The 461,373-nt window shown below is 60.1% G+C and carries 397 protein-coding genes, 3 pseudogenes and 1 other annotated feature (2 of these 401 running past the window's edge); of the genes and pseudogenes, 225 read left to right on the top strand and 175 right to left on the bottom strand.

From position 1 onward, the window contains the following. The 7 genes from pxpB to G6K99_RS19975 all read left to right on the top strand — a co-directional run. A protein-coding gene (pxpB, locus tag G6K99_RS20005) for a 5-oxoprolinase subunit PxpB (protein ID WP_174197641.1) crosses the window boundary here: on the top strand, window positions 1–1,187 show its 3' portion. Its footprint begins 412 nt before the window's first position; only the last 1,187 of its 1,599 coding nucleotides appear in the window; its start codon lies off the left edge, out of view; the stop codon is at window positions 1,185–1,187. Further along, window positions 1,184–2,950 (top strand): biotin carboxylase N-terminal domain-containing protein, encoded by a 1,767-nt coding sequence (locus G6K99_RS20000; protein WP_174197640.1) that lies wholly within the window; start codon window positions 1,184–1,186, stop codon window positions 2,948–2,950. Before pxpB ends, G6K99_RS20000 begins: the two co-directional genes overlap by 4 nt. A gap of 2 nt (window positions 2,951–2,952) precedes the next feature. Next, complete coding sequence (locus G6K99_RS19995; protein ID WP_371816263.1) at window positions 2,953–4,770, top strand: dipeptide ABC transporter ATP-binding protein; 1,818 nt, start codon at window positions 2,953–2,955, stop codon at window positions 4,768–4,770. Between the two features lie 42 nt (window positions 4,771–4,812). Continuing rightward, on the top strand, window positions 4,813–6,345 hold the full coding sequence (locus tag G6K99_RS19990; protein WP_174197637.1) for an ABC transporter substrate-binding protein: 1,533 nt from the start codon (window positions 4,813–4,815) through the stop codon (window positions 6,343–6,345). 67 nt (window positions 6,346–6,412) lie between these two features. Continuing rightward, on the top strand, window positions 6,413–7,336 hold the full coding sequence (locus G6K99_RS19985; RefSeq protein WP_092663235.1) for an ABC transporter permease: 924 nt from the start codon (window positions 6,413–6,415) through the stop codon (window positions 7,334–7,336). A gap of 6 nt (window positions 7,337–7,342) precedes the next feature. Then, entirely contained in the window at window positions 7,343–8,191 is an 849-nt protein-coding gene (locus G6K99_RS19980; RefSeq protein ID WP_062459423.1) for an ABC transporter permease, read from the top strand. Between the two features lie 31 nt (window positions 8,192–8,222). Continuing rightward, complete coding sequence (locus tag G6K99_RS19975) at window positions 8,223–9,950, top strand: M14 family metallopeptidase (protein ID WP_174197636.1); 1,728 nt, start codon at window positions 8,223–8,225, stop codon at window positions 9,948–9,950. A 25-nt stretch (window positions 9,951–9,975) separates the two neighbouring features. Here G6K99_RS19975 and G6K99_RS19970 read toward each other — a convergent pair whose 3' ends face one another. From G6K99_RS19970 to G6K99_RS19950, 5 genes are all read right to left on the bottom strand, one after another. Further along, the gene (locus tag G6K99_RS19970) at window positions 9,976–10,989 is read right to left on the bottom strand and encodes a DUF4105 domain-containing protein (protein WP_180215571.1); all 1,014 of its coding nucleotides are present in this window, start codon (window positions 10,987–10,989) and stop codon (window positions 9,976–9,978) included. A gap of 127 nt (window positions 10,990–11,116) precedes the next feature. Further along, window positions 11,117–12,238 carry an alpha/beta hydrolase gene (locus G6K99_RS19965; RefSeq protein WP_174197634.1) on the bottom strand — a complete coding sequence of 374 codons (1,122 nt, stop codon included), beginning with the start codon at window positions 12,236–12,238 and terminating at the stop codon, window positions 11,117–11,119. 253 nt (window positions 12,239–12,491) lie between these two features. Then, a complete protein-coding gene (locus tag G6K99_RS19960; RefSeq protein ID WP_174197632.1) occupies window positions 12,492–13,505 on the bottom strand; it encodes an NADP-dependent oxidoreductase in 1,014 nt (337 codons plus the stop codon). 83 nt (window positions 13,506–13,588) lie between these two features. Then, window positions 13,589–14,881, bottom strand: a complete 1,293-nt coding sequence (locus G6K99_RS19955; RefSeq protein WP_062578202.1) for an ATP-binding protein — start codon at window positions 14,879–14,881, stop codon at window positions 13,589–13,591. A gap of 2 nt (window positions 14,882–14,883) precedes the next feature. Then, entirely contained in the window at window positions 14,884–15,570 is a 687-nt protein-coding gene (locus G6K99_RS19950; RefSeq protein WP_062459393.1) for a response regulator transcription factor, read from the bottom strand. A 145-nt stretch (window positions 15,571–15,715) separates the two neighbouring features. Between G6K99_RS19950 and G6K99_RS19945 the strand changes: the two genes are divergently transcribed. The 3 genes from G6K99_RS19945 to G6K99_RS19935 are packed head-to-tail and all read left to right on the top strand — an operon-like array spanning window position 15,716 to window position 21,335. Beyond that, complete coding sequence (locus G6K99_RS19945; RefSeq protein WP_174197630.1) at window positions 15,716–17,140, top strand: efflux transporter outer membrane subunit; 1,425 nt, start codon at window positions 15,716–15,718, stop codon at window positions 17,138–17,140. Continuing rightward, complete coding sequence (locus tag G6K99_RS19940; RefSeq protein ID WP_174197628.1) at window positions 17,140–18,270, top strand: efflux RND transporter periplasmic adaptor subunit; 1,131 nt, start codon at window positions 17,140–17,142, stop codon at window positions 18,268–18,270. The genes G6K99_RS19945 and G6K99_RS19940 overlap by 1 nt, the downstream gene beginning before the upstream one ends. Then, a complete protein-coding gene (locus tag G6K99_RS19935) occupies window positions 18,267–21,335 on the top strand; it encodes an efflux RND transporter permease subunit (protein ID WP_174197626.1) in 3,069 nt (1,022 codons plus the stop codon). Before G6K99_RS19940 ends, G6K99_RS19935 begins: the two co-directional genes overlap by 4 nt. Window positions 21,336–21,419: 84 nt before the next feature. Here the strand turns inward: G6K99_RS19935 and G6K99_RS19930 are convergent, their stop codons facing one another. From G6K99_RS19930 to G6K99_RS19910, 5 genes are all read right to left on the bottom strand, one after another. After that, entirely contained in the window at window positions 21,420–21,899 is a 480-nt protein-coding gene (locus G6K99_RS19930; protein WP_174197625.1) for a pyridoxamine 5'-phosphate oxidase family protein, read from the bottom strand. Window positions 21,900–21,988: 89 nt separating this feature from the next. Further along, on the bottom strand, window positions 21,989–23,320 hold the full coding sequence (hemN, locus tag G6K99_RS19925; protein WP_062459379.1) for an oxygen-independent coproporphyrinogen III oxidase: 1,332 nt from the start codon (window positions 23,318–23,320) through the stop codon (window positions 21,989–21,991). Continuing rightward, window positions 23,317–23,475, bottom strand: a complete 159-nt coding sequence (gene cydX / locus G6K99_RS19920) for a cytochrome bd-I oxidase subunit CydX (protein ID WP_062459376.1) — start codon at window positions 23,473–23,475, stop codon at window positions 23,317–23,319. The genes hemN and cydX overlap by 4 nt, the downstream gene beginning before the upstream one ends. A 12-nt stretch (window positions 23,476–23,487) precedes the next feature. Next, entirely contained in the window at window positions 23,488–24,636 is a 1,149-nt protein-coding gene (gene cydB / locus G6K99_RS19915; RefSeq protein WP_174197623.1) for a cytochrome d ubiquinol oxidase subunit II, read from the bottom strand. A gap of 24 nt (window positions 24,637–24,660) precedes the next feature. Next, the gene (locus tag G6K99_RS19910; RefSeq protein WP_371816262.1) at window positions 24,661–26,241 is read right to left on the bottom strand and encodes a cytochrome ubiquinol oxidase subunit I; all 1,581 of its coding nucleotides are present in this window, start codon (window positions 26,239–26,241) and stop codon (window positions 24,661–24,663) included. 160 nt (window positions 26,242–26,401) lie between these two features. Between G6K99_RS19910 and cydD the strand changes: the two genes are divergently transcribed. Together cydD and cydC are read left to right on the top strand one after the other, a co-directional pair. Further along, on the top strand, window positions 26,402–28,168 hold the full coding sequence (gene cydD, locus G6K99_RS19905) for a thiol reductant ABC exporter subunit CydD (protein ID WP_244631543.1): 1,767 nt from the start codon (window positions 26,402–26,404) through the stop codon (window positions 28,166–28,168). Then, window positions 28,165–29,826, top strand: a complete 1,662-nt coding sequence (gene cydC / locus G6K99_RS19900) for a thiol reductant ABC exporter subunit CydC (RefSeq protein WP_174197619.1) — start codon at window positions 28,165–28,167, stop codon at window positions 29,824–29,826. The genes cydD and cydC overlap by 4 nt, the downstream gene beginning before the upstream one ends. Here cydC and G6K99_RS19895 read toward each other — a convergent pair. From G6K99_RS19895 to G6K99_RS19870, 6 genes are all read right to left on the bottom strand, one after another. Then, window positions 29,820–30,479: a helix-turn-helix domain-containing protein gene (locus G6K99_RS19895; protein WP_174197617.1), complete on the bottom strand. Its 660-nt coding sequence runs from the start codon at window positions 30,477–30,479 to the stop codon at window positions 29,820–29,822. The genes cydC and G6K99_RS19895 overlap by 7 nt on opposite strands. A 314-nt stretch (window positions 30,480–30,793) precedes the next feature. Further along, window positions 30,794–31,963: a 4-hydroxybenzoate 3-monooxygenase gene (pobA, locus tag G6K99_RS19890; RefSeq protein WP_174197615.1), complete on the bottom strand. Its 1,170-nt coding sequence runs from the start codon at window positions 31,961–31,963 to the stop codon at window positions 30,794–30,796. Between the two features lie 200 nt (window positions 31,964–32,163). Further along, complete coding sequence (locus tag G6K99_RS19885; protein ID WP_174197614.1) at window positions 32,164–32,775, bottom strand: NIPSNAP family protein; 612 nt, start codon at window positions 32,773–32,775, stop codon at window positions 32,164–32,166. Continuing rightward, a complete protein-coding gene (locus tag G6K99_RS19880; protein WP_174197612.1) occupies window positions 32,772–34,514 on the bottom strand; it encodes an FAD-dependent oxidoreductase in 1,743 nt (580 codons plus the stop codon). Before G6K99_RS19880 ends, G6K99_RS19885 begins: the two co-directional genes overlap by 4 nt. A gap of 51 nt (window positions 34,515–34,565) precedes the next feature. Continuing rightward, the gene (locus G6K99_RS19875) at window positions 34,566–35,402 is read right to left on the bottom strand and encodes an IclR family transcriptional regulator (protein WP_062578227.1); all 837 of its coding nucleotides are present in this window, start codon (window positions 35,400–35,402) and stop codon (window positions 34,566–34,568) included. Next, window positions 35,399–36,496, bottom strand: a complete 1,098-nt coding sequence (locus G6K99_RS19870) for a Gfo/Idh/MocA family protein (RefSeq protein ID WP_174197610.1) — start codon at window positions 36,494–36,496, stop codon at window positions 35,399–35,401. The genes G6K99_RS19875 and G6K99_RS19870 overlap by 4 nt, the downstream gene beginning before the upstream one ends. A gap of 139 nt (window positions 36,497–36,635) precedes the next feature. Here G6K99_RS19870 and G6K99_RS19865 point away from each other — a divergent pair, with 139 nt between their 5' ends. The 8 genes from G6K99_RS19865 to G6K99_RS19830 all read left to right on the top strand — a co-directional run bounded on the left by G6K99_RS19865 (window position 36,636) and on the right by G6K99_RS19830 (window position 44,845). Then, on the top strand, window positions 36,636–38,366 hold the full coding sequence (locus tag G6K99_RS19865) for an FAD-dependent oxidoreductase (protein WP_174197608.1): 1,731 nt from the start codon (window positions 36,636–36,638) through the stop codon (window positions 38,364–38,366). Further along, window positions 38,363–39,250 (top strand): NAD(P)-dependent oxidoreductase, encoded by an 888-nt coding sequence (locus tag G6K99_RS19860; protein WP_174197606.1) that lies wholly within the window; start codon window positions 38,363–38,365, stop codon window positions 39,248–39,250. The genes G6K99_RS19865 and G6K99_RS19860 overlap by 4 nt, the downstream gene beginning before the upstream one ends. A gap of 108 nt (window positions 39,251–39,358) precedes the next feature. Continuing rightward, window positions 39,359–40,171 (top strand): shikimate dehydrogenase, encoded by an 813-nt coding sequence (locus tag G6K99_RS19855; protein ID WP_325264729.1) that lies wholly within the window; start codon window positions 39,359–39,361, stop codon window positions 40,169–40,171. A gap of 116 nt (window positions 40,172–40,287) precedes the next feature. Next, on the top strand, window positions 40,288–41,415 hold the full coding sequence (locus G6K99_RS19850) for an ABC transporter substrate-binding protein (protein WP_174197604.1): 1,128 nt from the start codon (window positions 40,288–40,290) through the stop codon (window positions 41,413–41,415). 101 nt (window positions 41,416–41,516) lie between these two features. Beyond that, complete coding sequence (locus tag G6K99_RS19845) at window positions 41,517–42,395, top strand: branched-chain amino acid ABC transporter permease (RefSeq protein WP_174197602.1); 879 nt, start codon at window positions 41,517–41,519, stop codon at window positions 42,393–42,395. After that, window positions 42,392–43,366, top strand: coding sequence for a branched-chain amino acid ABC transporter permease (locus G6K99_RS19840; RefSeq protein WP_062459343.1), 975 nt, complete (start codon window positions 42,392–42,394; stop codon window positions 43,364–43,366). Before G6K99_RS19845 ends, G6K99_RS19840 begins: the two co-directional genes overlap by 4 nt. After that, window positions 43,363–44,121: an ABC transporter ATP-binding protein gene (locus G6K99_RS19835; protein WP_174197601.1), complete on the top strand. Its 759-nt coding sequence runs from the start codon at window positions 43,363–43,365 to the stop codon at window positions 44,119–44,121. Before G6K99_RS19840 ends, G6K99_RS19835 begins: the two co-directional genes overlap by 4 nt. A gap of 1 nt (window position 44,122) precedes the next feature. Beyond that, on the top strand, window positions 44,123–44,845 hold the full coding sequence (locus tag G6K99_RS19830) for an ABC transporter ATP-binding protein (RefSeq protein ID WP_174197599.1): 723 nt from the start codon (window positions 44,123–44,125) through the stop codon (window positions 44,843–44,845). A 40-nt stretch (window positions 44,846–44,885) separates the two neighbouring features. Here the strand turns inward: G6K99_RS19830 and G6K99_RS19825 are convergent, their stop codons facing one another. From G6K99_RS19825 to G6K99_RS19815, 3 genes are read right to left on the bottom strand one after another with little or no spacing between them, the layout of a single operon-like run. Beyond that, the gene (locus tag G6K99_RS19825; RefSeq protein ID WP_174197597.1) at window positions 44,886–45,629 is read right to left on the bottom strand and encodes an SDR family NAD(P)-dependent oxidoreductase; all 744 of its coding nucleotides are present in this window, start codon (window positions 45,627–45,629) and stop codon (window positions 44,886–44,888) included. Then, window positions 45,622–46,401, bottom strand: coding sequence for an SDR family NAD(P)-dependent oxidoreductase (locus G6K99_RS19820; RefSeq protein ID WP_174197595.1), 780 nt, complete (start codon window positions 46,399–46,401; stop codon window positions 45,622–45,624). The genes G6K99_RS19825 and G6K99_RS19820 overlap by 8 nt, the downstream gene beginning before the upstream one ends. Then, window positions 46,398–48,107 carry an FAD-dependent oxidoreductase gene (locus G6K99_RS19815; RefSeq protein WP_174197593.1) on the bottom strand — a complete coding sequence of 570 codons (1,710 nt, stop codon included), beginning with the start codon at window positions 48,105–48,107 and terminating at the stop codon, window positions 46,398–46,400. Before G6K99_RS19815 ends, G6K99_RS19820 begins: the two co-directional genes overlap by 4 nt. Before the next feature lie 116 nt (window positions 48,108–48,223). Here G6K99_RS19815 and G6K99_RS19810 point away from each other — a divergent pair, with 116 nt between their 5' ends. Together G6K99_RS19810 and G6K99_RS19805 are read left to right on the top strand one after the other, a co-directional pair. Continuing rightward, window positions 48,224–49,123, top strand: coding sequence for a helix-turn-helix domain-containing protein (locus G6K99_RS19810; protein WP_062459325.1), 900 nt, complete (start codon window positions 48,224–48,226; stop codon window positions 49,121–49,123). An 85-nt stretch (window positions 49,124–49,208) separates the two neighbouring features. Further along, on the top strand, window positions 49,209–49,772 hold the full coding sequence (locus tag G6K99_RS19805; RefSeq protein WP_113111566.1) for an NIPSNAP family protein: 564 nt from the start codon (window positions 49,209–49,211) through the stop codon (window positions 49,770–49,772). 18 nt (window positions 49,773–49,790) lie between these two features. Here the strand turns inward: G6K99_RS19805 and G6K99_RS19800 are convergent, their stop codons facing one another. The 3 genes from G6K99_RS19800 to G6K99_RS19790 all read right to left on the bottom strand — a co-directional run bounded on the left by G6K99_RS19800 (window position 49,791) and on the right by G6K99_RS19790 (window position 53,485). After that, window positions 49,791–51,065, bottom strand: a complete 1,275-nt coding sequence (locus G6K99_RS19800; RefSeq protein WP_202048838.1) for an MATE family efflux transporter — start codon at window positions 51,063–51,065, stop codon at window positions 49,791–49,793. 150 nt (window positions 51,066–51,215) lie between these two features. Beyond that, entirely contained in the window at window positions 51,216–52,250 is a 1,035-nt protein-coding gene (gene tdh / locus G6K99_RS19795) for an L-threonine 3-dehydrogenase (protein ID WP_113111568.1), read from the bottom strand. Window positions 52,251–52,294: 44 nt separating this feature from the next. After that, on the bottom strand, window positions 52,295–53,485 hold the full coding sequence (locus G6K99_RS19790; RefSeq protein WP_062459309.1) for a glycine C-acetyltransferase: 1,191 nt from the start codon (window positions 53,483–53,485) through the stop codon (window positions 52,295–52,297). Between the two features lie 747 nt (window positions 53,486–54,232). On the opposite strand from G6K99_RS19790, the gene G6K99_RS19785 reads away from it, so the two are divergent. Further along, window positions 54,233–54,634, top strand: coding sequence for a response regulator (locus G6K99_RS19785; protein WP_062459305.1), 402 nt, complete (start codon window positions 54,233–54,235; stop codon window positions 54,632–54,634). Between the two features lie 111 nt (window positions 54,635–54,745). Here the strand turns inward: G6K99_RS19785 and G6K99_RS19780 are convergent, their stop codons facing one another. From G6K99_RS19780 to G6K99_RS19770, 3 genes are all read right to left on the bottom strand, one after another. Next, window positions 54,746–55,735 carry a sensor histidine kinase gene (locus G6K99_RS19780; protein WP_113166133.1) on the bottom strand — a complete coding sequence of 330 codons (990 nt, stop codon included), beginning with the start codon at window positions 55,733–55,735 and terminating at the stop codon, window positions 54,746–54,748. Between the two features lie 13 nt (window positions 55,736–55,748). Then, window positions 55,749–55,979 carry a hypothetical protein gene (locus tag G6K99_RS19775; protein ID WP_062459299.1) on the bottom strand — a complete coding sequence of 77 codons (231 nt, stop codon included), beginning with the start codon at window positions 55,977–55,979 and terminating at the stop codon, window positions 55,749–55,751. A 129-nt stretch (window positions 55,980–56,108) separates the two neighbouring features. Further along, complete coding sequence (locus G6K99_RS19770; protein WP_062459297.1) at window positions 56,109–56,318, bottom strand: cold-shock protein; 210 nt, start codon at window positions 56,316–56,318, stop codon at window positions 56,109–56,111. 446 nt (window positions 56,319–56,764) lie between these two features. Between G6K99_RS19770 and rsgA the strand changes: the two genes are divergently transcribed. From rsgA to G6K99_RS19725, 9 genes are all read left to right on the top strand, one after another. Beyond that, window positions 56,765–57,766 (top strand): ribosome small subunit-dependent GTPase A, encoded by a 1,002-nt coding sequence (gene rsgA, locus G6K99_RS19765; RefSeq protein WP_174197590.1) that lies wholly within the window; start codon window positions 56,765–56,767, stop codon window positions 57,764–57,766. 553 nt (window positions 57,767–58,319) lie between these two features. Beyond that, on the top strand, window positions 58,320–59,903 hold the full coding sequence (locus G6K99_RS19760; RefSeq protein WP_244473984.1) for a peptide ABC transporter substrate-binding protein: 1,584 nt from the start codon (window positions 58,320–58,322) through the stop codon (window positions 59,901–59,903). Between the two features lie 57 nt (window positions 59,904–59,960). Further along, entirely contained in the window at window positions 59,961–60,884 is a 924-nt protein-coding gene (gene oppB, locus G6K99_RS19755) for an oligopeptide ABC transporter permease OppB (RefSeq protein WP_062459288.1), read from the top strand. Continuing rightward, window positions 60,877–62,010 carry an ABC transporter permease gene (locus G6K99_RS19750; protein WP_092663301.1) on the top strand — a complete coding sequence of 378 codons (1,134 nt, stop codon included), beginning with the start codon at window positions 60,877–60,879 and terminating at the stop codon, window positions 62,008–62,010. Before oppB ends, G6K99_RS19750 begins: the two co-directional genes overlap by 8 nt. A 1-nt stretch (window position 62,011) precedes the next feature. Continuing rightward, the gene (locus G6K99_RS19745) at window positions 62,012–63,613 is read left to right on the top strand and encodes an ABC transporter ATP-binding protein (protein WP_174197588.1); all 1,602 of its coding nucleotides are present in this window, start codon (window positions 62,012–62,014) and stop codon (window positions 63,611–63,613) included. A 415-nt stretch (window positions 63,614–64,028) separates the two neighbouring features. Then, a complete protein-coding gene (locus G6K99_RS19740) occupies window positions 64,029–65,132 on the top strand; it encodes a branched-chain amino acid ABC transporter substrate-binding protein (protein WP_174197586.1) in 1,104 nt (367 codons plus the stop codon). Window positions 65,133–65,520: 388 nt separating this feature from the next. After that, window positions 65,521–66,069, top strand: a complete 549-nt coding sequence (locus G6K99_RS19735; protein WP_062459277.1) for a TRAP transporter small permease subunit — start codon at window positions 65,521–65,523, stop codon at window positions 66,067–66,069. Between the two features lie 21 nt (window positions 66,070–66,090). Then, window positions 66,091–67,659 carry a TRAP transporter large permease subunit gene (locus tag G6K99_RS19730; protein ID WP_062459274.1) on the top strand — a complete coding sequence of 523 codons (1,569 nt, stop codon included), beginning with the start codon at window positions 66,091–66,093 and terminating at the stop codon, window positions 67,657–67,659. Window positions 67,660–67,721: 62 nt separating this feature from the next. After that, on the top strand, window positions 67,722–68,837 hold the full coding sequence (locus tag G6K99_RS19725; RefSeq protein ID WP_062578270.1) for a TRAP transporter substrate-binding protein: 1,116 nt from the start codon (window positions 67,722–67,724) through the stop codon (window positions 68,835–68,837). 158 nt (window positions 68,838–68,995) lie between these two features. Here G6K99_RS19725 and G6K99_RS19720 read toward each other — a convergent pair whose 3' ends face one another. Both G6K99_RS19720 and G6K99_RS19715 read right to left on the bottom strand, forming a co-directional pair. Continuing rightward, window positions 68,996–69,382: an SgcJ/EcaC family oxidoreductase gene (locus tag G6K99_RS19720; RefSeq protein WP_244631542.1), complete on the bottom strand. Its 387-nt coding sequence runs from the start codon at window positions 69,380–69,382 to the stop codon at window positions 68,996–68,998. Continuing rightward, window positions 69,369–70,094, bottom strand: a complete 726-nt coding sequence (locus tag G6K99_RS19715) for a GntR family transcriptional regulator (protein ID WP_062459260.1) — start codon at window positions 70,092–70,094, stop codon at window positions 69,369–69,371. Before G6K99_RS19715 ends, G6K99_RS19720 begins: the two co-directional genes overlap by 14 nt. A 204-nt stretch (window positions 70,095–70,298) precedes the next feature. Between G6K99_RS19715 and G6K99_RS19710 the strand changes: the two genes are divergently transcribed. The 6 genes from G6K99_RS19710 to G6K99_RS19685 are packed head-to-tail and all read left to right on the top strand — an operon-like array spanning window position 70,299 to window position 77,709. Beyond that, window positions 70,299–72,131, top strand: a complete 1,833-nt coding sequence (locus G6K99_RS19710) for a gamma-glutamyltransferase family protein (RefSeq protein ID WP_174197583.1) — start codon at window positions 70,299–70,301, stop codon at window positions 72,129–72,131. Between the two features lie 32 nt (window positions 72,132–72,163). Further along, window positions 72,164–73,684 (top strand): ABC transporter substrate-binding protein, encoded by a 1,521-nt coding sequence (locus G6K99_RS19705; RefSeq protein ID WP_174197581.1) that lies wholly within the window; start codon window positions 72,164–72,166, stop codon window positions 73,682–73,684. A gap of 15 nt (window positions 73,685–73,699) precedes the next feature. Then, window positions 73,700–74,740 (top strand): ABC transporter ATP-binding protein, encoded by a 1,041-nt coding sequence (locus G6K99_RS19700; protein WP_113166351.1) that lies wholly within the window; start codon window positions 73,700–73,702, stop codon window positions 74,738–74,740. Continuing rightward, window positions 74,737–75,867, top strand: coding sequence for an ABC transporter ATP-binding protein (locus G6K99_RS19695; protein ID WP_174197579.1), 1,131 nt, complete (start codon window positions 74,737–74,739; stop codon window positions 75,865–75,867). The genes G6K99_RS19700 and G6K99_RS19695 overlap by 4 nt, the downstream gene beginning before the upstream one ends. Before the next feature lie 4 nt (window positions 75,868–75,871). Then, a complete protein-coding gene (locus G6K99_RS19690) occupies window positions 75,872–76,813 on the top strand; it encodes an ABC transporter permease (protein ID WP_062459249.1) in 942 nt (313 codons plus the stop codon). 44 nt (window positions 76,814–76,857) lie between these two features. Next, on the top strand, window positions 76,858–77,709 hold the full coding sequence (locus G6K99_RS19685; RefSeq protein ID WP_325265080.1) for an ABC transporter permease: 852 nt from the start codon (window positions 76,858–76,860) through the stop codon (window positions 77,707–77,709). A gap of 509 nt (window positions 77,710–78,218) precedes the next feature. Here the strand turns inward: G6K99_RS19685 and G6K99_RS19680 are convergent. From G6K99_RS19680 to G6K99_RS19670, 3 genes are all read right to left on the bottom strand, one after another. Next, the gene (locus tag G6K99_RS19680) at window positions 78,219–79,097 is read right to left on the bottom strand and encodes an ABC transporter permease (protein WP_062459246.1); all 879 of its coding nucleotides are present in this window, start codon (window positions 79,095–79,097) and stop codon (window positions 78,219–78,221) included. Further along, entirely contained in the window at window positions 79,094–80,035 is a 942-nt protein-coding gene (locus G6K99_RS19675; protein WP_174197577.1) for an ABC transporter permease, read from the bottom strand. The genes G6K99_RS19680 and G6K99_RS19675 overlap by 4 nt, the downstream gene beginning before the upstream one ends. A gap of 78 nt (window positions 80,036–80,113) precedes the next feature. Then, window positions 80,114–81,619 (bottom strand): ABC transporter substrate-binding protein, encoded by a 1,506-nt coding sequence (locus tag G6K99_RS19670; RefSeq protein WP_174197575.1) that lies wholly within the window; start codon window positions 81,617–81,619, stop codon window positions 80,114–80,116. Window positions 81,620–81,836: 217 nt separating this feature from the next. Between G6K99_RS19670 and G6K99_RS19665 the strand changes: the two genes are divergently transcribed. Genes G6K99_RS19665 through G6K99_RS19650 form a run of 4 tightly spaced genes read left to right on the top strand, consistent with a single transcriptional unit; the run spans window position 81,837 to window position 87,039 of the window. Beyond that, window positions 81,837–83,039 carry an ROK family transcriptional regulator gene (locus G6K99_RS19665; protein WP_174197573.1) on the top strand — a complete coding sequence of 401 codons (1,203 nt, stop codon included), beginning with the start codon at window positions 81,837–81,839 and terminating at the stop codon, window positions 83,037–83,039. Continuing rightward, entirely contained in the window at window positions 83,036–83,830 is a 795-nt protein-coding gene (gene nagB, locus G6K99_RS19660) for a glucosamine-6-phosphate deaminase (RefSeq protein WP_244631541.1), read from the top strand. The genes G6K99_RS19665 and nagB overlap by 4 nt, the downstream gene beginning before the upstream one ends. Continuing rightward, entirely contained in the window at window positions 83,817–85,406 is a 1,590-nt protein-coding gene (ggt, locus tag G6K99_RS19655) for a gamma-glutamyltransferase (protein WP_174197571.1), read from the top strand. Before nagB ends, ggt begins: the two co-directional genes overlap by 14 nt. A 10-nt stretch (window positions 85,407–85,416) precedes the next feature. Next, complete coding sequence (locus tag G6K99_RS19650; RefSeq protein ID WP_113111579.1) at window positions 85,417–87,039, top strand: ABC transporter ATP-binding protein; 1,623 nt, start codon at window positions 85,417–85,419, stop codon at window positions 87,037–87,039. 223 nt (window positions 87,040–87,262) lie between these two features. Here the strand turns inward: G6K99_RS19650 and G6K99_RS19645 are convergent, their stop codons facing one another. From G6K99_RS19645 to G6K99_RS19635, 3 genes are all read right to left on the bottom strand, one after another. Continuing rightward, the gene (locus G6K99_RS19645) at window positions 87,263–88,207 is read right to left on the bottom strand and encodes an isoaspartyl peptidase/L-asparaginase family protein (RefSeq protein ID WP_174197570.1); all 945 of its coding nucleotides are present in this window, start codon (window positions 88,205–88,207) and stop codon (window positions 87,263–87,265) included. A gap of 77 nt (window positions 88,208–88,284) precedes the next feature. After that, window positions 88,285–89,877 carry an ABC transporter substrate-binding protein gene (locus G6K99_RS19640; RefSeq protein ID WP_113166079.1) on the bottom strand — a complete coding sequence of 531 codons (1,593 nt, stop codon included), beginning with the start codon at window positions 89,875–89,877 and terminating at the stop codon, window positions 88,285–88,287. Continuing rightward, window positions 89,874–90,437: a MarR family winged helix-turn-helix transcriptional regulator gene (locus tag G6K99_RS19635; protein WP_082476359.1), complete on the bottom strand. Its 564-nt coding sequence runs from the start codon at window positions 90,435–90,437 to the stop codon at window positions 89,874–89,876. The genes G6K99_RS19640 and G6K99_RS19635 overlap by 4 nt, the downstream gene beginning before the upstream one ends. A gap of 222 nt (window positions 90,438–90,659) precedes the next feature. Between G6K99_RS19635 and G6K99_RS19630 the strand changes: the two genes are divergently transcribed. The 7 genes from G6K99_RS19630 (at window position 90,660) to G6K99_RS19600 (ending at window position 97,919) form a co-directional block, all read left to right on the top strand. Continuing rightward, window positions 90,660–91,346: a creatininase family protein gene (locus tag G6K99_RS19630; protein WP_371816250.1), complete on the top strand. Its 687-nt coding sequence runs from the start codon at window positions 90,660–90,662 to the stop codon at window positions 91,344–91,346. A 60-nt stretch (window positions 91,347–91,406) separates the two neighbouring features. Further along, on the top strand, window positions 91,407–92,378 hold the full coding sequence (locus G6K99_RS19625) for an ABC transporter permease (protein WP_062459224.1): 972 nt from the start codon (window positions 91,407–91,409) through the stop codon (window positions 92,376–92,378). Beyond that, window positions 92,378–93,253, top strand: a complete 876-nt coding sequence (locus G6K99_RS19620) for an ABC transporter permease (RefSeq protein ID WP_174197566.1) — start codon at window positions 92,378–92,380, stop codon at window positions 93,251–93,253. The genes G6K99_RS19625 and G6K99_RS19620 overlap by 1 nt, the downstream gene beginning before the upstream one ends. Continuing rightward, window positions 93,250–94,974 (top strand): ABC transporter ATP-binding protein, encoded by a 1,725-nt coding sequence (locus G6K99_RS19615; protein ID WP_174197564.1) that lies wholly within the window; start codon window positions 93,250–93,252, stop codon window positions 94,972–94,974. Before G6K99_RS19620 ends, G6K99_RS19615 begins: the two co-directional genes overlap by 4 nt. Window positions 94,975–94,993: 19 nt before the next feature. Next, window positions 94,994–95,878, top strand: coding sequence for a polysaccharide deacetylase (locus tag G6K99_RS19610; protein ID WP_174197562.1), 885 nt, complete (start codon window positions 94,994–94,996; stop codon window positions 95,876–95,878). Then, window positions 95,871–96,635 (top strand): SDR family NAD(P)-dependent oxidoreductase, encoded by a 765-nt coding sequence (locus G6K99_RS19605; protein WP_174197560.1) that lies wholly within the window; start codon window positions 95,871–95,873, stop codon window positions 96,633–96,635. Before G6K99_RS19610 ends, G6K99_RS19605 begins: the two co-directional genes overlap by 8 nt. Window positions 96,636–96,968: 333 nt before the next feature. After that, window positions 96,969–97,919, top strand: coding sequence for a DUF808 domain-containing protein (locus tag G6K99_RS19600; protein WP_174197558.1), 951 nt, complete (start codon window positions 96,969–96,971; stop codon window positions 97,917–97,919). 202 nt (window positions 97,920–98,121) lie between these two features. On the opposite strand, the pseudogene G6K99_RS19595 reads toward G6K99_RS19600, so the two are convergent. Beyond that, window positions 98,122–99,349 (bottom strand): annotated as a pseudogene (locus tag G6K99_RS19595) (IS3 family transposase). Beyond that, window positions 98,952–99,068: a sequence feature (AL1L pseudoknot), on the bottom strand. (Overlaps the previous pseudogene by 117 nt.) Before the next feature lie 54 nt (window positions 99,350–99,403). Between G6K99_RS19595 and G6K99_RS19590 the strand changes: the two are divergent. From G6K99_RS19590 to G6K99_RS19560, 7 genes and pseudogenes are all read left to right on the top strand, one after another. After that, a pseudogene (locus G6K99_RS19590) lies at window positions 99,404–99,562 on the top strand (IS3 family transposase); the annotation flags it as partial. A 241-nt stretch (window positions 99,563–99,803) separates the two neighbouring features. After that, entirely contained in the window at window positions 99,804–100,367 is a 564-nt protein-coding gene (rfbC, locus tag G6K99_RS19585; RefSeq protein ID WP_174197556.1) for a dTDP-4-dehydrorhamnose 3,5-epimerase, read from the top strand. 17 nt (window positions 100,368–100,384) lie between these two features. After that, the gene (gene rfbB / locus G6K99_RS19580; protein WP_062459197.1) at window positions 100,385–101,446 is read left to right on the top strand and encodes a dTDP-glucose 4,6-dehydratase; all 1,062 of its coding nucleotides are present in this window, start codon (window positions 100,385–100,387) and stop codon (window positions 101,444–101,446) included. Beyond that, complete coding sequence (gene rfbD, locus G6K99_RS19575; protein WP_174197554.1) at window positions 101,446–102,336, top strand: dTDP-4-dehydrorhamnose reductase; 891 nt, start codon at window positions 101,446–101,448, stop codon at window positions 102,334–102,336. Before rfbB ends, rfbD begins: the two co-directional genes overlap by 1 nt. A gap of 30 nt (window positions 102,337–102,366) precedes the next feature. Continuing rightward, entirely contained in the window at window positions 102,367–103,239 is an 873-nt protein-coding gene (gene rfbA / locus G6K99_RS19570) for a glucose-1-phosphate thymidylyltransferase RfbA (protein WP_174197553.1), read from the top strand. Between the two features lie 36 nt (window positions 103,240–103,275). Continuing rightward, complete coding sequence (locus G6K99_RS19565; protein WP_174197552.1) at window positions 103,276–105,963, top strand: tetratricopeptide repeat protein; 2,688 nt, start codon at window positions 103,276–103,278, stop codon at window positions 105,961–105,963. A gap of 1,227 nt (window positions 105,964–107,190) precedes the next feature. Continuing rightward, a complete protein-coding gene (locus G6K99_RS19560; protein WP_174197551.1) occupies window positions 107,191–108,099 on the top strand; it encodes a DUF563 domain-containing protein in 909 nt (302 codons plus the stop codon). A gap of 113 nt (window positions 108,100–108,212) precedes the next feature. Here G6K99_RS19560 and G6K99_RS19555 read toward each other — a convergent pair whose 3' ends face one another. The 7 genes from G6K99_RS19555 to G6K99_RS19525 all read right to left on the bottom strand — a co-directional run bounded on the left by G6K99_RS19555 (window position 108,213) and on the right by G6K99_RS19525 (window position 115,764). After that, complete coding sequence (locus G6K99_RS19555; protein ID WP_174197550.1) at window positions 108,213–109,337, bottom strand: zinc-dependent alcohol dehydrogenase family protein; 1,125 nt, start codon at window positions 109,335–109,337, stop codon at window positions 108,213–108,215. 39 nt (window positions 109,338–109,376) lie between these two features. Beyond that, window positions 109,377–110,258, bottom strand: coding sequence for an MBL fold metallo-hydrolase (locus tag G6K99_RS19550; RefSeq protein ID WP_174197549.1), 882 nt, complete (start codon window positions 110,256–110,258; stop codon window positions 109,377–109,379). A 25-nt stretch (window positions 110,259–110,283) separates the two neighbouring features. Then, entirely contained in the window at window positions 110,284–111,252 is a 969-nt protein-coding gene (locus G6K99_RS19545) for a flavin reductase (RefSeq protein WP_174197548.1), read from the bottom strand. A 17-nt stretch (window positions 111,253–111,269) separates the two neighbouring features. Next, entirely contained in the window at window positions 111,270–112,613 is a 1,344-nt protein-coding gene (locus G6K99_RS19540; RefSeq protein WP_092662865.1) for an MFS transporter, read from the bottom strand. 81 nt (window positions 112,614–112,694) lie between these two features. Beyond that, the gene (locus tag G6K99_RS19535; RefSeq protein ID WP_062459166.1) at window positions 112,695–113,012 is read right to left on the bottom strand and encodes a DUF4387 domain-containing protein; all 318 of its coding nucleotides are present in this window, start codon (window positions 113,010–113,012) and stop codon (window positions 112,695–112,697) included. 1 nt (window position 113,013) lies between these two features. After that, the gene (locus tag G6K99_RS19530; protein WP_202048837.1) at window positions 113,014–114,375 is read right to left on the bottom strand and encodes an acyclic terpene utilization AtuA family protein; all 1,362 of its coding nucleotides are present in this window, start codon (window positions 114,373–114,375) and stop codon (window positions 113,014–113,016) included. A 21-nt stretch (window positions 114,376–114,396) separates the two neighbouring features. Then, the gene (locus tag G6K99_RS19525; protein WP_082476357.1) at window positions 114,397–115,764 is read right to left on the bottom strand and encodes an LLM class flavin-dependent oxidoreductase; all 1,368 of its coding nucleotides are present in this window, start codon (window positions 115,762–115,764) and stop codon (window positions 114,397–114,399) included. Between the two features lie 183 nt (window positions 115,765–115,947). Here G6K99_RS19525 and G6K99_RS19520 point away from each other — a divergent pair, with 183 nt between their 5' ends. Continuing rightward, window positions 115,948–116,973 (top strand): LacI family DNA-binding transcriptional regulator, encoded by a 1,026-nt coding sequence (locus G6K99_RS19520; protein WP_082476356.1) that lies wholly within the window; start codon window positions 115,948–115,950, stop codon window positions 116,971–116,973. 46 nt (window positions 116,974–117,019) lie between these two features. On the opposite strand, the gene G6K99_RS19515 is transcribed toward G6K99_RS19520, so the two are convergent. From G6K99_RS19515 to G6K99_RS19500, 4 genes are all read right to left on the bottom strand, one after another. Then, window positions 117,020–118,300 carry a TRAP transporter large permease gene (locus G6K99_RS19515; protein ID WP_174197547.1) on the bottom strand — a complete coding sequence of 427 codons (1,281 nt, stop codon included), beginning with the start codon at window positions 118,298–118,300 and terminating at the stop codon, window positions 117,020–117,022. Window position 118,301: 1 nt separating this feature from the next. Further along, a complete protein-coding gene (locus G6K99_RS19510) occupies window positions 118,302–118,832 on the bottom strand; it encodes a TRAP transporter small permease (RefSeq protein WP_174197546.1) in 531 nt (176 codons plus the stop codon). A 158-nt stretch (window positions 118,833–118,990) separates the two neighbouring features. Then, the gene (locus tag G6K99_RS19505; protein WP_174197545.1) at window positions 118,991–119,980 is read right to left on the bottom strand and encodes a TRAP transporter substrate-binding protein; all 990 of its coding nucleotides are present in this window, start codon (window positions 119,978–119,980) and stop codon (window positions 118,991–118,993) included. Window positions 119,981–120,149: 169 nt separating this feature from the next. Further along, window positions 120,150–121,142, bottom strand: coding sequence for a substrate-binding domain-containing protein (locus G6K99_RS19500; RefSeq protein WP_244631540.1), 993 nt, complete (start codon window positions 121,140–121,142; stop codon window positions 120,150–120,152). 80 nt (window positions 121,143–121,222) lie between these two features. Between G6K99_RS19500 and hisD the strand changes: the two genes are divergently transcribed. Both hisD and G6K99_RS19490 read left to right on the top strand, forming a co-directional pair. Continuing rightward, the gene (gene hisD, locus G6K99_RS19495; RefSeq protein ID WP_174197544.1) at window positions 121,223–122,533 is read left to right on the top strand and encodes a histidinol dehydrogenase; all 1,311 of its coding nucleotides are present in this window, start codon (window positions 121,223–121,225) and stop codon (window positions 122,531–122,533) included. Then, window positions 122,530–123,282: an SDR family NAD(P)-dependent oxidoreductase gene (locus G6K99_RS19490; protein WP_174197543.1), complete on the top strand. Its 753-nt coding sequence runs from the start codon at window positions 122,530–122,532 to the stop codon at window positions 123,280–123,282. Before hisD ends, G6K99_RS19490 begins: the two co-directional genes overlap by 4 nt. Here the strand turns inward: G6K99_RS19490 and G6K99_RS19485 are convergent. Then, complete coding sequence (locus G6K99_RS19485; protein ID WP_174197542.1) at window positions 123,279–124,217, bottom strand: 3-hydroxyacyl-CoA dehydrogenase; 939 nt, start codon at window positions 124,215–124,217, stop codon at window positions 123,279–123,281. The two genes, G6K99_RS19490 and G6K99_RS19485, sit on opposite strands and share 4 nt — an antisense overlap. Before the next feature lie 1,200 nt (window positions 124,218–125,417). Here G6K99_RS19485 and G6K99_RS19480 point away from each other — a divergent pair. The 8 genes from G6K99_RS19480 to G6K99_RS19445 all read left to right on the top strand — a co-directional run bounded on the left by G6K99_RS19480 (window position 125,418) and on the right by G6K99_RS19445 (window position 139,063). Further along, a complete protein-coding gene (locus G6K99_RS19480) occupies window positions 125,418–127,436 on the top strand; it encodes an EAL domain-containing protein (protein WP_244631539.1) in 2,019 nt (672 codons plus the stop codon). A gap of 287 nt (window positions 127,437–127,723) precedes the next feature. Continuing rightward, complete coding sequence (locus G6K99_RS19475) at window positions 127,724–128,152, top strand: YeeE/YedE family protein (RefSeq protein WP_062577803.1); 429 nt, start codon at window positions 127,724–127,726, stop codon at window positions 128,150–128,152. Continuing rightward, the gene (locus tag G6K99_RS19470; protein WP_174197540.1) at window positions 128,152–128,589 is read left to right on the top strand and encodes a YeeE/YedE family protein; all 438 of its coding nucleotides are present in this window, start codon (window positions 128,152–128,154) and stop codon (window positions 128,587–128,589) included. Before G6K99_RS19475 ends, G6K99_RS19470 begins: the two co-directional genes overlap by 1 nt. 347 nt (window positions 128,590–128,936) lie before the next feature. Beyond that, a complete protein-coding gene (locus G6K99_RS19465) occupies window positions 128,937–130,550 on the top strand; it encodes a TolC family protein (protein WP_174197539.1) in 1,614 nt (537 codons plus the stop codon). Window positions 130,551–130,863: 313 nt separating this feature from the next. Continuing rightward, complete coding sequence (locus G6K99_RS19460) at window positions 130,864–133,848, top strand: BapA/Bap/LapF family large adhesin (protein ID WP_174197538.1); 2,985 nt, start codon at window positions 130,864–130,866, stop codon at window positions 133,846–133,848. A gap of 84 nt (window positions 133,849–133,932) precedes the next feature. Continuing rightward, window positions 133,933–136,140, top strand: a complete 2,208-nt coding sequence (locus tag G6K99_RS19455; protein WP_244631538.1) for a type I secretion system permease/ATPase — start codon at window positions 133,933–133,935, stop codon at window positions 136,138–136,140. 4 nt (window positions 136,141–136,144) lie between these two features. Then, a complete protein-coding gene (locus G6K99_RS19450) occupies window positions 136,145–137,344 on the top strand; it encodes an HlyD family efflux transporter periplasmic adaptor subunit (protein WP_062577794.1) in 1,200 nt (399 codons plus the stop codon). A 6-nt stretch (window positions 137,345–137,350) separates the two neighbouring features. Next, window positions 137,351–139,063 (top strand): hypothetical protein, encoded by a 1,713-nt coding sequence (locus tag G6K99_RS19445; protein ID WP_174197537.1) that lies wholly within the window; start codon window positions 137,351–137,353, stop codon window positions 139,061–139,063. A gap of 200 nt (window positions 139,064–139,263) precedes the next feature. Here G6K99_RS19445 and G6K99_RS23445 read toward each other — a convergent pair whose 3' ends face one another. Then, window positions 139,264–139,392, bottom strand: coding sequence for a hypothetical protein (locus tag G6K99_RS23445; RefSeq protein ID WP_256413845.1), 129 nt, complete (start codon window positions 139,390–139,392; stop codon window positions 139,264–139,266). A 132-nt stretch (window positions 139,393–139,524) separates the two neighbouring features. Next, the gene (locus G6K99_RS19440; RefSeq protein WP_174197536.1) at window positions 139,525–141,600 is read right to left on the bottom strand and encodes a methyl-accepting chemotaxis protein; all 2,076 of its coding nucleotides are present in this window, start codon (window positions 141,598–141,600) and stop codon (window positions 139,525–139,527) included. Window positions 141,601–142,327: 727 nt separating this feature from the next. On the opposite strand from G6K99_RS19440, the gene G6K99_RS19435 reads away from it, so the two are divergent. The 18 genes from G6K99_RS19435 (at window position 142,328) to G6K99_RS19350 (ending at window position 164,096) form a co-directional block, all read left to right on the top strand. Continuing rightward, window positions 142,328–142,708: a hypothetical protein gene (locus G6K99_RS19435; RefSeq protein WP_174197535.1), complete on the top strand. Its 381-nt coding sequence runs from the start codon at window positions 142,328–142,330 to the stop codon at window positions 142,706–142,708. Window positions 142,709–142,931: 223 nt separating this feature from the next. After that, window positions 142,932–144,056, top strand: a complete 1,125-nt coding sequence (locus tag G6K99_RS19430; RefSeq protein WP_082476353.1) for an ABC transporter ATP-binding protein — start codon at window positions 142,932–142,934, stop codon at window positions 144,054–144,056. A 90-nt stretch (window positions 144,057–144,146) separates the two neighbouring features. Then, entirely contained in the window at window positions 144,147–145,124 is a 978-nt protein-coding gene (locus G6K99_RS19425; RefSeq protein ID WP_062459092.1) for an ABC transporter substrate-binding protein, read from the top strand. A gap of 4 nt (window positions 145,125–145,128) precedes the next feature. After that, window positions 145,129–146,832 carry an iron ABC transporter permease gene (locus G6K99_RS19420; RefSeq protein WP_174197534.1) on the top strand — a complete coding sequence of 568 codons (1,704 nt, stop codon included), beginning with the start codon at window positions 145,129–145,131 and terminating at the stop codon, window positions 146,830–146,832. A gap of 431 nt (window positions 146,833–147,263) precedes the next feature. After that, entirely contained in the window at window positions 147,264–148,409 is a 1,146-nt protein-coding gene (locus G6K99_RS19415) for an ABC transporter ATP-binding protein (protein WP_174197533.1), read from the top strand. Window positions 148,410–148,411: 2 nt separating this feature from the next. After that, the gene (locus G6K99_RS19410; RefSeq protein WP_174197532.1) at window positions 148,412–149,332 is read left to right on the top strand and encodes a carbohydrate ABC transporter permease; all 921 of its coding nucleotides are present in this window, start codon (window positions 148,412–148,414) and stop codon (window positions 149,330–149,332) included. Then, window positions 149,332–150,153: a carbohydrate ABC transporter permease gene (locus tag G6K99_RS19405; RefSeq protein ID WP_113110022.1), complete on the top strand. Its 822-nt coding sequence runs from the start codon at window positions 149,332–149,334 to the stop codon at window positions 150,151–150,153. The genes G6K99_RS19410 and G6K99_RS19405 overlap by 1 nt, the downstream gene beginning before the upstream one ends. Before the next feature lie 45 nt (window positions 150,154–150,198). Next, on the top strand, window positions 150,199–151,491 hold the full coding sequence (locus G6K99_RS19400; RefSeq protein ID WP_174197531.1) for an ABC transporter substrate-binding protein: 1,293 nt from the start codon (window positions 150,199–150,201) through the stop codon (window positions 151,489–151,491). A 66-nt stretch (window positions 151,492–151,557) separates the two neighbouring features. After that, a complete protein-coding gene (locus G6K99_RS19395) occupies window positions 151,558–152,358 on the top strand; it encodes a phosphodiesterase (RefSeq protein WP_174197530.1) in 801 nt (266 codons plus the stop codon). A 239-nt stretch (window positions 152,359–152,597) separates the two neighbouring features. After that, window positions 152,598–153,602, top strand: a complete 1,005-nt coding sequence (locus G6K99_RS19390; protein ID WP_371816249.1) for a TRAP transporter substrate-binding protein — start codon at window positions 152,598–152,600, stop codon at window positions 153,600–153,602. Window positions 153,603–153,693: 91 nt separating this feature from the next. Beyond that, complete coding sequence (locus G6K99_RS19385; RefSeq protein ID WP_174197529.1) at window positions 153,694–154,203, top strand: TRAP transporter small permease; 510 nt, start codon at window positions 153,694–153,696, stop codon at window positions 154,201–154,203. A 2-nt stretch (window positions 154,204–154,205) separates the two neighbouring features. Continuing rightward, complete coding sequence (locus tag G6K99_RS19380) at window positions 154,206–155,492, top strand: TRAP transporter large permease (RefSeq protein WP_244631537.1); 1,287 nt, start codon at window positions 154,206–154,208, stop codon at window positions 155,490–155,492. 151 nt (window positions 155,493–155,643) lie between these two features. After that, the gene (locus G6K99_RS19375) at window positions 155,644–156,252 is read left to right on the top strand and encodes a J domain-containing protein (RefSeq protein WP_062459068.1); all 609 of its coding nucleotides are present in this window, start codon (window positions 155,644–155,646) and stop codon (window positions 156,250–156,252) included. A 237-nt stretch (window positions 156,253–156,489) separates the two neighbouring features. Continuing rightward, window positions 156,490–156,969 carry a formate dehydrogenase subunit gamma gene (locus tag G6K99_RS19370; protein ID WP_174197528.1) on the top strand — a complete coding sequence of 160 codons (480 nt, stop codon included), beginning with the start codon at window positions 156,490–156,492 and terminating at the stop codon, window positions 156,967–156,969. Further along, window positions 156,966–158,522, top strand: a complete 1,557-nt coding sequence (locus G6K99_RS19365) for an NADH-quinone oxidoreductase subunit NuoF (protein WP_174197527.1) — start codon at window positions 156,966–156,968, stop codon at window positions 158,520–158,522. The genes G6K99_RS19370 and G6K99_RS19365 overlap by 4 nt, the downstream gene beginning before the upstream one ends. Before the next feature lie 288 nt (window positions 158,523–158,810). After that, window positions 158,811–161,690: a formate dehydrogenase subunit alpha gene (fdhF, locus tag G6K99_RS19360; protein WP_174197526.1), complete on the top strand. Its 2,880-nt coding sequence runs from the start codon at window positions 158,811–158,813 to the stop codon at window positions 161,688–161,690. A gap of 305 nt (window positions 161,691–161,995) precedes the next feature. Further along, window positions 161,996–162,313, top strand: coding sequence for a formate dehydrogenase subunit delta (locus G6K99_RS19355; protein WP_174197525.1), 318 nt, complete (start codon window positions 161,996–161,998; stop codon window positions 162,311–162,313). Window positions 162,314–162,440: 127 nt separating this feature from the next. Beyond that, the gene (locus tag G6K99_RS19350; RefSeq protein ID WP_174197524.1) at window positions 162,441–164,096 is read left to right on the top strand and encodes an OFA family MFS transporter; all 1,656 of its coding nucleotides are present in this window, start codon (window positions 162,441–162,443) and stop codon (window positions 164,094–164,096) included. A 64-nt stretch (window positions 164,097–164,160) separates the two neighbouring features. Here the strand turns inward: G6K99_RS19350 and G6K99_RS19345 are convergent, their stop codons facing one another. From G6K99_RS19345 to G6K99_RS19305, 9 genes are all read right to left on the bottom strand, one after another. Beyond that, window positions 164,161–166,050, bottom strand: coding sequence for a bifunctional sugar phosphate isomerase/epimerase/4-hydroxyphenylpyruvate dioxygenase family protein (locus tag G6K99_RS19345; RefSeq protein WP_174197523.1), 1,890 nt, complete (start codon window positions 166,048–166,050; stop codon window positions 164,161–164,163). Between the two features lie 68 nt (window positions 166,051–166,118). After that, on the bottom strand, window positions 166,119–166,841 hold the full coding sequence (locus G6K99_RS19340) for an amino acid ABC transporter ATP-binding protein (RefSeq protein WP_062460402.1): 723 nt from the start codon (window positions 166,839–166,841) through the stop codon (window positions 166,119–166,121). 73 nt (window positions 166,842–166,914) lie between these two features. Beyond that, window positions 166,915–167,559, bottom strand: coding sequence for an amino acid ABC transporter permease (locus G6K99_RS19335; protein WP_062459043.1), 645 nt, complete (start codon window positions 167,557–167,559; stop codon window positions 166,915–166,917). Between the two features lie 13 nt (window positions 167,560–167,572). After that, window positions 167,573–168,235, bottom strand: coding sequence for an amino acid ABC transporter permease (locus G6K99_RS19330; RefSeq protein WP_062459040.1), 663 nt, complete (start codon window positions 168,233–168,235; stop codon window positions 167,573–167,575). A 37-nt stretch (window positions 168,236–168,272) separates the two neighbouring features. Further along, entirely contained in the window at window positions 168,273–169,100 is an 828-nt protein-coding gene (locus tag G6K99_RS19325; protein WP_174197521.1) for an aldo/keto reductase, read from the bottom strand. Further along, window positions 169,097–169,921: a sugar phosphate isomerase/epimerase gene (locus tag G6K99_RS19320; RefSeq protein ID WP_174197520.1), complete on the bottom strand. Its 825-nt coding sequence runs from the start codon at window positions 169,919–169,921 to the stop codon at window positions 169,097–169,099. Before G6K99_RS19320 ends, G6K99_RS19325 begins: the two co-directional genes overlap by 4 nt. Further along, window positions 169,918–170,979, bottom strand: a complete 1,062-nt coding sequence (locus G6K99_RS19315; protein ID WP_174197519.1) for a Gfo/Idh/MocA family protein — start codon at window positions 170,977–170,979, stop codon at window positions 169,918–169,920. Before G6K99_RS19315 ends, G6K99_RS19320 begins: the two co-directional genes overlap by 4 nt. Further along, the gene (gene aroQ, locus G6K99_RS19310) at window positions 170,976–171,416 is read right to left on the bottom strand and encodes a type II 3-dehydroquinate dehydratase (protein ID WP_174197518.1); all 441 of its coding nucleotides are present in this window, start codon (window positions 171,414–171,416) and stop codon (window positions 170,976–170,978) included. Before aroQ ends, G6K99_RS19315 begins: the two co-directional genes overlap by 4 nt. A gap of 87 nt (window positions 171,417–171,503) precedes the next feature. Beyond that, window positions 171,504–172,337 carry a transporter substrate-binding domain-containing protein gene (locus tag G6K99_RS19305; protein WP_113110036.1) on the bottom strand — a complete coding sequence of 278 codons (834 nt, stop codon included), beginning with the start codon at window positions 172,335–172,337 and terminating at the stop codon, window positions 171,504–171,506. A gap of 288 nt (window positions 172,338–172,625) precedes the next feature. On the opposite strand from G6K99_RS19305, the gene G6K99_RS19300 reads away from it, so the two are divergent. After that, window positions 172,626–173,237, top strand: a complete 612-nt coding sequence (locus G6K99_RS19300; RefSeq protein WP_162734756.1) for a TetR family transcriptional regulator — start codon at window positions 172,626–172,628, stop codon at window positions 173,235–173,237. Here G6K99_RS19300 and G6K99_RS19295 read toward each other — a convergent pair. Beyond that, complete coding sequence (locus G6K99_RS19295) at window positions 173,210–174,115, bottom strand: NAD(P)-dependent oxidoreductase (RefSeq protein ID WP_174197517.1); 906 nt, start codon at window positions 174,113–174,115, stop codon at window positions 173,210–173,212. The two genes, G6K99_RS19300 and G6K99_RS19295, sit on opposite strands and share 28 nt — an antisense overlap. Then, the gene (locus G6K99_RS19290) at window positions 174,112–174,810 is read right to left on the bottom strand and encodes a hypothetical protein (protein ID WP_174197516.1); all 699 of its coding nucleotides are present in this window, start codon (window positions 174,808–174,810) and stop codon (window positions 174,112–174,114) included. The genes G6K99_RS19295 and G6K99_RS19290 overlap by 4 nt, the downstream gene beginning before the upstream one ends. Window positions 174,811–175,008: 198 nt before the next feature. On the opposite strand from G6K99_RS19290, the gene G6K99_RS19285 reads away from it, so the two are divergent. The 3 genes from G6K99_RS19285 (at window position 175,009) to G6K99_RS19275 (ending at window position 177,397) form a co-directional block, all read left to right on the top strand. Then, window positions 175,009–175,749: an SDR family NAD(P)-dependent oxidoreductase gene (locus G6K99_RS19285; RefSeq protein WP_174197515.1), complete on the top strand. Its 741-nt coding sequence runs from the start codon at window positions 175,009–175,011 to the stop codon at window positions 175,747–175,749. Window positions 175,750–175,758: 9 nt separating this feature from the next. After that, window positions 175,759–176,577, top strand: coding sequence for a sugar phosphate isomerase/epimerase (locus G6K99_RS19280; RefSeq protein ID WP_174197514.1), 819 nt, complete (start codon window positions 175,759–175,761; stop codon window positions 176,575–176,577). Window positions 176,578–176,683: 106 nt separating this feature from the next. Continuing rightward, on the top strand, window positions 176,684–177,397 hold the full coding sequence (locus G6K99_RS19275; RefSeq protein WP_062576427.1) for a GntR family transcriptional regulator: 714 nt from the start codon (window positions 176,684–176,686) through the stop codon (window positions 177,395–177,397). Between the two features lie 36 nt (window positions 177,398–177,433). On the opposite strand, the gene mnhG is transcribed toward G6K99_RS19275, so the two are convergent. From mnhG to G6K99_RS19245, 6 genes are read right to left on the bottom strand one after another with little or no spacing between them, the layout of a single operon-like run. After that, complete coding sequence (mnhG, locus tag G6K99_RS19270) at window positions 177,434–177,802, bottom strand: monovalent cation/H(+) antiporter subunit G (RefSeq protein ID WP_062459008.1); 369 nt, start codon at window positions 177,800–177,802, stop codon at window positions 177,434–177,436. After that, on the bottom strand, window positions 177,799–178,080 hold the full coding sequence (locus G6K99_RS19265; RefSeq protein WP_062459005.1) for a K+/H+ antiporter subunit F: 282 nt from the start codon (window positions 178,078–178,080) through the stop codon (window positions 177,799–177,801). The genes mnhG and G6K99_RS19265 overlap by 4 nt, the downstream gene beginning before the upstream one ends. Continuing rightward, window positions 178,077–178,553, bottom strand: a complete 477-nt coding sequence (locus tag G6K99_RS19260; RefSeq protein WP_062459002.1) for a Na+/H+ antiporter subunit E — start codon at window positions 178,551–178,553, stop codon at window positions 178,077–178,079. The genes G6K99_RS19265 and G6K99_RS19260 overlap by 4 nt, the downstream gene beginning before the upstream one ends. Continuing rightward, window positions 178,553–180,178 (bottom strand): monovalent cation/H+ antiporter subunit D, encoded by a 1,626-nt coding sequence (locus tag G6K99_RS19255; RefSeq protein WP_062576429.1) that lies wholly within the window; start codon window positions 180,176–180,178, stop codon window positions 178,553–178,555. The genes G6K99_RS19260 and G6K99_RS19255 overlap by 1 nt, the downstream gene beginning before the upstream one ends. Continuing rightward, entirely contained in the window at window positions 180,175–180,513 is a 339-nt protein-coding gene (locus tag G6K99_RS19250; protein WP_062458996.1) for a Na+/H+ antiporter subunit C, read from the bottom strand. The genes G6K99_RS19255 and G6K99_RS19250 overlap by 4 nt, the downstream gene beginning before the upstream one ends. Continuing rightward, window positions 180,513–183,434, bottom strand: coding sequence for a monovalent cation/H+ antiporter subunit A (locus G6K99_RS19245; protein WP_113110280.1), 2,922 nt, complete (start codon window positions 183,432–183,434; stop codon window positions 180,513–180,515). The genes G6K99_RS19250 and G6K99_RS19245 overlap by 1 nt, the downstream gene beginning before the upstream one ends. Before the next feature lie 75 nt (window positions 183,435–183,509). Here G6K99_RS19245 and G6K99_RS19240 point away from each other — a divergent pair, with 75 nt between their 5' ends. Next, complete coding sequence (locus tag G6K99_RS19240) at window positions 183,510–183,818, top strand: helix-turn-helix domain-containing protein (protein WP_062458994.1); 309 nt, start codon at window positions 183,510–183,512, stop codon at window positions 183,816–183,818. Window positions 183,819–183,910: 92 nt separating this feature from the next. Next, entirely contained in the window at window positions 183,911–184,036 is a 126-nt protein-coding gene (locus G6K99_RS23440) for a hypothetical protein (protein ID WP_256413830.1), read from the top strand. Between the two features lie 99 nt (window positions 184,037–184,135). Here the strand turns inward: G6K99_RS23440 and G6K99_RS19235 are convergent, their stop codons facing one another. The 5 genes from G6K99_RS19235 to G6K99_RS19215 all read right to left on the bottom strand — a co-directional run bounded on the left by G6K99_RS19235 (window position 184,136) and on the right by G6K99_RS19215 (window position 190,474). Beyond that, entirely contained in the window at window positions 184,136–185,173 is a 1,038-nt protein-coding gene (locus G6K99_RS19235) for a dipeptidase (protein WP_174197513.1), read from the bottom strand. Between the two features lie 109 nt (window positions 185,174–185,282). Continuing rightward, entirely contained in the window at window positions 185,283–186,641 is a 1,359-nt protein-coding gene (locus G6K99_RS19230) for a lipopolysaccharide biosynthesis protein (RefSeq protein ID WP_113110043.1), read from the bottom strand. Continuing rightward, window positions 186,631–187,710, bottom strand: coding sequence for a GNAT family N-acetyltransferase (locus tag G6K99_RS19225; protein ID WP_174197512.1), 1,080 nt, complete (start codon window positions 187,708–187,710; stop codon window positions 186,631–186,633). The genes G6K99_RS19230 and G6K99_RS19225 overlap by 11 nt, the downstream gene beginning before the upstream one ends. 63 nt (window positions 187,711–187,773) lie before the next feature. Beyond that, the gene (locus G6K99_RS19220) at window positions 187,774–188,709 is read right to left on the bottom strand and encodes a hypothetical protein (protein ID WP_174197511.1); all 936 of its coding nucleotides are present in this window, start codon (window positions 188,707–188,709) and stop codon (window positions 187,774–187,776) included. 229 nt (window positions 188,710–188,938) lie between these two features. Next, on the bottom strand, window positions 188,939–190,474 hold the full coding sequence (locus G6K99_RS19215; protein WP_062458979.1) for a GumC family protein: 1,536 nt from the start codon (window positions 190,472–190,474) through the stop codon (window positions 188,939–188,941). Window positions 190,475–190,682: 208 nt separating this feature from the next. On the opposite strand from G6K99_RS19215, the gene G6K99_RS19210 reads away from it, so the two are divergent. The 4 genes from G6K99_RS19210 to G6K99_RS19195 all read left to right on the top strand — a co-directional run bounded on the left by G6K99_RS19210 (window position 190,683) and on the right by G6K99_RS19195 (window position 196,205). Then, window positions 190,683–191,978, top strand: a complete 1,296-nt coding sequence (locus G6K99_RS19210; protein ID WP_174197510.1) for an O-antigen ligase — start codon at window positions 190,683–190,685, stop codon at window positions 191,976–191,978. Between the two features lie 118 nt (window positions 191,979–192,096). Beyond that, window positions 192,097–193,281: a glycosyltransferase family 4 protein gene (locus G6K99_RS19205; RefSeq protein ID WP_244631536.1), complete on the top strand. Its 1,185-nt coding sequence runs from the start codon at window positions 192,097–192,099 to the stop codon at window positions 193,279–193,281. Between the two features lie 149 nt (window positions 193,282–193,430). After that, window positions 193,431–194,615 carry a glycosyltransferase family 4 protein gene (locus G6K99_RS19200; protein WP_174197508.1) on the top strand — a complete coding sequence of 395 codons (1,185 nt, stop codon included), beginning with the start codon at window positions 193,431–193,433 and terminating at the stop codon, window positions 194,613–194,615. 6 nt (window positions 194,616–194,621) lie between these two features. Next, on the top strand, window positions 194,622–196,205 hold the full coding sequence (locus G6K99_RS19195; RefSeq protein ID WP_174197507.1) for a hypothetical protein: 1,584 nt from the start codon (window positions 194,622–194,624) through the stop codon (window positions 196,203–196,205). Between the two features lie 57 nt (window positions 196,206–196,262). Here G6K99_RS19195 and G6K99_RS19190 read toward each other — a convergent pair whose 3' ends face one another. The 9 genes from G6K99_RS19190 to G6K99_RS19150 form a co-directional block, all read right to left on the bottom strand. Further along, window positions 196,263–197,072 carry a WecB/TagA/CpsF family glycosyltransferase gene (locus G6K99_RS19190; protein WP_371816247.1) on the bottom strand — a complete coding sequence of 270 codons (810 nt, stop codon included), beginning with the start codon at window positions 197,070–197,072 and terminating at the stop codon, window positions 196,263–196,265. 635 nt (window positions 197,073–197,707) lie between these two features. Continuing rightward, a complete protein-coding gene (locus tag G6K99_RS19185) occupies window positions 197,708–198,229 on the bottom strand; it encodes a flavin reductase (protein WP_092664216.1) in 522 nt (173 codons plus the stop codon). A 39-nt stretch (window positions 198,230–198,268) separates the two neighbouring features. Further along, window positions 198,269–199,048 carry a pyrimidine utilization protein D gene (rutD, locus tag G6K99_RS19180; RefSeq protein WP_174197506.1) on the bottom strand — a complete coding sequence of 260 codons (780 nt, stop codon included), beginning with the start codon at window positions 199,046–199,048 and terminating at the stop codon, window positions 198,269–198,271. 4 nt (window positions 199,049–199,052) lie between these two features. Further along, window positions 199,053–199,439 (bottom strand): pyrimidine utilization protein C, encoded by a 387-nt coding sequence (gene rutC, locus G6K99_RS19175; RefSeq protein WP_062458958.1) that lies wholly within the window; start codon window positions 199,437–199,439, stop codon window positions 199,053–199,055. A 26-nt stretch (window positions 199,440–199,465) separates the two neighbouring features. After that, window positions 199,466–200,200, bottom strand: a complete 735-nt coding sequence (gene rutB / locus G6K99_RS19170) for a pyrimidine utilization protein B (RefSeq protein WP_113165116.1) — start codon at window positions 200,198–200,200, stop codon at window positions 199,466–199,468. Beyond that, on the bottom strand, window positions 200,197–201,288 hold the full coding sequence (gene rutA, locus G6K99_RS19165) for a pyrimidine utilization protein A (protein ID WP_062458952.1): 1,092 nt from the start codon (window positions 201,286–201,288) through the stop codon (window positions 200,197–200,199). The genes rutB and rutA overlap by 4 nt, the downstream gene beginning before the upstream one ends. Before the next feature lie 211 nt (window positions 201,289–201,499). Continuing rightward, the gene (locus tag G6K99_RS19160; RefSeq protein ID WP_174197505.1) at window positions 201,500–202,318 is read right to left on the bottom strand and encodes a bifunctional allantoicase/(S)-ureidoglycine aminohydrolase; all 819 of its coding nucleotides are present in this window, start codon (window positions 202,316–202,318) and stop codon (window positions 201,500–201,502) included. A 76-nt stretch (window positions 202,319–202,394) separates the two neighbouring features. Then, window positions 202,395–203,927 (bottom strand): UxaA family hydrolase, encoded by a 1,533-nt coding sequence (locus G6K99_RS19155; protein ID WP_174197504.1) that lies wholly within the window; start codon window positions 203,925–203,927, stop codon window positions 202,395–202,397. A 55-nt stretch (window positions 203,928–203,982) separates the two neighbouring features. Further along, the gene (locus G6K99_RS19150; protein ID WP_062458943.1) at window positions 203,983–204,669 is read right to left on the bottom strand and encodes a FadR/GntR family transcriptional regulator; all 687 of its coding nucleotides are present in this window, start codon (window positions 204,667–204,669) and stop codon (window positions 203,983–203,985) included. A 220-nt stretch (window positions 204,670–204,889) separates the two neighbouring features. On the opposite strand from G6K99_RS19150, the gene G6K99_RS19145 reads away from it, so the two are divergent. The 11 genes from G6K99_RS19145 (at window position 204,890) to G6K99_RS19095 (ending at window position 216,649) form a co-directional block, all read left to right on the top strand. Next, window positions 204,890–206,482, top strand: coding sequence for a sugar ABC transporter ATP-binding protein (locus G6K99_RS19145; RefSeq protein ID WP_174197503.1), 1,593 nt, complete (start codon window positions 204,890–204,892; stop codon window positions 206,480–206,482). Next, entirely contained in the window at window positions 206,475–207,503 is a 1,029-nt protein-coding gene (locus G6K99_RS19140) for an ABC transporter permease (protein WP_062458936.1), read from the top strand. The genes G6K99_RS19145 and G6K99_RS19140 overlap by 8 nt, the downstream gene beginning before the upstream one ends. An 87-nt stretch (window positions 207,504–207,590) precedes the next feature. Next, window positions 207,591–208,532, top strand: a complete 942-nt coding sequence (locus G6K99_RS19135) for an ABC transporter substrate-binding protein (protein ID WP_062576463.1) — start codon at window positions 207,591–207,593, stop codon at window positions 208,530–208,532. A 74-nt stretch (window positions 208,533–208,606) separates the two neighbouring features. Then, the gene (locus tag G6K99_RS19130; protein ID WP_174197502.1) at window positions 208,607–209,620 is read left to right on the top strand and encodes an aldo/keto reductase; all 1,014 of its coding nucleotides are present in this window, start codon (window positions 208,607–208,609) and stop codon (window positions 209,618–209,620) included. 3 nt (window positions 209,621–209,623) lie between these two features. Further along, on the top strand, window positions 209,624–210,445 hold the full coding sequence (locus G6K99_RS19125; protein WP_174197501.1) for an amidohydrolase: 822 nt from the start codon (window positions 209,624–209,626) through the stop codon (window positions 210,443–210,445). A 1-nt stretch (window position 210,446) separates the two neighbouring features. Beyond that, window positions 210,447–211,457, top strand: coding sequence for a zinc-binding alcohol dehydrogenase family protein (locus G6K99_RS19120; protein WP_174197500.1), 1,011 nt, complete (start codon window positions 210,447–210,449; stop codon window positions 211,455–211,457). A gap of 10 nt (window positions 211,458–211,467) precedes the next feature. Then, the gene (locus G6K99_RS19115; RefSeq protein WP_113110060.1) at window positions 211,468–211,797 is read left to right on the top strand and encodes an L-rhamnose mutarotase; all 330 of its coding nucleotides are present in this window, start codon (window positions 211,468–211,470) and stop codon (window positions 211,795–211,797) included. 25 nt (window positions 211,798–211,822) lie between these two features. Continuing rightward, window positions 211,823–212,554: an SDR family oxidoreductase gene (locus tag G6K99_RS19110; protein ID WP_062576470.1), complete on the top strand. Its 732-nt coding sequence runs from the start codon at window positions 211,823–211,825 to the stop codon at window positions 212,552–212,554. Window positions 212,555–212,630: 76 nt separating this feature from the next. After that, a complete protein-coding gene (locus tag G6K99_RS19105; protein WP_174197499.1) occupies window positions 212,631–213,908 on the top strand; it encodes an L-fuconate dehydratase in 1,278 nt (425 codons plus the stop codon). Between the two features lie 63 nt (window positions 213,909–213,971). Continuing rightward, window positions 213,972–215,087 (top strand): anhydro-N-acetylmuramic acid kinase, encoded by a 1,116-nt coding sequence (locus G6K99_RS19100; protein WP_174197498.1) that lies wholly within the window; start codon window positions 213,972–213,974, stop codon window positions 215,085–215,087. A gap of 38 nt (window positions 215,088–215,125) precedes the next feature. Next, the gene (locus G6K99_RS19095; RefSeq protein ID WP_371816245.1) at window positions 215,126–216,649 is read left to right on the top strand and encodes a S10 family peptidase; all 1,524 of its coding nucleotides are present in this window, start codon (window positions 215,126–215,128) and stop codon (window positions 216,647–216,649) included. A 79-nt stretch (window positions 216,650–216,728) separates the two neighbouring features. Here G6K99_RS19095 and gnd read toward each other — a convergent pair whose 3' ends face one another. Beyond that, window positions 216,729–217,715 carry a phosphogluconate dehydrogenase (NAD(+)-dependent, decarboxylating) gene (gene gnd, locus G6K99_RS19090; protein ID WP_174197496.1) on the bottom strand — a complete coding sequence of 329 codons (987 nt, stop codon included), beginning with the start codon at window positions 217,713–217,715 and terminating at the stop codon, window positions 216,729–216,731. A 203-nt stretch (window positions 217,716–217,918) separates the two neighbouring features. On the opposite strand from gnd, the gene G6K99_RS19085 reads away from it, so the two are divergent. Then, on the top strand, window positions 217,919–218,092 hold the full coding sequence (locus G6K99_RS19085; protein ID WP_165699857.1) for a hypothetical protein: 174 nt from the start codon (window positions 217,919–217,921) through the stop codon (window positions 218,090–218,092). Window positions 218,093–218,458: 366 nt separating this feature from the next. Continuing rightward, window positions 218,459–218,848 (top strand): DoxX family protein, encoded by a 390-nt coding sequence (locus G6K99_RS19080; RefSeq protein WP_062576480.1) that lies wholly within the window; start codon window positions 218,459–218,461, stop codon window positions 218,846–218,848. A 134-nt stretch (window positions 218,849–218,982) separates the two neighbouring features. Here G6K99_RS19080 and G6K99_RS19075 read toward each other — a convergent pair whose 3' ends face one another. From G6K99_RS19075 to G6K99_RS19040, 8 genes are all read right to left on the bottom strand, one after another. Continuing rightward, entirely contained in the window at window positions 218,983–220,713 is a 1,731-nt protein-coding gene (locus G6K99_RS19075) for an ABC transporter substrate-binding protein (protein WP_113165103.1), read from the bottom strand. Window positions 220,714–220,786: 73 nt separating this feature from the next. After that, window positions 220,787–221,068 (bottom strand): DUF2160 domain-containing protein, encoded by a 282-nt coding sequence (locus G6K99_RS19070; protein WP_062458904.1) that lies wholly within the window; start codon window positions 221,066–221,068, stop codon window positions 220,787–220,789. A gap of 13 nt (window positions 221,069–221,081) precedes the next feature. Further along, window positions 221,082–221,909, bottom strand: coding sequence for a carbohydrate ABC transporter permease (locus G6K99_RS19065; protein ID WP_062576484.1), 828 nt, complete (start codon window positions 221,907–221,909; stop codon window positions 221,082–221,084). A gap of 14 nt (window positions 221,910–221,923) precedes the next feature. Continuing rightward, window positions 221,924–222,790, bottom strand: coding sequence for a carbohydrate ABC transporter permease (locus G6K99_RS19060; protein WP_174197495.1), 867 nt, complete (start codon window positions 222,788–222,790; stop codon window positions 221,924–221,926). A 5-nt stretch (window positions 222,791–222,795) separates the two neighbouring features. Continuing rightward, entirely contained in the window at window positions 222,796–223,866 is a 1,071-nt protein-coding gene (locus G6K99_RS19055) for an ABC transporter ATP-binding protein (RefSeq protein ID WP_174197494.1), read from the bottom strand. Between the two features lie 11 nt (window positions 223,867–223,877). Further along, window positions 223,878–224,951, bottom strand: coding sequence for an ABC transporter ATP-binding protein (locus tag G6K99_RS19050; protein WP_174197493.1), 1,074 nt, complete (start codon window positions 224,949–224,951; stop codon window positions 223,878–223,880). Window positions 224,952–224,991: 40 nt separating this feature from the next. Beyond that, window positions 224,992–226,518: a glycerol-3-phosphate dehydrogenase gene (gene glpD, locus G6K99_RS19045; protein WP_062576488.1), complete on the bottom strand. Its 1,527-nt coding sequence runs from the start codon at window positions 226,516–226,518 to the stop codon at window positions 224,992–224,994. A gap of 100 nt (window positions 226,519–226,618) precedes the next feature. After that, a complete protein-coding gene (locus tag G6K99_RS19040) occupies window positions 226,619–227,416 on the bottom strand; it encodes a DeoR/GlpR family DNA-binding transcription regulator (RefSeq protein ID WP_062458885.1) in 798 nt (265 codons plus the stop codon). A 449-nt stretch (window positions 227,417–227,865) separates the two neighbouring features. Here G6K99_RS19040 and G6K99_RS19035 point away from each other — a divergent pair, with 449 nt between their 5' ends. The 8 genes from G6K99_RS19035 (at window position 227,866) to copD (ending at window position 235,252) form a co-directional block, all read left to right on the top strand. Continuing rightward, a complete protein-coding gene (locus tag G6K99_RS19035) occupies window positions 227,866–228,408 on the top strand; it encodes a sigma-70 family RNA polymerase sigma factor (RefSeq protein ID WP_062458883.1) in 543 nt (180 codons plus the stop codon). After that, entirely contained in the window at window positions 228,401–229,171 is a 771-nt protein-coding gene (locus G6K99_RS19030) for an anti-sigma factor (protein ID WP_062576492.1), read from the top strand. Before G6K99_RS19035 ends, G6K99_RS19030 begins: the two co-directional genes overlap by 8 nt. Before the next feature lie 17 nt (window positions 229,172–229,188). Then, complete coding sequence (locus G6K99_RS19025) at window positions 229,189–229,905, top strand: Bax inhibitor-1/YccA family protein (protein WP_062458877.1); 717 nt, start codon at window positions 229,189–229,191, stop codon at window positions 229,903–229,905. A 235-nt stretch (window positions 229,906–230,140) separates the two neighbouring features. Continuing rightward, entirely contained in the window at window positions 230,141–232,042 is a 1,902-nt protein-coding gene (locus G6K99_RS19020; protein ID WP_062458874.1) for a potassium transporter Kup, read from the top strand. Between the two features lie 93 nt (window positions 232,043–232,135). Beyond that, complete coding sequence (locus G6K99_RS19015; protein ID WP_174197492.1) at window positions 232,136–232,543, top strand: DUF2946 family protein; 408 nt, start codon at window positions 232,136–232,138, stop codon at window positions 232,541–232,543. A gap of 90 nt (window positions 232,544–232,633) precedes the next feature. Then, window positions 232,634–233,998 (top strand): PepSY domain-containing protein, encoded by a 1,365-nt coding sequence (locus G6K99_RS19010; protein ID WP_174197491.1) that lies wholly within the window; start codon window positions 232,634–232,636, stop codon window positions 233,996–233,998. Window positions 233,999–234,008: 10 nt separating this feature from the next. Beyond that, window positions 234,009–234,371, top strand: a complete 363-nt coding sequence (copC, locus tag G6K99_RS19005; protein WP_062458865.1) for a copper homeostasis periplasmic binding protein CopC — start codon at window positions 234,009–234,011, stop codon at window positions 234,369–234,371. Next, a complete protein-coding gene (gene copD / locus G6K99_RS19000) occupies window positions 234,368–235,252 on the top strand; it encodes a copper homeostasis membrane protein CopD (RefSeq protein ID WP_371816243.1) in 885 nt (294 codons plus the stop codon). Before copC ends, copD begins: the two co-directional genes overlap by 4 nt. 3 nt (window positions 235,253–235,255) lie before the next feature. Here the strand turns inward: copD and G6K99_RS18995 are convergent, their stop codons facing one another. Together G6K99_RS18995 and putA are read right to left on the bottom strand one after the other, a co-directional pair. Continuing rightward, entirely contained in the window at window positions 235,256–236,329 is a 1,074-nt protein-coding gene (locus G6K99_RS18995; RefSeq protein WP_174197489.1) for a lactonase family protein, read from the bottom strand. A gap of 7 nt (window positions 236,330–236,336) precedes the next feature. Beyond that, a complete protein-coding gene (putA, locus tag G6K99_RS18990) occupies window positions 236,337–239,993 on the bottom strand; it encodes a trifunctional transcriptional regulator/proline dehydrogenase/L-glutamate gamma-semialdehyde dehydrogenase (RefSeq protein ID WP_371816242.1) in 3,657 nt (1,218 codons plus the stop codon). 200 nt (window positions 239,994–240,193) lie between these two features. Here putA and G6K99_RS18985 point away from each other — a divergent pair, with 200 nt between their 5' ends. Further along, complete coding sequence (locus G6K99_RS18985) at window positions 240,194–240,661, top strand: Lrp/AsnC family transcriptional regulator (RefSeq protein WP_062458856.1); 468 nt, start codon at window positions 240,194–240,196, stop codon at window positions 240,659–240,661. A 15-nt stretch (window positions 240,662–240,676) separates the two neighbouring features. Here the strand turns inward: G6K99_RS18985 and G6K99_RS18980 are convergent, their stop codons facing one another. Genes G6K99_RS18980 through G6K99_RS18950 form a run of 7 tightly spaced genes read right to left on the bottom strand, consistent with a single transcriptional unit; the run spans window position 240,677 to window position 253,072 of the window. Beyond that, a complete protein-coding gene (locus tag G6K99_RS18980; RefSeq protein WP_174197488.1) occupies window positions 240,677–243,550 on the bottom strand; it encodes an ABC transporter permease in 2,874 nt (957 codons plus the stop codon). Beyond that, window positions 243,550–245,382, bottom strand: a complete 1,833-nt coding sequence (locus G6K99_RS18975; RefSeq protein ID WP_174197487.1) for a GMC family oxidoreductase — start codon at window positions 245,380–245,382, stop codon at window positions 243,550–243,552. Before G6K99_RS18975 ends, G6K99_RS18980 begins: the two co-directional genes overlap by 1 nt. 1 nt (window position 245,383) lies before the next feature. Then, window positions 245,384–248,191: a c-type cytochrome gene (locus G6K99_RS18970; protein ID WP_174197486.1), complete on the bottom strand. Its 2,808-nt coding sequence runs from the start codon at window positions 248,189–248,191 to the stop codon at window positions 245,384–245,386. Between the two features lie 18 nt (window positions 248,192–248,209). Beyond that, window positions 248,210–249,691, bottom strand: coding sequence for a cytochrome c (locus G6K99_RS18965; protein ID WP_174197485.1), 1,482 nt, complete (start codon window positions 249,689–249,691; stop codon window positions 248,210–248,212). Then, entirely contained in the window at window positions 249,688–250,119 is a 432-nt protein-coding gene (locus G6K99_RS18960) for a hypothetical protein (protein WP_174197484.1), read from the bottom strand. The genes G6K99_RS18965 and G6K99_RS18960 overlap by 4 nt, the downstream gene beginning before the upstream one ends. After that, on the bottom strand, window positions 250,116–251,639 hold the full coding sequence (locus G6K99_RS18955; protein WP_174197483.1) for a c-type cytochrome: 1,524 nt from the start codon (window positions 251,637–251,639) through the stop codon (window positions 250,116–250,118). Before G6K99_RS18955 ends, G6K99_RS18960 begins: the two co-directional genes overlap by 4 nt. Further along, window positions 251,636–253,072, bottom strand: a complete 1,437-nt coding sequence (locus G6K99_RS18950; RefSeq protein ID WP_174197482.1) for an NADH:flavin oxidoreductase — start codon at window positions 253,070–253,072, stop codon at window positions 251,636–251,638. Before G6K99_RS18950 ends, G6K99_RS18955 begins: the two co-directional genes overlap by 4 nt. Between G6K99_RS18950 and G6K99_RS18945 the strand changes: the two genes are divergently transcribed. Next, window positions 253,046–253,255: a hypothetical protein gene (locus tag G6K99_RS18945; protein ID WP_174197481.1), complete on the top strand. Its 210-nt coding sequence runs from the start codon at window positions 253,046–253,048 to the stop codon at window positions 253,253–253,255. The genes G6K99_RS18950 and G6K99_RS18945 overlap by 27 nt on opposite strands. Here the strand turns inward: G6K99_RS18945 and G6K99_RS18940 are convergent. After that, entirely contained in the window at window positions 253,252–253,716 is a 465-nt protein-coding gene (locus G6K99_RS18940) for an Lrp/AsnC family transcriptional regulator (RefSeq protein ID WP_062458837.1), read from the bottom strand. The genes G6K99_RS18945 and G6K99_RS18940 overlap by 4 nt on opposite strands. A 125-nt stretch (window positions 253,717–253,841) precedes the next feature. On the opposite strand from G6K99_RS18940, the gene alr reads away from it, so the two are divergent. After that, window positions 253,842–254,996, top strand: coding sequence for an alanine racemase (gene alr / locus G6K99_RS18935; RefSeq protein WP_174197480.1), 1,155 nt, complete (start codon window positions 253,842–253,844; stop codon window positions 254,994–254,996). 9 nt (window positions 254,997–255,005) lie between these two features. Next, window positions 255,006–256,262 (top strand): D-amino acid dehydrogenase, encoded by a 1,257-nt coding sequence (locus G6K99_RS18930; RefSeq protein WP_174197479.1) that lies wholly within the window; start codon window positions 255,006–255,008, stop codon window positions 256,260–256,262. 36 nt (window positions 256,263–256,298) lie between these two features. Here the strand turns inward: G6K99_RS18930 and G6K99_RS18925 are convergent, their stop codons facing one another. Continuing rightward, on the bottom strand, window positions 256,299–257,666 hold the full coding sequence (locus G6K99_RS18925) for a sigma-54 dependent transcriptional regulator (RefSeq protein ID WP_174197478.1): 1,368 nt from the start codon (window positions 257,664–257,666) through the stop codon (window positions 256,299–256,301). Further along, window positions 257,653–259,569, bottom strand: coding sequence for an ATP-binding protein (locus tag G6K99_RS18920; RefSeq protein ID WP_371816241.1), 1,917 nt, complete (start codon window positions 259,567–259,569; stop codon window positions 257,653–257,655). Before G6K99_RS18920 ends, G6K99_RS18925 begins: the two co-directional genes overlap by 14 nt. Window positions 259,570–259,756: 187 nt before the next feature. Here G6K99_RS18920 and G6K99_RS18915 point away from each other — a divergent pair, with 187 nt between their 5' ends. Continuing rightward, window positions 259,757–261,085 (top strand): dicarboxylate/amino acid:cation symporter, encoded by a 1,329-nt coding sequence (locus tag G6K99_RS18915; RefSeq protein ID WP_062458822.1) that lies wholly within the window; start codon window positions 259,757–259,759, stop codon window positions 261,083–261,085. 63 nt (window positions 261,086–261,148) lie between these two features. On the opposite strand, the gene eutC is transcribed toward G6K99_RS18915, so the two are convergent. From eutC to G6K99_RS18890, 5 genes are all read right to left on the bottom strand, one after another. Then, window positions 261,149–261,928: an ethanolamine ammonia-lyase subunit EutC gene (eutC, locus tag G6K99_RS18910; RefSeq protein ID WP_174197476.1), complete on the bottom strand. Its 780-nt coding sequence runs from the start codon at window positions 261,926–261,928 to the stop codon at window positions 261,149–261,151. After that, window positions 261,925–263,322: an ethanolamine ammonia-lyase subunit EutB gene (locus G6K99_RS18905; protein WP_174197475.1), complete on the bottom strand. Its 1,398-nt coding sequence runs from the start codon at window positions 263,320–263,322 to the stop codon at window positions 261,925–261,927. Before G6K99_RS18905 ends, eutC begins: the two co-directional genes overlap by 4 nt. A 74-nt stretch (window positions 263,323–263,396) precedes the next feature. Then, the gene (locus tag G6K99_RS18900) at window positions 263,397–263,651 is read right to left on the bottom strand and encodes a hypothetical protein (protein WP_244631534.1); all 255 of its coding nucleotides are present in this window, start codon (window positions 263,649–263,651) and stop codon (window positions 263,397–263,399) included. A 608-nt stretch (window positions 263,652–264,259) separates the two neighbouring features. Further along, window positions 264,260–264,550 (bottom strand): hypothetical protein, encoded by a 291-nt coding sequence (locus tag G6K99_RS18895; RefSeq protein WP_342344800.1) that lies wholly within the window; start codon window positions 264,548–264,550, stop codon window positions 264,260–264,262. Next, complete coding sequence (locus tag G6K99_RS18890; RefSeq protein ID WP_174197474.1) at window positions 264,547–266,841, bottom strand: FdhF/YdeP family oxidoreductase; 2,295 nt, start codon at window positions 266,839–266,841, stop codon at window positions 264,547–264,549. Before G6K99_RS18890 ends, G6K99_RS18895 begins: the two co-directional genes overlap by 4 nt. A 215-nt stretch (window positions 266,842–267,056) precedes the next feature. Between G6K99_RS18890 and G6K99_RS18885 the strand changes: the two genes are divergently transcribed. From G6K99_RS18885 to G6K99_RS18875, 3 genes are all read left to right on the top strand, one after another. Next, window positions 267,057–268,076, top strand: coding sequence for an Ldh family oxidoreductase (locus tag G6K99_RS18885; RefSeq protein WP_174197473.1), 1,020 nt, complete (start codon window positions 267,057–267,059; stop codon window positions 268,074–268,076). Between the two features lie 232 nt (window positions 268,077–268,308). Then, entirely contained in the window at window positions 268,309–269,613 is a 1,305-nt protein-coding gene (locus G6K99_RS18880; RefSeq protein ID WP_062576530.1) for a UDP-glucose/GDP-mannose dehydrogenase family protein, read from the top strand. A 101-nt stretch (window positions 269,614–269,714) separates the two neighbouring features. Then, on the top strand, window positions 269,715–270,506 hold the full coding sequence (locus G6K99_RS18875) for a metallophosphoesterase family protein (protein WP_062458804.1): 792 nt from the start codon (window positions 269,715–269,717) through the stop codon (window positions 270,504–270,506). A 144-nt stretch (window positions 270,507–270,650) separates the two neighbouring features. On the opposite strand, the gene G6K99_RS18870 is transcribed toward G6K99_RS18875, so the two are convergent. Continuing rightward, window positions 270,651–271,562 carry a PhnA-like protein gene (locus tag G6K99_RS18870; protein WP_174197472.1) on the bottom strand — a complete coding sequence of 304 codons (912 nt, stop codon included), beginning with the start codon at window positions 271,560–271,562 and terminating at the stop codon, window positions 270,651–270,653. A 216-nt stretch (window positions 271,563–271,778) separates the two neighbouring features. On the opposite strand from G6K99_RS18870, the gene G6K99_RS18865 reads away from it, so the two are divergent. Beyond that, window positions 271,779–272,705, top strand: coding sequence for a manganese catalase family protein (locus G6K99_RS18865; protein WP_113110092.1), 927 nt, complete (start codon window positions 271,779–271,781; stop codon window positions 272,703–272,705). Window positions 272,706–272,754: 49 nt separating this feature from the next. Here the strand turns inward: G6K99_RS18865 and G6K99_RS23560 are convergent, their stop codons facing one another. Further along, window positions 272,755–273,555, bottom strand: coding sequence for a glycosidase (locus G6K99_RS23560; RefSeq protein ID WP_371816261.1), 801 nt, complete (start codon window positions 273,553–273,555; stop codon window positions 272,755–272,757). Between the two features lie 48 nt (window positions 273,556–273,603). On the opposite strand from G6K99_RS23560, the gene G6K99_RS23555 reads away from it, so the two are divergent. Beyond that, complete coding sequence (locus G6K99_RS23555) at window positions 273,604–274,020, top strand: DUF559 domain-containing protein (RefSeq protein ID WP_371816240.1); 417 nt, start codon at window positions 273,604–273,606, stop codon at window positions 274,018–274,020. Window positions 274,021–274,092: 72 nt separating this feature from the next. Here G6K99_RS23555 and G6K99_RS18855 read toward each other — a convergent pair whose 3' ends face one another. The 7 genes from G6K99_RS18855 to G6K99_RS18825 form a co-directional block, all read right to left on the bottom strand. Then, a complete protein-coding gene (locus G6K99_RS18855) occupies window positions 274,093–276,381 on the bottom strand; it encodes a glycosyltransferase family 4 protein (protein WP_174197470.1) in 2,289 nt (762 codons plus the stop codon). Continuing rightward, complete coding sequence (locus G6K99_RS18850) at window positions 276,378–277,325, bottom strand: class I mannose-6-phosphate isomerase (RefSeq protein WP_174197469.1); 948 nt, start codon at window positions 277,323–277,325, stop codon at window positions 276,378–276,380. The genes G6K99_RS18855 and G6K99_RS18850 overlap by 4 nt, the downstream gene beginning before the upstream one ends. A gap of 437 nt (window positions 277,326–277,762) precedes the next feature. Continuing rightward, window positions 277,763–278,344, bottom strand: a complete 582-nt coding sequence (gene recX / locus G6K99_RS18845; protein ID WP_256413818.1) for a recombination regulator RecX — start codon at window positions 278,342–278,344, stop codon at window positions 277,763–277,765. Between the two features lie 70 nt (window positions 278,345–278,414). Next, a complete protein-coding gene (locus G6K99_RS18840) occupies window positions 278,415–279,425 on the bottom strand; it encodes an HWE histidine kinase domain-containing protein (protein WP_174197887.1) in 1,011 nt (336 codons plus the stop codon). Window positions 279,426–279,665: 240 nt separating this feature from the next. Next, window positions 279,666–280,580, bottom strand: a complete 915-nt coding sequence (locus G6K99_RS18835) for a hypothetical protein (protein ID WP_244631532.1) — start codon at window positions 280,578–280,580, stop codon at window positions 279,666–279,668. 161 nt (window positions 280,581–280,741) lie between these two features. Continuing rightward, window positions 280,742–282,565, bottom strand: a complete 1,824-nt coding sequence (gene malQ, locus G6K99_RS18830) for a 4-alpha-glucanotransferase (protein WP_244631531.1) — start codon at window positions 282,563–282,565, stop codon at window positions 280,742–280,744. A gap of 174 nt (window positions 282,566–282,739) precedes the next feature. After that, complete coding sequence (locus tag G6K99_RS18825; RefSeq protein ID WP_174197467.1) at window positions 282,740–283,141, bottom strand: NUDIX hydrolase; 402 nt, start codon at window positions 283,139–283,141, stop codon at window positions 282,740–282,742. Between the two features lie 99 nt (window positions 283,142–283,240). Here G6K99_RS18825 and G6K99_RS18820 point away from each other — a divergent pair, with 99 nt between their 5' ends. Continuing rightward, the gene (locus G6K99_RS18820; RefSeq protein WP_174197466.1) at window positions 283,241–283,972 is read left to right on the top strand and encodes an MOSC domain-containing protein; all 732 of its coding nucleotides are present in this window, start codon (window positions 283,241–283,243) and stop codon (window positions 283,970–283,972) included. Between the two features lie 4 nt (window positions 283,973–283,976). On the opposite strand, the gene G6K99_RS18815 is transcribed toward G6K99_RS18820, so the two are convergent. Then, window positions 283,977–285,650, bottom strand: coding sequence for an FAD/NAD(P)-binding protein (locus G6K99_RS18815; protein ID WP_174197465.1), 1,674 nt, complete (start codon window positions 285,648–285,650; stop codon window positions 283,977–283,979). Between the two features lie 216 nt (window positions 285,651–285,866). Here G6K99_RS18815 and G6K99_RS18810 point away from each other — a divergent pair, with 216 nt between their 5' ends. The 4 genes and pseudogenes from G6K99_RS18810 (at window position 285,867) to G6K99_RS18795 (ending at window position 293,767) form a co-directional block, all read left to right on the top strand. After that, window positions 285,867–287,009, top strand: coding sequence for a glycosyltransferase family 4 protein (locus tag G6K99_RS18810; RefSeq protein ID WP_174197464.1), 1,143 nt, complete (start codon window positions 285,867–285,869; stop codon window positions 287,007–287,009). Window positions 287,010–287,080: 71 nt separating this feature from the next. Further along, window positions 287,081–288,247, top strand: a pseudogene (locus tag G6K99_RS18805) (glycosyltransferase family 1 protein); the annotation flags it as partial. Between the two features lie 52 nt (window positions 288,248–288,299). Continuing rightward, window positions 288,300–291,533 (top strand): glycosyltransferase, encoded by a 3,234-nt coding sequence (locus tag G6K99_RS18800; protein ID WP_244631530.1) that lies wholly within the window; start codon window positions 288,300–288,302, stop codon window positions 291,531–291,533. Further along, window positions 291,530–293,767: a glycosyltransferase family 4 protein gene (locus G6K99_RS18795; protein ID WP_174197462.1), complete on the top strand. Its 2,238-nt coding sequence runs from the start codon at window positions 291,530–291,532 to the stop codon at window positions 293,765–293,767. Before G6K99_RS18800 ends, G6K99_RS18795 begins: the two co-directional genes overlap by 4 nt. 85 nt (window positions 293,768–293,852) lie before the next feature. On the opposite strand, the gene G6K99_RS18790 is transcribed toward G6K99_RS18795, so the two are convergent. After that, the gene (locus G6K99_RS18790) at window positions 293,853–294,533 is read right to left on the bottom strand and encodes a sugar transferase (RefSeq protein ID WP_256413911.1); all 681 of its coding nucleotides are present in this window, start codon (window positions 294,531–294,533) and stop codon (window positions 293,853–293,855) included. Between the two features lie 1,096 nt (window positions 294,534–295,629). Here G6K99_RS18790 and G6K99_RS18785 point away from each other — a divergent pair. Continuing rightward, window positions 295,630–295,770, top strand: a complete 141-nt coding sequence (locus G6K99_RS18785) for a hypothetical protein (protein ID WP_156461709.1) — start codon at window positions 295,630–295,632, stop codon at window positions 295,768–295,770. A 14-nt stretch (window positions 295,771–295,784) separates the two neighbouring features. Here the strand turns inward: G6K99_RS18785 and G6K99_RS18780 are convergent, their stop codons facing one another. Both G6K99_RS18780 and G6K99_RS18775 read right to left on the bottom strand, forming a co-directional pair. Next, a complete protein-coding gene (locus tag G6K99_RS18780; RefSeq protein WP_244631567.1) occupies window positions 295,785–296,450 on the bottom strand; it encodes a DUF6030 family protein in 666 nt (221 codons plus the stop codon). A 423-nt stretch (window positions 296,451–296,873) separates the two neighbouring features. Further along, window positions 296,874–297,080 (bottom strand): hypothetical protein, encoded by a 207-nt coding sequence (locus G6K99_RS18775; protein ID WP_174197460.1) that lies wholly within the window; start codon window positions 297,078–297,080, stop codon window positions 296,874–296,876. A 272-nt stretch (window positions 297,081–297,352) separates the two neighbouring features. Between G6K99_RS18775 and G6K99_RS18770 the strand changes: the two genes are divergently transcribed. The 6 genes from G6K99_RS18770 to G6K99_RS18745 all read left to right on the top strand — a co-directional run bounded on the left by G6K99_RS18770 (window position 297,353) and on the right by G6K99_RS18745 (window position 301,982). After that, window positions 297,353–298,126 carry an amino acid ABC transporter substrate-binding protein gene (locus G6K99_RS18770; RefSeq protein WP_113110284.1) on the top strand — a complete coding sequence of 258 codons (774 nt, stop codon included), beginning with the start codon at window positions 297,353–297,355 and terminating at the stop codon, window positions 298,124–298,126. Between the two features lie 94 nt (window positions 298,127–298,220). After that, complete coding sequence (locus G6K99_RS18765) at window positions 298,221–298,901, top strand: ABC transporter permease subunit (RefSeq protein WP_174197459.1); 681 nt, start codon at window positions 298,221–298,223, stop codon at window positions 298,899–298,901. Next, window positions 298,898–299,659, top strand: coding sequence for an amino acid ABC transporter ATP-binding protein (locus tag G6K99_RS18760; RefSeq protein ID WP_062458743.1), 762 nt, complete (start codon window positions 298,898–298,900; stop codon window positions 299,657–299,659). Before G6K99_RS18765 ends, G6K99_RS18760 begins: the two co-directional genes overlap by 4 nt. 78 nt (window positions 299,660–299,737) lie before the next feature. Then, window positions 299,738–300,274, top strand: a complete 537-nt coding sequence (locus G6K99_RS18755) for a hypothetical protein (RefSeq protein ID WP_174197458.1) — start codon at window positions 299,738–299,740, stop codon at window positions 300,272–300,274. A gap of 188 nt (window positions 300,275–300,462) precedes the next feature. Beyond that, window positions 300,463–301,563, top strand: a complete 1,101-nt coding sequence (locus G6K99_RS18750) for a PAS domain-containing protein (RefSeq protein WP_371816239.1) — start codon at window positions 300,463–300,465, stop codon at window positions 301,561–301,563. A gap of 11 nt (window positions 301,564–301,574) precedes the next feature. Further along, window positions 301,575–301,982 (top strand): response regulator, encoded by a 408-nt coding sequence (locus tag G6K99_RS18745; RefSeq protein WP_174197456.1) that lies wholly within the window; start codon window positions 301,575–301,577, stop codon window positions 301,980–301,982. Between the two features lie 134 nt (window positions 301,983–302,116). Here G6K99_RS18745 and G6K99_RS18740 read toward each other — a convergent pair whose 3' ends face one another. Next, window positions 302,117–302,521 (bottom strand): host attachment protein, encoded by a 405-nt coding sequence (locus tag G6K99_RS18740; RefSeq protein ID WP_062576571.1) that lies wholly within the window; start codon window positions 302,519–302,521, stop codon window positions 302,117–302,119. Window positions 302,522–302,720: 199 nt separating this feature from the next. Beyond that, a complete protein-coding gene (locus G6K99_RS18735) occupies window positions 302,721–303,056 on the bottom strand; it encodes a hypothetical protein (RefSeq protein ID WP_062458725.1) in 336 nt (111 codons plus the stop codon). Window positions 303,057–303,332: 276 nt separating this feature from the next. Here G6K99_RS18735 and G6K99_RS18730 point away from each other — a divergent pair, with 276 nt between their 5' ends. From G6K99_RS18730 to G6K99_RS18720, 3 genes are all read left to right on the top strand, one after another. Continuing rightward, window positions 303,333–303,533 (top strand): hypothetical protein, encoded by a 201-nt coding sequence (locus G6K99_RS18730; RefSeq protein ID WP_062576573.1) that lies wholly within the window; start codon window positions 303,333–303,335, stop codon window positions 303,531–303,533. Window positions 303,534–303,579: 46 nt separating this feature from the next. Then, complete coding sequence (locus G6K99_RS18725) at window positions 303,580–304,461, top strand: MBL fold metallo-hydrolase (RefSeq protein ID WP_174197884.1); 882 nt, start codon at window positions 303,580–303,582, stop codon at window positions 304,459–304,461. Window positions 304,462–304,606: 145 nt separating this feature from the next. After that, a complete protein-coding gene (locus G6K99_RS18720; protein ID WP_062458716.1) occupies window positions 304,607–304,816 on the top strand; it encodes a hypothetical protein in 210 nt (69 codons plus the stop codon). 32 nt (window positions 304,817–304,848) lie between these two features. Here the strand turns inward: G6K99_RS18720 and otnC are convergent, their stop codons facing one another. The 3 genes from otnC to G6K99_RS18705 are packed head-to-tail and all read right to left on the bottom strand — an operon-like array spanning window position 304,849 to window position 307,832. Further along, a complete protein-coding gene (gene otnC, locus G6K99_RS18715) occupies window positions 304,849–305,496 on the bottom strand; it encodes a 3-oxo-tetronate 4-phosphate decarboxylase (protein WP_062458713.1) in 648 nt (215 codons plus the stop codon). Continuing rightward, window positions 305,493–306,755, bottom strand: coding sequence for a 3-oxo-tetronate kinase (otnK, locus tag G6K99_RS18710; RefSeq protein WP_174197455.1), 1,263 nt, complete (start codon window positions 306,753–306,755; stop codon window positions 305,493–305,495). Before otnK ends, otnC begins: the two co-directional genes overlap by 4 nt. 33 nt (window positions 306,756–306,788) lie before the next feature. Beyond that, window positions 306,789–307,832: a LacI family DNA-binding transcriptional regulator gene (locus G6K99_RS18705; RefSeq protein ID WP_244631529.1), complete on the bottom strand. Its 1,044-nt coding sequence runs from the start codon at window positions 307,830–307,832 to the stop codon at window positions 306,789–306,791. 123 nt (window positions 307,833–307,955) lie between these two features. On the opposite strand from G6K99_RS18705, the gene ltnD reads away from it, so the two are divergent. Together ltnD and otnI are read left to right on the top strand one after the other, a co-directional pair. Then, window positions 307,956–308,870, top strand: a complete 915-nt coding sequence (ltnD, locus tag G6K99_RS18700) for an L-threonate dehydrogenase (protein ID WP_092664625.1) — start codon at window positions 307,956–307,958, stop codon at window positions 308,868–308,870. Between the two features lie 4 nt (window positions 308,871–308,874). Next, the gene (gene otnI / locus G6K99_RS18695) at window positions 308,875–309,642 is read left to right on the top strand and encodes a 2-oxo-tetronate isomerase (protein WP_174197453.1); all 768 of its coding nucleotides are present in this window, start codon (window positions 308,875–308,877) and stop codon (window positions 309,640–309,642) included. A gap of 41 nt (window positions 309,643–309,683) precedes the next feature. On the opposite strand, the gene G6K99_RS18690 is transcribed toward otnI, so the two are convergent. After that, on the bottom strand, window positions 309,684–310,730 hold the full coding sequence (locus G6K99_RS18690; RefSeq protein ID WP_244631528.1) for a LysR family transcriptional regulator: 1,047 nt from the start codon (window positions 310,728–310,730) through the stop codon (window positions 309,684–309,686). 135 nt (window positions 310,731–310,865) lie between these two features. Here G6K99_RS18690 and G6K99_RS18685 point away from each other — a divergent pair, with 135 nt between their 5' ends. The 7 genes from G6K99_RS18685 (at window position 310,866) to G6K99_RS18655 (ending at window position 319,116) form a co-directional block, all read left to right on the top strand. Beyond that, on the top strand, window positions 310,866–312,185 hold the full coding sequence (locus tag G6K99_RS18685; protein WP_062458697.1) for an MFS transporter: 1,320 nt from the start codon (window positions 310,866–310,868) through the stop codon (window positions 312,183–312,185). Beyond that, window positions 312,186–313,163: an amidohydrolase gene (locus G6K99_RS18680; RefSeq protein ID WP_174197452.1), complete on the top strand. Its 978-nt coding sequence runs from the start codon at window positions 312,186–312,188 to the stop codon at window positions 313,161–313,163. It begins immediately after the preceding gene. A 623-nt stretch (window positions 313,164–313,786) separates the two neighbouring features. Next, complete coding sequence (locus tag G6K99_RS18675) at window positions 313,787–314,776, top strand: tripartite tricarboxylate transporter substrate binding protein (protein ID WP_174197451.1); 990 nt, start codon at window positions 313,787–313,789, stop codon at window positions 314,774–314,776. Window positions 314,777–314,847: 71 nt separating this feature from the next. Beyond that, window positions 314,848–315,342, top strand: a complete 495-nt coding sequence (locus tag G6K99_RS18670) for a tripartite tricarboxylate transporter TctB family protein (RefSeq protein WP_062458685.1) — start codon at window positions 314,848–314,850, stop codon at window positions 315,340–315,342. 17 nt (window positions 315,343–315,359) lie between these two features. Continuing rightward, entirely contained in the window at window positions 315,360–316,874 is a 1,515-nt protein-coding gene (locus tag G6K99_RS18665) for a tripartite tricarboxylate transporter permease (RefSeq protein ID WP_062458682.1), read from the top strand. A 44-nt stretch (window positions 316,875–316,918) separates the two neighbouring features. Then, the gene (locus G6K99_RS18660; RefSeq protein WP_174197450.1) at window positions 316,919–318,301 is read left to right on the top strand and encodes an NAD(P)H-dependent oxidoreductase; all 1,383 of its coding nucleotides are present in this window, start codon (window positions 316,919–316,921) and stop codon (window positions 318,299–318,301) included. 86 nt (window positions 318,302–318,387) lie between these two features. Then, window positions 318,388–319,116: a sulfite exporter TauE/SafE family protein gene (locus tag G6K99_RS18655; protein ID WP_174197449.1), complete on the top strand. Its 729-nt coding sequence runs from the start codon at window positions 318,388–318,390 to the stop codon at window positions 319,114–319,116. Between the two features lie 22 nt (window positions 319,117–319,138). On the opposite strand, the gene G6K99_RS18650 is transcribed toward G6K99_RS18655, so the two are convergent. From G6K99_RS18650 to G6K99_RS18640, 3 genes are all read right to left on the bottom strand, one after another. Next, a complete protein-coding gene (locus G6K99_RS18650) occupies window positions 319,139–320,851 on the bottom strand; it encodes a dihydroxyacetone kinase family protein (RefSeq protein ID WP_174197448.1) in 1,713 nt (570 codons plus the stop codon). Window positions 320,852–320,862: 11 nt separating this feature from the next. Then, a complete protein-coding gene (locus tag G6K99_RS18645; RefSeq protein WP_174197447.1) occupies window positions 320,863–321,801 on the bottom strand; it encodes a sugar phosphate isomerase/epimerase in 939 nt (312 codons plus the stop codon). A gap of 164 nt (window positions 321,802–321,965) precedes the next feature. After that, on the bottom strand, window positions 321,966–323,003 hold the full coding sequence (locus G6K99_RS18640) for a 4-hydroxythreonine-4-phosphate dehydrogenase PdxA (protein ID WP_174197446.1): 1,038 nt from the start codon (window positions 323,001–323,003) through the stop codon (window positions 321,966–321,968). A gap of 169 nt (window positions 323,004–323,172) precedes the next feature. On the opposite strand from G6K99_RS18640, the gene G6K99_RS18635 reads away from it, so the two are divergent. From G6K99_RS18635 to G6K99_RS18600, 8 genes are all read left to right on the top strand, one after another. After that, the gene (locus G6K99_RS18635) at window positions 323,173–323,853 is read left to right on the top strand and encodes a GntR family transcriptional regulator (RefSeq protein WP_113165054.1); all 681 of its coding nucleotides are present in this window, start codon (window positions 323,173–323,175) and stop codon (window positions 323,851–323,853) included. A 110-nt stretch (window positions 323,854–323,963) separates the two neighbouring features. Then, window positions 323,964–324,743 (top strand): DeoR/GlpR family DNA-binding transcription regulator, encoded by a 780-nt coding sequence (locus G6K99_RS18630; RefSeq protein WP_174197445.1) that lies wholly within the window; start codon window positions 323,964–323,966, stop codon window positions 324,741–324,743. Beyond that, complete coding sequence (locus tag G6K99_RS18625; RefSeq protein ID WP_062458658.1) at window positions 324,740–325,510, top strand: triose-phosphate isomerase; 771 nt, start codon at window positions 324,740–324,742, stop codon at window positions 325,508–325,510. Before G6K99_RS18630 ends, G6K99_RS18625 begins: the two co-directional genes overlap by 4 nt. A 12-nt stretch (window positions 325,511–325,522) precedes the next feature. Beyond that, complete coding sequence (locus G6K99_RS18620) at window positions 325,523–325,978, top strand: RpiB/LacA/LacB family sugar-phosphate isomerase (protein WP_062460374.1); 456 nt, start codon at window positions 325,523–325,525, stop codon at window positions 325,976–325,978. Window positions 325,979–326,452: 474 nt separating this feature from the next. Next, on the top strand, window positions 326,453–328,324 hold the full coding sequence (locus G6K99_RS18615; protein ID WP_062458656.1) for an ABC transporter ATP-binding protein/permease: 1,872 nt from the start codon (window positions 326,453–326,455) through the stop codon (window positions 328,322–328,324). Window positions 328,325–328,445: 121 nt separating this feature from the next. Then, window positions 328,446–328,808, top strand: coding sequence for a response regulator (locus G6K99_RS18610; protein ID WP_162237932.1), 363 nt, complete (start codon window positions 328,446–328,448; stop codon window positions 328,806–328,808). Between the two features lie 591 nt (window positions 328,809–329,399). After that, a complete protein-coding gene (locus tag G6K99_RS18605) occupies window positions 329,400–331,835 on the top strand; it encodes a PAS domain-containing protein (protein WP_092664631.1) in 2,436 nt (811 codons plus the stop codon). 319 nt (window positions 331,836–332,154) lie between these two features. After that, window positions 332,155–333,702, top strand: a complete 1,548-nt coding sequence (locus tag G6K99_RS18600; RefSeq protein WP_174197444.1) for a cryptochrome/photolyase family protein — start codon at window positions 332,155–332,157, stop codon at window positions 333,700–333,702. Window positions 333,703–333,939: 237 nt separating this feature from the next. Here G6K99_RS18600 and G6K99_RS18595 read toward each other — a convergent pair whose 3' ends face one another. The 5 genes from G6K99_RS18595 to G6K99_RS18575 form a co-directional block, all read right to left on the bottom strand. Continuing rightward, window positions 333,940–334,635: a hypothetical protein gene (locus G6K99_RS18595; RefSeq protein WP_113165051.1), complete on the bottom strand. Its 696-nt coding sequence runs from the start codon at window positions 334,633–334,635 to the stop codon at window positions 333,940–333,942. A gap of 2 nt (window positions 334,636–334,637) precedes the next feature. Beyond that, a complete protein-coding gene (locus G6K99_RS18590; protein ID WP_244631566.1) occupies window positions 334,638–336,896 on the bottom strand; it encodes a polysaccharide biosynthesis tyrosine autokinase in 2,259 nt (752 codons plus the stop codon). Window positions 336,897–336,968: 72 nt separating this feature from the next. After that, window positions 336,969–337,520 (bottom strand): hypothetical protein, encoded by a 552-nt coding sequence (locus G6K99_RS18585; protein ID WP_062458645.1) that lies wholly within the window; start codon window positions 337,518–337,520, stop codon window positions 336,969–336,971. 241 nt (window positions 337,521–337,761) lie between these two features. Beyond that, complete coding sequence (locus G6K99_RS18580) at window positions 337,762–338,964, bottom strand: polysaccharide biosynthesis/export family protein (RefSeq protein ID WP_174197882.1); 1,203 nt, start codon at window positions 338,962–338,964, stop codon at window positions 337,762–337,764. A gap of 225 nt (window positions 338,965–339,189) precedes the next feature. Next, complete coding sequence (locus G6K99_RS18575) at window positions 339,190–340,725, bottom strand: O-antigen ligase (RefSeq protein ID WP_174197442.1); 1,536 nt, start codon at window positions 340,723–340,725, stop codon at window positions 339,190–339,192. A 247-nt stretch (window positions 340,726–340,972) separates the two neighbouring features. On the opposite strand from G6K99_RS18575, the gene G6K99_RS18570 reads away from it, so the two are divergent. The 3 genes from G6K99_RS18570 (at window position 340,973) to G6K99_RS18560 (ending at window position 345,761) form a co-directional block, all read left to right on the top strand. After that, window positions 340,973–342,397, top strand: a complete 1,425-nt coding sequence (locus tag G6K99_RS18570; protein ID WP_174197441.1) for a phosphomannomutase — start codon at window positions 340,973–340,975, stop codon at window positions 342,395–342,397. A 39-nt stretch (window positions 342,398–342,436) separates the two neighbouring features. After that, the gene (locus G6K99_RS18565) at window positions 342,437–343,864 is read left to right on the top strand and encodes a mannose-1-phosphate guanylyltransferase/mannose-6-phosphate isomerase (protein WP_174197440.1); all 1,428 of its coding nucleotides are present in this window, start codon (window positions 342,437–342,439) and stop codon (window positions 343,862–343,864) included. A 178-nt stretch (window positions 343,865–344,042) separates the two neighbouring features. Beyond that, the gene (locus tag G6K99_RS18560; RefSeq protein ID WP_174197439.1) at window positions 344,043–345,761 is read left to right on the top strand and encodes an ABC transporter ATP-binding protein; all 1,719 of its coding nucleotides are present in this window, start codon (window positions 344,043–344,045) and stop codon (window positions 345,759–345,761) included. Between the two features lie 38 nt (window positions 345,762–345,799). Here the strand turns inward: G6K99_RS18560 and G6K99_RS18555 are convergent, their stop codons facing one another. The 5 genes from G6K99_RS18555 to G6K99_RS18535 all read right to left on the bottom strand — a co-directional run bounded on the left by G6K99_RS18555 (window position 345,800) and on the right by G6K99_RS18535 (window position 350,492). Next, window positions 345,800–346,498, bottom strand: coding sequence for an ABC transporter ATP-binding protein (locus G6K99_RS18555; RefSeq protein ID WP_174197438.1), 699 nt, complete (start codon window positions 346,496–346,498; stop codon window positions 345,800–345,802). A 1-nt stretch (window position 346,499) separates the two neighbouring features. Further along, a complete protein-coding gene (locus G6K99_RS18550; RefSeq protein ID WP_174197437.1) occupies window positions 346,500–347,234 on the bottom strand; it encodes an ABC transporter ATP-binding protein in 735 nt (244 codons plus the stop codon). After that, a complete protein-coding gene (locus G6K99_RS18545; RefSeq protein ID WP_174197436.1) occupies window positions 347,222–348,184 on the bottom strand; it encodes a branched-chain amino acid ABC transporter permease in 963 nt (320 codons plus the stop codon). Before G6K99_RS18545 ends, G6K99_RS18550 begins: the two co-directional genes overlap by 13 nt. Next, on the bottom strand, window positions 348,181–349,062 hold the full coding sequence (locus G6K99_RS18540; protein WP_174197435.1) for a branched-chain amino acid ABC transporter permease: 882 nt from the start codon (window positions 349,060–349,062) through the stop codon (window positions 348,181–348,183). The genes G6K99_RS18545 and G6K99_RS18540 overlap by 4 nt, the downstream gene beginning before the upstream one ends. Window positions 349,063–349,184: 122 nt before the next feature. Beyond that, window positions 349,185–350,492, bottom strand: coding sequence for an ABC transporter substrate-binding protein (locus tag G6K99_RS18535; protein ID WP_174197434.1), 1,308 nt, complete (start codon window positions 350,490–350,492; stop codon window positions 349,185–349,187). A 314-nt stretch (window positions 350,493–350,806) separates the two neighbouring features. Between G6K99_RS18535 and G6K99_RS18530 the strand changes: the two genes are divergently transcribed. Next, entirely contained in the window at window positions 350,807–352,192 is a 1,386-nt protein-coding gene (locus tag G6K99_RS18530) for a hypothetical protein (RefSeq protein WP_174197433.1), read from the top strand. A gap of 16 nt (window positions 352,193–352,208) precedes the next feature. Here the strand turns inward: G6K99_RS18530 and G6K99_RS18525 are convergent, their stop codons facing one another. The 5 genes from G6K99_RS18525 to mdoH are packed head-to-tail and all read right to left on the bottom strand — an operon-like array spanning window position 352,209 to window position 357,349. Continuing rightward, entirely contained in the window at window positions 352,209–352,994 is a 786-nt protein-coding gene (locus G6K99_RS18525) for a trans-aconitate 2-methyltransferase (protein WP_174197432.1), read from the bottom strand. Next, window positions 352,991–354,055, bottom strand: coding sequence for a glycosyltransferase family 4 protein (locus G6K99_RS18520; protein ID WP_244631527.1), 1,065 nt, complete (start codon window positions 354,053–354,055; stop codon window positions 352,991–352,993). The genes G6K99_RS18525 and G6K99_RS18520 overlap by 4 nt, the downstream gene beginning before the upstream one ends. Continuing rightward, complete coding sequence (locus tag G6K99_RS18515; protein WP_062458601.1) at window positions 354,052–354,450, bottom strand: 6-carboxytetrahydropterin synthase; 399 nt, start codon at window positions 354,448–354,450, stop codon at window positions 354,052–354,054. Before G6K99_RS18515 ends, G6K99_RS18520 begins: the two co-directional genes overlap by 4 nt. A 20-nt stretch (window positions 354,451–354,470) precedes the next feature. Further along, on the bottom strand, window positions 354,471–355,448 hold the full coding sequence (locus tag G6K99_RS18510; protein WP_174197431.1) for a zinc-binding alcohol dehydrogenase: 978 nt from the start codon (window positions 355,446–355,448) through the stop codon (window positions 354,471–354,473). After that, window positions 355,445–357,349 carry a glucans biosynthesis glucosyltransferase MdoH gene (gene mdoH / locus G6K99_RS18505; RefSeq protein ID WP_174197430.1) on the bottom strand — a complete coding sequence of 635 codons (1,905 nt, stop codon included), beginning with the start codon at window positions 357,347–357,349 and terminating at the stop codon, window positions 355,445–355,447. The genes G6K99_RS18510 and mdoH overlap by 4 nt, the downstream gene beginning before the upstream one ends. A 397-nt stretch (window positions 357,350–357,746) precedes the next feature. Here mdoH and G6K99_RS18500 point away from each other — a divergent pair, with 397 nt between their 5' ends. From G6K99_RS18500 to G6K99_RS18485, 4 genes are read left to right on the top strand one after another with little or no spacing between them, the layout of a single operon-like run. Continuing rightward, window positions 357,747–358,907: a fumarylacetoacetate hydrolase family protein gene (locus G6K99_RS18500; protein WP_062576644.1), complete on the top strand. Its 1,161-nt coding sequence runs from the start codon at window positions 357,747–357,749 to the stop codon at window positions 358,905–358,907. A gap of 29 nt (window positions 358,908–358,936) precedes the next feature. Further along, a complete protein-coding gene (locus tag G6K99_RS18495) occupies window positions 358,937–359,470 on the top strand; it encodes a TRAP transporter small permease (protein ID WP_062458592.1) in 534 nt (177 codons plus the stop codon). After that, on the top strand, window positions 359,471–360,748 hold the full coding sequence (locus G6K99_RS18490; protein WP_174197429.1) for a TRAP transporter large permease: 1,278 nt from the start codon (window positions 359,471–359,473) through the stop codon (window positions 360,746–360,748). A gap of 50 nt (window positions 360,749–360,798) precedes the next feature. Continuing rightward, window positions 360,799–361,803, top strand: a complete 1,005-nt coding sequence (locus tag G6K99_RS18485; RefSeq protein WP_062458586.1) for a TRAP transporter substrate-binding protein — start codon at window positions 360,799–360,801, stop codon at window positions 361,801–361,803. A 56-nt stretch (window positions 361,804–361,859) separates the two neighbouring features. Here the strand turns inward: G6K99_RS18485 and G6K99_RS18480 are convergent, their stop codons facing one another. From G6K99_RS18480 to G6K99_RS18470, 3 genes are all read right to left on the bottom strand, one after another. After that, a complete protein-coding gene (locus tag G6K99_RS18480; RefSeq protein WP_062576646.1) occupies window positions 361,860–362,774 on the bottom strand; it encodes a DMT family transporter in 915 nt (304 codons plus the stop codon). Window positions 362,775–362,785: 11 nt separating this feature from the next. Further along, window positions 362,786–363,988 (bottom strand): mandelate racemase/muconate lactonizing enzyme family protein, encoded by a 1,203-nt coding sequence (locus G6K99_RS18475; RefSeq protein ID WP_113165038.1) that lies wholly within the window; start codon window positions 363,986–363,988, stop codon window positions 362,786–362,788. A 127-nt stretch (window positions 363,989–364,115) separates the two neighbouring features. Continuing rightward, a complete protein-coding gene (locus tag G6K99_RS18470; protein WP_174197428.1) occupies window positions 364,116–365,204 on the bottom strand; it encodes an RHE_PE00001 family protein in 1,089 nt (362 codons plus the stop codon). 384 nt (window positions 365,205–365,588) lie between these two features. On the opposite strand from G6K99_RS18470, the gene repA reads away from it, so the two are divergent. From repA to G6K99_RS18420, 10 genes are all read left to right on the top strand, one after another. Beyond that, window positions 365,589–366,785: a plasmid partitioning protein RepA gene (gene repA, locus G6K99_RS18465; protein ID WP_062458574.1), complete on the top strand. Its 1,197-nt coding sequence runs from the start codon at window positions 365,589–365,591 to the stop codon at window positions 366,783–366,785. A 3-nt stretch (window positions 366,786–366,788) separates the two neighbouring features. Next, entirely contained in the window at window positions 366,789–367,814 is a 1,026-nt protein-coding gene (gene repB, locus G6K99_RS18460) for a plasmid partitioning protein RepB (RefSeq protein ID WP_174197427.1), read from the top strand. A 157-nt stretch (window positions 367,815–367,971) separates the two neighbouring features. Next, window positions 367,972–369,300 carry a plasmid replication protein RepC gene (repC, locus tag G6K99_RS18455; protein WP_174197426.1) on the top strand — a complete coding sequence of 443 codons (1,329 nt, stop codon included), beginning with the start codon at window positions 367,972–367,974 and terminating at the stop codon, window positions 369,298–369,300. A 332-nt stretch (window positions 369,301–369,632) separates the two neighbouring features. Then, entirely contained in the window at window positions 369,633–371,267 is a 1,635-nt protein-coding gene (locus G6K99_RS18450) for an ABC transporter substrate-binding protein (RefSeq protein WP_174197425.1), read from the top strand. Window positions 371,268–371,339: 72 nt separating this feature from the next. Continuing rightward, the gene (locus G6K99_RS18445; protein WP_174197424.1) at window positions 371,340–372,353 is read left to right on the top strand and encodes an ABC transporter ATP-binding protein; all 1,014 of its coding nucleotides are present in this window, start codon (window positions 371,340–371,342) and stop codon (window positions 372,351–372,353) included. Beyond that, window positions 372,350–373,348 carry an ABC transporter ATP-binding protein gene (locus G6K99_RS18440; protein ID WP_174197423.1) on the top strand — a complete coding sequence of 333 codons (999 nt, stop codon included), beginning with the start codon at window positions 372,350–372,352 and terminating at the stop codon, window positions 373,346–373,348. The genes G6K99_RS18445 and G6K99_RS18440 overlap by 4 nt, the downstream gene beginning before the upstream one ends. Window positions 373,349–373,359: 11 nt before the next feature. Continuing rightward, a complete protein-coding gene (locus tag G6K99_RS18435; RefSeq protein ID WP_062458560.1) occupies window positions 373,360–374,286 on the top strand; it encodes an ABC transporter permease in 927 nt (308 codons plus the stop codon). Between the two features lie 14 nt (window positions 374,287–374,300). Continuing rightward, window positions 374,301–375,182 (top strand): ABC transporter permease, encoded by an 882-nt coding sequence (locus G6K99_RS18430; RefSeq protein WP_174197422.1) that lies wholly within the window; start codon window positions 374,301–374,303, stop codon window positions 375,180–375,182. Between the two features lie 20 nt (window positions 375,183–375,202). Continuing rightward, a complete protein-coding gene (locus G6K99_RS18425; RefSeq protein WP_174197421.1) occupies window positions 375,203–375,961 on the top strand; it encodes a glycerophosphodiester phosphodiesterase family protein in 759 nt (252 codons plus the stop codon). 14 nt (window positions 375,962–375,975) lie between these two features. Then, complete coding sequence (locus tag G6K99_RS18420; protein WP_174197420.1) at window positions 375,976–376,890, top strand: TIM barrel protein; 915 nt, start codon at window positions 375,976–375,978, stop codon at window positions 376,888–376,890. Between the two features lie 55 nt (window positions 376,891–376,945). Here the strand turns inward: G6K99_RS18420 and G6K99_RS18415 are convergent, their stop codons facing one another. Beyond that, window positions 376,946–377,665, bottom strand: a complete 720-nt coding sequence (locus G6K99_RS18415) for a FadR/GntR family transcriptional regulator (protein ID WP_113165028.1) — start codon at window positions 377,663–377,665, stop codon at window positions 376,946–376,948. A 26-nt stretch (window positions 377,666–377,691) separates the two neighbouring features. Next, entirely contained in the window at window positions 377,692–379,128 is a 1,437-nt protein-coding gene (locus G6K99_RS18410; RefSeq protein ID WP_174197419.1) for an FAD-binding oxidoreductase, read from the bottom strand. Between the two features lie 172 nt (window positions 379,129–379,300). Here G6K99_RS18410 and denD point away from each other — a divergent pair, with 172 nt between their 5' ends. The 4 genes from denD (at window position 379,301) to mce (ending at window position 383,801) form a co-directional block, all read left to right on the top strand. Then, on the top strand, window positions 379,301–380,284 hold the full coding sequence (denD, locus tag G6K99_RS18405; RefSeq protein ID WP_174197418.1) for a D-erythronate dehydrogenase: 984 nt from the start codon (window positions 379,301–379,303) through the stop codon (window positions 380,282–380,284). After that, window positions 380,281–381,165 carry an NAD(P)-dependent oxidoreductase gene (locus G6K99_RS18400; protein WP_174197417.1) on the top strand — a complete coding sequence of 295 codons (885 nt, stop codon included), beginning with the start codon at window positions 380,281–380,283 and terminating at the stop codon, window positions 381,163–381,165. The genes denD and G6K99_RS18400 overlap by 4 nt, the downstream gene beginning before the upstream one ends. Before the next feature lie 83 nt (window positions 381,166–381,248). Then, on the top strand, window positions 381,249–383,393 hold the full coding sequence (gene scpA / locus G6K99_RS18395) for a methylmalonyl-CoA mutase (protein ID WP_244631526.1): 2,145 nt from the start codon (window positions 381,249–381,251) through the stop codon (window positions 383,391–383,393). Between the two features lie 6 nt (window positions 383,394–383,399). Further along, entirely contained in the window at window positions 383,400–383,801 is a 402-nt protein-coding gene (mce, locus tag G6K99_RS18390) for a methylmalonyl-CoA epimerase (RefSeq protein ID WP_174197415.1), read from the top strand. A 55-nt stretch (window positions 383,802–383,856) separates the two neighbouring features. Here the strand turns inward: mce and leuD are convergent, their stop codons facing one another. Further along, window positions 383,857–384,477 (bottom strand): 3-isopropylmalate dehydratase small subunit, encoded by a 621-nt coding sequence (gene leuD, locus G6K99_RS18385; RefSeq protein WP_174197414.1) that lies wholly within the window; start codon window positions 384,475–384,477, stop codon window positions 383,857–383,859. Beyond that, window positions 384,474–385,892 carry a 3-isopropylmalate dehydratase large subunit gene (leuC, locus tag G6K99_RS18380; RefSeq protein WP_174197413.1) on the bottom strand — a complete coding sequence of 473 codons (1,419 nt, stop codon included), beginning with the start codon at window positions 385,890–385,892 and terminating at the stop codon, window positions 384,474–384,476. Before leuC ends, leuD begins: the two co-directional genes overlap by 4 nt. Window positions 385,893–386,017: 125 nt before the next feature. Here leuC and G6K99_RS18375 point away from each other — a divergent pair, with 125 nt between their 5' ends. Continuing rightward, the gene (locus G6K99_RS18375) at window positions 386,018–386,764 is read left to right on the top strand and encodes an SDR family NAD(P)-dependent oxidoreductase (RefSeq protein ID WP_174197412.1); all 747 of its coding nucleotides are present in this window, start codon (window positions 386,018–386,020) and stop codon (window positions 386,762–386,764) included. 1 nt (window position 386,765) lies between these two features. Here G6K99_RS18375 and G6K99_RS18370 read toward each other — a convergent pair whose 3' ends face one another. Beyond that, window positions 386,766–387,737, bottom strand: a complete 972-nt coding sequence (locus G6K99_RS18370) for an NAD(P)-dependent oxidoreductase (protein ID WP_174197411.1) — start codon at window positions 387,735–387,737, stop codon at window positions 386,766–386,768. A gap of 22 nt (window positions 387,738–387,759) precedes the next feature. After that, window positions 387,760–389,745 (bottom strand): FAD-dependent oxidoreductase, encoded by a 1,986-nt coding sequence (locus G6K99_RS18365; RefSeq protein ID WP_174197410.1) that lies wholly within the window; start codon window positions 389,743–389,745, stop codon window positions 387,760–387,762. Window positions 389,746–389,895: 150 nt separating this feature from the next. On the opposite strand from G6K99_RS18365, the gene G6K99_RS18360 reads away from it, so the two are divergent. The 13 genes from G6K99_RS18360 (at window position 389,896) to G6K99_RS18300 (ending at window position 405,771) form a co-directional block, all read left to right on the top strand. Beyond that, window positions 389,896–390,696: a GntR family transcriptional regulator gene (locus tag G6K99_RS18360; protein ID WP_244473911.1), complete on the top strand. Its 801-nt coding sequence runs from the start codon at window positions 389,896–389,898 to the stop codon at window positions 390,694–390,696. Beyond that, window positions 390,693–391,919 carry an ABC transporter substrate-binding protein gene (locus G6K99_RS18355; RefSeq protein ID WP_092664423.1) on the top strand — a complete coding sequence of 409 codons (1,227 nt, stop codon included), beginning with the start codon at window positions 390,693–390,695 and terminating at the stop codon, window positions 391,917–391,919. Before G6K99_RS18360 ends, G6K99_RS18355 begins: the two co-directional genes overlap by 4 nt. 82 nt (window positions 391,920–392,001) lie before the next feature. Next, window positions 392,002–392,874, top strand: coding sequence for a branched-chain amino acid ABC transporter permease (locus G6K99_RS18350; protein WP_092664425.1), 873 nt, complete (start codon window positions 392,002–392,004; stop codon window positions 392,872–392,874). Beyond that, on the top strand, window positions 392,871–393,845 hold the full coding sequence (locus tag G6K99_RS18345; protein ID WP_174197409.1) for a branched-chain amino acid ABC transporter permease: 975 nt from the start codon (window positions 392,871–392,873) through the stop codon (window positions 393,843–393,845). Before G6K99_RS18350 ends, G6K99_RS18345 begins: the two co-directional genes overlap by 4 nt. Before the next feature lie 10 nt (window positions 393,846–393,855). Continuing rightward, entirely contained in the window at window positions 393,856–394,602 is a 747-nt protein-coding gene (locus tag G6K99_RS18340; RefSeq protein WP_174197880.1) for an ABC transporter ATP-binding protein, read from the top strand. Continuing rightward, complete coding sequence (locus G6K99_RS18335) at window positions 394,595–395,296, top strand: ABC transporter ATP-binding protein (protein ID WP_062576690.1); 702 nt, start codon at window positions 394,595–394,597, stop codon at window positions 395,294–395,296. Before G6K99_RS18340 ends, G6K99_RS18335 begins: the two co-directional genes overlap by 8 nt. Before the next feature lie 49 nt (window positions 395,297–395,345). Continuing rightward, window positions 395,346–396,239 (top strand): oxaloacetate decarboxylase, encoded by an 894-nt coding sequence (locus tag G6K99_RS18330; RefSeq protein ID WP_174197408.1) that lies wholly within the window; start codon window positions 395,346–395,348, stop codon window positions 396,237–396,239. After that, the gene (locus G6K99_RS18325) at window positions 396,236–398,002 is read left to right on the top strand and encodes a hydantoinase B/oxoprolinase family protein (RefSeq protein WP_174197407.1); all 1,767 of its coding nucleotides are present in this window, start codon (window positions 396,236–396,238) and stop codon (window positions 398,000–398,002) included. Before G6K99_RS18330 ends, G6K99_RS18325 begins: the two co-directional genes overlap by 4 nt. 5 nt (window positions 398,003–398,007) lie before the next feature. Further along, window positions 398,008–400,104 (top strand): hydantoinase/oxoprolinase family protein, encoded by a 2,097-nt coding sequence (locus G6K99_RS18320; RefSeq protein WP_244631565.1) that lies wholly within the window; start codon window positions 398,008–398,010, stop codon window positions 400,102–400,104. Continuing rightward, entirely contained in the window at window positions 400,101–400,715 is a 615-nt protein-coding gene (locus tag G6K99_RS18315) for a cysteine hydrolase family protein (RefSeq protein WP_174197406.1), read from the top strand. The genes G6K99_RS18320 and G6K99_RS18315 overlap by 4 nt, the downstream gene beginning before the upstream one ends. Further along, window positions 400,712–402,112: an FAD-dependent oxidoreductase gene (locus G6K99_RS18310; RefSeq protein ID WP_174197405.1), complete on the top strand. Its 1,401-nt coding sequence runs from the start codon at window positions 400,712–400,714 to the stop codon at window positions 402,110–402,112. The genes G6K99_RS18315 and G6K99_RS18310 overlap by 4 nt, the downstream gene beginning before the upstream one ends. A gap of 112 nt (window positions 402,113–402,224) precedes the next feature. After that, entirely contained in the window at window positions 402,225–403,733 is a 1,509-nt protein-coding gene (locus tag G6K99_RS18305; RefSeq protein WP_062458489.1) for an ATPase domain-containing protein, read from the top strand. Next, window positions 403,675–405,771, top strand: a complete 2,097-nt coding sequence (locus tag G6K99_RS18300; RefSeq protein ID WP_180215569.1) for a hybrid sensor histidine kinase/response regulator — start codon at window positions 403,675–403,677, stop codon at window positions 405,769–405,771. The genes G6K99_RS18305 and G6K99_RS18300 overlap by 59 nt, the downstream gene beginning before the upstream one ends. Before the next feature lie 61 nt (window positions 405,772–405,832). On the opposite strand, the gene G6K99_RS18295 is transcribed toward G6K99_RS18300, so the two are convergent. The 5 genes from G6K99_RS18295 to G6K99_RS18275 all read right to left on the bottom strand — a co-directional run bounded on the left by G6K99_RS18295 (window position 405,833) and on the right by G6K99_RS18275 (window position 410,453). Further along, complete coding sequence (locus G6K99_RS18295; protein WP_174197404.1) at window positions 405,833–406,660, bottom strand: transglutaminase family protein; 828 nt, start codon at window positions 406,658–406,660, stop codon at window positions 405,833–405,835. 74 nt (window positions 406,661–406,734) lie between these two features. Then, window positions 406,735–407,631: a transglutaminase family protein gene (locus G6K99_RS18290; protein ID WP_062458480.1), complete on the bottom strand. Its 897-nt coding sequence runs from the start codon at window positions 407,629–407,631 to the stop codon at window positions 406,735–406,737. 93 nt (window positions 407,632–407,724) lie between these two features. Continuing rightward, window positions 407,725–408,012, bottom strand: a complete 288-nt coding sequence (locus G6K99_RS18285) for a DUF1488 domain-containing protein (protein ID WP_371816237.1) — start codon at window positions 408,010–408,012, stop codon at window positions 407,725–407,727. 297 nt (window positions 408,013–408,309) lie between these two features. Continuing rightward, window positions 408,310–409,053 (bottom strand): histidine utilization repressor, encoded by a 744-nt coding sequence (hutC, locus tag G6K99_RS18280; RefSeq protein ID WP_180215568.1) that lies wholly within the window; start codon window positions 409,051–409,053, stop codon window positions 408,310–408,312. 50 nt (window positions 409,054–409,103) lie between these two features. Further along, the gene (locus G6K99_RS18275) at window positions 409,104–410,453 is read right to left on the bottom strand and encodes a formimidoylglutamate deiminase (RefSeq protein ID WP_371816236.1); all 1,350 of its coding nucleotides are present in this window, start codon (window positions 410,451–410,453) and stop codon (window positions 409,104–409,106) included. Window positions 410,454–410,558: 105 nt separating this feature from the next. Between G6K99_RS18275 and hutI the strand changes: the two genes are divergently transcribed. The 5 genes from hutI (at window position 410,559) to G6K99_RS18250 (ending at window position 416,391) form a co-directional block, all read left to right on the top strand. Next, window positions 410,559–411,806, top strand: coding sequence for an imidazolonepropionase (gene hutI, locus G6K99_RS18270; protein ID WP_371816235.1), 1,248 nt, complete (start codon window positions 410,559–410,561; stop codon window positions 411,804–411,806). Continuing rightward, on the top strand, window positions 411,803–413,338 hold the full coding sequence (gene hutH / locus G6K99_RS18265; protein ID WP_174197401.1) for a histidine ammonia-lyase: 1,536 nt from the start codon (window positions 411,803–411,805) through the stop codon (window positions 413,336–413,338). Before hutI ends, hutH begins: the two co-directional genes overlap by 4 nt. Before the next feature lie 28 nt (window positions 413,339–413,366). Beyond that, window positions 413,367–415,052 carry a urocanate hydratase gene (gene hutU, locus G6K99_RS18260; RefSeq protein ID WP_174197400.1) on the top strand — a complete coding sequence of 562 codons (1,686 nt, stop codon included), beginning with the start codon at window positions 413,367–413,369 and terminating at the stop codon, window positions 415,050–415,052. Window positions 415,053–415,057: 5 nt separating this feature from the next. Further along, entirely contained in the window at window positions 415,058–415,651 is a 594-nt protein-coding gene (locus G6K99_RS18255; protein WP_174197399.1) for a HutD family protein, read from the top strand. Between the two features lie 236 nt (window positions 415,652–415,887). Next, a complete protein-coding gene (locus G6K99_RS18250) occupies window positions 415,888–416,391 on the top strand; it encodes an invasion associated locus B family protein (RefSeq protein ID WP_062576716.1) in 504 nt (167 codons plus the stop codon). A 79-nt stretch (window positions 416,392–416,470) separates the two neighbouring features. On the opposite strand, the gene G6K99_RS18245 is transcribed toward G6K99_RS18250, so the two are convergent. The 8 genes from G6K99_RS18245 to G6K99_RS18210 all read right to left on the bottom strand — a co-directional run bounded on the left by G6K99_RS18245 (window position 416,471) and on the right by G6K99_RS18210 (window position 423,575). Further along, on the bottom strand, window positions 416,471–417,640 hold the full coding sequence (locus tag G6K99_RS18245; RefSeq protein WP_174197398.1) for a pyridoxal phosphate-dependent aminotransferase: 1,170 nt from the start codon (window positions 417,638–417,640) through the stop codon (window positions 416,471–416,473). 34 nt (window positions 417,641–417,674) lie between these two features. After that, on the bottom strand, window positions 417,675–417,932 hold the full coding sequence (locus tag G6K99_RS18240; protein WP_062576720.1) for a hypothetical protein: 258 nt from the start codon (window positions 417,930–417,932) through the stop codon (window positions 417,675–417,677). A gap of 80 nt (window positions 417,933–418,012) precedes the next feature. Beyond that, window positions 418,013–418,633: a 2-dehydro-3-deoxy-6-phosphogalactonate aldolase gene (locus G6K99_RS18235; RefSeq protein ID WP_174197397.1), complete on the bottom strand. Its 621-nt coding sequence runs from the start codon at window positions 418,631–418,633 to the stop codon at window positions 418,013–418,015. A 4-nt stretch (window positions 418,634–418,637) separates the two neighbouring features. Beyond that, entirely contained in the window at window positions 418,638–419,579 is a 942-nt protein-coding gene (locus tag G6K99_RS18230) for a 2-dehydro-3-deoxygalactonokinase (RefSeq protein WP_174197396.1), read from the bottom strand. A 121-nt stretch (window positions 419,580–419,700) separates the two neighbouring features. Then, entirely contained in the window at window positions 419,701–420,759 is a 1,059-nt protein-coding gene (locus G6K99_RS18225; protein WP_113165000.1) for an ABC transporter ATP-binding protein, read from the bottom strand. A gap of 16 nt (window positions 420,760–420,775) precedes the next feature. Then, the gene (locus tag G6K99_RS18220) at window positions 420,776–421,564 is read right to left on the bottom strand and encodes an ABC transporter permease (protein WP_174197395.1); all 789 of its coding nucleotides are present in this window, start codon (window positions 421,562–421,564) and stop codon (window positions 420,776–420,778) included. Window positions 421,565–421,568: 4 nt separating this feature from the next. Then, window positions 421,569–422,393: an ABC transporter permease gene (locus G6K99_RS18215; protein WP_113164998.1), complete on the bottom strand. Its 825-nt coding sequence runs from the start codon at window positions 422,391–422,393 to the stop codon at window positions 421,569–421,571. Window positions 422,394–422,534: 141 nt separating this feature from the next. Beyond that, entirely contained in the window at window positions 422,535–423,575 is a 1,041-nt protein-coding gene (locus G6K99_RS18210) for a PotD/PotF family extracellular solute-binding protein (RefSeq protein ID WP_174197394.1), read from the bottom strand. Between the two features lie 240 nt (window positions 423,576–423,815). On the opposite strand from G6K99_RS18210, the gene G6K99_RS18205 reads away from it, so the two are divergent. Beyond that, the gene (locus tag G6K99_RS18205; RefSeq protein WP_174197393.1) at window positions 423,816–426,041 is read left to right on the top strand and encodes a heavy metal translocating P-type ATPase; all 2,226 of its coding nucleotides are present in this window, start codon (window positions 423,816–423,818) and stop codon (window positions 426,039–426,041) included. Window positions 426,042–426,094: 53 nt separating this feature from the next. Here the strand turns inward: G6K99_RS18205 and G6K99_RS18200 are convergent, their stop codons facing one another. After that, complete coding sequence (locus tag G6K99_RS18200; RefSeq protein ID WP_174197392.1) at window positions 426,095–427,801, bottom strand: alpha-glucosidase; 1,707 nt, start codon at window positions 427,799–427,801, stop codon at window positions 426,095–426,097. Between the two features lie 310 nt (window positions 427,802–428,111). Here G6K99_RS18200 and G6K99_RS18195 point away from each other — a divergent pair, with 310 nt between their 5' ends. Further along, a complete protein-coding gene (locus tag G6K99_RS18195; RefSeq protein ID WP_062454464.1) occupies window positions 428,112–429,194 on the top strand; it encodes a GH25 family lysozyme in 1,083 nt (360 codons plus the stop codon). Between the two features lie 109 nt (window positions 429,195–429,303). Here G6K99_RS18195 and G6K99_RS18190 read toward each other — a convergent pair whose 3' ends face one another. The 5 genes from G6K99_RS18190 to G6K99_RS18170 form a co-directional block, all read right to left on the bottom strand. Beyond that, window positions 429,304–430,374 carry an HlyD family secretion protein gene (locus tag G6K99_RS18190; RefSeq protein ID WP_174197391.1) on the bottom strand — a complete coding sequence of 357 codons (1,071 nt, stop codon included), beginning with the start codon at window positions 430,372–430,374 and terminating at the stop codon, window positions 429,304–429,306. Window positions 430,375–430,411: 37 nt separating this feature from the next. Continuing rightward, window positions 430,412–432,124, bottom strand: a complete 1,713-nt coding sequence (locus tag G6K99_RS18185) for an MFS transporter (RefSeq protein ID WP_062454460.1) — start codon at window positions 432,122–432,124, stop codon at window positions 430,412–430,414. After that, window positions 432,111–432,566, bottom strand: coding sequence for a MarR family winged helix-turn-helix transcriptional regulator (locus tag G6K99_RS18180; protein WP_062576743.1), 456 nt, complete (start codon window positions 432,564–432,566; stop codon window positions 432,111–432,113). Before G6K99_RS18180 ends, G6K99_RS18185 begins: the two co-directional genes overlap by 14 nt. Before the next feature lie 249 nt (window positions 432,567–432,815). Then, complete coding sequence (locus G6K99_RS18175; RefSeq protein WP_113110177.1) at window positions 432,816–433,049, bottom strand: hypothetical protein; 234 nt, start codon at window positions 433,047–433,049, stop codon at window positions 432,816–432,818. A 67-nt stretch (window positions 433,050–433,116) separates the two neighbouring features. Next, window positions 433,117–433,896 (bottom strand): SDR family NAD(P)-dependent oxidoreductase, encoded by a 780-nt coding sequence (locus G6K99_RS18170; protein ID WP_062576745.1) that lies wholly within the window; start codon window positions 433,894–433,896, stop codon window positions 433,117–433,119. A 265-nt stretch (window positions 433,897–434,161) separates the two neighbouring features. On the opposite strand from G6K99_RS18170, the gene G6K99_RS18165 reads away from it, so the two are divergent. Beyond that, entirely contained in the window at window positions 434,162–434,662 is a 501-nt protein-coding gene (locus G6K99_RS18165) for a hypothetical protein (RefSeq protein WP_062454454.1), read from the top strand. Between the two features lie 105 nt (window positions 434,663–434,767). Beyond that, a complete protein-coding gene (locus G6K99_RS18160; protein ID WP_082471680.1) occupies window positions 434,768–434,926 on the top strand; it encodes a YqaE/Pmp3 family membrane protein in 159 nt (52 codons plus the stop codon). Here G6K99_RS18160 and G6K99_RS18155 read toward each other — a convergent pair. After that, complete coding sequence (locus G6K99_RS18155) at window positions 434,910–435,896, bottom strand: GlxA family transcriptional regulator (RefSeq protein ID WP_113167451.1); 987 nt, start codon at window positions 435,894–435,896, stop codon at window positions 434,910–434,912. The genes G6K99_RS18160 and G6K99_RS18155 overlap by 17 nt on opposite strands. A gap of 107 nt (window positions 435,897–436,003) precedes the next feature. Between G6K99_RS18155 and G6K99_RS18150 the strand changes: the two genes are divergently transcribed. From G6K99_RS18150 to G6K99_RS18100, 11 genes are all read left to right on the top strand, one after another. Next, window positions 436,004–436,915 (top strand): 3-keto-5-aminohexanoate cleavage protein, encoded by a 912-nt coding sequence (locus tag G6K99_RS18150; RefSeq protein ID WP_174197876.1) that lies wholly within the window; start codon window positions 436,004–436,006, stop codon window positions 436,913–436,915. Next, window positions 436,912–438,414, top strand: coding sequence for a carnitine 3-dehydrogenase (locus G6K99_RS18145; protein WP_174197390.1), 1,503 nt, complete (start codon window positions 436,912–436,914; stop codon window positions 438,412–438,414). Before G6K99_RS18150 ends, G6K99_RS18145 begins: the two co-directional genes overlap by 4 nt. Window positions 438,415–438,487: 73 nt before the next feature. Continuing rightward, the gene (locus G6K99_RS18140; protein WP_062576751.1) at window positions 438,488–438,781 is read left to right on the top strand and encodes an Rmf/CrpP family protein; all 294 of its coding nucleotides are present in this window, start codon (window positions 438,488–438,490) and stop codon (window positions 438,779–438,781) included. 48 nt (window positions 438,782–438,829) lie between these two features. Continuing rightward, entirely contained in the window at window positions 438,830–439,294 is a 465-nt protein-coding gene (locus tag G6K99_RS18135; RefSeq protein WP_244631524.1) for a GNAT family N-acetyltransferase, read from the top strand. Window positions 439,295–439,587: 293 nt separating this feature from the next. Then, the gene (locus G6K99_RS18130; protein WP_174197389.1) at window positions 439,588–441,693 is read left to right on the top strand and encodes a TonB-dependent siderophore receptor; all 2,106 of its coding nucleotides are present in this window, start codon (window positions 439,588–439,590) and stop codon (window positions 441,691–441,693) included. A gap of 80 nt (window positions 441,694–441,773) precedes the next feature. Next, entirely contained in the window at window positions 441,774–442,820 is a 1,047-nt protein-coding gene (locus tag G6K99_RS18125) for an iron-siderophore ABC transporter substrate-binding protein (protein WP_082476207.1), read from the top strand. Further along, on the top strand, window positions 442,817–443,803 hold the full coding sequence (locus G6K99_RS18120; protein ID WP_174197388.1) for an iron ABC transporter permease: 987 nt from the start codon (window positions 442,817–442,819) through the stop codon (window positions 443,801–443,803). The genes G6K99_RS18125 and G6K99_RS18120 overlap by 4 nt, the downstream gene beginning before the upstream one ends. Continuing rightward, window positions 443,800–444,816, top strand: coding sequence for an iron ABC transporter permease (locus G6K99_RS18115; protein ID WP_174197387.1), 1,017 nt, complete (start codon window positions 443,800–443,802; stop codon window positions 444,814–444,816). Before G6K99_RS18120 ends, G6K99_RS18115 begins: the two co-directional genes overlap by 4 nt. Continuing rightward, a complete protein-coding gene (locus tag G6K99_RS18110) occupies window positions 444,813–445,592 on the top strand; it encodes an ATP-binding cassette domain-containing protein (protein WP_174197386.1) in 780 nt (259 codons plus the stop codon). Before G6K99_RS18115 ends, G6K99_RS18110 begins: the two co-directional genes overlap by 4 nt. Before the next feature lie 291 nt (window positions 445,593–445,883). Further along, window positions 445,884–446,060 (top strand): hypothetical protein, encoded by a 177-nt coding sequence (locus G6K99_RS18105; protein WP_174197385.1) that lies wholly within the window; start codon window positions 445,884–445,886, stop codon window positions 446,058–446,060. 103 nt (window positions 446,061–446,163) lie between these two features. Further along, window positions 446,164–446,958, top strand: coding sequence for a DUF1194 domain-containing protein (locus G6K99_RS18100; protein WP_174197384.1), 795 nt, complete (start codon window positions 446,164–446,166; stop codon window positions 446,956–446,958). A gap of 28 nt (window positions 446,959–446,986) precedes the next feature. Here G6K99_RS18100 and G6K99_RS18095 read toward each other — a convergent pair whose 3' ends face one another. Further along, window positions 446,987–447,622 (bottom strand): alpha/beta family hydrolase, encoded by a 636-nt coding sequence (locus G6K99_RS18095; protein WP_174197383.1) that lies wholly within the window; start codon window positions 447,620–447,622, stop codon window positions 446,987–446,989. A 118-nt stretch (window positions 447,623–447,740) separates the two neighbouring features. Between G6K99_RS18095 and G6K99_RS18090 the strand changes: the two genes are divergently transcribed. The 4 genes from G6K99_RS18090 to G6K99_RS18075 all read left to right on the top strand — a co-directional run bounded on the left by G6K99_RS18090 (window position 447,741) and on the right by G6K99_RS18075 (window position 450,882). After that, window positions 447,741–448,634 (top strand): TIGR02587 family membrane protein, encoded by an 894-nt coding sequence (locus G6K99_RS18090; protein ID WP_244631523.1) that lies wholly within the window; start codon window positions 447,741–447,743, stop codon window positions 448,632–448,634. A gap of 10 nt (window positions 448,635–448,644) precedes the next feature. After that, window positions 448,645–449,058 (top strand): TIGR02588 family protein, encoded by a 414-nt coding sequence (locus G6K99_RS18085; RefSeq protein ID WP_174197382.1) that lies wholly within the window; start codon window positions 448,645–448,647, stop codon window positions 449,056–449,058. A gap of 192 nt (window positions 449,059–449,250) precedes the next feature. Then, window positions 449,251–449,778: a DUF992 domain-containing protein gene (locus tag G6K99_RS18080; RefSeq protein ID WP_062454438.1), complete on the top strand. Its 528-nt coding sequence runs from the start codon at window positions 449,251–449,253 to the stop codon at window positions 449,776–449,778. 198 nt (window positions 449,779–449,976) lie between these two features. Then, a complete protein-coding gene (locus G6K99_RS18075) occupies window positions 449,977–450,882 on the top strand; it encodes a S1C family serine protease (protein WP_062454437.1) in 906 nt (301 codons plus the stop codon). A gap of 12 nt (window positions 450,883–450,894) precedes the next feature. Here the strand turns inward: G6K99_RS18075 and G6K99_RS18070 are convergent, their stop codons facing one another. Both G6K99_RS18070 and pcaQ read right to left on the bottom strand, forming a co-directional pair. After that, the gene (locus G6K99_RS18070; RefSeq protein ID WP_174197381.1) at window positions 450,895–452,151 is read right to left on the bottom strand and encodes a glycerate kinase; all 1,257 of its coding nucleotides are present in this window, start codon (window positions 452,149–452,151) and stop codon (window positions 450,895–450,897) included. A 53-nt stretch (window positions 452,152–452,204) separates the two neighbouring features. After that, window positions 452,205–453,149, bottom strand: coding sequence for a pca operon transcription factor PcaQ (pcaQ, locus tag G6K99_RS18065; protein WP_371816234.1), 945 nt, complete (start codon window positions 453,147–453,149; stop codon window positions 452,205–452,207). 86 nt (window positions 453,150–453,235) lie between these two features. Between pcaQ and pcaD the strand changes: the two genes are divergently transcribed. The 6 genes from pcaD (at window position 453,236) to G6K99_RS18035 (ending at window position 458,212) form a co-directional block, all read left to right on the top strand. Then, the gene (pcaD, locus tag G6K99_RS18060; RefSeq protein WP_174197379.1) at window positions 453,236–454,030 is read left to right on the top strand and encodes a 3-oxoadipate enol-lactonase; all 795 of its coding nucleotides are present in this window, start codon (window positions 453,236–453,238) and stop codon (window positions 454,028–454,030) included. Between the two features lie 5 nt (window positions 454,031–454,035). Further along, a complete protein-coding gene (pcaC, locus tag G6K99_RS18055; protein WP_174197378.1) occupies window positions 454,036–454,455 on the top strand; it encodes a 4-carboxymuconolactone decarboxylase in 420 nt (139 codons plus the stop codon). Beyond that, the gene (pcaH, locus tag G6K99_RS18050; RefSeq protein WP_062454428.1) at window positions 454,452–455,192 is read left to right on the top strand and encodes a protocatechuate 3,4-dioxygenase subunit beta; all 741 of its coding nucleotides are present in this window, start codon (window positions 454,452–454,454) and stop codon (window positions 455,190–455,192) included. The genes pcaC and pcaH overlap by 4 nt, the downstream gene beginning before the upstream one ends. Before the next feature lie 2 nt (window positions 455,193–455,194). Then, window positions 455,195–455,812, top strand: a complete 618-nt coding sequence (pcaG, locus tag G6K99_RS18045) for a protocatechuate 3,4-dioxygenase subunit alpha (RefSeq protein WP_092664511.1) — start codon at window positions 455,195–455,197, stop codon at window positions 455,810–455,812. A 41-nt stretch (window positions 455,813–455,853) separates the two neighbouring features. Beyond that, window positions 455,854–456,924: a 3-carboxy-cis,cis-muconate cycloisomerase gene (locus G6K99_RS18040; protein WP_174197377.1), complete on the top strand. Its 1,071-nt coding sequence runs from the start codon at window positions 455,854–455,856 to the stop codon at window positions 456,922–456,924. 112 nt (window positions 456,925–457,036) lie between these two features. Continuing rightward, window positions 457,037–458,212, top strand: a complete 1,176-nt coding sequence (locus tag G6K99_RS18035; RefSeq protein WP_062454420.1) for an ABC transporter substrate-binding protein — start codon at window positions 457,037–457,039, stop codon at window positions 458,210–458,212. A gap of 213 nt (window positions 458,213–458,425) precedes the next feature. Here the strand turns inward: G6K99_RS18035 and G6K99_RS18030 are convergent, their stop codons facing one another. Beyond that, window positions 458,426–459,826 (bottom strand): short-chain fatty acyl-CoA regulator family protein, encoded by a 1,401-nt coding sequence (locus G6K99_RS18030; RefSeq protein WP_174197376.1) that lies wholly within the window; start codon window positions 459,824–459,826, stop codon window positions 458,426–458,428. Between the two features lie 117 nt (window positions 459,827–459,943). Here G6K99_RS18030 and G6K99_RS18025 point away from each other — a divergent pair, with 117 nt between their 5' ends. Then, window positions 459,944–461,373 carry the 5' portion of an isocitrate lyase gene (locus G6K99_RS18025; protein WP_174197873.1) on the top strand. It continues 163 nt past the right edge of the window, so the window shows 1,430 of its 1,593 coding nt (coding positions 1–1,430); its start codon is at window positions 459,944–459,946; its stop codon lies beyond the right edge, outside the window.

Raw genomic sequence — 461,373 nt, 5'->3', positions numbered from 1 at the left:
CCCGACGCAAATCGCCCCGGACACGGGTTCCAGCCGGCGCCGTCGGCCTTGCCGGAGAATTCAGTGGCGTCTATCCCAAGACCAGCCCAGGCGGCTGGCAGTTGATCGGCACGACGCCGCTTGCCATGTTCGATATTGATCGCGCACCCGCCTCGCTTCTCCAGCCGGGAAGTCGCGTGCGTTTTCGCGATATGGCGACCGACAAAGCCTACGAAGTTTCGGCCCCTGCGAAAACTGCGACTGCTCCGGTTGCGGCAAGCTATTCAAACTGCGCAATCGAGGTTCTGGCCGTCGGCCTGCCGGTCCTGTTTCAGGATCTCGGCCGCGCAGGCCAAGCAAACCAGGGCATCAGCGTATCTGGCGCAGTCGATCGCAGCAGTTTCAAGGCCGCCAACCGCCTCGTCGGCAATCCGGTCGGCACGCCGGCGCTGGAGATCTCCCTTGGCGGCTTCCGTTTTCGCATGCGCGGCCGCGGCGTGATGGCGGTGACGGGTGCACTCGCTCCGATCACGATTGTCACCACCTTTGGCCAAAAGCTGTCGGTAGCCCATGGCGAGGCAATCGCGCTCGATGACGGCGACATCGTTTCGCTCGGACAGCCGACGGCCGGCATGCGCTCCTATCTGGCCCTGCGCGGCGGCTTTGACGTGACGCCGGTTCTCGGGAGCGCGGCGACGGATACCCTGGCGCAGATCGGCCCTGCAGCACTTGGCGCGGGCGCCGTTATCGGAATTCACCCGCCGGTGCTGGGATCGACCGTTGCTGCGCCAGAACTACCGGCGTTCGACATGCCGGACACTGTGGAGACCGTCGTTCTCGACGTAGTGATGGGGCCGCGCACCGACTGGTTCACACAAAGCGCCGTCGAGAATTTCCTGTCCCAGGAATGGTCGGTGACACCGCAATCAAGCCGGGTCGGCATCCGTCTTTCAGGCGAAGCGCTGGAGCGCCAGAACCACGCAGAGTTGCCGAGCGAGGCGACCGTGCGCGGCGCGCTTCAGGTGCCGGCGAGCGGTCAGCCGGTGCTGTTCCTTGCCGATCATCCGCTGACCGGCGGTTATCCGGTCATTGCCAATGTCGCCCGCCATCATCTCGATCTCGCAGGCCAGATCCCTGTCGGAGCGAAGATCCGTTTCAACGCGATCAGCGCCTTCGCTCCCCGGTCCATCTTAGGAAAATACCCATGAAGAAGGTTCTGATAGCTAACCGCGGCGAGATCGCGGTGCGGATCATTCGGGCCTGCAAGGATTACGGCCTGACCTCGGTTGCCGTCTACGCGGACGCCGATGCCGATGCGATGTTCGCGGCGCAGGCCGATGAGGCCTATTCCCTGAACGGTGCCACGGCCCGGGAAACCTACCTCGACATCGAGAAGCTGATCGCCGTCGCAAAGCGCTCCGGCGCCGACGCCGTGCATCCGGGATATGGCTTTCTCTCCGAGCGCGCGGAATTCGCAAAGGCTGTCATCGATGCCGGGCTGATCTGGATCGGCCCTGCCCCTCACGTGATCGAGGCGCTCGGCGACAAGCTCCAGGCCCGCGCGATCGCCCAAAAGGTCGGCGCACCGCTGGTTGCCGGTAGCGACGGCGCAATCACCTCGCCTGCCGAGGCCCTGGCTTTCGCACGGCAATTCGGCATGCCGATCGCCATCAAGGCGGCGCATGGCGGTGGCGGACGCGGAATGAAGATCGCGCGCGATCTCGATGAGGTCGAAGAACTGTTCTCATCGGCTACGCGCGAAGCGGTCGCGGCCTTCGGTCGTGGTGAGTGCTACGTCGAGCAGTTCCTGGACCGCCCAAGACATATCGAAGCTCAGGTTCTGGCCGACAGCCACGGCAATGTGGTTGTCGTCGGTACCCGCGATTGCTCGCTGCAGCGTCGTAACCAGAAGCTCGTCGAGGAAGCGCCAGCCCCCTTCCTCTCGGACGAGCAGCGCGAAACGATCCACGCGGCCTCGCGCGATATCTGCGCGGAGGCCGGCTATACCGGTGCCGGCACAGTCGAATTCCTGCTCAGCGCCGATGGCGTCATCTCCTTCCTCGAGGTGAATACCCGCCTGCAGGTGGAACATCCGGTCACCGAAGAGACTACCGGTCTCGACCTCGTCATCGAACAGTTCCGCATTGCCGAAGGCCTGCCGATCAGCGTGACCACGATGCCGGAGCCGCGTGGCCACGCGATCGAATTCCGCATCAATATGGAAGATCCCGGTCGCGGCTTCCTGCCGTCCGCCGGCGAGATCTCGAATTTCACGGCGCCATCGGGGCCGGGCGTACGTCTCGATAGCGGCGTCACGACAGGTTCGGTCATTCCGCCGATGTTCGACTCGCTGGCTGCAAAGCTCGTCGTCTGGGGTGCGACGCGCGATCAGGCCATTGCCCGTGCCCGCCGCGCGCTCAGCGAATTCACGATCGAAGGCGTGCCGTCCGTCCTGCCGTTCCACCGTGCGGTGCTCGATCATGCGGATTTCTCGAGCACGGACTTCCGCGTTCACACGCGCTGGATCGAAACGGATTTCGCCGAGACGCTCGAAGACGCTGCCCGCCCTGCCCCGGCATCCGCCAGCGGGCTTCTTCGCGGCCATGTCGAGATCGACGGCAAACGTGTCGAGATCGGCATTCCCGATAATTTCCTTCGCCTGCTAGGCCAGATGCCTGCGACGGCATCGAGCGCCGGACCGGACGCTGCCGAGAATGATGCCGGCGCTGTTCGCGCCTCGGTTCCAGGCCTGCTCGTGCAATGGAATGTCGAGGATGGCGCAGCCGTCCGTGAAGGCGAGGTTGTTGCCATGATGGACGTGATGAAGATGGAAACCGCCGTCACCGCACCTGTTAACGGTATCATCAGCCTACTGGCAAAGGCCGGATCCTCCCAGACTGCCGGCGCAGTCATTGCCCGTATCGCCCCGGACGACCCCGGAACCACTAGCAAGACGGAGACGCGGACATGAGCATGACCGAAAACAGCAAGCCGCTCCTGTCGGTCGAACGCCTGAGCGTCGAATTCGGCGCGAGCCGCGTCGTCGACGACCTATCCTTTACCGTCGAGGCCGGCCAGACGGTCGCGGTCGTCGGCGAGTCCGGTTCGGGCAAGTCGGTGACCTCGCTGTCGACCATGCGTCTCGCCGACATGATGGGTGCAAACTATGCATCCGGTCGCATCATGTTCAACGGCCGCGACCTGTTGCAAGCCAGCCAGAAAGAGATGCGGTCGGTCCGCGGCAAGGAGATCGCCATGATCTTCCAGGAGCCGATGACCTCGCTCAACCCGGTCTTCACCATCGGCGACCAGATCTGCGAAGTGCTTGTCCTACACGAGAAGATGAGCAAGAGCGCGGCCCTGGCCGAGGCCGGCCGGCTGCTCGACATGGTGCGCCTGCCCGACTCTGAAGAACTTCTGACCCGCTTTCCGCACCAGCTGTCCGGCGGCATGCGGCAGCGCGTGATGATCGCGATGGCGCTTGCCTGCCGCCCGAAGCTGCTGATTGCCGACGAGCCGACGACTGCGCTCGACGTTACCATCCAGGCGCAGATCCTCAACATCATGCGGGATCTGCAGAAGACGCTCGGCATGGGCATGGTGTTCATCACCCATGACATGGGCGTCGTTGCCGAAATGGCAGACCATGTCGTCGTCATGTGGAAGGGTAAGAAAGTCGAGGAAGGTCCGGTTCGCGAGATCTTCGCCAACCCGCAGCATCCCTATACTCAGGCCCTGCTTTCGGCCGTGCCGAAGCTCGGCAGCATGATGGGAGAGGCTTTCCCGAAGCGTCTGCCACTGACCATTTTGCAGGATGGCAAGCCGACCGTCGTCGGCGTGGAGCGGATCCAGGACACGGTCAAGAATGGCGCAACGCCGCTCCTGTCCGTCAAGGATCTCTACGTCCGCTTCGACATCAAGAAGAACCTGTTCGGCAAGGCCACCCATCGCTTGAGCGCCGTGCAGAAAGTGAGTTTCGACATCAACCCCGGTGAGACGCTGGCACTGGTTGGCGAAAGCGGATCGGGCAAGTCGACGATCGGCCGGACGATCCAGCAGCTTCAGTCTGCCATGTCCGGCGACATTGCCTTCAATGGCCGAACCTTCTCGTCGATGTCCGCTGCCGAGCGATTCCGCTTGCGCCAGGATGTGCAGTACATCTTCCAGGACCCGTTCGCCTCGCTCGACCCGCGCAAGACCGTCGGCTTCTCGATCGCAGAGCCGATCAACACACACAGCCTTATCTCCGATGCCAAGGCCGTCCGCCGCCGCGTCGACGAACTGCTGGAGCGTGTCGGCCTCACCTCCGACGTCGCGACCCGTTATCCGCACGAGTTTTCCGGCGGCCAGCGGCAGCGCGTCTGCATTGCCCGCGCGCTCGCCTCCGATCCGAAGCTGATCATCGCCGACGAGGCGCTGTCGGCGCTCGACGTGTCGATCCAGGCACAGATCATCAACCTGTTCATGGACCTGCAGGCCGAACGCGGTCTCGCCTACCTGTTCATCAGCCATGACATGGCCGTCGTCGAGAAGATGAGCCACCGCGTCGCGGTTCTGTTTCTCGGCCAGATCATGGAACTTGGCTCACGGCGCCAGGTTTTCGAGACGCCTGCCCACGATTACACCCGTCGCCTTCTGTCCGCGGTACCGGTCGCCGATCCGACCGTTGCCCGCCAGTCGGCGATGATCGAGGGCGAAATTCCCAATCCGGTGAGGCGCGTCGGTGACGAGCCCGCCATCCTCGTGCACGAGGAAATTAATCCAGGCCACTTCGTCGCGAAGAGCGCCTGAAACCAGCGACACAATCGCAACCATCTGAAGAGGAACAGATCAATGACAACAATCAAACGGGGACTGAAGGCGACCGCAGTGGCGCTTGCGCTCTCGACTGCCTTTGCGTCGGCGCCTGCGTTCGCTGCCGGAAAGCTGACCATTTCGAGCCCGCAGGATCCGGGCAGCTGGGATCCGATCGATACGTTTCTCGTGCAGTGGGCGGCCGTTGCCACCAACATCTTCGACGGACTGACCTATCGTGGTCCGGACCTGAAGCTGGTTCCGGGTCTCGCTGAATCCTGGGAAGAACTCGACGAAGGAAAGCGGATCCGCTTCAAGCTGCGCCAGAATGTGAAGTTCCACAACGGCGAGCCCTTCAACGCGGCCGCCGTCAAGTTTACCTTCGAGCGCCTTCTCGGCGAACAGGGTGCCAAGGGTCCGCAGCGTTCGAACTACATCTCGATCGAGAGCGTCGAGGTCATCGACGATTACACAGTCGATCTGAAGCTCAAGGCTGCCGATCCGGTTCTTCTGACCAAGCTTGCCGGTTACGGCGCGATGATCGTTCCGCCGAAATACATCCAGGAAAAGGGTGAGGACAATTTCAACCTCAACCCGATCGGCACGGGCGCGTTCAAGTTCGTGTCCTACCAGCCCAAGGTCGACATCAAGCTCGAAGCCAATGCCGACTATTGGGGCGGCGCGCCGAAACTGTCGGAACTCCAGTTCCGATTTATCGCTGAGCCAGCAACCGCTGTTGCCGAACTGCAGGCTGGCCGCGTCGATCTGGTGATCCCGCCGACCATTCCGATCGGCATGCTGCCGGTCATCGAAGGCGACAACAAGCTGGAAATCGTTTCCGTTCCCGGCCCGACTGTCGACGCGCTGCGCTTCAACACCCGCGACGGCATCACTGCCGACCCAAAGGTGCGCAAGGCGATCATCATGGCTGTCGATCGCGCCACGATCGTCAAGTCGATCCTCGCCGGCCAGGCCTCCGAGATCACCAGCTTCCAGAGCGCGCTTTCCTTCGGCTTCGATCCGGACCTCAAGGCAATCCCTTACGATCCGGCCGGTGCCAAGAACCTGCTTGCCGAAGCCGGCGTGAAGACGGGTGCGACGCTGCAGATCGATATCCGCGGCAATGATGCGACGATGAACGAAGTGGCGCAGGTCATTTCGAGCTACCTGTCGATGGTCGGCATCACCGCCACTATCAAGCCTTACGAAACCAACGTTCTGCTGAACGACATCATCCCGCAGGGCAAGACCGGCGCGATGTTCCAGCAGAAGTGGGGCGGCTGGACGTTCGACTACGACAACACCGCCTACTCGATGTACCATTCGGGCGAAAAGTGGAACCCGTACGACAAGGACGAGAAGCTGGACAAGCTGCTGGAATCGCAGCGTCCACTGACAGATCGTGCGGCCCGCGAAAAGATCCTCCGCGAAGTCGGCGCCTATGCGTCGGAACGCGCGCTCGAACTGCCGCTCTACAACAGCAACGCCATCTTCGGCATCAACAAGCGGGTCAAGGGCTTTATCGCGCCCCCGGACAACCGCCTGAAGCTGACCGACGTCACCGTCGAGTAGTCATCTGAAAAGCCACCCCGCCCGGGCCAACCCGGGCGGGGCCGAACTTCTCCTTAAGGACAACACAGTGGCCGGTTTCCTCATCAAGCGATTGCTACAGGCGATTTTCGTCGTCATCGCCATCACGCTCATCGTCTCGTTCGCCATTCGCCTCACCGGTGATCCGGCCGTCACGATGTTCCAGGGCGGCGGTAGCATGACGGAAGACGATCTGGCGCGCATTCGCGCAGCGCTCGGAACCGACCAGCCGTTCCTCGTCCAATACTGGACGTTCATGAAGGGGCTGGTCACGCTCGATTTCGGCCGCAGCTTTTCCGGCGGCACGTCGGTCTCGATGCTGATCGGCAATGCCCTGCCGGCGACCCTGCTGCTCGCCTTTATCTCGATGTTCGTGTCGATCGCGCTTTCGATCCCGCTCGGCATCAAGGCTGCCACCTCGCGCGGCAAGGCTGCCGACCAGGCCATCCGCATTTTCTCGCTGATCGGCCTGTCGTTTCCGAATTTCTGGCTCGCCACCATGCTGGTCCTCTTGTTCTCCATCACTCTCGGCTGGCTGCCGCCAAGCGGCATGTCGGGCTTTTCGAGCTATGTCATGCCGGCCGTCACCATGGGCGTGATCCTGACTGCGACGAATGTGCGTCTTGTCCGCACGTCGATGCTGGAAACGCTGCAGTCGCAATACATCATGGTCGCGCGCGCCAAAGGCTTGAGCGAGAGCAAGGTTCTCTACAAGCACGCGCTGCGCAACTGCGCCATTCCGCTGATCACCTATTTCGGCCTGCAGTTCGGTGGCCTGCTCGGCGGCATCGTCGTCATCGAGCGTGTCTTCAACTGGCCGGGACTGGGCACGCTTGCCTTCGACGCCGTCGGCGCCCGCGACTTTCCCGTGCTTCAGGCCGTCATCACCGTTCTGTCGCTGATGATCGTCGGCATCAACCTTCTGGTCGACATCGCCTATGGCCTCGTCGATCCCCGCATCCGCACGGAGTAACCGGCAATGGCAACCAAAACCTCTAGCCGCTGGCGCTTCGCGAGCCTTGAATTCGTTCTCGGCATGTCCCTCACCGTCGTCATCTGCCTCGCAGTGCTGTTTTCCGACCTGCTGTTTCCGGGCGGTGCTGACAAGATCGACCTGATGGCGCGGCTCGCCAAACCCTTTGCGACCGCCGCTCACCCGTTCGGAACCGATCCGCTGGGCCGCGACGTGCTGGCGCGTGTCGTTGCCGGCGGAAAGATCTCGCTCCTGGTCGGCTTCACCTCCGTCATCGGCGCCGTCGTCTTCGGCGTGCTGGTAGGCCTGATCGCCGGCTATTACCGCGGTTTCTGGGACATGCTGGTGATGCGTTTTGCCGACCTGCAGCTCGCGATGCCGTTCATTCTGCTCGCTATCACCTTCATCGCCATCGTCGGCGGAAGCCTGACCAACACGATCATCCTTCTGATTGTGTCGCAATGGGTGCAGTATGCCCGTCTGGTGCGCGGCTCGGTGCTGACGCTGAGGGAGCGTGAGTTCGTCCTGTCGGCCCGCGCGATCGGGGTGAAGGACTGGCGCATCATCATCCAGCACCTGCTGCCGAACCTGATCGGACCGGTGATCGTTCTGATGACGCTCAATGTCGCCAACAACATTCTGCTCGAAAGCAGCCTGACCTTCCTCGGCCTCGGCGTCGATCCCACCATTCCAAGCTGGGGCGGCATGCTGGCCGATGGCCGAACCTATCTGCAGACCGCATGGTGGGTCAGCGTCTTCCCGGGCCTTGCGATCCTGCTCACGGTGCTCGGGCTCAACCTCCTCGGAGACTGGCTGCGCGACAGCCTCGATCCGACCGGCCGCACGTCCCGATAACCAGCACGGCATTCAACAAGGGTTAAGCGTCATGACTTCGATCTTTGAAACCAAACTGGAGCGTACGCTCGACACTCTGGTGGAGCGCGCAGCGCCCGGTCAATCGATCGAAGCCTGGACATTCGACGATGCGAAAAGCCGTCGTGCCACCGAACAGGCGTTGAAGGACAAAGGCGTCACGGCGCGGATCCACAGCGCCTACAAGCCGCTTCTGTTTGCGTTTCTGGAAGAGATCGACCGTGAAGGCGTCACAGCGATCGAGGTGCGTTATCCGGTTCATGCGGACGCCCCGGCCAACCGTTTCCGGCTCGAGGCCTATCCGCTTGCGGCACTTGTCGGAGACGCTGATATCGCGTTCATCGCGCGGGAAGATGACGAACTGGTCTATGACGTCACGCTCACTCGCAACGGCCAGACGGAAACGCTGAAGGTTCAAGCACCGAACCGCGTGCATACAGATGCGGTCGGGGAAACCAATCTCTCCCCGATCGGCTGGATCAGCCGCGATGGCGCGACCGGCGAGCGCTTGGAGACGGATTACGAGCGCCTGTTCAGCCTCGCAATCGACGCGATCGCAAACCACGACTGGGGCAACGAAGAACCCTATTTCGAAGAACTCAACATCGCCGTTTCCCATCCGGCGGAAGACATGCCGCTGGCGGTTGGCGACGAGGTCGTCAGCCTCCGCGAGGCGCTGCACGAGGACTTCTATTTCTCGCTGCTGGAATTCTTCCAGAAGAAGTCCGGACGCCCGCTCGGCGACCGTGGTCTGAAGCCCGGCCAGATCGTGCCGGAAATCGTGCGCAGCAATGGTGAGATCAGCGTGCGTGTCGAAACCCGGCCGCTGAGCACAGGTTTTAGGGATGGCCCCGAACAGGAAATCGATACGGCCAGCGAACCACCGGCCGTTGCGCAGATGTCGAGACTGCTGTCGGACATCGGCGGAGAGGAATTCGATGCCCGGTCGCGCTCCGGCCGCGTTCTCTCGGCGCACTATGTGCGTGGCAGCGACACGGCGGTCATGATCAGCGGCGGCCAGCATCCGAACGAGACGACCGGAATTGTCGGCGCGATCCGCGCTGCCCGTGCGCTCAAGCAGCGTGCCGGCGCCCATTTCACCATCTCGCCGATCGAGAACCCGGATGGCTACGCGCTGCACCAGCGCCTGCGTGTCGATAACCCGCGCCACATGCACCACGCCGCCCGCTACACCGCGCTCGGCGACGATCTTGAATACCGGACGGCGGAAAATTCCGGCCAGCATCTCAACGAGAAAGCCATCCGTTTCACAGCGCAGGAATTGAGCGGCGCACAGCTGCATATCAACCTGCACGGCTATCCGTCGCATGAATGGACGCGGCCGCTATCCGGCTACGTGCCGCGCGGTTTTGGCATGTGGACGCTGCCGAAGGGTTTCTTCCTGATCATGCGCCACCACGCCGGCTGGACGCAGCAGGCGGAAGCCATCCTCGACCACGTCACCCGGCATCTCGGCGCAATTCCAGGCATTCTCGACTACAACAATCGCCAGATCGCACTCTACGAAACCCATGCCGGCGAGACGGGCTTCCGCATCATCAACGGCTTCCCGTGCCTGTCGTCGATTGACGATCGCCATACCGTACCGCTGACGCTGATCACCGAATATCCTGACGAGACTATCTACGGCGACGATTTCGTCACGGGCCATACGGCGCAGATGGAGACGGTGATCTCGGCCTATGATGTCTGGCAGACGCTTAACGCCTATACGTCGTAAGGTGACAGGCTCCCGGTAGCTGCGCCTAGTTCGTTGCAGGCGGTTCGGTTACCCGATCTCGCCTGATCGCCTCTGAAAAGTCCTCGGACATGCCCGCCGCCTTGGCTTTCTCGGCAATATGGGACTGCTTCCTGAGCACCGCCATCGGGGACCCAGTGTCGAGGATGCCCTGATCGTAGGCGTATTCGGGTAGATAGCCGTTCACATACAGCCGCCAGTCGAGAGGGACCGTGCCTCCAAGCGTTCTGACGATGGCCACAACCGCAGTCGTGCAGTTCGTCATCAGCGAGTTGTACCACTGCGGCTGGCGGGACAGCTTGTTTGCATCCTCGACATAGGCGACCAGGAGGTTGCGTGCTGTCTGCGGCAAGACGTTCACCCGGTAGAGCTGGACGTCCTCGCCGCGCACGATCGTACGAACCCCGATAATATCCCGCTCCTCTGCCGCGACGATCACAAGCGGATTGCTCTTGAAGAGATCCGCGATCGGCGAAAACGCGCCTCCGCGCTTGCGGCGGACCTCGACGGACCAGGCGACGTGCTCGCCATTCGAGAAGCCGAAGCTGACCAGCATGTGGCCCATCAGCGGTCCCGACCAGTAGGACATGAAGAGATCAACCGACGTCAGCGTCTTTAGATCATACGTCTTGGTCTTCCAGTTTTCGGTATAGTCGGTATCGCTTCTCCAGGTGAAGTCTCGCACACCGTTCAGGGTCAACGTGTCGCCCGAAATCGTTCCGGTGACCTGTCGCGCAACGTCCGGCGACCAGTCTCCTACCGCTGGGGGCGCGAGCGTGAACCACCACGAAAGCACGATCGCGAAGGCCACCGAGAACACGCCCGTCGGAGCCCGCCATCGGTGGCGGATCACAGAGACGATGGTCCAGACACCGAGAGCGGCAAACAGCGCAGCGAACACCGCTCTTGCCGGGAGCGGCAATGGCAGACGGTACCACAGTGCCAGCGATGACCACGCCGAGACGAGTAGAATGACGATGAAAACGCCCGTCAGGGCGAGGAAGTGGAATGCTCGGCGCAAATCGGTGTCTCTCGGTTCAACACACGCAACATAGGGTGACAATCGACAAGTGCGACCACGCACGGACACAAGAATGAGAGAGAAGGATCAAGCATTCTTCCCTGGTCTTTCGCCAGAAACCGCAAGCTCAGCGCCCGCCGACGACCGCGCCTGCCAATCTGAACGGACTTGAAATGACCGATGCCGCGACGTCGAAGACGAAGGCGCCCGCCTCCGGCACCGAAACCGCCCCGCCACCCGCCTGCGCAAGCTGCGGACCCAGTTGTGCGAGATTGGCGTACCGGTCGTGCCCGACCCCATCTGCTGCCTTGACCGACGAGATGTCGATGATCCGCAGACCATAGCGCAAGGCTGCGTCGCGCACCGAAGGGCTATCAACATTGAGCGATCCCGCGCGCGGTTTCTCGCCGCTGATGAAACTGGAGATCTTGAGCGCCTTGTCGTCCTTGGAAACAAACAGCGTGATGGGGGTACGCATCCGCCCAACGACCTCCAGCTGCGACCTGAACAGATCGTCGTCAATGTCTGGAGCCGCGAGCACGACGACCAACTTGTCGAGGACGTCGCCGCGGCCTTCCAGCTTCAGCTGGCGAAGCGTTTCCATGATCAGGAACCCGCCGATGCTGTGCCCGAACAGGATGACCCGTTTCACATCGCGTTTGGCTGCCATCGATTTGACGAGCCAGACCAGGGTGTCACGCGAAGCCAGGGCCGCGTCACGATCCGCGAGATATCCGGCAAGGGATCCCTGCGACGGCCAGGAGAAAAGGACGGGTTTTCCATCCGTCTTGGAATCGGCGGCGACCTGCGCGAGCCGGTACAGACCCTCCTGGAACGTATAGTTATACCCGTGGACAAAGATGCCCACCGCCCCATCCTTGTTGGGCGCGTCCGCCAACGCCAGAAACTGTTTTTGGTCGAGAGAGCGTCTTTCGGAAACAACCATGTCCGTCGACGCGTCGGGTTTACCGACAGGCCATTCGATCTTCGGCGGGCGGTGCGAGGGCGGTATTGCGACCGTGAACGTTTCGAAGGCCGGATCTGCGTTACGGCGGGACGAGTATCCGTCGCCGTCCCGCGACCGGTTCGTCGCAGTAAGGACGGTAAGCTGACGGCTGGATGCCGGGTTGACCGCGACCGGATCGAGAACAGAGGCCGAAGGCCTGTTGGCACAGGCAACGAGCTGAGCGGACACGATCGCGATAATCGCAGCCGAGATCCATCGCCGCGTCAATACGGAATACTGCATCGTAACCAGCGACTTTCGAAAGGTGAATGGTGCCGGTTGATGCCACGAAATGTTGCCGAACTCAACTGGCTGAAATCCACGCCAAATTCGCCTGCACCACCTGGCCAGTCGACCCGAACGCGAGTGCATCATTCAAGCGGAGAGATCCGAGGCAGGCCAGGATTTGCAGGCCCCGGACGGTGTTGCCACGTTCCGGGGTCTGGTCTTTGTTACACACGGCGAATTCATGGCCGGATTAGGCTGCTTGAGCCAGTCAGTCAGCGATTTTCACGATCAGCTTTCCGAAATTGCCGCCGGTGAGCATACCAATGAAAGCCTCGGGCGCACGTTCGAGGCCGTCAACGATATCTTCCCGATACTTTATGTCGCCGGACGCGACGCGCGGGCCGACCTCATCGAGGAAGTCTCCAAAGTGGCTGATGAATTCAGTCTGGATGAAGCCGCGGATGAGAAGGCTGCGCCTCAGAACCGCCGACATGGTGATCGGAAGCCTGTCCGTTTCCGCAGATCCGGCGCCATTGTAGTGCGCGACAAGCCCGCAGACGGGGACACGGGCAAACTGGTTCAGCAGCGGCAGGACGGCGTCCCAAACGTGCCCGCCGACATTTTCGAAATAGACATCGACGCCGTCAGGACATGCAGCAGCAAGATCGGACACAAAATCTTGCGAGCGGTGATCGACAACGGCGTCAAAGCCGAGGCCATCTTTCACATACGCACATTTGTCCGGTCCACCGGCAATCCCGACTGCCCTCGCCCCGGCAAGTTTCGCAAGCTGGCCGACCAGCGAACCGACAGGCCCGGAGGCAGCGGCGACAACGACGGTCTCGCCTTGCTTCGGCTTCCCGATGAACTTCATTCCGCTCCAGGCGGTCGAGCCGGGCATTCCCAGCACGCCGAGTGCCGTCGTCAGCGTTGCGCCGTGCGTTTCGACACGAGTCAGGGTATCTCCGTGGACAACCGCATTGGTCGTCCATCCGGTCCGAGCACGAACGATATCGCCGGGCGAAAAGGCTGTGTGGCGAGACCTCACCACTTCGCAGATCGTTTCGCCTTCCATAACGCCATCAATGGGAACGGGCGCTGCATAAGACTTTGCGTCGCTCATGCGACCGCGCATGTAAGGGTCGAGCGAAAGATAGAGGCATCGCAAGGTGACCTCTCCTTCTGCTGCTTCCGGGAGTTCGAAATTCTCGATGCGGAAATTCTCAGCCTCGGGCTGACCGGTCGGTCGGCTTGCCAAGACGATGCGGCGAATGGCGGTCATCCTGTGTGTCTCCTTGTCGTTGTCGACTCCCGGGTGAAGTAGTCGGCGGCACCGATTTGCCAAGGCCGAACCGCGATGGGCGATTAATTTGCTGCCACAAGCTTTCGTGGGGCAGCACAGGTCGGAATTGTGATTTGGACGGACAGACCACCGGCCGGTCTGTTTTCTGCCTTTGCGCCCCCGCCGTGCCATTCCGCCGCACGCCGGGTAATGGCAAGCCCAAGGCCGAAGCCGGAACGGGTGGTGACGGTTGAACTTTGCGAAAACGGCTTGAAGATCGCCTCCAGTTCCGTCTCCGGCACACCCTCGCCGTCGTCCTCGACGGTCACGATCAGCTTCCGGTCCAAGACCTTGGACGTCACACGGACAGCGGTGCTTGGTCCCGTGTGGGTAATGGCGTTGCGGATCACATTTTCCAGCGCGCGGTAGATCAGCTCGCCGTTGACGGAAGCCACGAATGTGTCGACGCCCTCATACTGGACGGTTACCCCGCGTGCCTGTCCCTCGAAGCCGGCATCGTCCACAATCTCACGCAGGAGATCGACAAGGTCGAGCGTCTGCCGCTCGAACCTCGGTGTATCGCGATCCGACAGCCGGGCGAGAGTGAGGATTTCGCCGACCAGTTCGTCGAGCCGCTCGACCTCGCGGCTCATCCGCTCGATCATCACCGCCAGCCGTACGGGGTTCTGTTGCAAAACGCCGATAGCAGCTTGCAGACGCGATAAAGGAGAGCGCAGTTCGTGCGAAATATCGTGGAACAGCTGCTGCTGAGCCATCTGGAGCTCCTGCAACCGGGCAGCGGTGATATCCAGATCGTGCGCCAGCGACGCGATCTCGTCGCGTTTGGCGCCGATCTTGTGGGCGATCCGCACGTCCAGTTCTCCCCTGGCAAGCGAGCGCAGCCCATAGCGCAGCTGCTCGACCGGGGTAATGAAATAGCGGGCGAGCCAATAGGCCGCAGCTGCTGCCGCAAGAAGGGCTGCCAGCCACGGAACAGCCCGAGGCCAGGTTTTAGCCATCATGCTCGGCGCTGCGCCGGCAATTTCCAGGCGATAACACTCTCCGTCGCGCACGGCGGTCCGAACGAGCGCCTCCTCATTTTGTTCGGCACAATCGATCGCCGGCCCGTCGGTCGTGACGGTAACCGGGATGTCGCGACCGGTCCGCCGAACCGCCGCCACCAGCCTGGCCGTCGCCTCCAGGCCATCCGACTGGAGCACCTGGGCTGCGGTCTCCAGCGTCAGGCTAAGTTCCCGGCCAGCAACCTCCTCCTCGAACGGTGATTGGAACAGCGTGCTGATCGCAAACAGGATCGCAATCGAGCCGGCCATGGCCAACCAGACGACGGTGAAGAATTTCCAGAACAGGCGATGCATGGTCAGCCTTCCAGCAACTGGTAGCCGCGGCCGCGCACGGCCTGGATCCAGGGCTGCCCATCCGGGCGGGCGCCGAGTTTCTGCCGGATGCTGCTGATGTGGACGTCGATCCGGCGATCGAACGCGGTGAGCGGCTTGGCAAACGCCCGCAACGATATCTCCTGCTTGGAGACAAGCTGGCCGGAGGAGCGGGCAAGCACTTCCAGCAGGCTGAACTCGGTTCCGGTCAGTTCCAGGGGTGCCGCCCGCCACATCGCCCTGCGGTTCGACGGATAAAGCACCAGTTCGCCCGTCCTGATCTCGTTGACGGTGCCGTCCCGCTCGGTTCGGCCCGAGCGGCGCAGGATGGCGCGAATGCGCGCGGCCAGTTCCCCCGGAGAACAGGGCTTGGAGACGTAATCATCGGCTCCGAGATTGAGGCCGGCGATGCGGTCGATATCGTCTCCCCTTGCCGTCAGCATCAGCACCGGCACGTCGCTCACCTGCCGGATCTTGCGCAGAACTTCGATGCCGTTCATCCGCGGCATCATGATGTCGAGCACGATCAGATCGGTCGAGGAGGACATGGCCTCGGCCACGCCGACGCGACCATCCGCGGTCGTTTCGACCGCGAAGCCTTCCTCTGTCAGATACTCGCCCAGCAGGTTGGTCAGCTCGGCATCGTCATCGATCAATAGTAGCTTGGTCATGCCCTGCTCTTGCTCCTTCGATAACTTCAGCTTTACGACCTTGAGGCTGCGAAGACAGCAGTTTTACCTAACTTAACCTGCTCTTGACCGACATTAACATGGCGATCCCTATACTGCGGCCTTCAGTTAAGGCGGTGTCCAATCGATGCGCAGCACTCTTTCTTCAGTTCTACCAGTCCTGGCCGTCGCGGCCCTGCTTAGCGGCTGCACAAGCATCGGCACTCTCAAGTCGGCGACGCCGGCTGTTGCCGCCTTCTGGCATGCGACGCTTCCGCATGGCGGTCGATCAGCCGATCTCGTGACCTGGTGGGCAAGCTTCAAGGATCCCTCGCTGGATGCCTTGTTGTACATGGCGGACCGCGAAAACCCGACTATCGAGCAAGCGGTGGCGAATATAGACAAGGCGCGCGCCACGCTCGACAGCACCGCGTCAGGGCTTTTCCCATCGCTCGACGGCTCTGCATCGGCGAGCCGTGAGGGCAATAAGGGTAACGACAATAACAGGCTGACCGCCGGGACGACAAAAAGCGGCGGGCTTGATTCCGCCTGGGAAGTCGATCTGTTCGGCAAGACCAAGAAGCAGGTGCGCGCCGCTGCATCGCGGGCCGCTGGCGAAGTCTGGTCCTGGCACGATGCCCGCGTTTCAATTGCCGCCGAAGTGGGCGACGACTATGTCCAGTACCGCGCCTGCCGCGAACTGGAGCGCCTCTACCGCGACGAGCTTGCATCGCAGACGGCCACCATCCGCGCCACGGAACGGTCGGCGCAATCAGGGTTTACCTCCACCGGCGACCTGGCGCTGGCACGGGCAAGCGCTGCGGCCTCCTCATCAAGCCTGACGGCCCAGCGCGGCGAGTGCGAGATCCTGATCAAATCGATCACACAATTGACGGGCGGAGACGAACCGGCGGTCCGCCGGCTACTCAATCAGGGCAAACGGCGTATTCCGCAGCCATCTGCGGTGCGGATCACTGCCGTGCCTGCCGACGTCCTGCGACAGAGGCCCGACGTCAATGCGCTGGAGGCTGAAGTCGCCGCAACGATTTCGGACGTCGGGGCGGCGAAGGCCGATCTTTACCCTAGCCTCAGCCTCAGCGGATCAATCTCGATCAGCCAGTCCACAGTCACCGGCCGTTCCGTTCCATGGTCGTTCGGGCCGGCGCTCTCGGTGCCGCTACTCGATGGCGGTTCACGTAGGGCAGCGGTGCGCAGTGCGGTTGCGGATTACGATCTCGCTGTCGCGAACTATAAGTCTGGCGTGCTTGGCGCCGTTGCCGAAGTCGAGACGGCGCTGTTGCGGGTCGACACGGCGCTGCGGCGGATTGCCGACGCAAAAAGCGCTGCCGACAACTATCAGCGCTATTTCCGCGCGGTCGACCAGAACTGGGCGTCCGGGGGCGTCAGCATTCTCGACCGCGAAGAAGCTCGCCGATCGGCGCAATCGGCGGCCATCACTCTCATCGAAATCAGGCGTGACGCCGTCCAATACTGGATCGCCCTCTACAAAGCGCTTGGCGGAGGCTGGTCCATTCCGACCGCCGCTGCCTCTTCTGCACGGGAACTCAACTAATGCTTAAAACATCACACCCGCTCACGACGATGGCGCTTGCCTGCGTCGTCTGTCTTGCTTTCACCCCGGCAGGCCGGGCACAGGACGCGACGCAGACGACCGCCGGCGCGGCCGCCCTCACGGTCAGCGTGACGAAACCGGAGGTTTCCCAGTGGCCGGTGCTCATTCCGGCAAGCGGGCGGCTTGCGGCCTGGCATGAAGCGGTGATCTCGGCCGAAGTCAGTGGATTGCGGATCATCGGCATCAATGCGGATGTGGGAGCGACGGTAAAAAAAGGTGAGTTGCTGGTGCAATTCGACGCCGAAACCGCGCAGGCCGAGCTCGAGCAACAGCAGGCAAGCGTCGAGCAGGCAAAGGCCGATCTCGATCAGGCGGTCGCGAATGCCGACCGTGCCCGCGGGCTGACCGGCTCCGGTGCGATCTCCGCCCAGCAGACGACGGAGTATCTGATCACGGAGCGCAAGTCGAAAGCAGCCCTTGCGTCGTCGAAGGCCGCGCTGGCATCCGCGCAGCTGACCCTTGACCGCACGAACGTCTACGCGAACGACGATGGCGTAATCTCTGAACGGTCCGCGTCGCTTGGCAAGGTGGTGACCGCCGGCGACGAACTGTTCAAGCTGATCCGCCAGAACCGCATCGAGTGGCAGGCGGAGCTGCCGGTCAAGCGGCTGGCCGATGTCAAGGAAGGCACCAAAGCGGTCATTCCGACGCCGCTCGGCGATGTCCGTGGCGAGGTGCGGCTTGTCTCGCCCACGAGCTCGACCGCCAGCGGTCGGGTCACTGTCTATGTCGCCCTGCAGCCCGCAGTCGGAATGCCACAACCGAAGACCGGCATTCTCGTCAGCGGCAATTTCGAATTCAGCGCCACCGATGCGCTGACAGTTCCGGCAACGGCAGTCACCCTGAGGGACGGCTTTTCCTACGCATTCGTCCTCAACGCGACAGATCAGCCGACGGTAACCCGCAAGCGTGTCGAGACCGGCCGGCGGCAAGGCGACCGGGTCGAGATCGTATCGGGGATCGACACGACCGAGGAAGTCGTCGTCTCCGGCGGCGCGTTTCTTGCGGACGGTTCCGTGGTGCGGGTGGTCGATACGGTCGCCGCAGCCGAGACGGAGGCGACGAAGTGAATTTTTCCTCCTGGTCCATCCGCAATCCCGTTCCGCCAATCCTGCTGTTCGTCCTGCTGACGGCCTGCGGCCTGTGGGCGTTCAACCGTCTCGACATCCAGAACTTTCCCGACATGGATCTTCCGACGATCGAGATCAGTGCGTCGCTCGACGGGGCCGCAGCCTCACAGCTTGAGACCGAGGTCGCCCGCAAGATCGAAGACGAACTGACGGGACTGACACGGCTCGATTCCGTGACCACGACGGTCACCGATGGTTCCGTCAGTATTTCCGTCGCCTTCGAAGTTGGAAAGAACACGCAAGAGGCACTCGACGAGGTAAAGAGCGCCGTCGATCAGGCGCAGGACGACTTGCCGGAAGAAATGAACGCACCGACGGTTTCCAAACAGTCGCTGAATGCATCGCCGCTGATTACCTATGTGGTGCGGTCAGACACGCTGGATGCGGCGGAACTCTCCTGGTTCATCGACAACAACATGTCGCGTGCCCTGATCGCTGTCGAAGGCGTCGGCGAAGTTGGGCGCCTGGGTGGTGTCGACCGGGAGGTCCGCGTCGAACTCAACGCCAATCTGCTCGATGGCCTCGGTCTGTCTGCAAACGACGTCAACGGGCAGCTCGATTCAGTGCAGTCTGACCTGTCGGGCGGCAAGGGGCGGATCGGCGGCGAAAGCCAGTCTGTCCGAACGCTGGCGGCCGTCGGCAGCGTTGAACAGCTCCGCGCACTGCCGATACCATTGCCGGCCGGAAACTGGGTTCGGTTGGACGAACTCGGCACGGTGACGGATTCCCACAGCGATCTCAGCTCGCTTGCCTATATCAACGGCAAACCGGTGATTGCCGCTCAGATCAAGCGGTCCAAGGGATACTCGGACGTCGCAGTCACCGACAGTATCCGCGAACAGATGAAGTCGTTCGCGGCGGAAAATCCGCAAGTGACGATCGAAGAGGCCTACAACACGATCGTCCCGATCGAGCAGAACTACGAATCGTCAATGCATATGGTCTATGAGGGCGCGTTGATCGCGATCTTCGTGGTCTGGCTCTTTCTGCGTGACTGGCGGGCGACGCTTTTGGCCGCTGTTGCCTTGCCCTTGTCGATCATCCCGACGTTCCTCGTGATGTATCTCCTCGACTATACACTGAACACGATCACGCTTCTGGCGCTGTCTCTTGTGGTCGGGATCCTGGTCGACGATGCGATCGTCGAGATCGAGAATATCGAACGACATCTCAACATGGGGAAAAGCCCCATGGATGCAGCCATGGAAGCGGCCGATGAGATCGGCCTCGCCGTGATCGCCACCACCTTCACCCTGGTCGCCGTGTTCCTGCCGACAGCCTTTATGGGCGGTATTCCCGGCATCATCTTCAAGCAGTTCGGCATCACGGCCTCCGTCGCCGTCCTCGCCTCGCTTCTCGTCGCGCGTCTGGTGACGCCGATGATGGCGGCCTACATCATGAAGCCGAGCGGCAAGATACACGAAGGCGACGGTCGCCTGATGCGGTCCTACCTCTGGGCCGTCAAAGGCGCGCTTCGTCGGCGCTGGATACCGGTCCTCGGCACGGTCGGCTTTCTGGCCTTCACGATCCTGCTGCTCAGCCATCTGTCGACCGGGTTCTTTCCGGCTTCCGATAGCAGCCAGACCCAGGTCACGATCACGACGCCTCCAAGCTCGACCATTGAATCGACCGACGAAGCGGCGCGAAAGGCGTCCGCGGTCATTGCCGGCGTCGACCACGTCACCTCGGTTTTCCAGGCAACGGGCACGGCCTCCACAGGCGGGATGAACAGCACCTCGAATGCCAGCACCAACAGTGCGACGCTCGTCGTCAACCTCACGTCGATCGACGACCGTGACGTCAAGCAATCTCAGATCGAAGCGGATTTGCGCAAGGCGCTGGAAACCTTGCCCGGCGTCCGTCTTGAGATCGGATCCGGCGGCAATGGTACGCAGCTGACGCTGACGCTGGCCGGCGACGATTCCGACCTTCTGGAAAAAGCGGCCGCCAGCCTCGAGTCCGACCTGCGCACGCTGCCCGGCATCGGCAACGTGACCTCGTCGGCCGCGACCCAATCGCCGGAGATCACCATCCGCCCTAATCTCGCGGAAGCCGCATCTCTGGGTGTGACCTCGAAGGCGATCGCCGACGCCATTCGGGTCGCAACGGCCGGCGCCTATGATGCGGCCCTGTCGAAGCTCAACCTGCCGGAACGCCAGGTCCCCATCCGGGTCATGCTCGACACGGCGAGCCGGCAATCGCTGGATGCGCTGTCGCTCATCCCGGTCGAGGGCAAGGACGGCAATGTCGCGCTCGGCGCCATCGCCGACATATCGCTAGGCTCCAGCCCCAGCCAGATCGACCGGCTCGACCGGTCGCGCAACGTCTCGCTCACGATCGAGCTCAACGGCCGGAGCCTTTCGGAAGTGACGAACGAGGCAGCGCAGCTTCCCGGCTACAAGAACCTGCCGCAGGGCGTGAAATTCGTCGAGCAGGGAGAGTTGAAGCGCCAGAGCGAGCTGTTCAGCAGTTTCGGATTGGCGATGGCGATCGGCATCTTCTGCGTCTACGCGGTGCTGGTCCTGCTTTTCCATGACTTCCTGCAGCCGGTCACGATCCTGATGGCCTTGCCGCTGGCTCTCGGCGGCGCGCTCTTGCCACTGGTGCTGACGGGAACAAGCTTCTCGATGCCTGCGGTCATCGGCCTGCTGCTTCTGATGGGCATCGTGTCGAAAAACTCGATCCTGCTCGTCGAATACGCGATCGAGGCGCGGCGCGCCGGTATGTCACGCTATGACGCGCTGGTGGATGCCTGCCACAAGCGGGCGCGGCCGATCGTGATGACGACGATCGCCATGGCGGGCGGCATGCTGCCCGCCGCCCTCAGCCTCGTATCCGGCGATTCAAGCTTCCGCCAGCCGATGGGCATCGTGGTGATCGGCGGCCTCATCACCTCAACCTTCCTGAGCTTGCTGGTCATCCCGGTCGTGTTCACATTCCTGGATGATCTGTTGGTCTGGCTGAAAGCGCGGTTCCACACGCGCAAGCAGCACCCCGCAGAGTAGCGCGCGTATAAGTCTGGCGGCAGCCGAAGCCGTACGGCTTTGGTGTCGCCCGGCTGGCGCGTGAACCGGGCGACACCGTGCGCATCAATGCGGATGCATGCCGGACACACGTCCGGTTTCGGTCGGGAGATAGGCCTCTCTCCCCGAGTCGCTTTCGATCCGAATTCCATAGTAGACGGGTTTGTTTTGCACCCCGGCCGCTGCTGTTTTCAGTCCTCCAGGCAACCAATAGGTTGCGTTGCTGGACTGCAGAAGAGACCATGCACGCGCATACTTCGCCCATTCGGCAGTCTGATCGAATTCCTTGAACTGCCCATTCGCGATAACGGTCCGCCATTGTTGCGGACTGGAGATTTCGTCTGCCAGAATGCAGACGGAGTTATTCTCGCGCATCCACGAGATCTTCTTGCCCTCGAGCGAGAAGCTGTAGAACCAGTCGTCCTCAATGATGAAAGAAATCGGAACCGTGTACGGGCGGCCTTCGAAGACGCAGGACAATCTCCCCATCCGGGTTTTTGAAAGAAATGCCATGCACTCCTGATAATCAAGTTCTCTTATGTTCATCCCGTCTGCCTTTCGTGAGGGCGCGCTTTCCGCTCCTCAAGCGGAATTCTCAAATTCATTATGTCAGTGATGACGTTCAGTGGTGACGTTCATACGCTCGGGCTGAACAGATTTTGCCCCTGGCTTCTGAACCGGTCAAAGATCGCCGAAACAGTGCGAACATAGGGTCTCCCCTTTGCCGTCATCGAGATGCGGTTCGCCCGCACCGTCAACAGACCGCTCAGAGCGAACGGTCGCAGCAAGGCCAGTTCGTCGGCATAACCGGCGGCATTCTGTCCCAGATCGACGGAGAAATCGCACATCAGGCGTTCGATGATTGTCGCGCGTTCATGATCGTCCTCGACAAAGGCGTGGCCGCGTCGCGTGGGTAGAGACCCCTCCGCGATATGGCGTTTGTAAGCCTCGATACCGGATTCGGACTGCGTGTAGCCACCGGGGAGCCGCGAGATGGAAGAGCACCCGAACCCTAGCAGGGTCGGGCGATCGTCGTCCGTGTAGCCTTGGAAATTGCGGTAGAGCCGACCTTCTCTTGCGGCAGCCGCCAATCGATCGGAAGGCTTGGCAAAATGATCGATGCCGATCGCCTGATAGCCCGCGCGGATGAAGAAAGACGCGATCGCGCTTGCCTGCTGCAAACGCTCGATGGGTCCAGGAAGCGATGCACTATCGATCAGGCGCTGGTTGGCCCTTCGTGATGGAAGATGGGCGTATCCATAAAAGGCGATGCGATCCGGATTAAGGTCCACGACGGAACGGCAGGTCGTCAGCAAGCTTTCCTGGGTTTGGTTCGGCAGACCATAGATCAAATCGAAATTGATGCGTGAAATGCCGGCGTCGCGCAGGTCGCGTACGGCGGCGGCCACCTTTTCTTCCGGCTGCTCCCGCCCGATCGCCTGTTGCACAACGGTGTCGAGATCCTGGACGCCGAGGCTGGCGCGGTTGATCCCGAGCAGGCCGAGCGCTTGGCAAAGATCGCGCCCGAGCATCCGCGGGTCGAGTTCGATCGAATGCTCGTAGTCGTCTTCCAGGTCGAAATGCTTCTTGAGCATACCGAGAACGGAGCTCAAGCCTGCCTCGCCCAGAATGGAGGGCGTGCCGCCGCCCCAGGCGATGCGGCCGATCTTCAGCCGGGCTGGCAGGTGAGCGGCAACCAGCGCGATCTCTGCCTCCAGCGTGGTCCGGTAGTCCTCGACCGGCTCGGCCTTCCGAACCGCCTTGGCATGGCAACCGCAATAGTGGCAAAGCTGCCGGCAATAGGGAACGTGCAGATAGACAGAGACCGGTTCGGCCGGATCAAGTTGGCCGAGCCAGGCGGCCTGTTCCTTGGGCCCCACCGCCTCGCTGAAATCCGCGGCGGTGGGGTAGGATGTGTATCGTGGAACCGGCATTTCCGCGAGACGCTCGACCATATCCGGTTTCATGCGGCCGGATCTCCGACGGAGCTGCGTTTTGGCTTGTTTGAGGGGTCCGGAAGCGCCGAGAGGCGCCGGTCTTCCTTCATCTCGAACCACATGGCGTTGAGGATGGCAAAGACGCAGGCAAGACCGACGCCGAGGATCCAGGAAAAATACCACATAAATGATCTCCTTCAGTAAGCGTTCGGGTTGCGACCGATCGAGGCTGCGTTCACCGGACCGCGCATGACGTGGTAGACCCAGGCCGTGTAGGCCAGGATGAGCGGCAGGAAGACGACCGTCGCCAGCAGCATGATGAACAGGGTCAGGTGGCTGGATGACGCGTCCCAGACCGTGAGGCTCACGGCCGGATCGATCGACGATGGCAGAAGAAAGGGAAACAGCGACAGGCCGGCGGTCGAGATGATGCCGAAGATGGCAAGGCTCGATCCAGCGAGTGCGATCTTGAACCGGCGGCTGCCGAGTCCTGCCAGGGCGACGAGCGACCCGACGAAACCGAGAACCGGCGCGGTGATCATCCAGGGATATGCATGGTAGTTGTTCAGCCATGCTCCAGCCTGCGTGACGACGGTTTTCGCCAGCGGATTGGATGGACCGGCAGCTTCCTGAACACTGGTGACGACATAGCCGTCCATACCGAAGGCGACCCACAAGCCGGCGAGCGCGAAGAGAGCAACGGTGGCCGCGGCCGCCATCCGGCCAAAGCGCGTTGCACGTTCGGCGACCGGTCCGGCGCAGCGCATGGCGATGACGACGGCCCCGTGCATGACCAGCATCGACAGGCTGGTGAGGCCCGCGACCAGGGCAAAGGGACGAAGAAGCCCGAAGAAATTGCCGTCGTAGTGGGCCCTCATCGTACCGTCGAGGCCAAAGGGCACACCGAGCAGCACGTTACCGACCGCTACACCGAAGATCAGCGCCGGCACGAAACCGCCGATGAACAGCGCCCAGTCCCAGGTGCTTCTCCAGCGCGGATCCTTGACCTTGCCGCGGAACTTGAAACCGACCGGCCGGAGGATGAGGGCCAGCAGGATGGCGATCATGGCAAGGTAGAAGCCGGAGAAAGAAGCCGCGTATAGCGCCGGCCAAGCGGCAAAGATGGCGCCGCCGCCCAGAACGAGCCAGACCTGGTTCCCTTCCCAGGTCGGCCCAATCAGGTTGAGCAGGATGCGCCGCTCCTCGTCCGTCTTGGCCGCAAATGGCAGGAGGGCGCCAACGCCGAGATCGTAGCCGTCGGCGATGGCAAAGCCGATCAGGAGGACGCCGAGCAGCAACCACCAGATGATCCGCAATGTTTCATAATCGAGAGGTAAATGGGACATGGACCTTGCTTTCGAATGAGAGGGTCAGCGTTGCGGCGCAGCGGCGGCGCGTTCGGGAACCACTGCCGATCCGCGAATGCCGTCGATCAGCACGTTTCTTTCGCTCGGACCGGCCTTGATGATTTTGAGCATCAGCAGAACCATGATGACGGCAAGCGTCGTGTAGACCGTGAGGAAGAAGCCGAGGCTGATCGCCAGATCCACGAGGGTTAGGCCCGACGCGGCATAAAAGGTCGGCAGCACTCCCTCGACCACCCAAGGCTGACGCCCGTATTCGGCAACGAGCCAGCCGAATTCGATGGCAACCCATGGCAGCGGCAGACTGAACAGGGCGATCCACAGAAGCACGCGGTTTTCACCAAGCCTGTGGCGGGAGGCCAGATAGAAAGCCACCGCGAAGAAGACGATCAGGTAAATGCCGATCGCAACCATGAACCGGAAGCTCCAGAACAGCGTCGGCACGTCCGGCACCGTATCCCAGGCGGCCTTTTCGATCTGCTCGTCGGTCGCGGCCGGCACGTCATCGACGTAACGCTTCAACAGGAGTGCATAACCGAGGTCACGCCACGTATCGGCAAAGGTCTGGCGGGCAGCGGCATTGTTGCGGTCGGCGCGGATCTGGTCCAGCGCCGCATAGGCGGTCATGCCGTTGCGGATGCGGACTTCCGCACGCTCGACCAAGGGCAGAATGCCGGGCACTTCGGTGGAGAGTGACCGCGTCGTGATGAGGCCGAGAACGTAAGGGATTTTCACCTCATATCTGTTCTCGCGGACGCCCGGGATGGCAAAGACATTGAGGCCGGCAGGGGCCGGTTCTGTTTCCCACATGCTTTCCATCGCAGCGATCTTCATCTGCTGGTGCTCGGTCGCGACATAGCCGCTCTCGTCACCAAGGACGACGACGGAAAGAGCCGAGGCAAGGCCGAAGCTCGCAGCGACCGCCATCGACCGCTTGGCTAGATCCAGATGGCGTCCCCGCAGCAGGAACCAGGCGCTGATTGCCATGACGAACATGGAGCCGGTGACATAGCCGGCGCTGACCGTGTGGACGAACTTTGCCTGCGCCACCGGATTGAAGATGACAGCGGCGAAATCGGTTATTTCCATGCGCATGGTATCGGGATTGAAGGTCGAGCCGACTGGGTTTTGCATCCAGCCGTTGGCAATCAGGATCCACAATGCCGAGAAGTTGGCGCCGAGCGCCACCAGCCAGGTCACGGCCAGGTGGCCGACTTTGGAAAGCCTATCCCAGCCAAAGAAGAAGATGCCGATAAACGTGGCTTCCAGGAAGAAGGCCATCAGGCCCTCGATCGCCAGGGGCGCCCCGAAGATATCGCCGACATAGTGGCTGTAATAGCTCCAGTTCATGCCGAACTGGAACTCCATGACGATGCCGGTTGCGACGCCCAGCGCAAAGTTGATGCCGAACAGCGTGCCCCAGAAGAGCGTCATGCGCCGCCAGATTTCGCGCCCGGTCATCACATAGACGCTTTCCATGATGGCCATCAGAAACGACAGCCCCAAGGTCAGCGGAACAAAGAGGAAGTGGTACATTGCCGTCGCCGCGAACTGCAGTCGCGAAAGGTCGACAACCGTAAAGTCGATCATGTGTCTACCCGCCTGTTTTCAGGTTTTCCGGTTCGAAATCCCCGGTCTGAAAGCGGCATAATCCACCGCACGGGCCCCGTGCATTGATTGCAATCAATGAGCCCTCCTGCATGCCGGATTAGATAGTCCCACGACGATCAGGGCAGTGCGGAAACCGATGACCACAATCACAGACGAGCAGGAAATGGGTGAAGATGGCGGCGACCGGAAAGCGCTTTCCGCCCTGCGCCGACACGGCGGCATCGCCCTCGGCATCGCGGTCGCACTCCCTATACTCTCCGGCCTGCTGCTGATCGGGCAGGTGCTGCTTTTGTCGCAGGTGCTTGGCCGGGCGATCGAGGATGGCGTTCCCTTAGACCAGCTCTGGCCGCAGATCTTCGGTTTCGCCTCCCTCCTTGCTCTCCGTACCGCCCTTGCCTTTGCTGCCGAAGTGGCGGGATCGTTCGCTGCCGAAAAGATCAAGCGAACGGTGCGCGACAGCCTGACCACACGGCTGCTCGCTCCTCGTCTGGACTGGAGACAAGACCGGTCGTCCGGCGCGCTTGCAAGCACGGTTGTCGATCAGGTCGAGGCGTTGGACGGCTTCTTTTCGCGGTTCCTGCCCGCAACCATTCAGGCCGCATTGCTCCCCATCGTCTTTGCTGCAGCAGTGATGCCGTTCGACTGGGTGGTCGGGTTGTTGTTCTTGTTCACTGCGCCGATGATCCCGCTGTTCATGGCGCTGGTCGGCTTCGGGGCGCAGGCCGCGAGCGATGCACAGGCCAATGCGCTGTCGCGGCTGTCGGAGTATTTTGCCGATCGTCTCGGTGGTCTCCTCACGCTGAAGCTGTTCGGACGAATGGAGATCGAGGCTGGAGCCATGCACGAAGCGACAGACCAGCTTCGCCGGCGGACGCTGCGCGTGCTGCGCATCGCGTTCCTGTCATCGGCGGTGCTCGAATTCTTCGCAGCGCTCGGCGTTGCCGGCGTCGCACTTTACGTCGGCCTCAGCTATCTCGGCATGGTCGACCTGCCGGGTACGCAGTTGTCGCTCCAATCCGGGCTTTTCTGTCTGCTGCTGGCTCCGGAAGTTTATCTTCCGCTTAGATCGCTCGCCGCACATTACCACGACCGCGCCCATGCCAAGGGGGCGGTCGCAGAGATCGTGCGGCAATTCGGCGAGCTTCCCATGCCCGTGGCTCTGATCATCCCTCCGGCACCGGTGCGGCTTGTCTCCTCCGCGGTCCCGATCCTCGCCACCAATTTCAGCATCAAAACGCCGGACGGTTGCTCCATTCTGCTCACATCGAGCAGACTTTCCATCCCGGCTGGCCAGCATATCGCTCTCGTCGGCCGCAGTGGCATCGGCAAGTCGACGCTGCTGAATGTGCTGGCAAGGCTTGCGCGCACTGAGGGAACAATCGAGTTCGGCAATCGCCGGCTCGATGACATCGATGAGCGCGACCTCCGCCGGATGCTGACCTTCGTCAGTCAGAAACCGCATCTCTTTCACGGCACGATCGCCGACAATATCCGCCTCGCTGATCCCGGCGCCAGCGACGACGAGATCCGCCGCGCGGCCGATCTGGCCCTGGTCACGGCGTTCAGCGATGGACTTCCGGACGGCCTTGCCACCAGCATCGGAGAAGGTGGGCTCGGCCTGTCGGGCGGCGAGGCGCATCGCGTCGGCCTGGCCCGCCTCTATCTCACGGATCCGTCCATCATCCTGCTTGACGAGCCGACCGCGCATCTCGATCCCGAGACGGAAGCGACCGTGCTCGATCGCCTCCAGGGGTTCGCCCAAGGGCGGACGATGATCATTGCCACGCATTCGATGACGGTCGCTTCCTGCATGGACGCGACAATGCGGTTCGAGAACGGACATCTCTTGCCAATGAGGCCGACCCTGTCTGTCGTTTCCTCTGGTCGGGAGTTTGCCGCATGAGAGCGCTCCTGTCTTTCCACCCGCTGTTTCGGCGCCATCTGGCAGGCTTCGCTATTGCCCTGGGCCTTTCGCTTGCGACACTTCTCGCGGGCGTTGCTCTGCTGGGCATTTCCGGCTGGTTCCTGACCGCGGCATTCCTGACCACCGCTACCATGAGCTTCAATCTTTTCGGTCCGTCGGCTGCCGTCCGAGGCCTGTCGATGCTGCGCATCCTGTCGCGCTACGGCGAAAAGCTCGTCGGTCACGACACGACGCTTCGAGTACTGGCCGACATCAGAGAATGGCTGTTCAGACGCCTCGGTCCTGGCGTGCATCAAGCCAACCAAGCGCTCCGCAAAGGCGATGCGGTTTCACGGCTAACGGCAGACGTGGATGCGCTCGACAGTGTGTTCATCGTCGCAGCCGGTCCGCTCGTGACGGGTGTACTCACAGCAACGGCAGTGACCGTTTTCCTGTCCGTCATGCTGCCGGCAGCTGCCATCCTCTACGCGGTCGTCATGGCGACAGCGCTGTTTGTCGTTCCGATAATGCTTTCAAGCGGAACGCGCCGGCTGGGCGCCCGGATCATAGACCTCTCGACCGAACTGCGTGTAGCGGCGTTCGACATGGTCGACGGCCACGCCGATCTGATTGCATTCGGTGCTGCCGATCGGATGCGGGCACGCTCCGATGCAATCGCTGCAGATCTTTCAAGGACGAGGCTGCGTCTCGCCCGTGCCTCGGCATCGGCGTCAGCAGCAATCGCCGTCCTCGGAGGACTTGCAGTCGTCGGCACATTGCTGACCGGGCTGACGGCTCTGGAACGTGGCCTGATCAGCGGCCCTATTCTCGTCGGCCTTCTTCTCGCCTCGCTCGGGAGCTTCGAGGCAACGGCGGCCGTCACCCGTCAGGTCGCAAAGTTCGGTAGCGCGATCGCCGCGGCGGAGCGACTGAGGAGACTGGCGGAGACACCACCTGTTGTCGTCGATACGCTCCACCCGGCAGCCCTTCCCGCCGGGGGAAGTATCTCAATCGAAGGCCTGACCTTCGGCTACAATCCGCGGCGGCCTGTCCTACGGAACCTCGATCTGACGGTGAACGCCGGAAGCAGCGTCGCCATCATGGGGGAAAGCGGCGCCGGAAAATCCACACTCGGCGCCCTTCTCCTGCGCCTCGCTGATCCCATCGCGGGAGCCGTGCGCGTTGCGGGTACGGATATCCGCGACATCGCGCAGTCCGATCTTCACGCCAGGATCGCCCTGCTCGAACAGAACGCGCCGGTCTTCATCGGCACGATCGGTGGCAATCTGAGGATCGGCTGCAACGGAGCGAGCGATGACGAATGCTGGTTCGCTCTCGGCAAGGCGCGTCTCGCCGACTTTGTGCGCAGTCTGCCTTCCGGTCTGGAAACGCCGGTCGGAGAAGCCGGTCATACACTCTCCGTTGGACAGGCGCGGCGGCTTTGCCTCGCCCGAACACTTCTGTCCAAGGCGGAGATCCTCGTTCTCGATGAGCCGACCAGCGGTCTCGACCGGGAAACCGAACTCTCGTTCTTCAGTGATCTCAGGAACGCGACGGTGGGACGAACCGTCCTCCTCATCAGCCATGCGTACTTGCCGGTCGGGATCGTTGACCGCATCCTCCATCTGACGGACGGACGTCTGCGCGAAGATCAGTGAACGTTGATGCCTGCAACGGCCTCAAGCGCGGACATGTCGATCAGTTCGACGGTTTGCGGATCGGGCAGCCGGATCATGCCAGTATTGCGCAGCTTGGTGAAGGAGCGGCTGACGGTTTCGATCGTCAGCCCAAGATAGTCCGCTATGTCGGTCCGCGACATTGGCAGTGACAGAGGATTGGCGGAAAGCTTATGCTCCGCAGCCCTTGCAGACAGCGCCAGAAGAAAGCTCGCAAGCTTTTCGACCGGCGCCAGGCGCCCGAGGATCATCTGATTATCACGGGCCTCGCGAAGCGCCGAGCGGGTAAAGGAATGCAGCCGGTCCTTCAGCTTGGGGTAGCGTTCCATCAGCGCATGCATTTCGCGCGTCGAGAACGAACAGAGCTGGACTGAACCAATCGCTTCCGCCGTGGAGGAATGGACGTCCTCATCCGCCAGGCCAAGATAGTCGCCCGGCAGCAGAACGCCGGTGATCTGGCGGCGTCCATCGGGGAGCGCGATCGATAGTCGCAACATGCCTGCAGTAAGGCTGTAGGTCCGATGCAGAGGGTCGCCTTCACTCACAAGCATCTCGTTGGGAGCAAGATGCCGAGAGGTCATGATCTTGTCGAGTTCGGAAAGTTCCTCGTCAGCCAACGCAGCACAAACAGCCATTGTGCGCACATCGCAGTTGGCACAAGCGCTGCACGCTTTCCGCCGATGTACCGATTTCTGAGTGGTGAAAGGACTGTCGTGCGTATCTACCAATCGATCGTTCTCGTCTGCTGTCACTTCAACATAAAATATTCAGTGGGACACACAACCGATATTGCGGATGCCGACGATCAGGAACGCCCAACCATCCTGCCAAGTGTATGACGCATGTCGACGAATACAACATATTATCACGTTTGCGATGGGCAATGATCGCGATCGGCGTGTATGGCGGCCGCTCCGCAGCTTCGGCCTACAACTCTTTCCGACGGAGCCTAATAGGGAATGCCGACATAGTTTTCGGCGAGTGCTGTTGCGGCAGCCTTCGAGCCTACGAGGTAATTGAGTTCCGCTTCCTGGATTTTCCGGTCGAACTCGCCGGCTTCGGGAAAGCGGTGCATCATCGTCGTCATCGACCAGGAGAAGCGCACGGCGCCCCATACCCGTTTGAGGGCTCGCATCGAATAGGCGTCGATTGCCGCGGCTGATTTCTCTGAGAAATACTCCTGCAGCCCCTCGAACAGGTAGAACACGTCACTGGTTGCAAGGTTCAGCCCCTTGGCGCCGGTCGGGGGCACGATATGGGCGGCATCGCCGACCAGGAACAGGCGGCCGATCCGCATCGGCTCGGCAACGAAGGACCGCAACGGCGCGATCGATTTTTCGAATGAGGGGCCGACGACCATGCTTTCCGCATGCTCCGCCGGCAACCGCCGACGCAGTTCGTCGTAGAAGCGCTCATCCGACCAATCCTCGATCTTCTCGTCCAGTCCGCACTGGATATAGTAGCGGCTGCGGCTGGCCGAGCGCATCGAACACAGTGCGAAACCGCGGCTGTGATTGGCGTAGATCAGTTCGTGGCTGACCGGCGGCACATCCGCCAGGATCCCGAGCCAGCCGAACGGATAGACCCGTTCGAACGTCGTGAGACTGTGCTCCGGCACCGATTTACGGCTGATGCCGTGGTAACCGTCGCAGCCGGCGATGAAATCGCAGTCGATCCGGTGGCTGACGCCCTCTCTTTCGAATGTCACGTACGGGTTCGTTCCATCGAAGTCATGCGGCGCTACGTTTTCGGCACTATAGATCGTGGTTGCGCCGGAGGCTTCGCGCTGATCCATCAGGTCGCGGGTGACTTCGGTCTGGCCGTAAACCAGCACGCGTTTTCCTGTTAGCCCGATCAGGTCTATGCGGTGGTCGCGGCCGTCGAAGGCAAGCGAGAACCCGTCATGTGGGAGGCCGTCCCTGTGCATCCTGTCCGCCGCACCGGCACGCTCCATCATGCTGACCATGCCTTCCTCCAGCACGCCCGCCCGCACCCGGCCAAGGATGTAGTCCTTGCTCACCCTGTCGAGAATGACGTTTTCGATACCGGCATTGGTCAGCAATTGGCCAAGCAAGAGACCCGAAGGGCCAGAACCGATGATGGCGACTTGGGTGCGCATGAAATCCTCCGTAGATCTTGGGGTCTCTTTAAGCGCACCCGCAGGCGTTTGAACAATGGATTATACGGCCAATCTATAGGACTGATGCCGGTCCGCCTTCACGGAGAAAAGCAACGCTCGCCGGACACGGAGAGCGGCAGGATGACGTCCAGACGTCTCGTACCAGGCCGTCGCGATGATGGCCTGCCCGATCGGTGCCTTCACTTCAGCGGCGAGAAGGGTAGCGGCATGGCGATCTGGCTGGTCATTTCAGGTGTCAGCCAGTCGGGACCGCCCTTCGGTGGCCACTTGCCGTCGGCGACCGATTTTCCGCGGGCGTCGGTGCGGGCGGCAAGGCTGGCATAGGGCCAGATCTGGGTGAGCCGCGGCCTGCCGTCGAGCCCATACATGGCAACGGTGAGCTTCGAATAGGCCTCGCGCCCGGGCACCGCATCGGCCCATTTTTCCGCGGTCGGCGTGATGCCGTTGATCCGGGTGTGATAGGTGCGGAACTCATAGATCGGACCGAACGTGCCGGCCTTGATGGGGGCCAGGAATTCCAGCGCGCGGTAGCTTTCCATGCTGAGCGAAACCAGTTGCTCGACGCAGCCGAAGGGGTTGTCGCTACGCAACGCCCGCTCGCGCTCGCCGTAGAGACTATCGAGACTGTCGAAGGCGCGCAGCAGGAAGATACGGTTCAGCGAGCCGATATCGGTGCCCCAGGCTCCGCAGAGGCGCCCCTCGCCTGCGGCAACCCAGGCTTCGATCCCAGGCGTTGCCTTGCCAGCGCCAAAGATCACCGTGTCGAGCGTCGCGAGTTCATAAAGGCTCATTCCATTTCCTCCTGTGAAATTGTGTCGGATACCGTAACGGACTGGCCGGACAGAACCCGACCGGCGATGTATCCGAAGGTCATGCCCGGACCGAGCGTGATGCCGCCGGACGGGTAATTGCCGCCCATGATCGACGACATGTCGTTGCCGACGGCAAACAACCCGGGGATCGCTTCGCCGCCCGCGTCCAGAACCCGCGCCTGCGGATCGGTGCGCAGGCCGGCGAAGCTTCCGAGCGATCCCGGCACGATCTTCACCGCGTAAAACGGCCCATGGGCAAGCGGTGCAAGCGATGGATTGGGCCCGTGGTCGGCATCGCCCTGGACCCGGTTGTAGGCGGACCGGCCGCGCCCGAATTCGGGGTCTTCGCCACGCTCAGCATATCGATTGAAAGTCGCGACCGTGTCTGTGAGAGCTACTTCGGGAATGCCGCAGACCGCGGCAAGCTCGGCCAGCGTTCGACCTCTCTTGAGGTAACCGGAACGGATCGCCGGGCCGAGAGGAAAGGGAAACGGCTTTGCCCATCCAAGGCCCCAGCGGCGTTGTCCCCTGTGATCGGCAATCAGCCAGGCAACAGGCGGGCTTGCCTGCGGCGTCGCATCGAGCAGCGCCTTGGTAAAGTCGTGATAACTGTCCGCCTCGTTGACGAACCGTCTGCCCGACGCGTTGACGGCGATGATGCCGGGTTTGGCGCGTTCGATCAGATGCGGGAAATGGGCAACGCTGCCATCCGGCCGTGTCACCAGCGACACCGGCGCCAACGCCATGGCCGATGCGAGATCTGCGGAAACGGTGGCGCCGACGGTTTCCCCCAGCCGCAATCCGTCGCCCGTATTGCTGCTGGGTGCGGCCGAAAAATGCCCCTCGCCGCCGCCGGCCGATCCGGCAAGCGCAGTCAGACGGTCGCGGTCATGCGGAAAACCACCGGTCGCCAGCACGACGCCCCGCGCCGCATGAACGATCGTATCGCCACCGTCGGTGCCCAGCCGCGCGCCGACGACCCGATCGCCATTCCGCAACAGCTCTTTTACCGGCGCCTGTTCCATCATCGACACGCCGAGATCGAGCGCTGATCGCAACAAGCGTGCAACAAGAGCATTGCCGTTGACGAGATGCATGCCGCGCCGGTGCAGGGCAAGATCGCGGAGATGCCGGACGAGACGGCCCGCTGCGTAGAGCCCCGAACGCGGCTTGCGGGTTGCCTTGAAGAAATGTCCGATGTCGGCACCACTTGCGAGCCCCATGCCCCAGAGGCTGGCGACGTCGAGCGGCGGGCGGAGCTTGTCGATCCATGGCCCGAGCCGCCGCCCGTCATACGGAGCTGCCGTCACCGACCGGCCACCATTCAGAGCACCGGGCGTGTCGTGGAAATCCGGCACGCGATTGCCGTCCACCCAGCGGACCTCGGTATGATCCTGAAAGAAGGAAACCATTTCCGGACCCTTGTCCAGGAAGGCCGCGACGCGCGGATCACCGTAACGGTTGCCGAGTTCGCTGCGCAGGTATCCGCGGGGGCCCTCCGGTGGTTCGTCTATTCCGGCAGCCCGCGCCAGAGGATTGCGGGGTATCCAGAGCCAGCCGCCCGACCAAGCCGATGTACCGCCGAAAACAGAAGCCTTTTCAGCGACGATGACCTTGCAGCCGTAGTGCGCTGCCGTCACCGCCGCCGCGAGCCCGGCAGCGCCGGAACCGATGACGAGAACATCACAGGTCATGGTGTTCACAGATTGCCGTTCCATCCATCCCCGCCTTACGTACATGCCCGGACAAGACAGTGGAACGGCGCGTTGCTACGCGGTCTTCCGTTCCATTCCTCTGGCCGGCTCAACCGCCTTCACGACTGCCTGAAAATATTGCGATCCCGAGGCTGCCTCGCCAAGTTCGATGGCCGCAGCCTGGAGCCGGGGTGCGAGCACCGCCATCCGCTCCGCCGTCATCCGCACGGCCGGGCCGGCGATCGAGAGACATCCGAGCACCTGACCATGGCCGTGATACCGGACCGGAACGGCCATAGCCGCCATGCCGGCGATATAGCTATCCACCGCCGTCGCGTAACCGAGGGCGCGGGCCTCAGCCAGTTGTTCCAACAGCAGCGTAAGGCTGCGCGGGGCGTTCGGTCCCGTGCCTTCCGCCTGTCGCAAAAGCCCTTGGCCAGAGACAAGCGACAGCGCCTCTTCATCACTCATCGACGAAAGCCACGCCTTACCGCCGGCGGAACTCGCCAGATGCACGACAACGCCCTGTTCCTGGCCCGGATCGTAACGGAGGCCACGTGTTGCCCCCTGCGCCACCGCCACCCAGGTCAGACGGTCGCCATCGATGACGGAAAGCCGGATCAACTCGCCGGAATGCGCCGCCAGTTCGTCGAGCACCGGCTGCGCCACATCCGTAATGCCGGCACGGCCGAGAAACCCGACGCCCATGGCCGGCAGCTTGATGGTCAGGGCGTAATCGCCCTGCGCCTGCGCCTGGCGCACATAACCTAGCCGCGCGAGCTCCTGCAAAGTCCGGTGTACGCCGCTTGCCGGCTGATCGATTTCGCTGGCGATCGCCGACACGGTGAGGCCGGCCGGATGATTGACCAGCAGTTCGATGATGGCGAGGGATTTTCCGAGAACGCTGCTCATGGACCCATTCCGTTGTTGAACACGGTTCCACTAAGGCTTTCGAGCGGTGAAAGGTCAACTGTGACGGACTGTCCGGTATCGGCTGCCGTGCGGATCGCATCGAGCACGATCAGGTTGGCCGTCGCGTCCCGTACTGACACGATGGGCGTGCCTGACCCGTCCATCAGATCGGCAAAATGGGAAAGCTGGCGCTCGTAGGGGTCGGCCTGGATGACATCGAGTACAGTTGGCCGCAACTTCTCAGTCCAGTCCGGCTCGCCCTCCGGTTCCCAGAGCGTCAGATCCGGCAGCGACAGGCCGGCTTTGCTGCCGGCATAATGATGGGCGGTTACCGGATGAGCCGGAAAGCGTGCCGGATTTTCCGCCGCTGTCAGGTCCCAGGCCCAGGGGCCGACCGCGGTATCGGATATGCACAGGGTCGCGATCCCGCCATCGACAAAGGAGAGATTGACCGCCGCCGTATCCTCGACGGCAAAACTGCGGCGCGCATGGCTGGCGATCGCCTGAACCTGCGCAATCTCGCCGAAGAAATGCCGCAGCAGATCGATTTCGTGGACCATGTTGATCAGCAACGGCCCGCCGGCGCCCGGAGTTCTGCGCCACGCGGCCTCGAAATATCCGGCTGGCTTGGCAAGCGAACAGGTCACGGTCGCCATCACCAGATCGCCAATCCGGCCGGCATGAATCGCCGCATGGGCTGCGCGGATGATAGGGTTATGGCGGCGGTGATGGCCAATCAGAAGCGGCAGACCGGTCTCGTCGGCAATCGCGATCAGCCTCAGCGCCGAAGCCAGGCTTTCGGCGACCGGCTTTTCCAGAAGCACAGGAATACCGGCCCGCAACAAAGCTTCGGATACGGGGAGATGCGTCTCGTTCGGCGTAGCAACGATCGCCGCGCGAGCGAGACCCGAATCGATCAACGCCTCTGCGGAAAGAAGACAGGGAATGCCGAGCGAGGCGGCGAGAACAGCTCCCGCCGGCATCGGGTCGACGATCGAGGTCAGGCGAAAACGGGGCATTCCGGCCAGCGTATCGATATGCGTGCGGCCGATGGCACCGGCACCAATTACCGCAATGTCGATTACACGTCCCATCCAAATCCTCCCCGATCGAATGTGAGGTATCAGACGAATAACAAAAATGGAACTGGTTTTTATTCTTGAATGTCATTCCATAATTTGTGATGGTGACCACAGAAGACTGGCCTGTCTCGTCTTTTGGGAGGATTGTCACATGCAACATGCACTGACGAAAGTCGGGCCAGATTACGATGTCGTCGTACTGGGAGCTGGCGCAGGCGGCATGTCGGCCGCCATCTTTGCCGCGATGGAAGGCGCACGTGTTCTTTTGGTCGAGCGCACCGAATATCTCGGCGGCACGACCTCCTATTCCGCCGCGACTACATGGATCCCGCTTACCCGTCACGCGCAGGCCATGGGTGCCGACGACAGCCGCGATAAGGTTTCAGGCTTTCTCGATCGCGCTGTCGGCAACCACAGCTCCAAATCCGTGCGCGATGCGTTTGTTGTAGCCGGGACAGGCGTGGTCGATGCGCTGGAAGACAAAACGGACGTCAAATTCCGTGCGCGCCCTTTTCACCCCGACTATCTTTACGAGCTCGAGGGCGCCACGTCCTTCGGGCGGGCTCTCGAACCTTTGCCGTTCGATGCATCGGCGCTCGGGAAAGACCTGCATCTCATCCGTCCGCCCATCCCGGAATTTACCATTCTCGGCGGCCTCATGGTGGACCGTGACGACATCGCCCATCTGATGAAAATCGGCAAATCGGCGAAGTCGACCGCTTACTCGGCTCGACTGATCGGACATTACTACCTGGACAAGATCCGCCATGGCCGCGGAACGCGGCTGGTGATGGGCAATGCTCTCATCGGCAGGATGCTGCTTGCCGCGCGAAAGCTTGGGGTCACCATCCTCACCGAAACCGAGGCATTGGCGTTCACGACCGGGCCTCACGGCGTAACAGGCGTGACACTCCGTCAGAAGGATACCGAACGGCAGATTCACGTCACGGGCGGGTTGATCCTCGCCTCCGGCGGCTTTGCCCGTCACCCGACCATGCGTGCAGACAAGTTGCCGCAACCACTGCCCGAATTCAGCCCGTCGGCGCCTGGTCATACGGGCACGCTGCATGATCTCGCCTTTACCGCGGGCGCCTATCACGGCGACACGGCGGCGCAGCCGTGCTTCTGGGCGCCGGTCTCGCATCGCAAGCGCGCCGATGGCTCGATGGCGGTTTTTCCGCATTTCGTCTTCGACCGTTCCAAACCCGGCATCATCTCGGTTGGCCGCGACGGTCGTCGCTTTGTCAACGAAAGCACCAGCTACCACCTGTTCGTGTCGGCCATGTATGCGGCGAACAAGGACGGCAGCCATGTGCCCACCTATCTGATTGCCGACGCTGCGGCGCTGAAGAAATACGGCATGGGGATGATCCGGCCCGGTGGTGCGAACATTGCCCCCTATCTTGCCGATGGCTACCTGACCGAGGCTGCAACGCTCGATGAACTGGCAGGAAAGCTCGGCATCGACGCTGCCGGCCTGAACGACAGCGTGGCCAGGATGAACGCCTATGCGAGGAGCGGCACGGACGCAGATTTCGCCCGCGGCACCACCGTCTACGAAAGGGCCAACGGTGATCCGACGCATGGGCCCAATCCGACACTCGGGCCGCTCGAGACGGCGCCCTATTATGCCGTCAAACTCTGGCCTGGCGATATCGGCTCGGCCATAGGCCTGGTCGGCGACGAAAATGCTCAGCTTCTCCGCCGCGACGGATCGGCAATTCCGGGCCTTTATGCCTGCGGCAACGATTTGCAGTCGATCATGGGCGGGGTCTATCCCGGCCCAGGCATCACTGTTGGCCCGGCGATCGTGTTCGGGGCCATCGCCGCCCGTCATGCAGCCCGCCGCGCCGTCGCTGCTCGCAAGGGAGAGGCTGCATGAGCCTCGTCCTTGTGACCGGCGGAACCGGCTTCGTCGGCCTGCGAACCGTCAGGGCATTGCAGGCGGCCGGGCACCGGGTCCGGATCTTCGACCTGGCTCCCAAGCCGGAACGACTATCCGTCATGGATGGCGTCGACATCGTCTCGGGCGACATCACCGATGCCGCCGCGGTGGCGAAAGCTGCCGATGGATGCAACGGAATTGTCCATCTCGTCGGCCTGATGACGGTCGATTGTGCCCGCAGCCCGGCGCTCGGCACGCGCGTCAATCTTCTAGGCAGCATCAACGTGTTCGAGGCGGCAAAGGCAAAGCGCCTACCGGTTGCCTATCTGAGCTCGGCCGGCGTGTTCGGACTCGACGATGCCGTCAATCCAAGGCCGATGACGGTCTATGGGGCGACCAAGCTTGCGGTCGAAGGCATGGCGCGCGCCTATCTGCTGGATCACGGCATCCCGAGCCTCGGCCTTCGCCCCTACATCGTCTACGGCCCCGGCGAAAGCGCTGGCATCGCGGCTGGTCCGTCGATCGCGCTTGGAGCAGCCGTGCGCCGCGAACCGGCTGAAATCCGTTTTTCCGGCCGCGTCGGCTTCGTTTACGTCGACGACGTGGCCCGGATGCTTTCGACCGCGATGACAGTGCCGCTGGAAGGAGCGACCGTTCTGACAATGGCCGGCGATACGGTGGAGATGACCGATTTTGTCGCCGAACTCAGTCACCAGTCCGGCTGGAACGAGATCCGGATCAGCGGGCCGCCCTTGCGTATTCCCGCCGATTTGGCGTCGGACCCGGTGCCGCACATCCTCGGCAATCAGCCTGTCACGACCGTCGGCAACGGCATCGCCCGGGCCTTGGCCGAACTGAAGGAGACCGCCGGTGTTGAATAGTCCAACGTTTCGCCCCCATCGTCCATTTGCCGATGACGGGGCCTATGTTTTTGTCGAGCTTGAGAACGACCGGACAAGGGTCGGATCGCATGCCGAGGGGAGGAAGGCGTGAGTATACATATAAAGGTCGATGGGGAGACCAAGCTCTTCCCGATCATCGGCCATCCGATCGGACAGGTGAAATCGCCCGCTTCGCTCAGCCAGATCATGGCCGATCGCGGCTTTAACGGCATCGTCGCACCGGTCCATATTCTCCCCGAAGACCTGGCCGGCTGGCTGTCGCAGGCAAAGAGCATGCGCAATGTCGCGGGCATCATTGTCACGGTACCGCACAAAGTCCCCTGCCTCGAATTCTGCGCCCGCATATCGGCCCGCGCAAAGGCATCCGGCGCCGTCAACATCATGATCCGCGATGGCGACGACTGGGTGGGCGACGCAACCGACGGACACGGCTGCCTTGACGGTGTCGCGGCCCAAGGCTTCGAGATCGCCGGCAAGTCTGCGCTTCTGGTGGGTACCGGCGGCGCCGGAGCGGCCATCGCCTACGAAATCCTGGCACGCGGCGCCTCGGAACTGGCCCTGCACGATCTCGACACGCACAAACGCGATGCGTTGATCGCGCAGTTGAACAAGGCATTTCCGGGTCGTGCGCGGATAGGCTCAACAGATCCACGCGGTTTTGCACTGGTCGCCAATGCCACGCCACTTGGCATGCGTGAGACCGATCCCCTGCCGGTGCAGACGGATCTTCTGACCGCAGACCAGTTCGTCTCGGACGTCGTGACGCGACCGGCCGTGCCGCCGCTGATTGCTGCTGCCCGCGACAAGGGCTGCGGCACCATGTCGGGGTCAGGCATGTTCGACGCCCAGGCCGTGCTGCTGGCCGATCTGTTGATGGGGACACGCACGATCGACGCCTAGGCGATCGAGACGGAGACACCGCAGGCCCGGGTCTACGCCCGGGCATGAGGATACGGCGACAAGGGAGGAGACCTGGCCGCCGGGACGGAAATATCGATCAGCCAAGGAGGAAGGTCATGATCAGACAACTTATCACCACGACTGCAATGGTACTGGCGCTCGGCGCAATGCCGGCGCTTGCTGAACTGAAGGTCGGCTCGATCGTCGAGTTGTCCGGACCCGGCGCCGCGGCCGGCACCAACTTCCGCGATGGCGTGAAGATGGGCTTTGAGGAAATCAATGCCCAGGGCGGCATTCTCAAGGAGCCGGTCAAGGTTCTGGAATATGACAGCCAGACCGACCCACAGGTTTCGCGCGCCATGGTCCAGAAGGGAATTGACGACGGTATCTACGCGATCATGGGAACGGTGTTCTCGTCATCAACCGTGGTCAACATGCTGGTCGCGCGTCAGGCCGGCATTCCGCAGTTTACCGGCTCCGAGGCTCCGTCCATCGTCGCCATGAAAAACCCCTACATCTTCCGCACCGCCTTCGGCTCGCAAAAGGGCGTGCCGAAACTTGCCAAATACATGTCCGAGACGATGGGCCTGAAAAAGGTCGGCGTCGCCTGGGCCAATACCGAATTCGGCAAGGGCGGCCACAAGGCTTTCGTCGATGCGATGAAGGCTGCCAATATCGAGATCGTCGTCGATGTGCCGTCCGAACAGGCGCAGGCTGACTTTTCCGCCGACGTGCTGAAGCTGAAGGGCTCCACTGCCGAAGCCTTCTTCATCTATTACACCGAGGAAGAAAGCGCCCGCTTCCTGCGCGAGGCCCGCAAGCAAGGCTTGAACAAACCGCTTCTCGGCGAAACTACTCTGATCGGCCACAAGGTCATCGAACTTGCCGGCGATGCAGCCAACGGCGCTATGGGCCATGTCGGCCTGACGCCCGATGCCGATATCCCCGCCGTCAAGGAAATGGTCGAGCGCTTCAAGACGAAGTTCAAGTACACGCCCGACCACAATGCCATCAAAGGCTACACCGCCGCCTGGACGCTGAAATACGTCACGGAAATGGTCGGCAAGCCGGACAGCAAGGCCATCGCGGAAAAGCTGCACGGTCTCAAGCTGACAGCCAAGGAGCACCCCGGCGTCCTGATGGATGTGAGTTGGGACGATACCGGCGAGATGTCGCGCGAAAGCTTTGTCGTGAAAGTCGAGAACGGCAAACAGGTGGTCCAGGCGGTGCTGCCGCCGAACTGATGCCGATCGCATGACAAGACAAGTGCCGGCGGTTCGCGCCGCCGGCACGTCGTCATCAATCCTGCAAGTCACGCCGATTACCAGCCCGTGAGGACGACCCCATGGCCGAGTTTATCCAGATTATTGCCTCCGGTCTCGCCGCCGGCTCCATCTACGCCCTTGCGGCAGTCGGCTTCACCCTGTTGTGGCAGGCATCGCAAACCATCAACTTTGCCCAAGGCGAGTTCGTCATGCTGCCAGCGTTTTTCGTGCTGGTTGGTATGACAGTGTTTGGCCTGCCGCTATGGCCCTCCGTGGCGCTGGCGCTCGCGCTGTCGCTTCTTATACTCGGCGTGGCCTTCAAGCGGCTGATCGTCGAACCGATGCTGCCGCACGGAACGCTGCCGCTGGTCATCGCCACCATTTCGCTCGGCCTCCTGATGAAGGAAAGCGTCAAGGAATTTTACGGCGCGACCGCCCAGCCCTTCCCTGCGATCTTTCCGCAGACGGTCTACGAGATCGCCGGCGCCAGCGTTTCTATGCAGGATATCGGCAATCTCGTTGTCTCGATGCTCGCAATCGGCAGCCTGCAGCTGTTTCTCAATCGAACACGGACCGGCCGATGCATGCAGGCCAGCGCCCAGAATCCGGCGGTCGCCGAGATCCTCGGCGTCAACGTCAAGCGCATGGTGCTCTATACATTTCTGATCAATGCCGGCCTTGCCACCGTGGCCTCTGTGCTGATCTCGCCGATCTATCTTGCCAAGTTTTCCAATGGTGAAACGCTCGGCCTCGTCGCTTTCATCGCCGCCATCGTGGGCGGGTTCAACCAGATCCGCGGCGCTCTGGTGGGCGGTCTGCTGATCGGCGTGATCGACAATCTGTCCGCCGTCTACATCTCCGCCCAGTACCGCTCGGCCATGCCGCTTCTGCTTCTGATCGCCATCATCCTCTTGCGTCCGCAGGGCCTGCTCGGCACCTCGGAAGGGAGAACCGTATGATCCGCCTGAAACCGTTTCTGCTTCTGCTGGGTATTGCTGCCCTCGTCGCCGCTCCGATCGGCCAGGGCAACTACATTGTCTACACGCTGGCCTCGTGGCTGATTTTCTCGATCACTGCCATGGGCCTCAACCTGACGCTCGGTTACGCGGGCCAAGTCAGCCTGGCGCAGGCCGCCTTCATGGGCATCGGCGCCTACATCACCGCGCTGATGACACTCAACGGCATTCACTGGGGACTGGCCGTGATCGTGTCGATCGCAGCAAGCTTCGCGGTCGGCTTGCTGCTCGGCTACCCCGCGCTGCGGGTTCAGCACCACTTCCTCGCCTTCGTCACGCTTGCCTTCAACACACTGTTGTTCCTCGTGCTGCGCAACGAGGAAGAGATAACCGGCGGGTCGTTCGGCCTTGTCGGCATGCCCCGCCCGTCGTTTTTCGGCATCACCACCGACAGCAACATCGCCTTCTACTATTTCACGCTGGTCTGCTTCGTCGTGTCCGCTAGCGCCATGTGGTGGATCCTGCGCTCTCCCTGGGGGCGAGCCTTCAGGGCGCTGCGCGAAAATCCGATCCGCGCCGAAAGCCTTGGCCTCAAGGTTCGACGCCAGACACTGCTTGCCTTTGCCATCGGCTCTGCGTTCGGCGGTCTTGCCGGCGCGCTGCAGGCACCGCTCGTGCAGTTCATCGAGCCCAGCAGCTTTGCACTGATCCATTCCCTGAAAATCCTGCTGATGGTAGTGGTCGGCGGTTCCGGCTTCTTCTTCGGCCCAATGCTGGGTGCCGCCGTGGTGATCCTCCTGCCGGAACTGCTGCGCTTCACGGAAGGCTATTACCTGATCATCTACTCGACGCTGGTGATCGTCCTGATGGTGTTTTCGCCAACCGGCCTGATCGGGGCCGGCAAGAAACTCGCGGAAAGGTTCCGGCCCAAGCATGAAGCCCGCCGCGATCTCAAACAGGGAGTCCAGCTATGAATGCGGCGGCCCAGGAGGTCATTCTTTCGGTTCACAACATCTCGAAACGGTTCGGCGGCATCCGTGCCGTCCACCGGGTCAGCTTCGACGTGCACAAAGGCGAAATTCTCGGTTTGATTGGCCCGAACGGATCGGGCAAATCGACGCTGTTCAACTGTATTCTCGGCCAGTCGAAGCCGACCGAGGGGCACTGCCAGATCAACGGCAAGTCTACCGACGGCGTAAGGCCTGCCGACCTGTCTCTGATGGGTGTCGGCCGCACCTTCCAGCAGCTTTCGGTCTTCCCCAACATGACGGTGCTCGACAATGTCATTGTGGCCGGTCAGGAGCACGAAGGTTCGATGCTGTCGCGCCTGTTCGGCAAATCGGATGCCGGACTTACGACGAAGGCCGAACAGCTGATCGAGTTCTTCCGTTTGACGCCTTACCGCGACACGCCGGCGGGCTCGCTCTCCTATGGCCAGCAAAAGCTCGTGGATGCCGCCATGGCCTTCATGGCTGGACCCGGAATTGTGCTGCTCGACGAGCCGGCGGGCGGCGTCAACCTGACCATGCTCGGGCACCTCAAGGACCGGCTGATCACCTACAACCGCGAACATGGCACGACCTTCGTGGTCATCGAACACAATATGGAATTCGTCATGTCGCTCTGCACCCGCGTCATCGTGCTTGCGCAGGGCGAGATCATCGCCGAGGGGACACCGGATGAAATCCGGGCGAACCAATTGGTCATCGACGCGTATCTCGGAGGCTGACATGCTGGAAGTGAAAAACCTCAATGGCGGTTACGGCCGCATCACAATCCTCAACGGGACGTCTTTCAGCATACCGAAAGCGTCCATCACCACGGTGATCGGTCCGAACGGCGCTGGCAAATCCACGGTGTTCAAGGCGATCTTCGGGTTGCTCAACATCAATTCCGGCTCCATCCACCTGGAAGGCGAGGACGTGACGCGTAAGCGCCCGGCCGAGATGATTGCCCGTGGCGTTACCTACGTGCCACAGGGCCGCAATGTCGTGCCGCAACTGTCCGTGCTGCACAATCTCGAACTCGGCGGCATCACCGCCAAGGATCAGGCGCGGGTGAAAATGCGGATGGAACAGGTCATGGACCAGTTCCCCATGCTGCGCCAGCGCAAGGACCAGAAGGCGATCGAGCTCTCCGGCGGCCAGCAGAAACAGCTTGAGATCGCCCGCGCGCTACTGCTCGATCCGAAGCTGATCCTGATCGACGAACCGTCGATCGGCCTGTCCCCCAATCTTGTGCAGGAGGTGTTCCAGACGCTGACCCGCCTGCGCGACCAGGGCGTGACGATCCTGATGGTCGAACAGAATGCCAAGGCGGCGCTCGCCATGTCCGATTATGGTCTTGTCCTGGAACTCGGCCAGACGCGGATGTTCGACAGGTCGGACAAGCTGCTCAATGACCCGCGTGTCGGCCAGCTGTTTCTCGGCGGTCACATCGAGGATGCCGCCTGATCGATCCTCGCGATCGCATAACCTTTTCGGCGAAGCGTTCTCAAGGGGACGCGTCGCCGAAATCACCGAAAGCGGCCCATCCGCCGTCGACCGGAAGCACCACGCCGGTGATCGCCGATGCCGCTGGAGAGGCTAGAAAATTCACGGCGGCAGCTACCTCCTCGGCCATGATCAGCCGCCCGATCGGCGTGCGGCGGCGAAGCGTTGGCAGATCGATCCGGCCTGCGGCCGCCAGCTTTTCCACGAGCGCCGTCTGCACGAAAGCCGGCGCAACGGCATTGACCCGCACACCACGCCCAGCCCACTCGCAGGCCATCGCCCGCGTCATGGCAACAATCCCGGCCTTGGCAGCACCATAGGCATTGCGCTTGGGAAGACCGGTCAGTCCGGCAATCGAGGACAGGTTGACGATTGCGCCATCGCCCCGCGCGACCATGCCACGCGCCACTTCCCGCGACATCAGAAACGTGCCGGCCAGATGCACATCGAGCACCCTCCGGAAAGCCTCGATCCCCTGCTCCAGCGTTGGCAGGTGGCTGTCGCCGATCCCGGCATTGTTGACCAGCACACTGAACGGAGCCGAACCAGCTACCGCGGCCACCTGCGCCTCGTCGGTCACATCGCACGCCATGCCGCGATGGACATCGCCCAATTCGGCCGCCCGCTCAGCAGCCTTATCGCCGTCGATATCGGCGATGGTGATGCGGTGGCCGCTTTGAGCAAGCGCTCGGGCAATTGCCAGGCCGATCCCGTCGGCGCCGCCGGTGACGAGGGCTTCACGCATAACCAGGCCTCGGTACCAGTCCCATCAGCGATTGCGACAGCCCCCCATCGACGAGGATGTCCTGTCCCGTGATGTAGGATGCGCGCGGCGAGGCGAGAAACAAAGCCGCGTCTGCCAGATCTTCGGGGCTTGCGATACGGCCGACGGGGACCATGGCTTCGCGTCGCGCTTTGACCTGCGGATCGGCGTAGAAGGTTTCGGAAAGCGCCGTGCGCACCAGTCCTGGGCTCAACGTGTTCGAGCGGATGCCTTTGGGTCCCCATTCGTAGGCAAGCTGGCGCGACAGCATCAGGATTGCCGCCTTCGACGCGGAATAGGCGCCGCTTGCAGGTTGAGGGTAGCTGCCCGAAATGCTCGCGACATGCACCAAGGCACCTTGTCCGCGGGACATCATGCCGCGACCGAACGCCTGAGCGGTGACGAGATAACCCGTAAGGTTGACGGAAAGCATCGCCGACCAGTCGGCCTCGGAGACGCTTTCGAGCGGGCCGGGCCGCAGGATTCCGGCGTTGTTGATCAGGATATCAGCGCCTCCCAGCACCTCGACCGCATCCGCCGCTGCGGCAACGTCGTCTGCCCGCGACACATCACACTTGAGCGAGAAACTACCCATACCCAGTTCGGCAGCGAGCGACGCCGTCTGCGCCTCGTCACGGTCGAGCAGCACGACCCGCACACCTTCCGCAGCGAAGGCGCGCGCCAGCCCCTGACCGATGCCGCCTCCGGCGCCGGTGATGACGGCCGTCTTTCCCTCCAGTCCAAGCCAGCTCATGCCGCGTCTCCCTCCCCCGTCGCCGCCGGTGCGATCCCTGCGAGATAGCGCCCGGTGATCCAGCCGAATGTCATCGCCGGGCCGAGCGTGATCCCGGCACCGGGATAATTGCCGCCCATGATCGAGGCCCGGTCGTTACCGACCGCAAACAGGCCATCGATCACCCGGCCATCCCGATCGACGACCGAGCCCTCCACTGTGGTTTTCAGTCCGTCGAACGTTCCGAGGTCGCCGATTTCTAGCCGGACGGCGTAGAACGGCCCATGCTCGAGAGGCGCAACCGAAGGGTTGGGCTTGTGGTCGGGATCGGCAAGGTATCGGTTGAAGGTGGTCTCGCCGCGATGGAACTGTTCGTCCCGTCCGTGCCTGGCGCCCCGGTTGAATTCGGCGACGGTCGCATCCAGACCCGTCGCGTCGATCGCGCAGGCCTTGGCAAGATCGGCAAGTGTCTTTCCCTTCTTGAGGTAGCCGTTTCGCAGCCACGGCCGGAGTGGCACCGGCGCCGGCTTTGCGTGGCCAAGACCATACTTGCGGATCGCCCGATGGTCGCAAATCAGCCACGCGCCCCCTTCGCCCGCCGCAACCATGGCAGCGCCGACATCGTGGTAGCTCTCGCTCTCATTGGTAAATCGCCGGCCATTGGACAGAACGGCAATCATGCCCGGCTTGTAGCGATCGAGCAGATGCGGAAAATAGCCTATGCCTGGCACACGGCTGATCGGCATCCAGGCAGCCGGCTGGGCGAGTTCGGCATCGAACGAACCGCCCGCCTCCTCGCCGAGACGGATGCCGTCGCCGGTATTGCCCTCCGGTACTGGCGAAAAATGCTCACCGCCTGCCTTGAGATGGGCGTAGATCCCGGCTCGCCTCGCGAGATCCTGCGCATATCCTCCGCAAGCAAGGACTACGCCCCGCCGGGCGACGATACGGCCGGGTAACGCGCCACCGACCTCGACACCGGTGATACGACCACCGTCCTTGGTCATCCGTAGCGCCGGCGTATCGGTCAGGATCGGAATATCGAGATCGAGACAGGCTGCGGCCAGCCGCGCTGCCAGCGCGTTGCCGCTCGTGACCTGGACGCCGCGGCCGTGACGCACAACCTCGCCGGCATGCGCGACAAGGCGTTTCATCACGTAGGAAAACGAGGTCAGCGATTTGGTGGCGTTGAAGAAATGCCTGATATCGGCATTGGACGAGTTGAACATCATGCCCATGAACGTGATCGAGCCGAGCGGCGGCCGCAGCCGCGCAAGATCGCTGCCGAGCACGCTGCTGTCGAAAGGCGCCGCCAGCACCGAGCGCCCGACGTCGACGCCGCCATCCACCGTCGGGTGATAGTCCGGGTAAAGCGTGGGGACGAATTTCACCACCGTCTCGCGTTCGAACCAGTCGAGCATTTTCGGACCGGCCTCGAGAAACGCGTCGATCGTCTGCGCGTCGAACCAGTTCCCGGTCTCGGCCTTGAGGTAACGGCGCGCCGCGTCGCGCGTATCGCTCGGGTTGTTCGATTTCCCGTGCCGGTTTCCGGGTATCCACAGCACGCCACCCGAAAACGCCGTCGTGCCTCCGAACACAGGCTCCTTCTCGATCACGATCACGGAAAGGCCGTGTTTCCTCGCCGTGATCGCGGTGGCAAGCCCTCCCGCGCCCGATCCGACGACCAGCACGTCACAGACGTGCCCCTCCTCCCTCTTCGGCTCCATCCGCTTCTCCCGGTCGCGTTTGATGGAGATCTTGCTAACCCGCATACCGGGGATGACCAATGGACGCCGTCGCGCAATTGTTGCACTATTTGCCAGGGAGATAATGAGGAGGACACATGGGAAGCTTGGCCGCAGGCGGCATTCCGCTTTACTATCTCTATGGCGATCAGGGTGCCGACGTCGATCTGGACTTCCTGCATATTGAACCCCTGCGTGACCGCAGCGGGCCAAACGATTGGAGAATTCGTCCGCATGCCCATCCGGACCACATGCAGGTTCTGCTCGTTAGAGAGGGGGGTGGAACGATCCGCATGGAGGATCAAATCTCATTCATACCCGCGCCTGCGATCATGGTCGTTCCAGCCGGAATTGTTCACCAGATCGATTTTGATCCGGGGACTGACGGCTACGTGGTGACGGCCGCACTCGGTTGCCTGAAGGCAGCGTCAAGCTCGGACCCGCGGCTCGAAACAGCCGCATCGAGACCGGCAGTCTACCCGATCGAAGGAACCGGCGTCAGCATTCCGGCCGTCGTCGATACGTTTCACTGGCTGCATCGGGAATTCATCTGGTCGGCACCTGGCCGGCGCATATCGATGATGGCACACTACATGCGGCTGCTCGTGATCGTGCTGAGGCTTAACATCACCCATGACGAGACCGGTATATCCACGCCAGACCGGGGTTATGATCTGCTTTTGCGCTACAGGGCCCTTCTGGAACGCCACTTCCGGACGGAGCGATCCTTGACCTTCTACGCGAAAGAGCTGGCGGCGACGCAGGCGCGGCTCAATGCGGCCTGCAAGGCTCGCGCCGGCAAGACCGCGTCGGACCTGCTCTACGAGCGGCTGTTGATGGAAGCCAAGCGCTACCTCGTCTATACCGAGAGCAGCGTCGCGCAGGTGGCCCATATGACCGGTTTCGACGACCCCGCCTATTTCAACCGCTTCTTTACCCAGCGTGTCGGAATCTCTCCGGGGACCTATCGCAAACAGGCGGCACGACACGACAACTGATAGGCTCAATTGTCCAATCTCTTGCAGACCTTATCCATGTTCGCGGCCGGTCCGGCGTGCCAGACTGACGCGATGGGAGACGGTGATGATCCACGAATGGCGAACCTATCAGCTAAAGCCGGGCGCAACCGGCGAGTACCTCGCGCTGCTTGCAGACCTCGGGCTTCCACTTGTGACACGGCACCTGCCACTTCTCGGCTACTGGCAGGCGGAAACCGGCCCTCTGAACGTGATCCACCATCTCTGGACCTATGCGGACTGGGCTGAACGCGAAGCATGCCGCGCCGCACTCTCGAATGAAGAGGCTTGGGTAAACGGCTTCATCCCCCAGGCTTTCCCGATGGTGTTGCAGCAGCACAACTATCTGGCGACGCTTGGGCGCGGATCACCCGTTTTCGACACGGCCGTCGCCGACCGTCACAGGCAGCATGGCCCACGGCCCGCAGGCACGCCCTTATTTGCCCCTGACTGTGCAGGATTGGTGACCGGGCATGCGCCGCCTGATGCGGTCGCGCTGCTCGAGCCGTTTTCCGGTTCAGTTAGAGGTCCACTTGCCCTGCTTCCACGTCACGCTGATCCGTTGAGGTTCGTCGGTGGGTATGACGGACAGCACACCGTGCTTCGCCCCTTGTCATTTTCGCCGCTATGAGCGCTGTGCAAATTGCCGCTACACCTGCGCAAATGTCTCTTTCAGTTTCAAGCCGAGCGTTACCGCACGCGCTATCATCAGGATCATCATCGCTGTCCACAACCCTTCATTTCCCCAGATCTGCTGCAGACCATAAGCGGTGGCGATGAAGATGCAGGTGGAGATGATCATGCTGTTGCGCATATCGCGGGCGCGCATGGCTCCGATCATGATGCCATCAAGCATGAAGCTGGTCACGGAAACGAGCGGCAACGCGATCAGGAAGGGAAGCAGGGCAATGGCGGCGGTACGAACATCTTCCTGATCGGTGAGGAGCGAGACGATCGATGAGCCAGCGAAGGCGTAAACGACCGAAAACAGAAACGCCACCAGACCCGACCACACAAACGCGGCCTTGATCACCTGGGCGAGCGCCTTTTTTTGCCGCGCACCGATGACTGAACCGACAAGGGTTTCAGTGGCATTCGCAAACCCGTCCAACCCATAGGATGTAAAGCCGTGGAGGTTGAGAAGGATGGCATTGGCGGCGAGGATCGTGTCGCCTTCCTTGGCACCGCTGCGGGCAAACCAGCCGAAACAGAGCAGAAGGAAGAAGCTTCGCAGAAAGATGTCCCGGTTGACCGCGACCAGCCGTCGAAGTGCCAACCCGTCCAGCAGCTCTTTCATCCGCACTGCGGGATGCGCACCGAATGGCTTGATGATGAAGAGGCCTGCGATCAAGGCCACCCATTCGGCAACGGCGGTCCCCGCCCCTATGCCGGCGACACCCCAGTCGAAAACAAGAACCAGCGTGAGAGTTGCGAGCAAGTTGACGATATTAAGGGCGACTTGTAGCGCCAGTGAGATCATCACGCGCTGGCAACCGAGAAGGTAGCCGAGAAGGACAAAATTTCCGAGCGTCGCAGGCGCTGACCAGATTCTGGCGAATGCATAATCCGACGCGCTCCGGTAGACCGCTTCACTGCCGCCGAGGAATCCGAGTCCGATCTCGATGATCGGCTTTTGCAGCAGGATGATCACGGCACCGCCGGCAGCGGCGATAAGCAGCGCCCGAAACAGATGCATGCGCATGAGCGTGCTATCTTTGGCACCCCACGCCTGGGAGACCAGACCGGTCGTTGCCATGCGCAGAAAACTGAAACTCCAGAAAAGGAAATTGAACAGCACGCCGCTCAGCGCGACCCCGCCGAGAAAGAAAGACCCCGGGAGATGTCCCGCCACCATCGTATCGACAAGTGACAGGATCGGCTGAGCCAGATTTGCGAGAATGATGGGAAGCGCCAGAAAGACCATCCGACGGTTCCAGTTTTCATTTGCTCCCTGTTCCGGCAAGATGGTCATAAGCCGAAAGGGCCTGAGCAGAAGAGCTTCGCCTGCCCTAAAGTCTTGATCGACATCGTATTGCCCCCATCGGTCGGCTTTTTGTTGGACCTCATGTTGGCTTCACCAGTCCATGACGACCTTTCCGGAATTGCCGGAGCGCATGGCCTCGAACCCGTCTCTGAAGGAGTCGATGCCAATGCGGTGGGTAATGAGAGGCGAAAGGTCGAGGCCGCCCTGCACGAAGGCGATCATCTTGTACCAGGTCTCGAACATTTCCCGCCCGTAGATGCCCTTGAGATTGAGCATCTTGAAGATCACCTTGTTCCAGTCGATCTCGAACCCGGTCGGCGCGATGCCGAGAATGGCAATCTTGCCGCCATTGTTCATCTTGTCGATCATGTCGCGGAAGGCGGGGGCCGCGCCCGACATTTCCAAACCGACATCGAAGCCCTCGGTCATACCGATGCGCTTCATCACGTCCGACAGGTTTTCCTTGGACGCATCGACGACGTGGTCGATGCCGAGCTTTTCGGCAAGTGCCAGACGCACCGGGTTGATGTCGGTGATCACGACCTTGCGGGCGCCCGAGCGCTTGGCAACCATCGCACCCATGATGCCGATCGGACCGGCTCCGGTCACCAGGACGTCCTCGCCGACCAAATCGAAGGAGAGAGCGGTGTGCACGGCGTTGCCGAACGGATCGAAGATCGCGGCAATCTCGTCCGGCACATCATCCGGGATCGGCACGACATTGTCTTCGGGAATGCAGACGAATTCGGCAAAAGATCCGGGCCGGTGGACACCCACGCCCAACGTGTTGCGGCAAAGGTGTCCGCGCCCCGCGCGGCAATTGCGGCATTTGCCGCAAACGATATGCCCCTCGCCGGAGACGCGCGCGCCGACCTGGACCTTGGTGACCGCAGAGCCCACCTGCGCGATCTCCCCGCAGAACTCGTGGCCGACGACCATCGGCACCGGAATGGTTTTTTGGGCCCAACTGTCCCAGTTCCAGATATGAACGTCGGTGCCGCATATCGCGGACTTCTTCACCCGGATCAGCACGTCGTTGGGGCCGGGGTCCGGAACAGGGATATGCTCCATCCAGAGACCGGTTTCGGCTTTCGACTTGACGAGGGCGCGCATCATGTTGGTCATCGAAAAATTCCTGTCAATGAGTTGGATCGGTTCGGGCCGGGCGTCTACTCGATCACGCGCAGTTCCCTGCCGACCTCTTCGAACGCCGCAATGGCCCGGCGCACATCGTCCTCACTATGCGCCGCAGACATCTGGGTGCGGATACGCGCCTGGCCTTTCGGTACGACCGGGAAGGCGAAGCCGACGACGTAGACACCCTTTTCCAGCATCCTCGCCGCCATGTCCTGCGCCAGCGACGCATCGCCGAGCATGACGGGAATGATCGGATGCCCCTCGCCCGCCAACGTGAACCCAAGCTTGCTCATTTCATCGCGGAAGAGGCGGGAATTGGCTTCTAGCCGGGCGCGCAATGCGTCACCATTGTCGATCAGGTCAAACACCTTCAGCGAGGCGCTCGCAATCACCGGAGCGAGGGTGTTGGAAAACAGATAGGGACGCGAGCGCTGGCGCAGCCAGTCGACCACTTCCTTCTTGCCGGACGTGTAGCCGCCCGATGCACCGCCGAGCGCCTTGCCGAGCGTGCCGGTGATAATATCCACCCTGCCCTCGACGCCGCAATGTTCCGCCGAGCCGCGACCGTGCTTGCCGACGAAGCCGACGGCGTGGCTGTCATCGACCATGACCATGGCGCCATATTTCTCGGCAAGGTCGCAGACGCCCGCAAGATTGGCGATGATGCCGTCCATCGAAAACACGCCGTCTGTGGCGATCATCTTGAACCGGCTGCCTTCGGCCTTTTTCAGTTCCTCCTCCAGCGCCGCCATGTCGTTATTGGCGTAGCGGAAGCGTTTCGCCTTGGAGAGGCGCACTCCGTCGATGATCGAAGCGTGGTTGAGTGCGTCCGATATGATCGCGTCCTCCTCGCCGAGAAGCGTCTCGAACAATCCACCATTGGCATCAAAGCAGGACGAATAGAGGATCGTATCCTCCAATCCCAGAAACTTCGAAATCCGGTCTTCGAGCTGCTTGTGCTCTTCCTGCGTCCCGCAGATGAAACGCACAGATGCCATGCCGTAGCCGTAACGATCCAGCGCGTTCTTGCCGGCCTCCACCAGTTCGGCGTTGTCGGCAAGGCCCAGATAATTGTTGGCGCAAAAATTCAAAACCTTGCGACCAGATGCGACTTCGATCTCGCCGGCCTGTTTGGAAACGATCACCCGCTCGGTCTTGTAGAGACCCGAAGACCTCAGACCCGCAAGTTCGGTGGAGAGATGTGCGAGGAACGCGTTGCTCATTGTGAATGCAACCTTGTTTGCCTCCGACGCATCCGCGTCGCGGCTTGGAGAAATTCGGGTATGGGACAGGAGAAGCGCGTTGACGCTCCTACCTCCCCTGCCTCGACCTTGGGCCGCTCGGTCCGTTTGCCGGACGGTGAAGCAAAGATCGAAGGCTTACGATGGTCACGCGGCCGAGGGTGCAAACCCCTTTTGGCAAGTGGTCTTTAATTCATCCAATGACATTACGTCTAGATCAAGCGCGTTGAGAAGATCGTTCTCAGCCGCGAAATCACGCCCGTACATGGCCGAGAAGATCCGGACACCGGCTTCGTGGAGCCGGTACCGGTCTCGTGACATGAATCCTGCGCGTTGCAGCAAGGCGCGCGACGTACGTGCGCCGAACCACGCCGCACATCTGAATACAACCATGTGTTCAGATGTCCGGTAGGGTGCATTCCTGTCTTGTGGTCGGCGGCTGGCAGCGCAATGACCAACATGTTTGCGCCGTACCCCTGGGCGGCCGCTTCGGTCACCGCCGTGGCGTTGCAAGCGCCGCCGATCGCCCATCGGCTACAAAAGATTGTCCCCACACCCGAAGCAGACCAAAGGATACTGCCATCTCCTTGCTACTCACCGAAAGCTGCCACTGCCACTGCAATCCAACGCACTAGCCGGAAAGGCCAATGCAGTTGTCTGATACCCACTGCGTTTTTTGGAACGATAACCGCGTCGGTCTGTTGTAGGGCCACATGCAGGGAGTGGGACATGCGCAAAGTACTCGTGGTGGACGACGAGGTGTTGATCCGGATGACGGTCACAGACGCCCTGGAGGATGCGGGGTTCGAGGTCATAGAAGCCGGCACGGTGGACGAGGCCCTGGACAAGATTGATGACGGGACCATTCACTTCTTGTTCACGGATATCCAGATGCCCGGCCTTCTGACGGGTGTGGACCTTGCCCACGAAGTCGCCGCTCGGTTCCCTCACGCCGGGATCGTGGTTGCCTCCGGTCGCATCACGCCCGGTGAGATCGATCTGCCATCTTCGGCACAATTTTTCTCCAAGCCGTATGACCTTGATCTGATCGTTGCGCGCTTCGAGTCGATGTCGAAAAGCGCTGATCAGCGCGCTTCATCTAGCCATGTTTCCGAAACAAGCGGACGCTAACTTATTCACCGGCAACCGAGGCGACCGCGCAGACGTTCAACGACAAAACAGCTGCGCGTTAGCCCGTCGGTTTTCCGGCGCGGGCTTGCGGCCGAGGCCTTTTCCAAGCGGTCAAGAGGCAAGCCGGCTCGTGTCGATGATAAGCGTGACCAGCGCTCCGTCCGGTGTCCAGTTATAGGAGATCGTTCCTCCAAGGTGAGCGGACATGGTACGGTCCAGCATTCTGCTACCGTAGCCGGCCGGGCCCTGTGGGAAGACAACCTCGGGCCCGCCCTGCTCAATCCAGGTCACCATCAGATTGTTCTCCTCGACCGATCCGGACACATCCAGTGTTCCGGTGCCGACTGACAGGGCGCCGTATTTCAGTGAATTCGTGGCGAGTTCGTGGATCACCAGCGAGAGGCCTGTGGCTGCCGCCTCTCCCACGCCCATCCTTGGAACTGCTACCCGAATACGGCCAGCAAACGCCGCCGTCTCGTCATAGGGGGAGAGCAAGATCGTGATCAGGTCACCGAGAAGAGCGGCCTTGCCCTGCCCGCCAGGTAAAGGCCGGACAAGGTCGTGAGCACGGCCGAGAGCGGTTAGCCTTAGAGTGAGCTGTGAGGTCATATCGGCGATCGAACTCGAGGACCGGGATGTCATCTGCGTCAGCCCTGACGCGATGGCGAGCAGGTTCTTGACCCGGTGGCTCATTTCTCCGGCGAGAAGCTCATGCCCTTCTTCAGCCTGCTTGCGGCCTGTGACATCGAGAAAGATGCCGGTCATCTGCCGAGCCAGAATATCCTCATCGCTCCCCTGACCGCGTGCTGAGATCCAGCGAACTTCAACATCGCTCATGATCCTGAAGTCGATCTCGTAAGGTCCAACGACGGCACGTGTTGCCGAGAACGCTGCCCTCACACGATCGCGGTCGGCCGGATGGACCTTGGCCGACAGGTCCTCAAAGGACAGGACGCCATCGACCTCCAAATCCCATAGAGCATATCCACGCTGGTCCATCGTGAACGCGTCCGTATCGACGTTCCAGGTCCACAGCGCCACGCCTGCCGCCTTGATCGCGCGTCGCAGCTGACCGGATGTCCACTCGGTGTTCTGGTCCATCAAGATGGCATCCTTAAAGGTCGGACTTGCGGGCGCGCATTGCGATCAGGCCTGCGGATGCCTTGGCGATGTCGTCGGCATCCTTCGCGAGGCGTGCCTGCCGCAGCCTTTGTGTTTTCGTCTCGCGCGCCGCAACGAGGGAGTCCATTTCCGCGACGGCGTGATTTCGGGCAAAGAACTGCGTCTGCGTGTTGCCGAAGGCAATCTCGGCCTGCTGTCTGGATTTCGAATGGGTCTGTGTCATGGATTTTCCTGTGGTTGAGCCTGCTTTGAGCGAGCCAACAAAAAAGGCCAGGCTATAAGCCCGGCCTCTCAGATAACTTGGTGTCGTCGGTGCCAGTACATCCGTGGTCAAGGACGAAACCAGGTACGATTAGGCAGCCTGAAGGTTGCAGGCCGACATCTTGCCCGACTTCGCGTCGCGCTCGAGTTCGTAGCCAAGCTTCTGGCCTTCTACGATTTCGCGCATTCCCGCGCGCTCGACGGCAGAGATGTGGACGAACGCGTCAGCGCCGCCGTTGTCAGGCTCGATGAAGCCGAAACCCTTGGTGGAATTAAACCATTTTACTGTGCCTGTGGTCATGATGAACCCTTTCAAAGCAATGTTGAGTGACCGTAGGACCGAAGCCGAACGGATGAGTGTAACGATTGATTTTGAGAGGGAAGTTCGTTCAGAGCGCGGTGCCAATCGCGCGGTAACCAAAGTTCAGCAAGCAAAAGATCGATAAACCAAAGATAGAGACGAAGGGCCGCCAAGTCAACCTTTAGTTTTGACCTGCTCTGCAGACCCGTCCCGCACGACGAGGTTCGTTAGGGCTTGTCCGCCAACCGCCCCGCGCATACAGTCTGAAGAGGATGGTTCTGTATGCCAGCGTCCAAAAGAACTTGCCTCCGTCCGCGACGCACCGACGCTCATAGACTCTTTTCGGCCAAACTTCTCGCGCAGCCAAGGGAAACCGAAGCCAATAGGCCCCGTCCAACCCTAACAGCTCCAAAGATTGCGACCTTCCTTTGATCGACCCCCTTCACATGACAGCGCTTAAACGACTTGGTTGGTCGGACTTCTTTTCGGATCAGCTCACATCCGATGAAGACGAACTCGCGCCGCGGCGCATTGCCTCCGTCCACCGGTCGCGCGTGGAGGCTATTGATGCCGGTGGTCCGGCCGCCCTCGAGCTCCCAGCCAACGCCAACACAGCCGATTTCGCGGTCGGCGATTGGATCCTCGCCGACCCGATCAGCGGCATGCTGGTTCGCCGTCTCGAACGGAAAACTCTCTTTCAACGACGTGCGGGGAACGACACGATCCCGCAACTGGTTGCTGCCAACGTCGATACCCTGTTCATCGTGACGTCCTGCAACGCCGAATTCAACCTTTCAAGGCTGGAACGGTATCTGATCCTGGCCGAACAAGCCGGGAGCAACCCGGTGATCGTCCTGACAAAGGCGGACACGACCGAAGACGCTGACGTCTTCCGGGTCCAGGCGCAGGGACTGCAGCCTGGCCTGCCCGTTATCCTCCTGAACGGACGCTCGGTAGAGGCACGCGAACTCCTGGCGCCGTGGTGCGGCGAGGGACAGACCTGCGCGCTCGTGGGATCGTCGGGCGTTGGGAAATCAACCCTGGTCAACTCGCTCGTCGGGTCTCAGTCGGACACACAGAAGACCGGCACGATCCGGGAATACGACTCGCAGGGCAGACACACCACGACGGCACGATCGCTGCACGCGCTACCGGGTGGCGGATGGGTGATCGATACACCCGGGATCCGGACGCTGTATGTAAGTGATGTTGCCGACGGTATCGATGTCTTCTTTTCCGATATCGCCGAACTGGCATCGCAGTGCCGGTTTCGCGATTGCAGCCATGTCCACGAACCCGGATGTGCCGTTCAGGCTGCAGTCGCAAGCGGAGAACTTGCAGGCGATCGTCTCGACCGGTGGCGAACCCTGGTCACCGAAAATCGGGACAGGACGCCGGTCGTCAGCGGTCCACACGGCAACAAGATCTACAGAAGAAAGCGCCACTAGGCGCGACCTGCCGCATGCTTGGCCGAAGCGCTTTGTTGAAGGGATGAGCCGCGGAGCGTGCAGATTCGTGACGCTTTGCCTCATCGGCTCGTTGCCCGTGATAGCCGACGCTACACCGTCCCCGATGTTTGAGAGCCGCTGATGGGGTGCCGGATCGTCATATTGCGAGAGGCGCATATGGCAGTCCGATGATGCCCAACCATGCCCTCCCTGATTGTATCGAGATAGATCGGTGGAAACCGCTTTCATTTGTGCTCCTGCAATAAAATTACTCCAGGCACCCTGATCGCGACACCATGGTATTCGCTGCTCGGTTTACCTGAACGTAAAATGTCGCTGCTTTCTCGATTCACGGTCTGGCGCGGATGCCAGGTCAGGATACCCCGGCTATCGCCCCTGCAGGACCCTGCAATTATGAGGTTAGTCGAGGCGCACGGATATACACTCCGCATTTGAGTCGAGAGCAAAAAAGCCTTGCGGTTCCGATATTTCTGGCATTCACTCGCCCAATCGGACGGAAAACCAGGAGGATAACGGTATGTCATCTCGTCTCATGCGTGCGGCAGCGGTCGCTTTGCTCGGATCAACTCTGCTGGCTGGGGCACCGGCATTTGCTGAAACGGTGCTTCATCGTGGCAATTCCGGCGAACCGCAAACGCTCGATCAGGCCCAGACCTCGATCAATATCGAAGCCTTCATTCTGAAGGATCTTTATGAAGGTCTGACGATCTACGACGCGGCGGGCAAGATTGTACCGGGTGCAGCGGAGTCGTGGAAAGTCTCCGAAGACGGACTGACATACACGTTTAAGCTGCGTGAGAATGCCAAGTGGTCCGATGGCTCGCCCGTCACGGCGCAGGATTTCGAATTCTCGTTCAAGCGCGTGGAAGATCCGAAGACCGCCGCGAAATATGCGAACATCCTCTACCCGATCAAGAACGCGGAAATGGTCAACACCGGCAAGGCCGATCCGAAGGAACTCGGCATCAAGGCCGTCGATGACAAGACGTTCGAGATCACCCTCGAGCGCCCGACCCCCTTCTTCCTTGAACTTCTTGCTCACCAGACTGCCCTGCCTGTCTCCAAGGCAAGCCTTGAGAAGAACGGCGCCGATTTCGTCAAGCCAGGCACGATGGTGTCGAACGGGGCCTTCCAGCTCGTCAGCCATGTGCCGAACGACAGCCTCGTTGTCCAAAAGAACCCCAATTTCTGGGATGCCGCCAACGTCAAGCTCGACAAGGTGATCTTCTACCCGATCGACGACCAGGCCGCATCCGTCCGCCGCTTCGAGGCGAAGGAAATGGATCTCGTCTACAACTTCTCCGCCGACCAGATCGAGCGGCTGCGATCGGCCTACAAGGACCAGGTGCACGTGTCGCCGACGCTTGCGACCTATTATTACGTCTTCGATGGCCGCGAGGCTCCCTTCAACGACGTTCGTGTCCGCCAGGCCCTGTCCATGGCCGTCGACCGCGATTTCCTGGCCAAGAAGATCTATAGCGGGTCGCAGCTTCCCGCCTATTCGCTGGTGCCGCCGGGCATGGCGAACTATGGCGAACCTGCCAAAGCCGATTTCGCAGAACTTTCCCAGCTCGACCGCGAAGACAAGGCGATCGAACTGATGAAGGAAGCCGGTTACGGTGAAGGCGGCAAGCCGCTGAATATCGAGGTCCGCTACAACACCAACCCGAACCACGAACGTGTCGCCACCGCCGTTGCCGACATGTGGAAAAACACGTTCGGTGCCAAGGTGACGATGAGCAATCTCGATGTCTCCTCGCACTACGCCTATCTCCAGGAAGGCGGCAAGTTCAACGTGGCACGTGCCGGCTGGGTTGCCGATTATGCCGATCCGGAAAACTTCCTCGCCTTGAACCTCTCGACCAACAAGACCTTCAATTACGGGCATTACGAGAGCAAGGAATTCGACGATCTGATGAAGAAGTCGTATGCGGAAACGGATCCGGCTGCGCGATCGAAGATCATGCATGAGGCGGAAACAATCCTGATGCGCGACCAGCCGATTGCTCCCTTCCTGACCCAGGCCGATCTGTGGCTTGTTTCGGACCGCATCAAGGGCTGGCAGGACAATGCTGCCAATGAACACCTGAGCCGCTTCCTGAGCGTTTCCGAATAATCGACACGGGATGGCGTCCGACAGCGTTTCGGACGCCATCCCGCAGGAGACTACTGCATGCTGTCTTTTATCCTGCGCCGCCTTGCGAGCGCCGTCCCGACGCTTTTCATCGTCGTGACGATCTCCTTCTTCCTGATGCGTTTTGCTCCGGGCGGTCCCTTTAACCTGGAACGTCCGCTGCCACCCGCAACGATGGAAAACATCATGCGGACCTACCAGCTAGACCAGCCGTTATGGCGTCAATATCTCACCTATATCGGCAATGCCGTGCAGGGTGATTTCGGTCCAAGCTATATCTACAAGGACAACACCGTCGCGGAACTGATCGGAAAAGGCCTTCCCTACTCCATTGAACTCGGTTTCTACGCTCTGCTTCTTGCCCTGATTGGCGGCGTGACGCTCGGCACGATCGCGGCCCTGCGCCAGAACAGCGTGCTCGATTTTTCCATCATGACGCTCGCGACGATGGGTACGACGATCCCGAATTTCGTCGTCGGCCCGGTTTTGACGCTGATTTTCGCAATTCTTCTTGCGCTGTTGCCGGCCGGTGGCTGGGGAGATGGTTCGTTCTCGTTCCTGCTCCTGCCGATGATCGCACTGGCGCTGCCGCAGCTTGCCGTTTTCGCCAGGCTGACGCGCGGATCGATGATCGAGGCGCTGCATGCCGACCATATCCGCACCGCGCGCGCTTATGGCCTTCCGGCAAGGATCGTCGTCATCACGCATGCCATGCGCGGCGCCATGCTGCCGGTCGTCTCCTATCTCGCACCCTGTGCCGCCGCATTGATGACCGGCTCGGCCGTCGTCGAGACCATCTTCACCATTCCGGGCGTCGGCCGTTATTTCGTGCTCGGCGCGCTCAATCGTGACTATACGCTGGTCATGGGCACCGTCGTCCTGATCGCCATCTTTGTTATCGTCTTCAATCTCCTGGTCGACCTTCTCTACGGCCTGCTCGATCCGAGGGTCCGTCATGACTGATATCGCCAACGATCCGCCTTCCACCCCGCCCCAGAGCACAAGCCGCAGTCTTTTCCAGCTTGCCGCCATCCGCTTCCGTCGCAACAAGGCGGCGATGGGCGGCTGCGTGATGCTCGTTCTGATCGCGCTCTTTTCCTATCTCGGCCCACTTTTTGTGCCTCATAGCTATGACCAGGTCTTTTCTTCCTATGTGACGGTGGCGCCAAGTCTCGAGCCGCGGCCAGACGAGGCATCGCTGGAGGGCGCCATGCAAGGCGTCGCGACTCGCGCCCGCGTCAACCTCGACGCGTTCGAGGTGACGGGCCAGATCTTTTCCGCGACCATCAGCGCCGAGGATCCGATCGACCCACGCACGACGCGTTATTTCGACCGTGCCAACGAGTTCGACGACACCAAGGTAGTGGCGACCGAAAAAGACGGGCGCGTTCTCAAGGTCGAAGGGAATGTCAGCCGGGAATACTTCCTGTTCGGCACGGATCCGAACGGCCGCGACCTGCTTGCCCGTGTCATGCTCGGCGGCCAGATCTCGATTGCCGTCGGCGTGCTGGCCAGCCTCGTCTCGCTTGGCATTGGCGTGCTCTACGGCGCGACCGCGGGTTATCTTGGCGGCCGTGTCGACAATGTCATGATGCGCTTCGTCGAAATCCTCTACTCTCTCCCCTTCGTCTTTCTCGTCGTCGTCCTGGTCGTCTTCTTTGGTCGTTCCTTCATCCTGATCTTCCTGGTGATCGGTGCTGTGGAATGGCTCGACATGGCGCGCATCGTGCGAGGCCAGACGCTGGCGCTGAAGCGCCGGGAATTCGTGGGCGCTGCCCAAGCGCTCGGCCTGAGCGACTGGCAAATTATCCGCCGGCATATCATCCCGAACACGATCGGACCGGTGATCGTCTTCGTCACCGTCGTGGTTCCGAAGGTAATCCTCCTGGAAAGCTTTCTGTCTTTCCTCGGGCTCGGGGTTCAGGCGCCACTGACCAGCTGGGGCGCTCTGATTTCGGAAGGCGCCAACAATATCCAGTCGGCACCCTGGCTCCTGATCTTTCCCTCTATCTTCTTCGTGGCAACGCTGTTTTCGTTGAACTTTATCGGCGACGGCCTGCGCGACGCGCTCGACCCGAAGGATCGCTGACATGACCGATCAAAAAGACACCATTCTCTCGATCCGCGACCTGAGAGTGAATTTCACGACGCCGGATGGCACGGTCAATGCGGTCAAGGGCATCGGCTTCGATGTCCGTGCCGGCGAGACGCTCGCCGTCGTCGGCGAAAGCGGCTCCGGCAAGAGCCAGACGATGATGGGCATTATGGGCCTGCTCGCTGGAAACGGCACCGTCACTGGCTCCGCCGCCTATCGGGGCAAGGAACTGGTCGGACTGCGAAATAACGAGCTCAACAAGATCCGCGGTGCCAAGATCACGATGATCTTTCAGGAACCGATGACCTCGCTCGATCCGCTTTACACGATCGGCCGCCAGATCGCCGAACCGATCGTCTACCACCGCGGCGGCAGCCGGAAAGCGGCCCGCAGCCGCGTGCTGGAACTCTTGGAACTGGTCGGCATTCCCGATTCCGCCCGCCGCATTGACAGTTACCCGCATGAACTGTCCGGCGGCCAGCGGCAGCGCGTCATGATCGCCATGGCGCTTGCCAACGAACCCGACGTCCTGATCGCCGACGAGCCGACGACGGCGCTTGATGTGACGGTCCAGGCGCAGATATTGAAACTGCTGCGCTCGCTCCAGGAGCGTTTCGGCATGGCGATTGTGCTGATCACCCACGATCTCGGCATTGTCCGGCATTTTGCCGAACGTGTCGTCGTCATGCGGCGCGGCGAAGTGGTGGAACAGGGAGCCACATCACAGATCTTCGAGGCTCCGACTTCCGCCTATACCCGCATGCTGATCGATGCCGAACCGCAGGGTCGCAAGCAACCGCCGGCGGAAAACGCGCCGATCATCCTGGAGGGACGCGATGTCACGGTCGATTTTCCGATCGGCCGCGGACTTTTTTCGAAGGGTCCAAAGAGTTTCCGGGCCGTCGACGGCGTCACCGTCAAGCTCAGGCAGGGCCAGACGATCGGTATCGTTGGTGAGTCCGGCTCGGGGAAGTCGACGCTTGGGCGCGCGCTGCTCCGGCTTCTCCACAGCGATGGTCATTACCGCTTCGACAAGACCGACATCTCCGGCTTCGACCGTCGGCAGATGCGGTCCCTGCGCAAGGAGATGCAGCTCGTCTTCCAGGATCCCTTTGGGTCTCTCTCGCCGCGTCAGACAGTCGGCGAGATCATCACCGAAGGTCTGCTCGTCCACGAGCCTTCGCTGAACAAGGCGGATCGAGACCGGCGTGCGATCGCCGCCCTGACCGAAGTCGGGCTCGATCCCCAGGCGCGCAATCGCTACCCGCACGAATTTTCCGGCGGTCAGCGCCAGCGCATCGCGATTGCCCGCGCGATGATCCTCAAGCCGCGTGTGGTTATCCTCGACGAACCGACCTCGGCACTCGACCGGTCGGTGCAGGGACAGGTGATCGACCTCTTGCGCAAGCTGCAGTCCGACCACAACCTTTCCTACGTCTTCATCAGCCACGACCTTGCCGTGGTCAGGGCCATCGCGGATCATGTGATCGTCATGAACAACGGAAAGATTGTTGAGGAAGGCGATACGGACGCGATCTTTGACGCCCCGAAAGCCGATTACACAAGGGCGCTGATCGGAGCCGCTTTCAGCATCTGAGTCGCCACTATCAGCAATATGCCCACCGTCGTTGTCTTCGAACCGCGGCGCAGTGTCGAGAAAGACACGTATCCGCCTGATCGCCGGCGGGGCGCCATGGACGGCTGCTCGAATCATGGGTTGGTTCCGTCGTGTGAGTTGCCGGCATGAAAGGGCACGGCTGCAGCCGCCCATCACGTCGCCACAAGAAGGCGTGAATTATTCAATCAAGAGGTCACTGCTTCCGGTTATCTTCTTGCGTCACCGTCCCAATATTTCTAGGAAAATTGTCGGACGCACGGAGAAGCTCACTATGGCCACGCGCGGACCGGACGCGCCCTCCCTCTTCCACCAGTCATGGCATTGCCGACGGTTTGAGCGGGTTCGGCGCACGATTAGCACGCGGGTCGGGAGGTCCGCATCCCAGGAGACTGACATGACATTGAAGACAATCACTGCGGCACTCGCTGCCACATTCGCATTCGCCCCGCTTGCCTACGCAGACATCACGGTCGGCCTCATCGCGCCGCTGACCGGCCCGGTTGCTGCGATCGGCGCGCAGATCAAGAACGGCGCGGAAACCGCGGTCGAGGAAATCAACAAGAAAGGCGGCGTCAACGGCGAGAAGATCGTGCTCAAAATTGTCGACGATGCCGGCGAACCCAAGCAGGGCGTATCTGCCGCCAATCAGCTGATCGCCGACGATATCCGTTTCGTGGTTGGCCCTGTCACATCGGGCGTCTCTATCCCCGCCTCGGTCGCGTTTGCCGAAAACGGTGCACTGATGGTTACCCCGACAGCGACTTCGCCGGAACTGACCGCGCGTGGGCTTTCCACCGTGTTTCGCACCTGCGGCCGGGACGACCAGCAGGCGGACGTTGCCGCGAAATTCGTGGTCGAGAAATTCAAGGACAAGAAGATCGCCATCCTCAACGACAAGGGGCAGTATGGCAAGGGTCTCGCCGATGCCTTCAAGGCATCGCTGAATGCGGCCGGCATCACGGAAGTCTTCAACGACGCGCTGACGGCGGGCGACAAGGATTTTAGCGCGCTGGTGACACGCCTGAAGTCGGAAGGCACCGAAGTCCTCTATTTCGGCGGCTATCACCCGGAAGCAGGCCTTCTGGTGCGCCAGATGAAGGATGCCGGCATGAATGTGCAGTTGATCGCGGGTGACGGCCTTTCCAACAGCGAGTTCATCACCACCGGCGGCGACGCAGCCAACGGCACGATCTTCACCAACGCTGCCGACGCGCTGAAGAATGCTGACAGCAAGGCCGCGGCCGATGCGTTCATTGCAAAGAAGATCCCTGCCGAAGCCTTTACCCTCAACGCCTATGCAGCCGTCGAGGTCATCGCCGCCGGCATCGCCAAGGCTGGCAGCACCGACGACGCTGAGGCAGTTGCTGCAGCGCTCAAGGATGGCACCGGTATCAAGACTGCCATTGGCGAACTGACCTACGGTGAAACCGGCGATCTCAGCTCGCAGAGCTTTTCCGTCTACAAGTGGGAAGACGGAAAGACGGTTGTGGCCGAATAAGGCCGCTCCGGATCTGTATTGCGACGGGCGCCCTAGGCGCCCGTTTGCTTGCCGTCGGTGCACTATCCGTCGATTGTCGCCCGAAGCGACGGCGGATGCAACCAGGTCTCTTTTCTCAAAGTCACTGATTTGACGACAGAAATCGCTCGTCATGCGCGTCACGCGTTCATGCTGCATGCGAAAAGAATAAGCGTCGAAATCGAGAATCAGCGGGGACGTTTGCGCTCCCTGCGTCACTGTCTGTTCCAGCGCATAGCAACGTGTATCGAAGCCTTTTCCCAGACCGCTAGATTGGCCTCTTGTCATAATGCTCTTGTCGCGTGTGATTTGCGGCGATAGTAGTGCATGGGACAGCTGCCTTCGGGCAGCTTGCCTGGGAGGGTTTGTAATGTCTGGTCTACTCGCCGTGTCGCGCGCTATCGACGCGATGAACACGCTTTTCGGTAAAGCCGTTTCATGGCTTTTGTTGGCGGCAGTGCTGATCAGCGCCATCAACGCAGTGACCCGAAAAGTCTTCAATCTGAGCTCAAATGCCTGGCTCGAGGCGCAATGGTACCTTTTCTCCGCAGCCTTCCTGTTGGCGGCGGCCTGGACATTGCTGAGCAGCGAGCACGTCAAGGTCGATCTGGTCTATGGCCAGCTCCCCAGACGGGCGCAGCTTTGGATCGAGGTGTTCGGGACAATCTTCTTCCTGATGCCGTTCTGCCTCGTCACCATCTACCTGTCCTGGCCGATCGTCATCGCCAAATATGTGAGCGGAGAGGTCTCCAACAATACCGGTGGGCTGGTGCTGTGGCCAGTCTGGGCCATGATCCCGATTGGTTTCGGCCTGCTGGCACTCCAGGGACTGTCGGAACTGATTAAACGGCTAGCGATCCTCAGCGGTGCGATGCCCGACGCCGTCGCTCTCGCCGACGCCGAAGCGCAAGCGCTCTAATTCGTAGCAGGATACGCTCATATGTTTGCATTCTTTGCGGAAAATCTCGCGCCGATCATGTTTCTATCACTGATCGTCGTGTTGCTGCTTGGTTATCCGGTTGCCTTCGCACTCGCCTTTGTCGGCTTTGTCTTCGGTTTCATCGGCATCGAAATGGGCCTTTTGCCCATCAACCTTTTCGGAGCGATCCCTGACCGCATCTTCGGGCAGATGTCGAACGAGACGCTGCTCGCCATTCCTTTCTTCACCTTCATGGGGCTGATTCTCGAACGAAGCGGAATGGCCGAGGATCTGCTCGATACGATCGGCCAGCTGTTCGGCCCGATCCGCGGCGGGCTCGCCTTCGCGGTCATCTTCGTGGGCGCCATCCTTGCAGCCACCACAGGCGTCGTTGCGGCCTCCGTCATCTCGATGGGCCTGATCTCGCTGCCGATCATGCTGCGATATGGTTACGACCGACGGGTCGCGGCCGGCACGATCGCAGCGTCGGGAACGCTTGCCCAGATTATTCCGCCCAGCCTCGTGCTGATCATTCTGGCCGACCAGCTCGGCCGCTCGGTCGGCGACATGTACAAGGGCGCACTCGTGCCCGGTCTCATGCTGGTTGCCGCCTATACCGGCTACATCATCCTGATGTCTTTCCTGCGTCCGGCAAGCGTGCCGGCTCTTCCCATCGAGGCGCGATCGCTTCGTGGCTGGAAGCTTGTGGCCAAGGTCATCACCTCGCTCGTGCCGCCGCTCGTGCTGATCTTCCTCGTTCTCGGCACAATCTTTATCGGCCTTGCGACGCCGACCGAAGGCGGCGCGATGGGCGCAGTCGGTGCTCTGCTTCTTGCAGCCTTCAATCGCAAGCTTACGCTGGCGATGGTGAAGTCGGCCCTTTACGCGACAGCGAAACTGTCCTCCTTCGTGATCTTCATCTTGCTCGGCGCGCGCGTGTTTTCGCTGACCTTCTACGGTGTCGACGGTCACGTCTGGGTCGAGCACCTGATGACGTCGATCCCGGGCGGCGAGATCGGGTTCCTGATCGTTGCCAATCTGCTCGTATTCTTCCTGGCCTTTTTTCTCGATTATTTCGAGCTGGCCTTCATCATCATCCCGCTGCTGGCACCGGTTGCCGATGCGCTCGGCATCGACCTGATTTGGTTCGGCGTGATGCTGGCAATCAACATGCAGACCTCGTTCATGCATCCGCCGTTCGGGTTCTCGCTGTTTTACCTGCGCTCCGTCGCTCCGACACGGGCCTACAAGGATCGCATCACCGGTGCGACAATCCAGCCGGTCACATCCGGCCAGATCTACATGGGCTCCCTGCCCTACCTGGCGATCCAGCTTGTCATGGTCGTCGTCGTCATCGTCTTTCCGGGTCTCGTCACCCACTACAAATCAGGATCTGCCGTCGTCGATCCATCGACGATTGAGCTCAACGTACCGATGCCGGGTGCCGATGGCGCTAACCCGTTTGGAACACCGACCCAGCCATTCGGCGCACCGGAGCAGTCTTCCGGCGATCCCGCCGCCCCGGCCGTCGATATCCCTGCACCAGATTTCGGTTCCCCGACGCCAAGCTTCGGCGCACCGAAAAACTAGACACACGCTTTGATCGCACAGCGTGCGTTCGATACTGCCGAACCTGAGGAGGAGGAAACGCAATGACGGAAACCATCAACAGACGCAATTTCCTGACGAAAGGCGCAGTCGGAGGGGCGGCAACAGTCGCCGCGACCGCACTCGCCGCACCGGCGGTTGCCCAAGAACTGCCGAGCATCAAATGGCGCCTGACATCGGGCTTCCCGAACAACCTCGACACGATTTACGGCGGCGCAACCGTCATGGCGGAGACGCTGTCGAAGATCACCGACGGGAAATTCCAAATTCAGGTGTTTCAGGCCGGCGAACTCGTACCCGGACCGCAGGCGATCGATGCGGTGAAGGCGAACACCGTCGAAATCGCTCATACCTGCGGATACTATTTCACCGGCAAGGATCCGACATTTGCGATCGGCTCGACCATCCCCTTCGGTCTCAATGGTCGTCAGCAGAACGCCTGGCTTTACCACGGCGGCGGCAACGAGGCTTATAACGAGTTTCTCTCTGCCTATGGCGTGGTTGGCATCCCCGGCGGGGCCACCGGTGCCCAGATGGGTGGATGGTTCCGCAAGGAGATCAAGGGCGTCGCCGACCTCAAGGGTGTCAAGATGCGCATCGCCGGTGTTGCCGGCGAAGTGATGTCTCGGCTCGGCGTGGTGCCGCAGCAGCTACCGGGGGGCGATATCTATCCGGCTCTCGAGCGCGGAACAATCGACGCGGCCGAGTGGATCGGCCCCTATGACGACGAACGCCTCGGCTTCTATCAGATTGCGCCGAACTACTACTATCCGGCCTATTGGGAAGGTGGCCTGACGATCCACTTCTTCATCAACAAGGCACAGTATGAGGGTCTGCCTCCCGCCTACAAGGCCGCACTCGATGCCGCCTGCAAGGCGGCGAACATCAACATGCAGGCACTCTACGATGTGAAGAACACCGCGGCGATCCGTTCGCTCGTCGGCAAGGGCGTCAAACTGCGACCGCTGCCACGCGATGTCATGGATGCCGCCTACAAGACGACGTTCGAACTCTACGCGGAATATAGCGCCAAGCACCCGGCATGGGCAAAGATCTATCCGGGCTGGAAGAAGTTCAGGGACGAGTCCTTCGAGTGGTTCCGCGTCGCCGAATACAGCTATGACAGCTACATGTACTCCGCCCAGGCCTCGGGCAAGTAACAAAACCGGAGGTCGGCTTTAAGGCCGGCCTCCGCACTTTTGGTAAGACTTAGCGAATGCATCGAGCTCCCTGCCTTGTTCACAGATTTGCAGGTGATTAAATATTTGACGTCAACGTTCTAGGCCAATCACCATGGTGACGAACCAAAGGCAAGACTTCACATCTCGACCTGCGAAACGTGGTTGAGGGCGATCAGCCACCTTCCTTCGCGCTTGCGCATCAGCCGCGTGTTCACTCCCGTCTGATTTCCCGCTGGGCGGATCAGCTCGTAGTTGCTGATGAGCTGCGCTGCGTCATCGCACAGGATTTCGATGCGGATATTGGAAAAGGTCAGCTGACCTTGCGAACCCTCGGACCCGCCATAATCGCTGATGTAATGGTCGAGCGTCGCCTGCCAATCCTTCTGGACGCGGCCGCGGGAAACAAAGACGACATCCGGGTTGGCAAAGCCAGCCATGTAGCCATGAAAGTTGCCGGTATTCCACGCTTGCTGCATGACGCCAATGACGTCGCGGATGGCCTGTTTTTCATCATCCTGCGTCATCATGAGCCTCCTTATTATCCAGCGGATCATTGTCCTGGATGGTCTTTACCTTCTGCTGCTGACGCCTGACCAAAACCTCCTGCGCAGCGGACACCAAATGCCGCCTCAGCGCGTTTTCGGCGGCTTTCGCATCCTGCTCGAGAACCGCGTCAACGATTTGCTGATGCTCGTCACACGATCGTTTCAGACGCCCTACGTCCTTCAGCTGATATTTCCGGAAGGGTGCAAGCTTCAACCGCAGCGTTTGCGCTGCACTGATCAGATCCCTGTTGTGGCAACCCTGAAACAGCAGACTGTGAAACTCCGTGTTGACGGCGTTGTAGCCAACGTGGTCTCCATCCTGTGCGAGGCCGTTCATCTCACGATGCATGGCTTCCAGCTCAGCCCGTTCGCGCATCGTCATGCGCTGGGACGACAGCCTGCCGCATGTCGCTTCCAGTTCCGCCATGGCCTCGAACATTTCGTCGATGCGCTCCGTAGAAATCTGGGTGACAATGACGCCCTTAAATGCTTCCCGCTCGGCCAGTCCCCGGCCGCACAGGATGCGAAGAGCCTCACGGACGGGCGTGCGAGACACCTGGAACTGGACCGCGAGAGAGTTCTCGTCGAGCCTCGATCCAGCAGCAATTTCCCCGGTAATCACAGCTTCTTCCAGCTGGTCGGCGATAACATCGCTACGAGCTTTTTTCAGTGGCGTCCGTCCATCCAGCATAGGTTTCCTTCCCCACAAGGTCACACACCATCCTATCGCGACGAAAGTAAATTACACAACTGACTTGCCATGCACCCGAATAATATACAATGTGTCCACAGAGGACGGGATTGTATCCCAAAGGGACGTTGGAGGCAATTTGAGTGGAGATAGACAATGGTCCTGTCTCCGCTGCCGCCTTCACACGAGGAGTGAGTGAAGCAAATGACATTTACCACTCGACCGGAACTGCGCGGCACCTTTGGGGCAGTTTCGTCGACCCACTGGCTGGCTTCGACCGTTGGTATGTCTATTCTCGAAAAAGGGCACACGGCGTTCGATGCGGCCGTGGCAGCTGGTTTCGTACTGCAGGTGGTGGAGCCGCACCTGAACGGCCCCGGCGGCGAAGTTCCCATTATCGTCACCCCAGCGGGCGCCGATGCTCCGGTTGTCATTTCCGGTCAGGGCCCATCTCCTGCGAGGGCGACCATTCAGTATTTCAAGGAACTTGGTCTGGACATCATTCCCGGGACAGGGCTTCTCGCAGCCTGTATCCCGGGCGCTTTTGGCGCGTGGCTGACGCTTTTGCGGGACTACGGACAGGCTGGACTCGAGGAGGTTCTTGCCCCGGCGATCTACTATGCAAGGACTGGTCACCCGCTGGTGCCGCGCATCGCAAACACGATCGCATCGATGCAGGAGCTGTTTCAGACGCACTGGCCAACATCGGCCGCCGTCTATCTGCCAGGCGGTGCCCTGCCCCAGTCGGGCAAGCTCTTTCGCAACCCGCACATTGCAGACATGTACCAACTGATCCTCGATCAGACGAAATCGGCCGGCAGCCGCGAGGCGAGGATCAATGCCGCCCTGGATTTCTGGTATCGCGGACCGGTTGCCGAACAGATCGAGCAGTTCTGCGAAACGCAGGAAGTATGGGATGTCTCAGGCCGACGACACAAGGGCCTGATCACAGCGCAGGACATGGCAGACTATACGCCATCGATCGAGAAGCCGGCGGCGGTAACTTACGGCGATTGTGAAGTGTTCAAATGCGGACCTTGGTCTCAAGGGCCGGTCCTCTTGCAGATGTTGCAGATCCTCAAGGGAACCGACATCGCGGACCTTGACCCGATGGGCTCAGAGTTCGTGCATCTCGTTGTTGAAACCGCGAAGCTTGCCATGGCTGATCGCGAGGCCTGGTACGGCGATAGCGTCGACGTGCCGATGGCGACACTCCTGTCTGCAGATTACGCCGACATCCGTCGCGCTCTGATTGGTCGCTCTGCATCTCTTGAGGTGCGTCCAGGCTCGCCTGACGGTCGCAACCCCAACCTGCCGCCCCTGCGCGCTGTGGGTACAATTATGCAGCCCGGGCTTGGCGGCGGCGAGCCGACGGTCGCGCGCGAGCAGCCGTTGCCCAACGACCGGCAGGGTGAACCGGCGCTGACCCGCGAGGGTGCTCAGCGCGGCGATACCGTGCAAGTCAGCACTATCGACCGATGGGGCAACATGGTTTCTGCCACGCCGTCCGGCGGGTGGTTCCAATCGAGCCCCGTCATTCCAGGTCTCGGCTTCAGCCTCACGACCCGCGGCCAGATGTTCTGGTTGGAGGAGGGTCTCAACTCGTCGCTGATGCCATCGACAAGACCCCGCACGACCTTAACGCCCACCACCGTCTTCCGCGATGGCAAGCCCTACATGGCGTTGGGAACTCCGGGCGGAGATCAGCAGGACCAGTGGCAGTTGATCATGCTGCTGCGCCACTTGCACAAGGGAATGAACCTGCAGGAGGCGATCGATGCTACGTCATTCCATACCGATCACCTGCCGAGCTCCTTCTGGCCGCGAGAAATCAGCCTCGGTGCGGTGACGCTTGAATCACGCTTCTCCAACTCGGTCTGCGAAGAGCTGGCTGCACGCGGTCACAAAATAACGGTCGGCGACGCGTGGTCGGAAGGGCGTCTGTCGGCAGTTGCCCGCGAAATGGACGGTGACGTGCAACTCGTAAAGGCCGGCGCCAATCCGCGGGGCGTACAGGGCTACGCCGTTGCCCGATGAATGAGACTTTTCGAATAAGAGAGGGAATAGCGATGAAACCACACTATCTCGCACTGGCCGCCACACTGGCGCTTGCAGGCATTCAGGCAACGGCCGCCCCGGCGGCCGCACAATCGACGCTCAATATCGGCCTTCAGGACGATCCGGATACGCTCGACCCCGCAACCAACTGGAGCTTCGTTGGTCGCCACGTTCTTCAGTCGCTGTGTGACAAGATCGTCGATATCGATGAGAAGGGTGAGATCATCCCGATGCTGGCTGCCAGCTGGAAATGGGGTGACGACAGCAAGACATTGACGCTGAAACTGCGCGACGATGCCGTCTTTCATGACGGAACGAAGGTCGACGCCGCCGCCATCAAGTACAATCTCGAGCGGGCTCTCAATGCCAAGTTCTCGCGCCGCAAACCCGAAATCAGCTCCATCAGCACCGTCGACGTAGTCGATCCGACAACCGTCCAGATCAACCTGAAACAGCCATCGGTACCACTGCTGGCAGCTCTCAGCGACCGTGCCGGGATGATCGTTAGCCCGACTGCAGCTGAAAAGCTCGGTGAGAAGTTCACCGATGCTCCCGTCTGTTCAGGCCCCTACACCTTCGCCGAACGCGTGATCCAGGACCGCATTGTCCTTGCGAAATTCCCAAAATACTACAACGCCGACAAATACCACTTCAATCGGCTCGTTTATCGCGGCATGCCCGACTCGAACGTGCGGCTGCTCAACCTTCGTTCCGGCCAGCTCGATCTGATCGAACGGCTCGCTGCGACCGAAGTCGAAGCCGTGAAGGCGGATTCATCGTTGGCCGTGGAGCCGGTCGTCGGACTTGGATATTACGGCGTGACATTCAGCATTGGTGGCGAGGGGGCTAACCTCGATGCCGGCAAGAAGGCAGCAATCCGCGAGGCGTTCAGCCTTGCAATCGACCGCCAGGCCATCAGCGATGTCGTATTCGACGGTCAGGCGAGCATCGGCAACCAGCCGTTCCCGCCGTCAAACCAATACTACGATAAGAATTTCCCGCTTCCGGAGCGGGATCTGGACGCTGCCAAGAAGAAGATGCAGGAAGCCGGCGTCGAATCCGTCGATCTTGAACTTCTGGTGCCCACTGACGCCGAACGTCAGCAGGTTGCCCAGCTTATCCAGGCGATGGTTGCCGAAGTCGGAATTAACGTCTCGATCAAGCCGACAGAGCTGATGACCCTGCTCGACGTTGCTCGCCAGGGCAAGTTCCAATCGCATCTCGTCGGCTGGAGCGGACGCGTCGATCCAGACCTCAACATCACGCCGATGCTGTCTTGCGGTGCTCCGACCAATGACGCGCATTACTGCAACGAGGAACTCGACGCGATCCTGGCGAAAGCCCGCGCATCGGGAGACGTCGAGACCCGCAAGGCAGAATACAGCAAGGCAATCGCGATCCTCCAGAAGGACCTTCCGATCGTCTACATGTATCATTCGCAGTGGATCTTCGCGCACAATTCCAACATCACCGGCCTTGCGCCCGCTCCGGATGGCATCATCCGCCTGAGTGGTGTGAGCCGGAAGAATTGATGGCTTAAGGCTGTAATGAGCACCTCACCTGATCTCATCCAAGACAAGTCAGCCCGATCGGATCGGGCTGACGACCACGCGGCCTTGGTGCTGCGGGTCGATGATCTGCGTGTCGTCTTTGAAGACGACACGCGTACCGTCACTGCCGTCGACGGCGTTAGTTTTGACGTTCGAAAAGGGCGCACGCTCGCGATCGTTGGCGAGTCCGGCAGCGGCAAGAGCGTGACCTCCCTGGCCGTCATGCGCCTCCTCCCCGAACACACAGCACGCGTGTCTGGCAGCATCAATTTCGCCGGTCGCGAGTTGCTCGAGGAAACGACGAGCGGTATGCGCAGCCTGCGCGGCAACCGGATGGGAATGATCTTCCAAGAGCCTATGACCTCTCTCAATCCCTCCTATACGGTCGGCGAGCAAATCAACGAAGTCATCCTGCGTCACCGACAGATTTCGAAGAAAGAGGCGACAGAGCGCGGCATCGCCATGCTGAAGCTGGTGCGTATCCCATCACCGGAAACGCGTTACCGCCAGTATCCGCACAATCTCTCCGGTGGCATGCGCCAGCGCGTGATGATTGCCATGGCGCTTGCCTGCGAGCCGGAACTGTTGATCGCCGACGAACCCACGACGGCGCTGGACGTGACGATTCAGGCCCAGGTCCTCGAACTGATGGGGGAACTGCGGCAGAAGACCGGAACTGCCATCGTTCTCATCACCCATGATCTTGGCGTTGTCGCGGAATCCTGCGACGACGTGATCGTCATGTATGCCGGTCAGGTTGTCGAGCAATGCTCAGTCGAAGACCTCTTCACCTTTCCCCAGCATCCTTACACCGTTGGTCTTCTCGGATCGTTGCCGCGTCTGGACGAGAAGCGAGAACAGCTTGTCGCCATCACCGGCACGGTCCCGGACATGGCCAACCCACCGTCCGGTTGCCGGTTTCGGGCGCGATGTCCGTTCAGCATCGACAAATGCGCCGAAATGCCCACCCTGATGGAAATATCCCCAGGTCACCTCAGCCGCTGCTGGCGTGCGCCATTGCAGGACCTCGTCCCATGAGTGAAGCCCTCTTGAAAACCAAGACGCCGATCATCGAGGCGCGTCACCTTGGCAAGAATTTCGTCGTCAAGCGCAGCGTCTTCGGCCGGCCCTTGGCGTCCGTCGGCGCTGTCGACGACGTGTCGTTGTCCCTGATGCCCGGCGAGACGCTGGCAATCGTCGGCGAATCCGGTTGCGGGAAGTCGACGCTCGGCCGGTTGTTGATGCGCCTCATCCAGCCGACCGACGGTCAGGTCCTGATCGATGGTCAGGATATCACCAACATCAGCCATGCGGCGATGCGCCGGCAGCGCCGGCATGTGCAGTTGATCTTCCAGGACCCTTACGCTTCGCTCAATCCGCGCATGACGATTGCCCAGACAATCGGCGAACCGCTGATGCTGCACGATATCGTGCCGCCAATCGAGCGGGCTCGACGCGTTGCGGAACTGCTCGAAATGGTCGGCCTTCGTCCAGAGCAGGCCAGCCGATATCCGCATGAATTCTCTGGCGGCCAGCGTCAGCGCGTGGTGATTGCGCGTGCGCTTGCCTCCGAACCGAAGGCAATCATCTGCGACGAGGCCGTGTCTGCCCTCGACGTGTCGATCCAGGCGCAGGTCCTGAACCTTCTGAAGAGCCTGCAGAACCGATTGGGTCTGGCGTTCATCTTTATTTCGCACGATCTGAGCGTCGTGAAACACATCGCCGACCGCGTTGCGGTCATGTATCTCGGCAAGATCGTCGAGATCGGGACGTCGGACGAAATCTTCGCGACCCCGCGCCATCCCTATACCCGGGCGTTGCTGTCTGCCATTCCGGTCGCCGCCCCGCCCAGCCAGCAGCGTTCGAAGGAAGCGCGCCTGCATGGCGATCTGCCAAGCCCGATGTCGCCTCCGCAAGGTTGCAGGCTGCATACGCGATGTCCCCACGCGCGACCCGAATGCACGGCGGTCAGCATGGCGCTCGATGTTGAGGCAAGCGGCCATGCGAATGCCTGTGCGTTCTGGCGAGAGCTACCCGAACTCGATACGGCCGAGATCACCCGAGAACCTCGCGATCCGAAGCTGGAAAAGCTGTTTGCGGCCTTCGAAGCGATGGCGGCAGCCCGGATGACGACCACGCCCTCCTCAACCGTGACCGGAGGCTAATTCCTTGACCTCGCTTCTTGCACGTCGTCTGCTGCAGCTCATTCCGACCATCGTCTTGCTGTCGCTGATCATCTTCTCGCTCCAGCATCTGCTTCCTGGTGACCCGGCGCTTGTGCTTGCGGGTGAAAGTCCGGACGAAGCGACGCTAGCCGCAATCCGCGCCCAGTATCATCTCGATCAGCCCTTGCTCGTGCAATATCTCTACTGGGTGAAGGGCGTCCTGACCGGCGACCTTGGGCAATCCATGCGCCATAATCGCCCGGTTCTCGAACTTATCCTTCTGAAGCTGCCCGTGACACTGCAGCTCGCCGTGATGGGAATTGTCCTTGCTTTGGTGTTTGGCATTACCGGAGGTGTAATTTCGGCGCTGCGCCAGAACACTCCGGTCGATTACGCCACCAATGTCGTCTCGCTGGCCGGCATCTCGCTGCCGAATTTCTGGCTTGGCATCATGCTGATCATGTTCTTCTCGGTGTACCTTGGCTGGCTTCCCGCCTCCGGCTTCGTCAGCCCGTGGGAAGACCTGAAGATGAACCTGATGACGACGATCATGCCCGCCTTCGTTCTGGGCACCGGGATCGCCGGCGTCATCATGCGCCATACCCGCGGCGCCATGTTGCAGGCGCTGGAAAGCGACTATGTCCGCACCGCCCGGGCCAAAGGTCTAAGCGAGTGGGTCGTCGTATTTAAGCACGCAATGCGTAACGCGCTGACGCCTATCATCACGCTCGGTGCGCTGGAGTTCGGCGCCCTGCTATCCGGCGCCGTGCTGACGGAACAGATCTTTACGATCCCCGGCTTCGGGAAGCTGATCGTCGATGCGGTCTTCACGCGCGATTATCCTGTGGTCCAAGGCGTGGTGCTTGTCACCTCGCTGTTCTACATCACCCTCAACCTGCTGGCCGACATCGGGTATATCCTTGTTAACCCGAGACTGAGAGGCTGACCGTGCCAACGATCGCAACGACCAAACCTGCTGTCTCCCCCAAGATCAGCCCCGTCACGAACTTTTTCCATGGTCGCCTGTGGCGACGCCTGTCGAAGCGCAAGAGTGCGCTCGTCGGCCTTTTCGTGGTGCTGTTCGTGGTGGCCGTCGCCATTCTTGCCCCCCTGCTTGCACCCTACGATCCGGCATCCCAGAGCTGGACGGCGGTTCGCAAGGCACCGTCAATGGCGCATCTGTTCGGCACGGACGAAGCTGGCCGCGACATACTTTCCCGCATCATCTGGGGCACCCGCGCTTCGTTGCTGGCAGGCCTTACATCGGTCGGGATCGCGATGGCAATCGGCGTGCCCCTCGGGCTTGCGGCAGGTTTTCTCGGCGGCGTGGTCGATGGCTTTATCAGCCGGTTTACGGATGCCATGCTCGCCTGTCCGTTCCTGATCCTTGCAATCGCGCTGGCCGCTTTTCTCGGTCCAAGCCTGACGAATGCGATGCTCGCAATCGGCATCACCGCCATGCCGCTCTTTATCCGACTGACCCGGGGTCAGGTTCTTTCGATCCGAGCCGAAGAGTATATCGAAGCGGCAAGTGCCGTGGGCAATCCACGTTGGCGGATCGCGGTTCGTCATATCCTGCCGAATATTCTTCCCCAGTTGATGGTACAGGCGACCCTGACGATCGCATCCGCGATTATCGCCGAAGCCAGCATGTCCTTCCTCGGCCTCGGCTTGCAGCCGCCGGCACCATCCTGGGGCTCCATGCTGAATTCCGCCCAACGGTTTATGAGCAACGCTCCCTGGATGGCGCTATGGCCGGGCATGGCAATCTTCATGACCGTACTGTCGTTCAACCTGCTCGGCGACGGTCTGCGCGACGCGCTTGATCCACGCTCCCGGTAGGCAGGAACAGCGGCGGTACCGCCGTTTGGCAAGCCGGGAGCTTTCACGGAACGACGATGAGCGAGCACGCGTTTCTTCACGTGCGTTTGGGATTGTTTCTCGAGGCATAGTGCCAACGCAGCGAGGACGTTGGAGACGGCAGGCAGACGAAATAGGAAGCGGGCCGTGTCCTACTCGACAGTCTGCGTCGGAGGCTAACACCGTCCCGTCAGAGACCCAGTCCCCAACGCTGCGCAGAAGCGAGAAGACCAAAAAGCCGATCTCACCCCTTTTCCGTCGTGTTAAAGAAGATCTGCACACAAAGACGTGCATCCAGGCGTTTTGAACAGAAACCTATTAAGGCCATTCGCTGGAAAGATCTGGAAGGACGCCTTGCAGCTGTTGCCAACAGCTTCAAGGGGGGTCTGGACCTAGTATGAATTCCCGAAGTGCGTCTGATCTACTGTCAGAAAATTACGCTCTCCAGCCTTTGTAAGGTATGGTGTTTTGTTCAAGCCTTCAGTGACAAATCAGTCGTCGCGTCGCGGATCCAGCGCGTCGTTGAGTCCGTCGCCCAACAGATTGAAGCCCATGACGAGCAGGATGATCGCGACACCCGGCCAGATAGCCATCCAGGGTGACTCCGTCAGGAACTGCCGGGCGACATCGAGCATGGTTCCCCATGATGGAGACGGTGGACGTTGGCCGAGGCCAAGAAAGGCGAGGCTGGCTTCGGCAAGAACCGCAGTTGCCATGGTAATCGTCGCCTGGACGATGATCGGTGCCATAGCGTTCGGCAGGATGTAGGTCAGCATGATCTTCCTGTGCGGCACTCCCAGCAGGCGGGCGGCGTCGACATAGTCTTCGGCCTTGACCGTCATGACCTGCCCGCGCGTCAGGCGCACAAAAATCGGCATGGCCGATATCCCGATCGCGATCATCGCGTTTTCAAGGCTTGCACCGAGAAAGGCGGCAAACGCGATCGCCAGCACCAGAAAGGGGCATGCGAGAAGCGCGTCCGTAATGCGCGAAATCACCATGTCGACGAGGCCGCCGAAATAGCCGGCGATCATGCCGAGGGGGACGCCGATGGCGATGGCGATGGCGACGGACACAATGCCGACAAGCAGTGAAGCCCGCGTGCCATAGATGATACGCGTCAGGATATCGCGGCCAAGGTCGTCCGTGCCGAACCAGTGAGCAACTGTCGACCCCTGCCGGATTGCCATCCAGTCGGACGCATTGGGCTGGTAGGGCGCGATCAGAGGCGCTGCAATCGCGACCAGCACGAAGAACAGGATGATCGTTCCGCCGATCATCACGCCGGGCTGGCGCAGGCACCGTGAAAGCACCGACTTTCTTGCACCTGACGTGCTCGGTAACTGAAGCGTGGCGTTCAACGTGTTCATCCGCGCAACCTCGGGCTTAGAATGACATAGGCAATATCGGCGAGAAGGTTCATCAGCAGGAAGAGTGCTGCCGAGCAGAGAACCACAGCCTGGACCACAGCGTAATCGCGGCTGAAAACACCATCGACGATCATCTTGCCAAAGCCCGGTATCCCGAACACCTGTTCGGTCAATACGGCACCCGACAGGAGTTCGCCCAAGTGCAGCGTGCTCATCGTGACGACGGGGACAAGGCTGTTGCGCAGGACGTGCCGCACGACGACGATGCGCTCCTTCAAGCCCTTTGCGCGGGCGGTGCGGACGTAGTCCTGCTTCAGCACCTGCAGCATTGCGCTTCTCGTATGGCGCATGACAATGGCCGCAGCAGCAGTTCCGAGCACTAGGCTGGGAAGAAGTGTGTGGCGCAGGTTTTCGAGAGGACTATCGAAGAAGGCGACGTAGCCGCCAGAGGGAAACCATCCGAGCGTGACGGCAAAAAGCAGGATCAGCATGATGCCGAGCCAGAAGCTTGGCACTGAAAGCCCGGCAAGGCCGATGATGCTGACGCCGTAATCGGCCGCCGTTCCGCGCTTCAGCGCTGCGATGATACCGGCCGGAATGCCGATAAGGGTCGCAAGGATCATTGCCATGACCGACAGCTGGATCGTGACCGGCAGTTTTTGCGCAATCATTTCGCCGATCGGAAGCCGGGTACGGATCGAGAGGCCGAAATCGCCTTGGACGATCCCGGCGAGCCACTTGCCGTATTGGACGTATAGCGGCTGATCGAGGCTGTACTTTTGCCGCAGATATTCGATGACGGCAGGATCGCGCTCCTCACCGGCCAGCGCGATTGCCGGGTCACCGGGCAGGAACTTTAACAGGCTGAAGACCAGGATCGAGACGAGCAGAAGTGTGGGTATGGCGATTGCCAGGCGACGCAGGACGTAGGAGAGCATGAGCTTTCTCGTGTGGTCCCGCCAGCACCACGGTCCGGCTGGCGGGATGATTTACACAATGCCCTGACGGGCTTGGGCTTACTTCGCAGGCTTTACGTCGGTCAGACGCAGGAGGCCGTCTGGATAAACCGTGATGCCGCCGACATCGGTGCGTGCCGCATAGAACCAGTTCGGGTGGTAAAGCGGAATCGTCGGCAGGTCGGCGAGGTAGATGCCTGTCGCCGTCCCGTAGAGAGCCTTACGCTTCTCGACGTCAGACGTCGCGCGCGCCTCTCCGAGGGCCTTATCCATTTCCGGGTTGCTATACTTGTTGACGTTCTGGCTGCCTTCCTTGCCGAAGAAGGAGATCAGTGTCGGGTCCGGATCGGCGCGGCCGCTCCAGTTGCCGATATAGGCCTGAAAGTTACCAGCGAGGTAGCGTTCGACGGCGGATGCCGTTTCGAGCGGAACCAGTTCGATCTGGAAGCCGGCTTCCCCCGCCATTGACTGGATGATCTGCGCCACGCGACCATCGGCGAGCGAGTTTTCGTAGGTGATTTCGACGACGGGTGCGTCGCCGCCGACTTCTTCAATGAGAGCCTTGGCCTTGTCGATGTCGCGGGCGGGAGCCGGATGCGCCTTGTCATAGAAAATGCTGGATGGCGGGATCATCTGATTGTCGGCAGAAAACTCGCCGGCAAAGGCAACCTTGTTGATGACGTTGCGGTCGATCGAGAGCTCAAGTGCCTGGCGAAGCCGTGGCTCCTTGCCAAGTGCGCCGCCCTTTTCGCCGTTGCCGACATTGATCATTAGATGCGAGACGGCAAGGCCGGGCGACGTGTGGAGCGCCAGCACCTTGTTGCCACGAACGGTGCCGAGGTCGGTTGGCGCAATGCGCTCGGCGATTTCGAGATCACCGGCCTGAAGCCGCGAAAGGCGGACGGTCGAGTCCGGAATATAGAGGTACTGGACGTCGTCGTAACCGATCGCCGCGGCATTCCAGTAGCCGTCGAATTTTTCGAGTGAGATCACGTCGCGCGCGCGGCGCTCCTTGAACTTGAAGGGGCCCGCGCAAACCGGGTTGGCGGAAAATTCCTTGCCTTCCGCGGCAGCCGCCGGAGACACCATCATGCCCGCGCGGTCGGACAGGACGGCGAGAAGCGGGGCGAAGGCCGATTTCAGCTTGAATGAAACATGGGTCGCATCAATAACGGTGACGGTTTCGACGGGCGAGAGCTCACCCTTGCGCTTGGAATCCTTCAGGGACTTCATGCGTTCGATATTGAACTTCACCGCGGCTGCGTCGAAGGGTGTTCCGTCCTGGAATTTGACGCCGTCACGAAGGGTGAACGTCACCTCCGTACCCTCGGCGTTCCAGACCCAGGCGGTTGCCAGCTGCGGTACGATATCGAGCTTAGCGTCGATATCGACGAGCTTGTCGCACATTGCCGAAAATACGATACGGCCGGCATAGGTGCCGGAGGTCGCGGGATCCAGCGCATCCGGATCGTCCTGCATGCCGACGCGTAAAGTTGCCGCCTGCGCGGTTGTGAAAGTCATCGCGATGGCAGTCGCCATCATCGCCAGTTTGATGCTCGTTCCCATTATTTTTCCTCAAACCCGCGCAGAAGAGCGCGTTTTGCCCAGTTTTTGTACGTCGATCAGTGATGCACAGGAACACCCACATTGTAAAGCAGGATGACTAAATAATTTCCTCTCTTCACCGAACGCGTGAATTTCAATCGATTTTAGCCTTATTTCGATTGACAGACATATCCCGCCAGCTAACTTAGTCCGCAAAGATGACGAATTGAATGAGATCATGACCGATATTTCTGGATTGGCGCCCCTAACGCGACAAATCACCTCGCGTACCGTGCTCCGTACGATCATCGATAGTTCACCGATTTCACGCGCCGAGCTTGCCCGCGTCACCGGACTGTCGAAGCAGGCGATGTCGGAGATCGTGCGCGATCTCGAGGTCGACGGTTGGGTTCGTGAGACGGGACGCACACAAGGCGGCGTCGGGCGCAGCGCAGTCAACTACGAGCTCGATCCCGGCAAGGCTTTCCTCTTCGGCGTCGACATCGGCGGGACCAAGGTCCATGCGTCGATTGCGGACCTTTCCGGTAAAGTAGTGGAAGAAATCCTGGAGGCGACAGACACCCGTGGCGGAATGCATCTCGTCGAACAGCTGGCAGTGCTGCTGGGCACTATGACGGCCAAGATCGGGATCGAGCCGCAGCTCGTGCGGATGGGCGCGGTCGGCATTCCCGGTGCGGTGGACCCAAAGACCCGTCGTATCACCATGATGCCGAATATCGCCGGCATGACCGATTTCGATTTCGAGGCGGCGCTGACCGCGCGCCTTGGCTTTCCGATGGTTCTCGAAAACGACGTCAACGTCGCGGCTAAGGGCGAGCAAGTTCTCGGCGAAGGCCACGAGATCGATAATTTTGTGTTCGTGGCGCTCGGAACCGGGATCGGGATGGGTATCATCAGCGAGAAGCGGCTCATTCGTGGATCCCGTGGCGCAGCCGGCGAGATCTCGACCTTGCCGATCGGCGGCGACCCCTTCAATTCCTCTGCGTTCGGTTCCGGCGTGCTTGAAACATCTGTCGGCAGCGCCGCAATCCGGTCGCGGTATGCCGGGAACAATGGCGTCGAAGGTTTGACGGTTCGCGAAATCTTCGCGCGACAGGACGGCGCTTCCCAGACAGTCATAGACGAAGTGGGCCGCACCGTGGCCGTTGCCATTGCAGCGATTGCTGCCGTGCTGGATCCGCAGCGGGTGATTTTTGGAGGTAGCGTTGGCTCCCGTGCGGAATTGATCGATCGGGTGGAGTACCATCTCGCGCGCTGCATGCCCGTGCCGCCCGCCTGCGTCATCAGTTCGCTCGGAAACCGGGCTGGCATTCTTGGCGCCGTCGCAATTGCGCAGGAGGGGTTTTACCAAGCCCTGTTCGGCCTCCCTCTGCGCGGGGTCGAGCCGGTTACTCCGAAGCCCCTGGAAGGTGCACTATGAACTCGATGCCACGGGACCTTCACCGCCCCACAATCCGGATCTATCAGACCCCCGAGCTTGCGTCCGAGGCTGTGGCTTCTCTCATACTGGAGCGGATTGCTGCGATGCCTGCCCTGACGCTTGGGCTTGCGACGGGTTCAACGCCACGAACGGTTTACAGGACGTTGATCGGTCAAACCGAGACGGTTTCGTGGCGCGAGACGCGCTGCTTCAATCTCGACGAATATTCCGGTCTTGGCCGAGACCATTCTGCGAGCTTCGCCTATTACATGCGCGAGCTGCTCTTTGATCATGTCGATGTCGACGTGTCCCGAACGCACATTCCAGATGGCACCGCCACTGATCTCGACGCGGCCGCGACGGCCTACGAACAGATGATCTCAGACAATGGCGGGATCGACTTGCAGTTGCTCGGAATCGGTCGCAACGGTCATATCGGTTTTAACGAGCCAGGCTCGGCACATGACAGCCGGACGCGAATGGTTCGGCTTGCGCAATCGACGATCGATGCCAACCGTCCCGATTTTCCAGACGGCGAAGATCCGCCGGGAACCGCGCTGACGATGGGCATCGGCACCATTCTCGAGGCACGTGAGATCGTGCTGCTTGCGACGGGGGCGGCGAAAGCCGAAGCCCTGGCGGCAGCGTTGCAGGGGCAGGTCTGCCTCGATTGTCCGGCTTCGGCTCTGCAACGGCACGCTACGGTCACTGTATTCTGCGACGAAGCAGCAGCAGCCCAGCTGGACAACCAGAAATTGAGTATGACGGGGAATGTCCATGCAGCAACGTGACTTCTTTAAGCCCGGCCGGTCGGTGGCAATTTCAGACCGCGGTATGGCGGCAACCTCGCATCCGCAGGCAACCCTTGCTGCGGTGGACATACTGCGCGCCGGCGGCAATGCCGTCGATGCGGGGGTGGCCGCTATCGCACTGCAATCGGTGATCGACCCGCATATGACGGGAATCGGTGGCGATTGCTTCGCGCTCTATACGCCGGCTGGTGGCAAGCCGATTGCGCTCAACGGCTCAGGACGTGCGCCGATGGCAGCGACCCTCGATTACTTTCTCGAAAATGGCATCACGACCATTGCCGATGACAGCCCACACGCGGTGACCGTGCCGGGCGCCGTTGATGCCTGGTGCCATCTCGTTGCGACCTATGGCGGGCGGGACATGGGCAGGGTGCTCGCCCCGGCTATCGAGGCTGCAGAAAAAGGCTATTGCATCACGCCGCGCGTCGAACTCGACTGGGTACGCTACGCCAACCGGGTGCAGAAATATCCGGATGCCGCCGCCTATTTCCTCCCGGGTGGTCGAGCACCAAAGACCGGCGAGCGGATGACCAACCCAGCGCTTGCGGCCACATTGCGTCGCATTGCCAGTGAAGGTCGCGACGCTTTCTATGCCGGGTCGGTCGCCGAAGAGATCACCACGCTGCTGAAGTCGCTCGGCGGACTGCACGAGGAGGGCGACTTTTCAACCTACCGTGCTTTCGAGACTGCTCCGATCAGCGCTTCTTATCGGGGCATGGATCTTCTCGAATGCCCGCCGAATGGCCAGGGGCTGGCAGCGCTTCTGATCGCCCGCATTCTCGACGGCTTCGATCTTCGTGATCCCACCCTCTCGGAAGCGGACCGCATTCATCTTCTCGCGGAAGCCACCAAAGCTGCCTATGCGAGGCGCGACGAGCTGATCGCGGATCCGCAGCATATCACCTTCGATATCGCGGCACTTCTATCCGAACGATCGATCGAGGCGATGCGAGCGAAGATCAACCTGGAACAGGCCACAGCACCCGGCGTATGGGACGGTCCCGAGCACAAGGACACAGTCTACGTCTCCGTGGTCGATCGCGACGGTAATGCCATGTCGCTGATCAACTCGGTGTTCTTCGCCTTCGGCAGCGGCATCTATGCACCGAAATCAGGTGTACTTTTGCAGAACCGCGGCGCCGGCTTCGTCGTCAGGCAAGGCCATCCGAACGCGATCGGCCCCGGCAAGCTACCCTTCCATACGATCATTCCGGCGCAACTTGCCGAAAACGGACGCACCCGCATGGCCTTCGGGGTGATGGGCGGCCAGTATCAGGCGACGGGACACGCCCACCTTCTCAGCCAGATCCTCGACCGCGATCTCGATCCGCAGCAGGCGAGCGATCAGCCGCGCAGCTTTTGTCACAACGGCAAGCTGAGCCTCGAGCCGACGATTTCGCCGGACGTGAAAGCGGATTTAGAACGGCGTGGTCACGTCACCGAATGGGCGGACGAGCCCATCGGAGGTTGCCAGGCAATCATGATCGACTACAAGCGCGGCGTTCTTCTGGGGGCATCCGACCACCGCAAGGACGGCATGGCTCTCGGCTATTGAGGTAATCAGCATGTCATCTCCAATCCTGACGGTCAAAAATCTCCGGCTCGCGCTTCCGGAAGGCGGAGATCGCGAATATGCGCTCGACGATCTGACCTTCCATCTCGATGAACGGAAAATTCTCTGCATTGTCGGGGAATCCGGCTCGGGGAAATCGCTTTGTGCCCAGACCGTGATGGGCCTTTTGCCCAAAGCAATCCGCGTTGCCGGCGGAGAGATCCTGTTCGGTGGCCGCGATCTTCTGAAGGTCGACAAAGAGAGCCTGCGTGCCCTGCGCGGCAGCCAGATCGGCATGATCTTCCAGGAACCGATGACGGCGCTCAATCCGTCGATGCGGATCGTCGACCAAATCGCAGAAGTGTTCGAGGCCCATGGGCTGCTGACACCCGAGGAGCGCCGTGCGCAGGCGGTAAAACTCGCGACAGAAGTCGGCCTGCCTGATCCCGAGCGTATCATCCAGAGCTTTCCGCACCAGCTTTCCGGCGGTCAGCGTCAGCGTGCGATGATCGCCATGGCCCTGGCGCTCGAGCCTGTCGTGTTGATCGCGGACGAGCCGACGACCGCTCTCGACGTCACCACGCAGGCGCAAATTCTCCAGCTGATCCGAGACATCCAGCAACGGCGCGGAATGTCGGTGATCTTCATCACCCACGATTTCGGGGTCGTGGCCGATATTGCAGACGAAGTGCTAGTTCTCCAAAAGGGCATCGTCGTAGAGCAGGGCACAGCAGAAGACGTGCTGCGCCGACCAACCCACGAATACACGAAAGCCCTTCTTGCGGCCGTTCCGAACGGCGTTCCGCCGGTTCAAGCCGAGGTGGATGACAAGACCATCGCGATCTCGGTTGCCAACCTGCGCAAGACCTACGTGACAGGCGGCAGCCTGTTCAAACCGAAGCGCATTGTGCACGCGGTGAAAGATGTCAGCTTCGAGATCCGGCGCGGCGAGACACTTGGCATCATCGGTGAATCCGGTTCGGGAAAATCGACGGTGGCGAGGCTCGTCACAAGACTTGTCGAACCGGACAGTGGCAAGATCATGCTGGGAGGTGACGATTTCGGTGCGCTTCCGGCACGTGGCCTGCGCCATGCGCGCAAACGCATCCAGATGGTGTTCCAGGATCCCTTTGCCTCGCTCAATCCGCGTCGCAAGGTGGGCCTCAGCATCGCTGACGGTCCGATTGCCCATGGCGTGCCGAAAGGCGAAGCTCTGCAGCAGGCAGTTGATCTCCTGAAACTCGTTGGGCTCGATGCCCGTGCTATCGATCGCCTTCCGCACGAATTTTCAGGCGGCCAGCGGCAGCGTATCGGGTTGGCAAGAGCGCTTGCCCTAAAGCCAGACGTGCTGATCGCCGACGAATCCGTCTCGGCGCTGGATGTCACGATCCAGAAACAGGTCCTGGAGCTTCTCGAGGAACTGAAGGGAAAGCTAGATCTGGCGATGTTGTTCATCACCCACGACCTGCATGTTGCAGCCCAGGTCTGTGACCGCATTGCAGTCATGCAGCGCGGAGAGATCGTGGAAATGCGACCGACCCGAGAGTTGCTTGGCAATCCGCAGAATTCCTACACGCAGCTTCTGCTGGCGGCGATACCGGGTAAGTCGCTCGAACACCGTGTATCGATCAGCTAGTTGCTAGTCGCCGTCGTGATCACAACTGATTGCGGACGCTGGTTTTCAAAACTCGCATACACTACGTCACGAAGAAAAACTCCGATGAGCTCCAAATGATTGCTCTGCTGTGACGACCAGCCTTTCAAAGGCATACAGTTTGTCCATTGAGACCGCTCTTGTCAGCCGCTACATCAAAGCGGCCGAAAGTTTCCTTCGAGATGAAGCGATCTTAAGCAGTCCATCAGAATGCAAATACCTTCTCGTGTGTCGCAACGAAGAATTCGCCGTCCGGCGTGACCCAGCCGCGAAACATGCCGTCGGTGTTGTAAGGGGCTGCGATCGATCCGTCCGCTCCGACCGCCACAAGTCCGGCACCGATAGCGTGCGGCTTCAAGTCTTCCATGATCACCTTCGACGCCGCCTGCTCCACGGTTTCGCCGAGATAGCCGATGCGGCTTGCGACCTCATGGCCGACGGCATAGCGGATGAAGAGCTCGCCCTTGCCGGTGCCAGATACAGCGCAGAGACCGTCGCGGGCATAGGTGCCGGCGCCGACGATCGGGGTATCGCCGATACGACCGACCGGTTTGTTGTTATAGCCGCCGGTGGAGGTTGCGGCCGCCAGATGCCCGGCACTATCGAGCGCGACGGCACCCACCGTGCCGTGTTTTTCGGATTCGCTTGCCGCTGCAGCCGTGCCGGCCGCCGCATGCGCCTTCATCGCAGCCAGCGCTTTCACGCGTTTCTCGGTGGTGAAATAATTGGGTTCGACGACGTCCAGCCCCTCGACCTTCGCAAATTCGTCGGCCGCGTGGCCGCCCATCAGCACGGCTTCGCCCTTTTCCATCACCCGCCGCGCCGCCTTGACGGGATTGCGGATGCGCCGCACCAGCGTCACTGCGCCTGCTTCGAGGGTCGCGCCATCCATGATTGAGGCGTCGAGTTCGTGCTCGCCGGCGGCATTGAGGGCTGCGCCATAGCCGGCATTGAAATGGGGGCTGTCTTCCAGCACCACGACCGACGCCTGCACGGCGTCAAGCGCCGAGCCGCCGGTGCTCAGCACCGCCCATCCGGCTTTCAACGCATGACCGAGATCGACGCGCGCCGCTTCCCATTCCGCCTCACTGAGGCCGAGCTTTGCCATCACGCCGCAGCCGCCATGGATCGCCAGTGCAATCTTGCCCATGATCTTCTCCTTCCCATGAATAAAAAAGCCGGGCAGCAGAACTGCCCGGCCAAGTTTACCTCCGGTTGGCGTGGAGGCTATTTCGCAGGCCTGATGTTCATGGCCAGTGTGTCTTCGTCCGAACGCGGCACGATGGTGATGGTCTTTTTCATGCCCCAGGCGGAAACGATCGAAGCGATCGAAAGATTGGGACGATCGGAAGCGACCAGCGCGTTGGCGTCCTTCAGGTACTGTTCGCGCTTGCCCGCATCCATCTCGACACCGGCCGCCTCGATCAGTTTGTCCATTTCGGGGTTGGAGTAACCGCGGATGTTGAAGGCGCCGAGCTTCTTCGTCGGATCGTTGGTATGGACCAGCGATGAGAGCGTGTAGTTCGCCTCACCGGTCAGCGTGCCCCAGCCGGACATGGTCAGCGAATAATCGCCGCGCGTGTTGGCCGGGAAATAGACGGCGCCGGGCTGTGCGTTGGCTTCCACCTGGATGCCGATCGCGGTCAGCATCTGGGCGATTGTCGTGCCGGTGTCCTTGTCTCCCGGCAGGCGGTCGTTGGTGAAGGAGAACGTCACCTTGAAACCATCGGGATAACCGGCGTCGGCAAGCAGCTGCTTTGCCTTCTCGACATCGGAAGGTGCGGGCTTCACATCCGGATTGTAGCCGAAGATGTTCGGTGTCACGAGCTGCGACTGGACGGTGCCCATGCCTTCCATGGCGATCTCGGTGATGGTTTCGCGATCGATTGCAAGATCGAAGGCCTCACGAACACGCGGATCGATGAAGGGGTTTTTCGGAAGCGGCGAACCGTTCTTGGCGGTCACCTGCGGCGACTTTTCGCGGAAGTCGAAAGCCATGTTGAACAGGTAGACGCTGTCCTGGCGAACGATCGTCAGCTTTGAATCCCTTTCCAGCGTCGGCACGTCGGATGCCGGAATACGGGCGATCAGATCGACCTGGCCGGCCTTCAGCTGTGCAACGCGGGCGGCGTCGTTGGGAAGCTCCTTACGGATGACCTTGTCCCACGGCTCTTTGCCGCCCCAGTAACCATCGAAGCTCTGAAGAACCAGCTGCTCCTTCGGCGTCCAGGACACGAACTTGTAAGGACCGGTCCCGATCGCGGCCTTGCCGGAATTGAAACCTTCCGACGCCTTTTCGGCGCTGTCGGAATAATCCTTGGCAGCGATATGCGACACCACGAACAGACGGATGAAATCGTTGGGCAGGGTTGGCGCCGGTCCGTCAGTCTTGACGCGGATCGTCAGCGGATCGACGATTTCTACGCCCTTGACGCGGCGGACGTAGATGGTTGTCGGGTTCGGGCCAGCGACTTTCGGAATACGCTCGATCGAGAATTTGACGTCCTCGGCGGTGAAGTCCGAACCGTCATGGAATTTGACGTTCGGGCGCAGCTTGAATTCCCAGGTCGTGTCGTCGATCGCGGTCCAGCTGGTGGCAAGGCCCGGCTCGAGTTCGAGATTGTTGCCCGACTTGATCAGCGAGTCGTAGATGTGCTTCATCGCCTCGGCGTGAGTGCCGGCGGCGGTGAAATCGGGATCGATCGACAGCGGACCGGCGCGCACGCCGATGGTGAGGTCGGCGGCAAGTGCTGCGCTCGAAACGCCGCCGAGCAATGCTGCGGCGAGCACGATGGTGCGGAATGTCCTGGAAGCCGTCATTCTTCGTTCTCCTCTATTGTTGTCATTGGTGGCCAGTTGGGTGAATCGACGACGACCTTGGCGAGCAGTTCCGACAACATCAGCTGTTCGGCAGGCGTCAGCGACGAGATCATGGCTCTCTCGCGCTCCACCATCGGCTGCATGGCCTGATCGACGATGCGTCTGCCCTCCTCGGTGATGTAGAGGACAAAACTTCTGAGGTCCGCCTGGTCGATTTCGCGACGGACGATGTTCTTGTCGATCAGCTTCTGGATCGCCCGGCTGATCGTGTTCTTCGGAAAGCCCGAGGAATTGCAGATGGCACTGGCCGTCAGTCCGTCGGACAGGCCGAGCGAATAGATGACGACGAATTCCGGCCGCGCCAGGCCGTGTTCCTTTTCGATCAGTCGGTAGATCGGCTCGTTGAACTGCAGCGCCAGAAAGTTGAACCGGAACGACAACCAGCAGGGGTTCTTCCACAGTTTCACGGATACCAGGTCCTCGACGCCATGCGTGCCGGCGGCGGCTTTTCCGCCCTCCCGCAGCAGGGTCTCCAGTGTCGGTCCACGCGTCTGTCGCACTCTTCGGTCGCTTTCGAGCTTCGTGAGGTTTAGTCCCGTATGGAACTTGACGATCGTTTAAATGGCTGTCAATTTCTTTTTTTAGTCCCGTATGGAACTTTGCTTCATGCGACACAAAGCATCGGAAAGCACAAATATTGTGCGGCCATGCGGAAAACAGAACGTTCTTTGCGCAGTTGCGCGAAGTTTGAGAACGAGGGTAGCGAATTGAAGATTGCCGACATGAACTGGATGCTAGTCGAAGAGCGCGTCGCAAAAGATGATCGCTGTATTTTACCGATCGGCAGCGTCGAGCAGCACGCCTATCTCAGTCTCGCGACCGATATGATCCTGGCTGAAAAGGTCTCGGTCGATGCCGCAGAGCCGCTCGGCATTCCGGTCTTCCCGGTCGTGCCTTATGGTCTCGCCTCGTCGTTCGCGACGTTTCCGGGCACGCTGACGCTGTCGCTCGCCACCTATATTGGCGTTATCGAGGATCTGCTCGACAGTATCTACCGCTCCGGTTTCCGGCGAATCCTGATCGTCAACGGCCATGGCGGCAACACGCCGGCGACGGTGGTGATTTCCGAATGGCTGAATGCCCACCCCGACGCATCGGTCAAATTCCACGACTGGTGGCGGGCGCCGCAGACGCTGGCCAAGGTGCAGCAGACCGATCCCGCCGCATCGCACGCGTCTTGGATGGAGAATTTCCCCTGGACGCGCACCACCGACGCGCGTCAGCCGACGACTGCCAAGCCACAGATCGACTACGCGGCGCTTGCCCGCGTCGGCGCTGCGCAGAAGCGCGAACTGCTCGGTGACGGCAATTATCACGGTCTCTACCAACGCCCCGATGAAGACATGGCAGCGATCTGGGAGGTCGCCGTTTCCGAGACCCGCGCACTACTGGAAGGCGACTGGCACTGACCACCGCCTGACACACGACGCATTTTCGAACCCCGCACGAGACGGGAGAACAGGGAACGAATGTTTGGATTCATCCTGCAAAGGCTGTGGCAGGCGCTGATCGTGGTCCTTGCCATGTCGGCACTGGTATTCTGCGGCGTCTATGCCGTGGGCAACCCGATCGACGTGCTGATCTCACCGGACGCAACGCAAGACATCCGCGCCGCCGTCATCGCGCAATACGGTCTCGACCAGCCGCTGTGGCAGCAGTATTTTACCTTTGTCGGGCGTATCCTGCACGGTGATTTCGGCCGCTCATTCGTCTACAACATGCCGGTCAGCGAACTGATCCTGACCCGTCTCCCGGCAACGCTCGAACTGACACTGGCGGCCGTGCTGTTTGCCAGCCTCGTCGGCATCCCGATTGGCATGTATGCCGGCTATAAGCCGCACAGCCCCATCTCGCGTGCCATCATGGCGCTTTCCATCCTCGGCTTTTCCGTCCCGACCTTCTGGTTCGGCCTGATGCTGATCATGGTGTTTGCCGTGCAATGCGGCTGCATGCCGGCCGGCGGACGCGGCGAGACCGCCAGCCTGTTCGGCGTCGACTTCAGCTTCCTCACCGGTGATGGCCTTTCCCACATGATCCTGCCGGCGCTGAACCTCTCACTGTTCAAGTTCTCGCTGATGATCCGTCTTGCCCGTGCCGGCACTCGCGAGCTGATGCTCAGCGACACGGTGAAATTTGCTCGCGCCGCCGGCCTTTCGGAATTCACGGTGCTGAGCCGGCATGTGCTGCGGCTGATTTCCATTCCGCTGGTCACCGTGTTTGGCCTCGAACTCGGCTCGACGCTCGCCTTTGCCGTCGTCACCGAAACGATCTTTTCTTGGCCCGGCCTCGGCAAGCTGATCATCGACAGCATCACGTCGCTCGATCGTCCTGTCATGGTCGCCTACCTGATGTTCGTCGCCCTCCTGTTCATTGTCATCAATTTCGTGGTCGATCTCACCTATGCGCTGCTGGATCCGCGCTTGAGAAAGGGGCGTGCCTGATGCGCGACACTCCACTCTCCCGTTTTCTCGATGAATTCCGCCGCAACAAGGTTGCCACCGGCGCGGCCGTGTTCGTGTTTGTCATCGTGTTCATAGCCCTGATTGCGCCGCTGGTGACACCGCAGGACCCTTACGACCTCGCGCATCTCGTGCTGCGCGACGCGCGGCGTCCACCCGGTTACGTCGGTACCGGCGGCTACACCCACTGGCTCGGCACGGACTCGCAAGGCCGCGACCTTCTGTCCGCCATCATCTACGGCCTGCGGATCTCGCTGCAGATGGGCATCATCGCCAGCGGCACCGCTTTCGTGATCGGCGCCGTGGTCGGCTGTGCCGCCGCCTATATCGGCGGTCGCTTTGAAAGCCTTGTCATGCGCATCGTCGACCTGCAGCTGTCCTTCCCGGCCATCCTGCTCGCCTTCGTGATTGCCGCAATCCTCGGCCAGGGTCGCTACCAGCTGATCCTCGCACTGATCTTTGCCCAATACGCCTATTTTGCCCGGACCGCCCATGGTGCGGCGGCAGCCGAACGGCAAAAGGATTATGTCGAGGCGGCGCTGTCCATCCCGCTGTCACCTTGGCGGGTGGTGTTGCGGCATATCCTGCCCAACTCGCTGCCACCGCTGATCGTGGTCGCCACCGTGCAGATCGCCAGCGCGATTTCGCTTGAAGCAACGCTGTCCTTCCTGGGCGTCGGCCTGCCGCCGACCGAGCCGTCGCTTGGCATGCTGATTGCCAACGGTTTCCAGTATCTGCTGTCCGGCCGCTACTGGATCTCGATCTATCCCGGCCTGGCGCTGATCATCTTCATCGTCTCGCTCAATCTCGTCGGCGACCAGATCCGCGACCAGCTCAACCCGAGGCTCCGCCGATGACCGATACCGTGACAACACCGGCGACGCCGCTTCTCGAAGTCACCAACCTCAAGACCTGGTTCCCGAGCGGACGCGGCGAGGTCAAGGCTGTCGATGGAGTCTCCTTCTCCATCGCGCCGGGAGAAGTGCTGGGGCTCGTCGGCGAATCCGGCTCGGGCAAATCGATCACCGGCTTTTCCATCATCGGCCTGATCGACGAACCAGGCCGCATCGTCGAGGGATCGATCAAACTCGAAGGCCGCGAACTGGTGGGCCTGCCATCCCATGAGCTGCGCGCCATCCGCGGCAAGACCATTTCGATGGTCTTCCAGGACCCTATGATGACACTCAACCCGGTGCTGAGCATCGGCACGCAGATCAAGCTCGCGCTGGAAGCTCACGAAAATATCGGCAGTGCCGAGGCCCATGAGCGGGCGATCAAGGCGCTGGCCCAGGTTCGCATCAGCGACCCGGAACGCAAGGTGGATTTCTTTCCGCACCAGTTTTCCGGCGGCATGCGCCAGCGCGTGGCGATTGCGATAGCGCTTCTGCACCGACCGAAACTGATCATCTGCGATGAACCGACGACGGCACTCGACGTGTCGATCCAGGCTGAAATCCTCGCCGAGATGAAGGAACTGGTCTCCGAACTCGGCACGGCGCTGATCTGGATCAGCCACGACCTGGCCATCGTTTCCTCGATCGCCGACCGGGTTGCGGTCATGAAGTCCGGCAACATCGTCGAGATCGGTCCGGCGCTCGGTGTGCTCACGAAACCGCAGCACGACTATACGCGCGCGCTGCTCGACGCCCTGCCCTCGCGCGCCAAACCCGGCGAACTTCTGCTGCGCGGCAGCGGTATCGCAGACGCGGCACCACCGCCGCGCAAATCGGCAACCGCCAACCTGCCGCTCCTCGGAAGTCCCTATCTGGTCATCGAGGATGTCGTGAAACGCTTCGAAAAGCCGGCCGGGTTGTTCAGGAACCTCGCGATCAAGTCCGGTCTGTCACAGCCGCTCAATGTCGTCCACGCCGTCGCCGGTGTCTCGCTGACGGTCAAGCGTGGCGAAGTTCTGGGCCTCGTCGGCGAATCCGGATCCGGTAAGTCGACGCTCGGTCGTATGGCAGCCGGCATCACCGTGCCGACATCGGGCACGATCCGCTTGAACGGCCAGCCCGTCATGAGCACCGGCCGCGCGCCAAAAAAGATCACGACCCGCATCCAGACGATCTTCCAGGATCCGTTTGCCTCGCTCAACGGCCGCATGCGCATCGGCGACATCATCGTTGAGGGGCCGCTCGCCCACCGTCTGGTGAGCCGTGCCGAGGCGGCGGTTTATGTCGGACAATGGCTGGCGGCCGTCGGTCTCGATCCGAGCTTCGCGAACCGCTTTCCGCACCAGTTTTCCGGCGGCCAGCGCCAGCGCATCGCCATTGCCCGGGCGCTCGCCATGCAGCCGGATGTGATCGTTTGCGACGAGCCGGTCGCCTCGCTCGACGTGTCGATCCAGGCGCAAATCATCAACCTCCTGATCCGACTTCGCGCCGAACTCGACCTGTCGCTGGTGTTCATCAGCCACGACCTGTCGGTGGTGCGCCACCTCTGCGACCGCGTTGCCATCATGTATCAGGGCCGGATCGTCGAGGAGGGCGAAGCCGCCGCCATCTATGCCGATCCGCAGCATGCCTACACGCAGCGACTGCTGGCGGCCGTACCGGTGCTGCCGCAGGCAGCCGAATGACTTAAACGGAGGACGGGATATGGAACCCTGGGAATGGGACGAAGCGACCTGGCGCGGCAAGGTCGACAAGGTGCGGGCCGGCCGTTCGCTGAAGCCGAAGACCTGGAAGAATGGCGCCCGCTGCGCCGTCGCACTCTCTTTCGATAGCGACCATGAGACCAACGAATTGCGTGACGGCGGCGAATCCATCGGTCGCCTGTCATGGGGCCAATATGGCAATCGCCGCGGTGTACCGCGCATCTTGGAAACGCTGAAGGCTGCCGACGTGCCCGCCACATTCTTCGTGCCGGCCGTTGCAGCCCTCCTTCATCCGGACGAGCAGAAACGAGTCATCGCCGAGGGCCACGAGATCGGCCTGCATGGCTGGATCCACGAGGTGAACACCAAGGTCCCGCCGGAGAAGGAACGCGAACTGCATTTGCGCGCCGCCGACACGCTGGAAAAGATCACCGGCGTACGGGCCGTCGGCATGCGCACCCCGTCCTGGGATTTCTCTGACGTAACGCTGGAGATCGAACGCGAACTGGGCCTGATCTACGATTCATCCTTGATGGCCGACGACGATCCCTACGAGCTGGTCGAGAACGGCGAACCGACGGGAATGGTAGAACTGCCCGTCGAATGGATCCGCGACGATGCCGTCTACTTCAACATGAACCGGTTTACCGCCCACCGCCCCTACACGCCGCCGCCGGCCGTGCTCGATATCTTCAAGCGCGAGTTCGACCGTGCCTATCAGGAAGGCGGCCTGTTTCTCCTGACCATGCATCCGCATGTCTCCGGTTACCGCTCGCGCATCTTCATCCTCGAAGAGCTGATCCAGCACATCAAGCAGCACGACGACGTATGGTTCGGCACCCATGCCGACATTGCCCGCTTTGCCAAGGAGAATGCCGATGGCTGAAACGACTGACACGACACCCAAAGTGGCTCTCGTCACCGGCGGCGGCCGCGGCATCGGTCGCGCCTGCGCGCTGGATCTGGCAAAGCACGGTTTCGATATCGTTCTGGTCGACCTGATCGAGGACGATCTGGCTCGCACCGCCGGCGAAATTGCCGCTCTCTGCCGCCAGGCACTGACCTTCGTCGCCGACGTGCGCGACTACCGACGCGCCGCTGAGATCGTCGCCGAAGTCGATGCGCACTGGGGCCGCATCGACGTGCTGTTCAACAATGCCGGAAAGCCGATGCCAAAGGGCATCGAGGAGATCACCGAGGACGAGTTCGACACGACGATCGATATCAATCTCAAGGGTGCCTTCAATTATATCCAGCCGACCGTACCCCTTATGCGCCGCAACGGCGGCGGCCGGATCATCAATATGTCGTCGATGAACGCCCACACCGGTGGCGTGACCAGCGCTGTCAGCAAATTCGCCTATACATCAGCCAAGGCCGGTATTCTCGGCATGACCCGGGCGCTCGCCAAGGAACTCGCCCCCGAAATCGTCGTCAACGCCATCTGCCCGGGTGTGATCAAGACGGAACGCTCGAACGCCATGATCGACGCCCGAGAAGCCCAACTCGCCGCCGGCATTGCTATGAAGCGCGTCGGCACGCCACAGGATGTGGCAAGCGTGGTCACCTTCCTCGCGACATCGGAGCCGAACTTCCTCACGGGACAAGACATCCAGATCGACGGGATGCAGTGGGTACGGTGAGGTAGACACGCTCATGATGGATGCGGAAAGAGGGTGAGCTTATGCCTCGTTCACCTCATCTAGTCGGATTCGCTACCTGTAATAAGGTCTTGAATACGCGGGTCATCGAGTACGGTGCAGCGATATCCCCGGGCGACCGCGCTGACGTCGTCAAGACGCGATAGCTGCGCTGGCGCCAAAGCGACTTCTGCTGCTGCCAAGTTGGTGGTACGTGGACAACTCGCCTGACGGGGGACAGCTGAACCATAAGCAAAGCTCGGAAAAGAGATGACGGAACTTGACGTGCTATTGATCTGTTGTGAGTGTCCAATCGGAAATTAACGGAGCATTTCGTTGGCGACAGGCCTGATAGCACTACTCGACGATATCGCTGCAATAGCGAAGCTGGCTGCTACGTCGCTGGACGATGTTGCGGCCCAGACTGCAAAAGCAAGCGTCAAGGCTGCAGGCGTTGTTATCGACGACACGGCTGTAACCCCGACCTATGTCGTTGGGCTATCACCGGCCCGGGAGCTTCCGATAATTTTGCGCATCGCTTTGGGCTCGATGCGCAACAAGCTGGTCTTCCTCCTGCCCATCTGCCTCCTGCTCGGCTACTTCGCCAACTGGCTGATCACCCCGCTGTTGATGATCGGCGGCCTGTACCTTTGTTTCGAAGGGGCTGAGAAAATCTACGGTCTGCTGGCTCCTCACGCGCACGATGTGGGTGACTCGGCGACACCGGTTGACCCGGTCGCGCTCGAAGAACAGAAGGTCGCCGGGGCTATCCGCACGGACTTCATCCTATCCGCAGAGATCATGGCCCTGACGCTTGCCGATGTTGCGGATTCCAGCATCTATACCCAGGCCATGGTGCTTGCTGCCGTGGGAGTGCTGATAACGGTTGCCGTCTATGGAGTCGTGGCTTTCATCGTAAAGGCCGATGACATCGGATTGCACATGGCAAAGGCCGGATCTGGTACGGCACGGGTGATCGGCCGCAGTCTGGTCAAGGGTGTGCCGGTGTTTCTACAGATCCTGGCGGCCGTGGGCACTGCGGCCATGCTCTGGGTCGGCGGCAGTATCGTCGTCCACGGGCTGGATGGGCTCGGGCTGTCAACACCCGAGCATGTCATAGAAGGGGCATCCCATTTCATGACGACTACAATCGGGGTTGCTCCGGCTATGGTCGGGTGGCTTACGACATCCTCGCTTCAGGCTTTGCTGGGCATCATTCTCGGCGCCATCGTCGTCATCGGCGTTACGGCCGTGCATGCCGTTCTCCCCTCGCGTCGCTCGGCGTAACGTCCGGTAACTCGTTGGCATGTTCGAACGGAACGCTCGCCTGATATAGTCTTATAATTTCTTTAAGGCGTATGATCGAAGTCTCTTGGGGAGCTCGCGCCTACATATGTCGTGTAACGCAACGAATTGAAGCGATTCGTTGATGCGTATGTCGGCCTGCCCTTGAACCGCGCCGGGTTTGCCGGAGGCCATTTCGTTTAAGTTATGCGGCCATGGCTGCTTCGTCCAGCATGGCGTAATATCGCTCCTCGGCTACGGCTGGCGGTATATTCCCAATCGGTTCGAGAAGTCGTCGGTGGTTGAACCAGTCGACCCATTCAAGAGTGGCGAATTCCACTGTCTCGAAGCTCCTCCATGGTCACGCCGATGGATGACCTCGGCCTTGTAGAGACCGTTGATCGTTTCTGCGAGCGCCTTATCGTAGCTGTCGCCGACACTCCCGACGGACGGCTCGATGCCTGCCTCTGCCAGGCGTTAGGAATACCTGATCGAAACGTATTGAACACCGCGATCCGAATGATGCACAAGGCCGCCGCCATGCGCAGGACGCCGATCATGAAGTGCCTGCTCCAGCGCATCGAGGACGAAGCTTGCATGTGCTGTCCGGCTCGCCCGCCAGCCGACGATGCGACGAGCAAAGACGTCGATGACAGAGGCCACGTAGACGAAACCCTGCCAAGTAGCGACATAGGTGAAATCCGAAACCCACAGCCTGTTTGGCGCAGGGGCTTTAAACTGGCGGTTCACCCGGTCAAGCGGGCTTGGAGCCGTCTTGTCCGAGAACGTCGTGCGGATCGGCTTTCCCCGAATAACACCTTGCAGGCTCATCGACCTCATTAGCCGAGCAACGGTGCAGCAGGCGGCGTCGAAGCCTTCACGCTTCAACTGCCGCCAGACCTTACGAACGCCATAGACCCGAAAGTTCTGCTCGAAGACGCGACGGATCTCGATCTTCAGGCTGATATCGCTGCGGGCGCGGACCGACAGGCGATCCACGTCCAGTCGTTTGGCGACATTCTCATGGTAGGTTGATGGGGCAATCGGCAGCAGCTTGCAGATCGGCTCGACCCCGAACACGCTACGGTGTTCGTCGATGAAGGAGATCATCGATTGAAGGGGCGGTCGAGCTCCGCCATGGCGAAATATGCAGAAGCTTTGCGCAAAATCTCGTTGGCCTGACGAAGCTCCCGGTTCTCCCGCTCAAGAGCCTTCATCTTCTCGGCCAAATCGCTCGGCAGGCCTGCTCGTTTACCGCTGTCGACCTCGGTCTTCTTCTGCCATTCATGCAGCGTGGCTGGCGAGCAGCCGATCTTGGCCGCAATAGATGAAACGGCAGCCCAGCGGGATGGATGCTCGGCTTCGTGATCCAGCACCATACGAATGTCACGTTGACGGACTTCAGGTGAAAACTTGTTCGTTGTCTTGCTCATGATGACTCCACTTTCTCAGAAGTTGGAGCCTCCGGCAAACCCGGCGCGGTTCAGTTGAAGCGGGAGCGGATACGCCGGAAGGTCTATCGCTCAAGAGACGAAGCCAGGCAGGACGTGTTCGACTATATCGAGATGTTCTACAACCCGAAGCGCAAACATATCAAAAACGGGATGCTGTCGCCCGTCGAGTTCGAAAAGCAGCAGAAAACGTAACCGGAGGGTGTCTACGAAACTCGCGGCTATTCGAACAAAACATCCGAGCGGAACGTGCTATGGCTTATAAGAAGGGCTTGAGCCAGTATCCTATTTGGGTCGAGCTTAAGAATGGTAAGTACATGTCTTATCATCGAGTTTCCAAGGCCTCTTAATTCATACGCAGGTGCTGTCAGATGTTGCATCCGGCAATGGTCCTTGGTATGAGCGAGCACCTATTGTACAAGCTAAGGTCTGCGGAATGCTGTTCCAGAAAACGTTGATTTCAGAGGTGGTTCTTGTTGTCGCGAAGAGGATCGGCGACCACAGGGGCTATTTTTCAGAGACGTTTCGGGAGGACGAATTCCTTCAAAATGTTGGCGGTTTCAAGTTCGTTCAAGACAATCAGTCTTTGTCAGCCGAAGTCGGCACCATCCGCGGCCTGCACTTCCAGCTAGATCCCCGCGCTCAAGGCAAGCTTGTTCGCTGCGTGGCTGGCGCCATCCTGGATGTCGCCGTCGATATTCGCGTCGGTTCACCGACTTATGGTCAGCATGTGAAGGCTGAATTGACCGCAGATAACGGCCATCAGTTATGGGTGCCGCCTGGTTTTGCCCACGGCTTCTGCACACTGGAGCCGAACAGCATCATTTCCTACAAGGTCACCGACTACTATAGCCATGAGCACGATCGTGGCCTTCTGTGGAATGATCCCGAGCTCGATATCGAATGGCCTTTCGATGCTGAGGCGGCTGTTCTTTCGGCAAAAGACAAGCTCCAGCCAAAGCTTGCCGATCTCCAAGCCACCTTCGTCTACAAAGCCTAATTGTCTGGAGACTTCGAATGCGTGTAATCGTCACCGGCGGCGCCGGCTTTATCGGATCGGCTGTCGTTCGCCACCTCGTTAGTGCTAAGGGCTATGAGGTCCTGACGATCGACAAATTGACCTATGCAGGTAATCTTGCTTCGCTCTCGACGGTCGACAACAATCCGCTACATCGGTTTCTACAGGCAGACATCTGCGATCGCGCCGCCATGCAGGAGGCTTTTGAGAGCTTCCAGCCCGATCGTGTTATGCATCTTGCCGCCGAAAGCCATGTGGATCGTTCCATCACCGGTGCCCGCGACTTCGTCGAAACCAATGTCATCGGTTCGTTCACCCTGCTCGAGGCTGCCCGGCATTACTGGAACGGTCTGCCGACAGACCGCAAGGATGCTTTTCGGTTCCTGCACGTGTCGACCGATGAAGTCTATGGTTCGCTGGGAGACGACGGGCTCTTTACAGAAGAGACGCCCTACGATCCTTCATCTCCCTATTCTGCCTCCAAGGCGGCATCCGACCATCTGGCCAAAGCGTGGGCGCGCACCTATGGCATGCCGATTGTCGTCTCCAACTGCTCGAACAATTACGGCCCTTACCATTTTCCGGAAAAGCTCATTCCTCTGATCATCCTGAATGCTCTCGAAGGAAAGTCGCTGCCGGTTTATGGCAACGGCGCCAACATACGCGACTGGCTCTATGTCGAAGACCATGCGCGCGCGCTGGACCTGATTGCCGAGCGTGGCCGTATCGGCGAAACCTACAATGTCGGCGGACGCAACGAGCGCCGCAACATTGACGTCGTGAAGCGCGTCTGCTCGATCATGGACGGATTGTCTCCGAAGCCGACGACGCATGAGAGCCTTATCTCTTACGTGACGGATCGGCCGGGCCACGATGCGCGCTACGCTATCGATGCAACGAAGCTTGAAACCGAACTGGGTTGGAAAGCCGAGGAAGACTTCGACAGCGGCATCGAAAAGACCATCAAGTGGTATCTTGAGAACGAATGGTGGTGGGCGCCGCTTCGCCAGGGTTACGACGGCAGCCGCCTCGGGTTACTCGCAGCCACCGGAGCGAAGTGATGGCTCGGCGCTATCTCGTCACGGGTCAGGAAGGCCAGGTGGTTCGCTCGCTCGTGGAGCGCGCGACACGGTATCAGGATATCGAAGTCCTGCCTTTGGGCCGACCTGCACTCGATCTTTCCCAGCTCGATACCATCGAATCGGCAATTCTTGGCGCCAAGCCGCACGTGATCGTCTCTGCTGCCGCCTATACTGCCGTGGATCAGGCCGAGACGGATGAGGCGGCTGCGTTCGCCATCAACGCGGCGGCGGTTGGCGAGATCGGAAGGGTTGCGAGATCGCTTCGTATTCCAGTCGTCCATCTGTCGACGGATTACGTGTTCGACGGCGAAAAGTCTTCCGCCTATGTCGAGACCGATCCTGTCAATCCGCTCGGCGTCTATGGTCGCTCGAAGCTCGATGGCGAGCTTCTGCTGGCGGCCTCTGGAGCCGACCATGCCATCCTGAGGACGGCGTGGGTCTACAGCCCGTACGGTAAGAATTTTCTTCGGACGATGCTGCGCGTTGCCGAGACTCGCGATAATCTCAATGTGGTGGCGGATCAGACCGGCAACCCGACATCCGCCCTCGACATCGCTGACGCAGTCTTCAAGGTTGGTGAAAATCTCCTGGCTTCCGACGATACGCGTCTGCGTGGCGTTTTCCACATGACCGGAAGCGGGGATGCAAGCTGGGCGGACTTCGCGTCTGAAATATTTGCGGCATCCAACAAGATGGGTGGCCCCTCGGCAAACGTCCAACCGATCACGACGGCCGAATATCCAACGCCCGCAAAAAGGCCACAGAATTCCCGCCTTAACTGCAGCAAGCTTGCATCAGAACACGGCGTATCCATGCCAGACTGGCAAAGTTCAACATTGGAAGTCGTTCGTCGGCTTCTCTCGGCTTAAGGCCGTAAACACATATTGGGGACTGACCGTATGAAGGGCATCATTCTCGCCGGCGGAAGCGGAACGCGTCTGCATCCAATGACGCTTGTCACCTCCAAGCAGCTCATGCCTGTCTACGACAAGCCGATGATCTACTACCCGCTATCCACACTGATGTTGGCGGGCATTCGTGACATTCTCATCATATCGACCCCACACGATTTGCCGCATTTCCAGCGCCTCCTTGGTGATGGTTCTGCTTGGGGCATTTCGCTGTCCTATGCAGAACAGCCTTCGCCAGATGGACTGGCTCAAGCCTATATCATTGGAGCCGACTTCGTCGGTTCCGATCCATCGTGCCTCATTCTTGGTGATAACATCTTCTATGGCCATGGCATTACCGATTTGTTTAAGAATGCGGCAACCCGCGCCGAGGGTGCGACCGTCTTTGCCTATCATGTTCAGGACCCGGAACGTTATGGCGTTGTGGAATTTGACAAGGCAATGAAGGCAATCTCGATCGAGGAGAAGCCCCAAGCGCCGCGCTCGAATTGGGCGGTTACGGGACTGTACTTCTACGATAAGGACGTCGTGAATATTGCAGCCGACCTGAAGCCTTCGGCACGTGGAGAATTGGAAATTACCGACGTCAACCGTGTATATCTCAACCGCGGTAATCTGAGCGTTGAGCAGATGGGACGGGGTTACGCTTGGCTCGATACGGGAACGCCCGATAGCCTTTCCGAGGCAGGAGAGTTTGTCGGTACTCTGCAGAAGCGACAAGGCATCAAAATCAACTGCCCCGAGGAGATTGCTTACCGCTCGGGCTTCATAGGCGCGAGTGAACTGGAAGCGCTTGGAAGGAAGCTCGGCAAAAGCGAATACGGCAAATATCTACTTGCGGTCGCTGCTGGCGAATCGTGAACGAACACTAAGTTTTGATTTCCAAAAGGCCGGCTGATGCTGAGAAGTCTGTACAATACTATAGTCAAAGACAAAAATGCAGGCAGTCGCTGTACGTTTCATGTTTCGCAAGGTGACCTAGCGAACTCCCGTAAAGACTGGGCATTTGCGATCAGGCACTACAGGAAAGCGCTAGAGATCAATCCTGGTCTAACGGCCACCTGGGTCCAACTCGGTCATTCCTATCGAGAGTCCGGCGATACCGATGCCGCGCAGGATGCTTATGAGAAGGCAGTAAAGCTTGCGCCTTCCAGCGACGATGCATACTTTTTTCTCGGCGTCACTCTTCGGAGCAAAGGCGAAAATCACGCAGCATTTGATGCGTATGTCAAAGCCTTTGAATTGAAACCTGATGGCGCTGCGGCTCGTGAGCTTGCAGGCTTTATAGGCATCAAAGACGAGTTTGCGGATTTTTACGCCGCTGTAAACGGGATGTTCGATAGGGCTTACTATATCAAGGCTAACAGCGATTTACGCCAGAGCGACATCGATCCGAAGCTTCACTACATGCTTTACGGTTGGAAAGAGAACCGTGCCCCATCTGCGTTTTTTGACCCCCAGTTTTACCGTTTAAAGTACCGCAAGCGACTGAAAGCTGGCCAAAATCCACTGGTACACTATTGGAAAGTCGGTAGAAATCTTTCTTTACTTACAAACCCGAGCGGAACTCAATCATGGCTGACGCCTACGGCTCCCGAAAAGGAAGCTTGGGACGGTCTGCAGCCAGCGCGTAAAGATGCGGAGACCGAAGCGGTCGTTATTCTCCCGGTCTATAAGGGGCACGACGAGACGCTGAGGTCCATATATAACGCCGTTGCCGGTCGGGCGGGTGAGAGCTACAGTCTTCTGGTGATCAATGACTGCGGCCCCGACAAAGCATTGAACGCCGAACTGGAACGGCTGGCGAGCCTGGGTCTGTTTGACTATCACGTCAACCCAACTAATCTGGGCTTTGTGCAGACTTGTAATCGCGGCATCTTGGAGTTTAGTCGTGATAAAGACGTCGTTCTGCTGAATTCCGACGCTTTCGTACCGGTTGGTTGGTTCACCCGCATGAAAGCGCATGTGGAAAAAGACCCATTGATCGCAACCGTCACACCGCTTTCAAATAACGCTACGATCTGCAGCTATCCGGTGAACGATGCGGATAATTTCCGTGCATTGGAATTGGGACCTGAGGAACTGGATGTGTTGGCTGCGGAAACCAATCCAGGGCTGAATGTCGAGACGCCAACCGGCGTAGGCTTTTGCTTCTTTATGAAGCGCGCGGTTATCGACGAAATCGGGGCTCTCGATCCCGTCGCTTTCAAACTGGGATATGGCGAAGAAAACGACTTTTGCATGCGCGCTCTTGAAGCGGGCTACAAGAACGTTATCGCCACCGATATTTTTGTTTTCCATGTCGGCTCGGTCTCATTCTCGGCCAGCAAGGATGCAAACTTTAACGCCGGCCAGAAGGCGCTGGACATCAAGCACCCCAATTATACGTTGATGACCCGTCGCCATGTGAATGCTGACCCGACGCGCTACAGCCGGATGCGGCTTGATGTCCGTCGCCTCGTTCGCGCTATTCATGCACCTGTTATCTTTATCACACACGCTTGGGGAGGCGGTATCGAGACGTACCTCGACACGAAACGCGCAGAACTCGATCGGCAGGGGAAGCCTCATCTTACGATAAGCGTGAGAGATCGGTCGTTTGTCTCAATCGAAACGTCAGACAATCCTTACATTTTTGCCCCTAATCTCTCCTCTCTCGATCTGCGGCTAGATTTTGAGTTGTTTGGCAGCCTGATACGCGATCTCAAGCCAACATTGCTGCACATTAATAGCTTTGCCGGCCTGGAGTGGGTTCATCAGAAAGCGCTTCTCGAGTTTATATCGAACGCCGAAATCCCATACCGATATGTAGCTCATGACTACTCGGCGGTAAGCCGGTTCTATCATCTGACGCGGCCGGATAACATCTACCGGGGTCTGCCCGACTGGCAGGAAATCGAGTCTTGGTCGCGGATGATCGAACACGGGCCTGCTGACATGAGCAGTATCGCGGAACGGCGCGCGACCTATAGCCGATTCCTGTCAAAGGCCGATGCCGTGGAGTTCCCAAGCGCCGCCACGCGACGCGTGTTCGAGAATTTCTATTCGGACTTCACAGCCGAAGTTATTCCCCACGAGGAGCCGTTTCGAACAGACGAGCGGGCTGTCCGCCGTTTGGAAGACGGTAAAATCCGTGTCGCCAGTATAGGAGCGATCGGTCCCCATAAAGGCAGCGACGTGATTTTAGCGTTGGCCCGTCACGCGGTATCGCACGACCTCGACATCGAATATTCCATCATTGGTTATTCCGACCAGGATGCGGCAATGAAGGCTGCCGGCGTCAATGTGACCGGCGCCTATTCATCCGAGGACGAGGTGATCGAGCATCTGAAGGAAATCCAACCGGACCTCGTGTTCATCTCGAGCGTCTGGCCGGAGACTTACTGCTACACGCTTTCAATACCAATCGCACTCAAACTACCCGTTATGGTTTTTGATTTGGGAGCGCAAGGCGAGCGAGCCGCCGAGCTCCCGTGGAGCGTGCGGCTTGACCCGAGATTGATCAACGCGCCGAACAAGTTATCGAACGACATCGCCGAGCTCGACATCGATGAGCTATGGAGTCTCTTAGATCCGTCCGAATGACGATGTCTTAACAGGGCGCGATCAGGCCATCTACCATATTGCCAGAGCGACGACTGGGGTGCAGCCCTAGTTGTCGATGCCAATCACAAAAGGTGATCCTTTGTCGCGAAGAATGCGGCGTTAGATGGGTTGCAGACCAGGCAGGAGCGGCTTTCCAATACGTGCCGTCGTGCGTCAATTAGGTCGTTGACCTCAAGAGCCTACTCTGCCCGCGGGTCGAATCTTGCGAGGCAAATCCGTTAGGGCACCACACCTCGTTCCGCCTCAGAACGTCCTGGCCGGCGGTCGCTTGAGCTCGGCTCCGAAATTGTTGAGCGTGCGAACGGGTTGGACGCTTGCGGGAAAGAACCGTGGTTTCGCTGCCGAAGATCGGCGTGCAAGTGCTTGGGCAACGCTCGCCGCGCTGCTTTGGACGGCGAAGACGAAAAACGTTGATCCGAATGCTTCGCGCACCCATACCCTCGATCGCATGCCAAGGCCTAAACATGCAGCGGAATCGATGCCTAATATGATGGAGAAATAGACCTGCCAAAATCTATTGCGGCACATCGACATAGCCACCGAGATCTTGAATGGCGCCTCAAGCGCTGAAGCAAACAGGCGAGCACGTTCAGGGCTCGCTCCGTGCGAAAACAAGCTCGTGCATTTTCAGAAACCAGACTGCCTTCGCCCACCCTTCACGAAGATCGCGTATTCCACAATAAACACATTTGGCTATTCTTTCCTGGGCCGGTTCGCCTAGGAGGCAAGTGTGCATTCAACGATCACAGTACTGTACACATGCACGAGACAGCGAATATCACGATGGGAAGTGGCTGCTTGGTAGCAGGTGGTGTTTCGATGAGCACAAGTGATGTTGATATAATCATCGACCTACCGACGGGCGCGTTGATCGACGTAACCGGCGACACCTCCATTGGAGAGCATGTGTGACTTGCGGAGGACGTTTCATTATGGCCTGGCGCTGATGTCGGTTTGCATAGTGTTGTCGGGCAAGGCAGCTATGTTGAAAAGCTTCCCACCGCAGCGACACCGTCTCACGATGAAGATCGTGAATGGAAACGCGCTGCATCTTCCGCCTTCAAGGAATGGCATATGATCACCTGCTCTAAGGAGCAGTGCAGTTGACTAGTCGCGACACGTCTAAACTCAACATCCCCTGGGTTCGATGCACCGCCCCCGAAGGTCCTGCATAAGGATCTCATTCCGGAAGGCCCGCATAACGCCATGCTGCCGGCATGGACAACGCGGACCTTTGAACCGCATCCGCTTCATGTTGTTCGACTGTTTGATGTCTATCTTACCGGCGAAGGTCTTTTGTTTGACCGCAACAAAAACTTGATTTCGGAGAGCGTGACTCAGTACGAGCCGGCAGGGATAGCCGAGGCGCACCGCCGGGTTCTTGATGCCGCGGATCCCCGCACGGAATGGGGTTCCTGCGTTCTTCTTCGCAAACGCGGTGACTCAAACTACGGTCACTGGATGATAGAGCTGCTTCCAAAGCTCTGGGCAACAGAAGACCTGTGTAGAATCGACGACTGCGTGATACCGAGGCGTTCAGGTGCCATGGAAGCGGTGATGAAAACCGCTTTGCGGCTATCGTCGAATGGTTCTTACGGTTTGATCGAACATTCGGATGATGAGGTCATCTTTTTCAAGCAGTTGCTCTTTGTGGAAGGACTAACCGCGCACGGCGTGTATATGTCGCCCCTCGTCTTTGCAAAGACAGACAAGCTGATTACAGGCAGCGCAGATCCCAAGAAGATTTTTGTTAGCCGTCGCGGCGCGCCCCGTGATCTTGCCAACGAAGACGAAGTGATCGCTTCTTTGATGGCAGTCGGCTTCGAAGTTGTCCATCCTGGTGGCATGTCTTTGGAAGAGCAGGCAACGACGTTTGCCAGGGCCAGTCATGTCGTCGGGGTAATGGGATCCGGCTTAACGAACATAATGTTTTGCGCTCCGGGTGCAAAGGTGATCAATCTTGCACCCGCGACTTTTCCAGACACCTTTTTCTACCTGATCGCGCAGAACCGGAAGCTGGATTACACAGAGATCCGCGGCACCAATCTCACTGAAGGACCAGGCTGGGATCAGCCCTTCCTAATTTCACCACAGGATATTGTGGGATGCCTATGACATCCGAAATCCTGGCGTAGTTCTTGTCATGTCAGACGAGAACCTTCCCTCGGTTCTCGTGCTCCAATTGTTAGAAACAAGCAGCTGATCGTCTCTACCGCTCAAGCCCGCCGTCACATTTGAACAACCAGCCGGATCACTTCGCCCCGGTGCAAGCGGTCGAAACCTTCGTTGATCTCGTCGAGCGGGATCTCGCCGCTGAGAAGCTTGTTCACCGGCAGGCGCCCGGACTTGTAGAGAGCAACGTAGCGCGGAATGTCGCGGACGGGGACGCAGGTGCCGATATAGCTGCCCTTCAGCGTTCGCTCCTCGGCGACAAGACTGACGATGTTGAGGGGAAGCGTCGCGGTGGGTGCCGGCAGTCCGGCCGTCACCGTCGTCCCGCCGCGCCGTGTCATCCTGTAGGCGCTCTCCAGCGCCTTTTCGGAACCGGCAAACTCGAAAGCAAAATCAGCGCCGCCATTGGTGAGCTGCCGAACCTTGTCGACCGCGTCCGCATCGCGTGCATTGACAGTCGCCGTCGCGCCCAGATCTCGGGCGATGGTCAGCTTGTCATCCGAGAGGTCGACGGCGATGACTTGCGCCGCACCCGCCGAAATAGCTCCCAGCAGAGCGGCAAGCCCGACCCCGCCGAGGCCGATGATCACCGTGGTCTGGCCTGCCTGGACCTTCGCCGTATTCACCACCGCGCCGACGCCGGTCAGGACCGCGCAGCCGAAGAGCGCTGCTTCGTTGAACGGCAGGTCCTTGTCGATCTTGACGATCGAGCGGCGCGACACGACCGCGTGTTCGGCAAAAGCCGAGCAACCGATGTGATGATGGACCGGCTCGCCATGCGATTTCAGCCGAATGCTGCCTGTCAGTAGTGTGCCCTTGCCGTTTGCTGCAGCACCCGGTTCGCAGAGCGCCGGTCTTCCTTCCGCACAGGGAAGGCAGTGGCCGCAGCTTGGCACGAAGGCAAGCACGACGTGATCGCCGACCTCAAGATCGTCGACACCTTCACCCAGCTCCACCACTTCGCCCGCGGCCTCGTGACCGATTGCCATCGGCAGCGGTCGCGGCCGGCTTCCGTTGATCACCGAGAGATCCGAGTGGCAGAGCCCTGCGGCACGAATGCGCACAAGCACCTCTCCCTGCCCCGGCGGATCGAGATCCAGCTCGGCGATTTCAAGCGGCTTGCTCTCTGCATAAGGCATGCTCGCGCCTGTCTGGCGAAGCGTTGCGGCTCGGATCTTCATGTCATACCTCTCTGGAATCTGGAATGCGGCGCGTGAAAACTAGCAATGTCTGCACCGCATGCGAAAACTTCCGCCGTCGGTTTCGATCTGCGTGGCGTGCGGCGCCAGGAAATGCCCCGTCATCAGCATAGTCTCGGTGTCGGCGATATCGCCCAGCAATGCTGCCCGCGTAAGCGCGGACTGGGCCTGATTTTCGCAGCCCATGCAACTCAGTTGCGGATATTTGAGCTGGATCGGGTGATGGATGATATCGCCTGAAAACACGCATTCGCGGCCATTGGAATGCAGCCATATCGCGACATGGCCAGGCGTGTGGCCCGGCGCCGGTTTGAACGTGAGGCAGCCATCCAGTTCATACCCATCGTCGACCAGCACGACCTGACCGGTCTCCACGACGGGCAGAACGCTGTCGCTATAGGCTGCAAGATGATGGCTGCCGGGATCGGAGCCGTATTTCTCGGCCCAGTAATCGTACTCTGTGCGGCCAAAGATGTATTTGGCATTCGGGAAGGTCGGAACCCAGCGTCCGTCGATCAGCCTTGTGTTCCAGCCGACATGATCGGCGTGGAGATGGGTGCAGCAGACATAATCGATGTCCTCAGGCTCAACGCCTGTTGCGCGAAGACGCTCGAGAAACGGGGTCGAAAGGTTGGACCACTGGGTGCGAGCGTGCCGTTCCTTGTCGTTGCCGACGCAGGTATCGATCAGGATCTTGTGCCGGCCGGTGTCGACCAGCCAGGCATGGATGCTGAGCCTGATCCGATCGCTATCGGCATCGTAGAACGCCGGTGCAAGCCAGGAACGCTCGCGCTCGAGGATCTCGTCCGTGACGAGAGGGAAGAACGTCTTCATCCGGAACGATGTATCTTCCAGCTCCCATATGGCCGAAACCGTGATGTCTCCAATGGCAAAACGGGTCATGAAGTTCTCCGAAGTTCGGGCCTGCTCACGCGCTCGCGACAGCTGCCTGTTGCCGGACCGGCGGCCAACCGGAATCAGTCGACGTCGCAAGCCGGTTCAGCAGCTGTTTCAGCACCCAGACCTCGTTCTCGTCGAGAAGCGCAAGGCAGTCGGCTTCGGCAGCCTTCAGCATGGCGACGATCTCCATCATCGCCTTGCGTCCCGCGCCCGTCAAATGCGCACGCCGTGGGGCTGTCCCGTCGATCTCAATCAGCCCTTCGGCCTCGAGCTTTGCCATCGTCTCGTCGGTAATCTCGTCTCCGCGCGAGCGACCGATCTCGCTGATGGTGTCGAGTGTCCTGCCATCCTCATGGCCGAGCAGCGTCAGCACGGCATAGTCCGCGCCGCTCCATCCGCGCCGCCGGCGTTCGACCACCGCGTCGTTGCGGATCTGATAGAAGACCCGTGAGATCTGGTAGATGAAATCATCGGGCGAAAGACTGCTTTCCGTTTTCTCAAACGAGGTGTTTTCGCCCGCGTGGCGAATGAGCCGGCCGTATTGCCCGCCATGGAAGACCAGCGGCGGTGTGCTCGAATGCTCGAACCCGGTGATCTCGCCCACGAAAATGATATGGTCCCCGCCTTCATACTGATGGGCGGTCCGGCATTCGAACCGGGCAGCGCAGTCTTTGAGCAGCGGGATGTCGCCGTCTCCCCTCTCCACGGTCAGCCCCTCGAACTTGTCTTCCTTCTTGCTGGCGAAAAGACCGGAGATGTCGCTCTGTTCGGCTGACAGGATGTGAACTGCGAAATGGCCCGCCTGCCGGAAATCGTCGAAGCTCGAGGATGTCTTGGCAAGGCTCCAGAGGATCATCGGCGGATCGAGCGACACCGAACTGAAGCTGTTTGCTGTGCGTCCGATATCCTGCCCGCCCGCGGATCGGGTGGTGACGACGGTCACGCCGGTCGCGAAGGATCCAAGCGCGTTACGCAGAATGCGGGGGTCGTTGGACATGGTGATTGCTCCCTGTCTTATTGATGGTGATGAATGGTCTTTGCGGATGATGCCGGTTGGGGCAGCGAGCCGCTCTGTTCGTCTTCGAGATCGGCACCGGCCGCCTCGCGCAACGGAATGATCGTGACGACCGACAGGCAGGCGGCGGCGATGATGTAGCAGGCAAGCGGTATCCAGCTCCCTGACCAGGCCCAGAGCGCGGCTGCGATCATCGGCGTCGGTCCGCTCCAGAGCACGGTTGCGAACTGATAGGCGACAGACACGCCGCTATAGCGGACCGACGCCCCATACTGCTCGGCGAAAAGGCTGGGCTGGGTGGATTGCGTCGTGGCCTGCCCGAAGATGATGGACAGGGTCATCGCAGCGGTGATCCAGAATACGCTCGCCGTATCCATGAGAAGAAAGAACGGCACGATGAAGAGGCCGTTGAAGATCATGCCCCCCATGAACACCCGCTTGCGGCCGATCCGGTCGGAAAGTCCGGCAAACAGGGGCTGGGCGATAAAGCAGAAAACGGCTGCGATCATCAGCGAATTGAGCGCCGTCGCCCGGTCGATGCCGACGACCGTCGTCAGATAGACCAGCGAATACACCGCCACGATATAGAAACTGGTGTTTTCCGCGGCCTGACAGGCGACCAGAAGCGCTGTCTTCTTGCCATGCTTGCCCAGCACGTCCACGATCGGCAGGCGCTGGCGTTCGCCACCGGATTTCAGCTTCTGGAAGCTTGGCGATTCCGCGAGGCGTCTGCGGAGGAAGATACCGAAGACGAGAAGGATGCCACTGAACAGGAAGGGCAAGCGCCATCCCCAGGCCATGAACTGCTCGGGCGTCGTCAATCCGCCGACAAGCGCCATCACGCCGGACGAAAGAAGAAGGGCCGCCGGAATGCCCATCTGCGGCCAGCTGCCGAAAAAGCCGCGCGTCTTGTTCGGCGCGTGTTCGACGACCATCAGGGTCGCTCCGCCCCATTCGCCGCCAACCGCAAAGCCCTGCAGGAAGCGAAGCACGGTCAGCAGGATCGGCGCCCCGACGCCGAGGACGGCGTAGGTCGGGATAAGACCGATCAGAAATGTGATTCCGCCCATCATGGTGAGGCTGAGGATCAGCATCGCCTTGCGGCCGATCCGGTCACCGAAATGGCCGAACACGATGCCTCCGAGAGGCCGGGCAATGAACCCGATGGCGAAGGTCGCGAAGGCCGCGATCATACCTGTGACCGGGTCGAATTCCGGAAAGAACAGTTTGTTGAAGACGAGTGCCGTGGCAGTACCGAAAATGAAGAAATCGTACCATTCCAGGGTCGACCCGATAAAGCTCGCCAGTGCGACCTTGCGGATGTCGGATGTTTGCGTGGCCATGAAGCTCCTCCCCGAGCTGTTATTGGCAATCGCATGGGTCTCCCTCAAGCCTCCAGCGGAAGACCCATGCGCAGGTCGTGGTTAGTTTTCGAGCGGAATATCGACATCCAGCAGGGGGGCGTGCTGCTGCGCACCGTAGACGTCGGTATCGCCGATATCGCCGGCGGGAATCGCTCGCGGGAACGTCGCCTTGAACGCAGCGGCGGTATCGTAGGGCGTAAACAGCACGTCTTCTTCCTTGACGCCGTAGAGCCTGGAGAAAAGGGCCGCATTGAGCGTTCCCGTCGCCTTCACGCGGCGGTAGAGGTCGTGATCCTCGAACAGGACGTCGATCGTGACGTTGAAGGGTCCCGCATTCTTGCTTTTGCAGATCTGGGCGATGTCTCTGATGAGGGCCATGTCACACCTTCTCGTATTCGATGGGGAACAGGGCGCAGGGATCGCTGACTTCGACCGTATGGAAGATGCTGAAGCGATACATCGGCCCCATGTCGATATCCGACGGACTGAACGGGAACGCCATATTGCCTTCCTTGCACAGACGCCCCGGAAAATCCGCATGCAGCATCGAGGTGCGCGCCATGGCGATGACCGCATTGGCGATATCCGCCGTCTTGGCGACAACCTCGATCACGAAGCCAAGTTCGTGGCTGGTGATCTGCTTGACCGGCTCCCAGCCGCCCATGACGCCGTCCTTGCCGTAGCAATGGATGATCATCCGGTAATCGTCGCGCGGAACGCCGAAGGATTCGGCCTTCACGGCAACCTTCTCGCGGTGGGTGGCGAGATAGTCGTCGATCTGCGAGATCAGGATCGGATCGCGCGTGCCGCAGATCGCGATGGACCGGTAACCGGCCATCTCGACGCCTTCGAGCTTGATCGTGTAGCGGTCGGCCGGTGTCCAGGTCATGCCGTCGATCTTGACGGCGCGGTCGCTGATCGCCTCGAACCGGCAATCGGTCGTGTCCAGCAGACCGCCGGGCTCGACATGGTGGATCGGGCTCGAATTCTCATGCAGCGCGAAATTCGCCACGGCCAACGGCGTCGAGCGCCGGATCGGGTTCGGCGGCTCGCAGACGACATGGTCGTCGCGAACGCGAAGGAAGATGCAGTCCGGCTCCTTGGGCACGGTCGGCTCGGCGCCGCATTCCAGCATCTTGCCCGCATACCACGACGGTGCAGGCGCCATGCCGGCCCGGATGGCGGGTGCCGCCCACTGCGCCGGATCGCTGCTTCGACCGGCAAGAATGACCTGCGCACCTTCGTCGAGGGCCTTCGCAAACGGCTCCGGCCCCATCATGCCGACGACGCGGGTAGAGTTGTCGATCATCTGCCGGTCGAGCGGCTTCATCTTTGCCAGCGGTTTCGTGAGGCCTTTTTCGGCCCAGCCGGCAAGGTCGCCCTTGCTTTGCTCGGAATGGATCAGCGCCATCTTGAACGACAGCCCCTCCTCCCGCGCAATTTCCCGCACAAGTGCTGCCGTATCCTGCAGATGCGGCTCGCCGCCTGCACCACCGGACGTGCCGATGATGCAGGGAATACCGGCCGCAATGCTGGCCTGCAGCATCAGCCGCAGGTCACGCTTGACCGAAAGGCGCGAGCAGAAGGACGTTCCGGCACCGAGATAGTAGGGCCCGGGATCGGTACTGCCGCCATCGCAACCGATGACATGCGGCTGCCACGACATTCCGATCTTGAGCGATTCCTCGGCATAGCCATAGCCGAGGATGCCGCTCGTCGAGAGCATTCTGAATTCTTTCATCACTCTTCTCCGACTGCTCGCTTATTCCGCCGCCTGGCGCTGGGCGGGATGAACCGGCATGGGAATGCCGAGGTTTTCGCGCAGCGTCGTGCCGGCATAGTCCTTCTGATAGACGCCGCGACGCTGGAGCTCCGGCACCACGTAGCGGACGAAGTCCTCGTAGGCGCCCGGTGTATGGGTGGCCGCCAGCACGAAACCGTCACAGGCTCCTGATGTGAACCACTCTTCCATCTGGTCGGCGACCATGGTCGGCGTCCCGCAGAAGATCGGAAACTCGCCGATCGTGCCGCGGCCCGAATAGTGCACGAAGTCACGCACGGTCGGATTGGGTTTGCCGCTCAGGGAGATGACGCGCTCCTTGAAGCCCGACCAGGACAGCTTCTTCAGCTCCTCGTCGGTGAATTCGCTATCCATCGGCTTGCTGGCGAAATCGAAGTTGAGCGCTTCCGACAACAGCACGACAGCATCGATCGGCTTGGCGAGCGCACGAATGTACTCGCGCTTCTCCTCGGCGATTTCCTGGCTTTCGCCGACGCAGACGTAGCAGGCCGGGCAGATTGCAACCTCGTCGGGATTTCGACCGGCGGCAGCGACCTCCTGCTTCACGGCGGCATACTGTTTCTGCCCTGCCTCAAGGGTCGGGTAGACGACAAAGATCAGATCGCCCCACTTGCCCGCGAACTCGCGTCCGCGGCCGCTCTGGCCTGCCTGGATCAGCACCGGGCGCCCCTGCGCCGACGGAGGCACCGGCAGCGGACCCTTCGAACTGAAATACTTGCCCTTGTGATCGAGCCGATGGACCTTCTTCGGATCGGCAAACTGGCCGGTCTCCTTGTCGACGATCAGCGCATCGGGCTCCCAGCTGTTCCAGAGCCCTGTCACCACGTCCAGGAATTCGTCGGCCCGCTCGTAACGCAGGTCATGGGCAAGATGCTCGACGCGGCCGAAGTTGGCCGCCTCGGAATTGTTGAGCGAGGTCACGACGTTCCACGCAGCACGACCCTTGGTCATCAGGTCGAGCGTTGCGAACAGACGTGCCACATGAAAGGGCTCGTAATAGGTGGTCGAATAGGTAATGCCCAGGCCGATATGGCTGGTTGCCATGCCGATCGCCGTGATGATCGAGACCGGATCCATCTTGACGACGCGAACACCGTTCTCGACCGCTTCCTGGTGATCGTCACCGTAGATGTCGGGCATGGCCAGACGGTCGTCGAAAAAGGCGAGATGGAACTTGCCGTCCTCGAGGATGCGTCCGATGCGCTGGAAATATTCGGCGGACAGAAAATCGGTGGCGCCGGCAGGATGCCGCCATGAGCCGGGCGCAATCGAGCAGTTCTGCGCCTGCAGGAAGCCCACCATTTTCATCTGGCGTTTTGAAGTAGACATCGTTCCTCCCGTGTCATCGTCAATCGCAAATATGTGCGCAAACGTTTGCGCACTCCGATCCAATCGCTTTCTGGAGGAGATGTCAAGTTGGGAGCGAATATTTTGTAATGCAGCCCCTCTTTTTCGCATCGGTGCGGATGCGGAGTGACGCGACAGGGCGCAGCTGTTTTGTTATGAATCGGTATGAACTCAACACTGCCGCCTTCCACACCGCGCCGAGCGACGGTCGTCACCCTGTCAGCACTGGCAGGAGTCGCGCCATCGACGGTGACCCGCGCGCTCAAAGGCGACACGCGGATTTCCCAAAAAATGCGGGACCTGATCATCGGGCTTGCGAAAGAACACGGCTACATGCCGAACGTTCTGGCGCGCACCCTGTCTTCGGGAAAGAGCGGTCTGTACGGACTTGTCCTCGGACCGGCTGAAAACCCGTTCTATACGGAGCTGTTGCACGAAGCGACGCGACAAGCGGAGAAGCTCGGCTTTCGCCTCCTCATCATTCATGCCGGCGGCGGGCCTATCGAGGATACCACTGCGCAAGCGCTGATTCAGTACCAGGTCGATGGCTGCATCATCTCGTCGGCCATATTGTCCTCAAAGGCCGCCGACATCTGCGCCCAGAACAACGTCCCTCTCGTGATGGTCAACCGCGTCGCACTTTCGCATGGATGCTTCGTCACCTGCGACAATCGTGCCGGCGGTGCTGAGATGGCGAAACTTCTGATGTTGCGAGGATGCCGTCGTTTCGGACTGATCTACACCTCCTCCACCAGCTCGACGTCTCGCGAACGCGAGGAAGGATTTGTCGCCGAACTGGAACAGGCCGGTCTGGCACTCTCGCTTCGAATCGACGGCCACTCCAATTACGACGGCGGTTTCGAGGCCGGTCGCGAGATCGCGGCGATCCCCTCGGCGGAGCGCCCGGATGCGATCTTCGCGTTGAGCGACATCATGGCCATGGGCGTCCTCGACGCACTCCGCCTGGCGTCGATCGATGTGCCCGGCGACATCCTGGTTGCCGGCTTCGATGGCGTTGCGGCGTCCGCTCGGCCGATCTACGACCTCACGACAATCCAGCAGCCCCTGCCCCTGATGATCCAGCGCGCCTTTGAACTGCTGCGGGCACGCACGGTCGATCCGAGCCTGCCGGACGAACTGATCGCCATGCGCGGCAAGCTGATTGTTCGCGGCTCCACCGGCCGGGCATGAAAAAGGGCGCAAAAAGCGCCCTTTCTCGACCAGTTGTTGGTGCAGCCTATCCGCCCGCTTTCGGAATATACATCACGATTGCCGGGAAGAAGTAGATGGCAAGCACGGCGAACAGCATGATGACGACGTATGGCAGAGCCCCGTACATCACCTCCTTCAAACTCGATTTCGCCACCGACTGGATCACGAAGAGGTTCATACCCACCGGCGGCGTGATGAGCGCGATCTCGATCATCAGCACGAAGTAGATGCCGAACCAGATCGGATCGATTCCGTGCACGCCGAGCGACGGGAGGAGAACCGGAAGGACGATCAGGATCATCGCGATCCCCTCCAGGAACAGGCCGAGCAAGAGCAACACCGCGGTGACCGCCAGCATGAACATGCCAGCCGTCTCGATATTAACGGCGATCCACTGGGAGATTTCGTAGGGAATGCGGTAAAGCATGATTGCCTTGCCGAATACGTTTGCCCCGGCAATGATCAGCAGCAGGTTCGCCGTGGTAAGACCCGCGCCGAACACCGCCCCCCGAAAATCTGCAAAAGACACGCCGCGGCGTATGCCGAACACGTAGATCAGGGTCATGACGAGGCCCACAGCTGCCGACTCCGTCGGCGTGAAGACGCCTGCATAGATCCCGACGATCATCGTCAGCGCAATGACCATGGTCGGCAGGGCGCGAAAGCTTGCAGCCATCCGACCACCCGGTCCGGATTCACCTTTTTCCGCCTTCGGTGCCGCCCCCATGAACGACTTGACGATGCAGTAGATCAGGAACAGCACGATCAGGAACAGCCCGGGCCCGACGCCGGCAAGGAACATCGAGGCGGTGGACTGCTCCGCGACCGCCGAATAGATGATCAGCGGAATGGACGGCGGGATGAGGATGCCAAGCGTTGCGCCAGCGGCGAGCGTTCCCATGACAAAGCGACGATCATAGCCGCGCTTGGTCATCTCGGGAATTGCCACGGTGCCGATCATGGCCGCAACGGCGACGGACGAGCCCGAGATCGCGGCAAAGATGCCGCAGGAGATGATCGTTGCGATCGCGACACCGCCGCGCACGCCGCCGACCCATCGCTGAACCGCATCGAACAGGTCTTTCGCGACCCCCGCCTTCAGCAGGATATTCGACGTCAAAAGAAACACCGGCACCGCCAGCAGGATGAAATTGTTGACCGAGCCGAGGAATTCCATCGACACGCTGGCGAGCGGCACGTCCTTCATCAGGAGAAGAACGATACCCGTCGTCGAAAGCGCGATACCGACCGGTATGCCCGCAAACAGAAAGACGAAGAGCGCGACTAGTACGATAACGCTTTCCATATCAGATCTCCTCGTGCGCGAGTTCGAGCTTGCGTCGCTGCCCCGTCGCAACAAGCAGGATCAGTTCCAGCGCAGCCTGGACGAAGAAAAGAAAGAACCCGATCGCGACCGGCAGGTAGAAGAGCCAATAGGGGATGCGCAGGACACTCGCCGTAGCGCGGCCGACTCTCGCCGCGTCGATTGCGGCAACAAGCGCCTCGAAGGAGACGACGGCACAGGCGAGCGCGATGATCGCAAAGCTTATGCCTTCGAGAACGACCTTGGCGCGTTCGCCGACCGCATCGGAGAAAAGCGTGATCGAGATCAACTGCCGGCGCCCCATGCAGGCTGGAAACAGCAGGAATGTTGCCCAGACCATGCCGAGACGTGAGGTCTCCTCGACCCAGTCCGTCGGACTGTTGAAGAAGTACCGCGACGCCACTTCATAGGCGACGATGATGCCGATGAAGAGGTAGATCCATGAACTGTATTCACCGATCCTCATGATGGTCGACTCGATTGTGCCGACCCATTTCTTTTCTTGCGGGGGCATGGTGCCGTTCCTCCCAGACGTTTGCGTCTGACCCTCTCAGACGCTGCGCGAATGCGCGTTTCGCCGCGACGGTGGCACTGCGCCCCGCCCTTGTTTTTGGTGTCGTGCTTTTACATTGTGCCGACTCTGTGCGAGGCGGCGCGGCTAGCCAATTGCCGCTACTGAAGCTTTTGCGCTTCGTCGAAAACAGATTTCGCAAGGTCGTTTCCGTTGTCGTAGAACGACTTTGCGACAGGTGCCGTTTCCTCTTTCCACTGGACGATTTCATCCGGCGTGAGATCGATGATCTCCATCTTCTTGGCGAGAACCTCGCGCGTATGCTTGGTGGCATCGAAGATGCGATCCATGAGCACCGTCTCGAGTTTCGCGGCCTCCTCCTGGAAGATCGCACGAAGTTCGGTCGGCATCTTTTCGAGCGCTTTTTCGCTCATCAGGGCGAAATGCGTCTCATACATGTGGTCCGTCGCGATGACGTAGCGCGAAACCTCGAAAAGGCGGCGCTCCTCGACCGACGGCCATCCCGTCAGCCCGCCATCGACGATACCGCGCTCAAGCGCCAGGAACTGTTCGCTACCGCTGGTGACGACCGGAGCGGCTCCCACGGCCTCGACGAATTCGCTGACGGTAGAGCCGAACGTTCTGATCTTCAGGTTGCGCATATCCGCAGGGACATGAACTTCCTTGTCGCGGGTGATCATCGTGATGAAGCCATAAGGGATCCAGAACATCGCGCGCGACCCGGTCTGGTTGATCCTCTTGTCGAGTATGGTTCTGATCGGGGTTCCGGGCAGCACGGCGCGATCGAGCTTTTCGCGCGTATCGAAAAAGAATGGCACGGCGAACACGTTGAGAGCGGGCACGGTGCCGGCAAGGATGGATGCAGAGGCGATGCCGATATCGATTGTGCCGTTTGCAACCGCCTCGTCCATGTGCTGGTCGCTGACGAGTGAACCCGAGTCATAGAATTCGAAGGTAATTTCGCCGTTGGTCCGCTTCGACACGTTGTCTGCGAACTCCTTGATGACGTTGGTGAGGTAGTGATTGTGCGGAACGCTGGTGGCGACGCGAAGGGCCCGCTCGGCGGCGAACCCCTGTCCCGTTCCCATCACAAGAGCTGCCAGAACGACAGCAAGTGTCTTGAGCTTCATCTTATCCCTCCCGGTCAAAGCTTGCATCCGGTGACTCAGCCGCGACCTCCTTATCGCCGCTGCAGATGCGCAAACGTGTGCACTAACTTTCGCAAATTTGCCCGTCCCGTCAAGTTTTTTTCTGCCGACGCCCGAAATATCCTTCTTCTCTGGTCGTGCAGGATCGTCTTCAGGCACTGCCGCGCACGATCAATTTGCCAGGCAGGATGCTGGTCGTCGTCTCGTCGAGTGGAACGGTCTTGCTGGCCTGTATCAGGCCCACGACCTCGGAGATCATGCGGGTAATCGGCTGCCGGATCGTCGTCAGACGATAGGATCTCCAACCGGCCATGGGAATGTCGTCAAATCCAACGATCGAAAGATCCTCAGGCGCGGACAGTCCAAGTTCGCGGGCAGCATCTATGGCGGCGAGCGCCATGATGTCGTTGCAGCAGAACAGCGCATCCGGACGGTTTTTTGCTATCAGCAGTGATAGCACTGCGCCGTAGCTGCCTCGGTAGGTGAACTCCCCGTTTCCCTCGGCAAGCACGGAATGCCCGCTCTCGCGTAATGCTTCGGAAAAGCCTTCCGCCCGGTCACGGTGGGTAGACGTGTTGGAGATCCCGCCGATGAAGCCTATCCGTCGGCGCCCCCTGCCGAGCAGAAACAGTGCCGCATCACGACCGCCTGCGTGATTGTCGCACGCGACCGCATTAACGCGGACATTGCGCTGGATCCGGTTGAGCAGCACCACCCGGATGCCATGCTGCCGGCAGGCGTTGGCCATTCCAGACGTCAGGCTTGCGGAGGTCACGACAAGTGCGCTGGGGCGAGCGGCAAGGATCTGCGGCGTCAGCTGGTCCATGTCCGCCTGCGGCGGGATGGCATAGACGAGCAATTGTCTCCCGACCGCCTGCAGTGCTTTTGCGAGCGTGTCGAGAACGAGTGGATAGAACGGGTTGGCGAGATCGCCTGCCACCAACGTCACTGTACCGGCGGAGATCACCTCGGCAGTACGGCGCGCCGGACTGCTATAACCCAACTGCGCTGCGACCTGAAGGATACGCTGTCTTTTCAACGGATCGATGGACGATCCCGGCGAAAACGCGCGTGATACCGCGGCGATGGAAACGCCCGCCTCATGAGCGACCTGCTTGGCTGTCGGCTTCAAAACAGACTCCATGAAATTTTTTCACGCAATGATGAAAACTTGCATTCAACGTCGCTAGCACATTACGCTCGATGTCAAAAGGGAGGTGAGACATGTCAATTCGCTATATGAAACAGGGGAAGGCGGCCGCCGAACGCGCCGAGGATGACGCCAAAGTCAGGACGCTTGTCGAAGCGACGCTCAAGGACATCGAAACCCGAGGCGACGCCGCAGTACGCGACCTGTCGGCGAAATTCGACAACTTCTCTCCGGCCTCGTTTAGACTGACCACGTCCGAGATCGAGGCGGCAATCAACAAGGTGTCGGCTCGCGACATGGACGACATCAGGTTTGCCCAGACTCAGATCCGCAAATTTGCCGAAGCCCAAAGAGCGTCGATGACCGATATCGAAATCGAGACAATGCCGGGGGTCTTCCTCGGCCACCGCAATATTCCGGTCCAGTCGGTCGGTTGCTATGTTCCAGGCGGCAAGTACCCGATGGTCGCGTCGGCGCATATGTCTGTCCTCACGGCCTCGGTGGCGGGAGTTCCCCGCATCGCAGCAGCGGCTCCGGCCCAAAAAGGCGAACCCCACCCCGCCATCGTCGCTGCAATGCATCTCGGCGGGGCCCATGAAATTTATGTCCTCGGCGGCATTCAGGCGATCGGCGCGATGGCGCTCGGGACCGAGACCATTCGCCCCGTCGACATGCTCGTCGGCCCCGGCAACGCGTTTGTTGCGGAAGCAAAGCGCCAGCTCTACGGGCGCGTCGGAATAGATCTCTTTGCCGGCCCGACCGAAACGATGGTCATTGCGGACGAGACTGTGGACGCGGAAATGTGCGCCACAGATCTTCTGGGGCAAGCCGAACATGGCTACAATTCCCCGGCGGTTCTCGTGACCAATTCGGAGACGCTGGCGAAAGCGACGATCGCTGAAATTGATCGAATTCTCGGAATCCTGCCAACTGCCGAAACCGCTTCCGTATCCTGGCGCGAGTACGGCGAGATCATAGTCTGCGACACCTACGAGGAGATTCTCAACGTCGCCAACGACATCGCCTCCGAGCACGTGCAGGTTATGACAGAACGGGACGACTGGTTTCTCGAAAACATGCATTCCTACGGTGCGCTCTTCCTCGGCCCACGCACCAACGTTGCCAATGGCGACAAGGTCATCGGCACCAACCATACTTTGCCGACGAAAAAGGCGGGGCGTTATACCGGCGGTCTCTGGGTCGGCAAGTTTCTCAAGACCCATTCCTACCAGCGCGTCACAACGGACAAAGCGGCGGCTGAGGTCGGCGCCTATTGCTCGAGGCTGAGCATGCTCGAGGGTTTCGTCGGCCATGCCGAACAGGCGAACTTACGGGTGAGACGCTATGGCAACCGCGACGTCGCCTATGGCGAAGCAGCCCAATGAGCGGCCTTTTCAATCTTGCCGGCAAGCGGGCGCTCGTCACCGGCGCCAGCCGTGGCATTGGACGCGCGGTCGCCGAAGGCCTTGCCGAGGCGGGTGCCGAGGTAACGCTTTGCGCGCGCTCGCGGACGGAGATCGAGGAGGCCTGCGCTTTGATGTCTACCCGCGGCTGGAGGGCGCGGCCGCTTGTGTGCGATGTCACCGACATTGCCGGCTTCCGCCGACATGTCGAGGCGCAAGCGCCGTTCGATATCTTTGTCAACAATGCCGGCACCAATCGCCCCAAGCCGCTGACCGAGGTCACTGAAGACGACTACGATGCCGTCTTCGGCCTGAACACGAAGGCTGCAATTTTTGCAGCCCAGTCCGTGACGGCCGTGATGCTGAGGCATGGTAGGCGGGGCACCGTCATCAACATGTCCTCGCAGATGGGCCATGTCGGCGCGGCCAACAGGACACTCTATTGCGGCTCAAAATTTGCGATTGAGGGTTTTACCAAGGCGTTGGCGGTCGAACTTGGACCTGCCGGCATCCGCATCAATACCCTTTGCCCCACCTTTATCGAGACACCCATGACCGCCTCGTATTTCGAGGATGAGGAGTTTCGCCGCGAGACGCTGTCCAAGATCAAGCTAGGTCGCCTGGGGCAGCCGGCAGACGTCGTCGGCGCCGCCATTTTCCTTGCCTCCGACGCGTCGTCCCTGATGACCGGCTCGGCGTTGATGATCGACGGCGGCTGGACGGCGCACTAGTCCGCCACCGCCTGCTTCGCCCGGACGATCCGCATCAGCATTTCATCGCGCCAGGAGCGTCTGGCATCGAGATCCTGCTCTGCGAGCAGTTCGCGACGCTCCGCATCCGCCCGTGTCACCGCATCCGGCTCCCAGCTGCGGTCTGCCCTGCGCTGATCGGCAAATCCGGCATACATCGGCCCGAGCCGTTCGGCATAATCTGCAAGCCCCTTTGGCGCGTTGAGATCGATGGTCTCGAACGGTCCCATGAACGACCAGCGCAACCCAAGCCCGTCGCGCACAGTGCGATCGATGTCTTCGGCCGTAGCATAGCCTTCCGCAAACAGTGCAAACGCTTCGTCCAGCAAGGCGCCCTGCAACCTGTTCAGCACGAAGCCGGGAGTTTCGCGCGACAGCGACACGGCTGACTGCCCCACATCCTCCATCAGGCGCCGGACACGGCTCGCCGCCTGTGGCGCAGTCCAGGGCGTTGGGACGATTTCGACCAGCGGCACGAGATGCGGAGGATTGACGGGATGCACCACCATCAACCGCTCCCGGTTGCCACACTCCTCATAGAACGCCGACCCGGGAAATCCTGAGGTGGAACTGCCGACGATGGCATGAGCGGGAAGCACCGCATCGATCGCAAGACTGACCTCGCGCTTCACATCGATCCGCTCGAACGCCGACTCCTGTACGTAGTCGCAGCCCGACACAGCCTCGCTGAGGCTCCGCGCAAAACGGATGCGCGACAGGAGCAAAGGCGCGTCGCCGCAAAGCCCCCCGGCCGCAAGATCGCCGACGGCCTTGTCGATCTGCGCGCCGATGACAGCCTCGGCATTTTCGCGGGCATCATAAACGGTGACGTCCATGCCGGCCCGCGCGAAGACGATCGCCCAGCCCTGCCCCACCAGACCTGCGCCGACGATGGCAACGTTCCTGATCGCATTCATGTCCTGGATCTCCCCTTGTGAGCTGCAGTCAAAGGCAGCGCCTCCACGCTGGCTGGGTGAGCAAGCAGCAAGGCTGCCCGAGGGTCAATCGCCGATCATCCCAGTGAAAATCTTTCACGAAGGAAGGCGTCCCACCGTCGTCGTATCGGTCTTTTGGCAGTCGAGGAGGCAGGCGGTTGCTCCCGGACTGATATCCCGAAGCAGCGTCACCGCCGGGGTTTACTTCATTCCAGAACCGAACTTTTCCGAAGGGATTTCCGCAATCTCGGTGCTAGTGCGTCCTCGACTGCGAACAGAGACCTGTCTCGCCGTAAACAGAGTAATTCTTGGACAGCCCACCTCATGCAGAGATGCAATGCCGGAGGACCGCTCCGACGAATTCGCTAGCGTGACGCCGAACAGCATTGAAAGCCTTCCAACCACGCGAGGAATTCGGACGGTTGTGTCAGTGCGCTGAAAGGACAGTGGCCGACATCGCGGTTTGCCTTCGCGGCGATGGTTCCCTGATGGAAAGCCAACAGAAGTTGCTCCTTATCGACTACAAGGTTTCCATCCTGTTCTTCGCGGACTGAGAAGTCATCGAAGACACTTTTGCATCGCGTAGCGAGCATGAGCCCATGCCTCCCATTGTTAAGTTGGAGGTCAAACTAGTCATCGGGCCTGAATGGTGACTGAATACCAGCTCCCGCAATTTCACACGACCAGAAGTTCCAAGAGCGCGCGACCACTGTGTTGGACGCAGTTTGTGTGGCGGTAATTTCCGATTGGAAGCCCGCCAAACGGCTTCGGGCCGCCCGTGAATGGTTGATGGGTGTTGTCCAGGCAAAGCCTGGTAGGCAGTTCGCGCATGCCAGTTAACCCAGCGGATTTGTCCGGAGAATGCCTTGCGGCAAGGCTTACTCCATAACCGCTCTTCGCACTCGTTAATTGGAGGTTGCCTGAGGAAGTCGTGCCGCTGTTTCTCCGTTTAACGCAGACGTAACCACCTTACTTACCCGTGCTTTAATAGCCTCTGTTTTACCATCACGTAAAATAAGAGATGACGGTTGCGGGATGAAGATACAGTTTCAGAGTCAGTGGTTTCTACGATGGTGCCTGCCGGCTCTCGTTTCTTTGGTCGTCTGTGGTCTGCTTTTACTGAGTTTGAGTTGGGCGGCTGCTACAAGCGATGAGGTGGCCGCGGCAAGGCAGCGCGATCTCATGAAACTTACGGTCGCGAAACTGACGGCTGGCATTGCGCATGACCAGGAAAGCGCAACTGTCTGGGACGACGCCGTGAGGCATGCCACCAGTGGCGACCTGAAATGGATCGAGACGAACCTCGGTTCATGGATGCACAGCTATTTTGGGCATGATGGCGCCTTGGTCCTTCGACCGGACCTCTCTGTACAATATCTGTTTTCATCCGAGACAGAATATTCCCCTACCCCAGATGATCTCCGCAACGCCTACTTGCCGCTCGCTAAAAATCTTCAAGCGCGTCTACTTGCCGAAGATACCGAGGGTATCAGCGAACGGACGCTTTCGATTGGCGAAGCTGATCTGAGCTATGTCGGATTTCGACCTGCAATGGTCAGCATAAAGCCGATCGTTTCGGACACCGGTGATCTGGAACAGACGCCGGGCGAGGAAATGCTGCACGTGAGCATACGCTTTCTCGACGGCGATCTTCCTCTGGCCATCGGTACCGAATATGAGTTCGCCAAACTGGAGTTCACCTCCAAGCGACCTCGGGAACGGAATGTTGCGTACGTACCCTTGGTCGCACGAGACGGGCAAGTCTTCGGATACTTCCGTTGGAACCCATTCCAACCCGGACAATATGTATTCGAAGCCACTGCCCCAGCCCTTTTTATCGCGTTTATCGCACTTTTCGCTGGGACCAGTTTTTCTGGAGGTGCAATCTGGCGCCGCTCCGAGCGGCTGGCTGCGAGCCGCGCAGAACTGAAACATCAAGCCTCCCACGATGCCCTGACCGGGCTTGCAAACCGCGCTTACTTCAACGAGCAACTCAATCGTCAACTATCGAGCGGGCACGCCGAGGCTCTCCACTGTGTGTTGTTCGTTGATCTTGATCGCTTCAAGGCTGTCAACGATACGTTCGGTCACCCGGTTGGCGACAAGCTGATCTGCTTGGCAGCAAACCGGATGCGCGATCTCCTGCCGCAATCTCTTCTGGCGCGGGTGGGAGGCGACGAATTCACCATTCTGCTGGGAGAAAATGATGCCAGGAATGCTGAAGATCTCGCATCGAAAATTGTGCAGTCACTGCGGGCACCGTTCGAAATCGGAACGACGCATGTCGTCATTGGCGCAAGCGTCGGAGCAGCTCTAGCAACCGGCCCATGTGACCCCATCGAACTGACGCGCCAGGCTGATATCGCGCTTTATCATGCCAAAGCAGCCGGCAGGAATACCCATGCGGTGTTTGGTGAACATATGGACGAACTGCTACGCAGGCGCAGAGCGTTGGAAAGCGATCTCCGTTTTGCAGTCGAGACCAGGACCCAGCTCGAGACTTTTTATCAACCAGTCTTCAATGCGACCGACGGAAGCATTTGTTCTCTCGAAGCGCTTGCTCGGTGGAAGCACCCGACGATGGGCTACATAAGTCCCGACCAGTTCATTCCTCTGGCGGAGGACATCGGGTTGATCAACGACATCGGCGCCCTTGTGCTGGACAATGCATGCAGAACTCTCGCTGATCTTCCCGGCATCTCTATTGCGATCAACGCTTCGCCGCTTGAGCTCAGTTCTCCCGGCTACAGTCTGCGGGTTTTGACGACCCTCGCAAACATGAACGTAAGCCCCGAGAGGCTTGAGATCGAGATGACCGAAACTGCAACTGCGGATAACACGATCGACCTGAAGCGAACCATAGCCATGTTGCGAAAAGCAGGCGTCCGGTTTGCCATAGACGACTTTGGAACCGGGTATTCTTCATTCTCGCGCGTGCAGAATATCGAGGTGGATCGCATCAAAATCGATAGGTCGTTTATCGGCGAAATGCACCAAAGCGGCAGCAGAGCCGTTGTTGTTGCGATGATTGGCATGGCCAGAGCGAAAGGGCTGAAGATAACGGCTGAAGGCGTTGAGACAATCGAGCAGCGTGCCGAACTTGAACGGCTTGGATGCGACGATCTTCAGGGCTTTCTGATGTCGCGACCTCTTCCTCGCCAGGACGTTGCAGCATACGTCTCCCGGATGGCTCGAACATGAAGGGGACAGGTTACGCTGGGGCTTTGCATTTTGATGCCATGCCCCGGCAGGAAGACCCCACGCGCAGACTTAAACGCATGCGTCCACCGCTGCGTCATCGTAACGGAACTTGCTCGGCGTCGTTTCTGACGCGCTTATGGCCATCACGCGTTTAGCAGTACCGCGCTGCTGCTGCGTTGTCATTTGAGCGTGTAGGGACTGCGCGCCAGTCCCCACTGGCCGAAGACAACGGCATCCATTATCTGAAGATATCGGTCAACGCGCTGTCGGCGCCAAGGAAACGACCCATGTCTGATCTCAGCTTCATCTGGCCGCTGTCCGGCGGCCTTCTGATTGGCCTTTCCGCCGCGATCTACTTGCTGCTGAACGGTCGAATAGCCGGAATTTCCGGTCTGGCCGCATCTGCTGTCGGATGGACAGGCAGTGGAATCAGTCCGCTCGGGGTCGGTTTTCTGGTTGGCATACTCGGTGGAGCTGCCGCCGCCTTTACCTTGTTACGGCACGCAGAGTTCGCGATCACCGCCTCGCCTCCCCTTCTTGTGGTAGGCGGGCTCCTGGTCGGCTTCGGGACGCGGCTTGGTTCCGGCTGCACCAGCGGCCACGGTGTTTGCGGACTGGCACGCCTATCGCCCCGGTCCATCGTCGCGACGGCAACATTCATGATCGTGGCGGCAGCAACCGTCTTCATCACCCGGCATCTGATTGGAGTGGCATGATGACCCAGCGCATTCTCGTCTCCATCGCCTGCGGAATTCTGTTCGGCATCGGCCTTGTCGTGTCCGACATGGTCAATCCTGCCCGTGTTCTGGCGTTCCTCGATGTGACCGGTAACTGGGATCCGTCGCTTGCTTTCGTGATGGGCGGGGCACTGATCCCGTCATCAATTGCCTATGCGATCCGGCGTCGTTGCCGCAAACCGGTCTTCGAAACCCAGTTCCATGTGCCGACGAGCCGCACGATCGACCGTCCGCTTGTCGCAGGCGCTGCACTGTTTGGTCTCGGCTGGGGCCTCGTCGGTCTATGCCCGGGTCCCGCAATCGCCTCTCTCGTTACAGGCCGCTGGGAAGCAGCACTGTTCGTCGCGGCCATGCTTGCCGGTATGTTTGTCCATCGCATGGTGTCGTCCCGACAGACTGTGGCAGCGCGGTCCTGATGGGACGGAGAGGGTAACTTCCGCAACCTCGATGGCATTCGAACCACCATCCCATGAACCATTGAAGGCAGTATAAGGGGTTCTTTACTCCCGCATTGTCGAGCATAGCATTTACCAGAAGCCAGTTTAGCTTCGCCCTCTCGTCCGGCCCGCGGCGCGGCCTTCTCCCGCCCACTCCGACAACACAATCATCATGCTCCAGAGACTGACGAGATCTCAGTTAAGCAGTCATTAACCATCTTCAGACGTATATTAGAATTGCTTGAAATGCTTCGGCTTGGAAAGTAGTCGAGCGACGGTGGTTTGTCTTTGCAGGTCCGTCTGGACCTGCGGGCTTGGGGGATACGATGAGCATGCTTTCCCGTGTTGTCCGGACGGCGATATTTGTGCCGCTCGCCTTCAGCGTTGCGTCTTGCGCGCAGACGCAGACGCGGGCGCGGACGACATCGGTCGACAGTATCGCGACCGCATCAGTCCCGAGCTCTCGGCCCGCAGTGAAGGACCGGAACACGAATTTGACCATGCAGGCGGCCGTCCGGCGGGCGGTCGACTATCAGCCATCGATCATGCAGGCGGCGGGCGAACTCAACCAGCAAGGCGCGGCGATCCGAGATGCACGCTCGGGATATTTTCCGTCGATCGGGGGCGGGATCGATGTCGGCAGGCGCAGCGCTTTCGGGAACGGTTTTCAGCCGGCAGCGACTGTGACCGCGTCGCAGATGATCTACGACTTCGGGAAAGTCTCCAGTCAGGTCGCCAGTGCCACGGCGACAGAGGAAACCCGGCGCGCCGAGTTCATTGCCGTGGTCGACAACGTGATCAGGGACACCGCGCTTGCGTCCCTCGAAACCCTGAGAAACCGCAGTCTGGCGGTTGTCGCGTCCGATCAGGTGCGCGACACGAAGGAAATACTCGAGCTCGTCAACGCGCGAACGGAACAGGGAGCCAGCACGAGATCGGACAAGCTTCAGGCCGAAGCGCGGGTGCAGATGGCCCAGACCACGGCACTGGAGATCAGGTCTCAGTCGGAGCGCTGGCAGGGCAGCATGGCGTCGCTGTTGGGTATGTCCGGGAAGATCAATCTCGGAGCGAGTATTCCCTCAGACCTCCCCAATGCCTGCTCTGCCAAAGAGCCCGATTGGGATACGGTGCCGAGCGTTCGGGCAGCGGCATCGAAGAAGACGGCCGCCGAGGCCAATCTGCGGTTCAGCAAGGCCGATGTCCTGCCCACCCTGGCGCTCGAAGGCGGTAGCAGCATGGATCTGCTCGGAAATTCACCAGGCAGCCCGGACTATACGATCGGTCTGAAACTGACCGGCAAGCTTTACAATGGCGGCTCCTATAAGGCCCGGAGCGAAGCTGGCCAGTTCGCGGTTCAGTCCGCTGAGGCCGGCATCGCCAATGCCAGGACAGGCGCGCAGCGGAGCTGGATGGAATCGCGCACGCAGCTGTCTGGAATGCGCGCTTTGCTCACGACACTCGCCTCGCGACAGACGCTGATGCGCGAAACCCGAGATCTTTATCAGAGGCAGTTCCTCGACCTGGGAACGCGGACTCTCCTCGATGTCTTGAATGCCGATCAGGAGCTACATGCCGCACGTTTCGACGCAATCAACATCCAGTTCGATGTCCATAAGCTGAATATCGAGTGTGCCTCCGCAGCGGGGCGCTTGCGGGACATCTTCAAGCTCGAAAAGAAGCCGGGCACGGCCGCGACCGTCGTGAACGGCGGCGCATCCAGGTCGGAGACGCCAATCGAAATGGCGGTCGCGATGCCTGCGCGACAAGCACTGCCGATAGAGGCAGGACCAGCTGCCGCAGAGAATGCCGAACGCGGAGCAGACGTTGAGACCGAGCTAAGCGAGGCGCTTGCCGTTTCGCTTCAAGCCTCCAGTATCGGCGCGGACGTTAAGGACAAGCGAAACCGGTTCGAAGAGCTTGCTTTGCGCGGCGCTCTCTAGCCCGCAGGGGTCAAATTCGGTTCTGTCCGCCTTTCATAAACGCAAATACGCTGACCGGCATTAACACTGCATCAACCGTCCGATGCGAGAATTAGTTATCGCTAATTGATAACGTTCTAAAATTGAGCAAGTCTTATCCCAGAGTTTCTTGGTAGGATTGACAGCAATCGAGACACTGCCGGACCAGCCAGTTCGGTATTCAACATTTTGCCCGGCGCAGACCTTTGACGGTCCGTGTCATCGCATCTCGCTGCCCATCCGCCAGGTCCGTTCAGTTTCGCTGTGACGCTCACGGCCTTAAGAGGATGTATCCATGGTTGCCGTTGTAACGAATATCGCAAGTGGTGAAAGCATTACCGTCGCATCGGGCAACATCTCTGTCCGTGAACCAAGCGTTATTCAGCTTGAGGTCGGCCCGAAAGACATTGCTGCGACCATCCGTCAGGGCGACGATCTCGTCATCCGCCTGCAGAACGGTGAGGCGATCCGAGTTGCCGATTTCTACGCCAGCGGCCCCGGTGAAGCATCAAGCAAGCTGGTCCTGGTGGATGAGAACGGGGTCGTCTGGGATGGCAACCACACCGTCGGAGAAGCCGATTTCTCATTCACCGAGTCAGCCGGCGGCGACCAGTTGGTGGGTGGCGCTGAAGGTGGGGGCGATGCATCCATTCTCGGCCTTGCTGCACTCGGCGCGCTTGGAGCTGGAGGAATAGCTCTCGCTTCCGGAGGCGGCGGCGGTGGCGACGACAACGATGACTCGGACGCAGATGCAGACGCGGATGCCGACGCCGACGCCGACGCCGATGCTGACGCCGATGCGGATGCGGATGCCGACGCGGATGCGGATGCAGATGCAGACGCCGACGCGGATGCGGATGCGGATGCCGATGCGGATGCCGACGCGGATGCGGATGCGGACGCGGATGCTGACGCAGACGCGGACGCCGATGCTGACGCAGATGCCGATGCTGACGCAGATGCCGATGCGGATGCAGATGCCGACGCGGATGCAGATGCTGACGCAGATGCCGACGCGGATGCAGATGCTGATGCTGACGCAGATGCCGACGCGGATGCGGATGCCGATGCAGACGCGGATGCCGACGCGGATGCGGATGCCGATGCAGACGCGGATGCAGACGCTGATGCTGACGCAGATGCCGACGCGGATGCGGATGCCGACGCCGATGCGGATGCAGATGCAGACGCGGATGCGGATGCAGATGCAGATGCAGATGCAGATGCTGACGCGGATGCAGACACAACCGCCTACGACAATACCGCCGTCTCGTCGATCAACCTTTCCCCCGTGGTGACCAACGTTGATATAGGTACCCAGACTTACGGCGTTGCCGTCAGCCTTGGTGGCTTGGATCTCCAGGTGCTTCCGAACGTCGAAACGATCGATTTCAACGTCGAGGAGGGCCATACGCTCGATGCACGTTTTGAACTCGACGAGGGCCTCAGTCTCGGCGTTCTGTCCGATTATCAGGTGGTCATCCAACGATTTGACGGTGTCCAGTGGACCAACGTCACAGGCACCGGCACCGGCAATGCCACACTGCTGGACCTGCAGTTGCTGGATGGTGCACCGACAGTGAGCCTGGAGGATCTTGGACCGGGCCAGTACCGCGCCTTTATCGCCTATGACGGCTTGCTGGGTGCGGGCCTCGGAAGCGAGCTGACGATCACCGGGACGGATACCGACACAACCAGTATCGGCGCCATCGCCGTAGTTGCGGCCAGCGGCAACGTCATTACCGACGCAGGTGTCGGCGGCGAAATCGACGCGGTCAATCCCGGCACCATCATTCAGAGCATCAATGCCACACCGGTGACCGCTGCAGGCGCGACCATCCAGGGAGATCACGGTACACTGGTCATCGGCCAGGATGGCAGCTACACCTACACCCCGAACCCCGATGCAGCCGGCATCGGACGGGTAGACTCCTTCGAATACACGATCTTCGATCCGCAAACCCAGGCGACTTCGACTGCGGAACTGCATGTCCAGATCGACAGCGAGGGACAAAACCTCACCTTCTCGACGATTGATCCAACGGCGGATGCGAGCCTTGGAATTGTCGCCACGGACGACGCTGGGGCGGCGACCGTCGTGACCACTCACCCCGTGACGGAGGCCGTGAACGCCGACTTCCTCGATGTCTCGTTGGGACTGTTTGGGGGAAGTGAAACGGGAACGTTCACGGTGGCCGCCGGATCCGTGGCAACGGTTCAGATCGGCGCGGACACAGACCAGCTTCTGGGTCTCCTCGGGACAACGACGATCGCCGTCGAAATGCAGCAGGCTGACCTCAGTTGGACGGTCGTCGAAACCAGCACAGGTGCCAATCTGGCCGAGCTTGCCGGTTTGCTTGGCGGCTCCACAGGCCTGGAACTGCAGGACCTGGACGCGGGCAACTACCGCGTTACGGTATCGCAGGATGGCGTGAACATCGGTGGCAACATCGACGTGCAGCTCGCCACGTCGACGAGTGACCTCGGAACGGTCATTTCCGATGGCGTAGTCGCGGCAGTCGGCAACGTTCTGGACGGTGATACGCTCGGCTCCAACTTCACCAACTTCCAGGTGTCCAATGGGACAGTGTTTGTCGATCCGGCCGCCGCAGGTACCGTCATCGTGGGTGATCACGGCACGCTCAAAGTCTCTGCCGATGGCAGCTATTCCTATGAGCCGAACGACACACTCGGCCTTGATGGAATGACCGACAGCTTCACCTACCGTCTCGTTCATCCCAATGGAGAGGTCGTTGAAGCAGAGTTGACGATCCTCATCGACCAGGCCGAGCCCGTCGCCGGAACGTCGATGATGATGGCGGCCGATACAGGCTCTGAAGCTTTGCAGCCGAGCATGCTGACGTCCGCGTTCGCAGACGTCGACCTCCTGGATCTCGATACCGGAAGCCACGGCCGTTTCGGCGATCTGACAGACGTCATCTCGCTGGATGGTGTGAGCACCGATCTCGGTGAGTTCATCGATCTCGGGAGCGTCAGCGCACTGCCGATCGACGTTGGCCTCCACGAACTTCTGAGCGGAGACCAGGGCCTTGTCGTGGACGGTGACCTTGATATCGGCGGGCTCGCCGGAGCCGACGGTGTTGCCGACCTGCCCGAGTTTGCCGGCAACCTCGTCCCCACGGTCTTGGAGGACACGACCGTGGACCTGCTGGACGGTTCGGCCGCAGACAGTGTGCTGCATGGCGGCTTGCTGGGGGGAACTGTGGGCAGCCTGCTCGACGACGACGCTCTGCACCATGCCGGTACCTCAGTGATCTAGCCCTCAGTCGTGCTGCTGCCGGTTCTGCGGCAGCGGCACGACACCCGCTCGCCCGTCGTTTGCAGACGCTTGAAAGGCACGGCATTGACCCAAGCAACACCTCAGTTCGACGTCGTGCAGCAGAACCAGGCGGACGGCTGGATCGAAATGTTTGAGCAGGTTGCCCGGATTTACGGACTGGGCTTCTCGATCGAAGCGGCCCGCAAGGCTGCGGCGGCTTATTCGCTGGAAGACCAGGCGAAATACGTCCAGCGGCTCGCGCAAAAATTCGGGCTTCGTGTGAAGCTGGCTCAACCCAGTCTGGACATGATGACCAGCTGGAGGCTTCCCGTCATCGTGCAGCTCAAGGACGGGTCGGTTGCAACGGTTGTCGCCATCGATGCGCAACGCAATGGCGCCGTCGTCTTTGCCGGCGACAACGGTCTGAAAACGACGCTAGCGATCGATGTGCTGTGTGCCGAGGCAACGCTTGCGGCCATTCCCAGGCCGGCACGCTCCACACCTGACTCGAGGGTAGACACCTATATCGCCCCGCATGACGAAAGCTGGTTCAGACGGTTCGCGCTCGGTGACCTGCGCCCCTATGGCTATGTTCTGGTGGCATCACTGATCGCCAACGCGCTGTCACTCGCCGGCGTCATCTTTTCGATGCAGGTCTATGACCGCGTTGTCCCCGCCAACTCCATGAGCACCCTTTATGTGCTGTTTGCAGGCGTCATGCTCGCCGTGCTGTTCGACTTTGTCGTTCGCAAGATTAGAGGTTCGATCATCGATATCCTCGGCAAGCGCTGTGATCTGCGACTGTCCGACCTGATCTTCGGCCACGCGCTGCGTGTGAAAAACAGCGTCCGCCCAAGATCGACCGGAACATTCATTGCTCAGTTGCGGGATCTTGAGCAGGTCCGCGAGGTGTTCACCTCGACCACCGTTGCCGCGGTCGCGGACCTGCCGTTCTTCTTCCTGTTTCTGGTCATCTTCTGGTTCGTGGGCGGGATGCTGGTCGTCATTCCGGCGGTCGCACTCGTGCTGCTTGTCCTGCCCGGAATTCTATCACAACGAAGACTGCACCAGAGCGCCAGCGCTGCAATGCGCGAGGCATCACTCCGCAACGCGATCCTGGTAGAGAGCATTCAGGGCATCGAAGACATCAAGATGCTGCAGGCGGAGGAGCGCTTCCAGCAGAAGTGGAATAACTACAACGCGGTCAATGCCGATGCCCAACTGAAGATGCGCGTTCTGACGTCGTCTCTGACCGGCTGGAGCCACAGCGTTCAGACGAGCGTTTACGCGTTCATCGTATTCTTCGGCGCACCGATCGTCATGGCTGGGGACATGACAACGGGTGCGCTTGTTGCCTGCTCCATTCTCGGTTCCAGGATGATGGCGCCGATGGCGCAGCTCACCCAGGTTCTCAGCCGTGTCCAGCAGGCAAAAATCGGGCTGAAGAGCCTTGACGCGATCATGCAGATGCCCGTCGACCATCCGGTCGCCGAGACACGCATATCCATCTCCGCCATTGCCGGAACCTACGAATTTCGATCGACCGCGTTCCACCACGCGGAGCCTGCCAGTAAACCCGCTCTGGTGCTGAGAAGCCTCAAGATCGCCGCCGGCGACAAGATTGCCGTACTGGGCAAGAACGGTGCAGGGAAATCAACTTTTCTGCAGGCGCTATCCGGGATGATCGAACCGAGTTCCGGCGAAGTCATGCTCGACAATATTGCGCTGAGGCATATCGATCCGTCGGATCTGCGCCGTGACGTGGGGCTGCTGACCCAGAATTCCCGCCTGTTCCACGGGACCCTGAGGGAGAACGTTACGCTCGGTGCCTCCAACGCCTCCCAGTCCGCAATCCTCGACGCGCTCTCGATCGTCGGTGCCGACGAATTTATCCGCGCTCTGCCGAAGGGACTGGACTACCCGTTGCAGGAGGGCGGCAACGGGCTGTCCGGCGGGCAGCTGCAGGCGCTCCTCCTCGCCCGCCTGCTGGTGCGCGATCCCAATGTCGTCCTGCTCGATGAGCCGACAGCCGCCATGGACGAGGCGACGGAGCGGTTGTTCATAGCGCGCTTCCAGACCTGGTCGCGCGACAAGACGGTTGTCATCGCAACCCATCGCATGCGGGTTCTGGAACTGGTCGACAGGGTGATGGTGTTCGACAAGGGTCAGCTGGTGCTCGACGAGGCAAAGGCAGATGCGATGACGACGCTGAAGGGCATAAAGCCGCTCGCCCCAGAAAAAACAGTGCCACCCAAACTGGTTCCTGTTCACAACACGTCTGGCGGGATTTGAAGACATGGCAGAGATCTCGAGCGACAAGGCTTCGGACTACGGGTGGGCTTTCGGTGACGAGGACGATGTCCAGCTGTCAAAGGCAAAGACCGTCATTCTTTTGGCCATGATCCTCCTGACAATCGCGACGGTTTGGGCTTATTTCGCCATGCTTGAAGAGGTCTCCACCGGCGCGGGTCGTGTCGTTCCGATCAGGCGCGAACAGGTCATCCAGTCGCTTGAGGGGGGCATCGTTTCGGAGCTCTTTGTTCGCGAAAACCAGATTGTAGAAACCGGTCAGCTTCTGGCGCAGCTGGATCCGACGATCACCGAATCGGATGTCGGTGAATCATCGGCCAAATACCGTGCCTCGCTTGCGGCCGCCGCACGCCTGACGGCCGAGATCAACCGGACAGCTTTGACCTTTCCGACCGAGCTGAATGCCTATCCGGATCTCATCCGTTCGGAAACCCAGCAATTCGAGGCGCGGACGACAAGCCTTGAACAGTCTCTGGAATGGATGGAACAAGCGATCGTGCTGGCCAAACGCGAGCTGGAAATGAGCGAGTCGCTTGCCAAGATCGGCGCCGCCAGCAATGTCGAGATCATCCGGCTGAAGCGGGAATTGGTCGATCTTGAAATGAAGAAGGTCGATATCGCCGCCAAGCAGAACCTCAGCGCCCGCGAGGAACTCGCCAAGGCAAATTCCGACATCACATCGCTGTCCTCGACCATCAAGGGACGGTCCGACAGCCTGCAGCGCCTGACGCATCGCTCACCGGTTCGGGGCATCGTCAAGAATATCGAGGTGTCGACGATCGGTGGCGTCGTGCCGCCAAACGGCAAGCTGATGGATATCATCCCGCTGGACGACGAGTTGCTGATAGAAGCGCGTATATCGCCACGCGATATCGCCTTCATTCACCCCGATCAGCGCGCCAGCGTCAAGATCAGCGCCTATGACTACGCCGTCTATGGCGGGCTGGAGGGACGGGTAACTGCGATTTCCCCCGATACCATGCGCGACGAGGTCGATCCCAACACGTTCTATTACCGTGTGTTCGTACAGACCACCACAGATGCGCTGGTGACCGCGCAAGGGACGCGCCTGCCGATCGTTCCGGGCATGGTGGCAACCGTCGATGTCAACACGGGCAGCAAGAGTGTGTTGGACTACTTGATCAAACCCTTCAACAAGGCGCGCGAGGCGCTGCGCGAGCGATAGGTGACCATGCCCGCAGAAACTTTCGGCCTTGCGCGGATGGATCGCCTTCGAGACCCTGTTCGGCAGGTCATCCAACCACTCGACGCACCGCATCCGGCTTATGTGCTGTTTGTCTCGATCAGCGACGGAGACAGACGAGCGTCCGTTGCAACGGTCGGCGCCGACAGCTTTGACGCAGCCTGGCAAAAGGCTCTAATTGCCGCCCGCGACCTCCTGGACAGCCAGAGGCTCGATGGCCGTCTGTTGCGGATCGACTGGCCGGTGCGGATCGAGAAGATCACGGTCAAGACCCTCCACAAACAGCTTGGTCGCACCAAGAGAAACTACTTCCGGCTCGGACTGTCGCTGGACGATCAATTCGAAACCGCGTTCCTGGACAACGAACTGAACGCCAACGCCATGCTTTATGGTGGCAACAAGGTCGAGCACTGCGTTCTAAACAAACGAAACTTCGCGCTCTATGCGAAGACACGATTTGGAAAAGCGTTCGAAACGGATTTTGCCGAGGCGAGAGCGCTCTGGGCGTTTACAACGAGCGGTTTTTTTCTCGATGAGGAAGGCCGACACTACCGTCTTTGCGGCGAAGGTGCGGGAAGCGGTCAGCGTGAAGGTCAGCCGCTTGATCGTGCCATGCTCGATCGCCTGATCGACTCCTCATCCAGCTATCTTGCGTCTCAGGTCAAGCCGGACGGCGCGTTCGTCTACGGCTATCACCCGTGCTTCGACCGCGAGATCCGCACCTACAATGTCCTGCGCCATGCAAGCACGACCTATGCAATGATCGAAGCTTACGAGGTAACGAGGGATAGCAAGACGAGAGCGGCAATAGAGCGCTCGCTCGGGCAGCTGACCGGTCATCTTACCCGGATCGCAAGACTGCCTGATGGGGCCGAGGCCGCCTTTCTGATCGACGTCGGTTCGGAGATAAAGCTCGGCGGCAATGCCGTCTTCCTCCTGGCGCTCGCGAAATATACAAGTGTCATGAGCGATGATCGATATCTGCCGCTGATGGATAAGCTCGCCACCGGCATCGTTCATATGCAGGACGCAAAGACCGGTGAATTCCGCCACGTCCTGCTTTACCCGGACCTTTCCACCAAGGCCGAGTTCCGCACTGTCTATTACGACGGCGAGGCCGCCTTCGCGCTGATGCGCCTTTATGCGCTCACCCGCGATATCCGCTGGATCAGCGCTGTTGAAAAAGCTTTCGAGCATTTCCTGCGCCGGAACTACACTCAATATCACGACCACTGGCTGGGTTATTGCGCCAACGAACTGACGCTGTTTCGGCCGGAGGAACGCTATTTCCGCTTCTGCGTCGAAAATGTCAGCACCTATCTCGATTTTGTCGCCAATCGCATAACCACCTTTCCGACACTGCTGGAACTGATGATGGCAACCCGGCAGGCGCTGTCGCGGATTGCTGACCACCCGGATCTGGTTCCGCTCCTCGGCGAGATCGACCTTGCAGCGTTCGAGGTAGCGCTCGAGAAACGCGCTCATTACCTGCTGAACGGTCATTTCTACCCGGAGGTGGCGATGTTCATGCGCAACCCAAGGCGGATCATGGGTTCGTTCTACATCCGCCACCACGCGTTTCGCGTAAGGATCGACGATGTGGAACACTATCTGTCCGGGCTGATCGCCTATCGCGCGTATCTGAACGAGAAAGAGGCGTTCAAATCGCTGGTCTCTCGGCAAGAAGGAGCCGGGTCATAGTAGGGCTCAGCAAGGGATTCGGGAGAATGACGACGATGTCCTAGCGCGAGTTGCAAACGCATCTCCGGTTCGAACATATGCAGCGGAACGAAACCATGCTCCTTGTCGATTGGTGTCGGTGTTGGCCGAACGGCGGGTGTGGGTACCGTCTGCTGATACATGTCATGCACCCTGACCGGGGCGCGCAGCGAGAAGATCACTTAGAAGCGGATAACGCGGATGATGCTGGCGATAGTTTTCCGGCCGGGGACGATGGCGGCAATTCGCTGGCCCAATTCGCGCTCGGCTGTGATGTCGGCATCGATGACGATATCGTCAGCCGCCGTCACGGCACGCATCGGGGGTGATGGTGCGTACCGAAGCTCATTGTGTCGGAGATACCGAGCGACGCAGCCGCCATGGGAGCAGCGATCTTGCCGTTTCGGCGGATGTTTTACTAGTTTCCGCGAACCTCGTTTCAATCACGCAGCGCGGTCTACCCCACGCGCGTGAGTGTCACGCGAAGACGTTTCCACCGCGAGTTGGAACATGCCGACGAGACCGCGTAGGCGTTGCGCCTCGTTCATGAGCAGTGCGCTTGCCGCATTGTTTTCCTCGACCATCGCGGCATTTTGCTGTGTTCCGTGATCGAGCATGTTGACGGCCGTGTTGATCTCGTTGAGGCCGACGGATTGTTCGCGAGCCGAAAGGGCAATCGCTTCGACTTGCGTGGTGATCGCTTCCACGCGGCCGGTGATTTCGGTCAGTCCTTCGCCGGTCTCACGGACGCAGCGAACGCCGTCTAGAACCTCGCGGTCAGACGTCTGGATCAGTTGCTTAATTTCTCGTGCGGCTTCCGCCGACCGTCCTGCCAGAGCGCGGACCTCCTGGGCAACCACCGCAAATCCTCGTCCTGCCTCCCCCGCTCTTGCCGCCTCGACCCCGGCGTTGAGAGCCAGAAGATTGGTCTGGAAGGCGATCTCGTCGATCACGCCGATGATTCCGCCGATTTTGGTCGACGAGATCTCGATGCGTGCCATGGCTTTCAACGCATTTGAAACGAGCACAGCTGTGCTTTCACTCGCGGCATTGGTTTCGCTGGCAATACGATGGGCGTCTTGCGATCGGCGCGACGCGTTGCCGACATTGGCAGTGATCTGTTCGAGCGCTGCCGCGGTCTCTTCGAGCGATGCGGCCTTCTGCTCGGTACGGCGGGACAGATCGTCAGCGCTCGAGGCGATCTCGCGGCTTCCCCCCTCGATGGAAATGCTTGCATGGGCGATCGAGCTCATGACATCGGCCAACTGGGCGACTGTTGCATTGAGATCGCGGCGTAGATTTTCGAAGTCCGGCGCAAATGGCTCGGTCAGTTCGAAAGCGAGATCGCCGCTTGCCAAACGCCGCAGCCCTTCGGCGAGACCTCCGGTTGCATGGCTCAATCGTGCCCTTGCCTCGGTCTCTGCTTCCCGTTGCAGGCGGACGCGTTCACCTTCCGCGTTGGCCCGTACGGTCGCTGCTTCTTCTTCCAAACGACGGTTGGCGATCGCCGCCTCCCGAAACGTGTGCAGCGCGCCGGCCATGGCACCGAATTCGCTGCGAGATCCAAACGACGGGATCGCAAGATCCGTCTGTCCCTCGGCGAGTTTACCCATGGCACTGGTCATCGCCGCGACTGGCCGCGTAATGGACCGGCCGATAATCCAGACGCCGCCACCAAGCCCGACGATCGCCAGCAGAACCAGGCCGGCGACGACGGTAAGGTTGCGAGACGCGACTCTTTCATTTTCCACGAGGATAGTCTCGCGCTCCGTTTCGTAAGCTGTGCTGACAGCCTGCACCTGCGGCTCTAACGCAAGGTAGGCAGCTGCAACATCCTTGCGGGTCTCTGCTTCCCCAATGCTGGCTTCGGCGTAAAAGCGAAATGCCGATCGGTAAATTTCCAGGCCATCGAGCACCCGGCTGCGCTGCGCGCCTGGGCGGAAGGCGTTTTTCACAAGCGTCGCGAATGTCTCAGCCTCCTCTGTGTGTTTTTGCAGATATGAGGCATCGCCACGCAGTATGAAGTCTTTCTCATGACGCCGCAGCATCAACATGCTGGCGCGAATAGCGGTATCGTCGACGGAGTCCAGACGTCCCTCGATCGAATGAACCGCCGAGCGCATGGCGCCCTGCAAGCCATTGTCCTGATCGAGACCAAGGTCCTGATTGTTCTTCACAAGCGTATCAAACGCTGCTTCGTAGGCAGTCAGGCCAATGCTCAGTTGGTCGAGTTGGGCTGCGAGTTCAGGAGTGGCGGAACGACGAAGGCTCGCCAGCACGCCACGACCTTCGGAAACGGCTGCCTTGAACTTGTCCGTGCTGGCCATCTCTTTTTCGAGCAGGAATGCCTGCTGGAACATGTAGCTGGCGCTCACGCTGGCCGACAGGCTTGCAACGTCGGCTTTGCTCTCGGCAAGCGCATCTGCAGCGGCACGATATCCGTGCTCGACGTGGCGCTGACCGATAAAGATGGCGCAGATCGTGATGATACCGACGAGCGCCATCGCCGCCAGGAGCATGACGCGCTGCGAGATTCGAAGATTGGCGAAGAGCAAAGGCTTAGACCTCAAAGGCAAGAAAACAGCGGCATCAATGCCCTTCGGCTCTTAAGCAAATGTCTACGGAGTGTGAATTTACTGTGACATCGCCGCGTGCGTGCCGGTGCGGCGCAGCTCACTTGCCCCCTCGGCTAGATTGCGGAAGAGGGCTTCAGCACACTGAAGCTGTGATCATTGTGGAGTGCGATAACACCTTCGTATTCAAGGGCATAGAGAGCGTTGAGTAGCTCGTGCCTGGAAAACTTCACTGTCGTCGGCGTGTTTGCGATCGCGCGAAACCGAAGCTGCGACGGCGGCCTCAGCCGCAATCGTCGCAATAGATCCGATAGAGCATGCACAACTTCGAGATGGGTTCTCAACGACCGGGTCTCCAGGTAACACTTTCGATCAACGCAACACGCGCCAAAGCGACAATGCGGTCTCCAGCTATCCCTGGTCTATTTCAGTTTTGTGACGCGGCTTGAGGAATAAGATGGCCTTGGCCAAGCAGTCGTCTGCGTAATCCTGCGTGGGCGTTACCTGATGGGCTTAAGAGTCCTGATGGCTGCATTGAGTGCGATCCTGACACGAGGTCTGTCCGATCCAGTTTGACACCAGGCCGGGCAGTCGTCAGGATCAATTTGCCCTGAACGACATTCGCACACCGTCGTCATCGGAACTGCTTTCATCCGAAAAAGGAATCGTCCTCATGGGCAAGAAACTGAACAAGGTCTACGAGGCGCTCGTCAGTGGCGCAGCCGACGGTCTAACCGGCAAAGAACTCTATGCTCATGTCGTAGACGAATGCCCGAAGACATCGAGCAAACGCATTGTCAAAGCCTCCCTGTTTGCGTTGTCCGACCCGGACATCAAGGAGAGGGGTCTGCTGGAAGCAATCTACGCGCTTGCTATCGACTATCGCCTGTCCTCGCTGGGGGTCGATGAAGAAACTCAGGAGACAGATGACGAAAACAGTCCGGCTCCACTTGTTTCACAGGAACTGAGAAACAGGCTCGAAAGCACGGTCTCGATTATTCCGGCCATTCGAGAGGACGCGACATTACCGGAACCGTCTAAAGGCATCCATTGAGTGCAGATAGGCACCGCTCAATCCGACGCACTCAGCGTCCATCGGGCACGTCCGTCACAGCAATTTCCAAGGGATTGATGGCCTTCAGTACGAATTCGATAGCGAGAATATCGACCTCGTTCTACTGCCCTACCCAGTCGGAACTGGCTATGCCTCGCACCTGACCGTCATCCACACGTCACATATTCGTGGAATCTGATCTTGACGATCGGAGGGCGATTACGTGCCGTATCTATGCCTCAACGCGATATCGAAGCACTTCGACCAGTTCACAGCGCTGGATAGCGTCTCGCTCGCGATACCCGACGGAGCGTTTCTCGCCTTGCTTGGACCTTCAGGCTGCGGCAAGACCACTCTTCTGCGCCTGATCGCCGGGCTTGAGCATCCCGATCAAGGAGAGATCCGTTTCGACGATCAGTTAGTCGCCGGTGATGCCGTCTTTGTCCCACCGGAAAAGCGTCGCGTTGGCATGGTCTTTCAGTCGTATGCGCTCTGGCCGACGATGACCGTACGAAAAAATATCGAGTTCGGCTTGAAAGTCGCCGGGCTCACGGTTCAGGAGCGAAACCAACGCATCGATGAGGTTCTGGACGTCGTCGGGCTTCGGGGGCTGGATGGCCGCCGACCGCACGAACTGTCGGGTGGACAGCGGCAAAGGGTAGCGCTTGCTCGCTCGCTCGCAACCAGACCGCAACTCATCCTGCTCGATGAACCGCTTGCCAATCTCGATTCTCACTTGCGTGAGGCCATGCTCGCGGAATTCCGCCGTATCCATAGTCTGACCGGCGCCACATTCGTATTCGTCACCCATGATCAGGACGAGGCGATGGCGGTTGCGACGCATGTCGCCGTCCTGGACCGGGGCCGGCTACAGCAGCTCGGTACGCCGGAAGAGCTTTACCGCCAGCCGTCTTCGAGCATGGTTGCCCGTTTCATCGGTCGGGGACGGACGCTGCCGGTGCAAGTGGTTGAGTCCGGAGCGGGTCGAACGAAGGTCATGCTCGGCCAGCAGCTCCTCGACATGCCGGGCGAGGCCCCGACAGGCTATGGCTGGCTGTGCTGTCATGCCTCCGATTTCAAGCGCGTGCCTGAGGGCGGCCACTTGAAGGTCGAGCTTCTGGGGCAGGTCTTTCAGAACGGCGTCTTTCTCAGCCACTGTCTGCCGACTGAGATTGACGGTGACGTCGTCAGCCTGCCGCTCGAGGAGCGGTTAGCGCCCGGCACATCGATCGAACTCGTCCTTACGGGCGGCTGGGTGATCGGCGACGGCGGAACAGGCCAAACCTGGGCCGGCCGTGTCACTGGTCGATCGTCAACCTGTCGTTCTGCCGTCATCTCTGTGAGCTAGGCGAAACAGCACCTGCCGAACCGGTGGCCGTCTCCCCATCGCCCGGGCGGGGCCGCGTTCAAAACAATCTGCCCTATCAACGAGGTTCTCATGTTCTTCCGCACGCTCGTCGCCACAACCATTCTTGCCGGCCTCGCCTTCCAGGCCGCGGCCGCAGACACGATCACCGTTTACACCTCGCAGCCGCAGGATCAGATGACCAAGGTCATCGAGGCGTTCAACGCCGACCATCCAGAGATCAAGGTTGAACTCTTCCGTTCCGGCACGACCGAGGTCATGGCCAAGCTGCAGGCTGAATATGCCGCTGGCAACAGCCCCGCCGACGTCATCCTGATCGCTGATACCGTCGCGATGACGCAGTTGAAGAACGACGACCGCCTTCTGGCCTTTACCGACGCTCCGGTTGCGGGCATAAACCCGGCCTTCATCGATGCCGACAAGACCTTTTTCGGCACCAAGGTGATCACCACAGGGATCATCTACAACACGAACCTCGTGAAGACCGCCCCGAAGAGCTGGAACGACCTGCTTGCCGCCGATGCGGCCAAGAGCCTTATCATGCCAAGCCCGCTCTATTCCGGTGCGGCCGTCATCCATGTCGGCACGGTAACGCAGCAGCCTGAATTCGGCTGGGCGTATTACGAAAAGCTGGCCGAGGCCGGCGCCGTTGCCGGCCAGGGCAATGGCACGGTTGTCGAAGCCGTTGCGCGCGGCGAAAAGGCCTACGGCATCATCATCGAATACATGGCCCTCAACGCCAAGAAGAAGGGTTCACCCGTCGACTTCGTCTTTCCCGCAGAAGGTGTAAGCTCGATCACCCAGCCAGTCGCCGTGCTCAAGGGGTCCGATCAGGTCGAGGCAGCCAAGACCTTCGTCGCCTGGCAGCTCTCCAAGGCAGCCCAGGTACAGGCCGCCGCCCAGGGCTATTTCCCGATCCTGCCCGGTGTCGCGCAGCCGGAAGGGTACCCGGCGCTTACCACACTGAAGATCCTGCCCGCCGATAGCGATGCCATGCTCAAGGCCGACAAGGAAACCAAGGAAAAGTTCGCGGAACTGTTTGGCGGTTGACCCTATGATCCGCAGACCCGTTATGGGCCGGCCGCATCGTTTGGGAGGCGAGCATCTGCTCGTCTCCCTTCTCGTTTTATACGTGTCCTTCACGACGCTATGGCCGCTCGCGCGGCTCTTTTCCGCCGCCTTCCAACCCGGCGAGGACGGCACGCCGCTCGGGCTGATGCTGACCACGCTCGCCAGTCGCTCGGCACTCAGGGCGCTCTCGGGAACGCTGCAGACCGCGCTTCTGTCCGTTGCCGTGTCGACTGTCATCGGCGTGGCGCTCGCCTTTGCAGTCAGCCTTTTGAAACTCCGCACCCGCGCCGCACTGACCTTTCTCATCCTGATCCCGCTGATCGTGCCGTCGCAAACCATGGCGCTTGCCTGGATTGAACTCTTTGGCGCGCAGTCGCCGATCCTGAAACCGCTCGGCCTTGCGCCACCGCCGGGCTCCACCAACCCGCTTTATTCAACTGGCGGGATCGCGCTTGTGATGGGCATCGAACACATGCCGCTGGTTTTCATTGCTGTCCGGGCGGCGCTGCGGGCACTGCCGGCCGACCTTGTCGAGGCCGCGCGCATCCTCGGTATTTCGCCAGGCAGGATCGGCCTCGGAATCGTCTTACCCATCGTCATGCCTTCGGTGCTGGCTGGAAGCTTGATCGCGTTCACCGCGGCGATTGGCAATTTCGGCGTGCCGGCACTTCTTGGCATTCCGGGCCGCATCTCGGTCCTGACAACGTTGATCTACCAACGGCTGAACGGCTTCGGCCCGGCCGCCGCCGGCCAAGTGGCGACACTGGCGCTGATGCTCGCTGCCATGGCGGCGCTTGCCATCGTCCTGCGCAACATCGTCACGACCCGCATCGCCGTGCCGCTTCCGGCCGGGACACCCTTCGTGCCTACCCGCCGCGCGCCTGTAATCGAGTTCCTGCTGTGGATCGTGGTGCTCATCCTGTCGCTCGTGCCGCTCGCGGCGCTGACCATGACTGCGCTCTTGCCGGCCATCGGGGTGGCCTTCGGACCCGACACGATAAGCCTCGACCAGTTCCGCGCCGTGCTCGACAATCCGACGGTGCGAAGGGCTTTTGCCAATTCGCTGCTGCTCGCCGTGATCACGGCCGCAATTTCGATGCTGGTGGCCGTACCGCTGGCCTTCCTTTCTCAACGCCGCACAAATCCTCTCCTCCGGCTGCTTGATTTCGTCATCGAGGGGCCCTGGGTCGTTCCCGGCACTGTTGTCGCGCTCGGCATGATCCTCGCGTTCCTCAAACCGCTGCCACTGATCGGGCTGTCGCTCTACGGGACCATGGCGATCCTCGTCATCGCCTATCTCTCGCGCTTCCTGCCGCTGGTGCTCCGGCCCGTGGCCGCCGCCGCGCAATCAGCCGACCCCGCACTGGACGAGGCGGCTCGCATTACCGGCGCCGGTCTCAATCGCCGCATCCTGTCCATCTTCTTGCCCGGCGTGCTACCGGCCGCGGCTGCCGGGGCGATTCTGGTCGTGATGACGGCGCTCAACGAGCTGACGCTTTCGACACTGCTCTGGTCGTCGGGAAATGAAACCATAGGTGTGATGATTTTTGCTCTTCAGTATGAAGGAAACTCGACTGGCGCAGCGGCAGTCGCAGTTCTCTCAACCCTCCTCGTGTTGAGCCTTGCCGGGGGAGCGACATTGATTGGCTCAAGCATGCCGAAGGGTACGCTACCTTGGTTGGAGTGATTGAAGTACGGGGGTTTGATGGACAAGAGCCGCCACCGATCCTGTCGATCTACACGCTTTCCGGCAGAACACGCTCGGCATCGCCAACGATTTTGCGTGTTTCTTCGCCTTTCACGCGATTACAGTCCTTAATGCGCGCTCTCCATGTACCGAAGTATCGCAATGCGGCACCAGAAGTGACCCTCCGATGCCCTCTTGATTTCGTAAGTAAATCCATGGCGAATTCTCAGTGACATGCGCCAGAAAGTCGGTCTCGCATCATTTTTACTGGATCTCAGTGAGCTACCCGATACGCCGATCGGATGCCTGAGGGTCAGGCCCGGCACCCACCAGTCCACCTCCCGCCCTCCTCCTCCGTTACATAACCTTCTCAAAACTGTCGCAACACAGTCATGTCGCGGCTGCATAGCCCCTTCGAAAAGGAGCTCAGAATGCAGCCTCAATCGCTTAACATCACCGGCATCGGGAAAGGCTTCGGAGCCGACGACGTCCTGAAGGGCATCGACCTTTCCATTCGTCCTGGCGAGTTTCTATCGCTCGTGGGCATGTCCGGCTGCGGCAAATCCACGTTGCTCCGGATCATCGCAGGCCTTGAGACCGCGGATCGCGGAACGGTGTCGATCGGCAGCCGCGACGTCACCGATGTGGATCCGTCCGACCGCAATCTGGCGATGGTCTTCCAGTCCTACGCGCTCTATCCTCATATGACCGTGCGCGACAATATCGCGACGCCGCTGCGCATGCGCCGCCTTTCGGTCTGGTCGAGGTTGCCGCTGATCGGGCGCATGATCGCGAATGCCGAAACGCTCCGCGAGATCGACGCTTCGGTGAAAGAAGCAGCCGACGTGCTGCAGATCGGCCACCTGCTCGATCGCAGGCCGGCGCAGCTTTCCGGTGGTCAGCGTCAGCGCGTGGCGCTTGCCCGCGCCCTGGTCCGTTCGCCCTCTGCCTTCCTGATGGATGAGCCGCTGTCCAACCTCGACGCAAAATTGCGGGCTCATATGCGGGGCGAACTCACCAACCTGCACAGCCGCCTTGGCGCCACCTTCATCTATGTCACCCATGACCAGATCGAAGCGATGACCATGTCGGACCGCATCGCCCTGATGTCGGAAGGTCGCATCGAGCAGCTCGGCACGCCGGATGAACTTTACCGGCGCCCATCGACCTTGACCGTGGCGCGTTTCATCGGATCGCCATCGATCAATCTCCTGCCCGTCGAGCTGGACGCATCCGGAGAGATCGTTCTGTTTGGACAAAAGCTTGGCATCACCGCACGAAATGCATGGCCGGGACCTGCGACACTCGGCATCCGCGCCGAAGACGTTTTTCCCGCAGCTGATGGCATCGAGGCAAGCCTCGTGCGGACTGAAACGCAGGGTGCCGACCGTTTCGTCACCTTCAATCTCATCTGCGACCCATCCATTTCTATCGTCATGCGGCAGCGGGTCGGTGACGATCTTGGCGCGGATGCGGATGGAAATGTTCGGTTGGCGTTTTCAAAGGAAGGCGTCCATCTTTTCGGGTCCGACGAGAAGCGCCGCGAGATCACCGTTCACGAACAGGTGCCGGCGTGAGTATGGCGGCTTCAACGGTAGAGGCAATTTCAGAGGCCCGGCCACGCAAATCCTTGACAGCACGCCGCATGGCGCGCCGGGGGCTTTTATTCGTGGCTCCGGCCGTGCTGCTGATGCTCGCCATCTACATCATTCCGATGGTCGTTCTCGCCGTCTTCTCGGTCACGGACTATCAGCTCGGCGCCATGTCCACCAGCTTCGTTGGCCTCGACAACTTTCGCAAGGCGTTCAGCGATCCGGTATTCTTGCGGGCATTGTGGAACACGGTGCTTTACGCGGTCATCGTCATTCCGGCGGGTGTCATCCTGGCGCTCGGGGTGGCACTTCTCGTCTATAACCGCAAGCGCAGCCGCGGCTTCTGGGAGATCGCCTATTTCCTGCCGGTGACGGCGACGCTCGTTGCGATGGCAACCGTGTTCCAGTTCCTGCTGCACCCCTCGCTCGGCCCGGTCAATGCCGCGATCAAGTGGTTCGGCTTCGAGCCGGTCGGCTTTCTGTCCAACCCGTCGCTGCTGATCCCGACCATGGCGATCATTGGCATCTGGCAGGTGCTGGGCTTCAACATGGTGCTCTTTCTGGCCGGCCTGACCGCGATCCCGAAGGATCTGCACGAGGCCGTCCGGCTCGACGGCGCGAAGAACCCGATCGACCGCTTCCTGACAGTCACATTGCCGATGCTGGGACCGACGATGATGTTCGTTATCGTCACCACGTCGATCTCCGCATTCAAGGTTTTCGAAACCGTCGCGGTTCTGACCAAGGGTCGCTCGGGCTCGGAAGTGCTTCTGTTCGCGCTTTACCTTGAAGGCTTCGAATATTCCAACACCGGCTATGCGGCCGCCCTCACCCTGATTTTTCTTGCCATCGTGCTGGTGCTCTCGATCGGCCAGACGGTGCATATGGACCGGAAGGTACATTACTGATGGCCGCGCTCCGCAGATATTTGCCGCATGTCGTTCTGGCCGCCGGGGCCTTCGTGATGCTGCTGCCGTTCTACTGGATGTTTCTGACCTCCATCCGTTCGCCGGCCGAGATCTTCAGCGTCTCGCTCTGGCCGATCCCGGAGAAATTTGCAGCCCTCGACAACTATTCGCGGGCCGCCAGTCAGGTTCCGATGCTCCGCTTCATGATGAACGGCGTGATCGTCTGCTTCGGCATCCTGTTCGTGCAGGTGCTAACAGCGGTTCCCGCTGCCTACGCGCTCGCGAAACTCCGCTTTCCCGGACGCAAACTGCTGCTGACGCTCGTCATTGCCGCACTGACCGTGCCGATTCAGGCGCTCGCCCTGCCCCTCTTCGTGGGGCTCGCGAAAGCGCAGCTGCTCAACACCTATTTCGCGATGATGATGCCGTTTCTTCTTTCGGTCTTTGCGATCTTCCTCTTCAACCAGTCGTTCCGCAGCTATCCCGACGAGATCATCGAAGCTGCGCGCATGGACGGATTTTCGGAACTCGAGATCTGCTTCCGGCTGGTGCTGCGCGGCTCTCTGCCTTCGCTTGCGGCCTTCTCGGTGTTCTCGCTGGTCGCCCACTGGAACGACCTCTACTGGCCGATGATCGTTGTCACCGACACCAATCTGGCGCCGCCGCCGCTCGGCATGCTGTTTTTCGCGGACGTGGAATCAGGCGCGAACTACGGCGCGCTGATGGCGGGTGCGACGATTATCACGGCTCCGATGGTTGTCTGCTTCCTTCTTGCCAGAAAACATTTCATCGCCGGCATCACCATGACCGGCGTGAAGTAACTGCTCTCCTCCTCCCTCCCCCAACCGAACTCTTCGGAGACCAAAATGCATATCACCAGACGGACCGCGCTTGGCGGACTGGCTCTCGGCCTCGCGCTGACAGGTTTTTCCACGCAAGCATCTGCAGCGGATGTCACTTTGAACGTGCTCTACAACCTGCCGGGCTTCACGAAATTCCATCAGCCGCTGGCCGATGAGTTCATGAAGAACAATCCAGACGTCAAGATCAACTTCCTGGCGCCAGCGCCCGGCTATAACGATGGCCAGCAGCAGGTTCTGCGCGCAGCCGTCACCGGCAACCTGCCGGACGTCTATTTCTCGGGCTACAATTTGACGGCAGAACTGGTCCACACACTGGCACCGCGCAAGCAGATCACCGATCTCGCACCGTTCATTGAAAAGGACGGCGGCCAGGCCTTCCTAGACAAGAACTATTCGCCGAAGATGTCAGCGCTGGGCATGGTCGACGGCAAGCAGTACGGCCTGCCGGTCAACGCATCCTCGCCGATCATCTATGTCAACGCCGAACTGGTGCGCAAAGCAGGCGGCGATCCGGACAACATGCCGAAGACTTTCGACGGCCTGATCCAGCTTGCCAACAAGATCCACGCGCAGGACGCCAAGGTGTCCGGCATGGGTTACGATATCAACCTGTGGCCGGATGACTGGTTGTGGCAGGCGCTTATCACCAACCAGGGTGGCAAGCTGGTCGATGAGACCACCAAGACTGTCGGCTTCGACAACGAGATCGGCCTCAACGCTCTGAAGCTCGCCCGTCGCTTCGTCACCGAAGGCGGCCAGAACCTTCTCGACTGGGACCAGTCGCGTCAGCAGTTCGGCGCAGGCCTCACCGGCTTCATCTTCTCGACGCCAGCCCATGTGCAGACGATCGAAGCCTTGGTCGGTGACCGCTTCAAGCTGGTGACCTCGACCTTCCCGCTGGATAACCCTGAAAAGGGCGGCGTGCCGACCGGCGGAAACTCGGCCGTGATGCTGACCCAGGACAAGGAAAAGCAGGACGCAGCCTGGAAGTATATGAAGTGGGTGACAGGCCCGGAAGCGCAGAACGTCATCGTTCGCATCACCGGTTACCTGCCGACCAACAAGCTCGCCACCGGTCCGGAATTCCTGGCGCCCTACTATGCCGAGCATCCGAACGTCAAAACCGCTTCGCTCCAGGCTGAGCGCTCGCTGCCGTGGGCCGGTTATCCGGGTGGCGATTCCGTGCGCATCTGGCGCACCCAGCGCGACATCATCGGCACCGTCATGCGCGGCGAAGTCACGCCTGAGGCCGGTCTGAAGCAGATCGTCGAGCAGACCAACGCGTTGATGAAGTAATTACTGACCAATGCCTACGGCCGCGGGGAGCCTCTCCGCGGCCTATTCATTCTTGAGAGAACGACGATGAAAATTCTGCAGATCACCGATACGCACCTGATGCTGTCAGGCCAGTCCGTGAACGGTGTCGACCCCGAGAAACAGCTGCGCGCTGCCGTGGCTGATATTCTCGAGAAGCATGCCAATGCGGACCTGTTGGTGATGACCGGCGACCTTTGCAATCACGGTGATCCCGAAGCCTACGACATCCTCAAGGATATCCTGGCGCCCGTGCCGTTCGAAGTGCGCCTGATGCTCGGCAATCATGACGACCGGCCGAATTTTAGGGCGGCCTTCCCTGCCCATCCCCTCGATGCAAACGGATATGTCCAGTCCTTCCTCGATACGGAGTTCGGAAGGCTTGTCTTTCTCGACAGCCATGAGGCGGGTGTCATCGGCGGTATCTTTGGCGAAGAACGGATGGCGTTTCTGGACGAGGCGCTTGAAGGTGCCGGCCAGCACCCGGTGACAGTCTTTATCCATCACCCGCCGATCGACTGCGGCATTGCCCATTTCGACCACATCGGCATGCATGACGACGGGCGGATCATGCGCCGGCTTGCCAGCCACAAAGCGGGCATCCGCCATATCGTGTTCGGCCATATCCACGTTCCGATGTCGGGAACGAGCGCCGAGGGCATCGCCTACAGCTCCGGTCAGGCCTGCGCCCATCGGTTCGTCACCGACCTTGCCAATCCGAAGCCGTTCTGGACGGGAGGCAATCCCTGCTACCGGATCATCAAGCTCGATGGACATGGCCTGCGCGCCTACGCCGTGGAAGTGGGCGAGACGATCACCGGCCAGGCGCCGATCTGCGAAGGCCCTTGATTTCGGACGGTCGAGGCGAAGTCGTGCGCCTCGACCAAAGCCTGCGTCTTGCAGAGCCTGAAAGCAGGCGATGCGTCTTTTCCACCACAGACATCAGCCGTCGATCAGACTGCAACCGAAATACCCCCGGCGAGGCTCTTTTATCGGCCTTGGATGAACTTGACGTCTATCAGGTTTTCGCGGATGGAGGTCGTCCACATGCGCGGATGAGGACGACGCGCTCTACGGGAGGAAAACACGTGTTTCATGCGTTGAACAGACGGACGTTCGCTTGCGCCTTTGCGGCTGCCACCCTTGCAGCAACCTGGGCAACCGGTGCCTTGGCACAGGCAACCGAGGTCAAGATCGCCTACGCGCTGGCGCGCGATTCCCATTACGGTGCCGCCGCCGATGGCTGGGACAAATACGTTACCGAAACCAGCCAGGGCAAATTCAAGTTCACGCATTTCCCATCCTCCGCACAGGGCGGCGAGCGTGAGGTCATCGAAGGCCTGCAGCTTGGAACCGGCGTCCAGGCCGTCGTGGTCTCCTCCGGGGCACTCTCCAACTTCGTGCCCGAGATCGGCGTCACCGATATCCCATTCCTGTTCCGCGACCTGACGCATGCGCGCGCCGTGCTGGACGGGCCGATCGGTGAAGGCATCCTTGAAAAATTCCGCGATCGCGAGCTGATCGCCCTTGCCTGGGGCGAGCAGGGCTTTCGCCACATCACCAACAACCGCCGGCCGATCGAAAAGCCGGAGGATCTGGCCGGGCTGAAGATCCGCACCATGGAAAATCCGGTCCATATCGCGGCCTTCAAGACGGCTGGTGCCGCACCGACGCCAATGTCCTGGCCGGAAGTCATTCCAGCCCTGCAGCAGGGCGCGATCGACGGACAGGAAAACCCGCTTTCGGTTATCGTTTCCGCCAAGCTCTGGGAAGTTCAGAAGTATTTGACGGTGTCCGGACACGTCTATTCGCCGGCAATGCTGATCGTGGCGCCGTCCTTCTGGGAAAGCCTTTCCGAGGACGAACAGAAGATCTTCGCGGACGGTGCGCTGAAGGGCAAAGAAGCCATGCGCGCCTTTGTCGACGCCTCCGAAAAGAACGGCGTGGAAAAGGCGAAGGCTTCAGGCATGCAGGTCAACGTGCTCAGTGACGAGCAGAAGGCCGCGTTCCAGAAGTCGATCCAGTCCGCTTACGACGGATATTACAAGACCTACACCAAGGAACTTGTCGACCAGATCATCGCGACGAAATAAGCACGACCAGACTGTGATGGGCGTCCGCTTCAGGTGGACGCCCATCCACGGCTCGATCCGAGGGGGGCGGCGCTTCGAGCGCCGGGGTGCAATGCAGAAATTCGAACGTATCTTCGTGGATCTCAATCGCTGGCTGCTGATCGCCATACTCTCGGCGATGGCAATCCTGGTTTTTCTCAATGTCTGCCTGCGGTTTCTTACCAATCAGTCGATCACCTGGTCTGACGAAGTGGCCCGCCACCTGATGATCTGGCTGACATTCATCGGCGCCGGCATTACGCTCAGGCACGGTTCGTTGACGGCGATCGACAACGTCCAGATCGCGGTCGGAGATCGCAAGGCACGCATCCTGCGCATTATCTCGGCGCTGATCATGTTTGCATTCTTTGCGGTGATGATCTGGGCGGGCAAAACCTATGTCGGCCGCACCATGCTGCAGACGACGCCGTCCACGCAGATCCCCTTCGGCTATATCTATCTCGCGATCCCGATCGGCTTCGCCCTTTTGACAATCCATCTTCTCCTGGTTCTGCGGACCTATGTGGTCGGCGGCATGAGCGCGCTGCAGGGCGAAGACGACCTCCCGCCGGTTGCTGCCTGACCATGATGATTTCCATTCTCTTCGTTTCGTTTTTCATCCTGATGGCCGTCGGCGTGCCGATTGCTTTCACGCTGGCGATCTCGACCTGGCTCGCCGTCATTCTTGGCAGCCGCTATCCCCAGATCGTCGTCATCAAGGAAATGTTCTCCGGCGTCGACAGCTTCCCTCTGCTCGCCGTGCCGTTCTTCATCCTCGCGGCTGAGCTGATGACGGGCGGCGCCCTCACCCATCACCTTCTGCGCCTTGCGGCGCAATTCGTCGGCCGTGCCCGCGGCGGGCTCGGTTATGCCAGCATCATCTCGACAACGCTGTTTGCCGGCATTTCCGGCTCGGCACTTGCAGCAGCGGCCGGACCGGGCGCGATGACGATCCGGATGATGGAGAAAAGCGGTTACGAGAAGCGCTATGCGTCCGCGCTGGCCGCGGCTGTGGCGATCGTCGATCCGATCATCCCGCCGTCGATCACCATGATCATCTATGCCCTGCAGGACAATCGCGTTTCTGTCGGCGGCCTGTTCGTTGCGGGCGTCATTCCCGGTCTCCTGATCTCCGCCGCGATGTGCCTCGTGAATTTCTACATTTCCCGCAAGCGCAACTACCGCTCGATGGATCTGCGGCCGACGCTTGCCGAGATGGTGAGGACGACGGTCTACGCGATGCCGGCGGTTGCCCTGATCGTCATCGTCGTCGGCGGCATCCGGGCCGGGTATTTCACCCCGACCGAAGCATCTGTCATCGCGGTGTTCTACTCGCTGTTCTGTGGCATGTTCATCTACCGCTCTCTGCACGTACGGGATTTGCCTGATATCATCTTCCGTTCGGCGATGATCACCGTCGGCATTCTGCTCATCCTTGCTGCCGCGCGCGCCTTTGCCTGGGTGCTGATCATTGAAGGCGTGCCGCAATATATGGCGGACCTGATCATATCGTGGAACCTCAGCCCGATCATGTTCCTTCTCGCCGTCAACGTGCTGTTGCTGCTGTTCGGCACATTCATGGATCCCCTTCCCGGCGTCATGATCCTGGTGCCGATCCTGGCGCCGATCGCCTTCAGCCTGGGGATCGATCCGATCCATTTCGCGATGATCGTCATTCTCAACCTGACGATCGGGCTGATTACTCCACCCGTCGGCCAGCTTCTCTATGTCGTGTCGGCCGCGGTCAGGATCAGGGTCAGCGAGATCTCGCGGGAAATGACACCGTTCCTCATCGCCTATGTCGTGATCCTGCTTGTGATCACCTTCATTCCGGCGCTGTCGACCTGGCTGCCCCGTCTCACCGGTTTTTGATCAAGTAACCCCGAGATAGCTGCGGCGATGCTCGGTAACCCAGGCCGGATATCGCCGCCAAAAGCACAGTTGTTTTCCGAAAAACACGGATAAATGTGGAACGAAGGTTCGCCGCTTGCCGAGATCGCAGCTTGCCGCCATATAGACGCCTATGACAGTCGATTCGAAGATATTTGTGGGCCTGAAGTCCATCCGCAAAAAGCCTGCGCCGCAGAGCGACACATCCGGGCCGAGATGCCAGTGGGATGGCTGCGAGAAGAAGGGTTCTCACCGCGCGCCGGTCGGCCAGGGCGGCGAAGGCCTGTATCTTCTATTCTGTCTCGAGCACATCAAGGACTACAACAAGGGCTACAACTTTTCCCCGGCCCAGTCGGATCCTGTGGTCGCCCGCTACCAGAAGGAAGCGGTCGCTGGCCAGCGCTCGACATTGGGCACCGGCGTCAAGCAGCCGACCGAGATCCCGATGCCGCTGACGACCCGCTCCGGATCGGCAAAGGCGCTCAACGCGCGAAAGAGCGCGGAGCAGCGCAAGGCGCAAAAGGCGGAACAGCAGGCAAGAAAGCTCAAGGTTCTCGAAGCAAAGGCGTTCGAGACACTCGGACTTCCGCAAGACGCAACGCCCGCGCAGATCAGGCTCCGCTACAAAGAGCGCCTCAAGATGCACCATCCCGATGCAAACCAGGGCAGCCGGACATCGGAAGACGAGCTTCGCGCATCGATCGAGGCGCACAAGATCCTTAAGCTGAACGGCTTCTGCTGAGACTTCGTGCATCGCTATAGTTGCGGGTCTTGCAGTTAAGACTCGGACGCGTCCGAATGGCGGCAGGTTGTGCGATAGCTTTGTTCTATTGCGTAACCGTTCTGCACTATTGACCAAAAATCATGAGATGAGACACTTTCCTGCATCGTGAAGCTGGGTTCGCCCACCTTGCACGTGTTTTGACCCCGTTGGCTGTCGTGGAGGGCGGCTTGCGGGATCAGCGGGGAGGCCGCTCATATGAACATGCATATTTCCGCCGGTGAGTTCACCGCGCGGTCGCTGAGCATTATCGCAAGCCTGATGCATCTCGAAGGGCCGATGCTGCCCATCCTGCATGCCATTCAGGCGGAGTTCGGTTACGTGCCGGATGAGGTCAAGCAGGTGATCGCGACCGAACTCAACCTGTCTCGCGCCGAGGTGCACGGCGTCGTCACCTTCTATCACGAATTCCGCGATCATCCGGCGGGCCGTCATGTGCTGAAGCTCTGTCGGGCCGAGGCCTGCCAGTCGATGGGCAGCGACCATATCGCGGATCGCGCCCGGCAGGTTCTCGGGATCGACTTTCACGAGACGACGCTCGATGGCGCGGTGACGCTGGAGCCGGTCTACTGTCTCGGTCTCTGCGCCTGCGCACCGGCCGCAATGATGGACGGCGAACTCTATGGTCGGGTCGACGAGCAGTGTCTCGGCGACATGGTACGGGAGGCAAGGCGATGACGGTTACGATCTTCGTTCCGCGCGATGCCGCAGCTCTGGCGCTTGGCGCAGACAGGGTGGCAAAGGCCATCGCGCAGGAAATCGACAGCCGCGGGCTGGATGCAAGACTGGTGCGCAACGGCTCGCGCGGCATGGTCTGGCTGGAGCCGCTGGTCGAAGTGGAGACGGAACGCGGGCGCATCGCCTACGGGCCCGTCAAGGCCGGCGACGTGGCCGGGTTGTTCGATGCCGGGCTGCTGCATGGCGGAGGTCACGACCTCTGTCTCGGGCTGACGGAGGAAATTCCTTTCCTTCGTCAGCAGACCCGGCTGACCTTTGCCCGCTGCGGCATCACCGATCCCCTGTCGCTCGAGGATTACCAGCGGCACAACGGACTTGTGGGTCTTCGGAACGCCATCGCGATGTCGCAGGCGGAGATCGTCGCAAAGGTTACCGACAGCGGTCTTCGCGGCCGCGGCGGTGCCGGTTTTCCGACCGGCATCAAGTGGAAGACGGTGATGGACGCGCCGGGCGACCAGAAATACATCGTCTGCAATGCCGACGAGGGCGACAGCGGCACGTTTGCCGACCGAATGATCATGGAGGGCGACCCCTTCGTTTTGATCGAGGGGATGGCGATCTCAGGCATCGCGACCGGCGCCACGAAGGGTTACGTCTATACCCGCTCGGAATATCCGCATGCCATTGCCACGATGAGTGAGGCGGTCGAGATCGCCCGCGCGGCTGGCATCCTCGGGCCTTCGGTGATGGGCTCGGCGCATGCCTTCGAGATCGAGATCCGCTCAGGCGCCGGCGCCTATGTCTGCGGCGAGGAAACGTCGCTTTTGAACTCGCTGGAAGGAAAGCGCGGCACCGTCCGGGCTAAACCGCCGCTGCCGGCTTTGCAGGGCTTTCTCGGGCGGCCGACCGTGGTCAACAACGTCATCTCGCTTGCCTCGGTGCCTGTTATCATGGAGCGAGGCGCCGAATTTTACAGGGACTTCGGCATGGGCCGCTCACGCGGCACGATCCCGATCCAGATCGCCGGCAACGTCAAGCATGGCGGCCTGTTCGAGACGGCTTTCGGGCTGACCCTCGGCCAGATCATCGATGATATCGGTGGCGGCACGGCGACCGGGCGGCCGGTCAAGGCGGTGCAGGTGGGCGGCCCGCTCGGCGCTTACTTCCCACGCGAGCTGTTCGATACGCCCTTCGACTACGAGGCATTTGCCGAAAGAGGCGGGCTGATCGGCCATGCCGGCATCAGCGTTTTCGATGACAGTGCCGACATGCTGAAACAGGCCCGTTTCGCGATGGAGTTCTGCGCCATCGAAAGCTGCGGCAAGTGCACCCCCTGCCGGATCGGCTCCACCCGCGGCGTCGAGACGGTCGACAAGATCCGCGCCGGCATCGAGCCTGACAAGAACAAGGTGCTGCTGGAGGATCTCTGCAACACGATGAAGTTCGGCTCGCTCTGCGCGCTCGGCGGCTTCACGCCCTATCCTGTGATGAGCGCGATGAACCATTTTCCTGAGGACTTTGCGCCGGCACCGATGGTGGAGGCCGCGGAATGATGAGGAGTGCTCTGCATAGCAGACGAAAAGCCAACGATTTGGCTTTTCGAATGACGAATGCCCGCAGCTATAGCGAAGGGCGGGCAGCAAGACCCCTCCCGCTCGCTGTGCTCGCCGCCCTCCCCACAGGTGGGAGGGCTCAGATCGCTGCACTCGCTCGTTTCCGATTGGGTGAAGTCGGTGCGGCATCTGTTCGCCCCCCTTTTGGGGGAGATGGCCGGCAGGCCAGAGCGGGTCTTTCTCCCCGCCGCCCAATCCGCACCAACATGTTCAAACAGGAGACGCATCATGTCCCTCGTTCATGAAATCGACTACGGCACACCCGTTTCGAAATCCACCGAGACGGTGACGCTGACCATCGATGGTCGCCAGATCACCGTTCCCGCAGGCACCTCGATCATGCGGGCCTCGATGGAGGCCGGTATTCAGGTGCCGAAGCTCTGCGCCACCGACATGGTGGATGCGTTCGGGTCCTGCCGGCTCTGTCTCATCGAGGTCGAGGGCCGCAACGGAACTCCGGCCTCCTGCACCACGCCGGTCGCGCCCGGGATCGTCGTCCACACGCAGACGGAGCGGCTGAAACAGATCCGCAAGGGCGTGATGGAGCTCTATATCTCCGACCACCCGCTCGATTGCCTCACCTGCGCCGCCAATGGCGACTGCGAGCTGCAAGACATGGCGGGTGCCGTCGGGCTTCGCGACGTTCGCTATGGCTACGAGGGCGAAAACCACGTCAGGGCCCGCAGCGACGGCGCGATCAATTCAAAGTGGATGCCGAAGGACGAGTCGAACCCTTACTTCACCTATGACCCTTCCAAATGCATCGTCTGCTCGCGCTGCGTGCGCGCCTGCGAGGAAGTGCAGGGCACGTTCGCGCTGACGATCGAAGGCCGCGGTTTCGAAAGCCGCGTATCCCCCGGTGCGCACGAACATTTCCTCGATTCCGAATGCGTCTCCTGCGGTGCCTGCGTGCAGGCCTGTCCGACCGCGACGCTGACCGAGAAATCGGTAATCGCCATCGGCCAGCCCGAGCATTCGACGGTGACGACCTGCGCCTATTGCGGTGTTGGCTGTTCGTTCAAGGCGGAGATGCGCGGCGAGGAACTGGTGCGGATGGTGCCGTGGAAGGACGGGCAGGCCAATCGAGGCCATTCCTGCGTCAAGGGGCGGTTTGCCTATGGGTATGCAAGCCACAAGGACCGCATTCTCAATCCGATGATCCGCGAGAAGATCTCCGATCCTTGGCGGGAAGTGACGTGGGAAGAAGCGTTCGGCCATGTCGCCTCAGAGTTCCGGCGCATTCAGTACCAGTATGGGCGCGAGTCGATCGGCGGCATCACATCGTCGCGCTGCACCAACGAAGAGACATTTCTCGTCCAGAAGCTTATCCGCGCCGGTTTTGGCAACAACAATGTCGATACCTGCGCCCGCGTCTGCCATTCGCCGACCGGCTACGGTCTCGGCCAGGCCTTCGGCACCTCCGCCGGCACCCAGAATTTCGATAGCGTCGAGCACACTGACGTGGTGATCATCATCGGTGCCAACCCGACCGACGGACATCCGGTGTTTGGTTCGCGGCTGAAGAAGCGTTTGCGGCAGGGTGCAAAACTCATCGTCATCGATCCGCGCCGCACCGATATCGTTCGCTCCGCCCATGTCGAAGCGGCGTTCCACCTCCCCCTGAAGCCAGGCACCAATGTGGCTGTCATGACGGCGCTGGCCCATGTCATCGTAACCGAGGGACTGTTTGCCGAAGCCTTTATCCGCGAGCGTTGCGACTGGTCGGAATTCGAGGATTGGGCGGCCTTCGTTTCGGAGGACGCGCATAGCCCGGAGGCGACGGAAGCCTATACCGGCGTGCCGGCCGATCTGCTGCGTGGCGCGGCAAGACTATTTGCGACTGGCGGCAATGGTTCGATCTATTACGGTCTCGGCGTTACCGAGCACAGCCAGGGTTCGACGACGGTGATGGCGATCGCCAACCTTGCCATGGTCACCGGCAATCTCGGCCGGCCCGGCGTCGGCGTCAATCCGCTGCGAGGACAGAACAACGTCCAGGGCGCCTGCGACATGGGCTCCTTCCCGCACGAACTGCCGGGCTATCGCCACATCTCCGACGATGCCACCCGCGAGACATTCGAGAAACTGTGGGGCGTGACGCTCAACAACGAGCCGGGCCTGCGCATACCGAACATGCTGGATGCCGCAGTCGAAGGCACGTTCAGGGGCATCTACATCCAGGGCGAGGATATCCTGCAGTCCGACCCGGATACCAAGCATGTGTCCGCCGGTCTGGAAGCGATGGAATGCGTCGTCGTGCACGACCTCTTCCTCAACGAAACCGCCAACTACGCGCATGTCTTTCTGCCGGGCTCGACCTTCCTCGAGAAGGACGGCACGTTCACCAATGCGGAGCGTCGTATCAACCGGGTTCGCAAGGTGATGAGCCCAAAGAACGGCCTTGCAGACTGGGAAGTGACGCAGAAACTGGCGCAGGCGATGGGACTGCCGTGGAACTACACCCATCCGTCGCAGGTGATGGACGAGATCGCCGCGACGACGCCGAGCTTTGCCAAGGTCTCCTACGATTATCTCGAGGAGATGGGCTCGGTGCAGTGGCCCTGCAACGAAGCGCATCCGCTCGGTTCGCCGATTATGCATGTCGATGGCTTCGTGCGCGGCAAGGGCAAGTTCATCCGCACAGAATATGTCGCGACAGACGAACGCACCGGGCCGCGTTTCCCGCTTCTGCTCACCACCGGCCGCATCTTGTCGCAGTACAATGTCGGCGCGCAGACGCGTCGGACGGAAAACGTCGTCTGGCATGCGGAGGACCGTCTCGAGATCCACCCGCACGATGCCGAGCAGCGCGGGATCAAGGACGGCGACTGGATCAAGCTTGCCAGCCGAGCCGGCGATACGACGCTGCGGACTCTGATCACCGACCGCGTGGCGCCGGGTGTCGTCTACACCACGTTCCACCATCCCGATACGCAGGCGAACGTGATCACGACCGACTATTCCGACTGGGCCACCAACTGCCCGGAATACAAGGTCACGGCGGTGCAGGTTTCGCCGTCGAATGGCCCGACGGAGTGGCAGCAGGACTACGGCAACCTGTCGCGCAGATCGCGACGCATCGCAGGTCGAATGGAGGCTGCGGAGTAATCGGAATTATCAATTGCAAATAGGCGATCGGTGAGGCCGCAGGGCTCTTGCAAACAGGTCAAGAACCAGATTAAGGGGGAGTGCCAATTTGTCGCAGAGTCCTATGACGTCACTGTTCGTCGCCAGTGCAGTTCTTGAAACTAGCCGTCGTAACGGAAACAGAGCAACTCGCTCAAACTCGGTACCAGCCAATCACACGATAGGTTTCAGCTATCAATGCGGCCGCGCTCCAACTGCGCGGATCTCTGGACCGTATCCGGCTGCTGCAATGACGGGCCGCCTGATCGCCATCGGAGCTTTTTCCGATGGTGCATGATCAGTTGGACGACACAGTGCCACATGAAACCCACGGCCACGAAAAGCTGGTCCGGATGGCAAACCAGATCGCCACGTTTTTCTTATCCCAGCCGGAGAACGTGCGAACCAATGGCGTTGCGACACATATCAACAAATTCTGGGAGCCGCGCATGCGCCGGCACCTTTTCGAGCATCTCGATACAGGCGGCGCAGGACTGCTGCCGCTTGTCATCGAGGCTTCGACACTGATCCGCCGACCGGCAGAACCGAGCGGGACGGGTATGGGAACCAAAGAGGGAACGACCGGGGGTGTTTCCGGACGTTAGGGAACGGGGCCAGATGAAACCGCTTTCCGGGAGATCACACCGGAAAGCAAAGCGTGAGCTCGCCTTCAGCTGGAGGGCAGTGGCGGGATCACGTTGAAAGCCATTACTCAGAGAGGGATTTTCTTTTATGGCAGTTGCAGGAACAGCAGGAGGCGGCGTCGTTGACGCGGGCCTCCTGGATAAGGAACGTATTATCGCAAAACCGGGCTTCAACCGTTGGCTTGTGCCGCCGGCAGCCCTCGCTATTCACCTTTGCATCGGCATGGCCTACGGCTTCAGCGTATTCTGGCTGCCGCTTTCGCGCGCCATTCCAGGTGCGGCCGACCCGTCATGCACAGGCATGGGCCTGCTGACGGCACTGTTTACGACGAGCTGCAACTGGCGCGTTGCCGATCTTGGCTGGATCTACACGCTGTTCTTCGTGTTGCTCGGCTGCTCCGCCGCCATCTGGGGCGGCTGGCTTGAAAAGGTCGGTCCACGCAAGGCTGGTTTCGTCTCCGCCTGCTGCTGGTGCGGTGGCATTCTCGTCGCAGCCATGGGCGTCATGACCCACCAGCTGTGGATGATGTGGGTCGGCGCCGGCGTGATCGGCGGCATCGGTCTCGGTCTCGGCTACATCTCGCCGGTATCGACACTGATCAAGTGGTTCCCGGACCGTCGCGGCATGGCGACCGGCATGGCCATCATGGGCTTCGGCGGCGGCGCAATGATCGGCGCTCCGCTCGCAAACCTTCTGATGAACTTCTTCAAGACAGACGTTTCGGTCGGCGTGTGGCAGACTTTCATCGCCATGGCGGCGATCTATTTCTGCTTCATGATGGGCGGCGCCTTTGGCTACCGCATCCCGCCGGCAGGATGGCGTCCTGAAGGCTGGACACCGCCGGCTTCGAAGTCGACGATGATCACGACGAAGCACGTTCACCTGCGTGACGCACACAAGACAAAGCAGTTCTGGCTGATCTGGGCCGTGCTTTGCCTCAACGTCTCCGCCGGTATCGGCGTTATCGGCATGGCATCGCCGATGCTGCAGGAAATCTTCGCCGGTTCGCTGATCGGTCTGCCGGACGTCGCGTTCGCGCAGCTCGATGCTGGACAGAAGGCACAGATCGCAGCAATCGCTGCAGGCTTTACCGGCCTTCTGTCGCTCTTCAACATCGGCGGACGCTTTGTCTGGGCCTCGCTTTCGGACAAGCTCGGCCGCAAGAACACCTACTATACGTTCTTCATCCTCGGCATCATCCTCTATGCAACCGCACCGACACTTGCCAACCTCGGCAACAAGGGTCTGTTCGTTCTGGCATTCGGCATCATCCTGTCCATGTATGGCGGCGGCTTCGCAACCATCCCGGCCTATCTTGCCGATATCTTCGGAACCCAGTTCGTCGGCGCGATCCATGGTCGTCTTCTGACTGCCTGGGCGACTGCCGGCATCGTCGGTCCGGTCGTGGTGAACTACATCCGTGAAGCGCAGATTGCTGCCGGAGTTGCGCCGGGACCGGCTCTCTACACCGGAACGATGTATATCCTTGCAGGCATGCTCGTTCTTGGCCTTATCGCCAACTCGCTCGTGCGGCCGCTTGCCGACAAGTGGTTCATGTCGGACGACGAGGTTGCCTCGCTGCAGGCAAAGACTGCGGCTGCAAATGCCGGCCCGACCGGCTCGTTCGGCATCGGCAAGGGCGGCTTCTCCGCTCAGGCCGCTCTCGCCTGGGCCGTCGTCGGCATCCCCATGATCTGGGGCATCTGGGTCACGCTGAAAAGCAGCCTGGTTCTGTTCGGCTAACACAAATGGCATGAGGGGCCGGCCCACCCGGCCGGCCCCTCATCACCAAAGCCTCCCGCGACCCCTAGAGCCGTGGCACACCTTCCGGCCTGATCTGCTTCTTCAGGGCCGCGATACGGAAGATCGCATTCGCAGCGCCATAACCGCGATAATCGCGCCGCTGGACGATCTCGAAGAAGAAGCCTTCCCCAAACGTGCCGCTATAGAGCTGGAAGTATTCGCCGTTCTCGTCGCGGTCGTAGAGAATGTTCTCCGCCTTTAGCCTCTCCGTCAGGTCCGGATCGAGACCGAAGCGGGTTTCCACGTCGCCATAATAGTTTGGCGAGATCGGCAAGGGCCGGAAGCCGTTCGCCTTCAGGGCCGCGGCCGTCGCGAAGATATCCGCAGTTTCGAATGCCAGATGCTGGATGCCGGACCCGAATGTCTCCGCAATAAAATGCCCAGCAAGCGTTCGCCGGTTTTCCGCACCATTGAGGGTAATGCGAAGGTAGCCTTGCGGCGCTTCGACAACCTGGCTGCGCACCACGCCCGATGGGTCGATGATATCGACCATCGGCGTCTTCTGCATCTCGAAGATCGAGGTGTAGAAAAGCACCCAGGTGAGCATCTCCTCATACGCTACCGTCTGGGCGATATGATCGACGCTCAGGAGGTGGGCATCCTGCTTCTTATGCTCATCATCGACTGGGGCGAAATCGATATCCCAGATGCGGGAAAGATCCGTCTTGTCATCGAGCAGGTAGATCAGACCTCCGCCGACACCGCGGATAGAGGGGATCGTCACCTCGCCCGTCTCGACGGGTTGATTGAACACTTCGGCGCCCAATGCCACCGCACGATCCATCGCATCGCGCGCGTCGTCCACCTTCAAAGCCATTGCATAGGCCGAGGTGCCATGCACGGCGTAGGATGCACTCGCAAAGCCCATCTCGTCCGTATTCAGAAGCAGTTTGATATTGCCCTGCGAAAACACGCTGACTTTCTTGCTGCGGTGTTGTGCGGCCTTGGAAAAACCGAGCGTGCGCAGGATGCCCGCCAGTTGTCCGGCGTCCGCTTCGCTTGCCGAAAACTCGACGAAGCCGACCCCTTGTACGGCGCTGCGGTCCGGCATGACCGGGAGCGTCAGGCCCGAAGCATTCGGATTGCGCCGCACCCGATCTCCGAGTGTGATCAGTGAGCGGTGACCGTCTGCAGCAATCGCTTTAGCCGAGCCGCCGCGAAACTGGTCATTGAAGATCTCAAGCGAGAAATAGCCGTCATAGCCGGTTTCGGCGACGGCGCTGGTAAACGCTTCGACCGGCAGATCCCCCTCGCCCGGCATGTTGCGGAAGTGACGGCTCCAGTAAAGCAGATCCATGTCGATCAACGGCGCATCGGCCAGTTGGACGATAAAGATCTTTTCTTTCGGGATCGAGCGAATGGAATTGATGTCGATCTGTCGCGACAGCGTATGGAAGCTGTCGAGAATGATGCCGATATTCGGGTGGTTGGTGCGCCGGACAACTTCCCAGGCATCGCGATGATCGGAAATGTGTTTGCCCCAGGCGAGCGCCTCGTACCCGACTTTCAGGCCACGCTTGGCAGCGCGTTCCCCGAGTTCGTGAAAATCCGCCACCGCCCGGTCGATACCGCCGAGCGCCAGAGGCGAGACGTTCGAGCAGACGAGAACCAGATCGGTGCCCAACTCCTGCATGATATCGAACTTGCGCTCCGCCCGGTCGAACAGGCGCGAGCGGTGCGGTTCAGGCATGCCCTCGAAATCGCGGAACGGCTGGAAAAGAGTAATCTCCAGACCATGATCGCGCACCATGCGCCCGACATCGGCAGGCGTACCGTCGAAGGCCAGGAAGTCGTTTTCGAAGATTTCGACACCGCTGAACCCCGCCTGCGCAATGGCTGCAAGCTTTTCCGGAAGTTCACCGCTGATCGATACGGTCGCTATGGACGTCTTCATGACTTGCCCTCGTTTGCTTCAGCCTCGTTCACGGTGTGCCTCGCGGGCGCCCACTTTGCTCTTCACGATCAATGATGCGACAGGATCTCGCCCAGGAATGCCCGTGTACGGGGATGGGCCGGTGCGCTGAAGAAACTTTCAGGATCATTTTCTTCGACGATCTCGCCGTCGGCCATGAAGATGACGCGGTCGGCGACCTGGCGGGCGAAACCCATTTCGTGCGTGACGCAGATCATCGTCATGCCGTCGCGGGCAAGCGAGACCATCGTATCGAGCACCTCCTTGACCATTTCAGGGTCGAGAGCCGACGTTGGTTCGTCAAACAGCATCGCCTTTGGTTCCATGCAGAGAGCACGCGCAATCGCGACGCGCTGCTGCTGGCCGCCGGAAAGCTGGGCCGGGTATTTGTCCGCCTGATCGCCGATGCGGACCCGTTCCAGATATTTGCGGGCCGTCTTTTCCGCCTCGGGACGCGACAGTTTGCGCACGCGCATGGGCGCGAGAATGCAGTTCTCGAGCACCGTCTTGTGCGGGAAAAGGTTGAACTGCTGAAACACCATTCCGACTTCGCGGCGGACCGCATCGATCGCCTTCTGGTCGTCCTTTACGGTATGGCCCGATACGACGATCTCGCCTCCCTGGCTTGCTTCCAGCCGGTTGATGCAGCGGATCAGCGTCGACTTGCCCGATCCCGAGGGGCCGCAGAGAACGATCTTCTCGCCCTTCGCCACCGTCAGGTTGACTTTCTTGAGGGCGTAGAATGCGCCGTACCACTTTTCCACGTCGCGCATCATGATCATCGGCTCTTTGCCGGTCGACTGCGCATCGGCTTTGGTCACAATTGCCATGGTCATTTTCCTTAATCTATCTTGCCAAACCGGCGGACATACGCCGCTCGATGCGTCGTCCCCACAGGGACAGCGGCCAACACATTGCGAAATACATGGCGCCGACGACGCCGAACACGAGAAGTGGCTGGTAGATCTGGTTTGAGACGATCGAACCGGCACGCGTCAGCTCGATGAAGCCGACGATGGCAGCAAGCGACGTGCCTTTCAGAAGCTGTACGAGGAAGCCGACGGTTGCCGGCAGCGAAAGCTTGAACGCTTGCGGCATGATGACGTCGAACATCAGGCTGCGGGTATGCAGGCCAAGCGCATCGGCGGCTTCGGTCTGGCCCTTTGGCACCGCCTCGATCGCGCCACGCCAGATTTCGCCCAGAAATGCCGAAGCATGCGCGGTCAGCGCGATACCGACGGCGGCCCAACCGGGCAGATCGAAGCCCAGAAGCGGCAGGCCGAAATAGGCGACGAAGAGCTGCATCAGAAGCGGCGTGCCCTGGAAGAGCCCGATCCAGCCGATCGCGATATAACGGACCAAGGCGATCCTCGACACCCGCATCAGCGCCACGATGACGCCCGAGATGATGCCGCCGACAAAGGCCATTGCGGTCAGGACAAGCGTCCAGCCAAGGCCTTGCAGCAGGTAGGTCAGTTCCTGGTATCCCATATCCTGGTCCTCCTCAGCGCTGCGGATAGTTGAAGGCACGCCGGCCGATGGCGGCAAGCGTCCACATGGTCACCATCGAAATCACGAGATAGATGCCGGTCAGGGTGAAATAGGTCTCGAAACTGCGGAAGGTTTCAGCCTCGATACGCTGGCCGACCGAGGTCAGTTCGTAGGCCGAAATCGAGGTGCAGATCGCCGTCGTCAGCGTCAGCAGGATGAACTGGCTCGACAGCGAGGGATAGATGGCCCGCAGCGCCGGCTTCAGCACGATCATCCGGAAGACTTCGTGATTGTGGAGACCCAGCGCCAGCCCGGCTTCGGTCTGTCCCTTGGGAATGCTTTCTACACCACCGCGAATAATCTCGATCGCATAGGCGCCACCGTTCAACCCCAGTGCCAGAACCGCGGTCATGGTCGGATTAAGCCGGACGCCGGCGAGTGGCAGCGCGAAGAAGATGAAGTAGATCTGCACAAGGAAAGGCGTGTTGCGGATCACCTCGACGAAAGCCGTGACGAGGAAGGACGGGATGACCATGTGCGTTCTGAGGATCGCCACGCCCAGCACGCCAATGATGGTTGCGATTATCATGCCGGCTACGGCCAGGAACAGGGTTCCCAACGTGCCATAGACCAGCGATTGCCAAACATCGGTCACGACGCTGAAATCAAGTGTCATGTTCTACCTCCCTCATTGCCTTAACCATCGCCTCGTCTCAGTCCCAATCGGGTTCCCATTCGAAGCGGGAATAACGCTCGCCACGCGCCAGCGCATGAATGGCAGCCATGTCTTCCGACGACAGTTCGAAATCGAAAATGTCCATATTGGACCGGATGTTTTCGGCCTTTGCGGAGCGCGGAATGGCGCCGACATGGTCCTGCTGCACATGCCAGCGCAACGTGATCTGGCCAGCCGATTTGCCGTATTTCGCGCCGAGCTCTGTCAGCAGCTTCGAGCTGAACACCTTGCCGCGCGCAATCGGCTGATAGGCATTGAGCAGCATGTCTGCCCGCCGCATGCGCTCGAGTAGTTTTTCCTGCGACAAGAAGGGATGGTATTCGACCTGATTGCAGAACAGCTCTGCCTTGTGGACGTCGAGCGCCTCGTCGAGCAATGCCACAGTGAAATTGCTGACACCGATCAGCTTTGTCTTGCCCTCGGATTTTGCCTGCGCGAATGCATCGAGCGTTTCACCGAGCGGTACGTCCCTGGTTGGCCAGTGAACAAGGAGCAGATCGACATAGTCGAAACCCAGCCGTTCCAGGCTCTCCTCAACGCGGGCCGCGACCGTTTCCGGATCGAGATCGTTGAACCAGATCTTGGTGGTGACGAAGAGCTCTCCCCGTGCCACGCCGCTCTCACGAATGGCGTTGCCGACTTCGACTTCGTTTCCATAGCGTATCGCGGTATCGATCTGGCGGTAACCGAGTTCGATGGCGGTACGGATCGCCGCCTCGCCTTCCGGTCCCTTCAGTTCGAAGGTGCCGAGGCCGAGGCTCGGGATATCCACGCCCTGGATGGTCTTTATTTGCAAGCCGGTCATTGGCCCTCGTCGGATTCGGGTTCGAGAATTCTGCGCGACGCGATCAGCGTTCGCTTGGCCCATTCTGCAGCGGAAAGGCCAGCCGATTGCTCGTCGTTGGGGATTTCCACAGCGACCGGCAGATCCGCCGGCATCGCCGCAAACATGCCGGCAAGGTCGAGCTCCCCCTCGCCCGGCAGAAGCCGCGCGTGGCGGGCCGTGTAGTTCAGTTCTTCCCGCGTCTCCGGGATCTTGGCTGGAGCATCGCAGATCTGCGCATAGTTCAGCCACTTGCGCGGCACAGCAGTGATCTCTTCGATTGTCGTGCGGGCCCTCGAGACATGCAGCGTATCGATGATCACGCCCTGGTTCGGCTGGTCGGCAGCACTCAGGACGCGGGTGGCGGCTGCGAGATCCCGCAGCTCGGATTGCGGCATGAACTCCAGGTCCATCGACAGGCCGAACGGATGTGCCGCCTCGCACAGTTTGACAAACGAAGACGTCAGACGCCCTTCATCGGCATCATCGCCGGCGACAAGAATGGCGCGGGCGCCAAGCTGGCCGGCACATTCAAGAAACGGCAGCAGCGGTTCCGGATCGAAATCCGGCGAAATCCGGATCATCTCGACATCGAACACTGCGACGCCGCTGTCGGCCATCAGGCTGATCAGGGATTTCACCCGCGCCGGGTCATCCATCAGCGGGTAGGCAAGGCCACGCGGAAAGGCCGGCATCAGGCGCAGACCGAGATAGTCGTATCCGGCCTCAGCCGCCGCACGCACCGCTTCTTCCGGTGCAACGCCGAGTCCGGTCAGGAAAGAGAGGGACCACTTACGTTTCATGCCGCCACCTTTGCCGGTGCTAGCATTTCAGCGAGCGTCACCGTGCGATCCTCGCGGCCGGCGAGATCGACCGCAAGCGTCGCGGCAAGCGTCGACATCCCGTCGCGCGCGCTGATCAGCGGCTTTGCCTCGCCACGGATCACATCCACGAAGTGGTCAAGCTGGTTGACATAGGTGAGCGAGCCATCGCCGGGGCGGTATTCGCGAACCAGCGGATGCTGCCAGTGATCGTTTTCTTCCGCGTGCCGCCACAAATACATGTCGGAGACAGACAGTGCTGCCTTTCGTCCGGCGAGGAAAAGGGAGGGACCGGGCTGTGCCGGATGATAGAGCGCCTGCCCGGACGTATATTCCCAGGCCCAGGGGCTGACGGCTGCGTCCGAGATCAGGAATGTGCCGAGCACGCCGTTGACGAAGCGGATCGAAATGCTTGCGGTGTCTTCGACCTCAAAACCGCGGCGGGCCGAGGATGTGAAGGCGCGGATGCTTTCGATCTCGCCGACCAGATAGCGCAGGACGTCGATGTCGTGGATGAGGTTGATCAACAACACGCCACCGCCGCGCTTGCGGCGCCATTCGGTGTTGAAATAGTCGTCCGGCTTGTCGAACAGGGTCATGCCGCTGACGGCGACCAACGGTCCGAGCTCTCCAGCGTCGATGGCGCGTTTGGCGGACCGGATGTCGGGGCTGTGGCGGCGCTGGTGGCCTACAAGGACGGCCACCCCGCTTCGTTCCGACGCCTCAACGATGCGGGCAGCCGAGGCGATGCTTTCGGCAATCGGCTTCTCGATCATGCAGGGCACGCCGCGCTCGATGCAGGCGAGAGCGGCCGGTGTATGAAGATTGTTCGGCAGCGCAATGATGGCGCCGTCGGGCTTGGCGTCATCGAGCATGGTATCGTAATCGGTAAAGTACGGGACGGAGAGGCGCGCCGCGAGTTCGGCTGCGGCGGGCGACGGATCGCAGATCGCGGCTAACTCGGCGCGGCGGTTGGACACCAGGAGGTCGGCATGTTCGCGGCCGATCAGACCGGCACCCATCAGACCGATGCGGGTCATTGCGTCATCTCCGCCATGGCCCGCAGAGCGAGGCGATAGCCGTAGGCGCCGAAGCCTGCCATGACTGCCGTCGCGGTCTTGGAGACGAGCGACTTGTGATAGATTTCCTCGCGCTGATGCACGTTGGAAATGTGCAGCTCGATCTTCGGCTTGTCGAAGGTCTTCAGCGCATCAAGGATAGCGATCGACGTGAACGTATAGGCCGCCGGATTGATGATGATGCCGGCGGCATCATGGCGCGCCGCATGAATGGATTCGATGATCTCGCCTTCGAAATTCGACTGGCGGAAATCGATCGCGACGCCGAGTTCGGCAGCATCCGCTTCCAACCAGCCACGGATTTCGTCGAGCGTCGTGCGGCCATAGATATCCGGCTCGCGCTGACCGAGAAGATTGAGATTGGGTCCGTTCAGAATAAAGATCGTGCGCATGTCCATGCCTTTTGCTGCAGATCGGGGCGCGCTTTTCCAATCGCGGCTGCGCGCCCCGTTTCGTCATGCGGTCGTGGAATTGACGCTAACTATTTACTGTACGGTGAAGGGGATGCCTTCGAGCTTTTCCGGGAAATTCGGAAGCGCGTCTGCGGCCAGCCACTTCTTGTTGATCGCTTCGAGACGGCCATCGGCCTTGATCTTGTCGATGAACTTGTTCAGCCAGTCGTTGATTTCCTTGTCGCCGAGCTTGGTGGTAACGCCCATCCACTGTTCGTTGAAGACCAGCTTCTGTTCGTAGTCGTTGCCTGGCGATGCCCGGTCGAGATTGATCTTGTAGGTCGTGTTGCCACCGATCGCATCGACCTGGCCGGAGACGAGCGCCTGGATGTTGGAGCTGTCGTCGTCGAAGCGGCGGATGTTGGGAACGTCACCCAGAAGGGTGGTGATCGCCTTGTCCTGTGCCGCGCCGCGTGGCACGCCGATGCGCAGGCTTTTCGCGTCCTCGATCGTGGTGATCTTGTTCTTGGCGCTCGACAAAAGAATGATCTTCAGGCCTGCATAAGGCTTGGTGAACTGCACGGCCTTGGCGCGATCCGGATACATGCCCATGACGGCCATCTGCAGATCGACCTTGCCGGTCAGAAGGTTCGGGATGCGGGCCGAGACGGCGTTCGGTACGAACTCGACCTTGACGCCCATTTCCTCGCCGATCAGCTTGGCCACGTCGACGTCATAGCCGATGTTCTGGCCGCTGGCGTCGATCGAGCCCCATGGTGCCTGTTCGCCCATGACGCCGACCCGGATGACGCCGGCGCTCTTGATCTTCTCAAGAGCCTGCGCATGGGCGGCTGACGCGCCGAGCGCCATGCTGACGCCCGCAACCAGCGTCAATGCGAGTGTGCGGAATGAAAATTTGCCTGGCATGAAATGTCCTCCTCAGGGTTGATGCCTTTTGATGCCTGGGCGGCGACTCCTCTTCGCAACCCAAACGGAAATACCCGTAATTCAATTAACCAACCAGTTGGTTGATGTCAATCGACGTGCTATTCCTGCTCGCGGATTGATTGCTTACACTTAAGCCGCTGCTCCCTGTTGCCTGCTGTGGTAACGGGGCCGCGAGGCCGAGGAATTGATATGACGACCACCGAAAACATGTCCGCTGATACGAGTCTTGACCCAGGCCAAAGGTCGCCGGAAAGACGCAGACGCTTTTTGCTGGAATCGGCAATCACGGAATTTTCGACCTACGGGATCGGTGGCGCACGGGTCGATCGCATCGCTCAGCGCGCGAATTCCAACAAGGCGATGGTCTACCACTACTTCGGCAGCAAGGAGGATCTCTACCTTGCCGCGATGGAGCATCTTTACACCGGCATCCGCAGTGCCGAAGACGCGCTCGTGCTCGATCCGGAAGATCCCGTCGGTGCGATGAAGGCGCTGATCGCCTTTACCTTCCGGTATTATATCGACAACCCCGCCTTCGTCCGAATGATCAACACCGAAAACCTGCACGGCGCAGCGCATCTGCAGTCGGCCGGCGACATGAAGGGGCTTAACAGCTCGGTCGTGACGAAGGTCTCGACGATCCTCGATATCGGTGCCGCAAAGGGCCTTTTCCGACGCGTGGACCCTCTCGATCTCTACATCTCGATTTCCGCCCTCGGCTTTACCTATGTTTCCAATCGCCACACGCTGAAGGTCCTGTTCGGACGCGACCTCATGGCTGCAGACGCGGTCGAGGCACGCCTGGAAACCATGACCGACATGATCCTGCGATATGTCGCTGCGGACGGTCATCAGCCCCTCCCCGCGATCGATCGGTAGTGGGCGATGGTCTGCGATATGCCCTGCCCCAGCGGCGTGAAGGGTATGGCGCCTAGCAGAGCTTCGTTGTCGGTGGCGGCGATGTCTGGCGCCATCGGCACGGCTGGGCCGCCAAAATCGATGTTCGCACCGGGGATTTCAGCCCGGATAGCTGCAATCACGTCAGGTACGTCTTCGCGGGCACCACCGACCGAAAACGCGTGTGCTCCCTCGTACGGCCGTGTTGCCGCCGCCGCGAAAGCCGCTGCGACATCGGCGACGAAAACGAGATCCTGCGGGCCGGAATAGCCGATCGTGTAGGCATTGCCGAGAACCGCTTCGCGGCAGGCAAGCGTCGGGCCTGCCGTCAGCCCGCTTTCGCGCCCCGGCCCGTAGACCACCGTCGGGCGAAGGCCAATGCTGGAGATGCCCGCATCCGCCCAGTACGCGCGAGCGCTTCCTTCGCAGGCAAGCTTGAAGGCGCCGTAATGCGTGACCGGATGCGGCGTCGTGCCGTCATCGGGGCCAAAGACCGCAGCGCTGCTGGCATAGGCGATCCGCGCAATGCCGTTAGCCTTGGCTGCTTCGAACACGTTCAGCGTGCCGATCAGGTTTACCGTCGCGCCGAGCACCGGGTCGTTCTTGCAGGCTGGCGTCAACAGAGCGGCGAGATGAATAATGGATGCGCAATCTTTGGCGGCGGATTTGACCGCGGCGCCATCGGTAATATCGCCCTCGAACCACTCGACGTGATCCGCTTCGTCGCCAGCGATGTCCCGCAATATGCGGCGGTCGGTCGAGCGATCGAAGATCCGCACGTCATGGCCTTCGGCCTTCAACGCCTTGAGGATCCAGCCGCCCAGAAAGCCGGCGCCTCCCGTAACAAGTATCCGGGTCATGTGGCGCCCCGCATATCTTCAGACGTGAGGGAGAAGGCGGTCTCATAGATATCAGTGACCGGCGCTTGAAGGATGCCGCTTTCAACTGCCAGCCGCTCCACCTCGGGCAAGGCCGCCCGCAGTCCTGCGCTCGACGACCCCTCGACCAGAACGACGACGTCGAAGACAGTCTCGTTCATTACAGCCCGCAGCTCGGTTTCCTTGGTGCGGACGCTCGAAACCTCGTTGCGGGAAACACCGACGTGGACGCAGGAGACACCACGCACCGCGAGCATCGCGTCCGCGAGTGCCTGAGCACTTGCCCGCAGCCGGGTTTCGCCATCGTCGCCCGAGAGATCGAAGCGGATCGTCGCCATGCTGCCACCGTCACCATGGCCGGCTCCAGCAATGCGTTCGCAGGCGACGCGCAGAAAATTACGGAAACTCGGCGCAACAGCCGTCGTCCAGGGTGTCGGGTTGTTCAAACGCTCGAGGTAGTCGGGGGAACGGAATGTCTCCAGTGTCTCCCCGGAATAGACCGTGCCGAAAACATAGCGGGAGGCAGAAGGAGCATGCAGCCGCTTGCCGGTTCTGAAGCCCGGGATCGAAAGGCGCTCGGGCATATGCTCGCGGGTATGCCATTCGATATATTCGGCATGCCCGCCCTCTTCGATGTCGTGCCAGATCGCCAGAAAGGCGTTGCCATTCATTCCCATCGTCTTCTCCTCCCATTCACTCGCCCTGCATCCTCAGCGCTTGACAAGCCGGTCATTTGCGACCCATGTAGGCCACTAGAATGTTAGTATGCTACAAATGTCAAGCGCAAGGTTTCAACCATACGAACGCGTGAAGACGACAAACGAAAAGAAAGCGGCTCTTGGGAAACGGGTCGTAATGCCAGGGAGGAGATACACATGGCGAACCAGGAAACACCTCGCGTTGCGATCGTCACAGGGGGGGCCGGCGGGCTCGGATTTCCGATCGCAGCAAGACTTGCGGCCAAGGGCCACAAGGTCGCGCTATGGGACATCAACAAGGAACGGGTCGAAGAGGCTGCTGCCAAGCTTCCGGGCGCCAAGGGTTATGTGGTCAACGTCATGGACCCCGCCGCGGTCGAGGCAGCCACGGAGCAAGCGGTCGCGGATCTCGGGCCGCTCGGCATTCTCGTGACCTGCGCCGGTCACAATGGCCCGCTCGAAAAATTCGTTGATTACCCGCATGACGGCTGGCGCTTCGTCATGTCGCTCAATCTCGATGCAGTATTCTACTGCTGCCAATCGGCAGTTCGGCAAATGCTGAAGACCGGCTATGGCCGCATCGTCAATATCGCCTCGATCGCCGGCAAGGAAGGCAATCCCAACGCGGTCGCCTACTCCGCTTCGAAGGCGGGCGTTATCGGCCTGACGAAATCGATCGGCAAGGAACTGGCAACGACGCAGATCCGCGTCAACTGCGTGACGCCGGCTGCGATCGAAACGGAAATGATGAACCAGCTGACACCGGAATTCAAAGCCTATGTAACAGCGAAGATCCCTGTCGGTCGCCTCGGCGAAGCGGAGGAAGTCGCATCGCTCGTCAACTGGCTGGCGTCTGAGGAATGCTCGTTCTCGACCGGCGCCGTGTTCGACGTCTCCGGCGGCCGCGCGACGTATTGAGGTCGCACAATGTATAAGCAACATCCCCTTTCGCTCGCCTATCTGACCGTGTTCGGTTGTCCTCCGGTCGAGAACGTCAGGATCGCAGCCGCCTGCGGTTACGATCTCGTCAGCCTGCGGCTGATTGCTCCACACGGGCTGGAGCTTGCCCATCCAATCGTTGGGAACCAGAAGCTGATCCGCGAAATCAACGCCGCGGCGTCGGACACGGGCATGTCGTTCTACGACGGCGAGGTGTTCACCCTCCTGCCGGAGACGGACATCAAAACCTGGCTTCCGGTGATCGAGACTGCCGGTGAATTCGCAATGCCGATCATGCAGATCACCTGCGAGGACCCGGATCTTTCCCGAGCAGCAGACAATCTCGGCCGCATTGCCGACGCGGCGGCGCAATACGGCATCAAAATGGCGATCGAGTTCATGCGTTGGCGTTCCACTGCCAACATCCATGATGCAAGCCGCCTGGCGAGTGCGACGGGCCGGAACAATGTCGGCCTTCTGATCGACGCGCTGCACCTGTCACGCTCCGGCGGCAGCCCCGCCGATGTCGCAAGCCTGCCGAAGGGCCAGGCGCTGTATCTCCAGCTTTGCGATGCGCCGGCCGAGCAACCGGCAGACAACGCCGGTTGCATTGCCGAGGCACGCACTGCCCGGATGTTTCCAGGCGACGGCGGCCTGTGGTTGAAGGATCTGATGGCCGCCCTGCCCGCAGATGTCGTAATCAGCGTCGAGACCCCGCATAAAGGAGACGCGGCGCTCAGCTTCATGCAGCGCGCCGAAATAGGAATGGCTGCCACGCGGCGCTTCCTCGACGAGATCTCCACCTGACAAGCGCCCTCAGGGAATGTTGCCTCACTCCCTGAGGGCGCGTACAGAATTCGGTTATGCCGCGTCGGAGCGTATGATCCGCTCCGGGAAGGAAGGGACCGTAGGAATGGATGCAAAACCACGATCCTCGCTGGGCGCAAGGGTGACCGAGAGGCTGAGACGAGCCATCATCGATGGCGAGCTCGAGCTGGGTGACGCACTGTCGGAAGACAAGCTGGCGACCACGCTTGGCGTCAGTCGGAGCCCCGTGAAAGAAGCCTTCGCTACCCTTGAACAGCAGGGCCTCATCGATGTGCGTCCGCAAAGGGGAAGCTTCGTCTTCCTGCCGACCCGCGAAGACACGGAAAACCTGTGCGAATTCCGCAAGACGATCGAGATCGAGGCAGTTCGCCTCGCCATGTCGCGTCGTCGCGATGAAACGTTAAAGGCGATGCGGGCAGCTGCCGAAGACATGATGGCGGCGTGCGAGGCGGGCGACAACCATCGATCCGCCCGCGCTGATGATCATTTCCACGATGCATCGCTGGAGAATTGCGGCAATCCGTATCTGTTCAACGCCTACCAGCTCGTGTCGAGCAAGGTCGCAGCACTTCGATCGCACCGTTCCACGCTGCCCACGCGCAAAAATGCGAGTGCTGAACATATCGCCATCGTGGAGCTTCTGGAAAGCAATCGGATCACCGAAGGACTGGACATGCTTGGGACCCATGTCCTGATGATGGCGGTTCGGTACGGTATTGAGGAAGAGCCGCTACGACTTCCCGGTGGACGAGCCGCACGCAGCGCGAAACTCGACCATATCGGCCTTCTGCCGGACTAATCCCGCAACCGGACCGGACCACAGGACAGATCCGTCTCAATCGTTGTTTACGATATCGGCGCGGTGTTTCTCCGGCACGCCTTTCGTCTTCTCAACTCTGTCTCGATGCAGCGCGGCGCGTGCGAGGAGAAGGAAGGTGGCCGGCGTCGTAACCGTGACGAAGATCCCGATGAGGATCTCGTGCATCATTGGTCGACCTGATGTCACGGAGAAAAAGATCATCGACGCGACCATGACGCCGCCCACACCCCAGCTGGTGCCGAGGGTTGGCGCATGGATGCGCTCGTAAAACGTCGGCAGCCGGAGAAAGCCAATGGCGCCGATTAGCGCCAGCGCCGCACCGACAAGCAGGAATACCGCGACCGCGATGGCGGCCCAGAGCGGCAGATCAGTGGCTTCACTCATTCGATCACCTCACCCCGCATCAGAAATTTGGCGAGCGCAACGGTTGCCACGAAACCCAGCATGCCGATCACCAGCGCCGCTTCGAAATAGATGACCCGACCCGTGCCGATCCCGAACGTGACGAGCATCAGCATCGCGTTGATGTAGAGCGTGTCCAAGGCAATGATCCTGTCCTGCGCCCTCGGGCCGCCGAACATGCGCACAGAGGCGATAGCCATGGCCGCAGCCAGCATCAATTGTGCGACAGCCACAGCTGTGAAGACGATGATGGCACTCATACGAAGATCTCCATCAAGAGCTTTTCATAGCGGTTCTTGACCATATCGCGCCACTTCGCCTCGTCGTCGAGATCGAGGACATGCAACAGCACGGTATTGTCATTGGAATCGTATTCCAGCCAGGCTGAGCCGGGCGTGCTCGTCAGAACGATCGCGAGCACCGCCAGCGAGAAATGGTTGTGCGTCTGCAGCTGGATCGTCAGGAAGGCCGGATTATGCCGCCGCGAACCGCTCCTCAGGATGACTGCGGCAACCTGCGCGTTCGACTTTGCAACGTCGTAGAGCACCATCCCCAAAAGCTTCGGCAGAAGGTACCATTTGCCGAGTCTCGGCTTCTCCGGTCTCAGCGAAGCCATAGCCCAGCATGCAAAGACTGCGACCATCGTGCCGATAATCAGGTGGCCGAGCGTGAACCCGTTCAGCAGCAGCCACATGAGGACCAGGAAGACGGCAAGGATCGGGAAGGGAAACATCAATCGCCTCCCTGTCCGTTGCTGTCGGCGACGCCCTTCAGGACTGTCGCGTTTCTGACGGCGTTGATGTAATTTTCCGGGCTGGCAAGGGTCCGTATCGTCGTGTCCATGTACTGCATCGCAGGTCCAGCCTGAACCGTCAGCACAAGGGTAAGGCTCAGAAGGAACATGACTGGTACGATCTCGATGACCAGCACCCGCGGCACGGTGCCCTCGATCGAGCTCCAGAACGTCCTGATGCCAACACGCGTCATCGCGATAAGCGCTGCGACGCCTGACAGGATGACGAGAACGATGAGCGTCCAGACAGCAGCAGTCGGCGGCACGCCAATGGCGCCGGTACCCATCATCGCGGACAACATCGCGAATTTGGCGATAAAGCCAGACAGTGGCGGCAGACCGGACAGAAGGATCGCACAGGCTGCAAAGCATATGCCGAGGATCGCCATCGTCCCGGGCATCGTGACCCCGTCGCCCTCTTGCGGCTCATCGTCGTCGGCGTCGCCGTAAGCTTCCATCGTCACGGTGAGGACGCTAGCGCCCGCATCCTGACCACGCTCGACAAGTTCGATCAGCATGAAGAAGGCGCTGATCGTCAGGGTCGAGCTCACGAGATAGAGGAGTGCGCCGGACGAGACCGCACCATCGTTGATGCCGAGCACCATCAGAAGCGTGCCGGACGACACCAGAACCGAATATCCGGCCAACCGGCCCAAGGCCTGCGACGCGAGCACGCCGATCGTTCCAAACACCACTGTCGCGATACCGCCGATGAGCAGGAATGTCGATCCGAACCCGGCCGATGGCCCGGTTTCAAACAGCAGCATGATCAGCCGCAAGATGACATAGATGCCGAGCTTGCTGAGGATCGCGAAAACGCCCGCGACGGGTGCCGAAGCGGCGCTATAGGCGGTCGGAAGCCAGAAGCAGAGCGGCCACATGCCGGCCTTGATGAGAAATGCGATCCCAAGCACGCCGGCGCCGGCTTCCATCAGCATGCGTCGGTCCGGCTCGATCTGCGGAATGCGCGCTGCAAGGTCGGCCATATTCAGCGTGCCGGCTGTTCCGTAAATCAGGCTGACACCGATCAGGAAGAGAAGTGCGGCCGCAAGATTGACGGCGATGTAATGGAGGCCGGCCTTCACCCGCAGCGGACCCGAGCCGTGGAGAAGCAGACCATAGGATGCAGCCAGCATCACCTCGAAGAAAACAAAGAGGTTGAAGAGATCGCCGGTGAGGAATGCACCATCCACCCCCATCAGCAGCAGCTGGAACATGGTGTGGAAATGGGCGCCGACCGTATGCCAGCGGGCCATCGAATAGACGAGCGACGCAAGCGCCACCAGCGCCGTCAGAAGCAGCATCATCGCCGACAGCCCGTCGAGCACCAGCACGATCCCGAACGGGGCTGCCCAGTTGCCGAGCAGGTAGACGCCTTCGAAATCGCTCGGACCGCTCTCGATACGAAACAGCACGAACGAAACGCAGACGAGGATCACCACCGACGTCAGGCTGACCATCGCCTTGGCAACGCGCTGTCGTTCGTCGATGAACAACAGCACTGCCGCCGCAAGCAGCGGGACCAGGATCGGTGCTATGATGAGGTGATGCGCCCAGCCGTTCATGACGGGTCGCTCCTGCCGTCAACATGGTCGGAGCCGGTCAGGCCGCGGGAGGCGAGCAGCACGACCAGAAACAGTGCCGTCGTGGCAAAGCCGATAACGATTGCCGTCAGCACAAGTGCCTGGGGCACCGGATCCGCAAGGCTTGCGGTGGCCGTGCCGTCCACGAGAACCGGCGGCACATTCGTCTTCACCCCGCCGACGCTGAAGATGAACAGGTTGACGGCATAGGCCAAAAGGGAAAGCCCGACGATGACCTGATAGGTCCGTGGGCGCAGGATGAGCCACACGCCGCAAAAGGTCATGACGCCGATGGCGATGGAGAGAATGATTTCCATCAGGTTTCCTTAGTCTTTGCTGCATCGATTGCCCGCAGGCGATTGATGCGGATCGACTGGTGCGCCAACGCCACCATGATCAGAACCGTCGAGCCAACGACGAGCGAGAAGACGCCGAGATCAAACAGCAATGCCGTTGCCGCCGGCATTTTTCCGACAAGCGGGAGCTCGATATACTGGAAGTGCGAGGTGAGAAACGGGTAGCCGAAAGCCCAGGCTCCAATACCCGTTAAGGCGGCAGTCAGAAGACCAGCACCCATCCAGCGCAGCGGCAGAATTCGGATCCGATCTTCTGCCCAGCGTGTTCCGCCGGCCAGATACTGCAGCAGGAAGGCGAGCGACAGCGTCAGGCCTGCCGAGAACCCGCCGCCCGGCATGTCGTGACCACGCAGGAACAGATAGACAGCGAACATGATGATGACAGGGAAGAGCCACTGCATGATGACCGACGGGATCAGCATGTAGTCCCGAGCCGTATCGCCCGCAGACCGATCCGGCCGCTCTTCGTCGAAGCGGTTCTGTGCCCGCTGCTGTTCGGGCATCGCCATCGTATCGTCGGCCGGCCGGAAACGGCGAAGCAGCGCATAGACGGTGAGCGCCACCACGCCGAGAACTGCGATTTCGCCAAACGTATCGAAGCCGCGGAAGTCCACCAGGATCACGTTGACGACGTTGCGGCCTCCGCCCTGCGAATAAGCGTTTTCCAGGAAGTAAGTAGCGATAGCGTCCGGCACCGGCATCGTCATCACCGCATAGGATATGAAGGTCATGCCGACACCGCAGAAAACGGCGAGCGCAAGATCCCGGAAGCGTCTCAGCCGGGCGCGGACGGTAATCGGTGCATCATTGATTTCGTTCCGCTTCGGCAACCAGCGTAGGCCGAGAAGGATCAGTACCGTCGTGATGATCTCGACCAGAAGCTGCGTGATCGCGAGATCAGGCGCCGACAACCAAACGAACGTGACGCAGACGATCAGCCCGACGCCGCCAAGCATGACGAGCGCCGCCAAACGGTGATATTTCGCAAGAAACGCGGTGCCGAGCGCCAGACAAATACCAATCAGCCAGATGGCCGCGAAGGCCTTGTCGACCCCGGAGAACACGAACGGCCGCGGCTCGAACCCGGAGAGCCAGAGCGGCAGGAGACCTGCGACAAAGCCGGTGAACACGACCCAGCGCAACTGCGGCTGCAGCTTGCGGGTACCGATCCGCCGCTCCGCGAGCCTTGCCCAGCGCCATGAGACTTCGACGAGGATACGCTCGAAGATGCGCTGTCCGCGGAAGCGTCTGAACACGGGCGCACCGTCTTTGCACTGCGCAAGATAATTTCGAAGGAGGATGTAGATCAGCGCGCCGGCGACAAGAGCAACGATGCTCATAACGAGCGGAAGGTTGAAGCCGTGCCAGATCGAAAGGCTGTATTCAGGCGTATCCGGCCCGAGTACGCCCATCGCGGCCGCCTGCAGGATCGGTCCAACGGCGATCGCCGGAATGACGCCGACGACCAGACACGCGACGACCAGAAGTTCGATCGGGAACAGCATCCAGTGCGGCGGCTCGTGCGGCTTTTCCTTGGGAAGACCAACTGGCTTCGGCCCGAAAAAGACCGTGTGGATGAACCGAAGCGAATAGGCGACGCTGAACGCACCGGCGAGAGTGGCGACGTAAGGAAGAATGCGGTCCAGGAACGAGTCCGCGTGGGTCTCGACCGCTTCTGCGAAGAACATCTCCTTCGACAGGAAGCCGTTCAAAAGCGGGACGCCCGCCATCGCCGCACTGGCGACCATGGCAAGTGTGCCGGTAATCGGCATGAACCGGAACAGTCCGCTCAATTTTCGCATATCACGCGTACCGGTCTCGTGGTCGATGATACCGGCTGCCATGAACAGCGACGCCTTGAACGTCGCATGGTTCAGCATGTGAAAGATCGCAGCGACCGTTGCCAGCGGGCTCCCGAGGCTGAGCAGCGTGGTGATCAGGCCGAGATGGCTGATCGTGGAATAGGCGAGCAGACCCTTCAGATCCTGCTGGAACATCGCGAAGTATGCGCCCAGCAGAAGCGTGATCATGCCGGCCGCACCGACGAGAATGAACCATTCGTAACTGCCGGACAGCGCCGGAGACATGCGCGCCAGGAGAAAGACCCCGGCCTTTACCATGGTCGCAGAATGGAGATAGGCCGATACCGGCGTCGGCGCTGCCATCGCGTTCGGCAGCCAGAAATGGAACGGAAACTGCGCGCTTTTTGTCAGAGCGCCGAGCAGGACGAAGACGAGTGCCGGGACATAGAGGGAATGCGCACGAATGACGTCGCCTGCCTCCAGGATCTTGTCGAGGTCGTAGCTTCCGACGATATTGCCGAGAAGCAGGAGGCCGACGAGAAGGCAGAACCCACCGATGCCGGTCACCGTCAGGGCCATACGCGCACCATCGCGGGCAGCGGAACTGTTGTGCCAGTAACTGATCAACAGGAACGAGAAGATGCTCGTCAGTTCCCAGAAGATCGAGAGGAGGATGACGTTGCCGGAAAGCACGATCCCCATCATGGCCCCCATGAACGCCAGCAGGAACGAGAAGAAGCGCGGAACCGAGTCCTCTTCGGACATGTAGTATCGCGCATAGATGACGACCAGCAGTCCGATGCCGGCGATCAGAAGCGCGAACATCCACGCAAAGCCATCAAGCCGTAACTTGAACTCAAGCCCAAGCTGGGGGATCCACTCGAACGTCAAGCGGACAACCTGGCCCTCCGTGATCGAAGGGTAGGAGGCAATGACGATTAGAAGGCATGCAAGCGATACCCCACCGGCAGTCCAGGAGGGGAGTACACGCGACGATGTCTTCAGAAAAAATGCCGAAGCAAGACTGCCGACAAACGGCAGAACCAGAAGAACAAGCAGGAAATATGGGCCCAGCGTTATCCCAATGTGTCTGTTCCTCGTGTGTTTCGATGGCCTGAGAGCGCACAATACGCGCCACTAGCAATCTCTCGAAAATTGACCTATATGATTTGTATTGACCAATATGGGCAGAATAGAGCGATGGGTCAAGCCGCGCAAACTTGTATATTGTCTCCAGCGCTTTGCCGGGCGGCCCGAGGGTTCCTCGACTGGACCCAGTCGGACCTTGCCGATCGCTCAGGCGTGTCGCGCAGCACCGTACGCGACTACGAGGGCCAGCGACACGATATTCACAGATCGACCGAGGCTCAGCTGCGCCAGGCGTTCGAAGGCGCGGGCCTTGCATTCGTCGTGACCGAGAATGGAATTGGGATCTGTCCCGGCGAACAGAAGCAAGAATGCTGAGGCTGCCGATCGGCACCGCAAACCATTTCTGACCCCGGGAACCAAATTCGCGCCAAGAGCTTTCTCCCTACATGTGAGGGAGGGATTATCACATGAAAATTGCTCTGCTTTCCGCATCGTTCGCAGTCGTGAGCCTAGCCGTCGCGGCTTCCTACGTCCTGCCGTCGGGCAGCACCCTGGAACGCGGCCAACCCTACAAATACGCGATGGCACGCTAATGCATCTCTCAGGCGTTTGAGAAACTCGCGCTGGCGTCTGACGCCGGGTCAGGTCGCTTTCAACGTTTCGCACATTTGCCGGCGGCTGCTTTGTGCCGCTCACGCAGCCCAGCTTCGGTCCAGCACGTCGATCCAGTTTTCGAATGAGATCTTCGCGATATCCTCGTCCGAGAAGCCCTGGTTACGCAGGGCTTCGATCAGGCGCGGAAGGCCGCTTGCATCTTTTAAGTCCGAAGGCACGGTCGTACCGTCGAAATCCGAGCCTAGCGCGACGTGATTGATTCCGATCCGCTCGGCGATATAGTCAATGTGCCGCACAAGCACATCGAGGCTCGTGCTTTCGTCTCTGCGCCCGTCGTCGCGCAAGAACAGGACACCGAAATTGATGCCGACGAGCCCGCCTGTATCGCGGATCGCGTCGAGCTGGCGGTCCGTGAGGTTTCGGCTGTGCGCAGAGAGCGCGTGCGCATTGGAATGGGATGCGACAAGCGGCGCCTTCGAGATTTTTGCGACGTCCCAGAAACCGGCCTCGTTCAAATGCGACAGATCGACCATAATCCTGAGGTCGTTGCACGCACGAATCAGGTCTCGTCCGGCGTCACTCAGGCCCGGGCCGATATCCGGCGTTGACGGGAACTTGAACGGAACGCCATAGGCAAAGATGTTCGGACGGCTCCAGACGGGACCAAGAGTTCGCAAGCCCGCTTGGTGAAGCACGTAAAGCGCATCGAGATCCCCGGCAATTGCTTCGGCGCCCTCGATATGCATCACAGCGGCAAAGCTGCCCGTTGCAATCGAGCGGCGGAGATCGTCCGCAGTCCGACAGACCTTGACCCCGCCGTTGGAACGGCGCTCGATATCCAACAGGATCCGAGCCATGGCGATGGTCTGGTTCAGCGCCTCGGGTTGAGCCGGGGTCGGAAAATCGCCGTTCTGGTCCTTTGCCATGGACGGCGACGGCACATAGATGGCGCAGAGACCCCCGGCCAATCCACCCTCGCGGGCTCGCGGCAGATCGATATGACCATCCTTCCGCCCGTCCAGAAAGTCACCGACAGGATCCTTCGCGTCGCTGAGGCGCAGACGCAAGAGCACGTCGTTATGACCGTCGAAAACCGGAACGGGAGAGTTCGTCATCTGTGGAAAAGTCCTGGGGAATCATGATGCGGAAGACTTCTAGATAGGATCTCCGGCTCCGAAATACACCCGCGAGACACAGCGGAAAGAATTCGTTGCAGCCCTTTTATCATGCCCGCCTCAAGAGAAGCCGGAACATCGACGAGTCGAACCCGGTCAGGGCTTTGTCCGCAATGCGCAAGACGATCGACTGAAGTGCGAAAGCGGCAGCGGTCGTCGCAACGGCGCCCATCACCCCGAAATGCGGGACGAACAGGAAGAAGCCGGCAATCCGCACCACGACGCACACGGCCATGATCTGTAGATAGCGGCCTTCGTGGCCTGCCAGAAGCAGCATGATCACAGAGGGCCTCGTCGTTCCGAGCGCCGCAGTGCCGAGGCAGAGGACCAGCAGTTCCGGGAAATACGCAGCATAGGGCTCGTTTATCAGCAGAAGGGCGAAATAGCCGCCTACCAGAATGCCGATCAGGCCGATCGCGCTGAAGGCAAGGGTTATCCAGGCAAGGCTATCGAGCATCTTGTTGAGGGCCCGCTGTTCTCCGCGATAGTAGAGCCCCGGGAGATGGCGCGTTCCGAAGAGATTGACAGAATCTGCGGCAGCCGCAAACAGATTGGCGAGGCGGACGGTCACGAAATAGGCCCCTGCGATTACCGGGTCCATCAGATAGCCGATGATGATCACGTCTATGTACTGATTAGTAGCTTCGAGAGACGTCGCGAGCCAGAAGCGGACCGATCGCGGAAGCCATAGCCGGTAGTCCGCAACCGCACGGATACGGTTAAAGTCCGGAAAACGATGCAGGATTCGTCCGCGGATGAGATAGAGCTGCAGAAGGAGAGCAACACCTGCTCCAACTGCCAAGGCCAGGAAGAGATGGGCCGTATCCGGGCGTGTCCCGCTGAAGAGACAGGCGAGCAGATAGAGGACGGGCACGCTCCCCACAATGGCGTTGCCCGCGCCGTCTCCCGAGGCAACGCCGATCTCGGTTCGCACGAGATGCATGCAGATCTGCAGCACGGAGACGATCATCATATAGATGACGCAGGTTATTGCTGTCTGGCCATCGACCAATGCGGAAGCCCAGAAATACAGACCGATCGCGACGATAACGGTGCCGCTGAGCGACAGAAGCAGCGTGAAGTAGAGCGCGCCTTTCAGCTTCGCCGCATTGCCTGCCGCCGTCATCTCGTTCCACATCCGCAGCACGAACGGCTCCTGTCCGGCGGCTGCCACGATGCAAAGCAGCCCCGCTGCGGAGTAGAGGATCGAGTAGTGTCCGAACGCTTCGGGATCGAGAAGCCGAGCAGCAAGCGTGATCAGCGCGAAGTTGAGCAAAACCATGCCGATCTTGACGCCGACGACGACAGCCATCCCGCCGATATCCGGCCGGCGGATAAGCGCGCCGATCCGACCGGCAAAGGTGCGGTGGGCAGCGGGCGCCACGTGGTCGGATGCATCACCGGACATTGGCGACCCCTTTTCTCAGGAAGTTCTTGAGCGGTTTCGCATGGTGATAAATGGCAGCGACCGCAGCTCCCTTGAGAGACAGGGCTACGGTGATATTGCGCATCGTCGTTTCCGTCGGGCGAAAATGCGTTTTGTACCCGGGATCGCCGAGGCAGAGATCCATTACTCTGTGGCCGTCCTGGTGGCGCAGCTGTGCGACGCGGTAAAGGATCTGCATTCCCGCCGAGATTTTCTGATGCTTCTTGATGTCGGATGCAAGCAGCGTTGCGTGAAACTCGCCGTCGCCTGCCAGCCCGAACAGGGCAGCGACAGGTTCTCCAGCGAGATAGCTGACGTAGAGCACAGCTTCTCCTGAAGCCGCCGCTGCGACGGCATAATCACGATAGAGATCGAAATATTCATGGCGATCCAGCAGGTTCTCCGAATAACGGTCCTGTCGCGCCTCCCGAAGGAAGTCGAAGACCGCGCGGATTTCCTGCTCGTGCGTAATGGCTTTGTGCAGGTAGGGGCCGTAGGCTGCTTCCGTCTGTCGGTGCAACCTGCCAAGGTTCTTGGTGAAGTTGCGGTTCATCACCTTTAGGCGCCAATGGTCGAAATCGTCGCCGATATCGAACGCGTAGGCAGAGTTCTCTCCCCGGCTTTCGCGAGCCCCCTTGAACAGACGCTGGATGTCGAAGCCATCGGCACGAACCTTGCGGAACATCAGCAGGTCGGCACCGCGAAGCGTTTCGCGCAACGCCTTTAGAACGGCCGGTGATGCGGCGATCTGCTCGAAACGCTCCGCGTCGCAGACGATCGTGTTGTAGTCGCTGATACCGAAATCCGCAGGCTGCATTATCATCACCCCGGATGAGCGCTGCATCACGAGGGGAAGCACGGCAAGGAGACTGTCGTCGGCTTCGTTGCGGAACGTCACCGTCCGCTGCTTCGCGCCCAGGGAAGGACCGAGGCGCCGGTGCAGCATGTCGAGCCACATCGGCGCCTGAAAGGCAGTGCCCTTCCCTTCCGAATAGAGGCGGCGATATTCCGGCCCTGAAAAATCGAACGTCTCTTCTACGGTGACTTTCATGGCTTCGGGGCTTTTCTCGATCGTACTCTGGCGGGGAATTGTCTTCGGCAGTTTGTCCTGTTCTCAGCTCAGTGCGACCCGACCGCCTTCGGCCGATGCATCAAGCTTGAAATCGCGCTTGACGACGACATCACCCTTTTTCTGCTTCCCAGCCTTCTTCCAGGCAAAAGCAGCCACCGCCTTCGGATAGACATGCAGGCCCGAATTTTCGGTCGACAGGCCCTTCACGCCGAGCGTGCGGCGAAACACGCCGTTGCCATAATGGACCGCGTAGGAATTCCAGATCTGCTTCGTCCAATGCTCCATCGTCACGGAGATGTTCATGCAATCATGGTTCTGTACGCGATGCGGTGCATAAAGCGGCCATGTCACCATTTCTCCCGGATGCAGATCGACAGCCGTCGCGTATTCGTCGAACCACGTCTCGTAGGGCATTTTTTCATCGGTCTCGCGCAGCAGGATCTTCTCCACCTGCATCGGGCGCAGAAACACTTCCGAGCGCGGGTAAAGATAGACGCGCTTGCTGCCCTCGATCTGCCAAAGCGACTGGCCCTGGATATCGGCGTGGTAGAAGACGTTAGCGTTGGGAGACGAGACGAGGACACCGAGGTTGCGCTTGAATGTCTCGAATCCCGGCATGCGGCCTGCGAATTCGGAAAAGATCGTGTCGAGCAAATGGCCATATTCCGGCGCCCAGTCCATCACGCGGCGAATGTTCATCCACATGCGGCCCTTTTCGACTGCAGCGAGTGCCTCAGCGCCCGAAATGCCGTTGCGGACGCCATAAAGTCGCGATGGGTTGGTGATGTCGTCGGACATGGATTCCAGCCCGAACTCGCTATCCGGGCAGCGTTCGATCAACTTGCCGACAGCCTCCCTCGAGAACAGACCGGTTTCAAGGAGGCGATGATTGAGCTTGACGATCTCATTGCCGAACAAACGCGCGTGGCGGTCTTCCCAGTTGGCAATGATGTCCTTGTTCATGAGCATAGAATTCATTGAAATCCACTCCCTAACATCCGTTCGTCACCAAGGGTCGACAATCGGTCTTGATACTTTCAGGATATCTTCGCTGGAACAGATAAAGCGAAGGGCTGACCTTGCTCTCAGATACAGCACTCCGGCCAGCGATGAGTAAACGCGGGCTTTGTTCTTTTCAAATCGGTTAACATGGAGTGAGGCCGACCATTAAAATCCGCCCTATTCTCTCGGCCAGAACTGCGACCCATCAGGCGTCCGGGTTCCACCGATACGAGCGCGGCGCAGGCGATGGCTCGTCCGGGAGCATCGACAACAACGAACCGGTGCGCGGTGCAGGCTTGCGCTCGATCTCTTTCGGATAGTCTTCGTCCAGCGTCTCGGTGCGGGCGTGTTCCGGCCCCCGTTGCGGATGATTGACATCCATCGCGATGCCGAAAGCGAGCACGCCGAGTGCACCCAATGTCAGTCCAACTGCGGCGCCGAAAACGGCCGCCTGCGCGATGCTCGGCGGCCAGCTGCGCTCTCTCGGAGCAATAGGCGCAGAGATCACACGAAGATTGGTCGTATCAAGCTGTTGACGTTCGGCTGCCATTCGCGCCCGTCCGAGAAAGGCTTCGTAGACTGCGGCTCTCGCAGATGCCTCTCTCGACAATTCCCTCAGACGCACCTGCGCATCGTTATCCGAGAACACACTGGTAGAAACGGTCTTCGATTCACCTTCGAGCTTTTCGACAACGGCCTTTGCCTGATCGTATTCGTTGCGGGCAGCAAGCGTCAGCCGGGACATTTCCCGGGCGATTTCCTGGTCGAGCGACTGCAGCCGCGACTGAACCGCGGCCCTCCTCGGATGCCTTGTACCGAACGTCAGCAACTGCTCGTCGGCTTCCTGCTTGAGGGTCGAATACTGGGCCCGCAGCGCGGCAAGCGTTGCGGACTGCATCGCGAGGGAATCGTTGCCACCGGCAAGCATTTGCTTGTAGCGCGAGTCAGCGGCGATCAGACGTTCGCGAGCCTCGCGCAACTGGGTGTCGACCTGGACCATGGAACGGCTGCTGGAAAGCTCGCCTTGCGAAGAGCGAAGGCCGCTTTCGCGCCGAAATGTTTCGACGGCCTCTTCGGCCTCGATGACACCCTTCTTCAGCTCGGTGAGCCGTGCAAGAAGCGAGTCTGTCGTTCTCTTCGCGCCGTCGACATCGCCGGCATTGAGTTCGGCCTTGAATTCCTCGATCAGCGCTTGCGAAATCCGAATGGATTTCTCGGCATCCCATGTCCAGACCGACATGAACAGCACGAAGGATTTCTCATCCCGCTGGGCTGCAAGTCTCTTGTTGAGAGATTCCAGCGCGATGATTCTCGGATCGACCGGCGTCGCGGGTCCACCGAAGCTGAACAGACTAAAACCGCCAGCTGGAACGAATTCGATGTCGTTGGTAAGATCGAGCTTTTCGATCACCCGGAGAAGCACGTTGCGCGACAGCAGGGTTTGAAGCTTGCTGTCGGCGTTGAGGAGCAGCGTTTCGCGCATGTCGTTGCGCGAACCCGTCTCTTCGCCCACGATCTGCAGACCGGCGGGATCGATGACGAGTTCGCTCGTCACCGTATAACGCGGCTTGGAAATGACCGTGTAGGAAACTGCAAGTACCAATCCGATGAGGGCAGCTGCGACGATCCAGCGGAATTTTTGGCGCAGCCAATAGGCCAGCCGCCCCAGATCGATCTGAAGGTAGTTTGTCAGCCCTTCAGGTGCGGAGCTGTTCGACCGAGCTGGATATGGAGGCTGCATTCGGTTCACGTCTCACGGCTAATGGCAGAGCACCGGCTCTCTCATTCCACCGCATTTATCACAGCCTGTGCTTAAGATTGTTTTAAGCCAAGCCTGACCGATCGAACGGATAACCTTGCCGACGACCCGCCGCTTAATGCCGGTTTAAGGGTTTCAGGAGTAGGGACTTTGAGGCATTTGGATTAACGGATACGAGGCGGATTTTGAAATGGCGCATCGCTATATCGCACCGGCCATGTTCCTGCTTCTGCTTCTTTCCATGTGGGTGCCGGCCGAAGAGCTGAAGCTGCCCGCTTGGACGGAGCAGGCCCGTTATCTCGTCTTCCTGATGCTCTCCGGCTGGATCGTCGTGGTGGCGTTTATCAAGGTGGGGCTCAGGATCCCCTCCGGCATAGAATGCACCCTGCTTGCAGCGTTCCTGCTCTATGTCAGTTTTTCCGCGGTGTGGGGCGTGCAAAGTGCCGACAGCTACATCAAGGCAATCCTGATCTTCAACGCGCTGGTGACGTCGCTTGCGATCGCCAACACGCTGACGCTCGAACAGTCGCTGCGGGTCATGTTCGCGGCGCTCTCCACCTTCGTCGTGGTCTGCGTTCTGGTCGCGCTGCTGGTCCCCTCGATCGGTGTCGACAGCAGCTGGGAGCATGCGGGAAAGTGGCGCGGCATTGCCGGGCAAAAGAACGGGCTCGCAGCATATGCGGCCTACGCGCTGATCGCGGGCGTTGGTCTTCCCCTGCGCCAACGCGACACGCCGCTCGCGCAATGGGGCGCGCTTGTCGGTCGTATCGCAATGGTCGGGATCGCCTTGCTCGCGGTCTATATGGCAGGATCGCGCGGCGGCCAGCTTATTTCAGTTCTGGGCGTCGCATCGATTGTGATTTCCAGACTGCCAAAGCTCCTCCAGAGACTAGCACTGCTCACCGGTCTCCTGTTGGCGATACCGATCATCAATCTCGTCTCGACGACGTTCGTGGTTGATGCCGACAAGATCGGCGTTGCAGGCATCACTGTCGATACCAACAGCCGCATGAAGATCTGGAGCTACGGTTTCCGAGAATTGCAGGGACGCGAGATCTTCGGCTTCGGCCTTGACAGCTTCTGGACTCCGGAACGCCTGACGAGCTTCAAAAGCGTCTATGGCTGGGTGCTCGACAACTTCCACAACGGCTATATCACGCTCATCATCGAAGGCGGCATCGCCGGCTTCCTGCTGTTTCTCGCAGCACTGTCAGCGACCTATCTTCTGCTCGTCGTATCGGTCGGAAATGTCAGAGACAAGTTCATCGGCCTGTCGTTTGCCTACGTCAACATGTACACCGTCAACAACCTCGTCGAGAACGAAATCGGTCGGTCGACGTCTCTCCTGATCTTCATCTTTCTCATCCTTGTCTTCTCGATCAGGCGACAAGTGTACCAGCACTATCCAGGACTTCAAAAAGCAGACGCAGCCTATCTGCATGGCGGCGTCCGAGTTCATCGCGGTCGTTTGCCGGCATCAACGTGAGAAGTGAAATAGTACGTTTACGATACCCGCACAAATCATCGTTACTGTTGGAAACGATGCTGTTAGCCTATTGTTTAGACGAACAATCTACTATTGCCCCACCAATTAGGAGTTGAAATTGTCCAACCGAGCCAGGCAGCCGAGGCGTGTGCTTTTTCTGCAAACTCAGGCGGAATTGGCGGGCGCGCAGGAGATCTCGCGGCTTCTCGGCCTGGAGCTTTCGCGTAGGCAACTGACGGGCGTGCCGGAATACGAAACGCACCATCTTTTCCTGTACCGGAAGACCGATGGCTGCGATCACTTCCCCAATGTCCATTTTGCAGCACCCCGCAGGCCTGAAAGCCTTGGCGAATGTCTCGCCTTCGCGCGGAATTTTTTCTCCATCGTGCGCAAGATCAAGCCGGATACGATGTTGACCTTTCAGCACTACGGCAATGTGCTCGGTGCACTTGTCGGGCGGGCAATGGGCATTCCCTATATCGTCGCAAATCAGGTGTCCTCGCCAGCAACCGTGAACCGCTTTGTTGGCCTGGCCGATCGCATCCTCGGCACACTTGGTTTCTATGACGTGATAACCGTCAACTCCCATGCGACCTGGAATCACTTCCAGTCCTATGCACGAAGCTACCGCAAACGGCTGGTCCATATTCCGCATGGCTTTGCGCAGAAAACCACGTGGTTATCGAAAGAGAAGGCAAGGGACTGTTTCGATCTGCCCAAGGATGTGACGATCATGGGAACGGTCGCCCGGTTGCATCCTCTGAAGCGCATTGATCTGGCAATCTCAACGCTGCCGCATTTGCCAAATCTGCACCTGGCCATTGCCGGCCAAGGCCCACATAGAGAATGCCTCGAGGCTCTCGCCCATACGCTTAGCGTTGCAGACCGTGTCCATTTCGCAGGAGAGGTCAACCCGGAGCAGATCGGGACTTTCCTTGCGTGTCTCGACGTCTTCGCGTTTCCGACGGCCGCAGAGACATTCGGGCTTGCAGCCGTTGAGGCCGCGCAGGCAGGCGTGCCTGTCATTGCGAACGACCTGCCGGTGCTGCGCGAAGTCCTGCAGGTGGAGCGATCCGCCTGCGCCCTCTTCGTCGATGCCGAAAACACTGATAAATTCGTCAGCTGCATCGAGTTGCTGCTTGCAGACAAGGCGCTGTATGACCGGCTCTCTGCATCGGGACGCGAACTCGCCGAACGTTACTCTCTCAATCTGATGGTCAGCGAGTACACAAAGATCATCATCAAGAGCAACGGTGAAAAAGGGGCTCCCAGCCGCTCTTCTGCGTTCAAGACGTCGAGTTGAGGTCATGCGCCGCGCAAAACGTCCGCACCGCACGACTTCCAAGGAAATCCCAGTAATACGCAGTATCGTTCGAAAGCTAAGTATCGTGTTTAGCCTCTCTTGAGCTTTCCCTGTCTTTATCGTCACTATACGAGTGAACCGGAAAACCTATGGCCGAAAGCGCGCAGCGACGTCCGACACGTCTTCTCTTTATCCAGACGCAAGCTGAAGCAGCGGGCGCTCAGGAGATCACGCGCCTTCTCGCCGAACAGCTGTCGAAACCAGCGATTTCCGGACAGCCCGAATTCGAGGCGCATCACCTGTTCCTCTATCGCAAGACCAGCGGCTGCGACCACTTCGAAAATGCGCATTTTGCGGCAGATCCGAGACCGCAGGGGATTTCGCAGAACCTCGCCATGCTTCGTCGTCTGTCGCAGCTCGTGCGCACGATAAAGCCCGACGTGATGCTGACCTTTCAGCATTTCGGCAATGTTGTCGCTGCTCCGGTCGGTCGCTTGCTCGGTGTACCACTGATCATTGCCAACCACGTCTCACCGCAGGCGACGATTTCCTGGCCGGTCGCCCTCGTCGATAAGCTGCTTGGCCTTGCCGGCTGCTACGACGAGATCACTGTAAATTCGAAGGCCACCTGGCTGGACTACCAAGGACACCCGGCATCCTACAAGCGCCGACTGACCTATGTTCCGCACGGCTTTGCCGACAGAACCGTTTCGATGACGCAGCCGGAAGCGCGGGCAAAATTCGGCCTTCCAGCCGACGTCCCGATCATCGGAAGCGTTGCCCGTCTCAACGCCATCAAACGAATTGATCTCGCCATCAGATTGTTGCCGGTCATGCCGGATGTCCATCTGGCACTGGCAGGTCAGGGACCGGAGGCACCACGACTGCGAGCTCTCGGCGCAGAACTCGGCGTTTCGGATCGGCTTCATTTCGCAGGCGAGATGCCGTCCAGCGAAATCGGCGCCTTCCTGAAAAGCCTCGACGTCTTCGTTTTCCCGACGTCTGGAGAGACGTTCGGTCTCGCGCCGGTAGAAGCCGCTCAGGCCGGCATTCCGGTTGTGAGTTCCGACCTGTCCGTCATGCGAGAAGTCTTGCAGGTCAGGGGAGAGCCCTGTGCCCTTTTCGTCGATACGACCGATACGGCGTCATTTGCAAAAGCAGTTCGCGCTGTACTTTCCGATCCCGTTCTGCGGCAAAGGCTATCGGAGTGCGGGCAGCGGCTGCGCGAACAACACTCGCTCGATGCAATGGTCGACGGCTACCGGCGCCTGATCCGGCGACAGCCGAAAACATCGGAAGACAGGTTGCAGGCGTCCGGACAGCTTCAGAAATAAATGACGATGGACAGCGTTTCAAACTCCGTCGCTTCGCTGAACATCGAGATTGTGGCGGAGCGCTCGTCCACATCGGTGTGGATACAGTGGCTCTGCCGTCGGCTTGAGCAGCGCGCCGCCGGTACCACGGTGCGCCTTCAATTGGTCCAAGGGGCTGATCAGGCAGCGCAGCCTGCCCTCGAAAGCCTTTTGCAGCTTGAGAAGATGGTGCTTCGACGCCATCAGCCGTGCCTCTGCGACCGTATTGAGCCGGATGCGCTGGCGGACTGGCGAACCCGGTCAGACAACGCAGCTCCGGATATTGTCATCGACCTCACATCGAACCGGAGCGCATCCCCCCGATCGACACGGATCTATCGGCCGTTGTTCAACGGCCACGCCGGTGAATTCAGTCTCGCTTCGGCGCTGTTTTTCGAGGGAACACCGCATATCGAGATTGAGTGCACCCTGCCTTCCGGCGAGCGCTGGATTGTTGCCGATGGCTTTGCGTCCCTCGAAGCTGCGGTTGGTATCGGTGGCGCGATGGAAGCCGTTTGGTCACGGACAGCCATCCTTCTCATCAAGGCTTTGCCGGAAGAACCGCGTGCGCCGCGTATTGCAGACAACACGGCCCAGCCACACGCACGCGCTATCACCCGCAAAGCGGTGACTGTTCGTAGCGCCAAGATGCTGGCATCTGCCGCGGCCCGCGCTGCGTATCGGCTATGCTGCCACGCTCCCCACTGGCGCATCGGCTGGCGTCGGGTCGCCTCTGACAATGACGTTTGGCAACGACGCGACCTCGGCGGGACACCCTGGGAGGTTCTCGCGGACCCAATCGACCATTTTTACGCAGACCCGTTTCCGTTTCGTTGGCAGGGCAAGGACTATCTCTTCTTCGAGGATCTTGATCAGAAGACCCAGAAGGGCATCATCAGCGTCGTCGAGTTTGACGAACAAGGACGGCCGGGCCCAGCCATCCCTGTTCTGGAAGAGTCCTGGCATCTGTCTTATCCGTTCCTCATCGAAGCGGATGGTGAGATCTGGATGGTTCCGGAGGCGTCTCTCAGCGGCGAGATTTCCATCTACAGGGCAACGCGCTTTCCGTTCGGCTGGGAAAAACACGCGACACTCGTTTCCGGCATCGAGGCCGCCGATGCGACGATCATCCAGCACGCGGGAAAGTTCTGGATGTTTGCTGTGACAAGGGATGGTATCGGCGGCTATTCCGATACGCTGTGCTTATGGTCGGCGGAAACGCTTCTCGGCCCCTGGCGACCGCACGCCGTGAACCCGCTTGTCATCAACGACCGATCCGCGAGACCCGCGGGCAACATGATATGGCGCGACGGCAAACTGCTGCGTCCCGTGCAGGATTGCCGCAATGGCTATGGGGCAGCTTTGAGCATTGCCGAAGTGACGCGCCTGGATGACGAACGGTTCGATCAGGAGATCGTAAAGCACTTAAGCCCCGGCAAGCACTGGCCCGGCCGAAAGCTGCATACGTTGAATGGCAATGGTTACATGGAAGCGATCGACGGAAGCATTATCCGCCCGAAATGGTCGTTCGCGGCCGGCATCGTCGACAGCTTCTACAAACCTGTCGCGTGACGCGAGGCTCGTAATGAGCGCATCAATGACCTGCCTTTATCGGAAGTCAGCACCCGATCAATTCGAGTGGGTGAACAGCGCTCGAATGGCAGCCGGGTTTGACAGCAGATACCGCATCGTCAGCCGGCGCGGCTCATTATACATCCGGTAGGCCCATTCCAAACCGTACCGCTGCATCCACAACGGCGCGCGGGCGTTTTTCCCCGAGACGAAGTCGAACAGACCGCCTGATGTCTTGATCACACCGACAGATCGCAACCGGTCGATGTTCCGGCTGACAAAGGCCTGCTCAAGTGGAAAGCCCAACCCGATCCATAGAATATCGGGCTTGCTTGCCTGGATGTCGGCGATCACCGCATCCTCTTCGCCACGCTTGAAGTAGCCGTTTCTGCGCCCAGCGAATGTGAGGTTTGGATACCTGGTCCGCATTGCGGCGACTGCCTTGGCGTTGACCTCTTCGGTTCCGCCGAGAAAATAGAAACTGACACCTGCCCGCTCTGCCTTGACTGCCACGGAATGCACGAGATCGGTCGTCGCGATCCGTTCAGTTACAGGATGCGACGAAAACATTCTGGAATACATGATCATGGGCATGCCATCGGCGTGGATCTGGTCGGCTTCCAGCATCAACTCCTGGAAGTCGGCCTTCTTCGCGCACATCGCGATCACCTGTCCGTTTGCCGAGGTGGAATAGAACGGCTTGGCACTGCTGCCCCGGTGAAGGAGCGCTTCATCGATGAAACCCTGCGCCGCCTCATCCATGCTGCAGCGGACAACGGGAAGACCGCCAAGCAGCGTCGTGGGCCAGTGGCCCATCGTGCTTTCCTGCGCGTAGACGTCGCCAGGATGTAATGATGGCTTACCCATATCTGCCTCGTTTGGAAGGTCAGACCACGGCTTGCGGGGACCTTTCTGAGATGAGATATAGCCCTCGCCGTCCATCACTCAATTGATATGTAGTGCGATAGTTAATTCTGAAACAATGTCAGAACTTGTTGAAAAACAACGCGAATGAGGTGGTTGATATTCACTCAGATGCTTACCAAAAAGGACCATGCACGTGGGTGTGCGTTCCAATTCGGGACAACCTCGCCGTTCACCTGAAAAGCGTCGATCCATGAGAATCAGAGTGCTTGAACGCTGACCATACGGGGCCCCGAGACATATTCGCGCGGCATTCTCGGGAACCCGGTCGGTCGCAGGAGATCTCGATGACCGGATCGGTTTAAAGTCTGCCGGTGAACATCGATTTTCTACCGCAGAAGAAACGTCTTAACGGTTGCCGTTTCTGTACGCGTTCCGGCGGCTTTTCCGCTGCTGCTTCCGACGATCACGCGCGGTATAGACGACCGCCGCGACGACAATCGCGATTTCCGCGACAGCTGCCAGGCACCACATTGTGCTTCCCATGAACTCCTGCCCTTACGTTCAGACCATGCGCTTTGACCTTGGGCGATCATCCGAGCATTGCTCGTCTGAACAAACCCCAATGTCACTCCCCACTAAAGCGCGTGATACTTTCGATCGAGATAGATAAGCGACTGACCAGCCTTTGGCTGCACCGTGGTGAGCACTTCGCAGATCAGGATGTCATGCGTGTGACCGTCGGCAACGGACACAACGCGGCAATCGAAGCAGACGAGAGCGTCCTCGAGGGCCGGGCTGCCCGTTGTTAGCGGCGCCCAGGTTGCTCCGGCAAACCGTTCATCGACGGGCGTCTTGCCCCCGAAAAGCTGGCTGAGGTCTGCATGGTCGGCCGAGAGGACGTTGACGCAGAGGACGCCGTTTTCTTTAAGCGGCAAATAGGCGCTCGAGGTTCGGTTGAGGCAAACGAGAAGCGTCGGGGGACTGTCGGAAACGCTGCAGACTGCGGTTGCGGCAAATCCGGCACGGCCACCCGGTCCATCCGTGGTGACGATATGAACGGCGGCGCCTAGGCGCGACATCGCGTTTCGAAAGTTCATCCGTGCGTCAACGACTTCTGGATTAACGTCGAGCGCAGGGGCAGATGCATTCACGGACATGGCTATCTCAAAACTTTCAGCTCGAGCGTACAGATGAAATCAAACCCGGCTTAGAAAATCTACCACGAGTTTGTTGAATTTCGGTGCATCAACGATATTCACCGCATGTGCGCCGAAATCCAGCAAAGCGAGTTCGGCATTGGGCATCATCTTCGAAAGCCGTACCGAGCGGGTGTAGGGCACAAGGAGATCATCCTTCGTGGCGACCAGCAAGGTCTGATGAGTGATTTCGGCAAGCCGGTCGCCGATGTCGAAGCTTCTCAGAGCTGCAATGCGCCTCATGATGTTCTGCTCGCCCTGAAAATGGGCCGCTGCATGCGCCTCCTCGGCATTCATGCGTTCGGCGTTTTCAGACATCCAGACGGCCGGATAGAGAAACAGCGGTTGCGCCTTCACGAAGGCCGGGACGCCGGAGTTTTTGAGAAGCGCAATCCGCACGTCGAAACAGCGGCCGGAATGCGGATCGGCGTTGTCCCATGCATTGATCAGCACAAGCCTGTCGATCATCTCCGGCTGTCGTGCGGCGATTTCGAGCCCGATTAGACCACCAAGCGCATGGCCCATGAAGCTGAATGTCTTGAGGCCGAGCTCTTCCGCGAGCTCCAGGACGTCATCCGCCATGGCCGCGATGCCGCCTTGCTCGGGCACATCGCCAGGGGAACGGCCAGTTCCCAAGTGATCGTAGGTGATCACCCGGAAATGCTCGGAAAGCGCTTCGATCTGCGGCGTCCAGTAGGCGCCGCTGCCGCCGAGTCCGGAGGACAGGATGATGGTCGGCGCGTCCTCGCCCGACGCGCCGAAAATATCGTAGTGAACCATGCCGTTACTTGCCGATGTGGGCGACTGTGGCGATCTCAACCAGAGCGTCCGGCTTCACCAGGCCGCACTGAACGCAATACCTGGCTGGCTTGTCGCCCGGGAAATACTCCGCGTAGACCTTGTTCACGGCCTGATAATTCGCCCAGTCGGTGATGAAGATATGGTTCATCGTGACATCCTCCATCGTGCCGCCGGCGGTCTCAATGACGGATTTGATGACCTCAAGGACGTGACGGGTCTGTGCTCCGGCATCACCCACATGGACGACGTCGTTGTTCTTGTCGAAGGGCAAGGTCCCCGAGACGTAGACAATGCCGTCTGCCAGCGTTCCTGGCGAATAGGGCGCGATCGGCTTCTGGGTTCCTTCCGGCACGATGATCGACTTTGGCATTCCGTTCTCCTCTTTGTTTTTCAAGTTCACTTATCGGTGGGAGCGGCCTGACTGATGGCGCCGCAGAAATCATTGACGGTCGCGACCCAGCCGAAGAATTTCTCGACATTGTAGACGGTCGCCTGCTGGATGAAGTCCGGCCCCAGGTGATGGGTCGCATCTTCAAGCATCACACCGAAATATTCGAGGTGGAACGCGTCCCTCAGCGAGCTTTCGACGCAGACATTGGTGGCAATGCCGACGAAGACGAGATTGCGGATGCCGCGTGCGCGCAGCACGCTGTCCATGTTGGTGTTGAAGAAGCCCGAGTAGCGGGTCTTCGGCACAAGGATGTCGCCCGGCTTCGGCTGCAGCTCGTCTACGATCGCGTAATCCCAGGTGCCCTTGGCAAGCAGTTGGCCCTGCAGTTCCGGCCGCGCCCGCATAGTCTTCAGTGCATTCGACTTGTGCCAGTTGGGAGAACCGGGGCCGCCGGCTTCCACATAGTCCTTGTCCCAGCCGTTCTGGAAATAGATGACCTGCACGCCGTTCTCGCGCGCTGCATCCAGCGTCTTCTTGATATTCGCGATCGTGCCCTTGGCGCCGGCGATGTCGAAGCCGGCGAGATCGACATAGCCGCCTTCTGTTGAATAGGCGTTCTGCATGTCGACGACGACGACGGCGGTTTCCGATGGCTTCATCGAGATCGGTTCCGGTCGTGCGGGAAGCGTCACGCTTTCCAGACGGCTTGCTGGTGCCTGATATCCTGCGACACCGGTCATTCCGCAGCCTCCAGTTCCATCTTGATGTGCTGGCGGCTTTTCATCAGCGGCTGCACGAATTGTCCGAACTTTTCGATGCCTTCGAGAAAATCGTCGAAGGTCAGCATGACACCGCCGGTGCCCGGCACTTCGGCCATCTCGTCCAGCATCGCCGCAACCTCGGCATAGGAGCCAATGATCGTTCCCATGTTGATGTTGACCGCCGAAACCGGGTTTGCCATGTGGCGGACATTTGTGTCGGAGCCGGACTTGGTATCAACAGCGCTCTGAAGGCCGAGCCACTTGATCGCGTCCTGATCGGCACCGGCCTTGTAGTGCTCCCACTTGGCCCAGGCGTCTTCGGATTTCTCTTCGGCAAGAACCATGGTCAGCACGAACGAGCGCACATCGCGACCCGTCTTCTCCGTCGCGGCCAGCAGGCGTTCGTTGGTGGGCGCAAAGGCCTTCGGCGTGTTGACGCCGACGCCGAAGCAGAAGCTGTAATCGGCATATTCCGCCGAGAAGGCCATGCCGGCATTGGATGAGCCTGCGCAGATCACCTTCACATCCCCTTCCGGGATCGGCTTCATGCGGCAGTCGTCCATCTGGAAGTACTTGCCCTTGAGATCCGACTGACCGGTGGTCAGCAGTTCCTTCAGAACGGTGGTGTATTCGCCGAGATAGGCATAGCGATCGGCGAAATAGTCGTCGCCGGGCCAGAGCCCCATCTGGCTGTATTCGGGGCGCTGCCAGCCGGTGATCAGGTTGATGCCGAAGCGTCCGCCGGAGATGCTGTCGATCGTCGTTGCCATGCGCGCGACGATTGCCGGTGGCATGATCAATGTTGCGGCGGTGCCGAACAGCTTGATCTTGGAAGTGACGGCGGCAAGGCCTGCCATCAGCGTGAAGGATTCCAGATTGTAGTCCCAGAATTCCGTCTTGCCGCCGAAGCCGCGCAGCTTGATCATCGACAGCGCGAAATCGAAGCCATATTTCTCGGCCTTGAGCGTGATTTCCTTGTTCAGCTCGAATGACGGTTTGTACTGCGGTGCGTTTTCCGAAAGCAGCCAACCGTTGTTGCCGATTGGGATGAAGACTCCGACTTCCATATTCCGATCCTTCCATGCTGGATTTCCAGGCAATGCGATAAACAGAACGGACGCAAGCTACGTGCCATTTGTAGCCTCTCATAAGTTTCAATGACTTGCCAGACGGAGCCTCAAAGATATTTTATCGGCTGATAAATTTTTGACCATTTGATAAATTTTTCGGTGGGAGATCTGCCGAAGCCGTGAGCAGCAACAGCTTCGGCAAGCCCCGTTACAGTGCGGGATGCCGGTTGACGTCCTTGTAGAGCAGGTAGCGGAAGCGACCGGGTCCGCCGGCATAGCAGGCCTGCGGGCAGAAGGAGCGCAGCCACATATAGTCGCCGGCTTCCACCTCTACCCAGTCCTGGTTCAGGCGGTAGACGGCCTTGCCTTCCAGCACATAGAGCCCGTGCTCCATGATATGCGTTTCCATGAACGGGATCACCGCACCCGGCTCGAAGGTGACGATGTTGAGGTGCATGTCGTAGCGGATGTCGGAGGGATCGATGAAGCGGGTCGTCGCCCATTTGCCGTCCGTATCGGGCATCGGGTCGAGCACGCAGTCGTCCTCATGGGTAAAGATTGCCGGCGGCATGTCCAGACCATCGACCACCTGGAACGCCTTGCGAACCCAGTGGAACCGCACCGGAGCGCCACTACGGTTCCAGATCTGCCATTTCGAGCCGGCCGGAAGATAGGCAAACGACCCGGTCCGCAATTGGTTTTGCTGCCCATCCATCTCGATCGTCATCTCGCCATCCACGACGAAGATGGCGGCCGAGGCGCGCGGGTCGGGCTCGGGACGAGCGCTGCCGCCCTGCGGAGACACTTCCATGATGTATTGCGCAAAGGTTTCGGCGAAACCGGAGAGCGGCCGGGAGATGATCCAGGCCCGTGCGTTCTCCCAATGCGGCAGCATGCTGGTCACGATATCGCTCATGACCGTGCGCGGAATGACCGCATAGGCGGTGGTGAACACCGCCTTGCTGGTGAGAAGGTTCGTTTGGGGCGGCAGGCCACCCACATTCGAAAAATAACGGCTGGTCGTCATGCGCTGCGATTCCCCATGCTTGGCTTATGGCTCAGGTGTAAGCACGGTTTTCATCACGGGCAATATCCGTTTGCCGTCAGGTGACGGCGCCGACCTGCCATGGCACGAATTCGTTGTCGCCATAGTCGTAGATCTCGCTCACGGTCTTTTCGCCGGAGGCGACCGCGATCACATGCTCGAAAATCCGCTCGCCGGACTGCTCGATCGTCTCGTCGCCGGTGACGATCCCACCGCAGTTGATGTCCATGTCTTCCTTCATGTGCTCGTACATTTCGGAATTGGTGGCGATCTTGACGCAAGGGGCCGGCTTGAAGCCGGAAACCGAGCCGCGGCCGGTGGTGAAACAGATGACGTTGCAGCCGCCGGCGACCTGGCCGGTCACGGCGACCGGATCATAGCCGGGCGTGTCCATGAAGACGAAGCCCTGCTCTGTCACCGTCTCGGCAAACTCGTAGACCGCCTTCAGCGGCATGGAGCCACCCTTGGCGACAGCACCGAGTGACTTCTCGAGAATGGTCGTGAGACCGCCAAGCTTGTTGCCGTAGGAGGGATTGTTGTTCAGCTCGTCACCGTTGCGCGCCGTATAGTCGCGCCACCAATCGATGCGCGACAGAAGCTTCTGCGCGACCTCAGGTGTCGACGCGCGACGCGTCAGGAGATGTTCGGCACCGTAGATCTCAGGCGTTTCGGCAAGAACGGTCGTGCCGCCATTGCGGACGATCAGATCCGAAGCATGGCCGAGCGCCGGGTTTGCGGAAATACCCGAATAGCCATCCGAGCCGCCGCATTCGAGAGCAAGCTTCAGTTTGGACAGCGGCTGCTCCGTGCGCACCGCGGAATTCACCATGGGCAGCATTTCCTTGATGATGGAGATCGCGGCGTCGATCGTCTTCTTGGTACCGCCATGCTGCTGGATCGTCATCGTCCGCAGCCGCTCGCCCTCCTCCATACGGTAATGTTCGAGGATCGGTGCGATCTGGTTGGTCTCGCAGCCGAGGCCGATCATCAGGATTCCACCGAAATTGGGATGCCGGGCGTAGCCCTGGATGGTGCGGATCAGCAGGCGATAGCCTTCCGACTTGTTGTTGATCGCGCAGCCGCTGCTATGCGTCAGCGCCACGACGCCATCGATATTGCCGAACCCGTCCAACCCACCCATGCGGTTGAAATAGTCCGCAATGTAACGGGAGACGGTGGCGGAACAGTTCACCGAAGAAATGATGCCGATGTAGTTGCGCGTTCCGGCGCCGCCGAGGCCGCGATCGAAACCCATAAAAGTCCGGCGCTGCTCGAGCGGCAAAAGGGCGCGTTCGCCACCATCGACGCAAAACTGGTGCTCGTGCGTCGATGGGAGCATGGCCAGATTGTGCAGGTGCACGTGATTGCCGGGCGCGATGTCCTGCGTCGCAAGACCGATCACCTGACCGTATTTCTTGACTTCCTGGCCGGCCGCAATCGCCCTGAGCGCAACCTTGTGGCCACGGCCGATCAGATCGCGCGCCATTAAGGCCTCGATACCAACGGGCGAACCCTGCTGGATCGACCGGCGGGCAACGGCAACGTCATCGGCAGTATTGAGCACGATGACCGGGGATGTCATGTCATTCATAATGGACCTCCTCCCTGGAGGTATCAAAATCGGGGTTGGTTATGGTTTTCCGCTGCTAGTGGTCAAGCCAGCGGCGTTTCGATTCCTCCAGATGCATGCGCATCATTGCCTGGGCTAGCAGCCCGTCACGCGCCTCCAGCGCGGTCAGGATTTCCTCATGCTCCGCGAGGGCGCAACTCCATGTTTCCGGTGTTTCGAAATGCTCCCGAAGCTGGGCGGAAAGAGGGCTGTGCCGATCGTCAAACAGATCGCCGATGATGCGGCCAATGACACTGTTTCCCGACTGGGTGGCGATCGTCAGGTGGAACTGGCGATCCTGGTCGACCGGTTTGCGGCCTTCCTCTATCTCGATCGCCATCGCGTCGAGCGTCTGACGAAGCGTAGCAAGGGCCTCCGGCGTGATGCGCGCGCAGGCAAGAACGATGGCGGCACCCTCGATTGTCGCACGCGCCTGCATCAGCTCGGCCGGGCTCTCTCCCATGGACCCCGACCATGCAGCGCGCCGCTCGGCGGCCGGAACGACATAGACACCAGACCCCATGCGGATCTCGACAGTGCCGTCCAGTTCAAGCGCGATCAACGCCTCGCGTAGCGACGGGCGCGACACACCAAGCTGCTGCGCAAGCTCGCGTTCCGCCGGCAGGCGCTGGCCGAAACGAAACTGCCCATTCTGCACCAAGCCGCGGATCTGGTCTGCGATCTGTTGATAAAGCCGGCGTTCCGGGATCCGAATTCCGTTCATAAGCGCTCCAAAACTGGCCTTACCATATTGCCTGACCGTTGAACTGGCAAGGCCAATGACGACAGCTATATGTCCCGTAACGCTGAGAAAACACAAATTTCGCCCGTCGCCACGAAACTGGCTTGACCATTTTGGTAAGGCCGCCTAGCAATATTGGCCAGACCGGATGGGTGGAGCTGACCGGCAGTCGCAAGCTTGCGACAAGAGGAGGATGTGGAGGATGCAGACCGATCATTCGGTGCTCGAGGCGCGTTTGCGCCCGGCCGTTGGCGTGCCAGCAGCTGACGCGCTTCTGCGGCTCGACAACATCTCAAAGGAATTTCCGGGCGTCAAAGCTCTGGCCGACGTAAGCTTCGACCTTCGTCGCGGCGAAGTGCATGCCGTGTGCGGCGAAAACGGCGCAGGCAAATCAACGCTGATGAAGATCATCAGCGGCGTTTATCAGCCCACATCCGGAACCATCACCTACAAGGGTGAAGAGCGGAATTTCTCGTCGACGCGGCAGTCCGAATCCGCTGGCATCGCCATCATCCACCAGGAACTCAATCTCGTTCCGCATCTGACCGTCGCCGAAAACATCTATCTGGCCCGCGAGCCCCGCCGCGGCTTTCTGGTCGATCGCAAGAAGCTTCGGGCGGATGCCAAACGCTGCCTCGACCGGCTCGGTGTGGATATCAGCCCTGATGTCTCCGTCCGTGGGCTTTCCGTGGCGCAGTGCCAGATGGTGGAGATCGCCAAGGCATTGTCGCTGGATGCGGAAGTGCTCATCATGGACGAGCCGACCTCGTCTCTGACCGAGCAGGAAACGCGGCTTCTGTTCAAGGTCATCCGTGATCTCAAGGCATCGGGCGTGGGGGTCATCTACATTTCCCACCGGCTCGACGAGATGGCCGAAATCGTCGATCGCGTCACCGTCCTGCGTGACGGTCGTTACATCGCCACAGACGATTTTGCCGCGACGACCGTCGATGACATCGTCGCCAAAATGGTCGGCCGCTCGCTGGAAGAAAAGTTTCCCGACAGAACCTCGACGCCCAGTGACGACGTCATTCTCGGCGTGCAAGGTCTCAATCGCACCGGTGTCTTCAGCGACATCTCTTTCACGCTTCGCCGCGGCGAAATTCTCGGTTTTGCAGGCCTGATGGGTGCCGGACGCACCGAAGTCGCCCGCGCCATCTTCGGTGCCGATGCGATCGATGCCGGCACGATCACCCTGCATGGGCAGACCCTGTCGATCTCCTCGCCGCGGGACGCGATCGATGCGGGCATCGCCTACCTCTCGGAAGACCGCAAGGCGCAGGGACTGGCGATCAAGATGCCTGTTGATGCGAACATGACGCTTGCCAACATGGAAGCGCTCTCCGATCGCATGGGGCTGATCGATTTCAAGGCGCAGGACAAGGTCGCCAACGAGTATGTCGACCTTCTCAATATCCGTACGCCGTCGATCCGGCAGCAGGTGCGGCTTCTTTCGGGCGGCAACCAGCAGAAGATCATCATCGGCAAATGGCTTTTCCGCAAGTCGAAGGTCCTGTTCTTCGACGAGCCGACCCGCGGCATCGACGTGGGCGCCAAGCTCGCGATCTACAGGATCATGGACGAACTGGCGGCAAACGGCATCGGCGTTGTGCTGATCAGTTCGGAACTGCCCGAAATCATGGGCATGACGGACCGGGTTGCGGTCTTTCATCATGGCCGGATCACCGGCGTGCTGGAAACGGCAAAGACCAACCAGGAAGAAATTATGCGCTACGCCTCCGGATACAGCCGGACATCAGGTGCGGACGCTGGCGCAAGGAGCAAGCATGGCTGATATTACCGAACCCTCGAAGTCGCGCAGTGTTTCGCTGAGCGACCGGCAAAAGGACATCATCCAGAAGTTTGCCGCACTCGGCAGCCTGTTCGTTCTCGTGCTGGTGTTTTCCTTCAGCAGCAATGCCTTCTTTACCGTCAACAATGCGATGACGATCGCCTTGCAGGTCACTTCGATCGCGCTTCTCGGCATCGGTGCCACCTGCGTCATCATTACCGGCGGCATCGATTTGTCCGTCGGCTCCGTGCTCGCGCTGGCAGGCGTCGTCGCGGCTCTCTGCGTGAAAGAGCTCGGTCTGCCGGTTCCACTCGGCATGTTCGTCGGCATTCTCGTTGGTAGCCTGTGTGGCCTGATCAACGGCATTCTGGTAACCCAGATGAAACTGCCGCCCTTTATCGCGACGCTCGGCATGATGCTGATCGCCCGCGGCGTGGCACTTCAGATTACTGGCGCCCGCGCAGTTTCGGGCCTCGGCGAATCCTTCGGCGTGCTCGGCAACGGCTCGTTGTTTCGCGTCGTCACCATCGGCGACGATGGCTTCCCGACGGTGGTCTTCCCGGGCATTCCCTATCCGGTCATCCTGATGATCGTGATTGCGATTGCCGTGTCCTTCATGCTGAACCGCTCCGTGCTTGGTCGGCATATCTATGCGGTCGGTTCGAATGCGGATGCAGCCCGGCTGTCCGGCGTCAATGTCGCCCGCGTCACCAATTTCACCTACATATTGTCAGGCACGCTCGCTGGTTTGACCGGTTGCGTGCTGATGTCCCGCCTCGTGACGGCGCAGCCGAACGAAGGCGTGATGTACGAACTCGATGCCATCGCCAGCGCCGTCATCGGCGGCACCTCGCTGATCGGCGGTGTCGGCACGATTTCCGGAACAGCAATCGGCGCCTTCGTCATCGGCATCCTGCGCAACGGGCTTAACATGAACGGCGTTTCCGCCTTCACACAACAGATCATCATCGGCCTCGTCATCCTGATCACCGTCTGGATCGATCAATTGCGCAACCGCCGGTGAAGAAGGGTGCGGACCCTTTTCCGCGATAATGGGGGTGGGAGTTCCCCCGGGACGGCGAAAACGCCGTCCGTTTGAGGAGGATTGAACATGAAGAAACTAGCAACCGCGTTGCTTGCTTCGGCGATGATCTTGGGTGCGGCCTCTGCACAGGCAGCCGAGATCGCCGTCATCGTCAAGACCGTCAACTCGACCTTCTGGCAGAACGTCCAGAAGGGCGCTGATGCCGCTATGAAGGAAGTCGGCGCCGGGAACACGATGACCTTCCAGGGTCCGGCATCGGAATCCGCCATCGCCGACCAGGTCAACATGGTCGAAAACGCCGTCAACCGCGGCGTCGCCGGCATCGTACTTGCGCCGTCCGATCCTGACGCGCTGATCCCCGCCGTCAAGAAGGCCTGGGAAGCCCGTATTCCGGTCGTGATTGTCGACTCGATGCTGAGCAAAGGCTCGGAACAGTATTACCAGTCGTTCCTTGCGACCGACAACAAGACCGCCGGCGAACTGGCTGCCAAGGCGTTGATCGAGAAGGTCGGCAAGGAAGGCAAGATCGCCGTCATGTCCTATGTGGCAGGCGCCGGTTCCGAAATCGGCCGTGTCGGTGGTTTCACCGATTATATCAAGGCAAACTCGAAGCTTCAGATCGTCGGCCCGTTCTACTCGCAGTCGCAGATGGCGACGGCGCTGAACCAGACCACGGACGTTCTGGCCGCCAATTCCGACCTCAAGGCCATCTTCGGCGCCAATGAGCCGACGGCGATCGGCATGGGCCGCGCCATCAAGCAGTCCGGCAAGTCGGGCAAGCTTGTCGCGATCGGTTTCGACGGTAACCAGGACCTGCAGGAATTCGTCAAGGACGGCACGCTTCAGGCGATCGCAGTCCAGGGCTCGTTCCAGATGGGCGATCTCGGCGTCAAGACGATCTCCAAGCTCCTGAAAAAGGAAAAGGTCGAGAAGTTTGTCGATACGGGTGTCGTCGTCGTCACCAAGGACAACATCGACAAGCCGGAAGCCAAGAACGTTCTCTACTAAGCCTCCCCGCCTCGATACGCGTCGCGAATGGCGCGTATCGTCTTTCTCTGCAGTGATAAAATGAAGGTTGCCCGATGAACGCCAGTGATACCCGCAAATTCCCGCGTGTCGATTTGGATGTGACGCTGATCGGCCTCGGCTGCGCCCAGATGGGCAACCTTTATCGCGTCACGCCCTATGCGGAATCCGCCGGCGCTTTTAAGTCCGCGTGGGATGCCGGTATCCGCTATTTTGATACCGCACCCTTCTACGGCTTCACCCGCTCCGAACGCCGCCTTGGCACGATGCTGACCGATCTTCCCCGCGAAGACTATGTTCTGAGCACCAAGGTCGGGCGCGTCATGACGCCGGATGAGACGGTTGGTCCGGAAGAGGACGGCTACGCCGAACCCCTGCCCTTCCGTCCTGTCTACGACTACAGCTATGACGGCATTCTGCGGTCCTTTGACGCAAGCCAGCAGCGCCTTGGGATTCTGAAGCCGGACATCCTCTATATTCACGATATTGGTCGCATGACGCATGGCGACCGCCACGATCACTACTGGCAGCAACTGACCGATGGCGGCGGTTTCAAGGCGCTGGGCAAATTGCGGGATGAAGGGTCGACCAAGGCTGTCGGCCTCGGCGTCAACGAATGGGAAGTCGTCGCCGACGCGATGAAGGTTTTCGACATCGATTGCACGATGCTGGCCGGTCGCTACACGCTGCTCGAACAGGACAGCCTCGCCTTTATGAATGAATGCGCGAAGCAAGGTGTGGCGATCGTTGCCGCGGGTCCGTTCAATTCCGGGCTGCTCGCCGGAAACAAGAAGTTCAACTATACCGAAGCGCCCGCCGAAATCCTCGCCCGCGTCGATCAGTTGCGCGCGGTCTGCGAGGAAGAAGGCGTGACCCTTCAGGCTGCGGCACTCCAGTTTCCGCTGGCGCATCCGGCGGTCGCGACGATCGTCTCCGGCGCCCGCAATGCCGAACAGATCACCTCGAATGTCGACTGGTTTGCCGAGGAAATCCCTGCATCCTTCTGGTCGCGCCTGAGGGAAAGCGGACTTCTGACCGAAGGTACCCCTCTACCCGGCATCGGAGCCTGATCGATGCGGATCGATGCCCACCAGCATTTCTGGCGGATCGCCGACCGGGCAGGCCAATGGCCGGGGCCCGAGCTTGCGGCCATTCACCGGGATTTCCTGCCGGACGATCTGCGGCCGTTGCTGGAAGACGCCGGCATCGATGGCACCGTGCTGGTGCAGACGATGGAGACGCAGGCAGATACGCAGTTCATGCTGCATCTCGCCGACAACCACCCTTTCATCCTGGGCGTGGTCGGCTGGACGGATTTGAAAGCATCGGATGTCAGTAAAAACATTGGAGAGCTCGCCAGGCGCCGCAAGCTGAAGGGTTTCCGCCCGATGCTGCAGGACTTGGCTGATAACCGGTGGATCGACGATCCCACGCTCGACGCCGGTATCGGGACGATGATCGAACACGACCTCGTCTTCGATGCGCTTGTGCTTCCAAGGCATCTGGCACCGCTTTGCAACTTTGCTCGGCGCCATCAGAAACTTCAGATCGTCATCGATCACGGCGCCAAGCCGCCGATCGCCGAGGGACGGTTTATCGACTGGTATGCCCGCATGAAAGCGCTGGCGGCCCTGCCGAACGTCCATTGCAAGCTATCGGGCCTTCTCACCGAAGCGGGAGACCAGAAGCCGCAATCCGTGCGCCCCTATGCGGAAACGATCTTCGACCTGTTCGGACCGGATCGCGTCATCTGGGGCAGCGACTGGCCGGTCCTAAGGCTTGCCGGGGAATACGGTGCGTGGCTCCGGCAATGCCTGGACATCGTTCCGGCAGAGCACCATTCGTCCGTCTTCGGCGGCAATGCCAAACGTTTCTATCGACTGAAAGAGATCTAGGATGCTGACTATCATATGCGATGAACCGGGCAAACTTTCGGCGATCGAGCGAGACAAGCCCGCACGTGGCGAAGGCGAGGTGCTTCTGAAGGTCCGCCGTATCGGCGTCTGTGGTACCGACCTGCATATCTTCACCGGCAACCAGCCCTATCTTTCCTATCCGCGCGTCATGGGTCACGAACTCGCGGCAACCGTCGAGGAAGCGCCTGAGGGAAGCTCGCTTCAGGTCGGCGATATCGTCTCGATCATCCCCTACATTTCCTGTGGCCACTGCAATGCCTGCCTGAAGGGCAAGACCAACTGCTGCCGCAATATCGGCGTGCTCGGCGTCCATCGCGATGGCGGCATGACGGAATATCTGAGCATTCCCGAGCAGTTCGCGGTGAAGGCAGACGGACTGACGCTTGATCAGGCGGCGATGGTCGAATTTCTGGCGATCGGCGCACATGCGGTCGCCCGCGCACGGGTCGAAAAGGGTCAGAAGGTTCTCGTCGTCGGCGCGGGCCCGATCGGCCTGTCGGTCGCGATTTTTGCGCAGCTCGAAGGCGCGGATGTAACTGTCATCGACGGTCGTGAAGACAGGCTGGAGTTCGCCAAGAGCCAGTTGGGCATTACGTCCACGGTCGCGCTTTCCGCTGACGACACCGACCAGCTTTCCGCCATCACCAACGGCGACTTCTTTGACGCAGTGTTCGACGCGACCGGCAACCCGAAGGCGATGGAGCGCGGCTTCTCCTTTGTCGGACATGGCGGCACCTATGTCCTGGTGTCGATCGTCTCCAGCACGATCGGCTTTTCGGATCCAGAGTTTCACAAGCGCGAAACCACGCTCCTCGGCAGCCGCAACGCGACGATTGCGGACTTCGAGCGGGTGATGGACGCGATGCGCGCCGGCCAGGTACCGGATGCCTTGATTTCGCACCGCATGCACCTTTCGGACGTGCCGGACCGGTTTTCCAAATTGACGGACCCCGCGCAGGCGGTGGTCAAGGCGCTCATTGAAGTCGCCTGAGGAGTAAGTCATGCAGCGCATGGGAATGATGATCGGCGTGCAGCCGGAGATGCTTGCAAAGTATCGGGAACTGCACGCGGCGGTATGGCCGGAAATCCTCGACTTGATTTCCCGCTGCAACATCAGGAACTATACGATCTTCCTGCGCGAACCGGAAAACCTCCTGTTCGGCACATGGGAATATCACGGCACCGATTTCGCGGCAGACATGGCGCGGATGGCGGCCGACGAGAAGAACCAGGAATGGTGGGCCTTTACCATTCCCTGCCAGAAGCCTTTGGAAACGAGGGCCGAGGGCGAATGGTGGGCGATGATGGAAGAGGTTTTCCATCATGACTGACATGCAGAGAGGAGAGTTGAAGTCGATGGCAAATCTGAATGGCAAGACAGTTCTGATCACCGCGGCGGGTCAGGGGATCGGCCGCGCCAGTGCGCTTGCCTTCATCGCGGCAGGCGCCAAGGTTCATGCCACCGACATCAACGAGACGGCTCTTTCCGAGTTGCCGAAGCTCGACAATCTGACGACGGCAAAGCTCGACGTGCTGAACGAGGACGCGGTCAAGGCCTGCGTCTCTGATATCGGTCAGGTCGATGTGCTCTTCAACTGCGCCGGCGTTGTGCACGCCGGTTCGGTGCTGGAGATGCCGGATAGCGATCTCGATTTTGCCTTCGACCTCAACGTACGCGCCATGATCCGCACGATCCGTGCCGTGCTGCCGGGCATGCTGGAGCGCAGGGATGGCGCGATCATCAACATGGCCTCGGTGGCTTCCAGCGTGAAGGGCGTGCCGAACCGTTTCGCCTATGGTGTGACCAAGGCAGCTGTGATCGGACTGACCAAATCGGTCGCGGCCGATTACGTGACGCAAGGCATCCGCTGCAATGCGATCTGCCCGGGCACAGTGGAAAGCCCGTCGCTTCAGGACCGCATGCGCGCCCAGGGCGATTACGAAACGGCCCGTGCTGCCTTCATCGCCCGCCAGCCGATGGGCCGTCTTGGATCGCCGGAAGAGATCGCCGATCTCGCCGTCTATATTGCCACGGCCACCTATACGAGCGGACAGGCCTTCGCCATCGACGGCGGCTGGACCATCTGAGCCTTTCAATCCTCTGCCGTCCTTTACGGCGCACCACCCGATCATCTTGAACCGCCGACCAGCGGAAGGAATAGCTATGGCCAAAGTTATCGATATGCGGGTTGTCGACCTGCGCTTTCCGACCTCTCAGAGCCTCGACGGTTCCGACGCCATGAACCCGGATCCGGATTATTCGGCAGCCTACGTGATCCTCGAAACCGACGATCCGGCCCTTGAAGGACACGGCCTGACCTTCACGATCGGCCGCGGCAACGACATCTGCTGCATGGCGATCGAGGCGATGCGCCATCTCGTGGTCGGCGCCGATACGGAGGTGATGAAGGCCAATCCGGGTAAATTCTGGCGGCACCTGACCGGCGACAGCCAGTTGCGATGGATCGGCCCGGACAAGGGCGCCATGCATCTTGCGACCGGCGCCGTCGTCAACGCCTTCTGGGATCTGCTCGCCAAGGAAGAAGGCAAGCCGGTCTGGCGGCTTGTGGCGGACATGTCGCCGGAAGAAATCGCCGATATCATCGACTATCGCTATCTGACCGACGTCCTCACACGCGACGAGGCTCTTGCCATTCTCAGAAAAGCCGAGGCAGGGAAGCCGGAACGGATCGCCAATCTCGAAAGCAAGGGCTACCCCTGCTACACGACCTCCGCCGGCTGGCTCGGCTATGATGACGAGAAGCTGCGCAGGCTTTGCCAGGAAGCGATCGACGCCGGTTTCGATCATATCAAGATGAAGGTCGGACGCGACCTGGAAGACGACATTCGCCGCCTGACCATCGCGCGCGAGGTGATCGGCCCCGACCGTTACCTGATGATCGATGCCAACCAGGTCTGGGAGGTCGACCAGGCGATCGACTGGGTCAACAAGCTCGCCTTCTCCAAGCCCTTCTTCATCGAGGAGCCGACCAGCCCGGATGACATTGCCGGTCACCGCAAGATCCGCCAGGCGATCGGGCCGGTGAAGGTCGCAACCGGCGAGATGTGCCAGAACCGTATCATGTTCAAGCAGTTCATAGCAGAAGGTGCGATCGATATCGTGCAGATCGACAGCTGCCGCATGGGCGGGCTGAACGAGGTGCTTTCCGTCCTATTGATTGCCGCCAAATATGGCCTTCCGGTCTGGCCGCATGCCGGCGGCGTCGGCCTTTGCGAATATGTCCAGCATCTTTCGATGATCGACTACGTTGCGGTTTCCGGCACGATGGAAGGCCGCGTCATCGAGTATGTCGATCACCTGCACGAGCATTTCCTCGAACCCTGCGTCATCGAGAACGCCGCCTATATGCCGCCGAAAATGCCCGGCTTCTCGATCGAGATGAAGGCGGGGACGCTGGAGGAATTCCGCTTCGGACGTTGAGGGCGCCGGCGGTCTCTGTTACTCCCGGGTGATTGCGTCGCTTGAACTTGAGGGGGATCTCCAATGGAGCCAATCTGGGCCGTCGGCCTGATGACCGGGACCGTCCTCGACGGCAATATCGACGTCGCGCTCTTGAAGACCGACGGCGAAACGGTGGAGACAGCAGGCGCCTATACGTTGGCGCCCTATCCGCCCGAGATCCGCTCTCTTCTCGAGGAAACGCTCGCCCAAGCGCGCGTCTGGGAATTCGAAGGACCGGAGCCCGCGATCTTCGCCGTGGCCGAGGAGGCATTGACGCGGGCGCAATCGCACGCGGTTCAGGATCTTGTTGAGAGTGCCGGCCTGACGATGGCCGAGATCGGCATTGTCGGCTTCCATGGCCAGACCGTGCTCCACCGTGCACCGACCCGGGACCGTCTCGGCGACACGCGGCAGCTTGGCGATGGCGAGTTGATGGCGTCGATCCTGGGCTGCAAGGTCGCCTATGATTTCAGAACTGCGGATGTTCGCGCCGGCGGCCAGGGCGCACCGCTAGCCGCCGTCTATCACGCGGCCCTGCTGCGCGGCGTCGATCGATCGGGCGATAGCGCCGTGCTCAATCTCGGTGGTGTCGGCAATGTTAGCTGGTGGGATGGCGAGGACCTGGTGATCGCCTTTGATACCGGCCCGGCCAACGCCCCGCTCAACGATTTCATCAAATCGCTCGGGCTTGGCGAGATGGACAGGGACGGCGCGCTTGGTGCTTCGGGCAAGGTCGATGAGGAGCGTCTGGCACGTCTGCTTGAGCATCCGTACATGACCGCGCCCTACCCGAAATCGCTCGACCGCTATTCGTTTACCGCTGCTATGGCCGACGGGCTTTCGCCGGAAGACGGCGCGGCCACACTTTCAGCCTTTACCGCGTCAGCGGTCGGCAAGGCGCTCGATCTATTGCCGAGACGTCCGAAACGGCTGATCGTGGCCGGAGGCGGGCGTCGCAACCCGACGATCATGGCGATGCTCGAACAGCGCGCCGGCGTCGAGGCCGTGTCCGCCGACGAGTTCGGCTGGCGGGGCGATGCCGTCGAGGCGGAACTGTTCGCATTCCTCGCCGTACGCGTGCTGCGCGGTCTGCCGATCAGTTTTCCGACGACGACGGGTGCGCCACGGCCTCTGCAGGGCGGACGACTGGCGGGCTGACTTGAGCCTCAAGCGGAATTGAGTTTCCCGGATGGGTCATGCCGCCCTACATGACTGATATAGCCGTCACGGAGGAAACAGCTTTGCGTCTTTACCGGATCCTTGCATCCATCCTGGTGCTTCTTGCGCTTTCCGCCCCAGCCGGGGCGCAACAGCCCCCCGGCATTTTCTCGCTCATCCCCAATGACAGCACGACCGAGCATGTTCTAAAAACCGAGGGCAGCGCAGATCTGCCCTATACAGCGACCGCCGGGACGCTTGACCTGTTCGACCAGGACGGCAATCGAACGGCCAAGATCTTCTACACGGCCTATGTCGCCAAGGATCGGACGCCGGGTCGTCCGCTCACCTTCGCCTTCAACGGCGGCCCGGGCGCAGCGTCGGCCTATCTGCATCTCGGCCTGCTGGGCCCGCGGATCATCGAATTCGGCAAGAACGGCAACGACGGCACTACGCCGCAGATCAGGGACAATCCGCAAAGCTGGCTGGCATTTACCGATCTTGTCATGATCGATCCGGTTGGCACCGGGTGGAGCCGCCCCGCCAGCGACGACATTGCCAAGAATTTCTACGGCGTAAGTCAGGATGCCGACAGCCTTGCCAAGGTGATCTCGCTCTACGTCCAGAAGAACGACCGGCTGAATGCACCAAAATATCTGGTCGGCGAAAGCTATGGCGGGTTCCGCGCGGCGAAAGTCGCGATCGCGATGAAGAATAGCCAGGGCATCATCCCCTCCGGCATCATCATGCTCTCGCCGTTTATCGAAGGCCGGTTCCTCGCAAATTCCGACGATCCGCTGAGCGCCGCACTGCAACTGCCCTCGCTTGCGGCAGCCGAGATGGAGCGGACCAAAAGCTTCACGCCTGAAAAGCTCGCCGAAGCCGAACGTTTCGCGTTGCGCGATTATCTTCCGACAGTGGCGGGTGCTGCTCCGACGGGCGAAGAAGCCGAGGCTTTCTATGGAAAGCTTGCTGGTCTCACGGGTATCCCGAAAGATGTGGTTTCCAGAACGCGAGGCCTCGTCGGCGATGTCTACGGGAAGCAAATGGCTGGACCGGGCCGGGTCGTCAGCCCCTATGATGCATCTTACGCCGTGCCGGACGCCTATCCCGAGGACGCGTACGGGCGCAACGACGATCCCATTCTGGAGGGCTACACCCGCGCCTACAGTGCAGCCTTCGCCTCCTATGCGACAGGCGAGCTGAAATTTTCGAGCGACATGACCTACTCGCTCTTGAACGAGGATGTGAACCGTCGCTGGGAATGGAACGGCAGCCGTGGCGGTGATGCTCGCGCGCTCGCCAGCGCTTCGACGGATATCCGCGATCTCCTCTCGGTCATCCCGTCCTTCCGCCTGCTGGTCGCGCATGGTCACAGCGATGCGCTGACACCCTATGGTGTGAGCCGCTACGTGATCGATCATCTGCCGACACAGTTGGCAGCCGGCCGGGCAGAACTGAAGACCTATAGCGGCGGCCACATGTTCTATACCAACCCGTCGTCGAGGGCGGCATTCCTGAGCGATGCGAAAGCGTTCTACGAGACAAAGACGGTAGAATAGGAATAAGCCCAGTCTATCGAGCTTTCAAAAGAGTCCGGCACCCCAGGGGTGCCGGATTTCGTATGGGATCTAACCCAGCCTATTTCTTTTCGGAGTGGCCGCCGAAGGCTGCCCGAAGCGCCGACAGAACCTGGTTCGAATACTGCTCGTGACCCTGCGACGAAAAGCGCTGGAAGAGAGCGGACGACAGGACCGGAAGCGGCACGCCGGTATCGATACCGGCCTTCATCATCCACCGTCCCTCGCCGGAATCCGAAACTCGACCGCTGAAGGCGTCAAGCGTCGGATCGTTGTGCAGAGAGCCGGCGAGAAGATCGAGCAGCCACGACGAAACGACGCTGCCGTGACGCCAGACTTCGGTGATTTCAGCCACGTCCAGATCGTAGTGATAGTAGTGCGGATTGGCGAGCGGGCTGGTTTCCGCATCGGCGCTACGTGCCACCTTGCCGATATTGGCAGACTTCATCAGGTTGAGGCCTTCGGCATAGGCCGCCATCATGCCGTATTCGATGCCGTTGTGGACCATCTTCACGAAGTGACCTGATCCTGCCGGGCCGCAATGGATATAGCCAAGTTCCGAGGTCCGCTGTGCCTCCTTGCCGGCTCCCGGGGACAGCGACAGGAAGATCGGATCGAGGCGCTTCACCGCTTCATCCGGTCCGCCGATCATCAGGCAATAGCCGCGTTCCAGACCCCAGACGCCACCGCTCGTGCCGACATCGATATAGTCGAGGCCGATGCCCGAAAGACGCCCGGCGCGATCGATATCGTCCTGGTAGTTGGAGTTTCCGCCGTCGATCAGCACGTCGCCCGCCGCCATGACACCCGAGAGCTTCTCGATCGTCTGGTCGGTGATCGCCGCCGGCAACATCAGCCAAACGGTGGCCGGTTTCGCGAGCTTTGCGACCATATCTTCCAGCGAGGTGGCGCCCACGGCCCCTTCCCGCTCCAGAGCCTCGACATTGGCCTGACTGACATCGAATACCACACACTCATGGCCATCACGCAGGAGCCGTCGCACCATATTGGCGCCCATACGGCCGAGGCCTATCATTCCGATCTGCATTCCGTTTCCCTTCCGAAAAACCATGTTGTGGGTCCGAACCATCAGGCCCGACTGAGATGAGGCATATCAGTTCGTTCAGAAATTGACACCTGCAGACATGCACAGCAGATGCGCCGAAACCGCCAGCCTAGGCACGGGAAGAAAATACTGTTGACAACCTTCAGCGAAAATGAGAACAAAGGAAGAACATTGAGGAGAACGCCATGCAGAGAACTGAAGAGGTCGTCGCCCGTGCTCTTGCCCTCGTGGCCCAGTCGAAGGCGCTCAGGGAACGTCACGACAAGGAACGCAAGGAGATCTATGGACGGATCGAAATTGCCAATCTTCGCAAGCCGCATGTTCCCAAGGGTATTCAACTGCCTCTCAACCTGCAGTGAATTGACTTTATCGTTGGAGGACGTGGTCCGCGTATACGTCTGATTCAGTCTGTTGCAAGGCTGCACTCGACTCGCTTCTGAAGAGGTGGTTCATTCCCTTCAACGGCGTAGGGGTGCTTAATGCTTCACGAATACAACGAGATCTTTATGCAGCAGCGGTATTTCATAAAGATACTGATGGCCTGGATTGGGGCAATTGCCTTGGGCTGTGTCCCCGTTTTGATGATCGTCAACGCGGTCACCATTTGAGAAGACGCTTCGGCGCTCTAGAGGTCTCGCGCATTCCATAACTGTTTCACGAAGACGTGCAGTTGACCTTCGTTTGGTCGATGTCAGAAGAGCATCGACATTTAACGGAGCTTCCCAATGGTCAACAAAATCCAGGCTTACCAGCCTGTTCTTCTCAGCATCCTGCGTATTGCCGTCGGCCTCGTCATCTTCTCCTTCGGCATGGCGAAAATCTTTCATTTCCACGCCGGTACCTTCATGCCGCCCACGGGCTCGTTGCCCTGGATCGCGGGCCTCTTTGAGCTTGTCTGCGGCTTCCTCTTCCTGGTCGGTTTCCAGACACGGATAGCGGCATTCCTCCTGTCCGGACTAATGGCCGCGGCTTACTTCATCAGCCACTTTCCCAAAAGCATTTTCCCGCCCGAAAACGGCGGAATGGCAGCTGCCGTGCTCTGCTTCGTGTTCCTGTATTTCGTCACGTCCGGAGCCGGACCGATCAGTGTCGATGCCAAGCTGAACAAGGCATAGGACCGGATCAAGGCAGGTTGGGAGGCTCTGCCGTGTGTCCGCAACAGTGACGAACGCGAAACGGCCGCGCCGATGATGTTCGGCGCGGTCGTCTCTTGCCGCCGCTTCCCCTTCGGGAGCCTTGATCGGTCAGATCACTTCTTTGCGTCAGCCCAGCTCTTCACCAGGTCGTCGTAGTTGACGGTGATCGGCTTTTCCTTTTCGTTCTCGATCTTCAGCTGCGGAGCCAGATTGCCCTTGGCGACCGCATCCTTGTTCCAGTAGGCCAGGTCATGCTCTTCGGCGAGCTTGGGGCCCATGTCCTTCTGGACGCCAGCGCGTTCCAGACGCTGGAGCACCTTTTCCTGCTCGGCGCAAAGCGAGTCCATTGCCAACTGTGGCGTCTTTGCACCCGATGCGGCATCGCCGATCGCCTGCCACCAAAGCTGTGCGAGCTTCGGATAGTCGGGAACGTTGGTGCCGGTCGGCGACCACTGAACACGTGCCGGCGAGCGGTAGAACTCGATCAGGCCGCCGAGTTTCGGTGCGCGATCGGTAAAGCTCTGATGGCGGATCGAGCTTTCGCGGATCAGCGTCAGGCCCACATGGCTCTTCTTCAAGTCGACGGTCTTGGACGTGACGAACTGGGCGTAGAGCCAAGCCGCCTTTGCGCGGTCATCGGGCGTGGACTTCATCAGCGTCCAGGAACCGACGTCCTGATAGCCAAGCTTCATGCCGTCTTTCCAGTAAACGCCGTGGGGGCTTGGCGCGAAACGCCATTTCGGCGTGCCGTCCTCGTTCATGACAGGCAGGCCTGGCTTCACCATGTCGGCGGTGAAGGCCGTGTACATGAACATCTGCTGAGCGATTTCGCCGCCCGCGGGGACAGGACCGGATTCCGAGAAGTTCATGCCTTGGGCAGCTGGCGGTGCATAGGCCTTCATCCAGTCGAGATATTTCTGGATCGAATAGACGGAGGCAGGACCATTGGTGTCACCGCCGCGCGCCACGCAGGAGCCGACCGGCTGTGACTTTTCGTTGACCTTGATACCCCATTCATCGACCGGCAGACCGTTCGGTAGACCCTTGTCGCCGTTGCCAGCCATCGAAAGCCAGGCGTCGGTGAAGCGCCAGCCGAGCGACGGGTCCTTCTTGCCGTAGTCCATGTGGCCGAAGACCTTCTTGCCGCCGATATCACGGCCGGTGAAGAATTCCGCGATGTCTTCGTAAGCGGACCAGTTGACGGGAACACCGAGGTCGTAGCCGTATTTGGCCTTGAAATCAGCCTTGTTCTTGGCGTCGTTGAACCAGTCGTACCTGAACCAGTAAAGGTTGGCGAACTGCTGGTCCGGAAGCTGGTAGAGCTTCTTGTCGGGCGCGGTGGTGAACTTCAGGCCGATGAAGTCGTCGAGATCGAGGCCGGGATTGGTAACGTCCTTACCTTCCTTCGCCATGAAGTCCGTCAGAGAACGGGCCTGCTGGTAACGCCAATGCGTGCCGATCAGGTCGCTATCGTTGACATAGGCGTCATAGATGTTCTCGCCCGACTGCATCTGCGTCTGCAGCTTTTCGACGACATCGCCTTCGCCGATCAGGTCGTGGGTGATCTTGATGCCGGTGATCGCCGTGAAGGCTGGCGCCAGCACTTTCGACTCGTATTCATGCGTGGTCAGCGTTTCCGAGACGACCTTGATGTCGAGACCGGAGAAGGGCTTCGCCGCATCGATGAACCATTGCAGCTCCTTTTCCTGCTCGGCGCGCGAGAGGGAAGAAAGGTCCTTGATTTCCTTGTCAAGGAACTGCTTCGCCTCGTTCATGCCGGCGTGAGCCGTGCCTGCCAGTGCCAGCAATATGCCTGCTGTCGTTGTCAAAAGATGCCGTCGCATAATGTCCTCCCAGAGTTGCGATTGCGATTTCGTTTCGGCGCCAGTCCTCCCGCGCGCCGTATCAAACTTGCCTTCAGACGAAGCGGAAAACGCCGACGGCGTAGACCACAGCGAGGGCAAGAGCCCACCACAGATTGGGGCCGATCAGCCCCAACCATGCGAGATTGATGAATGCTGCACCAAGCAGCGAAATGAAGAGCCGGTCCCCCCGCGTTGTCTCGAAGCGCAGGATCCCAACCCGTGGCGCTCCCCCCGGAGAAAAATACTCCCAGATGCCCATCGCTGCAATCAAGGCGAAGATGGTCACGAAGAAAAGCGTCGTCGGCAGCGTCCAGGCCATCCATGAAAAGCTCATCTGCGTTCTCCTTCTAGACCCGACCCAGGGCAAAGCCCTTGGCGATGTAGTTGCGGACAAAGTAGATCACGAGCGCGCCCGGCACGATCGTCAGCACGCCGGCGGCTGCCAGAACGCCCCAGTCCATGCCGGACGCCGAAACGGTGCGGGTCATGATGGCCGAGATCGGCTTGGCGGCAGTGGTCGTCAGCGTGCGGGCAAGCAAAAGCTCGACCCACGAGAACATGAAGCAGAAGAAGGCTGCGACGCCGATGCCGGACGCGATCAGCGGCATGAAAATCTTCACGAAGAAGCGCGGGAAGGAATAGCCGTCGATATAGGCGGTTTCGTCGATTTCCTTCGGCACGCCGGACATGAAGCCTTCGAGAATCCAGACGGCCAGCGGGACGTTGAACAGGCAGTGGGCGAGTGCCACGGCGATATGCGTGTCGATCAGTCCGAAGGCGGAATAGAGCTGGAAGAATGGCAGCGCAAAGACCGCCGGTGGCGCCATCCGGTTGGTCAGCAGCCAGAAGAACAGGTGCTTGTCGCCGAGAAACCGGTAGCGCGAGAAGGCGTAGGCCGCGGGAAGTGCCGCCGCCACCGAGATCAGCGTGTTCAGACCCACATAGATAATCGAGTTGATATAGCCGTTGTACCAGGACGGATCGGTGAAGATCACCGTGTAGTTCCGAAGCGTCGGGTTATGCGGGAAGAGGGAGAAGGTACCGGTGATCTCGGCATTCTCCTTGAAGCTCATATTGACCAGCCAGTAGATCGGCAGCAGCAGGAAGATGATGTAGATTGTCGAGACGAGCCAGGAATAGCTGCGCGCCGGCTTGAATGTGTTGACTTGAGCCATCGTAACGGTCCTCCTCACGCGTCTTTGTCGCTGCTGGTCATGACCGTGTAGAAGATCCACGACATCAGCAGGATGATGAGGAAGTAAATGATCGACATGGCCGCAGCCGGCCCGAGGTCGAACTGCCCGACCGCCATCTTCACGAGATCGATCGACAGGAAGGTTGTCGAGTTGCCGGGCCCGCCGCCGGTGACGACGAAGGGTTCGGTATAAATCATGAAACTATCCATGAAGCGCAGGAGCACGGCGATCAGCAGCACCCGCTTCATCTTCGGAAGCTGGATAAAGCGGAACACCGACCAGCGCGACGCGCCATCGATTTTCGCAGCCTGATAGTAGGCATCCGGGATCGACACGAGACCGGCATAGCAGAGGAGCACGACAAGGCTCGTCCAGTGCCAGACATCCATCACGATGACGGTGACCCAGGCATCGATCGGATCCCGGACATAGTTGTAGTCGATGCCGAGGATTGCCAGCGTCCGGCCGAGAAGGCCGATATCGACGCGACCAAACACCTGCCAGATGGTGCCGACCACGTTCCACGGGATCAGCAGCGGCAGCGCCATCAAAACGAGGCAGACCGGGACGCCTAGACCCTTTTTCGGCATGTTCAGCGCGATGAAGATGCCGAGCGGAATTTCCAGCGCAAGAATGATGACAGAGAACAGCAGGTTGCGCTGCAACGCCGCCCAGAACCGATCCGAATTCAGGATTTCGGTAAACCAGCCAGTGCCTGCCCAAAAGAATTCGTTGTTGCCGAACGTGTCCTGCACCGAGTAGTTCACAACGGTCATCAACGGTATCGCCGCTGAAAACAGGACCAGCAGCAGCACCGGAAGAACGAAGAACCAGGACTTGTTGTTATAGGTCTTTTCCATGCCGTTCACGCCTCCCCGCCGACGCGCCAGGAATTGGCGTAGATATTGATACCTGCAGGATCAAAGCTCACGCGGGCTTCCGCCGGAATTTCCGTATTCTCGTCGGCGACGATCGCAAGCGGCTTTCCCTCGAATTCGGCACGAACGATGCGGCGGCGGCCAATATCCTCGATCCGGCTGATCTTCACCGGCATGCCTTCTCGACCGAGATGGATGAACTCCGGACGGATGCCGAGTTCGATCCGGTCGCCCAGCTTCGTCTTCGGCGGCACATTGAGGTCCATCCGCTGACTGCCGACCACGACAGACCGCTCATTCAGCTGCGCCGGCAGGACGTTCATGCCGGGCGAGCCGATGAAATAGCCGACGAATGTATGGCTGGGCTTCTCGAACAATTCCGCAGGGGTGCCGATCTGCACGATCTCGCCCTCGTACATCACGACGACCTTGTCTGCGAAGGTCAGGGCTTCGGTCTGGTCGTGGGTGACATAGACCATGGTAAAGCCGAACTGCTTGTGGATCCGCTTCAACTGCGAGCGCAGCACCCATTTCATATGGGGATCGATCACGGTCAGCGGTTCATCGAACAGGATGGCGTTGACGTCGTTGCGCACGAGGCCGCGGCCGAGTGATATCTTCTGCTTCTGGTCAGCGGTCAGGCCCCGCGCCTTGCGGTCGGCCCAATCGGCAAGATCGATGATCCCCAGCATGTCGCGAACGCGTCTGTCGACTTCGGCCTCGGGTACTTTGCGGTTGCGCAGCGGGAAGGCCAGATTGTCGTAGACCGTCATCGTGTCGTAGATGACCGGGAACTGGAAGACCTGCGCGATATTGCGACCCTGTGTCGAGACTTCCGTCACGTCGTTGCCATCAAACAGGATGCGTCCGTGCGACGGCTGCAGCAGACCGGAGATGATGTTGAGCAACGTGGTCTTGCCGCAGCCGGAGGGGCCAAGCAGCGCGTAGGCGCCACCATCGTTCCACTCGTGATGAACTTCGCGAAGCGCATAGTCGCTGTCGGCGACAGGGTTGGCGCCGTAGGCGTGGCGGATATGGTCGAGGGTGATGCGTGCCATGATGTTTCCCCCTAAGCCGCAGCCGCAGCGATTGCCCGGCCATCGCTACCGAACGCCATCAGATGTCGGGTATCGAGAAAGACCTCGATGCCGGTATCTGGATCAATGTTGTGAATGCCGGGTGCCAGCATCACCCATTTCACGCCGTCATATTCAAGATGCACGAAGCTTTCCGAACCGGTGATTTCCGAGATCTGCGTGCGGGCGGCAAGGCGGGCCGAATTCTCGGTCTGCTGCGTGAAGCCCAGATGATGTGGATGAAACGCAACCGTCAGGGGACCATCCGGTATGGTTCCGAGATGCGCAGGCAAGGGAAGAACGTCGCCTTCGCGGTGGCGGAGCCCGCCACCCGACTTGACCACCTCGATGAAATTCAGCGGCGGATCGGCAAAGGTCTTCGCGGTCGTCAGATCCGCCGGCCTTCTATAAATGTCGATCGTCGGCCCGAACTGGGTGATGCGGCCCTCGGAAAGGGTTGCCGTATTGCCGCCCAGCATCAGCGCTTCCAAAGGCTCGGTCGTCGCATAGACAAAGATTGCGCCGGACTGGGCAAAGATCTTGGGAAGCTCTTCGCGCAGTTCTTCACGCAGCTTGTAATCGAGGTTGGCAAGGGGCTCGTCCATCAGCACGAGGCTGGCGTTCTTGACCAGGGCGCGGGCAAGCGCGGTGCGCTGCTGCTGGCCGCCGGAGAGATGCAGCGGCGTACGGTCGAGATAGGGCGTCAACCGCAAAAGTTCTGCGGCCTTGCGCACCTCGCGGTCGACGGTCGCCTTGTCCTTGCCGGAAATGCGCATCGGCGAGGCAATGTTTTCATAGACGGTCAGGAGCGGATAGTTAATGAACTGCTGGTACACCATCGCGATATTGCGCTTTTGCACCGGCATGCCGGTCACGTCTATTCCATCGAAATAGACAGCACCCTCCGTCGGCCGGTCCAATCCAGCCATCAGCCGCATCAGCGATGTCTTGCCCGAAAGCGTCGGGCCGAGCAGCACATTCAGACTGCCACGCTCGAGCGTAAGGTCGCTCGGGTGAATATGATATTCGCCCGCCACCATTTTCGCAGCTTTTCGCAATTCCAACATGCTTGTTCCCCTGCCTCCTCACAGCGGGAACACATGCCGCTTATCCGGCGATCCTTTCCGGTATTGCGGCCATGTACTCCTCCAAAACCCTCTTCTCGTCAGCGTCGAGCCGTAGCCCGTCCTTGGTTCTCCTCCAAAGGACGTCCTCGGCGCTTAACGCCCATTCCTGATCGGCAAGATAGCGAACCTCCACCTCATAGAGTTCGCCGCCGAAATTATGCCCAAGATCCTCTGCTCTAGCAGCGTTGCCGAGCAATGTAGCAGCCCTCGTACCGTAACGCCGGACCAGCCTACGCGCATGGCGATCGGTCAGGAAGGGATATCGCGCCTTCAGCCCAGCGACTTCGCTTTCGTAGCCGCGGGCAGGGAAATCGCCACCCGGGAGGTGGCTGTCAGCGGTCCAGGGCTTGCCTTTGACGCCGATGGCTTCGCCGATCTTTTCGAGCGCATGTTCCGAAAGACGACGATAAGTGGTGAGCTTGCCACCGAACACATTGAGAAGTGGCGCTCCGCCCTCCCCGAGGCCGACCGTATCCAGCTTCAGTACATAGTCGCGGGTTGCCTCCTGCGCTTTCGAGGCGCCGTCGTCGAACAGCGGCCGCACGGCCGAATAGGTCCAGACGATATCTTCCTTGCGCACCGGCTCCTTGAAATACTCGCTCGCCGCCTTGCAGAGATAGTTGGTTTCCTCTTCGGAGATCCGAACGTCCTTCGGATCCTCCTTGAAGTCGCGATCGGTCGTGCCGATCAGCGTGAAATCCTCTTCGTAAGGGATAGCAAAAATGATCCGGTTGTCCGGGTTCTGGAAGAAATAGGCGCGAGGGTCGTCGAACTTCTTCTTGACGACGATATGGCTGCCCTGAACCAGCCGGACATGGTGCGCTTCGTTTTCGCCGAAGGCGGAGCGGATCACCTGGTCCACCCACGGGCCGGCGGCATTGACCAGCATACGAGACTTGTGGGTCTGACTGGAGCCGGTGACCGTGCTTCGGGTAACAATCGTCCAAATGCCCTCTTCGCGCCGCGCCGAAACGACTTTCGTGCGCGGAAGGATCAGGGCGCCCTTGTCGGCAGCGTCACGGGCGTTCAGCACCACCATCCGCGCGTCGTCCACCCAGCCATCGGAGTATTCGAAGGCCTTCGTAAACAGCGATTTCAAAGGCTTGCCGGCCGGATCCTTGCGCATATCAAGCGTTGCCGTCGGCGGCAGGAGCTTGCGGCCACCCAGGTGATCGTAGAGAAACAACCCCAGCCGGATCAGCCAGGCGGGTCGGACGCCACCCTTGTGATAGGGGAGAACGAAGCGCATCGGCCAGATGATATGCGGTGCCATTGCCCAGAGCACTTCGCGCTCCATGAGAGACTCGCGCACCAGCCGAAATTCATAATGTTCGAGATAGCGCAGCCCGCCATGGATAAGCTTGGTGGCGCCTGACGACGTGCCTGAAGCAAAATCGTTCATTTCTGCCAAGGCGACCGAATAGCCGCGACCCACAGCATCGCGCGCGATACCGCAACCGTTGATCCCTCCACCGATCACAAAGACGTCGTGAATTGCCTGACTCATTATCCCCTCGCTAAGCCCTGTCCCCTCACAGAGCCCGGCTCGACATGCCGGCAGCGGCAAATCGAAAGCTAACCCCATTAGAGTGAAAATATCTCGAATGTCAAACGAAAGAAGACGCGTGCGTTGCAGCATCCGCGGTGGCTGTTTCGATCAGCGCAACATTCGTCTGATGGCAAAGATCACGGATCAGTTCGGACTGGCAGGCGTCGGTGATGAACGTATGAACCTGGGAGATCTGGGCGATACGAACCGGCGCCGTTCGTTCGAATTTTGTCGAGTCGGCCACGAGGATCACATGCCGGGCGTTGGCAATGATCGCCTGCGCCACTTTCACTTCGCGAAAATCGTAGTCGAGCAGAGCGCCGTCGTGGTCGATGGCCGACGCACCGATGACCGCATAGTCAACCTTGAACTGCCGGATAAAGTCGACGGCCGCCTCGCCGACGATGCCGCCATCAGACTGGCGAACGACACCGCCGGCAATGACGACCTCGATATCATCGACTACTCTCAACCTGTTGGCAACGTTGATATTATTTGTAATGACCATAAGGTCCTTGTGGGCGGCCAGCGCTTCACCGACGGCCTCCGTCGTGGTCCCGATATTGATGAACAGGGACGCTCCGTCCGGAATGAGGGCTGCCGCAGCCTCGCCGATCGCCTGCTTCTCGACGGCAGCGATCTGGCGGCGCGCTTCATAGCGCATGTTCTCGATGCTGCGCGGAAACGTGGCTCCACCATGGATGCGGTTGAGGACGTCCGCCTCACAGAGATCATTCAAGTCCTTGCGGATCGTCTGCGGCGTGACGGAGAACTGAGTGGCCAGATCCTCCACCAGGACCCGCCCGGTCATCCTCGCCACCTCGACGATCCTTGCCTGCCTGTCCGTCAGATGCATCTCGTCCCCGTGCTTTCGTTTTCTTTCACTTTGAGACAAAAGCCGCGCGCAGGCAACAGCCTTTACGAAGGAGGTCGCTTAAGGACGTTGCCATAGGGTGAAAACGAAAAGAGCCCGCCGCGGGAGGAGGTGCGGCAGGCTCTTCAAAAGACGAGAGCAACGGCTGGGAGGAGGAGTGCCGGTGCTCTGCTGCAGAAACCTCTGGGAGGAGGAGGGAGGGTTCTGCGTGTCTGACGATTTGGGAGGAGGTAAATCGTTTCGACAAGATGGAAGATACGCTAAACCCGCTCATTTTCTAGGCAGGAATTGTCAGGGCAGACATGCACCGGACGCATACCTACCTTGGCCGTCAAAACGAGGGTTTGCCCTGCGTCTTTGAAGGGCAAAAAATCACGAAAATAATTTCTGACTAATGGAATAAAATACGGCCGGCGTTCGTATAAGCAGGTATGGACCCGAACAAACGCTCATTCGACGTGATCGCACAGCTTGCCGCGTTGAGACGCTACGCACGCTCGCTTGCGCGCAACTCTGTCGACGCCGAAGACCTGGTGCATGACGCGTTGGTCAAGGCGTATGAGAAGCGTTCAACCTTCCACTCGGGTGGAAATCTGCGGAACTGGCTGCTCTCGATCGTCCACAACACGCATCTGGACGGTCGCCGCAGCGCCCTTGCCCGTCGTCGCCGCGACGACCTGTTTGCCGATGATGGCTCGACCGCAACCGAGCCGTCCTATCCGGCAGCGCAGGAACATTCGGTTCGCCTGCAGCAGGTTCGCGAGGCTTTCATGACCTTGCCGGAGGATCAGCGCGAAGCGTTGCACCTCGTTGCGGTGGAAGACCTGTCCTATCAGGAAGCCGCCGACACGTTGGGCATTCCAGTCGGCACGCTGATGTCGCGGATATCGAGGGCGCGGGCTCGGCTGCGCAGCATGGAAGATGACAAAGGGCGTGGCGGCCACCTGAAAATCGTAGGAGGCAAAGATGAATGAGACCGGAACGGTCGTCCTGAATGACCTCGACGCCTACGTGGACAACCAGCTCGACGCGGCGGGACGCCTGCGTGTCGAGAACTATCTGTCCAGCCACCCGGAAGACGCCGCACGCGTCATGGCCGATCTCGGAATGCGGACGACGCTGAAGCTCGCTCTCACCGATGACGCCGTGCATGGCAGGACGGAGACCCGCGAGGCGGCGAGACGACTTTCCGCGAGTCTTGAAAGCCGGCGTACTTTTACCGCGCTCAGACGCGTCGCGGCGATTGCCATGCTTGTTTCGGCAGGATGGTTTGCCAATTCCTCGATCGGTCCGTTCGGTCCGAGCGAAGTCAATGCTTCGGTCCAGCCGCCAGCACTGATCGAAAACGCGGTGCGGGCGCACGAGACGTCGCTCGTTCGCGAAAAGATGCCATCCCAGCCGGAAGCAAGGACCTACGACCGGGAGGACATCCGCGCCGCAACGGCAATCGTCATGCCAGAACTGCCCAAGGGCTGGCAGGTAACCGATGTGCAGATCTTCCCTTCTGACTACGGCCCAAGCGTCGAGGCAAGTATGCGCACGGCCGATGGCGTCAGAGTATCGCTCTATGCGGTGCGACCTGGCCATTTCGCGGTCGAGCCGATCAAGGACATGAATATGCCGAAGGCCGAAGCGGCCTGGTGGCAGATCGGCGACGTGGCTTACGCCGTGGTGTCGAGCACGACCGATATCGGCCTCGCAGACGAGGCCGAGCTTCTCAAGAATTCCCTTTACTGATCAACAGGAGATTCCGAATGTATGAAAACGACCGGCGCTGGGGCGCGACGACAGCACAATCCGGCGCAGTCTTCGATGAAGGCCTTCGCCAGCACATGCTGCGCATCTACAATTACATGGGGCTTGGCCTCGTCATCACCGGTATCGTCGCCTTCATCGTCGGCACCACGCCGGCGCTTTACGTGCCGATCTTCTCCAGCCCGCTGAAGTGGGTGGTGATGCTGGCGCCGCTCGCCTTCGTCTTCTTCTTCTCGTTCAAGATTCAGTCCATGTCGGCCGCCTCTGCGCAGATGACCTTCTGGGCGTTCTGCGCCGTCATGGGTCTGTCCCTTGCTTCGGTATTCCTTGTATTTACCGGCGCAAGCATCGCCCGCACCTTCTTTATCGCCGCCACCATGTTCGGCGCGACCAGCCTTTACGGCTACGTCACCAAGCGTGACCTGGCCAAGTTCGGCTCGTTCATGATCATGGGTCTGATCGGTGTGATGATCGCTTCGATCGTCAACATCTTCCTCGGCTCCAGCGCCCTGCAGTTTGCCGTATCGGTGATCGGTATCGTCGTATTCGTCGGCCTGACTGCTTGGGATACCCAGAACATCAAGCAGCAGTATGCAGAAAACTACGATCAGGAAAGCCAGCAGAAAATGGCCGTGATGGGCGCGCTGTCACTCTACCTGAACTTCGTCAACATCTTCCAGCTGCTGCTCAATTTCACCGGCCAGCGCGAAGAATAGACGACAAGAACAACCGGTTCCGAGACACCTTTCGGACCTCTACCAGCAGGGCGGATCACTCCGCCCTGCTTTTCTGTGACCACGCGAATGACGGCCTGCTGAAGGATATCGACCTGCGACTTCAGATGAAATAGGAATGCGTGGATCGAATTTGTTCAACACGTGTTTACGCGTCTATTCCGGCAGTAAACCGTTCAAGCGTGTTCGGTTGGAAAACCCTCAGACTGGAGTCCGCATGACATCCTCGACCGCCGGTTCGGCCGACAAAGCCGCAGGCCACCGGAAATTTCTTGTCCTGCTCTTGGGCTCGATCGGCGTCGTCTACGGTGATATTGGCACCAGTCCGCTCTACGCGTTCCGGGAGGCTCTGCGACCATTTTCAGAGAATGGCGTCCAGCCCGAACATGTCATCGGACTGATCTCTCTGATGGTTTGGACACTGACGATCATCGTCACGTTCAAATACGTCCTGTTCCTGCTTCGCGCCGATAATGACGGCGAAGGCGGCACGCTGTCGCTGCTTGCCCTGTTGATGAAGAAGACAGGCGGCTACATGCCTGTCCTGTTCTTTGCAGGCCTGATCGGTTCGGCTTTGTTCATCGGCGATGCGATGATCACACCCGCACTGTCGGTCATGTCGGCGCTCGAAGGTATGAAGCTTGTGACGCCCGCCTTCTCCGACTATGTCTTGCCGCTCTCAGCCGCGATCATGGTCGGCCTGTTTGCGATCCAGTCCAAGGGCACCGAAGCAGTTGCCAAATTCTTCGGCCCGATCACGGTCGTCTGGTTTCTGGCGATGGCATGGGGTGGCATGATCCATATCGGCGACGATTGGACCATCCTCGAGGCCCTCAACCCCATCAATGCGCTCTGGTTTATCACCCACGCCGGCTGGGCGGGTCTCATCGTGCTCGGCGCGGTATTTCTGACCGTGACGGGCGCGGAAGCCCTTTACGCCGATCTCGGCCATTTCGGTCGCAAGCCGATCAGCGTCGCCTGGTTCATCCTCGTGTTTCCCGCGCTGGCCTTGAATTATCTTGGGCAGGGCGCGTTGGTCCTGAGCAACCCGGCCGCCATCGAGAACCCGTTCTATCTGCTTTATCCGGACTGGGCGTTGCTGCCGATGGTCATTCTGGCGACGATGGCAACCGTCATCGCCAGCCAGGCCGTGATAACGGGCGCGTTTTCGCTTGCCCGCCAGGCTGTGCATCTCGGCTTCCTGCCGCGTTTGATGATCAAGTTCACCTCGGAAACCAATACCGGGCAGATCTATGTTCCGGCCGTGAACATGATTCTGTTCATCGGCGTCCTGGTGCTGATCTTCTCATTCGGCGATTCAGAATCGCTGGCAACCGCCTACGGTATCTCGGTCACCGGCGCGATGGTCGTGACAACGCTGATGTCGTTCCAGTTCTTGCGGGCAGTGCGCGGATACTCGGCCCTCATCGCTGGCGCACTTCTGCTGCCGCTGCTCTTGATCGAAGCGGTGTTCCTTGCCGCAAACCTTCTCAAAATCCACGACGGTGGCTGGGTGCCCGTGGCGCTCGCCTTCTTCATCATGATCCTGATGTGGACGTGGACGAAGGGTTCGAAATACATCAAGGACAAGACCGCCAGGAACGACATCCCGCTGGAAGTCTTCATTCCGATGATCGAGAAGGAATCCGATCATTCGCCGGTCGTGGTTCCCGGCACTGCGATCTTCCTCACCAGCGTCCCCAACCGGACGCCGGCAGTCCTGCTGCACAACATCAAGCACAATCATGTCCTGCACGAACAAAACGTCATCCTGACAATCTGGACGCAGGACAAACCCTACGTTCCCGATCGCGAACGGGTGGAAATGAAACGCATCTCCAAGCGTTTTATCCGCCTCGACATCACCTTCGGCTACATGGACGAGCCAAATGTCACCAGAGCACTGACGCTCTGTCGGAAGGCGGGCTTCAAGTTCGAGATCATGCAGACCTCGTTCTATCTGGGACGGCGCAACCTGGTCAGCACACCCAATACCGGGTTGCCGGCCTGGCAGGAGCAGATCTACATGGCGCTGGCCGATTTCGCGATCGACCCATCCGCCTATTTCAAGCTACCACCCAACCGTGTCGTCGAGCTGGGAGAGCAGGTAGCGATCTGACCTGATACCGTTCGCCATCACGCGTACAGTATGCCGCATTGTACTAGCGCCGGGGTGTGCTATCGAAAGATCGAACCCCTGCACGAGGACGCGATGGAAAGGCTGGTCGGTAAATCGGAACAATGGGCGGTGCGCATTCTATGCGCCATCGCGCTTGTTGTTCTCGGCCTCTCGCATCAGCCGCCTGCCCTTGCAGCCACCGGTTTCGATCCGGCTGACTATGCCGAGTATGTGCTGCCGGACGGCACGCTGCCGACGCTCTGCGTCACGTCAAACAGCAATCGGCATGACCGGGACGGACAACACCACCATAGCCAAGGCGGCAAGACCGACTGCGAAGCCTGCCGTATCAGCGCCGTGGCGATGGTGCCACCCGCGCCGATCCACGCAGAACGGGTATTCCTCGCCCAAGAACTGGCCAAGTATCCGTTCCCGGTGGGCGAGATCACCCGCCAGTTATATCCGCCGAATACCGGTCCCCGAGCACCCCCCTTCGCCTGATGATTATTTGAGCCTCCGCTGCGGCTTTGCCCGCGGCTTGTTCAATGTTGCAGATCGGCACAGTCCCGCCTGCCATCAGGATAATACCGAATGATCATCTTAACTTCCGCCTCACCCGCGGAAAGCGACGCCTCGGGCGTTTCGCTTTACCGCGCCCTATGGCGCTGGCATTTCTTTGCGGGTCTTCTCGCCATTCCCTTCATGCTCAACCTCGCCATCACTGGTGGGCTCTACCTGTTCAAGGACGAAATCAACGATACGTTTTTTGCATATCGCTACCAGGTGGAAGCCGCCGGTTCGCCGCTTTCGCCGGACCGGATCGTCGAAATCGCCGCATCAGCCGTCCCGGGTTCGGCGGCGCGCTCTTACAAGGACCCTGCTTCGGCAACACGGAGCGCCATCGTCACCGTGTCGTCCAAAGCCGGCTCCACGCTCGTCTTCGTCAATCCCTACGATGGCGACGTGCTGGATACGGTCGCGTCCGCCGAAGAGTTCAATCAGGTGGTCAGAAGCATCCACAGCCTCGCCTATTTCGGTACATTTCCCAACATCCTGACAGAGATCGCCGGCGGCTTTGCCATGGTTCTGGTCGCGACCGGGATCTATCTCTGGTGGCCGCGGCGACAGACCGGCGGTGTGGTGACGGTGCGCGGAAATCCTTCGCGGCGGGTGTTCTGGCGCGACATGCACGCGGTCACCGGCGCTTTCGCAGGGTTGCTGATCTTCTTTCTCGCCGCCACAGGCATGTTCTGGTCGAACACCTGGGGCAGCAATGTCCAGGCCTGGCTCACCGACAAGGGCCTCGGCTATCCGGCAGAGCTTTGGGACAACGTGCCGGTGTCGAAGAAGGTGACGGGCGATGTCGCGCCCAATAGCGGCTGGAGCGTCGAAAAGGCGCCGGTGCCGATGTCGGGTACGCTGACCGGCGAACCGATAGGCCTCGGAAAGGCCGTCGCGATCGCGAAGGATCTGGGCATAGCCCCGGGTTTCGATACGGCGATCCCGCGGACAGGAAAGGGCGTCTATACAGCTTCCATCTTTCCTGACGACCTTTCGAAGGAAAGGACGATCCATATTGATCAGTATTCCGGAACACCGCTGGTCGACATGGGTTATCCGCTCTATCCGGCGCCTGGAAAGGCCGTCGTGTGGGGTGTCAATGTTCATATGGGCCAGGAATGGGGTCGGTTTAACCAGATGCTGATGCTCGCCACCTGCCTTGCGATCGTCTTTACCTGCGTCACCGCTGTCGTCATGTGGTGGAAACGCCGTCCATCCGGCCGCCTTGGCGTCCCGCCGATGCCGCCGAGCCGTTCCGTCTATTTCGGTCTGTGGCTGATCACGCTGGTTTTTGCCATCGCGTTTCCGATGTGCGGGATTGCGATCGTCGCGATGATCGCCTTCGACCAGATCGTCGTCCGCTTCGTTCCGCCGCTCAAACGCGCCTTCGCTTAAAGGAAAACACATGCGTAACACACTCATCGCTTCGCTTGCACTCGCGGCTTTTGTTGCCGCCGCTGGCCAGGCTGCTGCCCATGCCAGCGTCAAATCGACGACCCCAACCGACAAGGCATCCGTTGCATCGCCGGAAGAACTGGACCTGACATTTTCCGAAGCCCTGAACCTGCCGTTCAGCAAGCTTCACCTTCTCGGCCCCGACGGCAAGGAGATCGAGATCGGCAAAGGCGTGCTGAAAGACGCTGACAAGACGCTGACTGCGCCGGTCACCGGGCCGCTCAAGCCCGGCACATATACGGTCAGATGGAATGTGCTTTCGGTCGATGGCCACAAGACCAACGGCACTTACACGTTCACCGTGAAGCCGTGACAACGGCTGAGACCCTCATTGTAGTCTGCCGTTTCGGCTTCTACGCAGGCGCCCTGTTCCTCTGGGGCGCCTCAACCTATATCGCCGGTTTTGTGCCGGACGGTCTACGGCAATCGGTGTGGGCGAAGCTCACACCGATCCGCGGCCTGTCGGTGCTTGTGATAGCGGGTGCGACGGTTGCATCTCTGCCGCTCAACGCCGCCCTTCTCGGCGACGGCTGGCAGGATGCGGCGGATCTCGGCATGCTGTGGACGGTCATGACCCAGACCAGTATCGGCACCGTCTGGATAGTGCAGGCGATTGCTGCGGGCCTGTTGTTTGCGGCCCTTACGCCCTCCTCGCGCTCGAAAATCCTACCGACGGCGCTGGCGGCTTTGGTCGCTCTCGCCAGCCTTCCGATTTCCGGACACGCCGCTATCCACGATGGACCGTTGCGCCTGCTGCACCGGGCGAACGATCTGCTGCACCTTCTCTCGGGCGGGTTCTGGTTCGGGGCGCTGTTACCGGTCGCTCTGCTTCTCCCCGCGCTCAGGGACCAGTCGACGCGACACGATGCCACGACCGCTTTGATCGGCTTTTCCCGGGCAGGTCATGTTGCCGTGGCACTTGTGATCGTGACAGGGCTGTTCAGCACATGGCTCATCGTCGGCGGCCTGCCGCTTAACTGGTCCTTGCCCTATCAGCTGCTGCTTTCGGCCAAGATCCTGATCGTTGCAACCATGGTCGCGCTGGCGATCGTCAACCGTTACGTCTTCGTGCGGCTGCTCGACCGCAGCCCGCTGATGTATCGAAGCCTCGTCTGCGCGACGGTCACGGAAATCGGGCTAAGCCTCGGAGTGCTCGCCCTCGTCGCCTATTTCGGTCGTTTGCAGCCGGTCTAGACGTCAGGCGAACAGGACGCAGACGGGACTGCCGATCTCGAACGGCTCGCCGATGGTCGTCAGCGTCCCGTGTTCCCCATCGATCTCAAAGAAGACCAGCGAGTGGCTGTCCTGGTTGGCGACGATGAGATAGCGACCGGTGGGATCGATGGCGAAATCCCGCGGGGTTCTGCCCATGGTGGGATACCAGCCGAGGGTTCTCAACCCGCCATCGGCCAGAATTTCACAGGCGACGATCGTGTCATGGCCGCGGTTGGAGACATACAGAAACCTGCCATTCGGATGAATTTTGATCGCCGCGCAGGACGACGTGCCGGCAAAATCGGCCGGCACTGTGCTGGTTTCTGACAGGAGCGTGAAATTGTCTCCCTCGATGGCATAGGCACCGACGGTGCAGGCGGCCTCATGCGCGACGTAGAGCCTACGACCATCCCGCGAGCAGACGATATGGCGCGGAAGCGAACCGCCGGGCACGTGCAGCACGACATCCGGCTCTGAGCCTATTCCCTGATCGCCGAATGCATATCTGGCGATCTCGTCGGTCCCGAGATCGCAAACGAGAACATGCCGATCGCCAGGCATGACCAAAACCTGGTGCACATGCGGGCCTTCCTGCCTGTCGGTGACGGGGCCGGATCCTGTCCGCTGGATCACCATGACGTCGTCGTCATCGGGAAGACCCTGATGATCAAGACCGTAAGCGACCGCACTTCCGCTGCCGTAATTGGCAACGAACAGCCGTTTCCCTGAACTGTCGAGCGAAACATGACACGGCGCTGAACCTCTCGCCGATATGCGCTTCGCCAAGTTTAGACCGCCGTCCACATCGATCTGCAGGACAACCACGCCCGCCTGCGCCTCGTCGTCGAGTTCCTCGACGGCATAGAGGACGTTTCCATCCTGCCCGAGCGCCAGATAGGTGGGGTTGCGGATCGCTTCGAACGCCGCGACCTCTTCGAACCGGCCCGTCTGGAAATCAAGGGAAAGCAGGCTGACGCCTTTTCCCTTGCCCTCCACATGCGGCATCGATTCCGTGTAGCTGCCTATGATGACGCGCGCCGTCTGAAGATCGTCCATGCTGTCCTCACCCTATCGCCATCAGGCTCGCGTTGCCGCCAGCGGCCGCCGTATTCACGGAGACCGACACTTCTTCAAGCAGCCAGTTCAGGCAATAGGGCTCATCCATGCCCGCGATGTCAGCTGAGGAAGCCGCCTGCGTCAGCACCAGCGGGCCGGGAAGGCTGGCAATACGGCGCGAGACGGAGATCAGGCTATTGCCGTCGCCTTCCACCAAGGCACCGGCATAGGGTCCATGGTTTGCCCAATCGGAAGACCAGATGATCCGGGCAGCGATTTCGGCCGGTAGATCGGAGAACTTGCTCTGAAGGCCGGAGTCCGTGTCGATGGTGACGCTGTTGCCTGTTGCGAGCGCGGCACCCAGCTGGGAAACGAGACCCGCCTCTGTCTGCGGCACGAGCAGGATGCGCCCGCGCGGATGCAGACTATAGGTGTTGCGCTCGCCGACGGGGCCGGGAAGTTCCTGCGACATGCCGAGAGCGGATTCGCGACCCAGTTCGCGGATCGCTTCGGCGTCCTCGGTTTTGCCCTTGGCGCGCAGCCATTCGGCCAGCAACGAGATCGCCGGATCGACATGAACCGAACTGTGGCGCGGCGGCACCGGCGGCTGCTGCAGCAGGCGGCCGAGATAGAGCGGACCGCCGGCCTTGGGCCCCGTGCCCGAGAGGCCGCGTCCGCCGAACGGCTGCACGCCGACGACAGCACCGATGACGTTGCGGTTAACGTAGATATTGCCGGCCCGGACACGGCTCGTCACATGCGCAATCGTTTCGTCGAGACGCGTGTGGAGGCCGAATGTCAGTCCGTAGCCGGTGGCGTTGATATCGTCGATCAGCCGGTCAAGATCCTCACGGCGATAGCGGATGACGTGGAGGACAGGTCCGAACACTTCCCTCTCGAGGTCGGAAAGGCTGTCCAGTTCGATGATCGTCGGCGCGACGAAGGTTCCGGCGGCCGTTGCAGCGGGGATAGCGACCTGCTCAATGCGCCGGCCCTTGGCGCGCATCGCATCGATGTGGCCGTCGATAACTCCCTTCGCTTCGGCTGTGATGACCGGCCCGATATCGATCTTCAGCTGGTCGGTGCGCCCGACCGTGAGTTCGGCAAGGGCGCCGCGGAGCATGGTCAGCACGCGGTCCGCTATGTCTTCCTGCAGGCACAGGACACGCAGGGCCGAGCAACGCTGACCGGCACTGTCGAAGGCGGACGCGATGACATCGCCGACCACCTGTTCGGCCAGAGCCGAGGAATCGACGATCATTGCGTTCTGGCCGCCCGTTTCGGCAATCAGCGGGATCGGCTTTCCGGCGTTCGACAGCCGGCCGGCAAGCTCGGCCTGGATCAGGCGAGCGACGTCGGTTGAACCGGTAAACATCACTCCTTGTGTTTCGGGGGCGGCCACGAGTGCTGCGCCGATCTTTCCATCACCCGGCAAAAGCTGAAGCGCGCCGCGTGGTACGCCGGCCTGATAGAGAAGTTTCACGCCTGCCGCTGCGATCAACGGCGTTTCCTCAGCGGGCTTTGCCAGCACGCTATTGCCGGCGACGAGAGCGGCCGCGATCTGGCCGGTAAAGATTGCCAGCGGGAAGTTCCACGGGCTGATGCAAACCACCGGCCCGAGCGCCTTATGCCCCGGCCCCAGCGTGCGCTTGGCCTGTTCCGCATAATAGCGCAGGAAATCGATCGCTTCGCGCACTTCGGCAATCGCGTTCGGCAGGGATTTTCCAGCCTCGCGCATGATCAGGCCGAGAAGGGACGGCATGCTTTCCTGCATGGCATCGGCAGCCCTTTCGAGGCAGGCGGCGCGTTCCTGCGGCGCAACGGATTGCCACTCGGCAAAGGCTTCCTGTGCGAGAGACGCTGCCTTTTGCGCATCCGTCAGGCTTGCTTCCGTGACTGAGCCGACCACATCCGAATGGTCAGCCGGATTGAGCACGGGCCGCGTTTCACCTGATGAAGTTCCATCGCCAAGTTCTGGAGCGGCTGTGAAGGGAGCCTGGGCGCCTTCCTGAAACACGGACGCGAGGGAGGCAAGCGTCGTTTCGTTGGCGAGATCGAACCCCAGGGAGTTCTGTCGGTCCTTGCCGAACAGGTCGGCAGGCAGAGCGATCTGATCGTGTTTTCCGCCGGGAACGGGCATGGCGCGAACGACGGCGGCCGGATCGGCAATCAGCTCGTCGACGGACACCTGGTCATCGCCGATCCGGTTCACGAAGGATGAATTGGCGCCGTTTTCCAGGAGACGGCGGACGAGATAGGCGAGAAGCGTTTCGTGGGTTCCAACAGGCGCATAGATGCGGGCCGGCCGGTTGAGCTTTGCCTGACCGACGACCTCTTCATAGAGCGGCTCGCCCATGCCGTGCAGGCACTGGAACTCGTAATCGCCAACCTTGAAATCAGGTCCGGCCAGCTGATAGATCGTGGCAAGCGTCTGGGCGTTGTGTGATGCAAATTGCGGAAAGACGGCGTCGCGTGCGTCGAGCAGTTTCCGGGCGCAGGCGATGTAGGAGACATCCGTGTGCACCTTGCGGGTAAAGACCGGGAAGTCTTCGAGGCCTTCGATCTGCGCCTTCTTGATTTCCGCATCCCAATAGGCGCCCTTGACCAGACGCAGCATGATGCGGCGGTTGGAACGGCGTGCGAGGTCGATGATGAAATCAAGCACGAACGGGCATCGCTTGCCATAGGCCTGCACCACGAAGCCGATGCCGTCCCAGCCGGAAAGAGCAGGGTCGAAGCAGAGGTCCTCCAGAAGATCGAGCGACAGTTCGAGGCGATCGGCCTCCTCCGCATCGATGTTCAGACCAATATTGTAGGACTTGGCAATGGCGGCCAGCGCCTTCACGCGCGGCAGAAGTTCTTCCATGACGCGGCCAGCCTGGGCGCGGGTATAGCGCGGATGAAGTGCCGAGAGCTTGATGGAAATGCCAGGGCCGTTGTAGATCCCGCGTCCGGCAGAGGCCTTGCCGATCGCATGGATCGCCTTCTCGTAATCCTTGTAATAGCGCTCCGCGTCCTCTCCTGTCGTCGCTGCCTCGCCAAGCATGTCGTAGGAATAGCGAAAGCCCTTCTGCTCCATGGTCCGCGAGCGGCGCAGTGCTTCCTCGATCGTCTCACCGGTGACGAACTGCTCGCCCATCATCCGCATCGCCATATCGACGCCGCGGCGGATGACCGGTTCGCCGCACCGGGCGATCAGGCGCGTCAGCGCCGCCGAAAGGCTGCGATCGCTGACGGTCGAGGTCAGTTTGCCGGTGACGACAAGTCCCCAGGTCGCCGCGTTGACGAAGAGCGAACGGCCCTCGCCCACATGCGACTTCCAGTTTCCGCCGGAAATCTTGTCGCGGATCAGCGCATCGCGCGTCGCCATATCCGGAATGCGAAGCAGCGCTTCGGCCAAACACATCAAGGCGATGCCTTCCTGGCTGGAGAGCGAGTATTCCTGCACCAGTGCTTCGACGCCCGAGCCCTTGGCCTTGCGGCGCAGCGCGACAATCAGATCGCGCGCTGTCGAACGGACTTTGTCTGCGAGGTCGGCGGGCAGTGTTGCCTGCTCGAGAAGCGGCAGCACACTGTCGATTTCAGGTCTGCGATAGGCGGCTGTAATGGCCTTGCGCAAATCGGACTGCGGCCGGATCGGCGGGGCGAAATCTTCAAAGGGCATGGTCTCCAAAGAGCCAGGCAAGAATGTGTTGTGTTCCATCGCAGATGCCATTGTTCCGCCTCCCGAATATCAAGCCAATCTAGCGGATCAGCGACGATCCCGCGATGCGAGAAAAATAATCGAATCTGCTCTATATAGCTTCTCTGAAAATGGGTAGAATTTGGAGAAATTCACCACGTTTCGGGAGGAGTACAGAGAAAATGGAGAGGAAGAGCGATACACCTGGGGATATCGACCACTTCGACCGGAAGATCATGGATGTCCTTGTCGGCGATGGCCGGGTCTCGGTGACGGATCTTGCCGACAAAGTCGGCTTGTCCAAGACCCCGGTGAATGCGCGCCTGAAGCGGCTGATGCAGGATGGCTTCATTCTCGGCTTTCGCGCCGTTCTCAACCCGAAGAAACTCGGCCTCGACCATGTGGCTTTCGCAGAGGTGAAACTGTCCGATACGCGCGAAACGGCACTCAACGCGTTTAACGCAGCAGTATGGCGAATTCCCGAGGTCGAGGAGTGCCACATGATAGCCGGACGTTTCGATTACCTCCTGAAGATCCGCACACCCAACATCCGCCGCTATCGCGAAGTGCTGGGCGAGAAAATCTCCAGTCTGCCATTTGTGGCAAGCACCTCAACCTCGGTTGCCATGGAGGCGGTGAAGGAACGATAGGTCCAAGACCACTGGTCAGAGTTGCGGCGGCAGCTTTCCGTTCAACATGTCGAGCAGCCTGACCCAATTGGCACGATGCCGGTTACCGGGACCATCCTGCGCCCAACCCAAGACCCTCTTGACGCCCCCGTTGTCCTGGTAGCTGAAGGCCCGGCTGCTGTGCAGAGACAGCACGAGTTTTTCGACGTCCTCGGCATGGAGCGTAACCTGTTCGCCCGAATGGTTGGGATCGCGAAACGTCATCGAGCCCGGCAGCAGCCAGTGCGTTCCGATGCCGCCATTGCTCGAAAAAACGGGCGGTATCACGATGTCATGAAAGTAGATCTTGCTGCAGTGGGTCGTTTCGTAGAGCGTTTTGAGGTCGGCGCGCAGTTCCGCTTCCATGCCGAGCCCGAGCTGTCCACCGGCTCCAAGCACAGAGTCGAAACCGAAACTTTCGCTATAGGGCCCCGCGAGAGCGGAAACATCCGCGACGATGACGTGGAGCGGGGCGAACCTTGGCGAATTGCCGCACCCGCAAGATTTGGGTTCTCGTCTCGCCGCATCGCGCAAGGCACGATACATGGTCACTGTACCGCGATTCTCGACCGTCCCGCCGTCCGTCACCCAATAGCGTTTGGCCGTGCCGCTGCTCGGCATGATATCCACGGCGGCATCCGGAAACACAGGGGGGAAATTGGCGCTCAATGCTGCGGCCCGTGACACAGAGACGTCGGGTTCGTCGATGGTGACGATTTCCATCCCGGGCGACGTACTTGCCTGCATCGTCTGGGTCGATCCGATGTTGGTCAGCACAAGCCGCCCGCCCGCGCCCGCGCCATCCAGCAACCCCTGGCACCGGCTGGCCTGTTCCGGCAGCGAATACCCGTCGCCTCGGCGGCACGGATTTCCAGGATCGGGATAGGATCCGACGATCGACGAATTCAGCATCAATCCAAACGAGACGTCGCCCATCTTTCCCGCCCCCATTCGGCAGGCGAAGGATTCCGCCAGGATATGGCCGAGTTTGGAGCGGGCTGGTGCAAGGCCGCTCACAGAACCATCCGGCACCGCCGGCTCGCCGCATGTAAAACGTCTCCACTGAAAGCGACCGAATGTGATCCGCAGGTCGCTGGCGCGATTGATGACATCTTCAATATAAGGATGCGCCATTTCCCGCGAATAGCGCTCCCACGCCATGAAGCCGACGCCACCCCGGGAGCGCAGTTCCGCCTCGTGCAAGCCAAAATACGCAAGCGCAGCGCTCCCGCCGGAAACGCCGCTCGCCATCACCACGTCGCAGACATGTCCCGCCTCCGCCAAGCCCCTCAGCAACGAGGCGGTATAGATTGCAGCGCGTGTACCACCTCCGGAAGCCGCGATGGCGATGCGAGGCATGCCCGCTTTCAGAGGTGAGCAGTCGCCATTTTCATAATCCTGGTTCTTCATGAACGCGAGAGCATCGCGACCGCCCCCACCCTCGGCATGGACTGTGAGCTCCGGCGGTTGCACCGCGTAATAGAACGTCAGGACAATCGGCCCGACAATCAGGCCAAAGGCCAACGTTCCGACGATGACCGGATAGATCACCGCCGCCCGCTCGAAATTGCGCAGGCTCGCCAGCAGATCGTCTGCCTTTATCATGTCGCGTGAGCGAAGCTCTATCTGGCGCCGGAATTGACCGATCAGCTCCGCGGGCGTCATGAACTGAAGAGCCGTGCCGCCGCCGGCATACCCGTCTTCGTAGTGACCCCGCAGCTTCAAGCGGCCGGCGCCATGCAAACTGATCGTGCGACCTTCGCTTTCGACGCGGCTGAGTGTCGGATCACCGTGGTAGGGATAACCGACCGATATGGCGGTGCGCCAGTCGGGCTTGAGTGTGAGCATGCGCATGAGCCTGCGGGCCACAAACTGGTCGGTCCAGAAACCGTAATACCAAGCGCACGCATAAGAAAGCAGGATGTAAAGCATCAGGACCGGGTTGCCATAACCCGTGCTGCCGCCATTGAAGAGGTACGTGATGAAATGTATTTCCGCGAGCCGTGCCCCGGCGACGGCAATGACGAGAATGGAAATCACGCGCTGCGGACCGATGAAAAACATCCGGCCCAGCGTCTTCAGGATTTCCATCAGCCGCTCGAAGAGAATGCCGAGGAAGAGCAAGATCCACATGATCCCGCCGACGAAAAGGAAAGTCAGGGCAAGAAGATGGTCGGGTACGAACAGGGTCAGCAGCGACCCGGGCAGAAGGAGTTCTACCGGATAGCGAACCGGAGCGATTGCCAAGGCGGAAAAGAAGGCAGCTTTCGCCCCGCCCCCCACGAAACTGTAGCGATCCTTGGGAAGAAACAGCTCCACCTCTGGCAGGGCATCGGCCAATCCTCCATCGGCTGTCGACCTGAATAGCGCTGCGGCAAAACCGAATGCAGCAGCAAGCGCGACGGTCATCGCAAGAACGACGGCCACGCCCACGTGCAGTCGGGGTGCGGCGACCATCTCTCCGTAGACCTCGGGCAGAGAACTCCACAACAGCAATGCCAGCATCGCAACCAGACATGTCAGTTGCCCGGTCAGCAGATAGTTGTTGGCGACTTGGCGACGCTCGGCAAGAGCGTTGAGACCCAGAAAAAGCACAAGTCCGATCACCAGCAGAATGAGGTTCGGCCAATCGGTTTCCATGGTGGGGCCAAGTGCCAGCATGACGGTCAGCACCAGAAACAGCGCCGGCGCGTACCAGGGATAACGGTCCGGGGCGAGCAGTTTCCAGTAGGCGCGTCGCCTTGTCGGAAGCGGCCGGTTGGCCCACGCATCCAGACGTCGCCAGCCGCGAACGAAATCCGCAACCCTGTCGTTCAGCCAGGGATAGGCTTGCCGAACGAGAGACCGGCCGCGTGGTTGAACCTGCGTCATCACGCCATCTCCCCCTGTGGTGGCGAAAGCAAAACGTCGGCCGCCTTCTCGGCGATCATGTAGACCGCGCAGGCGAGGAAATAGCCGGGAATGCGGGGAAAGACCGACGCATCCACGATCCTCAACCCATCGACGCCATGCACCTTGAACCGGCTGTCCGTCACGCCGCCGCTGTCACGCGGCCCGATGGCGCAGGTCCCGCAGGCGTGGTGACCCCATGCGTTTTCGGCCACGTAGTTGCGCAGTGCTTCGTCGCTGTCGCGCCAGCGGCCGGGCTCTTCCTCTTCGGCAACGAGGTCGTCCATCCCTTCGGCAACTTTGCGCACGAAACGGACGCCCTTTACCATCGCATCGAGATCGCGACGGTAATCACCGCTGCCTTCGGCAAACGAATGGAACTGGATGTCCGGGTCTGTCCGCCAGTCCGAAGAACGCAGCCTCACTGTACCGGCTCGGTTTTCCGTATAGGCCTTCAGCACGACCCAGCTCAGATAGTCTTTCTTTCTGATCCGCTGCGAATAGCCTTTGTAGTAGCCGCGGAAATCACCCAGCAGCGAAAAGCAGTGGAGATCAGGCTCGTTCAGGCTGTCGCGCGATTTGAGCGCCATGGAAAACAACAGGCCGTTGCTTGTGTAGTTGCCAAGACGAAAGCGCCGCCACTTGCGGTATTCCGCGTCACGGATCGAATAGGCTGCGTTTTTAAGCGTCGCCCAGGGCTTGTTCATGCGGCTGACGACGCCGATCTCATATCGGTCCTGCAGATTGCGGCCAACGCCCGGCAGATCTTCGACGACGGCGATCTCGTGTCGAGCGAGATGAGCGGCATCGCCAATTCCCGACAGCATCAGGATCTTCGGCGATGCGAAAGCGCCGGCTGCGAGGATGACCTCTCGCCGCGCCTCAACGAAGAGTTCGTTGCCGTTCGCATCGATCGCGTGGACGCCCACGGCGCGCCTATCCTCAATCGCAATACGCGCCACCGCTGTTCTCAGCCGGATATCGAGCCTGTCGGGATACCTCGCCTTGACGTCGAGCAACCGTTCGCGCGGCCCATGCCGCACATGCCTGCGGGTGGAAAGGGGCGCGATGCGGATGCCGCTTGCGAAGGGGTTCCAGACCCGGTGCGCATTCGGATCGGTTTCCGCCGTCTCCCATTGCGTCCCGGAATGACCGAAGGCATCAGCTGCCGCGCGCACACAGCGCAGAAGCGAGCTCAACAGCAGGCGGTCGCGGATTGGTCTCAGCGGAAAAACCAGTTCCGTTTGCATCCAGCCCCACCAGCCGTGTCCGGTCGGATTGAGACCAGTGAGGAAGGAAAGCCAGCGCCAGAAAAAGATGCGGTAGCGGCAGCGTTCGATCCGTTCGAAATAGGTCTGCATATGCGGAGCCCGCCAGCTCTCGTCGCCTGTGAGGTCGCGGATATGGTTCCAGTCGCAGGCATTCGGTTTGACGATGATCATCGCATGATGGGCACTGCAGCCACCCAGCCCCTGTGCACGGGGATAGAGAATTCCGCCCTTTTCATCGCAGTACCGCCAGTCGCGTTTCTGCACGGCCGGATCCTCATAATGCCTGACATAGTAATCACGCGCCAAACCCTCGTGTTCGGACGCGAAGGCATGGAACGCCGGCACTTTATAAGCATCGGCCAGAGGCATATCGGGGTCGTCATTTGCAACCGCATCGCTGTAAGGCCGTTCGGCGAGCGGATCACCACCAGCTTCGATCACCAGAACGGTGCACCCCGCCTCCACAAGCCGCGCAGCCACGACCGCCCCACCCGCACCGGCGCCAATCACGATGTAGTCGTGGGTCGCTTCGCTCCCTGCCATGTCAAAGCTGCTTCAGAAATGAAATCAATGCGTCCTTGTCCGCCTGCGACAGATCCGAGCCGAAGGCATGTCCCGCATTGACGACGTAATCGGGGCACTTGCTGAGGGTCACGAGCCGATCGATCAGGCCGGTCTCGCGCACGACCGTCTCGGAATGGCTCCGCACCGCCGGGTCGGCGAGTTCCTGCGCGGAGCATTGCCCGCCCAGCTCTGCGAAGGCCGAAACCAGGCCGGGACCATTGGTGATCAGCCGCTTGTAAACGGGCCAGGCATCTTCGTCATGATCCGGCAAAAGCTTGGTATTGACCAGCGCATTGACCGGAAATCCCGACGGGAAGGGCCCGAGTGCAATCGATCCGTCATCCTTGAACGCCCAGGGCGCAATGCGGCTGAGCAAGCCGCTAAAGGGGCGGATCTGATCCGGCACGAAGCCTTTTGGGATGATCAGGCAGGAAGGGGCGCTGGTACGATAGATATAGCCTGGCACGGCCTCTTCGGTCGCTTTGTCCATCCGCCGCGTTTCCGGTGAAAGCATCTGCCGGATCGACGTGTCGAAGGCCGAAAGCCGGTTTTCGATACAGGGCATGTAGGGGTCTTTGGGATCCGCAGCCGGGCAGGCGCTGGGAGATCGTGGGTAGTTTCCGTTGCCGGAGTTCGCCTGCGTACCGGACGTCCCAACCGGCCCGCTTTCCGTATCCTTGCCATAACGCGGGTAGGAATAGGGGATTTCGTGCCCGACGGAATTGTTGAGGAGATAGGGCGCCGTCGACCAGAGGCTGATCAGCGAAGGCGGTCGCAAATAGCCGCGTCCGTTACCCGGTGATTGCATCGGCGTTGCTGCACCCGAAACCGGATGATGCACCGTCACTTCCTTCGGTGCAGGCAGGGTTTTGTATGTCGACGAGGTGAAGTTATCCCAGATATCGCCGGCCAGGCCATTGGTGGCGATGGCACTGCACGCATTAGTGCGCACCAGATCGATCGGCACCCTTCGTTCATTTGACAGATAGTTGTCGACGAGAAAGTCCGGTTTCTCGGCCTGCGCACGCATCAATTGTTTGAACTGCGCCGATTGTGCCCAGGCCCAGTAGCGGTCCCAGCATTCACGGTACTGCGGCCCCGCGCCGCCGCCCTCGCAGATGCCCTCGCCAACGCCGAATTCGGCCGGAGCCTTGGGTTGTTTGCTCGAATGGCACGCCGCGCAGTTTTCAGCGAAGACATCACGACCACGGGCTACCTGCTGCTGATCCAGCGCGGCCAGCAGCTCCTTTCCGCCCGGCGCGTCCTTGAGGAGATCGGAGCGACCGGTGACGAGAAAAAAGATCGCCATGTCGGCCGTCATCGTCTCGGTCGCCTGCCAATAGACGGAGTTCTTTTGTGCATCCGGAACGCGGATTGGCGATATCTTCTGGCCACCCAGGAAGGGGCGGAAGTGCAGAAGCCACTCTTCGCTGAACAGCCCGATGTTCAAGTAAACACGGTTGAGCGCCCCAAGCGTGCCGACGGAGTCAGACCCATCCTTCAGCACCCGCATCGAAGCAGACTTGCCATCCCGCTTGTTGAAGAAGGCATGCAGTGCCGCCGTCTGCGAGTAATCCTGAAACTGCTTGTTCGCCAGCTCGTCGCCGGTCAAATTTTCCCAGCCCGTACCGGATGCAATTCCAAGGCGCGCTACTGTCTCATAGACCGCATTCATCGTGCGAGGGTTGTTGATGTAATCGCTCGAAACGAGCGAGGTATCCAGCGAGCCCGGCGGATTGGTGTGGAACAGCTGGAAAAGGAAATTGCCTTCGTTGGAGGTCGGCTTATCGTCCTCGCCGCGCGGTTGCGTGTTCCAGAAGAAGATCCGGTCCACCCAGAAGTACTGCGCTCCCGGGTTCGAGGTGATCTGCGAAAACTGCGGCCTTTCCACATCCGCCGGCGGCGTGATCGGGTTCGGTCCGACATGGCAGAACGCGCAGGACATGCCGACGCGGTACGGACGCACCAGATCCTTGTCGTTGTAGTAGGAAGGGTCGTTATAGTAGCGGTCGGGGTCCCACTTTTTCGAGGCCTTCAAGTCGAAATCCGGGTTGGGAAACAGGCGCAGCCCCATGACGCCGGTCGGTTCCCCGTAATAGGAGCCGACCGGCAGGGTCACCTCCCGGGCTTCAAACTCAACCGGTTTACCCCGCGCACCCACTTCCACGCCTGGGTATCGCCTGTCCGCGTCCGGATTGCCGCCGAACGGATCGGGAGGCGTGTCAGTCCGGCGCTGGTCGAGCCACAATCCGAAGTGTTTCGGGTCCGGTCCCGTCGCCTCATCGAAGCCCGGCTCATTGACGAGCCCGAGATACCGAAAGCGATTGTCGCGGCCATAGGCCTGGCTCGGATGCGAGGAAACCGTCTTCAGAAGATCAAATGCTCCGATCGTGTTGCGCGCGGCAAAATCCCAGAAGCGATCATTGCCGCCGGTCCAGACAATCCAGGCATTCTGACCGCGGATTGCCGCCTGTCGGATCGCCTCGGGGTCAAGCCCCGTCGCGGCTGCAATCTGGCGGATTTCCTGCGGATACGCCCCTCCCTCAATCCCCTTGAGGAGACCCTTGTCCATCTCGGCGAAATAGGGCTCGGTTGCGGCTGGCAGACTGGAAACGTCGCGCCGCGCAAGCTTGGCCTCGTCCTCGACCTTGCCGAACTGATCGGATGGTGGCTGGATGAGTGACCAGACGACGAAGCCGGCCACGAACAAAAAGAGCACCACCAAAGCGGCAGCGGTCGTGACCAGCCAGAAGAGGAAACGCTTCGCTTTCTTGGTCCAACCGTGCATGCGTCCCCCTCCCCGGTTTCAAAGTGTCTTCAGATAGGCGAGCAAATTGTCCTTTTCGGCCTGCGGCAGGTCCGTGCCCCAGAGATGGCCGCCATTGCCGTTGCCCGGCAGGCTCGTGTCATAGAGAAACCCGCCCGTTTCCGGTTGCTCGGCGCTGACGAAACCCCCGTTCACCGTGTCGACGAGATCGGAGCCGCGATAAAACTGCTTCGGCCTCTGTTCCGGAGATTTGAGGAGATCGGCAAGCGTCGGAACGCTGCCATTGTGGAGATATGGCCCGCGCAACCACAGGCCCGCCATATCGACGGCCACGTAGCCTTCCGCCTTCTGGAAATGCGTGAACCCCCACCGGTAGCCAGTCTCGTAATCGGCATATCGGGACTTCGCCGCGGGGCTCCACATGTCGATGCGATGCCGATCCGTTCCGAGTTCGACAATCGGGATCGGAGATCGGTAGCGCGCACCGTTCGTGTCATGGCAGACGGCACACTGCGCCTGGTAGATTTCCTGCCCCGCATCGACGGCGGAGGCGTCAACCCGAAGGGGATCGTTCGTCTCACGACTACTCTTGAACGGCGAAGGCGGCGGCCGCTGCACCGAGGTGAAGGCGATCATCCGGTCGAGGTTTTCCTGCGTCCGCAGAAAGGTTTTGGAACTCATGCCATCGCCGATGGCGCCCGATACCGCGGTTTCGCGCACATCCGTCTGCAACCCGTCCCAATGGAGCGAGAAGGTGCGAATGTTCGTCGGGGCAAGCTCGTCCAGGTTCCACAGCGGCATCATGTCGGAATTGCCGATCGTGCCGTCGTCCGGGAGCTCGAGGTTCTGGAATTTGACGGGGTTGAAAGGATCGATGCGGCCCGGGCCCCAGTCGGGTCGAGTGTCCTGCCAAGCGAACCGCCGTGCCTGATCCTGAAATGCCTTGCGGGTTGCCGGGATCAGAACGAAACGGTAGAGCAACCTCTCATAAAGCGGCATGTCGTAGATCGTGGTGATTTCCCGCATCACCCGGTCCGCGGTGAAGCGGGCATCGGCACCGACCTTGATCAGGAAGCGGATATAGGCCTGCGGATCAACGCGCGTTCCGGCACCGGCCGAGACCAGCACGCGAGGCTCATCGGGTTTCAGCCGGTAGCTGCCCTGATGGCAGAAGGCACAGTTGGGCGAGACGCGATCGATGACACCCAGTGTCGTCACCGAAAAGCCGATCGGCACCTTGTCTCCGGCACGCCAGTACATGCCGAAGGCACCGTAGCCATCCTTGCCGTTCGGCACATGCTCCGGAAAGATCTGCGGCAGCACGCGCCAGATCCAGTAGGGCAGGCCCTGAACCTCTTCATTGCCGATCGAGCCGTGATTGAAAAGCCGGGCGAGATCCTCCGTACGAGGGGCGGCAACCGGGCGGAAAAGAAGAAGATAAACGGAAAGCGCACCCGCCACGACGACGACCAGCAGCGCCAGAAGCCCTTTCCAGAACAGCCGGTTTTTGCGCACACTCATGGGCGGCCCCCGTCGGCGAGTTCCTGTTCAAGGCGGCTGATGTTGAGGAGGCAGATCAGCGTCGGGATCGCCACCGAACCATCGAGAAGGACACCGGTGATATAGCCGATCGGCTGGTCGAACACCGTCACGGCAAGCAGGAAGAACACGACGCCGGCTGTGCGCGATGGAAAGACCTGCAGCCAGGCAAATAGCCGGTAGCGGTCGATATCGATCGACGCGGGAATATAGAAAACGGAGAGAATACCTAGCAGGAGGCCCGCGAACTGCGCCCAGATCACCTGGTTGACGACGATGCCGAACAGGGAAAGCAGCCATTCCGGGCAGAAGATCAGCGGCAGCACGAAACACAGGTTCAGGATCACGCCGATCCATACGACGATGGCGTGACGGGCCTTCCAGGTGCTGAGCGAGCGGGTCCTGATCATAGCGTCTTCATGTATTCGACGAGGGCATCCTTATCGGCTCCGGAAAGCTCCGTGCCGTAAGCTTTGCCCTCGTGTCCGCGGTTGGAATTACCGGTTTTTGAGGTGTCATAGAGAAACAGCTGATCGCCCGGTGCCGCATCGTCGGATCGATATCCGACCCGTGCCAGGTCGAGCACCTCGCTGCCGCGATACCACCGGGCCGGCCGCTGCGACGAGGGTTCGAGCAGATCCCGCAGCGTCGGTACGGACCCATTGTGCAGATAGGGTGAGCGGGCCCAGATCCCGTCGAGGGGATGGTTCGCATAGCCGTTGGTCTTGTGGAACCGCTTGAAACGCCACGGATAGCCCGCATAGAGCTGGTTCTGTGCGGCCGCAAAATCCGGTGTGTAGGAGGCCCAGCGGCCGCGATCCGTCGCGATATCGGCCAGTGCGACCGTCTGGCCGAGCCGCTTGAAATGATCGGTATTGTAGGAATAGGTTCCGCCTGTCTTCATGCCATGGCAACCGGCGCAGGTATCCGAGAACACCTCCCTGCCGCGCTCGGCAGCGTCGACATCTACCTTTGCCGGAAACTGTGGCGCGGGAAGATCCCACATCCATTGTTCGATGCGGCGGATCGACGATCGATCCACCGTTACCGGTGTCACACCTGCGCCGAGTGCTGCGCTCAGGTTGCGCTCGGCAACCGAATTGTTATTGCCGTCCCAGTGAAGGTTCATTCCCTCCCGCGGCCGTTGCTGCCAGATCGACGGATAATCGGAGCTTCCGTTCAGCGCTGCATCACTGATCGATGCAGCGTCCATCGGAAAGTTGAACTGCAGGCTTTTGTAGGGGTTGAATGTATCGACCCGCCCGGGCCCCCATTTCTCCTGCCGCGCAACAAATGTCAGCCGTTTGCCGAGATCTGCGAATGCCGCCTGGAGGCGCGGAAAGATGACATAGCGATACACCACCCGCTCGAACGCATTGAGATGACCGCCGACTTCTGGACTGTTGATCGCGGCGATCAGCCGGTCGGCGGTAAACCCGGGATCCGACCCGAGGTCGATGAAGAAGAGAATGAATTCCTGAAGCCGCAAATTGTTTGAAGGTGCACCGTAGACCAGATGCCGCTCCGTCTGGTTCGGAAGCGTGTAGGTTCCGACATGACAAACCGAGCAGTTCAGCCAGACGCGATCGACTCCGGACACGATACGCCTGGAGACGCCGATCGGCAGGTCGTCGCCCGGCTCCTCGTAAAGCATGCCGAAATGACCCCATCCGGCCGGCCCAAGCTTGTCAGCATACATCACCGGCAGCGCCTTGAAGACCCAGTAGGGTGGCCCGGTCGATGCCTCGCTGCCAATCGAGCCGTAGAGGAAATGATCTTCCTGGTTTCGGAACGCGACGACATACTGGTTGACGAAAACGAGCCAGTAGACGATCGCTGCGAGCACAAGCACTGCGATCACCACGACGATTTTCCGCTTGCGCCCGAGGACGATCTCGACCGGGGTCAGCGGATCGTTGAGATCACTCATGGCTCCGCCTCCACCGCCTGAGGTGGTGTCGCCACAACGCTTCCCGCAAAGGCCGGCGGCGTAAACACCGACATGACCTCGTCGATCATGTGCTGATGCCGGGCCTCAAACGTTGCCCCGGGATACCGTTTTACCTCGTAGCAGCCGAGAGGGTTCTCCAGATCATTGAGAAGACACTTGTTGCAATAGGTGCACTCGCGGCCTTTGTCCGGGCCATTCTGGGTCTTGAGGATCTTCGGCAAATCATTGTTGGCAATCAACGGTCTTGCCATGCTGACGGCATCGCAGGCGCCGCTGCGGATCGCCTCGCCGATCACATCGGCATGCTGAAAACCGCCCGTACAGAGAACCTTGACGCTTTGATCGATGCCCCGGACCGCTTCCGTGACAGCGCGGGCATAATCGAGGTTGATGCCTTCGATGACTTTCCCCCGCCGGAAACGCCACCAGGCCACAAATGCAGGTCCCAGGACCGGATTCGAAAAGATCGAATAGTTGAAACGCGCCCTTGTGCCTTGCGAAAGCATGCCGTCATACCAGCGCCGCAGGTCGTTCAGGGGCAGATCACCCGGCGGGTTGCGGGGGTGCGGGAAGGTCGACCCGCTGGAAATATGGAAGGCATCGACACCCTTGCCGCCATCCAGGAGGAGGGTACAGATCTTGACCGTCTCGTCGAGCGTATTGCCCTTCCTGATCCAGGGATAGAGCCAGTCGTTGTGATCGACCCCGTTGATCTTCATCTGCAGGTGAAAGTCCTGACCGACCTCGCGGCGAATGGCGCGAACGATCTCCAGAACGAACCGCGCCCGCCCTTCCCAGTCGCCGCCATATTCGTCGGTGCGGTCATTGATGCCGCTGCTGAGAAACTGCGTGATGAGATAGCCGTTGGCGCCATGCAGCTCGACACCGTCGAGACCGGCCTCTTTGGCCCGGCGCGCGCCCTGGGCAAACTGCTCGACGACAGTGCGAATATCCTCCCTGCTCATCGCTTCGGCGAGCAGGCCGTGAAAGTAATCGCTTTTGTTCGTTGAGCTCAGTCCCCTTTTGTAGAGGTTTTCAGCACCGCCCATGTCCTGCTGGCGGCCCGAATGACTGAGCTGCATCAAGAACCGACAGTTGTGAGCGTGCACCCGGTCGCCGATCGCCCTCCAGAACGGGATCTTGTCATCATCATCGATCATCGCGTAGCGCACGAGGATTCTCCCACGCACGGAGACCGGCGTGAAGGACGAGATGATACAGCCGACCCCGCCGCGGGCGAATTTCTCCTCCCAATTCAGACGCGCAGATCCGCCGTGACCGTTGTAATCGTCGAACTGCCCCGAGACATTCGATCGGAAAAGACGGTTTTTCACCGTCAAAGAGCGGAATTTCAGCTCCTGGAAAATCTGTCTGGAATTGTCTTCGTGAGTGTACTGCTGATCGTCATGCATCATCGTTCGCCCGCTGAGTTAAGTGGACGCCAAATTCAAAGGTCAGAATTTTTGGATGCTATGCGTAAAATGCTTGTGACTGATGATCACGTTATTGCAATTTTATCGAGCTTGCAACGGGAATATGCAACCCCGAAACTGGCTTCAATTCTCGAAGGTGAACTGTCGGGAGCGATCTTCTAACGACGGTTTTTCGAACGTGAGGCAAGCACGTTTCGGATGGAAAAGCTGGAATGGATCCGCAAAACCCCGGGAAGTGCCGACAGGATTTCCTTGTGGATGCGCTCGAACGCGCCGGCGCTCGCAACTTCCACCCTCAGGATATAATCCGAGCCACCGGTCATCAGGAAGCATTCCTGAATTTCCGGATGTTTCCTCACAGCAGCTTCGAACCGGTTGAGGTAATCCTCGGTCTGCCGCTCCAGCGTGATGTTAATAATCACGGCGATGGCGCTCTCGATCTGGCCATTGTCGATCAGCGCCGTATACCCGCGGATGACGCCGGCTTCTTCCAGGAGCTTGACGCGCCTGAGACACGCGGAGGCAGACAACCCGACTTCCGCGGCCAGTGCCGCGTTGCTGATCCGCCCGTTCAGACGAAGGAGCCGGAGAAGGTTGCGGTCGATCGCATCTATCGCTTCCATGCATATTCTTTCAAAACACGACAGAATTCACCAGAATATCGGTATTCGTCGCACATCCTGTCATCAAATAAGCACCAAACTCACCGAATATTCAAATAATCTGCTCTCACAGGGAGGGCAGCAGCATGGATATTTCGTCCTCGTTTGGTGACGCCGAAGTACAGTTCGTTGCCGAGGGTGCATCGGGATACCTGACAATCGATCTGGGTGCCCTCCGGCGCAACTACGAAACGCTCGTCGCCATGCTTCGACCGGCACGCTGCGCAGCGGTCGTGAAGGCTAATGCCTATGGACTTGGTGCAACGGTCGTATCAAGAACGCTCGGCGATGCCGGATGCCAGGACTTTTTCGTGGCCCAGTTCGTCGAGGCCATCAGGCTCAAGGATACTCTCCCTGCCGATGCACGTCTCTATGTCTTGAACGGACTGCAGCCCGGAAACGAAGAGCGCTGCGCTGCCGACGGCATCATCCCTGTCCTGAACTCTTTGCCTCAGTTGCGCCGCTGGTCTGAGCTCGCCCGTCAGGTTGGCCGATCGCTCCCCGCAGTTTTGCAGGTCGACAGCGGCATGTCCCGTCTCGGTTTGTCGCCGGAAGAATGCAGCATCCTGTCCCGGGAAATGAACGAGCATGCCGGCTTGGAATTCCAGTTCGTCATGAGCCATCTCGCATGCGCCGACGAAGGCGGACACCTTATGAACGGCGAGCAGCTGGCGGAATTTGAAAGACTTTCTGGTCTGTTTCCGGGAATTCGGATTTGCCTCGCCAATTCCGGTGGCATCTTTCTAGGAGGCGATTTCCACCACACGCTGGCGCGGCCCGGCATTGCGCTTTACGGCGGCAACCCGACCGTCGGAGCTCCAAACCCGATGGAGCCGGTCGTCAGACTCGATGTCGCCGTGGTCCAGACACGTACCGTGCCGACCGGAACCCGGATCGGCTATGGCGGATCGCATATTGCTGACCGAGAGATGCATCTGGCAACGATCGCAGCCGGTTATGCGGACGGCCTGCCCCGTGCCCTCAGCGGCACGGGTGCAGTGTATCACGCTGGCGTACGACTGCCGATCGTCGGGCGGGTTTCCATGGACAGCATCATCATCGATGTCAGCGCGCTGCCAAAGGATACTTTGACACTCGGCAGTCTCGTCGAGGTGGTCGGGGAACACCAGACGCTGGAAGCGATTGCCGAGGCCGCCGGAACGATATCCTATGAGATACTCACGGGCCTAGGGCACCGTTACCAAAGACTATACCGCCAAGTTCAGCTGCAAGACGTCTAGGGGAATGCCATGAAAGTCATCGTACTCGGCGCCGGCGTCATCGGCACGACCACCGCCTATCAACTGGCCAAGGCCGGCCACGAGGTCGTCGTTGTTGATCGCCAGACAGGCCCTGCGCTCGAAACAAGTTTCGCCAATGCCGGCGAAGTCTCGTTCGGTTACTGCTCTCCCTGGGCGGCACCGGGCATTCCGCGAAAGGCACTCAAGTGGATCTTCATGGAGCACGCGCCGCTGATCCTGCGCCCGAAACTTGATCGCGCCATGCTGTCGTGGATGTTCAAGATGCTGTCGAACTGCACCTCGGAGCGCTACGCGATCAACAAAAGCCGGATGCTGCGACTTTCCGATTACAGCCGGATCTGCCTTGCAGATGTCCGGGATGAAACCGGGATCGATTACGACGCGCGCATGCAGGGAACGCTGCAGCTGTTTCGCACACAGCAGCAGCTCGACGCCTCCGCAAAGGACGTCAAGGCGCTCGCGGCCGATGGCATTCCCTATGAAGTGCTCGATCCCGAAGGCTGTATCCGGGTAGAACCGGCGCTCGCCCATGTGCGCGAAAAGATCGTCGGCGGACTTCTGACGCCCAAAGACGAGACCGGCGACTGCTTCAAGTTCACCAATCTTCTCGCCGCCAAGGCCGAAGCGCTCGGCGTCCGGTTTGCCTATGGTACGACCATCAAACGGCTCGATGTCGAAGGCGGTAAGGTCAGGGGTGTCGTGACGGACCGCGAAACGCTACGCGGTGATGCGGTCGTGGTTGCTCTCGGCAGCTACTCGCCACTGATCGTGAAAGACCACGGCATCGATCTGCCGGTCTATCCGGTCAAGGGCTATTCCCTGACCATCCCGATCAAGGATGCCAGCCGCGCGCCGGAATCGACGATCATGGACGAGACCTACAAGATCGCCATCACGCGGCTGGGCGACCGCATCCGGGTGGGCGGCATGGCCGAAATTTCCGGCTATACGAACGATCTCGGTGCGCCGCGCAGGCGTACGCTCGAACATTCCGTGACCGACCTTTTCCCCGGCGGCGATATCACCAAGGCGTCGTTCTGGTCGGGTCTTCGCCCGATGACTCCGGATGGCACGCCGGTGATCGGAGCAACTAAGATCAGTGGTCTCTACCTCAATACCGGGCACGGAACGCTGGGCTGGACGATGAGCTGTGGCTCGGCGAGGGTGATCAGCGATCTCGTCAGCGGCAAAACGCCCGACATCGATGCAACCGACCTTGCCTATGCGCGATACGCGCGCCGCTGATCGGCGTCGCACGCAAACGCGGAGCCGAGAGCAAGTTCAGGAAAGGCGCTTGTCCGCGAATTCGCTTCTGACGATGCCGTGCCGCTGCAGCTTGTCGTAGAAAGTCTTGCGGGGAATGCCGAGCGCCGCAATCGTCTGCTGCACATCGCCATCGCACGCCGTCAGCGTTTCACGAATGATCTCGGCTTCGTATCGCTCCAGCCGCTGGGGCAGCGAACCCGTTTCCGGATCGGCTGATTGCTGAGCGGGAGAGCTTGTCGGATCGAGCCCCAGAACCACACGCTCGGCAAAATGGGACAACTCGCGGACGTTGCCGGGCCAGTGATGGTCGCGCAGGTATTGGCCGATTGTTGGCGTGATCGAGGGCGCTTCCCGATCGAAGCGGGTTGCGGCACGATCTGCGAAATAGCTGAACAACAGGGGAATATCGTCCCGCCGCTCCCGCAGGGGCGGAATGGCGATCGTAACGACGTTCAACCGGAAATAGAGGTCCTCCCGAAACGTCTCGCGCTGAGCCTGATCGCCCAGATCCACCTTGGACGCGGCGATGATCCGCAGATCCACGGGACGCACTTCGTTTGTCCCGAGCGGCATCACCTCGCGCATCTCCAGCACGCGCAGCATCTGCACCTGCGCAGACATCGGCATGCTCTCGATCTCATCGAGAAAAAGCGTGCCGCCGCTCGAGTGCTCGATGCGACCGATGCGCTTTTTCTGCGCGCCGGTGAAGGCGCCCGGTTCGTGACCGAACAGCTCGCTTTCGATCACCTGCTGCGGCAAGGCGCCGCAATTGAGCGCCACGAAGTTCCCGGCTGCACGGCGGCTCCATCCATGCAGAAGACCGGCAACGATTTCCTTGCCGCTTCCGGTCTCGCCGGTGACGAGGACATCGATATCGGTATCGGCGATCTGGCGAAGCATGTTGCGTAGCCGCTGCATGACCGGTGTCTGGCCGATCAACGGGGATTCCTGGCTGGAACTTTGAGCCGCTGCGCGCAGCCGGCGGTTTTCCAGTGTCAGACGTCGCTTTTCAGCAGCGCGCCGGACGCATTGCACAAGCCTGTCCGTCGCAAACGGCTTGGCAAGGAAGTCGTAGACGCCGCTTTGGATGGCCTTCACAGCCATTGGAATATCGCCGTGGCCGGTCATCAGAATGACCGGCAGCTCTTCGTCCAGACTGCGGAGGCGGTCGTAAAGTTCGAGACCATCGAGCCCCGGCATGCGGATGTCGGAGACGACGATGCCCGGGAAGTCGGCGGAAATTTTAGACAGGGCGTCCGTGGCCGAGGTGAACGCGATCGGCTCGAAACCGGCAAGCTCCAGCGTCTGGCCTGTGGCGCGCAGGAGATCGGCGTCGTCGTCTATCAGAATGACCGGCACCGCGCCCATGTCAGGCTCTGTCATGATCGTTTTCCTCATCAGCTCTCACGAGCGATATTGTAAAGCAGGTCCGTCCATCGCGGCTCTCGACCTCGATGCGCCCGCCGTAATCGGTGACGATGTCTTTGGAGATGACGAGGCCGAGCCCCAGCCCTTTTTCCTTCGACGAGTTGAAGGGCTCGAACAGGGCCTCGAGAATCTGCGGCGCGATGCCGGGACCGTTATCGCAGACATGCACCAGCACCCGATCGGGAGACACATCCGTCGTCACCTGGATCAACGCATCCGGCCGGCCCTCAACAGCCTCCAGCGCATTCTGGAACAGATTGATAAACACCTGTTCCAGCCGCAACCGGCTCCCCATCACGACCAGCCCGCTTTGCGGCGGCATGATCTTCAGCGTATCCATTCGTCCCGTGAAGCGGCTGCGAACCAGCATTGTCGCACCGTCGAAGACTTCCTGCAGCAGGACCGGTTCCGGAGCCGGTCGACCTTTGCGCGCAAGTGCCTTCAGATCATCCGTAATCGCACCGATCCGTTCCGTGAGAGACGCGATGTGATCCAGATTTTCGACCGCAATCTCGGCCCTGCCCCGTTCGAGCAGTACCTTGGAATTGTCCGCATAGGCGCGGATCGTTGCGACAGGCTGGTTGATCTCGTGGGCGACACCGGCTGCAACCTGGCCGAGGATGGCAAGCCTGTTGGCCTGCACCAGATCCTGCTGGACGGACTGCAGCCGGCTCTCGGTCTGCTTGTGATCCATGATCTCCGCCTCCAGCCTGTCACGCGCCAGACTGAGGTCGATCGTGCGCGCCGCAACCCGATTTTCGAGATCTTCCCGCGCAAGCCTCTGCTGGGCAATCGCCATTTCGGTCACTTGCCGACGTCGCAGCAGGAACGCTGCCAGCGCCAATAGTGTCGTTACGACCAGGATCGCCATCAGCCGTGTTTCGCGAAGCGCATCCGACATCGCCTTGGAAATTGGCAGAAGATATTCGAAGCGCCAGGGGGTCGACGGGATCGGGGTCGTGATCTCCAGGAAGTCTTCTGCTCCCGCGCCTCCCGGAAGAATAGCCTGCAGCGTCCGCGCGTTGTCTCCGACCGGCTGCTGACCGATGAATGGCAGGGGAAGAAGCGGCGCATCGCCGAATTGCAGACTTTGGCGAATGGCGCCGAGATCGTCCGGATCCAGCGGCTGGGTCGTCATGAACCGCCAGGATGGGAGGCTGGTGATCAGTACGACGTTGCTGGAATCAACAACAAACGAAGGGCGCTGCGAGTTGCGCCAGTCCGCTTCCAGCTGATCGAACTCCATCTTTGCAACGACCACCCCGAGCGGCGCTTCGGCCGGACCGACGCGTTGCGAGATGTAGAGACCGGGCCGTTTGCTGACGCTGCCGAGTGCGAAATGTTCAGCCGCCCCCTCCTGCATCGCCCGCGTGAAATAGGCACGGAACGTATAGTCGTTGCCGACGAAGCTTGTTGGCTCCCGCCAATTGCTCGACGAGATCGCAATCCCGTCCGGGCCAACGACATAGATCACGCTGGCATTGGTCTTGACAACCAGGTCTTCGAGTTTGGCATCCAGTGCCTCTCTCTTCGCGATAGCCGCATCGGCGCTCAGGTCGACCAAAGCGTCGCGGACCTCGCGGTCACCGGCCAGAAGCAACGGTAGCGCCCGCGGTCGCTCGAGCACGGCCTGCAGAAGAGCAACCTTCAAGTCCGCATCCGTTCGAGCCTGCGCTTTAAGTCGCGTTAAAGCTGATGCGCGGCCGTAGCGCTCGACCGCAAACCCTGCGGCGACCACGATGCTGATCGCAGCGACGCCAAACACGATCCAGGCCAGCCGAAACTTCCGAACCAGGTGCTCAGCAGGGTGAGGATCGTTTGTGTAGGACATCGCCCCTATGAGCATAATTTCGCACAAACATCAAGGACGAGTGCGGTACTCCGCACAAATCGCTTTACCCGACACCTGGTTAAGATAACGCCGTCAAGATAATTCAATAACTTAGTCGATCCGTGCGGATCTGGCACGTCCCTTGCTCGCCTCAAGTTCGATTCTAAGAACATGCCCCGGGTGGGAACCTTGAGCGGGGCGACTGGAGGACTTTATGGATATCTCGACACCCGCTGCCGGCAAGCCGGCGGCACTGCCATTCTATCGCCACCTGTATTTCCAGGTTATCGTCGCGATCATCGCGGGCATGCTGATCGGCCACTTCTGGCCTGAATTCGGCGCCAGCCTGAAGCCGCTTGGCGACGCCTTCATCCGGCTGGTCAAGATGATCATCGCTCCCGTGATCTTCCTCACCGTGGCAACCGGCATCGCCGGCATGTCCGACCTGAAGAAGGTTGGCCGGGTCGCCGGCAAGGCGATGCTCTACTTCCTGACCTTCTCGACGCTCGCACTGATCGTCGGCCTGATTGTCGGCAACCTGCTGCATCCGGGTGCCGGAATGAACATCGATCCGTCCACGCTGGACGGCAAGGCTGTGGCGACCTACGCAACCAAGGCGCATGAGACGACGATCACCGGCTTCCTGATGAACATCATCCCGGAAACCATCGTTGGCGCGTTTGCCCAGGGTGACATTCTTCAGGTCCTGTTCTTCTCGGTCCTGTTCGGTATCTCGCTCGGCATGGTCGGCGAAAAGGGCAAGCCGGTCACGGACTTCCTGATCTCGCTCACCGCTCCGATCTTCCGTCTTGTTGCGATCCTGATGAAGGCCGCTCCGATCGGCGCCTTCGGCGCGATGGCATTTACCATCGGCAAATACGGCATCGGCTCGGTCGCCAACCTCGCCTACCTGATCCTGACATTCTACATCACCGCACTTCTGTTCGTGATCGTGGTGTTGGGCGCCGTGGCGAAGTATAACGGCTTCTCGATCTTCTCGCTGATCCGCTACATCAAAGAGGAACTGCTGCTCGTTCTCGGCACCTCGTCGTCGGAAGCAGCGCTTCCCGGCCTGATGCAGAAGATGGAACGTGCAGGCTGCAAGCGCTCGGTTGTCGGCCTGGTCATCCCGACCGGTTACTCGTTCAACCTCGACGGCACCAACATCTACATGACGCTGGCAGCACTCTTCATCGCTCAGGCGACCGGCATTGACCTGTCGCTTGGTGATCAGATCCTGCTTCTGCTCGTGGCTATGCTGAGTTCCAAGGGTGCCGCCGGCATCACCGGTGCAGGCTTCATCACGCTGGCTGCAACGCTATCGGTTGTTCCCTCCGTCCCGGTCGCCGGCATGGCGCTCATCCTCGGCATCGACCGCTTTATGTCGGAGTGCCGCGCCCTGACCAACCTCGTCGGCAACGCGGTTGCGACCATTGTCGTCGCACGCTGGGAAAACGAGCTGGACAAGGACATGCTGGACAAGGCGATGGCCGGTGAGCTGACCGGCGATCCGGTAGCCCCGGTCCTGCAGCCGGCGGAATAAGATACGCTCCCAAGCGTCAAAAGGGCGGTACCTTTCTAAGGTGCCGCCCTTTTGATATGTGGCCTAACCCAGGAGCGCTGCTGCCTCCCGTAGAGCCACGCCGCTGATACCGGTCTGCAGCATTGCCTTGACCAGAGCCGAGATCGCATCGGCCGCGCTGGCAATCGACATCCCGCCGTCGCGGATGTTCGATATGCAGTTGCGTCGGGAATCGGGCGTGCCTGACCTCGGTTCGTAGGTGACATAGGCGCCGAGACTGTCGGCTGCCGAAAGCCCCGGTCGCTCCCCGATCAGAATGATCGATAGCTTGGCACCCAGTGCCTCGCCGACCGGGTCGGCCAGCGCAACCCGCGCATTTTCAGCCAGAACGATCGGCGCCAGGGAAAGATTCAATTCCTTCAAGCGTGTTTGAAGCGCCTCGATCAGCGGCGTTGCGTTGATTTCCACCGCATTGGACGACAATCCATCGGCGACAACGATGACCCCATCGAAATTGTCGCCGCTTTCGGGTCTCACCGAACGAAGCAAATCGACAGACGGTCCGGAAAGTTGCCGGCCAAGATCCGGGCGACGGACGTATGTTCCGCGATCTTCCGCAAGGCTTGTGACCTCGATTGCGCCAAGGCCCATCGACTTCAGACGCTGCGAAAGGCCATGGCGATCCATCCCGCTCCACACCGCCTCGCGAGCCCGTGCGTGATCCATCAGGAACGCGAGTTGCACCTTTGTCGGCTGACCGGCGCCGAAGCGTCCGAGCGATACCCGGGCCGCGGTCATCGACCTGAGATCGAGGCTGCGCTTTTCGGCGTCTTCCACCGGGACAGGCTGATCGCGATCCGTCATGCCGAGGCTCCAAGAAGAGCAAGCTCGGACAGGTGCCGGGTCAGCCGCACCGGATCGTCCTTCAAATAGCCTGCCGGATCGGTGAGCCCCATCTCGTTCAACCATGCTTCGAATTCCGGTGCAGGCGGGCGTTTTAGAGTCTCGCGGCAGTAAACGGCGTCGTGGTGCGACAGAGTCTGGTAATTGAGCATGATATCGTCAGCGCCTGGCACGGTGATGACGAAGTTCACATTGGCGGCACAGAGAAGCGTCAGGAGCGTATCCATGTCCTCCTGATCGGCATCCGCATGGTTTGTGTAGCAGACGTCGACCCCCATCGGCAGACCCATGAGCTTGCCGCAGAAGTGGTCCTCCAACCCGGCGCGGATGATCTGCTTGCCGTTGAAGAGATATTCGGGGCCGATAAAGCCGACGACCGTGTTGACCAGAAGCGGATCGAACGCCCGAGCAACCGCATAGGCGCGCACTTCCATCGTCTGCTGATCCACACCGAAATGCGCATCGGCGGAAAGCGCCGCACCCTGTCCGGTTTCGAAATACATCAGGTTCGCATCGACAGGGCCGCGTTTGAGAGCCCGCGCCGCGTCATGGGCTTCCTTTAGGATCGCCAGATTGACACCGAAACCTTCGTTTGCCTTTTGCGAGCCGGCGATCGACTGGAACACCAGATCGACAGGAGCCTGTTGCTCGATTGCCCGGATGGCCGTCGTGACATGGCCGAGGCAGCAGGTCTGGGTAGGGATCGACAAACGGGAGCGCAACTCATCCAGCAGGGAGACGATCCGGACGTAATCCTCGATGCTATCGGTTGCAGGATTGACGCCGATCACCGCATCGCCCGACCCCATCAATAGACCGTCGACGGCGGACGCTGCGATGCCGCGCGAGTCATCCGTTGGATGATTGGGCTGGTTGCGGGTCGAAAGCCGGCCCGAAAGACCGATCGTCGAGCGAAAGCGTGTCACGACCTCGCGTTTGGCCGCGACCGAGATGAGGTCCTGAACACGCATGATCTTGGAGACCGCTGCCACCATTTCAGGCGTCAGGCCGAACGTGATTGCCTCCAGCTGACGCTGCCCCGTCTCGGGCTTCAACAGCCATTCGCGGAACTCGCCGACCGTCAGCGACGAGATCGGTGCGAATGCCGAAAGGTCGTGCTGGTCGGCAATCAGTTGCGAGACCTCGTCGGTCTCGGCCGCGATCAGCTCCTCGGCGAGGAATGCCTTAAGCGGCAGGTCTGCGAGTGTGATCTGCGCCGCAAGCCGCTCTACCGGACCCTCTGCCGCCACCCCCGCAAGCTGGTCACCAGACCGCTCGGGCGTCGCCTTGGCCAAGAGATCCTTCAGATCACGGAAACGAAAGACCGTCTGCTCGATCGTGGTCTGGTAGGGCATCAGGCGATTTACCGGCTCAGAGGAACATCACGTCCATCATCACGCCAGGCTCCGACCGATGCAAGCGGCAAGCGTCATGAAATGAGATCGGCGAGCGCTTTGTGGCCGGCAAGCGCTGTTTCCAGTTCTGGAATCGTGTGATTGCCTTCCCGGAACAGGTTGATCATGACCGCAGCCGCGATACTGACGTCCGGATCGCTCCTCTCGAGATGATACTTCGCTCGCCAATTCTCGAGTACGATATCGAGGACTTCAAGTTCCGTGGGGCCGAAGGTCTTTTCCATAAATGCGGGCATGACAAACTCAAACTTCTCAGTGACGGCCATCATTTGGTCGATGCGATGCAAGCTTCAAGAGGCGGGTCATCACTTTCTTACAAATGAGATAAGTTCCAGGTCCCTGCGGAAAAACCTCTGCAACCGCAAGAAGTTAGTTGCAACGCACAATCCTCGCGGTCACGAGCAACGCACCATCGACAGCGCCGACAGCCCTTTCACTCGTTGCTGCAATGCACAGATCTGACTGTCACGACTTTCAGGAACACAACCTCAGTCAAGATCGCAACAGAAACGAAGCTAGACGCAGAAAGTGCCATTGCGGCGACAACAAGCGTCGCAAGGTCGAGACAACTCGCCAGCTAGCACAGCACGTAGGGAGAGCATCAGCAACGAGGTTGGCGAACGTCGGGGGATACAAGACGAACGAACTCAAAGTGCACGGCAGGGCAATGTCCCGCCATTGAGCGATGCGAGAGATGGAGGCGACGGACGTTGCCGTGTGGATACCAGTCACCGACGCACAGAAGCCCGGGCTCGATCACCCGGACTTCGATTGCAGCACCTTATTAGCAATGGGACCATGGTGAGACATGACGTCTTCATACCCGCACCGAAGGTCAGCGCGGGAAGGAGGTTGCAACCGCCTCCACCAAAGCTTTTTATTCGACGGGAACAGCCGCCCCGTCGTCAGGCCTGCGGTAAAATGTCCTGAGCGTGCGTTCATCCTTGCTGGTGACCTGAAGCCAGGCACCCGGAATCTCCGTCAGTTCACGCAGAACGATCGAATGCTCGATGCCGAACAGCCGCGAAAAGCTGCGGCTGTCCTTGGCAACATCGAGATCGAGGGCAATGATCATCCCCGCCTGAATGCCGCTGAGGCGGGGATCCTGCTGTTGCAGCCTGGCAGTGAGCGCCATAAACCGGTCTGGATCCGGCGGGTTTCCCGTCACGCCGCCTCGCGACGGCGAACGGAGACCATCACCGATTTGGATGTGGGCGTATCGCTCTCTTCGCCCGCGCTTCCGATCGGTACGAGAACATTCAGTTCGGGATAATAGCCGGCGATGCTGCCCCGCGGAATGTCGTAGGGAACAAGGCGGAAATCAGATGCAACGCGGGCGATGCCGTCAGTGTACTCGCAGACGACGTCGACGCGTTCCCCAGCCTTTGCGGACAGCGCCTTCACGTCCTCGGGGTGCATGAAGATGACCTGTCTTTCGCCGTAAACGCCACGATAGCGATCGTCGAGACCGTAGACCGTCGTGTTGTACTGGTCATGCGAGCGGAACGTCTGCAGCGCAAAGTGATCGTGGCGCTTGAGGGCGGCCTGATTGACGGTCTCGGACGGCAGGGCGATATCGGAGAAGGATGCCTTGCCCGTCGGCGTGACCCACTCGCGATGGGCAGCCGTGTTGCGCAGGTGGAAGCCACGAGGCTTGCGCAGACGCGCGTTGAAATCCTCAAAGCCCGGAATGGTCGCCTCGATATGCTTGCGGATCAGGTCGTAATCGTCGGCCAGAGCCGCCCAGTTGATCATGTCCGAGCCGACGGTGGACGCGGCCATGCCGGCAACGATCGCGACTTCTGAGAGAAGATGCGGCGAGGCAGGCCTGTTGATGCCGGCCGAGCCATGCACCATGCTCATCGAATCCTCGACGCTGACGAGCTGCGAATTGCCGGCAGAGTTAAGATCGATCTCGGTGCGGCCAAGGCAGGGCAGGATGAACGAGACATCGCCCGGCATCAGATGAGAATGGTTGGGCTTGGTTGCGACATGCACGGTGAGTTTGAGCTTGCGAAGCGCCTGCTCGACCAATGCGCTATCGGGCGTGGCGCGGGCAAAATTGCCGCCGAGCCCAATGAACGCCTGCGCGGAACCATCCAGCATCGCGCCGATTGCGGCGATCACGTTATGACCATTGGCGCGCGGCACCGCGAACCCGAATTCTTTCTCGAGCGCGTCGAGGAAGGCAGCCGGAGGCTTTTCGTTGATACCGACCGTCCGGTCGCCCTGAACATTGGAATGACCGCGCACAGGGCACAGTCCGGCTCCCGGCTTGCCGACATTGCCGCGCAGGAACATGAAGTTCGAGATTTCGCGAATGGTCGCGACCGAGTGCAGATGCTGGGTGATACCCATGGCCCAGGTGCAGATGACGCGCTCTGCATGCATGTAGACGTCTGCAGCGCGTTCGATCGCTTCGCGGGTCAGGCCAGACTGCGAGATGATCTCATCCCAGCTGGTAGCCTCGACCGCGGCCAGATAGGCGTCGAAGCCTTCGCAGTGTTCGGCGATAAACGCGTGATCGAGCACGGACGGACGGCCGGCTGCAACAGCTGCTGCTTCCGCGGCCAGAACCGCTTTCGACATCCCGCGCACGGCGGCCATGTCGCCGCCCAGTTGCGGCTGAAGATAGTCGCTGGCGATATCGGTCGCGCCGCCACGCAGCATCTGCAGCTTGTCCTGCGGATCCGAGAACCGCTCCAGACCGCGCTCCTTGACCGGGTTGAAGACGACGATCTGGGCACCGCGGACCGCGGCGCGCCGCAGGTCGCCCAGCATGCGCGGATGGTTGGTACCCGGGTTCTGGCCAATCACGAAGATCGCGTCGGCCTTCTCGAAATCCTCGAGCAGGACCGTTCCCTTGCCGACGCCGATCGACTGGCGAAGAGCCACGCCGCTCGCCTCATGGCACATGTTGGAACAGTCGGGGAAATTGTTGGTGCCGTAGGCGCGCACGAACAGCTGGTAGAGAAATGCCGCTTCGTTGCTGGCGCGGCCGGACGTGTAGAATTCAGCGCGGTCTGGGCTGTCGAATCCCTTGAGGATGTCGCCGATCTCGGCGAACGCGTCCTGCCATGTGACGGGGAGATAGCGATCGCTTGCCGCGTCGTAACGCATCGGATGAGTGAGACGACCGTTGAGCTCAAGCTCATAGTCGGACTGACGGCGCAGCTCGGAAACGGTGTGTGCCGCGAAAAATGCCGGTGTGGCGCGCTTTTCGGTCGCCTCCCACGAGACGGCCTTCACGCCGTTCTCGCAAAATTCGAACGAGGAGCCATGCTCCGGATCGCCCCAGGCGCAGCCGGGACAGTCGAAACCGTCAGGCTGATTGGCCTTCAGCATTGCCCTTGCACCGGACAGCGGAGAGCCGCTGTTCAGAAGCTGCTTGCCGCAGCTTTTCAATGCGCCCCAGCCGCCTGCGGCCGACGATTTTTTTCCGATAAATCCTGTATCCATGCTGCATCTATTTGTCGCGGGGACGATTTGATCAAGCGGCAGAACAGCATGGCTTGATAGGAAATATCTATCGTCCTTCTAAGGGGCTCCGATTTATGGTGGTCCGTCGCGGAACTTCTCATCACCGGGATTGAAAGCGCGGCGTCTGCGGCTATTCTCGCGCCGAACTGAAGCGACATCTAGATACCGAGCGGAACGGCTACGCAGGAGAGAACATGACAGAAAGTGCCGCCATCCATATCGGCTTTGACGATCTGGTCGCTTTGCTGAAGACGATTTTCGTCCACAACGGCGTATCTGAGCCAAATGCCCAGATCCTTGCCGAAAACTGTTCCGGCTGTGAGCGGGATGGCTCTTTGAGTCACGGGATTTTCCGCATGCCGGGATATGTATCCTCTCTGAAGAGCGGCTGGGTCGATGGCAAAGCCGTGCCGGAGGTGGAGGACGTCGCCCCGGCCTTTCTCCGCGTCGATGCCAAGGGCGGATTTACCCAGCCGGCGTTCTTCGCCGCGCGGTCCCACCTGATCGAAAAAGTCAAAGCCAACGGCGTTGCGGTCCTTGCTATCCGTCGCTCGCATCACTTCAGCGCGCTTTGGCCGGATGTCGAACCGTTTGCGGATGAGGGGCTTGTCGCCCTGAGCGTCGTCAACAGCATGGCCTGTGTTGTACCGCACGGTGGCCACAAGGCGGTGTTTGGCACCAACCCGATTGCCTTCGCCTCGCCGCGCGCGGGCTCTGCTCCATTCGTCTTCGATCAGGCGTCTTCAGCGATCGCTCACGGCGACGTGCAGATCGCGGCACGCGCCGGGCATGACCTGAAGCCCGGGATGGGTGTCGACCGCAACGGAGAACCGACAACCGACCCGAAGGCAATTCTTGACGGCGGTGCTCTGCTGCCATTCGGCGGGCATAAAGGCAATTCGATCGCGTTGATGATCGAAATCCTCAGTGCGGCCCTGACCGGCGGTTATTTTTCAGGTGAGTTCGACTGGAGTGGCCACAAGGGTGCGCAGACGCCATTCACTGGCCAGTTTTTTGTGGTTATCGATCCCGAGCGGGGCGGCAATCACGCCTTTGCCGACCGTGTTGCGCAGATCTGCGACCTTGTCCTCGATGCCGGTCAAGATCGTCTTCCCGGGGAGCGGAGACATAACACTCGAAAGGCTGCCCTCGCACATGGCATACCGCTCTCGCCCCAAAACCATGACATGCTGATGGCTCTCGCTACACCCTGATGTCTCGTATTTGCAGATGCAATTTTGCGAATATGAACTTCACCGCGCGGAAGAGAAAAAACTTGTCATCGGGGGTAACTATAACGCAGCAAACCCTTTGCCTTTTGCTTGCAAGAAAACATAAGGAGGCATGTAAGGAATGCTTGGAATCAATTTACATCGACAATCTTTAGCCTGACCTACTACATTTTAACTTGCGCAAATATAAGCGACCCAATTCTCAGGAGATTTCATGCGTATCGTAATGGTTGGATCGGGCTATGTCGGGCTTGTGTCCGGAGCGTGTTTTGCAGATTTCGGCCATGACGTGATCTGCGTCGACAAGGCCGCGGAAAAGATCGATGCCCTGAAGAATGGCGTCATCCCGATCTTCGAGCCCGGCCTTGATTCCTTGGTCGAAAGCAATGCCAGGTCCGGCCGTCTTTCCTTCACGACCGAGCTTGCGCCGGCTGTCAGCGAAGCCGACGTCATCTTCATCGCTGTTGGCACCCCCTCGCGTCGTGGCGATGGTCATGCCGACCTCGGTTACGTCTATGCTGCCGCAAAAGAGATCGCAGCTTCGATCAAGGGCTTTACCGTCGTCGTGACGAAGTCCACCGTGCCTGTCGGCACCGGCGACGAAGTCGAGCGGATCATCCGAGAAGCCAATCCGGATGCGGATGTCGCCGTTGTCTCCAACCCGGAATTCCTGCGCGAAGGGGCAGCGATCGATGACTTCAAACGTCCGGACCGCATCGTTGTCGGCCTCTCGGATGACCGTGCCAAGGCTGTGATGACCGAGGTCTACCGGCCGCTGTTCATAAACCAGTCGCCGCTGCTGTTTACATCACGGCGCACATCCGAACTGATCAAATATGCCGCCAATGGTTTTCTCGCCATGAAGATCACCTTCATCAACGAGATGGCGGACCTTTGCGAGAAGGTCGGAGCCGACGTTCAGGACGTTTCGCGCGGGATCGGCCTCGACGGTCGCATCGGATCGAAATTTCTGCACGCAGGTCCGGGCTATGGCGGATCCTGCTTTCCAAAGGACACGCTGGCGCTTGCCAAGACTGCACAGGACTTTGACGCACCCGTGCGTCTGATCGAGACCACGATTGCTGTCAACGACAGCCGCAAGCGTGCCATGGGCCGCAAGGTGATCGCCGCTGCCGGTGGCGATGTGCGCGGCAAGAAAGTCGCTCTGTTCGGCCTTACCTTCAAACCGAATACCGACGACATGCGCGACAGCCCGGCAATCGCCGTCGTTCAGGCACTGCAGGATGCCGGCGCGATCGTGTCCGGCTATGACCCCGAAGGCATGGCAAATGCCAGGCAGATGATGGATATCGAGTTCGCAGCGGGACCCTATGAAGCAGCTGAAGGTGCCGATGTCGCCGTGCTCGTGACCGAGTGGAATGCGTTCCGCGCCCTCGACCTCGACCGCCTGAAGTCCATCATGAAAACGCCGGTTCTCGTCGACTTGCGCAATGTCTATCGCGCTCAGGAAGTTGAAGCACACGGCTTTGCCTATACGGGTGTGGGCAAGAGCATCTGAACCCGGGATCCGGCACATGGCGGTGTTGCCTTGAGCGGGACAAGCAAGAACCTTCAAAGCGACCGTAATCCCTGGCGGATTTCGAACGGGGATTACGGCGCATGCGAAAGATGATCCGCTGGTTGACCTTGCGCGCCTCACCGCAACTTGGCGAGCAGCGCAGGCGAAGGCTCGACCTTGGAAGCGAACCGTTACCCTACCCGCTTTACGCGATCGGCGATGTTCACGGCTGTCTTGACCTGCTGAAAAGGGCTGAAGCCGTCATCGCGGATGACATGAGGCGATTGGGACGCCCCGGGCTCGTTGTTCTCCTCGGCGATTACGTCGATCGGGGACCCGCATCGGCGCAGGTGCTCGAACATCTCTCGAGCCCCAGCGCTCTCGGTTTGAAACGCGTGACGCTTTGCGGCAACCACGACGATCTGTTCCTGCGCTTTCTGGAGCGTCCCGAAGCGTATATGCACTGGCTGGAAATGGGCGGCGACAAGACGCTCGCATCCTACGGCGTGGATCTGCAGCATCTGAGCCTCCGCCGCAAAGGTAGCGGCGCGTCTCTCATGCACGTCTTGCAGGAGGCGGTACCTGAAACGCACCGATCATTTCTTATGGATCTGCCTGTCAGCCTCAAGGCCGGCCAAGTCCTGTTCGTTCATGCGGGCGTGGCACCGGCCATACCGATCGAAGAGCAGCGCGATGAGGATATGATGTGGATCCGCGGGGCGTTCCTCAAGCAAGGGCCTGAACTTCCACATCTCATCGTAATCCACGGGCATACGCCGCAGGAAGATCCTGATTATGGGATCGGTCGCATCGGGATCGATACCGGAGCAGTCTATTCCGGAAAACTGACAGTTCTGCGTATCGATGGTGAGGAGATCTCGATTCTGCAGTGAGGACCAAGCCTTCTGCACTCGTTACCATCAGATGCGCTGGCGAGGCCGATCTGCGCCACGACTTCAAGCAGACATTGTTCGCATGAAAAAACCCGCGCCATCGGCATCTACCGTTGGCGCGGGCTCGTTGTTTTGCTTGTCAGATCAGACCGTGCGGCGACCGACGGTCTCCGTTACGACCACGTTCTTCTTCGTCCCGAAGCTGCCACCGACCCAGCCGGCGATTGCACCGAGTGCCAGGGCGATGAAGCCAAGGATTGCACCAGCAGATACGGCAGTTGCCGTGGCTTCTGCGGCTTCAAGTGCCTGCTGCTTTGCAGCTTCGACGTTCTCGCGGTATGTTGCCTCATACTGCTGAACCTGCTGGCGAGCCTGTTCGACCGGGATGTTCTGCGAGCGAGCGATTGCTTCAGCGGCACGGTTGCGGGCATCTTCTGCCTTTGCCTGGTCGCCGGTTACGGCTGCCTGAACGGCTGCAACTGCAGCGTTCTGGAGAGCCTGCGGATCGTTACCGGTTGTGCTGCGGATCTGCTGCTCGATACCGGCCATCGGGTTGGCGGAATTGGCAATTGCAGGCGCTGCGGTCGACGCAGCCGTTGCTGCCGTCTGGCCAACGCCACCGATGACGCTCGACAGGCCGCTGAATGCGCCGCCGACGAGTGCGCCGATCGAGGTTGTCAGCATGTAGAGGACCACGAGCGTTGTAACAGCCCAGGTCGTCAGACCATGGTAACCGCCCGTCGAGTTGCTGGGGCGGCCGGACAGGCGGCTCGAGACGTAGCCGCCAACGAAGGCCGCAATGATCCCGGCGATGACAAACCAGATGCCGCCGGCGATGGAGAAGGTGCTGGCAGTCGGGTTGTCGGACGTGACCGGATCAAGAACCGCGGCACCAAGACCGACGCCGAGAAGATTGAGCAGGAACTGCACTGCAAGCGCGATGACGACGCCTGCAAAGATTGCTCCCCAGGATACTTTGTTCAGTGCCGACGTCGCATTGACTGAGACGCCATGAGCGGTTTCGTGCGGTAGATGGGTTGTGACTGGTGTTACCATGATGGTGATCCTTAAAGCGCCTCACAGACGCGTGAGTGCGCCGTTAACAGTTTCGCCTCATTCAAGTTCCGTCAAAATCGTCGGCCAACACGAAATATTGGAACAAAAGCAACATAATGACCTTCGACGGTTAATTCTGAGCATGAGTAATATTTCCGGGGAACAAGCATCTTGCCCGGTGGTTGGGACGAGACCTACAACCAAAGGAATACCTCAATGTTCATGCGAGTTGATCAGCTGCAGGCAAATCTGCCGGCACCGAAACGTGCTGACCCCAATGCTGCCGCAGCACTCCAGGAATTGCTTGGCGGGAAATATGGAGAAATGTCGACGCTTGGAAACTACATGTTTCAGAGCTTCAACTTTCGGTCAAAGGAGAAACTGAAGCCGTTCTACAGCCTTGTTGCCAGTATCACTGCAGAAGAACTTGGCCATGTCGAGCTTGTAAGCAATGGCGTTGGAATGCTCAACAACGGCCCGGACATTCCAGGGGGCGACGAAGGCGACGGCGGCGATATTTCGGGCGCACCCTTCGAGGATATGAAGGATATGCGGTTGGCCGCGGCTTTTCTGTCCGGTGGCGGTGGAGCGGCTCCGATCAACAGCAACGGCGTATCGTGGAATAACGATTTCATCACCAGCACGGGCAATGTCGTCGTCGATCTCTTGCACAATTTCCATCTGGAATGCGGTGCCCGACTGCACAAGCTGCGCGTCTACGAAACGCTGACGGACCCGACGGGTCGCGAAGTCTGCGGCTATCTTCTCGTGCGCGGTTCGGTTCACGCCCATGCCTACGCATTGGCGCTGAAGAAAATCACCGGCGTTGAAATCGAAAAGTTCCTGCCGACGCCGAACATTCCGCTTTCCAAGATCCCGGAATGCCAGAAATACCTGGATGAGGGTTCGCATCGCCGGCTCTACACGTTCAGCCCGAACGACTACAAGGAAATGGCTGGCATCTGGGGGAATGGCGAAGTCGCTCTTCCGAACGATCCTCCGGGCGAACTCGAAGTGATCGATGGCATGCCCGACGGTGGCAAGATCCATCAGTTGACCGGCGTTCCCTCGGCATTCACACCGGATTACGCGCCGGAAGAAATGTTCGAGATCGCAGAAAAGCTTTACAAGAAGTCGCGTTAATTCAGTCGGCGGCGGGGACTTTGGTCCCCGCCGTTTTTCATTCAACGTGTCACCCGTCCAGAGTCTGCAGCAGCTCCGAAATCCTGATCGTCGAGAAGTTGGAAACCGTATCGCAGACTGCGTATGGCAAGATGATCAACTCACCGTGCCGCATTCCACCGCATGTGTAGACGACGTTCGGGACGTACCCCTCACGTTCCGACTTTTCCGGACGAACGAGCGGATCGCGTGACCGGGCGAGAACCTTCGAGGGATCCTTCTTGTCGAGAAGTGCGGCCCCGATCGCATACCGACGGACCGGGCCCACACCGTGTGTGAGCAGCAACCATCCTTCGTCGAGCTCGATGGGGGATCCGCAATTTCCCATCTGCACGAACTCCCAGGGAAATTTGGGGCGCAGGATCGCTTGGCCGCCGTTCCATTCGTGCAGGTCGTCGGAATAGATCAGGTAGAGATTTTCGTTGTCCTGCCGACCGATCATCGCGTAGCGACCATCAATCTTCCGCGGAAACAGCGCCATCCCTTTGTTCATCGCCGCGGTGCCGGTCAACGGCGTCATCTTGAACGAGATGAAGTCGCTGGTCTGCAGTAACTCCGACCGGATGGCCTTGCCGCTGTAAGCGGTATAGGTCGCATAGAACGTCTTTTCCTCATTCTCCTCCGTCTCGAATTCGACAAAGCGTGCATCTTCGATGCCGTTCGACTGAGCTGGTGTCACCGGAAAAATGACGCGTTCGCTGATATGCTGGTCGGCGCTGAAACTGAGTTCGACGCTCTCATCCGATGAGCCTGACAGTGGCGTTTGGATCGTTGGGGTGGATGCAAGCCGTGCAGTCGGTTCTATCTCCACGCCGCCATCGGGCGCGATCAGTCCCGTGCGGAACGTCAACGAGGAGACATGCCCCTCGCCGACGGCTCGCAGGCTCAAGACAAACCGGCGGCTACCCTCCGGCACGCCCGATTGATCCGGATGAGCGACGATACTGGGGTTGAACAGTGCCGAGGCTTCAAACGAATATTCGTTGAGGAAGTAGGCCCCGATCAGCTGTCGCTGCGTCGGGCTGAAAACCGTGTGCGGCGCAAAGGCTTCTTCCATCTCCTTCGCGCGTGCTTCGAACGTCGCCAGGAGGTTACGGTGGCGGCCCTCAAAATTCTCGAGCACGTCCGCAAGAAGAAGATCGGCGGCCTGCGGTTCCAGCGCCAGCACCCGATCGACAATAAGGTTCGCCCGGGTTTTATCCGTCGGATTCAGATCCCGGGGTTCGGTAGCGGGCTTGAACGGACGCACGACCACGCGGGAGGAATCGGGTCGTAGGAAGAGCGATTGGCGGTTGACAACAACGGCTTTTGACAAAGCGATCTCATTTCATTTGAACGGAATTCGGGATCAGGCACTCAGGGCGTGCAATTGGGAGGAGGTTGCCGATTGACTGCCGCTCCGCACGATCCTGCGGTATTCGACGAGGCCTAAGAGGTAAGCGAGCACGGACTCGGCCCCCCTGTTCTCGTTGGGGCGTGCGCGATGCAGCCCATCGCGACAACTTCCGGTGTCGATATCCACGAGCGGGACGGAAAGATCATTGGCACCCGTAAACCAGTCCAACGCCATCCGCGCATTGCTTTGCCATTCGGGGCGTTTCTCGGCATGCCAGGCCGTCAGGCAGGCAGAGATGGTTGCGGCCGCCTCGACCGGCTGCTGGTCGAAATGCTGCGGCGGCAAGCCGACATCACCGAAACCATCCGAACCGACCGGGCGGAAATGCCCTGTCCGTGCAGTCTGCATCGTCATCAGCCAGCGCAGGCTCTGCAGGCCAGCGGAGATATGGGTTGGCTTCTCAGCGGCCAGACCCGCAAGGATCAGAGCTTGCGGAAGACGGGCGTTGTCATAGGACAACCCCTCTTCAAACCACGGCCGATCCGGTGTGGCCACATGCGAAAAAAGCGCCATCAGCCGATCTGCGAGAGTGGACCGAATCCGTCGGGCATTGATGTCGTGGCGCCGGGCCGCGCAATATCCGTCCAATCCCAGCAACGTGAATGCCCAGGCGCGAGGTGAGGTGAAATCGACTGCTGTCGGAAGGGCTTCGGCAAACAGATCGGCAGCCCAGTTGCGTCTCGCCGAACTGGTGTCGTTGAGCGCGCACTGTCCAAGCGCCCACAGCGTGCGGCCATGGCTGTCTTCCGAGCCCTTGTCTTCCAGCCATCGCCGGTCAAAACCGATGAAATTGCGAAAGTGCTTTTGATCCGGGTTCCACGCATGCTGGACAAAGGACGCAAACCGCGTGGTCAGGATATCGGGCAACTGGGTTTCGCCGGAGGCCATGAGAGTGACTGAAAGCAGCAGCGCCCTGGCATTGTCGTCGACGCAGTAACCATGCGACCGGTCCGGGACAGAATGGACGGCATGCTGGAATAGTCCGGTGTCGTCACACATCGACAAGAGGTATGCGAACTGGAGCTCGGGCACACCGGGCGAGCCGAGGGCCGACGGCTTGCGGCCAACTGGCGGGACAGCACCGGGCCGGATTTTTGGCTGGATGACCGCCTCAAACAGCGAGAGGTATCGCTGGCCCGTGCGCTGCCAGGTCATAGACCGACTGGCGGCATAGGCGCGACGGCGTATCGCGTTGCGACTGTCATCGTCGGTCAGCAATGCTGCGATTTCCCGACCGATCGCCTCGGAATCGCCGAACGGTACGAGAACGCCGGAGCCATCCGCAAGGAGCTCGCTCGCGTGCCAGTACGGGGTCGATACAACGGCTTTGCCGAGCCCGAAACTGTAAGCAAGCGTGCCTGAGGTCATCTGGGCTTCGTTGAGATAAGGCGTCGCGTAGACGTCGCACATCGAAATGAAGTCGAGGAGGGTCGGCAGGTCGACGAAACGGTCGAGGAAGACCACATGGTCTTCGATGCCGAGATCCTCCGCACGCGCTACGAGCGACTGTCGATACGTCTCGCCCTCGGTCCGCACAAGATTCGGGTGGGTCGCGCCAAGCACGACGTAGACTGCGTCCGGCCTGCTCTGCAGGATCACCGGCATCGCGTCGATCATGACCTCGATGCCCTTGTTGGGTGACAACAGGCCGAACGTCAGGATAACGGATCGCCCCTCAAAACCGAGTTTCGTCTTCGCCTCGTCCGGCTCGCTGAAGGCGATTTCCGGGATTCCGTGCGGGACGAACTCGATTTTCTCCGCCGGCACATCATAGACTTCCTGCAGCAGCTCGCGCCCCCGCGCGGCCATCACCACCACCTTCGACGAGATATCGACGATATTGTTGAAGACCCGGCGCTGAGATGGTGTCGGTTCGGCAAGGACCGTATGCAACGTCGTTACGACAGGCATCGTCAGCCGTGACAACAGCGCCAGGATATGACTTCCGTCATTGCCTCCGAAGATGCCGAACTCGTGCTGGAGGCAGACGATATCGAATTTCTCAGCGTTCAGGTATTTCGCGGCTGCGACATATTCCGCAAGATCGTCGTCCGCGATCTGCAGATGGACGCTGTGCGGATAGTCATACACCTGGCCATGATCCGTCATGGCGACAATCGCCGTTTCGACGTTTGCCGAGGTTTTCGATACCGCTTGCTCAAGATCCGTCGTGAAGGTCGCGATGCCGCAGCGGCGCGGCAGTGAGTTGCCGACGAAAGCGATTTTCCTGGTCTGGGTCATGACAGCGTCTCCGTTGAAGGGAACGCTGGAACGTCCGCTAAGGGTTGAACAATGGTCGTCTTCTTGGGATCCGGCATGTCCCGGAGCGGACCGACGTCCCGCAGCAGGTTTTCCCGGGCGTCTTTGCCGGCATAGGCGAGCAAAGCTGTGATCGGAGCAGCACCGGCTTGTATAGATGCGTCTTCCGCTTCCAGGAAAACGGCATCACCAAGCTTCAGCTGCATCGATCCTATCGACGCTTCGCCCGCAAGGAGAAGCAGCCAGCATTCGCTTTCGGCCTTGAGTTGCCACAGCGTGTTTGCAGCAAGTGTCACCCGCTCGAGCACGAAGAAGTCGCAGGAGACGAGTAGCGTTCTCTCTTTCGTCAGATGACGCATCGGTTCCTGGCGCGGTGCCTGTCCCAGCTGCGCCACTGAAACTGCCTGTTCGATATGGAGTTCACGCGCGCTTCCATGGTCGAAGAGACGGTATGTCGTGTCACTCGCCTGCTGGATTTCGGCAATGACGAGCCCCGCACCGATCGCGTGGATGGTTCCGGCAGGGACGAAGAACGCATCGCCCGCATAGGCTTTTTGCCAGTTGAGCAGGCAACCGATCGAACCGTCGGATATGGCGTCGCGCAACTCCTCCGTGGACACGGGCGTTTTCAACCCGATCCCCACTTCGGCGCCGTCCTCAGCAGACAGGACGTACCAAGCCTCTGTCTTGCCGTTCCTCATGCCGACGGCCTGCGCCGCCGCGTCATCCGGATGGACCTGGATCGACAGTGCCTGAGACGTGAACAGCAACTTGAGCAGCAGTGCAGAAGCGTCACGGTCTGGACCGTTGCGCGCGTAGCGCAGCTCGCCAATGACAGTCGTGCCGTCCGACTGGCTCCACGGCTTCAGTTCACGACGGCCCCACGGCTTTGCTGCGGGCTGCACGCCTAGATGTTCTACCGTCATGATACCTCATGGGTATGCCGCTAAGATCAGTTCGATCTGAGGTCGGTAGCTGCGCCAGCAAATCAGGTGGAACGGTCGCTATCGCAACGATGTCAGGTTTTGAAACGCGCCCTGGGATATCGGAACCCGCCGGGCCATTCGCGCCGGCAGCCTGTCAGGCTTTGCGCAGGCATACCTGATATAGGGTTATGTCCTACGGATTTCAATTTTTAAATAAAATCAGCCACCAACCGCAACAAAATCAAATTCTTCACGCATCAGAGATTTTATAAATTATAAGTATATTGGTAATTTACTTAGCTGGTACTGATGAGATACGCTTTAAAAGCGCAAAAAATGCAAAAGTGTACTATCGACACGCATTTCTACGACTTAGGAATACGCTGCAACATCTAGCCAGCATCGCCCCAATGACCGGAGAGCTGTTCGGCGCTCCTTCACACCACGTCTTCGCTCAGGACTACCTCGGCATCGTCGCGATGCATCTCGAAAACCTGCCTCCCGATTTCCGAGCTGAAGCCTGCGCGTGCAAACGATGCGAGCTCCTTGGCCTTGCGTTTCTGATCGAGCTCCACTCTCCTGAACGGGCCAAATGCCCGCTTTCGGGCGAGCACGACCGCGGCACGCAGATCGTTCACGTCAGCGACTGCCTCGGAGGCGGTTTCCCGGTCTATTCCCTTGATCACGAGCCGCTGCGAAATCGCGCGTTTCGACCGGCCGCTTCGTTGCGCAGAACGGGTCGCGACTTCTGCGTAAGCCTGATCATCGAGAGCGCTGTTGTCATATCCGAATTTCACGGCAAACGCCGCAAGCGCCTCGACTTGCGCATCGCCGATGTCTTCGAACTTTTCCCGCGCCTTGCGCGTGATCGCTTGCCGGAGCTGTTTTTCCGTGTGCATCCGTTTGGACAGACGATAGATAGCGGAGTTGCGCGCCCATGACAGCATACGCGTCGTCGGGATATCCGATACGGGTTTTTCAGCAAGCTCGTTGCTGCTATCGTCTGGTAAAGGCTCCAAAATCAAGTCCTTGTTCCAGTTGTATCACGCGATAACTGACAATCAGAGAACCTTGTTGTATCAACCGCGGTCAGGTTTTTTCGAACTGGATCCTGGACAAGGGCATCGCAGTTGTCACGACGACACCGTCCGGCTCGTAATCGGTCGTGGCGGTTCCGTAAGAGTTCAGACTGGACGCGATGAGCCGAGAGCCAAATCCCTTTCTGGTCGGGATAGCGACGGGTGGCCCGCCGACTTCCCGCCAAGACGAGATTAGAAAATCCTCTCCCTCCCGGGCTTCGATTCTCCATGCAATATCGATGTGACCATTGCTCTCGGAGAGTGCGCCGTACTTGGAGGCATTCGTGAAAAGCTCGTGCAGCACCAGCGAGAACGACAGGGCGGCCTGGGGATCAAGCTCGATCTCCGGTCCCTCGATCCGGACGCGGTCGGAGCCCTCAAGACCGATGTTGATCGTTGCGGCGTTCACGATCTGGCCAAGCGTCGCGCTCACCCAGTTCTTCTGGAGCAAAATATCGTGTGCCGAGGCATAGGCCGACATGCGCGACTGGAGCTTCTCGCCGGCATCTTCGAGCGAGGCCGCATTGCGGATCGACTGCGTTGCAATCGACTGCACCACCGAGATGGTGTTTTTCATCCGGTGACCGAGCTCGAGCATGAGCAGGCGTTGCTGGCCGGCCTGTTCTCTTTCCTGCGTTCTGTCGCGAAGGATTTTGATGAAGCCTATGACGGTATCGTCATCGGATCGCAACGCCATCATCTCGCCGGACGCCCAGAAGGTTGAACCGTCCTCGCGCAGATGCCATCGCTCGTCGCTACCACGTCCCTGGCTCAGGGCGGCAGTCATCTCCCGTTGCGGAATGCCCTGCTCGCGATCCTCGAGCGTGAAGAAGGCTGTGGCCGGCCTGCCCACCATCTCGTCTGCATCCCAGCCGAGAACACGCCGAGCACCCTCGTTCCAACTGGTCACGAGACCATCGAGATCCATCGAAATGATCGCGTAATCGATCGCGCTCTGGACGATGGCTTCGAGATACCGCTCTCTTGAGGAAATCTTGTCTGTGGGTATCTCGATCTTCATCAACTGGTCTTTCGCCATATCGGTCCCAACGTGGTGGCACGAACCAGCTCAACTGGGGAATTTTAGCACTATCTGCAATCCCTATTCAAAGAGGATCGTGGAAATCGTGTGGCACAAGATCGGCCTCCCGTCGAGCCGCCATAGGCGACCCGATCTCGAAGCTGGCGGCGAGACGACAGTTCACATCGTCGGCGTCTCCCGCCCGAGCCATACAGCGGAGGAAAGCACCGACAGCCAGTCTTACAATTCGCCCTTATGAAGAAGGGTGCGAACATCGTCGGAGACCTGGTTGGCGGCTCCCAGCGTCTCGATCAGCTGCGCCTGTCGGCTTCCTCTCAATCCCGCGGTCGTCAGCTGCTTGTCGCGGACATAGGTATAGATGCCGCTCACTGCGAAGGCAGTCGCATGGCTGATCTGGGCTTTCTGGTCGGAGAGCGTGCTCTGGAACAGATCGCCGCCGTAGAACTGCCGACGAGCAAGCGGGCTGGCGAATGCGAGCTCCAACACCGCAATGTGCCGGCGCTCGTCTGGAACAGTATGATCGACGCCGGGAGCAGGCGGTGCGGGTTTTGCATTGTCGTAGACATCGGGCAGGTGCAGACGCACTTTCATAGCGGCAGGGTCTGAGGAAATCTTCTCGGCAAGGTTCGTCATGAACGTTACAAAGGCGAACGCATCGCCTGTCCTGGAGCCGAGATGGACGTGGATGCGATCAAGTCCGTCGTCTCCGTTGGGAACCGGGTCGGCGCTGCGATCGATGAGTGTGGTTGAGCCCTTGGGAAGGGCATAGGCAACGGTTGCTGCAAACATGTTCTGCTCGTCCGCAAACAGGATCGAGCAGGCGTCATTGAATTTCTTCTGGTCGGCCGCCGTCTCGAAGCCGATCTCGACGCCGCCGTCCAGGACATAGTTTTCAAATGGCGAAACCCCGTCGATTTCAGGCCAGAGATGCGCGTCCTGTTCGCGGTTGAAGTGGTTTTGTACATACCATCCAAGCCCGGGGATTCGGGAACAGAGCGGGCCATGCACATCGCGCCAATAATTGGCGAACGTTTCGTGCGGCACTTTTGGACGACGAAGGACGGTCGTGTAGGTGTTGATCGCTATGGCGGCATCGCGCGCCGCAAAATTCGTGTCGTTCGATGAAATGGACAAATGAAACTCCGATTCGTTGCACGGGGAGAACATGCAGAGGTTTCGGTTGTTCCTTTTGCCCCAACATTAGAGCCGGCAGACGAGCGGACGCAGGATCATCGCATCGGAAGCGCGCCGTCACCGAGTGACGGCGCGCTTCTATTGCTCCCAAGACCTAGCTTTTATTTTCGCCGCGCGGCCGCAACCTCACCCAGGATGTCATGCAGTTCCGGGAGTGCGTCGAGCTCTTCCAGCATGACGGACAGTTTCGGTTTCCAATTCGGATAACTGTCGCTCGTGCCAGGGACGTTGGTGGGCTGCTTTTCGTCCGTGAGATCGGCGAGCCGTACAGCCATCAGGAGGGATGGCGTTCTGGCAACGAAGGCATGGGCAGTCGCCGCCAGATTTCTACGACTGGAGTGATCGACCGCTTCCGACCCCATAAGATCGGCCGCCCGAAATGCGGAAAGCACGTCGCGCCTTTCGCTCTTTCTCTCGCTCTTCTGCTGACGGGCAGCGTCTTCGGGCACGAGATCGTTCTTTTCCCGCATCATGACGTCAGCTGCACGCCACCAGCCGGAAAACGTCTGGTGGTCATGGGTTGATACACATGCCAAGGCCAGCGCCGGATACTGGTCGGGCGGATGGAAGCCCTGCTTTCCCTGCTCGTAGGAGAGAATTCTGTAGGAGAGAATGTTGGCAGCCTCCAATTCTCCCTGCAGCCCTTGCGGCAGATTGCCGAGATCTTCTCCGATGACGAGGCAGCCATATGTGTTGGAGAGGTCCGCAAGCGTCTTGATCAACGCTTGTTGGGGGTAGCCGACATAGGCACCCTCTTCGGGGCTTTCTCCCGATGGCACAAGGAAAAGGCGCCGCAGAGCTGCTGCATGGTCGATGCGAACCGCGCCCGCGTAGCGCATGACACCTTCCATCGTGGTCTCAAATGGGGACGGATTTCCCGAAGCGATCGCCGAAGGGTGAAACGCTGCAAGCTGCCAGTCCTGACCATAAACCGCCATGGGATCTGGCGGACTGCCGATGCTGGCACCTTCGACATAGGCATGACGGCTGCTCCAGGTGGCCGATCCGTCCAGTGCCTCGCCGACGGCGACGTCGAGATAGAGGCCGACGCGCATGCCTGCAGCCTTTGCACGAGCTGAAGCCTCGGTGAGCTGCCCATGTGCCAGATACTGGAGCCACAGGTGGAAATCGACGCGATCGCCGTGCGTTTCCGCAAACAGCTTTACCGTCTCCGACTGCGGATCCTGATATTCTTGCGGCCACGCCTTCCAACCGACGCTGCCCCCAGATGCGACAAGGGTCTCCGAGATCGCCTCGAACAGGGCGTGCAGCCTCAGTTCAGCGTCGCCTTCCCTGCAGAAATCCTGAAACGCGGGGTCCTCTCGGCGTTTTTCTGTCGTCCAAATTCTGTAGAGCACCTCGCGCTTGATCCGCGCGACATTCCCGTAGTCGACCAGTTCCGTTCGTTGCAACCGGGCAATATCTTCCTCCAGCTCAGGCTGGCTTGCGAAGCCGTCGATCCGATCGACAGCAATGTAGAGGGGATTGAGAAAACGCCGGTTGGAGGGTTCGTAAGGACTGCACCGTTCGGCAGCGGCCATGAACGGCGCATGGAGCGGATTGAGACCGACGAAGTCGGCACCCCAGCCTGCGGCGAGATCAATGAAAGTGGACAGGTCGTCAAAATCGCCGATCCCCCAGTTTCGGCGCGATCTCAGTTCGTAAAGCTGCAGCGCCACGCCCCAGACCCGCTCGCCTTGGAGATCAGGAAGAAAGCACTGGGGTTGACCGGAGGCTTCGACCGAGGCGGTCTGGTCCTGGTCGTTGTTTTGCGGGTACCGCTCCAGCGACGCGAGGATTTTTGCCCGGCCGGCTGTCGAAACGGGCACGTCATTGCCCTGGGGTGAGGGTCTTTTGTTTTCGATATCGTAGGCCTCGGAGCTCTGGACCCGATCGAGCATGGCGTCGTCAATATTCTGCTTCATTAGCCCACCTCGTCAATATTATACGGTCGGCAGGCAAAGCATGCAGCTTTCCTCCAACGTCGATTTCTGAGCCCAAACCGTCTGCGGGTTGAGGAAGTTCCCCGGCGCAATGCCCGGACTAGGAAAGAGTTTCTGCTCTGCGAGGTACATCACGCTGCAGCGGACGAAATTGCGCTACGAGTCCTGCAGCATTTGCAGGATGACAGAGCGGTACTCCGGCATGGCCAGTTCCATTGCCTCGAGGTCTTCCCGGCCAAACCAGCCCAATTCGGAATGCTCGGTGCCGAGCAGGGAAGCCTGTCCACCTTTCCAGAGCGGTACCGCATAGGTGTGGAAGGGCGATTTCTGCTTTTCGTCACGGCTCTCGTACAATGTCGCGACCTTGTTGAAGGCAAGTGGCGTGAGCCCCACCTCTTCCTCGCATTCCCGCACCAGAGCCTCGTCCAGGCCCTCGCCTTTTTCGACATGACCGCCGACCAGATCCCACAAATTTGCCGACCACTTTCGGTGCGATGCGCGCTGGACAAGCAGGATCTTTCCATTTCCGACAAAACCTGCGCATACGATCTTCGCCATTGTTTCTCCTCTGTCCTGTCGAAGCGTTCGCAGGCATTGAGGGAACCACCTGTGGCAAATTCAGTTCCCTGCCCTTGAGACGCATTGACGAGGGAATGAATGGCACCGCCGCAATTTGGAACTATCGAAGAGATCTGGCGCTACCCGGTAAGCTCGCTTGGTGGCGAGCGTTTGACCTCCGTCGAGCTGGGAACGGACGGAATTGAGGGCGATCGTTCATGGTGCGTTGCTGATGCGCAGTCCGGCCATCCGGCGGCGCCCGAGAAAGAATCTCGCTGGAAACCGGCACTTTTCCTCCACTCGAGATCAGGTCGAGACCGGCCTGAAATCGGATTTCCGGATGGGGAGTGGCTGCGTGTCGGAGAGAGAGATACCGATGCGAAGCTGACCCTCTATTTCGGCTTCGAGGTCGAAACGCGTCCCTATGCCGCGACCGGCGATGCACAGACGGCCGTCAACCGTTATGAAGTGAGCCCGGTCCATCTCGTGACGACCAACTCCCTTCGACACTTGTCCACGATCGTCGGAACCGACGATATCGACAGCCGCCGGTTTCGCCCCAACGTCGTGCTGCGAACGCCTGCGGCCGAGGGCTTTGAGGAGAAGTCATGGCTTGGAAGGCGGATGCAGATGGGAGAAGCGACCATCCACATCTGCGAAGAAGCCAAGCGGTGCGGAATGACGCTGATCGCGCAACCCGGGCTTCCCGAAAACCCCGACGTGCTTCGCTCGCTTTTGCGACAAAACAAGCGAAACTTCGGCATTTACGGCGATGTCGAGATATCCGGGAAGCTGACATTGGGTGACCCGGTCGAGATCGTGACGGGCTGACGCCTTAAGCTTGCGCGATGATCAGAGGCGGCGCGTTCGATTTCAGGATCGCTTTCGAAATCACCTCGCCGATATCGCGTGCGCTGGTGATTCCCTGCACGAACGGAAGCTTGTGCAGCAGAAAAGCGATCGAACCGCAGTAGAGGTTGTTCGAGAGATTGTCTTCGAACACCAGACGGAAATCGTCGTCGAGATCGATCCCTCCTGTCCGGACGATCTCCTGCTCGGCGCCATCAAGAGAAAACGCAGCCTTTGTTGCCGCTTTTCGAACGACACCCTGGCCAACGAGCGTCGGGAACGGAATGTCGCGGGCCGACAGCTCGTGCTGTCCTGTCGCGTCGATGAAAGCCTCAAACCGAAGCTCCCGGCCTTCCGTGCGAACGACAGCTCCGCGCTCGACGCTCTTATTGTCGATCTCGCTGCTGTTTCCGAGCGCTACGATCTCAAGCTTGCCGGTGCGATGGAGAGCGAGCAATCGGCGGATCGATTCATGCGGAACCGTCGCGTAGTCATCGATGAAGACGGTCTTGAGGTGACTGTGGAACCGCTTGAGGTCATCAGCGTCCAGATGCGGTATCGCCTTCGCAATCACCTCATGCATCCGCAGGATGGCATAGCGCCATTCCACCGTGTGCTTCAGCTTCTTGTTCAGATCCGCTTCGGCGAGGTTGCGAGCAGCCCAGGCAAACGGGTCGTTGGTTTCCCGAGCGCGGAAATAGGCGGGCGCGATCGTCTCAACGGTCAGAAGCGACAGGCCGATGCTTGCTGCATAGTCCGGATCGCAGGCCACCAGCTCCTGCTTGAACAGTTCGAAGATCGCATCCAGAAGATCGAGCTTCCGCGTGGCGATCGCGTTTTCGATCGCCGGTTCGGTACAGAATGTCAGCGGGCGGTACGGGATCTCGCAGTAGAAGTCGGCTTCTGGCAGCACCCCTTTGCGCGACATCATCGTTGCGCGGAAGGCTTCGGTTCCCGGCAGGGGCTCGTATTGAAGATCACCCTGCCCATCGAGCATGAAGGCACCATGCGCAGTCGAGACGGTGATCAGCGCATCGATGCCGCTCAGCGACGTGCCCAGAATGCCGAGATTGCATGGAGGAATGGTTTTGAGAAGCGGTGCCGGCCAGGGCGAGATGAAGTATCCGGGCCGCACCTCGGTGGTCTCCGGCCAGTCGTGGCCCGTTGCCATCACCACGTGATCGAAACCGAATTCCGCCGGTTCGTCGTCCAAGGCTTTTACGCTCAACCGGATATCGTCTGCGCGCAGCTCGATATCGACGACACGATGCCGCGCCTTGAGGTGGATGGCGTGGCCGTTGGCGGTGGCGGCATTCAGAAGCTGCTGAAACTGCGCGTGCAGGAACTCTCCCAGAACCACGCGCGGATAAAACTCCCGCTCGCTGATGGCATCGCGTTCGACGCCGAGATGCTGCAACTCCATATCCGTCTGACGGCGAAGCCACTCGGTCAACGTTTCGCAGATTGGCGGCAGCTCGATGCTGGCAATGTTGGAGAGCATCGCCGCATCGTTAAGATCGGGGCGATAGGGGGTTCCCTTGCCGAGTTCCGCGTCGCTTTCGAAGATGGTGATCTCAAGCGGTTCAGACTTCCCGATGAGGCCCTTCAGAGTGTAGATGCCGGTCGGACCGGATCCGATGATTGCAACTCTCAATGCCATATGCCCGATCTATCCTTACAGGAACCAGAAAGTCTGGAGACTGCGCCAACAAGGCTGATGCCTCGAGGTTCCGTCACGACGCAATGATCGCCGCTCCACGTCAGAATTGAGGTCCGGCTGTATGTCTGCCTGACAGTGGAACCGTTCCCATTTCCGGAAGTTTGTGACGTCGAACATCGCCATCCCGTTCTTCAGTGTCAATGATTAGAGAAGTGTATGAGACCACGGCGTATTGTCGTCATCAGTGATTTTCAGGATGGAAGCTGGAGCGACGAGGCCTTCCCGTCCCCTCGAAGCTTTGAAACGCTATGGTCATCAGGTTCACGCGGATCTCCTCCCCTGTCCATTCCGGATACGAACGACGTGGTTGTCGACGGCGGCTATATCGAGCGGCTTCCACTCGCAGCCCTCAAGGACGGGCTGGTCGATTGCGCGGAAATCTGGACGCATAGGCGCGGCGGTGATCCTCCGCCAGAGTGGCGTTCCGGCAATCCGTCGCTGGTGCGCCGTTCATTCCGGATGAACGGTCCGGAGGCTCCCTTTGCCTCGAACGACATGCTCGGGCATATCGAGGCGTTCGGCGCTCCCGACATACTGTGTGTCTGGGGACTTGGGGTGAGCGAGGAGATCATGCTTGCCTGCCGCGACAGCTTTAAGATCTACAACTCCATCGACGCTCCGGCACTTCGCGTGCCGTTCGAGGTCAGCCGTCATTTCGATCTCGTGATCACGGGAGCGGAGTGGCAGTCGGAGGTTGTTCGCGCCCGGCATCCTGACATGCGCACAGTCGTGATGCCGATCGGACCCGAATTCGCATCCGAGATGACATTCCGGCCGCTGAACCTTCCGAAGATCTATGATGTGATCTATGTGGCCGCCGCCCAGCCCTACAAGCGCCACGACATGCTCTTCGAAGCGCTGGGTAAGCTACCGCGGTCGCTGCGAACCCTTTGCGTCTTCGGTTACGGAGAACTCGTACCGGAGCTGAGGCGCCATGCGGACGCGCTGGGCATCAATGTCGATTTCATTGAGCCGCCGGGAATAGCCTTCGACGACGTCAACCGGTTGATGAACCAGTCACGGATCGGCGTCGTCTGCGGCGTCGACGACGGAGCACCTGCCATTCTCACCGAATATATGCTGGCCGGCATTCCCGTCCTCGCCAACAGCGCGCTTCGGTGCGGTTTACAATACATTATGCCGGAGACGGGCCGAATGGCTTCGGAGCAGGACTTTCACGACGGTATCCGGGATCTGCTCGGGCTCGCCGACGGGATGAAACCACGCGAGACAGTGCTGGAAAACTGGACGTGGCAGCATAGCATCAGCCGCCTGCGAGATTTGATGAACGACAGGTAACAGAATTATGATGAGCGTCCGGAACTTTGCTGTCCAGGCTTTGTTTGGCGGCATCTGTTTCGAGGTGCTTGATGAACGTTCTGAATTCCTTCCCGCAAACGCCTGATGCCTCCCTGCCTATCGATACGCCGCTCATCTGCTTCTCGCATCTGCGCTGGGACTTTGTCCTGCAGCGTCCGCAGCACCTGATGCAGCGCTTCTCTCAGGATCGTCAGGTCTTTTTTTTCGAGGAATTCATTCCAACCGATCATCATCTTGCCTACCTGGAAATTCACCCATTCGCCGATACGTCCGTCAAGGCGATCCGGCCAAGAGTTCCGCATTGGTGGAGCGAAGCCGAGCGGGATCGGGCGCTTAGCCGACTGCTCGACGATCTCATCCTGCTTCACGGTGGGCGGCGGCCGATACTCTGGTTCTACACGCCGATGATGTATTCCTTCGCGCAGCATGTGGACGCGGCGGCGGTTGTCTACGACTGCATGGACGAGCTGGCCAACTTCAAGTTTGCGCCGCCTCAGCTGAAGGATATGGAAAACGCGCTGATGGCGCGCGCGGACGCGGTCTTTACCGGCGGGGTGAGCCTCTACGAGGCAAAGCGCGATCTGCATGACAACATCCATGCCTTCCCATCCAGTGTCGATTCGCACCATTTCCGCGCAGCACGAAACTCGGTTGCCGATCCAAGCGATCAGGCAAAGATCTCTCACCCACGGTTAGGCTTCTACGGCGTCATCGACGAACGCCTCGATCTCGACCTGATCCGCGCAGCGGCTGCAGCGCGACCGGACTACTCCTTCGTTTTTCTCGGTCCGATCGCCAAGATATCGCCGTCCGATCTGCCTCGCGCGGCCAATATTCACTACCTCGGGCACAAGTCCTATGCCGACCTGCCGTCCTATCTGGCGGGTTGGGATGCGGCGCTCATGCCGTTTGCGCTCAACGAGGCAACCCGTTTCATCAGCCCCACCAAGACGCCTGAATATCTGGCGGCAGGGCGACCGGTCGTCAGCACAAAGATTGCAGACGTCGTTCGTACCTACGGTGATACGCCGGGCGTGTTTTTTGCCGACGATGCCGACAGCTTCGTCAGCGGATGCGATGCCGCGCTTGCCATTGCCCGCGCCGATACGTCCTGGCTCGAAGCGGTTGACAGGATGCTCGCGCGCTCGTCCTGGGATGCCACGTTCAAGAGCATGGCGATGATCGTCGACCAGACGGCTGTAGATCCTCCATTGCCATCTGCGCTGCTCGGCAAAAACGACATTCTGGTGCATTCCGAGCGTGACTAGGATGCCGCGGATAGTCCTTGCGACGGATAGCCTGGACCCATCGGGCATGGGCGAGCATATGCTTGCCTTGGCGCGCGGGCTGTGCGGGCAGGCTGATGTGTTCATTGCGCTGTTGTCGGAAGACCGGGCAGGATTGCTCCCGCGCGCTGCCCGTCTCGGCCTCGGCATCAAACTTGCGGATGACGTCGATGACTTTGCTCAATGGCTGTCCAGCAGCAATGTCGACCTCCTCCATGTCCATGCGGGGATCGGATGGGAGGGGCACGCGCTGGTCGAGGCCGCGAACCGAGCCGGTATCCCGGTCATTCGCACGGAGCATCTTCCTTATCTCCTCACCGACCGCGACCAGCAGGACGAGTATCAGCGACGCACGCGGGATGTCGCCCATCACGTCGTGGTTTCGGAAGCCTCCCGGGACAGTTTTCGCGGGCACATTGCGCCCGACCGACTGACGGTTATCCGCAACGGTATCTTCGTGCCGCAGCAGACGGCAACAGGCGACGCACTTCGTCGCGACCTCGATGTGCGTGACGAGATCGTGCTCGTGACCATTGCACGGTTGACCGCGCAGAAGGATCACAAGACCCTCCTCGAAGCCATGCCGCAGATTTTGGAGGCGCACCCCTCCTTGTGCCTTCTTCTGGTCGGATCCGGCGAGGAACGCGTGAGGCTCGGGGCTTTAGCGGATGAGCTCGGCATCTCCGACCGCATTCGATTCACCGGACATCGCCCGGATGTCGCCAACATCATCGCTCTTGGCGACCTCTTCGTTCTGCCATCGCTGTTCGAAGGCCTGCCGCTTGCGGTGCTCGAGGCGATGTCGCTCGGCTGCCCGGTCGTTGCCACCCGGATCGGCGGCACCGTCGAGGCGCTCGGGGAGGACCACCCACTTTTCTCCACACCCGGCAGTTCCGCTTCAATGGCCTCTGTCGTCATCGCGGCGCTTTCGGATCGGCAGAGACTTGCGCATGTCGCCGAGGCTGCGCGCGTCCGCTTCGACAATCACTTTTCCGCACATCGCATGGCGAGGGAAACGAGAGCGGTCTACGACCGGTTCATTTCCCAGCCTGCCAATCTCATGCAAAAGGACCTATCCATGCAGAAGACACGCCTCGCCTTTATCGGCGTTGGAGGTATCGCGCACCGCCATCTCGATGTCATCTCCGGCTTCGACGATGTGGAACTCGTCGGGTTCGCGGATCCGGATATCGGCCGCGCCGATCAGGCCGCAGCGCGCTTCGGAGCGAAATCCTTCGCCCACCACCGCGACATGCTGGACGCCGTCCGCCCCGACGCCGTCTATGTCTGCGTGCCGCCGTTTGCGCACGGGGAACCGGAGCGGGACCTGATCGAGCGCGGCATTCCTTTCTTCGTCGAAAAGCCGGTTTCGCTTGACATCGAGACGGCCGAAGAGATCTCGGCTGCCGTGACGGCGAAGGGTCTCGTGACCGGCGTCGGCTACCACTGGCGCTACCTCGACATCGTCGATGAGGCCCGCAATCTCCTCAAGGACAATCCCGCCCAGCTTCTGTCCGGCTACTGGCTGGATAGCACGCCTCCGCCGCAGTGGTGGTGGAAGCAGGACAAGTCCGGCGGACAGATGGTGGAGCAGGCGACCCATCTTCTCGACCTTGCGCGTTTTCTTGTTGGTGAGGTGACCGAGGTTTACGGACGTGCCGGTCACACGGACAGGCCCGAATTTCCGGGCCTCGACGTGCCCACCGTGACGACGGCCGCTCTGACATTCGAAACCGGCGTCGTCGCAAACGTTGCCTCCACCTGCCTTCTCGGCTGGAGCCATCGCGTCGGGCTTCACATCTTCGCAGACCGTCTCGCAATCGAGCTTACCGACCGCGACATCATGGTGGATGTCGGCCGAGGCCGGCCGGTCCGTGGCGCAGACGGCGACCCCGTGTGGCGCGAAGACCGCGACTTCATCGATGCCGTTCGCGGCGGGGAAAACCGGATCCGCTGCCCCTATTCCGAAGCCCTTGCAACGCACCGGCTGGCGCTGGCTGTCGTTGCCTCTGTGCAGGAAGGCAAGCCGGTTTCGATCGCGCCGCCAGAGATGCGGCAGCCCGAGCCTCTGCCTTTGCAATCCCAGCCTCGGCCGGAAGCACCCGCGCCGGGCTTGGCACCGGGCCACCGGATCATCCGCTCGCTCGGCGTCGAGGCCCCCGGGCGGTCCTATTTCTTCGAATACGAGGAAGGCCCTCCTGGAGATGGCCAGGTTCGGCTCGACACGCTCTACACCGGTCTTTCCGCGGGGACCGAACTGACGTTCCTCAAAAACACCAATCCCTATTTCCGCTCGCGCTTTGACGGCGAGCGCGGGGTGTTTATCGAGAACGAACCGGACCTGCACTATCCGGTCCCGTTCCTCGGCTACATGGAAGTTGCCAGGGTCTCAGAGTCGCGCACAGGCGGTTTTGCGCAAGGCGAGGTGGTCGCATCCGCCTACGGCCATAAATCGGGCCACACGGCCAACCCGTTCCACGATCTTCTGGTGCCGCTACCAGCCGACATCGATCCCGTGCTCGGCGTCCTCGTCGCCCAGATGGGACCGATCGCCGCAAACGGCATTCTGCACGCCGATGCCGAAGCCTATGGAGCTCACGTTCCTTTCCTCGGTGCAGGCGTGAAGGATCGCCCGGTTATTGTGATCGGCGCCGGAACAGTGGGGCTGATGACTGCCCTGTTTGCGAAATCCCTGGGTGCGTCCGAAGTTATCGTGACCGACCCATCGGAGTTCCGCCGTCAAAAAGCGGAAGCGATGGGCCTTCAGGCCATGACCGAGGAGCACGCGTGGCAGCATGCCAAGGCCCGCTGGCATGATGGCGCGATGGGACGCGGTGCAGATCTCGTGTTCCAGACACGTGCGTATTCAGGCAGCCTCAACACGGCGCTGAAAGCCCTGCGGCCTCAAGGCACGGTGATCGACCTTGCCTTCTACCAGGGCGGCGCGGATCAGTTGCGGCTGGGTGAAGAGTTCCACCATAACGGCCTCAACATCCGTTGCGCGCAGATCAACCGCGTTCCGCGTGGTCTTGGTGCGCTCTGGAACCGCGGCCGCCTTGCCCGCGCAACGGTCGATCTTCTCCGGACGCATGGCGACATCATCCGCGAGCAGATGATCACCCACGTCATTCCGATGGACGACGCGCCGGCCTTCCTGACGGACCTGATCGAAAACCGTCCGGAATTCCTGCAGGTTGTGTTCAAGGTGGGCGAATGACACCTGAACCTCAGCCTGTACGGATTCTGTTCGTCTTCGCGTGGTTGGTGGTCGGCGGCGAGGAGACCGAAGTGCGGCTCCTCGCGGGAAACCTCGATCCTGATCTCTACCGGATCGACGTCGTTGCCTGCTTCCGCAAGCCCGGAATGCCGGAGCAGACCCACGAGCAGCTGCGGGCGCTCGGGGTCGATGTCGATACGACGCCTTACGATCTGTCCTTCGAGGACACGGTTGGCTATCTGGCCGGCAAGGTTCCTGGATACGACATCGTCGTTTCCAGCCAGAACGTTGCCGACATCTATCCGGCACTCGAACGGCTTCATCTCCGCCCCCCGCTGATCGAGCATGGCGGTCTTGTTTCGGAGGCGGAAGCTGGCCCGAAACACCTCACGAGCCGGTATGTCGGCGTCTGCCGCTCCATCCGCGACGCGGCTGCGTCAAGAATGCCCGGCCGCGAGCAGCACGCGCTCGAGATACCCTCGATGGTCGATCTCTCCGAGTTCAATTCGGCGAACCGCTCGGTCATGCGGTCAAAGCTTGGGTTCCGGGATGAGCAGGTTGTCATCGGCTGGGTCGGTCGGCTGGATCCGAAAAAGAATGTCGAGGACTTCATCCATGCCGCCGCACTGGTCGTCAGAGATAATGCGTATGCGCAGTTCGTCATTGTCGGCGGACCCGATGCTTTCATGCCGGACTATGCCGATCACTTGAAGGATCTCACCCGCCGGCTGGGCTTGGCAGACAGGGTCACGTTTTTAGGCGATCGCAAGGATGTGGCCGAGCTTCTGTCGGCGTTCGACATATTTGTCTGGCTGTCGCGCGGCGAAGGCATGCCGCATGTCATTGCCGAGGCAGGTGCCGCCGCCCTGCCCGTCATCGCAACACCTGAAAACGGCGCCCAGCAGCAGATCGACGACCAGGTCTCCGGCCTCTTCGTGCCCTATAACGATCCGGCCGCCGTCGCTGACAAGATCCGCTTACTTGCGGGCGACGAAGGTTTCCGCCGTTCTCTCGGACAAGCGTTGCGGCGCAAGGTCGAGGCGAGCTACTCGATCGAGGCCGTGTTGCCGCAGTGGACACAGCTTTTCAGCGACGTCCTTGCGGAGAAATCGCCGCAGGGGCCGACCGGCATCTTCAAATCGTTTCTGATGGGCGGTTTCGAATGCTCGACGCATCGGCTACGTCCCGCTGACGGCGAAACAACCGGTCGACGCCTGGATATGATTGCGGCAATCGAGCACGATCGCTTTGCGGAGCAGGATTATCGTCAGCTTGCAGGACTTGGAATCCGTACGGTCCGCGATGGTTTTCGCTGGCATCTGATCGAAAAGTCCAGGACCTATGACTGGTCGAGCGTATTGCCGATGATCGAAGCCGCGCAGAAAACCGGCACGCAGGTCATCTGGGACCTCTTACACTACGGATGGCCTGACGATCTCGATATCTGGTCGCCGCAATTCGTCGATCGGTTTGCAGCCTTCGCCGGCGCCTGCGCACGGTTGGTTCGCGACAACACAAGCGAAGTGCCGTTCTACTGCCCCGTCAACGAAATCTCATTCTTCTCGTGGGGCGGCGGAGATGCCGCCTATCTCAACCCGTTCGCGCGTGGTCGAGGATTCGAGCTCAAGGTTCAGCTTGCCCGGGCCGCAATCGCTGCCATGGAGGAAATCCTCTCGGTCGACCCCCGCGCGCGCTTCGTTCACTGCGATCCGGTTATCAATGTCGTGGCGGACCAATCGAGACCATTCGAGTCCGGCGTTGCCGAAGGTCACAGGCAGTCGCAGTTCCAGGGATGGGACCTCATCGCCGGCCGAATGTGGCCGCAGATCGGCGGTCAGGAGCGGTTTCTCGATATCATTGGCGTCAACTACTATTTCAACAACCAATGGATCCATGGCGGGCCGCCGATCGACATCGGTCATCCCAGCTACAAGCCGCTGAGCAGGATCCTTGCCGAAACCTACGCGCGTTATGGCAAGCCGATTTTGATTGCAGAAACCGGCATCGAGGATGAGCGGCGTGGGCCTTGGTACCGTTATGTCTCGGATCAGGCAAAACGTGCCATGCAGTCCGGTGTCCCGTTCGAGGGGATTTGCCTTTACCCGATCGCCAATCATCCGGGATGGGACGACGGACGGGCTTGTCAGAACGGATTGCTAGCAAGCAGCGTGTCTCTCGGTGGGCGAGCGGTAGATCCCGGACTGTCGTCGGCTATCCAAGGCAGCGTTGGTTGAGACCCAACCGCCGAAATATCAAACAAGCGACGGCGGCACCAGTGTGCCGCCGTTTGCTACTGGATCGGTTCGAAGAACGGTTGGCCTAGAAGCCCTTGCCATTCGTCAGTTCCATCCTGATGGTTTGGAGGATGATGTAGACGTCAAGCCAGATCGAGAAATTGGCAACATAATAGAGATCGCAGGCGATGCGAGCCCGGGCTTTCGAAGCACGATCCGTTGGCCCCCGCAGGCCGCGCATTTGCGCCAGCCCGGTAAGACCAGGCCGCATGCTGTGTCGCTGGTGATAATCCGGAACGAGTTCCTCATAGGTAACGCCGGCCGCAAGCATGCCGACGGCGTGGCATCTCGGACCGACAAGAGACATGTCCCCTTTGAGCACGTTGATGAGTTGCGGCAGTTCGTCGATATTGGATTTGCGAATGAATTGGCCGACCCGTGTAATCCGGGGATCGTTCCGAGTTGTCTGTGCGACGCCAGACACATCTCCCCGGTCGGTAAACATCGATCTGAACTTATAGATTTTAATCTTGCGACCGTCCTTCCCCCATCGGATCTGGGAAAACAGCGGTGACCCTCTGCTCTCCGCACGGATGATCGCGCATATCAGGACGAACAGGGGAAGAAGCGTAACCAGGGCAATCAGGGATATCAGCATGTCGACTGCGCGCTTGGCCGCAAATTCCCAAGCCGCAGGCTGATCACTATATGTAAGCTTATAATTATCATTCGCCGAACTACCGGCGAGGTACTCACTAGCATCCAGTTGTACCACCAGCTCCACAGCACTCAAGGGAACCATCCAATATACGAGAGTTAATATATGATCGTCTTATCAATACTCCATATCTCGATTCTAAACACGAGTCAGCCCGGAACTTAATAAATGGTTAAATATAAAACAAGCAATATTGCTTTATTATTACATATGAAATTAGATTTGATACGTAGATTCGCAGCAACACGCGTCGAAACCCGCCGGTTCGCTCGAGAGAACCGTGATATTTTGCGGTCGACGACTTGAGAGATCGATCAAATTATGCGTTGCACAGTTTTAGCTATCATTGCCGCAATAATTTCGTCGCTTCCCGCACAGTATGCACCTACCGAGATGTGCGTCGCTTCCAAGCAGAAATCCCCGGGCGCATGAGCGAAGGTTCGGGGAACGCTGCAAAAAAAGGGAACGGGTATACTTAAAAAACGGGTAAGACGATCGGGTACAAGATCGACAACGGCAAGATCTGCCTGCGATTTCCGAACGGACAGAAAGGTTGCGTAAGCGTCGAAAGCGACGGCAAGCGCTCTGAAATGATCACCAGAAAAGGTGATCGCTCCGACCTACAATCAGGCTCTTGCCGCAGCACTCCAGGACTACGGTCACATCACTCGCCAACAGCTACGATCCATTCGGCGTGATGTTATTTGCGTCTTGCGTTTTAATCTGAAGAATATACTAGATATAGACGCAAAGTACGGGTGATTGGAGAGGTTGAGATGGCCGCTTTACACGTAATCTCGAAGTTAACTATTGCGACATTACTCCTCGCAGCTTCGCTCGGGGCGTCGGCATACGCGGCGGATATCATTCAGCGGTCGAGGTATAACGAGACGCAACCGAATACACATCTTGTACGCTCGAGCTACGTCACAGAGGAATGCGAACTGCTTGAGATCACCTACCGAGAACCGCGCCAGATCGAAATCGTCAGGGTCTGTTACCCGCCGATTTTCTGAGCGCGAAGTTTCTCGGCGAGCGTTTTCATGGTCGATCGGCGGCGCTACAGTTCGCTTCAATTTGACCGATCACACTAACTGTATTCGAACTATTGTGCGGTACATATTCCTCATCTTGTGAGGGAAAAATGTCGCGTCGTTTCAGAAATCTGTCATTTGCTTTCGGTGTCTCCATTGCTCTCTGGGCTGTCATCATCCAGGGTATCAGCCAGATTGCCGAGCACATCGGCACGCCTCACGACACGACTGTCACGGCAAGTATCAAGTAGATATGAAACGCAACTCAGTTTGTGACTTGCTGAGCAGGGGCTTTCGGAAGCGGATACGTTCCAACGAGATTGTATCGACTTTCATCCAGCATTTCCCGCTTATATGAAATGGTTGCCGCCGCAATCTCTCTGCGAAAATCCTGCCCGCGCGCCAAGGCGTCTCCGAGCGAAATGGACAGATACGCATCGAGATCGAGCAAGCGTGCTGCAATTGCGGACGCCTGATAGGCGAGCGCTTCCCGTTCGGACAAAGTTCCGAAGCTTATTTTCAGCCGGAATGTCGCGTTCCCTACAGCCTCCCTACCCCGGATCTGGACGAATATCGATGACTGACGTCCCAAATCCGCTCCCGTCACGAGATAGCTGCATTCCCATTTGGCGCCACCGTCTTCGCGGGTAAACACAGGCTCTACCTCGGCAAGGGCTGCAAGAGTAGCGCACTGCTCGTCAGCACGTATCGGGGCGCGGCCCGTCAAAAGGCGGGCTTTCTTTGCAAAGACCACCGACACCCCCATGCTTGCCTGTGCGGCGGACTGTGCATTGACAAAGGGCACGCTCAGGTTCGCAACGCTGCTTTGCTGGAAACCCAGCCGCAGCAACAAAAGCTTGAGACGCATGTGATCATTGGACAGGAGAAGGCTTGCGCCGATTGCGCTTGAGAAGGCGGCGAACAGGAGCATGAACACGACGAGACCTCCCGGCCCCCGATGCCTTGCCCCTTCCGCAAACCGCCTATCGTTGTAATATCTGCTCAAGCCAAGAAAACCTCGTGAGCACTGCAAAAAACAGGAAAGGACCTTAGGAAATAAAAACTGAGAACAATCTGGCGTGCATTAGAATTGCGCGAACCCGACTTTCTTATTTACAAAAATGGCAATATCGATCGTTTTATTATTCTAATATTACGTTGGCACTGACCCGAGCGCATGCGCTAACGGAAAGCATAATATCTCGCTACCGCAGCGCACGCTAGAGGCGTTTTATTATTCAGCTGCTACTAAACGAAGAATGATTCGAGCTTAGACGCGGCTCATCACAGCCTCCGGCCAAAATCCGTTGGCGAGGGCGTTGGTACAGTTCGAAGGCTTTAGATGTTCAGACGCCTAATCCGCCTTATCGTCTGAACTCACCGGCTTGCTGGTTGGCGGCGAAACACCTCCGCCGTGATCGGCCGACCACGTCTGCGGCGAGCTGCTATGAGGCTTTGAATCGCTCGCCGTCTGCTCGCGCTCCGGGCTATGCTCGCCCTGCGGGCTCCCTTCCGCCTGTGCCTCCTCATTGCCGGTTACGTCGCGTTTTTCGTCGGTCATGATGTTGCTCCTGTTCGGCGAAACAACAGCTAGAGAACGCAAGGGTTCCGCCCGGGTCTTCCGGGACAGCAGATTGCGGCACGATGGCGTCTTGCCGGAAATCCTGCGCGAAGGCTGTGTCGTGGTTGCGTCGGGTCATGCGCGAAGAAAAATGAGCAAAATAATCTCATTTGCCTGTTTTATTTGCTCGATCCTCTCCTCCAACAGCACAGGTTTTCCTAGATAACACCGCATCGAAAGGCCATCAGGCCTGATGCCCGAAAGGAATGACCATGAACTGGCTGAAATCCATCGCTGCTGCCGCCATGCTGCAGGCCGTTGCCATCACCCCATCTGTCGCTGGCGAAAACCTCGACCAGATCAAGGCCGCCGGCGTGATCAAGATCGGGACGGAAGGCACCTATGCCCCCTTCACTTTCCACGACAGCGCCAACAAGCTGACCGGCTTCGACGTCGAGATCGGCGAGGCTGTCGCCAACAAGCTTGGCGTGAAGGCAGAATTCATCGAAGGCAAGTGGGATGGCCTCATCGCTGGCATCGATGCCAAACGCTATGATGCCGTCATCAATCAGGTCGGCATCACCGAAGCCCGCAAGCAGAAATATGCCTTCTCCGACCCCTATATCGCGTCCAAGGCCGTGCTGATCGTTCGCAGCAATGACGAGGAGATCAAAGGGTTCGAAAGCCTAAAGGGCAAGAAGTCGGCACAGTCGCTGACCAGCAACTTCGGCAAGCTGGCCGAGGCGTCTGGAGCAGAGCTCGTCGGCACCGACGGCTTTGACCAGTCGATCCAGCTGGTTCTGACCCGCCGCGCCGATGCCACGATCAACGACAGTCTCTCCTTCCTCGATTTCAAGAAGAAGCAGCCTCAGGCTCCCGTGAAGATCGTTGCCGAAAAGGCGGATGCGGATTTCTCCGGCATCATCGTTCGCAAGGGCGACGACGAGCTGGTTTCAGCCATCAACAAGGCGCTCGCCGACATCAAGGCGGACGGAACCTACAAGACGATTTCTGACAAGTATTTCGGTCAGGACGTCTCGAAGTAAGAACGGACTGTTCCGTTCTTGAAACTGCGCCATATGTATTGAGATCAGAGCGCTCGGCGACCATCGCCGGGCGTCATATGTTTTGAGGTTCGCCGTGCCGCACTGGCTTCAATTGATGGTCGATTCGTTGCCGACACTTCTGTGGGCCGGCGTGAAATTTACGATCCCGCTGACACTCCTTTCCTTTGTGCTGGGCCTATCGCTGGGGCTTGCCACCGCGGTCGCACGGTTGTTCGGGCCGTGGCCGGTTTCAGCAATCGCTCGCTTCTATGTATGGATCATTCGCGGTACGCCACTCCTTGTGCAGCTCTTCGTGATCTTCTACGGCCTGCCGAGTGTGGGAATTCTGCTTGATGCCTTTACGGCGGCCCTGATCGGCTTCACGCTCAATGTCGGTGCCTACACGTCGGAGATCATCCGTGCAGCCATCTCCTCCGTCCCCAAGGGTCAGTGGGAAGCCGCCTATTCCACCGGCATGAACTGGCGCCAGGCGATGCGGCGCACGATCCTGCCGCAGGCAAGCCGGGTATCCGTGCCGCCTCTGTCAAACACGTTCATATCGCTGGTCAAGGATACCTCGCTTGCCGCGGCAATCACCGTGCCCGAACTTTTCCAGTCCGCGCAGCGTATCGTTGCCACGACGTATGAGCCGCTCATTCTCTATATCGAGGCCGCCATCATCTATCTCGCTCTGAGCTCCATCCTGTCTCACCTGCAGTCCCGACTCGAATTTCGCTTTGCCCGATACGGCGGCATGCTGGAGGCCAACCGATGATCGAACTGTCGCATATCGAAAAGCGTTTCGGCGACGCCGTCATTCTGAAGGATATCTCTCTCAGCTTTCCGGAGGGCAGCGTTTCGGCTCTGGTCGGACCGTCGGGCGGCGGCAAGAGTACCTTGCTCCGCTGCATCAACCTCCTAGAGCAACCGACTGCCGGAAGCGTGCGCATAGGCGCTGAGAGCGTCGACTTTGCACCCGGCCGCAAGGCGCCGTGGCAATCCATTCAGAAAGTGCGCAGCCAGACGGGAATGGTGTTTCAGAACTTCCAGCTTTTCCCACATCGCACGGCCATCGAAAACGTCATGGAAGGGCTGCTTGTCGTCCAGAAATGGTCCCGCGAAAAAGCCAGGGCGCGCGCCATGGAATTGCTGACGAAAGTCGGCATGGAACACAAGGCCGATGCCTGGCCCGCCAATCTCTCAGGCGGCCAGCAGCAGCGTGTGGCAATTGCACGGGCGCTCGCGCCCTCGCCGAAAGTTCTTTTGTGCGACGAACCGACTTCGGCGCTTGACCCGGAGCTTTCCGCCGAGGTCGTCGACGTGCTCGGCACCCTTGCCAAAGAGGGCACGACCATGGTGATGGCGACGCACGATCTGCGACTTGCCTCGCAGGTTGCCAATCTCGTTGTCTTTCTCGAGGCGGGGCAGGTCGTCGAGATCGGCAGCGCCGAACAGGTCTTTCGCAACCCTGTCCACGAACGCACACGTCAGTTCGTGTCGTCGATCAACGCCGCGCAGACCTTCTCGGCGTAGCCATTCCGGTGCTGCACGCCACTGCTAAAACCGCGTGCGGCCGTTGTTTGCATATTCAAAGACAGGGGCTCCCGAGCGATGACACCGACACAACCGCCACTCGATCCCCTCACCCAGGCGACGGTCACGATCGCCTGGGTGATCGTATTCAACAAGCCATTCTATCCCGTCTATGTCTGGTATCTCGTCGGCAATGGCGTGGCTGCGTCATGCGCTACATTGCTTGCCGCCCCCCTGTTTCTCGCGATCCCTTTCATTGCTCGCCAGTCACCCTTCATGGCGCGGTTGGCGTTGCCAATCGTCGGCACGCTCGACACGTTGTTCGAGACAAAACTGTTCGGGCATGGTTCGGGGACGGCACTTTTTTTCGGTGCCTGCTTCATGCTGGCCTCACTGTCCTTTTTTGCCCAGGAGAAGTGGTGGCAGCGCGGCATGGCGGCCTTTGTCTTCGCTGTGTTTCTATTCTCGCAGTATCTTCTCGGTCCTCCATTGCGGGTGTGGAGCGATCCTGACCTTGCCATCCTGCTCAGGCTCAACATGTTCTCGGTCGCATGCCTGATGGCCTTTATCGCCTTACGTTATGCCGGTCTTGAGACGAGACGTGAGCGCCAATAACCTTTGGTGATCCCGCGACTGCACAGTGCCTAATCTCCGCAACATCTCGAAACACGGAATTTTCAGGTTTTTCCCAGAGAATGGAGCGGATTGCTGACGACCGTCAATTTTAACAGGATGTCGGAACCTGTCCGCGGTTAAAGCATTATTTTTCGCAACGCTTACGAGGGGCGACGGACTTTATGGCTGTGGAAAAAGATGTTCGCGGCGCACGAGACGCAGGCGACCGGCTTATCGCCGCCCACGCATCGGGAGATCCGTTCGCAGCAGCTTTCAAAGCAACACGCATGCCGATGATCATCACCGATCCACGCCAAGTCGATAACCCGATCATCTTTTCCAATCGTGCATTCTCGAAGTTAACCGGGTACTCTTCGCAGGAACTTGTTGGGCGCAACTGCCGCCTCTTGCAGGGTCCGCAAACTGACCCTGCGGCTGTTGCCAAAATTCGGGAAGCGGTGTCGCAAGAGCGGGATCTTGCGATCGACATTCTCAACTACCGGCGAGACGGCACGACCTTCTGGAATGCTCTGTTCGTCAGCCCGGTTCGGAACGAAGATGGGCAAGTCATCTACTTCTTCGCGTCTCAGTTGGACTTTACCAACATCAAAAGCAAAGAGGCAGAACTAGCGGCGGCTCGGCATATCGCGGAAGAGGAAGTCGCAAGGCGGACAGCGGACCTGACGGACGCGCTGACAACAAAGACCGCGCTCGTTCACGAAGTCGACCACCGCGTCAAAAACAATCTCCTGACCATCGCCTCTATCGTCAAGCTCCAGGCGCGGATGGCGGAGGACGAGGTGGCAAAGAGGACCCTGTTTTCCGTCCTCAGCCGCGTCGAAGCGCTGAGCACTGTTCACCGTAAGCTTCTGAATGACGATGATGTCGGCCATTTCGATGTTGCAGAGTTCGCAGGCGACCTGATCGTCGATGTGGTCGGTGCGCTTAGACGATCTGACATTGTGATGACAACCGACCTGCACGAAGTCATCGTCCCGGCTGACAAGGCATCACCTCTCGCTCTTATCTTGAACGAGCTGATCGGTGATGTCGTTCGACGCGGCTTGAGCGATGGCGGCGGCGAAATTCACCTGGAAGTGAGACGCCTGAACGGACACTTCTTGGTAAGGGTCGTCGACACGGTCACCCCCGTTGTCTTTGACCAGCGCGAACACGACTTCGGCAGACTGATGCTGGAGACCTGTGCCAGGCAGCTGGGCGCTGAAATCGAACGGAAAACGGATGGCAAGCGCACAGAAGTGAGCGTTACCCTGATGGTCAATGAGTAAGGAACAGAATTTTGCGCGTGATGATCGTGGAAGACGAGGCGCTGCTTGCGCTCGAACTTGAAACTGAGGTCGAGGCTGCGGGTCACGATGTTGTCGGCCAAGCGGCTTCAAGCTCAACCGCATACGAACTTGCTGAAAAGTCTGCGCCTGACTTCGCTTTCGTCGACATCCAACTTCTTGATGGCCCGACAGGGATCGACGTCGGAAAATTCCTTGCTTCGAAAAACGTCCCTTACATATTTGTTTCAGGAAATTTGAAGCGGATCCCGGACGATTTTGCAGGCGCGCTCGGCGCAATCGAGAAGCCGTACACAATGAACGGACTGCAGAACGCGTTGGATTATCTAGCGCTACGGGTCGAAGGTGGGGAAGTACCGAGCCCCCCTCCTGGCCTCATCCTGGCCTCCGAGGTCGCCTGACTGTTTAGAAGCATGGGCGCCGCCCTGTCTAACAGTGTCCATCAATCCGCAGACATCGGATACTGATGGCCTTCACTTCTCGAAAGTAGGGCCCCGCTGCTGCAGGGCCTCCACTTCTGGTGCTGGTCTAGCGATCAGGCTGCAGCCAGCGCCTTTTCGATATCCTGGATCGAATGGCCCGTAAGGTCCTTGTCGAGTTCGCCAATCAGAACGTCAGACAGCGACTTGTGGTAGCTCTTGCGCATTTCGCCGAGTGTGCGGGGAGCCGCCACGACAACAAGATTTTTGATCTTTCCATCCAGCACATGCTTGTTCAGCATGTCGGCAATGCCGTTGCTGAATCCGTCTTCGTCCTGCTGGCTGTCATCCGGGTTTGCGGAACTGCTGGAATGGCGTGCACCGGAAGCGATTTTCGAGCTGTCGATGTCCGTGGCCGGCATCGCTCTCAGCTTGACGTTTGCTGCGTCACCTTCATTTTTGAAAAGGCTGAGCTTTTCGCCATCGGCAACGGCAACGATCGTGTTCTGTGGTAGCTGCATAAGGGTCTCCATAGTCAGCACCGCCTGCTTCCTTCGAGGAACCAGCCGGTGCATGTTTCGAGGCCTACAGTAATCCCGCAGCGGCGGATCGGTTCCGAGCAAATGACGTGGATAGCGCTGAGTTAGCTGATCCCTGACACCCGCCGTACCTCGCCGAACTGTCGCAAATCCGGCACCGGCTGCGACGCGGCTCCGTCGGCTACTGCGCGGTAAAAAACGTCAGAAGCACTTTTCCTTTTTCGCCCAGAAGGCAGACGAAACGATCAGGCTTACCGGTTTCGCCGCCGCGTGCGATATAGGCATCGCCCATGACGACGGTCTTCACCGCGACATTCTCGACTTTGGTATCCGCGGAGCTCACGGCCAGGGTTTCCATGTCGAGCACCAGGTCGGTGATGGCGGACGATTTTTCCTGCAGCGCCAGCAAGCCGGTCGACTGGCATGCCTGTGCTGCCTCGTCGTTGTTCGTCTGCGCGTAGGTTGCTCCGGCGGTGAGGCAAAGAGCGGCAAAGGCGGTCACGGAAAGTCGTTTCATAAGGGCCCCCAAGAAAAGTCGGCATTGACTGCGACCTCGAATGCATTTGACCTCGATTTGTTCCCTTCGATCCTGAGGCTAAGCCGCGCCGATTGTGGCACGACAGGATACGCATGGCGTGGTGGCCTTATCGATTTCCTGCGCCGATCAAGCACTCGGCTGCCGCTCGGTCATGATTAGGCGTTTGAGCGTGTACCTGTTAGACCTTTGCCAACGGATCGACCGTCATGACATCGCGCTGACCGTCGTGTCAGCTTTCAAGAAAGAGAGATCGATATGGGTTGGAAAACGCCAAAGGTCGAATACGTGAACGGTTACAAGATCGTCGAGGTCGATGGGCCATCCTTCAAGGTGTACGAAGGCGATCGCCAGCTGGGCGATGACTTCCCTTATTCCGGCGAGGCTGCGGCTCTCGCGAATTCTTTGCCGAAGCTGGATATGCCGAAACCTAGTCATGGGTTGCCCTCGTTCCGCTGACGGCGGGCCATCGCCTTTTCAAGTGATGCATCGCAAGGGATTGGCGATGGATATTTCGGTTCGGCTCACGACTTACCCTGGCCTCGATGATCGGATTGTCATCGTGAGGGCTGGCGACGAGGTCGATGCCGTCTTCGTGCGGACTGATCGGTTCAATCTCCTCGTCGATACGCTTGGCACCCCATCCCTGTGTCGGGAGGCGCTAGCACTGCTCGACGACCAGATGGGCGATCGGCCTCTGCTGGTCATCAACTCCCATATGGACTGGGACCACTTTTGGGGCAATTCCGGGCTTGGCGATCGCATACCAATCATCGCGCACGCCAAGGCGCTGGAGCGGCTGAACGATCCCGCTGCACGAGATAAGCTGGTCGAAAAACAGCGCGACGCACGATTTCGGGATGTCGAGATTGTTGCCCCCAATCTATGCTTCGCTGGCGAGAGCATGATCCTGGATGGCGGCGATCTGGTCCTCGAATTGCTTCACACGCCCGGACATACGCCCGATCATGTCGCGGTCTGGATCCCTTCCATCCAAACCTGTCTTGCGGTCGATGCCGTCGAGTGGCCGATCCCCGAGGTCTGGAGTAAGGATCCTCACGATCTCAAGGCGCTTTGCTGCTCGTTGAAAACAATCCGTGATCTTGATGCCCGCCACGTCGTTCTAGCTCACGGCCAGACCTCCGCACCGTCGATTGTCGAAGCGAACCTTGCTTACTTTTCACGACTACACGACCGCGTCGCCGCTCTTGACGGCTCCGCGTTGGCCAACGCTGATCTCGACCAGAAAGACGGCTTGCGCCTGCGGGACTTCGTGAGCCTGCCAGAGGATATGCCGGGCGAGACGGCAGCATTTTACGAACGCTGCCATCGGTCCAACCTTTATGCGACAGCGGAAGCCCGGAAGGCCGGTGTCGCTTATATCTGAACCGTTCGTCCTCCGGCACGCGTGTTTGCTCGAACCGGAGGGAGCGAGAGCACAATCTTCGTTCCCCTTTTGCGAGTATCAGGCTGAGCCTCACGGAACTCCTGCTCTTGCTACCTGTTGGATAGGACAGAAAAGGAGCACTGAAATGAGTAAACCGGAAGACGATGCAAAGGGCCAGTACGCCCCGTCCCAGGCCGATCGCAAGGCGACAGGGGTTCACAGCGCAAAGCCGACAGTCGTGACGGGCTCTGAAGACGCGACCGTTCACCGCGATGCGCCGGGAAAGAAATCCGAAAAGGATTTTGATCTCAACTATGATCCCAAGGACATGAACGAAGGCAGTTTCCGCGGCTGAAGCATAGCACGCGGTCACCTACCCCAGCAGGATCAGCCGTGGCGCTCCATAAGATCGTCACGCTGCTCCTGCGTCAGTGGCCTGATTTTTTCGCCACGCAGCATCAGGAATAGTTTCGCCGTTTCTTCGAGCTCCTCCGTCGCGTATTGCGCCTCGCGCAGCGATTTCCCGGCAACCACCGGCCCGTGATTGGCGAGCAGGACGGCGTGACTGTCGCGAGCACGCTCCCGCACCGCCTCCGCCAAAGCGGCATCGCCTGGCGGGAAATACGGAGCCATCGGCAGTTTTCCCACCCGCATGACGTAATAAGCCGTCAGTGGCGGAAGAAGATCCTCCGGGTTTAGTCCTTCGATGAGGCTGATCGCGACGGCATTCGTCGAGTGAAGGTGAACGACCGCTGAAGCCGTGCTGCGTTCGCAATACATGCACTGGTGCAGAAACGCTTCCTTGGTCGGTTTGTCGCCGGAGACGTGCACGCCCTCAGCCGAGAATTTCGAAAGGCGCGCCGGATCGAGCGCGCCAAGCGATGCGTTTGTCGGCGTCATCAGCATATCGCCATTCGATAGCCGCGCACTGATGTTGCCGGTCGATCCGAACGTGAAGCACCGGTCGAAAAGCGACTTGCCAACCGTGACGATCTCGTCGCGAAGCTTTGTTTCCTCGGAAAGAACTGCCGTCATTTCAAAAGCTCCCACGCCTTGAGGAAGAAGTCGGCGGTGCCGAAATTGCCGGATTTGAGTGCAAGCGCCATTGGTGCGCCATCACCCATCGTCAGTGTCCAGGGCACACCCGGGTCGATCTCGCGGCCGATAAACAAGGCGGACGGCGCCAGTGCTCCAACGACGGCGCCTGACGTTTCTCCGCCGGCAACGATCAGCCTCCGAACCCCGTTTTCGCGCAGTCCGATGGCGGTTTTTGCGAGGAACTGCTCGACGATCTCGCCAGCCTTTTCCTGTCCAAGGCTGTCTTGGGCCGCCAGAACATCCTTGGGATCGGCGCTCGAGTAGATCAGTGGAACGCCTTCCTGCGCCAGAGCCCATCTGATCGCTTCGTCAACGTCCATACGCCCTTGTGCGATATCGACCGGATCGAGCTTGAGCGTTGACATGCCGGCCTCGATAGCGGCCTTGATCTGGCCCCGTGTCGCCTCTGAACAGGAACCGGCAAGAATGGCGGCCCTCCCGTCCGGCGGTTCAAACTGTCCTGCCGTGATGTCTCGTTGCAAAAGCCCCGCGCGCCGAAAGTTCTCGGGCAGACCGATTGCGATGCCGGAACCGCCGGTGATCAGCGGGAACTCTGCGACTGCCTCACCGATCACGCGCAGATCCTGGTCGGTAATCGCGTCGATGACCACGACGCCGTCACCACGCCGACGCGCCTCTTCGAAGGCCGCACGAACGCTCTCGGCACCCTTTGCGACGTTCTCATGTGAGACAAGGCCGACCTGAAGTTTGGATTGTGCCGCCATCAGACGCACCAGCGACGAATCCGTCATCGGCGTCAGGGGGTGATGGCGCATGGGGCTATCCGACAGCAGTTGATCTGCCACGAAGAGATGACCCTTGTAGATTGTCCGGCGGTTGGCTGGGAAAGCAGGGCAGACGATCGTCAGATCCGTCCCAAGCTCGCGTGCGAGCGCGTCGGTGACCGGCCCGATATTGCCCTTCGGCGTCGAATCGAAGGTCGAGCAGTATTTGAAGATGATCTGGCGGGCACCGGCCGTCTTCAGCCATCGCAGTGCCTCGAGCGACATCGCGATGGCCATTTCAGCGGGATTGGTACGGGATTTCAGGGCGACGACGACCGCGTCGACATCGCTCAGATCGAAATCGGCGGGCGGAACGCCCACCGTCTGGATCGTGCGCATGCCCTCCCTCGACAGCATCAGGGCAAGGTCCGTTGCGCCGGTCAGATCATCGGCGATTGCGCCAAGCAGCATATCATTCTCCTGTCTTGAGGATGGGCTCCGCCTTCAGGCGGTTGCCCCCTCTATAATTGAAAATCCCGTGTCGATGATCCTTGCCTCCTGCGGACGCTGAGGCGTCTCCAGCAAGGCTTCGATTGCCGTCTTGCCGATGGCAAAGCGATTGGAAAGCACCGTGGTCAGCGGCTTTGGCAGAACCTGTCCGATCTCGAGCCCGTTGAAGCCCATCAGCGCGAGACCGTCCGGCACCGGCATTCCGGCCGCCATGCAGTGCATGAAACCGCCCACCGCCATGTCGTCGTTGGAAAACGCCGCCGCATCGATGGCGGCACCGTCGGCAAGAAGACTCGCCAGAGCTCGACGTCCTTCGAGCGTCGAACTTGGCGCCTCTGTCCGATACTCCGAGACCAGTGACAAGCCCGACTCAGACAAACCTTCGCAAAGCCCCTCATACCGCAAACGCGCGCGCCGATCCGCAGCCCAGTCATGGCCGACATAGCCGATCCTCGAATAGCCGCGCTGAACGAGATGGCGTGCCATCGCGCGGCCGGCGTCGCGATGCGACAGGCCGACCGCAAGGTCGATGGGCCGGTCATCGATATCCATCAGTTCGGCGATCCGCACCCGGCTGCCTTCAAGCATGCGTCTTGCGGCCGTGGTATGCTCGAAACCTGTGGTGATGATCGCCGCCGGATGCCAGGCCAGAAGCGACGAAATAATATCCTGCTCGGTCTCGAGACTGTAATCGGTCACACCGATCATCGGGCGATAGGACGTGCCGATCAGCCCGGCATTGATACCCCTGAGCACTTCGGGAAATACGATGTTCGACAACGACGGCAAGATGACGCCGATGATCGGCGAAGACGAGGACGCAAGCGAACCGGCAGCCCTGTTAGGGACATAGCCGAGTGCGTCGATTGCCGCACTGACGCGGAGTCTTGTCTCCGGTGCGATCGGCCCCTTGTTGCGGATCACGCGCGAGACGGTGTTCTCGCTAACTTTTGCCAGCCGAGCGACATGCGCAAGCGTCGGCGTCTCAGCGGCCGAGGGCACGCTATCGTCTGCAATCGACCTCCCCTCCCCGTCCAAGTCGTTCTCTCCTCCATTTATCTCAGCGCTAACATATGTCGCTTGAACAGGGCAAGAGGATGTGGTTGAAAACATGTTAGCGCTGAGATTCTGACTACACAGCGCTTCATGGAGGTGCCGCTCATGTCCAGCCCAACCACTATCGCCATCATTGGCCTCGGCTCAATGGGACTAGGCATGGCACGCTCTGTGCTGAGCGCCGGTCACAAGGTTCGCGGCTTCGACGTCAACCGGGACGCGCTCTCGACCCTCGAAAATGAAGGTGGCGTTGCCGCCTCCTCGCCGGGCGATGCTGTTGAAGGCGCTGACATCGCGGTCGTCGTGGTCGTCAATGCGGCACAGACGGAAACAGTCCTTTTCGGCGAGGCCGGGATCGTCAGCGCGATGCATTCCGGCGGCGTCATCGTCTGCTGTGCCACCGTGTCGCCCAGCGACGCCAAATCCTTCGCTGCGCGAACCGAGGCAGCCGGGCTGCTTTATCTCGACGGCCCCATCAGCGGCGGCTCGAAGAAGGCGCATTCGGGAGAACTGACCTTCATGGCATCGGGCTCACCTGAAGCATTCAAGGCGGCGCGGCCGGCGCTCGATGCGATGGCCGCCACCGTCTACGAGCTTGGCGACCAGCCGGGTGTCGGCTCCTCCTTCAAGATCGTCAATCAGTTGCTGGCAGGTGTCCATATAGCGGCCGCCTGCGAAGCGATCACATTCGCGAAAAGCCTCGATCTCGACATTGCCAGGGTCTTTGACGTCATCACCAAATCGGCTGGCAATAGCTGGATGTTCGAAAACCGCATACCGCATGTGCTCGATGGCGATTACAGCCCTCACAGTGCTGTTTCGATCTTCACCAAGGATCTCGGCATTGTCTCCGACATAGGCCGCCAGCAGAAGTTTCCGCTTCCGATCACCGCGGCCGCATTGCAACTCTTCATCATGACCGAGGCCGCCGGGATGGGTCGCGATGACGACAGTTCGGTCGCGCGGCTGCTCGCCCAGATCACCGGGCTTCACCTGCCCGGCATGCCAGAGAAAGAATAGGCCCATGCCGAAGTTTGCCGCAAACCTGTCGATGATGTTCAACGAGCGACCGTTCCTGGAGCGGTTCGCGGCTGCGGCCACGGCTGGCTTTAGCGCCGTCGAGTATCTCTTCCCTTACGACTATCCAGCCGAGGTCGTCGCCGAGAAGCTTCGTGATGCCGGGCTAAACCAGGCCCTGTTCAACATGCCACCCGGGAATTGGACAGGCGGCGATCGGGGTCTTGCGAGCCTTTCCGACCGGCGCGAGGAGTTCGAGTCGTCGCTGGTCAAGGCAATTGCCTATGGCAAGGCGATCGGAACGCCGCTTCTTCACATGATGGCCGGCATCGCGCCAGCCGATGATCCCACCGCTGCATCCTGCTATGTGGACAATCTGAAAAAGGCGGCCGATGCAACGGCCGAAGCCGGTATCGGTCTCGTCATCGAGCCGATCAACAAACGCGATATGCCGGGTTATTTTCTCAACGACTTCAATCGCGCATTCGATCTCGTCGCCGATCTCGATCGCCTCAATGTCAGTCTGCAGTTCGACATCTATCACCGCCAGATCATGCATGGAGATGTCATCACAGCCTTGAGGCAGATGGCGCCGCGCATCGGGCATGTCCAGATTGCGGCGGTTCCTACCCGGCATGAACCCATGACAGGCGAACTCAACGACCGCATGATCTTCGAAGAGATCGACGCCCTCGGCTATCAGGGTTATGTCGGCTGCGAATACCGGCCTGCGGGAGTAACCGAGGACGGACTGGGCTGGATGAGTTCGATCTGAACCCGGCTCACCCCTTTACCGAAGTATGCATCCGGCTTGCATCATCCTTCGCTCGTCAGTTCCGCCCTGATCCGTCGCTGTTCTTGCAGCGCCGTCTGGAGTTGCGTCAAGAACGCCTCGACGCCGGGCGTCATCGGGCGATCTCGACGCGTGACGATCCCGTATGATCCCATCACCGCAGGCAGCGTGACCGGGATCTCGACCAGCAGGTTATGGCGGATGTAGAAGTCCGATACGTCGCCGGGCATCACGGCCAGCATGTCGCTCTCGTGCATCAGCGCCACCATCGTCATCATTGACGAAGTTTCGACGATGTTTTGGGGACCGGACAGTCGCATTTCGGCAAAGACGGGCGCCAGAACCTTTCGCATCGGGCTTCCGGCCGGCAGAAGCGTCCAGGGCCATTCGCCGAGCTCGCGCACCGTGACGGACGACCTGCTCGCGAGCGGATGGTCCCGCCGGCCGACGACTTTCAGCGGTTCGTCGATGAGATCGACGTAATCGAAGTCGTTGCGATCGCCGAGCACGATCGGTCGTGCCAGCAGCACATCGAGGTGACCGTTCAACAGGGAGCCAACGAGCGCATCGCTTGTCCCAGCATCGATCGAGACCTGCAGGCCGGGATGCTCGCGCTTGAGCGCAGCGACAGCCTTTGCCAGCAGAAACGGAACGGCGCTGATGACAGCCCCGATCCGCAACGTGCCGGATGCGCCCGACGACAGCGAATCGAGATCCTCCCTCGTCCGGACGATTTCCATCTGCATGAGCCGCGCATGTCTGATCATCACCTCGCCATAGGGCGTTGCGCGCATGCCCCTGGAACTGCGCTCGAACAGCGGATGGCCGACGGCCGCTTCCAGATCCTGAATCAGTTTCGTCGCCGTCGGCTGCGTCATGTTGAGAGCCGACGCGGCTTTTCGCAGGCTCGCGACCTTTCCAAGCTCGACGAGAAGCAGGAGTTGCGTGCTTTTCAGATGGCGCAGGAGCGACAGCCCGCGGTCGAAACGCTCTGATGTCATTGGCGCAATCCGTTTCAGCCGGCGGATGCGGTGATCGGAAAAGCCGATCACATGATCTGTATATTTCATTATTTCGGCATAGCCAGTCAACTATATTCCCGGGATGCACGGTGGAGAGGAACGCCGATCAAGGAGGTCGGTGACAACCGGGTGGATGCAAGCCTGATGAGGCCTGCGCCGACAAGTCAGGGAGGATTTGTATCTATGTCCGAAATTGAACAGCAACCCGTTGCCGCTGGCCGCGTGGAGCTAAAGGGTAAAGCGGCAACGAATGTACGATGGTACATCTTCGTCGTCGTTTTCCTGCTCGTTGTCATCAACATGGTCGACCGTACGGCTCTGTCGATCGCCATGCCCAGCATTGCCGCCGAATTCTCGCTCGGCCCCGCCATGCAGGGTCTTATCCTGAGCTCCTTCTTCTGGAGCTATGCATTGATGCAGATCCCCGGAGGCATGCTGATCGACCGCTTTGGCGCACGCTCGGTCATCACGGTGTCCACACTCGGTTGGGGTATCTTCCAGACCATTGCGGGCTTCACGACCGGCGGCATCTCGCTTCTGTTGACGCGCATCGGTCTCGGCGCGGCGGAAGCGCCTCTCTTCCCGGCCGGAGCAAAACTCAATTCGATCTGGCTTTCGAAACGGGAACGGGCACGCGGTGCCGTTTTCATGGATAGCGGTGCCCCGCTCGGGGCTGCCATCGGCGGCGTCCTGATCAGCTGGCTCATCCTTACGCTCGGAAGCTGGCGGCTTGCCTTCATCGTCGCCGGGCTCGTGACCATTCTTTTGGGCTGGCTCGCATGGCGTTACCTCCGTGACAATCCGTCCACGCATCCGGGCATCAACGCTACGGAAATGGATATCATCAACGAAGTGGGGCAACCGAAGTCCGAGGCTACGGAAAGCGAACCGACCGAAATCCTTCGCCGGTCGATCGTCAGCCTCGTGGCAGGTCGCGCCGGATGGGCGATGATCAATTTCGGTCTGCTGACCTGGGGCCCGAGCTATCTTGCGCAGGCGCGCAACTTCAACCTGAAGGAAATGGGCGGAGCGACTTTCGTCATCTTCCTCGCCGGCATGCTGGGTTCGCTCGCGAGCGGCTTTGTCGCCGACAAGATGGTGGCCGCAGGGTTTAAACGATCCGTCGTCTACAAGCTTCTTCTGGGCATCACTGGCCTCGGCGTCGCCGCCACATTCATCGCTCTGCCGCATGTGAGCAGCCCGGTTGCCGCGGTCGCGCTTCTCTCCGCCACACTATTCCTGCTCTACTTCGGCAGCCTTTACTGGAGCCTTCCCTCCATCCTCGCGCCTAAGAGCCGGGTCGGCGTCATCGGCGGCACAATGAATTTTGCCGGCAGTGTCAGCGGCATCATCGTCCCGATCCTGACAGGCTTCATCCTTCAATGGACCGGTGGCTCCTATGGCACCGTGCTCGGCTTCTTTGCGGGCTGCGCCGTCGTCTATGTCATCGCCACTCTCACCATCGACTTCAACGAAGGTACTCGTGAACGGAAGGGCAGCTAATTGGACGACTTTCCTCTTTGGGACGGCCCTATCGTCGATGCGCATCAGCATTTCTGGGACCCCGTCGCCAACGACCACCCCTGGCTGAAGCCGGAGGCAAACATTCCTTTCCGGTATGGCGATTACAGCTCGATCAAGCGGCGCTATCTTCCGCCAGACTACCTGAAGGACGCGCAAGGTCACAACGTCGTGCAGACAGTGTATGTCGAGACCGAGTGGGATCCGACAGATCCCATTGGCGAAAGCCGATACGCAACCAAGGTCGCGGATGAATTCGGGCTCCCCAACGCAATCGTGGCTCAGGCATGGCTCAACAGAGCCGATGTCGGCGACGTGCTCGCCGAGCAGGCAAAGTTCAAACTCGTGCGCAGCGTGCGTCACAAGCCGGGCGGCGCCGAAAGCGCCGCTGTTGCTGCCGATCACCGAACTCTCATGACCGACGAGACCTGGCGCAAAGGCTACGCCCTTCTCGAGACGCATGGACTGAGCTTCGATCTCCAGACGAACTGGTGGCATCTCGACGAGGCCATGCTGCTGGCACGGGATTTTCCTTCCACGACCATCATCCTCAACCACACGGGTCTGCCATCGGATCGATCCAGCGAAGGGATGAAGGGATGGCACGCGGCGATGGGCAAGTTTGCGGATATGCCCAATGTCTGCGTCAAGATTTCTGGGATCGGCCAGAAAGGGCGGCCCTGGTCAATCGCGGACAACAGCGCCATCATCACCGAAACCATTGCTATGTTCTCAGCCGAGCGGACGATGTTTGCCAGCAATTTCCCGGTCGATAGTCTATGCGGTTCATTTGACACGATCTATTCGGGATTCAAGCACGTGGCGGCACGCTATTCCCTGAGAGATCAGGCAAAGCTCTTTGCGGGGACTGCACGCAAATACTACCGGCTGCCGATGGCGAACGAAGCCGGCATGACCGGCACCGCGCCTGAGGTGGCCCGGACGGCTGCCTTTGGGTAGGACGCAGTCGAAGGCTGAATAGACCTGGCTGCGATCGCGAATCGCCGATCGGGACCTGAATCTAAGGTTGCTGTTGTGCTATCCGCATGACGGTTCCCGGTGCCGATCAGCCTAAGTTCTCTAAAAAAAATCTCGCGATCCGTTCAAACTCGCGTTCGCAAACGCGAGTTTGAACAGTCGGTCTATCGCGTAACGCAAGAGCAAATCGATTAGATCGCGCTGATCGATCGTATCGCCGCCTGCGCTCCGCTGTCCGCAAAATTTTGTATACAAAATTCTGAAGACTTGATGTGTGCTAATAGATGGCCTATGATTTTCCTCGGATGGAGGAGATTATGGCGTCAGGACGAAGCCCAAAATCAGTCGGACTTGCGCCCGCAAAGGCCGTCTCGGCGAGGCCCAGCCGCCACGATCAGAGTGGCTTCAGCGCGCTCGTTTCTTTCTCATTCGAATTCAAAGAACTGCTCGACATCACGAGATCGCAGCCGGCGTCTGCCTGGCCGCTCATTGCCGGGTCGATATCACGAGGTGCGCCGAGGACGCAGTTCGCTGCCGCTTCGTGAACACGAGGACCGATCGGCTGTAGGCAAACCTGCAGCCATTTCATCTAAAGGAGGAATAAGATGAAGAAGCTATCCGTAGGATTGACATTTGCGGCCGCGGTCGTGCTGACGGGACAGGCGCTTGCCTTCGAACCGACACGCCCCGTCGAGTTTGTCGTCGCATCCGGCCCGGGCGGCGGTACCGACAACTTTGCCCGTACCATCCAGTCGATCATCGCCAAGCACAAGCTGATGGAAAAATCGATGGTGGTCCTCAACAAGGGCGGAGGCAGCGGTGCGGAAGCGTTCCTCTACGCTCGCAAGAATGAAGGCGATCCGAACAAGCTCTACTTCGGAACCAACAACGCCTATCTCCTGCCGCATGTCGCAAAGCTCGCCTATTCGATGGAGGACCTACGTCCCGTCGCAGCGCTCGCATTCGACGAATTTCTGATCTGGGTGAAGGGCGATTCCGAATACGCGACGCCGACGGATCTCATCGAAGCCGCGAAAGCTGCGCCGAACAAGCTTTCCTTTGCAGGCAGCCAGTCGAAGGACACGGATGAAACCCTGGTCGCTCTGATCGAGCAGACGACAGGCACCAATTTCAAGTATCTGCCCTTTAACGGCGGTGGCGAAGTCGGCGTTCAGCTGGCCGGCGGCCATGTCGCTGCCAACGTCAACAATCCCAACGAAAATGTCGGCCAGTGGCAGGCGGGTGCGATCAAGCCGCTTTGCGTCTTCTCCGACAAGCCGATGGCCAAGAGCGATCCGGTCCATGACGGCAAGGGCTGGGGCGACATCCCGACCTGCGCCTCGAGCGGCGTCAACATTCCGTCCTACAAGATGCCCCGCACGGTCTGGATCGCGGCAGGAACGCCTGATGATGCGGTCGCCTACTACAGCGACGTTCTGAAAAAGGTCAGCGAGACCCCGGAATGGGCCGACTATGTCCGCAAGACCTCGCAGACCGGCGATTTCATGTCCGGCCAGAAGCTGCAGGACTTCATTGTTACCAGCGAGAAGAATGCCGTCGGCGTCTTCGAAGCCGAAGGTTGGCTGGTTAAGTAAAATCCTGACGCCAATGCGATTTTAGGTCCGGCATTTTTCATGCCGGATCTTTCGATCGAGGGAAATCAATCATGCGTATCAAGCGACTCCATGTCGAGATCGTCACAGCCATCACTCTTGCCGCCGTCGGCGCGCTGGGTGCAACAGGTGCCCTGGAACTCGGCGTCAGCTGGAGTGAATCCGGCCCCATGCCGGGCTACTTTCCGTTTTACGTCGGCATCATCCTGATCGTTGCGGCGTTTGCCAGCGCGGCCCAGGCCATTTTCAGGTTGAAAATGGGCAGCGAGGAGATGCGCGAGACGTTCCTTGAGCCGGAACAGACGCGAAGGGTTCTTTCCTTCCTTCTGCCGATGATCGTCTTCGTCATCGTGACTGTCTTTCTCGGCACCTATATCGGGACAGCGCTGTATCTCTTCTACGTTGCCTGGCGCAACGGCGGCTACAAGCCGTGGATCGCGATCCTGATCGGTGTTGTCTTCTCCATCGCGCTTTATTTCGTCTTCGAAAAAGCGTTCCAGGTGCCGCTGCATAAGGGCCCGATCGAAGAAATGCTCGGCATCTACTAAGCACCCGGAGCTTGATCATGGAAAATTTTGAACTGCTTATGGGTGGCTTTGCGACGGCCCTTACGCCGATGCACATCACCCTGATGATCGTCGGCGTCCTTCTCGGGCTGATCGTCGGCGTGCTCCCCGGACTCGGAGCGCCGAACGGCGTATCGTTGCTCATTCCGCTGACCTTCACAATGGACCCGGTCTCGGCGATCATCCTTCTGGCGTCGATGTATTGGGGCGCGCTGTTCGGCGGCTCGACGACCTCGATCCTCTTCAACATTCCCGGCGAGCCGAGTTCGGTGGCGACCACTTTCGATGGTTATCCGATGGCGCGATCCGGGCAATCGACCCGCGCACTCACGCTTGCCTTCATGTCTGCCGGCATCGGCGCCTTCGTCGGTATCGTCGTCATCACGCTCCTGTCCACCTGGGCGGCACGCTTCGCGCTTCGTTTCGGCGCGGCTGAATATTTTGCCGTCTATTTCCTCGCTTTCTGCGCCTTTGTGGGGATGGGCAGCGCTTCGCCGATCAAGACGGCCGTCTCGCTCAGCCTCGGCCTTCTTCTATCCACTGTCGGCATGGATACCGTCACCGGATCGCTTCGCCTGACATTCGGCATCGAAGCTCTCCTCAGCGGCGTCAGCTTCCTGGTGGTCGTCATCGGTCTGTTCGGGATCGGCGAACTTCTGGCAACCGTCCAGGACGGGCTGAAATTCCGCGGAGTCGCCTCCCGTATCGACCCGCGCGACGTCTTCAAGACCATGCTGGAGCTGCCGAAATACTTCACCACGATCGTGCGCTCGTCTGCCGTCGGGATCTGGATGGGCATCACGCCCGGCGGCCCGACCGCAGCATCGTTCATGAGCTATGGTCTCGCGCGCCAGTGGTCGAAGCCGGGCGAGAAATTTGGTACCGGCCGTCCGGAAGGTATCGTTGCACCGGAAACCGCCGACCACTCGGCCGGCACCTGCGCCATGCTGCCTATGCTTGCCTTGGGCGTTCCGAGCTCTGCAACCGCAGCCGTTATGATGGGCGGCCTCATGATCTGGGGCCTGACGCCCGGCCCGATGCTGTTCACCACGCAGCCGGACTTCGTCTGGGGCCTGATCGCCAGCATGTATATCTCCAACTTCGTCGGCGTTATCCTGGTTCTGCTGACGGTTCCGTTCTTCGCAGCACTGCTTCGCATCCCGTTTTCGATCATCGGTCCGATGATCGTGGCGATCTGCTTCGTCGGCGCCTATACGGTGGCGAACTCGACGTCCGACCTCTGGCTCGTGCTGATCTTCGGCGTCGTCGGTTTCGTCTTCAACAAGCTGGAATTCCCGCTGGCACCATTGGTTCTCGCCATGGTTCTCGGCAGCAAGGCGGAAAGCTCGTTCCACCAGTCGATGATCGCCTCCGACGGATCGCTCGGGATCTTCTTCTCGAACTATCTGGTCGGCTCGATCATGACAGTGGCACTCGCGCTTCTCATCATTCCGCAGAGCCTGAAGTTCATCAAGTACCTCAGAAGCCACAAGAACGTGGACGCGGCGGCATAAGCCGCGCCCACGCCTTTTTCGTTTCGGTTTAGGAGGGGAACACCATGAACTATCACACCTATTTCGGCAGAGAGTCCGCCCCGGTGGAATGCTGCATCGTCGGCACCGGCGGCTTCGGCCGCAGCTTCATCGCGCAGAGTTTGAAGACGCCACTGATCAGCACCCGCGTTGCCGTCGATCTGAAGGCGCAAACCGCGACAGACGTTCTGCGGGGTCTTGGGATCGATCCTTCCAGGATTGCCCAATGCGCAACCGCGAGCGAGGCGAAGACGGCCTGGGAGAACGGCCATTATATTGCGGCGGGTGACCTTTCCGTCGTCCTCGACCTTCCGATCTCCGTGGTTGTCGAAGCCACCGGTCATCCGGAAGCCGGCGCGAAGCATTGCCGGCTTGCGATCGATGCCGGCAAGCATGTCGCGCTCGTCTCCAAGGAAGTCGATAGCGTCGTCGGTCCCGGCCTTGCACTGCGCGCCCGCAACAACAATGTCATCGTCACCCCGGTCGATGGCGATCAGCCGAGCCTGTTGATGGGTCTGGTGACCTGGGCGGAAGTGCTCGGACTGGATATCATCGCCGCCGGCAAGGCCAGCGAATACGATTTCGTCTACGACCCAAAACAGAAGACGCTGAGCTCCAACGGCAAGACCGCGTCTGCACATGATTTTGGCGACTGGATCGAACCGGCAACACTGGACCTGTCGACCATCGCGGCAAGACGATCGGAAATCGCAGCGGAGTTTCCGCAGCGGGCAGTTCCGGATCTGTGTGAAATGACCCTCGTTGCCAATGCCACAGGCTTCCTGGTCGACCGGCCAGATCTGCATGTTCCGATCGCGCGGATAACCGAAGTTGCCGATTTCTTTTCCGAGCGTTCGAGCAGCGGGTTGCTTGGCGCGCCAAAGGTGCTCGACGTCTTCCACTGCCTTCGCCTTCCCGGCGAACTGAGCTTTGCCGGCGGCGTCTTCGTGACGGTGCGTTGCGACGACGCGGAGACCTGGCAGATGCTGGCGGAAAAAGGCCATGTCGTGAGCCGCAAGGGCGATGTCGCCATGCTCTACATTCCACGCCATCTTCTGGGCGTCGAGGCTGCAACGAGCATTCTGGAGGTGGGACTGCGCGGCGTCTCCAGTGGTGCGGCCGAGCCGCGGCCGGTGATCGACCTCGTCGCGCATGCAGATGCAGATATCGAAGCCGGAACAGTTTTGACGGCAAGCGGCCACCATCACTCGATCGTCAACGTTTCTGCGCGGATGATCCCGGCCGGCCCGCTCTTGGACGATACGGCCGTTCCCTTCTACCTGGCAGCCAATCGCACCCTAAAGAGAGCGGTCAGGGCGGGCCAGCCGATCCTTTGCGGCGATGTCGAACTTGATGAGACCTCGGCATTGCTCGAACTGCGGGGCGAGCAGGACAAGGCGTTCTTCTAAGCCTCCCAAGGCAATGCGCGGTCGGCGCTAACGCTGGCCGCGCGCTCTTAAAGGCCCTGTGGCCGAACTCGCGTCGAGGATAAGCCTTGCTCTCCTATATCCTCGTCTGCGCCATAGGCTTTGTCGCCGGTTGCCTGAGCGGGGTGATCGGCACCGGCGCCAGCCTCATTCTCCTGCCCGTCCTTGTTCCGATGTTTGACCCCGCGCGCGCCATTCCCGTCATGGCGATCGCCGGGCTGATGGCGAATGCCGCGCGTGTGATGGCTTGGCACAGGCATGTCAATTGGCGCGCCGTTCTCGCTTATGCGCTGCCTGGCATGCCGGCAGCGTCATTGGGCGCTGTCAGCCTTGTCCATCTGCCGGCAGCCATCAGCGGCACTTTGCTCGGCATCTTCATCATGCTGCTCGTCCCGTTCCGGCGATACATTCGCCACCGCAACATGACCATCGGTCTCAGTGGAATGGCGATCGCCGGTGCCGTCGTCGGGTTTCTGACCGGGATGTTCCTATCCACCGGCCCACTCAGCATTCCAGCCTTCCTGGCCTTCGGGCTGACCAAGGGCGCCTTCCTGTCGACGGAAGCGGCGGCCTCGATTTTCGTGCAGGCCGCAAAGGTTTTCACGTTCTATCAGGCAGGTGCGCTCACCCATGATCTCGCGATCAGCGGTCTCGTCATTGGTTCGTCACTGATGGCCGGAACGTTCTTTGCCAAACGGTATGTCCTCAGCATGTCCGAGCGCAAGTTTGGCCTCATGATGGATGCCATTACCCTGGCATCCGGCCTGTGGCTCACATGTGTCGGTCTGTTCGGCTGAAACCGAACAGACCTTCTCAGGGTCAGCCGCGGTCGGCGATAAAGCCGGCAGCAAGCTGCGCCACCATGGACAGCGATACAGCGCCGGCATCCGGATGGCCGATGCTCTTTTCCGCAAGCGGACGCGCACGGCCCAGCCGCGGCGTAAGTGCAGCTGTTGCTTCGGCCGCCGCGCTCGATGCGTCGGCTGCAGCCTTGAAGGCTTCCGGCAGTGACTTGCCGGCCGCGGTCTTCTCCGTCAGCGTCTCGACGAACGGAATAAGGGAATCCACGAGCGTCTTGTCGCCGATACGGGCACGGCCGAGAGTGGTCACGGCCTCCAGTGCCCTGCGCGCGCCTTCGGCAATCGCTGCTTCATCAGGCACGTCGTTGTCGCTCAGTGCGCTGCTCCACGACCGCAGCAGCAATCCCCAGATCGCGCCGGATGTGCCGCCGGCGCGGTCAGCCCAGGCATCGCCGCCAAGCGCAAGCGTCGTCTGCGCGCCGGCTCCCGCCGATACGGCAGCGGCCATCGCCTTGGCAGCGGCATCGGAACCACGCTGCATTCCCTGCCCATGGTCGCCGTCGCCGGCAATCGCATCGATGCGTCCAAGCTCGGATTCCTTGTCCGTGAGCATGGCGGCAATCCTGGCAAACAGATCCGAGATGCAGGCGGCCGACTTTCGCGACGCTTCGGATGCCGCCGGGATGACCGGAGCAGCTTCCTCATCGGTGATGACATCGGTGCGCAATTCAGCGACTTCAGGCCGTCCGCGACGAAATGCCGGCGCATCGCAGGGTGCCGCCCAATAGCGCTCAAGCTCTTCATCGAGCCAAGTCAGCGTCAGCGAGCAACCCTGCATGTCGAGGCTGGTGACGAATTCCCCGGCTTCCGGCAGGACGATCTGAAGGTCGGACCCGGTGAGATTCTTCTGGACGGCGGTCCACAGCACGAAGAGTTCTTCGTATTTCGTCGAACCGAGACCGTTGAGAATTGCCGCGACGCGCGTGCAGCCCTGCGGCCTTTCGGCCAGCAGTTTGTCCGTGAGAACATCCGCGAGGTCCGTCGCGCTCGCGATATCCTGCTCGCTAATGCCAGGTTCGCCGTGAATGCCGAGGCCGAGAGCCATCCGGCCTTTCGGGACCGTGAACAACGGCTGCTTTGCACCTGGAAGGGTGCAGCCTGCAAAGGCGACGCCAAACGAAACCGTGCGTTCATTGGCATGCCGGGCGATACGCTCCACCTCGTCAAGCGAAAGCCCCGCTTCCGCCGCCGCTCCCGCTATCTTGAAGACCATGAGGTCGCCGGCGATGCCGCGGCGCTTGGCGTGTTCGTCAGCCGACGCACTCGCAACGTCATCGGTCACGGCAATGATGCGCACATCGATGCCTTCGGCACGAAGACGCTCTGCAGCGACCCCGAAATTCAGCACGTCGCCTGCATAATTGCCGAAGCCGAGAATGATGCCGCCGCCATTGTCGGCATGGCGGCAGACACGTGCAACCGCTGCCGTCGATGGAGACGCAAACACGTCACCTGCAACCGCTGCATCGGCCATACCCTGGCCGACATAGCCCGCGAAAGCCGGATAATGACCCGAGCCGCCGCCGACAACCACCGACACCTTGCCATCAGGCACTTTGGTGGCTCGCACGACACCGTTGGTGATGAGGCGTACGTGGTTGGGATAGATCTGACAAAAGCCGGCAAGCGCAGTCGAGGCGAATTCGTCTGGGGCATCAAAGATCGTCGTCATTTAAGCGGTCCTCAATTACGCGGCAGAATGCGCCGGAGATAGTCGCGGTTGGTCGCGCTGACGGAAAGGCCGTCGCCACCATAATGCTCGCACAGGAACGGGCTGTTGAAGCCGTGTTCCAGCGCAAGCTTGATTGCTGTGCGATAGTTGATCAAGCCGGATTCGAGCGGAACCGGGTGGCTGGCGATCAGGCCCGCATGCTCGTCCTCGATCCGCATGTAGTTCTTGACGTGCCAGTATTTGGCGAAAGGCGCGACTTTCGTCATCATTTGCAGCCAGTGCTCGACAGGCCGATGGAGACGGATGAGATTGCCGAGATCGGCGTTGATGCCGACATTGGCCAGATCGACTTCCTCGACGAAGCGGACAGAACTGTCCGCCGTTCCGAGATACGTGTCCTCGTACATTTCGAGGGAAACCTCGATCCCGACTTCTGCGGCGTGCCTGCCGAGTTCGGCAACGCGGGCCACCGCCTTGTTCCACGTCGCGGGATCATCGGGGTTTTTGGCACCCTGTTCGGTCCAGAACCACAACGCGCTTTTCTGCTTGTCCGTCAGCGGCTCGAAAAAGCCGAAGGAAACGCTCTGCGCGCCGATCTCGGCGGCAGTCTCGATGACGCGGTGGCTGTAGGCGAGGTAATCGTCGCCGTGTTTCTCGTCGATGACGCTGCGCCGCGATGTCGATATCGCCGGGATGGTCATGCCTGCATCTTTCACGACCTCGCAGAACGCACGACGGCGATCAGCCGAAAGATCGGCGACGCGGAGCCAGCTGTCCGTGGGATCGAGTTCGGTAAAGCCTGCATCTGCGACTTCGCCGACAGTCTTGGCCCATTCCTCGACGGTCTGATCCTGAACCGAACGACCGTCCGGCAACATATTGGGGTATTGAATCATTGCGGCCGCGATCGGCCAGGTCTCACGCGTCCACTTGGGAGCTGAACTTGTCATTGTCGTCCTCCAACCGCGACGCCACCGCGCTCTTGATGGCGCAGGGAAGCCGCACACTCTGACAGTTGGCAGCCGGCGTTCAAGCCGACCGACATGCGCCAAGCCCGCGTCCTCTCGGGCTGAGATGACCGGCCATTCACGGCCGGTCATTTATGATCAAGTGATCAGGCGGCCTGGGCTGCCTGGCGCTGGCGCTTTGCCATACGGGTCGCAAGCAGGATCGCTTCACGGGTCGCGCCGATATCGGCAATGCCCTTGCCTGCAATGTCATAGGCCGTGCCATGAGCCGGCGTGCAAAGCGGGAATGGCAGGCCACCCATCATCGTCACGCCCTTGTCGAAGCCAATCAGCTTCATGGCGATCTGACCTTGGTCATGATACATGGTGAGGACGGCGTGATAGCCTTCCTTCATGGCGCGAAGAAACACGGTATCGGCCGGGAACGGACCCTCGACGCCGTAACCGCGCGCCTTTGCTTCGGCAACGGCGGGTTCAATGATCTCGATTTCTTCCATTCCGAAGCTGCCGCCATCGCCCGCATGCGGGTTGAGACCGGCGACCGCGACGCGCGGCTCATCGATACCGGCGGCCTTCAGGCAAGAAACAGTCAGTTCGAGTTCCGACAGAAGCCGGTCCACGGACAGGTTGGCAGCCACTTCCTTGAGCGGGATGTGCGAGCTGACACGTGCGTTCCAGATCTTTTCGAGAACGTTGAACTCGCGGATCTTGCCGGTGAACGACAGAACGTCCGAGACGAAACGGATTTCGTCATCGTAGCCCGGATAGGCAAAGCGCATCGCCTTCTTGTTGAACGGCGTGAAGCAGACCGCATCGGCCTTTCCGGCATGGGCGAGCTCAAGGACGGTGCGGAAGTTGCGCGTGGCGAACGTGCCGCCGGCCAGCGTCGCTTCGCCGCGCTCCACCTCTTCCGGAGCGAGATGGCCCAAATCGATAAATGCGTGCTTCGAGCGATCGAGACCCGAAAGATCATCGAGCGAAGCCGAGATCAGATCTGGCTGAACGCCTGCTTCCTGCGCGCCCTTATCGAGAATGCGCCGATCGCCGATCACAACGATATAGGCCTGCTCTCTGATGTCATCCAAAGCCAGAAGCTGTGCGGTCAGTTCGGGGCTGATACCGGCCGGGTCTCCCATCGCAAGCGCAATGGTGGGACGGCTATCGTGATGCTGGGTGATATCCATGGGTCAATTCTCCTACCTCGGTGAGGACGTTTCTAAGCCATCCGAAATCGCAGGACAAGTCTTTTGCATTTTGTATGCAGCATTTTTACGTTTGGTGCCGTTCGGGTTCTGGTATAATCCTGGCGAGACGCTTTGATCATCACGGCGGTCCAGAAATCGAGCTTTCAAAATGAGTGATACACTGCCCGAATCGCCTGTCTCGCCATCCGGCCCCATCCGGCGGACGGCCTTGCACGACACGCTCGTCACTCGGTTGCGCGACATGATCATCGAGGGAGAGCTTGCCCCCGGTTCGCGGATGCACGAAAGCCAGCTCGGCGAACAGCTGGGCGTTTCGCGCACGCCGCTGCGGGAAGCGATCAAGTACCTTGCCAGCGAAGGGCTCGTCGAACTCATTCCAAGCCGCGGCGCGATCGTCAAAAGGTTCAGCGGCAAGGATGTGCACGACATGCTCATCGTTCTGAAGAACCTGGAGGAGCTTGCCGGAAGCCTTGCCTGCGAGACCGCGACGGATGACGATATCGCCCGGGTCAGGCAACTGCATGACGAGATGCGGGCCTGCTACGACGTGAAGGATCGCCTGCGCTACTACAAGCTCAACCAGGCCATCCATACCGAAATCTGTCGGATCGCGGACAACCAGGCACTTAGCAGCGTTCAAGCGCAACTGCAGTCGCGCTTGAAGAGAATCCGGTTCATCGGCCACGAGGGTCCGGACAAGTGGTCGGCGGCCATGGCTGAGCATGAGGAGATGATCGTCGCGCTCGAAGCGCGGGACGGGAAAACCTTGTCAAAGGTATTGGGGCTTCATTTGCTCAATGCGTGGCAGCGCGTCAAAGACGCGATATAGCGCTGGTGAAAATGGCCAAAGCCAACATCGACCTAACAAAATCACACCAATAATGTTGATTATAACAATGTAGGCGTTATATCCGTTTCATCCCACGCGGACGGTCTCGGATGAAGCGCGAAGAACGACACCAACGGATCATCAATCTGCTGATTGAGAAGAGAACCGTCGATCTCGACGGTCTGGCGGAGCTTTTTGCCATCTCCAAGATGACCGTTCACCGTGATCTGGATGAGCTTGAGCAGGCAGGGGTGCTTCGCAAAGTGCGCGGCGGCGCAACGATCGACGCAGGTACCCAGTTCGAGAGCGATTTTCGGATCCGCGAACGTCAGGATCATGCCGCCAAGCACGCCATCAGCAAGGCAGCTGTCGATCTGGTCGAACCCGGCATGACTGTCATGGTCAATGACGGCTCGATGGCGGCCGTGCTTGGCGAGGCACTGGCCGACAAACGTCCGCTGACGGTTATCACCAACAACGCGGCCGTCATGGAGCGGCTGAAAACCGAGACCGGCATCACGCTGATCGCCCTCGGCGGCGTCTATTCGCCCAAGTTCAACGCATTCTTCGGCGTGGTGACGGAAGAGGCTTTATCGCGGCTAAGAGCCGACGTTGCGTTCATCTCAACCCCGGCCGTCGCATCGGGGCAGGCCTATCACATGGACGACGCCGTGATCCGGGTAAAACGGGCGATGATGGCATCGTCGGCGCGCGCTTACCTGCTCGTCAACCACGAGCGGATCGGCCAAACGGCGCTACATGTCCTCGCCGGTCTCGATCAATTCGACGCCGTCATCACCAACCATCAGCCTGAGGCCCAACTGCTTCGAGACATCGAAGACACGGGCGTCACACTGACCATCGCATCGTCGGGAGGATCACATCCATGACCACATCGCCAAGCTTCTGGATCGGCACCAGCTGGAAGATGAACAAGACGCTTGCCGAAGCTCTGGAATTCGCGGCTGCCGTGAAGGCAGCTGATGAAGACAGGGATTCGCGCATCCAGCGATTTGTCATTCCGCCATTTACCGCCACGCGCGAGGTCAAGGCTGCCCTTGCCGGAACCTCCGTCAAGGTCGGCGCGCAGAACATGCACTGGGCTGATCAGGGTGCCTGGACCGGCGAGATCTCGCCGCTGATGCTGAAGGACTGCAAGCTCGACATCGTCGAGCTCGGCCATTCCGAGCGGCGCGAGCATTTCGGCGAGACGAATGAAACCGTCGGGCTGAAAACCGAAGCAGCGGTTCGCCACGGGCTCATCCCGCTGATCTGCATCGGAGAGACGCTCGCCGATCGCGACAGCGGCAACGCACAGCAGGTCCTTGCGGATGAGGTTCGCGGTGCCCTTTCCAAACTGTCGGGCGACCAGAAGAATGCCGAGATCCTGCTCGCCTACGAACCGGTCTGGGCGATCGGCGAGAATGGCATACCCGCCACCGCAGATTACGCATCCGCCCGCCATGCCGAGATCATCGATGTGGCGCAGTCCATCCTTGGACGCCGCATCCCCTGCCTCTATGGCGGGTCGGTCAATCCCGGCAATTGCGAAGAACTGATTTCGAGCCCTCATATCGACGGGCTCTTCATTGGCCGTTCCGCCTGGAATGCCGAGGGCTATCTCGACATCCTGGCAAAATGTGCCGCCAAACTCTGAGGAGACATGACCATGAAGCTTGCAATTGCAGGAGACAGCGCCGGCGAAGGCCTCGCAAAGGTTCTCGCTGATCATCTGAAAGACCGTTTCGACGTGCATGAAGTATCGCGTACCGATGCCGGTCCCGATGCGTTCTACGCGACGCTTTCCGACCGGGTCGCCTCCGGTGTCATCGACGGCACCTATGACAAGGCCATCCTGGTTTGCGGAACCGGCATCGGTGTCTGCATCTCGGCCAACAAGGTCCCCGGCATCCGCGCCGCACTGACACATGATACCTATTCGGCTGAACGCGCCGCCCTCTCCAACAACGCCCAGATCATTACCATGGGCGCCCGCGTGATCGGCACCGAACTGGCCAAGGCGATTGCGGACGCCTTTCTGGCGCAGACTTTTGACGAGAACGGTCGCTCGGCCGGAAATGTCCAGGCGATCAACGAGGTAGACGGGAAGTACAACGCCCGCTGAACCTTTTCCGTGACCGGACAATGTCCGGTCACGCCCTCCTCCCCGACTGACAGATGTCGACACAAGATTCACGTGTCCTTTTCCGCGGCCATACCCCGTCGAAGCTCGCTCAACGGGCAGGCCTACGGGCGACTGGAAACCTAGTCCCCACACCCCTCAAAAATCCTAGTGTCTATCGTCTTTCCGGCGGTAGGAACCTTAATGTTCCAAACTACGTTTCTGCGCCACCTGCGGGTATCAGGGGAGGAGAAACGATGATTGAACATAGCGTTTTCGCACAACGCCACTTTGGCACTCCAGCAAAGCAAATCATGTTTGACACGAGAGCGATGGCCGCAGCGCAGCTTGTCGCTTTAGCCGCGCCATTCGATCCGCAGGCATAGGCCACACCTACCCCACCTGCTTTCCGTTTCCGTCAATCTTTCTACAGTTTCTAAGTGCGCTGCCCAGCGGACGATCTCGACCGGAGTGTCAATGTCAGAAACCACCTCGACCAAGCCAGGCGCAACAGCCGCCACCCTTACCCCGGAACAGGCAGAACAGGCACGACGCGCCTATCTTCTCAAACGTTTCTGGGTCAGCGCTCGCGGCTATTGGGGTCGCGATGGCGACAAGATCGCCTGGGTATGCTCGATAACGCTTCTCGCGCTCATCGGTGTCAACGTCGCTTTCCAGTATGGTATCAACGTCTGGAACCGCGGACTATTCGATGCGATCGAGCAGCGGAATGCCGATCAGGTCTATTCGCTAGGCCTTCTGTTTCCGCCCCTCGTGCTTGGAAGCGTCGCGCTCGTCAGTTCGCAGGTCTATCTGCGCATGCTGATGCAGCGCCGCTGGCGCTCGTGGCTCACGAAATCATTGATCTCGCGGTGGCTTACGAATGGACGCTACTACCAGCTGAACCTGATCGGAGGCGATCACCAGAACCCGGAAGCCCGCATCTCCGAGGATATGCGGATCGCGACGGAATCGCCCGTGGATTTCACGTCAGGGGTGATTTCGGCTTTCGTGTCGGCGTCGACCTTCATCGTCGTCCTGTGGACGATCGGTGGCGCGCTGACCATTCCGATCGCCGGAAATTACGTCACCATACCCGGCTTCCTCGTGATTGCGGCGGTCGTCTATGCCATCATCACATCGAGTTCGATCGCGGTCATCGGCCGGAACTTTGTGAAAGTGTCCGAGAATAAGAACCAAGTGGAGGCCGAATTCCGCTATACACTGACCCGCGTGCGCGAAAACGGCGAGAGCATCGCGCTGCTGGGCGGCGAAGAGGAAGAGCGCAACGATCTCGATCGGACCTTCGCTAATGTCCGTCAGCAGTGGCGTCTGCTTGCGTGGCAATATATGCGCACGTCCTTGGTCTCGCACGGATCGATGCTCATTGCACCGGTAGTTCCGGTCCTGCTCTGTGCCCCAAAGTTCCTCGATGGCAGCATGTCACTGGGTCAGGTCATGCAGGCGGCATCGGCATTCACAATCGTTCAAGGTGCGTTTGGATGGCTGGTCGACAACTATCCCCGTCTCGCCGACTGGAATGCCTGCGCCCGTCGCGTAGCCTCGCTGATGGTTTCACTTGATGGTCTGGAACAGGCCGAACAGAATGAAACTGTCGGACGGATCAAGCATGGCGAAACTGAGGGCGACACCATGCTCAGCCTGAACGAGGTCTCCGTCTCGCTTGGCGACGGCACTGCCGTTGTCAAGGAAACGCAGGTGGAGATCGGGCCCGGCGAACGCGTCCTCGTGGCGGGTGAATCCGGTTCGGGCAAGAGTACGCTGGTGCGAGCCATTGCGGGGCTGTGGCCATGGGGAGAAGGAAGTGTCAACTTCCGCAAGGGCCAGGAACTGTTCATGCTGCCCCAGAAACCATACATCCCCTCGGGCACACTACGTCGCGCCGTCGCCTACCCGAAACCGGCAGACACGTGGTCGGCAGAAGAAATTCATGTTGCCCTCGACAAAGTCGGGCTCGGGCACCTGCGCGACAGGATCGAGGACGAAGCGCCATGGGACCACACGCTGTCAGGAGGAGAGAAGCAGAGGTTGGCGTTTGCCCGGCTTCTCCTCAACGACCCTGACATCATTGTCCTTGATGAAGCCACCTCCGCTCTCGACGAAAAGACGCAGGACAAAATCATGGAGATGATGATCGACGAGCTGCCCAATGCCACAATCCTGAGCGTGGCACACCGCGTAGAGCTCGAACAGTTTCACAGCCGCAAGATCACGCTCGAGCGCCGGGAGGGCGGGGCAAGGCTGGTTAGCGACGTCGATCTCGCGCCTTACACACGCGGCCGAAACGTCTTGTCGCGACTTCTCGTTCGCCCGATCATCAAGCCGTAGAGGATGTGAATGAGAGTTCGGCTCAGATTCAGGCAACGCCTGTGTAAAAGTCGGAACTGATGCCTCGCCAAAATGTTCAATTGTACGGTAACGTACAGAGAATGTGATGCCGAGGTCCGAAATGAGCCAAGCCGGAGTTATTCTCGTCGTTGAAGATGAGCCCGTCCTCCGATTTATATTGGTGGAGGAGTTGCAGGATGCCGGGTACGAGGTGTTCGCCGCGGTCGATGCAGCCCAAGCCATAGACATCCTGGAGAGCAACTTCGATATCCAACTTCTCCTGACGGATATCGACCTGTTTGCCGAAGGTGAAGGCGTGGAACTCGCTCGGATGGTGCGCGATAGATGGCCCCCGATCCGGATCATCCTCACGTCGGGAAACTGGACGCTTCAACAATCCGAGCTTACGTTTGCAGAACGCTTTATCCCCAAACCCCATGGGCCGGGCGTACTTCTCCAGACCATCAGAGAGTGTATGCTTTGACATGCTCTTATGGAACCATTTTGCGCAAACGGCGTTATGCAGAGCGACCAAGGGATGACTCCGCGTTTACCGTTACGACGCGAGGGATTGCTTGAGGCGACGAATTCGACTGAGACCTTTGCATAAATGACAATGACCGGGGCCCCGTCCGACGCACGGGATGGAGATACGAAACCCATGCACCGCAAATTGCTTGAATCGTTTTACGGCTACGGTGCCGCAACAACAGTCGTCGCTGTTGGTCTTTTGGCGGTGTGGTTAATTCGGTGACCTCTTGCGCCGTACCGAGGGCTCGCTGACTCATACCGGTCCGCCAAGACGCCGCCTCTGGTTTTGCCGGAGACAGCAGTTGCGCGAGAAGACCGGCTTCTCGGGAATATTCTGCGGAAACAACTCTTCGCCTTAGAGGTTGAACACAGACTGTGGCCACCATCCTCCACGCGTCAAACACCGTCTCCCCACCCCTCCCGTTTTCTGTTAGACCCGATCTCCAGACTGAAGCCATTAAACTGAAATGAGCGTAGCCTTCATGTGCCGAACAGCCAGTGAGCCTCTGACGTGATGCAGATCCTTTCAGAGATAGAAGGCGAAATGGCTTCGCGGATTCGCGCGGTCGATTGGAACACAACCAGCTTAGGACCTATCGAGGACTGGCCGATAGAGCTGCAGACCACGCTGGCCTTGTGCCTCAATACCGACCTGCCAACTGCCATCTACTGGGGAGACGAAATGCGTCTCCTTTATAACGATGCGTGGTCGCCGATCGCTGGAGAGAAACACCCGTGGGCATTGGGTCGCCCCGCGTCGACCGTCTGGGCGGACATCTGGGATATCATAAAACCGCAACTCATGGCCGTCGTCGAGACGGGCAAGGGTTTTCGTGTGGCCGATCAAATGCTGCCGATGCTTCGCGGCGGACGCGTTCAGCATACGCATTGGGACTACAGCTTCGCACCGATCTTTTCGGCGGAAGGTCGTGTCGTCGGGGTTTTCAACCAAGGTACCGAGACGACCGCCCGCCTCTCTGCGCAACGGGCGTTGCGGGCGAGCGAAGAGCGACTGGAATACGCACTCGGCGCCTCAGAGACTGTCGGGACGTGGGACTGGGACATCCCGAACGACAGCGTGGTGGCCGACGCGCGATTTGCCAAGATCTACGGCGTTGAGCGGAGCGTTGCCGCCAGCGGCGCTCCGATCGGTGCTTTTTTCCGTCTGGTTCATCCCGATGATCTGCCGGCCCTTCAATCCGCGATCGACGAAGCGCTGAAGACGGGCACTATATTTTCGCAGGAATACCGGCTCGTCGACGCGGATGGTTCCGTCCGGTGGGTGACTGCCCAAGGCCGCGTCACGCTTGCGCCGGACGGTACACCATTGCGGTTTCCGGGTGTGTCATTCGACATCACCGATCGCCGCGTTGTCGAAATCGCGCTGCGGGAGAGCGAGGAACGCTTCCGTGCGATCACCAATTCGATCGACCAGATGATCTGGGCAACGCAACCCGACGGCCACCACGATTATTACAACCAGCGTTGGTACGACTTCACGGGCGTCCCGCAAGGCTCGACAGACGGCGAGGAATGGAACGGCGTATTCCACCCTGACGATCAGGATCGCGCCTGGTCCACCTGGCGTCGCAGCCTCGTCACAGGAGAGCCCTACCACATCGAGTACCGCCTCCGACATCGTAGCGGTAACTATCGATGGGTTCTCGGCCGCGCGCAGCCTGTGCGGAAGGAGGATGGCGAAATCAGCCGCTGGTTCGGGACATGCACCGATATCCAGGACATCGTCGATGCACGCGATATTCTGTCGAAGTCCCGCGAGCAACTGGCGCGTGAAGTGGAAGAAAGAACCGCGAAGCTGGTCGACGCGCAGGACCAGTTGCGCCAGGCGCAGAAAATGGAAGCCGTTGGTCAGCTCACGGGCGGCATCGCGCATGACTTCAACAATATGCTGGCCGTCATACTGGGTTCGATCAGCCTGCTCGAAAAGCGGTTGGCGCGCGGTGAGGTCGATGTCGGCCGCTACATCGAGGCCGCAAAGGATGGCGCAACGAGAGCTGCGTCACTGACGCACCGCCTGCTCGCTTTCTCGCGACGGCAACCGCTTCAGCCTGAGGTGATCGACCCAAACCGCATGATTGCCGGAATGTCGGAATTGCTGACCCGCACGCTCGGGGAGCATGTTTCCGTGGAAACCGTCTTGGCGGCCGGACTGTGGAAAGTCTATGCCGACAGCAGTCAGCTGGAAAACGCCATTCTCAACCTCGCCGTCAATGGCCGCGATGCCATGCCCCGCGGCGGCAACCTGACGGTCGAAACCGCAAACTCGTATCTTTCCGACGAATACGCGCAGGACAATGCAGTGGCAGCCGGGCAATATGTCATGATTGCCGTATCGGATACCGGAACGGGGATGACGCCCGAGGTTATGGCGAAGGCTTTCGATCCGTTTTTTACCACCAAGGAGGTCGGCAAGGGATCGGGTCTGGGGCTAAGCCAGATCTTCGGCTTCGTCAGGCAGTCGAGCGGGCACGTCAAAATTTATTCGGAAGAGGGCGTCGGGTCATCTATCAAGATCTACCTGCCGCGGCATCACGGTGAGGTTGAAGCCCCCGTAAACATCCAGGGCGTCGTCAAGCAGCCGGGCCGGGGCAGCGTTTCCGAGACGATCCTTGTCGTAGAGGACGACCAGCGCGTGCGCGTTTTCTCCACCGAGGCGCTTCGGGAACTGGGATATACCGTCGTCGAAGCCGCATCGGGCGAGCAGGCGCTCACCTTGATCAGGGCAGGTCTCAAGCCGACCTTGTTGTTTACAGATGTCGTGATGCCGGGGATGACAGGCCGAGAATTGGCCGACGCCGCCAAGGTTCTGATGCCGGAATTGAATATTCTCTATACGACTGGCTACACCCGCAACGCCGTTGTCCATAACGGCGTGCTGGAGGGGGGAACGCACCTCTTGCAAAAACCCTTCAGCCTCGATCAGCTTGCCGATAAAATACGGAAGGTGCTGGACCAGTAGCCTTGGCGAATAAAGCGGGGCGGCGTGAGGAGCGTTCGAACTCGGGGCTGGACCGACGGGCAAGCCTGTCTGCGCACAGCTCGCGGTCCAATCAGAGAATGGACAATCGACGAGCGAAATGGGAGGCGGCGGCGCGTACACTCGCGCCGTCATCATTGGCCTGTGATTTTCGCGTATAGCAATGCAACGCTTCGACCCCGTCGGCATTCACCGGATAGACAAGATCGACATGCTCCATCTTCGATCCCGACCTCTGCTCTTGCAGGGGTTTGGCGGAAAGGCACGGTATCCGTCACTATAGGAGAGGATCAAAGGAGCCGTGAATCCAACCCGCAACCTCATTTTCATTCTTGGCGATCAGCTATCCTTGTCGGTATCGAGCCTTGAGGGTGCCGATCCCACGCAGGATATGGTCCTGATGTGCGAGGTGGTGGAGGAGGCGACCTATGTCGAGCATCACAAACTGAAACTCGCCTTCATCTTTTCCGCAATGCGCCATTTTGCCGATGAGCTGCGTGCGAAAGGCTTCTGCGTCCGGTACGTGCGGCTTGATGATCGCGACAATTCAGGCTCCTTCACGACCGAGCTTTTGCGCGCGATTGCAGAGACGTCACCCCGATCGATCATCGTCACCGAAGCTGCCGAGTGGCGCGTTCTTTCGGCCATGGAAGACTGGCAAGGTTTGGTAAATCTGCCGGTAGAGGTGCGGCAGGACACGCGGTTTATCTGTTCGACGACGGAGTTCAAAGCCTGGGCCAAGGACCGCAAGGCTCTGACGATGGAGTATTTCTATCGGGACATGCGGCGCAAAACCGGCCTGTTGATGAACGGTGACCACCCCGAAGGTGGCCGGTGGAATTTCGACAGTGAAAATCGCAAACCTGCCAAACCCGACCTGTTTCGCCCGAAGCATCATGTCTTTCCGCCCGACGCAGCAACGCAGGAGGTTCTTGCGCTCGTCGAGCGCACGTTCCCGAACAATATGGGTTCGACGGAGAATTTCTCGTTTGCAGTGACCCGCACCGATGCGGAGAAGGCAGCCGATGGATTCATCCGCGATTTCCTACCGAATTTCGGCGAAACGCAGGACGCGATGCTGGCCGAAGAGCCGTTCCTGAACCACGCGCTTCTCTCCTTCTACATCAATGTTGGACTGCTCGATCCGCTCGCACTATGCCGGGCTGCGGAGCGCGCGTATTTCGAAGGACACGCGCCGCTGAATGCGGTCGAGGCTTTCATCCGCCAAATCATCGGCTGGCGCGAATATATCCGCGGCATCTATTGGCTGAAAATGCCGGGATACGAGACAAGCAATTTCTTCGCCGCATCCCGTCCCCTGCCGGACTTTTTCTGGAGCGGTGAAACGGACATGGCCTGCATGTCCACAGTGATCAAACACACGATTACCCATGCCTACGCGCATCATATCCAGCGTCTGATGGTGGTCGGAAATTTCTCGATGCTGGCAGGTCTTGATCCCTACGCGGTCCATTGCTGGTATCTGGAAGTCTATGCCGACGCCTACGAATGGGTTGAACTGCCCAATGTGATCGGAATGAGTCAGTTTGCCGACGGTGGGTTTATGGCCTCCAAGCCATACGCCGCAGGCGGCGCGTATATTTCTCGTATGTCCAATTACTGCGAAAGCTGCCGGTATGACGTGTCGCAGAAAACTGGCGAGAAAGCCTGTCCCTTCAATGCCTTGTACTGGGATTTCCTCGCCCGTAATGCCGAGTCACTGTCGGGCAACCACCGTTTGGCGCAGATGTATGCGTCATGGCGACGGATGTCGGCAGGAACGCAGCAGGCCTATCGCAGCAGTGCTTCTGCATTTCTCGGGAAACTGGATGACGGAAGCCGTGTTTGACCGTGTGGAAATAGGCCGGCGACGGAGCATCTAAGGAGCGCCCCGCAGAATGAATGGACCCGATCGCTGACGGGTTCCGTGTCTCTACCCGCAAGAGTGAGCCGGGATCATGCGGAATGGTCCTCCGCTCTCGGAAGGAAAAACAGGGCGGAGGCGAACCGGGTTCACTTGTTCCTTCGAGAACTGGTCGCGACCGACCGTTCTCGAACGATCTGACGCCCGGCTGGGTGGCCGAACCTATCTCCCCGTTTTGTCGCGCAACGATCGACCGAGTTGACAATCTTGCGCGTAAGATTGGACCTCACGGGCAAGGACTGGGTTCGCCAAAGGCAAACGCCGCCGCAGGGCAGCGCCTTTCAAGGAGCATACCACCGCAAGATCCGCTTTCAGCGGTGCTGCCGCGAGGGTAAGGCTCGGCTTCGTCAGGCGGTTGTACAAGCGGAACCGCGCCGCAATCGTGTTTTCTTCTGCGGGGGCGTAAAGCTGTGACAGCGTGACGAGCTTTGCGATTTCCTCTGGCTGTTCCCCGACCGCTTGCCTGACCATCGCATACCGGACCCAAAAGTTTCCATCACTCGGGAGGCAGTGAAGCGCAAAGCGAACCACGGTCTCTGCCTCCCCAAGCGCGCTCGACCAGTTGTCGTAATCGACATCCGGGCTTTGTGTATCCAGCCGGAAGAGCGTAACCGTTACAGCTGCTTTGACGAACTCGCTTTGGCAAACATCGTCTCTGAGAAGCAGTCTCATCTGCGGTAGAGTTCCTTCGAGCAACTCCCGCGAGACCGGTTTGTCGCGTTCAATCTGGGCCGCGATGTGTCGCATGGTCCCGAACCGGGCGTAGCGTGAGATCTGTGTCACCGAGATCGCCAGGCTTCCCATGCAGAGCAGGACGACCGCTCCGATGAGAAGCGGTCTGCGACCACGCCGCGTCATTCTCAGCCTTCCTGGTAGTACTGGGAGTATCGCGAGTAATAATATTCGCTGGAGCCATAGGCTCGGTAGAGCTTCATCCGTTCCTGGTCGACCTTGTTCAGCACGACACCAAGACACTTGTCGCGGACATAGGGATCGGAAGCGAGAACCTGACGAACGACCCGGCGTGCTGTCTTGCCCCATTCGGTGACGAAGATGAACCCGTCAATTCGGCCTGCAATGGCGCGGGCATCGACGACCGGGCCAAGAGGCGGCAGATCGATAATGATATAGTCTGCGGTATTGCTGATGTCTGCGAGCACCTGGCGCATGCGCGCGGACGATAGCAGTTCGGACGAATGCGGAATGCGGTGACGGACAACTGCAGGCAAGAACGCAAGTTTAGTCCGGTCGTTTCGGAGGAAAAGCGACTGCGGATCCTTGTTGTCGATGAGCACTTCGAGAAGGCCGGATTCCGCATGTCTCCCGATCGCCCGCGTCGCGCCCGGGTTGCGCAAATCGCCGTCGATCAGGACGGTTCTGTTTCCTTGCCCCGCCAGCAACTCGGCAAAATTCACCGCAATCGTTGACTTGCCTTCTCCAGGCAATGACGAAACGACGCCGATGATCTTGCAACTCTTGCCGGTAAGCGCGAGGTCTGCAGCAATCTTGGCGCTTCGAAGCGTTTCCGCGAAGGCGGAGAGTGGGTGATCGATGACGTAATTCGAAACGGCATGGGTCTTTCGAACCTGGCCAATGCCACGACCGTCAGAGCTATCCGGAGCATCGACGGCCTTTCCGGGAGCCACTATTGGCGCAATGCCCAGAAATTCCAGATTGAGAACGTCGCGAACCTGTTCGCCGGTTCTGAAGAAACGGTCCCGGAACTCGCGAAACGCGCCAAGGCCACTCCCGACCGCGGCACCGATAATCACGAACAGTGCCAGCACCAATGGCTTGCGGGGATGGCTCGGACTGTCGGGTGCAGCTGCTCGCGTGATGATACGTGCTTCTGTGACCGGGAAGGACTGTTGCTGTATGGCCTCCTGATACCGCTGCAGGAAGGTCTGGTACATGTTCTTGTAGGTGTCAGCTTCCCGCTCGAGTTCTCTCAGCTGTACCTGGGTCTCGCTCGCGGTGGCGCTGATGCCTGTGGCCTGCGCGACCGAATCCGTCAGGCTCTTTTCCCGGGCCTTGGCAACGTTGAGGTCGCTCTTGTAGCTTTCGGCGATACGATTGACCTCTTCGAACATCAGACGGTTGTATTCCGTCATTTCGCTGCGCAGCCTGATCGCTTGAATATGATTGACTCCGAGACGATCGGATATCTGCGCTTCCCGCTTGGAGGCATCAAGATATTTCTGGCGCAGTTCGTTGGAAATGGAACTGTCGAGAACATCCGTAACGATCGCGTCTCCTTGGCCCGAAGCGATGATCTGCGCGATCCGCTGCAGGCGCGCCTCAGCTTTTGCGGTATCGGACTGCGCGACGATCAATGCGCTGTTGAGTTCGGACAACTGCTGGTCAGCAACCAGAACCGAGCCGGCAGCAACGAGGCCGTTGGAACTGCGGAACTTCTGGACGGCAAGATCCGAGTCCAAAGCCTTCTGGCGCAGTTCGGCTATGCGATCCTGCAGCCAGCCGCTTGCGCGCCTGGTTGCCTCATATTTCGAATTAAGCTTGTCAACCAGATAGGCCTCTCCGATCGCGTTGGCGATCTTCGCAGCGAGAGAAGACGATGGAGAGGTGTAGCTGATGCTCAAAACATAAGTGCGACCAACGCGGCTGATCTCCATGTTCCAAAGGAGCGTGTTCGCAGCGGCGCGGCGTTTCGCCTCCACCTGATCGCTGGTTTCGGGTTCAACAACGAACCAAGAAGAGACATTTGCCAGCGACCGGAGCGTTCCGACCATCGTTCCAATGATAGACCCTCCGGCACTCGCAAACGCCGCATCATTCGTAAGGTCGAGCTTATCCACGACGGACATGGCAATCGTGTCCGATTTCAGGAGTTCAACTTGACTGAGAACGGAACCCTCGTCGTCGACCACGCCACCAATTGTCGAAAGCTGCTGAACGACTTCTCTATTGCCTTGGTCGATCAAGACGCTGACGTTGGACGTATAAAGAGGAACTGCCGTGAATATATACGCCAATCCTAGGACAATAGCGGCCGCCACTGCGGCCGCTACGATCATCCATTGTCGTCTGGCGATCGCTAAAACAGCGTCGAAATCAATTCCTTGAACGGAGCGCTCTAAATCGACATCGTCGCCTTGCAGGCCACCAGAGAAACTCTTGTTATGAATCTGCAAGAAAAACCTCGCTCAATGAAATGCCAGACAGTAGCCGCCTCAGAACGACGCCGTGGTCGAACTGCCTTCGACGATCGTCGTCGAGCCGCCGTCTTCGCTCGCGTAATATCCGCTACCGCCGCCGGAAGAGAAGCTGGACGAGCCCGAGCCGGTCGACGCAGTCGTTCCAGCGCCACCATTGCTGCCGCCACCTGGCGTGCCGCCGCCGCCAATCGCGCCAGCGCCACCGGTTGCCGAGCCGCCACCGCTGAGGCCGCCGCCAAGAGACGCAGTCTGCGTTTCGCTGTTGGCCGCGAGAAACGCTGTCTCGAGGGCGCGATTGCCGCTGTCCGCGATAGCGTCCTGGATACGGGAGGCATATTCGGGATTGACGGTAGCGCAGGCCCTTGCGGCACGAGCAAGCCCCGCGCCGATCGCGGCAGCCTGACCGGCATTAGCCTTTGCAGCGATGGCAATCAGCGGGGACAGTGCGTCGGCGCTGGATCCGGCGAGCGAACGAGCCTGATTGGACAGTGGAAGTCCGCCAGACGAGAACTGCGACAACAGACTTTCTGGAGCTGCGAGAAACGCGCTGATCTCGGCATCAGACATCCGGGCCGGCGCGACGAAGCATCCCGCCGTTGGCAAAGCCGACTGTGCATGAGCCGAAGAAAGGTCAGCAATACCTGAAACTAGAGCAGTGACAAGCGCGATAGCTGCAATATTACTTATAAAAACCTTATGCATGACTGTCTCCCGAAGATTACTAAACTAATCAATCCATCGCACAGAAGTAAAAAATCATCAATAGAGAGATTAAATTACTGTTAACTTGTGAATTTGAGGCCAAAACTCACGGGGCGAGTTCTCGAACAGCATCGCGGGTGGCGATGGCATCCGACGGAACACCAGCGACAGTCGACGTCACAGAATTCAGGATGTTGAGGAACTTCAGCGTTTCGACGGAGTCGGAGTTGGACACATAGATCGTGTCCTTATCCTGCATCGGGAACTTCTGGACAGCGAAGAGAGCCGAAGGATCTCTCATATTGGCTCTGAAGATGACGGGAACCATTTCGCCGCTGAACCGACTGGTATCTACGCCCAGCTTAGCCAGGAAGTCTTTCTTGACTGTGCGGTAGAGCATGACCTGCGCCGGATTTGCACGCGAGTCCAGCAATCCGCCCGCCTTCCCCAGTGCTTCACCAAGGGTCAGCTTCGATTCCTCGAAGTCAAACCTGCCATTGAGACCCGAGGCGCCAAATGCAAGGTAGGTTCGACGTTCACGATCGACCAGAATGGTGTCGCCAGGTGCGACATAGATGTTTTCAGACGGCGTGGCGACCAGATAATCGTAAAGGACAGTCGCCGATTTTCCGCGTCTTTGCAGCGTAATGTAGGTTTCGATGCCGGGCGAGCTCAGGCCGCCGGCTTCGGAAACGACGTCAAGCACGCGCTCACCAGCTTCCGTCAACTCTATCTTCGCAGGCGAGCGTACGTCGCCCAGAACCGCGACCTGAGCAGATCGGCTGCTGACCTTCGTGATCAACACCTGCGGCTCAATCGCGCGATTGGCGAGTGCATCCTCAACTTGTCGCTGGACGTCCTCCACCGGACGCCCGGCGGCCGGGATACGACCGGCGTAAGGGACGCTGATCGTACCCTCCCGATCGATTGTCTGGTTCGGTAGCGACACGTAGTTACCAGGACGACTCCCGGCGTCGTTGGGAATAAACAGGCCGCCGGACTGGGATTCAAAGACGGAGACCTGAACGACGTCACCAACGCCGAGCGGCAAGCTCGGGGCTCCGCCACGACCGCCGCCGAACCCCCCTTTAAGGGATGTCGCCTTGGTATCCTCTACATAAGCAAGCACAGATTTACTAATGTCGACCAGAGCATAGTCGATCCCGACGGCCTGTGCCTTTTTGGCTGATGTAACCTTTGCAGTTGCCTGCGCCTCCACCTGCCGAGAATCTGGTCCAGAGTTTGGCAGCGCCGTGCATCCCGACAGGAATGACGTCGCCACAAGAACAAAAGTCGATGCGGTTTTGATTTTCACGTGTGTCCCCTTAGAAGCCCCAAGCGAAACTTGCACACGAGATTATTTATTTCTAGTTTAGATTGGAACGTAACAAATGAATCCAGAACGAAACGAAGCTTTGTTGCTGATAAATCACAGATTTAACTAATTATTATATATATTAATTGTGCCTAAGCTATAAAATAGTACAATAGAATTTATCTTACTAATGTAGATGCTTTGGATAAGCTGCGTATTTCAAGCAGACAACTGTTTATCTCGCAGGCTGGGCGCCGACGACAATTGCCCCGCCACGCTTGTTTGGATCGTTCGATTTCGCCTGTTTTTCGACCCGACTTTTGGATCGGCAACGCAGACAACGACGATCGGCGCCAAGGTCGCAGCCACGAAAATGGCGAGGCCGGAGATCTGGATCGAGAAGTCGAAGGCGGAGTGAACGAGAAGCAGCAACACCACCGCGAAGCCGGATTCCGGGACATAACGAAGGCGCCGCCTCGCTGCCATTCCTCTGACGAGGCACGATAAGATAAAGGCCAGTCCAAACGCGATAATGAATATGCCGGCGACGCCCAACGCGAAGACCGCTTCGAGATAGACATCGTGGGCACGATTCCAAACCGTATAGACGCCGCAGTCCGGATCGCGATACGCTGTAAAAGCGGTTTCGAAACTTGCCAGTCCGGTCCCGAACGGAAAATGATCGGATACCCCCGAGCCCAATCCCGGCATGATGCAAAAGCGGCCGTCGCTTGCGCCCTGCACTTCTGCTCGGAGCAAAGCTCTGCCAGAAAACGACAGGAAGCCTGCTGCGAATAGGCCGGTTAAAGCAATCGCTATCAGAAATGCGCCAACGCGGATGGATCTAAGGCCGGTACTCCGAAGCGCAGGGACAGGATGCTTGTTCTGCGAAGATCTGAACACGAACAACAGGGTCATCAACAGAAGCGCGGCAAAACTTGCCGCAACCCCGGCCCGGGACTTCGTCAGCACAAGAGCCGTGACCGATACCATAAACAGTATCGCAAAGCTTAGTGCTCCTCGAACTGCCTTTCGTTGATCGAATGGAAGACCCCTGCCTTGATCCAGCGACGTGAGAATTCGCCGGACCCCAACACACCGCAGGTGAGACGAAAGGATTCCATAGTTCAGGATGGCGACAATCCCGAAATAGGTTGCGGCGGTGTTCCGATTGACAAAGAAGCCGGTTAGGCTGTCGAGGTAAGCCGTCTTTGCGATGAAGAGGAGTGTCTTGGGCGCGATCAGGAATTGGGCGATGGAGAGAAGAGCGACAACGGCTCCTGCTATCGCCAGGCCTTTGAGGGTGGCGATCGCTCGTTCGTCGCTGTCGCACAAAATAATCCCGAGCAGAAAGACCTCAACCGGCACGAGGAAACGAAGCAAAGATGCCCAGTCATCCGCAGGCGTCAAGGATATCACCGGGGAAGCATCGAGCTGAAAATTGGCCAGGTCTCTCCACGACGGTTGACTAAAGATTGCTTCAGGCAGCGGAGTAGTCTGGAACATTACCCATGCGAAGGCGACCAGAGCCAATACGATAGCCGCTTTCACTGCCGGCTCCCCTGCCTTGGGGATCCCTCGGACGAAGACGGCGATACAAAGCAGGAGAGCACTTGCCAATCCGTAGATAGCGACAGTGGAAATTTGCACGGCGCCAAAATTCAAAAGCGCTAAGGCGAGTGCTGACCAGTGAATAAAAACAATTGATCTATAGACAGCGTTCTTTGTCAGCCACCCCCCGCCGAAATCTTTCATATTAGCCCCAATCCAAATTACGCCCAACACTGGGAATGCTTCAGCAATACGACATACAGATCAAAGTATATTTTAGTAATTTATCACGGTCTTTCGAAGCAAAGCGGAAATATGACTTGTGATGATTTAACTATACGCCTCCATATACTCTCGCTTTTACCGTTCAAGTGTCTATAGCTACATTCCATATTTTTATGGTATTGGCTCCCACAATCATTGCTATCCGACCAATCGAAACAGACGCATCATGAAATTTGGAACAAGCGGCCTTCGCGGTCTTGTCACTGATCTCGAAGGCAGAGCGTCGGCGCTCTACACCACAGCGTTCGCACGCCATCTTTTAGAGGCCGGTCTTGCCAAGCCGGGGGATCCGGTTCTGGTGGGACGTGATTTCCGGGCCTCAAGCCCGAGGATTGCGGCAACCTGTATCGGCGCCTTGCAGCGGGCAGGACTGAACGCCATCGATTGTGGGGCCATACCCACTCCCGCGCTGGCACTTTACGGTATGAAGCTCTCGGCTGCCGGCCTGATGATCACTGGATCGCATATCCCGGATGATCGCAACGGTATCAAATTCTACCGTGCCGATGGCGAGATCGACAAACAGGACGAGATCCGGATCACGGCGATCGCCGGCGTTATGGCAGATGAAAAGATCGACGACACACCGGGCGAAGCTCCGGATCGGCATGCGGAGGCCGAAGCACTTTTCGTCGAACGCAACGCCATGCTGCTTGCTCCCGACGCATTGGTGGGATTGAGTGTCGGCGTCTATCAGCATTCCACAGTCGCACGTGATCTCTTCGTTCAGGTTCTTGAAAAGCTGGGCGCGCAGGTCGTGCCGCTCGGACGCTCTGAGCGTTTCATTCCCGTCGATACGGAAGCCGTCTCTACCGAAACGATTGCGCTGCTGCAGGGTTGGGCCCCACAATATCGTCTCGACGCGATCGTGTCCGCGGATGGTGATGGCGACCGCCCGCTCGTCGCAGACGAAAAGGGGCAGCCGCTCAGAGGCGATCTGCTGGGCCTGATCACGGCAAACTTCCTCTATGCCCAAGTGGTCGCCACCCCGGTCACGTCCAATTCACGGATAGAGGCTGCGGGCGACTATACGGTTGTGAGAACAAAGGTCGGCTCACCCTTCGTCATTGCCGCCATGCAAGCGGCGGCCAAGGATGGCAAAACCGCGATCGTCGGGTTCGAGGCCAATGGCGGCACGCTGACTGGTTCCGACTTCACAGTTTCTGGAGGCACATTGCAGGCGCTGCCGACCCGTGACAGCTTCCTGCCGGCCCTGGCAACGCTTTCGCTTCTCGCGAATGCCAAGCAACCCCTATCACGCATCGTTGCCGATTATCCGCTCGCTTTTGCGGCGGCAGACCGGCTGGAAAACTTCCCCGTTGAAACGAGTGCAGCGCTGATGGCGCATCTGCGGGCATCCGACGACAATCTTTCCGCTTTTCTAGCCCCCATCGGCTCAGTCACTGCGAAAAGCGACATAGACGGGCTTCGCGTGACACTTGAGGACGGGCGCATCATCCATCTTCGGCCGTCTGGAAATGCGCCTGAAATGCGCTGCTACGTCGAAGCGCCGGATGAACGGGCCGCCTCGGAATTGTTGGATCAAGGGCTTGATCTCATTCGGCATTGGGCGGCAGAACGTAACCGATGACAAATCTCAAAAGCAAAAGCGTCAGTGGAGACTGAGACTATGGTTGGCAAGATCATTCCCGTAATCATGGCAGGCGGCAAGGGCACGCGGCTGTGGCCGTTGTCACGGTCTTCTGCACCAAAGCAGTTTATACAGTTCGTCGGCGACCAGACGCTGTTCCAGTCCACGCTTGCGCGTGTTGCCGACGAGACGCTCTATGAGCCTGCAATCGTCATCACCAACGAAGATTTCCGCTTCCTTGCCGCCGAACAGGCACGCGAGCTTGGCCTGCCACTCACGGCGATCATGCTGGAGCCGTCCGCGCGCAACACGGCACCGGCCGTTGCCGCAGCCGCTGCCTTCGTCGCCGAGAAGTTCGGCGACGACGCGATCTTGCAGGTGCTGGCCTCCGACCACGAAATCGAAGCGGGCAAGGCCTATTTCGATGCCATTCAGACCGCACGCAAGACGGCAGCAAGCGGCAAGCTCGTCACCTTCGGCATTACACCGACCGAGCCTTCGACCGGCTATGGCTATATCGAGATCGGTGACCAGCTCTCAAGCGGTGCGAACACAGTAAAGCGCTTCGTCGAAAAGCCTGCCCTGCCGGACGCTGAAAAGATGCTGGCGAGCGGTGGTTTTGTCTGGAACTCCGGCATCTTCATGTTCCAGGCCGGCGTGGTTCTCAGCGAGTTCGCCCGCTTTGCGCCCGCTGTTGCTGAAGCTGCAAGCGCTGCCGTTGCAAAGGCATCCGGTGACCTCGATTTCTTGCGCCTCGACGAGGTATCGTTTTCGGCCAGCCCGAACATCTCGGTCGACTATGCGATCATGGAAAAGACAGCAAACGCTGCTGTCGTGCCGGCGTCCTTCACTTGGTCAGACATGGGCAGCTGGGATGCGGTCTGGAAGCTGGGCGAGCAGGATGCCGATGGCAATGTCGCGCTCGGCAACGCGACGCTGATCAACACGAAGAATTCGCTCGTCCTGTCGCGCCACGGTCATATGGCCGTGCAGGGTGTGGATGGAATTGCCGTCATCGCCAGCGAGGACGCTGTCTATGTCGGCCGCCTCGACGACAGTCAGAACGTCGGCAACATCGTCAAGCAACTCGCCGCCGCCAAGGCGACTTCGGCTCTCACCGAAACACATCCAACCTCCTACCGCCCCTGGGGTGGCTATACCTCGATCCTCAACGGCGATCGGTTCCAGGTGAAACGGCTGTTTGTGACGCCAGGCAAGAAGCTCTCTCTCCAAAAGCATCACCACCGCTCGGAGCACTGGATCTGCGTCAAGGGCACGGCCGAGGTGACGATCGGTGACACCGTGCAGACGGTCCGCGAAAACGAGAGCGTGTACATTCCACAGGGTGAAGTCCATCGCCTGGCCAACCCCGGCAAGATCATGCTTGAAATGATCGAGGTCCAGACCGGTTCCTATCTTGGGGAAGACGACATTATCCGCATCGTCGACGAGTTCGGACGGGGCTGATCAAGACCCCGCAGACGGCGACGTGCTGCTTGCAGACCGCCTGAGCGAAGTGAATGGCGTGCCGTGGCATAACGGCACTATCCTTTCCGGCGGCTTTTCGAATATGAGAAGGTTACTCATGTTCTCACATCCGGCCTGCATCGCTGCAGGCCAGATGTGACATCGTCTGCAGGTCAGCATGCTTCGTCGCTTCTTCTCTTATTATCAGCCCTATAAAGGCCTATTCCTCCTCGACTTCGGCTGCGCCATCGTGTCCGGCCTCCTCGAGCTTGGATTTCCCATGGCGGTGAAGCTGTTTGTGGACAGACTTCTGCTGAGCCAGGAATGGCTGCTGATCATCCTCGCGTCCGCTGGCCTTCTCGTCATCTATGTCCTCAATACCGGGTTGATGGCCGTCGTCACCTATTGGGGCCATATGCTCGGCATCAATATCGAGACAGACATGCGGCGGGCGGCGTTCAACCACCTGCAGAAGCTGTCGTTCGGCTATTTCGACAACCAGAAAACCGGCCATATCGTTGGGCGCCTCACCAAGGACCTGGAGGAAATCGGCGAAGTCGCGCATCACGGGCCTGAAGACCTGTTCATTGCGCTGATGACCTTTATCGGCGCTCTGCTGCTGATGTTTTCAGTCAATTGGCAGATGGCGGTCATCACTGCGACTATCGTTCCTGTGACCGCTTGGGCAACCAGCCATTTTGGCGGCCGCATGACTGAAAATTTCCATCGCCTTTTCAGCCGGATCGGCGAATTCAACGCACGCATTGAGGAAAATGTCGGTGGTATGCGTGTCGTGCAGGCTTTCGCCAACGAGGGTCACGAGCGCGCGCTGTTCGAAAAGGATAATCAAAGCTATCGCCGCGTAAAGCTGGAAGCCTACAAGCTGATGGCCGCCACCAGCTCGATGAGTTACCTCAGCATGCGGCTGACCCAGATGGTGGTGATGGTGACCGGCGCCTATTTCGTGCTGGCCGGCGAGCTGACGGCGGGCGGCTTCATCGGTTTCCTGCTTCTCGTCGGCATCTTCTTTCGTCCGGTGGAAAAGATCAATTCGGTGATCGAGACCTATCCGAAGGGGATCGCCGGCTTCAGACGGTTTACCGAACTGATCGATACGGAGCCAGATATTGCCGATGCACCGGATGCGGTCGCCGTTGATCACCTGAAAGGCGAGATCGCGTACCGGTCCGTGACCTTCGGTTACACCGCGACGAAGACTGTCTTCGAAGAGATCAACCTCGATATCCTCGCTGGCGAGACGATCGCGTTCGTGGGGCCCTCGGGCGCCGGCAAGACAACCATATGCTCGCTTCTTCCGCGGTTCTACGAAGTCGTGTCGGGGAGCATCACGATCGACGGGATCGACATCCGCAAGATGACGAAGGAATCCCTTCGCCAGCAGATCGGCATCGTGCAGCAGGATGTCTTCCTGTTCGGTGGTACGCTGCGGGAAAATATCGCCTATGGAAGACTGGGCGCTTCCGAGGCCGACATTGTCGAAGCGGCGCACCGCGCACGTCTGGAGGACATGCTAGCAAACCTGCCGGAGGGGCTCGACACTGTCATCGGTGAGCGTGGCGTGAAATTGTCCGGCGGCCAGAAGCAGCGGGTCGCGATTGCCCGCATGTTCCTCAAAAACCCACCGATCCTGATCCTCGATGAAGCGACCTCCGCGCTTGATACTGAAACCGAGCGTGCGATACAGCGTTCGCTTGCCGAACTATCGCAGGGGCGGACCACGCTGATCATCGCCCACCGGCTCGCCACGATCCAGGGCGCCGATCGAATCGTCGTCATTGATGATTCTGGTATTGCCGAACAGGGCACCCATCAGGACCTGATCGAACGCAGGGGCGCGTATAACCGGCTGCATTCCGGCCAGGTCGGCATGGTCTGATCGGTGATCAGGATCGAGCCGCGCAAGATCGCCCGACTTTAGCCGACACCGACGTAGCGGGACAGAGGAGACGGATCGGCCCTCAGCGCCTCAACCGGCATGACTGCCTGCGCCTTGCCGTTCTCGACGAAACAGACGCGGTCGGCGATCGATAACACGGCCTCGACCCGCTGCTCGACCAGCAGGATTGCTTTTCCCTGATTGCGCAGCGTCACCACGACATCACGGATCGTCGCGATCATCGAGGGCATCAGCCCTTCGGTCGGCTCGTCGAGCAGGATGACCTTCGGATCGAGACATAAGGCGCGCGCGGTCGCCAGCATCTGCTGTTCGCCGCCGGACAGCGTTCCGGAAACCTGGCCGAGGCGCTCCTGCAGCCGGGGAAACAGCGAAAGCGTTTCGTCGAGCACGCGCTGCGGACTGCGTCGTGTCATCATGCCGATTTCGAGATTTTCCCGCACGGTCAGCTCGGAGAACAACCGGCGGCCCTGCGGCACATAGCCGATGCCGAGGCGTGGCCTTTCATGCGCCGGCAGCGCCGAAATTTCGGTACCATCCAGCCGGATACTACCGGCACCGGCCGTTGCGAGACCCATGATGGCACGCAGGGTCGTCGTCTTGCCCGCGCCGTTTCGGCCGAGCAGGCAGAGAACCTCGCCCTTCTCCACAGTCAGCGACATACCCTGCAGCGTCTTGCTGCTGCCGTGATAGACATCGAGATTGGAGACTTCGAGCATATCAACCGGTTCCCAGATAGGCGGCCTGCACGGCTGCGTTGGCACGGATGTCTCCGGGCGACCCCTCGGCGAGGATTTGACCGTGGTTGAGAACCGTGATCGTGTCGGCGAGTTGCATGACGACGGGCATGTTGTGCTCGATCAAAAGGACCGTTGCAGACGTGGCGATTTCCTTGACCAGCCGGCAGAAACTTTCGATCTCGCTATCCGACAAGCCTTGCGTCGGCTCATCCAGGATCAGGAGTTTCGGCTCCAGCGCCAGTCCCATCGCGACTTCGAGAAGCCGCTGGTGGCCATAGGCCATGGTCCCGGCCTTCTCTCCCATTCGATCCGCAAGGCCAACGCGGTCCAGGGCTTCCTGCGCCTTCTCGGCAATATCAGACCGTTTCGAGCCGGGGTGACGCCTTAAAGCGCTTTGTGCCGACAGCGCCACGTTGTCGAACACGGTCAGCGTCGGATAGATGCTGGTGATCTGGAATGTATAGGCGATGCCGTCGCGCACGCGCTTATGCGCCGGTAGGTTGGTGATGTCCTTGCCCAGGAACTCGATCGAACCGGCGCTCGGCGCGATACGACCGGCCAGCAACGAGACGAAAGTCGTCTTTCCGGCACCGTTCGGACCGATCAGCGCGCGGATCTCGCCTTCTCTGATGGTAAAGTCGACATTGTCGACGGCTTTCAGCCCTCCAAAATGGCGGCTGAGACCTTTTGTCGAAAGCAGGCTCACGGAAGCCATGACAGCCACCTTTCGCGGATCGTCCCGAGAATGCCTTTCGGAAAGAAGAGGACCAGAACCACAAGCGCGACGCCGGTCACGAGCAGATAGGCCTGGGTGTATTCGCTGGTGATGTCGATCATGTAGAACATGAGGATTGAGCCGAGCAGCGGACCAAGGATCGTTCCGGCACCGCCGAGCAACGTGAAGAGCAGCGCTTCGATCGAATACTGGATCGTGGCAAAGGTTGCGCCGACATAGGCGAACATCAGCCCGTAGGCGGCACCGGCCATGGCGGATATCGTGCCTGACAGGACGAGCGCACCGAGCTTCAGCTTGAATGTGTCGAAGCCCAGCATCAGCGTGCGCGTCTCGTTTTCGCGGATCGCGATCAGCACCCTGCCGATCGGTCCGCGGACGACGATGAAGATGACGAGCAGTGTCAAAGCCAGAAGGCCGAGCGCCAGGTTGTAGCGCTGCACGGCATTCGTCAGGTCGATGTGGAGTCCGAGGAGATCGAAACTGCGGGCGGCTGCCGGCATCGTCAGGCCTTCTTCGCCGCGGGTATAGTCGGTGAAGTAGGTGATCGTGAGATAGGCAACCTGGCCGAACATCATGGTGACAATCATGAAGGCGACGCCGGTCGTTCGCAGAGCAATCACGCCGATGACGAGCGACAGGGCGGCACCACAGACAATTCCGATGAGAAACGCGAGTGGCACGCCGAGATCGGTGTAATAGGCCGTCATGCCGGCGCCGTAGAGACCGGCGGCAAAGAACATCGCATGTCCGAGGCTCAGCAGGCCCGTATAGCCGAACAGCATGTTGTAGCCCATGGCATAGATCGCCAACAGCATGACGCGGGTCATGGCGAGGTGGTGATAATCGGGCAGCAAGAACTGGACGAGAAAGAGGGCTGCCAGCACGCCGACGTGAAGCGCGATGACGCGGATGGTGTTTTCGCTTCTCATCGCGCCTTCGCCCCGAACAGACCTTCCGGCTTGAACACCAGAACAAGGGTGACAAGCAGGGTCGAGATGATCTTCGCAAGCGTCGGTGAGAAGAACACCGAAATGATGCCGTCGCTCAATCCGATCAGCAGGGCTGCGATGACGGTGCCGCGGAGACTGCCGAGGCCGCCAAGGATGACGACGATGAAGGAGAGAAGCAGCGGATCGAGCCCCATCAGGTAATGGGCCTGGCGGATCGGCACGATCAGCACCGCAGCGATTGCCGCCAGCATGGCGCCGGCGGCAAAGACGAAGGCATAGACCCGTTCGATCGGTATGCCGAAGGCCTGCGCCATCTCGCGATCAAACTGCGTTGCCCGCATGATGAGGCCGAGCCGGGTGCGGCTCAGCACGAACCAGACCACCAGCAGCAACACGATCGCCGCTGCGATGACGAACAGGTTGTAACCGGAATAGCCGAACCACGGCAGCTGGATGCGGTAATAGAACGGCGCGGACACCGGACGCGCATCCGGACCATAGGTCAAAAGGACCGTCTGCTGGATGATATAGAGCATGCCGATCGTGGCGACGATGGTCGATTCCGGATCGTAGTTCAGGCGCTTCAGGATCAGCCGCTCGCTGGCGAACGCGATCGCCCCGACAATCAGCGGGCTGATGACGAGCGCCGCGAAAAAGCCGACTGCCGGATGCAGCGAGAACATCGACGCCACCCACCAGGCAACGACAGCGCCGAGCATATAGAATTCGCCATGAGCGACATTCACGACGCGCATGACGCCGAACACCAGCGACAGGCCAAGCGCCGTCAATGTGAGGACCGCGGCCTGGAGCAGTCCTTCCAATGTCGCCAGCAGCAGAAAGGGACCGAACGCCAAACCCTAGCTCCCATGCACGGACACGACTGTCCCCTCGCCTGATTTGCAGCGGTTAGACAGGAAAAACGCCGCGGGGTGAAGAGCGAAGGGATGCGAGGGGCGATCCCTTCGGAATGGGCGGGTCAGAGCGACATCTTCGTGTAGTCAGCCGTCACCTCGTACATGCCGTCTTCGATTGAGGTCCGGTGCACGACATCCATGCGGCCGCCTTCGACCTTGGAGATGTTCTGGTGGCCGTAAACCTGGTGGTTCTTGCCGTTGAAGATCTTGTTGCCCTGCGGATGGTCGCGCCCTTCCTCGAATGTCTCGATCGCTTCCAAGGCTTCGATGAACTTGGCCTTGTCCTGCGGGCCGTTATATCCGGATGACTGCATCGCCTGCTTGATGGTGAACAGGGTTTCCCACACCCCGTACATATGGGCGTAGGTGGCGATGTCCTTCGGATCGGCGATGCTTGCACCATTCTCGTTGACGCCCACGGCCGTGCGATAGAACTTGTCCCATTCGCTCTGGTCCTTCTGGGCATAACGGGGCATGCCCTCCCAGAAATAGGTACCGTCGAGGAAGCCCAGTTGCGGCGTCGAGAGATCGACGGCCTCGACGCTATCGATGAAGCCGAAAATCTGGGGTCGCTGAGACCCGTAGAACTGACCGAGTTCGGTGACGAAGGTGAGGACCGCCGGGCCGACCATGATGTGGTAGAGCACGTCGGTATCTGCGGGAATACGCGGCAGGTAGCGCGTGAACGAGGTTTCCGTCGGTGGCACGGCGATCATCTCCACGACCTCACCACCCTGCGCCTTGATGGCGGGCGGAAGATTATCGCGGTGGTCATAGCCGAAAGCGTAGTCAGGGAAGATCATCGTGACCTTCTTGCCGAGGTTTTGCGTAATCCAGGGTGCCACTGATGTGACCTGGCTGCGGACGTCGGTGATGCCGGGCTGGAAGCAATAGCGGTTGAGGCTGCCCGAAGACACGTGGGTGCCTTCCGATACCACGAGATAGGGCATCTTCAATTCGCCCGCCCGCGGCGCGGCGGCGACGACGACGTGTGAAAACAGCGTCCCGAACACAGCATCGACCTTATGCTGGGTCGCGAATTTCTCGACGACTTCGGCGCCCCGCTTGGGATCCGTGCCATCATCTTCGACGATCAGTTCCACGGGACGACCGTTGATGCCGCCCTCATCGTTGATGATCTTGACGGCAGCGCGTGCGACGCGCTCGTACCAGCGACCATAGGATGCGCCGATACCGGTGCGGTGGCATTCAAAGCCGAGCTTGATCGGGGCGGAGGTCTGGGCGTGCGAGTATCGGACGAAGCCCGGCGAGACGGAAGAAAGAATGCCCGCACCCGTTGCCGCGCCCATTCCAAGAAGGGTCGTCCGGCGGGTCACCGACGCTTTCGGTGCTGAAGTCTTGTCGGTCATTCGAAATTTTCCTCTCAACGGTACTGACGCCCATCATGCTGATGCGATAGTCGATGGTCTACCAGGTGCCACCGACAATAAGAGCCCTACCATGTCCTATAGCAAAGAATTCCGCTGATCAGGAGACCTGACAGGAGCGGCACGAGGCCCAGTCTGAGCGAAGATGTCGTGGTATGGGATACGCTTCTCCATCCCGGCATGATGTTTCAGCCGATCACGCCACCAGACGCAGGATGAACCCGTTGCCGTCATTTCCCCGAAAACACCGGTTGCCGGCCTGTCCATCGGCGACGGCAGCTCTCTTGTGGACGCTCATGCCCTGCACGGCCAGCGCGCACGGGACGGAACGCGGGCTGGTGATGCTGCTGCCGACCGAATATTACCTGACAGGCGGCGCGATCGTCGTCGCAGTTACCTTCGTCGCATTGCTGCTGGTTCCGTCGCGCTGGTTCACACATGCTGGCAGTGCCTCCATCACGCTCGATCGCCGGCCGGTGCCGCCGATCGCGATGGTCAGCACGCTGAGCTTTCTGCTTCTGCTGGTCCTGATCGCCGCCGGCCGCTATTCGACAGCCGACCCGCTTGAAAATCCTTTGCCGCTTGTCGTCTGGACGCTGTTCTGGGTCGGCCTGACCTTGCTGCAGGCGCTGGTCGGGAACCTGTGGCCATGGCTCAATCCCTGGACGGGTCCTCTTCGTATCCTGCGGCGAGCGACAGGCGGCAGGCTTGGCGAAGCTCCTCTGTTGAAGCTGCCGGAGGCCGTCGGTTACATCCCGGCGATCCTCCTGTTTTTGATGTTTGCCTGGTACGAGCTGGTTTCGCTTGCCCCGGAAGAGCCTCCCCGTCTCGCCATCGCCGTGTCGGCCTACTGGATTCTCAATTTCATCGCCATGCTGGTTTTCGGAGAGCGAGATTGGACAGAGCGGGGCGAACCATTCTCGGTGTGTTTCCGCATGATCGGCATGATCGCACCGTTTGAGATCAAGCCGCCGAAATCAGGAATATGGGCGAGTGTCCGGTTCCGCTGGCCGGGACAAGACTGCGTCGCGGCGGAGCCGCCGCCGATCAGCGCCGCCCTGTTTCTGCTGCTGACGCTCGGAACGGCGTCCTTCGATGGCTTTGCAGAGACCTTCACCTGGCTCTCGATGATCGGGGTGAACCCGCTGGAATTTCCCGGCCGCAGCGCTGTGACCCTGCCGAATACGCTCGGCTTGATCGCCGCTCCGGCGGTGCTCGCAGTGATCTATTTCGCGGCTGTCATATCAGGAGCCCGGCTTGCCGGAGAGGCACGATTAGTCGCTGATCGAGGGGTGATCACGCATCTGGTCTATTCGATCATTCCGATAGCGGTTGCCTTCCATGCAGCCCACTATCTCAGCCTGCTTCTGATCAACGGGCAATATCTCTACTCTGCGATCTCGGATCCCTTTGCGCTTGGCTGGGATCTGTTCGGAACCGCCGATCGGCACGTCACGGCATCGATGCTGATCGACATCAGCAGTGTCGAAAAGCTCTGGATCGCACAGACCGCGATCATCGTGGCCGGGCACTGCATCGGCATTCTGATCGCCCACATGATTGCGCTCAAGCACTTCGTGAAACCGGCAAGCGCCACCATCAGTCAGGCTTTTCTGGCCCTTGCGATGATAGGCTATACCGTCTTCGGCCTCTGGCTTCTTTCCACCCCGACAGCGGGATGATCGGGGTGGCAACCAATCAGCGGAGGAGAAGCATATCCCAGTGCCCGACTTCGCAGGCCGAACGCGATGCCATCTCGAGACGCATCCGTCGCCAGTCGTCCAGAACGCTTTCGTCAAGCCGGTCTGTTTCAGACGCAGCGTTTGCCATGCCGGCAATGAAATGCCGCTGCAATTCCGCTTGATCTCCGCCGAGGCGCCAAGGGCTCTGACCGGTGAGAACCTTGAAGCCCGCCTGCTCCGCCAACCGGGACAAGACCGGTTCCGCCGTTGGACCAAGCGCCGGTCCAAAGCCCTTGTCGCGGCGTTGGTGGGCGTTGAACGCTTCGACAACCAAGGCATCCGCTTCGTGCGCGATTTCCCAGCTGCAGACGCCATCGTAGTTGAGCGCCGTATACAGGCCGATGTCACGCTTCGCGAGGAGATGCAGAAGACGCTCCAGAAATTCGGCTGAGACGAGGTCGAAAAGCGCCGACGCTGTCACCAGCCTCGCATCCGTGAAGAGCTCAGGCGCCAACTGGCTAAGGTCGGCCTGCAGGCATTTCACCTGGTCGGGCATGTCGAGCCTGTTTGCGGCTTCTTCGAGCAGTTGCAGATCGTTGTCGACAAGCCGCCAGTGCCAGGACAAACTCTGGGGCGCAAGTGCGCGGACAGTGGAGCCGGTTCCGCAGCCGAGATCGATGACCGTCGCGCCGTTCCCGTCTGCGGTCACACTTTCCATGGCAGACCGCCGGAGTTTGGGATCGCGGGCAGCGTTGTCCGCTGGCTCGCGCAGATCGAGCCAGACCGTGTCGAAACCACTCATCGCATTTCCTCCAGGAAGTCGGAAAGCACCTTTGCCGTTGCGGGCCAATCGGGCAGCTGCTGGCCCACGGCAAGCGCGCCCGCAGAATAAGCTTGTCGCGTCTCGGGCTGGTCGATCAGCAGCGCCAGAGCTTCGGCGAGCCCGGCGATGTCACCCGGTTCCACGAGTATCCCGGCATCGTCAGTCACCAGATCGGGTATCGCCCCGCCGCGGCAGCCGACGATCGGCAGGCCGCGCACCATGGCTTCCGCAAAGGCCATGCCGTAGCCTTCATATTGGCTGGCGAGTGCAAAAATATCCGCTTGGGCATATTCGACTTCCACATCATCAAGCGCACCCGTCAAGGTCACCCGGTCGGAGAGCCCGCACGCCTCAATCTGTCGTCGCAGATCGGCAGCGCATTGACGATCCATGTCATCGCTGCCTGCGATCCGGCACTGCCATGGGCGATCGGAGATGCGCTCGAGCGCTGAAATCAACGCCGCATGATCCTTTCGCTGCGTCAACGATCCAACCGACAGGATCATCACCCCGTCCCCGGCCGTGCTGCCCGATGCAGGCTTTGCCTGCTCCGTTCCAGGCACGGCGACACGCACGAGATCCGGCGCCACGCGGAATTGCGATACCAGAGTTCGCGCCGTGCTAGGGCTTGTGACGACGACACCTTTGGCTGCACCTAGCGCTGTCATCTCGCTTTTTCGCAACCGCTCGGCAACGCCGGCCGGAATGCCGCTTTCGAGTGCCAACGGATGATGGACGAGCGCAATCATGCGGAGGCGGGTCGCCTCCTCCATGGCAATTGCCGGCATTGCCCCAAATGCAAGGCCATCGACCAGAACGAGACTATCGTCGGCGAGGGCTGCGAGTTTTTCGGCTGTTTCGGCAAGCTCGCTTTCGCTCGGTTCCGGAAAGCCGCCGGGAAGCTGCAGGTGCTCGACTGTCCAGCCGATTGCCCTAAGCTCCTCGATCATCCGCCGGTCATAGCCATACCCGCCGCTGCGGGTGTCGATATCGCCGGGGATGGCGAATACCAGCCGTCGCTCCCTTGATGCGGCGTTCAAATCGCAGCCTCGTACCAGGCTCGGGCCACATGGCTTTCATGCAGGGTTACCTTGAGGCGGCGGATGCGCACGCCACCCGGACCAAGATCGCCGGCAGCGATACCGGCTTTCAGCTGATCGAAGACGTGCTTGGCGAGCACCTCCGTCGTGGTGACCTTGCCGCGAAAGATTTCGAGTTCGTCGAGGTTCTGGTAGTTGAGCGGCGCAACGATTGCTTTCAGCACCGTCGTTGCAAGGCCGATATCGACGCCGAGCCCGTTTTCGTCGAGATCTTCGGTCATGAAGGCGGCATCGACAATAAAGGTCGCGCCATGCATCGCCTGGGCCGGGCCGAATACCTCCCGTGGCAAGCTATGGGCAATCATCATGTGGTCGCGAACTTCAACTGCAAACATGCGGGGAATGTCCTTTCAGACTAACGGTATCGGATACGGTGGCAAAGGGTGCCGGGATCGGCGAGAATTTGGCAATAGTCTTGGGCAAGGTCGGGAAAGTCCGTCTCGCCGGAGAAGAGTTTGTCGAGGCGGTCATCCGCAAGCAATGCAAGTGCCGCGGCCAGACGTCGCGAAAACGGCCACCTTGCGCGCCTTTGAACCGGTACGTTGCCGACCTGCGAAGCGACGATCGACAGGCGTTGACTGTGGAAACGACCGCCCAGCGGAATCTTCACGCTGCCTTCGCCATACCACGACATCTCGACGATCCGCGCCTCGAAGCCGGCGAGCGCAATGGATGTGGCAAGACCTGCGGCCGTGGCCGACGTGTGGATCACCACATCGCATCCGCCGTCACCGTCGTTCGCCTGTTCGGGTGATGCAAACCGGCATCCGAAATCTTCGGCAAGACCACGGCGATCGCCATTGACGTCCACGACGGTGACTTCGGTGCCCGGGATCCTTGCGGCGAGATAGGCAACCAGAAGCCCGACGAGCCCTGCGCCGACGACCGCGACCTTGTCTCCAGGAAGAATGCCGGCATCCCAAACGCCGTTGAGAGCCGTCTCCATATTGGCTGCAAGGACGGCGCGCGAGGCGGGCACGCCTGCTGGAACCGGCACGACCATCTCAGCGGGGGCGTGGAAGGCATCCTGATGCGGATAGAGGCAGAATACTGTCCGGCCGACAAGCGCTTCCGGGCCGTCCTTTGCGGTTCCGACCACCGCGTAGCCGTACTTGATCGGAAACGGGAATTCTCCATCCTGCAACGGCGCCCGCATGCTGTCGTATTCGCTTTTGGGGACCGAACCGGCTGCCACCAGCGATTCGGTACCGCGGCTGATGGCGCCGAACAGGCTTTCCACCAGGACATCGCCGTGCCCGAGCGGACCAAGCGGCGTCTCCCGCAATTCAGGCTGGTTTTCTAGCACCAGCCACAATGCTTGCGCTATCGTCATGCCTGGCCATCGCGTGCCGGCTTGGGAAACTTGCCTTCAACTCTGGCGGACGGACGACGCCAGAGACGGGCTTCATGCGGAACGAGGCGGGTGAGGACCCGCGGAAGACAGCCTTCCTCGGGAATTGCGAACAGTCCGAGGCGGGTCGTCCAGTAACTGAACCGCTGCGAGGCCGTGAAGACCGTGAACGGGATCGCCAGACAGAGACCGGCGACCACAGGCAGAGCCCAGAAGATCGCGTACCCACCGATCAGGCCCGTTATGATCGTTGCGAGGACAACGCCGATCAATGTCTGAAGGCCCATAGCCTTGACGGCGGTGCCGAGCGTAACGCCGAGCCGGTCGCGGTTCTGACCGCTCCAGGTGACCGAACGTCCGAACAGAAGACCGATCAGGAACACCGAGACATAGACGGCAACGATGGGCGCCATGATCATCGAGGCCAGGAGTTCGATCACCGCCGACAGACCGAAGCGCAATGGTCCGCCATAGGAGCGGATCGCGCCGGGGGTAAGCAGCACATCGACGACGCCGGCGATCTTGGGGGTGACCGACAGAAGAAAGATGGTGATGAACGACCAGAAGCCGAGTTCGATATAGGTCGCATCAAAGCCGCCGGTCACACCCTTCCATGCGGCGGCAAACGTCGCGACGATCCAGGCCGGCGGTGCGACATACATCAGGACCGCCTGAAAAAGCTGGAACCTGCTCAGCGGCTTGAGGCCCGGCTCAAAAAGGAAACGCCAATACTGCATGTTGCCCTGGCACCATCGCAGATCTCGCTTGGCAAACTCCAGCAATGTCGGTGGGTTGGCTTCGAAGCTCTGTGTCTCGATAGGCAGCACACGAACTTCGTAGCCGCCCCGACGCATATAGGTCGCTTCCAGCTGGTCGTGGCTCAGCACATGGCCGCCCAACGGCGGCGATCCCGGGAGAACGGGCAGATTGCAGTGGGCCTCAAATGCCGCGGCGCGGATCAGTGCGTTGTGCCCCCAGTAAGGCCCGCAATCAGCGCTCCACCAGGCGGAGCCGAGCGTGAAAGACCGCATTCCGTGACGCATACCGAACTGGAACATCCGGGCAAAGCCGCTTTCGGCGGGCACTCCGACGACCAGGGTCTGCAGAATCCCGAGCTCAGGTCGTGCCTCCATGGCAGCCACCAGCCGTATCATCACGTCGCCGGACATGACGCTGTCGGAATCAAGCGGCAGGAAAAAGTCGTAGCGGCTTCCGTGTTCCTTCAGGAAGTCCTGAATATTGCCCGCCTTGTAACCGGCATTGTCAGCACGACGACGATAGACCGGCCGGTTACCGCCATCCGCCACGACATGAGCGGCAACGAGATCGAAGCCCGCTTCTTCCAACTGGATGATGTCGGGCTCGGACGTGTCGCTGAGGACGAAGAACCGAAAGTGGCGTTGAAGGCCGGTCGCCTGAAGGCTCTTCTGCATCGCCTCTATCCGGGCAAAGACGGGCCGCGGATCTTCGTTGCGCAGGAATATCGTCAGCGCTGTCCGCGACGACAAAGCGATCGGCTGGCTTCCCTGACCCTGCGGATAGAAGGGGTAGATGCTTTTGGAGGGGTCGCCGGGGCCGTGCTGGAGGACGATCCCGATCACGGCGTTCCAGAACCCAAGCACCGTCCACGGCGTTGCCAGCATGAACCCGATCAGCATGACGGCTTCCGCACCATCAATGCCATCTGGGGAAAGAAGTCGGTAGACGACATACCCAAGCCCCGCGATCGTTGCGAGGTTGAGCGCCAGAACAATACGACGGCGCCACCGGACTGGAAGTCCGGAATATTGGAAGTCGGGACTTCGTTCGGGATCCGACTGCCAGCCCGTTGCACTTTGGTCGGCAGCCATCGCGTTGAGAACGCCTTCTTTTAAATTGCCCATGCGCAACACTTAGGCTGAACCTCCGTCCTAGCAAGCGCCGAGCGATTTCAAATGAAGTTTACCGACGCCGTTGCCCCGCTCCAGATCCGCGCCAGTGCGCAAACAGCCGCAGGTTTTACTGGGATCCTTTTGGATCGTCCGTCACCGCTCGAGGTAGGATGATCCTTCATCCGTCGCCTGGTCAGCTTGCATCGACTTCATTGGGGCGCACCGGAACGACACCGTGCGTCGGCGTTCTTTGCCCGCGTATATTGTATAGATGATCCCCAGAATTGACAGGGTTGCAGTACTGGACACGAAGAAAAACACTCAGTAGAAAGCTGAAGCGACGTTGTCAGACATCGGACAACAGATTGACGGGTGGAGGCCTGATCGATCGGCCGCTTGGAGGATCATAATGACTATACATGGCGGGCTGACGCCCGAACTGATTTTGCCGCAGGATTCCGAGACCGCCACTCTGGTTGGTCGTGTCTGGTCGAAGGCTGCGGACGGCCCCTGCCCTGTCCTTTACCGGAATGGCAGGCTTCTGGATCTTTCGTCGCTCGCTGCGACGCTGTCAGCACTGCTTGAGATCGACGGCCTGGTGGAGCGCCTGACGGCCGCTACCGATTGGACGGATCTCGGCTCTCTCAATGACTTCCTAGACGGCACTGCCGGAACGCTGCTGGCGCCTGTTGACCTGCAGGCGATCAAAGCCGCAGGCGTAACTTTCGCAGACAGCATGCTGGAACGGGTCATCGAGGAACAGGCCAAGGGCGATCCGCTTCGGGCCCAGGAGATCCGCGGCCGCCTGGCGCCGGTTCTGGGCGACAGCCTGAAGGGACTTGTAGCCGGCTCAGAAAAGGCGGCAAGCGTGAAAGCGCTGTTGCAGGATATGGGGCTCTGGTCGCAGTATCTCGAAGTCGGGATCGGTCCGGATGCGGAAATCTTCACTAAGGCTCAACCCATGTCGGCCGTCGGCTGCGGGTCGCTGGTCGGCATTCACCCGAAGTCGGATTGGAACAATCCCGAACCGGAAGTGGTGCTTGCTGTCACATCCACGGGTGCGATTGTCGGTGCGACGCTTGGCAATGACGTCAATCTTCGCGATTTCGAAGGACGGTCCGCCCTGCTTCTCAGCAAGGCAAAGGACAACAACGCATCCTGTTCTCTCGGTCCCTTCATCCGACTGTTCGACGGCGAATTTTCGCTCGAAGACGTCAAGAAATCGGAGATCTCGCTTGTCGTCGAGGGCCCTGAAGGTTTCGAGATGACGGGCGTCAGCCCGATGCAGGCAATTAGCCGCACGCCAGAAGATCTCGTTTCGCAGCTTCTCAACCGCAACCATCAATACCCTGATGGCGCCGTGTTGTTTCTCGGCACCATGTTTGCACCGGTCAAGGATCGGCGCGGCAAGGGTCTGGGCTTTACGCACGAGATCGGCGACCGCGTCGAGATTTCGTCGCCAAGGCTTGGGCGACTGGTGAATTGGGTGGAAAACAGTGAAGCCTGCCCGCCTTGGGACTTCGGGCTGACGGCTTTGATGAAGAACCTCGCGAAGCGCAAGCTCTTGTAGCCGCCGCGGTTGATGGGAGGAGGAACCCGATGCAACGAATAAACGATCTCTTTTATCGCTTTCTGGAACTGCTGCTGATCCTGCTTTTGGCAGGCATGGCAATCATGGTGTTCCTCAACGTGGTGCTGCGCTACGGTTTCAACTCCGGCCTCAACATATCGGAAGAGCTGTCGCGCTACTTCTTCGTCTGGCTGACCTTTATCGGTGCTGTCGTTGCGTTTCGCGAACATTCCCACCTTGGTGTGGAGTCGCTGGTCGCCATGCTCGGTCGCTCGGGCCGTATCGCCTGCATGATCATTTCGAACCTGCTGATCATCCTGTGTTCGGCAATTTTCTTCTGGGGCACATGGGTCCAGTTGCCGATCAACGCCAGCATGGTCGCACCTGTGACCGGGCTTTCCATGGCGTGGGTCTACGGCATCGGCTTCTTCACCGGTGGAGGATGCGTGCTGATCGCGCTTGAACGGCTGTTTCGCCTGATCACCGGTCGTGTCACCGACGCGGAAATCGCAGCCTTCACGGGTGAAAACATGACGATCGAACAACTGGCGGAGCGGACCTAAATGACTCTTTTCGTCTTTGTTGGATCGCTGCTTGGGGCGATGGCCGTTGGCGTACCCGTGGCCTTCTCGCTGATTTTCTGCGGCGTCGTGCTCATGTGGCACATGGACATGTTCAACAGCCAGATCATCGCGCAGAACATGATCGCGGGCGCTGATACATTCACCCTGCTCGCCATCCCCTTCTTCATTCTCGCCGGCGAATTGATGAATTCCGGCGGTTTGTCGAAGCGTATCATCGATTTCGCGATCGCCTGCGTCGGTCACATCAGAGGTGGTCTCGGGATCGTTGCGATTTTTGCAGCGCTCATCATGGCCAGCATTTCGGGTTCGGCCGCTGCCGATACGGCCGCCCTTGCCGCCATCCTCATCCCGATGATGGCCAAGGCAGGCTATAATATTCCCCGCTCTGGCGGTCTGATCGCTGCCGGCGGTATCATCGCCCCGGTCATTCCGCCGTCGATGGCGTTTATCGTGTTCGGCGTTGCCGCGAACGTGTCGATCACCCAGCTCTTCATGGCGGGCATCTTCCCCGGCATCCTGATGGCCGTCTCACTGATCATCACCTGGCTGATCGTGGTGCGCAAAGATAACGTCCAGGCGCTTCCAAAAACCACCTACAAGGAACGCCTGCACGCAACCGGACGCGCTGCCTGGGCGCTCGGCATGCCTGTGATCATCCTCGGCGGCATCAAGATTGGCATCGTGACGCCGACCGAAGCTGCCGTCGTTGCCGCCGTCTATGCGATGTTCGTCGGCATGGTAATCTACAAGGAACTGAAGCCAAGAGACCTTCCGCACGTCATTCTGCAGGCCGCCAAGACGACTTCGGTCATCATGTTCCTCGTCTGCGCGGCACTCGTATCGGCATGGCTCATCACGGCTGCGAATATTCCGGCAGAAATCGCCGGCTATATCGAACCGCTGATCGATCGCCCGACGCTGTTGATGTTCGTCATAATGATCCTGGTTCTGGTTGTCGGTACGGCACTGGATCTGACGCCGACCATCCTGATCCTGACGCCGGTTCTCATGCCGATCATCAAGCAGGCGGGAATCGATCCGGTCTATTTCGGCGTGCTCTTTATCATCAACAACTCGATCGGCCTCATCACGCCGCCGGTCGGTGTTGTGCTCAACGTTGTCAGCGGTGTCGGGAGAATACCGCTTGGCAAGGTGACGGCCGGCGTGTGGCCGTTCCTTCTTGCGCAGTCGCTCGTGCTTTTCCTGCTCGTGCTGTTTCCCGATCTTGTGATCGTGCCCGCACGTTGGTTGCATTGACGGCCTGCCATTCAACCTGTTCACATCAACGTCCAACTGGGAGGACTACTATGAAGAGACTGCTTCTTGCCACTACAGCGATCGCGCTTGCCTGCTCCACAGCAGCACCGGCCTTCGCCGAATTCAAGAGCCGCAACATTCGCGTTTCGAACGGCATCAATGCCGACCATCCCGTCGGTAACGGCATCAAGGCCATGCAGGAATGCCTGGACCAGAAGTCCGGCGGCAAGCTGAAACTGACCGCTTTCTGGGGCGGCGCTCTTGGCGGCGACCTTCAGGCAACCCAGGCGCTGCGCTCGGGCGTTCAGGAAGCCGTCGTCACATCCTCGTCTCCGCTCGTCGGCATCATTCCGGCACTCGGCGTCTTCGACCTGCCGTTCCTGTTCCGCGATGCGCCTGAGGCCTACAAGGTGCTCGACGGCAAATTTGGCGACGAGATGAACAAGAAGCTCGATGGCGCCGGTCTGGTCAATCTGGCTTACTGGGAAAACGGCTTCCGCAACCTGTCGAATTCCAAGCGCGCCGTCACCAAGTGGGAAGATTTCTCGGGGATGAAGGTTCGCGTCATGCAGAACAACATCTTCCTCGACACCTTCCAGAACCTTGGTGCAAACGCGACCCCGATGGCCTTCGGCGAAGTCTATTCGGCGCTCGAGACCAACGCGATCGACGCGCAGGAAAACCCCTATGTGACAATCGACACGTCGAAGTTCTTCGAAGTGCAGAAATACGTCACCGAGACCAACCACGCATATACGCCTTTCCTCTTCCTCTTCTCCAAGGCGATCTTCAACACCTATTCGCCGGAAGAACAGACTGCACTGCGTGAATGCGCAGTGGTCGGTCGCGATGTGGAGCGCCAGGTGATCGGCGATCTCAACAAGAAGTCGCTGGAAAAGATCAAGGCCGCCGGCCTGGAGGTGAACACGCTGTCGCCTGAGGAGCAGGCTCGCATTCGTGAAAAGTCGCTTGCTGTCTATGAAAAGCACAAGGACCAGATTGGTGCCGATGTGGTTGATGGCATCCTGGCGGAACTTAAGGAAGTCCGTAAGTAAGCATCAGCCTTCGGCAGACGAGCCCGCGACGTTACCGTCGCGGGCTTTTTTCATGGCTATTCGAGCGCGATCGGCTGCACCCTTTGGCGCTTCTTCAGCGTCTGCTCGCGCAGGAAGATGAAGACGCCGGAACCGACGATCAGTGCTGCACCGATCAGCATTCCGAATCTCGGCATATCGCCAAAGAACAGCCAGCCGAACAGAACCGCCCAGAGCAAAAGCGTGTACTGTAGGGGAGCGACCGTTGCCGCATCAGAGATCTTCAATGCTCTGTTAACGAGAACATGAGCGGTCATTGCTACTATACCGAGCAGTGCAAGCAGGCCAAAATCGCGGGTAGAAGCGATCGGCGACCAGTCGAAAGGCGCGAAAGCAAGGCCTGCAAGTGCCGCACCGACGATCTGGAAAAAGACAAGCGTCCGGTCTGGGGTGGCCCTCAGGAAACGACCTGAAATCATCATGAACGCGAAGGCGGCACTGCCGAAGATGGATACGATCGCTGGCGGACTGATCATCGCGCTCGACGGTTCGAGCGTGATGACGACGCCGATAAAGCCGATGCCGATTGCCGTCCACCGACGCCAGCCGACTTTTTCACCGAGTAGCAGTGGCGAGGCCGCGGCGACATAGATCGGTGCTGCGAGCCAGTAGGTCATGACGTCTGCGAGCGGAAGATACATCACGGCATAGTAGAAGCAGAAAACCTCGGCGGTGGAGCAGAACACCCGAAGGGCCTGCATGCCGGGTCGTTCGACCTTCAGCAGCGAGCCGAATCCTTGAAAGAACAGGAAAGGCAGCAAGATGACAAGCGCGGCGAGGCTGCGCAGAAGCACGACCTGTCCAAGGCCGTAGCTTGAAACGAGCCACTTCCCCATGGCGTCGTTAAGCGCAAACATGACCATGCCGAGCAGCATGATGAGGGGCCCGGCCATGCGCGCCGAGACGATTTGCTTGGAGATGGATGCGATCATGCCGCGATGCCCTACATGTCTGCGAGGTTTGAGAAACGCCGTGTTACGGTGAAGACCTTGTCCAGGTCTGGATTGAGGTCCATTCCGAGGCCAGGACCAGGCGGAACCGTGATCATGCCGTTCTTCACCTCAGGCAGTGCGGTGACGAGATCGCGGTACCACGTCTTGTAGAAGGCGCGCACACTTTCCTGCACCAGCGCATTGGGTGCGTTAAGCGACAGGTGCGTCGATGCGCCGAGGACAACCGGGCCTGTGCAATCGTGCGGAGCGATCGGCAAATGCCAAGCCTCCGCCATCGATGCGATCTTGCGTGCTTCCGACAGCCCGCCGCACCAGGAGATGTCCAGCATGACGATGCCGGCGACGCCCGTTTCGAGATAATCCCGAAAACCCCAGCGCGTTGCCAAGGTCTCAGATGCTGAGATTGGTGCGGGCGATACGTCGGCATAACGACGCAGGCTCGACAGGCTATCCATCTTGATCGGGTCTTCATGCCAGAACGTGCTGTAGGGCGTCAGCGCCTTGGCGATCTGCATCGCTGGCAGGAGCTGCCACATGGAGTGGAACTCCACCATGATGTCGATCTTGTCGCCGACAGCGTTGCGGATCTTCTCGAATGGCTGAAGCGCTGCGTTGAGATCGGAAGGTGAAATATACTGTCCCCTCGTCTTTTCGGCGGCGGCATCGAAGGGCCAGATCTTCATCGCCGTGATCCCCTCCTCCAGCAGCGAATGTGCCAATTCGTCCGCCCGGTTGAGAAACCCGTTGAGATCGTCGTAGTCCGAGCCGGTCGACAGGCCATAGTTGCCCGTGGTCTGGCCAGTGGATTTCTTGATATACTCGGTGCCGGCGCAGGTATTGTAGGTGCGGATTTCCTTGCGGCTGAACCCGCCCAACAACTGCGCGATCGGCTGGCCCGTGACCTTCCCGAACAGATCCCACAACGCGATGTCGAAAGCCGAGTTGCCACGCACCTCGGCACCCGAGGATCGGAAGCCGACATAGCCCACGAGGTCCTGTGCGAGAAGATCGATGGCAAGCGGATCGCGGCCGAGCACCCGCGGTGCAACATATTCGTGAATGTAGCTTTCGACCGTCTCTGCCCCGAAGAACGTCTCGCCGAGACCGGTCAGCCCTTCATCCGTATGAACCAGAACCCAGATCAGGTTTGCGCGCTCTGCAACTCGCACGGTTTCGAGTTTCGTGATCTTCATTGATGCCTCCCTTAATGTCCTCCACGACATACCCTCATCATTAAGGGATCGTTTGGACGATAGAAAGGCCGGGAACACTCGTTTCAGTTCGCTTTTGTCTTTATTTGCAACGCGTTAACCCGTCAGATCAAAGTATTCCCCAGGCGCGAAAGCGCCCTCGCCCGGTAAATTCACGAAGATTGAGTTCGGCAGCAATTTTCAGCGCGCCCTGCGGGGTTATCTCCAGTGCGTCGGCAATCATCCCGCTCGAAACAAGCGGGCGCGACAAGACAAGTTCGATTAGCTGGGGAAGCCGCGACGACTGTCGCCGACCCACCAGACGGCGCTCGAGCTGCTGCTTGGCGAGCAACAGCCGCTGGTGCTCTTTCATGCCATGCTCGGACGCGAGCGCAATTGCTTCCGTGAACGCGAGAAGCCTCACCATGCGGTTCCTGCTCATTCTGCGCTCCCGCGACACCTGCCGGAGACCGAAGTTGGCCGCGGACAACTGCGTTTCGGTTAACCCGGCTTCGCGCAACACCGCGCTCGCCAGCAAACGTCCAAGCCATGGCGCATGCTTCGACACCTGCAGGTGAAACCAAGCGTCCCACGCAACGGCGGCCCTGAGGAGGGGCGGCATGGACTGCGTTTCGTCCAGCACCACGCGCCATTCCGACAGACGAGCGTCCTCGTCCCAGTCCTCGTCATAGATGAGAGCGTCCCGGCCTGGTATCTTCATCGCACGAACGCTTACGGCGTCCGCAAGCAACGCCTGGCTTCGCTCGAGAACAGCATCGATAGCTGCCAAGGGATCCTCGAAATCATCGTCACGCGAGATCGTTGCGAGCCCTCTCGGTGCCGCTTTGATCTCAATGTCTTGAGCCTCGTCATGACGACCGGACCGCAGCGCGGCAAGACCAGCAGCGCTCAATGCCCATTCCGGTTCGCTCGCCGCAATTCGCCGGCGCGTTCGCAGTACGTCATGGGCAACTGTCAATTCGTGAGTGGAGGCTCGAACTGCCATCCCTGCGTCATGGAGAACAAGGTCTTCGATATTGACAAGTTCCCCATCGATCCAAAGGGACGAGCAGGCTTCCGAGAAATGGGCGCGATCGATCCAGCCTTGCCGTACGAGGGAACTAGCGATCCGCTCATCGAGTCGTACAGCGCCGGCTGTCGCTGCCGAGATCGGTCCGAACAACTCACCAGAGTCTATTTTTGAGAGATCGTAACGCATTGAAAGCGTTATAGTTCAATGCCGTTGTGAAAGCTAGCGTCACGTTCGGTTTCGCTACCGGACACAAGTGGATGCGTCCGTTTGATTGAACCGTTTAGCTTCTGGCGTGATGGATCAAGCTAGCATCTGTATGGTGATAAGCAAGCACCATAAACACTTATAGACAGGTTAAAGATGGCAAAGGTTTAGCGATCCACTCAGCAAACTCTGATACCTTACCCCCGCCCCACTTCCCGTTGTCCGCGGACAACGAGCGCGACTTTTGCTCTCCACAGGCGCAAAATTCATTTGCATTGAATCATTTGTACAACTCGTGCGAATCGGGGCATATTCAACTGCGCAGTTTTCCGAAGAACTTCGCCAATTGCGCAGTTGGAGAGAAAGATGCCGCAGCCAAGCTTGAAAGTCGACGAACCTCAGGAGCACTTGCCAACGACTCTGGCTACAGATGCCCAGGAGCTTGCGCATCAACTTCAGATGCATCAAGCGAAAATCTTCGCACCGACATCTCAAAAGACGATCCGGCCCTTCCAGCCAGCCGAAGCCGCGAGCTTCATCGGCATCGGAGAAGGCTATCTCCGTCAGGTTGCCGCAGAAGGATACGGACCCGAGCCTCTGGCGAACGGTCGGCGTGTTTATCTTCCGACCGACATGGATCGTATTCGTCAGGTTCTCGACGAAAAGAACGGCGTGGCGAAATACGTACCCGCCCGCCGTCCTGGCGAAAAGCTGCAGGTCATTTCCGTCATGAACTTCAAGGGCGGAAGCGGCAAGACGACGACGTCCGCGCATCTCTCCCAGTATCTTGCCCTTCGTGGTTATAAGACGCTCGCGATCGATCTCGATCCGCAGGCGTCTCTGTCGGCGTTGTTCGGGCATCAACCCGAGCTCGATGTGGGCGAAGGCGAGACGCTCTATGGTGCGATCCGCTATGAGGATCCGCGCCCTATTTCGGAAATTGTCCGCTCCACCTACACACCGAACCTGCATATCCTGCCGGGCAACCTCGAGCTGATGGAGTTCGAGCACGAAACACCAAAGGCCATGGCGTCGGGACAGGTTGCGACGATGTTCTTTGCCCGCATCGGCGAAGTTCTTGCCGATATCGAAGACCTTTACGATGTCGTCGTCATCGATTGCCCGCCGCAGCTCGGCTTCCTGACCATGTCGGCGCTTTGCGCCTCGACATCGACCTTGATTACCGTTCACCCGCAAATGCTCGACGTCATGTCGATGTCGCAGTTTCTCTCGATGACCAGCGAACTGATGTCGGTTGTCGAGCGGGCAGGGGGGCGGACAAGCTATGACTGGATGCGTTATCTTGTGACGCGGTTTGAACCCAATGACGGCCCACAGAGCCAGATGACGGGCTTTATGCGCGCCATCTTCGGCAATCGTATGCTTCACAACGCCATGTTGAAGTCGACAGCGATCTCCGATGCCGGCGTCACGAAACAGACACTGTATGAGGTCGAGCGCAACCAGTTCACCCGCGGCACCTATGACCGGGCGATGGACTCGCTCAATGCCGTGAACCTCGAGATTGAAGAATTGATCCGGTCCGTGTGGGGGAGGCGCTAACAGATGGCACGTAAAAACCTGATCGGCATCTTCGAACCTCCGGCGCCGGACAACAGTTCAGCACCAGCGCCGACACCTGCCGCACCCCCGTCTGCTCAATCGTCACGTCCATTGGCCGGAATGGCACCAGCCGTCCGCAGCGGTGTCCCCGTTGGTGGCATCACGAGAACGCTTGGCAGCATCACGCAGAAGATGGAACGGGCGCAGGATCTCGAGCGGCAGCTTTCGGAAGGGCTTTCCGTCGTTGAACTGGATCCATCGCTGATCGACAGTTCCTTTGTTTCCGACCGTATGCTGATCGATGGCGAAGCGCTTTCCCAACTGGTCGAGCAGGTTCGCGAGCATGGACAGCAGGTGCCGATCCTCGTGCGGCCTCATCCCGACCAGTCGGGCCGGTTCCAGGTCGCCTACGGTCACCGCCGACTTGCAGCCGTCAGACAGCTGGGCCTCAAGGTCAAGGCGGTTGTCCGCGTTCTGACCGATGATCAGCTGGTCGTCAGCCAGGGCCAGGAAAACAACGCCCGCACGAACCTCTCGCATATCGAACGCGCCTTGTTCGCCACCCGTCTCGAGGATCGTTCGTTCACGCGCGATATCATCATGGCAGCGCTTGGCGTCGACAAGGCAGCCTTGTCAAAAATGATCAGCCTGGTCCGGGCGATTCCGATGGAAATCATCGATGCGATCGGTCCGGCACCTGAGGTTGGCCGCAGGCGGTGGACGGAGCTGTCGGAAAAGCTCAATGCCGGAAACATTCCAAGGCTGCTCTCGTGCCTTCAGAAGGGCAGGGCAGAGGGAAAGACAAGCGACGAGCGTTTCCAGCTCGCGTTTACACAGTTGTCCGTGAAACCTGAGGATAGTGGCAAGCCGGCTCAAGCACAGCTGAGGGGTCTGCCCGTTGTCATACGCAAATCGGGAAACCGGTCGACATTCGTGTTCGATGCAAAAAGCGCGCCGGGTTTTGACGACTTCGTCAGCGAACGGCTCACAGAGCTTTTCGCAGAATTTAAACGCAACAAGGGAGTTTGATCAGCAAAAGAAAAAGGCCCCCGAACGACCAAGGTCGTGGAAGCCTCTCTCCGATTTCTAGCAAGATCGAGAATCGCACTTCCATGAATCACAGTCAAGAGTCTTTGGCACCGTTTCGGTGAGCGGCTTTCTTTTGCCTGAAAAAAGGTGAGAGAAAATGGAGAGTGGAACTTTAACGACGCCCTTTGGGCGGCGGACGATGTCGTATGGGCTGTTGGCAAACCACCAAAAAGCCAGCGAAATTGCATCCGGAATCAAGCGATCGAAGTGGAAACTGTTTCGATCAATCTGCGAATCACGGTCGTCCCTCGGGATCAGTGACCGGGCACTGACTGTGCTCGACGCGCTCCTGACCTTCTATCCGGGCGATGAACTTTGCGAAGATGGCAATCTCATCGTCTTCCCGTCCAATGCCCAGTTGTCGCTTCGAGCGCGTGGAATGGCACCGGCAACACTTCGGCGCCATCTCTCGGTGCTGGTGGAAACCGGACTAATCCTGCGCAAGGACAGCCCGAACGGCAAACGCTATGCACGCCGCAGTTCAGGTGGCAAACTCGATGATGCCTTCGGCTTCAGTCTCGCACCACTTCTGGCACGCGCACGAGAGATCGAAACGATGGCAGCGGAGATCGCTCTTAGCCATGAACAACTCAAGGCTGCAAAAGAGAGAATTTCTCTTTGCCGAAGAGATCTCGCAAAGCTGATTACTTTTGCCGTGGATGAAAAGATTTCCGGTGACTGGGAGCAGGCACAGACAAATCTTCAATGCGTCCTACAGGCAATTCCGCGCGTCCTCACACTCGATATCGCAGAGCCGCTCCTCACAAAACTCTCGGTACTGCGGGAAGAAGTCGTCAACCAATTGAAAATAAATATGAAATCACCAGAGATGAGCGCCAATGAATCTCAAAGTGAGCGCCACATACAGGATTCAAAAACAAATATCATTTCTGAATCTGAACAGGTGTCGAAAGGGCTTTCAACCGAACAAGCACCGGAACACACTTTGGCGAACGGCACAGCAATCGAAGAGATTGACGATCAACGCGATACTCGACAAAAGGGCCCTCGTTTGAGCTCGATCACCACACACAAAGCTCTACCACTCCCATTCGTCCTGCAAGCCTGCACCCAGATCAACGATTATGGGCCAAGAGGTGGGATCGCGTCCTGGAGGGATCTGATTACGGCAGCCTATGTTGTTCGTTCCACTCTCGACATCACGCCGGCTGTCTATGAACGCGCAGCAATCGTGATGGGGCCTGAGAATGCCGCAACAGTGCTTGCCTGCATGCTCGAGCGCGCTGAGCATATCACGTCTGCTGGAGGCTATCTGAGAGACCTGACCCGCCGGGCAGAGAAGGGTGAATTCGCGACCGCACCGATGCTGATGGCTCTGATGAGAGGCAGTCGATCGAAGCCTGAAACATACCCAAGCACGACCTCACCCCAACAAGGCCCGACCAAAACCGCTTGGGTTTGCTGATGATGACATCGGGGAATTCTCGGTCGATCCCCGTCGACAAAGAGGTCCGCGGAACCATCGTTCGGAGTTTGTGAAACAAAGAGAAACCTCTCCTTCCTGACGGCTAGTGCGTCTGGAGATCGCGTCAACGAGTGGAAATCGAACACACAGACAAACGTCACATCCGCGTAACATTGGTCCCCTAGAGCTACGCCAAGTCAGCGGCGCGGTTGAGGTCCTCCCGAAACACGCGGCCAGCCGGCTCAAATTTGTTTGTCGATTTCGAGTGGCATCTGACGCGGAAACCATTGTGTTTTCCGTGAACGCATTCACTCGACCACAGGAGAGATCCAATGCCTTCTATCAACCGTCGCCACGCTTTGGCGCTGATGTCAGCCGCAGCAGGCACCATTGTCCTTCCACGCATGTCCTTTAGCCAGTCGACACGCCCATCGGTGACGATTGCCGTTCAGAAGATCACCAACAACAATACGTTGGACGTCTGGAACGAACAGTCGAACGTTGGCGAACGCGTGTTCTTCCCCAACCTCTGGGAAGGCCTGATCGGCCGCGACTGGATGGGCAATCAGGGGCCTGTTGCCAGTCTCGCGACCGAATGGAAGCGCATCGACGACAAGACGCTCGAACTGAAGCTGCGTCAGGGCGTGAAATTCCACAACGGCGACGAACTGACCGCTGAAGATGTTGCGTTCTCCTTCTCCAAGGAACGCCTGTTTGGTAATACCGAGCCGAAGGGCGGCAAGACCGTCTTTGAAGCCGACAACAAGCCGACCACGGTCAAGGAACTGCCGGCGATCGTTCCCGGTGTCGCTCGTCGCCTCTGGCCGGCACTGGCCGGTGTCGAAGTCGTCGACAAGCACACCGTGCGTTTCCACAATGCAACGCCTGACATCACGCTCGAAGGCCGCCTTTATTCCTTCGGCAGCCAGATCACCAACCGCCGCGCTTGGGACGAAGCCAAGAGCTATACGGATTGGGCCCGCAAGCCGGTCACGACCGGTCCTTACATGGTCTCGGAATTCAAGCCAGACGTGTCGCTGACGCTCGTCGCTTTCGACGAATACTGGGGTGGCCGTCCGCCGCTGCAGCAGATCCGCTTCGTCGAGGTTCCGGAAGTCGCTTCCCGCGTCAACGGCCTCCTGTCCGGCGAATACGACTTCGCCTGCGACCTGCCGCCAGATCAGATATCCGCAATCAAGGCCGCTCCGAGCCTCGAAGTGCAGAGCTCGACCATTTGGAACCACCGCATTTCCACATTCAACACGCAGAACCCGGTTCTTGCCAACCCGCTGGTCCGTCGCGCGATGACGCATTCGATCGACCGTCAGGCGATCGTGGAAGCACTGTGGGCTGGCCAGACAGTCGTTCCGGCCGGACTTCAGTTCGACTCCTTCAAGACATCCAACATGTATGTCGAAGGCTGGGCTGCTCCGGAATTCAACCCCGATCTTGCTAAGAAGCTTCTCAAGGAAGCCAACTACAAGGGCGACGCCATCCCGTATCGCCTTCTCAACAACTACTACACCAACCAGACTGCGAACGCGCAGATCATGGTCGAGATGTGGAAGCAGGTTGGCCTCAACGTCGAGATCCAGATGAAGGAAAACTGGGCACAGATCCACGATCCTGCAGGCGTCAAGGGTGTGCGCGACTGGTCGGCTTCCAACTCGATCAACGATCCGATCACGCCACTCGTCGTCCAGTTCGGACCAAACGGCGAAGCGCAGCAGAAGAAGGACTGGACGAACGAGGAGGTCAACAAGCTTTCCGTCATCATGGAAACCTCGACCGACCGCGCCCAGCGACACAAGGCTTTCGCCCGCATGCTGGAAATCTGCGAGCGCGAAGACCCGGCCTATCAGGTCCTGCACCAGAACGCCGTCTTTACCGGCATGAAGAAGTCTCTGAAGTGGAAGGCAGCACCTGCCTTCGCGATGGACTTCCGGACAGCCAACTGGAACGCCTGATCGTTCTGATGTCTCACGCCGGCCGCGGAATTCGCGGCCGGCGCATCTGCTTATAAAATGGAGGTGCGTTCCATGGTGAAAAACCTTGTGGAACTGCGCGGCCTGAAGGTCGCTTTCGACGGCGTTCAGGTACTGCATGGTATCGATCTCGATATCGCCCGCGGCGAGGCGATCGGCCTTGTCGGTGAATCCGGTTGCGGCAAGTCCGTCACCTGGCTCGCGGCACTCGGGCTTTTGCCCGGAAAAGCGACGGTCAGCGGATCAGTCCGCGTCGACGGACAGGAAATCCTCGCACAGCCACGACACGTGCTCGAAGGCGTGCGCGGCAAGCGGATCGCGATGATCTTTCAGGATCCATCCAGCTCGCTCAATCCGGTTCTGCGCGTCGGTCGCCAGATCACTGAAGCATTGGCGATCCATCGCGGCCTTCATGGGGAGGCTGCAAAGGCAGAAGCACTGCGGCTGCTCGACATGGTCGGCATTCCCGATGCACGCCGGCGCATCGATCTCTTTCCACACGAATTCTCCGGCGGCCAGTGTCAGCGCGTCATGATCGCCATGGCCCTTGCCGGCGAACCCGATCTTCTCGTTGCCGACGAGCCGACAACGGCTCTCGACGCGACGATCCAGGCCCAGATCCTTGATCTTCTCATCGCGTTGCGCGCCGAAACCGGCATGGCGACGATCTTTATCAGCCATGATCTGGGCGCTGTCTCGCAGGTCTGCGAGCGCGCCTGCGTCATGTATGCCGGCCGTATCGTGGAGCAGGGGACAATCCAGGCCCTGTTCGACAACCCGCGCCATCCTTACACGCGCGGTCTCTTCGATGCCATTCCGCGTCTGGATGGTCCGCGCGACCGATTGATCCCCATTCCCGGGACCGTTCCCAATCCACGTGAGCTGCCGGAAGGCTGCGCTTTCTCGCCGCGCTGTTCGCATGCCGCAATCGACTGTCGGACCCGCATGCCGGCTCTTCAGTCCATGGATGATGGGCGGCTTTTGTCCTGTCACCATCCCGTCGGTTCCCATCCTCCGATCGGCGTCACGCATCCGGTTGCGGCTCGCGTTCTGGAGGCGCTGTCATGAGCTCCCGTCTCAAAACGCCGCTCATCGAAGCGAAAGGTTTGGTCAGGACTTACGAGGTTCGCCAGGGCATGTTCGGACGGGCGACACCGGTGCGCGCCGTCGATGGCATTGATCTGCGGGTCATGCCGGGAGAGACGCTCGGAATCGTCGGCGAATCCGGTTCCGGCAAGTCCACGCTCGGCCGCATGCTGCTCGGCATCGATCCGCCGCAGGAAGGTCAGGCTTTCTTCGAGGGCAAGTCGATGCCGAAGCTTGCAACGCCGGAATGGCGTGCATTGCGGGCAAAAATGCAGTTCGTCTATCAGGATCCGCTGGCAGCGCTCGACCGCCGTCTGACGATTGCCGAGCAGATCGGAGAGCCGCTCGCCATCCACAATCTCGTGCCGAAACCCCATCGGGAAACGCGCGTCGCCGAGTTGATGTCGGCCGTGGGATTGAGGCCTGATCAGGCGGGTCGCTATCCACATGAGCTTTCGGGCGGTCAGCGTCAGCGCGCCGTCATTGCCAGGGCGCTTGCCTCGCGGCCAAAGCTTCTGGTTTGCGACGAGCCTGTCTCGGCCCTCGACGTGTCGATCCAGGCGCAAGTGGTCAACATGCTGCGCGACCTGCAGGAGAAAAACCAGATCGCCATGGTGTTCATCAGCCATGACCTGAAGGTCGTGCGCAATATCGCCGACCGCGTCGCCGTCATGTATCTCGGCCGCATCGTCGAAGAAGCATCCTCGGACGTCATCTTCAAGACGCCGCTGCATCCCTATACCAAGGCGCTGGTGTCCAGTGTGCCGGTGCCGGGCAAGCTGCTTCAAGGCCGCGTCATCCTGCAGGGAGAGCCGCCGAACCCTGCCAACCGCCCATCCGGCTGTGCCTTCCACCCGCGCTGCCCGCTTGCCGCCGATATCTGCCGCACCAGCGTGCCGCAGCTTCTTTCGGTTGCCGATGGCCGAACCGCGGCCTGTCACATGGTGACCCGCGCCGAGGCGTCGGTCGCGGCCTAAAGGAATTCCCGATGTTTCGTTTCGCTTCCATCCGCCTTCTTCGCGCGCTTATCACCATCCTTGCCGTCATCACCTTTGCCTTCGTCGTGCTGCGGCTGTCGGGTGATCCGGCTCAGGTCATGCTTGGTCCTGATGTTCCGCAGGAATCCGTTGATGCCTTCCGCAAGGCATGGGGCCTCGATCAGCCGCTGTGGATCCAGTACCTGTCCTACATCCGGGCGATCTTTACCGGTGACTTCGGCGTCTCCATGCGTGACAAGGCCTCCGCCATGCAGCTGGTGATCGAGCGCATACCGGCGACCCTGCAGCTGACGATCCCGGCGCTGTTCCTGAAGGTCGTGATCGGCATCCCGGCCGGCGTCTATGCCGCCCTGCATCGCCAGAGCGCGATCGATCGCGGCGTTATCCTCGCCGCCATCTTCGGCTTCACCATTCCGTCCTTCGTCATGGGCCTGCTTCTGGTGCTGATCTTTTCGATCACGCTCGGGCTGCTTCCATCCGGCGGGCAGGACACCTGGCAGCATGGCATCCTGCCGACGCTGACGATGAGCATAGGCGGTATCGGCATTCTCGCGCGCTTCTCGAGAAGTGCGATGATCGAGGTGATGGGCCAGCCCTATATCCGCACGGCCTCTGCCAAGGGAATGAAGTGGCAGGACGTCGTCTGGAAGCATGCGCTGCCGAATGCCGCTGTTCCGATTGTCACCATCGTCGGGTTCATGGTCGGGACGCTGATCGCCGGTGCCGTCGTGGTGGAATCGATTTTCTCCTGGCCCGGCATCGGCCGCCTTCTGGTCGTCTCGGTCAGCAACCGGGATCTCGCTGTCGTCCAGTGCATCCTGCTCCTGGTCGCCGCCACCATGGTCGTGTCGAACCTTATCGTCGACCTGCTGTACGGCTTTCTCGATCCACGCCTTCGCGCCCAGAGCGCTCACTAGAGAGGAGGCCGGTCATGACTGTTACCAATATCGCCCGCCCACAATCGCCCAACCTGTCTCTCTTTACCCGCTTCATCAAGCAGGTCCGCAAGGTGCCGTTCTCCGTTTCCTTCGGCATCGTCTGGCTGATCGGAATGGTGCTGGTTGCCGTGTTCGCAGACGTCATCCGCCCTTATGGCATTACCGCCATGGATCTGCGCGCCCGTCTATCGTTGCCGGGCAATCCCGCGCACCTGCTGGGCACTGACGAACTGGGCCGCGATGTCCTGTCGCGCCTGCTGCAGTCGATCCGCGTATCGCTTGCGATCGCCTTTGGTGCAACGATCATCTCCGCCGTGTTCGGTACCGTGCTCGGCTTTGCCGCGGCGAAGTTCCGGGGAGTGGTCGAGCATCTCGTCCTCGTGCTCGCCGATTTCCAGGCGGCCCTGCCGTTCCTGATCATGTCGCTCGCTGTCCTCGCCTTCTTCGGTTCGTCGATGCCGCTGTTGATCGGTCTGATGGGTTTTTACGGCTGGGAACGCTATGCCCGCATCGCCCGAGGTCTCGCGATCTCGGCCAGCGCGCAAGGCTATGCGTCTGCCGTTGTGCAGCTCGGCGCCACGCCTGGACGCGTCTATCTTCACCACATCCTGCCGAACGTGGCCTCGACCCTGATCGTCTCGATGACGCTCACCTTTCCGGAAATCATCCTGATGGAAAGCGGGCTCTCGTTTTTGGGCCTCGGTGTGCAGCCGCCGGAAACCAGCCTTGGCAACATGGTGGGCTTCGGCCGCGAATACCTGACGCGGGCGCCGTGGATCATGCTGGCGCCCGCCTTCGTCATCATGGTGACGACACTTTCCATCTCGCTCGTCGGCGACTGGCTGCGCGACAAGCTCGATCCGACCCTTCGCTGATGACATCTCAGGAGACGACAATGACGAAGATCACCGGCCACCGGGGAGCCCGCAATCTCTGGCCTGAAAACTCCATGACCGGCTTTCGCAACGTGCTGGATCTCGGTGTGGATGCGATCGAATTCGACGTGCATCTGACCGATGCCGGCGAACTGGTCGTCATCCACGATGCGACGCTGGATCGCACGACGGACAAGACAGGGCCGGTCCGCTCGCTGACACCGGACATGCGCGGCGAAACGCATCTCGACGGTTCCGATGACACGGTGCCGACGCTGGCCGACGTCCTCGCCGTCCTTTCGAAATCCGAGGGCAAGCAGCTGCATGTCGAAATCAAGTCCGACGAATCCAAGCAGCCCTATCCGGGCATTGCGGAAAAAGTCGTCGCGGAGATCGAGCGGTTCGGTCTGGCAGATCGCTGTCATCTGACCTCTTTCGACCTCTCCGTTCTCGAGGAATGCCAGGGCATTGCTCCAGATATTGCGCGCCTTGTGTCTGTCAATGCGGAATGGGCCGACAAGCAGGGCGGCCTCGAACGCTTTCTCGAGAAGGTCGACGGCCTCGGCGATATCATCGCTGTCCATCACGAGCTGATGGATGCCGAATGGGCGCTTATCACCGGCAAGCTTCCGCTTGAGCGCCTTTGCGTCTGGACCCTGAACGACGAGGCGCTGATCCGGCGCTGGCTCGAACGGGGCATCGGTCACTTGACCACCGACAGCCCGGACCTCGCGCTTAATCTGCGACGCGAAATCCAGATCCAATCCGAACCTGCCTGAAAAGGAATACGACAATGAGCCACATCATCGGCACAGGCTTCAACGCCGGCTCCACCAATGGAGAGCTTGAAAGCCTAGACCAGGAACTGCGGATCCTGAGCGAGATCGGCGTCGATACCGTCGAACTCGGCCTCACCAGCCTCGATCTGATCTCGGGCGGCCGGATCATCGAAGAGCGCGCCGAGCGGCTCGTGGCGCTGACGAAGCAGTTCGACTTCCGCTACACGGTTCACGGCCTTGTCTCCTCGAACTTCATGGAACCGGAAACCTGCCGCTACCAGCTCGACGCTGCCAAGGCGCTTGCGCAGATCTGCGACCGCATCGGTGCCGGCATCCTGGTGCAGCACGGCGGCAATCTCCGCGCCGAGCAGATCATGGAGCGTGCCGAGGCCGACGCCCGCGAACGCGACGCGCTGTTCGAACTCGCCGAATTCTGCAAGCCTTACGGCGTTCGGATCGCCTTTGAAAACATCTTCACCACGGAGCCAGGCCAGTATCGCCAGACACCGACCCAGATCGCCGAAACGGTGAAGACCATCGGGCATCCGAACCTCGTGGCACTGATCGACTTCAGCCACGCCTATATCGAATCGACCTATCGCGGCCTGAACTTCCGCGAGGAGCTGCGCGCCATGGCGTCTGTTGCCGGCCATCTGCATGTCCATGACAGCTTCGGCCGCCCGCAGGCTTTCTACAAGGGTCATCACGTGCAGGAAAATACCGCGCTCGGCATCGGCGATCTGCACATGCCGCTCGGCTGGGGTGACATCGACTGGGAAGATATCTTCTCCGAACTGACCTTCCTGCCCGGCACCGTGCTGATGATGGAAATCGGACGTCGCTACCACGCCGAACAGCCTGCAAGTCTGGAACGCGCGAAAGGCCTTATGGCCTTGAACGACCGCACCGCAGCTATCGCCGCAGAATAACGTCGAAAGGGCGGGGGAGGGACACTTCCCCGCTCTGGCCTTTCGAGGTCTGCTCTCAGGGAACGGTAAGTTCCAGATTGAGACGGCCGGAGGCGCCATCGAGATGATCGCGCATGGCGCTTCTGGCCCGGGATGCGTCGCGAGCCGCAATTGCGTCGCGGATTGCCACATGTTCGGCGATCGTCACTTCCACGATCTCCTCCAGCACGGCCTTCGCCCTCGCGGCGTTGATGGTGAGCTGGATACGCTCGGCGATGAAGCCGATGAACTGGATGAAATAATCATTGCGGGTCGCGGCGGCGACAGCGCGATGGAAGGCGAGATCGGCAGCGATGCCTTCCTCGGTCCATTTGGCGGCACCGGTCATCTGCGCCAGAACCTCGTCGAGGCGCTTCAGATCGTCGGGCGTATGGCTGACGGCCGCAAGCGCCGCCGCTTCAACTTCCAGCGCCAGACGCAGCTGAAACAGGTCTCGGAAATTCTCGGGATCGGACAGGTCGGCGGGTTCGACCCGGATCATCTGACGACGATCCTTTTCCGTTGCAAAGGCACCGACGCCCTGGCGTGTCTCCACCAGTCCTTCATTGCGCAACTGTGCAATGGCTTCGCGCACGACCGATCTGCTGACGCCGAATGTCTGGGCAAGCAGATGTTCGGTCGGCAGCTTTTCTCCGGACGCGATCCGTCCCTCGACGATCTCGCGTCCAATTTCCGCGGCGATCCGGGCCGGTAGATGCGCGTTGCGCCTGATCTGGTTGAAGTCCGTCAAAGCCAAGGCCGCCTTCCTGTTACGGATGGTTTCTACGACTCCGGCGACAAATTCAACTGGCATCCCGGGTTCATCACGAGGTCGGGATCGATCGCCCGTTTGATTGCAGTCAGCAACTTGCGCTTTGCCTCGGGAAGCCTGACATCGAAATCCATCTGCTTCAAGCGGCCGATGCCGTGTTCGGCGCTCATGCTGCCGGCATATTGGTCCACCACCTCGTTGAGCACAGTCTTGGATCGATAGATCCGTTCAGCCTTCTCCGCTGCCGAGAGATCCGAAGGTGGCAGGCAGTTGAGATGCACATTGCCATCGCCGACATGTCCGTAGGACACGCAGATGCAGTCGGGCAGGGCGGCATGGATCGCCTGCTCGGCATCATGAACGAAGGCGGGCAGCCTCGAAAGCGGAACGGAGACATCGCTTCGCATATGGGCGCCGCGTTTCGCCTGTCCCTCGTTCATGCCTTCGCGGATCAGCCAGAGGTTTTTCGCCTGCGCCTGAGACGATGGCAATGTCCCGTCGAGGACGAGACCGTCCTCCATCACGCCTTCCAGAAAGCGCTCCATCAGGTCCTGGATATCGACAAGGCCGGATCCGGAAATCTCCATCAGGACATAGGCGGGATAATCGCCCGACATCGGCAACGGCAGGTCGGGGATCGCTTCTCTCGCGAGCGTCAAGGCGAGAGGCGGCATGAATTCGAAGGCCGACATCAGGTCGCAGCAATCCCGGCGGGCGCGACGGTAAAGCGTAATGACGTCCTCGAGTGAGGCAAGGCCGAGCAGCGCAGTCGCAACCTGATCGGGGTAGGGGGTAAGCTTTACCGAGACGGCGGTGATGATCCCGAGCGTGCCCTCGGCGCCGATGAACAGTTGCTTGAGGTCAATGCCGCGGTTGTCCTTGCGCAGGGTCGAGAGCCCGTTGAGGATCGAGCCGTCGGGCAGCACCACCTCAAGCCCGAGCACAAGCTCGCGGGTCATGCCGTAGCGCAGCACGTTGATGCCGCCGGCATTGGTGGAGACGTTGCCGCCAATCCGGCAGCTGCCCTGCGCGCCAAGCGCAAGCGGAAAGAACATCGCCTTGTCGGCGATCGCGTCCTTGAGTTCGGAGAGGATGCACCCGGCCTCGACGACGGCGGAAAAATCGTCCGCGTCGATATTGCGGATCGCGTTCATCCGCTCGAGACTGATGACGACCTGGCGTACCGGATCGTCCGGTATGCCGCCGAGCACGAGCCCGGTATTGCCGCCCTGCGGAACGATCGCCAAGTTCAACGCGTGACAGGCCTTCACACAGGCGGCGACGTCCTGCGTCGAGCGCGGCCGGAGAACTGCAACGGCGCTGCTGGAAACGTCGCCGTGCCAGTCGCGGCAGTAGCGCGCAATTTCGGTCTCGTCGCGGATCACGATGTCGCTGCCCAACGAGGCGGTCAGCGACATGGCCGGGCTATCCTCAAGATCCAATGCCATGGTGTCTCTCCCTTGGGCTCATCCGTCCGCTCTTTGGAAAGGCGCGGCTTCTTGATAACCTCTTTTTCACCCGGTAAGGCTGGACAAACCATATAAGGTTATCAGACAACCGTACAAGAAAAATCATGCCGGGTTCGCAACGCTCTGCGAACTCTCGGAAAAGGGAGGTTCCATGCATATCTTGATTATCGGCGCGGCCGGAATGGTCGGGCGCAAACTGACGACGCGGCTGCTTCGGGAGGGAGCGGTCGGTGGCGCCGCGATCGAAAAATTGACGCTGGTCGACGTGGTCAGTCCGGAAAAACCCGAAACCACCGTGGCGATCGACAGTTTCGCGGTGGATCTGTCGACGCCGGGCGTCGCCGAAACCCTGGTCGAAGGTCGCCCGGATCTGATCTATCATCTCGCAGCCATCGTCTCGGCCGAAGCCGAACTCGATTTCGACAAGGGTTACCGGATCAATCTCGACGGCACGCGCTATCTGTTCGATGCGATCCGCCTGGCCCACCAAGCTGACGGCTACAAGCCGCGCGTGGTCTTCACATCATCCATCGCCGTGGTCGGTGCTCCCTTGCCGCTGTTGATCCCGGATGATTTCCACCTGACGCCGCTCACCAGCTACGGCACCCAGAAGGCGATGTCTGAACTGCTTCTGGCAGACTATTCGCGTCGGGGATTTTTCGACGGCATCGGCATTCGCCTGCCGACCGTTTGCATTCGCCCGGGCAAGCCGAACAAGGCCGCATCCGGCTTCTTTTCCAACATCCTGCGCGAACCGCTGATCGGCGAGGATGCCGTTCTGCCGGTGCCGGACAGCACGCGCCATTGGCACACGTCGCCGCGCTCAGCCGTCGGGTATCTTGTCCATGCGGCGGATCTCGATCTGGCGAAACTCGGGGCACAGAGAAGCCTTTCGATGCCAGGCGTCAGCGCCACGGTCGGCGAGCAGATCGAAGCACTGCGGCGGATCGCGGGCGACAAGGCGGTCAATCTCATTCGGCGCGAGCCGAACGAGATGATCATGAAGATGGTCGCAGGCTGGGCTCCGGGTTTTGAGGCAAAACGCGCGATCGAACTGGGGTTCACGGCGGAGAAGAATTTCGACGAGATCATCCAGGTCCATATCGAGGATGAGCTTGGGGGGAAGCTGCCATGACTGTCGCAAACCCCTCGAAAAAGATTGCCTTCCTCGGAACAGGTCTGATGGGGGCGCCTATGGCGCGCCGGCTGCTTCAGGCGGGATATTCAATCGCCGTCTGGAACCGCAATCCGGATAAGGCCAAGGCGCTCGAGAGCGATGGGGCTACCGTCGCGGCATCACCGGCAGAGGCCGTCGATGGCGCCGATATCGTCATCACCATGCTGACGGATGGCAAGGCCGTCGGCGACGTGCTGTTCGAAAGCGGTTGTGCCGAGCGTTTGGCTAAGGGCGCCAGGGTGATCGACATGAGTTCGATTGCGCCGGCCATTGCCAAGGAGCATTCAGCAAAGCTTGAGGAATTGGGCGTTGCCCATGTGGATGCGCCGGTGTCCGGTGGTGTCGTCGGTGCCGAGGCCGGCACGCTGGCGATCATGGCGGGCGGCGATGCGGATGTGGTCGCGAGCCTCCACGACGTGTTTTCGGCAATGGGTCGGGTGACGCATGTGGGCCCGAGCGGCGCGGGACAGATCTGCAAGCTCGCCAATCAGCAGATCGTTGCAGTCACGATCGGCGCCGTGGCCGAGGCCATGATCCTTGTCGAGGCCGGTGGCGCTTCCCGCGAAGCCTTCCGCAACGCGATCCGCGGCGGTTTCGCCGACAGTCGCATCCTCGAAATCCATGGTCGCCGTATGGTGGAGCGGGCGTTCGACCCCGGTGGCACGGCAAAGAACCAGTTGAAGGATCTCAACGCCGTCATGGACGTTGCCGACGCCCTCTCCCTCACGCTGCCGCTGACCAGCGGGGTGAGGGCGGAGTTCACGGATTTCGTCGAGGACGGCGGCGGGCCGCTCGATCACAGCGGATTGCTTCTTCATCTCGAAAAGCTGAACCCGTAGTTCTTTGGAAAGGCTTGACCCGGCTGGCTGAGGCGATACCTGATAGGCTGTCGATTGAAGCGAAGCGCTGAGGGGGGATGCTTTTGTCAAAAGATACCGGGGAAAAAAAGCAGGCCTGGAAAGCGCTTGCCGAGCGGGAGCTGAAGGCTTCGCCTGACACGCTGGTCTGGCACACGGCGGAAGGGATCGACATCAAGCCGCTCTATACGGCAGACGATCTCGACGGCATCTCGCACCTCGATACGATGCCGGGGATCAAGCCTTTCGTGCGAGGTCCGCGGGCAACCATGTATGCCGGTCGACCCTGGACGATCCGCCAATATGCCGGTTTTTCGACGGCGCAGGCCTCGAACGCCTTTTACCGGCGCAACCTTGCCGCCGGCCAGAAGGGCCTGTCCGTCGCCTTCGACCTTGCCACCCACCGCGGCTACGACAGCGACCACCCGCGCGTCGAGGGCGATGTCGGCAAGGCGGGCGTCGCGATCGACTCCGTCGAGGACATGAAGATCCTGTTCGACGGCATCCCGCTAAAAGACATGTCCGTCTCGATGACCATGAACGGCGCGGTGATCCCGATCCTTGCCTCTTTCATCGTCGCCGGCGAGGAACAGGGTTGCGAGCGCTCGCAGCTTTCGGGCACAATCCAGAACGACATCCTCAAGGAGTTTATGGTCCGCAACACCTATATCTATCCGCCCGAACCCTCGATGCGGATCGTTGCGGACATCATCGAATTCACCGCAAAGGAAATGCCGCGCTTCAACTCGATCTCCATTTCCGGCTATCACATGCAGGAGGCGGGTGCGACGCTGGTCCAGGAACTGGCCTTCACGCTCGCCGACGGGCGCGAATATGTGCGCGCCGCGATCGCCAAGGGCCTCGATGTCGACGAGTTTGCCGGACGCCTGTCCTTCTTCTTCGCCATCGGCATGAACTTCTTCATGGAGGCGGCGAAGCTGCGCGCCGCCCGTCTTCTATGGTCGAGGATTATGGAAGAGTTCGCGCCGAAGAAACCGGGATCGCTGATGCTGCGCACCCACTGCCAGACTTCCGGCGTCTCGCTGGCCGAGCAGGATCCCTACAACAACGTCATCCGCACGGCGTACGAGGCAATGTCGGCCGTGCTTGGCGGCACCCAGTCGCTGCACACCAACGCGCTCGATGAAGCGATGGCGCTGCCGACCGAATTCTCCGCCCGCATCGCGCGCAACACGCAGCTGATCCTCGCCCACGAAACCGGCGTCACCAAAGTCGTCGATCCGCTCGCCGGCTCCTACTATGTAGAAAGCCTGACCAGCGAGCTCGCGGAAAAGGCCTGGGCCCTGATCGAGGAGATCGAGGCGCTCGGCGGCATGACCAAGGCCGTCGCCGACGGCCTTCCGAAGCGTCTGATCGAGGAGGCCGCAACACTGCGCCAGGTCAAGGTCGACCGCGGCGAGGAGATCATCGTCGGCGTCAACAAGTACCGGCTTGAGACAGAAGACGAAATCGACATCCTTGCCATCGACAATACGGCCGTGCGCAATGGCCAGATCGAGCGGCTGGAAGAGGTGCGCCGCAAGCGCAATCCGCAAGAGGTAGCAGCGACTCTCGCAGCCCTTGGCGAGGTGGCGACGTCGGGACGCGGAAATCTTCTGGCGGCGGCCGTCGAGGCGGCGCGCGCGCGTGCCACGGTCGGCGAGATGTCGGATGCGATGCGCAAGGCATTCGGCGATCATGCGGCCATGCCGGATGTGGTCAGCGATATCTACGGCCCTGCCTACGAGGGCGACCCGGAATACGAAACGCTGACTAGGCGTCTTGCCGAATACACATCGGCTGAGGCCAAGCCGAGGATCATGGTCGCAAAGCTCGGCCAGGACGGCCACGATCGTGGCGCCAAGGTCATCGCCTCGGCCTTCGGCGATATCGGCTTTAAGGTTCTGGCCGGCCCGCTGTTCCAGACGCCGGATGAGGCCGCCGATCTGGCAATCCAGCAGAAGGTTCAGGTGGTCGGCATGTCGTCGCTGGCAGCCGGTCACAGGACGCTTGCCCCGCAACTGGTCGAGGCGCTCAGGCGCAAGGGTGCAAACGATATCATCGTCGTGGTGGGCGGCGTCATTCCGCGTCAGGACTACGACTACCTCCTCGAAAACGGCGTCGCTGCCGTGTTCGGGCCCGGCACAAACGTCCTTGATGCCGCCAACGCCGTGATCGATCTCCTTGAAGGAAAACGCCGGAATGTGTGAGGCACAATGATCGGGAAGCTCAATCACGTGGCGATCGCGGTACCGGATCTGGCCGCGGCAGCCGATCAGTATCGCGGCCTCGGTGCTTCGGTCTCCGCACCGCAGGATTTGGCCGAGCACGGCGTGACGGTCGTGTTCGTCGAACTGGCAAACACCAAGATCGAGCTTCTCCACCCCTTTGGAGAAACGTCACCGATCACGAGCTTCCTCGACAAGAACCCGTCCGGCGGCATTCACCACCTGTGCTTCGAGGTCGACGACATCAAAGCCGCCTCGGCAACGATCGTCGAGACGGGCGCACGGATTCTGGGCGACGGCCAGCCTAAGATCGGCGCGCACGGCAAACCGGTGATCTTCGTGCACCCCAAAGACTTTCAGGGCGCACTGATTGAATTCGAGCAGGCCTGACGGGCGAGAGACAGGGAGCACGAGGCTTTCCGGTCAAAGCAACCAATCTAGCCGCTCATACCGAAGCGGGGATTTCCTGAAGCCACGGGTGGCGTTCTCTGTCCGTGACCACGTAGCGGGCAATGTCATCGGCATAGCTCGCCGTCAGGTCGAGATCATCCCAGCCGTTGAGGAGCTTGGTGCGCCAGACGGGCTCGATCTCGAAGCGGAAGACGTGGTTGGCGAGCCGGATCTCGCAGGTGTCGAGATCGACAAAGGCACGGTCCTGGCCATTCTCCAGCAGGGAGAGAATGGTCTCCGCGTCCTCTTCTGTCACCTGCGCCGGCAACAGGCCGTTGTTGACGGAGTTCGATGCGAAAATATCGCCGAAGCTCGGTGCGATGACACAGCGAAAACCGTAGTCGACAAGCGCGTAAACGGCGGCCTCCCGTGAGGAACCCGCGCCAAAATTCCGGCGTCCCACCAGGATTTCGGCGCCGTCGCTGATGGGGTTGTTCAACGGGAAATCCTCGATCGGATTTCCTTCCCCGTCGAAGCGCATGTCATACAGAAGGTACTGGCCGTATCCCTCCGATCGCGAGCGCTTCATGAAGCGTGCCGGGATCAGCTGATCGGTATCGACGCTTGCAAAAGGCAGTGGCGCTGCTTTTGCGTCGAGGGTCTTGAACGGTCTCAACTGCGGCCTCCCATCAGATCTCGAACATCGGTCAGGTGCCCGGTCACCGCGGCCGCGGCGACCATGGCCGGCGACATCAGGTGCGTGCGCGACTTCGGGCCCTGGCGGCCTTTGAAATTCCGGTTGGTGGTGGAGGCGCAGCGTTCTCCGGGCGGAACGAGATCACCATTCATTCCGACACACATGGAACAGCCGGAATCGACCCATTCCAATCCGGCATCCACGAAAATCCGGTCGAGGCCTTCTTGCTCGGCCTGGTGTTTCACAAGCGACGATCCGGGTGATACCAGGCCTGGAACGGCAGATTTGCGGCCGGAAAGCACGGCAGCGGCTGCTCTCAGGTCTTCGATGCGGCTGTTGGTGCAAGAACCGATGAAGACGCGGTCGACCGGAATATCTGTCAACGGCATGCCGGGTTTCAGGCCCATATAGTCGATCGCTTCGCGCGTATGGGCCGCCCGTGACTCGTCGGTCATCGCGTCCGGCAAGGGTACCGCGGACGTGATCGGCAGTGCGTCTTCGGGGCTGATCCCCCAGGTGACGACAGGTGCAATCTCGCTGCCGTCAATCACCAGCTCGCGCTCGAAGGAAGCGTCGTCATCGCCGCGCAGGGAAAGCCAGGCTTCGGCGGCACGTTCGAAGAGATCGCCTTTCGGCGCCAGCGGCCGGTTGCGCAGGAAATCCACGGTCGTCATGTCGGGGGCGATAAGGCCGCAACGCGCGCCGCTCTCGATCGAGAGGTTGCAGAGTGTCAGCCGACCTTCCATCGACAGCCCCTCGACCGCCGAGCCGGTATATTCGATCGCATGGCCCTGGGCGCCATCGGCACCGATCGCGGCGATCATCGCCAGTGCCATGTCCTTGGCGGTGATTCCAGGCCCGAGCTTGCCGTCGAAGCGGACCCGCATCGATTTCGGCTTCTTCTGCCACAGGGTCTGGGTCATTAGGACATGCGCCACTTCCGATGCGCCGATGCCGAACGCGATTGCGCCGAACGCACCATGCGTCGAGGTGTGGCTGTCGCCACAAACGATGGTGGCGCCGGGCAGAGTGATCGCCTGCTCCGGACCAACCACATGGACAATGCCCTGGCGCGGATCGTTCAGCCCGAAGATGCGCACATCGTTGGCAAGACAGTTCTCCTCCAGTTGGGTGATCATCCCGGCGATGGCGGCATCGATCCGGGTAATGTCGCGTATCCGCGTCGGCGCGTAATGGTCGACGATACCGAAGGTGAGGTCTGGCCGGGAGACCCGCGCGTTCTTGTCCTTCAGCTTGTTGAAACCGTGGAACGACCCTTCGTGAACCAGGTGCCGATCGATGAACAGCAACTGCTGACCATCGGTCTGCGATGCGATCACGTGGTTTTGCCAGATCCTGTCGAACAGTGTCTGTGAACGGTGTTCCCTCGGCATTATCAACTCCTCAAGGCCGGCTAAGGCCCTCAAAACCTGTATTGAGATTAAGACAGATTCAATTTGCAAATCAAGCGATGATGACAGACGATCCGAAGTGTTCGAATTCTCCTGAAGGGTGATGCATGTTCTCTCCTCAATGCCTCGAAGGCCGCGTCGCCATCATCACCGGAGCGGGCGGCGACATCGGGCGGGCGATCGCCAAGAGGTTCGCCTCGGCTGGTGCGAGCGTCGCGATGCTCGATCTCGACGCCGTTCCAACCGATGGCATCGACCCTGATCGCTGCCTTGCAATGCCATGCGATGTCGCTGATCCGGCTTCGGTCGAGGCCTGCATCGACGCGGTCGCGAGCCGCTTCGGCCGTATCGATATCCTCGTCAACAACGCCGCAACCGAGACGCCGCTTGGCACCGTCTGCGACATCCCGTTCGAAAGCTGGCGCAAGACATTGGATGTCAATCTCACGGGCGCCTTCCTGATCTGCAAATACGGCGTGCCGCATCTCGGCAAGCAGGGTGGAGTCATCCTCAATATCGCGTCCCAGCTCGGCCATGTGACGACTCCCGGGCGTGCCGCCTATTCGGCGAGCAAGGCGGGGCTGCATTCGCTCACCCGCAGTCTCGCGCTCGACCACGCCGACCAGGGCATTCGTTCCGTCAGTCTTTCGCCGGGAGCGGTGCTGACGAGCCGCGTCACCCGACAGGCCGGTAGCGAGGCGGCGGTCATCGAAATGCTTGCTCCGCTTCATCCGATCGGCCGGATCGGCACACCGCAGGAAATTGCCGCGACGGCGCTTTTCCTCGTCTCTGATGATGCAAGCTTCATCACCGGCACCGACGTGCTGGCCGATGGCGGTTATACGGCGCGGTAGTTCACGAGGCATGGGTCTGATCGGCAAGCCAGCGGACATAGTCTGCGCAGGCCTCGTCCGGCGCCATGAAGCGGAAGCCGAAATCCGTTTCGAATTTCGTGGCCGAGACCGCATGGCGACGTCGGGAGAGGTCGTCGTTGAAGGCGATCGCGCTGTCGCTGCCATCGGCCTTTCCGTCAGCAAAGCGCCAGCCGGGATAGGCTTTTGCCAGATGAACGCTGAGGCGGTTCACATGCCAGGTTTCGCCAACACTGAGATTGTAGAGATCTGACGGCAGGCTTTCTCGCGTTGCAAGCAGCGCAAGCGCTTTCGCGATGTCTCGGCTGCTCGTCCAGTCGCGGGCGCCTCCCGCGGGCAGGAGAATATCCTCACCCGCTATCGCCTTGGCGGCGATCTGGAAGGGCGGGCTCATCGTTTCGCGCACTCCGGTTTCATGCTCGTTCGGCCCGAACACCGCCGTGATGCGCGCCCGCACGGTGGACATGCCGAAGCTTTTCTCGGCCTCGACAACCAGTCTTTCGCTGGCAAGCTTGGTAAAGCCGTAAAGCGTGGCGGGCATCGGGTTCGTCGCTTCGGTCACGGCTGCGCCATCGAAGGGCGCCGTGCCGTAGACGGCAGATGAACTCGGGTAGACGAAGCGGCGGATGCCGGCTTTTCGACCCTCCTCAAGCAGGATCGCGACCGAGACCGTATTGACGTCGAAGGCGTCGCTTGCCGTTGCGATGGCACTCTTTGGCCCAAGGGTAATCGCCGCGGCATGGATGATGGAGGTAATGTCGTGGCACGAGAGAATGTCGGTGATTGCCGTGCGATCCCGGACGTCCGCCAATTCGACGGTGACACCCGGCTTTGCGGCAAAGGCTGCGGGAAGGGCGCGATCATTGAGGGCAACCACCGGTTCGCCCAAGGCATTCAGCACCTCGATCAGGTTCAGCCCGAGGAAGCCACCGGCACCCGTTATCAGAATGCTCATCGAGTGTTACTCCTTCCAGATCTCATAGGTGTCGAGCCGAGAGATGGCCGTGATAGACGGCTTCAAGGGCCGTGCGGGGCGCAAGGTTGTCGCCGATCTGCCGGACGGGCACGTCAAGATGACGGAGCTGCTGGAACAGGGACTGGTCCGCGAAATTGTGCTCGGCTGCCACGAGACCGGTGAACCCCATATGCAACTCGCTCTCGCCGGTCGAAAGATCCTCGACCGTCAGGATCTTGCCGTCGAAGGCTGTGACCTTCCGGAGCGTGGCGATCCTCACCTTCTTCTCGCGGAGCCGTTTCAGGTTTGCGAGTGTCGAGTAGATGGTCGTGCGCCAGGCGATGCCGCCAGCCGGCGAAAAGAACGTCACCTTTTTGCCGAGGTCGGCAAGATGTTCCGCAAGCGTCAGTGCCGCCCATTCGCCGGTGCGGTCGAACAGGGCCACGTCGCTTCCGAGGGCTGCCGGATCGTCCAGCGCCTCCACGATCGTGAAGGCCTTTCCGCCACCGGCAAGCTCTGCGCGAACCGGTATCGAACCTGTCGCCAGAAACACTGCATCGGCGGCAAAATCAGCAATCGATACAGCATCAGCATGCTTGCCTGTTACCACCGACACACCGAAGCGACCGAGATCGGCAATCTGCTCTTCCATCAGCGTCCGGAACTCAGCGCGCTTCGGCATCTTCACCGCGTCGCGAAACTGACCGCCGAGATCGTCCTGCTTTTCCCACAGCGTCACGATATGGCCGCGCTCCGCTGCCGTACGCGCCGCCTCCAGTCCTGCGGGTCCGCCGCCGATCACAAGCAATCGTTTGGGCTGTTGCGTGCCGGTCTTGGCGAGTTCCGCCCATTCGCCTTCCAGCCCGGCGCGCGGATTGACCAGACAGCGGATCGGCAGGTTCTTTTCCAGCATGCCGGCGCAACCCTGGTTGCAGGCAATGCAGGTGCGGATTTCGTTCATCCGTCCCTCGACCGTCTTGTTGACGATGGCCGGCTCGGCAAGATGGGCGCGCGCCATACCAACCGCATCCGCGCCGCCGGCCGCAATGATCGCGTCGGCCTCCGCCAGTGTGTTGAACCGACAGACGGCGAAGACGGGAATGTCGTGGCCTTCGTCGCGCAAAGCGATGCGGATCCGCGCCGGCAACGACCGGAATGGTTCCGGATCGATTGCCATGTCGGCCATTTGCGAAGCGAGCGAATAGGAGGCGTGATAGGCGGAATGCGAGACATTGAAGAAGTCGATCTTTTCGGCCGCCGCAAGTGACACCGCGGTCCTCTCGGCCTGATCGATGGTGATCCCGCCCTCGACATACTCATCGCCGCTGAGGCGAATGCCCAGACAGAAATCGCGACCCACTTCCGCTCGGACAGCCTGAAGGACCTCCAGCGGAAAGCGCATCCGGTTTTCCGCCGAGCCGCCGTACGCGTCGTCGCGTGTGTTGGAAAGCGGTGACAGGAACTGCTGCAGAAGATGGCCATGCGCCATCTGCAGCTCTATCCCCTCAAAGCCCGCCGCCACGAGATGGCGGGCGGTCAGCACATGCCCTTCGATGACCGCATCCATGTCGGCGCGATCCATCGGGCGCGGCGGCAGGGCAGACGTCGCCCACGGAATCGGCGACGGTCCAAAGGAGACGGTCCGCTCGAAATCGCCCTCAACCTGCCGGCCGAGATGGATGATCTGGCCAAGGATCCGCGCGCCTTCCGCTTTGACAGCGTCGGTGATCCTGCGGAACGGTTCGATACTGGCAGGGTCGAAGCCACAGACGGCCTGCGGCCGGCCAAGCGAGTTCGCGTGAACGCGGATGGATTCAAAGATGATCGCACCGACGCCGCCCCTCGCACGTTCGCGGTGATAGGCAAGGTGGCGCTCGCTCGGCAGGTGGTTTTCGCCGAAATTTGTCGTATGCGCCGGAACGAGAATGCGGTTGCGAAACGTGAGATTGCCGACGGCAAGCGGCGCCATCGCATGTGAAAATTCGGTTTCCGCAAATCTCTCTTGCATCGCACAATCCCGCATGTTGCACTGCATATAGGCAAATACGTCTGCTGAGTGTTATATGGGCATTGACGAGATCTGTCAGCCGTTTTATACAAAACCTGTATTAAAAATAAGATAGATTGGGAGCTCACGTTGAGGCCGGCGACCGAACCCTTGAAGACTCAGAAGGTCTATCTTCTGCTGCGGGACAAGATCGTTTCGGGCGAGCTGAAGGCGGGCATGCGCCTGCCGAGCGAGCTTGCGCTGGCTGAGCAATACGGGGTTTCGCGGGTCACGGTGCGGCTCGCGCTCGATCTACTTTCCGCCGAAGACCTGGTCGACAAGCGGGTCGGATCCGGCACCTATGTGCGGGGCTCCAACTTTGCCCAGATGGCCACGGCCGACCTGTCGAATGCCTTTGCGCACCTCATTGAAATGGGGCGGACAACGGCGGTCAAGCTGATCTCTTTTGACTATATCGAGGCGCCCGAGAAGGTTGCCGAGGCCTTGCATCTCGAAGACGACGAGCGGGTTCAGAAGTCGGTGCGCGTGCGCTCCTTCGACGACCTTCCCTTCTCGTACCTGACAGCCTACGTGCCCGAACGTGTCGGTCGAGAATATTCGCGTGAAGACCTTGCCCATATGGCTCTCCTTGAGCTGATGGAGAGAGCCGGCCTGCGTGCTGAAACGGCGTGGCAGGAAGTGGGTGCGGTTCTTGCCAATCCGGAAGTGGCCGAGGCGCTGGGTATCGGTGTGGGCTCGCCCCTCATCGCGCTGACCCGCGTCGTCTACGGCAAGGGAGGGCGCGGCATGGAGTATCTCCAAGCGCTCTACCGTCCCGATAGATACAGCCTGCAAATGAACCTCGTACGCAAGGGCACTGAAGGGAGCCGGCACTGGAGCCCTACGTCCGAGGTCTACCGTAACGAGCGGGCATCCGGCCCCCGCAATCCTAAGAGGGTGGTGAAGGAATGAAGAAGCTCACGAACTCGGTCTCCCGGCGCACGGTGCTGAAAGTTGGCGGTGTCTCGGCGATGGTCCTTGCGGCACCCGGTCTCAGCCGGGCACAGGCACCGACGGTCAAGATCGGTCTGCTGCAGCCGATGACCGGTGGCTTTGCCGGAGACGGCGATCTGGCACGGATCGGCGCGGAATATGCGATCAAGGAAATCAACGATGCCGGCGGCATCAAGTCGCTCGGCGGCGCCAAGCTCGAACTTCTGATCGGCGACAGCCGTTCGAATGCCGAAGCCGGCGCCCAGGCGACCGAACAGCTGAAGGCGGATGGCGCTGCGATCGTCGTCGGTGGTTTTGCCAGCGGCATTTCCATGACCGCGACCCAGGCCGCGGCCCGCTACGAGCTTCCCTTCATCATCGACTGCGCCGTCTCCGACGCGCTGATGACCCGCAACCTCAAAAACGTCTTCCGTTTCAACCCGAGCTTCTCGATGGCGGCCGACGTCGCGCTGAAGAACCTCGTAACTATCAACGACGCTTCCGGCAAGGCCGCAAAGACTGTGGCGATCGTCCATGAAGACGGTCTTCTCGGCTCGGGTCTCGCCAAGCTGATGCAGGCTCGCCTGCCTGCCCTCGGCTTCGAAGTGGTCGAGGCGATTTCGCACCCGACACCGGCACGCGACATGTCGAATGTGGTGCTCCGCCTGCGTTCGCTGCAGCCCGACCTCATCATTCCCTCGCATTACTTCAACGAATTCGTGCTGTTCGCCCGGACCCTGCAACAGCAGCGGGTCAAGCCGAAGGGCGGTATCTATGCTCTCTTCGGTGGTGCGGCTTCCAGCTACCGGTTCGTCAAGGAGTTCCCGGAAGCGGCTGAAGGCGTGATGGACGTCAACCACTGGGGCGATCCCAAGAACCCGACCAACGACAAGCTGATGCAGGCCGTTCAGGCCGCCGGCAAGTTCTACGCCTACAACGCGCCGATCAATTACTCGGTCGTCAAGGTCGCAGCGCAGGCGCTGGAATTTGCCAAGAGTGCCGAAAGCGGCGCGATCATCGAAGCCTTGCAGAAGAACGAGTTCGACAGCGGCGTGATGCCCTACGGCAAGTCGAAGTTCGATGCGACCGGCCAGAACGTCAACGCGCTTCCGCTCAATACCCAGGTTCAGGGTGGCCAGATCAAGGTCATCTATCCGGACCAGTTCGCCCAGGCCAAGCCCAAGTTCCCGGCCAACGGCTAATCCATACCCAGCGAGTGCGGCAGGCCCGGGGCGGCGTTTTTGTCCCGGGCCACTCCGGCAAGCCCTTCTTCGAAGGAACATCATGTATTCGCCGACAATCATTTTCGAAGCGTTGATGAACGGCCTGATGCTCGGTGCCGTCTATGCGCTGATCGCCCTCGGGCTTACCCTCATCTATGGCGTGCTGCACATCGTCAACTTCGCCCACGGCGCCTTGCTGACGGTCGCGATGTATCTCGTCTGGCTGGCCTCTGACAGGTTCGGCCTTGATCCCTACGTGGCCATCCTCGTCGTCACGCCTATGATGTTCGCGATCGGCTATTGTCTGCAGCGCTTCATTATCGGTCCGGCCAGCCGCGGCTCCGACAACGGCATATTGCTTGCCACCCTTGGTCTTTCGATCGTCATCCAGAACCTGCTTCTCGCCGGGTTCAATTCCGACACCCGCACGATTGCGACAGATTACGCGTTCGAGATCGTGCCGCTCGGTCCGCTCCTTCTCTCGCTGCCGAGAGTGATCGGGCTCGGAGTCTCGGTCGTGACCGCCGTACTTCTGTGGGCGATCCTCAACCGCACCGATATCGGCAAGGCGATCCGCGCCGTTGCCAAGGAAAAACTCGGGGCCAGCCTTGTTGGGATCAATGTCGCGCATGTCTACGCCATGACATTTGCGATCGGCACCGCCTGCCTGGCGATTGCTGGCGGCCTGCTGATGCCCTCGTTCTATGTTAGCCCCACCACAGGGGCGGCCTTTGTTCTCGTCGCTTTCACCATTGTCGTTCTCGGCGGCATGGGATCGATCCCCGGCGCCCTGATCGGCGGCCTGCTGATCGGCGTCGTGGAAGCCATTTCCAGCCTTTTCCTGGGCGATAGCCTCGGCCAGATCGGCATCTTCCTCATTTTCATTCTCGTGCTTCTGGTGAAGCCCACCGGCCTGTTTGGAGCACGCGCATGAAGAAGAACTTCGAATTCATCGCGGCCCTTGCCTTTCTCGGCGTGGTCGGCATCGCCGCCATTGCCGGGCTGCCGGGCAACATTCTCAACCTCCTGATTTTCATGATGATCATCGCGCTTACGGCGCAGGGTTGGAATGTTCTCGGCGGCTATGGCGGGCTCTCCTCCTTCGGACATGCGGCATTTTTCGGTACCGGCGCCTATACGACGACGATCCTGCAGACCAGCTTCGGCATCAATGCCTGGGTCGGCCTTGTCTGCGGCGTCATCCTCGGTGCGGCCGTCGGCGCCATGATCGGCTTTCTGAGTTTCCGGGCCGGCCTCAAGGGCTCGTATTTCGCGCTGATCACGCTGGCATTTGCGGAAGTGCTGCGCATCCTTGCCAACAGCTGGGATTTCACCGGTGGCGCTGCCGGCATGATGGTCTCGATCAACAACGGCTTTGCGTATCTGCAGTTTTCCGACCGCCGCTGGTTCCTGCTGATCCTCATCGGCTTCGTCGCAGGCGGCCTGCTTCTGACCCGCTGGCTGGAACGATCCGCCTTTGGCGCCTATCTCATCGCGCTTCGTGAAAACGATCAGGCGGCACAGGCGCTCGGCGTTGATATCTTCAAGATCAAGATGCAGGCGATCACGCTGTCTGCCGCGATCACCGCGCTTGCCGGCTGTCTCTACGTGCAGAACTTCCTCTTCATCGATGCCAATGTCGCCTACGGCTCGTGGATCTCGATCGAGGCGCTGTTTGCGGCAATCGTCGGTGGCGCAGGCACGATGCTCGGGCCGCTGATCGGCTCGGTCCTGCTTTTGGGTCTCGGCGAAATCACCAAGTCGTTTTCGGGCGGAATTGCCGGCGTCGATCTTGTCGTCTTCGGCATCATCCTCATTCTCTGCGTCGCTTTCGCACCGAACGGGATCAGAGGCTTCGTATCGGATCTCTGGTATCGGCGCAAGAGCCGCGGCAAGGCGATGTGAGGGCATGACCATGTTGAAAGCGCACAATCTCACCAAGCGATTTTCCGGGCTTCTCGCCGTCGACGATGCGACGATCGACGTGGCGGAGGGTTCGATCACCGGGCTGATCGGTCCAAACGGGGCCGGCAAGACGACGCTGTTTGCAATGATCGCCGGCTTCCTCAGCCCCAATGCGGGAACCGTCACGTTTCAGAACGAAGACATTACCGGCGAGAAACCGCATTTGAGGGCGCGCCGCGGATTGGCGCGTACGTTCCAGATCGTCCAGCCTTTTGCGGGTCTCGACGTTCGCGACAACATCGCCGTCGGTGCCTTCCTTCATACCAAGGATCCGGCCGAGGCGAGGCGTCTTGCGACCCTGACGGCCGAAAAAGTCGGTCTCGGCCACGAACTCGACAAACTTGCCTCGGGCCTCACGATTGCGGGCCGCAAGCGGCTCGAACTGGCAAGGGCATTGGCGACACAGCCAAAGCTGTTGCTGCTGGATGAGGTGCTGGCAGGGCTCAATCCATCCGAAATCCGCGATGTTTTGCCGATCATCCGGCAGATCCGCGAGGAGGGCGTCACGATCCTGATGATCGAACACATCATGCAGGCGGTAATGAACCTCTGCGACACCGTCTACGTGCTCTCGCAGGGCAAGATGATTGCAAGCGGCGAGCCGCGCGTGGTGTGTACCGATACGGCTGTCATCGAGGCCTATCTCGGCCACGGCGCTGCAGCGCGCATCAAGGCGGAAGGGGCAGCCCATGCTTGAGATCGCAGACCTGCGCGCCGGCTATGGCGGAACCGAAGTCCTTCGCGGCCTCAGCCTTTCCGTCGGCAAAGGCGAGGTGGTCGCCGTGCTCGGATCGAACGGCGTCGGCAAGACCACGCTCAACAAGGTTCTGTCAGGAGTACAGCCCGCCCGCAGCGGCTCGGTGCGTTTCGACGGCCGTGAGATACTGGGCACCAGCGCTCGCGATATCGTCGCATCCGGCCTCATCCACGTGCCGGAAGGTCGCAAGATCTTCCCCAACCTCACCATTCTGGAAAATCTCGAACTCGGTGGCTATTGCCGGCCGAAGCGGGTCCGGGCCGGCAATATCGAAAAGGTGTTCGCAATCTTTCCGCGGCTGAAGGAACGGACCCGGCAGTTCGCCGGCACGCTGTCGGGCGGCGAGCAGCAGATGCTGGCGATCGGCCGCGGCCTGATGAGCGAGCCCAAGCTGCTGATCCTCGACGAGCCTTCGCTCGGCCTGTCGCCGCTTCTGGTCGAGGAGATGTTCTCGCTCATCCGCCGCCTGAGCGACGATGGCCTGCCGATCATGCTGGTGGAGCAGAACGTCATGCAGTCGCTGGACCTCGCGAGCCGGGCTTACATCCTGGAGAACGGTTCGGTCGCACTATCAGGCGATGCCGCCGAACTTCGCGACAATCCTGAATTGAAACGGGCTTATCTCGGCCTTTGAGCGACAAGAACACGGCCCAGAGAGGCCGGCAAGAACAAGGAAACATACCATGAGTCTCAGCCAGGATTTGAAGAGCGGCATTCCGATTGTCGCGCCTGGAGTGTTTGACGCCCTCACGGCGTCGATCGCAGCGGGCGCCGGCTTTCGCGCAGTGTATCTGAGCGGCGCGGCCATCGCCTACACCCATCTTGGGCGACCCGATATCGGCCTCGTGTCGATGGCGGAAGTGGCCGACCGGATCGCGATGATCTGCGACCGGATGACCGTGCCTGTCATCGTCGATGCTGACACGGGCTACGGCAATGCGCTCAACGTCCAGCGCACGGTGCGGCTGTTTGAAAAGATGGGCGCCCAGGGCATCCAGCTCGAGGATCAGACCACGCCGAAGCGCTGCGGTCACCTGAACGACAAGTCGGTCGTCTCCACCGGAGAGATGGTTGGAAAGATCAAGGCGGCCGTCGACGCCCGCGCCAACGAGCAGACGCTGATCATCGCGCGCACCGATGCACTGCAGATGGAAGGCATCGATCGGGCACTGGAACGCGCGCATCTTTACGCGCAAGCCGGTGCCGACATCCTGTTCGTCGAGGCGCCGAAGAGTGGCGAGCAGCTGGGCGATATCGCCGGGGCGCTGAAGGGCGTCAGGCCACTGGTTGCCAACATGGTCGAGGGCGGCACGACGCCGATCCACAACGCGGCCGAATTGTCCGACCTCGGCTTCCAGATCGTCATCTTCCCGGGCGGAATCGTCCGGGCAATGGCGAAGACGGCAGTCGATTATTACGCCTCTCTGGCCGCTGCCGGATCCAACGCGCCTTTCGCGGACCGGATGTTCGATTTCAATGGGCTCAATGCGCTGATCGGCACGCCCGACATGCTCGCGCTCGGCAAAAGCTATGAAGATGCCGATCGCCAGGACACACGAGAAGAGGACGCGAGATGAGCTTGCACGCTAACGTCACGACTGAGGCCGTGACGCTTGATCCCGTAACTTTGGCAGTGCTGAAGGGACGGCTGGAACAGATCGCGGACGAGATGGATGCGACGCTCTATCGCTCAGCGTTCAACCCGACGATCGCCGAAGCCAAGGATGCCTGCCACGGCATCTATCACGCCACGACCGGCGACACGCTGGTGCAGGGCACGTCCGGCCTGCCGATCTTCGTCGGGGCCATGGCGTTTGCCGTGCGCGCCGTCATCTCCAAGGTTGAGCGGGAAGGGGGCCTGCGGGAGAACGATACGTTCATCTTCAACGACCCTTACGAGGGCGGGACACATCTCAACGACTTCCGTCTGGTGCGGCCGATCTTTCGGGATGGAAAGCTGTTTTGCTGGATGGCCTCGGTCGGTCACTGGCTCGACATCGGCGGCAATGTCGCCGGCAGCTACAATCCGAAGGCGGTCGAAAGCTTTCAGGAAGGCGTGCGGATCCCGGTCGTCAAGCTGATCTCCGCAGGCACGATGAACAACGACATCATCGAGATCCTGTCCGCCAATTCCCGCGTTCCGATGTCGAACTGGGGCGATCTCAACGGTCAGCTCAATGCGCTCGATCTCGGCGAGAAACGGCTTGGAGCTCTTCTCGGCGAATATGGTCCAGCGACAGTCGATGCGGCGTTCGAGGCTTTCTCGAACCGCGCCGAAGCGCTGATGCGCTCGGCGATCGCTTCGATCCCCGATGGCACCTATTCGTTCGAAGACGTGCTCGACAATGACGGCATCACCGACGAGATGCTGACGGTGGCGCTCGACCTGACGATTTCCGGCGACACGATGGCGCTCGATTTTTCGCGCTCCACCCAGTCGGCCCAGGGTCCGATCAATATCTCGCGCTCGACGACGATTGCCGCCTGCTACGTGGCGCTGAAGCATATCTTCACCGAAGTGCCGGCGAATGCGGGTTGCCTTCGCCCGATCTCGTTCAACATCGTCGACAATTCGCTGCTCGGCGCAAATGCTCCAAAGCCGGTTGCCGGCTATACGGAAACCATCCTGCGGCTGATCGGCGTCGTTCTCGGCGCCATTGCCCAGGCTGATCCGGCGCGTGCGACTGCGGCGCCGTTCGGCACGATCAACGCATTGTCGCTCGCCGGTCACAGGGCAGACCACAAGCGATGGGTGATGTTCTCGTTCTTCGGTGGCGGTCTCGGCGGCAATCCGATGTCTGACGGCTTGAACCATGCCAACAACCCGATTTCGACAGCGACCATTCCGCCGGTCGAAATCCTCGAAGCCGCCTATCCCGTCATGTTCACGCAATGGGCACTGCGGCCGGATTCGGCCGGTGCCGGCACCCATCGCGGCGGCGTCGGTTCTATCTACGAGCTGGAGCTTCTCACCGGCGCCGATGTGGCGCTACTCGGCGAACGCGGCAGACGCGCGCCGTTCGGCGTCGTCGGCGGAGAGTCAGCGGCATTGAACCGGTTCTCCTGGCAGACGGAAGACGGCGGCGAAGCCGTTCCGCCGATGGCGTCGAAGATCACCGATCTGAGGCTGAAGCCCGGCAAGCGGATCCGGTTGGAAACGCCGGGAGGTGGCGGCTGGGGCGATCCGCATGGGCGCGACCCGGACAAGGTTCTGCATGACGTGCGCCTCGGCTTCGTCAGCACCAGCCAGGCGGAAGCCCTCTACGGCGTGGTGATCGGCGCAGATGGCGAGATCGACCACGAAGCAACCGACAAGCTGCGCAAGGGAGTGGCCGCGTGAGCGATCTGGGAACAACAAAACAACAAAATGAAAAACTGGGCCAGTCGGGATTGGGCCGGATCGTCGGCGTCGATGTCGGCGGCACCTTTACCGATCTCTTCTATTTCGATGAAGCGTCGGCAAAATTCCGCACCAACAAGGTCCCCTCCAACCGCGGCGATGAAGCTGTCGGCTTCCTTGATGGTCTGAAGGGTTTCGGCGCCATCGCTGACCTCTCCTCGATCGTGCACGGCACGACCGTCGGCACCAACGCTCTCCTGGAACGCAAGGGTGCCAGGGTCGGTCTGATCACCACCGAAGGCTTTCGTGACGTGCTGGAAATGCGTCGCCGGGACCGGCCCAACACCTGGGGCCTGTGGGGCGATTTCATACCTGTCGTCGAACGCGACATGCGCTTGGAAGTGGCGGAACGCACGCTCGCCGACGGAACGATCCGTCTGGGCGTCGATGTCGATGCCGTCCGCGTCGCTGCCGAAAAGCTGAAGGCAATGGGTGCGGAAGCGCTCGCGATCGTTTTCGTCAACGCCTATGCCAATCCCGAAAACGAGGAACGTGCGGTGGAAGCCGCCCGTGCCGTCTGGGACAACGAAAACCTCGCCTGCTCGACGCAGATCCTGCCCGAAATCCGCGAGTTCGAGCGCACGTCAACGACCGTCCTCAACGCCTATCTGCAGCCGGTGGTCGGCTCCTATCTCGGCAAGCTGGAAACGGCACTGGCAAGCGAGGACTTCGCCGGCCGGTTCCATATCGTCCAGTCGAACGGCGGCGTCATGTCGACGGAGACAGCGCGCAGGCTTCCGGCCCGCACGGCGCTGTCCGGTCCGGCGGCAGGCGTCATCGCCGCAGCCGCAATCGCAAAGGCGGCAGGCTTTCCGAACGTCATCACCGGCGATCTCGGCGGTACGTCCTTCGATGTCTCGCTGATTGCCGACGGCAAGGCAGCGCTTGCGGCCCAGACGACGATTGATTTCGGCCTCGTCATCCGCACGCCGATGATCGAGATCACCACGATCGGTGCCGGCGGCGGTTCGATTGCGCATGTGGATGCCGGCGGCCTGCTGCAGGTGGGCCCGGAAAGTGCCGGTTCACGGCCGGGCCCGGTCTGCTACGGTCAGGGCAATAGCCGTCCGACGCTGACGGATGCCAATGTCGTGCTCGGCCGCATCAATGCCGACCGGCCGATCGGCGGCAAGCTTGCCCGTCTCGATGTGGAGGCCGCCAAGGCTGCTATCGACCAGCATGTGGCAAAGCCGCTCGGCCTCGGTGTGATGGAAGCGGCCGAAGCGATCGTGAAGATTGCCGACAGCCGCATGGCCGGCGCGATCCGGCTGATGTCGATCGAGCGCGGTCACGATCCGCAGAAGTTCGCGGCCGTTCCCTTCGGTGGCGGCGGGGCATTGCATGTCTCGGCGCTGATCCGCGAAGTCGGGCTGAAGGCGGCGCTTGTGCCGCGTTATCCGGGTGTGACATCTGCGCTGGGTTGCGTCATCGCCGACATCCGCCACGACCAGGTCCAGACCTTGAACCTCTCGCTCGAGGGCATCGACGTTGCGGCGATCGACGCACGCATGGTCGAGGAGGCGGGCAAGGCGCGCGCCGTCGTCGAGGATGCTCATCTTACGGTGGAGCGGATCGATACGCTGTTCGAGCTCGACATGCACTATGTCGGTCAGACCCATACGGTTCGCGTCACACTGCCGGCAACGATCAGCGGGGGTAACACCGATGTCAGCCAGGCGATGATCCAGCAGGCTTTCGAGGATGCCTATCAGGCAAGTTTCAGCCGGCTTCTGCCGGGTGTTCCGATGCGGATCGTCAACCTTCGCACCAGCGCGATCGGCATTCGTCCGAGCTTCGATCTGAAGGCCTTGGCTGCACCTGTCGACACGACGGTAGAATCTGCCACGACCGGCTCGCGACAGGTCTGGTTCGACGGCGCCTGGCATGAAACGACGATCTACGATCGCCTGCAACTGCCGGAGAGTTCCGAAATCCAGGGCCCGGCGATCCTCGAACAGCCGGATGCCACGACAGTCGTCTCGCCGGAATTCAAGGCGCGCGTCGATCTCTACGGAAATATCATCGTGGAGCGGAAATCATGAGCGGACATTCGATCCCCATCGAGAAGACGGGTCTGATCATCGTCGATCTGACCAATGATTTTCTGGCCCCTGACGGCGCCTATGGCCGGGCCGGGCAAGGGGCGCCCGAGATCGCGGCATTGCCCGCGCGCATCAAGCCACTTGTGGACGTGATGCGCGCAAAAGGCGGCTACATCATCTCGGCGCAGTTCACGCTGGTGCCGGGCAAGGGTGGCGAGCCGATCATCTCGCCGCATCTGAAGGAACTTCGGCCCTTTCTCGGCAAGGGCGATTTTGCGCCCGGCACCTGGGGCAACAGCCTGATCGATGACCTGGCACCGGCCGATCTCGTTGTCGAGAAAGTCGCCTATTCGGCGTTCTACATGACCCGGCTCGAATGGGTCCTGCGCAAATGCGGCATCGAGAAGCTGGTGATCGGCGGTATCGTCACCAATGGCGGTGTCGCCTCCACCGTTCGCGACGCCCATGTCCGCGATTTCGAGACGATCACCCTGTCGGATGGTTCGGCAGCCTTTTCGCAGGAAACGCACGAGACCGCGATCGCAGCATTGAAACCGGTCAGCCGTATCGCGACGATCGCAGACATGATCGCCGAGTTCGAGGCCCAATGAGCAAGGTCGAAGTCTCAGATCGGGAGTTCGAGGTGACGGTGCCGCTGGTCGTGATCGGCGCCGGTGCCGCCGGCATGATTGCAGCATTGTCGGCCAAGGCAGAAGGCGTCGATGTGCTTGTGCTGGAGCGCGATCCGCTGCCGCGCGGTTCGACGGCGCTGTCAGCCGGCCTCATCCCTGCAGCAGGCACGCGCTGGCAGCGCGCGATCGGTGTCGAGGACACGCCGGAAGCCTTCGGGGCGGATATCCTGCACAAGGCGGATGACGAGCCGGATGTGGATCTCGTTCGGCTGGTCACCGAAACGGTCGGCCCAACGCTGGAATGGCTGGCCGAGGAGCATGGCCTGGCGTTTTCGCTGGTCGACAACTTCCGGTATCCCGGTCACTCGCACCTTCGAATGCATGGTCTTCCCTCCCGGTCCGGCGAGGAGTTGATCGATCGTCTGCGCGACGCCGCGGAAGAAGCCGGCATCGATATCCTGACGGAAGCTCATGTGGACACGCTCGTCGTTGGCTCCGACGGCAAACCGCGCGGCATGACCCTGTCGCGACCGGATGGGTCCCGCGAAGACATCGGCTGTGAGGCGTTGATCCTTGCCTGCAATGGTTATGGCGGCAATCCGGCACTGGTGGCCGACCACATTCCGGAGATGCGGGATGCTCTTTATTTCGGCCACCCGGGCAACCAGGGCGATGCGATCGTCTGGGGTGAGGCGCTGGGTGCTGCGACGCGGCATCTGAGCGGTCATCAGGGACATGGATCCGTCGCCCATCCTGCCGGGATCCTGATCACCTGGGCGACCGTGATGGAAGGCGGCTTCCAGGTGAATGTCGCAGGCGAACGCTTTTCCAACGAGGCGAAGGGGTATTCCGAGCAGGCGTCCAACGTGCTTGCCCAGCCGGAAGGGATCGCATGGACCGTGTTCGACACGCGGATCGCCGAGATTGCCGGCCAGTTCGAGGATTTCAGAAGCGCCGAGCGTATGCATGCGATCATCGAGGCCGATACGATCGAGGCGCTTGCGGAGCGGATGCAGGTCTCGCCGGAGAAACTGACGGCAAGCTTCCGTGCTTTCGAGAATTGCAAAGCCGAGGGTGGGGCGCACCCGTTCGGCCGTTCTCTGGCAGACGTGCCGCCACTTCGAGCGCCCTTCAAAGCGGTAAGGGTCACCGGCGCACTCTTCCACACCCAGGGCGGGCTTGTTGTTGACGGCGAGGCACGTGTGGTTCGACGCGACGGTTCGACCATCGCAAACCTTTTTGCCGCCGGAGGCGCCGCCTGTGGCGTATCGGGCAGCAAAGCGAGCGGCTACCTGTCCGGGAACGGTCTCCTGACTGCAGTGGCGCTCGGACGCATTTCGGGTCTTCGCGCCGCCGCTTACCTGCGCAACTGCTAGAATCGAAGGACAGCCGGAAACATCTCGTTCGTCACAGTTACCGTACCCTACCCGTCCATCTCTTGTTTCCACGCCAGTTTGCGCTAAGTCAAAAGTCGCAAAAGGAAAAAACATGATCGACGGCTTGAGTACAAAGGCGAGGACAGGCGTTCGGGGACTGGACGATGTATTATCGGGCGGTTTGACTCGCCGCCATGTTTTCCTGCTCGAAGGGACGCCGGGCACGGGCAAAACTACGATCGCCCTGCAATTTCTTTTGGAAGGCGCAACACTCAAGGAGCGCTGTCTTTATATCAGCCTGTCGGAGAGTGAAGAAGAACTGCGGGAAAGCGCGCTTTCGCACGGTATCGAATTCGGGGATTCGATCGAAATCTTCGAGCTCGTCCCCCCGGAAAGCCTGCTTGACGCAGACCAGCAGCAAAGCCTGCTTTACTCCTCAGATCTGGAGCTCGGCGAGACGACCAAGCTGATCTTCGAGGCCTTCGAGCGTCTGAAACCGCAGCGTGTGGTGATCGACAGCTTGTCGGAAATCCGTCTGTTGGCACAGAGTTCTCTCCGCTACCGCCGCCAGATCCTGGCCATGAAGCATTTCTTTTCTCGATCCGACGCCACAGTCCTTTTGCTCGACGACATGACGTCGGACAATCTCGACAAAACCGTCCACAGCGTCGTTCACGGCGTTCTTCATCTCGAGCAGCTGGCTCCCGACTATGGTTCGGAACGCCGCCGCCTGCGGGTGATCAAATATCGCGGCCAGGCGTTCCGCGGCGGCTATCATGATTTCGTCATCAAGACCGGAGGCGTCTCGGTCTTTCCGCGGCTGCGTGCGATCGAGCACAAGACGGCATTCGACCGAGCTATTTTGAAAAGCGGCATTGCCGAATTCGACGATCTTCTTGGCGGTGGTATAGAACGCGGGTCGAGCACGCTGCTCATCGGACCTGCCGGTACCGGCAAAAGCCTGTTCGCGCTCCAGTTTGTAGCAGCTGCCGTGAAGCGCGGTGAGAAAGCAGCCGTCTTCATATTCGACGAGGAGCTCGGCCTGTTGTTCTCGCGTACGAAAGCAATGGGGATCGACCTCGAGAAGATGCGCGACGACGGCGCTATTCACATCGAGCAGCTGGATGCGGCCGAGCTTTCGCCGGGGGAATTCTCGCAACGCGTGCGGGATCGCGTGGCGACCTTCAAGGCCGGGACAGTCGTGATCGATAGCGTGAACGGCTACCAGGCGTCGATGCCCGAGGAAAACGCGCTGATCCTGCACGTGCATGAACTGCTGCAATACCTCAATCGGCAAGGCGCCAATACGTTTCTGACAGTTGCCCAGCACGGACTCGTCGGAGACATGAAATCCCCGGTCGATGTCACCTACCTCGCCGATACAGTTATCCTGCTGCGCTATTTCGAGGCACTGGGCAGGGTTCGGCGTGCAGTCTCGGTCATCAAGAAGCGAACCGGTCGGCACGAAGAAACCATCCGCGAGTTTCGCATCACCGATGCAGGGCTGACACTGGGCGATCCGCTTTCCGGTTTCCAGGGCGTGTTGCGCGGTGTACCGACGCTTGTCGGCGAAAAGCAGCAACTGCTGGAGCTTTCAAACGAGGACGAAAGCCATTCCTAACAGAGATGCCGTCGGCCTCATTCATGCCCCACACGGTCGCGATGCGCAGATTGCGGCATCCCTCCTGAAGGAAGCCGGTATCGCTTCGAAGGCGGCCCTGGACCTGTCCGGTTTCGTCGACAGCCTTGACGACAACATCGCGCTCGCTGTCATCACCGAGGAAGCTCTACGATCCGCCGACCTGCGCGCCATCTCCCAGTGGATCGAGAACCAGCCGAGCTGGTCGGATCTACCTTTCGTCATTCTGACAAACCGCGGCGGTGGTCCGGAGCGTAATCCCGCAGCTGCGCGGCTGTCGGAAGTCCTTGGCAATGTCAGCTTCATCGAGCGCCCTTTCCACGCAACGACATTCATCAGCGTTGCCCGTTCTGCCGCACGCGGGCGTCGGCGCCAATACGATGCACGTCTGCGGATGGAAGCTCTCGACGAAGGCGAGCGCCGCCTGCAGACAGCACTCGAAGCCGGTCGCCTCGGCGCTTGGGAACTGGATCTTGCAACTGATGTCCTGAGCACGTCTGCGACCTGCAAGAGCATTTTTGGACGCGGTCCGGAAGAGGCGTTCACCTATCAGGACCTTTTTGCCAGTATCCATCCCGATGACCGACAACGCGTGCAGGATGCTCATACGGCAACAGCCGAGAGCGGCGAGGATTATTCTGTCGAATACCGCACCGTCTGGCGCGACGGCACCGTGCGCTGGGCAGAAGTGCGGGCACAGCTCTACCGCGACCACTCGGGCAAGGCGGTCAAGCTGGTCGGCGTATCCGCCGACATTACCGACCGGGTCATCAACGAGAAGCAGCAGCGGCAGATCAACGAACTGCTTGAAGAGCGTGTCGCCGAGCGGACGCGTGAACTTGAACAGGCCCATTCGGTCGTGATGGACGAGGTGTCGCAGCGTGAGCGGGCGGAAGATCAACTGCGCCAGGCGCAGAAGATGGAGGCGATCGGCCAACTGACCGGCGGCGTCGCCCACGATTTCAACAACCTGTTGATGGCAGTGCTCGGCAATCTCGAATTGCTCCGCAAGCTCGTTGCGGGCGATCCGAAAGCGGAACGGCTGATCGATGGCGCCCTCCAGGGCGCAAGACGCGGGGCGTCGTTGACCCAGCGGCTGCTCGCCTTTGCCCGCCGCCAGGATCTGCAGATCGGTCCCGTTGACCTTGGCGCCCTGATCGGTGGCATGCGCGACCTTCTCGAACGCTCGGTCGGGTCGACCATCCTCGTCGAAACCGCGATACCGGATCATCTGCCGAAGGTTTCGGCAGATGCCAACCAGATCGAGCTCGCGCTTCTCAACCTTGCCGTCAACTCGCGTGACGCCATGCCCGACGGCGGCACGCTGCGGATCAGCCTCAGCCAGGAAGAGCAGAGGTTCTCAAACGATACGCTTGCAGCCGGGCGTTACGTCGTGCTCTCGGTCAAGGACGAAGGCCAAGGCATGGACGAGGCGACGCTGCAGAAAGCCATCGAACCGTTTTTCTCAACGAAGGAACTGGGCAAGGGAACGGGCCTCGGATTGTCGATGATCCACGGCCTGGCGTCCCAGTTAAAGGGAGAGTTGAAGTTGTCGAGCAGGATCGGTTCCGGCACTACCGCCGAATTGTGGATTCCGGTCTCTTCCGCTGCCGAGCAGCCGAGGCAGGCCGAGGCACCATCGCCTCCGGCAGAATATCAGGGTGGTCCCAAGCGTATCCTGCTTGTCGACGACGACGTCCTCATCGCCATGAGTTCCGCCGACATGCTGCTGGATCTCGGACACGACGTGGTCGAAGCCCATTCCGGCAAGGAGGCGCTGGAGCATCTGGGTAAGGGACCAAAGTTCGATCTGATGATCACCGACTACTCCATGCCTGGCATGACCGGGGGCGAACTCTCGAAGGCTGCACGAGCCTTGCTGCCCGAATTGCCAATCCTGATCGCCTCCGGCTACGCGGATCTTCCGCCTGGCGTTGATCTTGAGGTTGCGCGGCTCGGAAAGCCGTATACGCAGGCACAGCTGGCGGAACAGATCGGCAAGCTTACGTCGCCGCGCTAGTTGCTCTCGCAACCGGGCGCGACGTCATAAAGCTCAAAGGGTCAGAAACTCGGCGCGGCTATTACGCCTGCCCGTCGCCACCCAGCGGCAGTTCATCCGTGATCACTTCGAACCTTGCCAGGATCGCCGGGCCGAAGGCCGTGGACAACGCGACATCGGTCGCATCGCGACCGGTCGCCATCAGGATCCGGCCGATACGAGGTTTGTTGTGACGGGCATCGACAGTGTGCCAGCGTCCGCCGAGATAGACTTCGAACCATGCACTGAAGTCCATCGGATTGTGATCCTTGGGAACACCGATGTCTCCGAGATAACCCGTGCAGTAGCGTGCGGGAATGTTCATGCACCGGCAAAGGGTGATCGCCAGATGCGCGTAGTCCCGACACACGCCCGTCTGGTCGTTGAAGCCGCCGAACGCGGTCCGCAGCGAATCAGCGTTCTGATAGTTGAACGCAATGCGGTTGTGCGCGAAATCAAGAATGGCTTTGACGCGCGGCCAGCCCAGATCAGTCGAGGAAAACGTGTTCCAGGCGAAGTCTGACAGACGGTCCGTATCGCAATAACGGCTGCCCAGCAGGAACACCAGAACGTCGTCGGGTAGATCCTGGATGAGATGCTGCTGCGCATCTTCCGGGATCGGGTCCGGGAGCCCGGTGTCATAGATCTCGAACTCGGTCGAGATCGTCGTCAGGCCGGGCGGTGCAACGATGCGGCTGCAGGCGTTTCCGAAGACATCCTGATAACCCCAGGCTTCGATCGGTCTGTCGAAAGTCAGCACCTGTTCGGTCAATAGATCTACGCGACGGGAGGGGTGGATATTCAACGCCAGAAGCATGGCAGTCGGCTGTTGGCATTCATAGCCCAGATGAAAACCGGCGCGTATCCTCATGAAGCGATGTCTCCTAAATACCGTTGACGAGATGGCAGCAATGCGGCAATGCCCGGGCGTTGATACGGTTCCGTTTAGCCATGAAGTTTGGCCTGGAACTCGTCGGTCGTGACGTTGACCTGCACTGACATGCTTTTGAAATCTTCCGCCTCACCGTCATAGCTGCCACGAAGCGGGATAGCCTGTTTCGGGTCGCGGGCGACGCCGACGCGAATGAGGTCGCGGTTACCGACAATGCCGTTGGTCGGATCAAATTCCACCCATCCGGCTCCCGGCAGGTAGACCTGGCACCACGCGTGGGTAGACCCGCCTCCAAGCGTCGTCGATCCGTCGCGATCGGGAACGTAGATATAGCCGGTGACGAAACGGGCAGCGAGGCCGAGGGCCCGTGCGGCTTCCATCATCAAAAGCGCAAAGTCGCGGCAGGTCCCGCGACGCAGCTGCAGCGTCTCGAGCGGAGCCTGGGTGCCGTGTTCGTGGCGACGGGCATAGACGAAGCTTTCACGGATCGCGTAGCAGAGCGTCATCAGCAATCGGCCGGTCTCGGTCGGCTGGCCGGGTTTGACGAACTGCCGCGCCCATTTGCCAACCTCGTCGTTGGCATCCGGGTAATGGCGACGGATGGTGCATTCCAGATCGAACGCTTCCACCGGGTCATAGGTGAAGGGATAGGTGAGGGCTTCCTCGTCGATCTGAAAATCCATCGCGAGCTGCGGCGTATGATCGAGCCTGATGGTCGTTTCGAACTGGAGTTTCTGAGACGCACCCTCAAAACCGACCAGCGCCACGCAGTTCCCAAACACGTCATGGATCCAGCGGACATAGGCAGGCTTTGGAAAGACCTCGAGGCGCGACACGAGCAGCGTCTGGTCGAAACTGTCCCTTGGTCGGAACAGCAGCCTGTGTTCGCCGAACTCGACCGGCTTATGATACTGGTAGGACGTAAGGTGACGAACCGAAAAGATCGTCATGCGATCACCGAGCCGAGTTCGACTGACATTGGGTCAGATCGGAAAAATACATCATATCTGGACGATGAGCGATGGCGCTCAGCAGAAGTCTGTTCATTTGAAGTTCTCGAGATCTAGCATGATGGATTGTGCGTTTTTCGCCTTGTAGGCAGCCTGGGCCGCCTTCAGGATCTTCGGTCGTAGCGCATCGAAAGACGCAAGATAATCATCGCTGACGGCAGTTCTTTCAACAAGGTTGCTGCTGAGAACTTCAGCAGCGACGAAGAACCGAACCTCGAACATGCCGTCATGACCCAGAAAGCGGACGCGTCTTTTCGATTCATCGTAACTGCGCGCGGGATTTGGGAAAGAAAGTGTCATGGCAGCCTCTGTCGTCAGCATGGCTCCGAATGTCGGACTACCACGTTTGCATGTCGGGTATCTTGCTGCCATCCGCTTAGTCGATGATAGCAAGCCCAGTGACGTTTCGCAGGTAACCGGCTTTTTGGTCCCGCAGTCCGTATTGAGGCAGCGCCGCCAATTTTCCAAACGCCGGATCGATGGCATTCTATGCCGACGAACCATATGACTAGGTCACGTTGAGCCCCCGAAGTCCAACGCGAAATGGCGAGCCTGCTGCGACAGACCGCATTTTAAGCCTGAATGGGCGGGGGGAGGCTTGGGGTGGGCAAGCCGGTCTCAGCTCGAGGCCGGAGCAAAGCGTGCAGTGATCGCATGGCTGTCGGAAGGGTAGCTGAACCGCACCGACGTCACCGGGCCGGAAACGTCCCAGGTCTTGCGTTCTACCACGAGGCAGGCAGACTGCGGCGTGATTTCCAGCCGCCTTGCCAGCTCTTCGTCCGCAAGCTGGGCCGAGATCCGATGTTCCGCAGCGGTCCATGGTATCTGCGCGATCAGCCACTTGCCCGGTGAAACCGTCGAGAAATCCATGTCCTTTGCCTGCGGCACGGTCTTCAGATTGATCAGTCGTTCCTCGAGACAGAACGGCTTCCCGTCGGCGAAATGCAGGCAGACGACGTAGATGGATTTTTCCTTGCCGGCGACGCTCAGGCGCAGCCGGTCCGTTGCCACAGTCTTCCGCTCCCGGCATTCCTCCATCCGGAAATGGTAGTCCTTGTTCAGCGCGCGGACTTCATCTTCGATGTCGTAGATCTCAAGAATGGCAGCCTGGTTGCGCGGCTGGGCAACAAAGGAGCCCGATTTCTTGCGCCGCTCGATCAGCCCGGCATTGGCAAGCTGGGTCAGAACCTTGTTCGCGGTCATCCGCGAGACATTGTAGTGCTTGGCGAGCTCGACCTCAAAAGGGATCCTGTATCCCGGGGGCCATTCGCCGCTGACGATATTGTTCTCGATGTCGCCCAGGATCTTCTGGTGCAGTGTGCCCACCGCACGCGTCGCCTTGATCTCTTTTTCTTCGGTCAAGGCGAAGTCCTTCGGCTCTCTGCGTCAAAAGGGTTCTCCACCATATCCGGTTAGCCGGCGTCAAGCAGAGCGGCCATCACGGCCTGGAACCTCGGCAGGATCGTCTCTCGGCTCACATGCCGACCGCCCGTCACCAGCTTCTTGCCCGCCGCCCAGACGCAATCCACCTTGATCGTATCAGCGAAGATCCACTGGTCGAGAACCTGATCTGCCGAAAGGTAGGGGGCGGCCTCAAGGTCGAGCGAGACGAAATCCGCCGATGCACCTGATACGATGTCGTCCTGCGACTGCAATGCGCGGGCGCCACCTTTCAGCGCTTCCTGGAACAGGCGCGCACCCGTCGATTGCTGCGGTAGTGCCACGACGTTTCGCGAGCGAAGTCCGAGACGCTGCGAATATTCGAGCTGCCGAAGTTCATGCGCGACGGAAATCGAGATGTTCGAGTCCGAGCCGACGCCGAACTGGCCGCCTTCCTCGAGAAATGCCGGCGCCGGAAATATGCCGTCGCCGAGGTTGGCTTCCGTGATGGGGCAGAGACCGGCAATGGCCCCTCGGCGTGCCATGTCGCGCGTTTCCGCCTCGGTCATATGGGTAGCGTGGATCAGGCACCAGCGCTCATCGACCGGCATGTTGGCGAGCAGCCATTCGACGGGACGTGCGCCCGACCACGCGATACAGTCCTCGACCTCTTTCGTTTGCTCGGCGATATGGATGTGGATCGGGCCTCCACCTGCCATCGGAAGCACGTCCCGCAGTTCTTCCGGCGTCGCAGCCCGCAGGCTGTGCGGCGCGATGCCGAGCTGGCCGCCGGGAAGCGCAGACGTGATCTTCCGGCACTCCTCCATCAACAGGGAAAAGCTCTCGACCGAGTTGATGAAGCGTCGCTGGCCCTCGGTCGGTGCCGTTCCCCCGAACCCGGAGCGGGCGTAGAAGACTGGCAGCAGGGTGAGGCCGATCCCGGTCGCAGCACTTGCCGCACCGATCCGCGCCGCGTGCTCCGCGATATTGGCGTAGTGGCGCCCGTCACGGTCGTGATGCAGGTAATGAAACTCGCCGACCCGGGTAAAGCCCGCCTCCAGCATTTCCATATAGAGCTGTGCGGCGACCGCCTCGATATCGTCAGGTGTCATCGACAGGGCGAATTTGTACATCAGCGTGCGCCAGCTCCAGAAGCTGTCGCTTGTTGATCCGCGAACCTCCGTCAGTCCCGCCATGGCGCGCTGGAAAGCGTGGCTGTGGAGATTGGCCATGCCGGGCCCGATCAGCCGGTGCCGCTCGTCGGTGGCCGCAGGCATCGCGTCACGTTCGATCGACAGCACCTTGCCATGCTCGATCGTCAGGCGAACGTTGCTCGCCCATTCCCCGCCGATGAGTGCGTTTTCTGCAAAAATGGTGTTCACTGCCAACTCCATTTGTTGGTCCCGTCTGCGGTCAGCAGGCGCTTGCAAATTCTTCTTGCCTTGGTTTTTTATGTATATACATTAAAACAAAAAGAGGAAGGCTTCGTGGTCGAGAATAGCGATAATTCACCGGTGGCGCCAACCAGAACGCTATGGCGCAACGCTCGGCTGCTCACGCTTGCCGACGAGGCGCAAGGGCTTGCTCTCATCGAGGACAGTGCCATTGCCGTCGAAGGGGGCAGGATCGTCTTCGCGGGCACAGAGTCCGATCTGCCGTCAACCTTTCTGGAAGCCGACGAGATCATCGACGTGGAGGGCAGGGTGATCACGCCCGGTCTGATCGACTGCCATACGCATCTGATCTTCGGCGGAGATCGCGCCATGGAATTCGAGATGCGGCTCGAAGGAGCCACCTATGAGGAGGTCGCGCGCGCAGGCGGCGGCATAGTCTCCTCCGTCAAGGCGACCAATGCCCTTTCCGTCGATGGGCTCCTGAAGGCCGCGCTTCCGAGGGTCGATACGCTGCTCGCGGAAGGTGTGTCGACGCTCGAGATCAAATCCGGTTACGGCCTGTCGATCGAGGGCGAACTGAACATGCTGCGCGCCGCCCGGGCGCTCGAAAAGATCCGCCCGGTCCGCGTCGTCACGTCGTTCCTCGGCGCCCACGCAACGCCGGTCGAGTACCGCGGACGCAACGGCGACTACATTGCCGATGTCGTTCTGCCGGCAATGAACCTTGCCCATGCGGAGGGTCTGGTGGATGCAGTCGACGGTTTCTGCGAAGGCATCGCGTTCTCGGTTGCGGAGATGCGGCGTGTGTTCGATCACGCGACGTCTCTCGGCCTGCCCGTAAAGCTGCACGCCGAACAGCTTTCCAATCTCGGTGGTGCTGCGATGGCTGCATCCTACGATGCCTTGTCCGCCGATCATCTCGAATACCTCGATGCCGAAGGTGCGGCCGCGATGGCGGCGTCGGGCACGGTTGCGGTTCTGCTGCCGGGCGCGTTTTATGCGATCAACGAAACGCAGAAGCCGCCGGTCCAGCTGCTGCGCGATGCCGGCGTCCGGATCGCGATTGCGACCGATAGCAATCCCGGCACGTCGCCGCTCACCTCGCTGCTGCTGACGATGAACATGTCGGCGACACTGTTCCGGCTGACCGTCGAGGAATGCATCGCAGGTGCAACGCGCGAGGCGGCGAGGGCACTCGGTCTTCTCTCCGAGACCGGCACGCTGGAGTCCGGCAAATCGGCAGACTTCGCCATCTGGAATATCCAGCGACCGGCCGAGCTGGTCTACCGCATCGGCTTCAACCCGCTTCATTCGAACGTCTTTAGAGGTCAACAGCTATGACGATCACGCTTCACCCCGGCAGCGTTACTCTAGCCGAGCTTTCCGATCTCTACTGGAACACTGGTTCAGCAGTTCTCGATCGCTCCTTCGATGCCGGTATCGAAAAGGCGGCGAGACGGATCGCGGAGATCGCTGCCGGAAATGCTCCGGTCTACGGCATTAACACCGGCTTCGGTAAGCTTGCCTCGATCAAGATCGACAGTGCCGATCTCGCCACTCTGCAACGCAATCTGATCCTGTCGCATTGCTGCGGCATCGGGGCGCCGCTGCCGGAAAATGTCGTGCGGCTGATCATGGCGCTGAAACTGATCTCGCTCGGCCGCGGCGCGTCCGGTGTCCGGATTGAGTTGATCCGCCTGATCGAGGGCATGCTGGAAAAGGGCGTCATCCCTGTCATTCCGGAAAAGGGCTCGGTCGGCGCATCCGGCGATCTGGCACCGCTTGCGCATATGGCTGCCACCATGATGGGCGAAGGCGAGGCCTTCCTGCAGGGAGAGCGGCTGGCATCAGCCGATGCGCTCGCCAAGGTGGGGCTGACACCCGCCGTGCTTGCCGCCAAGGAAGGACTGGCGCTGATCAACGGTACCCAGACCTCCACCGCACTGGCGCTTGCGGGCCTGTTTCGTACGCATCGCGCCGCCCAGACGGCACTTGTTACAGGCGCCCTGTCGACCGACGCGGCGATGGGGTCGTCCGCTCCGTTCCACCCTGACATTCACACCCTGCGCGGCCACAAGGGCCAGATCGATGCCGGCGCCGCACTTCGCAACCTGCTTGAGGGCTCAGAAATCCGCGCAAGCCATATCGAAGGCGACGAGCGGGTTCAGGATCCCTATTGCATCCGTTGCCAGCCGCAGGTCGACGGCGCCTGCCTCGATCTGTTGCGGTCCGTCGCAAGGACGCTGGAAGTCGAAGCAAATGCCGTCACTGACAATCCGCTGGTTCTGTCAGACAATTCCGTCGTCTCCGGCGGCAATTTCCATGCCGAGCCGGTTGCCTTTGCCGCCGATCAGACGGCGCTTGCCATCTGCGAGATCGGTGCGATCGCCCAGCGCCGTATCGCGCTTCTGGTCGATCCTGCTCTCTCCTACGGCCTGCCGGCATTTCTGTCGAAAAAGCCCGGTCTCAACTCGGGCCTGATGATCGCCGAAGTCACGTCGGCCGCGCTGATGAGCGAGAACAAGCAGATGTCGCATCCGGCTTCAGTGGATTCGACGCCGACCTCCGCCAATCAGGAGGACCATGTGTCGATGGCCTGCCACGGCGCGCGACGCCTGCTCGGCATGACCGAAAACCTGTTCGGCATTCTCGGGATCGAAGCGCTGACGGCCGTCCAGGGCGTGGAACTGCGCGGGCCGCTCAAGACCAGTACCGAGCTCGCAAAAGCCGTTGCCGTGCTGCGGGCTTCCGTCCCTGCGCTCGACGATGACCGTTACCTAGCGCCGGATCTCAAGGCCGCAAGCGAACTGGTCGCGTCCGGTGCCTTCGCCCACGCCATCTCGCCGGGCATCCTGCCGGTCCTTGAAGTTTGATCATCAGAAGAAATTGGGGAGCCACGACATGACCAATCCACGCCACAACATTCGCGATGTCCGCTCGCCCAAGGGCACCGAGCTCAATGCCAAGAGCTGGATGACCGAAGCACCGCTTCGGATGCTGATGAACAACCTCGATCCGGATGTTGCGGAAAACCCGCATGAACTCGTCGTCTATGGCGGCATCGGCCGGGCCGCCCGCACTTGGGACGATTTCGACAAGATCGTCGCGACGTTGAAGACGCTAACGGAGGAGGAGACGCTGCTCGTCCAGTCCGGCAAGCCGGTCGGCGTGTTTCGCACCCACAAGGATGCACCGCGCGTGCTGATCGCCAACTCCAACCTCGTGCCGCATTGGGCGACCTGGGACCATTTCAACGAATTGGATAGGAAGGGCCTGGCCATGTACGGCCAGATGACCGCCGGATCGTGGATCTATATCGGCACACAGGGCATCGTTCAGGGTACCTACGAGACCTTCGTGGAAGCTGGCCGCCAGCATTATGGCGGCAGCCTCAAGGGCAAGTGGATCCTGACCGGCGGCCTCGGCGGCATGGGCGGCGCACAGCCGCTCGCAGCCGTCATGGCAGGCGCCTGCTGCCTCGCGGTTGAATGCGACGAGACCCGCATCGATTTTCGTCTGCGCACCCGTTATGTCGATGCCAAGGCGAAGACGCTGGACGAAGCACTGGCGCTGATCGACCAATGGACCAAGGCGGGCGAAGCGAAATCGGTCGGTCTGCTCGGCAACGCTGCCGAAATCTTCCCCGAACTGGTCGCCCGCATGAAGGCCGGAGGCGCTCGCCCGGATATCGTCACCGATCAGACATCCGCCCATGACCCGCGCAACGGCTACCTGCCGGTCGGCTGGACCGTCGAGGAAGCCAAAGCCAAGCGCGAAAGCGATCCGAAATCGGTTGAGGTCGCGGCCCGCGCATCTATGAGGGCGCATGTGGAAGCGATGGTCGCGTTCTGGGATGCCGGCGTGCCGACGCTCGACTACGGCAATAACATCCGCCAGGTCGCCAAGGACGAAGGCCTGGAAAATGCCTTTGCCTTTCCGGGCTTCGTCCCGGCCTATATCCGTCCGCTGTTTTGCCGCGGCATCGGCCCGTTCCGCTGGGCGGCGCTGTCGGGCGATCCTGAGGACATCTACAAGACCGATGCGAAGGTGAAGGAGCTGCTGCCTGACAACACTCACCTGCACAACTGGCTGGACATGGCGCGTGAGCGCATCGCCTTCCAGGGACTTCCGGCGCGGATCTGCTGGGTGGGTCTCGGTGATCGCCACAAGCTCGGCCTCGCCTTCAACGAGATGGTGAGGAGCGGTGAATTGTCCGCGCCTGTTGTCATCGGCCGCGACCATCTCGATTCCGGTTCCGTCGCCTCGCCGAACCGCGAGACGGAAGCGATGAAGGATGGCTCGGACGCCGTGTCCGACTGGCCGCTCCTCAACGCGCTGCTCAACACCGCATCGGGCGCCACCTGGGTATCGCTGCACCATGGCGGCGGCGTCGGCATGGGATATTCGCAGCATTCCGGCATGGTCATCTGCGCTGACGGAACGGACGATGCAGCCCGCCGGATCGAACGCGTCCTGTGGAACGACCCGGCAACCGGCGTCATGCGTCACGCCGATGCGGGATACGAGATCGCAATCGATTGCGCCGAAGACAAGGGCCTTCGCCTGCCTGGCATCCTCGGGAACTGACGCGCATGCGCATCCTGCGTGCATCGGACCATAAGCGGATGCCCTGGAAAAACGGCAAGGGCGAGACGGTGGAGATCGCCGTCTTTCCCCAGGCTGCCACGGTCGATGATTTCGACTGGCGTATCAGCATGGCGACGGTGGCCGAGGACGGCCCGTTCTCTGTGTTCGCGGACATAGACCGGACCCTCAGCATTTTGACGGGCGACGGGATCGAGCTTTCGGTCGAGGGCGAGCCCGATCGTGTCCTGCGCCTCGACACGCCGCCCCACGCGTTTCCGGCCGATGCAGTGACCAGCGCAAGGCTACTCTCTGGCCCGATCACCGATCTCAATGTCATGACCCGGCGCGGAAAGTTTATTCACGGCGTGACGATGCTCTCCGTCAGTCAACGCGTCATTACGTCGAACGGTTCGGACGTGACCCTGGTTCTGCCGACGTCGGATTTGGTTCTGAAAGACGGCACATTGCTTGGCGCGTATGATGCGATCCTGCTGCATCCGGGCGATTCGGAGATCGAACTTAGTCAGGCGCCATCAAGCCGGACTTTTCTTGTCCGCATCGCCTCACGGCAAAAAGCCTCGGTTTCGTTACAGGTTTGACGCATTTGTGAAGATGCCGTGAGGCTGGCCGCAGCGATCGCGCTAAAGAACCGGAAACGCGATATTTCGTCTCTTTCGGTTGATCACATCTGCCCGGTTCCAGACCGGGTTTGGCGGAGGCGACGGCGCAGAAGGTGAAAGTTTTAACTTTCCGGTAACCGCCTCCTCCCCCTATGGGATCACTTACGGATGCATTCGTACCCGTATTTCCCTTGCCATTCCCAACAGGAGACGAGATGTCCTTCAAACCTTTCGCCCTTGCGCCTCTCTTTGCAGCCGTGATTGCCCTGCCGGCATTTGCCCAGCCGAGCCCGACGATGCTGAGGCAGTTCGGCGACTGGAACGTCTATTCCTATCAGGCGGGAGCTTCGAAAAGCTGCTACGTCCTGACCATTCCGAAACAGGCGACGCCCGCAAGCGTGAACCACGGCGATAACTTCTTCCTCGTGGCGCCCAAGCCTTCGGGTAGCGGATATTATCCGCAGGCCATCATGGGATATGATCTTCAAAACAGCTCACAGATAACGGTCACGATCGATGGCAAATCCTTTGCCATGACGCCGCGGGGCAACTCCGGCTGGACGCAGCAGGAAAGCAATGATTCCGCGATGATCGACGCCATGCGTACGGGAAGCAATATGACGCTTCAGGCGGTCTCGGGGAGAGGCACCCGCACATCCTATACGTTCTCGCTCAGCGGCGTGACCGCAGCCCTCAACCAGGCCGGTCAGTGCAACTGACGTCGATCTCTTAAGATCTCTGATGGGTGGAGTTCGAAACCGGCATTCGCCCATCGCCGATCTTGACAAGCTCGTCCGGTCAACGTCGGCGGATATAGGCGAATAGCCGCTCGGCCGCGTCTTCGATCTGCTTCGGGTCGCGCAGAAAACAGGCTCTCATGAATGGGGCGCCGCCGGGGCCGAATGCGGTGCCCGGCGCCATGCCGACGCCGGTTTCATCGACAATCCTGAAGGCTTCGGCGCGGCTGTCTGTTACGCCGTCGATCTTCAGGAACGCGTAGAGCGCCCCTTCGGGCTTTCGCGTTTCGACACGGTTGGTGGCGACCAGCGCGTCACACAGAATGTCGCGCGAGGTTCGGGCACGCTCGACATTGGAGCGAATGAACTCGTCGCCAAGGTCGAGTGCCGCAATCGCGCCCTTCTGCATGAACTGCGCAACGCCTGACGTGGAATACTGTATGAGATTGGTGAGCGTCTGGCCGATCTCCGCCGGCGCCACCACCCAGCCGATACGCCAGCCGGTCATGCACCAGTTCTTCGAGAACGAGTTGGCAAAGATGATGCGGTCTTCCGCGTCCATGACATCCATGAACGACGGCGCCCGCGTGCCTTCGAAATAGTAGAGCCCGTAGATCTCGTCGGCGATGATCCAGAGACCATGGCGGCGCGCAAGGCTAAGGATTGCCTCGAGATCATCCTTCGTCGCGGTCCAGCCCGTCGGGTTGGATGGGGTATTGATGAACAGCGCCCGGGTTTTCGGCGTGATCGCAGCTTCCAGTCGGCCCGCATCGAGCACCCACCGGCCGTCGATGAAATCGAGGACGACAGGTACGGCCTTTGCTTCGGAAACACTCGCGGCATGGGCAGCGTTCGGCCAAGCCGGTGACAAATAGATCACCTCGTCGCCGGCCGATGCGACCGTCTGGATCGCCAGCACGATCGACTGCATGCCGGACCCGGTGACGTAGATGTTGTCGACCGAAAGATCGGCTGAGTAGTGCCGCTGGTAGTAGCGCAGGATCGCCTCGCGAAGTTCCGGGATACCTTGCGTCCAGGTATAGAATGTCTCGCCAGCGAGAAGCGCGTCGCTTGCGGCCCGGGTGATGAAATCAGGTGTCGGAAGGTCGCCTTCGCCGATCCAGAGCGGCATCAGATTGTCGCGACCGCGCGCATAGGTGACAATTTCGCCAATACCGCTACGCGGAGCGGCCGCAGCGCGGGCGCTGATGTCGGGTCGGATGATCGTCATGCGAATCTCGGCTGAGTATGGCGGGGAACTATGCCTAGGCCAAGTTCCGACGTACGGTCAACCGGTTGCAGGCCGCATCGGACACGGAACCTTCGGTCCGAAAGCGTTGATTTGGCGATGGTTTTGACGGCTCTTCGGGCGTGCCCGGTTTCGCCACCGGGGCGAAGGTCAGCGCCTCGATCAGGAAATACGCAGATTGGACAAGTTCGTCTTCGCCCATGTCATCCTCGAACTGCGGTTCGTCTTCGGAAAACTGCTCTTCAGGAAGGATTTTCATAAGGATGCGGTGCATTGCTGATTCAAGAACCGCTGCTTTACGCCGATTGGTCGAAAAAGGCCATGCGCGGATTGGCGCATGGCGTTGATTCGGTATCAGCTGCGGCGCATCGCCTCGATAAATAGCTTGGCCTTCGCCGCCACCGACGCAACATCGTCGCCCGGCTTGTAAAGCGATCCGCCGATGCCGAAGCCGTTCGTGCCGGCGTCGATAAAGGATTTCATGTTGTCAGGCGTAATCCCGCCAACGGCCAGAACCGGCATATCCTTCGGCAGAACTGCCCTCCAGGCCTTGATGACCATGGGCGGGATCGCCTCCGCCGGGAAGGCCTTGATGCCGGTCGCACCGGCGCCGATCGCCGCAAAGGCTTCAGACGGCGTCGCGACGCCCGGCAGGCTGATCATGCCGCGCGAGACGCTCGCTTCGATGACCGAGAGGTTCGCGTTCGGCGAGATGATGACAGTTGCGCCCGTCGAGGCGACGTCTGCGACCTGAGCGGTCGTCAGCACCGTTCCCGCACCGATCAGCGCCTGGTCACCGAACCGCTTCTGCAGTTTTTCGATGCTCTTCAGCGGGTCCGGCGAATTGAGCGGAACTTCGATGATGCGCCAGCCGGCTTCGATCAGCGCCTCGCCGATCGGCTCGGCCTCGTCAGGCGTGATGCCGCGCAGGATGGCAACCAGATTGCAGGCTTGCAGCGCGTCTTGGAACGTCATCGAACTATCCTTTATTCGTCAGTTGCAACTGTCCGGCGATCAATTGGACACCGCGCTTGGCAGCTTCTGTTGGGCCCGGCTCTATATCAAGATCAAACAGCGGCGCGACGCGGCTGTAACGGCTGTTCAGCACGTTGTTGCCGACGATGCCGATAGCTTCGCCGGGTTTCAGCCAGCCCGCGGCGCGGGCCTGACGGAACTCCGAACCGATGACCAGCCCGGAAACGTAGTCGCCGATATCTTCAGGCGCCAGAACGCCGGCAAGCACGCCCGTGCGGGCGCTGAAGACGGCAGAGAGGAATGCGTCGGCGGCACGCGCGTCGCTTGCGGCAAACCCGGCACCCCGGTCAAATGCCTCCCAGCGCGGCTCGGAGCCGGGTGCCGGCTCCGATGCCTTGGCGATAAAGGAATGCTTGGTCAGCAGTGCGAAGATTTCACCGGTCGCATAGGTCTGGAAACCGGCGATCCGGCCACTCTCGACCCGTGCCCACTTGCTATGGGTTCCCGGCAGAACCAGGGTGCGGTTCTTGTCCAGCCCGAAGCCGACGATCTGCGTTTCCTCGCCGCGCATCACGTCCGGAAACGGCTGTGCCGCGGGATCGCGCATGCCGGGCAGGAAGGTGACGATGGCGCCGTTGCCAAGCGTGAGCTGCCGCGTGCCGGCTGCCAGTTCGGCAAGACCCGCGGGCGCGTCGACGTAAGGGACCTCGATCCAGCCATTGCGGCTGGTGATCATGCCGCTAGCAAGGACTGGGATTGCGCCGTGCGCGTCGAACCATGCCCCGACCGTTTCCATCAGGGCGTCCTCGAAAGCCCCATCCTTGACGAACTGGATGCCGCCGCTTGTCGTATCCCGGGTGTCGAGCGTTTCGCCCGTTTCAGATACGAGCGCGGCGCGAAGCGAACTCGTGCCCCAATCTAGAATGATCGACTTAGGCTCTGGCATCTCTCGGTTTCCTCCCCGAACATTTTGGCCTTCGATAGCGCGGGCAGGGCTGCCTTGTCGAGAGCAAGTGCTGCGAAAAGTCATACTTTTGAGGAGGGGCTTGAGGTTTGTAAATCGAGGCTCAGGCTTCGGGATCGAGGATGCAGCACTGTTCCGGTACAGGCACCAGAACAGCGCTCGTGCCGGGGTCGAAAGGTTCGGACAGTGCTCCATTCGCCGTGATCTCGCCGGCGACGGTCACACACTTGTATTGGTAGGCGCGCCCGAGATAGGTGCGGGTGCCAAGGGTCGCGGGAATGCCTTCGCCGGACTGACGGGCGACAAGGCCGTCGGCACGGGTGGCCAGAACGAAATCGTCCTTGATCGCACCGAAGACATCCTGCGAGAACGACAGTCGCGCACCGCCGGCAGCCTCGGCTGTGACGGTCGCGCCGTCGCGGGTGACCACCTTCATCGGAATGAGGTTCTCGAACCCGACAAAACTGGCGACGAAGGCGTTGGCCGGTTTGCGGTAGAGGACTTCCGGCGTGTCGAGCTGCATGATGCGGCCTGCATTCATGATCGCCACGCGGTCGGAGATCGAGAAGGCTTCTTCCTGATCGTGGGTGACATAAAGCGACGTCGTGCCGTTCGCCTTCTGCAACTGGCGGATCTCGACGCGCATGTCCACGCGCAACTTGGCATCGAGGTTCGAAAGCGGTTCATCGAACATCAGGAGCGGTGGTTCGATGACGAGCGCGCGGGCCAGTGCGACGCGTTGCTTCTGGCCGCCTGACAGTGCCGACGGCAGCCGGTCGGCCAGGTGCGAAAGGCCGACGCGGTCGAGCATGCTTCCTGCGCGCTTGGCCCGATCGGGTTTGGCAATGCCGCGCTGCTTCAGACCGAAGGCGACGTTTTCCATCACGGTCAGGTGAGGAAAGAGCGCGTAGTTCTGGAACACAAGCCCGATATCGCGGGCATGTGCCGGAAGCGTGGTGAGATCGCGATCTCCAAGCCGCACGCGGCCGCTGGTCGGCTCCAGAAAGCCTGCGACGATCCGCAGCGTCGTCGTCTTGCCGCAGCCGGATGAGCCAAGCAGCGACACGAGTTCGCCGGCCGCGACCGAGATCGACAGGTCCTTGAGGACCTGTGTCGATCCGTAATGGGCCGAAAGGTTTTCGATGGTGAGCGATACGGTCAAAAGGGTTCTACTCGTCTTACTTGGTCAGGAAGGTGAGGCCGAGCGTGGCTTCGACGATGGCCATCACGCCAACCGTCACCAGCATCAAAAGCACGGAGACGGAGGCGATGGTGGGGTCGAAAAACTGTTCCATATGGGCCAGAATCTGGATCGGCAGCGTGGAAATGCCGGGACCGGTCAGAAACACCGAGATGGACACGTCGTTGATCGAGGTGATGAAGGCAAGGATGAAGGCGGCGATGACGCCGGCGCGAATGTTCGGCAGCACCACCGTCAGGAAGGTCTTGAGCGGCGGGCAACCAAGGCTGATCGCCGCTTCCTCCACGGAGAAGTCAAAGGCGGCAAGGCTCGCACCGACGACGCGAACGGAATAGGGCAGAACCAGAAGTGCGTGACCGAGGATTAGGCTCGGATAGACCGGCAGGCCGAAGCCGATGGTAATCGACTTCAGAAGCGAGAAGCCGAACACGATTTCCGGGACCAGGATCGGCAGGACGAACAGCGTGGAAAGCCATTTCGGTAGTTCGACGCGGTATCGGTTCAGCGCATAGGCGGCGGGAATGCCCATCAGCAGCGACAGCGCCGTTCCGAGGATCGCCACCTGGAAGCTGGTGATCGCGGTGTTCCGGAAGGCGGAGATCTCGAAAATATTGGCAAACCACCGCAGTGTCAGGCCCTGCGGCGGAAACGTCAGGTAGGATGTGTCGGAAAGCGACGCGCCGACGATGATGACGAGCGGCGCGAGCAGGAAAAGGAAGACGAGGGCGGCGAACGCGCCGAGGAGGGGATGGATGCGTGTGGTCATCTTGTCATACCGCCATCGGATTGAGGCGCCGCGCCATGCGGCTCATGATCGTCACTACGGCAATGGTGATGACCACCATGATCGCTGCGATGGTGGAGGCGCCCACCCAGTCGAAGGTGACCATGGCGCGCTGATAGAGCAGCGTTCCCATCATCATCATCTGCTCGCCGCCAAGCAGCTGCGGCGTCGCGTAGGAGGTGAAGCTGCCGGTAAAGACGAGGACCGCGCCGACGATGAGGCCCGGCACGGCAAGCGGCAGGATGACCTGGAAGAATGTGGCGATCGGCGTGGCACCCAGAGAGGTTGAGGCTTCGACCACTTCGCGTGGAACGCCCTCGAGCACACCGGTCAGGGTGAGGATCATCAGCGGCACGAACAGATAGACCATCGCAACGATCACCGATCCCTCGGTATAGAGCATGGACAGCGGCTCAGAGATGATGCCGAGCGACATGAGCGTGTCGTTGACGATGCCGTTCTTGCCGAGGATGATCAGCCAGGCAAATGAGCGAACCACGACGCCGGTCAGAAGCGGGAAAACCGCAGCGATGATGGCGACAGACTTCAGCCGCCCCGGCATGCGGGCGATCACGTAAGCCGTCAGAAAGCCGATGACCAGCGAGATCGCGGTGGTGATCAGGGCGATACGCAGCGTACGGTAGAGGATATTGGTGCGGAAGCCGCTGTTGAAGAAGGCGGTGTAGGTCGAAAAGGCGCCTTTCGGCTCACCAAACGTGGTGGCGATGGTCAAGAGAACCGGAATAACGAGAGCGACGACGACAGCAATCGTCGCCGGCATCGTCAGCCCCCATTTGGCAAAACGCTTCATGTCTGTTCTTTCAAATTCCGGGCTGCCCTGCGACTTTCCGGCACCGGCGTTCCGGCAGCGGATGTGCTCCGCAATCCCTGCCCGGATCAGGAAAAGCCCTCTCCTTGGATCGAGGAGAGGGCTCGTCGTCTGTGACTGGGATTACTGGCCGAAAACCTCGTTCCACTGGTCGATCCAGTCGGTCTTGGCGTCGTTCAGCTTGGCGTAATCGATGCGGCCCAGCTTCGAGACCTGGTCAGCGCCATAGGTCCACATCTTGGCCTGTTCCGGCGAAAGCTCGACCTTGCTGTTGATCGGCGCATCGACGCCCTGTTCGGCTTCCTTCTGCTGAACTTCCTTCGACAGAACGAAGTTGATGAACTGGTGCGCGAGCTCGACATTTTCGGAGCCCTTGGGAATGTTGACCATGTTGAGGGTGGCGATATCGCCTTCCTTCAGTGTCGCCCAGGTCATCGTCTTGACGGCGGCCTGCATCGAAGCAAGCGTGAAATCCTGCGCCAGGGCAACGCGCACCTCGCCGGTCGAAATCAGGTTCACCAGTTCGGAGCCGGTATTGTAGTTCTTGACCACATTCGGCTTCAGTTCGCTGATCGCTTCGAAGGCCTTTTGGGAGTCCTCGTAGGCATCAACGCCCGCATGCTTGCCGGCCTGCAACACGACCATCGGGCCGGCCGTGGTGGTGATGCCCGGCAGCGAGACCGAGCTCTTCATGTCGGCGCGCCAGAGATCGGCCCAGGAGGTGATCGCCGGATCCACCTTGGCGCTGTCATAGACGAGACCGACGCGGCCGATCGTGTAGGCCGGACCATACTTGCCCTGCGGATTGCGGCCGAGTTCGTAGATTTCCGAAAGGTTCGGGATCTTGGACGCGTCGACTTCCTGAAACAGGCCCTGTGCGACGCCGAGCTGGGAGAAGCTGTCCGAGAGGTAGATCACGTCCACGCCCTTGCCGTCGCGCAGCTTCAGCTTGTTCAGCCGGTCGGCATTGTTGCCTGTTTCGAAAACGATGTCGCAGCCGCAGATCTTCTTGAAGGGCTCGATGATGTTGGCCTTCATCTTGTCGCCGTTATAGCCCCACCAGGAAATGGTGAAGGTCTTCGTCTGGGCACTGGCCGAGGCGACGCCGGAAAACGTGGCAAGAATTGCAAGCGCTGCAAACTTGGTGAGGCGATGAGCCTTCATGAGGTGATCCTTTGTCGAACAATCGGTGTTGAATTGGCTGCTCGGACAGCGCCGAGCGTAGTACGACAGTATTTTTTCATCGCTTTCCCCGCAAGCTCAATAATTGTGCACGCGCAATATCCATGTGGATACGCACTGCAATAGGAACGCACGTGTGGGCGTTTTCCCTCTTGCAGCTCTAGTGGCTAGAGGTTGTAGACACGAGAGGTGATCTGAGACGAACGGCAGGGAACCAGCACGATGACGGCAGTAAATCAGGCGCGATACAAGGTCGGCGGTATGGACTGCGCCAGCTGCGCCACCAAGATCGACACGGCTGTACGCCGCATGCCCGGCGTCGAGGATGTTTCGGTATCGGTTGCCGCGGGCACGATGACGGTCAGCCACAATGACAGCGTCGATCTTAGCGCCGTCGAAAAGCGTGTTTCCGGTCTCGGTTATCCGCTGAGACAGCTTTCGCAGCGAAACCGCTCGGACGAGCTGGTAATCCCCGTTGCGGATCACGCCGACCCTCATGCTCACGATGATGGAAGCAAGCACGATCATTCCCATCATAAGCGGGAGACAGCCGCCACTGAGGGCCTGCACGGCCATGACCACGGTCCGATGGAGGGCCCATGGTGGAAATCTGCCAAGGGTCGACTGACCATTATGGCAGGCCTGGCATTTGCAGTTGCCTATGGGCTCGGCCACCTGTTTCCCGCTTACGAGACCTATATCTTCACCGCCGCGATGCTGATCGGTCTCGTGCCGATCGCGCGGCGCGCGATCATGGCAGCGCTCGCCGGCACGCCGTTCTCGATCGAAATGCTGATGACGATCGCAGCTGTCGGCGCCGTTGTGATCGATGCATCGGAGGAAGCAGCGGCGGTCGTCTTCCTGTTTCTCGTCGGTGAATTGCTGGAAGGCGTTGCGGCCGGAAAGGCACGCGACAGCATCAGAAGCCTCTCCGCTCTGGTCCCGAAGGAAGCGCTCCTGGAGGAGGGCGGCCAGACAAGAACCGTGCCGGCCGAAAGCCTTGCGATCGGTTCGATCATCCTGGTCAGGCCCGGCGACCGGATATCCGCCGATGGCGTCATCATGTCGGGCCAGAGCGCGGTCGATCAGGCGCCCGTGACGGGCGAAAGCACGCCGGTTGCCAAGGGCGTCGACGATGTCGTGTTTGCCGGCACCATCAACACCGATGGCGCGCTTCGGGTGCGTGTCACCGCCGCTGCGCAAGACAACACGATTGCCCGCGTCGTTCGCCTCGTTGAGGAGGCGCAGGAAAAGAAGGCGCCGACCGAACGCTTCATCGACCGCTTTTCGCGGTACTATACGCCCGGCGTCGTTGCGGTTGCCGCTCTGGTCGCCATCCTGCCGCCGCTCATTGCCGGTGGTAACTGGAACGAGTGGATCTACAAAGGGCTTGCCATTCTGCTGATCGGTTGCCCCTGCGCACTTGTCATCTCGACGCCTGCGGCGATCGCTGCGTCGCTTTCATCCGGTGCCCGCCGTGGCCTCCTGATCAAGGGCGGTGCGGTGCTTGAGACACTCGGAAAGCTGACCGTTGTTGCCCTCGACAAGACCGGCACGCTGACCGAGGGACGGCCGCAGGTCACCGATGTCATTGCTTTCGGCCACAGTGCCGATGAAGTGCTGCGGTTTGCGGCCGCGCTGGAAATCGGCTCCAGCCATCCACTTGCAAAGGCCATCCTCGCGAAAGCTGAAGAAGACGAAGTTGTCATTCCGCAGTCGAGTGATGGCAAGGCGCTCGGCGGAAAAGGTTTGACAGCAGAGGTCGAGGGACAGGACGTCTTCTTCGGCTCTCCCAAGGCTGCCGCCGAGCGGGTGTCGATGTCGATGGCGCACAGCCGCCGGGTCGCAGCGCTCAACGACGAGGGCAAAACCGTCTCCGTGCTGATCGTCGGCAGCGTGCTCGCCGGTGCGATCGCCATGCGCGACGAGCCGCGCGCCGATGCCAAGGCTGGGCTTCTGGCTCTCACCGAAGCGGGCGTGAAAACGGTCATGCTGACCGGCGACAATGCGCGCACGGCAGTTGCAATCGGGCAGGAGCTGGGGATCGAGGTCCGCGCTGACCTGCTCCCGGAAGACAAGAGCCGTATCGTCGGCGAACTGAAGCGTGACGGTTTCGTCGTCGGCAAGGTCGGGGACGGGATCAACGACGCACCGGCCTTGGCGGCGGCAGATGTCGGCATCGCCATGGGCGGCGGCACGGATGTTGCGCTCGAAACCGCCGACGCCGCTGTGCTGCATGGCCGGGTGGCCGATATCGCAGCAATGATTGCCCTGTCGAAGAAGACGATGCGCAACATCCATCAGAACATCACCATCGCGCTCGGTCTGAAGGCGGTGTTTCTGGTGACGACGGTGATCGGCATAACCGGGCTCTGGCCGGCGATCCTCGCCGACACCGGCGCAACCGTGCTGGTCACGATCAATGCGCTGAGGCTGTTGCGGAAGTAGATGAGAGCCCTACGCCTCCGGGCGCAAGGCTCTCTAAGACTGAAAACTTTTCGTCATGGCATCCGGTGCAGGATGGCGAAGGCTTCATACGGCTTGAGAACGATCGTCTCCGAGAGCGCTTCGATCGGCTGTTCGTTGGAGATGAGGCAACTGCCGGATACGCGCAGCTCTTCCGGCAGATCCAGACTTACCTCGCGGGCTGAAAAACTGCCGATGACGACCAGCAGGTCCCTGTCCAGTTTGCGGGTGTAGACAAAGACGTCGGGATTGTCGTCGAGCCACGACTGGTATTTGCCGTAGACGATGACCGGATGGGATTTCCGCAAGGCAATCAGCTGGCGGTAATGGTTCCAGACCGAACGCTCGTCGCTCATCGCCACGTCCGCATTGATCGACGCATAGTTCGGATTGACGCCGATCCAGGGTTCTACGGTGGAAAAACCGCCATAAGCTGCGCTGTTCCACTGCATCGGCGTGCGGGCGTTGTCGCGGCCGTTCGCGTTGGCGCCCATGATGAAATCCTCAGGCGAACGGCCGGCATCCACATGCAGCTGATACATGTTGAGCGTCTCGATATCGCGGTACTGCTCGATCGCGCTAAACGGCATGTTGGTCATGCCGATTTCCTCGCCCTGATAGATGAACGGCGTGCCTTTCAGCAGATGCAGGACCGTCGCCAGCATCTTGGCGGATTCGACGGGATAGCCCGTAGCGTCACCATATTTCGAAACGGCACGCGGCAGGTCATGATTGCCCCAGAACAGGGAATTCCAGCCATCGTCGGCCAGCGCGTTCTGCCATTTGCTCAGCACCGACTTCAGTTCGACGAGGTCGAAGGTTTTCGGCTGCCATTTGCCGTAGGTTTCATCCCATTGGCGGGTCACGTGTTCGAACTGGAACACCATCGAGAGTTCCTGCCGCTCGCGACCGGAATAGAGAAGTGCCGATGCAGGTGTGGCACTCCACGCCTCGCCGACGGTCAGGACGTTGCGGCCACCGAAGGTCTCGCGGTTCATCGCCTGCAGATATTCGTGCAGGTGCGCACCGTCGGTCACCACGCCCTGGTCCACCTGTTTGCCGATATAGTCGATGACATCCATCCGGAAACCGGAAATGCCGCGTTCCAGCCACCAGTTCATCATGTCATGAACTTCGGCACGGACCTTAGGGTTTTCCCAGTTCAGATCGGGCTGGCGGCGCGAGAAGAGATGCAGGTAGTATTCGCCGGTCGTCTCGTCGAGCGTCCAGGCGGGGCCGCCGAATGTCGACTGGAGATCGTTGGGCGGTCCGCCGTCAGGACCCGGCTTGCGCCAGACGTAGAAGTCACGAAACGGATTGTCGAGAGAGGCTCGTGAGTTCTGAAACCACGGGTGTTCGTCGGACGTGTGATTCACAACCAGATCGAGCAAGATGCCGATGCCTCGGCGTCGAGCCTCGGCAACCAGCAGATCGAAGTCGGCAAGCGTTCCGAATTCCGACGCGATATCGCGATAGTCCGAAATGTCGTAACCGTTGTCATCCATCGGCGATTTGAAGATCGGGGAGAGCCATATGACGTCGATGCCGAGAGATGCGATATAATCCAGTTTCGAGATAATGCCCGGAATATCGCCGATGCCGTCACCGTTCAGATCGCAAAAGCTGCGCGGATAGATCTGGTAGACGGTCGAGCTATGCCACCACTGCCGTTCGAGGGGTGGCGCCGCTTCCTGGACAAGTGCTGCCAGCTGATCCTCGAGCTGGTCCCGTAACTGGTCCATCCATGTCTCCTTGAGATATATTCGACAACCGAACGCCAACGCCGCATGGAGAGTTCCAAACGAGCGTATTCCGGATTAAATCAAGACTGCCTGACCGATCGTGTCGTGCCCTTCGCGGGCTCATTGCGCTCACCTGACGACCTCGTGACTGAAGTGTTATCGATTTCGCCTCTCTAGACGTCATCCTGTAGGGCTCGGAGCACCTCCGTAAAGATTGCATTCAGTATTTCCCGGTAAGGTCCCGTTAGTAAACGTGCGGCGCTGATCGTCTGCTGCACGGATTCCGTTTTGTATCGAGTACGGGTTCCTTATGCGTCTTACGGCTGTATCACTGCTCGTTCTGGCCCTCGCTGCGACTGGATGTACCTCCAGCAGCGATCTGGAATCCGCTGTGCCCGCTTCATCCGGGTCTGCAAAGACGTCCCGTCTGGCTGCAAGAACGGCTCCGCTGGTTCCCGCCGTCGACGTCGGGACGACGGCCGGCATTCCGTCACCACCGCAGAAGCCATTGGCCTGGGGCGGGCCTGTGCCGCAGTCGCCGGCGTTCCGCAACATCGCGCCGGGTCCTTCGGTCGAAGCGCCAGGCAATCCGATGATCACGACCGTCGGCATGCCGATGCCGGCTCAGCGGCCCGTATCGGCGCTCACTCCGGTTTCCCTGCCCGACATGAGGCCAGGCCTCGGGGTTTCGCCGGGTGGCCGCTCGCGGATCTACAGCCACAGCTTCCGCGATGCCAAACCGATCAATTTCGGCAAGGTCTCGCCACGAAAGATGTCCGTTCACGGCGTCGACGTTTCTCGCTGGCAGGGCGATATCGATTGGGCAAAGCTGCGGACGCAGGGCGCCAACTTTGCCTATATCAAGGCGACCGACGGCGGCGATCATCTGGATCCGATGTTTAAGACCAACTGGCGCAAGGCCAAGGAGGCCGGCGTTAAGCGCGGTGCCTACCACTTCTTCTACTGGTGCCGCGTTGCGAGCGACCAGGCCGAATGGTTCATCCGCAATGTTCCAAAAGATCCCGACGCGCTGCCGCCTGTGATCGACGTCGAATATAACGGCGAGTCGAGCTGCAAGATGCGTCTGTCGCGCGCCAAGGTGCTCGAAAAGATGCAGGTCTTCATGGACATGCTGGAGCGCCATTACGGCAAGCGGCCGGTGATCTACACGGCGCCGGATTTCTACAAGGACAACCTGCGCGGCGAGTTCCTCAACTACCCATTCTGGCTGCGCGCGGTCGCTCAGCATCCGTCGGTGGTCTATCCCGATCGCAGATGGGTGTTCTGGCAGTATTCCGGATCCGGCCTCTCGCAGGGCGTCGAGGGTAAGATCGATCTCAACGTCTTCCGCGGCGGCGAGGGTGATTGGCATGACTGGGTCGCCCGCAACTGACGGGATCGACTTCAGACGATAATCGGCGAGCGCCCCGCGTCGGCGTCTGATGCGGGGCGTTTTGCTATCCGGGATATGCAGGTTCCGCTGACACCATCGCCACTTCGGCTTAGCGCGTCTCTACCTCTGCAGCTGCTGCACTCTCCTGAGCGATATCGATCTTGGCCACGACGGACATGCCGGGCACAAGACGGTCCGTCAGGGGCTGTTCGGTATCGATGGCAATGCGCACCGGAATACGCTGAGCGACCTTGGTGAAGTTGCCGGTCGCGTTGTCGGATTTGATCACGGAGAATTCCGAGCCTGTCGCTGGGGCGAAACGCTCGATCGTTCCCGTGAACGCCTGATGACCCAGAGCATCGACCGTGAATGTCACGCGCTGGCCGACGGTCATGTTCTCCAGCTGGGTTTCCTTGAAGTTTGCGACCACCCAGACGTGATTGGGCACGAGCGAAGCGACCTGTGTGCCAACGGAAACATATTGACCGATGCGGCCGGTCACCTCTCCAAGGGTTCCGTCCTGCGGTGCGATGATCCTGGTGTTTTGCAGGTCGATCCGCGTGAGTTCGACCGCGGCCTTGGCGCTTCCGACGCTCGCTTCCAGCGAACGACGACTGACGACGATCGTGTTGAGGTCCTGTTCAGCCACCAGTTCGGTAGCCTGTGCCTGGTGGAGGCTCGCCTGCGCCTGGTCATAGGCGGCGCGGTTCTTCTCCGACTCGCTTTGGGTGGTGACGTTGTTTTTGAGCAAAGTCTCGGTGCGCTCATAGGTCAGCTTGGCCGCGTTCAGTGCTGCCTGCGCACTTTCGATGCCGGCCTTTGCCGAGACGATATTGGCCTCCGCCGATTTGCGGCTTTGCTCGGAATTGTCGAGCGAAGCTTCAGCGGTGGCGAGCTGCGCCTCTGCCTGTTCGAGCTTCTGGGCATAGATGCGGTCATCGATCTTGACGATCAGATCGCCCTTCTTGACCTTCTGGTAGTCCTGCACCGGCACGTCGACGATGACGCCCGCCAGTTGCGGACTGAGCAACGTCACCTGTCCGCGGACATAGGCATCGTTCGTGGTCTCGACCGTGCCGTGGAAGGGGGGCAGGTTCCAGGCGTAAAGCACGATAAACACGCCGACGATCCCGACGATGAGCGCGACGTATGTGGAAATGGATCTGAAGGCAGCGTTCATAGCTCTGTTCTTTTTCTAAAGTGTATCGAATTGACGGTCAGGCCTGCGTGGAGGCAGACGCATGCGGTATGAGCCGATCGCGGTGGGTCCACGCGAGATGGCATACAAGCATCACGATCGCGCCGATTGCGATCAGGAAAGTCACGTAGAAGGCGTCGTTATAGGCAAGCACATAGGCTTGTTGCTGAACGGCCTTGGCGAAGGTCGTGGTGCCCTGGATCGTGCGCTGGGTCAGATCGGATGTCGACCGCGCGTAGGCGCCGACATACTGCTGGATTCTCGCCGTCACCATCGGATCGGTCGGCAGCAGGCGGGATGTCAGGATCGACGAGTGATATTGCTCGCGCCAGGTGACAAAGGTGCCGAACAAGCCGCTGCCGAGGAACGCGCCGACCTTCTGGGTGAACAGGAAGACGGCGATAAAGCTGATGACGTAGGTCAGGCCCTTCTTCAGCGCGGCGGCAAAACCCACCGCCATGGCCGGCGGTAGAAACAGACCGCTTCCGAATGCGATCATGGCCTGGCTGACATACATCTGTTCGGGACGGGTCAGGACCGTGGATTGGCTGTCCATGTAGCATCCCGCCGCAATCAGGATCAACGCGACGAGGTGGATGAAGCCTTCCCGGCCGGGCTTCATCACAAGCGCGCAGACGAGGCCTGAAATCACGCTGGCAATTAGGATCGCCCAGTAGAGCCCAGCCATCTGTTCGTTGAAGAGGCCGAGCTGTTTGAAGAAGTTGATCGCGCCTGTGGATTGCTCGGTCAAAAGCATGCGGAAGACCAGGAGAACGCCAGCAAAATGGATGATCTCGCGCGAGGTGATCCAGCGCACGTCGATCAGGTTTGTCTTGCGGTTGAGTTCGATGATCGTCATCAGAACGCCGGTGACGATCGCGACGACAAGCAGCCAGCCGAGCCAGTCCGCTTCCAACCACCAATACAGGCGGCCCATGGTGAAGACGACGGCAAGGCATCCCATGCTGGTGGCCAGAAGTGCATAACTGACAAAGTCGAGCGGCGCGATCACCTTGGCTCTTGGAGGCGAGGTGAGTGGCAGCAGGAACACAAGGCCGAACACGATCAGTGCGAGGCCCAGTTCCAGAAGGTAGAGGCCCTGAAGGTCGCGCTCGTCGAGCAGCGATGGCGACACGAGACCGGCAATCGGCGTTGCCAGAAGCAGACCGATCAGCGCCAGACAGATACCGATATTCAGCTTCTTCTCCGGCGGAAAGATCTCCAGCATGTAGAGAATTGCGATGGAGGAGACAGGCGCGGCCGCGGCTCCCGCAAAAAACCGGAGGGCAATGGCAACGCTGAGATCGTTCACCCACAGATGTGCCAGGCTGATGATCACGTAAGGGATAATGGCGATTTCGCAGAAGTTGCGGATACCGTATTGCGTGCGGACCTTGAACAGGAACAGACCAAGGCTGGCGTTGGGAAACAGATAGGCGGCCACCAGCCAGGACGCTTCGGTCTGGGTCGCTTCCATCGGGCCGGCAATCTGCTGGAGGTTGGCCGAAATCAGACTTGTGCCCAGGCCCTGCATGACCGCCGCGGCAATCGACGCGAATGCATAGAGGAGCGCAATCGGAAGCGGTTTCGGAACGAAAGCCGGGGGGGCTACAGGCGGCGCAACGGCAGGGGCCGCATCCTGCACAGCTGAGGCGGCCGATCGCCCCGCATCGGGGCTCGCATCTGAATTTTCGACGTCGTCTTTCACGACTGTTGTGTCACGTGATGACATTGAAGCTCTCCAGATCGGCAAGATTGGTGCCGATCGCGTCCAGAAGGTCGTTGGCACGGCGGATATCGTCGTGGTCGAGGCCTGCAAAAATCTGTTTCCGGATCTGGTCCGCGAGGGAGCGCACGAAGTCTGCCTGCTCCTTGCCGTGGGACGTCAGCGAGATCAGTTTCGCGCGTCGGTCGCCGGGATCGGGCCTGCGCTCGATCAGGCCGTTCTGTTCCATGCGGTCAAGCAGCCGGACCAGTGTCGCCTGCTCGAGCTCAAGCTCAAAGGCAAGCTCGGTCTGTGTCATGCTCTGCTTTTTAGTCAGCCGAAACAACGCACGGGCGCGCGGATAGGTCAGGCCGTGGGCGGTGACCTGCTGATTGAACGCCGTGCGGATTTTCCGGCTTACCTTGGTAAGCGATTCCAGAAAATCAGAGCTTGCGAGATCCTGATCCATAAAAGGTTAGTGTGCTAAGTTTATGATGACCATTAGTTAGCATGCGTACTATTCCGGTTCAAGGTCGGGATCGCCCTGTCTACCGGCTTTAGCAACGCCGTTATCGCATTGCGGACCCCGTTCTGCTGCATGGGTCCGGAGTATCCGCTCCCATACTGACGTGCCTATTCCATAGAAAATGCCGCGCTCTTGGGAAGCGCGGCAGGACTTATCGCTGTATCGCAGAAAACCTGCGGCCAGCACTTGGTGTTAGCGGCAAACCTTCGTTTCCTTGATGATCACAGCACCGTGACGCATCGTCTTGACCTTCTTCACGACACAACCGCGGCGCTGGTGATGACGGTCACGTTCGCGCATCATGCGCGGCGGCGGCGGTCCACGACGGTCGTCGGTAACGATCGTAACGCTCTGAGCCTGTGCAAAAGGTACAAATGATACAGTCGATGTAATAGCAATAGCGGCTGCGATAATAAAATTCTTCACGTTTCCTGCCCTCCTTGATGGCGGACAGTAACGCGAATGTCATCGACTGGTTCCACGCCTTTACATCTTAGCGAAGAAGGCTTTGCCCGCCGTCGACGAAGATCGGCGTTCCAGTGATGTGACGGGAGCGATTGGACGCGAGAAACAGCACGACGTCAGCAACATCCTCACTTTCGCCTGCCTTGCCTCCGGTGATCGGAATTTCCCCTGCCGGGAAAACGACAGGGACAGCCGTTTCGTCCTTGCCGCGAAGACTTGTATTGTCGTCGATGCTTGTCCCGATCGATCCCGGGCAGATCGCATTCACGCGGATCCTGTGCTTACCAAGTTCGAGTGCCAGTTGCTGCACCATCGCAACCTGGGCAGCCTTGGTGGCAGAATAGGCGGTAGCGCCCGGCGTTGTGAACGTGCGGTTGCCGTTGATCGAGGAGATTACGACGACCGACCCGCCCTGTTTCTTGAGATGCGGCACGGTGACGTGAAAGGATAGGTAGGTGCCGCGCAGGTTGACGCGGATCGTGGTGTCCCACTCGTCCGGCTTCATGTCGTCGATCGGGGCCCAGACGCCATTGATACCGGCGTTGATCACAACGATGTCCAGTTGGCCATAGGCTTCGACCAGATGATCAACCGCTGCTCTCATTGCGGCTTCGTCCGCAACGTCGGCATCCAGCACGAGGGCGTCGCCGCCTCCGGCCGTGATTTCGTCAGCCGTCTCTTCCAGTTCGCTGCGCGTATGGCCGAGAAGCCCGATTCTGGCTCCCGATTGGGCTAGCTTGAGCGCTGCCGCCTTGCCTATTCCAGATCCGGCGCCAGTGACCAGTGCGACCTGCGTTTTCAATTCCATGAGCACATTCCTTGCTGCGACGCGAAAATCAGCGAAGGGCAAACGGCAAACGTAAATCGTGGTTCCCAATCCGGACGTCAAAAGTGACCGCATGGAGAGACCCCGGTCGCCGGCGTCTCTTAATAGGGGCTCCAGGATCAAGGGCAGCGTCCCGCATTCGAGCCCGTCACAGTTCTCGTTAAGGCTCCGCCGGATCCTGCTTTGGAGGAGGGGAACTCCAAACGCGTTTGCGACGTTGGGTAGCAATCTCAGATGGAGCCAACCCATGCGCTTTCGCCGCCCGATCATCGCCTGCATCGCCAGCCTTCTCAGCTTGCCCGTATCGGCACAGGAGTCTTCCTTTCTTCCCACGCTCAAGGGCAGTTGGACCGGCGTCGGCACCGTCGTGACGCGCATCGGCGCAAAGCCGATCAACGTGACGTGCAAATTCGATATGTCGGGTGGGCGCACGGCGTTTTCGATGGACGGCACCTGCCGCGGCCTGCTGGTCGTCCAGCGCAAAATATCCGCCACACTTCAGGAAAGCGGCAATGGTTACCGCGGCACCTATACCGGCCCTTCCGGTCAGCCTTCGACCCTTTCGGGAAGACAATCCGGCAACCGGATCAATCTGTCCGTCCGTTGGGCACGTGTCATCAACGGCGATCGGACTGCCAATATGACAATCGAATCGCGCGGTGCTGGCAGCCTGCGTCTGCAGACGGTCGACAAGGATCCGAGCACGGGCAAGACCGTCGTAACCAGCAGCATCAATTTAACCCGGTAGGCGCTCGAAATCGCCTCACCACGCACCTCGACCGCAGAGCGGGGAAATGAACTTTTCGCTGCACTGCACGTTGTCTTGCGCCATTGATCATTCGGAGAGATAATTTTGGACATCATCCGCATCCTTTTTGCCTTCCTCCTGCCGCCGCTAGGCGTGTTCCTCCAGGTCGGCCTCGGCCTGCACTTCTGGCTGAACATCCTCCTCACCCTGTGCGGCTTCCTTCCGGGTATCGTGCACGCGCTGTGGGTCATCCTGAAGAAATAACAGGATCGCGGCGCTTGACGCGCCGTCGCGTCTCACTCGGACTTTCGCGATACTGCGCCCTGTAGCTGCGCGATAAGGCGGAAGCCGAGTTGAAACCGGTCTCGGCGGCTATGTCGGCGATTGTCCCTGAGGTCTCGATGACCTTTCGTCGGGCTGCGTTCAGACGCAGGGCAATATAATGAGTGTGTGGTCCTACACCCATCGTTGTCTGGAACATGTCTTGAAGATGCCGCGCGCTTACACCGACGCGCTTTGCGAGCCTGGTGAGAACCAAGGGAGCATCGACAGTCTCCTCCATCAATCGCACCGCCGCCTGAACTCTGGCGTCGCGTCCATGTCTGACGGGAGTGACGGCTGAACCATGCTCGCGGTCTAGGCGGTGACCGTATTCATAGAGAAACAGCCTGGACACTTCGAGCGCCAGCGTATGGCCATGGGCCCTGCGGATCAGTTCCAGCATCAGGTCGAGCGTCGGAACCGGTCCGCCTGTCGTAATGCGCTTGCTGTCGATCACGAAGCGGTCTCGAACAAGCTCGACCTCCGGATAAACCAGCGAAAAGGCCTCCAGATCCTCCCAGTGGATGGTTGCACGCGACCCGTTCAGCAGGCCAGCCTCGGCCAGCACGAAGGTTCCGGTCTCAATACCCGCTATCAGGCTGCGATGTCTCGCTGTGCGAGCAAGCTGCGCCTTCAGGTCGTTCGTGACGCTTTTCTTCCAGTCATAACTCGACAAGACGAACAGCGGGTCCGTTTCCCTTGCCGGTCGAAACGCGCCAGCCACCGCGATCGGTATTCCGCATGTCGTGTCGACCGGCGTTCCATCAGGAGAATGCAGTGTCCAGCGATAGAGGTCGCCCCCGGCAATGCGATTTGCAGCCCGCAACGGTTCGATCACAGACGCCAGAAGTATGAGGTTGGTCTCTGGCAGAAGAAGGATATCGAAGTGCTGACTGGGGGCCTTTTGGCTCATTCACCGTAATCCGTGCTGATTGCCGATAGTGTATGAAATGGCTCCGATAATGCAACGCATTCCATCCGCCTCTCGGTCGTAATACGCTCAATCAGAAGGAGCATATGATGCCGCTTGAGATGAACCGCGAGGTTTTCATAACATGCGCCGTGACGGGTGCCGGAGATACGACATCACGATCGCCACACGTGCCGATCACGCCGAAGCAGATCGCCGATTCTGCCATAGATGCGGCGAAGGCCGGGGCGGCCGTTGTTCACTGCCACGTGCGCAACCCGGAAACCGGCGCGGCAGCCCGCAATATCGACCTCTACAGGGAAGTGACCGACCGCATCCGCTCGGCCGATGTCGATGTGGTCCTGAACCTCACCGCCGGCATGGGCGGCGATCTCGTGTTCGGCAATGTCGAAGCGCCTTTCCCCGTCAATCCGGAAGGAACCGACATGGCCGGCGCCACGGAGCGTGTGGCGCATGTGGCGGAGTGCCTGCCGGAAATCTGCACGCTCGATTGCGGCACCATGAATTTCTCGCTCGGCGATTACGTCATGACCAACACGCCATCGATGTTGCGCGAAATGGCACGGCAGATGACGGCGCTCGGCGTGCGTCCCGAGATCGAGGCTTTCGATACGGGTCATCTGTGGTTTGCCAAGCAACTCGTCGAGGAAGGCCTGATCGAGGATCCGGTGCTGATCCAGCTCTGCATGGGAATTCCGTGGGGCGCGCCCGACGACCTGAATACGTTCATGGCCATGGTCAACAACGTCCCGAAGACGTGGACGTTCTCGGCCTTCTCGATCGGCCGCAACGCGCTTGCCTATCCGGCGGCAGCGGTGCTGGCCGGCGGCAATGTCCGGGTCGGTCTTGAAGACAATCTCTATGCCGGCAAGGGGCAGCTCGCGACCAACGCGCAGCTCGTCGAAAAGGCGGTTGGCGTGATCGAGGGCATGGGCGCAAAGATCATCGGCCCGGCCGAAGTGCGTGAAAAACTCAAGCTGCAGAAACGGCGATCGGCATGAGCAAGATCAAGAAGGCAGCCTGTATCGGTGGCGGTGTCATCGGTGGCGCCTGGGCCGCGCGTTTCCTGCTTGGCGGCATCGACGTTTCCATCTTCGATCCGCACCCCGATGCCGAGCGCATCGTCACGGAGGTGGTGGCCAATGCGGAGCGCGCCTATGGCATGCTGACCATGGCGCCGCTGCCGCCTCGGGGAAAACTCGTCTTTTGCCCCACGCTGGAGGAGGCGGTCGCAGGCGCCGACTGGATCCAGGAAAGCGTCCCGGAACGGCTGGACGTGAAGCGTGGCGTGCTGACGAAAATCGATGCGGCCGCCGATCCGAAGGCGCTGATCGGGTCGTCCACATCCGGCCTGATGCCGACGCAACTGCAGCGCGACATGCGGCATCCCGAGCGTATGTTCGTCGCGCATCCCTACAACCCTGTCTACCTCCTGCCGCTGGCCGAACTGGTCGGCGGCGAACGCACAAGCCCGGAGACGCTGCTTCTTGCCCAAGAGCGGCTGGCGCCGATTGGCATGAAGGGCGTGATCCTCAAGAAGGAGATCGAAGCCTTTGTCGGCGACCGTCTGCTGGAAGCCTTCTGGCGCGAGGCGCTGTGGCTGATCCATGACGATATCTGCGATACCGAGACACTCGACGATGTGATCCGCTATTCATTCGGCATGCGCTGGGCGCAGATGGGACTGTTCGAAACCTACCGCATTGCGGGTGGCGAAGCGGGCATGCGGCATTTTCTGGCGCAGTTTGGCCCCTGCCTCGCCTGGCCCTGGACCAAGCTGACCGACGTGGTCGATCTCGACGACGCTCTGGTCGACAAGATCGCAGCCCAATCGGATGCCCAGTCCGGCGCCTATGGCATCCGTGATTTGGAGCGGATCCGGGATGAAAACCTCGTCGGAATCATGCAGGCGCTGAAGGCCGGCGACGGCGGCAAGGGCTGGGGCGCGGGCAAAATCCTGTCCGAGTTCGAGACGCATCTCTGGTCCGAAGGTGGCGGAAACGGCAAGGGGACAAACCTGTCCGTCGACACCTCGGCCCCGCTGCGGCTGGTCGATACCAAGGTCAACGCCGCCTGGGTCGATTACAATGGCCACATGACGGAGCACCGATACCTCCAGGTGTTCGGCGACACGTCCGATGCCCTGCTGCGCCTGATCGGCGTCGACTTCGCGTATGTCGAGGCGGGCCACAGCTATTACACGGTCGAGACGCATATCCGGCATCTGGGCGAGGCCAAGCTCGGCCAGGCGATCTACGCCACACTGCAGATCCTGTCCGTCGACGAAAAGCGCGTCCGATTTTTCTCGACCATTCACGACTCGAAGACTGACGGCATCATCGCGACGGCAGAGCAACTGATGCTGCATGTGGATTCAAGCGCCGGCAAATCCGTTGTCGCTCCTCCGGAAGTGATGGCAAAGCTTGCGCCGATTGCGCAGGCGCATGCCAAGCTAACGTTCCCGGACGGGGCAGGCCGCTCAGTCGGGCAGAAAAATTAGCTCAGCGGAAGCGTTAGGCGGCCGGAACAATAACCGCATCTCCTCTGTTTCTGACAACAAGGAGAGATGCGCCATGACCTACGAGTTAAGGGCCGTCCGAGGCGATCAGATCATTCGGGAAAGTTTCGCAACGGCGCAGGATGCCGTCTCTTCGATCGATGCGTTGCGGGGACAGGGGGTGCGGGTGGAAGTAGCCATCGACAGCACCGCAGTCCAGCCTGATACACTGACGGATTCGGAACGGCTGATCATCGTGAAAGAAGGCCGGAGATCCGCGGCAAGCGGCAACACGCTGGACACCTGCCCTTACACGGATGATCTTGACCGTCGCGCGCTTTGGCTGGAAGGATATCAGGATCCGAGCTGATTGATTTTTCTGCCGGACAATCACACGTATCCTAATAGGGCAAAAATCATGCAGATTCGGGCGTTTAGCGCCGGGGACACCGATGAACTTGCGGGACTGCTCGAGGAAATGCAGGACTATTACGGCGTGTTCTGCCCTCCGCGGGACGCAATCGTCGCGGGGATTCTCAACCGGCCGCTCAATACCGAGATCATCGTCGCCGGAACCAGCCGCGTGATCGGCTTTGCCGCCTTCGCTTCGATCTTTCCCGGTCCCGGCCTGGTGCCGGGCCTGTTCCTCAAAGAGCTTTTCGTGTCAGCTTCCGAGCGGGGCCAAGAGGTTGGTATCAAACTGATGCAGCGGCTTGCAGCGATTGCCGTCGAACGGAAGTTTGGCCGCATCGATTGGACGGCGGCGCGCACGAACCAGCGGCTTTTGAAGTTCTACGACGACCTCGGCGGCGAGCGGAAGGAAACCCACATCTTCTACCGTCTCGAGGGTGCGAAATTGAACGCGCTGGCAGAGCGGAGCTAGCCTAGGCAGCGCTGCCCTATCCCGGAAGCACGGATAGCCAGCGCCCCCGCTATGACATTCCTGCCACAGTTTGACCTCGCGTTTCCGTTCCGGGCAACTCTTGCTTTGAGCAAAAGAGTTCAGCCGTTGACTTGCAAAAGCCCTCCCGATAATTCCTGATCAAAATAATCATGATTTCCTTTCCGCTTGGTCTGAAGCGGCGGGGCGTCGTGGCAGGAATTTTAGTACGAGGGGAATTTCGCGTGGCGTTTCGGTCAAGACCTTTTCAAGTCAATGGTTTTTCACGGATTTCGATGGGGCGCCGGGTAAGCGCCCAACGGATAGCGCTTCTTTCCAGTGTGGCAATCCTGCTGCCGCTGCAGGCTCTTGCACAGACAGCTGATGCCACCGGCACAACGCTCGCGCCAATTGTGCTCGAAAGCGGTGGCAGTGGAGTGGGTCCCGATGCGACGATCGTTGCCAAGGCTTCCCGTTCCAGCAGCAAGACCGATACCCCTCTGCTCGACGCGCCCGCTTCGGTTTCCGTCGTGACGGAAGAAGAACTGGAAAAGCGCGGCGTCACGACGCTCGACGAGGCTCTGGCCTACACGCCGGGTGTTTCGACCGACATCTACGGCTCCGACAATCGCTACGATCACTATCTGATCCGCGGGTTCTACTCGACCGGCAACGCCACCTATCGCGACGGTCTGCCGATGTATACGGGTGGCGATTTTACGACCAACCGTATCGAACCCTACGCGATGCAGCGCATCGAAGTGCTGAAGGGTTCCAACTCGTCTCTGTTCGGACTGTCGGGACCGGGTGGTATCGTCAATGCGGTGACCAAGCTTCCGCAGGACGAGAAATTCGGCGAAGTCTACACGACACTCGGCGACGGTCATGTCGAGACTGGAACCGATTTCGGCGGCCCGCTGGATGCAGACGGTATCTGGAGCTATCGTTTGACCGGCAAGTGGCAGAATGCCGACGCAGGGATCGACGAGACCGAGGACGATCGCATCTACGTCGCGCCGGCGCTGACCTGGTCTCCGACCGCGGATACGTCCTTCACGCTTCTGATGGACTACAACAAGCGTGACGGCAGCACGTCTCACGGCATTCCGCTCGGCTCCGGCATCGATTCCGAGACCTATCTCGGCGAGCAAGATTTCGACAACATGGACGTAATCGAGAAGAATATCGGTTACCAGTTCCGCCACGATTTCGGCAATGGTCTCGAGTTCCGCCAGAACGCCAGGTACACCAAACTCGATGTCACCTACGAGAGTGTCTACAATTCGGCTGATCCAGCCACGAGCCGGAACGCTCTTGCAGTCTACGGCGAATCCACGCGTTTCCACATCGACAACCAGCTGCAATACGAGGCGAGCTTTGGTGCCTTCGACAGCCGGACGCTGTTCGGCTTCGACTACGGTCGCGACAGCAACGAGGAAATGCGGTTTGACGGTACTGCACTCGGCGTCGGCGATATCCGCAATCCGGTATACTGCGGTCGAAGCTGCGTGTCATTCGGTGCCGGCGTTGCGTCCGAGTCCGATCTCACGACCAAGGGTCTCTATATTCAGGAAGAGCTGACCTACGACGATCGTCTGATCTTTACCGTCGGCGGTAGGTATGACCATGCCGAAACTGAAAGTACCTCCTACGGCACCGACTACGACGCGGTCGACGAGAATTTCTCCAAGCGAGCCGGTGTGACCTACAAGGCCACGAGCGAAGTCTCTGTCTACGCCAACTACTCGGAATCCTTCCTTCCGGTTGCGGCCAATCGCAGCTACTTCATCGGCACCCCTAAACCGCAGGAAGGCAGGCAGTACGAAATTGGCATCAAGTATGAGCCGACCGGCATCGATGCGCTCTTCACGGCGGCACTGTTCGACCTGACGCAGACCAATGTTGCACAATGGGCACCGGACTATTCGGCACAGTACCAGGTCGGAAAGATCAACGTTCGCGGTCTCGAACTGGAAGCCAAGGTCGCGCTGTCCAATCGGATCAACTTTACCGCCGGATATTCCTACCTGGATGCAGAGATCGAGGAGGATGTCGACCCCACTCTCGTCGGCAACCGGCCGTATCTGGTTCCCAAGCACATGGCGTCGGCATGGTTCGACTACACGCTTCCCGGCAACGGCGCGCGCGGCGATCTGACGCTCGGCGTTGGCGGACGCCTGGTCGGCAGTTCCTATGCCGATAACGCCAACACGGATCCCGTTCCGTCGAGGGTCCTGTTCGACGCAGCCGTGAAATATCAGATCCGCGACAACGTCGCTCTCTCGGCGAACGTCACGAACCTGCTCGATAAGGAATATATCAGCCAGATCGACGGCTTCAGCAACACCGCCTATTACGGCGATCGCCGTACGGTTCTCGCAACGCTGAAATACACTTGGTAACCGGGCTTCGCCTCAATGGGGCACTCGAACTGTGAAACCTGATTATACCAAGACATGACTGTGGAAAGGACCGTTTACAGATGCCTATCTGCCAGACAGCGATCGGCTTCGGTATCGTTGCACCCACGAGACGACAGGTTCTGACGGCTATCGCGTCGGGGTTTGCCGCTGCGGCGACCGGAGGCCTTCCTGGTGTCGCGATGGCGCAAGACGAACTTCGCTTTGTCCATGCCTTCGGTGAAACGGTACTGCCGCAGCCGGCCAGGCGTGTGGTCTCGCTCGGGTATTCCACCCATGATCCTCTCCTGGCGCTGGGTGTCGTCCCTGTCGCCACGCGCCAGTGGTTCGGAGGCTATCCCTACAACGTCTGGCCTTGGGCCCAGGCGCTGATGGGAGATGCCCAGCCGCAGGTCATCTCGGGTGAAGTGTCAATGGAGATCGTCGCTTCGCTCCAACCGGACCTGATTATCGGCATCGGATCAGGTATCTCGCAGGCCGAATACGATATCCTATCCCAGATTGCGCCTGTCCTGATGCAGGAAAAGGGCGATCTCGCCTATGGCACCACCTGGGACGCCCAGACCCGCGTCATCGGTCGCGCGGTCGGCAACACTGGCAAGGCTGAGGAACTCATCGAAGGCGTCAAGTCGAGGTTTGCGGACATCAGGACACGGCATCCGCAATGGGCGGAACAGACCGCTGTCTGCGCCTACAATTTCGGCGGAGAAACCGGTGCCTTCATCGGCACCGATACCCGCGCGACGTTCCTGAAGGAATTGGGTTTCAGGCCGCCGCCAGCACTCGCCAACCTCGAAACAAACGAGGGTTTTTACGCCCGGCTTTCCCCGGAGGATCTTTCCAGTCTCGACGCGGACCTGCTGATCTGGGTCTCCACGTCCGATGCCGTGCCGGACATCGTCTCAATGCCGATGCGCAAGACGCTGAAGGCTCATGTCGAGGGTCGTGAGGTTCTGGCCGGAGCGCTTCTGGCCGGAGCATTGACCTTCGGCAGCGTTCTTTCCCTGCCGTTCGCGCTCGAGCGGCTCGAAGCGGAGATCGGGTTGGCTCTAGACGGGAAAGTCGAGACACAGGTTCCGTCAAGCGTTGCCGCCGGGCTTGCCCCGTGAAATCAGCCGCCGTCCTTGGCCTGATTTTCCTCTTCGCCGTGGTGCTGACACTTGGCGTCGGGGTGCGCGATGTCACGCCTATCGATGTGTTCCAGGCAATCTTTGCATATGATGAGAGCAATCCGGTCCATATCGTCATCGGTTCCGTCCGAATGCCGCGCCTTGTCGCGGCGCTGATCGCCGGTGCGGGCCTCGGTATCGCCGGCACGATCATGCAGGCGCTCACTCGTAATCCGCTGGCGGATCCCGGCATCATGGGCGTCAACTCCGGTGCCGCCTTCGCAGTGGTGATTGCGGCTTTGCTGACAGGGCGGTCCGATAGTGGCTTGATGTCTGCCATGGCCTTTCCGGGCGCAGCACTCGCCGCCGCCGCCGTGTTCATGCTGGGCGGTGGACTACGCGGCGATGCAGGCCCCGTCCGGCTGGCGCTCGCGGGCACAGCGCTCAATGCGATGCTTCTGTCTCTGGTCTCGGCCATCGTCCTTGCCCGCAACGAGACGCTCGAAATTCTCCGTTTCTGGATCACAGGATCGCTGGCACAGGCTGGCGCGCGTCCGCTCGCCGGCATGGGGATCGCCGCTGCCATCGGTATCGGGGTGGCTCTCCTGATTGCGCCGCGCATCGAGGCACTTTCACTCGGGTCTTCGCTTGCCCGCGGGCTGGGCACGAAACCGGCGCGCGTGCAGGCCGGAGCCCTCGTGGCGATCACGCTGACGACGGGTGCTGCGGTCGCGGTCGCGGGCCCCATCGCTTTCGTCGGCCTTCTGGTTCCGCCACTCGCACGGCGCGTCGCCGGACACGCCCTGCGGTTCGAGCTGATGGCCGCCGCCGTCATCGGCGCGTCGATCCTGCTCTATGCGGATACGCTCGGGCGTATCCTTCTCGCGCCATCGGAAATTCGCGTCGGCATCATGACGGCGCTGATCGGGGCTCCGGCTTTCGTCATCATCGCACGGCGGCTTCGTCCCGGAGCGACATCGTGACGGCGCGCGACAATGGTCGGGCGAGGGGTGGTGGTAGGACTGGCGTTGTCCTGCTGGTTGGCCTGCTGCTTTCCTCCATTCTCGCATCGCTGATGCTCGGCCAGATCTTTTTGACACCGCAGGATCTGTGGACCGGTCTATGGACCGGGACCGGGCCAGGAGCGCTGACGCTGCGTGTCCTGCGAGGCCCGGGAATTGCGACGGCAGTCGGTGTCGGGGCAGTTCTTGGTGCGTCCGGCACGATCTTCCAGATCCTGCTGCGCAATCCGCTGGCGGCGCCGGATGTGATGGGTTTCATGCAAGGCGCTGGCCTTGCGGTGATCTGCGGCGTCGCCTTCGGCCTTTCCCTACCGCTGCCATTTCTGGCCGCCGCCGGCGGATTGATCGCGGCTGTCATTGTTGCGGGACTTTCTTACCGGCGGCACGGTACCCAGGCGGCGCTGACGCTTATTCTCGTCGGCCTCGGGATGGGGTTTTTCTGTTCTGCTGCAAGCAGCTTCCTGATGACCCGCCTGCCGCTCCAAGAGGCTGCGGATGCGCAGCGCTGGCTTGCAGGCTCTCTGGCCGCCCGTAACTGGGGACATGCGCTTCAGGTTTCCGCCACCGGCGGCGTTCTGTTTGCTTTGCTGGCCTTTCAGGTGCGCTCGCTCGGCTTGCTCGAACTGGGCGATGAGCTTGCAACGGGTCTCGGCGCGCGTGTGCGCCGGTCGAAATATCTGCTGATCACCACGGGTGTGCTGCTGGCTGGCGCCGGTGTCGCCGTGGCGGGGCCGGTGCCGTTCGTGGCGCTGATGGCCGGGCCGCTCGGCTCGCGGATGACTAAGGCCAGCAGTCCGGGATCGCGGCTTGCAGTAGCCGCCGTCACAGGTGCCACAATTACTGTACTCGCGGATCTCGTCGCGCGCTCGCTTGTGCCGGGTCTGCAGCTACCGGTCGGCGTGATGACAGGGATCATGGGAGCGCCCTATCTACTGTGGCTGCTCTCGCGTGAAATGGAGACTGGAGACCTGTGACAGGCAAGGCGCTGAAAACCGAACTCCTGACCCTTGGCTATCGCGACCGGATCGTGATCCAGGATCTGTCGCTCACACTGCCGGACGGCAAGATCACGACCATTCTCGGGCCGAACGGATGCGGAAAATCGACGCTTCTGAAAGCGTTGGCACGGCTTATCCCGCCGCTGCACGGCACTGTGACGCTGGGCGGGGATGATATTGCGAAGATCGACACGAGAGCCCTCGCACGAAGGCTCGCCATCCTGCCGCAGGCATCCAAGGCCCCGGAAGGCATCAGTGTGTCTGATCTGGTGCGGCGAGGCCGCACACCCTGGCGCGGACTGCTCGCGCCCTGGAGCGAGACCGACGCGATCGCCTGCGAACGGGCGTTGTCACAGGTCGGCCTTGCCGATCTCGCCGACAGGCCGCTCGACGAACTGTCCGGCGGCCAGAGGCAGCGGGCCTGGATCGCGCTCGTGCTCGCACAGGATACGCCCTACCTTTTGCTCGATGAGCCGACGACATGGCTTGACCTCAGCCACCAGATGGACGTGCTTTCCGTGCTGCGCGAGCGCAATTGCAACCACGGAACGACGGTTGTGGCCGTACTGCACGATCTCAATCTAGCCGTCCGGTTTTCCGATCATCTCGTGTTGCTCGGCAGTAACGGACTGGTGGACGTGGGAAACCCCGAGCAGGTCATGACGGAAGCCAATCTCGACGAGGCTTTCGGTTTGAAATCAATGATCATTGCCGATCCGGTGACGGGAAAACCGATGGTCGTCCCGCGGTAAACTGGCCAATGCCGGCGGCATGCCGACAAGCCTCGCGCCAGAAACGTGATATATATTCATATCATGGGGAAGATCTCATTCATAAGAACTAACAGTGCTTGTTTTTGCTTGCAAATTTGGACTGTTTATTGCCGCGAAGCAAATCCGTGCAGGATTCACGAATCTATACTGTTGCGCTAGATTCTGCTCAGCAAATGATTCGCCGTCACGATGCATTTATCTAGTGAGGCCACATTGGACGCAGTAAGCCACAGGTTTGAAGAACAGAGTTCTTCAGTCGAATACTGGGCCATGAACAGGGCCCATCAGATTGTCGTCCACCACGGTATGAGCCTGATCGAAGCCGCGCAGTGCCTTGACCGCAAGCGAACCAGCGCAAACACCTACGCGCTCAGAAAAGCGATCATGGATTGCCTGGTCGAAGCGCTCACACAAGGCGCCCAGCAGGAGGTGACGCCTGCAGAATGAGTCTCATCACTGAGAGTTGAAGTCGAGTTCGCGCAACTGCATCGAAGCTTTCCAATCCTGTGTTACTGTTTTCACCAGTACAAACGCAGTGATTGGAGTCCAGATGCTTGCAACACTCGCGATGCTGATCAGCCTGTCTTCGGCTGCAACGCTCGTCGTACAATCGCCTGCCACTGCGGGCGGTCCGTCCGGCGAGGTCGATGTCGAACTCGTCCTCGCCGTCGATACCTCCCGTTCCATGGATTTCGAAGAGGTCGCCATCCAGCGCGAAGGCTATATCGAAGCTCTCCAGCACAGGGAATTTCTCGATGCGGTCAGGTCCGGCATGACCGGCCGCATTGCGATCAGCTATTTCGAATGGGCTGGCGGGGTCGTGCCGGGGTCGGTCATCGACTGGCACGTGATCGAAAATGCGCAGGATGCGCTCGTCTTTACGCAAAAACTGGCAGCGCGTCCGATCGAGACACAAAGGCGGACGTCGATTTCCGCGGCGATCACGCAAGGGGCGACGATGATCGTCTCCAACCCGCTGAGGGGCATGCGCCAGGTCATCGATATCTCGGGCGATGGGCCCAACAATTCCGGCAACCCGGTTGAGCCTGCAAGGAACAAGGCGGTCGAGGCCGGAATCGTCATCAACGGTCTGGCTCTGATGCTGCGACCGTCTGGTGCACCGGGCGGCTTGGATAAGTATTACGCGGATTGCGTGACGGGTGGTCCAGGCTCCTTCGTTCTCCCGGTTCACCGCATCGAGGATTTCGCAGTTGCTGTGCGCCGCAAGCTGGTGATGGAGGTGAGCGGCATCACGCCACCGGAGAAAGTCATGAAGATTGCTTCGGCGCCCAAGAGCGATTGCATGATGGGCGAGAAACAGTGGCAGGACATTTTCGACCGTTAGACTAAGACTCAGGACGGGGCAGTGAGCATCAAAGCCGCGCGGACCAGCTTTTGACGTGGGTCGCAACCGTCTTCAGGTGATCGTCGGCGGAATAGCCTGAAACGGTTTTTCGCGGCTTCAGATCGTGATCGCCATCAGGAAGCCACAGGAGTTCGATCGCGTCCGAAAGATCGTAGCCTTTGACCTCCTCTTCGTTGCCGAGCGGATCGCGGGCTCCCTGGCAGATCAGGGTTGGCGTCTTAAGGTCGCTGAGATGGGCGGTGCGCAGCTTGTCCGGTTTGGCCGGCGGGTGGAACGGATAACCCAGGCAGAGGAGACCGCCGATCCTGCCATCGGCAAACGCCTGGTCGGCAATCATGCTGGCGACGCGTCCGCCCATGGATTTTCCGCCGATCACCAACAGGGATTTCACATCAAGGTCGGTGATTGCCTTTAGGTATTCCTCCTGCAGTCGTTCGGCTTTCGGTGGCGGCCTTTTGCTGCCGCCCTCCCGCCGCGCCGCCATGTATGCGAACTCGAACCGCGCCACGCGAAACCCTTCGGCAGCGAGAGCCTCAGTGACGGCTGTCATCGCGCCTGAATCCATCGGGGCGCCTGCGCCATGCGCAAGAAGGATGGTCACCGGCGCGTCTTGTCGTCCATCGATCAGAAATTGTGTCGCCATCGTCAAGAAGCCCTTCCGCAAACTGAGGATAAGTCCTTTTATCGGCAGACGGATAGCTAGCCAATCGGGGCCATGTTCCTATCTATGCCATTCAGGCGTGTAAGCGAAAGCGACCGGTTTGGGCGGAACTGCCAGTATCGAAAACAGCAAGACGCAAGCCGATGGCGAATTGCGGCGCTTTCTCGTGGGCCTCGGCCGGGGTGCCGCGGGCGCGATGCTGTTCGGCATTCCCATGCTGATGACGATGGAGCTGTGGGAACTGGGTTTCTATATCGAGCAATCCCGGCTCCTGATCCTGCTCCTCTTCAACATCCCGCTCCTGATCGTGCTTGCGCATCTCATCGGGTTTGAGCGGACCTCTACCTTCTGGCAGGCCGTGCGCGACGCGTTGACGGCCTTCGCGCTCGGGATCGTCATAAGTGGTGCGGCACTTGTGATGCTCGGCGTGCTGAAGGCCGATATGCCCATGGCAACCATCATCGGCAAGATCGCCATCCAGGCGGTGCCGGCAAGCATCGGCGCCATGCTCGGGCGCTCCCAGCTGGGTGGAGAGGATAACGCTGACGACGAGGACGACGAGACGTCCCAGTCATCAGATGCCGTTCCCGACAGTCTTTCGACGAACTACGTGCGCGAGCTGTTTCTGATGGCGATCGGTGCACTGTTTCTCAACCTCAATGTCGCGCCGACGGGAGAAGTCGTCCTGATTTCCTACAAGATGATGAACTGGCACGGGGTGCTGACGATCATGGTGTCGATCGCCATCATGCACTGTTTCGTCTATGCGGTGTCTTTTCGCGGCGGGCACAGAATGCCGGAAGACAGCTCACGCTGGCCTATCTTCTTCCGCTACACGCTTCCCGGTTATATGGTCGCGATGCTGGTCAGTCTCTATGTGTTGTGGATCTTCGGCCGGCTGGACGGCATGGCGGCAACGCCGGTGCTGATCTCGGTCATCGTCCTCTCATTCCCGGGGGCGATCGGCGCTGCCGCGGCCCGACTGATCCTTTAGCGAGGCCCTGATGAAAGACACGAGCGATATCGGCAAGGTCACCGAAAAGGGTGAGGCACACTGGATCGAATGGGTCACTGCGATCGTTTCGACGCTGATTGTCGCGGGCGTCCTAGGCTGGGTTGGCTGGCGCGCCGTAAGCGAAGAGAAAGTCTCACCCGCGTTCCGTATCGAGATCACCGAACGCATGCCCGTCGAGGGCGGCTACCGCATCCGGTTCGATGTTTCCAACAGCGCAAACCGAACGGCGGCAGTGGTCGTCGTGCGCGGCGAGGTCATGGATGGTGATGCGGCCATCGAACAGGCAGATGTCACCTTCGATTACGTTCCCGCGCAATCGAAGGCCTCGGGAGCCATCCTTTTCGCCCGTGAGCCGCGTCAGGATCAGATCCGGTTGCGGACGATCAGCTTCACCGATCCCTAAACGGACGCCGCCAGCCGATCATGGCTTTTCGACGGGCGCCGCCAATGCAATCCGCTCACGTTCTGGAATCCGGCGTGACATTTCGTGTAGCGATGACGGGATCGATTCGGAGTCATGTGCGTTTATGTTCGCTGCCTGCGACCGACCAAGAGGTGAGGTCGCGGTAAAAGAAGAATTAAATGGAGTACAGGGATGAATAAGACTTTCGCCGCGGCTGTTGCCGCCCTGCCGATCGTTCTCACCGCAACGACCGCCTTTTCTGCAGACGTGATTTCGCGCAGGGATGCACCATACCAGGAAGCTGACCAGCGCGGCGGCGTCCGTATCGGCTATCTCGATTGCCAGGTCGGCGGTGGCGTCGGTTACGTCATCGGTTCCGCCAAGGAAGCCGAATGCACCTTCTCGTCCACGATGGGCAGTGAGCCGATCGATCAGTACACCGGCGTCATTCGCAAGATGGGTGTCGATCTCGGCTTTACCACGCGCAGCCGCCTGATCTGGGCAGTCTTCGCACCGACCGCTGGCTATCACCACGGTTCGCTCGGCGGCCTCTACCAGGGCGCAACGGCTGAAGCGACTGTCGGTGCAGGCATCGGCGCCAACATTCTCGTCGGCGGCACATCCGGTTCGATCCATCTCCAGACCGTCAGCATCACCGGTCAGCTCGGCCTGAACGTTGCTGCGACAGGTACTTCGGTTACGCTGACCCCAGCCAACTGATCTATCGGCCAGACGTCAAGTCATTTGGAAGGCCGCCGGGTAACTCCGGCGGCCTTTCCATGTCTGGTAGCAACCTCTTGAACCGGTCCGCGCAAAACCATATTTTGACCCTGTCGCTTGGAAACAGCGTGCAGTTTGCGATCAATCAATTCGGCTAGGCGGCCGCGCCCCTACCGCGACAAGATAAGGATCGGCATCATGGATATAGAAAAAATCTTGGCGTCCGTCGTCGCGGTACGCGCCTCCATTCCCGATAACGCGTTCACGGCAGATGCTCTCGGCGTCCGGCGAGAAGGCAGCGGTGTGGTCATCCGGGAAAACGGTCTTATCCTGACGATCGGCTATCTGATTACCGAGGCCGATGACGTGTGGATCACGAGCCGTGATGGCCGCAAGGTCCCGGGCCATGCACTCGCCTACGATCAGGAAAGCGGCTTCGGTCTCGTCCAGGCCTTGGCGCCCTTGGAACTGCCGGCGCTCGAGATCGGCGATTCCGACAATGCTGCTGTCGGAGATCCGATCGTTTTTGCGGACGGGGAGGGCCAGTATGTGCGCGGCAATATCGTCGCCAAGCAGGAGTTCGCCGGATACTGGGAGTACCTGCTCGACGAGGCGATATTCATCACGCCAGCGCATCCCTCCTGGGGAGGCGCCGCGATGGTCGATGCCGAAGGCCGGTTGATCGGTGTCGGCTCCCTACGACTGCAGATGAGCAAGGGCGGAGAGATCGCCGATATCAATATGGTGGTCCCGATCAACCTACTGGCTCCAATCTTGGATGACCTGCTCAACAGCGGCGAATTCAAGCGCCAGCCGCGCCCTTGGCTCGGCGCGTTCTCGGCAGAAACGAATGGCGACGTCGTTGTCATGAGCGTCACCGAAAATGGCCCGGCCGCAAAGGCAGGGCTCAAGCGTGGCGACGTCATCTCGGAAATCCGCGACGGCGAGGTCGACGGGTTGGCTGACTTCTACCGCAAGGTTTGGGAAAGCGGACCGCCCGGTGCCGAAATTCCCATGCGTGTTCTCCGTGACGGCCGTGAAGCCTGGCTTCGCGTGAAATCGGCGGACCGCAACGACTTCCTTCTGAAACCGCAACTGCAGTGAACGACAGCCGGATTACCGGATCAGGATCGCCCTGAAATCGTTGACATTCGTGCCCGTCGGGCCGGTGACGAACAGGTCACCGGTCGCTTCGAAGCCGGTATAGCTGTCGTTGCGTGACAGAAGCGCGCGTCCATCCTGTCCGGCCGCGATCAGTCGCCTTGTCGTGCAGCCGTCACAAAAGGCGCCGGCGTTGTTTTCGGAGCCGTCGATCCCATCCGTATCGGCTGCGAGCGCAGTGATCTCAAGGCCGTCGATCGCGAGCGCAAGGGCCAGTGCGAATTCGCCGTTGCGTCCGCCACGTCCGCCGTCGGAGCGCAGCGTCACAGTCGTTTCGCCACCTGAGAGAAGCACGGCAGGCTTGGCGAACGGCCGGTCGTGCTTTGCAATTTCCCGCGCAATCGCTGCATGAACGAGCGCCACATCGCGCGCTTCACCTTCGATGGAATCCGACAGGATATGCGGCGTCAGGCCATGTGCCAGCGCTATCTCGGCGGCGGCCTGCAGCGAAACGCCGGCCGAGGCGATGACGTGGTGCTCGTTCCGGGCGAAAACCGGGTCTGAAGGATCGGGAGCATCGGCTGCGGGTGACGTCAGATGCGCCATCATGGCCCGCGTGAGATTGAGTCCGTAGTTTTCGACGATGGCCAGCGCATCGTGCCGCGTGCTTTCGTCGGGGATTGTCGGGCCGGACGCGACAAAGGCCGGATTGTCGCCGGGGATGTCGGAGACGATCAGGCTGACGACCCTGGCCTGGGTTGCTGCCGCAAGACGGCCACCCTTGATCGTCGACAGATGCTTGCGGACAACGTTCATCGCAGAAATCGGCGCGCCCGATGCCAGCAGGATCTCGTTGAGGGCGATCTCGTCATCGAGCGTCAGTCCCTCCGGTGGCGCCGGCAGAAGGGCAGAGCCGCCGCCGCAGACCAGTGCAATCACCAGATCCCGTTCCGTCAGATCAGAGACCGTTTCCATGATCTTCACCGCAGCGGCGAGACCGGCCGCATCAGGCACAGGGTGAGACGCTTCCAGAACCTCGATAAACCGTGTTTCGCAACCGTAGCCGTAACGGGTGACGACGACGCCTGAGAGCTCGCCGGGCCATATCGTTTCCAGCGCAGCTGCCATCTGGGCTGCGCCCTTGCCGGCGCCGACGACTACGGTACGGCCGTTCTGTGGCGGCTCAGGCAGGTGCCGGCTGATGCCGGTTAGAGGATCGGCTGCCTTTACCGCTGCGCGGAACATCGCCTCCAACAATTCCCGATCCTGCATTCTCCGCTCCCTATGCCTTCATTCGTCCGTTCGATCACGGTGACTTGCGGTCGTCAATCGCGTTTGCCCGCCGCCCCTGCAATGCCGCGTGCAGCCTGGCGGATCGTCTGCATCAGAATGTCGAGTGGCGCGGGGACACCGGCCTCGGCCTTGAGGGTCAGCCCCACCGGACCCTTCGTCTCCGCCGTGTCGATGGGCAGCGTTGCCAGCAGGCCGTGGGCGATATCGGCAGCCACAACGCCGTGGGAGATGATCCAGATAGCGTCGCTGGTCTGGACGAAGGCGCGACCGAACGTATCGGAAACCGTCTCGATCTGGACCGGGAGATCGGTAATGCCGTGGGTGATCAGAAACTGCTCGACGACGGGCCGAATGATCGATCCGCGCGTCGGCATCAGGATCGGGAAATGACCCAGCGTCTCAAAGAGCGACTGTTTCGCCTCGAGCAGAGGATGCCCGGTGCGGACCGCAAACACGACCTGTTCCGAATAGAGATGCTCGAAGCTCAACCCCGCCATTTTCTCGGGCGCCGCAAGCCGTCCCACCACCAGATCGAGATCGCCGAGGCGTAGCTGTTCCATCAGGACGGCATTCTCGCCCGTCACGATCTTGACCTGGCCGCCTGCATTCTCGGCAAGAAAAAGCGTCATTGCCCGCGGCATGATGTTGCTGGCGACCGTCGGAAGTGCGCCGATCCGCAGCGGCATCGAGTCACCAAAGCGTGTGGTGGAAACGGCATCCATGCCCCTCTTCAAAGAGGCGAGCGTGGTCCCGGCGTGGCGCAGAAACACTTCCCCTGATCGCGTCAAGCGCAGACCGCGGCCTTCGCGCTCGAACACCGTCACACCAAGCGCCTCCTCCATTTCGCGAATGGTCTTCGTCACCGCCGGCTGGCTGACATTCAGCACCTTGGAGGCCTGCACTACACTCTTCTGCCGGGCGACCTCGACAAAGGTCTGCAGGTGGCGGAACTTGATCTTCAGATTGTCCAAATTCATAACCCATGGGTTAAGCAATGGCCAAAAATTATCATTTTACTTAACCGCATGCCAGTGCGAACACTGTGCCCAGGAGGATTTGGTTCATGCAGTTTGTCGATCTCGACGGCGTCGCGGTTCACTACGATATCGACTGGGCGGGAGATAACCGGCCGGTCGTGGTGCTCGTGAATTCGCTCGGTACGGATAGCCGTATCTGGCATCACGTTGTCCCCAAGCTGGCAGGCGACTACACCGTGTTGACCTACGACAAGCGTGGTCACGGGTTGTCGGATCTTGGAAACCCTCCCTATTCCATCGAGGACCTCTCCGGAGAGCTTGCAGCGCTGCTCGATCATCTCGGCCTGTCCGATGTCATCGTCTGCGGCCTTTCCGTGGGTGGATTGATTGCCCAGGGTCTCTACGCGTCGAGGCCGGATCTCGTTCGCGCGCTGATCCTTTCCAACACGGCGCACAAGATCGGGACGCCGCAGATGTGGGCTGACCGTATCGGCGCCGTCGAGCAAAACGGGATCGGCAGCATTCTCGAACCTGTCATGCAGCGATGGTTCACCGCAGCATTCCGCGAGCCCGGAAATGCCGCCTACAAGGCCTATTGCAACATGCTGGTGCGCCAACCCGCCCTCGGCTACAGCGGCACATGTGCTGCGATCAGCAAGGCGGATTACACGGAGCAGGCAGCCCGGATCGCGGTGCCGACGCTCTGCATCGCAGGCGATCAAGATGGATCGACCCCGCCCGAACTGGTGCAGTCGCTTGCGGATCTCATTCCCGGTGCACGCTATGAAGTCATCGAAGGCACGGCGCATATACCCTGTATCGAAGCGCCTGGCGCCTACGCGGCCCTGATCCGCGGCTTTCTCGAAGAACTGGAGTCCTGAACGATATGGCAGAAGCTTCAATCCCGTCGGAACGCTACAAGCAGGGACTGGCGACGCGCCGCTCGGTTCTCGGCGACGCGCATGTGGACCGCGCCCTTGCCAACGGGACGCCGTTTGACCAGCCGTTCCAGCAGTTGATCACCGAAGGCGCCTGGGGCTCGGTCTGGTCGCGGGAGCAATGGTCGAAGCGGGAACGGTCGATGGTGACGATCGCGCTTCTGGCCGCACTCGGCCATGATGAAGAGGTGGCGATGCATATCCGCGCCACGGCCAATACGGGAGCGACGCGCGAGGATATCTGCGAGGCGCTGATGCATGTGGCGATCTACGCCGGCGTGCCCGCCGCCAACCACGCTTTCAAGATCGCCAAGGCCACCTATGCCGAAATCGATGCGGCAAAGCCTGCTGCGGAGGAGCAGAAATGAGCAACGCACCACCAGAAACGACACCCTTCTTTGCCCGAGACCGGGAGAGGCACCCTCCGGCATACACGCCCGGCTACAAGACCTCGGTCTTGCGCTCGCCGCAGCGGGCGCTGATCTCGCTCGAAGGCACGCGCAGCGAAATCACCGGGCCGGTGTTCGGTCACAACATTCTCGGCGAATTCGACAACGACCTGATCGTCAACTACGCCAAGCCCGGTGAATCCGCGATCGGCGAGCGCATCATGGTCTATGGCCGTGTGCTCGATGAACGGGGCAGGGGCGTTGCGGGGGCTCTCGTCGAATTCTGGCAGGCCAATGCCGGCGGACGCTATCGCCACAAGAAGGAAAGCTATCTTGCACCGCTCGATCCCAATTTCGGCGGTTTCGGCCGGGCGATCGCGGATGCAGAGGGCTATTACTGTTTCCGGACGATAAAGCCCGGTCCTTACCCCTGGCCGAACGGCGTCAACGACTGGCGTCCGGCGCATATCCATTTCTCGGTATTCGGGCACGGTTTTGCCCAGCGCCTGATCACCCAGATGTATTTCGAGGGTGATCCGATGATCTGGCTCTGCCCGATCGTCAAGACGATCCCGGACCGGCACGCGATCGAAAGCCTGATCGCACCGCTCGACATGAATGCCTCGATCCCGCACGATCTGCGGGCCTACAAGTTTGATATCATCCTGCGCGGGCGCCGCTCGACCCTTTTTGAAAATCGTCTGGAAGGCAATTGATCATGGCGCAACCGCTGAACTACCTCAAGGAAACGCCATCCCAGACGGCCGGACCCTACGTGCATATCGGTTGCACGCCGAATTTCGCAGGCCTTGAAGGCATCTACGACCAGGATCTTGGGTCCGGGCCGATGGCCAGCGACAAGACCAAGGGCGAACGGATCACCATCAGGGGTTTTGTCTATGACGGTGCCGGCGCACCGCTGAAGGATGCGCTGATCGAGATCTGGCAGGCCGACGCGGACGGGATCTACAACAGCCCGTCGGAAACGCGCGGTGCGGCCGATCCCAGTTTCCTGGGGTGGGGCCGTTGTCCCGGCGATATGGCAACCGGCGAGTTCGCGTTCGAAACGATCAAGCCCGGGCGCGTGCCGTTCCGGGACGGGCGGCTGATGGCGCCGCATGTCACGTTCTGGATCGTGGCGCGCGGCATCAATCTCGGTCTGCAGACGCGAATGTATTTCTCCGACGAGGAAACCGCCAATGCGGAGGATCCGGTCCTTGCCCGCATCGAGCATCGCGTGCGGGTGCCGACCCTGATCGGGCAGCGGGACGGTGATACGGTTCGCTTCGACATCCATCTCCAGGGTGACAAGGAAACGATATTCTTCGATATCTGACGGCTACTTTCGAGAAAGACCAGCAAGGTGACAATTCTGGCATGACCGTTTCCGCATTCGAACATCCCTTCCTGTCTGGTCTGCTCGGCGATGAAGAAGTGTCTCGGCATCTGTCTCCGGAGGCCGAGATCACGGCGATGCTGGCGTTCGAAGCATCTCTCGCCACCGCGCAGGCAAAAAGCGGTCTGATACCGCATGCGTCCGCGCAGGCGATCGCTGCGGCATGCGCGTCGTTTTCGCCTGATATGTCCAAGTTGAAGCAGGCGACCGGCCGCGACGGTGTCGTCGTGCCGGAGTTGGTCCGACAGCTGCGCAGTGTGATCGGGGATGAGGCGGCCCCGCATGTCCATTTCGGCGCGACGAGCCAGGATGTGATCGACACCGCACTGATGCTGCGCCTGAAATCGGTCGCCACACTTCTGTTAGGGCGACTGCAGGATCTGGCCGAGCGGTTCAGTGAACTGGACCGGGCGAACGGTTCCCGCGCGATGATGGGGCATACGCGCATGCAGGCGGCTTTGCCGATCAAGGTATCGGACCGCGTGGATGCCTGGCGCCATCCGCTTATCCGGCAGAAACATCTGCTTGCCGCCTTTGCCGAAGATGGCTTTGCGCTGCAGTTTGGCGGTGCCGTCGGCACGCTGGAAAAACTGGGTGATCACGCGGCTCAAGTGCGCGCCATGATGGCCGCCGAGCTTGGTCTTGCCGATGCTCCGCAATGGCAGAGCCAGCGGAGCAGGCTTGCCGAGTTCGCCGGCATCCTTGCCACGATCTCCGGAAGCCTCGGCAAATTTGGACAGGATATCGCTCTTCTCGCGCAAATGGGTGGCGAGATAACCTTGTCGGGCGGTGGTGCCTCATCGGCCATGGCGCACAAGCAGAACCCGGTGGCGGCCGAAGCGCTTGTCGCTCTTTCGCGTTACACCGCGGTCCAGCTTTCCGGCATGCAACTGGCCATGGTCCACGAGCAGGAGCGCTCGGGCGCTGCCTGGACGCTGGAATGGCTGGTCCTGCCGCATATCGTGATGGCGGCGGGTGCGGGCCTGCGGCTGGCCGGCGAGCTCGCTTTCAACATCACCGCGCTCGGCCGCGATGCCCCGCGCGATATTTGACGGATAGCAATCGGCTGACACGCCGATTTCGGTTTTACATTGCAGCACCGCATGCAATCTTCTCGCAACGTTACATCGGGAGGCGATGCGACACATGGCACGGGAGAGCCTAATGAAGACGCTGATTTCAACTGTTTTCGCACTGACCTTGATGTCGGGAGCCAGCTATGCCGAGACCATCAAGGTCGGCGTCGTCGGTCCCTTCTCGGGCCCATTCGCGCTGCAGGGAAAAAACTTCAAAGCCGGTATCGATGCCTTCTTTGCCCTGAACGGCAAGAAGGTTGGCGATAACGAGATCGAGGTGGTCTATCGCGACGTGCCGACCGCCGATCCCGCCAAGTCCAAAGCGATGTCGCAGGAGCTGATCGTTCGCGAGAAGGTCCAGTATCTCGCCGGATATTATTTCACGCCAGACGCGATGGCGGCGGCCCCCATGCTGCAGCAAGGGAATGTGCCGATGGTTGTCATGAACGCCGCCACGTCCGCAATCGTGAACGCGAGCCCTTATGTGGTCCGCACCTCGTTTACCACCTGGCAGACGGCCACGCCGCTCGCCAAGGTCGCCAAGGATGGCGGCGTCACCAAGACGATCACGCTGGTCAGCGATTACGGCCCAGGCGCCGATGCCGAGACGGCTTTCAAAACAGCGTTCGAGAAAGAGGGCGGGCAGGTTGTCGAATCCATCCGGATGCCGCTTTCGACAACGGATTTCGCACCCCTGATGCAGCGGATCAAGGATTCCGGCGCGCAGGCGCTGTTCACCTTCCTGCCATCCGGCCCGCCGACGCTTGCCTTCGTGAAGGCCTATAACGACACCGGCCTCAAGGCAGCAGGCATCAAGTTCTTCGCAACGGGCGATCTGACGCAGGAATCCGATCTGCCGGCTCTGGGCGAAGCCGGCCTTGGCCTCACCACCAGTTTCCACTACGCGGTCTCGCATGACTCGGCCGAAAACAAGGCTTTCGTCGAAGCAGCGCAAAAGGCGATCGGCAACCCTGCCGAACTTTCCTTCCCGGCCGTCGGCGCATTCGATGGCATGCATGTCATCGCAAAAATGATCGAGGCGACCGGCGGCAAGCAGGATGCGGCCAAGGCCGTCGAGGCCGTCAAAGGCCTGTCATGGACCAGTCCGCGTGGACCCGTGACGATCGATCCTACCAGCCGGCACATCACCCAGAACATCTATCTGCGCAGCGTCGAGAAAGGCGCAGACGGCAAATACTTCAACAAGGAAATCCAGACCTTCGAGAAACAGGGCGATCCGGGTCTGGCCTTCGCCAAGAAGTAGGCGTTCCGGCTGAGTGCTGCTCCGGCCTGTCAATGGGTTTGTAGGACCAACCCAATTGTCAAAACGGCCCTGCTGAGCCCGTGTTCAGCAGGGTTGGAAAGCCTTCGAGTCATGATCCCCGGCTCGCCGACAGGTTCGCAGCATCCGTTAGTTTGCAAAGCGCCATTACCCTTCTTACCCATGTCGAGCGCATCGTACGCGTCCTCAGTCGGGCTACGCGTCGGAGAACCCAAACGGAGCCTCCGTCCTTCGATAGTTGTCTGGAAGTACCTGCCGTCCAATCGGCGGTTCGGCACGAGAAGTGCATTCTGTGCGCTGACAGAGCTGGCACGCAATGCCGATAGGCGTCGGCTTATGTGTCTGAGGGTGCTCTGAGGCGTAGACAAGCCGGTCTGCATATCGAGCCTCACAGACGATCGCGATCGCGCGGTCGACGCTCGGAAGGCCGTGGCTGCCACCGCCCGAGTGCACGGTTCGAGCTATCGAGAAGAACCTTTGGCCATCAGGCAGCTCCATCCATTGTGTCACGACCCGCCTTGGAGAGGTAAACACCTGATGGACCGTCCACAACGGACAGCCGCCGCCGTGTCGTGCAAAGGGAAAGGCGCCGCTGTTCAGTCTCTTGGAGACGTTTCCGGCAACGTCGACCTTTATGAAGAAGAAGGGAACTCTCTCGTGTCCGGGCTTCTGGAGCGTCGTGAGCCGGTGCGCAGTCTGCTCGAAGCTCGTCCCGAAGAAACGAGCTAATGAGTCTAGATCGTATCGGCGAGCCTCCACAGCTTTGGCAAAGGCAGCATACGGCATCAGGATTGCCCCCGCGCAATAGGCAGCGATAGCTCGATGAGCAAGCCGCTCCGAATTCTGCGATTCGAAATTCCCTTCGGCAACGGTGCTTGCAATCTCGTTCTCAAACTCGAGGTAGGCGAGCTGCTGCGCCATCTGGAAATTCTGGCTTGAATGATCCAGAGCTTCGTTGAGCAGCAGTTCCTTGCGATGCCAGTCAAGTCGCCGGAGGGATCCTGACATCACCTCTGCGGGAAGCCTTCGGACTTTAAACCCGTGCTCGTTCTGGAGGAAGGCTGGCAAACCGCCGCCCTGGCTTACCCGGCCCGCCAGCTTTTCCGACAGCGTGTCCAAAACCGGGAAGTAGTTCTTTCGGGCGGCTAGAAAGCTTCTGACGGCGGCGATGGAATCCCCTTCAAACGGGCGTCCATCGTTTGTCGTGTGTTGGCGCCGGTCGGCTAAAGCGAACTGCTCCTCTTTGTATGCCGTGTAAAGTCGCAGCAGCGCTTCAGCAAACCCGGGAAAGCTGTGTGCGATATCCGCGATATCGACCGCATTCAAATCGATGTCAGTGAAGATCGCGTCTCGTGCTGCAAGCCGTAACTGCGCGACAAGATCCTGGCCTGAGTCAGCGGTAAATTCGCTAAAATCGATCTTATACGCCTTGGCGAGGCGCAGCAGTATTTCAGCTGTCACCGGGCGCTGATTGCGTTCCATCAGCGCGACATAGGATGGCGAGATGTCGAGGTCGCTCGCCATCTCTACCTGCTTCAGGCCCAAGTCCCGGCGAAGTCTTCGCAGGCGCGGCCCAAGGTAAACACGATTATCCATACAAGCATTACAGCATTACAAAGAACTTCTGTAAAGTTTGACAGCTTGACTTCAGTGTGGCTCGCCATGTCCTTACCGGCTGTTATCCTCCCATGGACAGAAACATTGGAGGGTCTCATGTCGTATCAAAAGCTACTCGAAGAAGCCGAGCACCTGATTGGTGGGAATGAACGCTGGACTGGAATGACACCCGAGGCCGTTGCGAGGATGAGGCTTCAGAACCGGTTCAAGACCGGCCTCGACATCGCCAAATACACCGCCAAGGTCATGCGGCGAGACATGGACGCGTATGATAACGACCCGTCCAAGTACACGCAGTCGCTCGGGTGCTGGCATGGGTTCATCGGTCAGCAGAAGATCATATCGATCAAAAAGCATTTTAAAAGCACGGAGCGGCGATACCTTTACCTCTCCGGCTGGATGGTCGCCGCGTTACGCTCGGAGTTCGGGCCGCTGCCAGACCAGTCGATGCACGAGAAGACGACCGTACCGGCATTGATCAACGAGCTTTACACGTTCCTGCGGCAAGCTGATGCTCGTGAACTGGGTGACCTATTCCGGCAAATCGACAAAGCAAGGGAGGGAGGCGATGCTGTCAAGGAACGGCAGCTCACCTCCGCGATCGATGATTTCCAAACGCACGTCGTCCCGGTCATAGCCGATATTGATGCCGGGTTCGGCAATGCCGAAGCGACCTACCTGCTCGCCAAGAAAATGATCGAGGCCGGGGCCTGCGCTATTCAGATCGAAAACCAGGTCTCCGACGAGAAGCAGTGTGGTCATCAGGATGGTAAAGTTACCGTCCCTCATGAAGATTTTGTCGCGAAGATCCGTGCGTTGCGCTACGCCTTTCTCGAGATGGGAGTGGACGACGGCGTCATTGTGGCTCGCACGGATTCTTTGGGCGCCGGGCTGACCAAACAGATCGCCTTTTCGGTCTCCGAAGGCGATATCGGCGACCAGTACAATTCGTTTCTGGATTGCGAGGAGGTCGGCGCGGGCCAGCGATCGAACGGTGACGTCCTGCTGACCCGTGGCGACAAGGTTCTTCGTCCCAAGCGCCTCCGCTCGAACCTCTACCAGTTCCGACCCGGCACGGGTGCCGATCGTTGCGTGCTCGATTGCATCAACGCGCTTCAGAACGGCGCGGACCTTCTCTGGATCGAGACCGAGAAACCGCACATCGAGCAGATCGCCGGGATGGTCGACCGCATCCGCGATGTCGTTCCGAACGCGAAGCTCGTCTATAACAACTCGCCTTCCTTCAACTGGACGCTGAACTTCCGGCAACAGGTCTTTGACGCGTGGGTCGAGCAGGGCAGGGACGTTTCGGCGTATGACCGTGCGAAGCTCATGAGCGTCGACTACGACGGTACGGAACTCGGCAAAGAAGCTGATGAGCGCATCCGGACATTTCAGCGTGACGCAGCAAAGCGAGCAGGCATCTTCCATCATCTGATCACCCTGCCGACCTACCACACGGCCGCTCTTTCGACCGACAATCTTGCGAAGGAGTACTTCGGCGATCAGGGAATGCTTGGCTACGT

Source organism: Neorhizobium sp. AL 9.2.2, from assembly GCF_013317225.1.
In the GTDB taxonomy this organism is placed as follows: Bacteria; Pseudomonadota; Alphaproteobacteria; order Rhizobiales; family Rhizobiaceae; genus Neorhizobium; species Neorhizobium soli.
The sequence above is the reverse complement of the archived record's forward strand: the minus strand, read 5'-3'. Positions and strand labels throughout refer to the sequence as shown.

What these genes read in the sequence shown, in the direction of transcription:
- G6K99_RS18855 (WP_174197470.1), bottom strand. Translation starts at nt 276,381, where the DNA reads ATGACCCAGACCAGGAAAATCGCTTTCGTCGGCAACTCACTGCCGCGC.
- G6K99_RS18550 (WP_174197437.1), bottom strand. Translation starts at nt 347,234, where the DNA reads ATGGCTTCCGTGAGCCTGCTTTCGACAAAAGGTCTCAGCCGCCATTTT.
- G6K99_RS19885 (WP_174197614.1), bottom strand. Translation starts at nt 32,775, where the DNA reads ATGAGCCTTTATGAACTCGCGACGCTCGACACGGTGATCTTTGGCGCT.
- G6K99_RS18170 (WP_062576745.1), bottom strand. Translation starts at nt 433,896, where the DNA reads ATGGAATTGAAAACGCAGGTCGCACTGGTCACTGGCGCCGGATCTGGA.
- G6K99_RS19080 (WP_062576480.1), top strand. Translation starts at nt 218,459, where the DNA reads ATGGTCAACAAAATCCAGGCTTACCAGCCTGTTCTTCTCAGCATCCTG.
- G6K99_RS18105 (WP_174197385.1), top strand. Translation starts at nt 445,884, where the DNA reads ATGAACAGGGCCCATCAGATTGTCGTCCACCACGGTATGAGCCTGATC.
- G6K99_RS19665 (WP_174197573.1), top strand. Translation starts at nt 81,837, where the DNA reads ATGACCGATATTTCTGGATTGGCGCCCCTAACGCGACAAATCACCTCG.
- G6K99_RS19015 (WP_174197492.1), top strand. Translation starts at nt 232,136, where the DNA reads ATGGAAAGGCTGGTCGGTAAATCGGAACAATGGGCGGTGCGCATTCTA.
- repB (WP_174197427.1), top strand. Translation starts at nt 366,789, where the DNA reads ATGGCACGTAAAAACCTGATCGGCATCTTCGAACCTCCGGCGCCGGAC.
- G6K99_RS18615 (WP_062458656.1), top strand. Translation starts at nt 326,453, where the DNA reads ATGTCAGAAACCACCTCGACCAAGCCAGGCGCAACAGCCGCCACCCTT.
- G6K99_RS18635 (WP_113165054.1), top strand. Translation starts at nt 323,173, where the DNA reads ATGAGTGATACACTGCCCGAATCGCCTGTCTCGCCATCCGGCCCCATC.
- G6K99_RS18780 (WP_244631567.1), bottom strand. Translation starts at nt 296,450, where the DNA reads ATGCTCCTGTTCGCCGCCTTCTCAAGCGCAATCGGCGCAAGCCTTCTC.
- G6K99_RS19870 (WP_174197610.1), bottom strand. Translation starts at nt 36,496, where the DNA reads ATGGGACGTGTAATCGACATTGCGGTAATTGGTGCCGGTGCCATCGGC.
- G6K99_RS19030 (WP_062576492.1), top strand. Translation starts at nt 228,401, where the DNA reads ATGAATGAGACCGGAACGGTCGTCCTGAATGACCTCGACGCCTACGTG.
- hutU (WP_174197400.1), top strand. Translation starts at nt 413,367, where the DNA reads ATGACCAATCCACGCCACAACATTCGCGATGTCCGCTCGCCCAAGGGC.
- G6K99_RS18565 (WP_174197440.1), top strand. Translation starts at nt 342,437, where the DNA reads ATGGTTGGCAAGATCATTCCCGTAATCATGGCAGGCGGCAAGGGCACG.
- G6K99_RS19490 (WP_174197543.1), top strand. Translation starts at nt 122,530, where the DNA reads ATGAGCGGCCTTTTCAATCTTGCCGGCAAGCGGGCGCTCGTCACCGGC.
- G6K99_RS19135 (WP_062576463.1), top strand. Translation starts at nt 207,591, where the DNA reads ATGAAGAAACTAGCAACCGCGTTGCTTGCTTCGGCGATGATCTTGGGT.
- G6K99_RS19875 (WP_062578227.1), bottom strand. Translation starts at nt 35,402, where the DNA reads ATGAGCAGCGTTCTCGGAAAATCCCTCGCCATCATCGAACTGCTGGTC.
- rfbB (WP_062459197.1), top strand. Translation starts at nt 100,385, where the DNA reads ATGCGTGTAATCGTCACCGGCGGCGCCGGCTTTATCGGATCGGCTGTC.
- G6K99_RS19475 (WP_062577803.1), top strand. Translation starts at nt 127,724, where the DNA reads ATGTCTGATCTCAGCTTCATCTGGCCGCTGTCCGGCGGCCTTCTGATT.
- cydC (WP_174197619.1), top strand. Translation starts at nt 28,165, where the DNA reads ATGAGAGCGCTCCTGTCTTTCCACCCGCTGTTTCGGCGCCATCTGGCA.
- G6K99_RS19365 (WP_174197527.1), top strand. Translation starts at nt 156,966, where the DNA reads ATGACGGTTACGATCTTCGTTCCGCGCGATGCCGCAGCTCTGGCGCTT.
- G6K99_RS19955 (WP_062578202.1), bottom strand. Translation starts at nt 14,881, where the DNA reads ATGCATCGCCTGTTCTGGAAATTCTTCACCGTCGTCTGGTTGGCCATG.
- G6K99_RS18220 (WP_174197395.1), bottom strand. Translation starts at nt 421,564, where the DNA reads ATGACCACACGCATCCATCCCCTCCTCGGCGCGTTCGCCGCCCTCGTC.
- G6K99_RS18630 (WP_174197445.1), top strand. Translation starts at nt 323,964, where the DNA reads ATGAAGCGCGAAGAACGACACCAACGGATCATCAATCTGCTGATTGAG.
- G6K99_RS19835 (WP_174197601.1), top strand. Translation starts at nt 43,363, where the DNA reads ATGAATGCGGCGGCCCAGGAGGTCATTCTTTCGGTTCACAACATCTCG.
- G6K99_RS19320 (WP_174197520.1), bottom strand. Translation starts at nt 169,921, where the DNA reads ATGAAACGTAAGTGGTCCCTCTCTTTCCTGACCGGACTCGGCGTTGCA.
- G6K99_RS19220 (WP_174197511.1), bottom strand. Translation starts at nt 188,709, where the DNA reads ATGAATTCTATGCTCATGAACAAGGACATCATTGCCAACTGGGAAGAC.
- G6K99_RS18490 (WP_174197429.1), top strand. Translation starts at nt 359,471, where the DNA reads ATGACTCTTTTCGTCTTTGTTGGATCGCTGCTTGGGGCGATGGCCGTT.
- G6K99_RS19545 (WP_174197548.1), bottom strand. Translation starts at nt 111,252, where the DNA reads ATGTCCAACGACCCCCGCATTCTGCGTAACGCGCTTGGATCCTTCGCG.
- G6K99_RS18285 (WP_371816237.1), bottom strand. Translation starts at nt 408,012, where the DNA reads ATGCTGACGACAGAGGCTGCCATGACACTTTCTTTCCCAAATCCCGCG.
- G6K99_RS19940 (WP_174197628.1), top strand. Translation starts at nt 17,140, where the DNA reads ATGCTTAAAACATCACACCCGCTCACGACGATGGCGCTTGCCTGCGTC.
- G6K99_RS19465 (WP_174197539.1), top strand. Translation starts at nt 128,937, where the DNA reads ATGAGCATGCTTTCCCGTGTTGTCCGGACGGCGATATTTGTGCCGCTC.
- G6K99_RS19785 (WP_062459305.1), top strand. Translation starts at nt 54,233, where the DNA reads ATGCGCAAAGTACTCGTGGTGGACGACGAGGTGTTGATCCGGATGACG.
- rsgA (WP_174197590.1), top strand. Translation starts at nt 56,765, where the DNA reads ATGACAGCGCTTAAACGACTTGGTTGGTCGGACTTCTTTTCGGATCAG.
- otnC (WP_062458713.1), bottom strand. Translation starts at nt 305,496, where the DNA reads ATGACGGCAGTTCTTTCCGAGGAAACAAAGCTTCGCGACGAGATCGTC.
- G6K99_RS18725 (WP_174197884.1), top strand. Translation starts at nt 303,580, where the DNA reads ATGGATATTTCGGTTCGGCTCACGACTTACCCTGGCCTCGATGATCGG.
- mce (WP_174197415.1), top strand. Translation starts at nt 383,400, where the DNA reads ATGATCGGGAAGCTCAATCACGTGGCGATCGCGGTACCGGATCTGGCC.
- G6K99_RS19195 (WP_174197507.1), top strand. Translation starts at nt 194,622, where the DNA reads ATGGACAGCGTTTCAAACTCCGTCGCTTCGCTGAACATCGAGATTGTG.
- rutB (WP_113165116.1), bottom strand. Translation starts at nt 200,200, where the DNA reads ATGACCGGTGTCGCAGGATATCAGGCACCAGCAAGCCGTCTGGAAAGC.
- G6K99_RS19960 (WP_174197632.1), bottom strand. Translation starts at nt 13,505, where the DNA reads ATGACCGCCATTCGCCGCATCGTCTTGGCAAGCCGACCGACCGGTCAG.
- G6K99_RS18190 (WP_174197391.1), bottom strand. Translation starts at nt 430,374, where the DNA reads ATGAACGCTGCCTTCAGATCCATTTCCACATACGTCGCGCTCATCGTC.
- G6K99_RS18670 (WP_062458685.1), top strand. Translation starts at nt 314,848, where the DNA reads ATGCGTATCAAGCGACTCCATGTCGAGATCGTCACAGCCATCACTCTT.
- G6K99_RS19740 (WP_174197586.1), top strand. Translation starts at nt 64,029, where the DNA reads ATGACATTGAAGACAATCACTGCGGCACTCGCTGCCACATTCGCATTC.
- G6K99_RS18605 (WP_092664631.1), top strand. Translation starts at nt 329,400, where the DNA reads ATGGCTTCGCGGATTCGCGCGGTCGATTGGAACACAACCAGCTTAGGA.
- G6K99_RS18235 (WP_174197397.1), bottom strand. Translation starts at nt 418,633, where the DNA reads ATGACGTTCCAAGACGCGCTGCAAGCCTGCAATCTGGTTGCCATCCTG.
- G6K99_RS19040 (WP_062458885.1), bottom strand. Translation starts at nt 227,416, where the DNA reads ATGCATCTGACGGACAGGCAGGCAAGGATCGTCGAGGTGGCGAGGATG.
- G6K99_RS19260 (WP_062459002.1), bottom strand. Translation starts at nt 178,553, where the DNA reads ATGTTTCCCTTCCCGATCCTTGCCGTCTTCCTGGTCCTCATGTGGCTG.
- G6K99_RS19790 (WP_062459309.1), bottom strand. Translation starts at nt 53,485, where the DNA reads ATGAGCAACGCGTTCCTCGCACATCTCTCCACCGAACTTGCGGGTCTG.
- G6K99_RS19865 (WP_174197608.1), top strand. Translation starts at nt 36,636, where the DNA reads ATGCAACATGCACTGACGAAAGTCGGGCCAGATTACGATGTCGTCGTA.
- G6K99_RS19335 (WP_062459043.1), bottom strand. Translation starts at nt 167,559, where the DNA reads ATGGGATACCAGGAACTGACCTACCTGCTGCAAGGCCTTGGCTGGACG.
- G6K99_RS19750 (WP_092663301.1), top strand. Translation starts at nt 60,877, where the DNA reads ATGACTGATATCGCCAACGATCCGCCTTCCACCCCGCCCCAGAGCACA.
- G6K99_RS18325 (WP_174197407.1), top strand. Translation starts at nt 396,236, where the DNA reads ATGAGCTTGCACGCTAACGTCACGACTGAGGCCGTGACGCTTGATCCC.
- G6K99_RS18675 (WP_174197451.1), top strand. Translation starts at nt 313,787, where the DNA reads ATGAAGAAGCTATCCGTAGGATTGACATTTGCGGCCGCGGTCGTGCTG.
- G6K99_RS19670 (WP_174197575.1), bottom strand. Translation starts at nt 81,619, where the DNA reads ATGGGAACGAGCATCAAACTGGCGATGATGGCGACTGCCATCGCGATG.
- G6K99_RS19420 (WP_174197534.1), top strand. Translation starts at nt 145,129, where the DNA reads ATGATCCGCAGACCCGTTATGGGCCGGCCGCATCGTTTGGGAGGCGAG.
- eutC (WP_174197476.1), bottom strand. Translation starts at nt 261,928, where the DNA reads ATGACGGATCGCGATCAGCCTGTCCCGGTGGAAGACGCCGAAAAGCGC.
- G6K99_RS19280 (WP_174197514.1), top strand. Translation starts at nt 175,759, where the DNA reads ATGTATAAGCAACATCCCCTTTCGCTCGCCTATCTGACCGTGTTCGGT.
- G6K99_RS18240 (WP_062576720.1), bottom strand. Translation starts at nt 417,932, where the DNA reads ATGCACCGCATCCTTATGAAAATCCTTCCTGAAGAGCAGTTTTCCGAA.
- G6K99_RS18245 (WP_174197398.1), bottom strand. Translation starts at nt 417,640, where the DNA reads ATGACGATCATCCGACCCGACATCAGCGCCCGCGCTGCGGCCGCTCCG.
- G6K99_RS19815 (WP_174197593.1), bottom strand. Translation starts at nt 48,107, where the DNA reads ATGGAGCCGAAGAGGGAGGAGGGGCACGTCTGTGACGTGCTGGTCGTC.
- G6K99_RS18485 (WP_062458586.1), top strand. Translation starts at nt 360,799, where the DNA reads ATGAAGAGACTGCTTCTTGCCACTACAGCGATCGCGCTTGCCTGCTCC.
- G6K99_RS19330 (WP_062459040.1), bottom strand. Translation starts at nt 168,235, where the DNA reads ATGACACTTGATTTCAGCGTCGTGACCGATGTTTGGCAATCGCTGGTC.
- alr (WP_174197480.1), top strand. Translation starts at nt 253,842, where the DNA reads ATGGATATTTCGTCCTCGTTTGGTGACGCCGAAGTACAGTTCGTTGCC.
- G6K99_RS19735 (WP_062459277.1), top strand. Translation starts at nt 65,521, where the DNA reads ATGTCTGGTCTACTCGCCGTGTCGCGCGCTATCGACGCGATGAACACG.
- mdoH (WP_174197430.1), bottom strand. Translation starts at nt 357,349, where the DNA reads ATGGGCAATTTAAAAGAAGGCGTTCTCAACGCGATGGCTGCCGACCAA.
- G6K99_RS18995 (WP_174197489.1), bottom strand. Translation starts at nt 236,329, where the DNA reads ATGGACGATCTTCAGACGGCGCGCGTCATCATAGGCAGCTACACGGAA.
- G6K99_RS19505 (WP_174197545.1), bottom strand. Translation starts at nt 119,980, where the DNA reads ATGAAGCTCAAGACACTTGCTGTCGTTCTGGCAGCTCTTGTGATGGGA.
- G6K99_RS18660 (WP_174197450.1), top strand. Translation starts at nt 316,919, where the DNA reads ATGAACTATCACACCTATTTCGGCAGAGAGTCCGCCCCGGTGGAATGC.
- G6K99_RS19880 (WP_174197612.1), bottom strand. Translation starts at nt 34,514, where the DNA reads ATGGAACGGCAATCTGTGAACACCATGACCTGTGATGTTCTCGTCATC.
- G6K99_RS18495 (WP_062458592.1), top strand. Translation starts at nt 358,937, where the DNA reads ATGCAACGAATAAACGATCTCTTTTATCGCTTTCTGGAACTGCTGCTG.
- G6K99_RS19255 (WP_062576429.1), bottom strand. Translation starts at nt 180,178, where the DNA reads ATGAACGGCTGGGCGCATCACCTCATCATAGCACCGATCCTGGTCCCG.
- G6K99_RS19160 (WP_174197505.1), bottom strand. Translation starts at nt 202,318, where the DNA reads ATGACGACCAGCCGTTATTTTTCGAATGTGGGTGGCCTGCCGCCCCAA.
- G6K99_RS18965 (WP_174197485.1), bottom strand. Translation starts at nt 249,691, where the DNA reads ATGAGTGTGCGCAAAAACCGGCTGTTCTGGAAAGGGCTTCTGGCGCTG.
- G6K99_RS19945 (WP_174197630.1), top strand. Translation starts at nt 15,716, where the DNA reads ATGCGCAGCACTCTTTCTTCAGTTCTACCAGTCCTGGCCGTCGCGGCC.
- G6K99_RS19930 (WP_174197625.1), bottom strand. Translation starts at nt 21,899, where the DNA reads ATGAACATAAGAGAACTTGATTATCAGGAGTGCATGGCATTTCTTTCA.
- G6K99_RS23440 (WP_256413830.1), top strand. Translation starts at nt 183,911, where the DNA reads ATGAAAATTGCTCTGCTTTCCGCATCGTTCGCAGTCGTGAGCCTAGCC.
- rfbC (WP_174197556.1), top strand. Translation starts at nt 99,804, where the DNA reads ATGCTGTTCCAGAAAACGTTGATTTCAGAGGTGGTTCTTGTTGTCGCG.
- putA (WP_371816242.1), bottom strand. Translation starts at nt 239,993, where the DNA reads ATGCCCTTTGAAGATTTCGCCCCGCCGATCCGGCCGCAGTCCGATTTG.
- G6K99_RS18970 (WP_174197486.1), bottom strand. Translation starts at nt 248,191, where the DNA reads ATGCACGGTTGGACCAAGAAAGCGAAGCGTTTCCTCTTCTGGCTGGTC.
- G6K99_RS19035 (WP_062458883.1), top strand. Translation starts at nt 227,866, where the DNA reads ATGGACCCGAACAAACGCTCATTCGACGTGATCGCACAGCTTGCCGCG.
- G6K99_RS19215 (WP_062458979.1), bottom strand. Translation starts at nt 190,474, where the DNA reads ATGCAGCCTCCATATCCAGCTCGGTCGAACAGCTCCGCACCTGAAGGG.
- G6K99_RS19480 (WP_244631539.1), top strand. Translation starts at nt 125,418, where the DNA reads ATGAAACTTACGGTCGCGAAACTGACGGCTGGCATTGCGCATGACCAG.
- G6K99_RS18865 (WP_113110092.1), top strand. Translation starts at nt 271,779, where the DNA reads ATGTTCATGCGAGTTGATCAGCTGCAGGCAAATCTGCCGGCACCGAAA.
- G6K99_RS18125 (WP_082476207.1), top strand. Translation starts at nt 441,774, where the DNA reads ATGCCTATCTGCCAGACAGCGATCGGCTTCGGTATCGTTGCACCCACG.
- G6K99_RS19995 (WP_371816263.1), top strand. Translation starts at nt 2,953, where the DNA reads ATGACCGAAAACAGCAAGCCGCTCCTGTCGGTCGAACGCCTGAGCGTC.
- G6K99_RS19730 (WP_062459274.1), top strand. Translation starts at nt 66,091, where the DNA reads ATGTTTGCATTCTTTGCGGAAAATCTCGCGCCGATCATGTTTCTATCA.
- otnI (WP_174197453.1), top strand. Translation starts at nt 308,875, where the DNA reads ATGCCGAAGTTTGCCGCAAACCTGTCGATGATGTTCAACGAGCGACCG.
- G6K99_RS18690 (WP_244631528.1), bottom strand. Translation starts at nt 310,730, where the DNA reads ATGAAATATACAGATCATGTGATCGGCTTTTCCGATCACCGCATCCGC.
- G6K99_RS18770 (WP_113110284.1), top strand. Translation starts at nt 297,353, where the DNA reads ATGAACTGGCTGAAATCCATCGCTGCTGCCGCCATGCTGCAGGCCGTT.
- G6K99_RS19395 (WP_174197530.1), top strand. Translation starts at nt 151,558, where the DNA reads ATGAAAATTCTGCAGATCACCGATACGCACCTGATGCTGTCAGGCCAG.
- G6K99_RS19275 (WP_062576427.1), top strand. Translation starts at nt 176,684, where the DNA reads ATGGATGCAAAACCACGATCCTCGCTGGGCGCAAGGGTGACCGAGAGG.
- G6K99_RS19640 (WP_113166079.1), bottom strand. Translation starts at nt 89,877, where the DNA reads ATGACGGCTTCCAGGACATTCCGCACCATCGTGCTCGCCGCAGCATTG.
- G6K99_RS19515 (WP_174197547.1), bottom strand. Translation starts at nt 118,300, where the DNA reads ATGGAAAGCGTTATCGTACTAGTCGCGCTCTTCGTCTTTCTGTTTGCG.
- pcaG (WP_092664511.1), top strand. Translation starts at nt 455,195, where the DNA reads ATGGCGCAACCGCTGAACTACCTCAAGGAAACGCCATCCCAGACGGCC.
- G6K99_RS18030 (WP_174197376.1), bottom strand. Translation starts at nt 459,826, where the DNA reads ATGGATAATCGTGTTTACCTTGGGCCGCGCCTGCGAAGACTTCGCCGG.
- G6K99_RS19355 (WP_174197525.1), top strand. Translation starts at nt 161,996, where the DNA reads ATGGTGCATGATCAGTTGGACGACACAGTGCCACATGAAACCCACGGC.
- G6K99_RS18445 (WP_174197424.1), top strand. Translation starts at nt 371,340, where the DNA reads ATGGTGAAAAACCTTGTGGAACTGCGCGGCCTGAAGGTCGCTTTCGAC.
- G6K99_RS18890 (WP_174197474.1), bottom strand. Translation starts at nt 266,841, where the DNA reads ATGGATACAGGATTTATCGGAAAAAAATCGTCGGCCGCAGGCGGCTGG.
- G6K99_RS19445 (WP_174197537.1), top strand. Translation starts at nt 137,351, where the DNA reads ATGCCCGCAGAAACTTTCGGCCTTGCGCGGATGGATCGCCTTCGAGAC.
- G6K99_RS18135 (WP_244631524.1), top strand. Translation starts at nt 438,830, where the DNA reads ATGCAGATTCGGGCGTTTAGCGCCGGGGACACCGATGAACTTGCGGGA.
- G6K99_RS18305 (WP_062458489.1), top strand. Translation starts at nt 402,225, where the DNA reads ATGATCGACGGCTTGAGTACAAAGGCGAGGACAGGCGTTCGGGGACTG.
- G6K99_RS19010 (WP_174197491.1), top strand. Translation starts at nt 232,634, where the DNA reads ATGATCATCTTAACTTCCGCCTCACCCGCGGAAAGCGACGCCTCGGGC.
- G6K99_RS18180 (WP_062576743.1), bottom strand. Translation starts at nt 432,566, where the DNA reads ATGGATCAGGATCTCGCAAGCTCTGATTTTCTGGAATCGCTTACCAAG.
- G6K99_RS19065 (WP_062576484.1), bottom strand. Translation starts at nt 221,909, where the DNA reads ATGGCTCAAGTCAACACATTCAAGCCGGCGCGCAGCTATTCCTGGCTC.
- G6K99_RS18840 (WP_174197887.1), bottom strand. Translation starts at nt 279,425, where the DNA reads ATGAAGATCGAGATACCCACAGACAAGATTTCCTCAAGAGAGCGGTAT.
- G6K99_RS19850 (WP_174197604.1), top strand. Translation starts at nt 40,288, where the DNA reads ATGATCAGACAACTTATCACCACGACTGCAATGGTACTGGCGCTCGGC.
- G6K99_RS18440 (WP_174197423.1), top strand. Translation starts at nt 372,350, where the DNA reads ATGAGCTCCCGTCTCAAAACGCCGCTCATCGAAGCGAAAGGTTTGGTC.
- G6K99_RS18785 (WP_156461709.1), top strand. Translation starts at nt 295,630, where the DNA reads ATGTCGCGTCGTTTCAGAAATCTGTCATTTGCTTTCGGTGTCTCCATT.
- G6K99_RS18155 (WP_113167451.1), bottom strand. Translation starts at nt 435,896, where the DNA reads ATGAGCCAAAAGGCCCCCAGTCAGCACTTCGATATCCTTCTTCTGCCA.
- G6K99_RS19370 (WP_174197528.1), top strand. Translation starts at nt 156,490, where the DNA reads ATGAACATGCATATTTCCGCCGGTGAGTTCACCGCGCGGTCGCTGAGC.
- G6K99_RS18310 (WP_174197405.1), top strand. Translation starts at nt 400,712, where the DNA reads ATGAGCAAGGTCGAAGTCTCAGATCGGGAGTTCGAGGTGACGGTGCCG.
- G6K99_RS23555 (WP_371816240.1), top strand. Translation starts at nt 273,604, where the DNA reads ATGCCCCTCGCCGACGGCTCGCAGGCTCAAGACAAACCGGCGGCTACC.
- G6K99_RS18730 (WP_062576573.1), top strand. Translation starts at nt 303,333, where the DNA reads ATGGGTTGGAAAACGCCAAAGGTCGAATACGTGAACGGTTACAAGATC.
- G6K99_RS19085 (WP_165699857.1), top strand. Translation starts at nt 217,919, where the DNA reads ATGCAGAGAACTGAAGAGGTCGTCGCCCGTGCTCTTGCCCTCGTGGCC.
- G6K99_RS18355 (WP_092664423.1), top strand. Translation starts at nt 390,693, where the DNA reads ATGAAGAAGCTCACGAACTCGGTCTCCCGGCGCACGGTGCTGAAAGTT.
- hutH (WP_174197401.1), top strand. Translation starts at nt 411,803, where the DNA reads ATGACGATCACGCTTCACCCCGGCAGCGTTACTCTAGCCGAGCTTTCC.
- G6K99_RS19415 (WP_174197533.1), top strand. Translation starts at nt 147,264, where the DNA reads ATGCAGCCTCAATCGCTTAACATCACCGGCATCGGGAAAGGCTTCGGA.
- G6K99_RS18820 (WP_174197466.1), top strand. Translation starts at nt 283,241, where the DNA reads ATGGCACCGCCGCAATTTGGAACTATCGAAGAGATCTGGCGCTACCCG.
- G6K99_RS18810 (WP_174197464.1), top strand. Translation starts at nt 285,867, where the DNA reads ATGAGACCACGGCGTATTGTCGTCATCAGTGATTTTCAGGATGGAAGC.
- G6K99_RS18620 (WP_062460374.1), top strand. Translation starts at nt 325,523, where the DNA reads ATGAAGCTTGCAATTGCAGGAGACAGCGCCGGCGAAGGCCTCGCAAAG.
- G6K99_RS18230 (WP_174197396.1), bottom strand. Translation starts at nt 419,579, where the DNA reads ATGCCAGAGCCTAAGTCGATCATTCTAGATTGGGGCACGAGTTCGCTT.
- G6K99_RS18985 (WP_062458856.1), top strand. Translation starts at nt 240,194, where the DNA reads ATGGAGAGGAAGAGCGATACACCTGGGGATATCGACCACTTCGACCGG.
- G6K99_RS19605 (WP_174197560.1), top strand. Translation starts at nt 95,871, where the DNA reads ATGGCTGAAACGACTGACACGACACCCAAAGTGGCTCTCGTCACCGGC.
- tdh (WP_113111568.1), bottom strand. Translation starts at nt 52,250, where the DNA reads ATGACCAACATGATGCGCGCCCTCGTCAAGTCGAAAGCCGAAACCGGT.
- G6K99_RS18905 (WP_174197475.1), bottom strand. Translation starts at nt 263,322, where the DNA reads ATGCCCTACCAGACCACGATCGAGCAGACGGTCTTTCGTTTCCGTGAT.
- G6K99_RS19435 (WP_174197535.1), top strand. Translation starts at nt 142,328, where the DNA reads ATGGGCAAGAAACTGAACAAGGTCTACGAGGCGCTCGTCAGTGGCGCA.
- G6K99_RS18375 (WP_174197412.1), top strand. Translation starts at nt 386,018, where the DNA reads ATGTTCTCTCCTCAATGCCTCGAAGGCCGCGTCGCCATCATCACCGGA.
- G6K99_RS19155 (WP_174197504.1), bottom strand. Translation starts at nt 203,927, where the DNA reads ATGAATGACATGACATCCCCGGTCATCGTGCTCAATACTGCCGATGAC.
- G6K99_RS18545 (WP_174197436.1), bottom strand. Translation starts at nt 348,184, where the DNA reads ATGAGAAGCGAAAACACCATCCGCGTCATCGCGCTTCACGTCGGCGTG.
- G6K99_RS18875 (WP_062458804.1), top strand. Translation starts at nt 269,715, where the DNA reads ATGCGAAAGATGATCCGCTGGTTGACCTTGCGCGCCTCACCGCAACTT.
- G6K99_RS18815 (WP_174197465.1), bottom strand. Translation starts at nt 285,650, where the DNA reads ATGGCATTGAGAGTTGCAATCATCGGATCCGGTCCGACCGGCATCTAC.
- G6K99_RS19305 (WP_113110036.1), bottom strand. Translation starts at nt 172,337, where the DNA reads ATGCCAGGCAAATTTTCATTCCGCACACTCGCATTGACGCTGGTTGCG.
- G6K99_RS18885 (WP_174197473.1), top strand. Translation starts at nt 267,057, where the DNA reads ATGACAGAAAGTGCCGCCATCCATATCGGCTTTGACGATCTGGTCGCT.
- G6K99_RS18975 (WP_174197487.1), bottom strand. Translation starts at nt 245,382, where the DNA reads ATGGCAGGGAGCGAAGCGACCCACGACTACATCGTGATTGGCGCCGGT.
- G6K99_RS18185 (WP_062454460.1), bottom strand. Translation starts at nt 432,124, where the DNA reads ATGTCATCACGTGACACAACAGTCGTGAAAGACGACGTCGAAAATTCA.
- G6K99_RS18720 (WP_062458716.1), top strand. Translation starts at nt 304,607, where the DNA reads ATGAGTAAACCGGAAGACGATGCAAAGGGCCAGTACGCCCCGTCCCAG.
- G6K99_RS18500 (WP_062576644.1), top strand. Translation starts at nt 357,747, where the DNA reads ATGACTATACATGGCGGGCTGACGCCCGAACTGATTTTGCCGCAGGAT.
- G6K99_RS19625 (WP_062459224.1), top strand. Translation starts at nt 91,407, where the DNA reads ATGTTTGGATTCATCCTGCAAAGGCTGTGGCAGGCGCTGATCGTGGTC.
- G6K99_RS18410 (WP_174197419.1), bottom strand. Translation starts at nt 379,128, where the DNA reads ATGGCATTGGATCTTGAGGATAGCCCGGCCATGTCGCTGACCGCCTCG.
- G6K99_RS18150 (WP_174197876.1), top strand. Translation starts at nt 436,004, where the DNA reads ATGCCGCTTGAGATGAACCGCGAGGTTTTCATAACATGCGCCGTGACG.
- G6K99_RS18535 (WP_174197434.1), bottom strand. Translation starts at nt 350,492, where the DNA reads ATGACCGACAAGACTTCAGCACCGAAAGCGTCGGTGACCCGCCGGACG.
- G6K99_RS18475 (WP_113165038.1), bottom strand. Translation starts at nt 363,988, where the DNA reads ATGAAGATCACGAAACTCGAAACCGTGCGAGTTGCAGAGCGCGCAAAC.
- denD (WP_174197418.1), top strand. Translation starts at nt 379,301, where the DNA reads ATGCATATCTTGATTATCGGCGCGGCCGGAATGGTCGGGCGCAAACTG.
- G6K99_RS18775 (WP_174197460.1), bottom strand. Translation starts at nt 297,080, where the DNA reads ATGACCGACGAAAAACGCGACGTAACCGGCAATGAGGAGGCACAGGCG.
- G6K99_RS18880 (WP_062576530.1), top strand. Translation starts at nt 268,309, where the DNA reads ATGCGTATCGTAATGGTTGGATCGGGCTATGTCGGGCTTGTGTCCGGA.
- rfbD (WP_174197554.1), top strand. Translation starts at nt 101,446, where the DNA reads ATGGCTCGGCGCTATCTCGTCACGGGTCAGGAAGGCCAGGTGGTTCGC.
- G6K99_RS18420 (WP_174197420.1), top strand. Translation starts at nt 375,976, where the DNA reads ATGAGCCACATCATCGGCACAGGCTTCAACGCCGGCTCCACCAATGGA.
- G6K99_RS18215 (WP_113164998.1), bottom strand. Translation starts at nt 422,393, where the DNA reads ATGAAGCGTTTTGCCAAATGGGGGCTGACGATGCCGGCGACGATTGCT.
- G6K99_RS18595 (WP_113165051.1), bottom strand. Translation starts at nt 334,635, where the DNA reads ATGACGCGGCGTGGTCGCAGACCGCTTCTCATCGGAGCGGTCGTCCTG.
- G6K99_RS19055 (WP_174197494.1), bottom strand. Translation starts at nt 223,866, where the DNA reads ATGGCACGCATCACCCTCGACCATATCCGCCACGCCTACGGCGCCAAC.
- repC (WP_174197426.1), top strand. Translation starts at nt 367,972, where the DNA reads ATGGAGAGTGGAACTTTAACGACGCCCTTTGGGCGGCGGACGATGTCG.
- G6K99_RS19460 (WP_174197538.1), top strand. Translation starts at nt 130,864, where the DNA reads ATGGTTGCCGTTGTAACGAATATCGCAAGTGGTGAAAGCATTACCGTC.
- G6K99_RS19470 (WP_174197540.1), top strand. Translation starts at nt 128,152, where the DNA reads ATGACCCAGCGCATTCTCGTCTCCATCGCCTGCGGAATTCTGTTCGGC.
- G6K99_RS19250 (WP_062458996.1), bottom strand. Translation starts at nt 180,513, where the DNA reads ATGGAAATCATTCTCTCCATCGCCATCGGCGTCATGACCTTTTGCGGC.
- G6K99_RS19350 (WP_174197524.1), top strand. Translation starts at nt 162,441, where the DNA reads ATGGCAGTTGCAGGAACAGCAGGAGGCGGCGTCGTTGACGCGGGCCTC.
- G6K99_RS19645 (WP_174197570.1), bottom strand. Translation starts at nt 88,207, where the DNA reads ATGGGCAAGATTGCACTGGCGATCCATGGCGGCTGCGGCGTGATGGCA.
- G6K99_RS18365 (WP_174197410.1), bottom strand. Translation starts at nt 389,745, where the DNA reads ATGCAAGAGAGATTTGCGGAAACCGAATTTTCACATGCGATGGCGCCG.
- hemN (WP_062459379.1), bottom strand. Translation starts at nt 23,320, where the DNA reads ATGAAACCGGATATGGTCGAGCGTCTCGCGGAAATGCCGGTTCCACGA.
- G6K99_RS19895 (WP_174197617.1), bottom strand. Translation starts at nt 30,479, where the DNA reads ATGGCTGTTTGTGCTGCGTTGGCTGACGAGGAACTTTCCGAACTCGAC.
- G6K99_RS18825 (WP_174197467.1), bottom strand. Translation starts at nt 283,141, where the DNA reads ATGGCGAAGATCGTATGCGCAGGTTTTGTCGGAAATGGAAAGATCCTG.
- G6K99_RS18075 (WP_062454437.1), top strand. Translation starts at nt 449,977, where the DNA reads ATGGATATAGAAAAAATCTTGGCGTCCGTCGTCGCGGTACGCGCCTCC.
- G6K99_RS18645 (WP_174197447.1), bottom strand. Translation starts at nt 321,801, where the DNA reads ATGACAAGTTCAGCTCCCAAGTGGACGCGTGAGACCTGGCCGATCGCG.
- gnd (WP_174197496.1), bottom strand. Translation starts at nt 217,715, where the DNA reads ATGCAGATCGGAATGATAGGCCTCGGCCGTATGGGCGCCAATATGGTG.
- G6K99_RS19485 (WP_174197542.1), bottom strand. Translation starts at nt 124,217, where the DNA reads ATGAATGCGATCAGGAACGTTGCCATCGTCGGCGCAGGTCTGGTGGGG.
- G6K99_RS20000 (WP_174197640.1), top strand. Translation starts at nt 1,184, where the DNA reads ATGAAGAAGGTTCTGATAGCTAACCGCGGCGAGATCGCGGTGCGGATC.
- G6K99_RS19780 (WP_113166133.1), bottom strand. Translation starts at nt 55,735, where the DNA reads ATGGACCAGAACACCGAGTGGACATCCGGTCAGCTGCGACGCGCGATC.
- G6K99_RS19200 (WP_174197508.1), top strand. Translation starts at nt 193,431, where the DNA reads ATGGCCGAAAGCGCGCAGCGACGTCCGACACGTCTTCTCTTTATCCAG.
- G6K99_RS19100 (WP_174197498.1), top strand. Translation starts at nt 213,972, where the DNA reads ATGGAGCCAATCTGGGCCGTCGGCCTGATGACCGGGACCGTCCTCGAC.
- G6K99_RS19425 (WP_062459092.1), top strand. Translation starts at nt 144,147, where the DNA reads ATGTTCTTCCGCACGCTCGTCGCCACAACCATTCTTGCCGGCCTCGCC.
- rfbA (WP_174197553.1), top strand. Translation starts at nt 102,367, where the DNA reads ATGAAGGGCATCATTCTCGCCGGCGGAAGCGGAACGCGTCTGCATCCA.
- G6K99_RS19020 (WP_062458874.1), top strand. Translation starts at nt 230,141, where the DNA reads ATGACATCCTCGACCGCCGGTTCGGCCGACAAAGCCGCAGGCCACCGG.
- G6K99_RS18350 (WP_092664425.1), top strand. Translation starts at nt 392,002, where the DNA reads ATGTATTCGCCGACAATCATTTTCGAAGCGTTGATGAACGGCCTGATG.
- G6K99_RS19965 (WP_174197634.1), bottom strand. Translation starts at nt 12,238, where the DNA reads ATGCAGTATTCCGTATTGACGCGGCGATGGATCTCGGCTGCGATTATC.
- cydD (WP_244631543.1), top strand. Translation starts at nt 26,402, where the DNA reads ATGACCACAATCACAGACGAGCAGGAAATGGGTGAAGATGGCGGCGAC.
- G6K99_RS19500 (WP_244631540.1), bottom strand. Translation starts at nt 121,142, where the DNA reads ATGGAGTCTGTTTTGAAGCCGACAGCCAAGCAGGTCGCTCATGAGGCG.
- G6K99_RS19700 (WP_113166351.1), top strand. Translation starts at nt 73,700, where the DNA reads ATGAGCACCTCACCTGATCTCATCCAAGACAAGTCAGCCCGATCGGAT.
- G6K99_RS19145 (WP_174197503.1), top strand. Translation starts at nt 204,890, where the DNA reads ATGCAGACCGATCATTCGGTGCTCGAGGCGCGTTTGCGCCCGGCCGTT.
- G6K99_RS18510 (WP_174197431.1), bottom strand. Translation starts at nt 355,448, where the DNA reads ATGACGATAGCGCAAGCATTGTGGCTGGTGCTAGAAAACCAGCCTGAA.
- pcaC (WP_174197378.1), top strand. Translation starts at nt 454,036, where the DNA reads ATGGCAGAAGCTTCAATCCCGTCGGAACGCTACAAGCAGGGACTGGCG.
- G6K99_RS18205 (WP_174197393.1), top strand. Translation starts at nt 423,816, where the DNA reads ATGACGGCAGTAAATCAGGCGCGATACAAGGTCGGCGGTATGGACTGC.
- G6K99_RS18165 (WP_062454454.1), top strand. Translation starts at nt 434,162, where the DNA reads ATGCGCTTTCGCCGCCCGATCATCGCCTGCATCGCCAGCCTTCTCAGC.
- G6K99_RS19060 (WP_174197495.1), bottom strand. Translation starts at nt 222,790, where the DNA reads ATGGAAAAGACCTATAACAACAAGTCCTGGTTCTTCGTTCTTCCGGTG.
- G6K99_RS19510 (WP_174197546.1), bottom strand. Translation starts at nt 118,832, where the DNA reads ATGCCCCCGCAAGAAAAGAAATGGGTCGGCACAATCGAGTCGACCATC.
- G6K99_RS18095 (WP_174197383.1), bottom strand. Translation starts at nt 447,622, where the DNA reads ATGGCGACACAATTTCTGATCGATGGACGACAAGACGCGCCGGTGACC.
- G6K99_RS19825 (WP_174197597.1), bottom strand. Translation starts at nt 45,629, where the DNA reads ATGCGTGAAGCCCTCGTCACCGGCGGCGCCGACGGGATCGGCCTGGCA.
- G6K99_RS19775 (WP_062459299.1), bottom strand. Translation starts at nt 55,979, where the DNA reads ATGACACAGACCCATTCGAAATCCAGACAGCAGGCCGAGATTGCCTTC.
- G6K99_RS19025 (WP_062458877.1), top strand. Translation starts at nt 229,189, where the DNA reads ATGTATGAAAACGACCGGCGCTGGGGCGCGACGACAGCACAATCCGGC.
- G6K99_RS19630 (WP_371816250.1), top strand. Translation starts at nt 90,660, where the DNA reads ATGAACTGGATGCTAGTCGAAGAGCGCGTCGCAAAAGATGATCGCTGT.
- G6K99_RS19265 (WP_062459005.1), bottom strand. Translation starts at nt 178,080, where the DNA reads ATGAGTGCCATCATCGTCTTCACAGCTGTGGCTGTCGCACAATTGATG.
- G6K99_RS19620 (WP_174197566.1), top strand. Translation starts at nt 92,378, where the DNA reads ATGCGCGACACTCCACTCTCCCGTTTTCTCGATGAATTCCGCCGCAAC.
- G6K99_RS19535 (WP_062459166.1), bottom strand. Translation starts at nt 113,012, where the DNA reads ATGGCCCTCATCAGAGACATCGCCCAGATCTGCAAAAGCAAGAATGCG.
- G6K99_RS19550 (WP_174197549.1), bottom strand. Translation starts at nt 110,258, where the DNA reads ATGACCCGTTTTGCCATTGGAGACATCACGGTTTCGGCCATATGGGAG.
- G6K99_RS18940 (WP_062458837.1), bottom strand. Translation starts at nt 253,716, where the DNA reads ATGGAAGCGATAGATGCGATCGACCGCAACCTTCTCCGGCTCCTTCGT.
- G6K99_RS19095 (WP_371816245.1), top strand. Translation starts at nt 215,126, where the DNA reads ATGCCGCCCTACATGACTGATATAGCCGTCACGGAGGAAACAGCTTTG.
- G6K99_RS19820 (WP_174197595.1), bottom strand. Translation starts at nt 46,401, where the DNA reads ATGAGCTGGCTTGGACTGGAGGGAAAGACGGCCGTCATCACCGGCGCC.
- G6K99_RS18915 (WP_062458822.1), top strand. Translation starts at nt 259,757, where the DNA reads ATGGATATCTCGACACCCGCTGCCGGCAAGCCGGCGGCACTGCCATTC.
- G6K99_RS19295 (WP_174197517.1), bottom strand. Translation starts at nt 174,115, where the DNA reads ATGACCCGGATACTTGTTACGGGAGGCGCCGGCTTTCTGGGCGGCTGG.
- G6K99_RS19185 (WP_092664216.1), bottom strand. Translation starts at nt 198,229, where the DNA reads ATGTCCGTGAATGCATCTGCCCCTGCGCTCGACGTTAATCCAGAAGTC.
- G6K99_RS19800 (WP_202048838.1), bottom strand. Translation starts at nt 51,065, where the DNA reads ATGGTCTTTCTGGCGCTTCCCATCATTCTCGCAAATCTGGCTCAGCCG.
- G6K99_RS18795 (WP_174197462.1), top strand. Translation starts at nt 291,530, where the DNA reads ATGACACCTGAACCTCAGCCTGTACGGATTCTGTTCGTCTTCGCGTGG.
- G6K99_RS19285 (WP_174197515.1), top strand. Translation starts at nt 175,009, where the DNA reads ATGGCGAACCAGGAAACACCTCGCGTTGCGATCGTCACAGGGGGGGCC.
- G6K99_RS19120 (WP_174197500.1), top strand. Translation starts at nt 210,447, where the DNA reads ATGCTGACTATCATATGCGATGAACCGGGCAAACTTTCGGCGATCGAG.
- G6K99_RS19650 (WP_113111579.1), top strand. Translation starts at nt 85,417, where the DNA reads ATGTCATCTCCAATCCTGACGGTCAAAAATCTCCGGCTCGCGCTTCCG.
- G6K99_RS18525 (WP_174197432.1), bottom strand. Translation starts at nt 352,994, where the DNA reads ATGAGTGGTTTCGACACGGTCTGGCTCGATCTGCGCGAGCCAGCGGAC.
- leuC (WP_174197413.1), bottom strand. Translation starts at nt 385,892, where the DNA reads ATGCCGAGGGAACACCGTTCACAGACACTGTTCGACAGGATCTGGCAA.
- G6K99_RS19530 (WP_202048837.1), bottom strand. Translation starts at nt 114,375, where the DNA reads ATGAAAGAATTCAGAATGCTCTCGACGAGCGGCATCCTCGGCTATGGC.
- G6K99_RS18955 (WP_174197483.1), bottom strand. Translation starts at nt 251,639, where the DNA reads ATGAGTGATCTCAACGATCCGCTGACCCCGGTCGAGATCGTCCTCGGG.
- G6K99_RS18080 (WP_062454438.1), top strand. Translation starts at nt 449,251, where the DNA reads ATGAATAAGACTTTCGCCGCGGCTGTTGCCGCCCTGCCGATCGTTCTC.
- G6K99_RS18335 (WP_062576690.1), top strand. Translation starts at nt 394,595, where the DNA reads ATGCTTGAGATCGCAGACCTGCGCGCCGGCTATGGCGGAACCGAAGTC.
- G6K99_RS18140 (WP_062576751.1), top strand. Translation starts at nt 438,488, where the DNA reads ATGACCTACGAGTTAAGGGCCGTCCGAGGCGATCAGATCATTCGGGAA.
- nagB (WP_244631541.1), top strand. Translation starts at nt 83,036, where the DNA reads ATGAACTCGATGCCACGGGACCTTCACCGCCCCACAATCCGGATCTAT.
- G6K99_RS19615 (WP_174197564.1), top strand. Translation starts at nt 93,250, where the DNA reads ATGACCGATACCGTGACAACACCGGCGACGCCGCTTCTCGAAGTCACC.
- G6K99_RS18315 (WP_174197406.1), top strand. Translation starts at nt 400,101, where the DNA reads ATGAGCGGACATTCGATCCCCATCGAGAAGACGGGTCTGATCATCGTC.
- G6K99_RS18900 (WP_244631534.1), bottom strand. Translation starts at nt 263,651, where the DNA reads ATGATGGCCGTCACTGAGAAGTTTGAGTTTGTCATGCCCGCATTTATG.
- G6K99_RS19845 (WP_174197602.1), top strand. Translation starts at nt 41,517, where the DNA reads ATGGCCGAGTTTATCCAGATTATTGCCTCCGGTCTCGCCGCCGGCTCC.
- hisD (WP_174197544.1), top strand. Translation starts at nt 121,223, where the DNA reads ATGTCAATTCGCTATATGAAACAGGGGAAGGCGGCCGCCGAACGCGCC.
- G6K99_RS19315 (WP_174197519.1), bottom strand. Translation starts at nt 170,979, where the DNA reads ATGACCCGCATCGGTCTGATGGGTGCCGGTCTGATCGGCCGCGAACAT.
- G6K99_RS18560 (WP_174197439.1), top strand. Translation starts at nt 344,043, where the DNA reads ATGCTTCGTCGCTTCTTCTCTTATTATCAGCCCTATAAAGGCCTATTC.
- G6K99_RS19125 (WP_174197501.1), top strand. Translation starts at nt 209,624, where the DNA reads ATGCGGATCGATGCCCACCAGCATTTCTGGCGGATCGCCGACCGGGCA.
- G6K99_RS19385 (WP_174197529.1), top strand. Translation starts at nt 153,694, where the DNA reads ATGCAGAAATTCGAACGTATCTTCGTGGATCTCAATCGCTGGCTGCTG.
- G6K99_RS18665 (WP_062458682.1), top strand. Translation starts at nt 315,360, where the DNA reads ATGGAAAATTTTGAACTGCTTATGGGTGGCTTTGCGACGGCCCTTACG.
- G6K99_RS19105 (WP_174197499.1), top strand. Translation starts at nt 212,631, where the DNA reads ATGGCCAAAGTTATCGATATGCGGGTTGTCGACCTGCGCTTTCCGACC.
- G6K99_RS18345 (WP_174197409.1), top strand. Translation starts at nt 392,871, where the DNA reads ATGAAGAAGAACTTCGAATTCATCGCGGCCCTTGCCTTTCTCGGCGTG.
- G6K99_RS18925 (WP_174197478.1), bottom strand. Translation starts at nt 257,666, where the DNA reads ATGACAGAGCCTGACATGGGCGCGGTGCCGGTCATTCTGATAGACGAC.
- repA (WP_062458574.1), top strand. Translation starts at nt 365,589, where the DNA reads ATGCCGCAGCCAAGCTTGAAAGTCGACGAACCTCAGGAGCACTTGCCA.
- G6K99_RS19520 (WP_082476356.1), top strand. Translation starts at nt 115,948, where the DNA reads ATGAACTCAACACTGCCGCCTTCCACACCGCGCCGAGCGACGGTCGTC.
- G6K99_RS19715 (WP_062459260.1), bottom strand. Translation starts at nt 70,094, where the DNA reads ATGCTGGATGGACGGACGCCACTGAAAAAAGCTCGTAGCGATGTTATC.
- aroQ (WP_174197518.1), bottom strand. Translation starts at nt 171,416, where the DNA reads ATGGACATGCGCACGATCTTTATTCTGAACGGACCCAATCTCAATCTT.
- ltnD (WP_092664625.1), top strand. Translation starts at nt 307,956, where the DNA reads ATGTCCAGCCCAACCACTATCGCCATCATTGGCCTCGGCTCAATGGGA.
- G6K99_RS19110 (WP_062576470.1), top strand. Translation starts at nt 211,823, where the DNA reads ATGGCAAATCTGAATGGCAAGACAGTTCTGATCACCGCGGCGGGTCAG.
- otnK (WP_174197455.1), bottom strand. Translation starts at nt 306,755, where the DNA reads ATGCTGCTTGGCGCAATCGCCGATGATCTGACCGGCGCAACGGACCTT.
- G6K99_RS18130 (WP_174197389.1), top strand. Translation starts at nt 439,588, where the DNA reads ATGGGGCGCCGGGTAAGCGCCCAACGGATAGCGCTTCTTTCCAGTGTG.
- G6K99_RS19190 (WP_371816247.1), bottom strand. Translation starts at nt 197,072, where the DNA reads ATGGGTAAGCCATCATTACATCCTGGCGACGTCTACGCGCAGGAAAGC.
- G6K99_RS19225 (WP_174197512.1), bottom strand. Translation starts at nt 187,710, where the DNA reads ATGAAAGTCACCGTAGAAGAGACGTTCGATTTTTCAGGGCCGGAATAT.
- rutA (WP_062458952.1), bottom strand. Translation starts at nt 201,288, where the DNA reads ATGGAAGTCGGAGTCTTCATCCCAATCGGCAACAACGGTTGGCTGCTT.
- G6K99_RS18450 (WP_174197425.1), top strand. Translation starts at nt 369,633, where the DNA reads ATGCCTTCTATCAACCGTCGCCACGCTTTGGCGCTGATGTCAGCCGCA.
- G6K99_RS19210 (WP_174197510.1), top strand. Translation starts at nt 190,683, where the DNA reads ATGGCGCATCGCTATATCGCACCGGCCATGTTCCTGCTTCTGCTTCTT.
- rutC (WP_062458958.1), bottom strand. Translation starts at nt 199,439, where the DNA reads ATGCCAAAGTCGATCATCGTGCCGGAAGGAACCCAGAAGCCGATCGCG.
- G6K99_RS18870 (WP_174197472.1), bottom strand. Translation starts at nt 271,562, where the DNA reads ATGGTAACACCAGTCACAACCCATCTACCGCACGAAACCGCTCATGGC.
- pcaQ (WP_371816234.1), bottom strand. Translation starts at nt 453,149, where the DNA reads ATGAATTTGGACAATCTGAAGATCAAGTTCCGCCACCTGCAGACCTTT.
- G6K99_RS19860 (WP_174197606.1), top strand. Translation starts at nt 38,363, where the DNA reads ATGAGCCTCGTCCTTGTGACCGGCGGAACCGGCTTCGTCGGCCTGCGA.
- G6K99_RS19115 (WP_113110060.1), top strand. Translation starts at nt 211,468, where the DNA reads ATGCAGCGCATGGGAATGATGATCGGCGTGCAGCCGGAGATGCTTGCA.
- G6K99_RS18100 (WP_174197384.1), top strand. Translation starts at nt 446,164, where the DNA reads ATGCTTGCAACACTCGCGATGCTGATCAGCCTGTCTTCGGCTGCAACG.
- G6K99_RS19990 (WP_174197637.1), top strand. Translation starts at nt 4,813, where the DNA reads ATGACAACAATCAAACGGGGACTGAAGGCGACCGCAGTGGCGCTTGCG.
- G6K99_RS19075 (WP_113165103.1), bottom strand. Translation starts at nt 220,713, where the DNA reads ATGCGACGGCATCTTTTGACAACGACAGCAGGCATATTGCTGGCACTG.
- G6K99_RS19720 (WP_244631542.1), bottom strand. Translation starts at nt 69,382, where the DNA reads ATGACGCAGGATGATGAAAAACAGGCCATCCGCGACGTCATTGGCGTC.
- G6K99_RS18515 (WP_062458601.1), bottom strand. Translation starts at nt 354,450, where the DNA reads ATGTTTGCAGTTGAAGTTCGCGACCACATGATGATTGCCCATAGCTTG.
- G6K99_RS19070 (WP_062458904.1), bottom strand. Translation starts at nt 221,068, where the DNA reads ATGAGCTTTTCATGGATGGCCTGGACGCTGCCGACGACGCTTTTCTTC.
- G6K99_RS18430 (WP_174197422.1), top strand. Translation starts at nt 374,301, where the DNA reads ATGACTGTTACCAATATCGCCCGCCCACAATCGCCCAACCTGTCTCTC.
- G6K99_RS18740 (WP_062576571.1), bottom strand. Translation starts at nt 302,521, where the DNA reads ATGCAGCTACCACAGAACACGATCGTTGCCGTTGCCGATGGCGAAAAG.
- G6K99_RS19375 (WP_062459068.1), top strand. Translation starts at nt 155,644, where the DNA reads ATGACAGTCGATTCGAAGATATTTGTGGGCCTGAAGTCCATCCGCAAA.
- G6K99_RS18340 (WP_174197880.1), top strand. Translation starts at nt 393,856, where the DNA reads ATGTTGAAAGCGCACAATCTCACCAAGCGATTTTCCGGGCTTCTCGCC.
- G6K99_RS18070 (WP_174197381.1), bottom strand. Translation starts at nt 452,151, where the DNA reads ATGCAGGATCGGGAATTGTTGGAGGCGATGTTCCGCGCAGCGGTAAAG.
- G6K99_RS19745 (WP_174197588.1), top strand. Translation starts at nt 62,012, where the DNA reads ATGACCGATCAAAAAGACACCATTCTCTCGATCCGCGACCTGAGAGTG.
- G6K99_RS18480 (WP_062576646.1), bottom strand. Translation starts at nt 362,774, where the DNA reads ATGATCGCATCCATCTCCAAGCAAATCGTCTCGGCGCGCATGGCCGGG.
- G6K99_RS19610 (WP_174197562.1), top strand. Translation starts at nt 94,994, where the DNA reads ATGGAACCCTGGGAATGGGACGAAGCGACCTGGCGCGGCAAGGTCGAC.
- G6K99_RS18370 (WP_174197411.1), bottom strand. Translation starts at nt 387,737, where the DNA reads ATGAGCATTCTGATAACGGGTGCCGGTGGCTTCCTCGGGCTGAACCTG.
- G6K99_RS18735 (WP_062458725.1), bottom strand. Translation starts at nt 303,056, where the DNA reads ATGAAACGACTTTCCGTGACCGCCTTTGCCGCTCTTTGCCTCACCGCC.
- G6K99_RS18640 (WP_174197446.1), bottom strand. Translation starts at nt 323,003, where the DNA reads ATGGATATCACCCAGCATCACGATAGCCGTCCCACCATTGCGCTTGCG.
- ggt (WP_174197571.1), top strand. Translation starts at nt 83,817, where the DNA reads ATGCAGCAACGTGACTTCTTTAAGCCCGGCCGGTCGGTGGCAATTTCA.
- G6K99_RS18040 (WP_174197377.1), top strand. Translation starts at nt 455,854, where the DNA reads ATGACCGTTTCCGCATTCGAACATCCCTTCCTGTCTGGTCTGCTCGGC.
- G6K99_RS18850 (WP_174197469.1), bottom strand. Translation starts at nt 277,325, where the DNA reads ATGACGGTAGAACATCTAGGCGTGCAGCCCGCAGCAAAGCCGTGGGGC.
- G6K99_RS18555 (WP_174197438.1), bottom strand. Translation starts at nt 346,498, where the DNA reads ATGCTCGAAGTCTCCAATCTCGATGTCTATCACGGCAGCAGCAAGACG.
- copC (WP_062458865.1), top strand. Translation starts at nt 234,009, where the DNA reads ATGCGTAACACACTCATCGCTTCGCTTGCACTCGCGGCTTTTGTTGCC.
- G6K99_RS19830 (WP_174197599.1), top strand. Translation starts at nt 44,123, where the DNA reads ATGCTGGAAGTGAAAAACCTCAATGGCGGTTACGGCCGCATCACAATC.
- G6K99_RS18250 (WP_062576716.1), top strand. Translation starts at nt 415,888, where the DNA reads ATGTCCTTCAAACCTTTCGCCCTTGCGCCTCTCTTTGCAGCCGTGATT.
- glpD (WP_062576488.1), bottom strand. Translation starts at nt 226,518, where the DNA reads ATGAGTCAGGCAATTCACGACGTCTTTGTGATCGGTGGAGGGATCAAC.
- G6K99_RS18210 (WP_174197394.1), bottom strand. Translation starts at nt 423,575, where the DNA reads ATGAAGGCTCATCGCCTCACCAAGTTTGCAGCGCTTGCAATTCTTGCC.
- G6K99_RS19325 (WP_174197521.1), bottom strand. Translation starts at nt 169,100, where the DNA reads ATGACCGGCTTGCAAATAAAGACCATCCAGGGCGTGGATATCCCGAGC.
- pobA (WP_174197615.1), bottom strand. Translation starts at nt 31,963, where the DNA reads ATGCGCACCCAAGTCGCCATCATCGGTTCTGGCCCTTCGGGTCTCTTG.
- G6K99_RS19450 (WP_062577794.1), top strand. Translation starts at nt 136,145, where the DNA reads ATGGCAGAGATCTCGAGCGACAAGGCTTCGGACTACGGGTGGGCTTTC.
- G6K99_RS19680 (WP_062459246.1), bottom strand. Translation starts at nt 79,097, where the DNA reads ATGAACACGTTGAACGCCACGCTTCAGTTACCGAGCACGTCAGGTGCA.
- G6K99_RS18330 (WP_174197408.1), top strand. Translation starts at nt 395,346, where the DNA reads ATGAGTCTCAGCCAGGATTTGAAGAGCGGCATTCCGATTGTCGCGCCT.
- G6K99_RS18755 (WP_174197458.1), top strand. Translation starts at nt 299,738, where the DNA reads ATGACACCGACACAACCGCCACTCGATCCCCTCACCCAGGCGACGGTC.
- G6K99_RS19975 (WP_174197636.1), top strand. Translation starts at nt 8,223, where the DNA reads ATGACTTCGATCTTTGAAACCAAACTGGAGCGTACGCTCGACACTCTG.
- G6K99_RS18295 (WP_174197404.1), bottom strand. Translation starts at nt 406,660, where the DNA reads ATGAGGATACGCGCCGGTTTTCATCTGGGCTATGAATGCCAACAGCCG.
- G6K99_RS18290 (WP_062458480.1), bottom strand. Translation starts at nt 407,631, where the DNA reads ATGACGATCTTTTCGGTTCGTCACCTTACGTCCTACCAGTATCATAAG.
- G6K99_RS18960 (WP_174197484.1), bottom strand. Translation starts at nt 250,119, where the DNA reads ATGATCAGGACCCGCTCGCTCAGCACCTGGAAGGCCCGTCACGCCATC.
- G6K99_RS19710 (WP_174197583.1), top strand. Translation starts at nt 70,299, where the DNA reads ATGACATTTACCACTCGACCGGAACTGCGCGGCACCTTTGGGGCAGTT.
- G6K99_RS18570 (WP_174197441.1), top strand. Translation starts at nt 340,973, where the DNA reads ATGAAATTTGGAACAAGCGGCCTTCGCGGTCTTGTCACTGATCTCGAA.
- G6K99_RS18950 (WP_174197482.1), bottom strand. Translation starts at nt 253,072, where the DNA reads ATGCATGACGATCAGCAGTACACTCACGAAGACAATTCCAGACAGATT.
- G6K99_RS19725 (WP_062578270.1), top strand. Translation starts at nt 67,722, where the DNA reads ATGACGGAAACCATCAACAGACGCAATTTCCTGACGAAAGGCGCAGTC.
- G6K99_RS19540 (WP_092662865.1), bottom strand. Translation starts at nt 112,613, where the DNA reads ATGGCCACGCAAACATCCGACATCCGCAAGGTCGCACTGGCGAGCTTT.
- G6K99_RS19695 (WP_174197579.1), top strand. Translation starts at nt 74,737, where the DNA reads ATGAGTGAAGCCCTCTTGAAAACCAAGACGCCGATCATCGAGGCGCGT.
- G6K99_RS18435 (WP_062458560.1), top strand. Translation starts at nt 373,360, where the DNA reads ATGTTTCGTTTCGCTTCCATCCGCCTTCTTCGCGCGCTTATCACCATC.
- G6K99_RS18425 (WP_174197421.1), top strand. Translation starts at nt 375,203, where the DNA reads ATGACGAAGATCACCGGCCACCGGGGAGCCCGCAATCTCTGGCCTGAA.
- G6K99_RS19290 (WP_174197516.1), bottom strand. Translation starts at nt 174,810, where the DNA reads ATGGGAATGAATGGCAACGCCTTTCTGGCGATCTGGCACGACATCGAA.
- G6K99_RS18980 (WP_174197488.1), bottom strand. Translation starts at nt 243,550, where the DNA reads ATGACGCAGGTTCAACCACGCGGCCGGTCTCTCGTTCGGCAAGCCTAT.
- G6K99_RS19345 (WP_174197523.1), bottom strand. Translation starts at nt 166,050, where the DNA reads ATGAAGACGTCCATAGCGACCGTATCGATCAGCGGTGAACTTCCGGAA.
- G6K99_RS18650 (WP_174197448.1), bottom strand. Translation starts at nt 320,851, where the DNA reads ATGACGACGATCTTTGATGCCCCAGACGAATTCGCCTCGACTGCGCTT.
- G6K99_RS19760 (WP_244473984.1), top strand. Translation starts at nt 58,320, where the DNA reads ATGCGTGCGGCAGCGGTCGCTTTGCTCGGATCAACTCTGCTGGCTGGG.
- pcaH (WP_062454428.1), top strand. Translation starts at nt 454,452, where the DNA reads ATGAGCAACGCACCACCAGAAACGACACCCTTCTTTGCCCGAGACCGG.
- G6K99_RS18035 (WP_062454420.1), top strand. Translation starts at nt 457,037, where the DNA reads ATGAAGACGCTGATTTCAACTGTTTTCGCACTGACCTTGATGTCGGGA.
- G6K99_RS19675 (WP_174197577.1), bottom strand. Translation starts at nt 80,035, where the DNA reads ATGCTCTCCTACGTCCTGCGTCGCCTGGCAATCGCCATACCCACACTT.
- G6K99_RS19340 (WP_062460402.1), bottom strand. Translation starts at nt 166,841, where the DNA reads ATGCGCGACGTGGAAAAGTGGTACGGCGCATTCTACGCCCTCAAGAAA.
- G6K99_RS19525 (WP_082476357.1), bottom strand. Translation starts at nt 115,764, where the DNA reads ATGTCTACTTCAAAACGCCAGATGAAAATGGTGGGCTTCCTGCAGGCG.
- oppB (WP_062459288.1), top strand. Translation starts at nt 59,961, where the DNA reads ATGCTGTCTTTTATCCTGCGCCGCCTTGCGAGCGCCGTCCCGACGCTT.
- cydB (WP_174197623.1), bottom strand. Translation starts at nt 24,636, where the DNA reads ATGTCCCATTTACCTCTCGATTATGAAACATTGCGGATCATCTGGTGG.
- G6K99_RS18930 (WP_174197479.1), top strand. Translation starts at nt 255,006, where the DNA reads ATGAAAGTCATCGTACTCGGCGCCGGCGTCATCGGCACGACCACCGCC.
- G6K99_RS19565 (WP_174197552.1), top strand. Translation starts at nt 103,276, where the DNA reads ATGCTGAGAAGTCTGTACAATACTATAGTCAAAGACAAAAATGCAGGC.
- G6K99_RS18625 (WP_062458658.1), top strand. Translation starts at nt 324,740, where the DNA reads ATGACCACATCGCCAAGCTTCTGGATCGGCACCAGCTGGAAGATGAAC.
- G6K99_RS19050 (WP_174197493.1), bottom strand. Translation starts at nt 224,951, where the DNA reads ATGTTGGAATTGCGAAAAGCTGCGAAAATGGTGGCGGGCGAATATCAT.
- G6K99_RS19950 (WP_062459393.1), bottom strand. Translation starts at nt 15,570, where the DNA reads ATGACCAAGCTACTATTGATCGATGACGATGCCGAGCTGACCAACCTG.
- G6K99_RS19770 (WP_062459297.1), bottom strand. Translation starts at nt 56,318, where the DNA reads ATGACCACAGGCACAGTAAAATGGTTTAATTCCACCAAGGGTTTCGGC.
- malQ (WP_244631531.1), bottom strand. Translation starts at nt 282,565, where the DNA reads ATGAAGCAGAATATTGACGACGCCATGCTCGATCGGGTCCAGAGCTCC.
- cydX (WP_062459376.1), bottom strand. Translation starts at nt 23,475, where the DNA reads ATGTGGTATTTTTCCTGGATCCTCGGCGTCGGTCTTGCCTGCGTCTTT.
- G6K99_RS18145 (WP_174197390.1), top strand. Translation starts at nt 436,912, where the DNA reads ATGAGCAAGATCAAGAAGGCAGCCTGTATCGGTGGCGGTGTCATCGGT.
- G6K99_RS18585 (WP_062458645.1), bottom strand. Translation starts at nt 337,520, where the DNA reads ATGTCTGATGCCGAGATCAGCGCGTTTCTCGCAGCTCCAGAAAGTCTG.
- G6K99_RS19980 (WP_062459423.1), top strand. Translation starts at nt 7,343, where the DNA reads ATGGCAACCAAAACCTCTAGCCGCTGGCGCTTCGCGAGCCTTGAATTC.
- G6K99_RS18195 (WP_062454464.1), top strand. Translation starts at nt 428,112, where the DNA reads ATGCGTCTTACGGCTGTATCACTGCTCGTTCTGGCCCTCGCTGCGACT.
- G6K99_RS18200 (WP_174197392.1), bottom strand. Translation starts at nt 427,801, where the DNA reads ATGGACCAGTTACGGGACCAGCTCGAGGATCAGCTGGCAGCACTTGTC.
- pcaD (WP_174197379.1), top strand. Translation starts at nt 453,236, where the DNA reads ATGCAGTTTGTCGATCTCGACGGCGTCGCGGTTCACTACGATATCGAC.
- G6K99_RS19140 (WP_062458936.1), top strand. Translation starts at nt 206,475, where the DNA reads ATGGCTGATATTACCGAACCCTCGAAGTCGCGCAGTGTTTCGCTGAGC.
- G6K99_RS18800 (WP_244631530.1), top strand. Translation starts at nt 288,300, where the DNA reads ATGCCGCGGATAGTCCTTGCGACGGATAGCCTGGACCCATCGGGCATG.
- G6K99_RS19400 (WP_174197531.1), top strand. Translation starts at nt 150,199, where the DNA reads ATGCATATCACCAGACGGACCGCGCTTGGCGGACTGGCTCTCGGCCTC.
- G6K99_RS19130 (WP_174197502.1), top strand. Translation starts at nt 208,607, where the DNA reads ATGAACGCCAGTGATACCCGCAAATTCCCGCGTGTCGATTTGGATGTG.
- G6K99_RS18575 (WP_174197442.1), bottom strand. Translation starts at nt 340,725, where the DNA reads ATGAAAGATTTCGGCGGGGGGTGGCTGACAAAGAACGCTGTCTATAGA.
- G6K99_RS19150 (WP_062458943.1), bottom strand. Translation starts at nt 204,669, where the DNA reads ATGAACGGAATTCGGATCCCGGAACGCCGGCTTTATCAACAGATCGCA.
- rutD (WP_174197506.1), bottom strand. Translation starts at nt 199,048, where the DNA reads ATGGTTCACTACGATATTTTCGGCGCGTCGGGCGAGGACGCGCCGACC.
- G6K99_RS19555 (WP_174197550.1), bottom strand. Translation starts at nt 109,337, where the DNA reads ATGAAGATCCGAGCCGCAACGCTTCGCCAGACAGGCGCGAGCATGCCT.
- G6K99_RS18610 (WP_162237932.1), top strand. Translation starts at nt 328,446, where the DNA reads ATGAGCCAAGCCGGAGTTATTCTCGTCGTTGAAGATGAGCCCGTCCTC.
- G6K99_RS19380 (WP_244631537.1), top strand. Translation starts at nt 154,206, where the DNA reads ATGATGATTTCCATTCTCTTCGTTTCGTTTTTCATCCTGATGGCCGTC.
- G6K99_RS19235 (WP_174197513.1), bottom strand. Translation starts at nt 185,173, where the DNA reads ATGACGAACTCTCCCGTTCCGGTTTTCGACGGTCATAACGACGTGCTC.
- G6K99_RS18685 (WP_062458697.1), top strand. Translation starts at nt 310,866, where the DNA reads ATGTCCGAAATTGAACAGCAACCCGTTGCCGCTGGCCGCGTGGAGCTA.
- G6K99_RS19810 (WP_062459325.1), top strand. Translation starts at nt 48,224, where the DNA reads ATGGGAAGCTTGGCCGCAGGCGGCATTCCGCTTTACTATCTCTATGGC.
- G6K99_RS19560 (WP_174197551.1), top strand. Translation starts at nt 107,191, where the DNA reads ATGCTGCCGGCATGGACAACGCGGACCTTTGAACCGCATCCGCTTCAT.
- G6K99_RS18760 (WP_062458743.1), top strand. Translation starts at nt 298,898, where the DNA reads ATGATCGAACTGTCGCATATCGAAAAGCGTTTCGGCGACGCCGTCATT.
- G6K99_RS19705 (WP_174197581.1), top strand. Translation starts at nt 72,164, where the DNA reads ATGAAACCACACTATCTCGCACTGGCCGCCACACTGGCGCTTGCAGGC.
- G6K99_RS18530 (WP_174197433.1), top strand. Translation starts at nt 350,807, where the DNA reads ATGCCCTGCACGGCCAGCGCGCACGGGACGGAACGCGGGCTGGTGATG.
- G6K99_RS18470 (WP_174197428.1), bottom strand. Translation starts at nt 365,204, where the DNA reads ATGCGTTACGATCTCTCAAAAATAGACTCTGGTGAGTTGTTCGGACCG.
- fdhF (WP_174197526.1), top strand. Translation starts at nt 158,811, where the DNA reads ATGTCCCTCGTTCATGAAATCGACTACGGCACACCCGTTTCGAAATCC.
- G6K99_RS19840 (WP_062459343.1), top strand. Translation starts at nt 42,392, where the DNA reads ATGATCCGCCTGAAACCGTTTCTGCTTCTGCTGGGTATTGCTGCCCTC.
- G6K99_RS19440 (WP_174197536.1), bottom strand. Translation starts at nt 141,600, where the DNA reads ATGCTCCTGGCGGCGATGGCGCTCGTCGGTATCATCACGATCTGCGCC.
- G6K99_RS19805 (WP_113111566.1), top strand. Translation starts at nt 49,209, where the DNA reads ATGATCCACGAATGGCGAACCTATCAGCTAAAGCCGGGCGCAACCGGC.
- G6K99_RS18400 (WP_174197417.1), top strand. Translation starts at nt 380,281, where the DNA reads ATGACTGTCGCAAACCCCTCGAAAAAGATTGCCTTCCTCGGAACAGGT.
- mnhG (WP_062459008.1), bottom strand. Translation starts at nt 177,802, where the DNA reads ATGAGTGAAGCCACTGATCTGCCGCTCTGGGCCGCCATCGCGGTCGCG.
- G6K99_RS19410 (WP_174197532.1), top strand. Translation starts at nt 148,412, where the DNA reads ATGGCGGCTTCAACGGTAGAGGCAATTTCAGAGGCCCGGCCACGCAAA.
- G6K99_RS19405 (WP_113110022.1), top strand. Translation starts at nt 149,332, where the DNA reads ATGGCCGCGCTCCGCAGATATTTGCCGCATGTCGTTCTGGCCGCCGGG.
- G6K99_RS18085 (WP_174197382.1), top strand. Translation starts at nt 448,645, where the DNA reads ATGAAAGACACGAGCGATATCGGCAAGGTCACCGAAAAGGGTGAGGCA.
- G6K99_RS19230 (WP_113110043.1), bottom strand. Translation starts at nt 186,641, where the DNA reads ATGTCCGGTGATGCATCCGACCACGTGGCGCCCGCTGCCCACCGCACC.
- G6K99_RS18255 (WP_174197399.1), top strand. Translation starts at nt 415,058, where the DNA reads ATGCGCATCCTGCGTGCATCGGACCATAAGCGGATGCCCTGGAAAAAC.